Source organism: Salegentibacter mishustinae, assembly GCF_002900095.1.
Lineage (GTDB): Bacteria > Bacteroidota > Bacteroidia > Flavobacteriales > Flavobacteriaceae > Salegentibacter > Salegentibacter mishustinae.
On sequence record NZ_LLKN01000001.1, the window covers coordinates 230,687 to 639,440 of the forward strand.

The 408,754-nt window shown below is 37.0% G+C and carries 339 protein-coding genes, 6 tRNA genes, 1 rRNA gene, 1 CRISPR repeat array and 1 riboswitch (1 of these 348 only partly in view); of the genes, 170 read left to right on the forward strand and 176 right to left on the reverse strand.

What is annotated here, in order from left to right:
• The 36 genes from APB85_RS01180 to APB85_RS01360 form a co-directional block, all read left to right on the forward strand.
• On the forward strand, positions 1-1,073 hold the 3' portion of the coding sequence (locus APB85_RS01180; protein WP_057480330.1) for a M56 family metallopeptidase. 1,066 nt of this gene lie to the left of the window's left edge; only the last 1,073 of its 2,139 coding nucleotides appear in the window; its start codon lies off the left edge, out of view; the stop codon is at positions 1,071-1,073.
• Between the two features lie 180 nt (positions 1,074-1,253).
• Positions 1,254-1,406, forward strand: coding sequence for a hypothetical protein (locus APB85_RS01185; RefSeq protein WP_057480331.1), 153 nt, complete (start codon positions 1,254-1,256; stop codon positions 1,404-1,406).
• 246 nt (positions 1,407-1,652) lie between these two features.
• Complete coding sequence (locus APB85_RS01190) at positions 1,653-2,930, forward strand: Kelch repeat-containing protein (protein ID WP_057480332.1); 1,278 nt, start codon at positions 1,653-1,655, stop codon at positions 2,928-2,930.
• 201 nt (positions 2,931-3,131) lie between these two features.
• Entirely contained in the window at positions 3,132-4,796 is a 1,665-nt protein-coding gene (locus tag APB85_RS01195; RefSeq protein WP_057480333.1) for a peptidase domain-containing ABC transporter, read from the forward strand.
• A gap of 2 nt (positions 4,797-4,798) precedes the next feature.
• A complete protein-coding gene (locus APB85_RS01200; RefSeq protein ID WP_057480334.1) occupies positions 4,799-6,163 on the forward strand; it encodes an HlyD family secretion protein in 1,365 nt (454 codons plus the stop codon).
• 106 nt (positions 6,164-6,269) lie between these two features.
• Positions 6,270-7,646, forward strand: coding sequence for a TolC family protein (locus APB85_RS01205; RefSeq protein ID WP_063870558.1), 1,377 nt, complete (start codon positions 6,270-6,272; stop codon positions 7,644-7,646).
• 117 nt (positions 7,647-7,763) lie between these two features.
• On the forward strand, positions 7,764-8,081 hold the full coding sequence (locus tag APB85_RS01210) for a hypothetical protein (RefSeq protein WP_057480336.1): 318 nt from the start codon (positions 7,764-7,766) through the stop codon (positions 8,079-8,081).
• A 1-nt stretch (position 8,082) separates the two neighbouring features.
• Positions 8,083-8,577 (forward strand): DUF2231 domain-containing protein, encoded by a 495-nt coding sequence (locus tag APB85_RS01215; RefSeq protein WP_057480337.1) that lies wholly within the window; start codon positions 8,083-8,085, stop codon positions 8,575-8,577.
• Positions 8,578-9,202: 625 nt separating this feature from the next.
• Complete coding sequence (locus APB85_RS01220) at positions 9,203-10,354, forward strand: NAD(P)/FAD-dependent oxidoreductase (RefSeq protein WP_057480338.1); 1,152 nt, start codon at positions 9,203-9,205, stop codon at positions 10,352-10,354.
• Positions 10,355-10,373: 19 nt separating this feature from the next.
• The gene (locus APB85_RS01225) at positions 10,374-11,684 is read left to right on the forward strand and encodes a TolC family protein (protein WP_057480648.1); all 1,311 of its coding nucleotides are present in this window, start codon (positions 10,374-10,376) and stop codon (positions 11,682-11,684) included.
• A gap of 11 nt (positions 11,685-11,695) precedes the next feature.
• Positions 11,696-12,775 carry an efflux RND transporter periplasmic adaptor subunit gene (locus APB85_RS01230; RefSeq protein WP_057480339.1) on the forward strand — a complete coding sequence of 360 codons (1,080 nt, stop codon included), beginning with the start codon at positions 11,696-11,698 and terminating at the stop codon, positions 12,773-12,775.
• Positions 12,776-12,835: 60 nt separating this feature from the next.
• Positions 12,836-16,036, forward strand: a complete 3,201-nt coding sequence (locus APB85_RS01235; RefSeq protein WP_057480340.1) for an efflux RND transporter permease subunit — start codon at positions 12,836-12,838, stop codon at positions 16,034-16,036.
• 73 nt (positions 16,037-16,109) lie between these two features.
• Entirely contained in the window at positions 16,110-16,415 is a 306-nt protein-coding gene (locus APB85_RS01240) for a hypothetical protein (RefSeq protein WP_057480341.1), read from the forward strand.
• An 18-nt stretch (positions 16,416-16,433) separates the two neighbouring features.
• Positions 16,434-16,643: a YgaP family membrane protein gene (locus APB85_RS01245; RefSeq protein WP_057480342.1), complete on the forward strand. Its 210-nt coding sequence runs from the start codon at positions 16,434-16,436 to the stop codon at positions 16,641-16,643.
• A gap of 173 nt (positions 16,644-16,816) precedes the next feature.
• Positions 16,817-17,101: a rhodanese-like domain-containing protein gene (locus APB85_RS01250; protein ID WP_057480343.1), complete on the forward strand. Its 285-nt coding sequence runs from the start codon at positions 16,817-16,819 to the stop codon at positions 17,099-17,101.
• Positions 17,102-17,105: 4 nt separating this feature from the next.
• Entirely contained in the window at positions 17,106-17,420 is a 315-nt protein-coding gene (locus tag APB85_RS01255; RefSeq protein ID WP_057480344.1) for a rhodanese-like domain-containing protein, read from the forward strand.
• Positions 17,421-17,425: 5 nt separating this feature from the next.
• On the forward strand, positions 17,426-17,647 hold the full coding sequence (locus tag APB85_RS01260; RefSeq protein ID WP_057480345.1) for a hypothetical protein: 222 nt from the start codon (positions 17,426-17,428) through the stop codon (positions 17,645-17,647).
• Positions 17,648-17,945: 298 nt separating this feature from the next.
• On the forward strand, positions 17,946-18,320 hold the full coding sequence (locus tag APB85_RS01265) for a hypothetical protein (protein WP_146256355.1): 375 nt from the start codon (positions 17,946-17,948) through the stop codon (positions 18,318-18,320).
• Positions 18,321-18,405: 85 nt separating this feature from the next.
• Positions 18,406-19,242, forward strand: a complete 837-nt coding sequence (locus tag APB85_RS01270; protein WP_057480347.1) for a hypothetical protein — start codon at positions 18,406-18,408, stop codon at positions 19,240-19,242.
• Between the two features lie 49 nt (positions 19,243-19,291).
• A complete protein-coding gene (locus APB85_RS01275; protein WP_057480348.1) occupies positions 19,292-21,301 on the forward strand; it encodes a TonB-dependent receptor domain-containing protein in 2,010 nt (669 codons plus the stop codon).
• A gap of 696 nt (positions 21,302-21,997) precedes the next feature.
• Entirely contained in the window at positions 21,998-23,239 is a 1,242-nt protein-coding gene (locus APB85_RS01280; protein WP_057480649.1) for a site-specific integrase, read from the forward strand.
• 350 nt (positions 23,240-23,589) lie between these two features.
• Positions 23,590-24,093 (forward strand): hypothetical protein, encoded by a 504-nt coding sequence (locus APB85_RS01285; protein WP_146035369.1) that lies wholly within the window; start codon positions 23,590-23,592, stop codon positions 24,091-24,093.
• A gap of 112 nt (positions 24,094-24,205) precedes the next feature.
• Positions 24,206-24,436 carry a helix-turn-helix domain-containing protein gene (locus APB85_RS01290; RefSeq protein WP_037315562.1) on the forward strand — a complete coding sequence of 77 codons (231 nt, stop codon included), beginning with the start codon at positions 24,206-24,208 and terminating at the stop codon, positions 24,434-24,436.
• A gap of 4 nt (positions 24,437-24,440) precedes the next feature.
• Entirely contained in the window at positions 24,441-25,241 is an 801-nt protein-coding gene (locus tag APB85_RS01295) for a hypothetical protein (protein ID WP_103294404.1), read from the forward strand.
• Positions 25,234-25,887 (forward strand): P-loop NTPase family protein, encoded by a 654-nt coding sequence (locus APB85_RS01300; protein WP_057480351.1) that lies wholly within the window; start codon positions 25,234-25,236, stop codon positions 25,885-25,887. The genes APB85_RS01295 and APB85_RS01300 overlap by 8 nt, the downstream gene beginning before the upstream one ends.
• 656 nt (positions 25,888-26,543) lie before the next feature.
• Positions 26,544-27,119 (forward strand): BfmA/BtgA family mobilization protein, encoded by a 576-nt coding sequence (locus tag APB85_RS01310; RefSeq protein ID WP_057480353.1) that lies wholly within the window; start codon positions 26,544-26,546, stop codon positions 27,117-27,119.
• 860 nt (positions 27,120-27,979) lie between these two features.
• Positions 27,980-28,588 carry an RNA polymerase sigma factor gene (locus APB85_RS01315; RefSeq protein WP_057480354.1) on the forward strand — a complete coding sequence of 203 codons (609 nt, stop codon included), beginning with the start codon at positions 27,980-27,982 and terminating at the stop codon, positions 28,586-28,588.
• A gap of 132 nt (positions 28,589-28,720) precedes the next feature.
• Positions 28,721-29,878 carry a FecR family protein gene (locus APB85_RS01320; RefSeq protein ID WP_057480355.1) on the forward strand — a complete coding sequence of 386 codons (1,158 nt, stop codon included), beginning with the start codon at positions 28,721-28,723 and terminating at the stop codon, positions 29,876-29,878.
• Between the two features lie 117 nt (positions 29,879-29,995).
• The gene (locus APB85_RS01325; protein WP_057480356.1) at positions 29,996-33,409 is read left to right on the forward strand and encodes a SusC/RagA family TonB-linked outer membrane protein; all 3,414 of its coding nucleotides are present in this window, start codon (positions 29,996-29,998) and stop codon (positions 33,407-33,409) included.
• Positions 33,410-33,421: 12 nt separating this feature from the next.
• Positions 33,422-34,891 carry a RagB/SusD family nutrient uptake outer membrane protein gene (locus APB85_RS01330; protein WP_057480357.1) on the forward strand — a complete coding sequence of 490 codons (1,470 nt, stop codon included), beginning with the start codon at positions 33,422-33,424 and terminating at the stop codon, positions 34,889-34,891.
• Between the two features lie 16 nt (positions 34,892-34,907).
• Positions 34,908-35,636, forward strand: a complete 729-nt coding sequence (locus tag APB85_RS01335; RefSeq protein ID WP_160319223.1) for a DUF4843 domain-containing protein — start codon at positions 34,908-34,910, stop codon at positions 35,634-35,636.
• Between the two features lie 43 nt (positions 35,637-35,679).
• Entirely contained in the window at positions 35,680-37,224 is a 1,545-nt protein-coding gene (locus tag APB85_RS01340) for a PKD-like family lipoprotein (protein WP_057480359.1), read from the forward strand.
• A gap of 85 nt (positions 37,225-37,309) precedes the next feature.
• Positions 37,310-39,580: a DUF4350 domain-containing protein gene (locus APB85_RS01345; protein WP_057480360.1), complete on the forward strand. Its 2,271-nt coding sequence runs from the start codon at positions 37,310-37,312 to the stop codon at positions 39,578-39,580.
• Between the two features lie 19 nt (positions 39,581-39,599).
• On the forward strand, positions 39,600-40,562 hold the full coding sequence (locus APB85_RS01350; protein WP_057480361.1) for an ABC transporter ATP-binding protein: 963 nt from the start codon (positions 39,600-39,602) through the stop codon (positions 40,560-40,562).
• On the forward strand, positions 40,562-42,823 hold the full coding sequence (locus APB85_RS01355; protein WP_057480362.1) for a Gldg family protein: 2,262 nt from the start codon (positions 40,562-40,564) through the stop codon (positions 42,821-42,823). Before APB85_RS01350 ends, APB85_RS01355 begins: the two co-directional genes overlap by 1 nt.
• A gap of 51 nt (positions 42,824-42,874) precedes the next feature.
• The gene (locus APB85_RS01360; protein ID WP_057480363.1) at positions 42,875-45,691 is read left to right on the forward strand and encodes a M16 family metallopeptidase; all 2,817 of its coding nucleotides are present in this window, start codon (positions 42,875-42,877) and stop codon (positions 45,689-45,691) included.
• 117 nt (positions 45,692-45,808) lie between these two features.
• On the opposite strand, the gene APB85_RS01365 is transcribed toward APB85_RS01360, so the two are convergent.
• Together APB85_RS01365 and APB85_RS01370 are read right to left on the reverse strand one after the other, a co-directional pair.
• Positions 45,809-46,156: a hypothetical protein gene (locus tag APB85_RS01365; RefSeq protein ID WP_057480364.1), complete on the reverse strand. Its 348-nt coding sequence runs from the start codon at positions 46,154-46,156 to the stop codon at positions 45,809-45,811.
• A 443-nt stretch (positions 46,157-46,599) separates the two neighbouring features.
• Positions 46,600-46,681, reverse strand: a tRNA-Leu gene (locus APB85_RS01370).
• 111 nt (positions 46,682-46,792) lie between these two features.
• Between APB85_RS01370 and APB85_RS01375 the strand changes: the two genes are divergently transcribed.
• The 4 genes from APB85_RS01375 to APB85_RS01390 all read left to right on the forward strand — a co-directional run bounded on the left by APB85_RS01375 (position 46,793) and on the right by APB85_RS01390 (position 50,880).
• Positions 46,793-48,184 (forward strand): dipeptidase, encoded by a 1,392-nt coding sequence (locus APB85_RS01375; RefSeq protein WP_057480365.1) that lies wholly within the window; start codon positions 46,793-46,795, stop codon positions 48,182-48,184.
• Positions 48,185-48,435: 251 nt separating this feature from the next.
• Positions 48,436-49,281 carry a universal stress protein gene (locus APB85_RS01380; RefSeq protein WP_057480366.1) on the forward strand — a complete coding sequence of 282 codons (846 nt, stop codon included), beginning with the start codon at positions 48,436-48,438 and terminating at the stop codon, positions 49,279-49,281.
• 13 nt (positions 49,282-49,294) lie between these two features.
• Positions 49,295-49,747 carry a DUF1801 domain-containing protein gene (locus APB85_RS01385; RefSeq protein ID WP_057480367.1) on the forward strand — a complete coding sequence of 151 codons (453 nt, stop codon included), beginning with the start codon at positions 49,295-49,297 and terminating at the stop codon, positions 49,745-49,747.
• A 128-nt stretch (positions 49,748-49,875) separates the two neighbouring features.
• On the forward strand, positions 49,876-50,880 hold the full coding sequence (locus tag APB85_RS01390; protein ID WP_057480368.1) for an ion channel: 1,005 nt from the start codon (positions 49,876-49,878) through the stop codon (positions 50,878-50,880).
• A 437-nt stretch (positions 50,881-51,317) separates the two neighbouring features.
• Here the strand turns inward: APB85_RS01390 and APB85_RS01395 are convergent, their stop codons facing one another.
• The 8 genes from APB85_RS01395 to APB85_RS01430 form a co-directional block, all read right to left on the reverse strand.
• Positions 51,318-51,833: a hypothetical protein gene (locus APB85_RS01395; RefSeq protein WP_057480369.1), complete on the reverse strand. Its 516-nt coding sequence runs from the start codon at positions 51,831-51,833 to the stop codon at positions 51,318-51,320.
• Positions 51,834-51,964: 131 nt separating this feature from the next.
• Positions 51,965-52,732 carry a hypothetical protein gene (locus APB85_RS01400; protein WP_146256357.1) on the reverse strand — a complete coding sequence of 256 codons (768 nt, stop codon included), beginning with the start codon at positions 52,730-52,732 and terminating at the stop codon, positions 51,965-51,967.
• Between the two features lie 216 nt (positions 52,733-52,948).
• On the reverse strand, positions 52,949-53,764 hold the full coding sequence (locus APB85_RS01405; protein ID WP_057480371.1) for a M23 family metallopeptidase: 816 nt from the start codon (positions 53,762-53,764) through the stop codon (positions 52,949-52,951).
• 43 nt (positions 53,765-53,807) lie between these two features.
• Positions 53,808-54,026 (reverse strand): hypothetical protein, encoded by a 219-nt coding sequence (locus APB85_RS01410; RefSeq protein ID WP_057480372.1) that lies wholly within the window; start codon positions 54,024-54,026, stop codon positions 53,808-53,810.
• A 77-nt stretch (positions 54,027-54,103) separates the two neighbouring features.
• The gene (locus APB85_RS01415; RefSeq protein ID WP_057480373.1) at positions 54,104-54,373 is read right to left on the reverse strand and encodes a hypothetical protein; all 270 of its coding nucleotides are present in this window, start codon (positions 54,371-54,373) and stop codon (positions 54,104-54,106) included.
• Positions 54,374-54,534: 161 nt separating this feature from the next.
• Complete coding sequence (locus tag APB85_RS01420) at positions 54,535-54,942, reverse strand: hypothetical protein (RefSeq protein WP_057480374.1); 408 nt, start codon at positions 54,940-54,942, stop codon at positions 54,535-54,537.
• On the reverse strand, positions 54,927-55,478 hold the full coding sequence (locus APB85_RS01425) for a TIR domain-containing protein (protein WP_057480375.1): 552 nt from the start codon (positions 55,476-55,478) through the stop codon (positions 54,927-54,929). Before APB85_RS01425 ends, APB85_RS01420 begins: the two co-directional genes overlap by 16 nt.
• Before the next feature lie 155 nt (positions 55,479-55,633).
• Entirely contained in the window at positions 55,634-57,388 is a 1,755-nt protein-coding gene (locus APB85_RS01430) for a hypothetical protein (protein ID WP_057480376.1), read from the reverse strand.
• Positions 57,389-57,873: 485 nt separating this feature from the next.
• Here APB85_RS01430 and APB85_RS01435 point away from each other — a divergent pair, with 485 nt between their 5' ends.
• From APB85_RS01435 to APB85_RS01450, 4 genes are all read left to right on the forward strand, one after another.
• Positions 57,874-59,298, forward strand: a complete 1,425-nt coding sequence (locus APB85_RS01435) for an exonuclease domain-containing protein (RefSeq protein ID WP_057480377.1) — start codon at positions 57,874-57,876, stop codon at positions 59,296-59,298.
• Positions 59,299-59,497: 199 nt separating this feature from the next.
• Positions 59,498-60,220, forward strand: coding sequence for an iron-sulfur cluster repair di-iron protein (ric, locus tag APB85_RS01440; protein WP_057480378.1), 723 nt, complete (start codon positions 59,498-59,500; stop codon positions 60,218-60,220).
• Between the two features lie 236 nt (positions 60,221-60,456).
• The gene (locus APB85_RS01445; protein WP_057480379.1) at positions 60,457-61,668 is read left to right on the forward strand and encodes a hypothetical protein; all 1,212 of its coding nucleotides are present in this window, start codon (positions 60,457-60,459) and stop codon (positions 61,666-61,668) included.
• Between the two features lie 140 nt (positions 61,669-61,808).
• Positions 61,809-62,405: a Crp/Fnr family transcriptional regulator gene (locus APB85_RS01450; protein WP_057480380.1), complete on the forward strand. Its 597-nt coding sequence runs from the start codon at positions 61,809-61,811 to the stop codon at positions 62,403-62,405.
• A gap of 332 nt (positions 62,406-62,737) precedes the next feature.
• On the opposite strand, the gene APB85_RS01455 is transcribed toward APB85_RS01450, so the two are convergent.
• The 8 genes from APB85_RS01455 to APB85_RS01490 form a co-directional block, all read right to left on the reverse strand.
• The gene (locus tag APB85_RS01455; protein WP_057480381.1) at positions 62,738-63,520 is read right to left on the reverse strand and encodes an ABC transporter permease; all 783 of its coding nucleotides are present in this window, start codon (positions 63,518-63,520) and stop codon (positions 62,738-62,740) included.
• Positions 63,513-64,220: an ABC transporter ATP-binding protein gene (locus APB85_RS01460; RefSeq protein ID WP_057480382.1), complete on the reverse strand. Its 708-nt coding sequence runs from the start codon at positions 64,218-64,220 to the stop codon at positions 63,513-63,515. Before APB85_RS01460 ends, APB85_RS01455 begins: the two co-directional genes overlap by 8 nt.
• Complete coding sequence (locus APB85_RS01465; RefSeq protein WP_308429996.1) at positions 64,214-65,365, reverse strand: nitrous oxide reductase family maturation protein NosD; 1,152 nt, start codon at positions 65,363-65,365, stop codon at positions 64,214-64,216. Before APB85_RS01465 ends, APB85_RS01460 begins: the two co-directional genes overlap by 7 nt.
• A 94-nt stretch (positions 65,366-65,459) precedes the next feature.
• Complete coding sequence (locus tag APB85_RS01470) at positions 65,460-65,900, reverse strand: nitrous oxide reductase accessory protein NosL (RefSeq protein ID WP_063870560.1); 441 nt, start codon at positions 65,898-65,900, stop codon at positions 65,460-65,462.
• A gap of 11 nt (positions 65,901-65,911) precedes the next feature.
• A complete protein-coding gene (locus tag APB85_RS01475) occupies positions 65,912-66,529 on the reverse strand; it encodes a hypothetical protein (RefSeq protein ID WP_057480385.1) in 618 nt (205 codons plus the stop codon).
• An 87-nt stretch (positions 66,530-66,616) separates the two neighbouring features.
• Entirely contained in the window at positions 66,617-68,584 is a 1,968-nt protein-coding gene (gene nosZ, locus APB85_RS01480; RefSeq protein WP_057480386.1) for a Sec-dependent nitrous-oxide reductase, read from the reverse strand.
• A 38-nt stretch (positions 68,585-68,622) separates the two neighbouring features.
• Complete coding sequence (locus APB85_RS01485) at positions 68,623-69,219, reverse strand: fasciclin domain-containing protein (RefSeq protein ID WP_373295149.1); 597 nt, start codon at positions 69,217-69,219, stop codon at positions 68,623-68,625.
• A 59-nt stretch (positions 69,220-69,278) separates the two neighbouring features.
• Positions 69,279-69,794, reverse strand: coding sequence for a c-type cytochrome (locus tag APB85_RS01490; protein WP_057480387.1), 516 nt, complete (start codon positions 69,792-69,794; stop codon positions 69,279-69,281).
• 228 nt (positions 69,795-70,022) lie between these two features.
• On the opposite strand from APB85_RS01490, the gene APB85_RS01495 reads away from it, so the two are divergent.
• Positions 70,023-71,135, forward strand: a complete 1,113-nt coding sequence (locus APB85_RS01495) for a DUF6544 family protein (protein WP_057480651.1) — start codon at positions 70,023-70,025, stop codon at positions 71,133-71,135.
• A gap of 54 nt (positions 71,136-71,189) precedes the next feature.
• Here the strand turns inward: APB85_RS01495 and APB85_RS01500 are convergent, their stop codons facing one another.
• Complete coding sequence (locus tag APB85_RS01500; protein WP_057480388.1) at positions 71,190-72,344, reverse strand: porin; 1,155 nt, start codon at positions 72,342-72,344, stop codon at positions 71,190-71,192.
• 636 nt (positions 72,345-72,980) lie between these two features.
• Between APB85_RS01500 and APB85_RS01505 the strand changes: the two genes are divergently transcribed.
• Together APB85_RS01505 and APB85_RS01510 are read left to right on the forward strand one after the other, a co-directional pair.
• Positions 72,981-74,312 carry a tyrosine-type recombinase/integrase gene (locus tag APB85_RS01505; RefSeq protein WP_057480389.1) on the forward strand — a complete coding sequence of 444 codons (1,332 nt, stop codon included), beginning with the start codon at positions 72,981-72,983 and terminating at the stop codon, positions 74,310-74,312.
• A 6-nt stretch (positions 74,313-74,318) separates the two neighbouring features.
• Positions 74,319-75,257: a hypothetical protein gene (locus APB85_RS01510; protein WP_057480390.1), complete on the forward strand. Its 939-nt coding sequence runs from the start codon at positions 74,319-74,321 to the stop codon at positions 75,255-75,257.
• A 500-nt stretch (positions 75,258-75,757) separates the two neighbouring features.
• Here APB85_RS01510 and APB85_RS01515 read toward each other — a convergent pair whose 3' ends face one another.
• Positions 75,758-76,231: a cupin domain-containing protein gene (locus APB85_RS01515; protein WP_057480391.1), complete on the reverse strand. Its 474-nt coding sequence runs from the start codon at positions 76,229-76,231 to the stop codon at positions 75,758-75,760.
• A gap of 7 nt (positions 76,232-76,238) precedes the next feature.
• Positions 76,239-77,354, reverse strand: a complete 1,116-nt coding sequence (locus APB85_RS01520; RefSeq protein WP_057480392.1) for an alpha/beta hydrolase — start codon at positions 77,352-77,354, stop codon at positions 76,239-76,241.
• A 163-nt stretch (positions 77,355-77,517) separates the two neighbouring features.
• Between APB85_RS01520 and APB85_RS01525 the strand changes: the two genes are divergently transcribed.
• Positions 77,518-77,796 carry a helix-turn-helix domain-containing protein gene (locus tag APB85_RS01525; RefSeq protein ID WP_057480393.1) on the forward strand — a complete coding sequence of 93 codons (279 nt, stop codon included), beginning with the start codon at positions 77,518-77,520 and terminating at the stop codon, positions 77,794-77,796.
• A gap of 65 nt (positions 77,797-77,861) precedes the next feature.
• Positions 77,862-78,827 (forward strand): hypothetical protein, encoded by a 966-nt coding sequence (locus tag APB85_RS01530; protein WP_057480394.1) that lies wholly within the window; start codon positions 77,862-77,864, stop codon positions 78,825-78,827.
• Between the two features lie 997 nt (positions 78,828-79,824).
• Here the strand turns inward: APB85_RS01530 and APB85_RS17235 are convergent.
• Positions 79,825-79,995 carry a hypothetical protein gene (locus tag APB85_RS17235; protein WP_160319224.1) on the reverse strand — a complete coding sequence of 57 codons (171 nt, stop codon included), beginning with the start codon at positions 79,993-79,995 and terminating at the stop codon, positions 79,825-79,827.
• A gap of 38 nt (positions 79,996-80,033) precedes the next feature.
• Between APB85_RS17235 and APB85_RS17240 the strand changes: the two genes are divergently transcribed.
• Both APB85_RS17240 and APB85_RS01535 read left to right on the forward strand, forming a co-directional pair.
• Positions 80,034-80,174 (forward strand): hypothetical protein, encoded by a 141-nt coding sequence (locus APB85_RS17240; RefSeq protein WP_160319225.1) that lies wholly within the window; start codon positions 80,034-80,036, stop codon positions 80,172-80,174.
• Between the two features lie 408 nt (positions 80,175-80,582).
• Positions 80,583-82,850: a hypothetical protein gene (locus tag APB85_RS01535; RefSeq protein ID WP_146035370.1), complete on the forward strand. Its 2,268-nt coding sequence runs from the start codon at positions 80,583-80,585 to the stop codon at positions 82,848-82,850.
• A 104-nt stretch (positions 82,851-82,954) separates the two neighbouring features.
• On the opposite strand, the gene APB85_RS17245 is transcribed toward APB85_RS01535, so the two are convergent.
• The 5 genes from APB85_RS17245 to APB85_RS01555 all read right to left on the reverse strand — a co-directional run bounded on the left by APB85_RS17245 (position 82,955) and on the right by APB85_RS01555 (position 86,778).
• Positions 82,955-83,125: a hypothetical protein gene (locus APB85_RS17245; protein WP_160319226.1), complete on the reverse strand. Its 171-nt coding sequence runs from the start codon at positions 83,123-83,125 to the stop codon at positions 82,955-82,957.
• Positions 83,126-83,308: 183 nt separating this feature from the next.
• Positions 83,309-84,265 (reverse strand): serine hydrolase domain-containing protein, encoded by a 957-nt coding sequence (locus APB85_RS01540; RefSeq protein WP_229792188.1) that lies wholly within the window; start codon positions 84,263-84,265, stop codon positions 83,309-83,311.
• A gap of 300 nt (positions 84,266-84,565) precedes the next feature.
• Positions 84,566-85,654: a serine hydrolase domain-containing protein gene (locus tag APB85_RS01545; RefSeq protein ID WP_057480396.1), complete on the reverse strand. Its 1,089-nt coding sequence runs from the start codon at positions 85,652-85,654 to the stop codon at positions 84,566-84,568.
• A gap of 150 nt (positions 85,655-85,804) precedes the next feature.
• A complete protein-coding gene (locus APB85_RS01550) occupies positions 85,805-86,335 on the reverse strand; it encodes a hypothetical protein (protein ID WP_057480397.1) in 531 nt (176 codons plus the stop codon).
• A gap of 176 nt (positions 86,336-86,511) precedes the next feature.
• Complete coding sequence (locus APB85_RS01555) at positions 86,512-86,778, reverse strand: hypothetical protein (protein ID WP_057480398.1); 267 nt, start codon at positions 86,776-86,778, stop codon at positions 86,512-86,514.
• Between the two features lie 144 nt (positions 86,779-86,922).
• Between APB85_RS01555 and APB85_RS01560 the strand changes: the two genes are divergently transcribed.
• The 5 genes from APB85_RS01560 (at position 86,923) to APB85_RS01580 (ending at position 91,702) form a co-directional block, all read left to right on the forward strand.
• Positions 86,923-87,702: an RNA polymerase sigma factor gene (locus APB85_RS01560; protein WP_057480399.1), complete on the forward strand. Its 780-nt coding sequence runs from the start codon at positions 86,923-86,925 to the stop codon at positions 87,700-87,702.
• Between the two features lie 2 nt (positions 87,703-87,704).
• Entirely contained in the window at positions 87,705-88,802 is a 1,098-nt protein-coding gene (locus tag APB85_RS01565; RefSeq protein WP_057480400.1) for a hypothetical protein, read from the forward strand.
• 1,292 nt (positions 88,803-90,094) lie between these two features.
• Positions 90,095-90,490: a BfmA/BtgA family mobilization protein gene (locus APB85_RS01570; RefSeq protein WP_057480401.1), complete on the forward strand. Its 396-nt coding sequence runs from the start codon at positions 90,095-90,097 to the stop codon at positions 90,488-90,490.
• Positions 90,490-91,170 carry a hypothetical protein gene (locus tag APB85_RS01575; protein WP_057480402.1) on the forward strand — a complete coding sequence of 227 codons (681 nt, stop codon included), beginning with the start codon at positions 90,490-90,492 and terminating at the stop codon, positions 91,168-91,170. The genes APB85_RS01570 and APB85_RS01575 overlap by 1 nt, the downstream gene beginning before the upstream one ends.
• Positions 91,171-91,339: 169 nt before the next feature.
• Entirely contained in the window at positions 91,340-91,702 is a 363-nt protein-coding gene (locus APB85_RS01580; RefSeq protein WP_057480403.1) for a hypothetical protein, read from the forward strand.
• Positions 91,703-92,128: 426 nt separating this feature from the next.
• Here APB85_RS01580 and APB85_RS01590 read toward each other — a convergent pair whose 3' ends face one another.
• The 10 genes from APB85_RS01590 to APB85_RS01635 all read right to left on the reverse strand — a co-directional run bounded on the left by APB85_RS01590 (position 92,129) and on the right by APB85_RS01635 (position 100,133).
• Positions 92,129-92,824, reverse strand: coding sequence for a nucleotidyl transferase AbiEii/AbiGii toxin family protein (locus APB85_RS01590; protein ID WP_057480405.1), 696 nt, complete (start codon positions 92,822-92,824; stop codon positions 92,129-92,131).
• Positions 92,818-93,330: a hypothetical protein gene (locus APB85_RS01595; RefSeq protein WP_057480406.1), complete on the reverse strand. Its 513-nt coding sequence runs from the start codon at positions 93,328-93,330 to the stop codon at positions 92,818-92,820. The genes APB85_RS01590 and APB85_RS01595 overlap by 7 nt, the downstream gene beginning before the upstream one ends.
• Before the next feature lie 408 nt (positions 93,331-93,738).
• Positions 93,739-94,977, reverse strand: a complete 1,239-nt coding sequence (locus APB85_RS01600) for a site-specific integrase (protein WP_057480407.1) — start codon at positions 94,975-94,977, stop codon at positions 93,739-93,741.
• Between the two features lie 230 nt (positions 94,978-95,207).
• A tRNA-Arg gene (locus tag APB85_RS01605) sits at positions 95,208-95,281 on the reverse strand.
• A 141-nt stretch (positions 95,282-95,422) separates the two neighbouring features.
• Positions 95,423-96,277, reverse strand: a complete 855-nt coding sequence (locus tag APB85_RS01610; protein WP_057480408.1) for a M57 family metalloprotease — start codon at positions 96,275-96,277, stop codon at positions 95,423-95,425.
• A 128-nt stretch (positions 96,278-96,405) separates the two neighbouring features.
• The gene (locus APB85_RS01615) at positions 96,406-96,675 is read right to left on the reverse strand and encodes an ATP-dependent Clp protease adaptor ClpS (RefSeq protein ID WP_057480409.1); all 270 of its coding nucleotides are present in this window, start codon (positions 96,673-96,675) and stop codon (positions 96,406-96,408) included.
• 50 nt (positions 96,676-96,725) lie between these two features.
• Positions 96,726-97,559, reverse strand: a complete 834-nt coding sequence (prmA, locus tag APB85_RS01620) for a 50S ribosomal protein L11 methyltransferase (RefSeq protein WP_057480410.1) — start codon at positions 97,557-97,559, stop codon at positions 96,726-96,728.
• A gap of 2 nt (positions 97,560-97,561) precedes the next feature.
• Positions 97,562-98,314 carry a triose-phosphate isomerase gene (gene tpiA / locus APB85_RS01625; RefSeq protein ID WP_057480411.1) on the reverse strand — a complete coding sequence of 251 codons (753 nt, stop codon included), beginning with the start codon at positions 98,312-98,314 and terminating at the stop codon, positions 97,562-97,564.
• Between the two features lie 140 nt (positions 98,315-98,454).
• On the reverse strand, positions 98,455-99,549 hold the full coding sequence (locus APB85_RS01630; protein WP_057480412.1) for a BT_3928 family protein: 1,095 nt from the start codon (positions 99,547-99,549) through the stop codon (positions 98,455-98,457).
• Positions 99,550-99,587: 38 nt separating this feature from the next.
• A complete protein-coding gene (locus APB85_RS01635; RefSeq protein ID WP_057480413.1) occupies positions 99,588-100,133 on the reverse strand; it encodes a DUF1599 domain-containing protein in 546 nt (181 codons plus the stop codon).
• Between the two features lie 118 nt (positions 100,134-100,251).
• Between APB85_RS01635 and folP the strand changes: the two genes are divergently transcribed.
• On the forward strand, positions 100,252-101,076 hold the full coding sequence (gene folP, locus APB85_RS01640) for a dihydropteroate synthase (RefSeq protein WP_057480414.1): 825 nt from the start codon (positions 100,252-100,254) through the stop codon (positions 101,074-101,076).
• A 37-nt stretch (positions 101,077-101,113) separates the two neighbouring features.
• Positions 101,114-101,887 (forward strand): diadenylate cyclase CdaA, encoded by a 774-nt coding sequence (cdaA, locus tag APB85_RS01645; protein ID WP_057480415.1) that lies wholly within the window; start codon positions 101,114-101,116, stop codon positions 101,885-101,887.
• A gap of 98 nt (positions 101,888-101,985) precedes the next feature.
• Here cdaA and APB85_RS01650 read toward each other — a convergent pair whose 3' ends face one another.
• Entirely contained in the window at positions 101,986-103,752 is a 1,767-nt protein-coding gene (locus APB85_RS01650; protein ID WP_057480416.1) for an ABC transporter ATP-binding protein, read from the reverse strand.
• Positions 103,753-104,496: a tRNA pseudouridine(38-40) synthase TruA gene (truA, locus tag APB85_RS01655; RefSeq protein WP_057480417.1), complete on the reverse strand. Its 744-nt coding sequence runs from the start codon at positions 104,494-104,496 to the stop codon at positions 103,753-103,755.
• A 114-nt stretch (positions 104,497-104,610) separates the two neighbouring features.
• Here truA and APB85_RS01660 point away from each other — a divergent pair, with 114 nt between their 5' ends.
• Entirely contained in the window at positions 104,611-105,105 is a 495-nt protein-coding gene (locus tag APB85_RS01660; RefSeq protein WP_057480418.1) for a metallophosphoesterase family protein, read from the forward strand.
• 449 nt (positions 105,106-105,554) lie between these two features.
• Here the strand turns inward: APB85_RS01660 and APB85_RS01665 are convergent, their stop codons facing one another.
• Complete coding sequence (locus APB85_RS01665) at positions 105,555-105,965, reverse strand: DUF4293 domain-containing protein (protein ID WP_057480652.1); 411 nt, start codon at positions 105,963-105,965, stop codon at positions 105,555-105,557.
• Positions 105,966-106,162: 197 nt separating this feature from the next.
• Here APB85_RS01665 and rho point away from each other — a divergent pair, with 197 nt between their 5' ends.
• Positions 106,163-107,815, forward strand: a complete 1,653-nt coding sequence (rho, locus tag APB85_RS01670; RefSeq protein ID WP_057480419.1) for a transcription termination factor Rho — start codon at positions 106,163-106,165, stop codon at positions 107,813-107,815.
• Positions 107,816-108,240: 425 nt separating this feature from the next.
• On the opposite strand, the gene APB85_RS01675 is transcribed toward rho, so the two are convergent.
• Positions 108,241-108,313, reverse strand: a tRNA-Gly gene (locus APB85_RS01675).
• A 208-nt stretch (positions 108,314-108,521) separates the two neighbouring features.
• Here APB85_RS01675 and APB85_RS01680 point away from each other — a divergent pair.
• Genes APB85_RS01680 through APB85_RS01690 form a run of 3 tightly spaced genes read left to right on the forward strand, consistent with a single transcriptional unit; the run spans position 108,522 to position 111,022 of the window.
• On the forward strand, positions 108,522-109,073 hold the full coding sequence (locus APB85_RS01680; RefSeq protein WP_057480420.1) for a ClpP family protease: 552 nt from the start codon (positions 108,522-108,524) through the stop codon (positions 109,071-109,073).
• 3 nt (positions 109,074-109,076) lie between these two features.
• Entirely contained in the window at positions 109,077-109,358 is a 282-nt protein-coding gene (locus tag APB85_RS01685; RefSeq protein WP_057480421.1) for a GNAT family N-acetyltransferase, read from the forward strand.
• Between the two features lie 26 nt (positions 109,359-109,384).
• Complete coding sequence (locus APB85_RS01690) at positions 109,385-111,022, forward strand: L,D-transpeptidase family protein (RefSeq protein ID WP_083482158.1); 1,638 nt, start codon at positions 109,385-109,387, stop codon at positions 111,020-111,022.
• On the opposite strand, the gene APB85_RS01695 is transcribed toward APB85_RS01690, so the two are convergent.
• Positions 111,019-111,765, reverse strand: a complete 747-nt coding sequence (locus tag APB85_RS01695; RefSeq protein WP_057480423.1) for a murein L,D-transpeptidase catalytic domain family protein — start codon at positions 111,763-111,765, stop codon at positions 111,019-111,021. The genes APB85_RS01690 and APB85_RS01695 overlap by 4 nt on opposite strands.
• A gap of 388 nt (positions 111,766-112,153) precedes the next feature.
• Between APB85_RS01695 and gpmI the strand changes: the two genes are divergently transcribed.
• The 6 genes from gpmI to APB85_RS01725 are packed head-to-tail and all read left to right on the forward strand — an operon-like array spanning position 112,154 to position 116,828.
• A complete protein-coding gene (gene gpmI, locus APB85_RS01700) occupies positions 112,154-113,671 on the forward strand; it encodes a 2,3-bisphosphoglycerate-independent phosphoglycerate mutase (protein ID WP_057480653.1) in 1,518 nt (505 codons plus the stop codon).
• Positions 113,672-113,677: 6 nt separating this feature from the next.
• A complete protein-coding gene (locus tag APB85_RS01705) occupies positions 113,678-114,211 on the forward strand; it encodes a thioredoxin family protein (RefSeq protein ID WP_057480424.1) in 534 nt (177 codons plus the stop codon).
• 45 nt (positions 114,212-114,256) lie between these two features.
• Complete coding sequence (locus tag APB85_RS01710) at positions 114,257-114,664, forward strand: BT0820 family HAD-type phosphatase (RefSeq protein ID WP_057480425.1); 408 nt, start codon at positions 114,257-114,259, stop codon at positions 114,662-114,664.
• Positions 114,665-114,673: 9 nt separating this feature from the next.
• The gene (gene map / locus APB85_RS01715) at positions 114,674-115,498 is read left to right on the forward strand and encodes a type I methionyl aminopeptidase (RefSeq protein WP_057480426.1); all 825 of its coding nucleotides are present in this window, start codon (positions 114,674-114,676) and stop codon (positions 115,496-115,498) included.
• Complete coding sequence (locus APB85_RS01720; protein WP_057480654.1) at positions 115,482-116,045, forward strand: HNH endonuclease; 564 nt, start codon at positions 115,482-115,484, stop codon at positions 116,043-116,045. The genes map and APB85_RS01720 overlap by 17 nt, the downstream gene beginning before the upstream one ends.
• A 15-nt stretch (positions 116,046-116,060) precedes the next feature.
• A complete protein-coding gene (locus APB85_RS01725) occupies positions 116,061-116,828 on the forward strand; it encodes a class I SAM-dependent methyltransferase (RefSeq protein WP_057480427.1) in 768 nt (255 codons plus the stop codon).
• Here APB85_RS01725 and APB85_RS01730 read toward each other — a convergent pair.
• Genes APB85_RS01730 through APB85_RS01765 form a run of 8 tightly spaced genes read right to left on the reverse strand, consistent with a single transcriptional unit; the run spans position 116,825 to position 124,267 of the window.
• Positions 116,825-117,838 carry an FAD:protein FMN transferase gene (locus APB85_RS01730; RefSeq protein WP_057480428.1) on the reverse strand — a complete coding sequence of 338 codons (1,014 nt, stop codon included), beginning with the start codon at positions 117,836-117,838 and terminating at the stop codon, positions 116,825-116,827. The genes APB85_RS01725 and APB85_RS01730 overlap by 4 nt on opposite strands.
• Positions 117,839-117,865: 27 nt before the next feature.
• A complete protein-coding gene (locus APB85_RS01735) occupies positions 117,866-118,222 on the reverse strand; it encodes a hypothetical protein (protein ID WP_057480429.1) in 357 nt (118 codons plus the stop codon).
• 48 nt (positions 118,223-118,270) lie between these two features.
• Positions 118,271-119,557 carry an NADH:ubiquinone reductase (Na(+)-transporting) subunit F gene (gene nqrF / locus APB85_RS01740; RefSeq protein ID WP_057480430.1) on the reverse strand — a complete coding sequence of 429 codons (1,287 nt, stop codon included), beginning with the start codon at positions 119,555-119,557 and terminating at the stop codon, positions 118,271-118,273.
• Positions 119,558-119,573: 16 nt separating this feature from the next.
• Positions 119,574-120,188 carry an NADH:ubiquinone reductase (Na(+)-transporting) subunit E gene (nqrE, locus tag APB85_RS01745; protein ID WP_057480431.1) on the reverse strand — a complete coding sequence of 205 codons (615 nt, stop codon included), beginning with the start codon at positions 120,186-120,188 and terminating at the stop codon, positions 119,574-119,576.
• Between the two features lie 29 nt (positions 120,189-120,217).
• Positions 120,218-120,964 (reverse strand): NADH:ubiquinone reductase (Na(+)-transporting) subunit D, encoded by a 747-nt coding sequence (locus APB85_RS01750; protein ID WP_057480432.1) that lies wholly within the window; start codon positions 120,962-120,964, stop codon positions 120,218-120,220.
• 2 nt (positions 120,965-120,966) lie between these two features.
• A complete protein-coding gene (locus APB85_RS01755; RefSeq protein ID WP_057480433.1) occupies positions 120,967-121,710 on the reverse strand; it encodes a Na(+)-translocating NADH-quinone reductase subunit C in 744 nt (247 codons plus the stop codon).
• Positions 121,711-121,712: 2 nt separating this feature from the next.
• Positions 121,713-122,909 carry an NADH:ubiquinone reductase (Na(+)-transporting) subunit B gene (locus tag APB85_RS01760; RefSeq protein WP_057480434.1) on the reverse strand — a complete coding sequence of 399 codons (1,197 nt, stop codon included), beginning with the start codon at positions 122,907-122,909 and terminating at the stop codon, positions 121,713-121,715.
• Between the two features lie 14 nt (positions 122,910-122,923).
• Positions 122,924-124,267, reverse strand: a complete 1,344-nt coding sequence (locus APB85_RS01765; protein WP_057480435.1) for a Na(+)-translocating NADH-quinone reductase subunit A — start codon at positions 124,265-124,267, stop codon at positions 122,924-122,926.
• A 171-nt stretch (positions 124,268-124,438) separates the two neighbouring features.
• On the opposite strand from APB85_RS01765, the gene APB85_RS01770 reads away from it, so the two are divergent.
• From APB85_RS01770 to apaG, 3 genes are read left to right on the forward strand one after another with little or no spacing between them, the layout of a single operon-like run.
• On the forward strand, positions 124,439-125,692 hold the full coding sequence (locus APB85_RS01770; protein ID WP_057480436.1) for a type IX secretion system plug protein: 1,254 nt from the start codon (positions 124,439-124,441) through the stop codon (positions 125,690-125,692).
• Between the two features lie 29 nt (positions 125,693-125,721).
• A complete protein-coding gene (locus APB85_RS01775) occupies positions 125,722-126,804 on the forward strand; it encodes a DUF3667 domain-containing protein (protein ID WP_057480437.1) in 1,083 nt (360 codons plus the stop codon).
• A 3-nt stretch (positions 126,805-126,807) separates the two neighbouring features.
• Positions 126,808-127,194 carry a Co2+/Mg2+ efflux protein ApaG gene (apaG, locus tag APB85_RS01780; protein WP_057480438.1) on the forward strand — a complete coding sequence of 129 codons (387 nt, stop codon included), beginning with the start codon at positions 126,808-126,810 and terminating at the stop codon, positions 127,192-127,194.
• On the opposite strand, the gene APB85_RS01785 is transcribed toward apaG, so the two are convergent.
• Positions 127,191-127,907 carry an NRDE family protein gene (locus APB85_RS01785; protein WP_057480439.1) on the reverse strand — a complete coding sequence of 239 codons (717 nt, stop codon included), beginning with the start codon at positions 127,905-127,907 and terminating at the stop codon, positions 127,191-127,193. The genes apaG and APB85_RS01785 overlap by 4 nt on opposite strands.
• 140 nt (positions 127,908-128,047) lie before the next feature.
• Between APB85_RS01785 and pruA the strand changes: the two genes are divergently transcribed.
• From pruA to APB85_RS01805, 4 genes are all read left to right on the forward strand, one after another.
• Positions 128,048-129,691, forward strand: coding sequence for an L-glutamate gamma-semialdehyde dehydrogenase (gene pruA, locus APB85_RS01790; protein ID WP_057480440.1), 1,644 nt, complete (start codon positions 128,048-128,050; stop codon positions 129,689-129,691).
• 322 nt (positions 129,692-130,013) lie between these two features.
• Complete coding sequence (locus APB85_RS01795; protein ID WP_057480441.1) at positions 130,014-139,748, forward strand: LamG-like jellyroll fold domain-containing protein; 9,735 nt, start codon at positions 130,014-130,016, stop codon at positions 139,746-139,748.
• A 149-nt stretch (positions 139,749-139,897) separates the two neighbouring features.
• Complete coding sequence (locus APB85_RS01800) at positions 139,898-149,212, forward strand: LamG-like jellyroll fold domain-containing protein (protein ID WP_057480442.1); 9,315 nt, start codon at positions 139,898-139,900, stop codon at positions 149,210-149,212.
• Positions 149,213-149,603: 391 nt separating this feature from the next.
• On the forward strand, positions 149,604-155,801 hold the full coding sequence (locus APB85_RS01805; RefSeq protein WP_103294406.1) for a LamG-like jellyroll fold domain-containing protein: 6,198 nt from the start codon (positions 149,604-149,606) through the stop codon (positions 155,799-155,801).
• On the opposite strand, the gene rsmG is transcribed toward APB85_RS01805, so the two are convergent.
• Positions 155,798-156,427 (reverse strand): 16S rRNA (guanine(527)-N(7))-methyltransferase RsmG, encoded by a 630-nt coding sequence (gene rsmG / locus APB85_RS01810; RefSeq protein ID WP_057480655.1) that lies wholly within the window; start codon positions 156,425-156,427, stop codon positions 155,798-155,800. The two genes, APB85_RS01805 and rsmG, sit on opposite strands and share 4 nt — an antisense overlap.
• Before the next feature lie 122 nt (positions 156,428-156,549).
• Between rsmG and APB85_RS01815 the strand changes: the two genes are divergently transcribed.
• Positions 156,550-157,653, forward strand: coding sequence for a fatty acid desaturase family protein (locus tag APB85_RS01815; RefSeq protein WP_057480444.1), 1,104 nt, complete (start codon positions 156,550-156,552; stop codon positions 157,651-157,653).
• Positions 157,654-157,768: 115 nt separating this feature from the next.
• On the forward strand, positions 157,769-158,962 hold the full coding sequence (locus APB85_RS01820) for a pyridoxal phosphate-dependent aminotransferase (protein ID WP_057480445.1): 1,194 nt from the start codon (positions 157,769-157,771) through the stop codon (positions 158,960-158,962).
• 330 nt (positions 158,963-159,292) lie between these two features.
• On the opposite strand, the gene APB85_RS01825 is transcribed toward APB85_RS01820, so the two are convergent.
• Both APB85_RS01825 and trkA read right to left on the reverse strand, forming a co-directional pair.
• Entirely contained in the window at positions 159,293-160,789 is a 1,497-nt protein-coding gene (locus APB85_RS01825) for a TrkH family potassium uptake protein (RefSeq protein WP_057480446.1), read from the reverse strand.
• Entirely contained in the window at positions 160,789-162,138 is a 1,350-nt protein-coding gene (gene trkA / locus APB85_RS01830) for a Trk system potassium transporter TrkA (RefSeq protein ID WP_057480447.1), read from the reverse strand. The genes APB85_RS01825 and trkA overlap by 1 nt, the downstream gene beginning before the upstream one ends.
• Before the next feature lie 137 nt (positions 162,139-162,275).
• Between trkA and ubiE the strand changes: the two genes are divergently transcribed.
• A complete protein-coding gene (gene ubiE, locus APB85_RS01835) occupies positions 162,276-163,004 on the forward strand; it encodes a bifunctional demethylmenaquinone methyltransferase/2-methoxy-6-polyprenyl-1,4-benzoquinol methylase UbiE (protein ID WP_057480448.1) in 729 nt (242 codons plus the stop codon).
• Between the two features lie 4 nt (positions 163,005-163,008).
• Positions 163,009-163,680 (forward strand): type IX secretion/gliding motility protein PorT/SprT, encoded by a 672-nt coding sequence (porT, locus tag APB85_RS01840; protein WP_057480449.1) that lies wholly within the window; start codon positions 163,009-163,011, stop codon positions 163,678-163,680.
• Between the two features lie 15 nt (positions 163,681-163,695).
• Here the strand turns inward: porT and APB85_RS01845 are convergent, their stop codons facing one another.
• The gene (locus APB85_RS01845; RefSeq protein ID WP_057480450.1) at positions 163,696-164,430 is read right to left on the reverse strand and encodes an RNA methyltransferase; all 735 of its coding nucleotides are present in this window, start codon (positions 164,428-164,430) and stop codon (positions 163,696-163,698) included.
• 31 nt (positions 164,431-164,461) lie between these two features.
• Between APB85_RS01845 and tamL the strand changes: the two genes are divergently transcribed.
• From tamL to APB85_RS01890, 9 genes are all read left to right on the forward strand, one after another.
• A complete protein-coding gene (gene tamL / locus APB85_RS01850) occupies positions 164,462-167,041 on the forward strand; it encodes a translocation and assembly module lipoprotein TamL (protein WP_455566831.1) in 2,580 nt (859 codons plus the stop codon).
• Between the two features lie 45 nt (positions 167,042-167,086).
• The gene (gene fbaA, locus APB85_RS01855) at positions 167,087-168,154 is read left to right on the forward strand and encodes a class II fructose-bisphosphate aldolase (protein WP_057480452.1); all 1,068 of its coding nucleotides are present in this window, start codon (positions 167,087-167,089) and stop codon (positions 168,152-168,154) included.
• Positions 168,155-168,267: 113 nt separating this feature from the next.
• The gene (gene accD, locus APB85_RS01860) at positions 168,268-169,125 is read left to right on the forward strand and encodes an acetyl-CoA carboxylase, carboxyltransferase subunit beta (RefSeq protein ID WP_057480453.1); all 858 of its coding nucleotides are present in this window, start codon (positions 168,268-168,270) and stop codon (positions 169,123-169,125) included.
• Positions 169,126-169,226: 101 nt separating this feature from the next.
• Positions 169,227-169,496 carry a 30S ribosomal protein S15 gene (gene rpsO, locus APB85_RS01865; RefSeq protein ID WP_057480454.1) on the forward strand — a complete coding sequence of 90 codons (270 nt, stop codon included), beginning with the start codon at positions 169,227-169,229 and terminating at the stop codon, positions 169,494-169,496.
• Positions 169,497-169,763: 267 nt separating this feature from the next.
• On the forward strand, positions 169,764-172,013 hold the full coding sequence (locus APB85_RS01870; protein WP_057480455.1) for a polyribonucleotide nucleotidyltransferase: 2,250 nt from the start codon (positions 169,764-169,766) through the stop codon (positions 172,011-172,013).
• Between the two features lie 319 nt (positions 172,014-172,332).
• A complete protein-coding gene (locus APB85_RS01875; RefSeq protein ID WP_011708302.1) occupies positions 172,333-173,196 on the forward strand; it encodes a sigma-70 family RNA polymerase sigma factor in 864 nt (287 codons plus the stop codon).
• Between the two features lie 195 nt (positions 173,197-173,391).
• Positions 173,392-173,802: a BLUF domain-containing protein gene (locus APB85_RS01880; protein ID WP_057480456.1), complete on the forward strand. Its 411-nt coding sequence runs from the start codon at positions 173,392-173,394 to the stop codon at positions 173,800-173,802.
• Positions 173,803-173,850: 48 nt separating this feature from the next.
• Complete coding sequence (gene rpe / locus APB85_RS01885; RefSeq protein WP_057480457.1) at positions 173,851-174,513, forward strand: ribulose-phosphate 3-epimerase; 663 nt, start codon at positions 173,851-173,853, stop codon at positions 174,511-174,513.
• A complete protein-coding gene (locus APB85_RS01890) occupies positions 174,500-175,483 on the forward strand; it encodes a YpdA family putative bacillithiol disulfide reductase (protein ID WP_057480458.1) in 984 nt (327 codons plus the stop codon). Before rpe ends, APB85_RS01890 begins: the two co-directional genes overlap by 14 nt.
• Here APB85_RS01890 and APB85_RS17645 read toward each other — a convergent pair whose 3' ends face one another.
• The gene (locus APB85_RS17645; RefSeq protein ID WP_201780890.1) at positions 175,484-175,588 is read right to left on the reverse strand and encodes a hypothetical protein; all 105 of its coding nucleotides are present in this window, start codon (positions 175,586-175,588) and stop codon (positions 175,484-175,486) included.
• Positions 175,589-175,700: 112 nt separating this feature from the next.
• Complete coding sequence (locus APB85_RS01895; protein WP_057480459.1) at positions 175,701-176,066, reverse strand: hypothetical protein; 366 nt, start codon at positions 176,064-176,066, stop codon at positions 175,701-175,703.
• A 296-nt stretch (positions 176,067-176,362) separates the two neighbouring features.
• Between APB85_RS01895 and APB85_RS01900 the strand changes: the two genes are divergently transcribed.
• On the forward strand, positions 176,363-177,373 hold the full coding sequence (locus APB85_RS01900) for an LLM class flavin-dependent oxidoreductase (RefSeq protein WP_057480460.1): 1,011 nt from the start codon (positions 176,363-176,365) through the stop codon (positions 177,371-177,373).
• Positions 177,374-177,884: 511 nt separating this feature from the next.
• Here APB85_RS01900 and APB85_RS01905 read toward each other — a convergent pair.
• The 17 genes from APB85_RS01905 to APB85_RS01985 form a co-directional block, all read right to left on the reverse strand.
• Positions 177,885-179,243, reverse strand: a complete 1,359-nt coding sequence (locus tag APB85_RS01905) for a capsule assembly Wzi family protein (RefSeq protein ID WP_057480461.1) — start codon at positions 179,241-179,243, stop codon at positions 177,885-177,887.
• 245 nt (positions 179,244-179,488) lie between these two features.
• Positions 179,489-181,888 carry a GumC family protein gene (locus tag APB85_RS01910; protein ID WP_057480462.1) on the reverse strand — a complete coding sequence of 800 codons (2,400 nt, stop codon included), beginning with the start codon at positions 181,886-181,888 and terminating at the stop codon, positions 179,489-179,491.
• A gap of 6 nt (positions 181,889-181,894) precedes the next feature.
• Positions 181,895-182,695, reverse strand: coding sequence for a polysaccharide biosynthesis/export family protein (locus APB85_RS01915; protein WP_057480463.1), 801 nt, complete (start codon positions 182,693-182,695; stop codon positions 181,895-181,897).
• A 245-nt stretch (positions 182,696-182,940) separates the two neighbouring features.
• Complete coding sequence (locus tag APB85_RS01920) at positions 182,941-184,119, reverse strand: glycosyltransferase family 4 protein (protein WP_057480464.1); 1,179 nt, start codon at positions 184,117-184,119, stop codon at positions 182,941-182,943.
• A gap of 349 nt (positions 184,120-184,468) precedes the next feature.
• Positions 184,469-185,218: a glycosyltransferase family 2 protein gene (locus APB85_RS01925; RefSeq protein ID WP_057480465.1), complete on the reverse strand. Its 750-nt coding sequence runs from the start codon at positions 185,216-185,218 to the stop codon at positions 184,469-184,471.
• Positions 185,215-185,766, reverse strand: coding sequence for a WcaF family extracellular polysaccharide biosynthesis acetyltransferase (locus tag APB85_RS01930; protein WP_057480466.1), 552 nt, complete (start codon positions 185,764-185,766; stop codon positions 185,215-185,217). The genes APB85_RS01925 and APB85_RS01930 overlap by 4 nt, the downstream gene beginning before the upstream one ends.
• Position 185,767: 1 nt before the next feature.
• On the reverse strand, positions 185,768-186,925 hold the full coding sequence (locus tag APB85_RS01935) for a glycosyltransferase (protein ID WP_083482159.1): 1,158 nt from the start codon (positions 186,923-186,925) through the stop codon (positions 185,768-185,770).
• Positions 186,922-188,079: a glycosyltransferase family 4 protein gene (locus tag APB85_RS01940; RefSeq protein ID WP_057480468.1), complete on the reverse strand. Its 1,158-nt coding sequence runs from the start codon at positions 188,077-188,079 to the stop codon at positions 186,922-186,924. The genes APB85_RS01935 and APB85_RS01940 overlap by 4 nt, the downstream gene beginning before the upstream one ends.
• Positions 188,080-188,109: 30 nt before the next feature.
• Complete coding sequence (locus APB85_RS01945) at positions 188,110-189,432, reverse strand: acyl-CoA synthetase family protein (RefSeq protein WP_169929145.1); 1,323 nt, start codon at positions 189,430-189,432, stop codon at positions 188,110-188,112.
• A gap of 1 nt (position 189,433) precedes the next feature.
• Positions 189,434-190,540, reverse strand: coding sequence for a glycosyltransferase (locus APB85_RS01950; RefSeq protein ID WP_057480470.1), 1,107 nt, complete (start codon positions 190,538-190,540; stop codon positions 189,434-189,436).
• Positions 190,524-191,768, reverse strand: a complete 1,245-nt coding sequence (locus APB85_RS01955) for an O-antigen ligase family protein (protein WP_057480471.1) — start codon at positions 191,766-191,768, stop codon at positions 190,524-190,526. The genes APB85_RS01950 and APB85_RS01955 overlap by 17 nt, the downstream gene beginning before the upstream one ends.
• A gap of 13 nt (positions 191,769-191,781) precedes the next feature.
• A complete protein-coding gene (locus APB85_RS01960; RefSeq protein ID WP_160319227.1) occupies positions 191,782-192,675 on the reverse strand; it encodes a sulfotransferase in 894 nt (297 codons plus the stop codon).
• Between the two features lie 4 nt (positions 192,676-192,679).
• Entirely contained in the window at positions 192,680-194,047 is a 1,368-nt protein-coding gene (locus APB85_RS01965; RefSeq protein WP_057480473.1) for a lipopolysaccharide biosynthesis protein, read from the reverse strand.
• 2 nt (positions 194,048-194,049) lie between these two features.
• Positions 194,050-195,447: a nucleotide sugar dehydrogenase gene (locus APB85_RS01970; protein WP_201780888.1), complete on the reverse strand. Its 1,398-nt coding sequence runs from the start codon at positions 195,445-195,447 to the stop codon at positions 194,050-194,052.
• A gap of 1 nt (position 195,448) precedes the next feature.
• Positions 195,449-196,603: a GDP-L-fucose synthase family protein gene (locus tag APB85_RS01975; protein ID WP_057480475.1), complete on the reverse strand. Its 1,155-nt coding sequence runs from the start codon at positions 196,601-196,603 to the stop codon at positions 195,449-195,451.
• Positions 196,604-196,694: 91 nt separating this feature from the next.
• Positions 196,695-197,810, reverse strand: coding sequence for a GDP-mannose 4,6-dehydratase (gene gmd, locus APB85_RS01980; RefSeq protein WP_057480476.1), 1,116 nt, complete (start codon positions 197,808-197,810; stop codon positions 196,695-196,697).
• A 50-nt stretch (positions 197,811-197,860) separates the two neighbouring features.
• Complete coding sequence (locus APB85_RS01985; RefSeq protein ID WP_057480477.1) at positions 197,861-198,859, reverse strand: mannose-1-phosphate guanylyltransferase; 999 nt, start codon at positions 198,857-198,859, stop codon at positions 197,861-197,863.
• 922 nt (positions 198,860-199,781) lie between these two features.
• Here APB85_RS01985 and APB85_RS01990 point away from each other — a divergent pair.
• Positions 199,782-200,969: a proline dehydrogenase family protein gene (locus APB85_RS01990; RefSeq protein ID WP_057480478.1), complete on the forward strand. Its 1,188-nt coding sequence runs from the start codon at positions 199,782-199,784 to the stop codon at positions 200,967-200,969.
• Positions 200,970-201,032: 63 nt separating this feature from the next.
• On the opposite strand, the gene APB85_RS01995 is transcribed toward APB85_RS01990, so the two are convergent.
• The 3 genes from APB85_RS01995 to APB85_RS02005 all read right to left on the reverse strand — a co-directional run bounded on the left by APB85_RS01995 (position 201,033) and on the right by APB85_RS02005 (position 203,888).
• Positions 201,033-202,475 (reverse strand): phytoene desaturase family protein, encoded by a 1,443-nt coding sequence (locus APB85_RS01995; protein WP_057480479.1) that lies wholly within the window; start codon positions 202,473-202,475, stop codon positions 201,033-201,035.
• 45 nt (positions 202,476-202,520) lie between these two features.
• Positions 202,521-203,390, reverse strand: a complete 870-nt coding sequence (locus APB85_RS02000) for an SDR family oxidoreductase (protein WP_057480480.1) — start codon at positions 203,388-203,390, stop codon at positions 202,521-202,523.
• A gap of 153 nt (positions 203,391-203,543) precedes the next feature.
• Positions 203,544-203,888: a DUF1622 domain-containing protein gene (locus tag APB85_RS02005; RefSeq protein ID WP_057480481.1), complete on the reverse strand. Its 345-nt coding sequence runs from the start codon at positions 203,886-203,888 to the stop codon at positions 203,544-203,546.
• A 379-nt stretch (positions 203,889-204,267) separates the two neighbouring features.
• Between APB85_RS02005 and APB85_RS02010 the strand changes: the two genes are divergently transcribed.
• Positions 204,268-206,064: an AMP-dependent synthetase/ligase gene (locus APB85_RS02010; protein WP_057480482.1), complete on the forward strand. Its 1,797-nt coding sequence runs from the start codon at positions 204,268-204,270 to the stop codon at positions 206,062-206,064.
• A 191-nt stretch (positions 206,065-206,255) separates the two neighbouring features.
• On the opposite strand, the gene APB85_RS02015 is transcribed toward APB85_RS02010, so the two are convergent.
• From APB85_RS02015 to APB85_RS02055, 9 genes are all read right to left on the reverse strand, one after another.
• Positions 206,256-206,735: an RES family NAD+ phosphorylase gene (locus APB85_RS02015; protein ID WP_057480483.1), complete on the reverse strand. Its 480-nt coding sequence runs from the start codon at positions 206,733-206,735 to the stop codon at positions 206,256-206,258.
• A complete protein-coding gene (gene parS / locus APB85_RS02020) occupies positions 206,735-207,244 on the reverse strand; it encodes a type II RES/Xre toxin-antitoxin system antitoxin (RefSeq protein WP_057480484.1) in 510 nt (169 codons plus the stop codon). Before parS ends, APB85_RS02015 begins: the two co-directional genes overlap by 1 nt.
• 186 nt (positions 207,245-207,430) lie before the next feature.
• Positions 207,431-208,381 (reverse strand): 23S rRNA (adenine(1618)-N(6))-methyltransferase RlmF, encoded by a 951-nt coding sequence (gene rlmF / locus APB85_RS02025; RefSeq protein ID WP_057480485.1) that lies wholly within the window; start codon positions 208,379-208,381, stop codon positions 207,431-207,433.
• Positions 208,382-208,572: 191 nt separating this feature from the next.
• Positions 208,573-210,447, reverse strand: a complete 1,875-nt coding sequence (locus APB85_RS02030) for a sensor histidine kinase (RefSeq protein ID WP_057480486.1) — start codon at positions 210,445-210,447, stop codon at positions 208,573-208,575.
• Between the two features lie 251 nt (positions 210,448-210,698).
• Entirely contained in the window at positions 210,699-211,130 is a 432-nt protein-coding gene (locus APB85_RS02035; protein ID WP_083482165.1) for a CHY zinc finger protein, read from the reverse strand.
• A 376-nt stretch (positions 211,131-211,506) separates the two neighbouring features.
• Positions 211,507-211,863 (reverse strand): BfmA/BtgA family mobilization protein, encoded by a 357-nt coding sequence (locus APB85_RS02040; protein ID WP_057480487.1) that lies wholly within the window; start codon positions 211,861-211,863, stop codon positions 211,507-211,509.
• A 497-nt stretch (positions 211,864-212,360) separates the two neighbouring features.
• A complete protein-coding gene (locus tag APB85_RS02045; RefSeq protein ID WP_057480488.1) occupies positions 212,361-213,596 on the reverse strand; it encodes a site-specific integrase in 1,236 nt (411 codons plus the stop codon).
• Positions 213,597-213,820: 224 nt separating this feature from the next.
• A tRNA-Arg gene (locus tag APB85_RS02050) sits at positions 213,821-213,894 on the reverse strand.
• Between the two features lie 93 nt (positions 213,895-213,987).
• Positions 213,988-214,440, reverse strand: coding sequence for a GatB/YqeY domain-containing protein (locus APB85_RS02055; protein ID WP_057480489.1), 453 nt, complete (start codon positions 214,438-214,440; stop codon positions 213,988-213,990).
• A 131-nt stretch (positions 214,441-214,571) separates the two neighbouring features.
• Here APB85_RS02055 and APB85_RS02060 point away from each other — a divergent pair, with 131 nt between their 5' ends.
• The 3 genes from APB85_RS02060 to APB85_RS17455 are packed head-to-tail and all read left to right on the forward strand — an operon-like array spanning position 214,572 to position 218,094.
• Positions 214,572-215,471 carry an alpha/beta hydrolase gene (locus tag APB85_RS02060; protein WP_057480490.1) on the forward strand — a complete coding sequence of 300 codons (900 nt, stop codon included), beginning with the start codon at positions 214,572-214,574 and terminating at the stop codon, positions 215,469-215,471.
• A gap of 24 nt (positions 215,472-215,495) precedes the next feature.
• Complete coding sequence (locus tag APB85_RS02065; protein ID WP_229792189.1) at positions 215,496-217,703, forward strand: glycoside hydrolase family 2 protein; 2,208 nt, start codon at positions 215,496-215,498, stop codon at positions 217,701-217,703.
• The gene (locus tag APB85_RS17455) at positions 217,666-218,094 is read left to right on the forward strand and encodes a malectin domain-containing carbohydrate-binding protein (RefSeq protein ID WP_229792190.1); all 429 of its coding nucleotides are present in this window, start codon (positions 217,666-217,668) and stop codon (positions 218,092-218,094) included. Before APB85_RS02065 ends, APB85_RS17455 begins: the two co-directional genes overlap by 38 nt.
• Before the next feature lie 102 nt (positions 218,095-218,196).
• Here APB85_RS17455 and bglX read toward each other — a convergent pair whose 3' ends face one another.
• From bglX to APB85_RS02115, 10 genes are all read right to left on the reverse strand, one after another.
• Complete coding sequence (gene bglX, locus APB85_RS02070; protein WP_057480491.1) at positions 218,197-220,470, reverse strand: beta-glucosidase BglX; 2,274 nt, start codon at positions 220,468-220,470, stop codon at positions 218,197-218,199.
• A 30-nt stretch (positions 220,471-220,500) separates the two neighbouring features.
• Complete coding sequence (locus tag APB85_RS02075; protein ID WP_057480492.1) at positions 220,501-222,306, reverse strand: family 43 glycosylhydrolase; 1,806 nt, start codon at positions 222,304-222,306, stop codon at positions 220,501-220,503.
• A 7-nt stretch (positions 222,307-222,313) separates the two neighbouring features.
• Entirely contained in the window at positions 222,314-223,123 is an 810-nt protein-coding gene (locus APB85_RS02080; RefSeq protein ID WP_057480493.1) for a carboxylesterase family protein, read from the reverse strand.
• Between the two features lie 53 nt (positions 223,124-223,176).
• A complete protein-coding gene (locus APB85_RS02085) occupies positions 223,177-224,175 on the reverse strand; it encodes a metallophosphoesterase (RefSeq protein ID WP_057480494.1) in 999 nt (332 codons plus the stop codon).
• 5 nt (positions 224,176-224,180) lie between these two features.
• Positions 224,181-225,557 carry a glucoamylase family protein gene (locus APB85_RS02090; RefSeq protein ID WP_057480495.1) on the reverse strand — a complete coding sequence of 459 codons (1,377 nt, stop codon included), beginning with the start codon at positions 225,555-225,557 and terminating at the stop codon, positions 224,181-224,183.
• A 25-nt stretch (positions 225,558-225,582) separates the two neighbouring features.
• A complete protein-coding gene (locus APB85_RS02095; protein ID WP_057480496.1) occupies positions 225,583-226,920 on the reverse strand; it encodes a glucoamylase family protein in 1,338 nt (445 codons plus the stop codon).
• Positions 226,921-227,169: 249 nt separating this feature from the next.
• Positions 227,170-228,906: a LamG-like jellyroll fold domain-containing protein gene (locus tag APB85_RS02100; protein ID WP_057480497.1), complete on the reverse strand. Its 1,737-nt coding sequence runs from the start codon at positions 228,904-228,906 to the stop codon at positions 227,170-227,172.
• A gap of 7 nt (positions 228,907-228,913) precedes the next feature.
• The gene (locus tag APB85_RS02105; RefSeq protein WP_057480498.1) at positions 228,914-230,488 is read right to left on the reverse strand and encodes a RagB/SusD family nutrient uptake outer membrane protein; all 1,575 of its coding nucleotides are present in this window, start codon (positions 230,486-230,488) and stop codon (positions 228,914-228,916) included.
• Positions 230,489-230,498: 10 nt separating this feature from the next.
• Positions 230,499-233,501 carry a SusC/RagA family TonB-linked outer membrane protein gene (locus APB85_RS02110; RefSeq protein WP_057480499.1) on the reverse strand — a complete coding sequence of 1,001 codons (3,003 nt, stop codon included), beginning with the start codon at positions 233,499-233,501 and terminating at the stop codon, positions 230,499-230,501.
• 224 nt (positions 233,502-233,725) lie between these two features.
• Positions 233,726-236,473, reverse strand: a complete 2,748-nt coding sequence (locus tag APB85_RS02115; protein WP_057480500.1) for a helix-turn-helix and ligand-binding sensor domain-containing protein — start codon at positions 236,471-236,473, stop codon at positions 233,726-233,728.
• A 97-nt stretch (positions 236,474-236,570) separates the two neighbouring features.
• Between APB85_RS02115 and APB85_RS02120 the strand changes: the two genes are divergently transcribed.
• From APB85_RS02120 to APB85_RS02140, 5 genes are all read left to right on the forward strand, one after another.
• Positions 236,571-238,256: a sulfatase family protein gene (locus APB85_RS02120; protein WP_057480501.1), complete on the forward strand. Its 1,686-nt coding sequence runs from the start codon at positions 236,571-236,573 to the stop codon at positions 238,254-238,256.
• Positions 238,257-238,338: 82 nt separating this feature from the next.
• Complete coding sequence (locus APB85_RS02125) at positions 238,339-239,598, forward strand: putative DNA modification/repair radical SAM protein (RefSeq protein ID WP_057480502.1); 1,260 nt, start codon at positions 238,339-238,341, stop codon at positions 239,596-239,598.
• Between the two features lies 1 nt (position 239,599).
• A complete protein-coding gene (locus tag APB85_RS02130; RefSeq protein ID WP_057480503.1) occupies positions 239,600-240,382 on the forward strand; it encodes a TIGR03915 family putative DNA repair protein in 783 nt (260 codons plus the stop codon).
• A gap of 46 nt (positions 240,383-240,428) precedes the next feature.
• Positions 240,429-240,665 carry a hypothetical protein gene (locus APB85_RS02135; protein ID WP_057480504.1) on the forward strand — a complete coding sequence of 79 codons (237 nt, stop codon included), beginning with the start codon at positions 240,429-240,431 and terminating at the stop codon, positions 240,663-240,665.
• Between the two features lie 78 nt (positions 240,666-240,743).
• Entirely contained in the window at positions 240,744-240,974 is a 231-nt protein-coding gene (locus APB85_RS02140) for a hypothetical protein (RefSeq protein WP_057480505.1), read from the forward strand.
• A 53-nt stretch (positions 240,975-241,027) separates the two neighbouring features.
• Here the strand turns inward: APB85_RS02140 and APB85_RS02145 are convergent, their stop codons facing one another.
• From APB85_RS02145 to APB85_RS02200, 12 genes are all read right to left on the reverse strand, one after another.
• Entirely contained in the window at positions 241,028-242,005 is a 978-nt protein-coding gene (locus tag APB85_RS02145; RefSeq protein ID WP_057480506.1) for a polyprenyl synthetase family protein, read from the reverse strand.
• Positions 242,006-242,151: 146 nt separating this feature from the next.
• On the reverse strand, positions 242,152-243,195 hold the full coding sequence (gene rlmN, locus APB85_RS02150) for a 23S rRNA (adenine(2503)-C(2))-methyltransferase RlmN (protein ID WP_057480507.1): 1,044 nt from the start codon (positions 243,193-243,195) through the stop codon (positions 242,152-242,154).
• A gap of 138 nt (positions 243,196-243,333) precedes the next feature.
• Positions 243,334-244,389 carry a tRNA preQ1(34) S-adenosylmethionine ribosyltransferase-isomerase QueA gene (gene queA / locus APB85_RS02155; protein WP_173636767.1) on the reverse strand — a complete coding sequence of 352 codons (1,056 nt, stop codon included), beginning with the start codon at positions 244,387-244,389 and terminating at the stop codon, positions 243,334-243,336.
• A gap of 86 nt (positions 244,390-244,475) precedes the next feature.
• Complete coding sequence (gene aroA, locus APB85_RS02160) at positions 244,476-245,699, reverse strand: 3-phosphoshikimate 1-carboxyvinyltransferase (RefSeq protein WP_057480508.1); 1,224 nt, start codon at positions 245,697-245,699, stop codon at positions 244,476-244,478.
• A gap of 12 nt (positions 245,700-245,711) precedes the next feature.
• The gene (locus APB85_RS02165) at positions 245,712-245,975 is read right to left on the reverse strand and encodes a hypothetical protein (RefSeq protein ID WP_057480509.1); all 264 of its coding nucleotides are present in this window, start codon (positions 245,973-245,975) and stop codon (positions 245,712-245,714) included.
• Positions 245,975-246,301 (reverse strand): nucleotide pyrophosphohydrolase, encoded by a 327-nt coding sequence (locus APB85_RS02170; RefSeq protein WP_057480510.1) that lies wholly within the window; start codon positions 246,299-246,301, stop codon positions 245,975-245,977. Before APB85_RS02170 ends, APB85_RS02165 begins: the two co-directional genes overlap by 1 nt.
• Before the next feature lie 2 nt (positions 246,302-246,303).
• Positions 246,304-246,756, reverse strand: a complete 453-nt coding sequence (dtd, locus tag APB85_RS02175) for a D-aminoacyl-tRNA deacylase (protein WP_057480511.1) — start codon at positions 246,754-246,756, stop codon at positions 246,304-246,306.
• Positions 246,753-247,703, reverse strand: coding sequence for a ribosome small subunit-dependent GTPase A (rsgA, locus tag APB85_RS02180; RefSeq protein ID WP_057480512.1), 951 nt, complete (start codon positions 247,701-247,703; stop codon positions 246,753-246,755). The genes dtd and rsgA overlap by 4 nt, the downstream gene beginning before the upstream one ends.
• A gap of 218 nt (positions 247,704-247,921) precedes the next feature.
• Positions 247,922-249,004, reverse strand: a complete 1,083-nt coding sequence (locus APB85_RS02185; RefSeq protein ID WP_057480513.1) for a bifunctional 3-deoxy-7-phosphoheptulonate synthase/chorismate mutase type II — start codon at positions 249,002-249,004, stop codon at positions 247,922-247,924.
• 23 nt (positions 249,005-249,027) lie between these two features.
• A complete protein-coding gene (locus APB85_RS02190) occupies positions 249,028-249,876 on the reverse strand; it encodes a prephenate dehydrogenase (RefSeq protein WP_057480514.1) in 849 nt (282 codons plus the stop codon).
• 76 nt (positions 249,877-249,952) lie between these two features.
• A complete protein-coding gene (locus APB85_RS02195) occupies positions 249,953-251,104 on the reverse strand; it encodes a pyridoxal phosphate-dependent aminotransferase (RefSeq protein WP_057480515.1) in 1,152 nt (383 codons plus the stop codon).
• Entirely contained in the window at positions 251,104-251,928 is an 825-nt protein-coding gene (locus tag APB85_RS02200; RefSeq protein ID WP_057480516.1) for a prephenate dehydratase, read from the reverse strand. Before APB85_RS02200 ends, APB85_RS02195 begins: the two co-directional genes overlap by 1 nt.
• Before the next feature lie 407 nt (positions 251,929-252,335).
• Between APB85_RS02200 and gldA the strand changes: the two genes are divergently transcribed.
• Positions 252,336-253,253, forward strand: a complete 918-nt coding sequence (gene gldA / locus APB85_RS02205) for a gliding motility-associated ABC transporter ATP-binding subunit GldA (protein ID WP_057480658.1) — start codon at positions 252,336-252,338, stop codon at positions 253,251-253,253.
• 125 nt (positions 253,254-253,378) lie between these two features.
• Here the strand turns inward: gldA and APB85_RS02210 are convergent, their stop codons facing one another.
• From APB85_RS02210 to APB85_RS02240, 7 genes are all read right to left on the reverse strand, one after another.
• On the reverse strand, positions 253,379-254,134 hold the full coding sequence (locus tag APB85_RS02210; protein WP_057480517.1) for a head GIN domain-containing protein: 756 nt from the start codon (positions 254,132-254,134) through the stop codon (positions 253,379-253,381).
• Positions 254,131-255,231, reverse strand: coding sequence for an acyloxyacyl hydrolase (locus tag APB85_RS02215; protein WP_057480518.1), 1,101 nt, complete (start codon positions 255,229-255,231; stop codon positions 254,131-254,133). Before APB85_RS02215 ends, APB85_RS02210 begins: the two co-directional genes overlap by 4 nt.
• A 116-nt stretch (positions 255,232-255,347) precedes the next feature.
• A complete protein-coding gene (metF, locus tag APB85_RS02220; protein WP_057480659.1) occupies positions 255,348-256,304 on the reverse strand; it encodes a methylenetetrahydrofolate reductase [NAD(P)H] in 957 nt (318 codons plus the stop codon).
• 22 nt (positions 256,305-256,326) lie between these two features.
• Positions 256,327-259,449 (reverse strand): vitamin B12 dependent-methionine synthase activation domain-containing protein, encoded by a 3,123-nt coding sequence (locus APB85_RS02225; protein ID WP_083482166.1) that lies wholly within the window; start codon positions 259,447-259,449, stop codon positions 256,327-256,329.
• An 8-nt stretch (positions 259,450-259,457) separates the two neighbouring features.
• Positions 259,458-260,474, reverse strand: a complete 1,017-nt coding sequence (locus APB85_RS02230; RefSeq protein WP_057480520.1) for a homocysteine S-methyltransferase family protein — start codon at positions 260,472-260,474, stop codon at positions 259,458-259,460.
• A gap of 52 nt (positions 260,475-260,526) precedes the next feature.
• Positions 260,527-260,637: riboswitch (SAM riboswitch) on the reverse strand.
• Between the two features lie 194 nt (positions 260,638-260,831).
• A complete protein-coding gene (locus tag APB85_RS02235) occupies positions 260,832-261,338 on the reverse strand; it encodes a hypothetical protein (RefSeq protein WP_057480521.1) in 507 nt (168 codons plus the stop codon).
• Positions 261,338-261,760, reverse strand: a complete 423-nt coding sequence (locus APB85_RS02240; RefSeq protein ID WP_057480522.1) for an OsmC family protein — start codon at positions 261,758-261,760, stop codon at positions 261,338-261,340. Before APB85_RS02240 ends, APB85_RS02235 begins: the two co-directional genes overlap by 1 nt.
• 398 nt (positions 261,761-262,158) lie before the next feature.
• On the opposite strand from APB85_RS02240, the gene APB85_RS02245 reads away from it, so the two are divergent.
• Complete coding sequence (locus tag APB85_RS02245) at positions 262,159-263,040, forward strand: type IV toxin-antitoxin system AbiEi family antitoxin domain-containing protein (RefSeq protein WP_057480523.1); 882 nt, start codon at positions 262,159-262,161, stop codon at positions 263,038-263,040.
• On the opposite strand, the gene APB85_RS02250 is transcribed toward APB85_RS02245, so the two are convergent.
• From APB85_RS02250 to APB85_RS17565, 13 genes are all read right to left on the reverse strand, one after another.
• Positions 263,027-263,863 carry a nucleotidyl transferase AbiEii/AbiGii toxin family protein gene (locus APB85_RS02250; protein ID WP_057480524.1) on the reverse strand — a complete coding sequence of 279 codons (837 nt, stop codon included), beginning with the start codon at positions 263,861-263,863 and terminating at the stop codon, positions 263,027-263,029. The genes APB85_RS02245 and APB85_RS02250 overlap by 14 nt on opposite strands.
• A 357-nt stretch (positions 263,864-264,220) precedes the next feature.
• A complete protein-coding gene (locus APB85_RS02255) occupies positions 264,221-265,282 on the reverse strand; it encodes an NAD(P)/FAD-dependent oxidoreductase (protein WP_057480525.1) in 1,062 nt (353 codons plus the stop codon).
• Positions 265,275-265,868 carry a precorrin-2 dehydrogenase/sirohydrochlorin ferrochelatase family protein gene (locus APB85_RS02260; protein ID WP_057480526.1) on the reverse strand — a complete coding sequence of 198 codons (594 nt, stop codon included), beginning with the start codon at positions 265,866-265,868 and terminating at the stop codon, positions 265,275-265,277. Before APB85_RS02260 ends, APB85_RS02255 begins: the two co-directional genes overlap by 8 nt.
• A gap of 10 nt (positions 265,869-265,878) precedes the next feature.
• Positions 265,879-266,664: a uroporphyrinogen-III C-methyltransferase gene (gene cobA, locus APB85_RS02265; RefSeq protein WP_057480527.1), complete on the reverse strand. Its 786-nt coding sequence runs from the start codon at positions 266,662-266,664 to the stop codon at positions 265,879-265,881.
• Positions 266,657-268,750: a HEPN domain-containing protein gene (locus APB85_RS02270; RefSeq protein ID WP_057480528.1), complete on the reverse strand. Its 2,094-nt coding sequence runs from the start codon at positions 268,748-268,750 to the stop codon at positions 266,657-266,659. Before APB85_RS02270 ends, cobA begins: the two co-directional genes overlap by 8 nt.
• Before the next feature lie 175 nt (positions 268,751-268,925).
• Complete coding sequence (locus tag APB85_RS02275) at positions 268,926-269,555, reverse strand: phosphoadenosine phosphosulfate reductase domain-containing protein (RefSeq protein WP_057480529.1); 630 nt, start codon at positions 269,553-269,555, stop codon at positions 268,926-268,928.
• Positions 269,556-269,622: 67 nt separating this feature from the next.
• Positions 269,623-269,874, reverse strand: coding sequence for a DUF2061 domain-containing protein (locus tag APB85_RS02280; RefSeq protein ID WP_057480530.1), 252 nt, complete (start codon positions 269,872-269,874; stop codon positions 269,623-269,625).
• Between the two features lie 128 nt (positions 269,875-270,002).
• The gene (locus APB85_RS02285) at positions 270,003-270,419 is read right to left on the reverse strand and encodes an RrF2 family transcriptional regulator (protein ID WP_057480660.1); all 417 of its coding nucleotides are present in this window, start codon (positions 270,417-270,419) and stop codon (positions 270,003-270,005) included.
• A 95-nt stretch (positions 270,420-270,514) separates the two neighbouring features.
• Positions 270,515-271,678 carry a trans-sulfuration enzyme family protein gene (locus APB85_RS02290; RefSeq protein ID WP_057480531.1) on the reverse strand — a complete coding sequence of 388 codons (1,164 nt, stop codon included), beginning with the start codon at positions 271,676-271,678 and terminating at the stop codon, positions 270,515-270,517.
• Between the two features lie 19 nt (positions 271,679-271,697).
• Complete coding sequence (locus tag APB85_RS02295; RefSeq protein WP_057480532.1) at positions 271,698-272,771, reverse strand: homoserine dehydrogenase family protein; 1,074 nt, start codon at positions 272,769-272,771, stop codon at positions 271,698-271,700.
• 11 nt (positions 272,772-272,782) lie between these two features.
• Positions 272,783-273,847: an alpha/beta fold hydrolase gene (locus tag APB85_RS02300; RefSeq protein WP_057480533.1), complete on the reverse strand. Its 1,065-nt coding sequence runs from the start codon at positions 273,845-273,847 to the stop codon at positions 272,783-272,785.
• Between the two features lie 84 nt (positions 273,848-273,931).
• Positions 273,932-275,224, reverse strand: coding sequence for an O-acetylhomoserine aminocarboxypropyltransferase/cysteine synthase family protein (locus APB85_RS02305; protein ID WP_057480534.1), 1,293 nt, complete (start codon positions 275,222-275,224; stop codon positions 273,932-273,934).
• A gap of 438 nt (positions 275,225-275,662) precedes the next feature.
• Entirely contained in the window at positions 275,663-275,785 is a 123-nt protein-coding gene (locus APB85_RS17565; RefSeq protein ID WP_262506224.1) for a hypothetical protein, read from the reverse strand.
• A 393-nt stretch (positions 275,786-276,178) separates the two neighbouring features.
• Between APB85_RS17565 and metK the strand changes: the two genes are divergently transcribed.
• The 5 genes from metK to APB85_RS02335 all read left to right on the forward strand — a co-directional run bounded on the left by metK (position 276,179) and on the right by APB85_RS02335 (position 281,460).
• Positions 276,179-277,435, forward strand: a complete 1,257-nt coding sequence (metK, locus tag APB85_RS02315) for a methionine adenosyltransferase (protein ID WP_057480536.1) — start codon at positions 276,179-276,181, stop codon at positions 277,433-277,435.
• Positions 277,436-277,568: 133 nt separating this feature from the next.
• The gene (locus APB85_RS02320; RefSeq protein ID WP_057480537.1) at positions 277,569-278,933 is read left to right on the forward strand and encodes an acyl-CoA dehydrogenase family protein; all 1,365 of its coding nucleotides are present in this window, start codon (positions 277,569-277,571) and stop codon (positions 278,931-278,933) included.
• A 28-nt stretch (positions 278,934-278,961) separates the two neighbouring features.
• On the forward strand, positions 278,962-279,891 hold the full coding sequence (locus APB85_RS02325; protein WP_057480538.1) for a 2-hydroxyacid dehydrogenase: 930 nt from the start codon (positions 278,962-278,964) through the stop codon (positions 279,889-279,891).
• A 16-nt stretch (positions 279,892-279,907) separates the two neighbouring features.
• Entirely contained in the window at positions 279,908-280,360 is a 453-nt protein-coding gene (locus tag APB85_RS02330; RefSeq protein WP_057480539.1) for a universal stress protein, read from the forward strand.
• Positions 280,361-280,521: 161 nt separating this feature from the next.
• Positions 280,522-281,460 (forward strand): pyridoxal-phosphate dependent enzyme, encoded by a 939-nt coding sequence (locus tag APB85_RS02335; protein WP_057480540.1) that lies wholly within the window; start codon positions 280,522-280,524, stop codon positions 281,458-281,460.
• On the opposite strand, the gene APB85_RS02340 is transcribed toward APB85_RS02335, so the two are convergent.
• Positions 281,457-281,975 carry a DinB family protein gene (locus APB85_RS02340; RefSeq protein ID WP_057480541.1) on the reverse strand — a complete coding sequence of 173 codons (519 nt, stop codon included), beginning with the start codon at positions 281,973-281,975 and terminating at the stop codon, positions 281,457-281,459. The two genes, APB85_RS02335 and APB85_RS02340, sit on opposite strands and share 4 nt — an antisense overlap.
• A gap of 332 nt (positions 281,976-282,307) precedes the next feature.
• Between APB85_RS02340 and APB85_RS02345 the strand changes: the two genes are divergently transcribed.
• The 3 genes from APB85_RS02345 to APB85_RS02355 all read left to right on the forward strand — a co-directional run bounded on the left by APB85_RS02345 (position 282,308) and on the right by APB85_RS02355 (position 286,491).
• Positions 282,308-285,607 carry an amidohydrolase family protein gene (locus APB85_RS02345; RefSeq protein ID WP_057480542.1) on the forward strand — a complete coding sequence of 1,100 codons (3,300 nt, stop codon included), beginning with the start codon at positions 282,308-282,310 and terminating at the stop codon, positions 285,605-285,607.
• 114 nt (positions 285,608-285,721) lie between these two features.
• Complete coding sequence (locus APB85_RS02350; protein WP_057480543.1) at positions 285,722-286,063, forward strand: DUF202 domain-containing protein; 342 nt, start codon at positions 285,722-285,724, stop codon at positions 286,061-286,063.
• 59 nt (positions 286,064-286,122) lie between these two features.
• Positions 286,123-286,491, forward strand: coding sequence for a DUF6122 family protein (locus APB85_RS02355; RefSeq protein WP_057480544.1), 369 nt, complete (start codon positions 286,123-286,125; stop codon positions 286,489-286,491).
• Between the two features lie 134 nt (positions 286,492-286,625).
• Here the strand turns inward: APB85_RS02355 and APB85_RS02360 are convergent, their stop codons facing one another.
• The gene (locus APB85_RS02360) at positions 286,626-286,985 is read right to left on the reverse strand and encodes a DUF779 domain-containing protein (protein WP_057480545.1); all 360 of its coding nucleotides are present in this window, start codon (positions 286,983-286,985) and stop codon (positions 286,626-286,628) included.
• Positions 286,986-286,987: 2 nt separating this feature from the next.
• Complete coding sequence (locus APB85_RS02365) at positions 286,988-288,487, reverse strand: aldehyde dehydrogenase family protein (protein ID WP_057480546.1); 1,500 nt, start codon at positions 288,485-288,487, stop codon at positions 286,988-286,990.
• A 113-nt stretch (positions 288,488-288,600) separates the two neighbouring features.
• On the opposite strand from APB85_RS02365, the gene APB85_RS02370 reads away from it, so the two are divergent.
• Positions 288,601-289,518 (forward strand): AraC family transcriptional regulator, encoded by a 918-nt coding sequence (locus APB85_RS02370; protein WP_057480547.1) that lies wholly within the window; start codon positions 288,601-288,603, stop codon positions 289,516-289,518.
• Here APB85_RS02370 and APB85_RS02375 read toward each other — a convergent pair.
• Positions 289,515-290,408, reverse strand: a complete 894-nt coding sequence (locus APB85_RS02375) for a DUF302 domain-containing protein (protein WP_057480548.1) — start codon at positions 290,406-290,408, stop codon at positions 289,515-289,517. The genes APB85_RS02370 and APB85_RS02375 overlap by 4 nt on opposite strands.
• 179 nt (positions 290,409-290,587) lie before the next feature.
• Here APB85_RS02375 and APB85_RS02380 point away from each other — a divergent pair, with 179 nt between their 5' ends.
• Entirely contained in the window at positions 290,588-291,202 is a 615-nt protein-coding gene (locus APB85_RS02380; RefSeq protein WP_057480549.1) for a deoxynucleoside kinase, read from the forward strand.
• A gap of 12 nt (positions 291,203-291,214) precedes the next feature.
• Positions 291,215-291,880 (forward strand): sterol desaturase family protein, encoded by a 666-nt coding sequence (locus APB85_RS02385; protein WP_057480550.1) that lies wholly within the window; start codon positions 291,215-291,217, stop codon positions 291,878-291,880.
• 2 nt (positions 291,881-291,882) lie between these two features.
• Here APB85_RS02385 and APB85_RS02390 read toward each other — a convergent pair whose 3' ends face one another.
• The 8 genes from APB85_RS02390 to APB85_RS02425 form a co-directional block, all read right to left on the reverse strand.
• Entirely contained in the window at positions 291,883-292,917 is a 1,035-nt protein-coding gene (locus APB85_RS02390; protein ID WP_057480551.1) for an App1 family protein, read from the reverse strand.
• Between the two features lie 63 nt (positions 292,918-292,980).
• Positions 292,981-295,437 carry a DNA ligase D gene (gene ligD, locus APB85_RS02395; protein WP_057480552.1) on the reverse strand — a complete coding sequence of 819 codons (2,457 nt, stop codon included), beginning with the start codon at positions 295,435-295,437 and terminating at the stop codon, positions 292,981-292,983.
• Positions 295,438-295,440: 3 nt separating this feature from the next.
• Entirely contained in the window at positions 295,441-296,220 is a 780-nt protein-coding gene (gene ku, locus APB85_RS02400; RefSeq protein WP_057480553.1) for a non-homologous end joining protein Ku, read from the reverse strand.
• A 1-nt stretch (position 296,221) separates the two neighbouring features.
• The gene (locus tag APB85_RS02405; RefSeq protein ID WP_057480554.1) at positions 296,222-296,470 is read right to left on the reverse strand and encodes a DUF7218 family protein; all 249 of its coding nucleotides are present in this window, start codon (positions 296,468-296,470) and stop codon (positions 296,222-296,224) included.
• Positions 296,471-296,830: 360 nt separating this feature from the next.
• The gene (locus APB85_RS02410) at positions 296,831-299,266 is read right to left on the reverse strand and encodes a sodium-translocating pyrophosphatase (RefSeq protein WP_057480555.1); all 2,436 of its coding nucleotides are present in this window, start codon (positions 299,264-299,266) and stop codon (positions 296,831-296,833) included.
• Positions 299,267-299,379: 113 nt separating this feature from the next.
• Positions 299,380-299,898 (reverse strand): inorganic diphosphatase, encoded by a 519-nt coding sequence (locus tag APB85_RS02415; protein ID WP_057480556.1) that lies wholly within the window; start codon positions 299,896-299,898, stop codon positions 299,380-299,382.
• Positions 299,899-299,962: 64 nt separating this feature from the next.
• A complete protein-coding gene (locus APB85_RS02420; RefSeq protein WP_057480557.1) occupies positions 299,963-302,458 on the reverse strand; it encodes a DUF5686 and carboxypeptidase-like regulatory domain-containing protein in 2,496 nt (831 codons plus the stop codon).
• A 170-nt stretch (positions 302,459-302,628) separates the two neighbouring features.
• Positions 302,629-303,609, reverse strand: coding sequence for a pyruvate dehydrogenase complex E1 component subunit beta (locus APB85_RS02425; RefSeq protein WP_057480558.1), 981 nt, complete (start codon positions 303,607-303,609; stop codon positions 302,629-302,631).
• Positions 303,610-303,919: 310 nt separating this feature from the next.
• Here APB85_RS02425 and APB85_RS02430 point away from each other — a divergent pair, with 310 nt between their 5' ends.
• From APB85_RS02430 to APB85_RS02470, 9 genes are all read left to right on the forward strand, one after another.
• Positions 303,920-304,666 carry an electron transfer flavoprotein subunit beta/FixA family protein gene (locus APB85_RS02430; RefSeq protein WP_057480559.1) on the forward strand — a complete coding sequence of 249 codons (747 nt, stop codon included), beginning with the start codon at positions 303,920-303,922 and terminating at the stop codon, positions 304,664-304,666.
• A gap of 121 nt (positions 304,667-304,787) precedes the next feature.
• Positions 304,788-305,750: an electron transfer flavoprotein subunit alpha/FixB family protein gene (locus APB85_RS02435; RefSeq protein WP_057480560.1), complete on the forward strand. Its 963-nt coding sequence runs from the start codon at positions 304,788-304,790 to the stop codon at positions 305,748-305,750.
• A gap of 84 nt (positions 305,751-305,834) precedes the next feature.
• Positions 305,835-306,458: a bifunctional nuclease family protein gene (locus tag APB85_RS02440; RefSeq protein ID WP_057480561.1), complete on the forward strand. Its 624-nt coding sequence runs from the start codon at positions 305,835-305,837 to the stop codon at positions 306,456-306,458.
• A gap of 11 nt (positions 306,459-306,469) precedes the next feature.
• Positions 306,470-308,170 (forward strand): NupC/NupG family nucleoside CNT transporter, encoded by a 1,701-nt coding sequence (locus APB85_RS02445; protein ID WP_057480562.1) that lies wholly within the window; start codon positions 306,470-306,472, stop codon positions 308,168-308,170.
• A gap of 80 nt (positions 308,171-308,250) precedes the next feature.
• On the forward strand, positions 308,251-309,099 hold the full coding sequence (locus APB85_RS02450; protein WP_057480563.1) for a thymidylate synthase: 849 nt from the start codon (positions 308,251-308,253) through the stop codon (positions 309,097-309,099).
• 29 nt (positions 309,100-309,128) lie between these two features.
• A complete protein-coding gene (locus APB85_RS02455) occupies positions 309,129-309,506 on the forward strand; it encodes an energy transducer TonB (protein WP_057480564.1) in 378 nt (125 codons plus the stop codon).
• A 32-nt stretch (positions 309,507-309,538) separates the two neighbouring features.
• Positions 309,539-309,952 carry an energy transducer TonB gene (locus APB85_RS02460; RefSeq protein WP_057480565.1) on the forward strand — a complete coding sequence of 138 codons (414 nt, stop codon included), beginning with the start codon at positions 309,539-309,541 and terminating at the stop codon, positions 309,950-309,952.
• A gap of 103 nt (positions 309,953-310,055) precedes the next feature.
• Positions 310,056-311,219 carry an ergothioneine biosynthesis protein EgtB gene (egtB, locus tag APB85_RS02465; RefSeq protein ID WP_057480566.1) on the forward strand — a complete coding sequence of 388 codons (1,164 nt, stop codon included), beginning with the start codon at positions 310,056-310,058 and terminating at the stop codon, positions 311,217-311,219.
• A gap of 13 nt (positions 311,220-311,232) precedes the next feature.
• Complete coding sequence (locus APB85_RS02470; protein WP_057480567.1) at positions 311,233-312,201, forward strand: L-histidine N(alpha)-methyltransferase; 969 nt, start codon at positions 311,233-311,235, stop codon at positions 312,199-312,201.
• On the opposite strand, the gene APB85_RS02475 is transcribed toward APB85_RS02470, so the two are convergent.
• Positions 312,198-313,283 carry an aminotransferase class V-fold PLP-dependent enzyme gene (locus APB85_RS02475; RefSeq protein WP_057480568.1) on the reverse strand — a complete coding sequence of 362 codons (1,086 nt, stop codon included), beginning with the start codon at positions 313,281-313,283 and terminating at the stop codon, positions 312,198-312,200. The genes APB85_RS02470 and APB85_RS02475 overlap by 4 nt on opposite strands.
• A gap of 6 nt (positions 313,284-313,289) precedes the next feature.
• Between APB85_RS02475 and APB85_RS02480 the strand changes: the two genes are divergently transcribed.
• The 5 genes from APB85_RS02480 to fabD all read left to right on the forward strand — a co-directional run bounded on the left by APB85_RS02480 (position 313,290) and on the right by fabD (position 316,752).
• Positions 313,290-313,844, forward strand: a complete 555-nt coding sequence (locus tag APB85_RS02480) for a 2TM domain-containing protein (RefSeq protein WP_229792191.1) — start codon at positions 313,290-313,292, stop codon at positions 313,842-313,844.
• A 4-nt stretch (positions 313,845-313,848) separates the two neighbouring features.
• On the forward strand, positions 313,849-314,331 hold the full coding sequence (locus APB85_RS02485) for a dihydrofolate reductase (RefSeq protein WP_057480570.1): 483 nt from the start codon (positions 313,849-313,851) through the stop codon (positions 314,329-314,331).
• Positions 314,318-315,169 (forward strand): fructosamine kinase family protein, encoded by an 852-nt coding sequence (locus APB85_RS02490; protein WP_057480571.1) that lies wholly within the window; start codon positions 314,318-314,320, stop codon positions 315,167-315,169. The genes APB85_RS02485 and APB85_RS02490 overlap by 14 nt, the downstream gene beginning before the upstream one ends.
• A 102-nt stretch (positions 315,170-315,271) precedes the next feature.
• Positions 315,272-315,772, forward strand: coding sequence for a pyridoxamine 5'-phosphate oxidase family protein (locus APB85_RS02495; protein ID WP_057480572.1), 501 nt, complete (start codon positions 315,272-315,274; stop codon positions 315,770-315,772).
• 98 nt (positions 315,773-315,870) lie between these two features.
• Positions 315,871-316,752, forward strand: a complete 882-nt coding sequence (gene fabD / locus APB85_RS02500) for an ACP S-malonyltransferase (protein ID WP_057480573.1) — start codon at positions 315,871-315,873, stop codon at positions 316,750-316,752.
• A gap of 249 nt (positions 316,753-317,001) precedes the next feature.
• On the opposite strand, the gene APB85_RS02505 is transcribed toward fabD, so the two are convergent.
• A complete protein-coding gene (locus APB85_RS02505) occupies positions 317,002-318,282 on the reverse strand; it encodes a metal-dependent hydrolase family protein (protein ID WP_057480574.1) in 1,281 nt (426 codons plus the stop codon).
• Between the two features lie 9 nt (positions 318,283-318,291).
• Positions 318,292-319,425 (reverse strand): DegT/DnrJ/EryC1/StrS family aminotransferase, encoded by a 1,134-nt coding sequence (locus tag APB85_RS02510; protein WP_173636768.1) that lies wholly within the window; start codon positions 319,423-319,425, stop codon positions 318,292-318,294.
• Between the two features lie 95 nt (positions 319,426-319,520).
• On the opposite strand from APB85_RS02510, the gene APB85_RS02515 reads away from it, so the two are divergent.
• The 4 genes from APB85_RS02515 to APB85_RS17250 all read left to right on the forward strand — a co-directional run bounded on the left by APB85_RS02515 (position 319,521) and on the right by APB85_RS17250 (position 321,693).
• Positions 319,521-320,768: a 3-deoxy-D-manno-octulosonic acid transferase gene (locus tag APB85_RS02515; protein ID WP_057480575.1), complete on the forward strand. Its 1,248-nt coding sequence runs from the start codon at positions 319,521-319,523 to the stop codon at positions 320,766-320,768.
• A gap of 81 nt (positions 320,769-320,849) precedes the next feature.
• Positions 320,850-321,080, forward strand: coding sequence for a hypothetical protein (locus APB85_RS02520; RefSeq protein WP_057480576.1), 231 nt, complete (start codon positions 320,850-320,852; stop codon positions 321,078-321,080).
• A 130-nt stretch (positions 321,081-321,210) separates the two neighbouring features.
• Entirely contained in the window at positions 321,211-321,510 is a 300-nt protein-coding gene (locus APB85_RS02525; protein ID WP_057480577.1) for a hypothetical protein, read from the forward strand.
• Positions 321,511-321,537: 27 nt separating this feature from the next.
• Entirely contained in the window at positions 321,538-321,693 is a 156-nt protein-coding gene (locus APB85_RS17250; RefSeq protein WP_169929146.1) for a hypothetical protein, read from the forward strand.
• Positions 321,694-321,764: 71 nt separating this feature from the next.
• Here the strand turns inward: APB85_RS17250 and APB85_RS02530 are convergent, their stop codons facing one another.
• From APB85_RS02530 to APB85_RS02545, 4 genes are all read right to left on the reverse strand, one after another.
• Positions 321,765-322,538 (reverse strand): XRE family transcriptional regulator, encoded by a 774-nt coding sequence (locus APB85_RS02530; RefSeq protein WP_057480578.1) that lies wholly within the window; start codon positions 322,536-322,538, stop codon positions 321,765-321,767.
• 78 nt (positions 322,539-322,616) lie between these two features.
• Positions 322,617-322,991: a response regulator gene (locus APB85_RS02535; protein ID WP_057480579.1), complete on the reverse strand. Its 375-nt coding sequence runs from the start codon at positions 322,989-322,991 to the stop codon at positions 322,617-322,619.
• 11 nt (positions 322,992-323,002) lie between these two features.
• Positions 323,003-325,660 carry a PAS domain-containing sensor histidine kinase gene (locus APB85_RS02540; RefSeq protein WP_057480580.1) on the reverse strand — a complete coding sequence of 886 codons (2,658 nt, stop codon included), beginning with the start codon at positions 325,658-325,660 and terminating at the stop codon, positions 323,003-323,005.
• A 196-nt stretch (positions 325,661-325,856) separates the two neighbouring features.
• Positions 325,857-326,603, reverse strand: coding sequence for an SDR family NAD(P)-dependent oxidoreductase (locus APB85_RS02545; RefSeq protein WP_057480662.1), 747 nt, complete (start codon positions 326,601-326,603; stop codon positions 325,857-325,859).
• Between the two features lie 111 nt (positions 326,604-326,714).
• Here APB85_RS02545 and APB85_RS02550 point away from each other — a divergent pair, with 111 nt between their 5' ends.
• Positions 326,715-327,392, forward strand: coding sequence for a M15 family metallopeptidase (locus APB85_RS02550; protein WP_057480581.1), 678 nt, complete (start codon positions 326,715-326,717; stop codon positions 327,390-327,392).
• Between the two features lie 3 nt (positions 327,393-327,395).
• On the opposite strand, the gene APB85_RS02555 is transcribed toward APB85_RS02550, so the two are convergent.
• Positions 327,396-327,872: a response regulator gene (locus APB85_RS02555; RefSeq protein ID WP_057480582.1), complete on the reverse strand. Its 477-nt coding sequence runs from the start codon at positions 327,870-327,872 to the stop codon at positions 327,396-327,398.
• A gap of 186 nt (positions 327,873-328,058) precedes the next feature.
• Here APB85_RS02555 and APB85_RS02560 point away from each other — a divergent pair, with 186 nt between their 5' ends.
• Positions 328,059-328,457: a hypothetical protein gene (locus tag APB85_RS02560; RefSeq protein ID WP_057480583.1), complete on the forward strand. Its 399-nt coding sequence runs from the start codon at positions 328,059-328,061 to the stop codon at positions 328,455-328,457.
• A gap of 100 nt (positions 328,458-328,557) precedes the next feature.
• On the opposite strand, the gene APB85_RS02565 is transcribed toward APB85_RS02560, so the two are convergent.
• The 3 genes from APB85_RS02565 to APB85_RS02575 all read right to left on the reverse strand — a co-directional run bounded on the left by APB85_RS02565 (position 328,558) and on the right by APB85_RS02575 (position 332,672).
• Positions 328,558-331,011 carry a zinc-dependent metalloprotease gene (locus tag APB85_RS02565; protein WP_057480584.1) on the reverse strand — a complete coding sequence of 818 codons (2,454 nt, stop codon included), beginning with the start codon at positions 331,009-331,011 and terminating at the stop codon, positions 328,558-328,560.
• A 129-nt stretch (positions 331,012-331,140) separates the two neighbouring features.
• Entirely contained in the window at positions 331,141-331,902 is a 762-nt protein-coding gene (locus APB85_RS02570) for a sterol desaturase family protein (protein WP_057480585.1), read from the reverse strand.
• A 101-nt stretch (positions 331,903-332,003) separates the two neighbouring features.
• Positions 332,004-332,672, reverse strand: a complete 669-nt coding sequence (locus APB85_RS02575; RefSeq protein ID WP_057480586.1) for an FAD-binding oxidoreductase — start codon at positions 332,670-332,672, stop codon at positions 332,004-332,006.
• A 202-nt stretch (positions 332,673-332,874) separates the two neighbouring features.
• Here APB85_RS02575 and APB85_RS02580 point away from each other — a divergent pair, with 202 nt between their 5' ends.
• The 3 genes from APB85_RS02580 to APB85_RS02590 all read left to right on the forward strand — a co-directional run bounded on the left by APB85_RS02580 (position 332,875) and on the right by APB85_RS02590 (position 339,101).
• Positions 332,875-334,650, forward strand: coding sequence for a mechanosensitive ion channel family protein (locus APB85_RS02580; protein WP_057480587.1), 1,776 nt, complete (start codon positions 332,875-332,877; stop codon positions 334,648-334,650).
• 156 nt (positions 334,651-334,806) lie between these two features.
• Complete coding sequence (locus tag APB85_RS02585) at positions 334,807-338,052, forward strand: VCBS repeat-containing protein (RefSeq protein WP_057480588.1); 3,246 nt, start codon at positions 334,807-334,809, stop codon at positions 338,050-338,052.
• Between the two features lie 71 nt (positions 338,053-338,123).
• A complete protein-coding gene (locus APB85_RS02590; protein WP_057480589.1) occupies positions 338,124-339,101 on the forward strand; it encodes a YihY/virulence factor BrkB family protein in 978 nt (325 codons plus the stop codon).
• Between the two features lie 12 nt (positions 339,102-339,113).
• On the opposite strand, the gene APB85_RS02595 is transcribed toward APB85_RS02590, so the two are convergent.
• Positions 339,114-340,268 (reverse strand): histidine decarboxylase, encoded by a 1,155-nt coding sequence (locus APB85_RS02595; protein ID WP_057480590.1) that lies wholly within the window; start codon positions 340,266-340,268, stop codon positions 339,114-339,116.
• Positions 340,269-340,660: 392 nt separating this feature from the next.
• Between APB85_RS02595 and APB85_RS02600 the strand changes: the two genes are divergently transcribed.
• The 17 genes from APB85_RS02600 to cas4 all read left to right on the forward strand — a co-directional run bounded on the left by APB85_RS02600 (position 340,661) and on the right by cas4 (position 356,290).
• Positions 340,661-342,001, forward strand: coding sequence for a phage integrase SAM-like domain-containing protein (locus tag APB85_RS02600; protein WP_057480591.1), 1,341 nt, complete (start codon positions 340,661-340,663; stop codon positions 341,999-342,001).
• A 49-nt stretch (positions 342,002-342,050) separates the two neighbouring features.
• Positions 342,051-342,914, forward strand: a complete 864-nt coding sequence (locus tag APB85_RS02605) for an RteC domain-containing protein (protein WP_057480592.1) — start codon at positions 342,051-342,053, stop codon at positions 342,912-342,914.
• 102 nt (positions 342,915-343,016) lie between these two features.
• The gene (locus APB85_RS02610; protein ID WP_057480593.1) at positions 343,017-343,304 is read left to right on the forward strand and encodes a helix-turn-helix domain-containing protein; all 288 of its coding nucleotides are present in this window, start codon (positions 343,017-343,019) and stop codon (positions 343,302-343,304) included.
• A gap of 37 nt (positions 343,305-343,341) precedes the next feature.
• Entirely contained in the window at positions 343,342-344,148 is an 807-nt protein-coding gene (locus APB85_RS02615; protein WP_057480594.1) for a hypothetical protein, read from the forward strand.
• Entirely contained in the window at positions 344,141-344,806 is a 666-nt protein-coding gene (locus APB85_RS02620) for a P-loop NTPase family protein (RefSeq protein WP_057480595.1), read from the forward strand. The genes APB85_RS02615 and APB85_RS02620 overlap by 8 nt, the downstream gene beginning before the upstream one ends.
• Before the next feature lie 528 nt (positions 344,807-345,334).
• Positions 345,335-345,688: a BfmA/BtgA family mobilization protein gene (locus APB85_RS02625; RefSeq protein WP_057480596.1), complete on the forward strand. Its 354-nt coding sequence runs from the start codon at positions 345,335-345,337 to the stop codon at positions 345,686-345,688.
• 243 nt (positions 345,689-345,931) lie between these two features.
• On the forward strand, positions 345,932-346,195 hold the full coding sequence (locus tag APB85_RS02630) for a helix-turn-helix domain-containing protein (RefSeq protein ID WP_057480597.1): 264 nt from the start codon (positions 345,932-345,934) through the stop codon (positions 346,193-346,195).
• A gap of 5 nt (positions 346,196-346,200) precedes the next feature.
• Positions 346,201-347,463, forward strand: a complete 1,263-nt coding sequence (locus tag APB85_RS02635; protein ID WP_057480598.1) for a type II toxin-antitoxin system HipA family toxin — start codon at positions 346,201-346,203, stop codon at positions 347,461-347,463.
• Positions 347,464-347,774: 311 nt separating this feature from the next.
• The gene (locus tag APB85_RS02640; protein WP_057480599.1) at positions 347,775-349,184 is read left to right on the forward strand and encodes a TM1802 family CRISPR-associated protein; all 1,410 of its coding nucleotides are present in this window, start codon (positions 347,775-347,777) and stop codon (positions 349,182-349,184) included.
• A gap of 11 nt (positions 349,185-349,195) precedes the next feature.
• A complete protein-coding gene (locus tag APB85_RS17570; protein ID WP_057480600.1) occupies positions 349,196-349,615 on the forward strand; it encodes a TM1802 family CRISPR-associated protein in 420 nt (139 codons plus the stop codon).
• A 24-nt stretch (positions 349,616-349,639) separates the two neighbouring features.
• Positions 349,640-350,557: a type I-B CRISPR-associated protein Cas7/Csh2 gene (gene cas7b / locus APB85_RS02650; protein WP_057480601.1), complete on the forward strand. Its 918-nt coding sequence runs from the start codon at positions 349,640-349,642 to the stop codon at positions 350,555-350,557.
• On the forward strand, positions 350,547-351,308 hold the full coding sequence (gene cas5b / locus APB85_RS02655) for a type I-B CRISPR-associated protein Cas5b (RefSeq protein WP_057480602.1): 762 nt from the start codon (positions 350,547-350,549) through the stop codon (positions 351,306-351,308). The genes cas7b and cas5b overlap by 11 nt, the downstream gene beginning before the upstream one ends.
• 29 nt (positions 351,309-351,337) lie before the next feature.
• Positions 351,338-353,710 (forward strand): CRISPR-associated helicase Cas3', encoded by a 2,373-nt coding sequence (gene cas3 / locus APB85_RS02660; protein ID WP_169929147.1) that lies wholly within the window; start codon positions 351,338-351,340, stop codon positions 353,708-353,710.
• Positions 353,711-353,734: 24 nt separating this feature from the next.
• On the forward strand, positions 353,735-354,421 hold the full coding sequence (locus APB85_RS02665) for a CRISPR-associated endonuclease Cas6 (RefSeq protein ID WP_057480604.1): 687 nt from the start codon (positions 353,735-353,737) through the stop codon (positions 354,419-354,421).
• Positions 354,422-355,414 carry a CRISPR-associated endonuclease Cas1 gene (cas1, locus tag APB85_RS02670; protein ID WP_057480605.1) on the forward strand — a complete coding sequence of 331 codons (993 nt, stop codon included), beginning with the start codon at positions 354,422-354,424 and terminating at the stop codon, positions 355,412-355,414.
• Between the two features lie 10 nt (positions 355,415-355,424).
• Positions 355,425-355,715 (forward strand): CRISPR-associated endonuclease Cas2, encoded by a 291-nt coding sequence (cas2, locus tag APB85_RS02675; RefSeq protein WP_057480663.1) that lies wholly within the window; start codon positions 355,425-355,427, stop codon positions 355,713-355,715.
• Positions 355,715-356,290 (forward strand): CRISPR-associated protein Cas4, encoded by a 576-nt coding sequence (gene cas4 / locus APB85_RS02680; protein WP_057480606.1) that lies wholly within the window; start codon positions 355,715-355,717, stop codon positions 356,288-356,290. The genes cas2 and cas4 overlap by 1 nt, the downstream gene beginning before the upstream one ends.
• A gap of 193 nt (positions 356,291-356,483) precedes the next feature.
• A CRISPR array of direct repeats spans positions 356,484-359,596; the repeat unit is 37 nt; unit sequence ATTCCAGACCATTCCAATTAGAAACTAGGATTGAAAC.
• A gap of 102 nt (positions 359,597-359,698) precedes the next feature.
• Here the strand turns inward: cas4 and APB85_RS02685 are convergent.
• The 8 genes from APB85_RS02685 to APB85_RS02720 form a co-directional block, all read right to left on the reverse strand.
• The gene (locus APB85_RS02685; RefSeq protein ID WP_083482162.1) at positions 359,699-360,211 is read right to left on the reverse strand and encodes a hypothetical protein; all 513 of its coding nucleotides are present in this window, start codon (positions 360,209-360,211) and stop codon (positions 359,699-359,701) included.
• A gap of 400 nt (positions 360,212-360,611) precedes the next feature.
• Positions 360,612-360,696: transfer RNA gene (locus APB85_RS02690), tRNA-Leu, on the reverse strand.
• 18 nt (positions 360,697-360,714) lie between these two features.
• A tRNA-Gly gene (locus APB85_RS02695) sits at positions 360,715-360,787 on the reverse strand.
• Between the two features lie 237 nt (positions 360,788-361,024).
• Entirely contained in the window at positions 361,025-363,616 is a 2,592-nt protein-coding gene (gene mutS / locus APB85_RS02700; protein WP_057480665.1) for a DNA mismatch repair protein MutS, read from the reverse strand.
• Positions 363,617-363,698: 82 nt separating this feature from the next.
• The gene (locus APB85_RS02705; protein WP_057480607.1) at positions 363,699-364,124 is read right to left on the reverse strand and encodes a hypothetical protein; all 426 of its coding nucleotides are present in this window, start codon (positions 364,122-364,124) and stop codon (positions 363,699-363,701) included.
• A gap of 32 nt (positions 364,125-364,156) precedes the next feature.
• The gene (locus tag APB85_RS02710; protein WP_057480608.1) at positions 364,157-365,989 is read right to left on the reverse strand and encodes an ABC transporter ATP-binding protein; all 1,833 of its coding nucleotides are present in this window, start codon (positions 365,987-365,989) and stop codon (positions 364,157-364,159) included.
• Positions 365,990-366,045: 56 nt separating this feature from the next.
• On the reverse strand, positions 366,046-367,440 hold the full coding sequence (locus tag APB85_RS02715; protein ID WP_201780889.1) for an amidohydrolase family protein: 1,395 nt from the start codon (positions 367,438-367,440) through the stop codon (positions 366,046-366,048).
• Between the two features lie 75 nt (positions 367,441-367,515).
• Positions 367,516-370,776 carry a S41 family peptidase gene (locus APB85_RS02720; protein WP_057480666.1) on the reverse strand — a complete coding sequence of 1,087 codons (3,261 nt, stop codon included), beginning with the start codon at positions 370,774-370,776 and terminating at the stop codon, positions 367,516-367,518.
• 163 nt (positions 370,777-370,939) lie between these two features.
• On the opposite strand from APB85_RS02720, the gene APB85_RS02725 reads away from it, so the two are divergent.
• Positions 370,940-371,506, forward strand: a complete 567-nt coding sequence (locus APB85_RS02725) for an RNA methyltransferase (RefSeq protein WP_057480610.1) — start codon at positions 370,940-370,942, stop codon at positions 371,504-371,506.
• Positions 371,507-371,532: 26 nt separating this feature from the next.
• Here the strand turns inward: APB85_RS02725 and folK are convergent, their stop codons facing one another.
• Positions 371,533-372,660, reverse strand: coding sequence for a 2-amino-4-hydroxy-6-hydroxymethyldihydropteridine diphosphokinase (gene folK / locus APB85_RS02730; protein ID WP_057480611.1), 1,128 nt, complete (start codon positions 372,658-372,660; stop codon positions 371,533-371,535).
• Positions 372,661-372,765: 105 nt separating this feature from the next.
• On the opposite strand from folK, the gene APB85_RS02735 reads away from it, so the two are divergent.
• Both APB85_RS02735 and APB85_RS02740 read left to right on the forward strand, forming a co-directional pair.
• Positions 372,766-373,464, forward strand: coding sequence for a queuosine precursor transporter (locus APB85_RS02735; protein ID WP_057480612.1), 699 nt, complete (start codon positions 372,766-372,768; stop codon positions 373,462-373,464).
• Between the two features lie 109 nt (positions 373,465-373,573).
• Entirely contained in the window at positions 373,574-376,243 is a 2,670-nt protein-coding gene (locus APB85_RS02740) for an AsmA-like C-terminal region-containing protein (RefSeq protein WP_057480613.1), read from the forward strand.
• Between the two features lie 178 nt (positions 376,244-376,421).
• Here the strand turns inward: APB85_RS02740 and APB85_RS02745 are convergent, their stop codons facing one another.
• A complete protein-coding gene (locus tag APB85_RS02745; RefSeq protein ID WP_057480614.1) occupies positions 376,422-377,216 on the reverse strand; it encodes a DUF2797 domain-containing protein in 795 nt (264 codons plus the stop codon).
• 110 nt (positions 377,217-377,326) lie between these two features.
• Here APB85_RS02745 and APB85_RS02750 point away from each other — a divergent pair, with 110 nt between their 5' ends.
• Complete coding sequence (locus tag APB85_RS02750; RefSeq protein WP_057480615.1) at positions 377,327-378,841, forward strand: GH3 auxin-responsive promoter family protein; 1,515 nt, start codon at positions 377,327-377,329, stop codon at positions 378,839-378,841.
• Positions 378,842-378,949: 108 nt separating this feature from the next.
• Here APB85_RS02750 and hemL read toward each other — a convergent pair whose 3' ends face one another.
• The 4 genes from hemL to APB85_RS02770 are packed head-to-tail and all read right to left on the reverse strand — an operon-like array spanning position 378,950 to position 382,378.
• Positions 378,950-380,239, reverse strand: coding sequence for a glutamate-1-semialdehyde 2,1-aminomutase (hemL, locus tag APB85_RS02755; protein ID WP_057480616.1), 1,290 nt, complete (start codon positions 380,237-380,239; stop codon positions 378,950-378,952).
• Positions 380,240-380,245: 6 nt separating this feature from the next.
• Positions 380,246-381,079: a glucosaminidase domain-containing protein gene (locus tag APB85_RS02760; RefSeq protein WP_057480617.1), complete on the reverse strand. Its 834-nt coding sequence runs from the start codon at positions 381,077-381,079 to the stop codon at positions 380,246-380,248.
• Position 381,080: 1 nt separating this feature from the next.
• Positions 381,081-382,019: a 1-aminocyclopropane-1-carboxylate deaminase/D-cysteine desulfhydrase gene (locus tag APB85_RS02765; protein WP_057480618.1), complete on the reverse strand. Its 939-nt coding sequence runs from the start codon at positions 382,017-382,019 to the stop codon at positions 381,081-381,083.
• 32 nt (positions 382,020-382,051) lie between these two features.
• Complete coding sequence (locus tag APB85_RS02770; RefSeq protein WP_057480619.1) at positions 382,052-382,378, reverse strand: hypothetical protein; 327 nt, start codon at positions 382,376-382,378, stop codon at positions 382,052-382,054.
• 32 nt (positions 382,379-382,410) lie between these two features.
• Here APB85_RS02770 and APB85_RS17255 point away from each other — a divergent pair, with 32 nt between their 5' ends.
• Positions 382,411-382,581, forward strand: a complete 171-nt coding sequence (locus tag APB85_RS17255) for a DUF5522 domain-containing protein (protein WP_157823650.1) — start codon at positions 382,411-382,413, stop codon at positions 382,579-382,581.
• On the opposite strand, the gene APB85_RS02775 is transcribed toward APB85_RS17255, so the two are convergent.
• Complete coding sequence (locus tag APB85_RS02775; protein WP_057480620.1) at positions 382,576-383,040, reverse strand: copper resistance protein NlpE; 465 nt, start codon at positions 383,038-383,040, stop codon at positions 382,576-382,578. The two genes, APB85_RS17255 and APB85_RS02775, sit on opposite strands and share 6 nt — an antisense overlap.
• 105 nt (positions 383,041-383,145) lie before the next feature.
• Between APB85_RS02775 and APB85_RS02780 the strand changes: the two genes are divergently transcribed.
• The 3 genes from APB85_RS02780 to APB85_RS02790 all read left to right on the forward strand — a co-directional run bounded on the left by APB85_RS02780 (position 383,146) and on the right by APB85_RS02790 (position 387,581).
• The gene (locus tag APB85_RS02780) at positions 383,146-385,143 is read left to right on the forward strand and encodes a urocanate hydratase (protein WP_057480667.1); all 1,998 of its coding nucleotides are present in this window, start codon (positions 383,146-383,148) and stop codon (positions 385,141-385,143) included.
• Between the two features lie 11 nt (positions 385,144-385,154).
• The gene (locus tag APB85_RS02785; protein WP_057480621.1) at positions 385,155-385,697 is read left to right on the forward strand and encodes a DUF4136 domain-containing protein; all 543 of its coding nucleotides are present in this window, start codon (positions 385,155-385,157) and stop codon (positions 385,695-385,697) included.
• 129 nt (positions 385,698-385,826) lie between these two features.
• Complete coding sequence (locus tag APB85_RS02790; protein WP_057480622.1) at positions 385,827-387,581, forward strand: aromatic amino acid hydroxylase; 1,755 nt, start codon at positions 385,827-385,829, stop codon at positions 387,579-387,581.
• 35 nt (positions 387,582-387,616) lie between these two features.
• On the opposite strand, the gene APB85_RS02795 is transcribed toward APB85_RS02790, so the two are convergent.
• The 3 genes from APB85_RS02795 to alaS all read right to left on the reverse strand — a co-directional run bounded on the left by APB85_RS02795 (position 387,617) and on the right by alaS (position 392,248).
• On the reverse strand, positions 387,617-388,231 hold the full coding sequence (locus APB85_RS02795) for a DUF4230 domain-containing protein (protein WP_057480623.1): 615 nt from the start codon (positions 388,229-388,231) through the stop codon (positions 387,617-387,619).
• 292 nt (positions 388,232-388,523) lie between these two features.
• Positions 388,524-389,492 (reverse strand): GSCFA domain-containing protein, encoded by a 969-nt coding sequence (locus tag APB85_RS02800; protein ID WP_057480624.1) that lies wholly within the window; start codon positions 389,490-389,492, stop codon positions 388,524-388,526.
• Between the two features lie 146 nt (positions 389,493-389,638).
• Positions 389,639-392,248: an alanine--tRNA ligase gene (gene alaS, locus APB85_RS02805; protein ID WP_057480625.1), complete on the reverse strand. Its 2,610-nt coding sequence runs from the start codon at positions 392,246-392,248 to the stop codon at positions 389,639-389,641.
• 131 nt (positions 392,249-392,379) lie between these two features.
• Here alaS and APB85_RS02810 point away from each other — a divergent pair, with 131 nt between their 5' ends.
• From APB85_RS02810 to APB85_RS02830, 5 genes are read left to right on the forward strand one after another with little or no spacing between them, the layout of a single operon-like run.
• Positions 392,380-393,357, forward strand: a complete 978-nt coding sequence (locus APB85_RS02810) for a M23 family metallopeptidase (RefSeq protein WP_057480626.1) — start codon at positions 392,380-392,382, stop codon at positions 393,355-393,357.
• A complete protein-coding gene (locus APB85_RS02815; RefSeq protein ID WP_057480627.1) occupies positions 393,357-393,686 on the forward strand; it encodes a MerR family transcriptional regulator in 330 nt (109 codons plus the stop codon). The genes APB85_RS02810 and APB85_RS02815 overlap by 1 nt, the downstream gene beginning before the upstream one ends.
• Before the next feature lie 2 nt (positions 393,687-393,688).
• On the forward strand, positions 393,689-394,285 hold the full coding sequence (locus APB85_RS02820) for a LemA family protein (protein WP_057480628.1): 597 nt from the start codon (positions 393,689-393,691) through the stop codon (positions 394,283-394,285).
• Between the two features lie 5 nt (positions 394,286-394,290).
• Positions 394,291-394,731 (forward strand): TPM domain-containing protein, encoded by a 441-nt coding sequence (locus APB85_RS02825; RefSeq protein WP_057480629.1) that lies wholly within the window; start codon positions 394,291-394,293, stop codon positions 394,729-394,731.
• Entirely contained in the window at positions 394,732-395,529 is a 798-nt protein-coding gene (locus APB85_RS02830) for a TPM domain-containing protein (protein WP_057480630.1), read from the forward strand. It begins immediately after the preceding gene.
• A gap of 215 nt (positions 395,530-395,744) precedes the next feature.
• Here the strand turns inward: APB85_RS02830 and APB85_RS02835 are convergent, their stop codons facing one another.
• From APB85_RS02835 to era, 3 genes are all read right to left on the reverse strand, one after another.
• Complete coding sequence (locus APB85_RS02835) at positions 395,745-398,507, reverse strand: TonB-dependent receptor (RefSeq protein ID WP_057480631.1); 2,763 nt, start codon at positions 398,505-398,507, stop codon at positions 395,745-395,747.
• A 104-nt stretch (positions 398,508-398,611) separates the two neighbouring features.
• Entirely contained in the window at positions 398,612-399,919 is a 1,308-nt protein-coding gene (gene der / locus APB85_RS02840) for a ribosome biogenesis GTPase Der (protein ID WP_057480632.1), read from the reverse strand.
• Positions 399,920-400,107: 188 nt separating this feature from the next.
• Positions 400,108-400,989 (reverse strand): GTPase Era, encoded by an 882-nt coding sequence (gene era, locus APB85_RS02845; protein WP_057480633.1) that lies wholly within the window; start codon positions 400,987-400,989, stop codon positions 400,108-400,110.
• Positions 400,990-401,342: 353 nt separating this feature from the next.
• Between era and APB85_RS02850 the strand changes: the two genes are divergently transcribed.
• Entirely contained in the window at positions 401,343-402,881 is a 1,539-nt protein-coding gene (locus APB85_RS02850; protein ID WP_057480634.1) for a SulP family inorganic anion transporter, read from the forward strand.
• A 37-nt stretch (positions 402,882-402,918) separates the two neighbouring features.
• Positions 402,919-404,352 carry a hypothetical protein gene (locus tag APB85_RS02855; protein WP_057480635.1) on the forward strand — a complete coding sequence of 478 codons (1,434 nt, stop codon included), beginning with the start codon at positions 402,919-402,921 and terminating at the stop codon, positions 404,350-404,352.
• 61 nt (positions 404,353-404,413) lie between these two features.
• Here the strand turns inward: APB85_RS02855 and APB85_RS02860 are convergent, their stop codons facing one another.
• On the reverse strand, positions 404,414-406,360 hold the full coding sequence (locus APB85_RS02860) for a M1 family aminopeptidase (RefSeq protein ID WP_057480636.1): 1,947 nt from the start codon (positions 406,358-406,360) through the stop codon (positions 404,414-404,416).
• Between the two features lie 93 nt (positions 406,361-406,453).
• Positions 406,454-406,918, reverse strand: a complete 465-nt coding sequence (locus APB85_RS02865) for an RNA methyltransferase (protein ID WP_057480637.1) — start codon at positions 406,916-406,918, stop codon at positions 406,454-406,456.
• A gap of 115 nt (positions 406,919-407,033) precedes the next feature.
• Here APB85_RS02865 and APB85_RS02870 point away from each other — a divergent pair, with 115 nt between their 5' ends.
• The gene (locus APB85_RS02870) at positions 407,034-407,864 is read left to right on the forward strand and encodes a universal stress protein (protein WP_057480638.1); all 831 of its coding nucleotides are present in this window, start codon (positions 407,034-407,036) and stop codon (positions 407,862-407,864) included.
• A gap of 76 nt (positions 407,865-407,940) precedes the next feature.
• Entirely contained in the window at positions 407,941-408,567 is a 627-nt protein-coding gene (locus APB85_RS02875; protein ID WP_057480639.1) for a hypothetical protein, read from the forward strand.
• Positions 408,568-408,633: 66 nt separating this feature from the next.
• Here the strand turns inward: APB85_RS02875 and rrf are convergent.
• Positions 408,634-408,742: ribosomal RNA gene (gene rrf / locus APB85_RS02880) — 5S ribosomal RNA — on the reverse strand.
• Positions 408,743-408,754 lie beyond the last annotated feature (12 nt).

Consider the following 408,754-nt stretch of genomic DNA (forward strand, 5'->3'; position numbering starts at 1 on the left):
AAACCAACGAAACCGGTGTTTTTTCAGCAACAAATAGTGATGGAATAGAATCTTTTGAGTTTTATAAGAACGAAGGTAAAACCGGGTTTAGAAAAGTAAACGCGCTTATGGGCAAAGATGCAATTTCTACAAACGGAAGTCTTCTTAATAAACTTGGAGAAAATCCTCTTTTTATTATCAATAATAAAAAGTACAGCAGTAAAGAACTGGACGGAAAAAACCTGGATATTTCCAAAAGTGGAATTAGCATTAGTATTGAAGAGGAAGCTATTCAAAAATTTGGAAATGAAGCTAAAGACGGAGTTATTATTGCAAACAATGCCCGTATTTTTGATGATCTAAAAGCAGAATTTAAAAGAATTGATAAGGTAAATAGCAATTTAAAAAAGGAATTTTTACAGATTAAGCACGGTCAAACTCCAAGCTTAATTTCCCTTAAAGCCAGGGTTGAAAAAAATATAAAGAAGAAGAAAAAACCAAAAAGCAAGGTTACTTCTCAAGACACTAAAGAAATTCCAGGCAACCCAATTTATATTTTAAACGGTGAAAAAAGCGAAAAGGAAATTATAGAACTTATAGATAACAAATTAATAGAAGGCGTAACCGTACTAAAAGGTGAAAGTGCTGTTTCCCTGTATGGCCAAGAAGCCAGAGACGGCGCGGTGATTATTACTACGAAAGTATTGGATAAATCTAAAAAAGAAGATTCCCAAAAAAAGGTAATTAAAGCAAAAGCCCATTCGATTGGATTTCAAACATTTGAAAAGAAAAGCGATTATGAAATCATAAAACCAGAGAGGATTAGCTTTCGAATAGGAAAGGACATCAATGCTTTTCAGTGGAATACAGAACCTGCCGAAAAAATCAATTTATACCTAAATGAGAAAGAAAAAGTTGGTCCAGTAGTAATTATTGATGGTAAAAAGTCAAATGAAGCAGGTTTAAAAGAACTTGAGCCCAAGAATATTGAAAGAATAAAAGTGCTTAAAGGTGCAAACGCGATTGAAAAATATGGAAAAGAAGCTAATTATGGAGCTATAGAAGCTACTACCAAAAAAGAAACCAAAAAATAATTTCATTTTTTATTTGAATTTGAATTTAAGGCAGGCTCACACCTGCCTTTTTCTTTTACCTGATTTTCAATATCTTTGATATAACAACTTTCAGGGAAGCTCACGAATTCAGCTTAGAATAATTTATTTTTTGAGTTGAGCATCACGGCAGTTAAGTCTCGAGGATCTAGTAAACCAATCATGAAAAAGAAATTCTTTAAAGCGCTATCTAAGATCAATAAAAAGATCCTTCCAAATTATACCAAAAAAGAACTGGACCTAAGAAAAGCCAGCAAGATACAGATGGCCATTATTGGCTGGAAATCCTGGGTTACAAAAAATTCTTTGGACTAATTAAAGAATCCTTCCTATCCTTATATCTTAAGATGAATTATTTTCAGAAGCGCTTTAGCTCCGATTCCGAATTGAAACTTCAATTTTATAAATTAAATTTTATGCTTTGTCTAGGCTGTTAGCCCAAAAACTAGCTAAGTTAAGCCTTCCAAAATCAATCAAACAAAGAATTAAAGCAGTTAAGCCCTGGTTAAACCTAAGCTTAGTTTTATTAGAAGCCTTATATTTATTCTTCAAAGCATTATTATGATAAAAAAATACCTACTGCTAAGCCTTTTCTGTTTTTCTGCCATTAGCCTTAACTCACAATCCTGGAAAAAACTTCCTGCCAATGGAGCTGCACAGGAAAGACATGAGAATGCTTTTGCACAGGCCGGGAAACGCTTTATTTTAATTGGTGGCCGCGGCAATAAACCTATAGATATTTATAACACCGAAGATCAAACCTGGAAAAAAGGTGCACAACCTCCATTAGAAATGCATCATACCCAGGCTGTAAGCATTGACGGACTGGTTTATATTCTGGGAGCCTTTACGGGTGGCTGGCCAGAAGAAGACCCTATTCCTAATATTTATATCTACGATCCTTTAGAAGACATTTGGATAAAAGGCCCCGAAATTCCCGAAGATAGAAGACGTGGAGCTGCCGGAGTGGCCGTAAAAGATAAAAAGATCTACTTGGTAAACGGTATTACTAATGGGCATACTTCTGGTTGGGTAAACTGGTTTGATGAATATGATTTATATAAAAACAAATGGAATATTTTGCCAGATTCTCCAAATAAGAGAGATCATTTTCAAGCTGCAATTATTGGAAATATTCTTTTTGTTGCCGGCGGAAGAAAATCGGGAAGCGTGGAAGGCAATGGCTTTGCAGGAACCGTAAAACCAACCGATATCTATAATTTTGATGCTAAAAAATGGACCTCTACCGCCAATATACCTACGCCAAGAGCTGGAACCTCAATTGTAATTATAAATGAGAAACCGGTAATTATAGGAGGAGAAAGTGATGCACAGGAAGCAGCACATAATGAAGCTGAAGTCTTTAATTTCACAGAGGAAAAATGGGATAGTTTACCGCCTTTAAAACAGGGAAGACACGGTACACAGGCTATAAGTTTGAACAAACAAATTATTATTGGCGCCGGCAGTGGGAACCGTGGTGGCGGCCCTGAATTAAATACTTTTGAAATCTTTTCTCAAGACAATACACTTAATTTTAGTACCGAAGCAATTTTGGCTGGAGCTTTAAAAGCTTCTGAAAGCAATTTAGATTTCTCTAAAAAGAACATCCGGAGTGTGCGTATATCGCACAAAGGAGGAAATCAGGCTATTGTGATTACCGATATTGAGGCGAGCGATAATTTTAAAATTCTGAATAAAAAAAGTTTACCATTTGTTTTAGCTCCGCGTTCAGAATTTGAATTAACAATAGAAGGAGATCAGAATCGAGGGAAACTTTCAATTAAAAGAACAGGCAAAAAAGAAGCTCTTACGGTTAATTTGAATTATAAGGATTGAAAAATAGAATACCTCAAAGCTTTTGCTCCATAAATAATTCAAAACATAGCTTTACCCACTAAATCTCATTTTTTTAATTTTCTGTTTATATTTTATGGCTTAAAACAAGCGTTAAAATTTAACTAAATCTTAAAGAAACATATTTCTGTAAATTATTTTTGTGCCGCATATTAAATTATTAAACGTCCTTAGTATAACTTGATGAAGAAACCCGAACCAGGCAAGACCGTAAAACGACTTTGGAACTTACTTAAATTAGATAATCGTGATGTAAAACATATACTTTTTTATGCACTTTTTGCCGGTCTAATTAACCTCGCCGTGCCTTTAGGCATACAGGCTATTGTTAATCTTATTCAGGGAGGCAGAGTAAGCACAAGCTGGATTATTCTCGTTATTCTTGTAACCCTTGCGGTAGGCATGGTTGGCGTTTTTGAACTGCTACAACTTAGACTTGCCGAAAATATTCAGCAAAAGATCTTTACACGCTCTAGTTTCGAATTCGCTTATCGGTTTCCAAAAATTAAGAGTGAATCTCTGCAAAATATCTATCCGCCAGAATTAGCAAACCGTTTTTTTGATACCATTACCGTTCAAAAAGGAGTAAGTAAAATTCTATTGGATTTACCTTCTGCCACAGTTCAAATTATTCTAGGAGTTATACTGCTTTCGCTTTACCACCCGTTTTTTATCCTTTATGGATTACTGCTAGTTTTACTCCTCTACCTCGTATTTAAATTTACGGCAGCTAAAGGTTTAAAAACCAGTTTAGATGAGTCTAAGAATAAATACCAGGTAGCTTATTGGATCCAGGAGATTGCACGGAATTTAAACAGCTTTAAAATTTCCGGGCGCAGTAGATTAGCAATTCAAAAGAACGATCGTTTAACCGCTTCCTATTTAAAGGAAAGAGAAGATCACTTCGGTATACTTAAAATTCAATATATCAAATTAATTGTTTTTAAAGTACTCGTGGCCGGTGGCTTATTAGCTATTGGAGGAATATTGGTTCTAAATCAACAAATGAATATTGGTCAGTTCGTTGCGGCCGAAATCATTATCTTATTGATAATTTCTTCCGTAGAAAAACTAATACGTGGCCTGGAAGATGTTTATGACACTTTAACATCACTGGAAAAACTTGGGCAGGTAGTGGACAAGCCATTAGAAGCATTTGAAAATCAGAATTCTGTTGATGCCTCTAACGGAATTAAATTAGAATTGAAAGACGTAGCCTTTGAGCCAGAAGGCCATACAGTTTTAAAGGGAATCAACCTCACTTTAGATCCGGGGAAAAGCTTATTGATAACAGGACCTGCCGGAAATGGCAGAACCAGTCTTCTAAAGCTTATTTCGGGTATTTTTACTCCTACCAAAGGAAAAATTTATATTAACGATACCGCCAGGCATACTTTAGTTCTAAATGAATACAGGCAACATCTTGGTACTATGTTACCGGAAGAAATTCCATTTGAGGGCAGTCTTTGGGAAAATATCACTTTTGGCGACGAATCTATTTCAGATCAAAATATAGACTGGGCCCTGGAGCATTCTGGCTTAAAAGAATTCGTAAAAGATCAACCCGAGGGCATCTTTTCACAAATTCATCCAGAAGGCAGGTACCTTTCTACCTTAATAGCAAAAAGGATAATTTTAGCACGAGCTATAGTAAGAAAACCTTCAGTATTAATCTTAAAACAGCCGCTTGAAAAATTTGAACTCCAGGAAAAGAAAAGAATATTAAAATTCTTAACCGATCCTAAAAACAAATGGAGCCTTATAGTGGTAAGTAATGATGAGTTATGGAAAAATACTAGTGATGAAACCCTGGAGTTGCAGGATGGTAGAATCGTTAAATCTCTGTAGTTATGCTGAATATTTCTGAAGAAAAATTAAACGAGCGTATAGATATAACTGATTCCGCATCGGGTAAATTAGTGTTTTTTAGAAAACACTACGCCATATTTAATAAAGTACTTATCGGGCTTTTTGTTTTATTCCTGATCATTCTCTTTTTACCCTGGACACAAAATATTAGGTCCACCGGAAATGTTACCACGCTAAGCCCTGAACATAGACCTCAAACCATTCAATCTCCAATTCCCGGGCGTATTGAACAATGGTATATCAGCGAAGGGGATTTCGTAAATAAGGGAGATACAATTTTAAGAATTTCTGAAGTAAGCAGTGATTATTTTGATCCGCAGCTTATTAGCAGAACTTCAGGCCAAATCGATGCCAAAAACCAATCAGCACTTACCTACGATGAAAAAATCAACGCGTTAAGGCAACAATTGGAGGCCCAGGAGAATGAACGGGAATTAAAGCTAAGTCAGGCGATCAATAAAATAGAACAGGCGCGTTTAAAAGTAAGAAGCGACAGCATAAAGCTTGAAGCCGCCCAAACACAGGTAGAAATTGCCAAATCACAGTTTGAAAGATTGCAAACTTTACAGGAAGAAGGTCTATATTCCCAAACCGATCTGGAAGCAAGGCGCTTAAAGTTGCAGGAAGCGCAGGCAAAATTAATTGCCCAACGAAATGATCTTTTATCAAGCAGAAATCAGGTAATTAATGCCGAGATAGAGATCAATAGAATTCGCGCTGAATATGCTGACAAGATTTCAAAAACAAAACAGGAAATTTTCACCTCACAAGGCAATCAGTTTACTACCCAGGCTGAAGTAGATAAACTTGAAATTGAACTTTCTAATTACGAACAACGCAGTGAATTATACTATATAGTTGCACCACAAGATGGCTACGTAAATAAGGCATTACGGGCCGGTTTAGGCGAAACTTTTTCACAAGGAGAACAATTGGTAGGTATAATGCCTTCAAATTACCAAATGGCAGTAGAAACCTATGTTAGACCATTAGATTTACCTTTAATTCACGTGGGTGAAAAAGTACAGATACAATTTGACGGTTGGCCGGCTATTATATTTAGCGGTTGGCCTAATCTTTCCTATGGTACTTATGGTGCGAAGGTGGTAGCGGTAGAAAATTATATTTCTCCCAATGGCAAATACCGGGTATTATTGGCCCCCGATCCTGACGATAATCCATGGCCAGAACAAATTGGTATTGGCAGTGGGGCTCAAACTATTGCGCTGCTGGAAAATGTTCCAATCTGGTACGAACTGTGGCGAAATTTAAATGGTTTCCCACCTAATTACTATTCGCCAAATAATGGTACACAAGAAAAACCGACAAAAAGTAATAGTAAATAACTTCGGGGCGAGCCTTCGAAGCGTTATTACTGGAAAATATAGTTTGATTTCGAGGCAAACCTCGGAGGATGTAATCTCGATTATCGAGTAAAAAGTAGACCGAAAAATGCGCTTAGCACACTATTTCTTAATGCTATTTTTTGTTTGTTCTTCTGCATTCGCACAAACAGACAGTTTAAGTTATACCGAATTTCTAAATAAGGTAATAAACGAACATCCCGTGGTACGGCAGGCAACACTGGTAAGAAATATAGGTGATGCAGAAGTTCAGTCGGCCAGAGGGGCTTTTGATCCGCGCTTTGTGGTAGATTATAAAGAAAAGGAATACAAGGGAACAGAATACTACGATCTTCTGGACGCTCAATTGCAGGTACCTATGTGGTACGGCTTAAAATTGAAGGGCGGATTTCAACAAAGCCAGGGCGCTTATGTAAATCCTCAAAACCAGGTGCCTGAAGCTGGTCTTTACCAGGCCGGGGTAATTTTATCCCTTGGCGAAGGCTTGTGGATAAATAAACGAATGGCCGGCTTACGTAAGGCCCAGGCGTATAGAGAACAAAGCAAAGCTGAACAGCAACTTTTAGTAAACGATATTCTTTTAGAAGCTTCTTTCACTTATTTTGAATGGTTAAGGGCTCACGAAAAACTGGATATTTTTGAAGATTTTCTAACAAATGCCAACGAGCGTTACCGTGGAATTAAAAGAGGCGCTGAAACAGGAGAAGTAGCAGGAATAGATACCGTAGAAGCCAGGCTTAATATTCAGCAACGTAAATTGCAAGCCAACCAGGCAGCAGTAGATCTTAGAAAGGCCAGGTTAAAACTATCTACCTATTTATGGAGCCAGGATCAACCTCTGCTCTTACAGGAAGAAGTGGTCCCCGTAGAAACCGACATAATTTTGGGAAACCTGCTTTCAGAAAGACCCGAAACAAATTTTGAAACACATCCGCAATTGGCTTTTTATCGTCAAAAAATAGAAGCACTGCAGATAGAAAAACGCTATCGTTTCAATAAATTATTGCCAAAAATAGATCTGGAATATAATTTTCTATCAGAAGAACCCGATAATTTCGAAACTTTTAATTCAGGCGCCTATAAAGCAGGGTTAAAATTTTCTATGCCTTTATTCCTAAGAAAAGAACGTGGAGATCTTAAAGTTGCAGAATATGAGCTACAAGACGCCAAATTGGAACTAAATCTAAAAGATAACCAGTTGCAGGCTCGCATCAATGCTATAGAACAACAGCTTCAGGCGTTTTTAGAACAAATTGAAATGACCCAGCAAATGGTAACCGATTCTAATACCTTGCTGGATGCTGAAGTACGAAAGTTTAATTTTGGTGAAAGTTCTATCTTTCTAATAAACACTCGCGAAAGTAAATTTATTGAAGCCAGGCTTAAGCAATTAGATCTTCAGATTAAATTTCTAAAAACCCAGGCTGAGTACTTACAAGCCCTTGGTAGCAATGCGGTGCAATAAAAATTGCAGCAGCTTTTAAAAGGAAAATGATTTCTAAATTTCAGTATTTCTTTTAAGCATTTAAACCCATAAATTTGTAAGTTAGCTTAAATATAAATAACTCTTAAAATCAAAATTATGCTGACTAAAACTTTAAAATCAGTTGCTTTTCTAGGTATTTTTCTTTTTATGGTTTCCTGCGGAGAAAGTACAGATACTGTAGAATCTGGAACTTACCAGGGAACAATAGAAGAAGTTGAAGCTTCTAAAGATGAGATTTACGTAAAAACAGACGACAATAAGACTTTAGAGCTGTATTTCAAGGAAAATACCGAGTTAACCAGAAATGGTAGCACCGTAGATTTTTCAGAATTGAAAGAAGGTCAAAAAGTAGAAGTTGAAGTTGAAAAAGTAGGAAAACGTTTAGATCCTATTTCTGTAAAAATTATGGAATAACATGAATCAGTTACCTGATTTTTGGCGGACAGAGGTTTTTCATCCCCTGTCCGTTCATTTTCCTATCGCCATTCTATTAGTTGCATTTTTATTTAAACTAATAGCCCTGGGCTCGGCAAAAGACCTCTGGAAACAAGGAGGAACTTTTTTACTTTTACTAGGCACGATAGGAGTTTGGATTGCAATTTATACAGGTAATCTTGCCGACGGAATTGTTTCAAGAAAAATTTGTGATCCCACTGTGCTTAAAGAACATCAAAACCTGGCCTATGTAACCGCATGGCTATTTACCGCCTCCCTCCTTATTGATCTATTAAAGTTCTCTAAAATTCGATTTCTTACCAAAAAGAAGAGTATATTATCTATTCTCTGTATTATTACTTTGTCGATAGGTTCCGGTTATCTTATGTATGTTGGGCACTTAGGCGCTACCCTGGTTTACCAGCAGGGAGCAGGTGTTTATCAGCCTTCGGAAGATTGCGCTGAATTTAATTAAATAATTTCGGCTGCAGAATAACCATTTTGCCTTTTGCCATTTCTCAACCCAAGTTTAAACTTTTTTATTTCCCCACTAATCTGATTCTCCGTTTTCCTAAAACCCGGGAACTAGTTTTCGCATCCACTACTCCAACTTTCAATACCGAATTATTTTCCAGCCCTTTCTTAGATAAATATTAAGCTATTCCTACTGAATATTTCCATTTCAAAATTCTGCCATTTACCCCGCTTAGGTGTTATCCTTCCCAGCTCACTAATATTTATTCAGAATTTTCATTAAATCAACTTCAGGCAAGCCCTGATGTATTTAAATCTCGATTATCAAGTAAAAACTGAACTCTTCCAGCGAAACCTGATCTTCATCATAGCATACTATTTATTATTCCACTATAGCCTTCTATTTATCAATCCCTTATGTAACAAATGTTGCTGTAAAGAGGCGACTTTGTTTCTAATTTTGTGCTGTAATTCAAAAACAAATTGACTTAGCTATTAGCTGAACAATAGGTTAAATAGGTTTTGCTGCAATCATAGAAAACCAGGTAAAAGAGGCCAATTAATGTTTGCAAAACCTCAACTGCTCAGGTAATAAATTAATAAAAAACAACCTTAAAAAATTATTTATGAAAACTGTTTTAGTTTTAGGAGCCGGCACAGGCGGAATCGTAACCGCCAGGGAATTAAGTAAACATAGCGGCAACGAAGAAGATATCAACCTGGTAAAGATCCAGGTTTTTGAAAAAGGAGAAAACAGTCTTTTTTCGCCTTCGCTACCCTGGGTAATGGTTGGCAACCGAAAACAGGAAGAGGTAACAAAAAGTATTAACAAACTGCAGGCCTCGGGACTTGAAGTTATCCAGGGAGATATTGAAAATATTGATCCAGAAAATATAAGCATTACCGTAAAAGGAAAACAATATAAGGGAGACCATATGGTAATTTCCCTGGGGGTTGACCAATCAGATATTTATAACCTGGAACAATTTGGGCATAACTTCTTTACGCTAAAAGGCGCTGAAGATTTCCATTCAAAACTTAAAAATTTTGACGGAGGCGAGATTGCTATCCTAGTTTCTTCCCTTCCTTTTAAGAGTCCGGCGGCACCTTATGAAGCTGCTATGCTTATAGAAGATTTTGTAACAAAAAACAAGCTCAATAATAAAACCACTGTTTCACTTTTTACTCCTGAAGCCGGCCCTATGGAATTTGCAAGTGCTGAAGCTTCTGAGGAATTAAAGGAGTTACTGGAAAAGAAAGGGATCAGGTATTACCCAAATCATCAGCTTACTAAGGTTTCTGCTAATAAATTAGAATTCAATAACGGCAAAAAATACTCCTATAATCTGCTGGCCTATACTCCAAAACACCAATTGCCTGAGGTGATCAGAAAGACCGACTTAGCCGGAAAATCTGGTTGGGTTGAAGTAGATAATCAAACCTTAGAAACCAAATTTCAAAATGTATACGCTATTGGTGATATCACTCACCTCAAAACTGAAACCGGCACCATACTTCCAAAAATAGGAGTTTTTGCAAGGCAACAGGGAGAAGTAGTAGCTCACAATATTAGTAGAAAAATAGGCAATCAAGAACCAGATCAAATCTTTGTACCCGAAGGAAAATACTTCATCGAGGCAGGAGAAGGAAAAGCCAGTGAAAGCGGCGGAAAATTTTCCGGTGAAGAAAATAAAAAGGTAAAGATGAAAGATCCAGCCCAGTGGAGCCATTTCTCCAAATGGTGGGATGAAAAATTCTGGTTCTTCAAAAACTTTTAATCCGAAATATAAAAGCGAAATGATGAAAATCAAATATATAATTATGCTGGTAAGTTTACTTCCGGGACTGTGGTTACAGGCCCAGGAAGTGCGGCCAATTTCCAAAAGTGAAGCCATAGAATTGGTGAAACAAAATAACCGGGAGATCAAAATATCTCAACAGGAATTCCTGGAATCCAGGGGAGATTTTAGGCAAACCAATTCCATCTTTTTACCCAATGTAGCAGTATCACATTCGGGAATAACTACCACGAATCCTCTAATGGCATTTGGTTCTAAACTCAACCAGGGAATAGTTACCCAAAGCGATTTTAACCCGGAGCTCTTAAACAATCCGGATAGGATCAACAATTTCGCCACTAAGATTGAAGTAGAACAACCGCTTATCAATGTAGATGGGATCTTTCAACGTAAAGCTGCGAAAAGCAAGATGGCTGCAACGGCTTTAAAGAGAGACCGCACCATAGATCATATGGTCCTGGAGGTTGAAAAAGCTTATATGGAGTTGCAACTGGCCCAAAAGGCTGTAGCTGTTCTGGAAAGTGCTCAAAAAGCAGCTCTCGCCAACAAAAAACTGGCAGATGATAATTATGAGCAGGGTTACCTGCAAAAATCTGATTTATTATCTGTGGAGATAAGGGTTTCTGAAGTCAATAATCAGCTTCAATATGCAAAAAGCAACGTGGTCAATGCATCAGATTATCTTGCTTATTTACTAAACGAACCCGTTAATACCATTTTTGAACCGACAGATTCCCTGGAGGTTTCCCTTCCTCTACAGGAAGATCAGGAATCGGTTTCCTTAGAACGTGCAGATATTCGAGCAAAAAAACTGGCAACAGAAGCCTATGGCGAAATCTTACAGGCAGATAAAATGTCTTTCCTGCCTAACCTGAATGCTTTTGGAAGTTACGAACTCTATGATGATGAGCTCTTTAACGGGGACGCCAGTGGATATATCGCAGGTATACAATTAAAGTGGGATCTCTTTGAAGGTTATAAACGCTTCGGAAAACTTCAAAAAAGCCAGGCAACTTACGAGAAAGCCAGGCTTGAATATGAAGCTTATGTTTCCCGCAGTGAAATGGAAAGAAACAGGGCCAGTCGCGCCGTTAAGGATGCTGAAAATAAGCTTGAACTTACTCGTTTAGCTCTGGAACAAGCCGAAGAATCTTTGAGAATACGCGCCAATAGATTTGAGCAGGGACTCGAAAAAACAAGTGACTTACTAGCAGCAGAAGCTCAATACTCCCAAAAACAACTCGAATACGCACAAACAATTTATGAATACAATTATGCCCAGGCACAATTGGAATTTCTAATAAACTAAACTATCAACTTATGAATACTAAATTATATATAATAGGTCTCCTTGGTGCAACAAGCCTCTTTTTTAGTTGCGGAGATTCTCAGGTGAAAAATTCCACTGAAAATACAGCGCCTGTAAACGTCACCGTAAATACTCCTACAGAATCAGATCAATCGTTTATCACTTTCAGCGGAAAAGTAGAAGCGGTTGAAAATGCCACTTTAAGCACTAGAAATATGGGTTATGTTACCCAGATAAATGCTAAAGTTGGAGATAAAGTAAAAAAAGGCGAATTGCTTATCGCGATCAATAATGCAGACTTACAGGCAAAACGTGCCCAGGTAAATGCAGGGATCACAGAGGCCCAGGCGGCATTTAACAATGCCAGGAAGGATTATGAACGTTACCAGGCCTTATTTTCTAAGAATAGTGCTACCCAAAAGGAAATGGATGATATTACCTCCAGGTATGAAATGGCCAAAGCCCGACTTGAAGCAGCTAAGCAACAAAAGAATGAGATCAATGCTCAATTTGCCTATTCAAATATTACAGCTCCCTTTAGCGGTGTGGTAACTGATAAAAATGTGGAAGTTGGTGATATGACCAATCCCGGGATGCCACTGCTTAGCCTGCAGGTACCCGGCAATTTTGAAGTGAGAGCAAGTGTACCGGAATCTGAAATAGCTTCAGTAGAACAAGGAAAAAAAGTAGATGTACTCATTAAATCTTCCGGGGAAACCCTTGAAGGAGTAGTTTCAGAAATAAGTACTTCCGCCAGTAATTCCGGAGGACAGTATACCGTGAAAATAGCTTTAGATCAAAACCATGCCGAGATCTATTCAGGAATGTATGCCAGTATTCAATTTCCTACCACCGCCGGTGATAAAAGAGAAATGATATTGATACCCGAAACCGCAATAATTAACCGTGGTGATTTGCAGGGCATTTATACGCCAAGCGAACAGAACACCGCTATTCTAAGATGGGTAAGACTGGGCAGAAAAGTGGGTAATAAAGTGGAGGTACTATCTGGTCTTAGTGCCGGGGAATCTTATATCACCTCAGCCGAAGGAAAATTATATAATGGCGCAAACCTAAGTATTCAGCAATAAGCCTACACGGTTAAGTTTGAATCATTTAAATCTCGATTATCGGATAAAAATTACTACAAAATGAAAGAAGGATTAGCAGGCAAAATTGCCAAAGGCTTTATGGATTCTAAACTTACGGTGCTTCTTATGATCGTTTTTATGGTCATAGGAGTATATAGTTCGTTCCTTATTCCCCGAGAAGAAGAGCCACAAATAGACGTTCCAATGGCCGACATTTTTGTTGGTTATCCTGGTGCAAGCCCCACAGAACTTGAATCGCGGGTAATAAAACCCCTTGAAAAAATGGTTTCCAATATTCCTGGAGTAGATTATATCTATTCTACTTCTATGAAAGAACAGGGAATGGTAACCGTTCAGTTCCTGGTGGGAGAAGATATTGAACGCTCCTATGTAAAGCTTTATAATGAACTTATGAAGCATATGGACCAGATGCCAAAGGGAACTACAATGCCATTGGTGAAAACACGGTCTATAGACGATGTTCCGGTATTGGGACTTACGCTTTGGAGTGAAAATTATGACGATTACCAGCTTAGGCAGATAGCCAATGAACTCACCCACGAGATAGAAAAAGTACCCGATGTTTCGGTGACCAATGCAATTGGTGGCCGTAGCAAGCAGGTACGTGTGGTTCTTGATAAAGAAAAGATGGCTGCCAGCGGTGTTGATTTCCTTGGTGTTTCTGAAAAAATTCAGACGAACAACCAACAACTTTCCTCAGGCAGTTTTGACCGGCATGACACCGAATTTTTGGTAAGCACCGGGAGTTTTCTTGAATCTGCCGAAGATGTAGAGAATCTTATTATTGGAATACAACAGCAACAGCCTGTTTATTTGTATCAGATAGCAGAAGTAATTGAAGGACCTGAATTGCCTAAGGAATATGTTTCTTTTGGTTATGGTCAGGGCTCTGAAGCAGGAAATAATTTCTCTTCTGAATATCCTGCAGTAACTATTTCAGTAGCCAAGATCAAGGGAGCCGATGCTATGCAAATTGCCGATGTGATCATCGCTAAAGTAGACAAACTAAAAAGCAATCTAATTCCAGATGATGTGCACGTTGAAATCACCCGGAATTACGGGGAAACAGCTTCTCATAAAGTAGGCGAATTGCTACTGCATTTAATTGGAGCTATAGTTGCAGTTACCCTGGTGGTAATGCTGGCTATGGGCTGGCGCGGCGGTTTGGTGGTTTTCTTATCGGTGCCGGTAACCTTTGCTCTTACCCTACTTAGCTACTATCTTTTAGATTATACGCTTAACCGGATAACTCTATTCGCTTTAGTATTTGTAACAGGAATCGTGGTAGATGATTCCATCATCATTGCCGAAAATATGCACCGGCATTTTAAAATGAAAAGGCTGCCCTTTAAACAGGCTGCTTTATATGCCATCAATGAAGTTGGAAACCCAACCATTCTTGCAACCTTTACAGTAATTGCTTCAGTATTGCCCATGGCCTTTGTAAGCGGATTAATGGGACCATATATGAGCCCTATGCCCATTGGAGCTTCTATTGCAATGATTCTTTCCTTATTTGTGGCACTTACCATTACTCCTTACCTCGGACTTATTTTCCTTAGGGAGAAAAGCAGTGGAAAAGAGAAAAAAGAAGAAGAATCTGCAGAAAATATAGAAGATACACGTATTTATAAACTCTATAACAAATTAGAAAGACCGCTTATTACTAATAAAAGTACCCGATGGATCTTTTTGGGAACAACTATAGTATTGTTACTGGGTTCTGTGGCCTTATTCTTTACAAAATCTGTGGCCGTAAAGATGTTGCCGTTTGATAATAAAAATGAATTCCAGGTGGTGATAGATATGCCAGAGGGTACAACTTTAGAACGTACCGCGATGGTTACCAGGGAAATTGGCCAGTATCTGGCTCAAAGGCCGGAAGTGGTGAATTACCAGAGTTATGTAGGGACTTCGGCCCCGATCACCTTCAATGGCCTGGTTAGGCATTATGATCTTAGGGGGGCAAGCAATACTGCCGATATACAGGTTAATCTGAAGGATAAAACCGAAAGAAGTGCCCAGAGTCACGATATTGCAAAATTGCTAAGACCTGGGATACAAAAGATCGCTAAAAAATTTGACGCCAATGTGAAGATCGTGGAAGTACCACCGGGCCCTCCGGTAATGTCCACCATCGTAGCCGAAGTTTATGGCCCCGATTATGAAAAACAAATTCAAATTGCAGACGAAATTCAGGGTATCCTAAACCAAACCTCAGATGTGGTAGATGTGGATTGGATGGTAGAAGCAGATCAGCAGGAATTTCACTTCGAGATAGATAAGGAAAAGGCAATGCGCTACGGGGTCGCTCCGCAGCAAATTGTACATACGATGAACGCTGCTTTAGGCGATAGGGCCGTGACGCATCTTTATGATGAAAATGCTACCCAAAGAGTAGCCATTGTTTTAGCCTTAGCCGAACAGGAAAAATCAACTCCTTTGGATATTTCTCAAATCAAGATCGCTTCGCAAACCGGTGAAATGGTAAGTATAGCCGATCTTGTTCAGATAGATAAAAAGGTAAAAGAGAACAGCATTTTTAGAAAGAACCAAAAACGAGTGGTTTATGTACTGGCTGATATGGCGGGAGAGTTAGAAAGCCCGGTTTATGCCATTTTAGGAATGGAAGAAAAATTAAAAGAAATAGATCTTCCTCCGGGTTACGAGCTCAACGAGCTTTATATAGAACAACCACAAATGGAAGACGATTATACCGTGAAATGGGATGGAGAATGGCAAATTACCCTGGAGGTTTTTAGAGACCTGGGAATAGCCTTTCTTGGAGTGATCTTTATTATCTACATCTTAATCGTAGGCTGGTTCCAGAATTACAAAGCACCAATCGTAATGATGGTAGCAATTCCGCTATCACTTATTGGGATTGTACTGGGGCACTGGATTATGGGAGCTTTCTTTACCGCAACCTCCTTTATTGGTATGATCGCCCTGGCAGGGATCATGGTGAGAAACTCGGTATTACTTATTGATTTTGTAAACCTAAGGCTGGAAGACGGAATTCCTTTAAAACAGGCCGTGATAGAAGCAGGTGCAGTGCGTACCACTCCTATTCTTTTAACCGCAGGAACGGTAGTAATAGGAGCTTTCGTTATCCTTTTTGATCCAATTTTCCAGGGACTTGCGATCTCATTAATGGGTGGGACCATTGTTTCAACAATACTTACGTTGCTTGTTGTGCCATTGGTTTATTATATGATAGAAAAGAAAAATCACGAGTAAAACTAAGTCAATAGAAAGCTGAAAAGGAACCAAAACCTCTTCAGCTTTCTACCGACTACTAAATATTATTCAAATGAAATTATTAATTGTAACAAGTGTGTCGGAATTTCAGAAGGAAATTCTCAACATATTTAAAATGGCAAGGATCGAAGCCTTTAGCCGCAGTGAGATTGATGGCTGTAAGAACCCCAACAAGGTAATCGCTACACTAAGCTGGTTCCCGGGAGAGAAAGGCGGGAATGAATCTCTTATGTTCTTTTCTTTTACCGAAAAGGAAAAAATAGACCGATTGTTTGAACTGGTTTCAGAATTCAATGAAAAATTGGAAACCAATAATCCTATAAGGGCGGCCGTGGTAAACATCGAAAATTTTATTTAACCCAAAAACTATATCAAAATGAAAAATAGAATAGTACGTGGTGTGGCAGGAAGCTTTGTACTTATAAGTCTTCTTTTGGCCGTTTATGTAAATATTAACTGGTTATGGTTTACCGCATTTGTGGGAGCAAATCTTCTTCAATCCTCACTTACCCATTGGTGTCTTATGGATAAAATCCTTGAAAAACTGGGAGTTTCAGATGAAGTAAAGTCCGGTCAAAAATGCTAATTTCAGCAGAGATCTATCTGAACGAATTGGCGCTGAAGTCGCCTCGCCCCTATCTTAAAACCTTTGTATTCCAATAGATTATGTAACAAAAGTAACTGTGGGCAGAGGGTCTTAAGTTTATTTTTGCGACTGGAAATCCGTCAGTTATTTATACTGAATTAAAAAATAACGCAATGAATAGAGAAGAAATAATTAGAAATAACGAAGGTACAATCGTAGATGTACGTACACATAGCGAATTTATGGGCGGAAGTGTTTCCGGAGCAGTAAACATTCCACTGAATGAAGTTCCACACCGAATAGACGAACTTAAAGAAATGAAAGCACCATTGATCTTATGCTGTGCTTCTGGAAACAGAAGTGGCCAGGCAGAGAATTTCTTAAGTCGGCAGGGCATTAATTGTATTAATGGCGGATCATGGCTTGAAGTTAATTATCTAACATCAGAAACAGCATAAAAATATGATTGCAAAACTTAAAGAGCTTTTAGGAATAAAACCTGCTCCAAATTACAATGAACTCCTGCAAGAAGGTGGTATGATCATAGATGTGAGAACTAAAGCAGAGTTTTCAAATGGTCATATTAAAGGATCAAAGAATATTCCTCTACAAGCGCTACCTTCGAATCTTAATAAACTAAAAAAAGATAAACCAATAATAACCTGTTGCGCCTCGGGAATGCGAAGCGCTTCAGCAAAAAGTATGTTGAAATCTAACGGATTTTCGAACGTGTACAATGGCGGAAGCTGGGCCAGGCTAAATAGCCGAATTTCCTAATAATTATGAAAGAAAGAATTTTTACACGTTGGACCTGGATTCGAGCGGCCTATTTTTTAATAGGTAGCTGGGTAATTGTACAAAGCGCCCTGGAAGGCGAATGGATTGGCATTGCCCTTGGTGCCTGGCCGGCTGCTATGGGACTATTCGGACTTGCCTGTGCAGGTGGAAATTGTGCAAATGGAGCTTGTGAAGTAAAATCAGATCCAGCAGATACCCACCAGTAATCTTAAAAACTGGTTATAAATAAGTCGATTTTAGATATTCTTAAAATACTATATAAGAATAGGTATCAATATTAAATGCCACAACGCCGCTATACTGCTTTTATTTTGGGCACAGTTTCCCTTATACTATAAAAATAGCATAGGATCTGCCGCAGGTAAGATATACTAAATTAGGGGTACTCAATTATTTAAAAGATAAGAAAGAACAGCGGAAAGCCAACAAATACAATCTCCAATAAATAATTATGAGCGCAATCATATAAAAGATTTCACATGGAGGTTTATCTTTGTATTCTAAATGAAAAACCATCATTCCATAGTAGTATCGCTTTTTGTGTTATTGATCTCCTTCAATAGCATCAAAAGTGGTATTATGATAAGTTTTTATATGGTAGATACTAAGAACTTTGTAGAATTGTTTTGTGTTAATAAAGAGAAACCAGAATTGGAATGTAATGGTAAATGCGAGCTTTCAAAACTAGCCGAAAGTGATACCTCCAAAGAAAAACCAAGCTATTTAGACATTCTTCAAAAAGAAATTGCTTTATTCTATTCTGCTTCTTATTCACCACAACCTAAAATACTTGCACAAAATTCTCTTGTAGACAATGAGTATTTAAATAATTATCGATTTCTTTTTACATCGGAGTTCATTCTTCCCCCCATCGTATAAATTTCCCTTTAATAAAACTACCTAATAGCTGGAGACTTATTTTTCCAGCAGGGACACTTATATAATTACACCAAATTTTTATACGATGAAACTATTAAAATATTTCAGCGTTTTCGCTGTAGCATTACTTTTCTCCTGCTCGTCAGACGACGATACTCCTATTCAGATTAATGAAACTGAAGATCTAATTTTTGTTCAGGAAATACAAAATGAAACACATACTATTACGCTTTTCACAGAAGACGGAAGCCTTAAGCAAGGTTATAATAAAATATATTTCCAGATAAAAGATGGAGATGATTTTATTAATAATGCAGACGTTTCATGGATGCCGGTAATGCACATGACAGCAATGTCGCACAGTGGGCCGCATTCAGAAATTAATAAGAAGGCTAATGCAGAAACCCTTTACGAAGGCTATATCATAATCCAAATGGCTCAGAATGATTCCGAATATTGGGAATTAAGCTTTAATTATAATGTTGAAGGGGCGGAATATGTTGCAAAGGATATTATTGAGGTAACACCTACCGACAAAAACTGGGTAAGTGTGTTCACCGGAAATGACGATACGCGCTATATCGCGGCCTTAATAGAGCCAGATTCCCCCAAAGTAGCCGTGAACGATATCACAGTAGCCATTCACAAAATGGAGAACATGATGAGTTTCCCAATAGTTAACGATTATCAGTTAAAGATAGATCCGCGAATGCCAAGTATGGGAAACCACAGTTCGCCAAATAATGAAGATCTTCTTCAGTCTGATTCAGATAATCTTTACCACGGAAAACTAAGTCTTACCATGACGGGTTATTGGAAGATCAACCTGCAATTAATCGATGAATCAGGAGAAGTCTTAAAAGGGGAAGAAGTCACTGAAACAAATGAATCCAGTAGCATTTACTTTGAAATTGAATTTTAATTTTTGCCGGGTGATACTCTCTTATCACCCGGTATTTTAAATAACAGCTATGGAAAAATATATATATTTCGGGCTAATGTTTTTATTGACTTTCGGGATAAAAGCCCAGGAAGAGCAAAAAGAAGTAAAGCAAGATAGCCTTATTGTTCCCGAAGAATTAGTAGAAATAATTCTTATTGGTAAGAATTCAAACAAACACCATTACGAAAATAAGTCTCTAGCTACTATTGAAACTTATTTAGAAGAGGCAAATAGCGTTGATTTTATAAAAAGAGGAGCCTATGCCTGGGAACCTATGATACAGGGAATGGCTTCAGAGCGAAGTGTGGTTACCATAGATGGTATGCGGATCTATGGAGCCTGTACCGATAAGATGGATCCGATCACCTCTTATGTAGAAATTTCAAACTTATCGAAAGCTGAAATTAAAAAAGGACAGGCAGGTGCCGAAAATGGTGCTACCATTGGAGGGGCCATAGATTTAGAACGGCAAAAAAGTGAGTATGAAAATTCTGGTTGGAGTGGCAATGCTCAATCGGGCATAGAAAGTATTAACGAACAAAAAATTCTGGGAGCCGCGCTGCAGTACACTTCTAATAAAGTTTTTGCCGATGTTGATTTAATGTATCGAGATGCTGAAAATTATAGCGCCGCAGGGAACGAGGAAATTCTCTATTCACAATTTACAAAATATAATTTTTCAGTGGTTACCGGTTATCAAATTGAACAAAACAAAAGCATAGAAGCTTCTTTTATTTTTGATGAAGCCAATGATGTAGGTTACCCTGCCCTACCTATGGATGTCTCTTTAGCCAGAGCATATATAGGCTCTTTAGAATATATATCTAATCCAGAAGATGAATTTTATAAGGAATGGAAGACCAAAATTTATTATAATAATGTCACTCATATTATGGATGATTCCCAGCGTCCCGATGTACCCATAAGAATGGATATGCCCGGTTGGAGCAAAACTGCCGGAATGTATTCTAAACTAAAGGGAAATTTTGAGAATCATTCCTGGGATCTTTCTATAAACGGCCATTTCAATAATTCTTTAGCTGAAATGACCATGTTCCCTGAAGATCCTAATGAAAATGATATGTTTATGTTAACCTGGCCCGATGTGAACACTATTTACACCGGCTTATTCGCTAAAGATCAATACCTGATCAATGAAGATTTTTCAGCAGAAATCTCACTGGGAATGGGAGTTCATAATAATAACATTCAAGATGAATTTGGCCTGGAAAGTCTACGCATATTTTACCCGGAGATGGAAGATTCAAAAACCCGCTTTTTACTAAATACCGGGGCTCAAATAAGTTACTCTACACATCCGTGGACACTTGCACTGGGACTGGGTTATGGCGAGAGAGCACCTTCGGTTTCTGAAGCTTACGGTTTCTATTTATTCAATAGTTTTGATGCTTTTGACTATATAGGAAACCCGAACATGGCAAACGAAAAATCCCTGGAAATGAATGTATCTACCCGGTACGAACATAAATCTTTTTCATTTAGCGTGAACTCTGCTTTCTATCATATTTCAGATTATATCATAGGAAAACCAGACCCGGACCTATCCCCGATGAATATTGGAATTAATGGAGTTAAGGTTTACGAACAATTACCGTACGCGCAATTATGGAGTAATGACCTAAGTATAAATTATACATTTTTAAAAGATTTTACCGCAAAGGCGAAAGCGGTTTATCGTATAGGTAGGGATAATGAAAATAGCAATTTACCACTTATTCAACCCTTAACTTTTGAAGCAGGATTACGTTATAGAAAGAATGCGTTCTATGCCGAAGCAATACTTGAAAGCGCTACAAAGCAATTTGATTATAGCCCTGAATTTGGAGAAAATCAAACCCCGGCCTATTCAGTATTTAATTTAGCCTTATCCCAAATATTTTATATAAATGCCCAAAAGATGATTTTAAAGGTTGGTGGTGAAAACTTGTTTGATGAATATTACTCAACCTACTCAGATTGGAATAATATTCCGAGACCGGGTAGAAATCTATATGCGAACGTAATTTATAATTTTTAAAAATTACGCTATCATATATTTAAATGCCAAAAATGGCCTTTAGCATTCGCGACAATTTTTATCTCAAAATTTTGGGTATATCAGAAGGTAAAAGGATTTTTTGAATAAAATAGATTAGATAATTCTTTTCTATACTCCTAACTAAATCCTTTCCCAAATCTTTAAAACAATCAGGAAACTAATTTTTGAAATAACATTAAAAAAATAATCTTAGTTTCTAAATCTAAGCTGATCAGAATACTCGGAATATTAGTAAGATATAGCTTAATACGTTTATTTAGTCAAAATCAACTATCTCTTTAGAATTCGACTTTTTATGTTACCCAAACAAAAAAGCCGACTCTTTCAAGTCGGCTTATCCCTTTGTGCGGGCGGAGAGACTTCCCGATAGGCATCGGGATAAACTTCTCGCCTCTCCGCCTAGAGATCTTCATAATTTTCACAAAATAAAAAAGCTCCTCATTTCTGAGAAGCTTTCTTTTGTGCGGGCGGAGAGACTCGAACTCTCACACCGTAAGGCACTAGATCCTAAGTTCGATTTGAATAGAAACCAAAGGAAATCAAAAGAATACAAAATACTGATTTACTGATGTTTAACCACTTAACAGATATCAAATAAACCCAAAACAATTCAAGAAATGTGTTACCTATGTGTTACCCAGAATGATTATCTTAGTATTTTCAAACAAGAAAATTATGGTTCATCTCAAAGCAATTTTGCATCCTAAAAAGTTAAATAAGACTGAAATAATTTATCGGTTAGCATTAAGAGTAACCAGTTTCCGTAGACGCAGCTATTTTCATCTTGGTTATAATATTGATCCAAAGGATTGGGATGAGAAAGCAGAAAAAGTAAAGAAATCACATCCTAAATACCAGCATTTAAATAGGCTAATCAGGAAAAAATATGATCAACTAGATGATATTATCTATGAAGCAGAGCGTAATAAAAAGCAATTATCTGCAAAGCAAATAACAGATAAGATAAGAAGTAATAAAAATAATAATTCCTTCTTCGCTCTTGCCAAAGAACATGGGGAGGATTTAGAAAAATCAAAAAAATTTAATCGCGCTATTTCCGATCGTTCTAAAGCAAAAATTATTAAAGATTTTACCAAAGGAAAAGATGTCTTATTTCCGGAAATTGATGAAAGTTTTTTAAGGCGATTTAAAGTATATCTTAAAAATGAAAAAAACAACTCAGAAAGGTCTGTAATGAATTCATATGTGTTTATTAGATTGCTATTCAATAGGGCAATTAAAAGAGGCATAATAGACCAAACTTTTTATCCCTTCGGTAGGGGTAAAATACTTATAAAATATCCTGAATCATTAAAAATAGGATTAACAGAAGAAGAAATCCTTAAAATTGAACAATTAGATTTACAAAAACATACTCCCCTTTGGCATACAAGAAACATATTTTTATTCTCTTTCTATTTAGCAGGAATCAGAATAACAGATTTACTTCATCTAAAATGGAATGATATAGTAGATGACAGATTGTTTTATAGAATGAAAAAAAACGCAAAATTAGATTCGCTCCGGCTTCCTGAGAAAGTAATTGAAATTTTGGAGTTCTATCGTACCGATCAGAGATCTTATGCTGATTTTATTTTTCCTGAACTTAAAAAAGTGGGAGGAGATGAAACCAAACAAAAATATAGTGTAATAAAGAGTGCTATAAAAAAACATAATTCTAATCTAAAGGATATAGCTGATCTTGCAGAAATAGATAAAAAAATCACCAATCATATCGCCAGAGATTCTTTTGGAAATATTGCCGGAGATAAGGTGTCCCCACAAATGCTTCAAAAACTATATAGACATAGCAGCTTGAGTACTACAATTGGATATCAGGGTAATTTTGTACACGCTTCCTCAGATCAAGCGCTAGATGAGATTTTAAAATTTTCCAACGGCAATAAGATTAATTAAACATTCTATTAGGATTTTCTTCTTTTAGAATTAAACTACAGGATTGAAATACCCCTTCTAGATAAAATTAAAAACTACACCTATATTTTCTTTTTTATTATCTTTAAATAGTTAAAAGAGAACAAAGTAAGATGTTTTTGGAGCGCATTGCGATTTTCACTATTCAGCTAAGGGCTAAGCTCCAGGATTTTTTTAATTATCTCCTAAGGGAAACTGATTCACAACTGGGCCAAATTTTTTTTACCTGTTGTATTTTAGTTTTTACAGCACTCCTCCTTTATGTCTGGATCACTCCGTTTAGCCTTTGGTTTCAGATCTGTTATACGATAATTTACCTCTTTACTTCTCTAGTGTTTATTTCAGGAATTTATTTTATCGTTAAGAGAAAAAGGATCAGGACTAAATCTAATTCCTTTGAAGTATATACACTGGATCACGATTCATTGTCATTTCACCATTTTAATCTGAAAGTTATTCCGATTACAGAAGAAAAGACTCAAACAATTTTTAAAGCATTCTCGGGGAATTACTTTACCAGTGGAAATTATCGAAGTTTTCAATTTCTAGTTCAGTTGAAACCGGTAGTTCCTGAGAAACGTCTGCAATGGGTTGATCTTTCTCCTAAAAGACCGAAACAGGCCAACCGGCAAACCCTACTGGAATTTTTAAGCCATCTATTTATCGGTTTTAAGAACCTGGACAACCGGCAGATTATCATATTTGTCGAACAGTATTTTCAACTTAAAAATCCGAAGGGAAACCTTCAACATTTATCTACAAAAAACATTTCAGACTGGCGAACCAATGAAGCTGCTTACCTTCGAGGTATTTCTGAAATTTTTAAAAACCTATAGGTAATTCCTTTACTATTACCAGTTACCATATTGATTTACAGAGATTTTAATCATTCATTTGTTGCCATAACCTAAAGACAACCATTGTGTTGGCTTATAAAAAATATCAATTATGAATGATTTACAATTAGAAGATCGATTGATGCGTATGGAGCAAATGCTCGCCGCAAACAAGGAAGTACTAACCTTTGATGAAGCCTGCCTGTATTCCGGGATTTCGAGAAGCTATATGTACAAGCTTACCGCTAAAAACCTTATTCCCTATTCCAAACCACGGGGAAAGTTGATTTATTTTGAGAAAAGCAAGTTGAACGCCTGGCTGCTTGGCAACCAAAAATCTTAAGGAGATGAGTGGTTACGAATTTTCAAGGGCGTGGTTTGATTTCAGTTTTAATCATCCTAATAAGGTTAAACCCGTCCATACCGCTATTTATTTTTTTGTCATAGAACGCTGCAATAGGTTAGGTTGGAAAGAAAACTTTGGTTTTCCAACCGATCTGGCAATGGAAGCTTTGGGAATCAAGAATTATAAAACTTATATCCGCGCCCTTGAAGATCTCGTGGATTGGAATTTTATCCAATGGATACAGAAAAGTAAAAACCAGTATACTGCTAATGTCATTGCTTTGGTAAAAAATACCAAAGCACAACCCGAAGCATTGGACAAAGCATTGCACACAACAGTGTCTGAGCAATGCTCAAAGCAAGTCCGAAGCATTGCTAGTATAGATAAACAAATAAACTTATTAAACAATGAAACTTTAAATAAAAAGCCATTTCTGAAAATTGATAAGTCTGAAATTCCAAAAGATCAGCTTATATATTACCAGTGGGCACTTAAGTTTCAACAGCTCTTTCTAAAAAACTTAAAAAATAAAAGTGCACCAACAAAAAAAGTAGAAATAACAAGCTTCAAAAATTGTCTTGATCCTATCCGGTTGATGATGGAAAAAGATGGAGTTTCAGAAGATCAATTGCTACTTGCCTATGAATTACTGAATGGTTCCGAAGAATTTTGGAAAGGAATTATACTAAGCACTTATAAACTCAGGGAGAAAATTGGGCAGCTAATCGCCCAGGGAAAAAAGCCGGTGAAAATAAAAACGATGGACCTCCAGGTTCAGCATAAAATTCAAAGTTATGACTAGTTTTCCTTTACTAGATATTGCATGGCAAAAGAAGGCCTCACAACGCACACACCCTCCAGTTAGCAAACAGCTATTCTGGAAGTTGTTTTGTAATCACTTTCCGGGATATCAAATCACAGAAGAAAACCAGCACATCATCTTTAGTATTTTTCGCTATTTCTTACAACAGTCAGATTTCAATGAATATGGGCTCATAAAAAATAAACCGGGCCTCGATAAAGGTCTATTAGTATATGGCGACTACGGTGTGGGGAAATCCACGCTTTTTGATGCTATTCATCACATTGGAAGAATAATTCTGAAGCAAACCCGAAGTACACAACTTTGGTTCCCCCAGATTTCTACAGTTCATTTACTGACCCGTTATTACGAATCGCAACAGAATAAAAACAGCAATTTTAAACTGGAAGATTATTATCGCGGAAAATTGTACCTGGATGATGTGGGTAAAGAAAACAAGGCTTATAACCGGGAAGAGATTATCGGAAAATTGCTTTATGAAAGACACCGGCGAAGATTAAAAACTTTTGTGACTACCAATGAAAAACCTTCAGCAATATCGGCCCGGTATGGACATCATATTGGAGACCGGTTGCCGGAAATGTTCAATATCATTAAATGGGAAGGTAGAAGTTGGCGAGAATGATTGGTACTAAAAAGTCCTCACCACATTTTCCACGCATTCGCAAAAGCTACAGCTTAGTAAAAAGAGGTTCGTCCAAAAAGAGGATTCGGAAGTAAGTCAAAAATAAGAATTGGATAACCTGATTTTAGAAGCTCAGAACTAGAAAATCAATCAGGGAAATAAGATTACAGCTATTAATTTTTTGACTTACCTCCTCAAGAGATTTTAGCCCTAAAAGAATCAAGGAGAAGGTAGTCAAAGATGAATTTTAAAAAAATTTCAAAGGAGTTTCAAGCTGATCATTAAGCACTTGATTTTAGTGATTTAATGATATGGAAAAGCTATTGAAATTTCAGAAGCGAAGCGGAAGGAATTTGAATAGCAAGAGGGTAACCTGCTAAAGCAAGGTTACAATTTTCAAATTCCTGATATTCAATTGTTTATGATTTTTAATACTTAAAACACTGGTGTATAAACAATTAAAATCATTTGTTAGCTACTGAAAACAGGGGAATAATCTACTGTACACAGTGGATACTTAGGAACCACACTTTAATTTAAAACACTGTAATTCAGTATTTAATAAATTATTAAAAATATCTAATAAAATGATAGATGGAGCAAAAACCAGCTCTTTGGTCTGAAGAAGCCCAGCAGCAAAGAAAAAAATTACTGTAATGGAAAAAAATAAAGATAGAAAAAGCCTGTTTTCTGCCATTAGTATTAATCGTATCACGGCAGCACGATTTCGTAAGTTTTCAAAAAATGTAGCTCCCTCTCATTCGGAAAGCCTGGATGATATGATGGACTTTTTTGAAGCCACAAAGATTCATCCCAGGAGCCCAATTTTTAGGCACTATATTGGGCTTTATAATTATGTAATTGGTCGATTGGATTTTATTATTGCCCTGCTTAGGGAGCACGAAGAAAAATATCATAAGCCTACCTATAATATGCTTGCAGGACTTTTTGATAAAGCTGAAAAAATAGAGGCTAAAACAAGACCACTGGAGGAAACAAATATTAGAAGATTGACCAGGGAGGAATGGGAGCTGGAGGATGGGAAAGTTTCGCAGGAGGAATACGATTTGCTTAGCAGTGCACGTCAAAAAGATCGAAGGGAGTTTTCAGAAATCTTATCTAAAATTATTAATGGGATAAATAAAGTGGAACCTACCTTTGGCAAGCCTTACTTTAAAATAGATATTGATTTCACCGAACTAGATATTCTTAAAAGACGATATGAAAGATAGGTATCTATACTAAATGCCACAACGCCCCTATGCTGTTTTTACTTTACGCTTAACTTCCCGTACGCTATAAAAACGGCATAGGATCCGGCGCAGGTTAGTTATGGTAGATTAGGGGCCACGGCACAACTATATCAAATCCTTGAATTTCTTTAATTATGATTAATCCATACGGACCTTTTATGGTTCCAGTTTACTATTAATATGGATCCCAGGGTAAAAATCTCAATCAAGTCAAAAATAAAACTGCGGAAACTACCGAGGGTGTAAAACCTTATAAAACATGGAGTAATTTCTTACAACATTTTGCAGTTATGCAAAAGCTATTTTTCCGTAATTGCGAATTTCAAATAAATACCTGCCATCAACAGTTGTCTTATAGAGTTTTATATGCTCACTGATAAACTTAAAAGGGCTCAAATTATAAAGACACTCATACATTTCAGCCTCATCATCTTAGTGTAAAATATTCGAGTAATCGAATTCCTTGAACCATCTTGTGGTAAATAAATTTCTTGAAATATGAAAAGTGATCCATCTTAATCTTGCCTAATCTCAATCAACTTTCCCTGAATCAAAATATCATCCGAATGATTTTAATCAACTTCACCATCGGATAGAATAATCTTGTTGTTTTTTTGGATCGCAACCTAAAAATCCGAAGATAAATATTCCTCGATTTCTCTATATAGATTCGGTACATAATAATTACTACTTCTATTTTCTTTTAAATAAATTTTATATTTTATTTTATTCTTTGTTAAAAAAATCTAAATTTGAATCTTGATCTTTTAATTATTAGGTTAAATAAAACCCTAACACCTAAAGGTATTGGAGGGTTTAAAGAATAAATCGCAATCTCTATGCTTTCATCTAAAAATAATCGGAATCCTGATAGGTTACTGGTTGAGCAATTGAAAGTTAACAATGAGAAAGCATTTCATAAAATTTTTGAGAAATATCATCCCCCGATTTTTGCATATAGTATCAGCCTTCTAAAATCTAAAGAGAATGCAGAAGAAATTGTTCAAGAGGTCTTTATGAAACTATGGATGAATTCTGAAGAATTAGATCCAAACCTCTCGTTGAAATCCTATCTTTTTACTATTGCCCGAAACCTGTCCTTCAACCACCTTAAAAAGGCTGCTAATTCTGAATTGCTTAAAAAAGAGATTTTTCATAAAACTACATCTTCTGAAAATTCCACTTTTGATAAAGTCGTGCATAATGAATATGCAATTATTACCATGGAAGCTATTAACCGATTACCTGAAAAACGCAAAAGAATTTATGAGATGTCCCGCTTAGAAGGAAAAAGCTATTCCGATATTAGTGAAGAACTAAATATCTCTGTAAGTACAGTTAAATCTCAAATGTCCAGTGCCCTTTCCTCCATACGAAATTATCTCCAACTAAAAACCGACCTAACCTTCTTCATTCTGTTTTTAATTAAAGATTTATTTCATTTTTAATTAAAGCCCATACTCAGTCTTTACAGTAGTTTTAACATTTACCCTAAAAATGTTTAAAAAAAAGTGAAATCAGAGTAGTACCTAATCAGGTTTCAACTGTATTACATATACAAGCAACAATTGTCTACCTGAATGAATAAACCTAAAAACATAAAGTACCTCCTCAAAAAATTTGCACTTAACCGTTGTTCTGGTGAAGAAATAGAGCAAATAATTGCCTACTACAGGGATGCTAAAATTCCAACGGAAGATCATCCGGGTGTTGAGGAAATCAATGACCTCTATATCAAACTCCCCGAATTAAGCCAGAGTGAAGCCAACAAAATTTCTTCCAGAATTTTGAAACAACCAAAGAGAAAGAAATCCCTCCTAAAACCTAATAAATTCCGATGGTCTTATGCCACCGCAGCTGCCTTGGCAGGAATTATCCTTATTGGAGCATTTTTTAACCACATCCAAAATCCCGAATCTAGTCAATTGATTATTTCTGATGAACAGATTACTCTTGAAGATAATAATGGTAGCATCGAGAAATTAGAAGAAGGTAAAGAAACCTTAATCAAAGATGCTCAGGGTAATACTATAGGCTTCATGCAAGGGGATAAACTTATTTATAACACAATTAATGAAAAATCTCCTCAAAATCCCGAATACAACACAATTAAAGTTCCTTTTGGTAAAAAATTTGAAATTAGCCTTTCTGATGGTACCCGTATTCACTTAAATGCGGGTACAACCATTAGGTTTCCGGTTAATTTTTCAAACTTGAAAGAAAGACAGGTTTCTCTCTCTGGAGAAGCATATTTTGATGTAACAAAAAACAAAGAAAAACCTTTCATAGTTAATTCCCACGGACTTAACACGAAGGTTTATGGTACTGAATTCAATGTATCGGCCTATCCTAATGAAAAATATACCAATATTGTCCTTGTGGAAGGTTCCGTAGGCCTTTATGATGACCTATCCACCGGACAAACAATGCTTGTACCAGGGGAATTAGGTTCCTATGAAAAATACCATAAAAATATTGAAACCAAAAAAGTACCAACCGGCGTCTACACTTCCTGGATTAATGGAGAGCTGGTTTTTAGGGATGCGACTCTAGATGATATTCTTGAGAAGTTAGAACGTCACTTCAACGTGACCATTGTAAACAAAACCTCAAATGTTTCTAATGAAACCTTTAACGCGAATTTCGGTGATCAACCTGTAGAAAAGGTGCTGGAATATCTGGATAGAATCTATGAGATAAACTACATTATTGAAAACAATAAAATAATTATAAAATAAATAGCTGCCTATGAATAAACATTAACTAACCTCAACTTAAAAAAAATCGGAAAATGCTCGCAACATTTCCCGATTATGAAGTGATTAAAAATTAACCACAAAGTAACATTTAAAAATATGAAAAATCTTCATAAAAAGGTTCATTTTGCCTGCTTATTTCAAAAATTTAAGCAACCATTAGCCTTATTTATTCTTTTATTTACAATTTCTTCCCAAGCAACCACTACCGATTTTCAAATAAGTCTCGATAGCAAAAATATCACTGTTGAAAGTTTAATTGATCAAATTGAGAGTAATACTCAATATCGTTTTGTTTATAAAACCGCTGATGTAGACCTTGAAAGAACAGTGAATGTTAAAGGTACCAATAAACCAATAAATGAACTGTTGGAAGAGATCTTCGAGAATACCTATACCGGATTCGAAATAATTGGAGAACAAATTTTCTTAAAGAAAAGCGAGCCTGTTCAGGGTTCCCAATCGCAAAGTGTTGGCGCACAATCTTCTTCAGAGGTACCACAAAAAATAGTCAAAGGTTTGATAACAGATGAAGTGGATCAACCATTCCCAGGCGTTACAGTAATGATTATGGGGACTAGTAGAGGAGTGTATTCCAATATTAATGGAGAATATACTATAGAAACTAAAGTTGGGGACACATTAATGTTTAGTCATATCGGTTACGAAATCAGACAAACTCCTGTTACAGGTCAATCTACCATTAATGTAAGAATGAAACAGGATAGGGCAGAATTATCTGAAGTACTTATCACTGGTATCTTCGAAAGAAAGGCTGAAAGTTTCACCGGTTCTGCTATTACGGTTACTAAAGAAGAACTGAAGAAAAAGGGAAATGCTAACGTTTTCCAGGCTATACAGAACATTGATCCTTCAATTGTTTTGGCCGATAATTTAAACCTGGGATCAAATCCCAACGCACTTCCGGATATGCAAATACGAGGAACATCTACCTTTCCTGGAGAAGGTGTTGGTACAGGCTTGAAAGGAAATTACCTGAGAGACCCAAATCAACCTCTATTTATTCTTAATGGTTTTGAAGTAAATGTTGAACAGATATTTGATCTGGATATTAATCGAATTGAAAAAGTAACCGTATTAAAAGATGCAGCTTCCAAAGCTCTCTATGGTTCTAAAGCTGCTAATGGAGTTGTGGTAATTGAAACAACTCAGCTTTCTGGCGAAAAAGTTCTGATAACGTATAATGCAAGTGTTGATCTTGAATTACCAGACCTGGACAGTTACAATCTAACCAACTCTCTGGAGAAATTAGAAGCAGAGAGAATCGATGGAATGTATATTCCTAGTAATAACGATCCTGAAAGGTTATCACAACTACAACAACTTTATAATTCACGAAGAAAATTGGCTCTCGAAGGTCTTGATACTGACTGGATGGCAAAACCTTTGAGAAATGGAGTTGGGCAAAGACACTCTCTATCAGCTGAACTAGGTGGAGATGATTTACGTATTCTTGGAAACATTGCCTACCGCGATGTTCAGGGAGTAATGAAAGAGTCTTTCAGAAAAAACATTACGGGTAGCTTAACAGCATCGTACAGATTGGATAATTTCTCCTTTCGCAACATAATGACAATTAATAGTAACAATGCTCAGGAATCTCCTTATGGTTTATATTCTGATTATGTAAAGATGAATCCGTATTGGAGAGCTGAAGAGGTGGATGGTACCATCCCCTATTATGCTGAAATCGGCCCTAATGGGGAACGCTATACCAACCCACTTTATAACTCGACCCTAGATTCTAAAATAACATCAGACTATTTAAACTTTATTAATAACTTTTATTTAGAATGGAGGATTATCCCGGCTATAAGAGCTACTGCAAGAATTGGCATTGATGTTAAGAAAAACGATGCTGATGAATTTTACCCCTCTAAACATACCCGTTTTGAAAATTATTACGGTGAAGACGCTCAAAGAAAAGGTTCTTATCAGGTAAATAATGGAGAAAGTAGTTATATCTCAGGTGATTTCAATGTTCAGTATTCAAAAAATATCGGAAAACATTTTGTTTTTTCAAACCTTGGCTTCAATATAAGTGAAAGAAAATTTAATGAAGTAGTACACAAAGTGGAAGGCTTTCCGAGCAACAGAATGGATAATATTATTTTTGCTCGTGATTATGCATTGGATTCAAGGCCTAGCGGTATTGAAGGATTATCAAGAGATATTGGTTTCCTTGCAGTAGGATCTTATGTTTATGATAACCGCTTTCTCTCTGACATAACTTTAAGAACCAGTGCTTCTTCACAGTTTGGAGCCGATAAAAAATGGGCAAATTTCTGGAGTCTTGGATTAGGTTGGAATATTCATAATGAAAACTTCCTTGAAGACACTAAGTTTGATGAACTGAGATTAAGAGGATCACTAGGATCAACTGGTAACCAGAATTTCAATACTAATGAATCTATAGCCACATATAATTACTTCCTTGAATCTCTTTACCAAGGATTTCCAGGTTCGTATGTTCAAAATATGGCAAATCCTTTCCTTCAATGGGAAACAAAGTTCGATTATAACGCAGGATTGGATACCAAATTCGGAAACCTCTCGCTTAGACTCGACTACTACGAGAGTTATACTGAAAACCTTATTACTTCTATCACCCTACCCTATTCAACAGGATTTAGCAGCGTAAAAGACAATCTTGGTAAGGTAAAAAACAGTGGTATTGAAGCTAATCTATCCATGTTGCTCTGGTCACAGGGTAACAACTTCTTTTCTGTAACTGGTGGTATTGCAACCAACGAAAATAAAATAGTAGAATTGTCTAATGCAATGAGAAGTTTTAATGAAAGAATGGATGAGATAGCCGCCGATAGAGGAAATAGTAAACCGGTTAATAAGTATGAAGATGGAATGTCTATGAATGCTATTTGGGCGGTACCTTCCTTAGGGATTGATCCTTCAACTGGAGAGGAAATTTACCTTGATCGTGATGGTAATACAACTTATGAATGGAGCGCCCGTGATATGGTGGTTGTTGGAGACGCTAATCCTAAATACCGTGGAAATTTTGGGTTCTCCGGAGAATATAACGGTTTTGGAATAAGTATTACCGCTCGATATTTGGGTGGAGGGCAAATGTATAATCAGACTCTTGTAGACCGAGTTGAAAATGTGGATATGAATTACAATGTTGATCGTCGCGTTTTAACCGGTAGATGGTTGGAGCCGGGACAACAAGCCCTGTTTAAGCGCTTAGGTACTTTTTCTGCGGATACCGATGGAGATAATGTATTTGAGACTTTTGCTGAAAGAACCAGAGCAACTTCGAGGTTCGTTCAGGATAGAAATGAATTGGATATAGCAGCAATTAATGTGTATTACGAGTTTAATGATAATCTTGTCGATTCCTTAAATTTAAATCGATTGCGCCTAAGCTTCAACATGAATGAAGCAGCTAATTTCTCTTCGGTTAGAATCGAAAGAGGTACCGACTATCCATTTGCAAGAAATATGTCTTTCTCATTAATGGCAACTTTTTAAATTCAAAAAATTATGAAAATAAAAATTCAAAATATATTACTGGGATTATTTGGCTTCTTCTCGCTCACTTCATGTGAACCAGAATGGCTGGAGGAAACTACTTCCTTGCAAATACGAGCCGAAGAGCAATTTAAATCTGAAGAAGGATACAAGGATGCCTTAATTGGTGTTTATATCGGAATGACAAATCCTAATCTTTATGCAAAGGATTTATCCTGGAACCTGGTTGATATATTAGGTCAGCAACATGCCGATCTACCAAACCTAGCTCTTTATTCAGACGTACAACAATTTGAGTATAGAACAAATCTTTCTACCCCCCAAATTGATGGAATCTGGCAAAAATCATATAATACTATTGCTAACATTAATATAGCTTTAGATTATATAGATCAGAATAGTGAAGTACTTCACCCTCTAAATTATAATCTGATAAAAGGTGAACTTCTTGGACTTAGAGCGTTTTTACACTTTGATTTACTAAGGTTATATGGTGTTGAAGGAATGTCCAATCAGAATGTTTCAGGCGAATTAGCAATCCCGTATATCCTTGACTACTCAAAAAATATTACTCCACAGCTAACCTACGCTGAAACTTTCAATCTTATGGAAACGGATATTCAGGAGTCTTTGGAGCTTCTACAAAGCGATCCTATTTACAGTGCGGTAAATTTGGATAGCGATGAGTTTGAAGAAATTAACCGGGATAACTTCTATGACAATAGGGAGCAACGCATGAATTATTATGCGGTAAAAGCACTGCAGGCAAGAGTACTCCAATGGCAGGGAGGTACTGATAACCTTTTCGAAGCAAGGCTTGCAGCCCAGGAAGTTATTGATGACGCTCCGTTTGCTTTGGTTAACTCTGAATCCTATAATGTTAGCAATGATCCCATTCTTTATCCGGAAATTCTTTTCTCATTGGATGTAACCGGCCTTGCCGATTTAGCTAATCCCTATTTCGATGCCAGCTCCAATACTAACTATGATGCCCTCTTTTATACCGAAGCAATGGCCACCGATATCTTCGAAACTCAGAATGTTAATATAGGGGTTGCCGATGTTAGATATAATACCATGTTAACAGGTCAAACAAGAGGATTAGTTAGTACAAAAATAATTCAACGTTCTAGTGCTTATCCTAATCAGGTTCCGTTAATTAAACTTCCTGAAATGTATTATGTAGCTGCAGAAGCCTATATCAGCTCAGGTGAATTGAATAAAGCGGCACAGTATCTTAATGATGTACGTGCTAGCAGAGGAATTTTAGAACCTATTGCTGATACTCTAAATGGTGAAGAAATGGAATTAGAACTAATGAAAGAATATCGTAAAGAATTCATCAGTGAAGGGCAGTTATTTTATTTCTATAAAAGAAATGGATTGACCCAAATCCCAGGTGTTTCGGAGACTGTAATCATGGACGAAGAAGAGTATGTACTCCCTATTCCTGATAATGAAATTGAATTTGGTAACCGGTAATTTAAAATACAAAACAATGAAAAAATTTAAGTACATAGGACTCCTTTTCCTTACTATGGCTTTAACCCTTTCTTGCGAAAGGGAAGAGATAATATCCTTTCAGGCAAATGATGCTATTAATTTTTTAGATGAATCCGTCACCTACTCCTTCCTGTCGAATCCAGGTGATGAATATATCCAGGAGATAGAAGTTCGAATAATGGGAATGGCCAAAGATTATGATAGAAATTTTGAGGTAGAAATCATCGATGATGAACTAACCACTGCTCAAGCCGATCAGTTTGAAATTATTGACGGAGTAGTTAAAGCTAATAAATATACTGGAACACTCTCCATAAAAGTTTTTAACTCTGCTGAATTGGCTGAAGAAGAGGTTTCTCTTCATCTCAGACTTTCCGATTCCCAAGATTTCAAAAAAGGAAATATTGAATCTTCAAAATTCCTTTTAACCTGGACGGATAAAGTAGTAGTCCCGAATTGGAGATGGTATTCATATTTCTTTACCAGGGTTCCAAGCACAGAAGCTTATAGAGCTGTAGTAGCCTCAACCGGTCTAGTACAATTCGAGATTAGCGATTATTTAGCCCTTGGTCCAACTGGTGCAGAAGCAATGGGAACTCAGTTTGGTGATTATGTTAAGCAGTGGAACAGGGATAATCCTGACAATCCTTTACGTCATGATGATGGTCCTCTTGCAGGCGAATTGATAGAGCCAATCTACTATACTAAATCCATTTTTGATTAAAAATTAATTGAGGAGGAAATCTACCTCATAAAAATATCACGATATGAAATTATTTAAATACCTATTTTTCATAAGTGTTCTGGCAGGGGTTTTACAATCCTGTTTTAAAGATACCAGCACGCTTGATATAAATGAAATAACCGGGGTAGAAATCGATACCACCGGAATGAGCTCTCTTTCAGTTTACCAGTTTGATACTTTAAACGTGGAACCGAACCTTAATATCGGGAATCTTTCAGAGTCAGATCTTCTTTATGAATGGAAGATTAACCTTAGACCTAATGACACCGTTTATGAGGTGATTAGTGAAGAAAAAAATCTGGAATACGAGATTAATTTCAGACCGAATACCTCTGGACAAACCCATCAGCTATACTATACTATAACTGACCTTACGACTGGTCTGGATTATATAATGACATGGCCGGTTACTGTTAGGAATAACATTGGAGAAGGTTTAGTGATTGCGGAAACCCCCGATGGAGTTAATACCGATATCAGCCATATTATGGCCCCGCAGGTTACTCCAGATTATGATAAAGTTAGTGTAAAGCATAATATTTATTCTATTCTTAATGGATCAACCCTCCCAGGCTTGGTTAAACAGATGAGATTCGCAAAAATTTATGGTGTAGACGCTATTATGGCCATTACTGATGAAGATTTCTATCGAATAAATACCCTTGATTATTCTTTCGGAGGCATGAATGATGATTTGTTCTTCGGTAGTAAGCCGGAATATAACCCACAGGCTCTTGGAGCCGTTAGTCAGAGTGATATTTATATTGGGAATAACCAGTTAACGGCAACTTATTTGGGAGCTTCGCGAAAGTTTGCTTTACCATTTGACACCTCATACCAGGTACCTGATCACGTTGCCTTTAATCCTTTTACGTATTATCCGCTACCGGTAAGGATTAGTTTCTATGATGAATCCAATGACCATTTCGTCTACCTGCCATCACTTTCAGCCTGGGGAGATAACAATATGTATGTAACTCCAAACAGTGAAGAAGGCGTTTTCAACCCTTCAAACTTACCAAACAAAGTGAATTTAGCGGCTAGTGTTAGTACCGATGGTGATTTCCGTCATATTCTCAAAGACCAGGAAACAGGAGAAATAGCTTTATACGTTCTTGACGGTGGTCAGGATGGGTTCCCGACCGTAGGTCCCCCTGCACCGAAAAACCTTTTCAGCTTAGCCAATGCCCCTGGTATTGAAGAGGCCGATAATTTTACCTTCCTGGATAATCAAAAGGTTCTTTACTATACCTCTGGAAATGTGTTATACGCTATGTTATACAGTGGTAATGAACCGGTATTTGAAGAAAGGTATAAATTCTCTGATGCCGAAGAAATAACTACAGTTCAGGTTTACCGCCAGGCGGATTATCCTTTCCGTTCCGAAGGTTTTGACCCTCCTTACATCAATACAAATAACAAGCAACTTATCGTTTCAACCTATGGTTCTGAAGGAAAAGTATACTTGCTACCATTTGTTAATGCAGGGGTAGGGAATATTGATGACAGTAACATTCAAGTATTTGGAGGATTTGATCGAATTACCGCAATTACAACTCAGTTATAAAAAAAATTCGGATTTAATTTAATAAAGGCATCACCCTGGTGGTGATGCCTCTTACTCACACGCATACCGAAAATCAAAAATTTACATGAAGAAGATATTTAATATAGCCAGGCTGGAGCTAAGCATTCTGTTTTATTCTCCCATAGCCTGGATAATCTTAATAATTTTTACAATTCAAGCGGGGATAACTTTTGTCGACCTCCTTGAAGCCCGGGAGGCTAGTCAGCAACTTGGCAATGACCTTAAAGGGCTCACAATGGATATCTTTGGAGGTGGCAGAGGATTTTTTGCTGCTGTTCAAAATAAACTCTATTTATATATTCCATTATTAACGATGGGCCTCATGAGCCGGGAAATCAGTAGCGGTTCCATAAAATTATTATTCTCCTCACCTGTTACTAATAAACAAATCATCCTTGGGAAGTTTTTGTCAATGATGATCTACGGTCTCCTGTTAATTGCTGTACTGTTACTTATTATAGGTATCGCAAGTTTTTCAATTGAAGCCATTGATATTAAATTTCTACTCGGAGGTCTATTAGGATTGTATCTACTTATTTGTGCCTATGCAGCTATAGGTCTGTTTATGTCAAGTCTTACCTCCTACCAGGTAGTGGCGGCAGTTAGCACTCTCGCTGTGCTGGCAGCTTTGAATTTTGTTGGCACCATTGGTCAGAGTATTGACTTTGTAAGGGATATAACCTATTGGATTTCCATTGAAGGTCGGGCAAATAACTTTTTGAATGGCCTGATTAGTTCAAAAGACCTACTCTATTTTCTATTGGTAATTGGTTTTTTCTTAACCCTAACAATAATGAAGTTGAATAGTGGAAGGGAAGTAAGATCTACCATTACCATAGCCTCACGCTATGCCCTATTAATTGTAGGTGTTTTAGCTATCGGTTACATTAGTTCCCTGCCTGCTTTAAATGGTTATTACGATACTACCAGATTTAAAGACAAAACCCTTACCGATAACAGTATAGAACTGCTGGAAAAACTGGAAGAACCCATAACCATTACTAATTATGTGAATGTAATAAACAGTTTTGCACATTTGGGGTCACCAAAATGGAGGATTTTTGATTTACAGCAGTTTGATCAATACACCCGCTATTTACCAGACCTCGAAATGAAATATGTTACCTATTATGATTCGACATTGAATTCACGGGATAACACCCCAATGACTTTAGAAGAACGAGGACAAAGAGCGGCAACCGCCTATGGTTTTGATTTTGAAAAAGCTTTGAAACCTGAGGAAATACGCGAAAAAATAGACTTACGCCCGGAAGAAAATTTATTTGTGAGAACGGTAGAGCACAAAGGAAAAACCTCCAACCTCCGTATGTTCTATGATATGTATACTTACCCTCATGAAGCTGAGATCTCAGCTGGTATAAAAAGACTTCTACAGGATCCCCCCGTAATTGGCATCCTAACCGATAAAGAAACAAGAAGGATAAACCTAACGGGGGATAAGCATTATAAAGATGTCACAAACACCCTTACTTCCCGTTACTCGCTAATTAATCAAGGTTTTGATATAGACGAAGTAAGCTTGGATGACCCAAAACCCATTCCCCATGACTTAACGGCTCTTGTTCTGGCTGACCCAATGGAGGAATTTTCTAAATCAGAACTGCAAAAGCTTAGAAACTACCTCAAACAAGGAGGGAACCTCTTAATTGCAGGGGAACCAGGAAAACAGGAATTGCTTAATCCTTTGCTCAAAGAACTCGGTCTTGAATTTACCCCAGGCACCTTGTTACAGGAAAGTGATAAATATGAACTAGATCTTATCCAGGCAACTTTAGCTGAAGAAGCAGATTTTATTCACCTTGATTTTTCTGATAAAGATGTGATTAGTCTTCCTGGTGCTGTAGCTATAAATCGTATTGATACCACCGATAGTTTTGAAATGACCCCGCTGCTTCATACAAACCCGAAGCAAGTTTGGAATAGAGATACCCCTTTTGATCTGGAAACAGATTCAATAAGTTTTAATCCATCTACAGAGTCCAGAAACTACAAACCAGTTGCTGTAGCCATGGAGAAGAAAGTGGGAGAAAAAAATCAAAAGATTGTGGTTATTGGAGATGCCGATTTTATGAGTAATGGAGAATTGGGACGATTTAACCTCAGGACAAAAAATTCAAAGTTCGTAACCAAATTACTTAACTGGTTTAGCGACTATGAATTTCCTATAGATACTACCAGACCCGAACCAATTGATAATAAAATTCTTGTAAGCCAGGAAAAAATTTCATGGATTGAAAAATTCTTATTAGGAATTATGCCTCTCTCACTTGCTTTCGCTGGTGGCTTCCTGTTAATATCACGTAAAAGAAATTAAACCTTTTAAAATAAAAACAATGCAAGAAAGTATTGCTCAAATTAAGAACCTTTCACATCGCTACAGTAAAGACTGGGCGATTCAAAACATAAATTTTGAAATATCAAATCATGGAATTCTTGGCCTGTTAGGCTCAAACGGTGCCGGAAAATCTACCACTATGAATATTCTCTGCGGCGTAATTAATCAAACAGAAGGAGAAGCCTATATTGATGGGATTAATGTTAGAGAAAATCCGGTTGAAGCGAAAAAACTTATAGGTTTTTTGCCTCAAAAAGCACCCCTGCACCCGGAGTTAACGGTAGACGAATATCTTACTCATTGCGCCCACATGAGGTCTATTCCCTCTAAAGACATTAAACCTGCTTTAGAATATGCTAAGCAAAAATGCGGTATCTCTCATTTCAGTAAAAGAGTGCTGAAAAATTTATCAGGAGGATATCAACAAAGGGTTGGGCTGGCTCAGGCAATAATCCATAATCCAAAATTGGTAGTTCTCGATGAACCCACCAATGGATTGGATCCAAACCAAATTCTAGAAGTAAGGAAATTGATAAAAGAAATCGCTGAAGAAAGGGCCGTAATTTTGTCTACCCACATACTTTCAGAAGTTCAGGCCACCTGTGATGATATCGTAATGATTGAAAATGGCCATATCGTATTCCAGGATACCCTTCACGCCTTCAATAATTACATTGAGCCAAATAGCCTAATTATGGATTTTGAGGAAATTCCAGATAAAAATGAAATTTTGAAAACACCGGGAATTAGCGAAATCGAGACTATAAACAAAAATCAGGTTAGATTGAAGTTTAACTCTGGTCCTGAAGTAACCCAGGAATTGATAAAAGCTAGTGTACAAAATAACTGGAAGCTAACAGAAATATATTTAGAAAAGACCTCCTTAGATAGTGTTTTTGCCCAGTTATCTAAAACTCCACAACAAACTTACAATACCAATAAAAACAAAATTTCAGCCTAATGAAGAAAATTTTTAAAATTGCCAGGCTGGAATTGAGTATTATGTTTTATTCACCCATCGCCTGGTTGTTGCTCATAATATTTATTGTTCAGACTGGTTTGACTTTTACTGATCTCCTGTACAGCCAGGAAACGAATCAACAATTAGGTCGCCCTTTAAATGTGCTTTCTAAAGTTCTGTTTGCAGGTGAAGATGGGATTCTAACTACAGTTCAAAAAAACCTCTACTTATATATCCCTCTCTTAACAATGGGGCTTTTTAGTAGGGAAACTAGTAGTGGATCTTTTAAGCTTTTGCTTTCATCGCCTGTAACGGTTTCCCAAATAGTACTCGGAAAATTTCTTTCCATGATGATTTATACCCTGTTATTAGCTCTGGTTCTGGCTACTTTTATAGTCTCAGGAGTAGTTTCCATTGAAGCTCTTGATATTAAGTTTGTATTAGGGGGAATTTTAGGAATTTTTCTGCTTATGTGTGCCTATTCAGCAATAGGTTTATTCATGTCAAGCTTAACAACATATCAGGTTGTAGCAGCAATTAGTACTCTGGCCGTTCTCGCAGCTTTAAACTTTATCGGTGAAATTGGCCAGGCCTATGATTTCGTGCGGAATATCACTTATTGGTTTTCAATTTCTGGTAGAGCTGACCACATGGTTAACGGCCTAATAAGTAGTAAGGGCCTTATATATTTCTTTTTAGTGATAGCTCTTTTTCTAGGACTCACCATAATAAAGCTAACCAATGAGAGAAAGACAAAAAGCAATTCCCGAAAAATCCTGGAGTATTCTGGAGTAATTATTACGGTAGCTGTGATTGGGTATATTACCTCCCTCCCATCTTTGAATCAATATTATGATACAACACGATTTAAGGATAGAACCCTAACTGAAAATTCACAGGAAATTATTAAAAAAATAAACCAGCCTCTAGAGATCACTACCTATGTAAACGCTGTTCACCACAGCGCTCGCTATGGAGCCCCAGAAAATAGGATAAAAGATCTCAATAGGTTTGAATCTTATAGAAGATTCCTTCCAGGTATGGAAATGAATTATGTGACCTACTATGATACCCTGGTTCGATATAATGACACCACCAAAACCTTACTCGAAAAAGCTGAAAAAGCAGCTTCAGCACATAAGTTCGATTTTGATGATATGTTACCTCCGGAAGAGATTAAGAAAAAAATTAATTTAATTCCTGAGAATAATCGGCTGGTACGAATGGTGAAAATTGGCGATAAACAAACACCATTGCGAATGTTCGATGATATTTATGTGTATCCCAACGAAAGTGAGATTACTGCAGCCCTGAAACGCCTGGTTTATGAGCCCTCAAAAGTAGGAGTACTAACAGGACAAATGGAAAGAAGCATAGAAAGTATTGGCGATAATGGTTATAAAATAATAACCAATGGGGTGAACGTTCGTGGGTCTCTAATAAATCAGGGATTTGAAGTAATGAATGTTCCCGCCACAGCCGCCAAATTCCCTGATGATTTAGATGTATTGGTTATCGCAGATCCTAAAAAAGAATTTTCTCCTGAACTGATAAGTAAACTGGAATCCTATATAAATAATGGAGGTAATCTTGTCATATCCGGTGAGCCCGGACGCCAGGAAATTCTTAATCCATTTTTAAAGCAGCTCGGTGTAGCTTTTGCCCAGGGAACACTTCTTCAGGAAACCGAAAATTATGAATTGGATTTAATTCAGGCAAAATTCACTCAACAAGCTGCAAAATACGGTTTCGGATTTTATGAAAAAGCACTTGTTACTTTGCCCGGCACCATGGCAGTAACCTATGCAGATACTGCAGGCTTCAATGTAGAACCTATTCTTTTCACCAATAAAGAGCAGACCTGGAACAAACTTGGAGAATTCGATCTGGACACCGAGAATATCAGGTTTGATCCCGAAAATGACCAGAAACTGGCTACCCCTGTTGCTTTAGCGCTAACTAGAGAAACTGAAAATGGCACCCAGAAAATTATGGTACTGGGAGACTCTGATTATATGAGCAACAGTGAAATGAACCGGAATAATATAAATACCGTTAATTCCTCTCTCGCAGTAAGAATGTTCCGTTGGTTCTCTGATGGAGAGTATCCGGTAAATACGGGGAGAACGAAAGCCATAGATACGGTAATTAAACTTGACCGAAATCAGATTCAATGGCTAAAAGGAGTTTATGCGGGTATTATTCCAATTGCCCTGGGAAGTTTAGGAATGATAATCCTTATAAGAAGAAAAAGAAATTAAACATATGCCGTGAGAGATTCAATTGTTCTCTCACGGTTATCAAAAATAACTATGAAAAAATATTTTAGTTTACTGATGTGTGGCCTGCTGGGCGCTTCAGGATTTTCACAATCTCTTGATGATATTCTGGAGAAACAGGAAATCCCCTTAAATTCAGATATAAAAATTGGCAAACTCGAAAATGGGTTAACCTACTATATAAAAGAAAACAAAGAACCTCAGGAAAGAGCTGAGTTATATTTGGCTATAAAAGCAGGATCGCTTCAGGAAAATGATGACCAAAAAGGTTTAGCACACTTTACAGAGCATATGGCTTTTAATGGTACTGAAAGTTTTCCAAAGAACGAACTTATAAACTATCTCCAAAAGGCAGGAATAAGATTTGGTGCCGATCTCAATGCCTATACAGGCTTTGATCGTACGGTTTATCAATTACCCCTACCAACCGATGATGAAGCTCTTTTTGAGTCCGGTTTTAAAATACTTTCTGAATGGGCCGGTGCAATTTCATTTGAAGCAGAAGAAATAAATAATGAACGTGAAGTAATTGTAGAAGAGGAACGTCAAAGAGGAAAAAATGTTTCTGAAAGAATAAGTAAACAGCTGCTACCAGTACTACTGAAGGATTCACGCTATGAGGATCGTTTGCCAATTGGTGAAGTAGAGATTATTAGAAATTTTGATCACCAAACATTAAAGGATTATTACAAGGATTGGTATAGACCGCACCTTCAGGCAGTAATTGCCGTTGGGGACTTCGATAAGGATAAGGTAGAGGCATTGATCAAAGAAAACTTTTCAGATCTAAAAACCGGAGAAAATCCTAAAAAACCGGAAATCTACTCCATTCCTTCTAACAAGGAACCCCTGGTGAAAATAGTTACCGACCCTGAATATCCGTATACAGTTGCATCTCTGATGTATAAGCACCCCGGAACTTCGGTAAAAACAGACAAGGATTTCAGAAATTCGATAATGAGAAGTGCTGTCAATAGTATGCTGTCCGCCAGAATTCAGGAAACTACTCAGGCTGGAAATGCTCCTTTCCTTCAGGCTGGTGCATCCTACGGGGCTTACCAGGGAGGTATGGGAGACCTGGATGCTTTTTCTATCCAAGTGGTAGCCAAAACCCCTGAAACGTTGGAACCCGCTGTAAAAGGTATTATGGATGAAGTTCTGAAAATGAAAACATTTGGTTTTACCCAATCGGAGCTGGACAGAACTAAGTTGAATTTTAAAAGAGCGGTGGAACAAAGCTATAAAGAGAAAGATAAAACTGCATCCAAAGTATATGTAAACCAAATTCTGAGCAATTTTCTTAAAGGTGAGGCTGTGATCGATATGGAGTACTCCATGGATTTCTATAATAAATATCTTGACGGAATAACCCTGGAAGAAGTAAATCAAATGGCTATTGAGTTTATTCGGGATGACAACCAAATAATTCTTCTTCAGGCCGCAGAAAGTTCTAAAGAACAACTCCCTGATGAAGCCACACTTACTGACTGGTTTTTAAATTATACCGGAGATTTTGAAGCATACCAGGATGAGATTTCTTCCATACCTCTTTTGGACAAAGAGCTTAGCACCGCCGGGATCACTTCTAAAAAGAAAATTAAGGAATTGGATGCGACAGAGATAACTCTGGAAAATGGAATAAAAGTTATTTTAAAATCAACAGATTTCAAAAGCGATCAGGTATTATTTCAGGCATTTAGCCCGGGTGGATATTCTCTAGCTACTGAAGACTTAATTCAATCAGCAAAAATAGCAGACAACCTTATTGCTTCATCCGGAATTGGAGAATTTAATGCCATTCAACTTAAAAAGAAGTTAGCGGGAAAATCACTTTCCCTCTCTCCCTATATCAGCACTTATACTGAAGGAATAAAGGGTAAAACTTCCAGCGATGATCTTGAAACCTTATTAAAACTTACTTACCTGTATTTCACCGAACCGCGAAAGGATTCACTTATCTTCCAAAATTTAAAAGATAATTACAAAGTCGCAATTGAGGGAAAATCCAGTAATCCTGTAGCTGTATTCCAGGATACAATTAATACCGTTATGAGAGGAAAAGGTCCCTGGGCGCTGGATCCTGAGGTTGACGATATTGAAAACTTTTCATTGGATCAGGCCTACAAATTTTATCAATCCCGTTTCCGGGATGCAGGAGATTTCACCTTTGTTTTTGTAGGTAATTTCCAAAACCAGGAAGTGATTCCTCACCTGAAAAAATATCTTGGTTCTCTTCCTTCCACAGGATCAAAGGAAAAATTTAAAGATGTGGGGATTGCACCAATTCAGGGAAAAGTAAATAAAGAAATAAAAAAGGGTCTTGAAGAGAAAGCAATGGTAGTATTAACCTATCATGATACCTATAAGCATAACCAGAAGAATAATCTTCAACTTAAAGCTATCAAATCGGCTTTGGAAACCAGACTTTTAAAGCGATTGAGGGAAAAAGAAAGCGGTGTTTACAGCCCCTCTGTAGGACTTAGCATTGTGAAAATTCCTAATCCTTATTATACTTTTTCAATTTCATTTAATAGCGCTCCCGACAGAGCAGATGAATTGATTGAAGCTACAAAAGAAGAAGTCGATAGAATGATTGAAGATGGTCCCTATGAAGAAGAACTTCAAAAATTTATTGCACAGGAAAAACGACAGAAGGAATTACAGCTTCGTTCAAACTCCTATTGGCTTAGCTATATTAAAGGAGTATATTCTAAGAGTATAAAAAGGGATTATATAAATCAATATGAAGATTATCTGGACAAACTTAAGCCTCGAAATTTAAAGAATGCTGCAAAGAAGTATCTTTCGGTAGATGGTCAGGCGCAACTAATCCTCTTACCCCAGGATTAATAACTAAGAGTTTTGTAGATGGTTTGGTTAGTTTGAAGAACAGGTCTCTTTTTTGAGGCCTGTTTTTTTTGTAGATTCTGAGTGCTACCTAACTTGAAAAGATAGCTTCGGTGTACTCTATTCTGGTCCCTTTATTGACCACGCTCTTACTACATTTTCATTATTGAGATATATCGTATCACTATTGGAAAAATAAGGTTGCTCCTCGATATTGGAAAAGAAATCCTCCTGGATAATCATCTCTTCTGAACTTAGAAAAATAGTCTCATCCCCCTCATAAGTAACCTCTTTCAGATCTTCCAATCTTATTGCGATAGCTTCAGTCATTTTGATCTGAAAAGGCTGCGCTTCGACAATGACATAATCCTGCTGTAGGTCTTCTGATTTATTTTCACTAGGATCGATACTAGCCTTAGAACAGGATACAAGTCCAATCAAGACCAATTGTAAAATAATTTTTTTCATTATTTTAATCCTTTGTAATAATTGCTTTTTATCAAATATAGGCTTTATAATTAGCTTTTTTTATTGATTTACCCAATATTTTACAAAAATTAAATCCAAGAATTGTTTGTGAATTTCCGATTTTTTAAACGTAATGATTTAAACTTTTTCTAGGAATAAAAAGGGTGGTAGATGTTTGTTTTATGAAACATTACTAACTATAACCTAAAAAAAGGACTGTAGTAAAATTAGTTGCCCGTGAAGGCCTTATTTGGACAGAAAAGTTAGAGCTGAGGAGGCCGGAACGTAGATTTTTTCTATTTCTAACCCTAATAATTTTTGCATAATACTGAAATCCAACAACCTTTGGACGTGATCCACAAACAGGCTCGTTCCTTGACACGTGTTACCTCTGTGTTACCCCAACAAAAAAGCCGACTCTTTCAAGTCGGCTTATCCCTTTGTGCGGGCGGAGAGACTCGAACTCTCACACCGTAAGGCACTAGATCCTAAGTCTAGCGTGTCTACCAATTCCACCACGCCCGCATTTCAATATGTGTTGCTTTAACTAAGCGGATGCAAATATACATAAATGTTTCAATTCACAAATAGTCTGGAAATATTTTTTTTACCTTTATCTCAGTTAAAATTTCTAGTATGAAGGATATTAAAAAATATGTTGAGGAAAATAAAGAAAGATTCCTTGGCGAACTCATTGATTTACTGAAAATTCCATCCATAAGCGCCGATTCTAATTACAAGGATTCCATGATAAAAACCGCAGAAGCGGTGAAAAAAAATTTATTGGAAGCCGGGTGTGATTCCGCCGAAATTTGTGAAACTCCGGGTCATCCTGTTGTTTATGGAGAAAAAATAATAGATAAAAACCTGCCTACCGTTTTAGTTTACGGTCATTACGATGTGCAACCACCAGATCCTTTAGATCTTTGGAACTCCCCACCTTTTGAACCGGTAATTAAAGAAACCGAAATTCATCCTGAAGGTGCTATTTATGCCCGTGGCGCCTGTGACGACAAAGGCCAGATGTTTATGCACGTAAAAGCGTTGGAATATATGACCAAAAACAATGAGCTTCCCTGCAACGTGAAATTTATGATTGAAGGTGAAGAAGAAGTTGGCAGCGAACACCTGGGCTGGTTTATAGAAAACAACAAAGAAAAACTTGCCAACGATGTGATCCTTATTTCAGATACCGGGATGATCGCTAAAGACACCCCTTCTATCACCACGGGACTTCGCGGACTTTCCTATGTGGAAGTTGAAGTTACCGGGCCAAATAGAGACCTGCATTCTGGTTTATATGGTGGCGCTGTGGCAAATCCTATTAACATTCTTAGTAAAATGATCGCATCTTTAACCGATGAAAATAATCATATAACTATTCCCGGTTTTTATGATAAGGTTGAAGAATTAAGCAAAGAAGAACGCGCTAAAATGGCGGAAGCTCCTTACGATGAAGAAGCTTACAAGAAAAAAATTGATATTGATGATGTTTATGGAGAAGCCGGTTATTCTACTTTAGAGAGAGCCTCTATTCGCCCAACTTTAGATGTAAACGGAATGTGGGGTGGTTATATTGGGGAAGGCGCAAAAACCGTACTTCCTTCAAAGGCTTACGCAAAGATTTCTATGCGATTGGTACCCAACCAGGATTGGAAAGAAATCACCCAGCTCTTTAAAAAACATTTTGAAAGCATTGCGCCAGAGGCGGTAACCGTTGAGGTAAAACCTCATCACGGCGGCCAGGGTTATGTAACTCCAATAGATAATATTGGCTACCAGGCAGCGAGTAAAGCTTATGAAGCCTCTTTTGGAAAAACCCCAATTCCGCAGCGTAGTGGTGGGAGTATTCCTATAGTCTCGCTTTTTGAGAAAGAACTAAAAAGTAAGATCATTTTAATGGGCTTTGGTTTTGATACTGATGCCATCCACTCCCCTAACGAACATTTTGGCGTTTGGAATTATTTAAAAGGCATAGAAACTATCCCCTGGTTTTATAAATATTTCACCGAGATGAGCAAGGAGTAGATGCTCTCTCGGCTCATTCTTTGTATAAATATTGTACAAGTGAGGTGGTTTGAAATCACACGTTAAGCTGAACTTGTTTCAGCTTCTAAGATGAACCAGTTATTCACAACTTAGATCCTGAAATAAATTCAGGATGACGGTAAACTTCAAACCACCTCATTTTCTTTAAAACTGCTTTCAGAAAAAAGCGAAATTTCAGGAAATTAGATTTAGTATATTTACAGGGATTGCTTACTAATGCTTTCTAAACTATGGAGAAAAAAATACTCATACCTTCCAATTTTACCAAACACGCCTGGAATACCCTCGTTTATGCTTTAAACCTTTATAAAAGTGTGCCCTGTACCTTTTATATTCTAAATGCTTATAAAATACCTACGAGAATTTCCCTGAACCGAAATCAAAGTGCCGAACTGGAAGCCGCAAAAGCCGAATCTGAAAAAGGCTTGCATAAGATCATGCAGGGTTTAAATTTTAGAAAAGAAAACGAGAAGCATACTTTTGAAACTATTTCCCGCAATAAAGACCTTGCTGATGCCATTCAGGAAACCGTAGACACCCATAAAATAGACCTGATCTTGATGGTTTCACGGGGAGAAAATGTTTCGATTAACGCCGCTTTTGAAAACGAAATTTCAGAGGTAATTCAAAAGGTAGAAGATTGTCCTTTTTTGGTGCTACCCGAGCAAATGCAGGATCTGCCGGAAACGAAACGGGAAATTGTTTTTCCTACCAATTATAAATTTCCGTTTAAAAATAAAGAGGTGGCTGCACTTATAGATATGGCCAATAATTTAAATGCAAGCATCAGGATTCTTTATATTGACAGCGATGGGAGACCGCTTAGCAAAGAGCAGGAACAAAATATGGACATGCTAAAAACTTACTTTACCGAAGTAGATTTCAGCTTCCATAAACTCACGCAAACTACCGTTACTACCGGAATTCATCTATTTATTGAAAGCAGGGAAAGTAGTTTCCTGGCCCTTTATAAACGCAAACAGGGCTTTTTTAGCAAACTCTTCTCACAAAGGTTTAAAGAGGAAATTGATTTTAATCCGAAGGTACCGGTATTGATCTTAAAGGAACTGGAATAAAACTTAGCTATTTATGGACCTCAACGCCAGTTCTGTTGAAGATTATATCTCGAAAGTTCCGGAAGATAAAAGATCGGCCATCATCAGGCTTCGGGAAATAATTAGGGAAAACATTCCAAAAGGTTTTACAGAAACTTTAAACTACGGAATGATTGGCTATGTAGTTCCTCACAGCATTTATCCCGGCGGATACCACGTGGACCCTAAATTACCTTTGCCTTTTATCAACATTGCTGCGCAAAAGAACTTTATTGCGCTTTATCACCATGGAGTATATGCTAATCCCGACTTGCTGCAGTGGTTTAAAGAGGAATATGCAAAATTACCCCTCAACAAACTGGATATGGGAAAAAGCTGCATCAGGTTTAAAAACCCGGAAAAAATCCCCTTCGAATTAATTGGAACACTGGTTTCAAAAATTACCGTGCAGGATTGGATTGATCTCTACGAAAGCCAATTACGGTAATTAGAATTATTAATTATTTACCTTTCATCTTTACATTCTTTCACAAATAATTAAGCTTCCTTAAACACAGGTTTTCCTTATTACTTTCTAATTTCAGGCTGCAAAATCTAATCAATCTACTAATAGAAATGAGTTATCTGCTGGTTCCTTTAGGGATATTTATCCTTCTAATTGTCCTAATAGACATCTTTAAAACTATTCTTTATATAAACGGTGGCGGAAGGTTATCTTCCTTTACCGCCAGGAAGATCTGGTGGGTTTATTTCAAACTAGCCCGTGGAAATGGCAGATCGCCCATCTTAAATTTCGCCGGCGGTACCATTTTAATGGGGCTGGTTGGTATGTGGATCTTTCTTATTTGGACGGGCTACAGCTTGATCTATCTTTCAGATCCCGGCTCTGTGGTAGATAGCGCTACTGGCCAAAATGCCGATATTATCGGAAATATTTATTATGTAGGTTATACGCTTACTTCTTTAGGAAATGGAGATTTCCAATCGGGGTCAGATATTTGGCGCATTGTTTCCAATATTATGGGAGTGAACAGTATGATCTTTATAAGTTTGGGAATTTCATATTTACTTCCCGTACTCCAGGCGGTTGTAGACAAAAGAACCCTGGCTGTTTATATTTATCAATTAGGAAAAACCCCAGAAGAAATTATTGAAAATGGATATGATGGCGAAGACTTTACCCCGCTATACTCCCGCTTTCAGAATTTAGAAACTATGTTATTGAAACACGGGGAGCATCACCTTGCCTACCCTATTCTGCATTATTTTCACACCAATAAAAGATCACATTCCACCCGGTTAAATCTCGCCATTTTAGATGAAGCTTTAAATATTCAGGACGCCTATAAATTAGATAAATCGGCAAATGCTTACACCTGGGGCGTGTTAAGAGGCGCTATGGATAATCTTGCGGTGAGACTGGCTGAAGGTTATTCCTCTATTGCCAATGATCCGCCAGATTTTAATTATTTTGATAGCCTGCCGGGTCAATTAAAAGAAAATTTTGAAGAAGACCCCGGGATACCCAGTGATGAGAATTTTAGTAAACGTCGCGGAAGATTATTAGGTTACATCAAAAAAGCCGGCTGGGATTGGGAAGATGTGGTTGAGGCTAAGTAAGCGAGTTTGAAATTTGTTGTTGAAAGCTTATTTTAACCGTAAGTTCAAGACCCAATTCAAAAACTCTGAAAAACGGCAGTATTGACGTTTCAAAGCAGCGCTTTGGAATCTTTTTCCGCAGTATAAGTTTTGTTTTGCGTTAAAAAATCTTGAAGCCCTGGAAAGATTTTAGCAAAATAAAACTGGTTTTCAGCTTCGCTGAAAAATACCTTGGAAAAAGCGCCTTTTCTTTTGTTTCGTTTTCGCTTGTATCCGACGAACACAGTGAGAGGAATACATAGCTAAGAAAATGAAAAATAAGCTTTTTTAAGCACCTAAATTAAATAACTGATATTCAGAATCATATCAAATTACGTCAGTTCGAGTGATTTTTTAAAGCCGGAGCATTAAAAAATCGTATCGAGAACTCACTTCCTGCTACTCGATCTCCCGTATCCCTACTTTAAATCAGGTTGCAAGGCAGCTGGCTTCTCGTTTCTTCCTGCATTTACTCTTTTAAAAGAGGCCATTAACAGCACATAAAAAACAATAGAAAGGATAATATCAAAGAAAAATTCCCCCGAATCTTCCCCAAAGAAATCATTGATGGTATACCAGAGATCTAGCGGAATCACGAACATAAATATTTTAAAAACCAGTCTTATCAATACAGCGAATAAAACCAGCCGAAGTCCGTTTACAAACGAGAGCGAAAAATAGCGTTTTAGGAAATCGCGGTTATCTCCTTTTTCATTTTCCTGAAATACTGAATAAGTTCCTACAATGGTGATCAATAACTCCAGGATAATATAAGCGACCTCCCAGCCGTAATGCGAAAAATCATCTGTTTCGGGAAAAAAGGAGGCTAATGTGAGCATTACTAGGAAAACCAGTAAGTACTGGTAAGAAATTGATTCGGTGATCTTATTTTCAATTAATAGTCGTTCCAGTTTTTTGAGGTTAAGCCAGATCATAAATTAGGGGTTAAGTTTTGCTGTTAATAGTTGGTGCGGTAGGAATATTGGTTTGTCTTATTAGTATTGGTTTGTTAGGCAAATTGTTTGTTTTCTTTTTAAGGCTGCCGGCTTTTGGTGATGAGCCATTGTTACCACACGTATGAATATTCGTATTTAGTAATGAACGTTATCTTTCCATTATGAATTAATCTTTTCTCAATGAAGTTATTTTTCTCATCATATTCATATTCAATTTTAGTATCATCCGTAAGTTCAGGCTTACCATTTTTGATTTTATATTTTTCAATACTAATACGGTCACCTTTGGAATTATAATTGGAATTGTAATAACTTGTAAGTTCATTTTTAGCATTGAACCATTTTGACTGAATTTTGTTTTCTTCACTATCATAAAAAAATTCAATCCTATTTGTTTGAATTCCGGTGCTGTCATAACTTATAAGTTCTTTCTCATTCCATTTATCGTTAAACTCTAGGACAGCATTTTCTTTGAAGCTACCATCACTATATTCCCCAATTATTTTAGCTGTTCCAGTCGCCCTGTTGTAAATCGTTTTTGTTGTAAATCTCCTAAATTCACTGCTATAGGTTTTTTCAATTTGGTTGCCGTAATCATCATATTTATAATCAATTTCTATATTTACTGTACTGTCCCTATTGAACATAATAGATCTTATTAGATTGCCATTTTTATCAAATTTATAATAAGTTCCCCCTGTACTTCGAGAGCCGTCAGATTTGTACATCAATGTCTTTATTTTCTTTCCTTTAGAATCATAGAAATCAATATTCATATAAGCCAAATTCTTAGTAGGAATACTGTCTTCGTATTTTACTCTGTATGTAGTTGTTTTAACCTCTTTTGGCTTTCCGTTAAACCCATCGAATTTGTTCAAAAATTGCAGACCTGAATTACAGCTAACGAATGCAAAACAAAAAAAGAAGAGAATTTTTTTCATATGTGTGGTATCGGTTGCGGTTAAAGAAAGTTGATAGAGTAAGGGACGCGGCCCCGCTAGCTATCGGGATATTGGTTGGTTTGTTGATCAAGATGATTATTTAGTTTCTAACGCTGCCGGCTATTTGCGATGACCCTTTGGTTGTTGGTAGTTTTAGTAGTTTCTAATGTATGTTTCATTTCTAACTAAATATTGTGATTTGTCACCATCATTTACTTTGAATTTTGTCTTAAGAGTTTCTCTACTTTGTAATTTTTGTAAATATATCACCAAGTGTAGGTGAGGATTTGTACTCCAACCTACATTACCGCTATAAGCAATTGTACTTCCTTTTGTTATGCTATCACCTATTTTTACATTTGCCCCACCTTTTTTAATATGTGTGTACTCAGCAAATGTCCCGTCAGAATGATATATAGTTATAAAGTTATTGTACTTCTTACAAGATTCTTCACCACAGTTTTTTGAATTTTCATCTTTCACATTAATTACCACACCATCTCTAACGGCTTTAATTTCTGTGCCAACAGGCATCTTAAAATCTAATGCATTCTGATCTTGATGAGAAAAATCGCCATTGTACCCTTGTTGTACGGTAAATGAATTGGTTTTGGAAAATGGTAAGTCGTATATATATTCTGAATCGAACTCTTCCAGGTTATGATCTCCTAAATTTGATTCATATGTATACTTAAAATTGTATCCTTTTCGAGCATCTTTTACAGTTAGATGAGTCAGCAACTGTTTTTGTTTTAATGGATCGATTAAATAAAATTGATTGTTTCCACCTGAAATATCCAAATTTGTTGCTTCAAAGTGAATCTTTACTGTTGCCGGGCAATATTCTCCATTGTCTGCGTACATACTATATCCGGAATCAGTTTTTTCATAGTAAATCTTAACCTTGTTATTGGCGTAATTAGAAATGGTTAATAACAAGGCTACAAATATTGAGAATTGTTTTTTCATGTTTAAATTGGATTATGTTTAAAATTATAGCCAACGGTTGCGGTTAAAGAAAGTTGATGGAGTTGAGAACGTGAACTTGCCGTCTTAGTTTATTGATCAAGTTGTTTTTTTTCTCTTTCCTAAGTTCGTTAATTCCCTTTATAGCGATTCCAGCACTTACTACTGAACCGGCAATCCCCATAATATTATTTCCATTTATCGTTAGAAATATGCCGGCAATAAAACCGATGATTCCAATACTTATTAAAGAGACTTTCTGCATAGTATTTTTGTTCTAATTCATAGTTTAAATTTTTTTATCACCTCAACTTCCTTAAAATTTTCATCTACTGCCTGTCCTTATTTAGAACAGGACCTAAGCATTTTCCTGGCATTCCTGGATTTCATTTCTTTCTTTGCTTCATTAAATCCCTTCCAAAAAATAAGTAATAAGGGTAAAAATGCTAATGGAAGAAATGTAGTAGCCATTATATTATTCATAAAGATGGTAATTAATGAAGAAATTACCATTACGATTATTAAACCTAAGAAAATGGAGAAAAACGTTGCCTTATCCCTGTATTCCTTAGTCAATTCATCATCGGTCAATACTTTTAAGTTCTTTTTCATAAAGGTTATTTATTAATTCTTTTGCTAAGGATTTCTATTATAACAAGTTGCGGAAGTAAGTACACAGACTTGGCGAGTTACCATTTTCTTTCCTGGTTTCTAAGATTATAATTTTTCGAGGATACCCGGCATTAGCCGTGAACCGATGTTAACAGTAGTGTTTAATTGTAATATTTTAATAGGAATATGGCAGCAATAATGACCATATATATAGGACCTATTGTTATTGAAAATAAGCACCTAAACCAATTTATTTTTTTCTTTTCAACCTCTTCAATATTCAAAGAAAAAGGTTCAATATTTTTACTATCAGCACTAACAAGTTCATATAATTTTCGAAATTGTTTTTCTCTACTTAAATAAAATGCATCTAAACTCCAGAATATTGGAACACCCAAAAATAGAATTGAATATGAAATTGAATCTTCTTTAGAAATTGCAAAGATTGCTGAAACCAATGTTATTGTCCAGCCTTTAATGTAGAACGAATTGGAATTCATTCTGGTAATTATATTTTGAAGAAATTCAAGATGCTTTATCTTAATATCCAAATTTATTTCTTTAGCCATTCTTCTAAATCAATTTTTTTATTCTTAAACTCTACGTAATAGCTTCCGATTGAATAATTATATTCTGTTTTTATAACTGGATAAATTTGCAGGTATTCATTTCCAGGCCAGGTGCTATCAATTTCAACAATTGGCATTATTGCAATATCATCCGAGAATTTATGAGAATCTCCATAACCTAATTCCCAATTGCACCATTTTGAATCTATTGCATCTTTAGTAGCGAGAAGGATAAACTTTTTATTCTCGATTATTTTCTTTTTTATTTTTATCGCAGTTTCACCAGATGTAGTTTTTGGCATTTCATCATCTTGCCAATCAACATAAACATCTACTCCAATATTTTCTAAAAGTTTTATTACCTTTTTTAAAATTTCTTCTTCATTATGTTTATGAGAAAGAAATACAGTAACCAAATTCTTTTCTGTTCCTTTTTCATTTTTAGCCTCTCTAAGAAGAATATTACTTATTCTTGTAAGTGGTAAATCAAAATATGAAGTTTCAAATTTGTTTAAATGGTTCTTTGTTATAAGCATTATTTCACCTTAAACTTTATAGCTAACGGTTAGTATATGATAATTAGGCGATTGCAAAACGCGAAACTTTCGGTCAAGCACAAAATTTGATGTGAGCCAAAAGACTCGTTTTAATACTATTACGCTTTTTTTTTCATATAGATTATTGTATACCGTTATTTCTTTTTAGTCAGTGCAGATATATATTCTATAATTGGTATATCTAAACCCAAGTTAACAAAACTGTTTTTAGAGGATATTGAATTATCAACAATTGGACTAGAAATACTAAGATTTGCTGAAAGTCCGTTAAAAAAAGTCATACCCATTCCGGCTCCAACTAGGGCGTAATCAAAGTTTTCCTCGGATTTTAAATCAACCAAGTTATATAGTAAACCTGACGCATATCCATATATATATACGTCACTTATTAACGGTTCTTCTTGTGGCCTCAGCCAGTAAGTCTGCTTACCATAATATTCAAAACTTTCTCCGGCCTCAAAAGCGTGCGTATATTTCCAATTCCATAATTTCCATTTAATCCCGATTTTCTCACTGGCATAATAAAGACTACCTATTGAACTTGTGCTATTTGATTCATTATCAATGAGGCTGTTATTATTACTGAATGACGCATAATTAACTCCCATACTAAAAAATGGTGTAATATATTTTGTGAACTTTTTCTTTGTTATAGAATTAAACCTTTGGTCAATAGTGGAAATAAGGGATTCAATATCAACATATAAATAGCCAATCTCTTTTGTTTCATTGGTAACTTCATCTACTAGATTACCTGATAAATCATTGAACTCTACCAACGTGTTTTCCAACAAAAACTCTAATACTGTAGAAATGGCGTCATTAGGATATTGATTTTTTGCGACACTAATAAACTCTACAATTAAATATTTCATAGAATAATATTGGCTTTGAGTCATAGTAAAATCTTTGAACTGACTTTTTTCTAAACTTTTATAAAAATCATAGAGATTTTCGTATTCGTCAAAGTTAGACCGAACTAGACCTGATAGTTTAGTTAAATAATTCTTTTGGTCAATATTTAAAAAATTTGAATATTTTATTCTTAGATTATCTATTTCTGACGAAATTTCAGAACCATTAGCTTCTGTGATTTTCTGTAATAAAATATCAATTTCATTTTTAAGACCAGCATCATTCACTTTTTTTCCTATTTCAATCAATTCATTTGTTTGATTTGAAACAAGTAATATATCTTCTATGCTTTTAGTGACAGTCTGTTTTAAAGTATTCAATTGAGTGACCCTTTGTGTATTGTTATTAGCATTAGCTATTTTGAGTTCTAAGACGAATACATTATCCGATTCATACCACCTTCTGAAGTTGACATTTTCTAATGAATTTTTGAACTTAAATTGTTCTTGAAATTTATCCTCATTTTCGATGACGATTTGATAACACAAATCGACTAATAAATTAAAGTCCTCAACATTAGTTGTTTGATTTACTCTTATTTTATTATTGTTGTCAATATTGTTAAGATTCACTTTAGCATTCAAAACTGTTTGCTTATTTGTATAATATGCTAGTCCAAAAATAAATGCAAATTCAGCGGTATTTTCAATAGCTGTTTTAGTCATAACAGTCTTATTCTTACCACTTGTAAGTATATCCATTAAATTGTATAAATAATTAAATGTAGCGAAGTTATTCAGCTTCTTCGTATAATTATTGTCTGAATCTTTGAATTGTTTAACAATAGTATTTCTAAATACTCTTTCTTTAATTTCTTCTTGTTTTTGTTGAATAATTGCAGTTAATACTTCTGTGTCAATATTTCCTTTGGAAACAGAGGGATTAGTTCCTGTTAAATTTAACGTAGGACTGTCTTGTGCATGGCATACTATTCCAAGGACAAGGAACAAAAATGTAGTAATTTTAGTTTTCATATTGGTTGATTTTAATATTATATAACTCCTTATATATTCAACCCCCTATTTCTCTAACCGTAATTCTATAAAAATGACAACTACTAGGTATCACTTAATAGCTTCCGGAATAAGCCACTTATTCCAAAAAATTAGAAATATGAGTTTTTGATAAAAAACAGCCTATAGGGATAGCTGTCCAGGCAAATTATTTAATAACAGTTACCGCTGTTAAATTTTTAACAATATAAGAAGAAGATTAAAATTTTTTAGAAATTACTGATAATTTTTTTTAAATGCGACAGAATCTTTAGCAGCACTTAGATCCCCGATAAAAAATCGGGATAGGCTCTAAAATAATCCCGAAGCTTCGGGACAGGATGACGACTTAAAAAACTGAAACATCCCGATGCTTCGGGACAGCTTGACATAGGCTAAATAGGAATATATCCAATATTTAGTATTTTTTCCTTTTAAAACTTCAGAAATAATTATAATTTGGCCGTATGAAAGATGTCAAATTTGCGATAACCGATATTGAAACCACGGGCGGCGGCATTAAAGGCAATAAAATTACCGAAATTTGTGTGCTGGTGGTTCAAAATGGAGAAGTGATAGACGAATACACTTCCCTGGTAAATCCCGGGACCGAGATTCCGCTGTACATTGAAACGCTTACCAATATTAACGACGAGATGCTTGTTGATGCCCCTAAATTCGCAGAGATAGCTCCAGAAATTCAAAAGATCACCAAAGATTGTGTGTTTGTGGCGCACAATGTAAATTTCGATTATAATATTATTAAAGCCGAGTTTGGGAGCTTAGATATGAGCTTTCAGCGAAAACGCCTTTGTACGGTTAGGCTGGCTAAAAAGCTTATTCCGGGGCTGTTTTCGTATAGCCTTGGCAATATTTGTACTTCCATCAATATTCCGCATTACGACAGGCACCGTGCAAAAGGAGATTGTGAAGCCACGGTGACGCTTTTTCAACGTTGTTTAGCCCTGGATCCAGAATACGAGATATTCGAAAAAATGCTAAATCAGAAAACCGCGGCCTCGTACCTGCCACCAAATTTTAAAAATTCAGATTTCGAAAAATTGCCTACTTCCACCGGAGTATATTTCTTTAAGGATAAAGATGGCATCCCAATTTATATTGGCAAGGCCAAAAATATAAAGAGCAGGGTAAAATCTCATTTCCAGGAAAGATCTAACCGCAAATATAAAATGATGCAGGCCACGTATAGTATAGACTACGAGCTTACCGGAAGCGAAGTGCTTGCTTTGTTGCGGGAATCGGCCTTAATCCTAAAATATTTCCCGGAATTCAATAAAGCACAGAAGAAGGTGAGTCGGCCATATACCCTAACCTCCTATCACAACCAAAAAGGTATCGAGCAGTTTGTAATTCATAAAAATAAGGTTTCGCCGGTAAGCTGGATGAAATTCTATACCCGGGAAGAAGCCGTAAAGTTCCTGGAGTTTCTTTGCCAAAAATTTGAGCTATGCCCCAGGTATTGCGGCTTGCAAACCGGCGTAGATCATTGCAGCCATTATAAGATTAAAGACTGCAGCGGGATGTGTAAAGGAGAAATAGAGCAGTACGAATATAACCACCGGGTTTCTAAAGCGGTAGATTATATCCAGCAATATGAAAATTCGTGCCTGCTGGTGGAAAAAGGAAGATCCAAAGCCGAAAAATCTTTTATTTACCTGAAAAAAGGCCGCTATGCCGGTTACGGTTATGTAGAAAATTCAGATGATTTTAATGTAGATCAATTTGAGGATTACCTGATTCCGCAGCAAAATTCGAGCTATGCTGACAGGATCGTGAATAAGTATTTAAGTACTAAAAAGAATCTAACAAGGTTGGAACTTAACCAGGTTGAAGAAGTGGAAGAAAGAGAAACAGAAGAGTGGTTTGGATGATTAGCCTTTTAATTTTTCATTGGTAAAAACCCTTCGACTGTGCTCGGGCTAAACCAGGCCAAAAAATCCAGACTTACTAAACTCTTCAAATATTCCAGTTGCATCTACGAATTTTCTCATTATGACCTGACTCATAAATTAGCAGAAGGACAAGGCAGATATTTGTATATGAAATATTGTTCAACTTAAAGCTATTATTATGAATGCAGGAACTGGTAAAACCGTAGCCGATTACGTTACCGAAAATATTAAAAACGCGCATCTATTTAAAAAACGCGGCATCGATTTTTGTTGTGGCGGAGGAATTAGCTTAGCTGAAGCTGCGGCGAAAGCTAATGTGAGCTTAGAAATACTGGAAAGAGAATTACAGGAAACAGATTCGGCTATTAGCCCCGGTTATGATTATAGAAACTGGAAACTGGACTTCTTAACTGACCATATTATAAACGTACATCACCAGTATGTGCAGGAAAATATCCCGTTGCTTATTCAATATGCCGCAAAAGTGGCTAAAGTACACGGAGGCCAGAGAAAAGAACTATTTGATATCCAGCAATTATTTACCGAGGTAGCCCAGGAATTAAGCGCCCACCTAAAGAAAGAAGAACTTATTCTGTTTCCATTTATCAAAAAAATGCTAAGAGCGAAGGAAGAAGGTACTCCTGCACCACAACCGCATTTCGGGAAAATTGACGATCCAATTGAAATGATGGAGGCTGAACACGACGAAGCCGGCGCCATTTTTAAACAAATTGCTAAGCTAAGTGATAATTATACCTGCCCCGACTGGGCTTGCAATACTTATAGGGCGTTTTATGCAAAATTGGAAGAGTTTGAAAACGATCTGCACCATCACGTACATCTAGAAAACAACATTCTTTTTCCAAAGGCAATTGAACTTGAGCGCAGTTTAAACAATTAGAGAGATTTCCTCTTAGGATTCCCCCCAAAGCCTAAGAGAAATTTAGTTTTATTTTAGAGGTTTGTTTTTAATTGTGTTGAAGACTACCCCGGGTTAGAAATTTCCCGGGGTATTTGCTTTTTACTCGATAATCGAGAATTAATGCTCCATTCCGAAGCATCGGGATACCTGGAAAAAAAAATCTTTCCATTTAATGCCTCGTTAGCTTGCCACGAGGTAATTTACTATATTCCCGGATGTTTCGTTTAGACCTAAAAGCCCATACTAACATTGCTTTTGCCTATTTTTTCCTGGCTGCCGGCCTGGGAATTTTACTCCGGCTTTTTTACGTAACTCCCATTGCGGCAAATTATAAATATATTATTCACGCGCATTCTCATACCGCTTTGCTGGGTTGGGTATATCTTGCATTAACCGGAATTATTTATCGCTTACTTTTTCAAACTACAAAGCTTCCCAAAAAATACCTGTACATTTTCCTGGTAACCAATATTAGTTTGCTGGGCATGTTATTTAGTTTCCCTTTCCAGGGTTATGCGGTGGTTTCTATAATTTTTTCCACCCTTTTTTTGTTTTGCTCCTATTTTTATACCGGCTTTATTTTACGAAATACTCCGGACGAGCATAGGCACACCCAATATTTTAAACTTATAAAAGCTGCCTTATGGTATATGGTTTTTTCCAGTATTGGCCCCTGGGCTCTGGGCGCAATTATGAGTACGCTGGGCAAAGCTTCTATCTGGTATAAACTTTCTATCTATTTCTATCTTCATTTTCAATATAATGCCTGGTTTTTATTAGGCATTTTAGGTATTGTATTTTACCTTTTTCAGAAATTAAAATTGACATTTGCTCCAAGCGAGTTTAAGCGGTTTTTCTACCTGTTAAACTTCGGAGTGATCTTAAGCTTTTTTCTTTCTACTTATTGGACAAATCCGCCCATAGTTTTCCATTTTTTAGGTGGACTTGGCGTTATTTTACTGTTACTTGCTTTTTACCAACTTTTCGCGTTTATCCTGCGGAATAAATATCAATTGAAAGCCGGCTTGAGTTCATTTAATTATCAAATTTTAAAGATTACAGGCATATTATTGGTTGGGAAGATCTTTATGCAAAGCCTTACCGCAATTCCTTTTTTTGCCGACCTGGCTTTTGAAAATCTGGATTTTGTTATTGGCTATTTACACTGGGTTTTTCTTGGTTTTGTCTCCCTGGCTTTATTCGGGTTTTTAAATTGGTTGAAATTGATAAGGCTTCCCAAAAAAGCATTTTACCTGTACCTCAGCGGATTTTTAATTTCTGAAATGCTTATTTTCTACAAAGGTTTTGTGCTATGGCTGGGACTTCCGTTTTTCAGCAGTTATTTTCTGATCCTGGTTTTGGTAAGTGCACTAATTCCCATTGCTGTAGGTTGGATCATAGGCCTAAATTTTAGGAAAAATAAGTAAACTCTTCATTATTCATTCTCAGAAGATATGACCGTTCTCATTTATTAACACAGTAATTTTCATCAGGTTTGCTATACATGATAAACGAGATTAAATGCTTAGTGAGCTTGCTTGGAAGTTGTTTAAATTAAAAGAATAGAATGATTGAAGAACGTATTTTGCTGGATTTTGGAGCTTCGAAGGAAATTTACCATAAAGGAGACCAGCTTTTTGGGGAAGGCGAAATTGCTCTTAATTTCTTTCAAATTATTTCCGGAGAGATCAAGATGAATAATTATAATGCCGATGGCAAGGAATTTATACAGGGTTTATTTGTAGACGGGCAGAGTTTTGGCGAACCACCCTTGCTGGCCGACGTAAAATATCCTGCAAATGCCGAGGCTATAAAAACTTCAGAAGTATTAAAACTACCAAAACTCAACTTTTTAGAACTGCTCACCAAACATCCTGAAACGCATTTAAAACTCACTCGAACCCTTGCAAAAAGGCTTTTTTATAAAGCGATTATGGTTTCTGAAATTTCGAGTCAGGATCCGGAACATCGAATTATAAGGATCCTGGATTACCTAAAACGATACGTACATCACATTGAAGGTGAATTTAAATTTAAAGTAAACCTCACCCGTCAGCAAATAGCCGATCTAACCGGGCTACGGGTAGAAACGGTAATAAGGGCTATGAAAGGCCTGGAAAAGAAAGGCGAAATAAGAATTAAAAGCGGAAAAGTATATCGCTAAGCCCTTATTAGCTTCTTTATAATTTTTAAATATTATAATACAATTTATTCTTTTTTGCATTGCCCAAAAATGAAACAAAAAAGTCTAGGCTTACGAAACTTTATCTAAATTTTATCGTACAATCCCTAAATTTTAGGAACTCTCCCGATAAAAATCGGGATCAAACAGCCTAAAATTTGACGGAATTTTCACTTCAAATTTCACGATAAACTTTCGGTAGGCCGAAAAAACAACACTGCTAAAAATGAACCGAATCAATTTAAAGCTTTAGACACTCAATTTTAATAGGGTCTCACAGAACTACCCTATTTACAAAGCTATTGGATTCAAATTTAAAAATCTTTTTTAGCTGAAATATATTTTATTCTCCAAACAGGAAGTATCACCCATAAGCTCAGCACTGCAATCGAGGTTAACGCGCCCAGACCTGTTCCAAAAAACTGTTTAAATACAGCGCCGGTATAACCCAGCAAAGCAGAAATATCTAATTTCAGCAAAATGAGTATCCTGGAAAGATCTATAGGATTCAGCATACTTGCCACCAGGGAGAATTTATCCAGCGGGTAATCCTGAAAATAAACCAGCGACAGTAAGAAGAGTCCGTCGTACACCACAGCCAGGAAAAGCCAAAGCAAGATCGCCAGGCCAAAGCCTTTTATTTTATTCTCATGAGATAAAGCGATATTAAAAGCCAAAGCGGTAAAAATAAAAGTGAGAAATACCCCGGAAACCAAAAGAGAAGCGAAATCCCAAATTGCCCCCGACTGGAATAAACCGTAGATAATAAAAGGCAAGCCTAATCCAAGAATAAGACTGGCCGATAAAGATATAGCCACGCCTAGGTATTGCCCTAGAAAAATAGAACTTCTTCTTACCGGTTGCGCCAGGAGTAGCTCTGTGAATTCCCGCGAATTATAAAAGTACATCACTCCAAAGATGGTCCCAATAAGAGGCACCAGAATAATGATCACGTTCATTAAAGTAATTACCGCATTAGAAAGGTCGTTGTTTAAAAACAACAAGACTACTCCCAAAAGCAAGTAAAAAAAGAAGTAGACGTAACTCCAGAGGCTACGCGAAAGGTCGTAAAAACTATATTTTAATATTTTAAGCATGGTTCTCGGTTAAGATGTTGGCAATGGCATGTTCAAAATCCTTTTCGCCTGTAGAAGTTTTAAGCTCCTCTACCGTTCCGTTGAAATAGATTTGACCTTCCAGAAGAAATACAATTCTGTCTGATATTTCTTCCACAAAATTCATAATATGCGAAGTGATAAGAATGGTCTTCCCTTTCTCTTTTTCCCGCTGAATAAGTTTTCGCAGGCGTATAAGCGAAACAGGATCCAGGCCTGAGGTTGGCTCATCAAGAATAATTAACGGACTATCGAACATAAAACATAAGACAAGATTTACCTTCTGTTTACTTCCTCCTGAAAGATTACTGAGCTTTTTTTCCAGAAATGGTTCCAGCTTAAAAAGATCTATCAGCTCCTGGTCGCGCGCTTCTTTACCACGCAGATCTTTAATCATATCAATAAGCTCCTGTACCTTTAAATTGCCGGGAAAATTTGCTATTTGCGGCAGGTAATCTATATTTTTTCGGTAATTCCAGTGTTTTTTTACCCTTTCCCCGTTAATTTGAATTTCTCCCTTTTGGGGTACTACCATCCCAAGGATACTTTTTATAAGCGTGGTTTTCCCGGAACCGTTTGGCCCCAATACCGCTACAATTCCGCTTTCGGGGGTCTTAAGGTTAAGTCCGTTTAGCACAACCAGCGGACCAAATTTTTTATGGAGGTTTGTAATATTTACCATTGGATTCTTTTCATTTGGGGTTGAGCATCAATAAGATCGGCCGGCGTAAAAATTGGAGAAACTTTCTCTGAAAAATCCAGCAGATCTATAAACGTACTTCTTAATAGCACTATCGCTTCCGGGGTTTTGTTCACGAGGTAGGAAAATAGCGTCACCGGTCTAAAAGGCACATCTCCAATTCCATCTCTATTTAAATCGTAGCCGGAATAACCGCTCCAGTAATTATTGGTGAACTTATTGTTATTGAGTCTCCCGGTATAGGCTACATCAAAAGAATTGTATAAAAAATTATTGCGTTTAAAATTGTTATCATAAACAGCACCCCGAATTCTTATCGCGTAACCATTATTCCTAAAATCGTTTTCTATATAATCTATGCGGTTCGTATTATCGGCACTAATCGCTATAGTGTTATCTTCAAAAATATTATTCTTTAATTCTGAATCGTTTATTTCTTTTAGCAGAAGTCCGTAGGAAGCGCTCCCCCAGTTTTTCCTGAACTGGTTATCCTGCATATCAATAAATTTGGAATACATTACAGCTACACCGGCTCCATTGTTTTCAAAAATATTGCCCTTATATAGATCGTGATCTGAAAACATAAAATGCAGGCCGTAACGTAAATTGTCTTTGCATAGGTTATTGATGATCTCTGAATTATTTACAAACTCCAGGTAAATGCCATCTCTAAGACCAATTACTTCGTTATTCTTTACAGTAATTTCTTCCGATTTCCAGATATGTACACCATTACCCGAAGTAGATTGGCTTTCAGCATTACTAGTAATAATATTTCCTGAAACTGTTCCTTCTGACGATCTTTCTAAAAGAATCCCAAAAAACACCTGATCCAGCCTGTTGTTCTTTATCTCAAAATTTTTAGCGTTTGAAACCAGGATCCCCGCAAAGTCGTTGGTATGACTTCTACCCACGTTTATAATTTTCAAACCTTCAATCGAAAAATTTTCTGCTCTTACACTTACGGCGGTCCCTTCCATTTCAGCGTCTATCACCGGAAACCCCTCGCCTATTATAGTAAGGGATTTATCGATAATGCTTATGTCGTGTTCTTTATAAGTCCCGCTTTTAATCCTGAGAATATCACCATCTTCGGCCATATCTACAGCAGCCTGAATAGTCTTCACCTCACAAGACTTACAGACTTCTATCTCCTGAGCCTGGGAAACCACAGATGCTAGAACGAGAAATAAGAAAAGAAAAAACGACCTTAACATAGTATCAATAGCTTGTTGTTAATGAATCATTTTCGAGAAAAATAGTCTTTAATTCCTGCCAGTTGAAGATGTCTTTAGATTCCGTATTCACCACAGCACTTTCCTTTTTAAAAGCGGCAAGGTTGCCACCCATGGGAGATTTTATACTATCGTTTATCACGAAATTTGCTTCGTTCACACTTATCATAGTTCCCGGCTGTTCAAAATTGGCAACCAGGTTTACGGGCATTTCGTAATTATGCTGAAGCTGGTGGTTTACCATGCATTCTATAGCATCATATTTGTACTGCTTTCCTTTTTCACTTACAGCCTGCGCAGCATAAGCCTTACTCACAATAGTCATCTCGCAAAAATCACAGTTATCCTTACCATAATCTATAGGTTGGGGTTCACTACTACAAGCTGTAAATAGTACGAGTACAAGTAGGTAAATTATCTTTTTCATAGCTTTAATTTTTATTTAGCCATCGTTTCATTTGCCTTTTTCCCAATCCACCAGGCGACCAGAGTTAATAACATTCCTACAAACATTAAATAAGCGCCTGCCCTGGGATAAGAATGTGCGGTGAAATTCAAAATCTTCTGTGATCCCAGCAAGGGTGGTTTATAGCTCAAAGGATTACCTTCAGAATCGGTTAACTTCATAATCGCTTTGGGATCAAGGTCAGTTCCATAATCGGTTAGCCAATTATTGAAATCCATCATTCCCAGGATGCCTAAAAAAGTCATTAAGATAAGCCAGCCTAAGAACCAGTTTGGATGAATAATTCTAAAGAAGCCAAGTATTCCCAGGAGAGCACCAAGCGCAGCCATTCCTCCAATTACAATGGGAAAAGTATTGAATTCCCACATTTCGGCCGGGGTAGGGATCTTCTTCATCCCAATATAGTGGTTAATACCATCTATATTCTGAATATCAAATTCTTCTTCCCCCTGAATTCCATTAATATAAATATTCATCCCCAGGGGATCTGGATATTGTGGGGCTTCCAGCTGGATGTTCCAGAGCGGATAGATAAACAGCCCGAGCAGTAAAGCTGAACCTATTATCATTAAAATTCCTGATTTTTTCATTGTAAGGGGATTTTTAAAAGAAAGCGGGTAAACATTCCATCCACCCGCCTTCTCGATCTAAAAACAACCAGTTTTCAACTAAATAAACTAATTAATCTCTTCATCATCCAAAGTCCATTTTAAAGGCACATTTGAATTTTGGCCAGATACTCTTACGTATCCCTGCATTTCCTGGTGAAGCGCTGAACAGAAGTCGGTACAGTAAAATGGCCAAACTCCTTCTTTTTTAGGTTCCCAGGTAATTGTTTTTGTTTGCCCGGGCATAATTAAAAGCTCAGAGGTATTTGCACCAATCATAGCGAAGCCGTGCGGTACATCAAAATCCTGCTCAAGGTTAGTAACGTGGAAGAATACCTTATCTCCTACTTTTATACCTTCAAGGTTATCTGGTGAGAAGTGACTTCTCACGGTAGTCATATATACGTGAACTTCATTCCCATCACGCTCCATTTTTGTTTCAGACTCGCTAGTAGCAGCATATTCGTGCTCGTTTTCATCCAGTCGGTAAATCTTTTTAGATTGAGACTTAATCTTTTCGGCAGGAATACCGGCAGCGTAGTGAGGTTCTCCGTGAGTTGGAAAGTCTAAAAGAAGTTCCATTTTTTCGCCGGAAATATCATATAGCTGTGCAGAGTGCTCCAATTCGGGTCCTGTTGGCAGGTAACGATCTTTGGTAATTTTGTTCATAGAGATCATATACTTCCCATAAGGTTCTCTTGAATTTCCTCCGGGAATCATAAGGTGACCAACAGAATAGTAACTAGGCTGTCTGTCTAGCACCTCCCAGGTTCCTAATTTCCATTTCACAACTTCAGAAGAGATAAAGAAAGTAGTATAAGCATTTCCTTTACCATCAAACTCGGTATGCAGTGGGCCTAATCCTCCTTCTTTCACAGTTCCTGCAAGGGTAGAATCGAAGTTTAAAATTGGAATACCATAAGCATCACCGTCAAAATCTTTATTTTCAATAGCCTTAAGCATTTTTGAGAAAGAGTGAACGGTTAGATCTGTTGAAAGCTTTCCGTTACCTACAATGTACTCTCCAGATGGATCTACATCACAACCGTGAGGAGATTTTGGAGTTGGCATAAAGTATACCGCTCCTTCTACTTCTCTTGGATCTACGGTAAGCACTTTATTTTTCATAGTAGTGGTAGCAGCCTGGGTACTGTGGTCAAAAACATTGTGCGCATATTCAGCAGCGATTTCTTCGCCACCTCCATTTTCCACATATTCCTGGATCTTTTTCCAGTTTACAGCTGCAATAAAATCTTTATCATTTTGAGAAGCATTAACTTCCTGCATGGTGTGAGCTTCTTCGGTATTATAAGTAGTAAAGAAGAACCAACCGTGAGAATCTCCACGTCCGGGGTGGGAAAGGTCGTAGTTGAATCCTGGCATTTTAAGCTGAAAATCGATATTCATTCTACCGTCTTCACCAACCGCAATAAAGGTAAGAGGACCTTTAAAGTTCCCTTTCATTTGATCTATAGCCATATCCTCCTGTGGATAAGGAACAGAGAAACGCGTACCTGCAACTACATATTCTGTGTTTTCGGTAATGAAAGAAGAAGAGTGGTTCCCTGCACTGTGAGGGATCTCAATGATCTCTTCGGTTTCAAAAGTTTCAAGACTAATACGTGCTATCCTTGGCGTGTTATTCTCGTTGATAAATATCCAACGCCCATCAAGTTCTCCTTCGGTTTGAGAAATATCAGGATGGTGAGAATCTCCCCACGGCACAAATCCGAAAGAAGTATTTAACATTGGTACTGTTTCCTCAGAATATCCATAACCATTGGTTGGGAATTGTGAAAAAACAGGGATCTCTTTAAGCATTCTTCCTGAAGGCAAACCGTAAACTGTTAGGTTACCACTATATCCACCTGAAAGGAATGCATAATATTCATCATGTTCTCCCGGCGCTACATAAACACGTTCGGCTGCGTTAGAAGTGATGGCTCCTGATTTCTCACCAGAAGATTCATCATTCCCACATGACTGGATAAATAGCCCCAGGACTCCCAGAACCGCGATTTTAAAAATATTTTTCATTAGATTGGGTTTTAATTTATTAATTGAAATTAGATTGATTATTCTTTTGGTAAAATGACGTCTTCCACTATATGCACCCATCCGTTACTTACTTTAACGGTACCTACAATTTTAGCTCCTCCAACAATAATGTCTTCGCCTTCCTTACTCACCTCAACATTCTCTCCTGAAGCCATATAAAGGCTACGCCCCTTTTCGATATTCTTCTCAAGCATATCTATGGGATAATTGCTAGGCGCCACATGATTTTTAAGGATATAAGCCAGTTTAGACTTGTTTTCTGGTTTTAAAAGATCTTCAACGGTGCCATCGGGTAGTTTATCGAAAGCTGCATCTGTTGGAGCAAAAACCGTAAGCGGCCCAACATTAACAAGCGCATTTTCAACACCTGCAGCTTGCACTGCCGCTACCAAAGTGGTGTGATCTTTAGAATCCATGGCTAAGCGCAAAGCATTTGGATTTTCACTATCGCCTTCAATAAAAGCCTGGCCCTTATTGGAGCCCTCATTATTTTCAGCTTCAGTAGTTGCGGCAGGAGTTTCACCTTCATCTGTTTTATTATCCTTACAGCCAATAAAAATAGTAGCACTTAAAAGCAGGATACACGTTATTAAAAAAGGGAGTTTTTTCATCATTGATTGGTTTAGTTAGGTTTTGTTTGCCTTCAGGTTAACTCATTGTTTACTGGAACAAGCTAATTTTGCTTATCATATTGTCTGAAATATTCTACAATAGCCCTGGCCTCATCTTCTTTAAGCCCCTGGTTAGCCATAACAGCCATATTTGACTCTATTAATAATTTTTTGGCGATAGGATCTTTTTTGATCATTTCTTCGGGATTAAGAATCATATTCATGATCCACTCGGGGGAGCGTCTTTCGGTAACACCAGCTAGCGATGGACCAACAAATTTCTTATCCATTTTGTGGCAGGCAGAACACATTTTCTTAAAAATATCTGCTCCATTAGCAGCCATTTCAGCATTGATATCGGCGGGTAGCTCCATAGATTTTACCGGGCCAATTCCTTTATTGGCTAAAGCAACACCAGAATCCTGAGAGGTATTATCGGTTTCAACCTTTTCTTTTTTAGGTTGAGATCCATAATCATCTAGGCGAAGATCTTTTTCATTGTCTTTTTCTGAATTTCCGCAGGCTGCGAATGAAAATACCAGGGCTATAGCCAATCCTATTTTTACAAATAATTTCATAATGATTGTTTTTGATTTCTGAAGTAAAATTACCAGACAAGTCAATCCTATTTTATGACCCGAATCATAACAGAAATAAAACTTATTATGGCGCTAATTTTTCTGATGTGGTTATTACTGAAACCATTAATAGAGAGGTTTTTAAAAGGAAAAATACCCTCTATAAAGATTAAGTGATAAAAAAACCTGCTATCTTTAAGGGAGTAAAGCTTGGTTCAGGTAAAAAATATGCGAATAGCCTTATCTATAGTGATCGTTATACACGGAATTATCCATGTTTTTGGATTTCTAAAAGCATTCGGTTTTTCAGAATTTGATGCAATTTCCCAGCCAATTTCCAAAACCTTCGGCATCCTCTGGTTACTCGCCTTTCTCTTATTTGCAGTTACTTTAAGCCTGTATTTAAGTTATTATCGTTACTGGTGGATAATTGCAATTTTTGCAGTTATACTCTCCCAGTTTTTAATTATTAGTTATTGGAGCGATAGCAAATTCGGAACGATCTTCAACCTGGTAATTCTTGTTGCTGCACTAATAGGTTTTTCAACAATTAGCTTTCAAAAAAAGGTAACTGCTGAAGTAAGCGATTTATTCGCTGAATCTGAAAAATCAGGAAAAATTATACTTACAGAACAAATGCTTAAGAGCTTTCCTCATCCTGTAAAAAAATGGCTTTGCAATAGCGGAATACCCGGAAATGAAATACTCCAGCATGTCTATTTAGAGCAGGAAATACAAATGCTGATGAAACCGGAACAAAAAGATTGGATGAAGGCTGAAGCCAAACAATATTTTAGTGTAAAACCACCAGCTTTTAACTGGACGATAGATCTTAATATGAAGCCGGGTTTAAAGGTGGTAGGCAGGGATAGATTTGAAGATGGAAAAGGTGAAATGCTTATAAAATTATTATCGGCTATTCCTATGGTGAACGCAAAAGACAGTGAAAAAGTAGACCAGGCTACTTTACAAAGATATCTGGCCGAAATTGTTTGGTTTCCCTCTGCGGCTATAAGTTCGTATATAAGCTGGGAGCCCATAGATGACTATTCTGCGAACGCCATTATGAATTATAAAGGAACAGAAGGTTCGGGCGTGTTTCATTTTGATGAAAATGGGGATTTTAAAAAGTTTGTAGCCATGCGCTACAAAGATGCCAGTGACGCCGAACCTGCCGAATGGACCGTTACTGCAATTAACACCGAAGTACGCAACGGAATAAGAATTCCGGTTCAATCTGAAGTAAAGTGGAAATTAGATGAAGGCGAATGGACCTGGTTAAAATTAAGGATATCTGATATAAAATATAATGATCAGTATTTAGCTTCTAAGAGAAACTAAATATTTATAGAGGTTAGTTTAAAAAGAATTCGACTCTTTTTCTTCAAAATAATCTTACAATAATAGAAGCGGCGCAATAATACCTAGCCTTACTTCATTCCTGTTATGATAGGCAGTATCAAATTCCTGTATAGCGTAATTAGAATAAGTATAGAATCGGCCGATATAGGCAAAGAAAAACCGGATATCAATTTTCTCAATGGGACTATAATATACAGTAGGCACCATTCCGTAGCTCGTTCTTAAATGCTTACGATCGCTTGCAGCATCACCGTAGGCGCTACTGGTCATTAAACTTAATAGCCCTTTAAATTTTGAACTAAAGCGATATTCAGCTCTCAACCAGTTCTCCACATACAGAGCATCTTCAGCTACCGATGTTCCAGCCATGATATCTGTTACTATGCCTTTTGTATCTACTTCCTCATAGCTGTAGTTGAAATCGTACATTAAAGTAAGATTACGGTTTTGGTATTTATTTCCTAAGGTAAAGAAATAGGTCCCTTTATTTTTCACCTGGTTAGAATAACTTAGGCTATAGATAGTTTGAATTTTCCCATCAAAAAAACTACCGCGCCAGTTTCCAACAATTGCTACAGGCCAGTCAGGTTCCTGAATATTTTCTGCAACCACATCGCCATAAATGTCATCATAAAGCATGGTACGTGAATTCAAGATCTGAAACCCAAATTTATGATCTACCGAAGGTTTATAAGTAATTCCGGCACCCGTAACAAATGCCAAAGCATTGCTTTGAATATCATTATATTCTAAAACTTCCAAAGCCTTGAACTCGTATTCATAACCGCCGTAAAATGCATAAGTTTTCCCAATAATAAAATCAAGCTTAGGACTGGCTTTTATATTTAAATATGCTAATTCTATATTGCTACCCAGTTGGTCTAGCGTTTGTATATCGCTGCCTTTATTAAACCGGTTTCTAAAACTGAAGTTCACCCTATCGTGTAGTTTTGCTGAAAACCCAAGCGCAGTGAATCCATTTTCAAATTGAATGCCGTTGTAATAACGGTCCCATCCCCTAAAAGTATACGCCTGAAACTCGGTACGCATATCGAAGGTGATATTTAAATTTTTTAAGAGACTTTTCTTTTCTATGGAGATAAGAGGTTGGGCCAGACTGTCACTAATCTGCGAAAATCCCAACATAGGAATTAATAAAAGCGCACTTATTAAAAATGACTTTTTCATAAAGTGATAGAATTTTCAATTCAAATTTCAACGGAATCGTGCGCAGAAGTGTTGCCAAACAATACGTTTGTTATAATAAGAAAACTTTAATTCTGAAGCATCTATACTAAATTTACTAAAATTTAATGGGAAATAGAATTTAGGCTGAATATTTTATAAGACTAATTTTTGGGTTTAACCCAGGAGTGCCTTGAATATTGATTACTCTTTTTGGCAATATTAAATGTGGGTACTATAAAGTTAACTTGTTTATATAAAATTTTAGCGCCTATTTCAGAATAGAAGTGATAATTCCTTGCAAAGGAATTTATAAATAAATAGAAGGTAGACTATTACGCTAATTAGGTGCTTTAGATAGGAAAGCACAAAACATAAAAAAACCGTAAACAGCATTATAAAGCTATTTACGGTTTAAATTTTGTGACCTTGCCAGAACTAAAACTTTTGTATTTGCCAATTTCTAAAAATCGCATGAATTCCCGACTAACGCTTGTATTTATAGTGTTTATAGTACATACCATCCTATATCAATTTATTAATAAAAACAAATAAGATCTAAAATTGTGGACTAAACGTGGACTAAATGCGGACTAAGTTTTTATATTTGCCTCTCTTCAATCCAAAAATCAACACAGGATGGCAATCAATTTCTTTTTACAATCCAAAAAAAATCCAGCAACAATTTATGTTCGTTTACGAGAAGGCAGAAAAATAGATGCTAAAACAAAGACCAAGTTTAAAATAGATCCAGAGTTATTTAAACAAGGTAAGGTTAAGCAGTTAAGAATGAAAACTGGCGCAAGTGCTGAAATTAAAGAAGAGATCCGAAAAGAAAATAAAGCTTTAAATAGGCTTCAGAAAGATCTTGATTCTTTACGTTCAAAAATAACCTCAGCGATTAACAATAGAGAAGAATATGAAGTTGTCAATAGTGGCTGGCTTAAGGAAATAGTTGATCCTCCTAAAAGAGATGAAATCCCTACAGATCTAACCTCCTATTTTGACTACTATTTAAAAGTAAAAGGCATCGAGCTTAAACCTACAACCCGAAAAAAGATCGGAGTATTTAAAAATAGGATCGAAGCATTCCAGAAAGATTACGGTAAAGTATATGTAAACCAAGTTGATAAAAAAATAGGGGTTGCTCTTCAACAATGGTGCGACAAAAAGAATTACGCACATAACACCAAATTACAAACTCTAAAAGTTCTTTTAACTATTTGCAATCACGCTAAGGAGCGCGGTATTCCCACTCATCCTGAACTAGAGTATATAACAAAAGGATTGCGCTACCAAAAATCCAAGCATATACACTTAAACTTAGATGAACTTGACAAAATAGCTGAAACAAAATTGGAAAACGAAACTTTGCAAGCTGCAAGAGATTGGCTTATTATAAGTTGCTATACTGCACAGAGAGTGTCTGACTTTTTAAAATTTTCTTCTAAAGACCTAGTGTTGCGAGATGGTTTTCACTACTTAAGGGTAAAACAGGAAAAAACGGAAAAGCCCGTAGAAATTCCCTTTATGGACAAAGCCTTAGAAGTTATCAAGAGAAGAAATGGAGAGTTTCCTCCTGTTTTCTCTCAAAATGTTGAAAGCAATAAAGCATTATATAACCGATACATTAAAAAAGTTTGCAGAATCGCCAAATTAAATGAGGAAGTCCAACGCAAGAAAAGAGATAAGAAGACTAACAGGTATATCACAGAAACCGCTCCTAAATGGAAGGCAGTTGCAAGTCATATTGGCCGGAGATCTTTTGCTACAAATTTTTACGGAAAAATAGCAACCCCTTTACTTCGCGCCGCTACGGGGCATGCTTCTGAAAGACAATTTTTAAGATACGTTGGTGGAACAGGAAACCATGATTCAACAGCTTTAGCTGGAGAACTTCACACTATCTTTTCCTCTCGAAATAAAGAGCCTAAACTAGAAGTAATTAAGAACGCCTCTAACCAAAACTAATTACTAGTGACTTTACACCACGTAGATTCTTTTCAAGACTATACTGAAGATGAGGTTTTTGCCTCCGTAAAGAACCTTATTAAAAAAGAAAACAGAACTTACACAGCTTTTCAGAAACGCTTATTGTTTGCTGATCTAATTAAATATATCTCTACTGAAAGGCTGCTTATGCCAACCCTAGAGGTTGCCGAAGATTTTAATTTTATTCAGGATCTTAACGACCTCAACAAGCTTGTAGAAACGATACCACTTGATCAAGACTATTCAAGGAAAGACCTAGCACAACTCAAGGCTATAGCATTCTCAGAGATCATCCTAATAAACCTATTTTTTCAGCAATTTGGAAGACCAGAGGACGTTCCAGAACTACAAGTTAGCTATTCCAATAAGGCAGTAGAAACCAACTCTGAAGAGCTTCTAGAGCATCTTAAAAGATCTGCTTATATCAAGATTGCTGAGAATACCGTAAAATCCGGAAAAGCAGCTAAGGACAAATTTAAGGCTATTATTACCTCTATGGCTTCGATTGACTACGCTAACAAAACCGAATTTTTTAAACACGACAAGGAATATCTCAAGGAGATAAAAGACAATATACCGGAGGAAAATACTCCTACAGTTCTTCCAGCACAGAATAAAACCTCACCTTCTTTTTTCAAGCACCCAGAATGCTTTAAACTTTTTGAGGATTATGCCGCAAATTATATAATTGAGCCTTATGTAGACTATAGCTTCATCTTTCAGCAGTTAAAAGACGAAAAGCTAATTCACCCAATCTCTCACAAAGAGTTTATATTATGGCTTAAATCAGCAGGACACACAACGCAAAAAGAGAACGACCTTCTCTTAGAAAAAGGACACTTTAGATCCCTGAGCAAGTCCACTAATCAAGCAAGATTAAATAGCTACTATAAGCTTAAAGATAAATATTTTGAGAATGATTGAATTTCCCTTGTTGCTTTCCTTGTTCAAAAACAAAGCCTTGTTAGTGTCCTTGTTCAGAGTTATACTTCTTTAAGTTGCTTATCTAGCTCAGAAAGCTTTTTATTAAACTCTTGTTTGCGCAGAGCTTCATTATAGAATGGCATCCCAACCAATCTAAATTTCTTATTTTGGTATAGATTCACCTTTTGCCTCTTTTTCTATGTTTCCAAGTAATTCCTCTTTCCAACTATCTCTACTCATTAAATGTTCATCTTTAAGGTCTATGAATAACTGGTAAACAATATCATCATCGGTATTTTTTCAGTTAGAGACAAAACAAAATCTAGCTCAGTCGCTCTACCAATTCTAAAGCGGAATAGCTTAAAAAGCGCTCATTTCGTAGTAAAAAACTTCTTTTTAGGCCTCTCTGAATCTAACACATCTGAAATTTAGGAGAACTTCTTTCCTTTCATAAGTGTCTACTATCGGAAAAACTTCATTATCAACAATGTAATAGAAAACTATTTCTTCAGCTTTTCCGCTATACTATCGTAATATTCTTGAGTAACCACTTCAGTCCAAGTAGTAGGTTGTTCACCGCCATACACCGCTAAATAAGTCACATCACTATCTATAGTTGAGGAGTGCCAATGTTCTGTTTCTTTTTCACATTTAATCACATCACCAGCTTTAAGGATAATTGGATCCTTTCCTCTTTCCTGATAGTAGCCTTCTCCCTCTACGTAAATCAGGACTTGAGTAGAGGCGTGTTTGTGCCAGTCTAGAGTAGAGTTAGCTTTAAAGCTCGCCTTAGTGATATGAAAATTTAAATCTCCTTCAACCTCTAGAAGTCCATTTAACCAAGCTTCTCCAATGTAATGGGTATTGGGAGCCTTTGATCCCGCTTCCAGATAGGAAGAGACTGAATAGTTTTCTTGTTGAGCAAAAACACAAATAGGAACGATAAGTAACAATACTGTGATTAAATTCTTCATTTTTATTCTATTTTTTAGTTAATCCTTTTTCTTTTAGCCAGTTGTACATTAGACCAGCTACTTCTTTATTATTAAGATCTGACATTGGAAAATGAGTATTACCTTCTAATCCTATTTCTGGGAGTGGAACTAGGGTAACATCTCCTCCATATTCATTTACTACATCTCGCCATTTTCTGGCCATAGCTAGCGCAACTCGCCATTGTTCCTTTCCTGGGTTCTGAACAGGCTTCTCGGGAATATAATCACCATAGTAAATAATAATAGGTATTTCTGTTAGGCGTTTAAACTCAGCCATAGGTACTCCCCTAGCGCTTAGTTCTCCCCCTAAATAAGGCATTGCCTCCGGCACTTCAGATTCAGGAAAAACGAAATTACTACCGGGTTCATAGGAAACGATAGCTTTGATATTATTGTTTTTCAGTGCCGCAAGCCATCCCTGACCACCACTGTGGGAGTGAGTAACGAGAACTCCTGATCCTATCTTATCAAACAATTCAGAAACAGCCTCTATATTTACGTTAATATTCAACGGACCTGTATCAGGGGTTATCTGACGAAAAAACTGATCTAAAGCCTTTGGATCTTTTGAGAACTGTACTCCTGAATAAAACTCAGTCCCCAGCCCGAGCCTGAAAATCCCAAACCATAGTTGATCATCTGTAGAAGCAGTGATTGTTGTCGATTCAGTACTCCTGCCAGCTTTTCCCCGTCTTGGTTGGTCGATTAAGTACACAGGAAAATCTTTTCTCAAAAAAATACTCTGGAAACCTTCTCTTCCATCTGGGGTTGTTTGCCAGGTCTTCATAGATTGACCATAGCCATGCCAGAATACCAAGGGTAATTTTCTTGCATTTTCAGGTTTCTGGTAAAAAACAAAAGCATGGTCTCCATGAAGGGTTTGACCTTCGGTTCTTTGATCGCTGGGATTGAATGCTCCATGTTCTATTGGATCAAATGTTCCAGGACTTTCTTTTACTATACCTCCCACGGCAAAACTCCCCTGTTCCTTTAGAACAATTGGTTCCGACATAGAAGATTTAGAACCTGAACAGGCACTGAGGATTAAGGGAATTCCCAGAATCAGAAATCCTGTTTTCAATTTCCAATAAAACGTTTTCATTGTATCAGTTATAGTTTTCCACAATTTAGTAAAGTATTAGCGAAATCTAAATAATCCTGAATCTAAATAATCTTTTTTACTCTTCCGGTAATCGGAAAAAACTGCCATAAATCGGAATCAACCTCAACTCATCTTTGCGGTATAATCATAAACAAATAGATAAATGACAACCGTAACACAGATGCACAACGCATCACCAGAAGAGCTAATTAGTGAAATGCAGAAAGTCTTCAAAAAGGAGGTAGAGGCTTTAAAAGAGCATTTTACTCCAAAAGAACCAGAAGAACTCCTTACCCGAACTGAGACAGCAGAACTACTTAAGCTGAGTATAGCAAGCGTTCATAATTGGGTGAAAAATGGCTGGCTAAAGCAGTACCAAAAAGGAGGTAGAGTTTATTTCAAGAGATCTGAAATAATGGAGAGCCTAACAGCTTGCGATTAGATCCAATCAGCAACAAATTCCACTATACATAAGTATATCTAAGACAGAGCTAAAATTTATTCCTAATGAAGCTAGATACAATCAGCTTAACAACATCTACTGAATACATCAGAGAGGCAGATAAACATAAGTTTGAACGTAATATTAAAGACAAATCAAATGGACATCAGATGATCTCCCACAGTCTTAATGCAAATGCCTTTGGTATTGGTAACGCATCTATCAACGAGACATTCAACAAAGTAAGTTTAACGCTCAACAGCAAGTTACTTGGCGATAACTACCATCTTGGTATAACACTAGGCACTATAAATCAACTTGTTCATAACCTCAGCAAAGAAGGCTTAGATCTTGACCCTGACTTTGTAAATGAATGCAAACTAAAAAGGATAGATGTTACAGACGACATCCAAATAACAAAGCCTTATTCAGAGTATATAAATTCTTTAAACCATCTGACTGCTCCTAAGTTTACCAAAACAGCTTACAATACCGGAATTGTTTTCAAGGAAAAACTTAAGCATCATAAACTCTATACAACTTTCTATTCAAAAGACTTCCAGCCAAATAACGACAAGCACTTCTTCAAGAAATATCCAGAAGTAATGAAGCACTTTGATAAGACCTTGAGGATGGAAACCAAACTAGGCAAGGGAGGAACTATAAGCAAACACCTTAACTCCGTAATGCTTCCTGAAATCCTTAGTGCTGAATCTCTTAATAAACAAGTGCTTCAAAAAATAATTAGCAAGCAAGATAGCTTTCCTTATCTATACGAGACAGATGAATTTAGCATTGCTGAAGAAAAAGACCTTATCTACACAAAGTATCTCAACGAAGTCTACAATGGTGACAGAGAAGCTATAAAAAAGCACTTAAAACGAAAGTTAGGTAAAAATACCAAAGCAACCTATCAGCTAAACAAGCTGGATAAATACCTCTATATTCTCAACAACTCTAAAGATAACTCCATTAAAAGCAACATTCAGGAGCTAACTTCAAGCTTACAGGAATCAGATAGCGGATATTAAAAGCTAAAAGTTTTAATAGAACATAAGCAAGTTTCGCCCCCATACCACATAAGAAAGAATTTACATTTCCCGGTTAAAATTCTCACACCTCTATACAGTCTCATGCCTATTCTTATATAGGCATTTTCTGTTTTTAAAAAGCCCCACTATAAATAGCAGGGCTTAAACAGAACCCTAAAACTCGACATGAATATTTAGGATTTACAATTATAAGATTATTTCTCTTCTTTACAATAGATCTTAGGGTTCTAATCCTAGTACGATTCGCACCCTCCAATTTTATTTTCTTTCTACTAAAAATATTCTACCAATCTGGCATTATTACTAGCTTACTAAAATATTAATGTTGGTTCTTTGTTTGCGTGCAAGCATTTCAGGATTTTTTACTGACCCAAGCAACCAGACACACATAGAAAAACCTAAAAAAATTAATTGTGGACTATATGTGGACTAAAAAAGAGAGGTTAGAAGAAAATAAAAGCGCAATCTCTTTATTAACAAGTGATTGCGCTTAATATCTGTAGTTGTATTGTGACCTTGCCAGGATTCACCGATTTCTCAAACAGCCTATAAATACTGATAACTTATTTTCTATGTTGACGATTTGTGAACCTAAATTTTGATGCCATTTATATCGTCTTTGCACAAATCTACTAATATTCAGTTGATTACCCATTAAAGTAAAAGAAAAATTGCAGAATTCAGAGTATAATTTGTGAGATGAATTTTCAGAAGAATAAGGCCCCTAATAGCGGTAATACTAGAAAAAGAAACAGTAAAATAGAAAAATCCAAAATTCACAAACTTGCCTGAAAGCTTTATTGAAATAATAAGGCTTACACAAGGACTTTTACAGACGAGGTAAAAGTAAGAAACTAGTACTAATCGCTATATGCTACAAGTTGTTTAAACCAGCAGTCGTAGTGGCAAGGTTAGGTTTGCAGCACCATGAAAATTTTGTATCAAAAGTGGAGTAGTTTGTTCGCGATGAATCATGCTATCTGCTGGTTTTTTCTACCTCATTTATAAAACTTTGAGACCATATATCTACTCCGGTTTTATCCCAATAAAGATATAAAACTTCAATTCCGTTTTCCTTTGCATAACTTTTAATATTGCCTTCCAAAAATTTATTATCAAGTATTCGAGGATTAATTATGGTCATCATCAATCAATTCTGCCCTTGCAGATCAAAAAACGAACATTATGAAAAAAAACAATTTATTCATCAATCTTATTGTCTCTGCTTCTTATCCGCTCTTCGCACAAATTGGCGGCATTGAAGATTCAGTTGCAGACATAGCCGATACTCTTGGGGCTTACTTCATGGGAATTAATATCAGGTAAATAGATTACTTAAAATTATCCTCAGAACTTTTTAATTAAGTTAAAAGTAGTGGATTTATCAGGAAAAGGGTATGCCAGAAAAACGACCTATGTGTGCGGTATACTAAGTATAAATCTTAAAGATCATGCAGCCAGTGAGCATCCCGCAATTTGGGTGGATTTGAGCTGGCAGGATTAGGAGTGCATAACTTATTAAACTCAGAAAATTATCTATTTCTAATTATAGTTATCTGTGGAATTCTATTTTTTAATATTACAATCCTGGTTGGTAAGCTGTGAAAGCAATAAATGGAATTATTGAATTAAAATAAATATCTTTAAATTCACGTGAATTAGCTATACAATTAAAGTATAAATTAATTCATTAGGAATCCGAAACATTACAATATTCGCGCAATGGTAAAAAGTTTGACATTTCTTATCTTACTTTTTTGGAGTAGTTACTCCATTTATTCTCAAGATTCCATAAAGTTTCCGGAAGATCAATTCGCACGCTATTACGAATTACCTAGACCGCTGGTTCATCTGCATTTAAATAAATCAAAATTTTCTTCCCCTGATAAAATTTGGTTTACAGCCTACCTATTTGATCAAACTCAGGGAATACCCTTTGAGTGGGAAAGAACGCTTTATTGCGGACTTTATGATGAGAATGGGAAGCAGATTACCGAGTTTTCTTTTTTATTAGAAAATGGTATAGCTTCTGGAAATATACCTATTATGCAGAATTTGACTCCAGGTATTTACTTCGTTAAAGCGTATACCAATTGGATGAAAAACTTCAAGGAAAGTGTTCCGTTTTCACAAGAAATCGTAGTAGGCTCTCCATCGTTGTCAAAGAAGACTAAAGATCTTGACAGTATAGTAATTACTAGCGAGGCTCAAAATTTAGTTTTAAATACCTCAAATACAATTGGTTTTAAAATAGAAGGATTTAATTCTAAAAGTCACTCGATAAAAGAAGTAAGGCTTGTAGATAAAAATGATAAGGAAACAGAAAGTCCTGTGCTAACTAATGATTATGGTGAGGGTAAATTCACCCTGTTCTATCAGGATAATCAAACTTATACCCTTGAGATTCGTATGGAAAACGGGGATCTTCTTAAGAAAGAACTACCGGCAGCAAATTCTAAAGGAATAACTATGAGAACAAATAACTTTTTAAGGGATAAAGTTGTAATTAATCTTACCACCAATAAAAACTCAATATCGGACAATGAATATTTTTTAGCACTGCATAAAAATGGAGCACTTCACTGGAAGGGATTTAGTATTAGCCAGGAAAATACTTTAATTTCATTTCCCAGGAAAAACCTTAGTCCCGGAATCAATGTAATTACGCTAATGGATAAAGAATTAAATCCGATTGCAGAACGAATGATTTTCAATGAACCTTTAAACCAAACGCCGGAAATGGAATTTGAAAAAATAGAATCGAAAAGCGATAGCATATTTGTAAGTGCTCGCTTTACTAATCTTCCTGTCAATGATTCTGTAAAGTTTAGCATATCCATCGATCCTTCAGACGAGCCCAAGCACGATTTGTCTAATTCTATTATCTCTTCATTCCTTTTTAAACCCTATTCCAAAAGAGAATTACCAAAAGATCCTGATTTTAATTTACAACCTGGACAATTAGACATCACTTTATTTAATAAAGGTTGGAGTACTTTTAGATGGAGTGAGATTCTGAATAATCCTCCAGAAGTGAATTACAAGCTGCAAAACGGAATCAGATTTCAAGGTGAGGTTTTACTTGATAATGAACCTCAGGCGTATAAGGACATTATATTTTTCAAAGATAATATTATGGATTTTTTTATAGTTCAGACTGATTCCCTAGGCAAGTTCAATTCTGAAGAAATTCTATTTAATGATGAAGTATTTAAAGTTTCCATTTTAGAAGAAGACGAAACTTTAATTAAACCCGACTTGTTTATAGCCTTTAATCCATTTGCCCAGAATTCCAATGATTCTTTTCCAACTTTAGATAGTATTTCCAATACAGGTTATCCAGAAAATATTGGTCAAATTCTAAAGGATACGACTACCGAAGAATTAGAGGAAGTATTAATAACAGCTCGGAAGAGCGAAGAAAATCGAATAGCTACCGGAGCGGCGTATGAAAAATTTAAAGTCACTCCTGAATTAGTAAAGCATAATCCTTTAGTAACCGATTTAATTAGAAAAGCGGGATTTAAAGTGCGGAGAAATGGTTATAGTCTCCATATAGGTCCTAAATCTCCATCAAATTCTCCCTATGGTACGCCACCAAAAGTTTATCTTAACGACTTTGAAATATTTGACAATAGTGAACTTATTAATATGCCTTTGAGTAGCATTGATGAAATATACTATGAACATTTAGGGGTAGAAGGTAATAAAGGTGGATCCATCCATATATTTGAAAAAGTTGCAAATAAGGAGAAAGGTGAAAAAAATTTTAAACAAATAGTAGTGACTAATGCTTATAAAAACTCGAAGGATTATCAACAAAAATCCCAGGCTAAGTCAAAATCCAATGCTAATTTTTGGATTCCTCAACTCCTAAGCAATCACGGGGTATTTACTTTTAGTTTTCCTCAACAAGAGGCTAATAGTTACCATCTAAATATTCAAGGCTTTTCAAAAAATGGTCGATTAATATCAATAAAGAAGGAACTTAGAGTAAATTAAGCTTAAGTCGATAATTAAGTCTGGTCCTTTTAGTTAAAATAAGTATTCTACCAAACACTTCGAATAGGCCAAGCGTAGGGTTATTGCAAAAAATTTTAGAATATTCATAAAAAGCCCACATCAATTCCATTCAACTCGGCTAAAGCTTTATCAATTTCTGTGGCTCCAACAAATTGAAATAGTTTACCAAATCCATAGATAAACATTGCTACTACAAGAATCCAACTTTTAGTATTTTCAATTATTTCTAATTGATCTTTTTTACTAAAATTCATTAATACAGAATTTTTTCTCTAGGTTTTAACTAACGGTTATGATTAGCGCAAGTTGCTGGAGTAAGAATGCGGACTTGTCGGTTTAACCATTTTCTTTCCTGGTTTTCTAAATCACAATTTTGACTAAGCCCCCTAGTTGCTATAATCGACTTGTTGTACACTATTTTGTATACTATTAATTATTTAGTTCTCTATATCTTTTCCTGCTAACAATTCTTTAAAGAATTCAGATACCATTGCTTTTCCTGAGTCCATACTCGAATCTACGTTTGATAAAATCGTTATTGTATAATCCGATTCAGGTAAGTAGATTATTTCCCCACTGATTCCATACCATCCTCCGCTATGACCTAAAATAATTTCATCATACCTTTGATCTACATCTATTCCATAACCTAAATGCGTGTTATAACCTTTCAACCTTGGTTCGATCATTAAATCCAAGGTTTTTTTGCCTATTAACTCGTATTTGAAAAGTGCTTTATTAAAATTGAATAAATCTTCGACAGTGGAATAATGGAAACCTCCAGGAGAAGCTTTTGATAAATAGAAAATATTATTCTTTAAGGCTTGGGTTGTATCTCCGGCAAAGGTATAGCCATTGGCTTTATTTTTTATTATTGCTTCAACATCAAAAGCTGAAGTATTTGGCATCTTAGCTTTTTGAAATACATTTTCTTCTAAGTAATCATAATAATTAGAGCTCGTAATCTCTTCAATAATTAATCCCAGTAATACATAACCAGCTGCATCATAATTATATTCCGTACCCGGTTCGGAAAGTAGGGAGTCGTTTACAAATAATGTTACAAAATCCTCTACCTCTTCGAATTCAAATTTACATTTGTCTAAGAAGTTAGTGACATAAAAGTTGGGCAATCCGGCGGTATGAGTTAATAATTGAGATATGTTTACAGAATTTCTAACTTTCTCGTTCGGATAGTCCTTTAAATATTCTCCTATCGGTGTTTCTAAATCAATTTTTCCTTCTTCATACAGTTGAAGAATTGCAACTGCAGTAAATGCTTTTGTTATTGAAGCTATATTAAACTTTGTATCAAATTTATTTTTTACATCTAGTTCTTTACTAGCTAACCCATAAGCTCGTTTCTGGATAATACTATCTCCTTTTGCAACCAATATTGTCCCTGAAAATTCTTCTCCAGTTAAATTGCTTAAAAATGTATCTATTCTTTTATCGACAAAACGATTTTCTTGAGAATAGAAATTTTGAGTTATAACTCAACTAATAGAATAAGAATTGAGAATTTATGATTTTTCATAGTTGATTTTGTATTAATTTGGTATAACGGTTAAGATTGGCAAGTTCCGTGAGTAGGGAGGCGAACTTGTCGGCTTAGTTTATTTGTTCTTGATGTCTAAAATATTCTATACTTTTCAAATTACCCGTTATTTGCGATGAACCGATTCTGTGCCTAGTTATTTTACCTCTAATTTTCTTGAAATCTTGGTTTTGAAAAAATCAGAAACTTCTTGCTGGCCATTGTTGTCGAAATTAGATAAAATGATTACGGTATAATTTGAATCTGAGAAATCCATCCATTCACATCTTATACCATACCAACCTCCGCTATGTCCTATTATTGTTTCTTCATATCTTTTATCGATATCAATTCCATATCCCAGATGCGTATTATAACATTTAACTTTAGGTTTTAGCATTAGTTCTGTAGTTCCTTTATTCAGGAGTCCGTAATTTCTTAAAGTTTTGGAGAACTTAAATAAATCTTCAGCTGTCGAGTAATATCCTGATGCCCCTGAAGCTTTTGATATTAAATAATCATTTTTAGCCAAAGACTTATCTTCACGTAAATAAATAGAATAGCCATCGGCAGTATTATAATTTACACCATCAATTTCTAGGGCTTTTGTTTGATCCATACCTATAGGATCAAAAATACTCTTTTGTAGGTAGTCATAATAATTTTCTCCAGTTACGTTTTGGATGATCAATCCTAATAAAACGAAACCCCCGCCATTGTATTCGTATTTACTTCCTGGCTGAAAGTTTAATGAGTCATTAGCAAATAAAGGTAAGTAATCTTCAAGTTCTCGATATCTATCCTTATTTGATTTTTGGTAATCTTCTCCATAGATGGCCTTTGTTCCAGCAGTATGAGTAAGTAACTGGTGTATAGTAACCGAATCTAAAACTCTTTGGTTTGGATAGTTTTCTATATAATTTCCAATTGGTTTATTTAAATCAACTTTTCCCTGCTCATATAGTTTAAGAATACCAACAGCAGTAAATGATTTTGTAATTGAGGCTATATGGAACTTAGTGCTTTTATCAATTTTGATCTTATTTTCAATATTGGAATATCCGTATGTTCTTTCTTCGAGAATACTGTCATTCTTTCCTACTAAAATTATTCCTGAAAATGTTTCTGGTTTTAATGTATCTAAAAATGATGCAATTTCTGAATCTAGTTTTTTATTATTCTGGGAATATAGGTTATTAGTAATGATGATAGTTATGGAAAATAGGAATAAGATGAAATTACGCATAATTAGAATTTATTATGAAACAATTTGGTTCAACGGCCTCCTATCGCAAGTTGGCGGGATAGGGAACGCGGCATTGTCGGTTTAGACCTGGTTTGTTGGTCAAGATAATTATTTTTTTCTAACGGTGCCGCCTATTTGAGTTATTCGCTGTTAGGTGCTGGCGATTTTAGTTACAAATTCGTTCCAACCTAAAATATCTAATTTGAAACCTTGTTCGTCATCTAATTCTATAAAAATCTTTTTATCACAAAGTAAATTTCTTCCTCTCCAAAATCCTTCATTAATTCTCATTTCATCAACATCTGACCAATATTCATCTTTTGCATTACACAGGTTTGCAATTTGATTAACCACATATTTCATTTCGGATGCTGGAATTAAATTGTCTTTTCTATAAAAACTTACAGATCCAATTTTAATTTTATTTGTTTCTGTTTTTAAAAACTCATCATTTTCTTTTCCAACTTTAAATAGAACAGTATCAAATGCTTTGAGGAAATTTTCTTCTAATGGACTTTCCATATGATATAAATCTATTTCTCCCATTTCTTGAATACCTACTACTTCAGATTTTTCTAAATAATAATCGGTGTTGAAATTTTTAAGTTCCGATTTAATACCTTCACTATTAGTTGAAGATGAATTTGTTTTTTTACTGCCAAATAAATTAAATAGTCCCATATTATTGATTTTTGGTTGTGAATCGCTTGCACCTTACTCGTTATATCTCGATAAATTTACTCCTTTAAGTACAAATATCTCGGGATAAACGCCGGTTTCGCTAAATATAAAATTTTTAAAAAAGGGTATTACGGAAAACCGTTACTTAATGACAATCTTTATTCTAATTAAGGTAACTATTTTTCCATTTCTGAATAAATAACTTTGGTAATCATCTCAGGTTCTATATTTAGCAAATTGGCAAGCCTTACTATCTCACCAAGCGTGAATCTATCGGGGTGACTAAGTTTAACCATATATCTACCATAATTTATACCAAGTGATTTAGCTATTTTGGTTGGATATAATTCCGAAAGCGTATACATCTTCTTAATCCTGCCAGTTTCAAACATCGATCCTATGGAAAGTAATGTTGGGTCTTTATGTTGGTCGTCTTTTGCCATGGGGTTATTTATTTACCCTAAAATGACAACTAATTCATTTATGGTATTGATTAATATACTTATTATAAATTATAATTTGTTTTTTAAATATATTTATTTACTTTTAGTAAGTATTTAAGTACTAATTGTAATTTATAAACTTTTATGTTACAGCGTATTTTTGAATTATTACAACAAGGACATCCAGATGCTATGGAGTTTATCTATGCCAGGTACCATAAGAGTCTCTTTTGGGTTGGAAAAAAAAGGATTGAAGATGAATTTGTTATAGAAACCATCCTGCAGGATACTTTTTTAAAATTATGGGAGAAAAGGGATACGATAGAAAGACCCGAACATATTTATTTTTTCTTACGCTATGTAATGAAGATGCAGTGTACCTATTACTATTGCCGGCCTAAAAATAAGTTTGACAAGAACACCAAGAGATTAGATTTATACGAAAATTATCAGGAATATATGCACGGTTATGATCCAGAAGAGGTGGATTACCATCTGGTAGACCAGGATGCAGACCAAAACGCCTTCGACCGTTTTAAAAGCATCTTCCCATTGCTTAGCGCCCAGAGAAGGCACCTGATAGAACTTTGTTTAAAATATGGCTTTAAGTATAAATTGATTGCCCAGGTAATGGGTACAGGCATCACTCAAACTAGTAACGAGGTTAAAAGAGCTATTGATGATATTAAAAAAATCATCCACAAGGGCAGTACCCTGGAAACAAAACCTAAACCGCATTTAGCTATCAAAATACAAGGAAAAATGACCGAGGAGCAGGAAAAAGTTTTACAGTTACGTACGGAAAAACAGTATTCTTTCGCGGCCATTGCAAATGAACTTAAGCTTTCCCAAAAGGAAGTCCACAAAGAATTTATGGCCGCCTATAAACTGATGCAGCTTAAACACGAACAACAATCAGCTTAGTGATGGAAAAAGAGACGATAAAGCTAACACGAAAAATCCAGCTGTTGGTCGATTTGCCGACCTCAAAAGAGCGAAAGGAAGCCGAGAATAAATTATACCAATGGCAAAATCGTTGTTATAGAGCAGCTAACCTAATTGTTTCGCATCTATATGTACAGGAAATGATTAAAGATTTTTTTTATTTATCTGAGGGAATAAAATATAAACTTGAAGACGAAAAAAAAGATGAGGATGGCATCCTAAATCGTTCCCGGATGAATACAACCTACCGTGTAGTTTCTGATCGCTTTAAAGGAGAAATCCCTACCAATATTTTGAACAGCTTGAACAAAATTTTGTTCAATAAATTCAATAATCAAAAACAGAATTACTGGAAGGGAAAATGTTCACTATTGAATTTTAAAAGGGATATGGCTTTTCCCTTTGATGCCCTAGGGATTCAGAGGTTATCCTTTAATGAAGAAAAAAAAGCATTTTGCTTTCGTTTATTTTCCGTTCCCTTGAAAACCTATTTAGGAGGGGATTATACCGATAAACGACGCTTACTTGAGCGGGTAATAGCGGGAGAAATCAAGCTTTGCGCTTCAAAAGTTCAATTGAAAAATAGGAAAATTTATTTGTTAGCCGTATTTGAAATTGAAAAGGAGAAGCATAACCTGAGACCGGAAGTAATTGCAGAAGCTTCTTTATCGCTGGAATATCCAATTGTGGTGAAATCCGGAAAGGCAAAATTCACTATTGGTACTAAAGAAGAATTTCTATATCGTAGACTGGCCATACAAGCTGCTCGAAAAAGAGCACAGGTAAGTGCCACCTATGCTAAATCAGGTAAAGGGCGTAAAAGAAAAACAAAAGCAGTAGAGAGGTTTCGCGAGAAGGAACGAAATTATGTAAGTAATCGCTTGCATGTATACACCAGAAAATTAATTGACTTTTGTATTAAACACCAGGCGGGTACGCTTATTCTACTGAACCAGGAAGACAAAATCGGAATTGCTAAAGAAGAAGGTTTTGTGCTGAGAAACTGGAGCTATTACGAATTAATGACCAAAATAAAATACAAGGCCGAGAAAAGCGGTATTGAACTTATAACAGATTGAAAATTTAAATTACGAGGGGGCTTGTAAACCCGTAAGGTGAGGTCGAAAATCACACTCACTAAATGCACTTAGCATATACAACTTTGTGCCCTATTATTTTGTATGAAATTAATTTGATACATGGTAGGTGTTCGCTTAACTTTAAATAAAATTTAGATAACTGAAAATTATCATTGTATTCGCATGATAACATTCAGCAATATATTTCCATACCCGTTCAGCCCATTCCCCTGCATTTCGCAAAAGCTTCATTCCGGGAAAAGCGCTTCTCTATTAAGGTCTTGGACACCATCGAATAAATTGCGACTTCCATTACGCTAACCCGATGAAAGATCGGATCGCTCCATTCCATTCGAAATTTTTCGATGAAGTCCGCCCGGTTGAGGTCCAAATCATAGTTTTTCTTTCCCAACAAAATAGTGGTGTTTCCTGTTCCATATTCAAAATCATCCTTACGCCCCTCCCCTTTTTAAGATGCAAAAAACAACATCCTTTCCTGGACAGCGGCATAAAGCCGATTCGGCTTTGCCTACTCTTTTTATACGCTTTACCACGCCAGGATGTTGTAAAATAAACGCATCGAAAAAAGGTAATGGGAAGGCACTATAGGAAGTAAATCTACAAGGAAGCGATAGACTCAGCTGAAAACCTTAAAAAGCTTTGATCGAGTCTGTTATTAAAATTCAAAAAAAGGAAAATGCTCGGGATATAATAAGTAAATCTATTTAAAATGTCAATTCAATAAATGGGTGATGTAATCCAAAATTAGATAAGATTTTATTGAAGTCAACAGTGGAAATTTTTGAATGGTTTTTAATCTACGTATTCAAAAATCTGCGTTTTGAAAATTCTTGAATTGAAGCAAATCGGAATTTTTACCTCAAATTAAATCAAAATACATCAAATCAAACGAAAATTTCATTTTCAAAAACAACCCGGAAATAGTATTTTAAAGTGTTGATTTTCTGATTAATATCAAGACAGGAATTCTTCGGTTTTGACTTTCGCTAAATAATAAAATGCTTCGAAAAGGAATAGGATTTTTCTTGATTCCTTTTTTAAAAAGCAGTTGGTGCAAACCAACATGTATGAAAAATTTTGTCCCGCCTGCGGGACGAAATCGAATAGCAAGAGGGTAACACGCTACGCGATGTTAAGCACTCCTTTTCATTTTTAATCAACTGTAAATCAGTTGTTTAAAATTAATTTAAATTCCTGATTTTAAGCAATTTGCGACAAATGCCCAGCCAGGGCCCATTTTTAGGGAAGAATTTGCGACAAATCGGCGAATTATGGACTCATTTATCGGCATCAGGTTCAAAAAAGAAACAGCAAAACGTTTTCAGGAATTTTCAAGAACACACTTCAAATCACACACCGAAGCTCTGGAAACAATGCTCGACTTTTTCTTCTATAATGAGATTTCTCCCCACGAAAGATTGGGCCCGACCGGGAGGACTATTGAAGCTTCTTTTAAGAAACGTATCAATGCGGTTATTGCCATTATGCGTGATATGGAAAAAACCCAAACCAAACCTACAGCGGCGATGATCGCCTCCCTTTTCCAAAGCGAAGCACCACCTCCAAAGAAACCACTCATCCGGGAAAAGAAAATCTTCCGAGAGAAAAAGGAAGATATTTCTAACTTGGAAGAAGATGGTTTCCGCCATAGCAAAAATCCAACATAATGAAAGAAGTCAATTACATTAGTCACCTAAACGGGGTATTTCGAAGATTTTCCGATGACAATAAAATTTCATCCTCACACCGCAGCTTATACCTGGCTTTTTTTGAATTATGGAACCAAAAGCGTTATCCTATAACCATTATTCTTAACAGTAAACAGGTGATGGCACTAGCCAAAATACGTTCCAGAACGACCTACCACAAATTACTTCTGGATCTAACAAATTGGGGATATCTTCAATACCATCCCTCCACTAGTCCACAAATAGGATCCCTCGTGGAGATGTCCAGATTTGATACACACCCTGATCAAAAAATGGCCAGGACTTATCCAGTTTCTGAACAGGTACCTGTCCAAAAATTGGTATCTTTTAATAAACATAAGAGTAAACATATAATAAACTCTTTTATAAACACTTGTCCAAAAAATGAACAAGAGGTTATTGAGTTTTTCAGAGAAGAAAAAAGAAGTTCCTTGGAAGCTAAAAAATTCTATAATTTTTATGAATCCATAGTTTGGAAATTAAATGGTAAAAATCCAATCACAAATTGGCATGCTTGTGCACGAAGCTGGATATTAAAAGCTGACGAAATAAAAAAAGGTCTAAAGTCTAATTCACCGTCCCATTATCGGGATAACTTGTATACTAGTAAGAATAAAACTATGGAGAGCCGTTATTGATTTAAAATTGAATTAAATTCAAAATTTAATCCAATTTATTTTTACGTTTATCCTCTTTTTTATTTTACTTAGTTAACGAAAACAACTTGGGTACAGTTTTAACTGCAATACTGCTTTCGCGCAGTTATATAATGCTAGTAAAGGTGAACAGTACTAATTAAAATTAATTATGAGTTTAGATGTTCAATTAATTAGAAAAGTATATTTAAGTTACGATGAAGGTAAAACGTATATTGAGAAAGAAGAAGAATTGTATTGGTCCAATATCACTCACAACTTAAATAAAATGGCAGCGAAAGCTGACATTTATCAAGCATTATGGCGACCTGAAGAAATTAATTCGACCAAAGCAAAAAATATTATGAAATTACTTGAAAAAGGATTGAAGAATCTAAAATCAAGACCTGAATATTTTGAGCAATTCAACTCGAGTAACGGATGGGGTTTATATGAGAACTTTGTGCCATTCGTTGAAAATTATCTGAAAGCATGTAAAGAATTTCCCAACGCTGATATTTATGTTTGTAGGTAATCTTGCTTCAATCAAAAAGTAAAAAACAACAAATTGCTTTCTTAAAGAAAGCACAAAACAAGTATAATTGCTTTTTACAGAAAGCAATTATGGAAAATTTACTATTAGAATTTCAGTCAAAAATTGCAAAGATACCCTTAGCAATACAGCGTTATCTTAGATCAAATCGATTTAGACAACATTCTCACTGCACCGGAATAGAGTTCTTTACCCTCACTGTCAAAGGACAAAATGTTTGGAACAAATAATTGAGGTACTGCTTTTTCATAAAATTATGAACTTCATGAGCGCCATCTAACCAACTTATAGAAGGTCTTATTGGCGTTTTAGCTTCCCCAATTACTACCGGAACCTGCAGCCTCGTCTTTATTCAGATTCACACCACTTAGTTGATGGACTATATAATATTCTACGCTATTAAACTCGTTAAATGCCATTGGTTAGTTCTTTTATTTCTTCCATAATTCGATCGAAGCGAATTTGTTGATCTTCATGATATAGGTTTGCGATGATTGCTTCCTGCATATTTGCCTTTTCCTGTATAGCAGCAAACTGTTCCTTCAAGTACTCTTGAACCTCCGGATCGGAAGCCGAAATTTGTTTTTTAAAATTAGAAGTGTAGTTTAGGAGATAAACAATATCTTCAAAATCATGACTCATTCGAGGATCATTTCCTCCTCGACCTTCAAAAGCTGCAAACTTAGTTGCTAAAAAATAAGGCAATGTAAGAATCCTGATTGGCACCTTTTCGACTTCTATAGTTATTGAGTTTTCAAATCCCGATTCAAACCAGGGATTTGCCGGAGCCCACCCCACCTCGGTAGTAGACATTACGTCCACTTTAATTTCTTTTAACCTGAATCTACAAATAACGTCGTCCTCTGCAGATTGTACAAAACCTTTATTTTCAAGTGCCACACGTAGTTTTTCGAGCTCTCCAACATTTGCAATCTCTAAAGTAATATCAATGTCTTTTGTTGGCCTTACATCCTCAGCTGCCGTATCGTCTATATATAGACTTACCATGGCACCACCTACATAAACTACATCTTTATTCAGTTCTCCTAGCGCGACTGCAACCTTACTGGTGGCTTTGCGATTTATTATAGTATTTTTTAGCATAGACCGTTTTCCAATTCTACAATAGCGAGATTTTTTTCACGGGCTCTTCCAACTCTTAGTACATCGCAAAGAGACATTAGCTCATAAAACTTCTTGTCTTTTAAACAAGCTTCGGGAACGTTAGGGTGTAATGGCTCAATTGATTGCCCTCTTAAGTCACCTTTACCATATGGCCATACATAAGCCTCCTGACTTTCAATAACTTCATTTAATGGTGGTGCCGAATGTGCCGTTGCTACTCCTCGTACCAATGCCCCAGGTTGTTGAGGATAAACATGTGGTAATCCATATTGAAGAAAATCCAGAATAGCCGTTTTCATTAATCGTTTTTTGTCCGGAAAAATTAAGCCCGCAATTACCGATCTATTAATACTTTCACTAATTTCACTTCCACTTATACCAAGCTCATATGAGAGATCTTTCATATACCAACTTCTATCCTGCTTTGCTGCTATTTTAAGAAGTATCACTATATCGTGCGGTCTCATTCCGCTATGTTTCTTCATGGCCCTGCTATTTAATTATTACCAAAAATAGCAATTATTTCTCAATTCGCGATTCGCGAATCGCGAATTACGGTATGTTATTCATTTAATTCACAGTAAGAGTGGTGTCATTTACCATTCCTGGTGTACGGATATCATCGAGAAATAGTTTTTTCATATATTCTGATTTATAGCATTTTAAAGGAATTAAAAAACGGATAGACAAAGACATCAAAAACAAAAAAGCCTTGAAAATAAATCGATTAACAAGGCTTTAAACACTTGACCTTGAACTAGTCACTTAAAATAATATCTATTCCGAGGATTTTAAGAACACCACCACTTTCATTATCCCAATTTTCGATGTAGGAAAAGCCTTAAGAACAGAATTGGTCAAATGCCTACTATCAGATTTTATTTAATCTCTAATTAAATATTAGGCTTCCAATTTCTAAGCTTCCGACTAAGTTCAGACATATCCTGACTTAATTTATCTTCAAGGACTCGCGCATATATTTGGGTTGTTGCTATTTTCGTATGCCCCAAAAGCTTAGAGACAGTTTCTATAGGTACTCCATTGGAAAGCGTAACAGTAGTAGCAAAAGTATGTCTGGCCATATGGAAGGTTAAATTCTTCTTGATATCACAGAGATCAGCGACTTCTTTTAAATAAAGATTAACCTTAACATTGGTTATAACTGGCAAAAGACTTTGGCTTATTTCTGTCATTGGATGATCCTCATACTTTTCGAGTATCTCTAGAGCTTTATCCAGTAAAGGTATCTTAACTTTGGCTTTAGTCTTATTTCTTGAAGTGAAAAGCCACTTCTGGCCGTCCAGACCATTCCTAACATGGTCCTTGGTTAAATCATTCATATCTGTAAAACTAATTCCTGTATAACAGCTAAAAACAAATAAATCCCTCACCCTATCCAAACGGTCATTATGAAAATTAAAATCCTCGATTTGTATTAACTCACTAAGATTTAAAAAGTCTCGTTCCTTTTTTTGAAAAGTAGGTTTCCAGCGTATAAACGGATCCTTTTCAACCCATTCCAAATGAAAAGCAAGAGTTACTATTTTACGAAGTCTCTGTAAATGCTTCATTACCGTGTTATGACTCATGGCATTCACATGGCCCTTTGGCCAGTAGTTAAAAAGGAAATTCGCAAAGTCATTGATAAACTTATAATTAAGTTCGTTTAGATAAATAGTGGTCGTCTTAAGTTCTTCGTTTAAGAATTTACTTACATATTTCTCTGTAACACCGAAATTACGGATGGTTCCTTTGGTAAGCGTTTTCTCAATCTTTTGCTTGTGATACTCTAAAATATCTAACAAGGTTTTATCTCTAGGCCCTTCCCCTAAAAAATTTGATTTAAGAAGGTCTGCGGTTACTTTTTTATTCTGAAACCTTAAGTCCTGGTAATGCTGGAAAATCTTTGTTCTGGTCTCCGAAATGAGGTTATTAGCCTCCCTAGCTTGTTTAGAATTACCATCGACACGTTGTGTCGAAGGATCCCAAAGATCGAATGGAACTTTAGATTTTAAACTAATGTTTACTCTACGGCTATCTAGAGAAATTCGAACGTAGAGATTTGCTTGATTGTTTTTCACTCTGGAAGCATACACCCAGAATAAGATGGAAAATGTTTTAGAAGTACGCATAGGTATCGTCTTTAAATTAATATTCAGTTAAAAGACGAAAGTAAAATCCACAAAAAATTTAAGCTACTGGTAATCAAACTGTCAACATGTTGACTGGGTAATTTTTTATGTTGACGATTTGTTAGATAATAAATATAATAAAAGTCATTCTAACAAAAGCTCTAAAAAACATAAAACCCTGTAAATCATAGAATTTACAGGGTTTTGATATCATTTGAATTCTCTAAAAGTGACCTTGCCAGGATTCAAACCTGGAACCTCCTGAGCCGTAATCAGGTGCGCTATTCAGTTGCGCCACAAGGCCATTAATTCATTGCTTTTCCTAAGCGGTTAAGCGGCTGCAAATATATTACTATTTTTATAATTTGAAAAATAATTACACTTTTTTATATAAAAAAAGACCTCTTTATCAGAGGTCCTCCATCAGTTCAGAAATTATTAGTTGTTAATAAAGGTAATCCAGAGCTACTACATCATTTTCACCAAATTCACCATCTTCATTAGCGCTGAAACAAGAAAGCATAATAGAATCTGGATCTAATCTAAAGGGTGTACCAGGAATGTGTACTGCCCCACTAGGATTAGCTAGCTCACCAAAACTTGGTCTTCCACAGCTTTGTCTGGTAAACCAATCGGTATGGCGCAGTCCTAAAGTATGCCCAATTTCGTGAGCCATTACGTGAGTATTGGTTCCGAGGCTAAACTGTTCCATCCCTGAAAAGATTTGAACAAATCCGTAAGGATTACCTCGAGATGGAAATCCTGCCACCCCTCCTGCGTTACCATTCGGATTTTGGAATACTAAGATATCAGCTGCAGCTTGATTAGTACTAAATTCCAGGGTAAAAGTAAGTCCTATATTTAATTCGTTATAGTTATCTACGGCAGCTTGCAAAGCATCTCTTTGCTTCTGTGTAAGATTCTGTCCAAAGCCTGTGCCTGTCCACCCAACAATATTAATAGTTCTAGGTGCGCTTACCAAGTTATAGGTTCTATACTGCTTACTTGTAATATTTCCGGGTTGCATTGCATCAAGTTGCTCAGCATCAATAGCGATATCTCCCTCAATAATAAAAGTTTGCTTTTTGGTACCATCAGGAAGTAAAAATTCAGAAATTTCTACGTTCTCGGTATTAAGATTTAGAGCTTCTAATTTAGCAAGAACTGCTTTGGAAACTTTATCCTGACTTATGGCTTCTGCCTCTGCGTCTGGAGTGGTGGTTTCTACATCCTCTTGTTGACAGGAAACACTCACAAGACTTACAGTAAAAATAGCTAGTAATAGTTTTTTAAATTTCATAATTTATAGTTTAAGTTTAATCTGAACTGATTTACTACTTAAACTTAATTATATTATGAATACCATTAACAATACCTTAATTAAAAAATTAAATATTTAATATAAATGTAATATTTTTCTTATCGTGCTTAAACTATCTCTGCACTTAATCCTTCTTCTAATAATTTTGAACATCTGGGCTTTAATTCATCAAAAGAACCGGTTTTAACCGTGCACTTTCCTTTATAATGCACCAGAATAGCACATTGTTCTGCCTGCACAGAAGTATGCTCGCAGGCATAGATTAAAGTTTCTATTACGTGATCAAACGTATTGTAATCGTCATTATAAAGTACGATCTCATTCTCCTTCTGCGTGGTGGTCTTCACCTCTTCTAATACTTCTTCTTTAGTACTCATCTTCATTTACAATTTTAAAACCTCAAAGATACAAATTATCTATAAAATGCTTATGCTGAAAACTTTACAGCCACCCAATTACTTCTTTCAAAGTGCTCTATATAAGTTAGGCCAAGTTTTGTACAGGCTTCTTTAATTACCGGAATATCTTCCTCATAAAATCCGCTTAAAAAAAGATCTCCGCCCTTATTAAGACAGTCTAAATAAATAGGGAGATCTCTAAGCAAAATGTTCCTGTTAATATTAGCAAGAATCATATCATACTTTTTATCCTGCAATAATTCGGCTCCACCCTCTTCTACATTAATATTATCGCAATCATTTCTGCCTACATTTTCCAAGGTATTTTGGTAACACCAATTATCAATATCAATGGCGTCAACAAACTTCGCCCCTTTTAAACTTGCCAGGATGGCTAAAACACCGGTGCCGCAACCCATATCAAGTACAGCTTTATCGTTCCAGTCATTTTTCAAAATATGCTGAATCATCATGTGAGTGGTGGCGTGATGCCCGGTACCAAAGGACATTTTTGGTTCGATTACGATATCATATTCTACATCGGGCTCGGGATGAAATGGCGCTCGCACACTGCAAATATCGTCTACCATAATGGGACTGAAATTCTTTTCCCATTCTTCATTCCAATTCACCTGCTCTATTTCTCCTTTGGAATAGGTGATTTCAAAATCTTCTGATTGTAAAATATGAACCCCTGCCAGGAGATCATCTTCGTATTCCTCGGCAGGGATATAGGCTGTAATGCCATCTTCTTCTTCCACAAAACTCTCAAACCCTAAATAGCCCAGCTCTGCTACAAGAATTTCCGAGGCAGGCTGCAGCGGTTCTATTTTAAATTTGAATTCGAGATAGTTTGAAGACATAATTAAAAGGCATTTATAATTTCAACAAAATCTACCGCTTTAAGACTGGCTCCACCAATAAGGCCGCCGTCTACATCTTCTTTAGCAAAGATCTCTTTAGCGTTCGCTGGCTTTACACTTCCTCCATAAAGGATAGAAACATTTTGTGCAATTTCATCATTAAATTTTTCTGAAATATTCCTTCTAATAAAAGCGTGCATTTCCTGCGCTTGCTCTGGCGAGGCAGTTTCCCCGGTTCCAATTGCCCAAACCGGCTCGTATGCTAAGATCACATTTTTCCAGTCAGCTTCTGAAATTTGATACAAACTCTCCTCCAGTTGTTTCGCAACAAGGTCAAAATGCTTATCACTTTTTCTATCGGCTAGTTCTTCTCCAAAGCAGAAAATAATTTTCATCTCGCTTTTTAGCGCTGAATTTACTTTTTCGGCAAGAATCTCGTTGGTTTCTCCAAAATGAGCACGACGTTCACTATGTCCTAGAATAACCGTATCTACACCTATACTTTTAAGCATTTTTGCTGAAACTTCTCCAGTATAAGCTCCATTCTCTGCCTGATGCATATTTTGCGCCACCACCTGTACAGGAGTATCTTTTAAACCTTGAAAAGCTGAGTATAGATTAGTAAAAGCCGGCGCCACCATAACTTCGGCTTCAGGCTCTTTTACCAATTGCATTTTTAAATGTGAAAGCAACTCCTGCGTTTCAGCAAGATCGTTGTTCATTTTCCAGTTTCCGGCTACTATCTTTTTTCTCATAATTTCTTAGTTGATTTTAATTATTTCCGCGGAAAAAAATCCGCTCTCCTACAAATATATCGATAAGAATAAACATAGCTGCGCCCAAGCCTACTGAAGATTGGCTTTTTACCAATATTTTAAAAAATCTTAAGAATGATTTACAATTTTATATCACTTGCATCAAACCAATGCTTTTTCTGGGTAATTGTGGCATTTTTTAAGACCAGAAGTCCCGGATTAGATCTCACTATTGTTTGTAAGGTCTTTTTATCTACCAGGTAAAACTTGAAATCCAAGTTGAATTTTTCAAGTATTTTCTGCTGGTCTTTATCATTTGAAGCTGTAAGACCAACCACATCATAACCCTTTTCTTTTGCTTGACGGGCAAGTTCCTGTATGGCTTTAAAACCTTCCTGTTCAGTATGCGGTAAATCGTAAGCTACGACCATAAAAAGCTTTTCGGCATTAAGAATTTCATCGGTAATATTCTCGCCATCCACTTCTATCTGAAAATCCTGAATTGGCGGTACATAACCTTCCTCGATCATGGTAGTTTCCACACCAACAAATTCACCTTCCTGGTTAGGATAAGTACCATCTGTAGTTACTTTTACTTCTTCGCCGTTTTGGTTAAAAGTCCACTCATATTCATAGACTGCTTTTTGATCGTCTTCAGGCACCTGCATTAATTCTTCAATATTATTTCCAATTTTATAAGCCCTAAAATCAAAAACCGGCAAATGCATCAATACGTGGTAGCAAAACCAAAAACAAAGCATAAAGGATAAAAAGATGATCCAACGATGTGAAATAGGATTAAAAACGGGAGTGATCAATTTTCGGTTGAAAAAGAGTATCAATATAAAAATTAGCAGAATAACGTCCTTAATAAACGACTGCCAGGGCGTTAACGGAATCGCATCACCAAAGCATCCGCAATCTGTAACCTTGTTGAAATAAGCCGAATAAAAGGTAAGAAACGTGAAGAAAACGATCATTAAAAGTAAGCTCCAAACCGTGAATTTAGGCAGGTAACCAATTAGAAGCATAATTCCCACCACCAGTTCAAACACCACTAAAACTATAGCGATTACCAGTGAAAATGGAATCAGAACATCAAGCCCTAAAACCTCCGGACTAAAATATTCCTGTAGTTTATAAGAAAATCCCAGTGGATCGTTGAGTTTTATAAATCCTGAAAAAATAAATAATACTCCAACCAGTATCCTGGAAATTCCTACTAATAATTTCATGCTCCTATAATTATAAAATGCTTTTGTTTTTTGAAAAGTTATGCTTCTTCTTCACTCATTAGAATCATTGCGAAAATGGAATAATTTATCATATCCTGGTAATTCGCATCAATCCCTTCGCTCACTAAGGTTTGCCCTTTATTATCTTCAATTTGCTTAACGCGTAATAATTTTTGAATTATAAGATCGGTCAAAGAACTTACCCGCATATCTCGCCAGGCCTCGCCATAATCGTGATTTTTATTCATCATTAAGGCTTTGGTTTCTGCAATGTTTTCATCATAAAGCTCTGCAGCTTCTTCCACCCCAAGATCGGGCTGGTCAACAACGCCTTTCTTTAACTGAATTAAAGCCATGATCGAGTAATTGATAATTCCTATAAATTCAGATTTCTCGTCCTCATCTACCTTTCTCACTCCATTTTCCTGAAGTTTTCTTATGCGCTGGGCTTTTATAAAAATTTGATCGGTAAGTGACGGAAGCCTAAGAATTCTCCAGGCACTTCCGTAATCTTTCATCTTGTTAATAAACAGGCTGCGGCAGGTAGCCACCACCGCGTCATACTGTTTTGAGGTATTCTGCATAAAAGAGATCTAATTTGCGTAAATTTCGTGCAAATATTTCAGATACTAAAACCGCATTTTATAATTTCTGAAAATCGATGTTTTTGACTTTTGAATATTCAATTAAAATACCGCTAAAATGACCATAAATTGCAAAGGCAAACTTATAGATCTTAATAGCCCTAAAGTGATGGGGATAATTAATACCACTCCCAATTCTTTTTATGCTGAAAGCCGAAAAACTTCAGAAAAAGACATTCTTAAGCAGGTAGAAAAAATGCTGAAAGATGGCGTCGATTTTATTGATGTTGGCGGTTACAGCACTCCGCCGGGAGCACCCAAAGTTGAGGAAACCGAAGAGTTGAAACGCGTACTTCCCGCAATAGAAAATATTCTAAAACAATTTCCCGACACATTAATTTCTATAGATACCTTTCGCGCAAACGTAGCCAAAAAAAGTATTGAAGCTGGCGCAGCAATAATTAACGATATTTCGGCCGGCAGTTTAGACCCTGAAATGATGAAAACCGTGGCGAACCACCAAGTGCCTTATATTATGATGCATATGCGCGGCACACCACAAACTATGAAAGGTCTCAACCAATATGATGATCTTTTACAGGATATTTTATTCTATTTTTCAGAAAAGATAAATGCAGCAAGAGCTTTAGGAATAAATGACCTTATTGTAGATCCGGGCTTTGGTTTTGCTAAGAATATTGATCAGAATTTTGAATTGCTTTCAAAAATGCAGCTCTTTAAAACTTTGGAATTGCCTTTATTGGCCGGACTTTCAAGAAAATCACTGATCTATAAAACTTTAAAAACATCGGCAGCAGAAGCTTTAAACGGAACGACTTTCTTAAATACTATAGCCTTAACTAAAGGCGCCTCTATTTTGAGAGTTCATGATGTGAAAGAAGCGGTAGAATGCACTAAATTATTTGCAGAACTTAATAAGTAGCCGCATATTTTCTATTTTTACAAAAAACCCCACTAATTTGGATATAATCAATCTTCGCTTTCTCGATGTGCTGGATATTGTATTTGTCGCATTCCTACTGTATTATCTATATAAATTAGTAAAAGGAACAGTTGCGGTAAATATCTTTATAGGAATCGTGATTATTTACCTGATGGGTAGCCTTACCGAATTACTCCAAATGGAGCTTCTTAGCAGCGTTCTGGGTGAATTTATAGGAGTAGGAATGTTTGCTCTAATTGTAGTTTTTCAACAGGAAATAAGAAAATTTCTCTTAATGATTGGGTCAACAAATTTCACGCAAAAGGGAAAATTTTTTACCCAGCTTAGGTTTTTAAAAGGTGACCTGGAAACCAGCACCAATGTAGAAGACATTATTTCGGCTTGTGAAGCCATGGGCCAAAGTTATACCGGTGCGTTAATTATTATTCAGAAAAACACGAACCTGGATTTTGTAAAAAATTCTGGAGACGATATGAATATTGAACTCAACCAACCTATTATAGAATCTATTTTCTACAAGAACTCACCACTTCATGATGGTGCGATGGTAATAGAAGATAATAAGATTACCGCAACCCGGGTAATTCTACCGGTTTCTAATGACAGGTCTATTCCGCTTAGATTTGGATTACGCCACCGCGCAGCTGTTGGAATTACAGAAAAAACCGATGCGCTTGCCCTGGTAGTAAGTGAAGAAACCGGCCAAATTTCATATGTAAGAGATGGGGAATTTGTAATGTTTGAAAGCAACGACGAACTTATAGATCGAATAAAAGAAGATCTTCTATAATCGCTCATAGAAGGTTTGATTCCGAAAGGCTTACTCTCGAAATTCTCTAACAATTTTCCTGATTACTTCTTATTGATTTTCCTTAGATTTCCTCGAACTTATAAGCTTTCTTCTGCCATAAACTGAACCTCGTAAAGATTTTTGTAGTATCCATCTTTCTTCTGAAGCAATTCGGAATGCGTTCCGATCTCCACGATTTCACCGGCATCCATTACCATAATTTTGTCGGCTTTTTTAATAGTAGCAAGTCTATGGGCAATTACAATTGAGGTTCTGCCTTTGGTGATCTTATCGGTAGCTTCCTGGATGAGCAATTCGCTGTAAGTATCTACCGATGAAGTAGCTTCATCTAAAATCAAAATGCTGGGATTACTCATATATGCCCGTAAAAAAGAAATAAGCTGGCGTTGCCCGGAAGATAACATGGCCCCGCGTTCTTTTACATTATAATGATAAGCATTAGGTAAGGTATTGATGAAATCGTGAATACCTATTTGCTTGGCTGCATTAATCACGTCTTCCTCAGAAATATCTGGATTACTTAAATTAATATTAGCCAGAATAGTATCGGCAAAAAGGAAAACGTTTTGCAGCACCACGGCAATTTCAGAGCGTAAAGATTCCAGGGTAATATCTTTAATATCAATGCCATCTACAAGAATTTGCCCGCTATCTATTTCATAAAAACGATTAAGCAAATTGATTACCGTAGATTTCCCTGCGCCGGTAGCACCAACAATAGCAATAGTTTCGCCGGCATTTGCTTTAAATGAAACGCCTTTTAAAACTTCCTCATCATCGGTATAACTAAAGCGAACATTTTTAAATTCTATCTCACCTTTTAGGTCTTTCACTTCAATTTTACCTACGTTACTAATGGAAGAATCGGTATCTAAAATTCCAAAAACACGATTTGCAGCCACCATTCCCATTTGCAGGGTATTAAATTTGTCGGCAATTTGACGCAAGGGTCTAAAAAGTAGCTGAGAAAGTTCAATAAAAGCAATTATTACACCCAGTGTAATTCCGTCGTCAGCCACTGCACGCAACCCACCAAACCATACAATTAAACCAATGGTAATAGAAGTCGCCATTTCAGCAATTGGAAAGAAAATAGAGTTATACCAAACGGTTTTTACCCATGCATTCCGGTGTTTGTCATTGATTTCTTTAAAATTCTTGTATTCTTCTTTTTCGCGGGTAAAGAGTTGAACGATCTTCATACCTGTAATGCGCTCCTGCACAAAAGTATTGAGGTTGGCAACTTGTGTTCTTACTTCTTCAAAAGCGACTTTCATTTTCTTCTGAAAAACACGCGTAGCGTACATAATTAACGGAAGAACCGTCAACACCAATAAGGTTAACTGCCAGCTTTGGTAGAACATAAAGCCTATTACTACCAGCATTTTTAGAATATCACTGATAATCATAAAAAGTCCCTGGCTAAAAATACTGGCAATTGTTTCAATATCGCTTACCGCACGGGTTACCAAACGCCCAACTGCCGACTTATCAAAATAAGTCATTTTAAAGTTGAGCATATGCTTAAAAAGGTTTACACGCAGGTCTCTCACTACTTCCTGACCTAACCAGTTGGCGAAATAAACAAACAGAAACTGAAAAATAACTTCCAGCACTAAAACCCCGGCCATTAAGCCTACATAAAAAACAAGGTTATCATAATTCTGTGGCGTAATAGCATCATCTACGGTAACCTTCAGTAAATAAGGCCTTAAAACAGCAAAGAATGAAAGCAAAATAGCAGCAACCGCCACAAAATAAAAAGTTACTTTGTAGGGATTAGTGTATTTAAGCAGACGCTTAAATAAATCAAAATCGAATGCGTTACCTGTTTTAGATGCCATTTATTTTATTGCTATTTCCGGATAAGTAACCCTTGTAAGGTATAATGCTTTTGCAGGCACCGAAGTTCCTGCCTTACTCCTGTCTTTACTTTTTATAACCTCGTGCATATTTTCGATAGGTTGCTTCCCAAAACCAATTTCCAGTAAAGTTCCTACAATTGCACGCACCATATTTCTTAAAAATCTGTCGGCTGAAATATGAAAAACCAACACACCATTTTCAATTTTCCAAACCGCCTCAGTAATCTTGCAATTATAAGTTTTTACATCGGTTTTAGACTTTGAAAAACACTTAAAATTAGTATAATCCTTTAAGATTTCTGCAGCCTTATTCATTTTTTCAACATCCAGCTTATTTTTCAAAAAATAACTTCTATCTTCTAAAAAAGGATCTTTATGCTGAACGATATGATACTCATAACTTCGGCTTAAAGCATCAAAACGTGCATGTGCATCAGGTTTTACTTTAAAGAAATCCCGTAAGGCTATGTCTGCCGGAAGCAGAGAATTCATTTTAAACTGAAAAACTTCCTTTTCAAGATTGTTATCGGTATCAAAATGCGCAAAGATTTGTTTAGCATGCACGCCGGCATCTGTTCTTCCTGCGCCAATAATAGCTGTTTTTTGTTGAAAAACAACCGAAAGTGCTCGTTCTATTTCTTCCTGAACCGAAATCGCGTTTGGCTGATTTTGCCATCCGTGATAAGCCTTCCCAAAGTATGCCAGTTCTAAAAAATACCTCAACCGAGTTCTTTATTTTTATATTTGCGAACTGCAAAGATAAGGCATTTATTAGAAGCTTAAATCCTTTGAAGGCATAGGTTTCAAAATGATTCTATAAACAAAAACAATCCCGATTTGAAAAAAATATTGCTGTTAAGCGACACCCACAGTCATATTGACGATAGAATTCTACATTACGCCGCCGAAGCCGATGAAATATGGCACGCCGGCGATATTGGCATAACCGATATTACCGATGAATTAAAAAAAGTAAAACCCTTAAGGGCCGTTTATGGCAATATAGATGATGCAGAAATAAGAAAGGAATTCCCACTTCACCAACGCTTTAATTGTGAAGGCGTGGATGTTTGGATTACCCATATTGGCGGTTACCCGGGCAAATATTCGCCCGCGATTAGGGAAGAAATTAAAAGAAATCCGCCAAAACTATTTATTAGCGGTCATTCTCACATTTTAAAAGTAATGAACGATAAAAGCCTGGGATTACTTCATATGAATCCGGGCGCAGCAGGAAAGCAGGGATTTCATAAGAAACGTACGATGCTTAGATTTAAAATTGATGCTGGAGAAATTAAAGATTTAGAGGTCATAGAATTGAAAAGTAAGTAGGCAGTTTAGAGTCTGCGGTTTCAGTAGACAGTTAAAATTGCTCGTTATTGCAATGGAGGCACAACTGAAGTAATCTTTCGATTAACTCACGAACTATCAAAAAAGGAAAGCTATACTTAAACAACAGATTGCCTCGTCATAATTCTCCCAGATTCAAATTTTTTCTCGCAATGACGAAACGACAATTACACTAAAAACATTCCTGAATAAGTCACGAGTGTGTTTTTTAGCCTCATTGCGATCCCGATTTTTATCGGGCGAAGCAATCTGTTCAGTTATTTCCATATCTAAAGTTTACCACACTCCTATTTGGCTCGTAATGAGGCTAAGAATCAAAGATCCGTGAATTCGTAGCGATGTAATAATGATTCAACTATACTTATAAAAACTAAAAAACCCGAAGCTTTCACTTCGGGTTTTCACGCACTAATACTACTAAGATGATAGGCTTATCGTAATCGGTCCACAGATTTTACGAGATCTTCGTCCTTTTTAATGGCCTTATTGGCCAAAACAAGAAAAACGATAGAAATGATTGGAAGAAACATCCCAATACCCTTCTCTGAAATATCCATTTCTCCAGGTAAACTTAGCGACCAATAAACAAACACTCCTAGTAAAAAAAAGTTTAATAAGATATTTAGACGCCCCAATACAAATTGAAGCTTTCTATTTTTGAACATAAAAATACTCACCAAAGATAATAAAGCTGAAGCTAGAAATGCAATAAAAACCATAAGATAATCTTGCGCATACATAGCAACTCCTTCTGCATTTTCCCAAAGAGAGAAAGCAAAGATCAGCCCGCCACTAGCAATAACGGCGATAAGTAAATATATAGTTTGGATTCTTTGTAGCATATCTTCTGGTGAAATTCGCGAACAAAAATAAAGATTCTTTTTAGAATTGCTATTCAAAATATTAAAATAAAGTTGTATACTTGCAGGAACATTTCGTAACCAATTCAAAACAGGTTACTTAAGTCTCCAAATTTTTTTCGATTCTTCCTCGCGAAGTTTAACAATCAACCCAAACACAAATTTATTTTTAATTATCCATGTTTGAAATTTCAGAATTAAAAGCTAAAAAGCTTCCTGAGTTGCAGGATATCGCTAAATCTTTAAATGTCCCAAAATTCAGGACCTTAAAAAAATTAGATCTGGTATATCAAATCCTGGACTATCAGGCTGCCAACCCCAAAAAGGCAAAAGAAGCACTTACAGACGACACAAAAAAGGAGGAGTCTCCAAAAAGTGAGGCGACTGCTAAAACTTCAGAAAAACCACAGGCTAAAAAAGGTGGGAAAATAGGAAGTAACAAAAAACCACCAAGGGCTGCTGCAACGGCGGAGACCAAAGATTCGCGCCCGGCAAAAAAGGAAAGTAATTCTCCTAAAAAAGAAGAAGCATCTTCAAAGTCAGGGGAAAATAAAAAGCCGGAGCAAAAGCAAAGGGACACAAGAGATGATAATTCTTCTAAAAATCAGAAGAACAATCCTCGTGAGCACAAAAAAGATACGCGCAATAAAAATAACGGAGGCCGCGATAGCGGAAACCGTGATAGCCGCAATCGCTACCGCGAACCAGATTACGAGTTTGATGCGATTATTGAAAGTGAAGGTGTACTGGACATTATGCAGGACAACTACGGTTTCCTAAGATCTTCAGATTACAATTACCTTACTTCTCCAGATGATATTTATGTTTCCCAGTCGCAAATTCGTTTATTCGGTTTAAAAACCGGAGACACCGTATTAGGGCAAATAAGACCACCAAAAGAAGGTGAGAAATATTTCCCATTAATCAAGATCAATAAAATTAACGGATTAGACCCACAGGTAGTGAGAGACCGTGTTTCTTTTGAGCACTTAACTCCACTTTTCCCAAAGGAAAAATTCAATATAGCCGAAAAACAAAGCAGTTTATCTACCCGTATCATGGATCTCTTTTCCCCTATTGGAAAAGGCCAGCGTGGTATGATTGTTTCCCAGCCTAAAACTGGTAAAACAATGTTGCTTAAAGATATTGCCAACGCAATTGCAGCAAACCATCCCGAGGTTTATCAAATAGTTCTCCTTATTGATGAACGTCCTGAAGAGGTTACCGATATGCAACGTAATGTACGCGGGGAAGTAGTAGCTTCTACTTTTGATAAAGAAGCACACGAACACGTACGAGTTGCGAATATCGTTTTAGAAAAAGCAAAGCGTTTGGTAGAATGTGGTCACGATGTTGTGATTCTTTTAGATTCTATTACTCGTTTGGCTCGTGCATACAACACCGTACAACCTGCAAGTGGTAAAGTATTAAGTGGTGGTGTAGACGCTAATGCACTACACAAACCAAAACGTTTCTTTGGTGCCGCCCGTAATATTGAGAACGGAGGTTCTTTATCAATAATCGCTACCGCCCTTACCGATACCGGCTCTAAAATGGACGAAGTGATCTTTGAAGAATTTAAGGGGACAGGAAATATGGAACTGCAATTGGATAGAAAAATTGCAAACCGTAGAATTTTCCCTGCGATTGATCTTACTTCTTCAAGTACACGTCGTGACGACTTATTACTTGATGAAAACACGATACAAAGAATGTGGGTGTTGCGTAAATATCTTGCCGATATGAATCCTATAGAAGCTATGGAATTTATTAACGACAGGATTAAACAAACCAAAAATAATGAAGAGTTTTTAATCTCTATGAACGGGTAAAAACTTCTTTAGTTATAAATTGAAAAAATCCGGAAGCTTTAAGTTTCCGGATTTTTTTTATGATTCATTTTAATAGATAAGGACTCTGCTCCTATTCATTTCCAATCAGAAAAAGCTTCTCACCCGGCGAATTTTCATCGTTTTTTGGTATAAAAAAGATTTAAGGTAAAAAGTTCCTAAAATCGTCATGCTGAATTTATTTCAGAGGTTAAAAAGTCGATAATCAGAACGAGTTAGAAGCTGAAACAAGTTCAGCTTGACAAAAGTATACTTGTGAGACAACTCCACTTCTTAGAGCGGGAGACCGGGTTTCCCGATATTACGCCCTATCGGGCTTCAATCGGGACAGGCTTCTCACCCGGCGAATTTTCAACGTTTTTTGGCATAAAAAAACCCCAACGTTTTGTTGAGGCTTTTTTTCTTTGAGCGGGAGACCGGGTTCGAACCGGCGACATTCAGCTTGGAAGGCTGACGCTCTACCAACTGAGCTACTCCCGCATTTGTTCTGCAAATATAAAGTTTAAACCCTTCAATTTCCAAAGGAAAATTAAACTTTTTAGACTCTGCGATCCTATTTGCTTAATATTCAGACCAAAAATAAAATGAAGCGATAAAATCTTGTTAAATGGGTAATTAAAAAACAAGTGTTCCGACAAATAAATCTTATTTTTAATGCCTAACAGAATACATCTTAAATCAATTTCTTATGAGTAATAAACCCGGTAAAACCCAGGACTTAATAGACGCAAAATTCCTTGAAGAACGCAAAGTATTCCTTTGGGGTGAAGTCAACGATAAATCGGCCAAACACGTTATAGACAGACTTCTTTATCTTGATATGGAGGGAGATGAAGAAATCCAGTTTTTTATTAATAGTCCAGGTGGTTATGTAACCGATGGATTTGCGATTTACGATACTATGCAAAGCCTTAAAAGCCCTGTTTCAACCATTTGTAGTGGTCTGGCTGCTTCTATGGGTTCTATTTTACTTTCTGGCGGAACTAAAGGCAGGAGGTTTATTCAAACGCACGGAAAAGTTATGATCCACCAACCTATGGGTGGTGCCAGAGGCCAGGCTTCAAACATCGAAATCCAGGCCAACGAAATCTTAAAAACCCGGGAATTAAGCGCAAAGCTTCTTGCTGAAAATTGCGGGCAAACTATAGAAAAAGTACTTAAAGATTTTAATCGTGATTACTGGATGGATGCCCAGGAGTCTTTAGACTACGGAATTGTTGACGGTATTTTCAAGAAATAATTTATGGATATTAAACATCGCGAGAACGATAGCCGCGGAATGTTCTTTGTGAGAGATGAAAAAGGCATTTACGCAGAGCTAACGTATCAAAAAAAGGCAGGAGACATTCTTGTTATAGATCACACAGAGGTTAGACCAGAACTGGAAGGACAGGGAATTGCAACTAAGCTGCTGGCCCATAGCGTGGAATTTGCCCGTGAAAATAATTATAAGATAGAGCCCCTATGCCCTTTCGCTGAAGTGCAATTTGACAGAAACAAGTCTTACAGCGATGTAAGAGCTTAAAAAACCTACTAACTTTTTCCTCTTTTATGAAGTTCTCCCGTTTATTATTATTCCTTGGTTTAATGATTTTATTTTCTTGTGAAGAAGATCAAAAAAAGGGAATTGAAACTTCAAAAGAGGAAGAAGCAGTAGTTATTGAGAAATTAGCTTCAGCTGATTTAATTGCCAAAAGATTCTCCAGGCTTTCCAATTCCGTTGGGAATATAGATCTGCAATATCCCGATTTACTTGATTCTATCTATTCAAAACGTGATTATAAACCAATTTGGACAGATAGGGCCTTACGGGAAGATCTCTACCGCGGTATTGAAAGAACTAAAGAAGACGGCCTGGAACCTGAAGATTATCATTTAAGCTATCTAAAAAAGTCCCTTTCCAATTTATCGGAATTAGATGATGAGGAGCGTAGTTTAACCGAAATCATACTAACTGATGCTTTTTTCAGCCTTACTTCAGATTATAATTCAGGGAAATTAGATCCTAAGGAAATTTATAGTATTTGGGGTGTAGAAAGCAATAAAATAGACCTTCCGGGACTCTTAGATCACGGTGTTCAGAAAAATAATATTCTGGCGGCTATAGATTCTGTAGTACCGCAACACGAGGTCTATAAAGGTTTAAAACGTAGTTTAAAAGAATACAGGGAACTGGCAGAAAACGAAAAAGACCCCATTTTTATTTCCGAAGAAGGAGAGAGTATTAAAGCGGATGAAAAAGATGAGCGGATACCAAATATAAAAAGGCGCTTAAAAGAATTAGGCTACTGGGATAAAGAAATTGCAGATAGTCTTATTATCTACGATGAACCTCTACAGAAAGCAGTTAAGGAATTCCAGGAAAAGTATGGTATTGAAACCGATGGCGTGATTGGCGGCGGCACAATTAAAACCCTTAACAAAACCTACCAGGAGAGGCTGGAACAAATTTTAGTGAACCTGGAACGCTGGCGCTGGTATCCCAAAAATTTAGGCGAACAATACATCATTGTAAATATTGCAAATTACCGCTTACATCTGGTTAAAGGCGAAGATACTCTTGCTACGCATCGCACGATGGTGGGTACTGAAGCCAGGAAAACCCCTGTTTTCTCAGATAAGGTAGAACATATTGTTTATAACCCAACGTGGACTATTCCGCCTACGATTAAGAGTAAAGATGTTATCCCTTCAGCTTCCAAAGATCCCGATTATATAAACAGGAAGAATTTTAGCATTTTTAACCGAAGTGGTGAAAAAATGAACCCTCAGGATGTAGACTGGTCTTCTTCTAAAGTTAAAGGCTATACTTTTAGGCAGGAAGCGGGGCCGGCAAATCCGCTTGGATTGGTTAAGATCATCTACCCTAACGAATATATGATTTATTTACACGACACGCCTTCAAAATCGCTTTTCAACAAAAATTTAAGGGCGCAAAGCTCTGGTTGCGTAAGAGTACAGGGAGTATTGGATCTCGCCAAAATGCTGTTAAACGATCAGCCTAAATATGACGATGATAAAATTGCAGAAATTCTAAAATCGGGAAAAACCACAACCATAAAAGTTACTCAGAATGTAAATGTACACCATCTTTACTGGACTGCCTGGAACGAAAATGGCAGCACCCGTTTTGCAGAAGATGTCTACAAAAGAGATGCTGCCATTTATAATTTGCTTACTAAAAACTAACTATTTAGTAGCGTAGATTTTTCGAGGTATTCTTTATTATTCTTGTGAATATACACAACAGATTCTTCTTTAATAGTATCTATCACTTCTTTAGCAATAGTATTTGGAACCGCAGGACAACCGTAACTTCTTCCTAATCTTCCAATTCTATCTATAAAGTTAGGTTCTGCATAATCTGCTCCGTGAATTACCACATAACGTTTACGAGCATTGCTATTAAAGCCTTTCTCCATACCGTCTATAAACAACGACAATCCGTTCTTTCCGTAGTAAGTTTCAGCAGTAACGTAAAATCCTAGTGAACTTTGCAGGGAATTTACAGTATTAGAAAACTTGTTAGCAAACTCACCACCGGTATTTTTTCCGTGGGAAACATAAGTATTGAATAATACTTTTTTAGTTTGCATATTCATAATCCACATACGTTTTTTTGTAGAGGAAAGTCCAAAATCTATTACGGTAAGGATTTTTTTACCCACTTTACCAGTTTCGTCTAATTGCTCATATCCTTTCATGGCTTTTTCGAACACAGGCATCGCCGGGACACTAATATTTTTGGTAGAAAACTCGCTATAAAGAGTAGCGACTTTATTTTCGAAATTTGATTTGGTATTTTCTTCAGGAATTGTAGAAGCAATCGCTTCTATTTTTGAAGTTTCAAGGTTGGTTTTTAAATCATCTGTTGTTGTAAATGCGAAAGAGAAGGTTAATACGCCAAATACAGTCAGAAGTCTATAAATCATACACGTTGTTTTAAATTAATATTCTCTTAATTAATTCCAAATGTAATGCCAACATACAAAATAATCTTATTAATTGAATTTTTAACGCTTCAGATCGCAAATTTTAACATTTATAAGCTTATAAAGCTATAGTTCAAGATATTATACATTCACATTGATAGCTTAAAAACGATTAAAAGAAGAAAAAAGTATTCCAATGTAAAATGTTTATTGTTAAAATTTTAAATCTTATCTTATAGAGAAATTCAAAATCCTTTACCTGAAATATTTTATAGTGAAAACGCTACGAAAATAATCTTCTGCATTTAGATTTAATAAAACATTAGCGAGCGTGGGTTTAGCATACCGGCAATTTGTTTTTATCTTTATGCCCAAATTAACTAATATTATGAATAAGAAAGTTCTACTAATGATTTTAGACGGCTGGGGAATTACGCAAAACCCAGACGTTTCAGCTATAGCCAAAGCAAAAACTCCATTTATGGATAGCATCCTGGAGAAATATCCTCACGCCGAACTGCGTACCGATGGGATGCAAGTTGGATTGCCGGAAGGACAAATGGGAAATAGCGAAGTAGGACACATGAACCTTGGAGCGGGACGCATTGTTTACCAGGATTTGGTAAAGATCAATATGGCGGTAGAAAAAAACACGTTAAAAGATGAGCCAGTACTGGAAGAAGCTTTTAATTATGCAATAAAACACAATAAACCCATTCACTTTATGGGACTTTTAAGTGACGGTGGGGTACATTCTCACATCAACCATTTAAAAGGATTACTTTCGGCTGCAGACGAATGTGGAGTAAAAGAAAAATATGTTCACGCCTTTACAGATGGACGTGATGTAGACCCACATTCAGGAAAAGGTTTTGTTGAAGAGATCGAAAAGCATCTAGAAAAAACTAACGGGAAATTAGCTTCGGTTATTGGGCGCTATTTTGCCATGGATCGTGATAAGCGCTGGGAAAGAGTAAAAAAAGCTTACGACCTTATTACTAAAGGCGAAGGTAAAAAAACCACCAACGCTGCTGAAGCCATTGCTGAAAGCTATGAAAACAATGTTAGCGATGAGTTTATAGAGCCTATCGTGATGACCAATGATGCCGGCGAGCCGGTAGCTACCTTAAAAGAAAAAGAAGTAGTAATCTTCTTCAACTTTAGAACAGACCGTGGTAGACAACTTACCCAGGCATTAACTCAGGATGATTTTCCTGAGTACAATATGAAGAAAATGCCGTTATACTATGTAACGGTGACAAAATATGACGATAGTTTCGAAGGCATAAATGTTGTTTTTAAAAAAGATAATATCAAGTCTACGCTGGGCGAAGTCCTGGAGTATATGGGCAAAAAGCAAATTAGAATTGCTGAGACCGAAAAGTACCCGCACGTTACCTTCTTCTTTAGCGGTGGGCGTGAAAAACCTTTTAAAGGAGAAAGACGTTTAATGTGTAATTCTCCAAAAGTAGCTACTTACGATCTTCAGCCAGAAATGAGTGCTTTTGAAATTAGGGACAAAATTGTTCCTGAACTAAAGGACGAATCGGCTGATTTTATCTGCCTGAATTTCGCGAACCCGGATATGGTTGGCCATACCGGTGTATTTGACGCTGCGGTTAAGGCTTGCGAAACTGTAGATTCTTGCGCTAAAGACGTAGCTGAAGCTGCACTGGAAAATGATTACTCAGTAATTGTAATTGCCGATCATGGGAACAGCGAGATTATGATCAACGAAGACGGGAGTCCAAATACGGCGCATACCACCAGCCCCGTACCTTTAATTTTATTAGATAAAGACATAAAATCTATTAAAAGCGGTAAGCTTGGAAATATTGCTCCGACTATCCTGAAGCTAATGGGAATTGAGCAGCCTGAATTAATGACTGAAGACCCTTTAATTTAAAAATCAATGATTAATAAGATATTGCTACTTTTTCTAGGAGTTTTTATAACTGCGGGAGAAGTTTCAGATGAAAAAGAGAAACTAGAAAATATAAATTCAGCAGAAATGCTTTTAGGAGAATTCACGCAAGCTGACTTGGAAAAACCGCCTCATTTAAGATGGTTTACCCCCGGCTACGAGAATTACAATCCTAAAGAAGAAGCTGTAGGAACCATAAAGGAAAATATAGGAGATTATGAAATTCTTCTCTTTATGGGAACCTGGTGTGGTGATAGCCGTTACGAAGTTCCGAAGTTTTTTAAGCTATTAGATGTAGTAGATTTTGATAAAGAAAATCTTACAAGTATTGCCGTAAACTATGCTAAAAAAGCTCCGGGAGATCTAGACGAAAAGTATAATATCCATCGGGTACCCACTATTATCTTTATGAAAGATGGAGAAGAAATAGACCGTTTTGTGGAATACTCTATAGAAAGCCTGGAAGAAGATGTTGCGAAGATAGTTAAAGGCGAAGAATATACAGATCCTTACTCCAAATAACAGGAAACTAAGGAGATATTCGGTTAATCTTGCTAATTTTGCCCTATGCCCAACACGCTAACCATAGCAGTAGATTTTGACGGAACTATTGTAGAAAATAAATTTCCTGAGATTGGAAAGCCAAAGCTTTTTGCTTTTGAAACACTAAAAAAGCTTCAGGAAGATGGTCACAGGCTTATTTTATGGACCTATAGAGCCGAAGATAAATTAGAAGAAGCGGTAAAATTTTGTGAAAAGAGAGGCATTAAATTTTACGCTGTAAATAAAAGTTATCCCGAAGAGGTTTTTGACGATGATATAAGTCGGAAGATCCTTGCCGATATTTTTATAGACGATAGAAATATTGGTGGCATGTGGGGTTGGGGTGAAATATACCAAAGGTTAAAAGACCGATCTATAATTAGAGAACAGAAAAAAGAAAAGAAGAAATTCGGATTTTTAGGCCGATTTTAAATTACACATATGATAATTACCAAAAACCCTGAAGAAATTGAATTAATGCGTGAAAGCGCGCTAATTGTATCTAAAACCCTGGGAATGCTTGCGCCGCATATTAAACCCGGAGTAACTACTTTGGAGTTGGATAAAATGGCCGAAGAATTTATTCGCGATCACGGCGCCGAACCTGGATTTTTAGGAATGTACGATTTCCCAAATTCACTTTGTATGAGTCCTAATGCGCAGGTAGTTCATGGAATTCCAAACGACAAGCCTTTGCAGGAGGGTGATATTATCTCAATAGATTGTGGTGCTTTAAAAAATGGATTTTACGGAGATCACGCCTATACTTTTGAAGTTGGTGAAGTAAAACCAGAAGTAAAAGAACTTTTAAAAGTCACAAAAGAATCTCTTTACGAAGGAATAAGGGAATTTAAGCTCGGAAACCGGGTTGGAGATGTTGGCTATGCTATTCAAAAATACACCGAAGACAGAGGCTACGGTGTAGTAAGGGAATTGGTAGGTCACGGCCTTGGTGCTACTATGCATGAAGATCCTGAGATGCCTAATTATGGTAAACGCGGAAGAGGTAAAAAATTTATGGAAGGAATGGTGGTAGCCATTGAACCTATGATAAACCTTGGAACAAAACGAATAAAACAATTGCCTGATGGCTGGACCATTCTAACCGCAGACAATAAGCCCAGCGCACATTTTGAACACGATATTGCGCTAGTAGACGGTAAACCCCAACTTCTGTCTACCTTTGATTATATATATGAAGCTTTAGGAATTGAAAGTGATGAAGAAGATGAATTCAAAGCAAAAGTCTATGGTAAAGAGCTATAGAGGCGAAGTATGGAAAAGACTTCATAAAGAGGAATGGCAGGATCGTTTTGTCTACGATGTTTCTAATTACGGAAGATTAATTAGTTATGTACAATATCCTGAAGGGGAATTGATAAATGGTGGCCGTACCAACGGTTATACCAGTTTTTCTCCCAGGTTGCAAAATGGCAAGCATAAAGCCTATTATATGCACCGTATTGTTGCTGAATTATTTCTTGTAAAAAATGACGACGACAAATACGTGATCCATAAGAATTTTAAAAAAGATGATAATCGCGTAGAGAATTTGGCATGGACAACTAAAGATGAATGGGTACAGCACCAGCATAATAGTCCTGGCGTTAAGGAGAACAAACGCAAAAGAAAACTAAGACGTGTAGTTACCTATTCTAAACTCACATACGCGCAAGCCGTAATTCTTAAAAAGAAACTTTTAGACCCCAAGCGAAAAACAAGGATAAAAGTACTTGCCAAACAATTTGGTGTTTCAGAAATGCAACTTTACCGTATAAAATCTGGTGAAAACTGGGGCGATATTAAAGTCTAGCAAGAGCAATTCTTAATGAAAAAGCTTTTTAAAGTAGTTTTAAATACCGTCCCCCGCCCCTTGCTCATAAAAGTAAGTTATTGGGTTAAACCTTTCTTTAAATATGCGCTTCGCGGAAGTAAATACACCGATCCGATAGACGGGAAAAGCTTTTCTAAATTTCTTCCCTACGGATATATTAACCAGCGGGAAAATGTGCTCTCCCCTTCTACGCTTTCCCTGGAAAGGCATCGCTTACTTTGGTTATACTTAAAAAATGAAACCGATTTCTTTAGCAAGAACCTAAAAGTACTGCACTTTGCACCCGAGCAGGCTTTTTATAAACGCTTTAGAAAGCTTAAAAACTTGGATTACACCACTACCGACCTGAACTCACCTTTAGCTGATGTAAAGGCTGATATTTGCAATTTGCCTTTTAAAGAAAATGAATTCGACTTTATTCTTTGCAATCATGTTTTAGAACATATTCCAAATGATACTAAAGCGATGCAGGAGATTTATCGAATTCTAAAACCCGGCGGTACAGCGATTCTGCAAATTCCGCAGGATTTAAAGAGGAAAAATACTTTTGAGGATGATTCGATTACCGATAGAAAAGAACGGGAACGTATTTTTGGCCAGTACGACCACGTAAGAATATACGGTAAGGATTATTTTGACAAATTAAGAAGTATAGGTTTTAAGGTTAAAGAAGTTGATTATACCAATCAATTATCTACTGAAGAAATTGATAAATACCGTCTTGCAAAAGGGGAAGTTATTCCGGTTTGTTATAAGAATTAATCTTCTACTAAAGCTTCCTCAAATCCGTTAGAAGTAAAAATTCGAATACTTTCGGCCTCATCTACGTAAATAAAATAAACATCTACATTCTCTAATTCTTCCAGCATTTCTAAGGATCTTTCGTAGCCTAAAGCCATAAAAGCGGTGGCGTAACCATCAGCCAGCGTACAATTTTCAGCAAGTACAGATGCGCTGAGCAAATTGCTTTTTTCGGCTTTCCCGTTTAATGGATTTATAGTGTGTACATAGCGATTCCCCGTAATACTGTCAATTCTGAATTTTCGGTAATTTCCGGAAGTTGCCATCGCCCGGTTCTTCAATGCAAGAACAGTTTGCAAAGTACGTTCAGCATCGGTTTGCTGCGGATTATCTATTGCTACCATCCAGGGAGATTCTCGTTCTAAATTCTGTCCTTTGGCTACTAATTCTCCCCCAAGTTCGATTAGATAATTTTCAACATTTTGCTTATCCAAATAGTCAGCGATAACATCAATTGTGTATCCCTTTGCTATAGCATTAAAATCGAGGTAGATATTCGGGTTTTCCTTCTGAATAGTATTATCGGCGGTTAATTTAACTTTTTCAAATCCCACAAGTTGTCTTATGGAATCTAAAACAGCTTCGTCTGGTTCATTTAAAGGCTTATCAGGGCCAAAGCCGTAGGCGTTTACCAAACTACCTACTGTTGGGTCAAAATAGCCGTTACTTTCCCTAAAAATCTGATTAGAATATCTAAATACATTTTGAAAATGTACATCTACTTCTACCTCTTCAGCACCAGAGTTTATTCGGGAAATATCAGAATTATCCTGATAGGTGCTCATGGAAGTATTGATCACGTAAAAAATAGAATCTAAAGCTTTTTCAGTATTAAAATTTTCCGAAGAAAAATATTTCACCTGGTAGGTTGTTCCTAGAGCATTCCCGGTATATGTATTTGCCTGCGGCCCATCATTTTTACAGGAAACACTTAGTAAAACAAGAAAGAATAATGCAGTAATTTTTTTCATCTAATTATAAATATTTTATTCAGCAGATTAAATTTCCTGCCAGCCTTCATAATTCACTACATATTCTTCGCCATGCATCACCGGTTTTTCATAATCGGAAGAATTTGCAAGACCTACTCCCGCGTAAAAGGTACGAGCCTTGAATTTGACAGCATGGTCTTTAATAGATTGCAGGAATGCCATATCATATTCTTTGGGATTATATGGATATTCTATAGCGCGCACTATTACAAAGTGAAGTTTTTTGTCTTTTAAAGCAACGAACTGCGGATCCTTTTTTATCTCACTATTTACCCCAAGAAATTCGTAACCCTGTTCCTCCAGCTCTTTTCCTACAATATTCATTGCAAGGTTATGCAGTTCCTGATCATTTAATTTTGCCATAGTGCAAAAATAAAAAATCCCGCTTTAAAAAGCGGGATACTGTTTTTATTAACCTCCAAAATCATCAAACCTGATGTTTTCTGGTGGCATTCCGAAGTCTTCACCCATTTTCTGAACGGCTTTGTTCATTAACGGCGGTCCACAGAAATACAATTCAATATCTTCCGGTTCTTCGTGATGACTTAAATAGTTATCTATTACAACCTGGTGAATAAAGCCAACAAATCCGTCGCCATCATCATCAAGACTTTTCTTCACTTTCCAATTATCTTCTTCCATTGGCTCAGAAAGTGCAAGGTAGAATTTAAAGTTAGGGAAATCTCTTTCCAAAGCTCTAAAGTGTTCTATATAGAACAATTCTCTTTTTGAACGTCCACCATACCAGTAAGTAACTTTTCTACCGGTTTTAAGCGTACGGAACAAATGGTAAAGGTGAGAACGCATTGGCGCCATTCCTGCACCACCACCAACATAAAGCATTTCTGCCTCACTATGGTTAATAAAGAATTCACCATAAGGCCCTGAAATAATTACTTTGTCTCCTTTTTTCCTTGAGAAAATATAAGAAGAAGCAATACCAGGATTTACAGCCATCCAGGTATCTTTTGATCTATCCCATGGTGGAGTAGCTACACGTACGTTAAGCATAATCTCACGTCCTTCAGCTGGATAAGAAGCCATAGAGTAAGCACGCTCTACGGTTTCAGGGTTTTTCATTACCAGTGGGCGAAGTTTAAACTTGTCCCATTCTTCTTCAAACATATCTGGAGTATCGTGTTCTTCAGGGTGAGCTGTGATATCCATATCACTAAATTTCACTTCACACTTAGGAATTTCGATCTGGATATAACCTCCAGCCTTGTAATCCATATCTTCAGGAATTTCAACTACAAATTCCTTAATAAAGGATGCTACGTTGTAATTTCTTACCACTGTAGCTTCCCATTTCTTAATTCCGAAAACTTCTTCCGGAATAGTGATCTTCATATCTTCTTTCACCTTCACCTGGCAACCTAATCGCCATCCCTGTGCGATCTCTTTACGAGTAAAGTGTGGTTCCTCGGTAGGAAGAATGGCACCGCCACCTTCTTTTACGATACATTTACACTGCACGCAAGTTCCACCACCACCACAGGCAGAAGGTAAGAATAATTTATTGTCTCCCAGAGTTGAAAGCAAAGTTCCTCCAGAACCAACTTCCATATCTCTTTCCCCATTTACGTTTATGGTAACCGGACCAGAAGGCGCTAATTTTGCCTTTGCCCCAAGCAACACAGAAACCAATATGAGTATTAATGCTAAAAATACTACTACACTTGCTATAATAACTGTCATAATCTTTCTTTTGCGATTATAATTTAATTCCCATAAAACTCATAAATCCTAACGCCATAAGCCCGGTGATAATAAATGTTATCCCCAAACCTTTTAATGGAGCAGGCACATTAGAGTATGCTATTTTTTCACGAATAGCTGCGATACCAAGAATTGCCAGGAACCATCCAATTCCACTACCAAACCCATAGGTTAAGGCTTCAGTTATAGCTCCAAAATCCTTCTGTTGCATAAAAAGTGATCCTCCAAGGATAGCACAGTTTACAGCAATAAGCGGTAAGAAAATACCAAGCGCACCGTATAGTGCAGGGGCAAATTTCTCCACGACCATCTCTACTAATTGTACCATAGATGCAATTACCGCAATAAACATAATAAAGCTTAGGAAGCTAAGGTCTACATTGGCATATTCTGCACCGAGCCATTGCAAAGCTCCCGGTCTTAAAAGGTAGTTATCCAGCAAGTAGTTAATTGGTACGGTAATAGTAAGTACAAAAATTACCGCAGCACCTAACCCAACAGCTGTTTTCACGGTTTTTGACACTGCTAAATAGGAACACATTCCTAAGAAGTAGGCAAAAATCATATTTTCTATGAAAATACTTCTAACAAATAAATTTATTAATTCCATAATTTAATTTTATTTAAGCTGTTGTGCTTTTAGTTCTCTTCTATCAGTTTACGGTTTCTGGCACGTTGTACCCAAATAAGCAAACCAACAACAATTAAGGCCATTGGGGAAAGCAACATTAAACCGTTGTTTTCATATCCAAAAGCATATAATCCTGTAGAGTCGGCCAAAGTGGCTCCTTTATGTCCTAAAACTTCAAATCCGAATAATTTTCCAGAACCTAGAAGTTCACGGAAAAATGCCACGATTACAAGTATTAATCCATATCCTGCGGCATTACCAACACCATCAAGGAAAGATTTGTAAACCCCGTTTCCTAAAGCAAAAGCTTCCAAACGTCCCATTACAATACAATTGGTAATAATAAGACCAATAAATACCGAAAGCTGCTTACTTACATCATAAGCATAAGCTTTAAGCACCTGGTCTACTAAAACTACCAGGGAGGCTACTACTACCAGCTGTACAATAATCCTAATTCTACTTGGAATCATATTTCGCAGCATAGAAACGATCATGTTACTAAAAGCCATAACCGCAACCACCGCGATAGCCATAACCACTGCAGGTTCTAATTGTACCGTAATTGCCAGTGCTGAACAAATACCTAATACCTGAACGGTAATAGGGTTGTTATCGTCCAACGGATCTGACAATAATTTTCTATTGCCTTTAGAAAGGAAGTGCTCTTTTTCTTCTGAATTAGATAGAAAAAGGATCATTTCCTTCTTTTTGGCTTCTTTCTCTTCTGAAATATTTTTTTTCTCTGTAGCCATAATTACTTAGTTGCAACTTTAATTTCTGTTTGCTGTTTGAAGTAAGGCAGATAACGCTGAAGCCTTTCTGAAATCATATCAGATACTCCGTCTCCGGTAATTGTAGCTCCAGAAATAGCGTCTACCTTATTATCGCCTTTATCTGAAGGATCTATATCACCTTTTACCACAGATACACCAATTAGATTACCATTACTATCAAAGATCTTTTCGTTTTCAAAACTTTTTCTAAACCATTCTTTGGTGATTTCTGCACCAAGACCCGGAGTTTCCCCAAGGTGGTCAAAAGTGGCACCTTTAATAGTATTTACATCATCCTTTAAAGAAATGTAACCAAAGATCGCGTTCCAAAGCCCATTACCTCTTAAAGGAACTATATAATATTTAGAACCTTCGTAGTTAGCAATATATAAAGGATAGTTTTGATCTATAGGCTCTTTCTTAAGCTCCTTGGCCAAATCTACCGTAAAAGCATCTACATCCTCTTTTACATTACCCTTTTGATTTAGGGTAACTGCCTCAGTGATATATTGATTATAAAGCTCTTCTGCTCCTGCTCTATCGGTTTCAACACCTATAGTAGCCAGAATACTCTGCATCTTTTCCTGACGTACGTTTTCTCTCTGAATAGGCTGAAGCGAGGTTGCTGTAAAAGCCAAGACAGAGGCTACAACCAACACCATAATCACCGCAAAAAGAAACGTATAACCGTTACTGTTTGTTTTATTTACTGATTTTTCTTCCATAACTAAACTGCTGTTTTTACCTGTGCGGTAGCCGATTTAATTCTTTTCTTTCTACGTTTGATATTCGACTGAATAACGTAGTGATCTATCGTTGGTGCAAATACATTCATAAGTAAGATACCAAGCATTACCCCTTCAGGATATGCCGGGTTAAACACCCTAATCATTACTGAAAGGAAACCAATTAAAAATCCGTAGATCCATTTTCCTTTCATAGTTTGGGCGGCAGATACCGGATCTGTAGCCATAAATACAATACCAAAAGCAAGTCCACCAATAATAAGGTGACCGTACCACGGGAAGTTTGTAAGTTGATTACCGGTAAGACCCATTGAAGGCAATGCGTTGAAAATAAGCCCCATTACTGCAGCACCTATAAACGCACTTAAAATAATTCTCCAGCTTCCTACTTTCGTTAAGATTAAAAGCAAGGCTCCTAAAAGAATAAAAAGCGTTGAAGTCTCAGCGACAGAACCCGGAATAAAGCCAAAGAACATATCCATCATACTGTAACTGGCATTCTCTCCAGCTGCCAAAGAACCAAGAATAGTTTCTCCGGAAATGGCATCTACGCTGCTTGCTTCGCTAACCCAAACCTGGTTACCAGACATATAAGTAGGGTATGCAAAGAAGGCAAATGCTCTTGCGGTAAGTGCAGGGTTAAGAATATTCATTCCGGTTCCTCCAAATGCTTCTTTACCCACAAGTACTGCGAATACTACCGATAATGCCAACATCCAAAGTGGGAAATCTATAGGCATAATCATCGGTATTAACAATCCTGTTACCAAATATCCTTCGTTTACTTCGTGCCCTCTAAAGATGGCGAAAGCAAACTCAATTCCTAAACCAACCGCATAAGAAACAACGATCATAGGAACAATCTTTAATGCACCGTGACCAATCGCTTCCCAAAAGGTAAATGCTTCAATGGTACCAGCATCTACAAGTTGAGTAAAATGTTGGTAGCCTGCATTCCACATTCCGAAAATAAGCGCCGGAATAAGGGCAAGTACAACCGTGATCATAGTACGCTTTAAATCTACTGCATCACGAATATGAGCTCCTTTTTGCGTAGTATGATTTGGGGTAAATAAGAAGGTATCGATTGCATTAACTGCAGGCGCATACTTTTCATATTTTTTCCCAGGTGCAAAAGGCTCCTTTATTTTATCTAATCTTTGTCTAATCCATTCCATAATTATACTGCTTTTTAACCTACTTCAGTAATCATTAAATCTAAACCAAGACGAATTACATCCTGAATCTCGATCTTGGACGTATTCACATATTCTACCAAAGCAAAATCTTCTGGAGCTACCTCATAGATCCCTAGATTTTCCATCTTTTCAATATCACCGGCCATACAAGCTTTAATAAGCTGCATTGGGTAAACATCCATAGGTAAAACCTCTTCCATTTCGCCGGTTACCACAAGCGCTCTTTCCTCACCATTTAAATTGGTAGTAGGTTTAAATTTCCTATTTGGAAACAACCAGGATAAAGAAGTTCTTGAGTTTGAATGAATATTGTTATATGTAAATGGCAACCAACCAAAAGCTCTGTAATTATTCCCTTCCGGAAGAAGTGTTACTTCGTTAGAAAAGAAACTCACGTGTTGATCGTAAGCTAATTTTAAACCGGTAAGCACATTTCCTGAAACGATACGAACATCTTCATCAACCTTTTGGATAAGATCTGAAACCTCAGCTCCAATTTTTGTTGAAAAATATTTACGGTTAGTAGCTTCGCTACCTGTTACTGCAACGGTTTTATCGGCGATATAATTTCCTGTAAGGAAAAGATTCCCAATAATCGTTACATCTTCAGGATTCACAGTCCAAACTCTATCACCCTGATTAATAGGATCTATTTTATGAATTTGAACTCCAACATTTCCTGCAGGGTGTGGCCCTTTTACAGTATGAAGTTCCACTCCTTTAATATCCTTTAAATATTGTGCTGACCTAGCATCTACACCAAGGTGTACTTTACCTGGAGTAAGTTTTTTTAGCGCGTTTATTCCTTCCTGAAAAGCAGCTAGCTTATCTTTCAAAATAAAACCCCAATCTGGGGCTAGTGGCGCCGTACTTACTGCAGAAATAAAGATAGCTTTTGGCGTATCTTTAGGATCGGCAATAATATCGTAAGGTCGTTGATTAATAAATGCACCACAACCACTTTCTAAAATGCGTTGTTTTACAGCTTCAGCATCAGAAGAAGCAGCGTCCATTTTTCCAAAATCTCTGTAAGTGTCTTCAGGATCGGCCTCTATAATCACTTCCATGATCTTACGCTTTTCACCACGCTTAATATACTTAAGCACCCCACTTACAGGGCTGGTAAAACGTATTTCATCAGTGTATTTTGAAAAGAAAAGTTCATCGCCGGCAAGGACTTTAGCCCCTTCTTTTAAAACCATTTTAGGTACCAAAGCGTGAAAATCTGGCGGTTTGATTGCGTAGGTCTTAGACCTCGGAGCTTTTACAAGCTCTTTTTCCGCCTCCCCTTCTAATTTTAGAGATAATCCTCTTTTAATTCGAATGTCTTTTGACATAGGATGGAGTGTATGTTAAAAATTTTTTGTTTTGAGTCGTGCAAATTTAGGAATTTTAAGCACACTTTTCCCAAGAAACCAAAGATTTTTAAGCATTTAAAACTGTTAAAATGAAATGTTAAAAATTATGGAATAAGAATTGTAATTACATTTGTCTAGATTCTATTTACAATGAAAAAACTTTTCATCCTTTTACTCTTTTCTATTTCATCGCTCGTATTGACCGCCCAGGTTGCAAAAGAAACACTCGCGCCAAATTATATAAGAAGTATTCAGCTCTCGGGAAATACAGAAAACAACTATGGAAATCCTGTTTTACAATTGGGAGAACCATTAATATTAAAGTTTGATGACATCATTGGAGACGAAGCCGATTATTATTACACCATAGAACATTATAATTACGATTGGACACCGACACAGTTGGCTAAAACTGAATATTTAATTGGTTTTGACGATATTAGGATCTTTAATTATTTAAATTCTTACAATACGCTTCAACCTTTTTCTCACTACGAGCTTAAAATACCTAACGAAGATACCGGCGGCTTTAGAGTAAGCGGAAATTATATGATCAATATTTTTAATGCCGAGAAAGAATTGGTTTTTTCCCGAAAATTTATGGTTTATGAAAATATTGCCCAGGCCAGAATTAACCTAAGACGCTCCAGAGACCTTAATTTTATAGATGAAAAACAAGTTGTTAATTTCACGATTGAATCTCCTAATTTAATATTGAAAAATCCCGAAAACAACGTTAAGGTGCTAATCACCAAAAATCACAACCTAAAAACGGGTATAAAAAATATTAAACCACAATATAATATTGGCAACGACCTGGTTTATCGCTATGATACCAAAACAGCATTTTGGGGCGGTAACGAATATCTTCAGTTTGACAATAAGGAACTAAGAGCCTCTACTGCCGATATTAGTTCGGTGGCCTTAAAGGATCTATATCATCATTATTTATTTACAGATCGCACCCGCGCCAATGAACCATACACTTATAATCCCGATATAAACGGGCAATTTCTTATAAGAAGTTTACCTGCAGAAAACCCATCTATAGAAGCCGAGTATGTTTGGGTTCATTTTCAACTTCAGAATTATTCAGAGCTAAATGGTGGAGAAGTTCATATTTATGGAGCTTTCAATAATTTTAATTTAGATGAAAGCACCCGTCTTAGTTACAATGAAAATTCCGATCTTTATGAAGGTGCACGGCTATTTAAACAGGGATTTTATAATTATAAATATGTATTAAAACGCACCGACGGAACTATAGATGAAGGTTTTTTTAGCGGGAATTTCGATGAAACCGAAAATTCCTACCAGGTTTTAATTTATTACCGAAATCCGGGGGCCAGATATGACCGATTAATTGGAATAGGTACCGGGAATTCAACGAATATCAGCAACTAATTAAGAACCTAACCAACTCCTTCTAAAAAATGGCAAGCAATAGATTTGATCTAAAATATAGGGGTACTAAATGTCTAAATTGTGATTTTCCGCTAGATAAAAGTGATAAATATTGCCCTACCTGCGGACAATTAAATAGTACCAAAAAATTAAAATTCGACGATTTTTTCTCTGAATTCTTTTCAGGCCTATTTGCTTACGATTCGCGTTTTCAAAGAACTCTAAGGGTTTTGTTATTTTCTCCCGGTAGAATTTCAAAAGATTATATTAATGGAAAGCGCATGTGCTATGCCAATCCGTTTAGATTTTACCTAAGCGCTTCCATTATTTTCTTTTTAATCTGGAGTTTTACTAATTCCTTCGATAATATTCAACCGATTTCAGACAATACAGAAATCGCTGAACAATTGCAGCAAGACAGTTTAAACACTGGAACTCCTAACATAGTCCATACTCCTGTTGGTGGCATGAACCTGGATTCAATTATTAAGGCCCAAAATGAAAATAAGGCAAAATCGTATAAAGAATTTTATGTCCCGCCACAGGAGTTGGACACTATGACTTACCTGGATGCAGGAACAAAAAAGCTCAATATCTATTCAAGATTTTATAAGGAAACCACTATTAGGAATGCGGAAACCGCAATGGATAGCCTTGCTTACCCGCAAACCTCCTACAACCATTGGCTTTACAAAAAGGCGGTAGATTGGAATACCGTAAAAGATAACCCGGGACTATTCTTTAATTATTTTGTAAATAAACTTCCATTTATCATCTTCTTTTATTTACCGGTGTTTGCCCTTTTTATTTGGCTGTTATACTTAAGAAGGCCGTTTAACTATATGGAGCATTTAATCTTTGCCTTTCATGTACAAACCACTTTCTTTATCGTTTACGCTCTGGCATTGCTAGTAGATTACCTTTTAAAAGATTGGGCATTTACCATTGCCAATACCGTTTTTATCTTTTATTTATATAAGGCCATGCGTAATTTTTACGGCCAGGGACGTGTTAAAACCATTGTAAAGTTCATTCTCTTAAACTTTATATTTTTTATTTTAGCAGGAATTGCAGCAATAATATCAATTTTAGCATCTTTTGCTATTTACTAATATATGGTTCAACAAGTTACAAGAGGCATAAGGATTTCTGTTAACACCAGTTTTGAAGGTACTTTACTCAAGAACTTGGGCTCCCGTTTTGCCTTTTCTTACCATATTACCATAGAAAATCAAAGTAATGATTCGGTGCAGTTAACCTCTCGTTTCTGGAAGATCAAAGACGCTTTAAATCATACTGAAATTGTTCAGGGGGAAGGCGTAATTGGTCAGAAACCTGTTTTAAAGCCTGGTGAATCGCACACTTATCAGAGTGGCTGCCTGTTAAATTCTCCATTTGGATCTATGAGCGGTTATTATAATATGGTGAGCTTTACTTCTACCAGGAAATTTAGGGTTAAGATCCCTACTTTTAAACTAAGCGCTCCCTTTGCCGTAAATTAAAGTCCCGGAAATTCCTTTCTGGTAATCTTTCCTTTTTCAAGGTCTTCATACTTAAAAATCAACTTCCCTGGCAAGAATTCTATCTGCGAGATACTTTTTGTTTTTAGAAATCCACGATCAATAATTAAATCAATCTCTTTATCACCTTTTCCTGCGGAATGATGAAATTCCCATAAATTTTCAGCTGAAAGATCTTTTTCCTTTTGAAAAGTTGAAAACCAATCTTCCCGAAGCATTTTCATTTCTGAAGTATATAAAGGAGAAGAAGACCAAATTTGCGGCTGGAATGGCAGCTTTTTAAAATATTTCTCTTTTCCATCCCAAACAAATTCAGCAAAAAATAACCCTGAAGACCAATCGGCTATCACTACTGTGAATGGCTCTATGTCTTTTAGGGTATAGTTTTCAATTTCGGATTCAATATTATGGGCAACAAGCCAGTCTTTTAAAACCAATCCCCTACTCTTTCGGTAAGAATCTTCACGCTTATGCGAAACAAAACCACCATTCATTAAGCATAAAACTCTTTTTACTTCGCTTACCCCAATCCAGCTTCCACCGGCCACGGCATCTTGAGGGAAAAGCAATTTTGTATCGTTTTCAGCTTTAAAATCGGGCGGAAAGGTTTCTCTTTCGCTCGCTTCATCCCTGTTAGATGTTAAGATAAATCCATTGGGATTTTGAAGATGAGGCGTGAGGCTTATGGTGCACATAAAATTTTCTTAATAAAAGTCTTGAATTTACAAAAATAGTTAAGCTTTAGTGAATGCTCCTTCAGAAGGATTAAAAATCACGTAATTTTTTTACCTTTATAGGTACAATATTTAAAAACCAAAAAAAACACAAAATAACTATGGGAAAAGGATTTTTTCACGTTCCAAAGGCGGTTAACGAGCCAGTAAAATCTTATGCGCCGGGAACCCCGGAAAGGGAAGAAGTTTTACTCACTTACAAAGATCTATATAACTCCAATATGGAAGTTCCACTTTACATTGGATCTGAAGCGATAAAAACCGGAGATACGGCAGATATTCGCCCTCCACACGACCACAAACATAAAGTAGGAACTTATCACCTTGCTAAGAAAAAGCACGTTGAACAGGCTATAGACGAAGCTTTAAAAGCAAGAGAAAAATGGGCTAAATTAGAATGGGAACAGCGCGCAGCCGTTTTCCTTAAAGCAGCCGATCTTATTGCTGGACCATACCGTTCTAGAATTAACGCTGCGACAATGATTGGGCAATCAAAAAATATTTACCAGGCAGAGATCGATTCAGCTTGTGAACTATGTGACTTTTTACGTTTCAACGTAGAATATATGTCAGATATGTATAACGAGCAACCAAACTCTTCTGACGGAAACTGGAACCGCGTAGAATATAGACCTTTAGAAGGTTTTGTTTATGCTATTACTCCTTTCAACTTTACCGCTATTTCTGGAAACCTTCCATCAAGTGCGGCTCTTATGGGGAACGTTGCAGTTTGGAAGCCTAGTGATAGTCAGATTTTTTCTGCACAGGTAATAATGGAAGTATTTAAGGAAGCTGGTTTGCCAGATGGTGTAATTAATATGGTAATGGGAGATCCAGAAATGATCACCAACACCGTACTCGACAGCCCTGATTTCGCCGGAATTCACTTTACAGGAAGTACAAATGTATTTAAAGGAATTTGGGGTAAAATTGGTAATAACATCCAGAAGTACAAAACCTACCCAAGAATTGTAGGAGAAACAGGAGGAAAAGACTTTATTGTAGCTCACCCAACCTCTAAACCAAAACAAGTTGCAACTGCTATTTCTCGTGGTGCATTTGAGTACCAGGGACAAAAATGTAGTGCAGCTTCAAGAGTTTATCTACCAAAAAGTCTATGGCCAGAGATCCAGGAATTTTTAAAAGAGGATATTGAATCTTTCAAAATGGGATCTCCAGAAGATATGACCAACTTTATTAATGCTGTTATTCACGAAGGCGCATTCGATAAATTGGCCAGTTATATTGATAAAGCTAAGAAGGATAAAGATGCTGAAGTTGTAATTGGAGGAAATTATGATAAATCTGAAGGCTACTTTATAGAACCTACAGTAATCTTAACTTCAGATCCTCATTACACAACTATGGAAACTGAATTATTTGGTCCCGTAGTAACTATTTATGTGTATGACGATAAAAACTATAGTGAAGAGAAGTGGAAAGATCTGCTTAAAACCGTAGACAATACAAGTATTTACGGACTTACAGGAGGAGTCTTCTCTGGAGATAGATATATGGCAGCAGTTGCCACAGATATGTTGCAAAACGCGGCAGGTAACTTCTATATAAATGACAAACCTACCGGAGCCGTAGTTGGACAACAACCATTTGGTGGCGCGAGATCCAGCGGTACCAACGATAAAGCCGGTTCTAAGATGAACTTGCTACGATGGGCTTCTGTTAGACTAATCAAGGAAACCTTTGTACCTGCAGAAGATTACAGATACCCATTTATGGGAGAGTAATTTGTAGGAAATATATCTCACAAAAAGCCACAGTCTAAAAGCTGTGGCTTTTTTGATTATTACTGTAGTCACCAAAAGCTGCAACCCCGCAGCACCCATTCGCTAACAAACGATTTATCGAATTGATTATTAGAATTTTACTGTAAACTATAAAACAATTTCTTTTCTTTTAACGAATTAAACATCCCCTCAACGAATTAAAGCAGAAAAAGATAATTAATGTTGTACTTTCCACTGTTAATTGTCTTCGCCCCAGAAGGTTACACACCAAGACACTTAACATACCCCGCCTACGTAATTATTGCTCTAAAACATTACTATTGTGGGAAAAAAATTACTTCTTTATCTATTACTGGTATTTTCTATTGTTATAGTTTCAAAAAATGGATATTCCCAGGCCTGTCCTACCTCGGTTAGCATAAGTGCAGCTGAAGGCAGAACCATTTGTGAAAACACCCAGGTTAACTTTAGTGCTTCCACTAATGGCGGAACCGGTTTAAATTACCAATGGCAAATTAACAATAACAATGTTGGTGATAATCAACCTAATTACGATACTTCAGCCTTACAAAATAATGATGAAATAAGAGTGATTATCACATCAAACGATGATACAAACTGTCAAAAAATTTCTCAGCCTATTAAGATGACGGTGAACAGCATTCGCCAGGGAAGTGTAGTAATTCAAGCGAGTGAAAATCCAGTATGCCCGGGGGAGAATATAAATTTTAGCATTGCAAGTATTTCTGAAGCCGGTAATAATCCCGTGTATGACTGGAGAGTGAATAATACTAGTGTGGGAAGTAGCTCAACTCTAAACACCCCACTTAATTCAGGTGATCTGGTACAGCTTTTTATTACTTCAAGTAATCCCTGTACCGATGATTTTTCGAGTAATCAAATTACTATTTCTGAAAGACCGGCAGCTCCCGATACACCTTCTGGGATCAATGGAGCAACTCTTGTGTGTCCCGGGACTTCCGAAACTTACAGTATTAGCCAGGTTAATAACGCTATAGCTTATCAATGGGAATTACCTGTTGGCTGGAGCGGTTCTAGCAATACCTCTTCCATAACACTTACCACTGGAACCAACAGTGGCGCTATAAAAGTAATTGCCATAGGCGAGTGTGGCAATAGCGAACAAAGTATTTACGTAAATGTACAACCCGGAGCTCCTGCTAAACCAGGGAATATTTCAGGCAATGAATCGGTTTGCCCTGGGGAAGAAGAAACCTACAGTATAAATTCCTTAGCAAAGGCCGAATCTTACGAATGGACGTTCCCTTCAGGATGGGGAAATGGAAATATCATAACAACGAGCATTCCAGAAACAACTATTATCACTGGAAATTCAGGAAACGGGCTAATTACTGTAAAAGCCCTAAATACTTGTGGCGAAAGTGCTAGCTCAAGTTTAGCTGTAAATGTAGAACCTGGTACTCCCGGAGTTCCCGGGACCATAACTGGAGCGACAGAAGTCTGCCCAGGCACTAATGAAACTTATTCAATAAATGCAGTAAATAATTCGGAAGAATATGTATGGAATTTCCCTTCTTCCTGGGGAATTCCCGTGCAAATTACTACAATCCCACAGGTTAATATTCAAACCGGTACTTCGGGAAGTGGAAATATCACAGTGTCAGCAAGAAATTCATGTGGTACCAGTGCAGCTCAAAGCTTACCTGTCGAGATGCAGGATGGCGCTCCCACCAATACAGGCGCAATAAGTATAACATACAGTAATCTCAATGATGTAATTTGCCCGGGAGATCAAATAGAATTTTTTGTTCCGGGAGTGCCTGAAGCCGAAGAGTATTCCTGGATTATCCCACCAGGATGGGAGATTACAGGCTCTGAAACCGGAAATAGCATTATAGTAAATGCCGGAAATTATGGAGAAAATGGAGAAGTGAGTGTAGTGCCCAGTAATTTTTGTGGACAAGGTTCTACAAGTACATTGGCGGTTAGCGTAGATATGCCAGCCCCTGAAATTGGAACCACAGAAATAACCGGCCCGGCAGAGGTTTGTTCAAACGAAACACAATTGGAATATAGTATTCCGGTTATAAACTACGCTACTTCATATGAATGGTCATTACCTTCGGGCTGGGTAATCACTTCAGGAGAAAACACCAATAGTATAGAAGTAAGTGCTTCAGGTACTTCAGGAGATATAAAAGTTTTCGTAAGCAATAATTGTGGAGAAAGTGCAGTAGTTTCTAAAACCATAAATTCCATCACCGCTGTCCCTGCAAAACCTTTAGCTATATCTTCTAATTTGCCTAGCACAGCAATTTGCCCTCCATTAAATAATGTAAAATTCTGGATAGCTGAAGTTCCGAACGCCGAAGAATATTTATGGAGCTTACCCAATGGATGGAATATTGTAAGCGGTGCAGGAACTACCAATATTACTGTAAATATCACAGCAAATTCCAATTATAGTGCAAACGAAAGTGTTTCAGTACAAGCTGTAAACATTTGCGGGGAAAGTGAAATGCAAACAATTGGAGGAATAGCAATTGATGACTACGTAATTGCCGATCTTGGGGAAGATATGGTTTTGTGTAGCCTCACAAATACTGTTAACCTAAATGCCTACGTTGCTTTTGGTTCTAGAAATGCAAAACTAAAAATAGAAAGAATTGAGACCTCTTCGGGGACGCAAATTAACACACCGTCTGGAAAGGTAGACAATTTTGAATTTATTTATACTCCGACTTTAGCAGATTTAAGCAATGGAGAAGTAACCTTTTACCTCACCACTGAAAAACCGGGTGGCGCTTGTAGTGCCGGGAAAGACGAAATGACTATATTTTTTCGAGAAGACCCTACAGCTACTTTTTTAACCGAGAATCAGGATATTTGTGAAAATTCAGCGACACAAATTAATATCCAGGGAACTCCTGAAACCCGAATCTTCTATACTGAAAATGGCGCCTCCAAATCTATAGATATGGATGAAAATGGAGAAGCCATTATAAATACAGGTAATTTAGCTTCTACTACTACTTTCGAATTAACAAGTTCACAATACCTGGAAGAACCATTATGTGAAAATTCGATTTCAGGAACCCACGAGGTTATCGTTAATCCAGTGCCTTCAGCAGATCTCGTATACGTCCAAACGGCGTTTTGTGAGGATGATACTGAGACCAAACAAGTAAGTCTTGAAAATACTGTTGGCGCAACAGCGAATGGAAGCTTCTCGGCAGCACCTTCAGATCTAAGCATCGATGAAACTTCAGGGGCTATTATTCCCGCGAATAGTAATCCGGGCGATTATATAGTAAGCTATATTATTCCGGCTGCAGTTGGTTGCGAAAGTGTTGAATTGAGCACTAGTGTAAGTATAACTGCAGCACCGGAGGTTAATTTAAGCTACAATGACACCTATTTCTGTTCTTCCGATGAAAATATCCAATCAGTAACTCTAAATGGTAGCGGAAATTATGAAAATGGAACATTCTCTGCCGGTACTGGCTTGCAAATAAATTCTGAAACTGGGGAAATTAATCCATCAACCAGTAATCCAGGCACTTATGAGGTAACTTATACTACTCCAGAAGGCGCTGGTTGTGGAACATATAATTTCATAACCGAAATCATAATAACCGAAGCGCCAAATCCTACGATTACATATCCGGCGACAGAAGTCTGCAATTCACAAACCACAGCATTCGAGGTTGAACTTACAGGGAATGAAAATATTCAGGGTGGTACTTATTCCGCAGAGGTAGGTTTAGAGATAAACGCAATAACTGGGGCTATTAATCCGGAAAACAGCTCAGCGGGAACCTATACGGTAACCTATACTACTCCAGAGATAAATGGATGCGAGCCGGTGAAAACTGAAACAAATGTAACAATCACAGAATTGCCATCGGCAGAGATAAGCTACAACACACTTATTTGCGCTTCCGAAACTGAGTTACAGCAAGTGACCTTTAGCAGTACCGTAGGCAATTATGAAGATGGAACATTTACAGCAAGTCCCGCCGGACTCTCTATTAATGAGGAAACGGGAGCTATTAACCCAGCCGAAAGTAATCCGGGAATTTACAGCATAGCATACACTATTCCGGGACAGGGAGGATGTGAAGCAGTAATCCTAAATACTTCAGCAACTATAACAGAAGTGCCATTTGCAACGCTAAGCTATGAAAATGCAGCCCTCTGTACTTCTGTAGAGCAAGATCAACCGGTAACTTTCATAGATACTCCGGTTGAATATCAAAAAGGGACATTCTCGGGAAGTAACGGTCTTGCCATAAACGCAGATGGCAGCATAAATCCGGCAGCCAGTACCGGCGGACCACATACGGTATTTTACAGTATTCCTGCTGAAAATTCCTGCGAAGAAGTAGTTATAAACCTGGCGATAGAAATTTTCAAAAAACCACAGATCACTTCTCAACCATTTAATGTTGGAATTTGCTCTACGCAACCAAGCGAGTTAAGTGTTAGCGCCATTGGGGATAACCTCAATTACCAATGGTATAAAAATGGAAATACTGTAAATGGTGCAACTTCTGCGACGCTTAGCTTTAGCAATACTACTTCTACCAATGCCGGGGATTATTATGTGGTGGTTACAGGAGCTCAATCCTGTACCGAAGTAATTTCTGATACTGTTAGCCTAAATGTCGATGAAGATATCATAATAGAGGAACCTCAATTTCCGGTCCCAATCTGCGGCGATGGTTTTTCGGAAATTACCATGAAATTTATCGCACACGCAAATGGCGCTCCTCTAAATTTCACCTGGTACGAAGGAAATACGCCGGTAGATGATGCTGATGCAAATATTACTATTACCACACTACCGGCAGACGAAAATGGCATATACGAAAGCACGCTAAAAATTGTAAATATTACTACCGCATACAACGGAGATTATTATGTAGAAATCGAGGGACCTTCTGAGTTTACTTGTGCTACAGCAGTCTCCAATCCTTTTCAATTACGTTTAAATGAAGTTCCGGAAAAACCAACAGTAGAAAATTTTGAATACTGCCAGTTCGAAGAAGTTCCAGCTTTAACTGTGATTAATGGCGAAAACCTTACCTGGTATGCCTCAGAAACAGGAGATGATGCTTTTTCTGAAACTCCGGTTCCAAATACAGATGAACCAGGTGAAACTGTTTATTGGGTTACTCAAACCCCAGATGTTTGTGAAAGTGAACGTATAGCAGTTAGTGTAACTATAAAGGAAAAACCAGCATCACCGGCAACTACGACTCTTATAGAATACTGCGAAGGAGAAACAGCAAATGCTCTTGAAGCTGTCGCCGACGGTGAAGCCGGTTTAAATTGGTATGATGAAGAGAAAAACCTTCTTTCTGCAGCTCCAATTCCAAATACTGAAAATCCAGGAACATATACCTACTATGTCTCCCAAAGTCTTGAGGCTTGTGAAAGTGACCATGTAGAAATTACGCTTATAATTCACGAGTTACCCATTGTAACCATTACCCCTTCAGAAACCCTGGTTTGCTCAGCATCTGCCGTTACTTTAACTGCCGAAGGAGCTGACAGTTTTATTTGGTATAACGAGGCTGAAGAGGAAATTGGAGCAACCGCCTCTCTTGAAATAAATCCGGAAATCACAACTACCTATAAAGTTATTGGAACCGGCACAGGAAATTGCACTGCTGAAGCCGAAATCACCATTCAGCTTGACCAACCCAGTGATGCCGGAACAATTACCGGAGAAACCAATGTATGTATTGGAAACAATTCCGGACAAGTTTCCGTTGCTGATATAAACGGAGAAGTAATTCGCTGGGAATTCTCTGAAAATAAAGGAGTAACCTGGGAAACTGTCATACAGGAAGAATCCGAAATTTCCACCATTTATTCTTACGAAAATATTATTACCACCACTGGATTCAGGGCCGTAGTGCAAAATGGTGTTTGTGAAGAAACAATTTCAGAAGCAGTTTCTATACAGGTAGACGATTATCCTATTGGCGGAGAATTAAATTTCAAAGGTTTTGACCGGTTATTTACCACCTGTCAGGATCCAGAGTTCCTGGAAGATCTTGTTCTTTCCGAACATACGGGTCAGGTTTCCGCATGGAAATACAGAACTGCTCAGGGTACTTTTCAAACCATACCGGGGGAAACCGATACTACACTTCCTTCCTCAGTAATAGCAAATTTACTTGGTAATGAAAGCCTTATTTTTCAGGCAGAAATAAAAAATGGCGCTTGTAATGTACCTGTTACAAGCAGAACCGCGATTTTAAGTGTGATTTCCTCAGATATTGAGCCTGCCCCGGTAAGTGTAAGTGAAGACCTAATTTGCCTGGGAGACGAAGTTACTTTAACTGCGGAAACCGGTTATGAATCTGGTGACGGAGTAAACGACCGGGGCGATTTTGACAATGCTGCTATAGATCAACACGGGTGGAGGATTACCAATTCCGATGGGGAGGTAGAGAATTTTGAAACCAGCGCTAATAACACCAACCCAAATATTTGGAAAAGGGTAACGCCTCGTGAATTTATCACCGCAAATCTCTCTTCTCCCTACAACACCTCCATACAAAGATTCGATCACGGTTTGGATGATGGAAACAAAGGTTTCGCACTGGTTTCAGGGAATAATACTTCGACTATGGAAACCAATGTTTTTGCACTCGATGGCATGGATTCGGGAATTTTAACTTTTGACCAGGCCTATAATCTTACCGATGGAGCCTCCATTGAAGTTTTAATTTCAACAAATGGCGGCAATACTTATACTTCATTATATACAAACAACAATGATCCTTCAAGTGGCAATTATGATGATTTTGCCTCTGGAACACCTTCTTCCCGACCAGAAAACAAAATTGAAATCGACCTCGGAAATTATATTGGACAAAATAACCTTAGAATAAAATTCAGTTTCGTTGGAGTAAGAAATGGTGATGTGTGGGCCCTGGATAATATTATTATGCCCGATGGCCCTCAAAATGTTGGAGTACTTTGGGAAGACACCACTGATCCTGAGGCGCCTAAAATTATTGGAACCAATAATTCAGAGCTATGGACGCCCACCGAAATTGGCTGGAATGTTTCTATAATTACTACCACTTTAGAATACACTGGTGGCTCTTGCGCTACCGCCATCAATAACGAAGAAATCAGGGTTTTTGTTTATGATCAATATACTACAACCGTAGCTGCTCAAACCGGGAGCTGTGGTGTTTATTCTGCCCAATTGAGTGCCACGGTAACCAGTGAAACTCAGGGTGAAATCACCTCCTACCCAACAAAAGATGGATACATCGGAAAATGGGTAGTAGAAGGGCCCGAAGATTATGAATTTTCAAATATCGACCCTGAAGATGAAGTTGAACCTTTAAACAATCCGAATGCAATTTTTACTTCAGAATCCCAAAGTCCGGAGAATTATACTATCACCTGGGTATTGGAACCAACTGAAACCGATGAGGACGGAAATTTAATAGTAAATGAAGCTTGCACACCCAATTATGAAGCTTTAGATGTGGTCTTTGAAGGCTGTATTGCCCTGAATTTCGATGGTATAGATGATTACATAGACCTGGGCGAAACTTATACCGAAAACTATAGTTTAGAAGCCTGGATTCGCCCTGAAGCTTCAACAGGCACTCTTATTAGCGGACCTAATTTTGAAATCAATATGGAAAATTTACCGGGAGGCATAAATGCTAATTCCCGCTGGTATCATATCGCTGTTTCAGGCGGAAAAATATATGTGGATGGAATAGATATGGGGAATTTCAATAGTACCAACACAGGAACCAAAACCCTAATAGGTGCCAGATGGAATGCTGAAATAAAAGAGGCTGAAAATCACTTTTCGGGCTGGATAGAAGAAGTGCGAATCTGGGAAACTGCGATTTCAGTAGATCAAATTAGGTTTATGATGAACCAGCGACTTTATAACAATGGAACACAAATGGGTGTAGAAATACCTATGCCTGTTCCCAACGGGCTAAGCTATACCAATCTCGCAGGATACTACCAACTACTTGCGGACCCAGCATTAGTAGCAAACGGAACAACTCCCGATCTCGCTCTTACGACGAACCCTGGCAGATTGGTAAACATGGAAACTTTTCAGGAAAACACCGCTCCCCTGCCCTATACTTCACGCATTGATGGTCAAAACTGGGCAACCGTTAACACCTGGACACACTTCGATGTTTGGGATGCACCAAACAGCAACGGTATAAATGGAGCTCCAATTGATTGGAATATTGTTAGAACTTCCCACAATATTAATTCAGGAAATAAGAATATTCGCCTTTTAGGATTAAAATCAGAAACGGGTAAACTGGACATATTCAACCCATCTGGAACTCACAATGAAACTAATTCCGGACAATATGTAAGCATTAGTCATTATTTAAAATTAGATGGAAGTATAGATCTCACCGGGGAATCTCAATTACTTCAGGATATTGGAAGTATTGTTGATGCCAGCAGCTCTGGATACCTGGAGCGAGATCAACAAGGAACAGCAAATAGCTATAATTATAATTACTGGAGCTTCCCGGTTAGTGCAGGAGTCTCCAACACTGGTGGATCAATAAGAAGTATCTTGAAGGATGGAACTGATTCCAACAATCCCCGGGATATTTCATTTGCTAATGACCATACCTATGCCGACAATTATAATTATAACACCGGTCCCAAACGTATAAGTGCTTACTGGCTTTTTAAATTTTTTGGTACTGCCAATGTTTATGCAGAATGGAAATGGATAGGCGAAAATGGCCAGCTTAATAGTGGCGATGGGTTTACCATGAAAGGGACTTCGGGGGATGTTGCGATTTCAACTCCACAAAACTACGTTTTTAAGGGATTACCAAATAACGGGCCCGTCACTGGGGTTAGTATTGGCTCCAACCAAAACCGTTTAATAGGAAACCCATATCCATCGGCCATTGAAGCAAAACAATTTATATTAGATAATCTTGATAAAAATACAGTGGCTGGTGCTACTAATTCCCAAAACATTTTTAACGGAGCATTATATTTCTGGGATCATTTTGGGCCCGAAAACACACATATTTTGAGGGAATATATTGGAGGTTATGCAACTATAAACCTTTCTGGGGCGGTAAGATCTGCATCTTCTATAGACGAACGTATTAATAACGATGGCTCCTCAGGAACTAAAAGACCGGGAGAATTCGTTCCGGTTGGTCAGGGATTTTTTATCAATACTGCTTTAGATACGGAAATTGGTAATGGCATTATCATACAAGGAGGCACTGTTAACTTCAATAATGGTCAACGAGCATTTGTTACCGAGGTAAATCCAAATGACTCACAATTTTTAAAGCCTATTTATCCTATTAAAAGCCAAAAAGCGGTAAGGACTGAAGATTCAAGATATAAAATAAGACTGAATTTCACCTCCCCGCTTGGTTTCCAAAGACAGATTTTAGTAACTGCTGATGCTTATACCTCAAATGGTTTTGATTTAGGTTACGATGCTCTTTTAATTGATGATATTCCTGAAGACATGTTCTGGTTAATTCAGGATAATGAGTTTGTAATTCAGGCGGTCTCCCACTTCAATTCCGATCAGGTGTTGCCATTGGGTATTAAAATTAAAGAAGAAGGTCAATTAAAAATTGAAGCTGGGGAAATCGACAATTACCCAGAAACTTTACCCATTTACTTAAATGACAAATTAAACGATAGTATACATAATCTTAGATCGGAAGAATATTTAGCAGTTTCAGAGCCGGGAATTTTTAATGACAGGTTTGAAATAGTATTTAGCAACAAAGAAGCTCTCGAAAATCCTGACAAGCCACCACTTAGCACCTCATTAGATTTTGGTTATAATCATAATACAAGGGAACTCATAATTGATAATCCAGATCTTATTGATATTTCGGAAGTGCTCCTTTTTGATTTAGGGGGAAGACTCATTCAAACTTATACGAACATTCCTGCTCAAAAAGAATATCTTATCCATATTAGGCCTATGCATACCAGCGTTTATATCATAAAATTGATTACCGAAAATGGAAATAAGGACAAGAAGTTTATCATGGACTAAGAAAGAATTTTCTCACAAAAAAAATGCCGGCCTTAAAAAAACCGCCTTTTAACTGGTTTTTAGATACTTAAATCCATATTTATATTTAAATTCTTGTTAAAAGAAATTTTTTATGTGTAATTTCCCCCACTAAAAGCAATTAGTTGCCTATGGGTAAAATTACTCCCCGGATTTTCTTAGCGGTTTTTATTTTCGGATTGTACCTACTTTCCGAAAACACTGTTTTGGCTAATATCAAGTATGGCCCGGAAAAACCTATTGCCGAAAAGCAAATTCAAGATAAATCATTTTTCGTAGGTTTTCTACTTGAAGAAGCACCTACAATTAATTTAGTTGAAAATTCCCAGGCTAGTTGTAGCGATAAAAGCGATGGAGTACTGAAAGTAAGTGCATCAGGCGGTGTATCTCCTTATACCTATGCCTGGTCAGGACCTAATGGTTTTACATCGTCAGGGGAAGAAATTAATAATCTTGCACCAGGAGCATATACTGTAACTGTAACCGATACAAATGGCGAAAAAAGTTCAGAAAGTTTTAATGTAGGCTTTGAAGATAATATAGACCCCGAAGTAATTACACAGAATATTACAGTTCAACTAGATTCTAACGGAAATGCTAATATAACCACGTCTGAAATTGATAATGGCTCTAGTGATGCCTGTGGAATTCAGGATTTATCTCTGGATATAACCACCTTTGATTGCGGTAATGTGGGAACTAATACGGTTAGGTTAACCGCTACCGATGAAAATGGAAATACAGCTTCGGAAACTGCCACCGTTACCGTTGAAGATAATATTGCTCCTGAAGTAATCACCCAAAATATTACCGTACAGTTAGATACCGATGGAGAGACCAATATAACCACTGCTCAGATTAACAATGGTTCGAACGATGCCTGTGGAATTCAAAATCTTAGTTTAGATAATAGCAGTTTTAATTGTTCCAATATTGGGAACAATACTGTTACCCTAACCGCTACCGACGAAAATGGAAATACAGCTTCGGAAACGGCTATCGTTACTGTGGAAGACAAAGTTGCTCCTGAAGTAATTACCCAAAACATTACCGTACAGTTAGATGCCAACGGAAAGGCCAGTATAACCACTACTCAGATTGACAATGGTTCGAACGATGCCTGCGGAATCCAAAATCTTAGTTTAGATAACAGCAGTTTTAATTGCTCCAATATTGGTAACAATACCGTTACCCTTACCGCTACTGATGAAAATGGAAACTCAACTTCAGAAACGGCTATCGTTACTGTGGAAGACAAAGTTGCTCCTGAAGTAATTACCCAAAACATTACCGTAGAGTTAGATGCCAACGGAAAGGCCAGTATAACCACTGCTCAGATTGACAATGGTTCGAACGATGCCTGTGGAATCCAAAATCTTAGTTTAGATACCAGCAGTTTCGATTGCTCCAATATTGGTAACAACACCGTTACCCTTACCGCTACCGACGAGAATGGAAATTCAGCTTCAAAAACAGCTACCGTTACCGTAGATGATAATATAAATCCTGAAACGCCAACAATACCTGCCCTTGAATGGACGTGCGAAGATGAAATCATCAATTTCCCGACTACTACCGATAATTGTAACGGAGAAATAACCGGAACTACCTCCGATCCATTAAGTTATGACACCTATGGAACTTTTATTATTACCTGGAAATTTACCGATGATTCAGAAAATTCTGTTACAGCCACACAAGAAATTATAATTCCTGAACCCACAGTAGAAATTCCGGCCATAAATAACAGCGCATTCTGTAATACAGAAATAGTTCCTGAAATTAATTTCTCAGGAGCAAATGCTACCTCGTATCAATGGTCTTACCAAAAAAATAGTAGCACAGATATTGGCCTGCCTTCAAGCGGGACCGGTAATATCGCTGCTTTTACTGCTAAAAACAATAGTAGCGATCCGGTAGTTGTTGATTTTACAGTAGTCCCCTTTGGTGGAAACTGTCAGGGTAAAGAAAAAAAATTCCAAATAACTATTAATCCAACCCCAACTATTACTAAGCCTGAAAATATAGTAGTTTGCGCAGGAGAAACAATAGACAAAATAAATTTTCCAGGAGCTTCAGTTTCAGGAACTAGTAGAGTTTGGATTAACGATAATACCAGCATAGGTCTTTCGGCTAGCGGACAAGGTAATATTGAAAGCTTTACAGCTACTAATAGCACAACCCAAAGCATTACAGCGACTATAACCTTAACTCCCACCGCAAATAATTGCGAGGGGATTTCCGAAACCTTTACTATTGAAGTAAAACCAAATCCAGAACTAGAAATCCTGGAGATACCTGAGCTTTGTAATGGGGTGCCAACTGAAGCAATTCCTATAAATGGAAATTTTAACGGAATTACTTATGATATTTCTGGTGGTGCATCTATAGGTCTTTCCAATAAATCTGGTGTTGCTGAAATTCCGGTTTTTACTCCGATAAATAATACAGAATCGCTTTTAAATGCCACTATAAAAATCACTCCTAAAGATAATGGTTGCATTGGGGAGACAGTAGAAGTTCCAATAACCGTAAAACCTAGTCCGGTGGTAAACACCTCCTATACCAAGCAAATTTGCTCTGAAGCACAAACTGACCTTTTAATATCCAGTCCGGTAGCGAACACGAGTTATACCTGGACAGTTGATGCTCCAACAGCTATAACAGGCGCCGAAGATGGTAATTTCGAAATTGCTGATGAAAAATTGATTCAGCAACAATTAGTTAATAACTCTTCTACATCGCAGATAGTTACTTATAATATCACCCCAGAAGCTGATGGTTGTACCGGAACTACTATTCCTGTTAAGATCACAGTTAATCCAACTCCCGAATTTGAAATAAACTTACCTAATTGTCCTGAGTCTATAGACCTTACAGATCCAACAATTAAAAATAATTCTTCCCTTAACTATACTTACTGGGAAGATGAGGATGCTACAATAGAAATAAATAACCCTACCGAGCTAAGCCTTGGAACTTATTATATAAAAGGACAAAGCGATGCAGGTTGCGCTCTTATAAAAGAGGTAATTGTTGATAAGATTAAGCCGCAACTAACAAGCCCCCTAACAGTTTCTGAAGTTTGCTCGGGAGGAGTTTTCGAATATGAATTCGAAAGTAACATCCCGATAGAAAAATATTATTGGAAACGTCCTGAAATTGAAGGTCTAACAGGCTCTTTAAGTGGTGAAGGAAACATACAGGAGTCTTTCACAAACACAACTGATGAAACGATCGATGTTCAATTTGAAATAAAAATACAGGCAGTTAATGGGTGCATAGCAGGAGAAGAAGAAAAAATTATTATAACAACCCCTATTTTGCCGAAGCCACAATTAAAAGGAGACAAGACTTATGAGAGGTGTAGTACGGCTCCTTTTACAGCCAATAACTACACGAATGTTTCAGGAGCTAATTTAATATGGGAGATAGTTCCCCAAGATGGTATATCAGCCAGTAAAACTTCAGGTTTAGGCAGCGTGCAAACTACACTTACTAACAATACCGCTAATCCTAAAGACGTAGAATTCATCTACACGATGAATTATAAGAATTGTGAAGCTAGTAAGGAAAGTATTTTTGTGACTGTAAAACCTGCTCCTCTAGTTGATGCAACGGTATCAATGTCTAGTCAAACACAATCCGATGCAGTAGATGAAATTGAAATTTGTCATCCAAGTAGCCCGGCTGACCCTAATTCTATAAATCTATATTCTAATTCTTCCATAAACTTCGAAACAAGTCAAAATCAATTAGATTTAAATCTTGATGGTTTAAATTTATGGAACACCTCACAAGGAAAAAACTGGGAAGAAGGTGTAAATGGGTCTTTGGCATATGTGGACGAATGTGGATTTTGGGAAGAACTATTTGGGCTATGTTCTTCAGATACAAATATTTTATTTCAGTCAAATGATAATTCCAGTTTTTTACTTTTAGACGCTAGTGGCAATACAAACTCAACTTTAACATTAAAAAGCAGTAGTAGTTTTAGCACCGTAGGACAGGAAGATGTTGTTTTGTCTTTTTATCATTATTTCGATAATGAATATGGACAGGGCCACATTGAATATAAAGCAGATGGTGTTAGTTGGAGGTCTTTGAACAGTTCTTTGCCATTTACAAGTAACGTGGGCAGTCCAAGCGATTTCAGGCACGAAGAATTCACAATTCCAGGAAACCTGGAAAATGTTAGAATACGTTTTCGTTATGAGGGAGGTTGGAGAGATCGTTATTGGGCGCTAAACAACATTAAAGTCACCGGAGTTGGAACTGCTCCCCCTACTATCACCTGGACCCGATCTGATGATCCAAACTGGGGTGATGAAGTTGAAGGAAAAGCTAATCTTTTGCCAGCTGATATTGGCACTATAAATAAAACCACAACTTTTACCGCAACTTATACCTATGAGGGAATTGAAAGCGGTGATAATTGTAATACAGGGCAAAATTCTGTGACCGTCATCGTACGAGAGCCACTACAACCCCAAATTGTTGCAGATTATTGCTTTTATGAAGGAGTTGAAGGAAAGGAAAACACTATTATTCTTTCTGTAGAAGGAGTAGATAATATCGTAGATTACGAATGGAGAGGACAGGGTATTAATGATGGTGATATAAATTACGTAGACAGTAGTCATAGCTCAATTGAAGTTGATTTAGCTTCCACTTATTATGTTACTGTCACTGATAGCTTTGGTTGCACCGCAGAAGCTTCCCTTCCTATATCTAAAAATCTTGTTCAAAATGGAACTTTCGAAAAAGGAAATTCTGAGAGAGATTTGTCTCCATCTCGAACTGACCACACCTACTTTCGAAATGAGCCAAGAGGATTGGTGGAAGAAGGAACATATTTGGTGGGGAATAACGCTAATCTTTATCATTCTGCATTTACAAGTGCTGGAGACCATACTCCCGGGCAAGGCAACGACAAGTATCTTATCATCAACAGCGATGATAAAGATGTTAATACTCTAATCTGGGAACAAACTATTGACGATATTAAACCGAATACCGATTATTACTTTCGTGCATATGGTATGAATTTAGTTTATAGGAAAGAAAAGCACGCAAACCCGGAATTACAATTTTATATTAGTACAGACGGCGGTGCAAGCTTTGAACAAGTTGGGCTAGCTGTTAGCTTCTTTGATGAAACCACTCAAAGAGGTTATCCCGCAGGACAATGGCTCCCAATTTATAATATTCGAGCTTGGAATTCTGGAAATGCTACAAGTATTATCTTAAGAATTGATAATAATAATGATGCAACTGATGGTAACGACTTTGGAATAGACGATATCTCCTTTGCTGAGTTACAATCCACAGAGCTCAGTTTTGAATTTTCAGACAATGGGCCTGTTTGTGAGGGTGAGACTATTGAATTCTATTCAGAGATCACCGAAGGAGGACGTTTTCCTGTTACCTTTGAATGGACTGGTCCAGATGGCTTTTCAAAAACTATCGTAGCTGAAAATGAGGATGGTCTCGCCGAAGCTGACACTATTCAAATTCCGAATGCAACTATAGCAATGAGTACCGAAGACTACGAACTTAAGATTACAGATTACTACGGATGTGATATTGAATCTAAAACAACCACGGTAGAAGTAATAGAAAAAGCGGTAGTTTTTGCAGGTGAAAACTTAGAAATTTGTTCTAACAATCCTAATATAGATCTATCTACAGCTTCCATAAATCATCCAACAATAAACTCAGGCTTTTGGAGCACCATTAACGGAGACAATTCTAGATTTACCGACCCAAATACTATTAACACGACATATAATCCTAGTGAAAACGAAATTTCTTCGGGAGAAATTGCATTAGTATTAACTTCAAATCAAGATACAGGTGCTGTTTGCGAAACCGTTAGCGATACTATAAATATAATTTTCAACATTAGTCCGGAATTAGAACTAGTATCAAAAAATGTTAGCTGTTTCGAAGGAAATGATGGAAAAATAGAAGTCAATATTTTAGAAAACACAGGCACAGGACCTTTTACTTACGTCTGGAGCGACGGTCAAACAGGAAGAATAGCTCAAAATCTACAAGCAGGAGATTATTATGTAGATGTTACAGATGCAAAATCCTGCGTAGTAACATCTGATACCATAAGCATTTTACAGCCGGAAGAACTTCTGGTAGAAAATCCTATACAACTGGAGGAAGCTTCCTGTTTTGATGAATATGGGACTGTAGTGGCCATTCCTGTTCAAGGTGGACTTTTTGCTGAGGAAACAGTAGATGCTGAAAATATTCCTTATGTACTTGACATTCTTGACTCCGCAGGAAATGAAATTAGCTTAGGACAGGAACAAATTATTTACGACATTAATACAGGAAGATTTATTGTTTCAGGTTTGCAAGGAGGTAAAGGATATACCTTCTTGATAAGCTCAAGTGAAAACTGTGCCGCTGAAGTTAAAACTTTTACTACTCTAACTCCTCCAGAAATAAACGCAGGAGAAGTTCCTGAAATTTCAGAATGTGGTATCCAGTCTGTATGGCTCGCTGCATCTCCAATAGACCCAGAAATTGGCTCAGGCTCCTGGTCTTACAATAATGGTGAAACAGCTCTACTGGGAGATCCAGGCAATCCAAACACAACATTTACCGGCCAATCGGGTCAAACCTATACTTTAACCTGGAGTGTTGCCTCAGCAGCAAATCCATCATGTAATGTATCAACAGAAATTGAAGTTACTTTTCCACCTACATGTAGCAAGTTAAATTTTGACGGTGATGATGATTACGTTAACGCTGGCAATAATTACACCATGGCCGGAAGTGACTTCTCAATAGAAGCATGGGTGAAACCAAACAATATTTCGGGAGTGAACACTATCATCTCCAAACGAATTGAAGAAGAACCCAACCTGGGATACGATCTTATTCTTAATAATGGTTCCCCCAGTTTTAGGGTTAGAAATAAAAGTGTAACTTCTTCAAAAAAAATAACTACAAATCGCTGGTATCATATTGCAGGAGTATATTCTGACTCTAAAATGAGTTTATTTGTAGACGGCATAGAGATTCAAACAAATACCAATAACATTCCTGGAGGATCTGGCAATTTTGATGCTCCATTTTTAATTGGTGCCACATATTCACCTTCAACCAATAAAGAAACGAAAGATCATTTTAATGGTTTCATTGAAGAAGTTAGGCTTTGGAATACAGCAATCTCAAGCGAACAAATAAGATTTTTCATGAATCAACGTCTTGAAAAGGAGAATTCAAATGTGAGCGGCACAGTATTAGGAAACAACTTAAACCTGCCCAATGCCCCTGAAAAGATTTCCTGGAACAATTTATTGGGGTATTATCAACTTCTTGCTCAAAATAACCTAATTAGTGATGGATTTACAGATAACCTTGGTAGCGTAGGCCAATCAGCCCATGGTTTACTAAAAAACATACAGGAAATGCAGGAAAACACTGCTCCACTTCCCTATATACTTTATACAAGTGGACAAGAGTGGTTTAATAAGCCAACCTGGAAATTACCGAACCAAATAAATGGTCAAAATATAAGTCAAAGGGACGTTTGGAATCCACCCGGCAGCCAGGGAATCGATAATAGTAGAATAACCTGGAATATCGTTAAGCTTTCTGAAGACATAAAAAATCCAGCCACTCAAAATAACCAAAATAATATAAATTTATTAGCCCTAATTTCTGAAAACGGCATCTTAAATATGGAAGGTGAGAATAATATGGGTGGTAGCCAGACAGGATTTGGAACCGGAAACGCTTTAACCATTACTCATTATCTGGAGCTTAATGGCTATATTGATCTTAACGGTGAATCACAATTAATACAAACAGAGGGTAGTGAAATTAGTGGTTCCGGCGGAGTGGAAAGGGATCAACAAGGAACTGCGAGTAGCTATAATTATAATTACTGGAGTTCTCCTGTTTTACCAAATTCTAATAGCCAAAACTATAAGGTTAATCAGGTGTTGAGAGACGGATCTACCGTGGGTACCAGGGAATTTCAAAACATAAACTTCAAATGGGCTCATACCCATGCCGATGGACAAAAAGCAAATCCTATTAAAATAAGTGATTACTGGATTAATGCTTTTAGAGCCAGAAAAGCCAACGAATACAGTCAATGGGAGCAAATAGGAAGCTACACTGCTTTAAAGCCCGGAGAGGGTTATACAATGAAAGGCACATCTGGAGAAGCTAGTATAAATGATAAGCAGAACTATACTTTTAGTGGCTTTCCAAATAATGGTACAATAGAAGTTAGTGAAATTAAACCTGGGCAAAATTATCTTTTAGGTAATCCTTATCCTTCGGCAATAAGTGTTGAAGAATTTATATTGGATAATATTAAAGATGGCGCCGGCCGAAATAATAAGAACCTACTAAACGGTGCCGTTTATTTCTGGGATCATTTCGGGGGGCATACCCATTATCTGGCACAATATGTAGGAGGCTACGCTGTGCGAAATTTAATTGATGGAGTTTCGGCAATCTCAAATGATTCAAGGATCAATGCTTCAGGAGCTCGGAGTACTAAAAAAGCTGGCCCTTATATTCCTGTAGGGCAGGGTTTCTTCGTTAATACTACCCCAGATGCATCATCGAGTGATACTGATGATTTTGGCACCGGTAAAATTGTTTTTAAAAATAGCCAGCGTTCGTTTGTAATCGAGCGAGGACAAAGTTCTTCTTTCTTTTTGAAGCCTCTGAACACTTCCAAAACCAATAAGAATTTTGAAGAAAAAAGAGCGGATAATCGATATAAAATCAGATTGGAATTTCATTCTCCTACTGGCTACCATAGGGAAGTTTTAGTTGGTGCAGACTCTAGAACCAGTCAGGGTTTTGATTTAGGTTTTGATGCACCCTTAATAGATAAAGGTCCCGAAGATATGTACTGGATGATTAATGATAGTAGGTATGTTATACAGGGAGTCCCTAATTTCAATTTAGATCAAAAACTACCCATTGGCCTTATAATTGCCGATGAAAAAGAATTCAGTATAGAAATTGGGGAACTCGAGAATGTGCCCGATATCATTGATATTTACTTGCGCGATAACAGCGACAGCACTTATCACGATTTAAGAGAAGAAGCTTTTAAAGCCAGTTTACCTGCTGGAGAATACCAGGATTTATATGAAATTGTTTTTCACGATGTAACTTCCACTAGAAAAGATAAAGAACCTGGTGAAGGACCAATAGATTATTATTACTCTTTAGACAATCGAGAATTTGTAATTAGTAATCCTGAACTTCATAAAATTGAGCATATTAATATCTATAATATAGCAGGGCAACTGGTAGATCAACACTTTGGAATACCCGACCTTAAAGAAATTCATGTTCCACAGAAAAAATCTTTAAGCTCGGCTGTTTACATAGTGAAAGTTTACACTGACTCCGGAGATTATGCTAAAAAGGTGATTATTAGAAAAGACTAATTTTTTTAAAATAGTCCTGAATTACTTTTTCTCGTATATCGACCTAAATTGCTTCGCAGTTTTTTAGTCCCATATTTTTTATTCTTAATCTGATCTAATTAAGCGTTTTCCACTTAAAAGAATAAAAGTTCAGCATTAGGATTACGTTGTCTTTTGGGAGCTTTTTATTCTACCTACTTTTAAAATTATATATTAGGGACTAATCGTTAGCTACAGAATGAAGAAAGTTATAGTTTAAATGAAAGATTTTTCCTACGTATAAATATTCTTCTTAATTACAAATGGTTTTTCGTCTGATATTAAAGGTTTTATGCCTATAATTTTGACTTAAAATCCTGTTAAAATAGATTTTTTATATGTAATTTTACTTTTTAAAAGCAATTAGTTGCCTATGGGTAAAATTACTTCCCTGTTTTTCTTAGCGGTTTTTATTTTCGGATTGTACCTACTTTCCGCAAACACTGTTTTGGCTAATATCAATTATGGTCCGGAAAAACCCATGTTTGGAAAGGAAATTAAACATGAATCTTTTTTTGTAGGCTTTCTACTCCAGGAAGAACCAACTATTACTGCTCCTGCCGATAAATCCTTTAATACTACAGGTGGAAAATGTCACGCATCAGGTGTAGATTTAGGAAATCCAACAATTAAGGACAGTTCCAACTCCCCTGATATTTTGGTGAATGGTACAACCATAAACCCTACAACCTATGAGTTTCAAGTAGGCACTACCACGGTGACTTGGAGAATTACGAATAATGATGGGACAGATAGCGATACTCAAACAGTTACTGTTACCGATAGCGAACAACCAGTCATTTCCCACAACGGAAATAAAAATGTAAATAACGATGTGGGAAAATGTGGTGCAAATGTTTCCGTCAGTGCGACCGCTACTGACAACTGTAATGTAGGCAATCCCACTGCAACAAGAAGCGATGGACAAAATTTAAGCGCTCCTTATCCGGTAGGTGTAACAACCATTTCCTGGGACGTTACCGATGAAAATAATAATGAGGCCCAAACCGTTACTCAAACGATTACCGTAACAGATAATGAAAAACCAGTAATCACACACAATGGTGATCAATCGGTGAATACTGATTCAGGCCAATGTGGTGCAACAGTTTCCGTTAGCGCGACAGCAACTGACAATTGTAACGTTCCATATCCAACAGCAACAAGAAGCGATGGACAAAATTTAAGCGCTCCTTATCCGGTAGGTGTAACAACCATTTCCTGGGACATTACCGATGAAAATAATAATGAGGCAGAAACCCTGACACAAACAATAACGGTCACTGATAAGGAAAAACCAGTCATTACTCACAACGGAGATAAAAATATAAATAACGATGCGGGAGAATGTGGCGCAAATGTTTCCGTGAGTGCGACCGCTACTGACAATTGTAATGTAGGCAACCCCACTGGAATAAGAAGCGATGGGCAAAACCTAAATGCGATTTATCCGGTTGGCACCACAACAATTACTTGGGAAGTAACTGATGAAAATGAAAACCTACAAACATCTGTCCAAACCATTATAGTAAAAGATAAGGAAGCACCAGTTGTCCCGATTCTGGAAGAAAATATTACCTGGGGTTGTGAGTACACCGTTGAAGCTCCAATAGCCCAGGATAATTGTGATGGCGAGATTATTGGAGAACCAAATCGTTCCACAACTTTCACTGAAAAAGGTACTATTATCTGGACCTTTACTGATAATTCTGGCAATAAAAGCACTGTAAACCAAACCATTACAATCGATCAAATAAAACTAGAAATAGCTACCGAAAATATTTCATGTAACGGGTTTGCAACTGGCAAAGCTCAGGCCATTGTTAATGGTGGAGTTGGTCCAATAACTTATGATTGGGGTGAATTAGGAAATGGAACTACCAAAGATGGTTTAAGCCCGGGCAGCTATTCGGTTACAGCAACTGATGTGAATGGGTGTTTGGCAACCAGAGAATTTACCATTAGCGAGCCAGAGAGTTTTCTTGAAATAACAAACATCAATACTAATAGAGGATGCTTTAAAGAAGATAATGCCTCAGTTACGGTTGAGGCTCAAGGAGGAACAGGCCAACTCACTTACACCTGGAGCAATGGAAAGACAGGAGCAACAATTAATAATATAAATAACTCATCTGCTTCCAATAACCTTATTTTAACGATTACCGATGAAAATGGATGTTCTATTGATGAAACAATCACTGTAGATGCACCGGAAGAGTTAATAATTACAGATGTGATAACTACCGAAGCAACTAGCTTTGGTTCAGCAACAGGAACCGCAACTGCGCTTGTTAAAGGCGGAACGCCTCAGTATACATTTAAATGGTCAGATGGACAAACAGGACAAACAGCAAGTGGTTTAGCAGCAGGGGAGTATTCAGTAACTGTAACTGATTCGAATAATTGCATTACGACTTATCATAAGGTTATAATTATAGATCCCATTTCTGCTCTAATAGTTCCAACTTCTATATGTGATAGAGAAAATGAAGAACTTAGAACTTCGTATTTCAGAGTTGAGAACAATACTGCCATAGGTGGATATGGCCCTTATAACTATGAATGGGAATTTGGAAACCCATCTGATATAGCAAACCAACCTATTACTGATGGCCCTAATCTTATTCAGGTGAAATACAAAACCACTGGCAGCAAAACTATAAGGTTAACAGTAACCGATGAATTGGGAAATGAATTTAAAACTGAAATTCAGCAATATGTAGGAGAGTGTTTTGAAATTAATTGTGGATCATCTGATGGTTCTTTTGATATTGATAATATTTATTTGGGTGATTCAAATGGTGAAAAAATAACGGCTGAAAATTGCGCCGAGAACGTAGATAAATTTCTTTATTTCCGAAATTTATCAAATCGTAAAGTTTATTCCCTATATATTGAATATATTTATACTGTGACGAATGGCGATACTGGAGAAATAAAAGAAGAACGTGAAACACTTTGCTTATATGAATATCAAGAGGTACCAGATCTGGTAAAATTAGCTCAGGTAGATTGGAAATGTGGGGATGATATAAAACTTGAAAATGTACTTCTTCTTTTTTCTCAAAATAAGAATAGAGCTTGCGGTGAAGGATCGAATCCAAAATGTTATGGATCTAATGACCAAGGAGAAGTTATAATACCTTTATATGCCAAGGCTACAGCTAATGAGCTACTATGTAATGGCGCGAAAAATGGTAAAATAACCGTAAAAGCCTCGGGAGGCAATGCACCATATTCTTACAAGTTAGTTTCCGCTGAAGATGGTTCAATAATAAGAAACAATCAATCTTCGGAAACTTTTGAAGAACTTGAAGCAGGTAGTTATAAAGTAATTATTTCCGATTCCAGTAATCCCAGAAATACCTTTGAAACCGAAGTTTTACAAATCAACCAACCTTCTAATCCCCTCACATTAACTGAAACAAAAAGAAATCCTTTGGCCTGCTATTCTGGCGAAGATGCTGAAGTGTCTGTAAGTATTTCTGGAGGAACAGCTCCCTATACAATAATTTGGAGTAATGGTCAATCCTCAACTGCAGCGGAAAGCACCGTCAGTGATTTACCTTCAGGCAATCATTCCGTTGAGGTTATTGACGCAAACGGTTGTAGAGATGATTATCAATTTGAAATAATAGAACCGGAAGAAGTTGCTGCTAATGCTGGTAATGATAAAGTTTTAAATTGCGGAGTCGATCAGGTAAAGCTAGAGGCAATTTTCGAAGGCTACACCAATCCCAGAACAGGAGAAGAAGAATTTGGGACCTGGCGAATTATTAATGGCCCAGCCGGTGCTGTGATTTCAGATCCGACCAATCCCGAAAGTCTTTTCACAATTACAGCAACGGGGACCTACACTCTAGAGTGGACTATCCCCTGCGGGAGTACCGATAGGGTAAAAATAATTTTTAGTAATTGTAGTACTATAGATTTTGATGGAATTGATGATTATATAGATTTTGGAGACAACCTAAATCTTACCACAGGATTTACAATAGAAGCCTGGGTAAAACAAGATCAAAATGCTACCACTTCAATAAAAACTATTCTCTCTAAAAGGGATAATGCTAATCTTAGTACGGGTGGATACGATTTAATTATTGAAAATAATACTCCTAAATTTAGATGGAATGGCCAGACTCTTTCTTCTGACTATCAGATTGATTCAAACCGATGGCACCATATCGCTGTGATTCAGGGCGGAACAGATGAAGGTATTTATATTGATGGAATTAAAGCCAGTGATGGAGCTCCAGGAGTGCCAGATAATTCTGAAAATAGGTTTTTAATTGGGGCAATACATAATGAACCTTCCGAACCTGACCCCTCCAATTTTTTTCACGGTTGGATTGAAGAAGTAAGGATTTGGAATACTTCATTGGAATTAGATCAGCTTAAGTTCATAATGAACCAGCGAATTAAGAACAACACGAATGTTAGAGGTGAAATAATACCTTTAGATGTTCCGAATAATTTAAAATGGGAAAATCTAAAAGGATATTATAGGCTTATAACCTCTGAAGCTACCAACGGTATTACCAAAAACAAAATTCCAAATGGTATTGATGGACGCTTAAAAAACATTCAAAGTACACAACAGAATACAGCTCCCCTACCATACATAGCAGTAGGAGGTGATTGGCGGACCAAATCATCCTGGAAGCAACCTCAGGTTTGGGACACCCCCAATAGTATAGGTGTCAAAGACGAAAAAATCAATTGGAATATCGTCCGGTTAGATGGTAAGACGTTAACAAATGATGCAACTACCGATAATTCAAATAGCATAACCCTATTAGGATTATTAGATGATGGCGGTTCTATAAAAATGAAAGGAGAGAACAAATCTTCCGGTAGTGAGCTCCGTATTACTCATTACCTGAAATTAGATGGCACTATCGATCTTAAAGGAGAGTCACAGTTAGTACAAACAGAAGGAAGTATTCTTGTAGGTAATGGAACAATTGAAAAACAACAAACAGGAACGGCTAGTAGTTATAATTATAACTACTGGAGTACACCGGTTATGCCAAATAATACAACTTCAAAATTTACAGTTGCTGGAATTTTAGAAAAAGGACTTGTAAATGGCTCGGTAAAAGATATCCAATTTGGGAACGGACCTTTCTATGTTGAACAAAATGGAGATCCCAACAAAATCAATATTAGTAATTATTGGATTAATGGCTTCTTTCCCAATCCACAAAATCCAAATGAAGAGAACGCCAATCAATATCACTCGTGGAAACAGTTAGGTAGCAATCCTTCAAAACAGGATTTTCAACTATGGCCTGGTGAAGGTTTCACAATGAAGGGTACTACTGATATTTCTGTAATTGAAGCTGAAGAAAAAGGGATCTACCAAACATATATTTTTAATGGCTTTCCCAATAATGGCACATTACCGCTTAGAAAATCTTACCCTAATCAAAATTATTTAGTCGGGAACCCTTATCCATCAGCAGTTGATGCCAATGAATTCATAGACCATAATGAACCATATATTAACGGGGCCATTTATTACTGGCACCACTTTGCGGGTGATTCACATTATTTAGCTGAATACATAGGTGGCTATGCAACCTATACTAAAGCATTGGGCTTACCTGCTAAATCTATTGACTCAAGAATCGATAACTCTGATCCTAGCAAGAGTGGCGGAAAACGGCCAGGCAGATTTATTCCGGTAGCTCAGGGATTCTTTGTAAATACAAGTAAGAATAGTGACGGACCTAACTCCAATCCTGAAACAGGAGTTATTGAGTTTACAAATAGAATGAGAGTATTTGCTCCTGACACCGATATAACTGGCAACTCAGATGAAACTCAGTTCTTAAAACCAGAAACTAAAACTAAAGAACAAGCAAAATATGCGAAAGATACACGTTATAAAATTCGTTTAAATTTTAATTCTCCTCAGGGCTATTGGAGACAAATAGGAGTTGCTGCAGATGGAAACACCACTCAAGGTATAGATTATGGCTATGAAGCCCTACTAATAGACAGAGGCCCGGAAGATATGTACTGGATGATTGGTGAAGGAAGATTTGTAATCCAGGGTGTACCGCACTTTAATCTCGATCAAAGATTACCTCTAGGAATTACTATAGCTGAAGAAAAAGAATTCAGCATAGAATTGGGGGAACTCGAGAATGTGCCCGATATCATTGATATCTACTTGCGTGATAATAGCGACAGCACTTATCACGATCTAAGAAAAGAAGCTTTTAAAGCTAGCTTACCTGCAGGAGAATACCAGGATTTATATGAAATTGTGTTTCACGATGTAACTTCCACCAGAAAAGATAAAGAACCCGGTGAAGGCCCTATTGATTACTATTACTCTCTAGACAACAGGGAGTTTGTAATTAGCAATCCTGAACTTCATAAAATTGAGCACATTAATATTTATAATATTGCTGGCCAACTGGTAGATCAACACTTCGGAATACCCGACCTTAAAGAAATTCATGTTCCGCAGAAAAAATCCTTAAGCTCAGCTGTTTACATCGTGAAAGTTTATACCGATTCCGGAGATTATGCTAAAAAAGTAATTATTAGAAAAGATTAAGGCTTGTACTTTAATGGTAGATAAACCACTTTTTTAGTATTGAAAAAATCTTCCTCAAAATAATCGCGGAGTTCATAAATTTCGGCCTTTGGATAATCACGAAGTTCAACAGTTAGATCGCCGCCTTTTAAGTAAAGGATTCCGTTTTTGAGTTCGTGTTGACTTTTTTTAGCGATCTTACCTTTGGTCCAATGCACAAAAGTGGGCATTGCAGCCACTGCCCTACTTACTATAAAATCGTAAGTTCCAGAAATCTCTTCTACCCTTGCGTTTGTAGTTTTTACGTTGGTGAGTTTTAATCCTTCCACCACTTCATTTACCACTTTCATTTTTTTTCCTATAGAATCCACTAAATGAAAATTGGTTTCAGGAAATAAGATTGCCAGTGGAATTCCTGGAAATCCACCGCCCGTTCCCACATCTAAAATTTCTGCTCCCGGTTTAAACTTTTGAATTTTTGCAATTCCCAGGGAGTGTAGTACATGCCTTAGATAAATCTCATCAATATCTTTACGCGAGACCACGTTAATTTTAAGATTCCAGTCTTTGTACAGTGCTTCCAACTGTTCAAATTTTGCATATTGGTCATCGGATAAATCGGGGAAATATTTCTTTATTAATTCCAAAGTTTTCAAGTTTTGCACAAAAATACATAATTTGGTGCTGAAATTGCACCGTACATTAATACGGTTTAGATTACATAATAACTATATAAAAATTTTACCTTTACCGCTTACAAAAAAAATAAATGGAAAACATTCAAAATCATATTAAATTCTCCCGAAAGGATTCTACAAAATTCTTTAGGCTACTCAATAAAAGAGTAAATAATTACTTTAAGGAAAACAACATTAAAAAAACAGGAAACTGGAAACTCCACCTTAAAGCTGTAGCTATGTTTTCCTTATTTCTAACACCTTATTTCCTGATCCTAACCCTGGACATTTCACAGTGGTGGATGTTACTACTTACCGTAGTGATGGGAGCCGGAATGGCTGGAGTAGGAATGAATATTATGCATGACGGTAATCATGGCTCCTATTCTTCCAAAAAATGGGTGAATAAATTTATGGGAGGTACAATTTATGTACTAGCCGGAAATGTTTACAATTGGCAGGTACAACATAATGTTTTACACCATACTTATACGAATATTCACGGTCACGACGAAGATTTGGATGCGGGACGAATAATTAGATTTTCTGAACATGCCAAATGGTATAGCTTTCACCGTTTTCAACATTATTATTCTGTGTTTCTATATGGTTTATTAACTTTTAACTGGGCGTTGACTACAGATTTTAAACAAACTAAAAATTATTTAAAGCGAAAGCTATCCTACGGAAAAATGCCCAACCCGGTAGCACAATGGAGCATTATTGCAATTACAAAACTGATTTATGTTTCTATTTGGATTGTGATTCCTATGCTAATTTTATCAATTTCCTGGTGGAAAATTTTAATAGGATTTTTCGTGATGCATTATACTGCAGGTCTAATTCTAAGTATTGTATTTCAGTTAGCCCACGTAGTGAAGGAAACAGAAATGCCATTACCAGATGAAACCGGATCTATGAAGAATACCTGGGCAATTCACCAGTTATTTACTACGGTTAATTTTGCAACAAAAAACAAAATTGTAAACTGGTTCACCGGTGGATTAAATCATCAGGTAGAGCACCATATTTTCCCAAATATTAGTCATATTCACTATTCTAAAATCGCTAAGATAGTTAAGGAGACCGCTTCAGAATGCAATCTCCCTTATCACGAATACAAAACCACACGCGCAGCAATAATTGCCCATTTTCAACATTTAAAAGAAATGGGTTCTAAACCTGCAATTTCCTAGATTACCTCTGGAGAAATCCCACGAGGTCGAGATAAGAAAACAAATAAACCTTTCTCGAGGTTATATGTATTTCAAGTCTCAAATATTGAGTAATTAATTTGTAACCAATTAAAGAATGCAAGAACAATTATCCAACCGAATTAACAATTTAGCCACTTCTCAAACCCTGGCTATGGCTGCAAAAGCGCGTGAACTTAGAGCCGAAGGGAAAGATATCATTGGTTTAAGTCTTGGAGAACCAGATTTTAATACTCCAGATTTTATTAAACAAGCCGCGATACAGGCGATAAATGATAACTACAATTCTTATACGCCCGTAGATGGTTATGTAGAATTAAAGGAGGCGATAATCAATAAGTTTAAGAGAGATAACGATCTTACCTACGATCTTTCTCAAATTGTAGTGTCTACAGGCGCTAAACAATCTTTAGCCAATGTGGCGATGGTTTTATTAAACCCGGGAGACGAAGTTATTCTACCCTGCCCTTACTGGGTAAGTTATGCCGAAATAGTAAAACTGGCAGAAGGCGTTCCAGTTGAAGTTCCAACTTCAGTAGAAACCGATTTCAAAATGACTCCAGAGCAGCTGGAAGCAGCTATCACCCCGAAAACAAAAATGATTTGGTATAGCTCACCCTGTAATCCTAGTGGAATGGTTTACAGCAAAGAAGAACTTAGAGGGCTTGCAGATGTGCTAAAAAAACATCCGGATATCGTTATTGTAAGCGATGAAATTTACGAGCATATCAATTTTGTTGGCGGTCATGCTTCTATGGCGCAGTTTGAAGATATGTACGATCGTGTAGTAACCGTAAATGGTGTCTCCAAAGCTTTCGCTATGACGGGTTGGAGAATTGGTTATATAGGAGCTCCTACCTGGATTGCACGTGCCTGTAATAAAATGCAGGGTCAAATTACCAGTGGCGCCAATTGTATAGCTCAGCGTGCTGTAATTAAAGCGCTAGAAGCACCGGTAAGTGAAATTAGCTATATGGTAGATACCTTTAAGAAAAGGAGAAAACTAATTATAGATCTTTTAAATACTATTGAAGGTTTTGTAACCACAGAACCAGAAGGTGCGTTTTATGTTTTTCCTAATGTCTCTCATTTCTTCGGAAAAACAATTAAAGGCCATAAGATTGAAAACGCTACAGATTTCTCTATGTTTTTATTAGAAGAAGCTCTTGTAGCAACGGTTACTGGTGATGCCTTCGGAAACCCAGATTGTATAAGAATTTCTTACGCAGCAAGTGAATCTCAGATTGAAGAAGCGATGAAGCGAATTAAATCAGTTTTAGCTGAAGCTTAGGTTTAAGCTCATAAAATAATATATTTTTCAAAATCCTGATGCAGTTAAAACTCATCAGGATTTTTTTATAGCCACGGAAACCCCTAAAAATAGTTATCAGTTTTATTCCATAACGCCATCCTTTCTCGAAACTTCGGAATTGTTTCAGATCCTGTCCCGATTTTTGGTCGGGAGCTTGCTTCGAAATTTATTCGGAGATCCTGGATTTTGATGAATTAAGAATATCTTAGAATCCGGAAGCTAATTCGGGATAAAAAACTGAAACGAATTCAGCTTGACAGAAAATTATCCTTTTAAACAGCCTTTCTATTTAATCTGAATATTTTAGTATTACCTATTTCTCCAGAAGAAGGGAGTGAGAAGTATGAGGACGGTAAACAGTTCTAATCTTCCGATAAGCATCAAGAAAGAACACCACCATTTTCCTAGTGGCGGTAGAATATCGAAATTATTTACCGGACCAAGCGCGCCAAAAGCAGGACCAATATTGCCCAGGGAAGAAGCTGCTCCACCAATAGCCGTTTCAAAATCGAGACCGAGTCCTCCTAAAATAACAGACCCAATTATAAAGGAAAGCATATAAAGTATAAAGAAGCCCAGAATATTAAAGGTTACTCCTTTGCCAATAGATTTTCCATTAAATCGTACCGGAAGAATCGCGTTTGGATGCAAGGCACGTTTAAACTCAATTCCGCCATTTCTAATCATAATAATATGACGCATCACCTTTACACCACCTGCCGTAGAACCAGCTGAACCTCCCAAAAAGAACATTCCGAAGAAGAAAATTGTGAGAAAAGGCGTCCACATAGTGTAATCGGCAGTCACAAATCCTGTGGTAGTAATAATAGCCAGCACCTGAAAAAGTGAATGTCTAAAAGCACTTTCGGCCTCACCCCAAACCATTGGGTGATCTATTTGAGAAAGGGCAACATCAGCTTCAAAATATATTAACAAAGAAGCCACTACCGTAAATATTGCTATAAAAAGGAAATACCATTTAAACTCATCGTCATGCAGTACTTTTTGAACTTTACCTTTGAAACTGTAATAGCTTAAAACAAAGTTAGCTCCCGCCAAAAACATAAAAAGCATGATAATATATTGAATAATTGGCCTATCGTTCCAGTAAGCAACACTAATATTTTTCGTTGAAAAACCACCGGTAGAAAGTGTGCTAAGCGAATGGTTAATCGCATCAAAAAAGCTCATTCCAGCTACTTTTAATAAGATAGTTTCTGCCACAGTATAGCTCACGTAAATAAGCCATAAACGCTTGGCGGTATCGGTAATTCTGGGTTTAAGCTTATCGGCGCTTGGGCCGGGAGCTTCCGCAGCAAAGAGTTGCATCCCTCCTATTCCCAATAAGGGCAGAATGGCTATAGCAAGAACGATAATCCCCATTCCACCAATCCAATGCGTTAGGCTTCTCCAAAACAAAATCCCTTTTGGAATAGATTCAATATCGTTTAAAACCGAGGCACCGGTAGTGGTATAACCAGACATGGTTTCAAAAAAAGCATCGGTAAAAGCAGGAATAGATTCGCTTAAAACATAAGGCAACGTGCCGCTTAAAGCCATAAAGATCCAGCCAAAAGTTACTATAATATAGCCTTCACGCTTCTTTACTTCTTTGCGGTGGCCACGGGTAGTAAACATAAAAAGGACTCCCAGGAATAAAGTGATAAAAGCTGCAGCAAGAATATCTATAGTTACCCCATCTTCATAAAACCAGCTTACTAAAACTGCGGTAAGCATAAAACCACCGTTACATAAAAGTAACAGCCCCATGACGTGGAGAATAATTTGATAATTAAGTCTTGGCATTATAGAAAGAGTTTTTCAACCTTTTTTATAGATCTTGGGAGGCAACAAACCACTATCCGATCGCCCCTTGTAATAGTAAATTCACCCAACGCAATTATTCCTTTACCGTCTCTTATAATTCCCCCAATAATGGCAGATCTTGGAAAATCGAGATCTTTAATTCTTTTATTACAAACCTGGGAATTTGGCTTCACTATAAACTCCAGAAGCTCGGCATTCATATTATTGATCTTGGTCATTGCCACTACTTCACCCTTTCTAACATATCTAAAAATATTATTGGCAGCAAGTAACTTCTTATTGATCAGGGTATCAATCCCAATTGAGTGGCTCAATTGATAATAGTCCATATTTTCTACCAAAGAGATGGTCTTCTTCACGCTTTTAGATTTTGCTACAAGGCAAGACATAATATTGGTTTCCGAATTACCGGTAACCGCAATAAATGCATCCATATCGTGCACATTTTCTTCTTCAAGCAGTTCTACATTTCTACCATCTCCATGAATAATTAGAGCATTGGGAAGTTCATCAGCAAGATCATATGCCTTCTCTTTATTACTCTCAACTAACTTTACATTAAAATTATTCCTACAAAGATCTATAGCTGTTTTTTTACCAATTTTACTTCCGCCTAAAATCATTATATTCTTTATAGCGTGCTTAGTTTTACCGGTAAGCTTGTAAAGGTTTTCCACACCGCTTTTTAAGGTAATGAAATTCACCTGATCGCCTTCCTTAAACTGTGTATCTCCTCGCGGAATAAGAGTATATTGAGTCCCGTAACGCTGAATAGCTATAGGAACAAAGTTAAGATCGGGAAAAATATTAGCCGCCTCCTTAACTGTTTTACCCACAAATAGCGCATTTCGAGACAAACTAAGCCCTATCATAGTCAAAGCCCCATTTTCAAATTCATAACTATCGTTAAAAGCAGATTGATTAAGTAGCAAAGCAATTTCCCTCGCCGCCAAAGCTTCAGGAGAAATCAATTCGTCTATACCAAAGCGAGTAAAACCAATTTCCTCTTTGTTTTCTAGAAATTCAGTATTAGAAATACGAGCTATAGTTCTTTTAGCTCCTAGTTGTTTTGCCAAAACACAGGTTGTAATATTGGTAGCTTCACTGGAAGTAACACTAATAAGCATATCTACATGCTTTACCTGAGAATCTTTTAAAATTGCAATAGAAGTAGCATCTCCTTTTATCGTCCTGATATCTAAATGCGTATCGGCATAAGTAAGATTATCCCGGTTGGTATCAATCAATGTGATATCCTGGGATTCGAAAGAAAGCAATTTTGCCAAATGAAAGCCGACTTCACCTGCTCCGGCAATAATTATCTTCATATAACAGCTTGAAATTGAAAAGAAGAACAAATGTACGGTATTTTAGACAAACCAAAAACCGAACTCTATAACAACAATTTCTAAAAGTATCATCACAATTATTTCATATCGTGTATCTTTGACCCAAAATTGGTATTATGAGTAAAAAGGTGACTCCTTACCAGGATTCTGGTCTCAATAAAAAGAAACAGGTTGAGCAGATGTTTGATAAAATATCTGGTAATTATGATGGTTTGAACCGGGTAATCTCCATGGGTACTGACGTGAAATGGAGAAAAAAGGTTATTGCCCTGGTTAAAGCGCAAAAGCCAAATGCTGTTCTGGATATTGCCACTGGAACCGGAGACCTCGCCATACAAATGGCCGATATAAATGCTAAAAAAATTGTTGGTCTTGATCTTTCTGAAGGTATGCTGAAAGTTGGGCGCAAAAAAATTGCGGCCAAACACTTAACCGATAAGATTGAAATGGTGCAGGGAGACTCTGAAGCCCTACCTTTTGAAGACAATTCTTTTGATGCGATAACCGTAGCATTTGGAGTGCGCAATTTTGAAGATTTAGAAAAAGGATTATCAGAAATTCAAAGGGTTCTAAAACCCGGCGGAATTTTTGTAGTTTTGGAAACTTCTGTCCCTACCAGATTTCCGTTCAAACAAGGTTATAAATTATATTCTGGCTATATGCTACCCCTAATTGGGAGAATATTTTCAAAAGACCGGGAAGCTTACTCTTATTTAAGTAAAAGTGCAGCCGAATTTCCATATGGAGAAGCTTTCAACAATATTTTAAAGAAAACGGGGTTTATAAATGTAGAAAATAAGCCTCAAACTTTTGGGGTTGCAACCATTTATACTGCTTCAAAATAAAATTATGAAGAAACTTTTTGTTATTGCCTTTCTTTTTTGCGTTCAATTTGGTAATGCGCAAATTTTTGGAGGAGATAAAATTATTAATAACGAGAATTTTGACAAACAACGTTGGTCCTGGGGATACTACCTGGGTTTTAATACCTACGATTTCAAATTCAAATATAACGAGGAACCATCAACTAATGGAAACGATCTCATTATCGAAAAAACTATGGGGTTCAACGTTGGCCTGGTTGGAAATTTAAAACTCAATAATAACTTAGACCTTCGGTTGGAACCTGGGGTTACTTTTAACACTCGTAATTTCAGACCTCCTTCTACCAAAGAAATTGAAGAAATAAACTCTACCTATGTTCATATCCCGCTGTTATTGAAGTTTTCTGCAGACCGTATCAATAACTTCAAACCATTTATAGTGGGCGGTTTATCTACTTCAATTAACCTCTCAAGTAACGAAAACAATCCGGATGCAGAATTTAGGTTTAAAACCAATAATTATCATTATGAAGTTGGGATTGGTATAGACTTATACCTTTATTACTTTAAGTTTTCACCATCAATAAGAGGTGTTTTCACGATAAACAACGAGCTAAATGAATCTACAAACGAAGCGGCTGGAAGTATAGATGCGATGCGATCCCAAGCGCTGTTCCTCAATTTTACGTTTCAGTAGAGCTTTATCAGGTTTTTAATGAGTAAAACTCTTACGTTTAAATTCACTTAGTAGAATTGCGGTGGCTGTTGCTACGTTTAGGCTTTCAGTTTCTTTTAATTCTCCAAAACGAGGAATGCTTATTTTTTTATTAATTAAAGCTTCAATTTCAGCTGAAATTCCATTCGCTTCATTTCCCATCACCAGGATTGCCTTTTCTTCGGTTTCACTTCTATAAATATTCTCTCCTTCCATAAAAGCACCATATACGGGAAGTTCTGATTTTTCGAGGTGATTTTTTAAGTCACAATAGGAAATATTCACCCTGGCTAAAGATCCCATCGTTGCCTGAACTACTTTTGGGTTGAAGCAATCTACCGAATCATTAGAACACATCAGATTTTTTACCCCAAACCAATCACAAAGCCTTATAATAGTCCCCAAATTTCCGGGATCCCTAACTCCATCTAAAGCTAGAGTGAGACTTTCTTCCTGAACTATTTTTTCCGCTGGAATTTCGAATAAGGCTAATGCCGCCTGTGGTGTTTTAAGAAAACTTATTTTTTTGAGTTCCTTTTCATCAAGTTCTTGAACTTTATTAGAATCAACACCAAAATCTGCCGAAATCGTAAAAAGCCTATTTAGAATAAATTTTGAGTTTATAAGCTCGTTTATTGTTTTAAAACCTTCGGCTACAAAAAGTCCGTTTTTATAACGGTATTTTTTTTGTGCAAGACTGGTTATTAACTTAATTTGGCTTTTACTAACCATACAAAAAATGTAATTTTGATCTCTTAAAAATGTGTGTTTGAATCGGCATTTCGCAAAAATATCATTATTTTTTTTAAGCCTGCTTTTTTTAATTTCCTGTAATGCTGTAAAACGCGTAGAAGGTGATGATAAACTGCTCACTGACAATGAGATTTTCGTCAATGACGAAAAGATTAAAGAAACCCGTATTTACAACCAGCTCTACCAGGAACCAAATACCAGTTTCTTAGGAGTTCCACTTCGACTTCATTTTTATAATCTTGCCCGCCCAAATATCGATTCTATTTTAAGCGAAAAATATCTTGAAAATGAAAGCAAGAAAAATACACTGGTAGATATTCTTTCCTATAAACAGTTTGAAAAATTTCTGCATTCACGAAAGACTTTCAACGAATGGATTAAAAGAACCGGCGAAGCACCGGTAATTGTAAATGAGGAAGAAACCAAAAAATCGGTTAACCGTTTAAATTCCTGGTATTGGAACAATGGCTGGTTTAATGTAGAAACCGATTACGAAATAATTTCTTCAGAAAATAAAAAGAAACGCGCTCGGGTAGCCTACGAAGTTAGAACCGGAGAACCTTATTATTTAGATTCCATCACTACCAATATATCTTCTAAAGTTATAGATTCTTTATACGAACTTCATAAAGACGAATCTGTCATTAAGAAAGGTATGCAGTATAAAACCTTGGATATCAATGAAGAAAGAGACCGCCTCACTTCTCTTTTTAGAAATAGCGGGGTGTATAATTTTGACCAGGAATATATAAGTTTTAATGCCGATACGATTAACACGGGCAAAAATGTAAATACAACCGTGATAATAAAAAACCGTTTTGCTTCAGAAGAAGACACCACCTCAAGGGTTCCATTTAAAATTCACGAAATTAGTAAGGTTAATATTTTCACCGATTATAAATATGCAAATCGGAATCAGGCATTAACCGATAGTATAACTACCGATGAGGGCTACACCCTTTATAGCTTTGAAGAACTTCGCTATAAACCCGAAGCCATTACCGATGCAGTTTTTATTAGACCAGGAAATACATACAGTGATATTTCCCGCTCCCGAACTTACAATCGCTTAAACTCTTTACGCGTTTTTAAATATCCTAATGTACAATTCACCCCAGATCCTGCAGATTCTACCCGTAGTGATCTTGTGGCTAATATTTTTTTAACTCCGCAGCCAAAATACTCATTGGGTTTCGATTTTGATGTTTCACAAAGCAATATCCAAAAGTTCGGAATTGGTTTTGGCGGCTCGCTTTTAATAAGAAACGTATTTAGAGGAGCCGAAAACTTTGAAATTTCAGGACGGGGAAGTATAGGATCGTCTACAGATGCCGCAATAAGTGGAAATGACGACCGATTTTTTGATATTTCAGAAATTGGAGCCGATCTTAAACTTACTTTTCCAAGGATATTTCTTCCTATTAATACCGATAAGTTTATCCCGAAATACATGCAACCCTTTACCGCACTTAGCGTAGGAGTTAGCACCCAAAATAATATTGGTTTAGATAAGCGAAACCTTACCGGGATTCTTAATTACCGTTGGAATCCGTCGCCACAACTTTCTAACCGCCTTGATCTTTTAAACATTCAATACGTAAGAAACCTGAATACCGATAACTATTTTAATGTTTATCGTAATTCGTACAACGATCTCAACCAGATCGTTCAATCGGGCAGTATCGTTACCAATCCCTCTTATTTAAATGAAGAAGGATTGCTAATTATCCCAACAGGAGCTGAAAGTTTTATTAACGATGTCTCGAATAATACCGGTGGGACTACCGGCCTGGACGAAGATCAAACACAACTGGTAAATAATATAGGAGAACGTAAAAATCGTTTAACTGAAAACAACCTGATTTTCGCTACTAACTACACCTATTTATGGAATACCAAGAAAAATTTATACGATCAGGAATTCACTAGGTTTAGGTTTAAAATAGAAACCGCTGGGAATACACTTTCTGCAATTTCCTCAATAGCCGACTTTGAAAAAAATGAAAATGGAAATTATAATATTTTAGGAGTAAACTTCTCTCAATATATCAAAACCGAGCTCGATTTTATTAAGCACTGGGATATGGGACAGAATAATATTTTAGCTTTTCGAGCATTCGGCGGCGTGGCAATCCCTTATGGAAATGCAAACAGCATCCCATTTGTAAGAAGTTTCTTTGCCGGTGGCCCTAATGATAATCGTGCGTGGCGAGCTTACGATCTTGGCCCGGGCAGCAGTGGCGGTCGAAATGAATTTAATGAAGCTAATATGAAACTTGCCTTTAATGCAGAATATCGTTACAACCTGTTTGGCGCTTTAAATTCGGCTGTTTTTATAGACGTAGGAAATATCTGGAATGTACTGGATATTGTTGAAGATGAAAAGGCAACTTTTGAGTCCCTTGCAGACTTAAAAAATATTGCTGTAGGCTCTGGTTTTGGACTTAGGTACGACTTTAACTTTTTTGTATTAAGATTTGATGTTGGCTTTAAAACCTACAACCCTGCCCTTCCCGAAGGCAATCGCTGGTTTAAAAATTACAACTTTAATAATGCGGTCTATAATGTAGGGATCAATTATCCTTTCTAAGCCAACATATTTTCTTATTTTTGTATTTCTAATTCAACTAAAATTATGAGTCACAACATTAAACCAGGCGTAGCCACAGGAAAAGAAGTACAGGAAATATTTAATTATGCCAAGGAAAAAGGCTTTGCCCTTCCTGCAGTAAACGTAATTAGTTCAAGCAGTATGAATGCGGTAATGGAAACCGCTGCCGAACTAAATTCACCGGTAATTATTCAATTCTCTAATGGAGGTGCCCAGTTTAACGCCGGGAAAGGACTTTCTAACGATAACGAAAAAGCTGCTATTGCGGGTGCGGTAGCGGGAGCAAAACATATAAATGAGCTTGCTGAAGCTTATGGTGCAGTAGTTATTTTACATACAGACCACTGTGCGAAAAAACTACTTCCCTGGATAGATGGTTTATTGGATGCCAGTGAAAAACATTTCGAGCAATTCGGAAAACCATTGTATAGCTCGCATATGATAGATCTTTCTGAAGAACCTCTTGAGGAAAATATTGCAACCTGCAAGAAATATCTTGAAAGAATGAGCAAAATGGGGATGACCCTGGAAATTGAACTTGGAGTAACTGGTGGTGAAGAAGACGGTGTAGATAATACTGATGTTGATTCCTCTAAATTATATACCCAACCAGAAGAAGTAGCTTATGCTTATGAAGAATTAAGCAAAGTAAGCGATCAGTTCACAATTGCTGCAGCTTTTGGAAACGTTCACGGAGTTTACAGACCCGGAAACGTAAAACTCACTCCGATAATCCTTAAAAACTCTCAGGAACACATTACTAAAAAATATGGTGTAGAAGAAAATCATATTGACTTTGTATTCCACGGAGGTAGTGGTTCTACTGTTGAAGAAATTCGCGAAGGAATTAGCTACGGAGTAATTAAAATGAATATCGATACCGACCTTCAATATGCTTACCTTGAAGGTATTCGTGATTATATGGGAGAAAAGAAAGATTATCTTGCTACCCAAATAGGTAATCCTGAAGGAAGCGATGTACCTAACAAGAAATATTACGATCCAAGAAAATGGCTACGCGAAGGAGAGCTTACTTTTAAAGCCCGACTTAAAAAGGCATTCGAAGACCTTAATAACGTAAATACTTTATAAATTTAATTTTTATTCAACAGCTGGAATTTCAAAGATTCCGGCTGTTTTTATTTTAAGTAAAACTTTCAGTTTGTTGCTTATAAAATAGACTGAAACCTGAAACCTGAAAATAGATGGCTTGGTTTAAAAGAACACAAAAAGGAATTCAAACACCAACAGAACATAAAAAAGATGTTCCTAAAGGTCTTTGGTATAAATCACCAACTGGTAAGATTGTAGATGCCGAACAGTTGGAAAGCAATTTTTATGTAAGTCCGGAAGATGGTTACCACGTAAGAATTGGCAGTAAAGAATATTTTAAGATCCTTTTTGATGATAATAAATTCAAAGAATTGGATAAAGATGTAACTTCTAAAGATCCTTTAAGTTTCAAGGATACTAAGAAATACACCGATCGTCTAAAGGCCGCCCAGGAAAAAACCGATCTTAATGATGCGGTTCGTACCGCTGTTGGAAAATCTAAAGGAAAAGATCTCGTAATTGCCTGTATGGATTTTAGTTTTATTGGCGGTTCTATGGGATCTGTAGTAGGTGAAAAAATTGCCCGCGCTGCAGAATACGCCCTAAACAATCAAATTCCTTTCATGATAATTTCCAAATCTGGAGGGGCAAGAATGCAAGAAGCAGCTTTATCACTAATGCAATTGGCAAAAACTTCGGTTAGATTGGCACAACTTGCAGAAGCTCGCCTACCTTACATTTCTTTAGCCACAGATCCAACTACCGGGGGTACCACAGCCTCTTTCGCAATGTTAGGAGATATTAATATTTCTGAACCAGGCGCTTTAATAGGATTTGCAGGACCTCGTGTAGTAAAAGACACCACCGGAAAAGATCTTCCAAAAGATTTTCAAACTTCAGAATTCCTTAAGGAACATGGCTTTTTAGATTTCATAACAAAAAGGTCCGAACTTAAGAATAAAGTAAACCTGTATTTGGATCTTATTCAAAATCAACCGGTAAGAGCTTAAAATAAATTTTCCTTTAAGTAGGTAATTATATAGAAAGTAGTATCTTTGCCGCCTGACGGAAAAACTGTCAATACATAAAAATCATTAAAATTAATATTGGAATGTATTTAGCCAAAGAAAGAAAAGAAGAAATTTTTGAGAAACACGGAAAAAGCAAAACCGACACTGGTTCTGCTGAAGGACAAATCGCTTTGTTCACTTACCGAATCTCTCACCTTTCTGACCACTTAAAAAAGAATCGTAAAGACTACAACTCAGAGCGTTCTTTGGTAAGACTGGTTGGTAAAAGAAGAAGCTTACTTGATTACTTAATGAAGAAAGATATTATGAGATATCGTGCGATCGTTAAAGAATTAGGATTAAGAAAATAAATTTCAAAGGGGGCTTTACGCCCCCTTTTTTTATATAGTATTAATTAATAAATTTCCTCTGGTAAGCTTATTTCACAGAAAAATACAAGCTAGCCTTGAAATATTTTAAATCTCGATTATCGAGTAAAATTGTCGCTCAAAGAGAGTAGTTTTTCATTGGTCTACACAACACACAACACAACTCCCGGCCGTCCGGTATAGGCGGAGACCATTGTTTAACAAAAAGATCTGGTGAAGTTATTCAGATCAAACGAAGAATTCAAAATTATGATTCCACAAACATTTAAAGAGGTTATCGATTTAGGAGATGGAAGAGAAATCTCTATCGAAACCGGAAAATTAGCAAAGCAGGCCCACGGGTCGGTTGTTGTTCAAATGGGCAATGCTATGTTGCTTTGTACTGTAGTATCTTCTTATAAAGAAAGTACTATGGATTTCTTTCCACTAACTGTAGATTACAGGGAAAAATTTGCTGCCGCAGGTCGTTACCCGGGCGGTTTCTTTAAAAGAGAAGCAAGACCAAGTGACGGCGAAGTTTTAACAATGAGAATTGTAGACCGCGTATTGCGTCCACTTTTCCCATCAGATTATAGAACAGAGACTCAGGTGATGATCCAATTGATGTCTCACGACGAAGAAGTTATGCCAGATGCTTTGGCAGGACTTGCTGCTTCGGCCGCTATCCAACTTTCAGACATTCCTTTTGAAACTGCTATTTCTGAAGCTCGTGTAGCCAGAATAGATGGTGAATTTGTGATAAACCCAAGCCGTAGCCAATTACAGGATTCTGACATCGATATGATTATTGGTGCATCTTCAGATTCTGTAATGATGGTTGAAGGTGAGATGAAAGAAATTTCAGAAGAAGAAATGGCCGAGGCTATTCAATTCGCTCACGAACACATCAAAAAACAAATAGATGCTCAATTGCGTTTAGCTGAAGCGTTTGGTAAAAAACCGGTTAGGGAATATGCCACTGCTGAAGAAAAAGAAGATATAGAGAAAAAAGTTCGCGATGCGGCTTACGATAAAATTTACGAGATTGCTAAAGGTGGTCACGGTAAAAAAGAACGTAGCGAAGCTTTTTCTGCAGTAAAAGACGAAGTTTTAGCTTTATTTTCTGAAGAAGAATTGGAAGAAAATGAAAAGCTGATCAAAAAATATTATAGCAAAACTGAAAAAGAAGCGGTAAGAGAACTTACTCTTGCTGAAGGTATTCGTCTTGATGGTAGAAAAACCGACGAAATTAGACCTATCTGGTGTGAAACCGATTATTTACCATCGGTACACGGTTCGGCTATTTTCACTCGTGGGGAAACTCAGGCTTTGGCAACTGTTACTTTGGGTACTTCCAGAGAAGCAAACACCATAGATATGCCAACTCACCAAGGTGAGGAAACTTTCTATTTACATTATAATTTCCCTCCATTTTGTACCGGAGAAGCTTACCCAATTAGAGGTACTTCAAGACGTGAAATAGGACACGGAAACCTTGCACAACGTGCATTAAAAGGAATGATTCCTGAAAACAATCCTTATACAGTAAGAATCGTTTCTGAAGTATTAGAATCTAACGGCTCGTCCTCTATGGCAACGGTTTGTGCCGGAACTATGGCAATGATGGACGCCGGGGTTAAAATGAAAAAACCGGTTTCTGGTATCGCTATGGGATTAATTTCTGATGGTGAGCGCCACGCTGTACTTTCAGACATTCTTGGAGATGAAGATCACCTTGGAGATATGGACTTTAAAGTAACCGGAACGGCTGACGGGATTACCGCTTGCCAAATGGATATTAAAGTAAAAGGACTTCCTTACGAAATCTTAGTAAAAGCGCTAAAACAAGCTCGCGCAGGAAGACTTCATATTCTAGAAAAACTGACTGATACTATTGCTGAGCCAAACGAAAATGTAAAAGCTCACGCTCCAAAAATCATCACCAGAAGAATTCCTAACGAATTTATTGGTGCATTGATTGGGCCTGGAGGAAAAGTGATTCAGGAACTTCAAAAAACTACAGGATGTGAAATCGTTATTAACGAAGACCCTGTAACTGAAGAAGGTATTGTTGAAATTCTTGGAACAAAACAAGAAGGTATAGATAAAGTTCTTGCAAAAATAGATTCTATCACTTTCAAACCTGAAAAAGGAAGTGTTTACGAAGTAAAAGTTATTAAAGTTCTTGACTTTGGTGCCGTAGTAGAATATGTTGATGCTCCTGGCAACGAGGTTTTACTTCACATCTCTGAACTGGCTTGGGAACGCACAGATAACGTAACCGATATTCTTAATATTGGAGATGTAATAGATGTAAAATACTTTGGTGTAGACCCTAAAACCCGTAAGGAAAAAGTTTCAAGAAAAGCATTGCTTGAAAAACCTGAAGGTTACCAGGCAAGACCACCAAGAGACAACGATCGTAACGATAGAGGTCGTGACAACCGTGGTTCTCGAGACAATCGTGGTCGTGATGATCGCAGAGGCAGAGATAATAAAGATCGTAGAAATAACGATTAATTATTTTTAAGCATTATAAACTTAAATCCCCGAAAATTACTTTTTGGGGATTTTTTTATGCAATTTATTAAGTGCCTTTTAAACGTCAAGCTGAACTTGCAGGATGACGAAAAGATGATATTTTTATTTTTTTTTTGCGCTAGGGATTGCAGTGAAAAGCCCGGAATGACCAGCGGGAATGAGGACTTGAAGCGTAAAGCCCGACCCGCAGGGTAACGCCCAAATAAAATTAATTAAGGTTTTTTGTAACATTTCGACTACTCTTTGCGTATAAACTAATACAAGAGCTATTCATAATTAAAATCCAAGGAGACGATAGATGAGACAACTTAAGATTACGAAGCAGGTAACAAACCGTGAGACTGCTTCGTTAGACAAGTATTTGCAAGAAATTGGTAAAGTTGATCTAATTACTGCCGATGAAGAGGTAGAATTAGCACAACGAATTAAAGCGGGTGATGACCGTGCTTTAGAAAAATTAACTAAAGCGAATTTACGTTTTGTGGTGTCGGTAGCAAAACAATATCAAAATCAGGGGTTAACCCTACCCGACCTTATTAACGAAGGAAATTTAGGATTGATTAAAGCTGCTAAACGTTTTGATGAAACGCGTGGTTTTAAATTTATCTCCTATGCAGTATGGTGGATTCGCCAGTCTATTCTTCAGGCGCTGGCCGAGCAGTCGCGTATTGTTCGTTTACCATTGAATAAAATTGGATCTATTAACAAGATCAACAAAACTTTTGCTTTCTTAGAACAATCTCACGAGCGCCCACCAAGTGCTGAAGAAATTGCGAAAGAGCTGGACATGACGATTAATGACGTTAAGGAATCTATGAAGAATTCTGGCCGTCATGTCTCTATGGATGCTCCTTTGGTAGAAGGTGAAGATTCTAACCTTTACGATGTATTACGTTCCGGGGAATCTCCAAATCCTGATAAAGAACTTTTACACGAATCTCTAAGAACTGAAATTGAGCGTGCATTAGAAACTTTAACTCCGCGTGAAGCAGATGTTATTCGTTTATACTTTGGTCTTGGAGACCAGCACCCTATGACGCTTGAAGAAATTGGAGAAACTTTTGATCTAACAAGAGAAAGAGTTAGACAGATTAAAGAAAAAGCGATTAGAAGGTTAAAACACACTTCTAGAAGCAAGATCCTGAAAACTTATTTAGGATAAGATATTTAAAATGACAACAGTTAATGCCGGCGACGGCTGGCTAACATAACTGTTCGTTTTTTGATTGATGAATGACCCCGGCGTGATGAACCGGGGTTTTTTCGTTTAAGTTCTTTGAGGATATTATTATTTTAAACGTAACTTAAACAGTTATTAAAATTTATTATTTTTGCCCGATCAACTTCAAAATATAATATGCGCTACGCCATAAGTTATGTAAGTACCGTAAACCCGGCACTTTCAGAAAGTGAAATCCAGGAAGCTCTGGACTTTAGTAAAAACTGGAATAACGATAATCAAGTTACCGGAGTACTATTATATTCCCAGGGTAATTTTTTCCAGGTTTTGGAAGGCGAAGAACAATTACTAAAAGATCTTTTTAAACGAATTAAGGCCGACCAAAGGCATCATAATATTATTACTATATTCCAGAAACAGATTCCTGATATCCAGTTTGATGGATACGAAGCCGATTTTATTTCGCTAGACGATCGTTTTCAGCAAAAAAATATAAACACCTATACCAACCAGGTGAGCCTGCTTAATCCTGCTATTCAAAGCTCTGTAAGGTATATCTTAAATAAATTTACAGAAGGCATAAAATAAGTTTAATCTTGTTATTTTTGTGTGCACACTTACAACAGCACAACAATTATGAGTACAAAACTTATTGCCCCATCTATTCTTGCTGCAGATTTTGGAAATCTTCAGCGTGATGTTGAAATGGTAAACCAAAGTGAGGCCGACTGGTTTCATATTGATATTATGGACGGTGTTTTTGTTCCGAATATTTCTTACGGAATGCCCGTACTTCAGGCTATTACCAAACATGCCGAAAAAACTATTGATGTTCACCTTATGATCGTAGATCCAGATAGGTACATTAAAGAATTCGCCAACTTGGGAGCCGATAATCTTACCGTGCATTATGAAGCCTGCACACACTTGCATAGGACGCTACAAGCGATTAAAGCCGAAGGAATGCAGGCCGGGGTTGCGATAAATCCGCATACCAGTGTAGATTTATTGAAAGATGTGATCAATGATATCGACATAGTTTGTATAATGAGTGTTAATCCGGGTTTCGGCGGACAAAGTTTTATTGAGAACACCTACCAAAAAGTTCAGCGTTTAAAAGAGCTTATTGTAACTCATAACGCTTCAACTTTAATTGAAATTGATGGCGGAGTAACTAACGAAAATGCTACCCAGCTTATAAAAGCGGGAGCAGATGTTCTTGTAGCCGGTAGTTATGTTTTTAAAGCTAAAGACCAGAAGGAAACCATAAAAGACCTAAAAAAACTTGCAAACTCCTAAGAATACTTACGATGTTATAATTATTGGTGGCGGCCCTATTGGTATTGCCTGTGCCCTGGAAGCTGAAAAGAAAAACCTTTCTTATCTTATTCTGGAAAAGGGTTGCCTGGCAAATTCCTTGTATAATTATCCTACAAACATGACTTTCTTTTCAACCTCAGAAAAACTGGAGTTGGATGATATCCCGTTTATCAGCAATAACCCCAAGCCCAGAAAAGCTGAGGCTTTAGAATATTATCGTAGGATTGCTACATCTAATAAAATTAACATCAAGTTATTTGAAAAGGTCAACAGGGTTGAATCGAAAGATAACCTGCATACTGTAACAAGTACAAAAAACCAGTACACTGCAAAAAATGTAGTAGTGGCTACCGGTTTCTATGACATCCCGAATTACCTGAACATTCCCGGGGAAGATTTACCAAAAGTAGCTCATTATTATGGAGATCCTCATTATTATGCCACTCTAAAGACCGTTGTGGTTGGTGCGAGCAATTCGGCTGTAGATGCAGCGCTAGAAATATACCGAAAAGGTGGCGAGGTTACGATGATTGTTAGAAAAGATGAAATTGGTCGCCGGGTAAAATACTGGGTGCGGCCCGATATTGATAACCGAATTAAGGAAGGCAGCATCAAAGCTTTTTTCAATGCTAATTTAAAAGAAATTAAAGAGAAGGAAGTTATTATTGAAACCCCGGAAGGTGAAAAAGTACTTGAAAACGACTTCGTTCTAATGCTCACAGGCTATCGTCCAAATTTTGAGTTTCTAAAAAACATGGGGATTGATCTCTCTGATGACGGACGAAAAATTCCTCAATATAACGAGGAAACAATGGAAACAAATGTGAAAGGAATATACCTGGCTGGAGTTATTTGCGGTGGTGTAGAAACTCATAAATGGTTTATAGAAAACTCAAGGGTTCATGCTGCTATGATAATGAAAGATCTGGCTCGTAAAGAAACGGCTTAATTACAAGTGCACCCTCACCTGGCGCCTATTGTTTTTCTCATAATCCAGGTGCGCATCTTCCTTAGAAACACCACGGGGCCCGAGTCTATCTACCAGGATTCTAATATTATCTGAGCCTCTTTATGCTCATAAATTCTTGCTATTTCTATGGTCATTTCTTAAAAAAAAAGCGATCTCAATTATAAGATCGCTTTTCTAAGTTTTGAATAAAAGATTATTATCTACTCATCAGAACAACTTCCGAGGAGTTTAAACTATCATTTCTATTCAACAATTTTCCGTAAAATTCCAAATCACTTTGTTGGTCCTTAAATGATTTGTCCAACCATTTTGCAGCCTTGTTTATCGGAAATTTATATACTTTAATCTCTGGATAAGTATCTGGAGATTCAGACTCGTCAATTCCAATTTCAATTTGCTGTTTACTTTTATTGTAATAAACATACTTAGCAAGGAAATTGTGTTTAATAAGGCTAATAAATTCTTCAGGAAGTTCCTGGCAGGTTTCGCACTCTTCAATGTATTGTTTTACTAATTGACGAAGGCTTAGCCTAATTTCGTTGGTATTTAAATAAGATGCCATAGGTGTTAATTTTAGTGGTTTGCTAAGGCTAAATTATGTGGAAGTTTGGCGGGTGAAAATTTTTTATGCGTACTTTAACTTCAGATTGTTAATATATCTAAATTAAATCAATTTTTGGTAATAAAAAAATTAACGAAAACCTTTTCGCTCCAAGCAATTCAAAGTAAAAATGCGAATTCATTCTTAACTTTCTATTAGCATTTTTAAGGAAAGGACTCACAATAAGGATTGTTGAGGATTAGTGTAAGGAATTCAATCTTCTTTCGGCTATTTGTAAGCATAAAATCAAATCCAATATGGCTTCAAAATTAAGTGATATCCCCTACTCTATTCTTGAATTGGCTACGGTAGCCAAAAATTCCAGTGTCAAAGAAACTTTTGATCGAAGCCTTGATTTGGCTCAAAAAGCGGAGGAAATGGGGTATAGTCGATTATGGCTGGCCGAACATCATAATATGGTAAGTATTGCCAGTTCTGCAACCTCGGTATTGATAGGCCATATTGCTGAAGGTACGAAGAAAATTAAAGTAGGATCGGGTGGAATTATGCTTCCAAATCATTCTCCTCTAATCGTTGCTGAACAGTTTGGAACTTTAGGAACACTTTATCCTAACAGAATAGATCTGGGATTAGGAAGAGCCCCTGGGACCGATCAGGTTACTGCACAGGCAATTCGGTCAGACCGGATGAAGTCGGTTTTTAAATTTCCCGAGGAAGTAAAAGAAATTCAGAAATATTTTTCAGTAGAAAATGCTCAGGAAAAAGTAAGAGCCGCCGTTGCTGAAGGAGTTGATGTGCCCATCTATATACTGGGATCAAGCACCGATAGTGCCCATCTTGCTGCCGAACAGGGATTACCTTATGTTTTCGCCAGTCATTTTGCCCCGGCACAATTGCACCAGGCATTGAGCATCTATCATAATAATTTTAAACCTTCCAAATTTTTAGAAGAGCCCTACACTATTGCCGGTGTAAATATAATCGCCGCAGATACTACTGCTCAAGCTGAAAAAATATCGACTTCGCTTATAAAAATGATGCTTGGCGTTATGAGTGGAAATATAGATTATATGCAGCCCCCGGAAGATTTCACGAATGAACATAGGGAAATTCTTGCTCACCCAGGTTTTCAACGAATGCTTAAATATGCATTTATTGGCGATCCCGGAACTATAAAAGAAAAAACCGAAGCATTTCTACAGGAAACCGGTGTAAATGAAATTATGGCCGTTTCTCATATTTATGACCATCAAGAAAGGTTAAAGTCTTTTGAAATATTTTCGGAAATTATGAAGGGTAATATTTAAGATTGTAGTTTTATAATTTGCTGCCTTACTACAATAGGTAGATTTATACTAATATTAATTTTCCTACTGAAAATTCACCAAAAGCCACGGAGCATTTAATTATTAAAAACCTCTTCTTAGACCCCGAAATAAATTCGGGGTGACGTAGCTTTCGTCATGCTGAACTGGTTTCAGCATATAACACCTAAATTAGCAAACTATCTCGGATAAACTATTAGTTGCTAGAAATGACGTAAATAAATTACCATTGCGCAAGTCACGGGCATTTAAATCTCGCTCGCTTATCGATTAAAACAACAAAACCTCAAGAATTCTCAAGAGGTTTTGTTGTTTTAATTGAATTAGTAACCCCGGCAGGAGTCAGTTTAGGCTATCGCACCCTGCAATTATAAAGGCTTTCTATTTTGTGTTGACGATTTGTGAACCTTAATTTTGATTCGTTTTACGCTAATTTAATAATAAGGTTTGACTCCTGGAATAAGTCTTTGATTTTTAACAAAGTTCGCCAAACTTAGAACTCCTTTCTTAGATTAATCCCGAATCCATAAAGCGGCTCGGCTACATTGCTTAATTCCAGTCCTAATTGCACATTTAATTGGACAAAAGATTGCAACAAATTAATATCGAACAAGCCTGAAAAAACATCCCGATTGGGAGCATAAAACCTACCATACCTACCTTCGTTATGAGAAAAACTCATTAATAGCTTCCACGGGTAACTCACAAAGTAATTAGAAATATTCCCGGAGATCCCTAAGTGATGTGCACTAAACTTATTATTTACTACCTGGTCTAATTCTTCATCATAGGTGAAAAATGGTAGGCCTAAAATTCTGCGTTCGTAAGTGAATCCAGAATGATAGGTAACATAATTATTTAAATATTGATCACTTTTATGCGGTGCACTCGAATTGATACTCTGGTTTCGAGTATAGTAAAACTCATATAGAATTCCATTGACTAGACGGCGGTTATCATCAAAATCCAGGAAAACTCCATAGCGGCCATCGGGGAAATTAGCAAATCGGCTGCCGGTGCCATCTTCAAACATATGGTTGTATATGAAGTTAAGTTGCATTTCGGGCGAAAGTCTTTTTCTTATTTCCAATTCATAAGTACCTAAATGATTTCCTAGAACATTAATCTGATCTCCTACAACTGCATTTTCTCCACCTTCTCTTCCAGTAATCACTTTAATATAATCAGCTAGTCCGTCCGGTTGTTGACCCGATTCCGGGGAGTCTCCGGCCCATTGTGCAAAATGACGGATCCCTGCTTCCACTTCAAAATCAGGGTTAGGGCGATACACCAATTTAAAACCTTTGTGATGCAAGCGGGCATTACTTACAAAGCGATCTTCTCCCAATAGATAATCACTCCAGTACGCCTCAAAACCAAAGGCGGACTGTGAACTGAAAAAGATGGTTCGATTTGTTGCCAAAGATATTCCGGGCATCGGCCTGGCATTTAAGGACCATAAAATACTTTCATTAGTAGCGCTTAAACCTTTATAAAGTTCTTCTTCCTGTTTTCTTCCAATTACGGCTTCCAGCCAGTCATTATTATAGGCAGCATAAATTTCATCCAGAAATATTTCATCGCTAATTCCATCCTGGTATAGAATCCCGGCGCCGATCTCTAAAGAATTTCCATTTCTGAATTCTTTAATCGTCTTTGCTGAAATCCATCCCGAAATATTAGTTTCTTCTGAGATTCGCCCTCGCTGGTTATGATACATCCAAAAAGGAAGGCGTTGCAATTCTCCATCGTGTATATACCCATTAAGATTTACCGAACCCGAAAAATCCCATTGGGCTTGAGAGCTAATAGATATTAAGCAGAAAAAGCTTAAGAATAGTAATTTTTTCATTAATGAAATGGAAGTAAGTATTTTAAGTGATTAGTTAATAGTTAATTGGAAGTATGAGTAAATAGCAAGACTCAAAAAGATCCTAAAGAAGGAATGGCGTGCTCTCCCGGTATCCGTCATTGCGAAGGAGGTACGACTGAAGCAATCTTTTCTTGATATTATGAGAACAAGTCGAAAGATTGCCGCATTACCAATTTCCCTTTGGTCAATTGATAACTCGCAATGACAGGTAAAAAAACAAGAGTTTAATAAACTGCCGCTTTATTTAAAAGACGCATAATAAATGATTTTTTCTCTTCCCCGTATGCATAGCCATATTTATTACCATAGCCGAAGTTCGCCCATTTTACATCATTCAACACAAAATTAAGATCTTTAAACTTCCCATCTCTCTTAGAGTCCACTGCGAATTGTAAAAGTTTCTTTTCGGTATGGCCGGCCCTTACAACATATAAGGTAACATCTGCCCATTTATTGATAAGGAACGTATCGGTTACTAGTAAGGAAGGAGCAGTATCAACAATTACATAGTCATACATCTGTTCCAACTCCTTAAACATTTCGCCAGTTTTCTGTCGTCTCCAGAGTTCGGATGGATTCGGAGGAATAGTACCCGAAGGTAAAAGCTGCAGGTTAGGATTTTCGGTATTAGACTCCCTAATTAAGTCTTTTAGTTTGAGCTCGTCGTTAGCCAGGTAGTCGCTTACGCCAATATGTGACCTGGCATCTTTCTCAAATCTCTGCAGTTGAGGGTTTCTAAGATCAGCCCCCACAATTAGCACTTTTTTATTAGTATTTGCAAGGGTTGCAGCCAGGTTAAAGGAAACCAGGGTTTTGCCTTCTCCTTTTACAGTTGAAGTTACAAAAATGGTATTCCCAGTATCCTTATCTGCCGTATTTACAATAAGGTATTGCAAGTTGGTATGTAAGATCCTAAAAGCCTCGGCAAGTACGCTACGGTCGTTCTTTAAGACCATTTCATTATTTTTCTTCTCTACTCGAGGAATTTCTCCAACCACGGGAATTTCTTTCGCTTGCTGTTCGAGATCTTCTCTACTTCTTACCTTATTGTTAAGCAACCCCTTCAAATATATAATTAGAAAAGGGATTAAAAGACCAAGGATAAGTGATGCCAATAAGATTATTTTAGATTTTGGTGAAACCGGAGTACTACCGCTATAAGCATCATCTACAATTTTTGCTTTTGGAGCAGTCACTGCCAGAGATAAAGAATTTTCTTCCCTCTTTTCGAGTAAGAACAAATAAAGAGCTTCTTTGATATTCTGTTGTCTTTCTATGCCACGATATTGTCTTTCCTTTGATGGGACCGAAGATATTTGTGAACCAATAACAGCCATCTGCCTATCCAGATCTTTTTGAGCGATCCTAAAATTATTTCGCATTCGTTCCAAACTCTGTAAAACATTGGCACGCATCTGCTCAATTTGAGCATTAAGTCTTAACACTACCGGGTTCTCTTCGGTTGAACCACTTAAAACCCTATTTCGCTCAAGAACAAGCGTGTTATATTCCCCTATAAGTTCGTTGACTCCGGTTTCCTGAATTCCCAGGTTAGCCGGTAACAGATCCGAATTACTTCCTGTTTCCAGGTAAGTGATCATGGCATTGGCTAATTCCAGTTGAGTTCCTACCTCTTGCTGACGTTTTTTATAATCACTGGCATTTTCAATAAACATTTCAGATTCAGCCTCTATATTAGTAAGCTGGTTGGCTTCTTTAAACTCCTCTTTGCCGACTTCTACCGAGTCCAGCTCCTGGTTGATGATAGCAAGCCGTTCATCTATAAACTCAGCGGTGTTAGAGGCTACCAGGTTTTTATCTTGTATCGCCTGTTGATTATATTCCAAAATCAATTGATCCAGAATATCCTGTGCTTTTTCTCTTACAGGATCTACCAGACTCAACTCCAGCAAGCTCGAATTCTTATCGGTTAAATTAATTTGAACTGCTTCGCGATATTTTCCCACCACTGATGCTAATGGGCTAAAGCGTACTCCAATCTTTCCGGTCTCATCATCCCGATTTATCCCGGTTCTTTCTACTGTGACAGTAGCAAAATCTATAGTTACAGGGGCTCCAAACTTTCCTTCAATTATTTCCTCGGTTTCCGTATTAACGAGCTGAAATTTCTCTTCAGATTTTGATACTATATAGAAAGAATTTCCTGATTCTTCTTTAATAGCTTTCCTTAAACTCTCTTCATCTAACTGAATCGCCACCACTTCAAAAGGAGTATTAGAATAAAGCTCTTTAGATTTTATAGCTCCTTCTTCAAAATAAGTAATATTAAGGTTTAGCGCCTTAATAGTCTGGCTCATTAAGGTTTTAGACTTTAAGATGCCTATTTCATTTTCAATACTACTGGCGCCCATTCCACCTAACAGACCGAGGTCGGCAAAAGCCGCCATTTCAGAAGATGGCCCTTTGCTCTTTTCATCTTTAATAATGATACTTGCGGTAGTGCTATATTCTGCTGTGGTATATTTTAAATATATAAAACCAATGAATACACAAAGGATCACACCAATAATAAACCAGGGCCAGTAGCGTAGGTATTTTTCGAGTTCTTCCCTTAGGTTGATTTCTTCTTCCTGGGGGCGATTTGGGGTAGATTGTTGAGACATAAATTCTTATCTTGTTAAGAGTACTGCCACAGAAACCAATACTGAGGCTATTGAAATATAAACTCCGGCATTCCGGTTATAACTTGCACTTTGACGTTGCGGTGCATTAGGTTCAACATAAACCACATCATTTTGTTGTAAATAATAGTAGGGAGAATTAATAACGTTAGCATCTCCCAGATCGAGATAAGCATGCGTGGTAACACCGTTTTCTTCTCGCATTACTAAAACATTATCGCGTTTTCCATATATGCTCAAATCTCCAGCCATGCCAAGTGCCTGGGATAAAGTAAAATAAGCATCCTGAACATCAAAAGTCCCCGGGCGATTTACTTCGCCTAAAACACTAATTTGAAAATTAACCAGCCTTACATTTACAATAGGATCCTGTACGTATCTCTTTATTTGTGCTTTAAGTTTTGCAGCCAGTTGCTGTTGGCTAAGACCTTCTGCGGTTACCTGGCCAAGAACAGGAAAATCTATCTCTCCATTCTCTTCTACCAGGTAGGTTTGCAATTGCTGCCTTCCATTAACCGCCATTCCCATATCCGTTCCTCCCTGGGGCACGCCAATTACCGGAAGATTAAATGGTAAAGCGGCAGCTTGTTCCGGGGCGGAAACGCTAATAGTAAGTAAATCGTTAGGTTTAATTTTTAAGCTGTTTTCTTGTTGTTTATCCATAGCGGCTTCAGCTTTTTCCAATCCCTGGAAGTAAACGATCTCTTTTCGGGATACACAGGAGGAAGCAAGACTAATAAGCAGTAGACCTATTACAGATAATTTAAAAAACTGGGGCAATTTCTTCATTTTTGAAAATTTGGGCAAATATATTGATTCATGTTAATTTTTACTTAATAAAGTCGGCAGACTTGAGATATTGGCCGTCATTGCGAAAGAGGCACGATTGAAGCAATCTGTTCCTGAGACTTTGAAATCAATTCGAAAGATTGCCGCGTCATCAATTTTCCTGCGGTCAATTAATTTCTCGCAATGACGATACCCATGAAATTTTTGGTCAATTCAAAGTAGATACGACTGACGCAATCCGCCAACTAATTCTCTACCGTCTCTCTTCTTTGCCGATCGACTCTAATTCCTTTTGGTCTACCATATAGCATCGTTCTTCGTTGTGATTTTCTTTTTAGGCCGGCGAAAGCAATAGCTACAACCACAAAAATCCCTAGCATGGCGAGGCTCATGCCTATACTTCTTAGGTCTCGACTTAACATCATGTATAAAATAATAACCGCCAGGTTTAATCCGCCAAGTACAAAACTTGCTTTTTTATGGCTTAGGCCATTATCCAGTAATACGTGATGCATATGATTACGATCGGCTTCAAAAGGAGTTTTCCTGTTACTTAACCGAATAATTATTACCCGCAGTGTATCAAAAATAGGCAGGAATAAAACTGCCAGGGCAAACAATAATCTATTTTCGGGTACAAAACCTTCTCTCATTAGTGGTTCGTAGGGCTGCATTACCAGTATCTTAAGACTTAAAAAAGCAATCATAAAGCCTATCACCAGGCTTCCACCGTCTCCCATAAACATTTTCTTGCTCCCACGTGAAAAATTAAACCTGAGGAAAGCCGCTAAAATTCCAGCTACAGTAAGACTCAAAAGTACAAAATAAGGATGTCCGGTAGCATAAAAGACTAGAGCATAGGTAAGGGAGATCACAATTCCTGAAATCCCTGCCAAACCGTCTATACCATCTATTAAATTATATGCATTTATTAACGCAACTACTATAAGACCTTTGAATAAATAACCTAAAACAACAGGGATTTCAAAAATTCCCAAAAATCCGTGTAAGCTGGTAAGCTGTAGCTCTGGAGAGAAAATGATAAATCCCGCAGCAAATAGCTGACTTACAAATTTTAATTTGGCAGAAGAAATTACCAGGTCGTCTTTTAAACCAGCCATAAAAAGAAAGGTAAGCCCTATAATTAAATGGTTTCCGGTAGGCGAAGTTCTTAAAGCCTGCAATACACTGATCACAAGTACCAGCACCAGGAAAAAAGCAACACCACCGAAAGGAGGAATTGCGGTACTATGGGAACTGCGTTCATTTACTTCTTTCATCATGTTTTTTTCCCTGCTTACCCATAATACTTTAGGCGTAAAGTACCATGTAAGTACAAAAGCTAATAGAAAAACACAACCCGCAAAAAATAAGTAATACTTATGAAACAGATCCAAAAGGACCGCTTGATCTAAAATATTCATATAAGTAAGTTTTGGTTGGATAATACCGACCTGTAGGGAGATCTTACGTCATCCTGAACTTGTCACCTCGAGTGGAGTCGAGAGGTCAGAACCTGCCCCGATGATTTTTCGGGAATCTAATATTAATTGAAATTTTTATTATTTACACTTCAACGAAACCCATCATAAGCAATGAATGACGCAGATTTACTCTGAAATTGCTGTTGTGATGTCATCCTGAATTTATTTCAGAGCCTGCCCCGAAATTTAATCGGGGATCTAACTTGATTTGGACTAAGATTGCTTCTAAAATGAATTCTACTGTCATTGCGAAGGATGCAAGACTGAAGCAATCTATTGAATTAAGTCTTCACTTCTTCACGAATTGGGTTAACTTAGAAAAATTCTTATAAGCTAAAACTTTTAAAGGTTTTTTGATTCCATTTGCTTTTAACGTCCTAAAATCCTCGATAGATTTTAATTTGATATTTTTTAAACTACTATTACTGGCTCCGCCAACTCTCATTTTTGTAATTACCTGTGGCAGATAATGAAATTTTAAACTTTTATCACTAAATATTCTTAGCATCATATCATAATCGGCAGCAATTTTATAATCAAGATTGAATAAACCATGTTTTTTATAAACCTTTTTTCTTAAAAATAATGTGGGATGTGCGGGCATCCAGCCCTTATTCAATAAGGATGATTTAAAGTTTTGACTTTTCCAATAGCGAATGACTTTTGAAGTATCATTTTTATGAACATATTGCAAATCTCCATATACTCCATCAACATTTTCTTTTTGAAAAATGGTTTCAATTTTGGAAATAATATCTTTTGAAACAAAAAGGTCGTCGGAATGTAAAAAACCTATAATATCACCTGAAGAAAGTTTTACGCCTTTATTTAAAGCGTCGTAAATTCCATTATCTTTTTCCGAAATAATTTTCAAATTTCCTGAGTATTGAGTTTTTATGGTTTCAACAGTATTGTCCATTGATGCTCCATCTATTATTATCCATTCTACATCAGAATATTCTTGATGTTTTAAGCTAGAAATAGCTGTTAAAATATTAAATTCACTGTTAAAGGTTGCAGTGATAATTGAAATTTTCATTCTCTGATTTTTCTTTCTCTTATTTTGATAGCTGGATTACCTTGGTAAACTGAATATGAAGATAGATTTTTATTAGCTACAGAGCCAACAGCAAGAATAGAATGTGAAAACATTGTAACTCCAGGGCATACGATGGATTTTGCTCCCACCCAACTTCCTTCTTCTAGTTTAATATCTTTAACTATTAAATCAAAAGAACTTTTGGTATAATCGTGATTTCCACTTAATAGCATGGCTCCTTGTGATATACAAACGTTATCTTCTATAATTGTTGAACCTAAGTTATCAATCCAAACATTTTCTCCTATCCATACATTGTGACCAACTATTAATTTCCAAGGATATTTTATTTGAACTTGCGGCTTAATTGTAAATTTTTTTCCGATTTGAGCTCCAAATAAAATAAGTAATCTGCGCTTTGCAGAAGAAGGAATTGGTATTGAGGAATTTATAGTTATAAGGTTGATGATGTACCAAAGGACGATTTTAAATTTTGAACCTGGATGGTACCATTTATTGTCATAGGAGGATAAAAGTGTTTTTTTCATATTATTTGAGGTAAACAAAAGAAGGTTTTTCAATTTTTCCGCAGACCCAATCATATAAACCTATCATTTTATTACCTACGGCTTCCCAAGTATACTTTTCCTTTACCAATTCGAAACCGTTATTACCCATATTTAGTAATTGATCCTCTCCCATTGCAAATAATGTTTCTAGACCGTTACTAATACTTTTAGTATTAGTTTCTATATAGATAGCAGCATTAATTTCAAAACCTTCTTTTAAATTACATTCAGGAGTCATTAAAACGGGCAGTTGGTACGACCAGGCCTCCAAGATAGACATTGGTAAGCCTTCACTGAAGGAAGGTAATATAAAAGCATCGGCACTTTTAAATAAAAGTTGTTTTTGCATTCCAAAATGAGGGCCAACAATCTTAACAGAAGATTGTAAATTTAATTTTCTTATTAATTTCATAAGTAATTTTTGGTGGTTGTCTTCATCCGGACCAGCTATTACAAGATTCCAAGAGGAATCATTTTTGGACGCCCAAGAAATTATCAGATTTTCTAGTCCTTTTTTAGGGTGAATACGTCCTAAATAAAGTAATGTTTTTTTACTCGTTTTAGAGATCGTTTTCAAGCTTTTAGAAGGAAGGTTAACACCATTTGGAATTATTGCAATAGGTACTTTTGGAATTAATCTTCTAATCTGAAGATATTCTTCTTCACATAGGGCGTGAATACAATGTGCCGATTGGAGATTTTTTTTTTCAAACAACGAAAAAAATATTTGTTTCTTAAGTTTCCCATTATTTAAAGCCCATTGGTCAAGCATGCCATGGGTTGAAATTACTTTTTTAGAACCTTTGGAATGTTGAAGCTTAAAGGTTAATACTGAGGTGTATATCCATAGGCTATGTAGGTGTATTACATTATTTCTATTTACTGAGTTATATAGCTCTTTCCTGAACTGCCTTGAATAGAAAAATTTATTTATTATTGGTTTTTTATTTTGAAATAAATTTTTCTTTCCAGGAAGCTTTTCACTATCAATGTCACTATAATCATCTTTATATCCCCAAAAGGTCATATTAGAGTACGGTGAACAGTGAAACGCCTTTGTAGAATATAGATCATTTATAACTGCAAATATTCCTCCTCCGTTTCGAGAAAGAAAGGGGTTAATTATATGTAGCCTCATTTTGTATTTTCCGGATTGCTTTCAGATATTAATTTTTCAATTACTTTAATTTGATATTCTGGATTGTAATGCTTATCAATTATTTCATAACATCTTTTGCGAACAGCTTCTCTATCAGGGTTTTTTCGTAGCCATTGGGTGGTTTTAATTATTAGATCTTCCATATCATTTTCCGAAAAATAAAAACCGTTATATCCATCTTTTATTGCCTCAACTTCAGGCATTTGATTTAAAAGATTTCCATGTGTACCAACCGGTGTACCAAAACTAAGACTGTGAATGGCGGTAAGCCCAACATTTCCGGGGGAAATACACAAATCTGCTAATGATAAGTGCTCCCCAATTTTATCTTCTTCATAACAGGCGCCTGAGAAATATAGCCATTTTTGTTCAAGACCTTTTTTACCTTTTTGCATTAAATCTGACTTCAGTAGGCCGTCTCCAATGATTAAAAGATTTACTGTCTGTTTTAACGAATTTATTTCACTTATTGCCTGTATTAACATATCCAATCTTTTAACAGGTGTTAAACGCCCAATAAAAACTATTGTTGGCAAAATTGGATTTTCAAAAAAAGAGAATATTTCCTCCTTTCTCATTCCATTATTTTTATTTCGTAAATTTTTATGTTTCTGGTAATCTAAAGAGTTAAAAATTACATGCAAATTTTTTGGATTAAATCCTGCTTGAACCATTAAATTCTTTCCCCGATGTTCATATAAAAGATGTTGATTAGCTAAACTATAAAATGTTCTACGAATATTCTTTTTTATTTTTCCTTCGTTACCATAAAACCCATGGCCCCAAAAAATAACTGTATGACCTTTAAACCTGCATATAATAGCCGCAATCCAGGTAGAAATACAATACATTTCCCCTAGAAAGATATTAATCTTAGCATTAGTATAAAGACAAGTTTTAATTACTCCAGTTTGCCATATCAACGCTTTTTGTTTAAACCAAAAATTTTTAAGAATATGAAAATGATGTTTAAAAGGTTGAAATACAAACTCATTGAGGTCTATTTTTTTAATCTTGGAATAATCATTTAAACCGTAATAGAAATGGAAATCCATCTTTTTATGAGAAATTAGTTTTTCCCACAGACCTTTACGATAGTGCGGTGCAATATTGGTAAATATGTTAATTCTCATATAATTTTGGATAAGAACAGAATAATGAAATTATTTTAAATGTTGAATCATGAATAACTGTTTTCCTGATTTGGTGGTTTCAAAATCTGACCCAAAATTAATTACTACCTTAACTTCATTATTGCATGATAAGATCTTTATAATTTCCTCTTGGTAATTTTTATTCCAAGTTTTGTTTGGGGTAATTCTGACATTCACTTCTCCAGGTATTGTTTGCTTTAATTGCCATTTATCGATTCCTTCAAAGGCTTTTAAATGAGCTCCAAAAATTAAACTTACCAACATTATTTTTTTGTTCCATTTTGTAACAATATAATCTTGTGTTCTACCAAAAATTTCCTTTAAAATGACAAAACCATTCTCTTTCCCTCCATATCTTGCCAGATCTCCCGTTCTATAACGAATAAACGGCTGATAATGATTACTGAGAGAGGTGACTACAATTTCTCCTATTTCTCCAATTTGGACTGATTCATTGTTTTCATTTAAAACTTCTGTTATACCATAAAATGGAGAACAATAGTATTCTAACTTATTAGGATAAGTGAAAGCAAAACAAGCACTTTCGGTCATTCCGTATTGAGGTAATATTTGGCAGTTGAAAGCTTTTTTGTTTATCTCAATTTGTTTGTCATAGATAACTTCAGAAGTTAGCATGATTCCTTTTAAAAACGAAAATTCATTTTGAATTCCTATTCTTATAATTTGTTCTGCTAAAAAAGTCATTGTGGATGGGTATCCCCGGAGAACTGCAGGTTTATCAGTAAGGATTTTATCAATGTAATGACTGGCATTTTTTTCAGTTAACAGGGTTGCAGAAAAATGGACTGATCCAAAAGGAAAATTACGATATTTCCTTTTTTGAAGCCAAAACTTATTTCTTTGCTGGTCTTCTTTGGAAATTTTAGTCCCATTAAATGTGTAGATCAGATCCGAAATTTTGAAATTAATCCGTTGGAAAAAAAAGTTTTGATGAGCGAACTCTACATCCCGAACATGAGGTGAGGTGAAAAAATAAAAAGGGTTTCCTGTGCTGCCGCCAGTATTTTGAAAGCTCCTTGGCGAAAAAATTGAAGAAGATTTAAATTGTTTATCAAGTTGTTTTATCAAGCTTTTTTCAATGACCGGGAAGTCTTTTAATGAAGGGTCATTTTTTAATTCGTTATCTCTTAATAATTTTTTATAAAAAGGTAATTTTAAAGCTGTTTTCTTTACTTTTTCGAACTCCCTTTTCTGATAACTTATATGGAATTTAGTTCCTCTATTCCAATCAGATAAAATTAGCTTAGCAAGTTTTCTTCTTTGAAAATATGAAATAGGCTCTCTTAAAATGAGACAAAAAATATAATACAATTTATACATTATATTGTAACAAGGTCTTAGTGAAAGTTTCAGTGCTGTGGTTTTCTACATATTTTGCAAATAGTGCTTTAGAACTATCAAAGTTCCTACTATGGAAAGTTGTAATCGCTTTAGAAATATTTGCAGGTATAGCTGTATTGGTTTGTAAACCTAAATTATATTCCTTTACTAGCTGTCCTATTAACCCATTTTCGGGACCGATAATGGGTTTGTTAAATGCAGCAGCTTTACCAACTATTCCGCTCGACCCTTCTAGTTGTTGGTGTAAGCATAAGACAACGTCTGAGGAATGTAATAACTTGTGAAATTTTTCATCCGAAATCCGCTCTAAAATTACTTTCTTAAATAAAGAGGGGAATGTTTTTCTTATAGATTCTATTTCCTGGTTTATTTTATGTTTGTTATGTGGGCAGTTACCTGCAATTGTAAAAGAGATGTCAGGTAAAATAGCCGTAGGTAGAATTTTTAGTGTTTCAATTAAACAATTTATCCCTTTACGCTCCGAAACTTCACCTATGAACAAAAAATTAAGGTTTGGATTTTCCCCTGTTTTTTGTGCAATTTTTGATTTTGGTACTTTAATTGGATCTACTAGTTTTTTAAATTTGTCAGTATTAAAATGTTCATTGAAAATAGAGGCGCCAATATCGTCATTAAGTAAAAAAATATTACCAATGTTATTTGTTCTCAATAAAAATTTAAAATAAAGGTGTTTTAGTAATTTCTCTCTTTTCTTTAAGTTCGGTTTCTGGAGAAACGGCATGAAATAAATACATGATATCTCACAGGATTTCAACATTAGAAGAGGTGTAGCTCGGAAATAATGATTGAGGTTTAAAAAACAACACTTTTTTATTTGTTCTGTCCGTATGACGGTTTTTATAAAATTTATCTCCTTACAAAGATCCTTGAAAGTTATAGCTGGTAATCTTGTAAGAAAAGTAAGATTATCATGATTTTTCAAATGATTCCTTTCACGAATAAAATTAGGGTGAACAATAAAAAAAGTAGGCAAATTAACTTCAATCGCTTTTTCTATTATAATTTCAAGATATTCGGAGTGATGACCTTTAAATTCTGTATCAATGAACAAGTGCATTAGCGTGTTCTTTTTTATAAATTAAAAAATTAGAATTAATAGCTATAATAGGAAGCCAAAGGAGTGGGTCTAGAATTGAGGTGCTCATCATTCCAGTAAATAACCTAGTAAGAAAAAGAACCATAAGCCAGCTATATGGAGCTTGAGACAGTAACATTCTTTTTCCTTTTCTGAATGTTACAAATAAAATACTTAGAAATAAAAAGCCTCCTAAAAAACCCGTTGACATGAAACTTTCTAAATACATATTATGAGCAACATACTTGCTGTTCTTTTCTTCAATTCCAGAACCGAGAATAGGCTGGGATAAAAACTGATCCAATCCTCGTGTCCATGTTCCCAACCTGTAAGAACCTGCATCCTTGTCGCCTCTTTGGAGCTCAACTACTAATTGATCAAACCGAGATAGTATTTTCGATCCGCTAAGATCTAGGATATATATAAAGGCAACTGATGCTATGGAAATTATTAATAACATCTTTAGAAAATCCTTAGCATTTTTCATCTTAAAAAAGATTAGCGTTAAAAGAACAAGCATTCCTGCTAAAATGGAGCTTCTTGTCCCTCCCCAGACCATTGCAAATATTGATAAAATTAAAAAGGAAAAATTAAAGAAGCTTCTTTTTCCTTTATTAATCAACTCCCATAGCAAAATTCCGAAAAGAGATAATCCAATTGAAGAAAAGGCCATAGGACTAATTAAATCCTCGCTCGAATAATCTGAAACATGTTGTATTGATCTATAGTCGCCTCCAAGTATATCTTTATATAAATATAAACCTAAGATTAAAAAAATTATACAAGAATATTTAAAACCATTCTTTGCTTTCTCCGAAGCGTCAGGGCTTAAGAGATAAGAAAACGCTAAAGAAGGTAAAATTACCATAGACCCAAACCGGAGTAAGTATGTTTCCCCAGGAATACCAGTTTGAACAGGAAAAAGAAAAGTATCTGATAAGATTCTGAGCAGGATAAAACTATAAAAGAGAAATATTGCTTTTAAAACATAGTTGCTGTGGTAAATGATGTACAATCTATATCTAAAAAAAACGAATAAAGATATAAGTGAAAAAAAGATCCGATAAGGAATTGTAAAAGTTTGGCTAATTTCAGTGAGGGAAAGAACGTAAATAAATAGAATTAAAATTTGTGGTCCCCATAATCCTAAAAAGTAAAGAAGGAACGGAATTGAAACTAAATTCGAACTAAGTTTTTTTATTATACTCATTTATAAAAAAACATTATAATGCTTTATTTCTCCAGGAGGAAAGATCTCTGTCGATGATTTTTTCTAACCTTATAATATCTTCTTTGTAGAAATTTTGAAGAATATCCTGCGTCTTTTTATTAGGATGGAGTTTTCTTTTTTTATAAAATAATCTTTTAAATAATTTCATTTTAAGAGAAAAGAAAAATTTTTCTGGGATCAGGTTTTTCAACAGACTAGTTAAGCGCAATGAATGTAAGGTTTTTAAAAAGAACCTTTGGTCGAGATTTTCGTTATAATTATAATATTGGGGTAAAGAAAACGGGGATAAATTTAAAAATCTATGTATTTCATCCAGAATGGATTGAGGGTCTTTTACAAAATCTTCAAAAAGAACTACTTTTACTTTTGAAAAATTTTTGCAATAAGCCTCTACCTGCGAACTATAAAGACCAAGGTTCTTATGATACCAGAATGAATTATATCCCTTTCTAATTCGGCTGTTTTCTTTTGCAATTTCTTGTTCAATGTTGGATCTATGTGTATTAAACAAATAATTAATGTTAGAAATTGCTCTTGCTGTCGGTTCTCTTAAGAATATTAAAATAGGGATATCCCCTAAATATTTTTTAATTTCTGGTATTACCTCCTTATGATGGTATAAATAATGTACACTCGCTTCACCGGAACATTTTTCATCCTGGTCCTTGAAAATTTTGAAGTATTCATCCTCATCTAACACTGAAGAACTCAGTATTCCATTAATTGAAGGATCTTTTGGACTAACATTTAATAGTACCTTCCTTGCAAAGAAACGAAGTTCTTTTTCATTAGGTATAAAAATATCAGGATGTTCATTTAAATATTTCGCAGCTGAAGTTGTTCCCGCTTTTGCGGCTCCGACTATTAGAAAATTTGGCTTACTCATTTTTTTATGATTCCCAGATTCCAGTTGCCTTTCCATTAATTATTTTATTATATTGAATTTTACGAAGAATTAAGTATAGTAAAATGGAAATATTGGTGGCCATTATAACACCAGCAGAACCAAATCCTAAATTTTTTGCAAAGAAAATGGATAGAGGGATATTTAAAGCTAAAGTGAAAATATTTGTCCACATTTGTAAATTTAGTTTTCCTGTTCCATTTAAGAAATAAGTATAAATTTGATTGTGAGTTTGAAGTAAAACAAATATTGCCCATTGCAAAGCAAGAAAAAATGGGACTTCTATATTTTCACCAACCCAGAAATTTAGGAAAGGATAAAACACAAACAGCATGATCAAGATCATCACACAAATCCCTAACCAACCTAAATTTAATTTTTTAATAAGATTACTAATCCAAGAAAAATCTTTTTTTGCATATGCTTCGGTGATGGCGGACCAAAACGGAGTCATGACAATAGTAAATAGTAAAAGTGGAATACCAAAGTATTTCTGAGTTATTTGATAGGGGGTCACTTCTTTTGGACCTAAGAGATGAGATATTATTAAATTATCACTCATGAAAAGCATAGTTACTCCAATTTGAATTATGAAAAATTTACCACCCAGACCTAATAAATCTCTAATAATTTCTTTGTCAAAATATTTCCAAGTAGGTTTAAAATTTTTATAACGTCCCGAAAAAAAATAGATTGATATTGTTATCAAGATAATTAAAGGGCATATCAAAAATATTCCTGCATAAAAAATTAAATTTTCCTCACCATAGAAAATAACCAATGCCGATAACCCAATAAGAATGAATAGCTTTGTAAGTGTATTAATAATGTTACTTAGGAAAGGCATCTGTTTAGCTAAAAAAACTGAAGAGATAATTTTACTAGTTAAATTTAAGGCAAAGTAAATGGTTAATAGAATCATTAGAGAAGCTAGAATATCTTCTGAAACATCATCAGTGTTTAAAATTGCTTGCCAATTAATTTCTGGTACTATTATCAATCCTATAAATAATGTACTCAGGCTGATAAATCCAATTGTAAAGTAGATTGTACTTGTATATTTTTTTGCCGACTCTAGGTCATTTTCACTTAAAGCAACCGTTAATTTGTTTCTATAACCGTGGGACATACCTAAATCAAAAAAGTTGAACCAGTTAATTAGTGAAAATATTGTTAGCCAAATACCATAAGATGCTTGAGTTAAATATGTAAGCGATAGGGGGACTAATAAAAATTCAAGAACAATATCAAAAAATTTAAGCCCAAATGAACTGATTATATTTTTCTTAGCTAGTGAGGTTCTATCCCCTCCTCTGTTTACAAATTCTCTAAACCTAATTAATAATCCGCCCATTCTTAAACACCTATAGCTCTAAATTGAAATCCTATTTTTTCTTTGATTTTCGAATTTAGGATATTTCTGCCATCGAAAAGAAAAGCCGGCTTTAACATTTTATCATAAATATTAGCCCAATCGAAGTCTTTAAATTCACCCCATTCCGTAAGAATAGCTATCGCATGAGCTTTGTCACATGTTAAATAAGGATCTTTAACAACAGTAACGAGTTGTCTATTTTCTAATTCCGTTCGTGTACCCAAATAATCCAGATCGGCATAGATCTGTTCTTCGGTTACTTTGGGATCATAAACCACGATTTCTGCCTGTTCATTTAAAAGATAGTCGGCTACATAAATAGCTGCAGACTCCCTGGTGTCATTAGTATCCTTTTTAAAGGCCCAACCTAATAGTGCGATCTTTTTACCGGAAACAGTATTAAACAAGGTTTTTACAATATTTGCGGCGAATCTTCTCTTTTGATAATCGTTCATGATGATCACCTGCTCCCAATAATCGGCTACTTCATTTAAGCCAAAAGATTTAGCGATATAAACCAGGTTTAAAATATCTTTCTGGAAGCAACTACCTCCAAAACCAACGGAGGCATTAAGGAATTTCGAGCCTATCCTTGAATCCATTCCAATAGCTTTAGAGATCTCATTTACATCGGCTCCTGTATGTTCACATAATTCACTCATTGCATTTATACTAGACACTCTTTGGGCTAAAAATGCATTTGCGGTTAACTTGGAAAGTTCAGAAGACCAGACATTAGTTGTCAATATCTGTTCTTTTGGAACCCATGAGGCATAAACATCTACCAAAGCCTCCATCGCCTCTTTGCCTTCTTCGGTATCTACATTACCTCCAATAAGGATACGATCAGGATTATGCAAATCATCGATTGCTGTACCTTCAGCCAGAAATTCTGGGTTGGAAAGTATCTGGTAATTGACTCCATTCCCGGTATTATCAAGAATATTCTTCAAAGCCTCTGCAGTTCTAACCGGAAGTGTAGACTTTTCAACCACGATCTTATCTGTTTTAGAAACACGTGCGATCTGTCGGGCGCATAATTCTATATACTTAAGATCTGCTGCCATACCCTTACCTATTCCATAGGCCTTGGTAGGGGTATTTACTGAAATAAAGATCATTTCAGCGTCATCTATCGCAGCATCAACTTCTGTAGAAAAGAACAGATTCCTCCCTCTTGCTTCCTTTACTACATCAGACAGTCCTGGTTCATAAATTGGAATATTATCTAAATTCTGATCATTCCAGGCAGCGATACGCTTTTCATTGATATCGACTACCGTAACTTTAATCTCCGGGTTCTTTTGAGCAATAACCGCCATCGTAGGACCTCCTACGTAACCGGCGCCTATACAACAAATATTTTTAACTTTTGTCACTCTAACTTTTATACCAATTATAAATTGAAGTAATACCTTCTTCAAGTTCCACCTTATGCTTCCAGCCTAAACCATGTAATTTAGAAGGATCGGTCAGTTTTCTCATCGTACCATCAGGTTTTGAGGTATTAAAAACCAGTTCCCCTTTAAAGCCAATGATCTCTTTAATGGTTTCGGCAAGATGAGCAATGGAAATTTCCTTTCCGGTACCAATATTTATATGGGTGTTACGTATTTCTGCCTGATCCAATTGAGACCCTGAATCAAGTTCAGGGTGACCTTCGATCGTATCTTTGAAATCACGGTTTTCCATCAGGAAGACACAAGCATCAGCCATATCTTCACTCCAAAGGAATTCACGCATTGGTTTCCCACTACCCCAGATCTCTACCGCTACTTCCAGTTCTTCTTCATAATCAGAATCTCCACCGGCTAATGCAGCAGCCGGCTGTATATTCAGGCCGTATTTAGCCAACATTTTGAGGATCTCCTCTTTGGAAGCTTCACCATTTAGTCCTTCAATAGGTCTTGCATTAAGGTCATTTTTTATACTTTGCCAATCATTATTTTCAAGTGCTTTACCCAAATGTATCTTTCTCACCAGGGCAGGCAAAACATGGGAAGTTTCCAAGTTAAAATTATCATTGGGGCCATATAGGTTAGTTGGCATTACCGAGATAAAATTAGTACCATATTGCAAGTTATAATTCTCACACATTTTGATACCCGCGATCTTAGCGATAGCATAAGGTTCATTGGTATACTCCAGCTTATCCATCATCAATGCATCCTCAGTCATCGGCTGTGGAGCATTTTTAGGATAGATACACGTACTTCCCAGGAACAACAATTTTGTAACCCCATGAACGTAAGCCTGATGAATGACGTTGTTCTGGATCATCAGGTTCTCATAAATAAAATCTCCGCGATACTTATTATTGGCGACAATTCCTCCAACTTTTGCTGCGGCCAGGAACACATATTCCGGCTTTTCTTCAACAAAGAATTGCTCGACAGCAGCTGCATTGGTAAGATTCAGTTCTGCATGAGTTCTCAATACAAAATTTTCAAAACCTTTTGCTTTTAGATTTTTAAGGATTGCCGAACCAACGAGTCCGCGATGACCGGCGATGTATATTTTAGAATCTTTATTCATTCTTTCAATTTTATTAGAGATTTCTCTCCCGATTTCTCGGGATCGAAATGACAATGAGACCCTGAAACTAGTTCTGGGTGACGTTTACAGGTTACTCGAAATAATTAAGAGTTTGATATCCTTCTTCCTTAAGGTATCGGTCTTTTCTCATCAACTCAACATCGCTCTTCATCATATCTTCTACCAATTCCTTAAGATCATACTCTGGTGTCCAGCCCAATTTTGTATTTGCTTTTGTAGCATCCCCTATTAAGAGATCTACCTCTGTAGGACGGAAATATTTAGGATCTACGGCAAGCACTTCTTTACCTTCATCCAGCAGAAAATCAGGATTTGAGCAGGAAACCACATAGGCTTTCTCATCAACCCCTTCACCTTTGAATACAAGTTCAATTCCAACTTGAGCAAAAGCCATTCTTACGAATTCTCTAACCGGAGTTGTTTTACCGGTAGCGATCACCCAGTCTTCAGCCTCTTCCGCCTGCAGGATCATCCACATCATACGCACATAGTCCTTGGCATGCCCCCAGTCCCTTTGCGCATCCAGGTTGCCCAGGTAAAATTTATCCTGTAACCCTAGAGCTATCCTTGCCGCTGCTCTTGTAATTTTCCTTGTTACGAATGTCTCACCCCTTAATGGTGATTCATGATTAAAAAGAATTCCATTGCAGGCATACATCCCATAAGCTTCACGATAGTTCACTGTGATCCAGTAAGCATACATTTTCGCTACAGCATATGGAGAGCGTGGATAAAACGGTGTAGTCTCAGATTGCGGCACTTCCTGCACCTTTCCATAAAGTTCTGAAGTAGAAGCCTGGTAGATACGAGTCTTTTTTTCGAGACCTAATAAACGAACCGCATCCAAAATTCTTAAAGTACCAAGCCCATCGGCATTTCCTGTATATTCAGGAATTTCGAAAGAAACATGAACATGGCTCATCGCAGCAAGGTTATAGATCTCATCGGGCTGAATCTCCTGGATCAAACGGATAAGGTTCGTGGAATCTGTCATATCTCCGTAATGAAGGATAAAGTTCCTATCCTCTTCATGTGGATCCTGGTATAAATGATCTACCCTATCAGTATTGAACTGAGAAGATCTCCTTTTAATACCGTGAACTATATATCCTTTCTTTAGAAGGAATTCACTCAAATAAGCTCCGTCCTGCCCGGTCACCCCGGTGATTAATGCTACTTTTTTCATTTTATTAAACTGAGAAGCTTAAAGCGATACGCAATAAGCTGAATTTATAATTAAACTAATGCAGTATTTTCGTTCTCCAGAAACTGGTAAACCTTTTTCACATCCTGTGACTGCTCTCTTGAAAGGACAAGGTTCGCATCTGGGGTACAAACCAGGATAGAATCCTGAAGTCCCACAAAAGCAGAAAATTTTTCTGAGCCAATGACCATATTCCCCGAATCATCTACAGGATGCCCCTGTTCTTTCAAGTAATCGTAAACAGCTTCAAAACTTCCCATATCGCTCCATTCAAAGTTTGATGGAACCACTTTAATCTTTTCGCTTTTTTCCATCACCGCATAATCAATACTAATCGCGGGAATTTCAAGGGAACTTTCCTCTTCCAGGTTTCCATCTTTAGCTTTCTGCCAGGCATCCAGCGAAGCTTTATAAACCTCAGGGCTATATTTTTTTAATTCTTCCAGGAAAATACCTGTTTTAAAACAAAACATTCCACTGTTCCATAAGAATTTGCCCTGCTTTAAAAAGTCTTTAGCGGTTTCTTCGTTGGGTTTTTCGCGAAAAGAAAGTACCGTTTCATCTCTATATTCAATATAACCAAAGCCCGTTTCCGGTTTTGTAGGTTGAATTCCGAAAGTCACAATATTATTTTCTTGTGCCAGTTGGATAGCTTTTTGAACCGCAATAGAATATTCAGGGCCTTCCTGGATAATATGATCGGCTGGCGTAACCAACAAAATATCTTCTGACTGAGCACTAAAGGCCGCAAAGGCAATCGCCGGAGCAGTATTTCTTGGGGTGGCTTCTACAATATCTATATATTCTGTAAGACCAGCTTTTTCGAGACTTGCTGCAGACAAATTTCTATTGCTCTTATTCCCCACCACCACAAGTTTATCACAAAATGGAAGATTGCGCTTTACTGCTAATTCAAACAAAGAATTTTCGGAAAAAATTTCTAAATATTGTTTCGGTCTGGATTTCCGGGAAAGCGGCCAAAGCCTGCTTCCTACTCCCCCTGTTAATAATATGTGATTGATACTGCTCATTTATAATTATGTGATATGTATTCGCAAAAACTCAAAAGCATAGCTATAAACATTTTATAAAATGCTCTACTCTGACAATTAAAACTTTAGATTTTTTTACCGCCGGAATGCGGTTTGGATTTACACCATAAACATTTTTAACTCTTTCGCAATGTAGGGTGTTGCGCAAGCAGGGTGTTATTTTTTAGTAGGTAGTCTTTAGACTATAGTCCGTAGACGGTAGATTTGGTTTTTATTCGGTTATCGGTTATCAGTTGTGAGTTCTCAGTGGTCGGTTGTCGGTTGATTAATTTAATAATCTAAAACCTTACGACTGAATACGGCTTCGCCACAGTGAGTCACATTTTGACTCTCGCTAATCTTAATTTTATGTTAATTTCACTCTAATCTTTTGCGAATATAAACAGCTAAGTTTAGAGAAAATAACGGAAAACCGTAATGAATATGTGCTTTCCGTTAAGGCCGCAAAGATAAACGATCGCAGAAGGTTTAAACAAGCCTTATTTGTTAAAATTTTTAGGAATTAAGATAGTTTTGTTTTACATTTTTTTAACTGTTTTGAAGTCAGGGATTTATTCAGATTTACAACAAAATACTTCAGGTAAAATTAGGAGGTACAGAATAATTTAGACGGAAGCTTAAAAACCGCAGCAAGGAGTAAGTGATATTGAATTTAACGACCTTTAAATAGAAAAGTTTAGGTTCAGTTAAGAAACTTCAATTTTAAGCCAAAAAATCTTCTTATAATTTCGCCACACCCCTCACCCTACTCCTAAAATTCTTAACATATTAAGAGATTTCATTAACGCTTTTTATATTCCATTTCAAATTAATCTGAACTCTTTTCGCAATAAGCCGATCGGTCGGTTAAAGTTTAGCTAAACCACTTTCCTTAAACTACTTTAAAGGCTAGTTTTGAAGTATGATTGAGAAGAAAATATTTAACGATACAGCGACAGCATTTAGATTAAAGTCTGATTTAGAACTTAATAGAGCCTTACTTCTATTTAATGTAATGGGAATACCTTCCCTGATTAAACCGGGAATTTTATTGACCAAATTTTCCCTCAAGGCTAAACTCCCAATACAACCACTAATTAAGAATACCATCTTTGACCAGTTTTGTGCAGGAACCAGTAAGGACGATTGCAAACCGGTTATTAAAGAAATGCACGAAGTAAATCTCTCCAGTATTCTTGATTATTCGGTAGAGGGAAAGAAAACCGAAGAAGAATTTGATTCGGCATTTCGGGTGAAAAAAGATCTTATAAAATTTGCCAAAGAAGAAACAGAGATTCCATTTGCTATTTTTAAACCAACAGCACTTGGTAGCTTCGAAATTTGGCATAAACTCAGTTCCCACGTTAATCTTGATGATAAAGAAAAAGAAGAATGGGAGAAAACAAAAGCGCGGGTTGAAGGTCTTTGTGAAGAAGCACACAAGCAAGGCGTCCGTTTATATGCAGATGCTGAGGAGAGTTGGATGCAGGATGCAGCCGATGATCTTATGGAGGAAATGATGGAAAAATATAATACCGAAAAGGCACTTATTTTTAATACTTTTCAATGTTACCGATGGGACCGACTGGATTATCTAAAAGAGCTGCATACTAAAGCCAAGGAAAAAGGTTTTAAAATTGGAGCAAAGATAGTTCGCGGTGCTTATATGGAAAAAGAGAATAAAAGAGCTAAAAAGTACGGGAAGAAATCTCCTATTTGCGAAAGTAAAAAAGCTACCGATCTTCATTTCAACAATGTCCTGGCTTACTGCCTTGATAATATCGATGACATCGCCGTCTTTATAGGAACTCATAATGAAATGAGCAATTACCTGGCGGTACAGATCATGGAAGACCAGGGAATCGCAAAAGATGATCCCCGGGTATGGTTTAGCCAGTTATACGGAATGAGTGACCAAATTAGTTATAATCTTGCCAGCAAGGATTATAATACAGCGAAGTTGGTTCCTTTTGGTCCGGTTAAAGACGTGGTTCCTTATTTATTAAGAAGGGCCGAAGAGAATTCTTCTGTAGAAGGACAAACCAATAGAGAGTTGAATTTACTTAGAAGAGAAAAACAAAGAAGAAAAGTAGCTCCGGAAGCGAGTTAAAATTCATCACTTAGTATAAATAAAAAGTTCGGCTGGAAAGTCGGACTTTTTTACTTTTTAATTTTAACTGAAATGATCTTTGAACACTTGTTTAGCTGCATTATAACCACCCATTCCGTGAACGCCTCCCCCGGGAGGAGTTGAAGAAGAGCACAAATAAACATTATCATTAGAAGTCTTATAAGGGGAAATTTTAGCTACAGGTCTTGTGAATAATTGGGTAATATCCTGCCGCCCGCCGTTGATATCGCCTCCCACCAAATTAGGATTAAAAACTTCCAATTCCTTAGTGTTCATAGTGCTTTTAGCAAGTATCAAATTTTTAAATCCCGGGGCAGCCTTTTCAATTTGATTTTCGATAATCCTAGTACAATCTTCTTCACTGCCATTAGGTACATGGCAATAGGCCCAGGCAGTATGTTTCCCCTCCGGCGCCCTGGTTTTATCAAAAACACTGGGCTGAACCAATAACACATAAGGATGTTCCGAAATTTTTCCTTCAGCTGTAAGTTGTTCCGATTTTTCCATTTCCTCAGGACTAAATCCAATGTGAATGGTACCTGAGCGTCTACATTTATTACTTGTAAAAGGAATAGGACCGTCTAATGCCCAATCTATTTTGAAAACTCCGGCACCATATTTATAATTTTCTAAACGTTTTCTATAACTCGAACTTAGATCCAGGTCATCAATTTGCAACAATTGCCGGGGTGTGAGATCATAAATTTGAATTTTACTTTCGGGAAGTTCAGAAACTTTTTTGATTGGAGTATTTAAAACCATCTCTCCGCCCAGGTCTTTATAATAGTCTAATAAAGCTTCAATTAGTTTTCCTGCCCCTTGTTTAGGAAATGGCCAGCCATTTAAATGCGCCATCAATCCAAGCACTACCCCGAAAGACGAAGAAAACAAGTTTGTTAATGGTAGGGTAGAATGTGCAGCTGCGCCATAAAACAAAGCTTTAGCATCCTCCTCTTTAAAAAGAGAATTGGTCAGAAATTTAGCGGACGGAAAAGCCTTTAAGCCAAACTTTAAAAATTTTATAGGATGAGAAGGAATCCCCAATGGGCCAAGTACATCTTCTCCAATATCGTCCCAGTTTTCGACTAAAGGCTTCATAAAATGAATATAACTATCCCTATCCTTTCCTAGCTGAGCAGCGGTTTTTTCAATGCTTTTATAACAAGCTACTGCCTTTCCGTTCTCCAGGGTTTGGGAAAAAGGAATCTCCGGGTAGATCCATTCTAAACCATATTTTTCTAACGGAAGTTGCTGAAAAAAAGGAGAACTATAAGCCATAGGAAGCACCGTCGAACCGACATCATGTTTAAAGCCTGGCAATGTAATTTCAGCCGTTTTTGTTGCGCCGCCTGGAACAGATGATTTCTCGTAGATTACCGTACTCAAACCTTGCTGCTGTAGGTGTATAGCAGCGGCAATACCATTGGAACCACTACCTATAATAACTGCATCGTACTTTTTTAAATGTGGTTTACTGTCTTCCATTTTGTGAAATTAATTGGAATTAGTGCTGAACTTTTTAGAGCTACTTTACTCTATATTGTCCAGATCAATTTGATTCAAATAATCCTTAAAAGTTAATGTTCCGCGGGATTGGCCTATCATATCATTACTCATAATGTAACTGAAGTAATCCAGCTTATGACCCAGGTTTTCTTTAGCAAAAAGCTTTGGGACTTCACTACCTGATTTTGCTATGCTCTCCGGTACCTTAATTATCTTCCCTCCTATTTTTTCCTGAATCATCACAGCCATTTCTTCTCGGGTATGAATTTTTGGACCACCTATTTCTGAAATTTCAGGTAATCCAGTAAAATTATTGCTTATAAAGTTCGCCAAATCGCCGTGAAATATACTATTAGTCTTAGCCTTTCCATCACCAACGAGCGGAATCACCTTCTTCCTGGCCATAATAATTAGATCGTGTAAACCGGAATAAAACCCAACAGGTCTTATTATGGAATAATTGAGTCCTGAATTCTGGATCTCCTTTTCCGTTTTTCTATGGGTGCCAGGAATTTTAAAATCAGATGCGGTATCTGCCCCCATCATGGAAACATATATAAACTTTTTTACCCTATATTTTTTAGAATCTTCCAGTAGATGACTATTAGCCTTGTAATTACTTTCATAAAAAGTATCAGAATCCGGATGAAAAAGGCTGATGGATTTTCCCAGTGCGGAGACCACATAATCCATATCTCTGGTGATTCCTTCTAGTTTACCTTTATCTTCACTGGCATCCAGGTAATGGATATCTTCAACCTCTCCTTTGAGCTTCTCCAGGCCTTCTTCGGAATGGGTTAACGCTCTTATTTTAAAACCTTGAGACTTAAAATCTTTAAGAAGTTTGAAGCCCAAAGCGCCCGAAGCACCGGCAATTAAAATTGATTTAGACATTTAATTTATTCGAAATTAGAAAGCACGATCTATTTTCTAAAGTTAAGTAATGCCAAAGGAAAAAGGCGACATCTTATGATTTTGGAAAGAAATTATAGGAAAATTTTAGACTTTTCAGAATTATAATCAAAATCCCATTGCAGTGTTCAATGTTTAATTCTTGTTTTTCTGCCAGGGAAACTTTCCTTCTAATTCAACCTGGAGTGAAAGACTTAAAAAGGTTCTAATTAAAACGATTAAACCTAAAATAAATACCGATTTTAATGTTGGTGTTGTGACCACGGTAGCCATTATATCTGCAGCAATTAATATTTCCAGTCCTAAAAGAATAGATTTCCCAACCGACTGTCGCAGCTCTAAATAACTATCCGGGTTCTTACTTCTAATTGAAAACATAAATTTCCCGATGGAATATAATGAGCCAAGGAAAATAGTTAGTACCCCAATTGTTTCTGTAATTTTTGCAACATAATCAATATATACTTCAATGTTTCCCATTACTCAATTTTGATTTCCGATTAAGTAAACCCACGCTTTCAGCTAAGAACAAGGAAAAATCAAGACGCAGGTATTCTAATTTAGACTGTTTTGATAATGAAGTTAATTATTTTCTTGAAAAATTCAAGTCTATGGAAGATAATCCTTATTGATCTGACACGAATGGATTAAAATAAACATTACAATTTACCCAAGTGAAGATCGGCTTGAAATTAGTGTGATTTTGAGATTTTTATTTTCTTACCACAATATATCCGCACTTCCCTGGCGCTAATTGCTTGCAGAAGGTTCTAAATGGTAATTCCACTCGTAATTAATTGTACATTTGCAGCCTTAAAAAAGGGAGTATTCTATTTTAATTTGAAACCAATAGCAGTTTATGGATAATAAACACTTAGTAGAAGTTATAAAACAAAATACCCAACGTTTTAAAAGCAAGAATGCCTTTTATTATAAGAATAACGAGCTTGATAAGTGGGAAGGCATCTCCTGGTTAGAATTTTATAATCGTGTAGAAAAGCTGTCTAAAGCACTCTTAAATTTTGGAATATCAGAACAGCAAAAGCTTGCTATTTTTGCCGAAAATATGCCTAATTGGATCATTGCAGATCTTGCTATTATGAGTGTAAAAGCGGTAAGCGTTCCAATTTTTGCGACAAATTCTACAAAGGAAGCTGAATATATTATCAATGATGTCGAGGTAAGCCTGCTTTTTGTTGGCGATCAAAGTGAATATGATAAGGCTTATGAACTTCTGGAAACTTCGGGGCATTTAAAATTAATTGTAGCCTTAACAAATACGATCAAACTTCAACCTTCAAATAAATCTATGTATTTAGAAGATTTTGTTGCGGTTGAATCTACTAAAGAACTCGAAACCGAACTTCAAAAAAGATATTACGAGCTCGATTTAAATGATATTGCAAGTATTATTTATACCTCGGGAACTACCGGCGAACCAAAAGGGGTTATGTTGGATCATCATAATTTTGCAGGTTTTTTAAAAGCCCATGAATCTGAAATAGACCTTTCGAAAGAAGATGCTTCCTTAAGTTTCTTACCCTTAAGTCATATTTACGAACGCAGCTGGGTGTTCTTTTGTTTAAATACTGGAGTTGAGGTTTATTTTAATCAGGACCCTAAAAAGATAGCAGAGGTTTTAAAAGAAGTAAAACCCACGGTAATGTGTACCGTGCCTCGTATTTTTGAGAAAATTTTTGCAGCAATCCAGGAGAAACGAAAAGAAGCTTCCCCGGCTAAAATGAAGCTGGCAAGTTGGGCTTTAGGAATTGGTAATAATTATTATAACAAGCACAAAAGACTCGAAAAAAAGGTGCCATTGGCTTTGCAATTGAAATATAAAATAGCCGATAAACTAGTGTTGAGTAAATTGAGAGAAGTATTTGGGGGGCGTATAAAATTTATGCCTTGTGGAGGTGCTCCTTTAGCGGCAGATATGGTTTCGTTTTTTCATTCCTTCGGCCTTAATGTTAAATGTGGCTATGGATTAACTGAAACTACCGCAACCGTTACTTTTTTTGGCGACACCCATTTTGAATTTAATTCTGCCGGGAAACCCCTAAAAGGCACTCAAATTAAAATTGCTGAAAACAACGAGATTTTAGTAAAAGGTCCCGGGGTAATGAAGGGATATTACAAAAAACCCGAAGCTACGGCCCAGGCTTTTAAAAATGGTTGGTTTCGTACCGGTGACGCAGGGAAAATAGATGAAAAAGGCAACCTGGTAATTACCGATAGGATAAAAGATTTAATGAAGACTTCCGGCGGGAAATATATTGCTCCCCAAAAATTGGAAAGCGCCTTAATTAACGACTCATTTATCGAGCAAATTGCCGTAATTGGAGATCAGCAAAAATATGTTACTGCATTGGCTGTGCCCAGTTTTGAGAATTTAAAGAAATACGCCTTAGAGCACAAAATCAGCTTTGATAATGTAGAAGAATTAATTCATCATAACCAGATTAAAGATCTTTTTGAAAGACGATTTGAAGAGCTTCAAAAGGAATTTTCTAAATTCGAGAAAATTAAAAAGTTCACCTTGCTGTCTGAAGAATTTAGCATAGAATCAGGAGAAATTACAGCCACCTTAAAATTAAAACGAAAGGTAATTCAGAAAAAATACAAAACGCTTATCGATAAAATGTATTCAGAATAAGAGTTTTTGGGCCCTGGCTAGCAGCGGTTCTAAATAGCATTTAGCCTCAACGCTTACGTATATTCGTCAGTTATAGTAATGAAGATACCGATTTGCCCGATTTAGTGTTTTTATTTTTAATTTCTATAAACTTTCTATCAGCTGAATGGCCGCAATTGCGAATATTCGATAGTGGCACTAGTTTTTTTAAATTAATCTTTTTTGGTTTGTTTGAAACGTTCATCAAACTTTAAAGATTTTTTCGATACAACCGTTATCTTTTTAGAATCAGGGTGATTTGGATTTATTAGATAATTATATTCTGGCTTTACAATGCTACTTGGTACTTTTAAAACAGCAGCTTCATTATCATTTACAAAATCATCACCTATAAATTGGGTTTCCAGAATTGGAGGTTTGAAATCCCAGTTTTCTGGTAAATCTTTATGTTTTAGTTCGAGTATTTCTATATCATCGGGAATATCAATTTCCACATAATAACGATCTGTTGGCAAGTCTTCGTTTAGATCTAAATGAACAGAAACCTCTAAAGTAGCTAAAGCTCTTGATTCTGATGTATAGACTAGATACGTATTAAAACTATTCCATCTGTATCCATCTGTACGAGCTGCTCCAATTCCTTTTAGTGTAGTTTCAAGATATTTTTTTCTTTCTATCCTATATACTCTCATTAGGCTAAATTTCCGTATTCAAGTCTATTTAAAGTATTTCGAACTTCTTGAATTCCAGTTAATGAATCGAATAGGCTTATTGGTGTTGCTCCACCCAATGAGATGTTGGGTTTTTGTAACCAACGTTGAAATTTTTCCTTTTCGGAATTGAATACATTTAGTCCAAATTCTAACAATTCTGTTAAAACTAAAATAATTTCACTATCTCTACCACTTAATAAATTTTTATCTCTCTTTCCTTTATTGTAAGTGGTTTGTGGTAAATCCAAAAAATGAAGTACTTGTTTAATAGATAAATTGGATTTATCACTAACAAATTCAATGGATTCATAGGGTAATCCTTCTCTTATAAGAGAAACTCTTTCCATCCTACTACTCCAAACATATGAATTGTCAGATACTTTAATAGTCCATTTTTGACTCTTCGCTTTTCTAGTCGCTTTAGCGCGCTGAACACTTCTTTTTGGATTAAAAGATTTGTTTCCTGATTTTTTATCCTTAACCGGCATAACAATAAATTTGCTGTTAAATTACAGCAATATTACTGTAAAAGCAAATATTGTTTAAAAATTAGTATCAACAGGTTTTGGTGAGCCTTCATATTTATATAATTATAAGCTATTGCATTTTTACAAAAGTAAAATTATGGTTATGAGCCGTTTACCCGTTTGGATAGAATTTCACAGCTGTAGTGCTTACCACGCTTCTGTCCATAGCTTTTGTTCTTTCTTTGAAAGGAATGTCCAGGCTACAATTCGGCTGCTTTTATTGCCGGTTCCCATCTCAATGGTTTTAGACTGAGTGGGTTTTACTTTTTCCAGTAATTTATAAATACCCTTAAGGTTAGATTGCTTTGATACCAAAGTTGAAAACCAGAAACAGCTTTTAGCAAATTCTTCACTTTCGAGAATCATGTTTTTGATGAATTGATATTCTCCTCCTTCGTAGATAAGTTCATTTTTAGCTCCTGAGAAATTTAGTTTAGCTTCATTTCTTTTATTCCCTGAGAGATTCCTTACTTTTCGTCGACTACCTCTTTGAGCGTCCTCAACAGAGGCGTGAAAGGGTGGGTTGCAAATAGTGAAATCAATTTTATCTTTTTTATCGATTATGCCTCGAAAAATTGCAGCCGGATCTTTTTGTAATCTACAATCCACTTTGTCTTTTAAAGATGGATTTGAATTGATAATTTGCTGAGCTGAGGCAATTGATTTGGGATCAACGTCAGAAGCTATAAAGTTCCAATCGTATTCTGTAACGCCAATAATAGGGTAGATACTCGTTGCTCCCACTCCAACATCAAGACCACAAATTTGACTTCCTTTTTGTATTTCACCGGCATTGCTTTCGCTAAGCAAGTCAGCAATATAATGAAGGTAATCAGCCCTACCTGGGATGGGTGGGCATAAATTCTCATCAGGGAACTCCCAATTGTTTATACCATAATAATGCTTTAGGAGCGCTTGATTTAAAAGTTTTACTGCGATTGGATTTGAAAAATCTACTGAATCCCCTCCATATTTATTGGGCTTAATATGGTTTTTTAATTTTGGAATAGCATCTACCAGAGCTTTCAAGTCATAAGGATCCCGGTTTCTATTCCGCTTATGAAGACTTGTTTTGATTGATGGATTTTTTGATGGCATAGGATGCTGAGGTTTCTTAGATGTGCATTAGACAACACTTCATGCGTAACAGTCCTGCTTATGGCCATTTGGCCAAGAAAGGGACGTGGATCTGTCGGCTTAGTATTGGTTTGTTGGTCAAGTTAAATATTTTCTTTCTAAGGCTGCAGGCTATAGGCAAAATTATTGATCGAGTCCTTAACTAAACCAAATCATCGAGCAAAATCAAATTCAATATGGGTTCCATCTTCTACACGTTCCCTCATTTTCCCATTGAGCTGTTGAGTAAGTAATTTCACCAACTGGGAACCAAAACCGGTACCTATGGGAGCAAGCCCCCTGGTTTTACCTACACCATTATCCCTAATTTCTAATTTTAAGTTCTGGTCGCTATCTTTTTCTAAACTGATATTGATAACGCCTTTTTGTTTTTCAGGAAATGCATATTTAAGTGCATTAGTAAGAAGTTCATTTACAATAAGACCAATCGGAACTGCTGTATCCACATCTAGTTCCAGGTTATCCATCGCACATTCTATTTTCACTTTATCTGCTGCATTAAAACTATCTAAAATACCTTCACTCAGATTGATAAAATAATCCTTCATTTCAATACTTCCAAGATTTTCTCCCTGATATAATTTCTGATGAATAATTCCCATAGACTGCACCCTGTTCTGGCTGGCTATCATAGCGTCTTTAGTGGCCGGATCCTCTATTTGAGCCGATTGCAAAGCGATTAAGCTTTTCACCATTTCCAGGTTATTCTTTACGCGGTGGTGTATTTCTTTCAGCAATAATTCTTTTTCGGCATTTTTAGCCCGTATAATTTTAGTGGCTTTTTTATTCTTGTAGAAGAAATAAAGTAAAGAAAGCAGAAACAAAAGCAATAATGAGGCTATCACGATAAAGAGCGTTTGCGTCTTACTTTTTTGTTCGATCAAAGCAGCTTGAGATGCCAGGGCTTCATCCTTTTTCCCGGTTTCATACTTTATAGCCATTTCAGATTCAATACTACTAATCTTGTCCTCAAGCATCTTTTCTGAATTGGCATATGCTTTTTCTCTATAACGCAGGGCATTTTCAAAATCGTCTAACTGCCTGTAAGTTTCCGATAGATCTAAATAAGGTTGAACGATACCAATTTGACCTTTATCTTCATAAGCGCTCACCCCGGCTAAAAGGTGGTCTAAAGCCTGCTCATATTCTTCCTGCAACAAATAAATTTTCCCAATTTCGGTACGATAAGTGGCGCAACGTTCTTCTCCAATATGTTCTACACAAAGTTCCCAGGCTTTTAAATAATCTTTTAAAGCATTCTCATAATCCTCTGCTTTAATATATACGTCACCGCGATGGGAATATGCCCTAACCGGTACAAAAATTTCTTCCGGAACTTTTGTTCTAACAATTTCCAGGCATTCTTCTGTTGCCGCGTAGGCTTTTTCATATTCCCCCAATTCCCCATATCCAATAATTAAATTGAATTGGGCGATGGCTAAAGAACTGTAATTCTTGGTTTTCTCTAATAAGGGAATCGCCTGGTTTGTGTAGGTTACAGATTTTTCAAAATCTCCAGTCACGCGATATTTCACCCCTAAAGTACGATAAGCACTTCCAAGGCCCGCATCGTCATTTAATTCTTCATATAAGTCGATTGACTTGAACAAGACCTCCTGGGCTTTTTCTAATTCTCCTGTATTTAGATAATCAATGGAAAGAGACCTGTAAGCATCAGCAATTTTCTTTTTATCATTCGCTTTTATATGATAATCCAGTGCTTTTTCTGCGTGATACACTACTGAGTCTGGTGAAAAAACCCCATTATAAGAATGCCAGTTCGCTAAAGATTCGTGAACCTGGGCAGTTATACTATCTGGCGCCGATTTTAAACTACGCTTTAAAGTGTTTAGTGCTATGGGATGAAATTCTTCTAAATGCTCTCCTGAGGTCTCGTGAGAGCGCATCCAGTTAAGGCTGGAGTCTATAGGCTGATCCTTTAGATCAGTTGCGCTTAAATTTTTGGACTGCGAAAAACCGAGCCCGGAATAAAAACAAACCATTACAATTTCGAAAATTATTTTCATAGCTATTGAAATACTGGGAACAAAGTATCATAGCTATGAATATACAACAATCTCCTTTAAAATTTACACGAATAATTTTATAAAGATCTGGATACCAGTTATTTTTCTGTATTGTTAGATTACTATAGAAGAAAATATATTATTGTATTAAGTGGAAAGCGGTATAGTTCTCCCGTTTTATTGTCGAATTTTTCGGAAAATATGACCTATGTATCTGGCCAGTTAATAATTAAACAGCCTAAAGAGTATAATTAAGCATCGTCGGTTTCAAAATACAAATGATAATGATTACTGCATCCCGGGTTAAAACTAGCTTCACAATTTGGGCAGGTATTACTAGATTCCATGTATTCATTGATACTAAGTTCGTGGCCACAAACACCACATAAAATGGCTTTTTCTGCAAACTCAGTTTTAGGCCATACCTCGTGTTCGTGATTAGCCGCTTCTTCGTGACATGAAAAACAGGGATAATATTTATCGCAACATTTAAATTTAATAGCGATTACATCCAGTGCTGAATGCCAATGTATACAACGAGTTTGTTTGTCTATAGATTGGCCATAAACAGTAGTCCCGTTAAGCTGAAAAATATTAGTAGATTCCGGCATCTTTTCCTGGGCATAAGTTGCGTTGAAACAATACAATACTATTAAGAAGTTGATTAGGTACTTTATTTTCATTATTTGATAATTCATTTCAAATATTAAGGAGTTATAGTTCCCCATAAAGTTTCAAAAGTAAGTATTTCGTAGGTTCTATTTCAAGATTGGCAATTTACTTTTTTCATCTTGAGCATTTTCCTTTTGATTTTAAAATGTATTCAATCGTAAATACGAATGAAAAGAAGATTTCTTTCATTTTTCATTTACTTCTTCCAGCGCCTTCGCATTACCTTTTGATGCTGCTGTATTTTCAAGCTTTGAAATTATAGAGGAGCAATAAATAGCCTGCCGGTTTATGTGCTCCGGTTAATTTCAAAGCTTGTTTCTTGAGCAGCAAAAGGGAAGGTTTATGGAAAAGATTTCTAAAGAAAAAATAAAATCTGAATCGGGGAAATTACTTGTAAAAATCCGGATGGGTATCGTCTTCCTCGTAATCTCTTTTTCGATTCTCGTAATTATTTTTAGGATCTGCAGCTTCCATCAGGGCCTCCAAAATTGATAAAGTTGGGTTTACTTTGTTCTTTTCCATATCTTTCGTTATTGCGATCACTGCATTGATCCTCCTCTTAATAATATTTTCAATTCGCCTGCCGGTAGGTCCAAAATTTTCTTTGGGAGAAATCTCGTTGTAAAAGAAAAAATCCAGCATTCCTGCCATTGCCTCCGAATGTGTTTTGTAATGTGTTCGAGAAAATTGCTGAAAGCGTTCGGCTATTTTCTTTTCGATAGTAATGTTTTTAACCTCTTTCATAATTCAGTCTTTTTTAAGGTTTACTGGTTTTTTGAACCATTTTATAGGGGCTAAGAGCCCAAAACCAGTAAACCCTGTTTTATTTATTTTTTTTTATTATTCTTAATTACCTGATAATCAGATTATAAATCAGGAAAGGTAATACTTAACGGGGCTCTGCCCGTTATCCTCTTGCTCTACCTTTTCGTCCCACAGGGACAAAAACTTCAACTATTAAATCGAATTTAATAGCGCGTTAAATAATTAAAAAGTGAAACGTGTTTTTTAAGATTGGAGAAGAAAATATTTGAATAAAATTGTATTGATAAGGAAGAATTATGGAGAATTGTGTAAAACAAAAATAGATGATAAAAACTAAATCCTTTGTTAGAAACTTAGTAGGATTGATAAGCGTCTAATTTTAAAGTGAGGCAATTATTACCTCTATTGCCCCACTTTAAAGATTGCTTTAAGATTAAAATCGTTAAACCTGTTTTCTCTGAACAGAAAGGTGAATTCTAATTATTCTCCCTATCATCCAATTTATCCTGCAGCTTCAACATATCTTCACTCAATTTATTCTCTAGTACCCTGGCATAAATTTGAGTAGTAGCAATTTTTGTATGCCCCAATAATTTAGAAACTGTTTCAATAGGCACCCCGTTTGCCAAAGTAATGGTGGTTGCAAAAGTATGCCTGGCCATATGAAAGGTCAGATTCTTTTTAATTCCGCAGAAATTCGCAACTTCTTTAAGATACTGGTTAACTTTCCCGTTTGAGATTTTCGGAAACAACTTATTTCTAATCACCGACATTGGATGATCTTCATATTTCTCTAATAATTGTAAAGCTTTTTTGAGAAGCGGTACTTTTACAGGGGTATTAGTTTTACTTCTTTTAGTAAAAATCCACTTATTATTATCCATTCCCGTAAGAATGTTGTTTTCACTTAGTTCCAGGATATCTGAAAAAGGGATCCCGGTATAACAACTAAAAACAAATAGATCCCTAACCCTATCAAGACCATCGCTAGCAAAATCAAAGTCCTCAATTAGTTTCAACTCATTGGCGTTAAGAAAATCCCTGCGTTTATCTTCAAAAGTAGGTTGCCATCTTACAAATGGATCTTTATCTACCCATTCAAGATGAAAAGCAAGAGTTACAATTTTTCGGAGTCGCTGAGCATGTTTCATTACTGTATTATTAGCCATACTATTAATGTGCCCTTTTGGCCAATATTTAAAAAGGAATACCGCGAAGTCATTAATAAATTTATAGTTGAGTTCGGACAGATAAATATCATCCGATTTAAATTCCTGCTTTAAGTACTTTCGAACATATTTTTCTGTCACATTAAAATTCCGAATAGAACCTGCGGCCAGGGTAGCTTCAATTTTTACAGCATGATAATCAATAGCATTAAATAAGGTTTTACCCTTGGGTCCTTCCCCCAAAAAGTTATTTTTAAGTAGCTCTGAAGTGATCTTCTTATTTTGAAACCTATGATCCTGATAATTTTGAAAAATCTTTGTTCGGGTTTCTTCAATAAATAGATTACCGGCCTGGGCGGCTTTAGATTTCCCATTTAGCCTTTGGGCGTTCGCATCCCATAAATCTATTGGAACTTTGTATTTCAGGCTAACATTAACCTTTTTTCCATTTATGCTAAGTCTTACATAAAGTGGCGCTAAATTGTGCTTTGTTCTGGCAGTATAAGCCCAGAAATTAATCGAAAAAGTTTGTGAAGTACGCATAATAATCGTCTTTAATGTTAATAATTAAAAGGACGAAGTCAAAATCAAGCACTCATAAACCATTGAAAACCAAAGCGTCAACATTTTTACGGCTTGAAATCTGTGTTGACGATCTGTGAACTTTTAAATATAAAAAATCCATTTCAAATATAATACACAAAAACATAAAACCCTGTAAATCATATGATTTACAGGGTTTTGATAATTTTTGATAGTTACTTTAGTGACCCCGGCAGGATTCAAACCTGCAACCCTCAGAGCCGAAATCTGATGCGCTATTCAGTTGCGCCACGGGGCCTTATTTAGTTAGCAGTTAGCAGTTAGCAGTTAGCAGTTAGCAGTTAGCAGTTAGCAAAACTAAGAATATTTCTTTTCAAACTTATTTTGAAAATTACTTACTCAATTTCTTCTTAACAATGGTAGAAATGGTTTTACCATCGGCTCTACCGGCTAGCTCAGCACTTGCCATTCCCATCACTTTTCCCATATCCTGCATTCCGCTGGCTCCGGTTTTAGCGATAACTTCGTCTACTTTAGCTTCAATCTCAGCTTCGCTTAATTGTTCCGGTAAAAAAGACTCGATCACAGCAGCTTGCTTTTCTTCAGGCTCTGCCAAATCTGGTCTGTTTTGTTCTCGGTATATCGCAGCACTGTCTTTACGCTGCTTTACCAATTTTTGCAGAAGCTTTAACTCCTCATCTTCGGTTAAACCATCTTTTGCAGAACTTTCGGTATTTGCCAATAAAATAGCTCCTTTTACCGATCGTAAAGCTTCCAGCTTTTCGCTGTCTTTAGCTTTCATAGCAGCCTTCATCTCTGCCATTACTTTATCCTGTAAACTCATAGCTTTTAAGTGTCATTTCTGCGCAGGCAGAAATCTAATTTCAGCAGCGAAGATAAAATATTAAAATTAAATTCCCCACTTATTCTCCCTTCAAAATTAAGTATCTTGAGGCTTCAAACATAGCTTTTATTATGAAAAACCTTTTTATTTACACCCTTCTTTTTCTAAGCTTTTCAATTTCAGCGCAAGAGCGATTTATAGAGGATTCTTTTAAACTCAAAAAAACAGAAACCAAAACTTACGTAACCAAAAATGGCGAAGCTTTAAAGCTGGATATCTATCAACCTAAAAATGATACCATGCAACAAAGGCCTGTGATTATATTTATGCACGGTGGCGGATTTGCGGGTGGTACACGAACCAATCCCGCCGAAGTTAAATTTGCAGAAAAAGCGGCCAAGAAAGGTTATGTAGCCGTACAGATATCTTACCGGTTAACCCGAAAAGGACAATCTTTTGGTTGCGATTATGAAGCCGCAGGAAAAATGAAAACCTTTAAACTGGCTGCCGAGGACTTTATAGATGCAGTTAGTTTTATGGTGAAAAATAAGGACGAATACGGCATAGATACTTCCAAAATAATTGTTGGTGGAAGCAGCGCCGGGGCCGAAGCGGTTTTAAACGCCGTCTATAACCAAAGGTTAATGTTTCAGGATACTTCTAAATACAAAAACATAGATCTTGCCGGGGTTTTCTCTCTTGCCGGCGCAATTGTAGATGCGCGATATATTACTGAAGAAAACGCCGTTCCCGGAATATTTTTCCACGGAACCGAAGATAATTTAGTGCCTTATGCAACCGCACCTCATCACTGGTGTGACCCGGGCCAGCCGGGATATATTATGCTAGACGGGTCAAGAACAATTACCCAAAAGCTGGCAAATTTGAATACCGCTTATATGCTTTATAGTTTCGAAGGCGGAAAACACGAACATTCAGGAATGCCTTTTGACTATTTACCGGAAGTTTTTGAGTTTTTCAACTCGGTGTTTTTGAATGGTGAAAACCGGCAACTCGAAGTCTGGAAATAAGAAAACTCGTTCAAAATTATTCCTATGAGATCTGCTTACTATTTTTTTATTCTAATTTTCCTGTGGAGCTTTAATCTTGCTGCGCAACGAAATATCCAAACCATAAATTCTGCCTGGGAGTTTTCTTCAGAAAAAAACGAAAAAACAAAAGTTGTAAATATTCCACATACCTGGAATGCCGAAGATGCTTTTCGCGATGGCAAGGAATATTTCCGCGGAAAAGGAACTTATAAAAAGTCGCTTTTTGTTCCGCAGGAATGGCAGCAAAAACGAGCATTTTTAAAATTTGAAGGTAGCAATCAAATCACTACTGTGTATGTTAATGAGGAAAAAGTAGGCGAACATCGCGGCGGATACACAGGTTTTGTTTTCGATCTTTCTGAAGCGCTAAATTATGGAGAAGCAAACCAGCTACGAATCGTAGTAGATAATGCTCACAATACCGATATTCCTCCGCTGGATGCCGATTTTAACTTCTACGGTGGAATTTATCGTGATCTACAACTTATTCTCACTAACCAAATCCACTTTGAATTAGAAAATGAAGCCACCGGGAATATGCTGATTAAAACCCCTGAAGTGTCGGCGGAAAAAGCGCAAATCACTTTTGAAACCAAAATCGTAAATCATTCAAAAGTTTCTAAAGACCTCCATGTTAGTGTAGATATTTTTAATCCTGAAAAGCGAAAAATCGAAAGTTTATCCAAAAAAGTTCAGCTCTCTTCGGCTGAAACTAAATCGATTAATTTCAGCAAAGTAATTACTGATCCTGACTTATGGTCACCAGATTCTCCAAAACTTTATGAAGCTGTAGCAAAGATTTCTGAAGAGAATTCCAAAGAAATTTTAGATGAAATAGATTCCAAATTCGGACTACGATGGTTTGAGGTAAGTACTGAAAAAGGTTTCGTTTTAAATGGAAAGCCTATAAAACTGATTGGAGCGAACCGTCACCAGGATTTTGAAGGTTTAGGAAATGCATTGCCCAACTCTATCCATAGATCAGATTATAAAACCATAAAAGAAATGGGCGCAAGTGTGATTCGTACCGCTCATTATCCGCAGGATCCCGAAGTTTATAAAATTTGTGACGAACTTGGGTTATTGGTATGGACCGAAGTTCCCGTAATCAACGATGTCACCGATACCAATGCTTACCACGATGTTTCGCTTAAAATGCAGCGCGAACAAATCCTTCAATTCTATAATCATCCTTCCATAGTAATGTGGGGACTTATGAATGAGATCTTTATCAGGCTGGTTTTTAACAACCAGATGACTGAAGAGGAGAAAGAAGCCAAAATAAGAACTACGGTAGCCCTGGCTGAAAAACTCGAGAAAGAAACCAAACGTCTAGATCCCGATCGTTTAAGTGTGATGGCCTTGCACGAAAACAAATTATACAACGAATCTGGCATTGCCGATATTCCCGACGTAATTGGCTGGAATTTATATTTTGGCTGGTATTCTCCCGGCCTGGAAAGTTTTGGAGAATTTTTAGACGAACAACACAAGCGATACCCAAACCGCCCCTTATTTATCTCTGAATACGGTCCCGGCGCCGATTCCAGGATCCAGACGGATGAGCCAAAACCCTGGGATTATTCTGAAGCTTACCAGCTGAAATTGCACCGCAGTTATATAAACCAGGTGCAGGAACGCGATTACGTATTTGGAATGACCGCCTGGAATTTTGCCGATTTCGGTTCGTCTTTCCGGCAGGATTCGAGGCCTTATATTAACCAAAAAGGTTTGGTAAATATAGACCGAAGCAAAAAGGACATCTATCATTATTACCAGGCCAGGCTTTTGGAAGAGCCTTTTATATATATCGCAGGGAAAAATTATAAAAATCGATATCCAAAAGATGCAAATGATAGCTTAAGAATCACCGTATTTTCAAATGCTGAAGAAGTCAAACTAGAGGTTGATAATACTGAATTCACTTCAGAAGTCGAAGATGGCATTGCCATTTTCGAACTTTCGCTTCAGGAAGGAAATCATGAGTTAATTGCTACAGATGATACAGTTTCACATTCCCGGGAAATTGAAGTGAAATTCAGAAAAAATCTTGTTGCTGAAATTGATCAATATGCGATACTGGTAAATGTAGGCACTCACGTAAATTTTACCGATGAATCAACCGGCGAAACCTGGATTAGCGACCAGGAATATAAAGCAGGCAGCTTTGGATATGTTGGCGGAAGTGTTTATCAAAAAAAACAGCAGTAAATTTCAGGGAACTGCTTCAGATATCCAGGGCACAGAAAACGATCCGCTTTTTCAAACTATGCGTGAAGGCATCGAGGCTTATAAATTCGATGTAGAAAAAGGGAAATACCGCGTCACCCTTCTTTTTGCCGAACCTGAACACAATGCTTCCGAAGAAAATATTTATAACCTCAGTGAAGCTGAGAAAAAGAATATAACAGATTTAAGAAGTTTCGATATAAAAATTAATGGAAAAACACTTTCCAGAGACCTCAACCTGGCCCGGGATTGTGGCAGGCTTCAGGCTGTTGAAATTTCTTATGAAATAAAAACCGATGCCGGGATTGAGATTGAATTCGACGAGAATTCGGGCAAAGCATTGTTATCTGGAATTAAATTAGAGAAATTGTAATAAGTCTTTTTAAAGCACTTGGAAATAAAAAAACCCCGCCGCAGCGGGATTAGTAAGCCCCAGGACAGTAGGGTGTCCCAGGGTTTTGCATCAATAAAAAATCTACTCCTCTACCGTAAATTCATTGGTAAATTCGTGGTCTGAACTTCCGGCTACGAAAAACTCGAATTCGCCGGGTTCTACTACAAATTCCAGATCTGCATTATAAAATTTCAGGTCTTCAGCGGTAAGCTCAAAACTCACATCTTTTGTTTCACCTTTCTTTAAACTTATCTTTTTAAACGCTTTCAATTCCTTCATTGGCGGCGTAATACTTCTCACCTTATCGTGAATATACAACTGCACTACTTCTTCCCCATCAAAATCACCGGTATTGGTAACCGTAGTGGTAATAGTAATACTGCCATTTTTGTTTAATTTATCACTACTTGCTTTTGTCTCCCCGTATTCAAAATCGGTGTACGAAAGTCCGTATCCAAATGGCAATTGCGGGGTATTTTCAACATCCAAATAATTAGACTTGAATTTCTGGAATTCAGAAGGTGATGCTGCAGGTCTACCTGTGGTTTTCATTCGATAGTAAATTGGAATTTGACCAACATTTCTTGGCCAGGTAGCAGTTAACTTTCCTGAAGGATTATAATCTCCAAAAAGCACATCGGCTATAGCATTTCCGGCTTCTACACCTGGATGCCAAACCTGAAGGATACTTACCGGCATATCCATTTCTTCGGAAATTACCAACGGACGGCCACTCATTAAAACTAAAACTACAGGCTTCCCGGTTTTCACGAGTTCCCTAATCAATTTCTTCTGACTATCAGGAATATTTAAATTGGTACGGCTGGCAGCTTCCCCGCTCATTTCGGTAGCTTCTCCAACCACAGCCACAATTACATCGGCATCTTTAGAAACCTGTAAAGCTTCTTCCATCATGGCTTCAGGAGTTTCTTCTGAAATTTCAATCCGCGGACCAAAAACATTTACATTTTTAGCAAAGGTAGTATCGTTACTAATATTGGCTCCTTTTGCATAAGAAATTTTAGCATCTGGAGCTACATTTTTTATCCCTTCCATCACCGGAACTGAAAGCTGAGGATCCCCGGTTGGCGCCCAGGTGCCAAGCATATTATTCTTATTATTTGCCAATGGACCAACCAATGCTATTTTTGCATCTTTAGCTAAAGGCAGTGTATTTTCATGCTTTTTCAAAAGCACAAAAGAACGTTTTGCCGCCTTCCTCGCTACTGCCCTATTTTCTTCGGAAAGAATGTCTTTTTCTGGTCTGCTTTCATCTGAATATAAATATGGATCGTCTAAAAGCCCCAATTTATGTTTTGCTTCCAGAATTCTACGAGCCGCTTTGGTGATCTGTTCTTCGGAAACTTTACCTTCTTCTACAGATTTCTTGAGGGTGGTTAAAAATCCTTCTCCAACCATATCCATATCAAGCCCCGCGTTTATAGCCAAAGCCGAAACATCCTGCAGGTCTCCCATTCCGTGAGCGATCATTTCATTTACCGAAGTATAATCTGAAACAACAAAACCTTCAAATCCCCAACGCTCGCGAAGTAAATCGGTAATCAACCATTTATTCCCTGAAGCAGGAACTCCGTGAATATCGTTAAAAGAAGTCATTGCGCTGGCAACACCTGCATCTACTGCTGCTTTATATGGTGGTAAATATTCATTGAACATTTTCAATTTACTCATATCTACCGAATTATAATCCCGGCCGGCCTCAGAAGCTCCATAAAGCGCTAAATGCTTTACGGTAGCGATCATTGTATTGGGCGCAGTAAAATCATCTCCCTGGTAACCCTCAACCATTGCTTTCGCAACCTGTGAACCCAAATAAGGGTCTTCCCCGGCACCTTCAGCAATACGACCCCAACGCGGATCACGAGCTATGTCTACCATTGGCGAGAAATTCCAGTTAATCCCATCGGCGGTGGCTTCTTTTGCTGCAATTTGAGCGGTTTCTTTTATCAAATCCATATCCCAGCTGGAAGAAAGTCCCAGAGGAATAGGAAAAGTGGTTTTATATCCGTGAATAACATCAGAGCCAATTAGCAACGGAATTCCAAGACGGGAATTCTCAACGGCTAATTTTTGGGCTTGTCTTACTTTTTCAGGGCTGGAGACACCAAAAACGCCACCAACATTTCCTTCTTTAATTTTGGTTTCTACGCCTTCACTTACTACAGATCCTGTGGCAACGCCACCACCGGGTGTTACGAGGTTTAACTGACCTATTTTCTCCTCCAGGCTCATTTTTCCCAGTATTTCTTCCACCTCCGGAATTTGCGTTTGCGCCTGTAACACAGAGGCTCCTGCCATAAGGAATAGGCTAATTGACATATAAATCTTTCTCATATCGATTGGTTTAATTAATTCTCAATTTTTTTATTCTACATATATAACTTCAGATCGCTCTGAAATCCCATTTTCATTAAATGCTTCAATCTGAAAGTAATATTCGGTATCCCGATCCAGGTTGCGCATAAAATGTTCATTGCTATCATAAATTAACCAGGCGTGGTATAATTTATCAGGAGCAATACCCCAGCGAATATTATAGCCCTGAGCTCCCTTTACTGCTTTCCAGGTGAAAGATGCATCTCTTCGGTCTTCCTCGCGAGAAACTTCGAAGCTTTTTACCCTTGAAGGTTTCTTGCCAAAACCTTTTCCAAACACCCTAATTTCAGATAAAGCCAGGTTATTCCCCGGAACTTCAATATTGTTATAACGCACGTATTTTGCCCTTACAGGCTGGTTAAGCGTGATATAGGCATTCGGCGTATCTTCAAAGCTCTTACTTCTATCTTCAACGGTTTTCCAGTTTTCACCATCTTCTGAGACCTCTAAGGTATACCGGTGACGTAAACCTTCGGTACGGGTATAAATACCAGCCTCCTGGTCGTGAAAATTTAGTTGAAACGCATAGATGTTTCCCGGCGCCAGCATTTCTATCTCCACCCATTGATTATCGTCATTAGCTTCAGCAACCCAAAAAGATTTTGGACTTTCATCGGTTAACAAGTTCGAGATAATTTCACCTTCGCTATTCTTTTCCAGTGGCATTTCGGTAATATCAAAATCACCATCCGTGGCAGTGCTTTTTCTAATTTGCATTTGAGAAGAGGATACTGTTGTCTCTCCTTTATAGGAAAGCAACATCCAGCCATTGTGAAGTCCCGCTTTTGTGGGATGATCTGGCCCATACAAAGGATAATCACCGTAGCTTGTAATGGTGTACATTAAACCTTCGTCGTCAAAATAGGTTGGAAACATAGCCAGCCTGCGTTCCCAATGAGAATTAGAAGCCAGTGCCATGGTGGCAAAATGCCAGTATTGTCCGTTGGTTTGTTGCATGGTAATCCCGTGGCCGGCACCATTGGTAAACCCGCCCGGCTTGAAACTTATGGGATTGTTTTTCATGTATTTAAAAGGACCAAGCGGTGTTTCGCCCACATAAGCGGCATCGGCATAAACATTAAATTGTGTCCCTGGAGCTGCGTACTGTAAATAGTATTTTCCATTATGTTTAGTCATTGAAGCACCTTCCATATAACCTTCCTTTAAGGTTGGATGGTAATTATTCTCCCCAAAGCGTTCCCAGCCGTGTTCTTCTTCTACCAGGTTAATAAGTTCCTTCTCTACACCGGTTTCAAGAAAACGATCGTCTTTGTCCAGCATTTTTACTTTAAGTGGATGTACATTGGATGAACCCCAATACAAATAGGTTTTCCCGTCATCATCTATAAATAATTCTGAATCCTGTATATTATTAGAAATAGAAGCCGTTGGAGTCCATTTACCGCTTTTCGGATCATCGGTGTACAAAATACTTCCATAACCTGCGGGATCCCCTGCAAAATAAACAAGTGAGTCATTATAATTAAAAGCGGTTGGTGCGTTGGAACCTTCAAAATACCATTGCTCTGGTTTTATAAATTCCCAGTTGATTAAATCTTTAGAATGCCAATACCCAAAAGAACGGGTAACAAACATATAATATTCGCCCTGAAATTCAATTACGGCAGGATCGGCACCTGAACGATAGGAAATATTATTACTGGAATTATATACCATATAGGTATAATCAATATCCAACGGATTGATATAGGTTTCCGGCACTACCTCCTGTGCACTTATAAAAGGACTAATAAGCAAGGCCGTACCTATAAGTATGTATTTGAAATTTTTCATCTACTAATTATTTTCCATTTTCATTTTCCAGGCTATGCGAGAATAACCAGGGCAATAAATTAGGTTCTGCAAAGGCTGAATCCCAGCTGTTATGATTATCGTCGGGATATAAAGAAAGCTTGGCATTTCCACCGTAGTGATTAATAGATCGCGCCATTGCTTCAGAATACCTTGGAAGCACAACGTCATCTTTTTTTCCGTGGAAAAGCCAAATATTAAAACCTTCCGGATATTCTTTAGCTATTTCAGGGTTTGCACCGCCGCAAATAGCGAAGGCTGCTGCAAACATTTCAGGCTTTTTATAGATTATCTCGAAAGTTCCCATTCCTCCCATGGAGAGTCCGCCTACATAAATTCGATCTTTATTGACGTAGGTCTTTGAAGTCATTTCATCCATAAGATCCATGACTAATTGCAGCGATTTGGTAGCAGGTTTTTCATTCATAAAATCGAATTGAAAAGGAATCGTATCCCTCTTTACCTCAACCTTTGCCCAATAGTCCTCCTTTGGTGCCTGCGGAAAAATAACTATTGCAGGAAATTCATCCTGATTTTTCAAAAACAAATCACTACCGTGGGTTAATTGTGACTGATTATTACTACCTCTTTCTCCCGCACCGTGCAGAAACAAAACCACAGGGTATTGTTTTTCTTCAGAAAAATCCTTCGGGAAAAGAATACGGTAATTTAGGGTATCAGAATTTTTAATAAAATGTTCTTTCTTAAAGGCTTCATTCTCCTGTGCTTCTACTGAAAGTGGCACAATGAGTAAAATAAACAGTAAAACCGCTAAGACGTTTAAAAATCGCTTTTTCATATTTTATTCATTTTATAAACCTCACAGGTTTTTGAAATCTATGAGGTTTGGTGTTATTTAAACAATACATTTTTAAAAGTGAAACCATTTGCTTTCTCCTTTTTAAACTCGTCAAGCCAGGGCGAGTAGGTTTTCACTTCAATTCTTTGATTTTCGGGATTGACTTTAATGATTCTTAAAAAACCATTTCCACCATTTTCTGAGCCTTCAACCCCTTTTTGATAATTGGCAAGCATCTGGTAAACCTTATTCCCATTTTTACCTTCGCTTACTAAAGTTCCGACGCCCGATTTAAGAATATGCCCTGAAAACACCATTGAAATATTTCCGTGTTTTTTAATTAGTTTTTCCCAAAGTTGAGCGCCGTTATTTGGAGTTTCTTCACCGGTATCTTTACCTATTCCATAATTCTCAGGCAGCCACCAATCTTCACCATCGTGCAGTGTGCTATCTTCGTAAACATAAGCGTGAGTGACAATGATGAAATTATGCTCCGGATATTTTGTTATCATTTTATCTGCCCAGGCTATGGTTTTATTACGGGGGCCAAATTCTAATGAAAGCACCATCCATTTTTGTTCGCCAATAGTAAATTCACTTAATAAATTATCTATCTTCCCTTCCGGAAACGTGGTCTTAAGATTAGCAAAATCACTAGCAGTAAAGTAGGCGTTAGCTAAAGAAGTATTCCTGGTGTCGGCAAACTTCCCGCTTTCACTTCCCATATCATGATTCCCTAACCCAAAAGAAAATGGTAGCTTCCCCTGAATTATATTAAAGCCTTTTTTAGCAATATCCCATTCTTTCCCGTTGTTATTCTGCGTAATATCACCAACATGCAACGCGAAAGAAAATCTATCTTTATTATTTGCCAACCAACGCATTTGGTGTAAGTAGATTTCTGGATATTCTTCAACATAAGTCTGGGTATCGGGCAGCACTACAAATTCAAAAGACTTCTGTTGAGCCAATGAAGAACCTGTAATCAATACCGTGATAAGTATCAAAATAAAACTCCGAATACCTTTAAGATATGTTAGCTCGTAATTCATATAAATTAATCAGCAGTATTAAACCCTAATTTTTCGAGACCGTTTTGTACTTCTTGAGCGCCCATAAATAGATCCCAAATTAATCCAGATCTGTAATTTTCTATCATCACCACTTGTGGTCCCTGGTCTATAGCCAGATATTTTGGAGCTACCCAATCTTCACCTTCAAGGCTAAAAGCATCGTAAAAACCGGCAGGTCCCCAGAGCAATTCATTTTGATCTTCGAAGAAATAACGCATTGCATTCATTGAAAGTTCCGGCGTGTAAGGGATAGAACTAATCGCCGCAGTTGGGGAAACAACTCCTCGATCAGTATCTGGAGAATGAGCCGTGTAGCCTATACCGTCGTTTTCATTTCGGGTATAACTAGCTGTTAGTCCCCATGAATTTCCATTATAAGTTTCAAAATCATTTGGATTTTCCTGGGTATACTCATAGTTAATTCGGGTATGATTTACATTCAAATCCCAGTAATTAGCATACTTATCTTCAAGTCCTTTTGGGTTCAATCCTAAATAAGAATAATGTGCCCAAAAAAGCGGCCCGGCTTTATCACCCCTGGTGTTATGTTTTAGAATTAACGGAATTCCGTATGCTTCTTTATCGCTTACAATATCGCCGCTACGAGCCCAACCATCGTGATAAGCTTTAGCATCGATCGCGTGATCTGGAGAAGAAGCAGCCATAACGTAAGTGATCAAACACTCGTTATAGCCTTCTATCATAAAATCCATTTCCCACTGATAATCCGGTGACCAGTGCCAGTAAAGTCCGTTTTTATTATTGGTATACCATTCCCATTCTATGCCTTTCCAAAGCTCATCGTATTTAGCAGCTACTGCTTTTTCTTCTTCGTTTCCATTTTTCAAATATTCACGAACTACAATAAATCCCTGCGCTAAAAATGAAGTTTCCACAAGATCTCCTCCATTATCTTTATCGCTAAAAGCCTGAACTTCACCGGTTTCTCCATTTATCCAATGTGGCCATACCCCGTGAAATCTTGGAGCATTATCTAAAAAACCAGCGATCTTATCTAAGCGGGCAACAGCCGAATCACGCTCAATCCATTTCCGTTCCATCCCAGAAACTATAGCCATAAGTCCGAATCCCGATCCTCCTGTGGTTACCACGTGGGAATCATTTTTTGGGTATTCACCATCTGGATGATAGCGTTCTCGTGCCATTCCCGAATTTGGCTCGGCATAATCCCAGAAATATTTAAGGGTTTGCTTTTGAACCGTATCTAATAATACTTCCCTGGAAAGAGATGAGGTTTCAGTTTTTTCTAATTCCTGCTTCTCCTTATTTGATTCGTTCTTACAGCTAAAAAGCACGAAACCGATTAGAAGAAAACTTAGAATTGATTTATAGTTGGTCATTTTGTATAATTTTTAATTTTCGGAATTAATAATTAAACTCCAGTTTGTCTAAACCGGCTTGTATTTCTTCATCTTGCATAAAAAGATCCCAAAGCAAGCCTGTTCGGTAATTTTCTATCATAGTAATTATTGGACCCTGGTCTATGGCAAGGTAACCATCGGCTACCCAGTTTTCCTCTTCAGAAAACGCATCATAAAAACCGTAAGGTCCCCACAATTTATCTCCCATTTCTTCATAAAAATAGCGTAAGGCTTTCATAGAGTCTTCTGGAGTATATGGAAAAGAAGACAAGGCAGCAGTAGGTGTGATCACTCCTAAATCGTTGGCCGGGCTGTGCGCGGAATAACCTTCATAATTATCGCTGGCGGTAAAACCCCAACTGTTTTCTCCATAGCCTTCATAATTCCGTGGATTATCTATTGCGTAATTATAGTGAATAAGACTATGTGCGGTATTTTGATCCCAGTAATTAGCGTATTGATCGCTCAGGTTTCGAGGATCAAGACCTATAAAAGAATAATGGGCAAAGAATAAGGGACCGCCGTATGATGGGCCAAGTGGTAACTCAAGTCCGTAGTGTTGACGATTATTTACCATAGCACCATTTGATGCCCAACCCTGGTGATAAACTTCAGGTTCTATAGAATGAGTGGGTGATGATGCAGCAAGTACATACACCATTAGAGATTCGTTCCATCCCTGAATTTTTAAATCTTTCTGAAAATTATAAGTTGGGGACCAGTGCCAGTAAAGCACATTTTCTCCCTGGGTGTACCAATCCCATTCTACAGCTTCCCACAATTCAGTAATTCGTTCTGAAATACTTGTTTCTTCGGCAAAATACTGTCTATTTATAAGTAAGCCCTGCATCAGGAAAGCAGTTTCTACCAGATCGCCGCCATCATCCATATCTCCAAAGGGACGTGTTTGTGCAACATCGTCTAAATACCAATGTGAAAAAGCGCCGTGATATGTAGGAACTTCTTCCAAAAAGTCAAGAATTTTTTCCAGTCTTTCAGTTGCTTGCGCTCTACTTATCCAACCACGCTCTACAGCTACCGGAAAAGCTGCGAGGCCAAAACCGGAGCCACCAATGGTAACAATATTCCTTCCTTCACCTCCATAAGCATCATCCTGCGAGCGTTCACGCGCTAAGCCCGAATTTTCCCCGGCAAAATCCCAGAAATATTTAAAGGTTTGTTGTTGAACTTTTTCCAACAATTCTGAATCACTTAAAATTTCCTCCTCTCCTTCGGGCTCCTGTCCAGGTTGATAAGGTTCCTGGTAACCAGGTCCATCATCAGAAGAACAGGAAGAAAAAACAAACAGTAATCCTATAAAATATAAGCATCTATACAGCATGAAGTTTTGATTATGAAAGAATTAAGTAATGATTCTCTAATTATTTTAAGAATATAGAACCTCTCTCACTAAAATAATATTAGCAAGTCTAAAAAATAAAACTGACGCAAAAGGCCTATTTTCGTAAAGCCGTCCCTAAGCTTCGGGATGTTTCAGCTTCTAATATGTTTCTTAGGTTCTGAAATAAATTCAGAATGACGATTTTTAAAAAATTCCGACCCAGGATAGGGCCGGAATTTATTTTAAAAACTATTCAGCTATAATTATAGCTTCAATCTCATCTTCAGTTAAAGCTTTGTTATAGAAACGAAGATTGTCCATATAACTTTGATCGGCAAGGTGACCCCATTCTGTAAATCTTGGAGCACCAGACATTATAGAAACAATATCGGTTCCTGTCCAATCTATTCCCCCTGAAACAGTTCCAGTATTTACCGGTTCTCCATCAAAATAGATTACGGTTTCAGAGTTTGAGATTGTAAAAGCTACGTGAACCCACTCTCCAAGTGTTGCGTCTATAGCTCCACCATCGTTCCAACTATCAGAAGTGCCGTTTCCTACATTTAGTTTTATAGTTTGAGAATCAGCTCCTCCTTCTCTAAAGAGACGGAAACCACTTGTTCTATTGTTTTGCGCATCCGGATTATCTTCATCCTCAGGGCTTACAACAATAATTCCTGCACGGTTTGGATCGGCATTAATTTTATACCAGAAAGTGGCACTAAATTCTTCACTTAAAAGACCTTCTGAAGGCAATTGCAGGTAAGATCCTTCAGCACCAGCATAGGCATTGTTTCCTTCTACACTTTCTCCTGCAAATCCCGGAGAACCAACTTCTATTACTTCGCGGTTGGAAACCATATCTCTATAATCTCCATTAAAAGGCATATCTAAAGTAATGGAAGAAGCATTGATTAGCTGCTGAATATCTTCCTGGGCTAATGCAGTATTAAACAATCTAAGTTCATCTATATTACTACCAATATCAGATTTATGATCCCAATAGCTAAAGGTTTCTCCACCTGCACCAACAGTAAGTTGTTCTACCCCGGTCCAATCAATAGCAGCCGTCGGAGCTCCGGTATTTACCGGCATACCATTGATGTAAAGCACAGTTTCTGTAGGAGTTATGCTAAATGCAATATGAACCCATTCGTTATTGGTAACATCAATTATTCCACCATCATTCCAGCTTTCTCCGGTTCCGGTTCCAACATTTAATTTGATTCGCTGCTCTTCTGCAGAACCTTCTCTGAATAAACGGAAACCTTGCTGGCGACTTTGAGCCTCTCCAGATCCTTCTGCTCCGGCTACAAGAATTCCTGCACGATTCGCTTCATCTGTATTAACTTTATACCAGAAGGCTCCACTAAATTCGCTTCCAAGATCTTCCTGGTTAAGCGGTACGTCAATATAAGATTCTGAGGTTCCTTCATAGGTTCCTGTGCCTAAATAAGCTTCACTTGAAACAGCCGGGCTCCCGGTTTCATCAGCCATATAAATATTTACCAATTCGGTAAAATCTCCATCAAAAGGCATATAGAAAAACTCTCCGGCGTATTTAGGCGTGTAAGGAGGTTCTTTACTAAAGTTTACAGTTTTACTGGTGGTGTTTCCGGCAATATCTGTAGCATTAATAGTTAAAGTATGTTCTCCATTGGTTACATTATCAAAGCTCACCTGCTTATTTACTATTCGGTAATCAAGAAATTCATCGAAAGTGGCAACCTGATTTCCGTTTACCATCACTTCAATCATATCAACTTCTATATCGTCAACTACCTCAAACCTAATATTTATTGAAGCTACAGCTTCGGGCACCTGAATTGTGGTTCCCTCGTTAGGATAGTTAATATTCACTTCGGGACTACCGGCATCGGCTCCCGGGTCTACCTTTGTTAGCGGATCTATATTATCATAATCACAAGAAGCAAGTAGTAGCACTAATGAAAATAGACCCAAAAAATATTTATTTATTTTTTTCATTGTCTTATTAATTTAATTGTAACAAAATTTCGTTCATCGGTGTATCTCTATCTACTGCAGTTGCTTCGATAGGTAGTGCATCTAATTGTGCCTGTGGATAAGGAAGATATTCATCGTCGGCTGAAAAGTTTCTTCCATCATAACTTAATTCGCCATATTTATCGTGACGAATCATATCATAATATCTAATACCCCATTCCATAGCCAATTCCGCAAACTTTTCGTCTAAAACCTGCTGGTGGGTTACACCACTCAAGGCTGGCATACCAGCGCGGTCTCTTACTATATTTACAGCCTCATCTGCTGATATAGCTGAACCGTTGGCGCCAAGTGTTATTGCTTCAGCATACATTAAAAGAACTTCAGCATATCGAATTATGATCATATTCTTCCCAGCACTGTAATTATTTCTACCATCTGTAAGTTGAACGGAAGGAAGGTAATGCTTACCACTTGCAAATTTTGCACGTGCATAGTCGTTAATAATATCTCCAGAAGGAGTTGTATTAGAAACAAATTCCGGCACTTCTACCCCATTGGCTTCAAGATCTGCGATTCCTCTATCGGTAAAAAGCACACTTGTTTCCAACCTGGTTTCCTCATTACGATCAATCATAAACTCTATCCATTTGTTGCTAGGCTCATAAAAGCCCCAACCACTCTGTGCATTTTCACGTTCAGGGGTCCAGTTTTGCGGACCAAAGGGTGCGTATAAATGATACAATTCACCACCGGCTTCTGTCCCATAATCCGAATACTGAATTTCAAGTAAACTTTCGTTACTCAATTCTCCAGGTTTTTTGAATAATTGGTAAAAATCTGGGTAAAGAGAAAATTTACCTGAGCTTATAATTGCCCCGGCAGCATCGGCTACCTCCTGGTAGTTTTCTAACTCCTGGTGAGCGAGTGCCTTAATAGCGTAAGCGGTATATTGTGTAACTCCTCCCTGGATATCTGTACGTTCGTTTGGACGTGCGTCTGGCAAGTTCTCGATAGCTGAATCCATCTCGTCTGAAATAAACTGCATTACATCTGCTTTAGAGGAAACACCCTGCTCCAATTCTGCTTCAGGCTGGTTGGAAGTAATGATAAATACATCTTCCCAAACCCTTGCAAGGTTAAAATGAAGGTAAGCTCTTAGCACTTTAATTTCAGCGATATATTGATCGGCTCTTGCTACATCTTCGGCATCAGCGAATTCTTTAAAATTCTCCAGTTGAAGAATTGCAGTATTCATATTAATAATATCATTATAATGTACATTCCAAAGAGAATTGTACATCCAATAATCCTTATTATAAGTGAACATATCTGTATCGGCAAAAGGCTGTTGATCTCCCAATCCACCGGCATTTACATCATCACCTCTTACCCCAAGTAGAAGTGGTTCTTCCCATCCTCTTGTTGCAAATTCGTAATAAGCACCAATTAGTGGCTGGTCCATATTACTGGCATCGGTATAATCAAGATCTCCGGTATTCAACTGTCCTTCCCGTACATCAAGCTTCTCACTACACGAAGTTACTCCTACGCCAAAGACAAGGCACAGCAGTAAAATTTTAATTAAACTATACTTTTTCATAATAATATTTTTAGAATTTTAAGTTAACACCTACAGTGTAAATTGCAGGAACAGGATATGTTTGCCTGTCTACACCATCTGATACTTCAGGATTGAAACCATTGTAGCTAAAAAAGGAAAACGGCTTCTCTGCAGTAAAGTAGATTCTAGTTTCCGGAAGTCCATCTGCTACAATATTATAAGCCAATCGAATGTTTTGAATTCGGAAGAAATCTCCATCCTCTACCCAGAAATCACTTAATCTCTGGTTCCAGGCTTTACGTAAACCTGCAGAAGAAGGATAAGTATTACTGGTTCCTTCCCCGTGCCATCTATTAATTGCAAGATCGGCATCCATATTGGTATCTTGCGTAAAGATAATTTCACCTCTTTTTCTATTTAAGATCTTATTACCGGTTTGACCGTAAAAATCTACAGAGAAATCAAAGGCTTTATAAGTAACTCCTATATTACCTCCAAAAGTGTACTTTGGAAGGAATGATCCAAGAATCACCCTGTCAGAATCATCTATTACTCCATCGCCATTTTGATCACGATAAATTAAATCTCCAGGTACAAGGTTGTTTTCTACGGCAACAGGATCTGCTGCAATTTCTTGTTCATTTTGATAAACTCCTACTCTTTCATAGCCATAGAAACCTAATAATGGCCCACCTTCAATAGTACGTTGTCTAAATTCAGCTGAACCGGAATCTATATAACCCCTGTCATCCTCAATTTCAAGCGCCTCATTTTTAAGTGTAGTAAAGTTTGCACCTATTCTAAAGCTAAAATCTTCTGTAACTTGTTGGTTCCAATTAGCTACAAGTTCTAAACCTTCGTTTCTAATAACTCCAGAATTCCTATCTACACTTCTATTTACAATTGGGATATAAACCGGAAGAATTGCATCTTGCGTATCTCTTATATAGTAGTCGGCATCAATAGATAGTCTTCTCTTAAATGCCTCAAGATTTAGACCAAAGTTATACTCCTCAATAACTTCCCAGGTATTATTTGAAAACACACTAGTTGAAGTAGTACCGGTACGAGGTTGATCTCCAATTGGAGCCGTAACAACTTCAATAGTATTAGAACCGGCACTTGGCGCAACATTATCGTTACCTAATTTACCCCAACTGGCTCTAAGTTTAAAGAAATCTAACACATCATTCTCTGCAAGAAATTCTTCTTCAGAGACTACCCAACCTAAACCAACAGATGGGAAGTATCCCCAGGGATCTAAGGTGAATTTTGAAGAACCATCGGCTCTAAAAGTACCATATAATAAATACTTGTCTTTAAAGCTATAAGAAACCCTTCCAAAATAAGATAACCCATAAAACCTTCTACCAATCTCTTCTACATTGTTAGCAAATGAATCCGGATCGGCAAAATCAAGATACCAGCTGGTTTCAAGACCAATTCCCGTAATATCGAAACCTGTAGCTTCAAATCGGTTACTAGCTTCATCCCTAAAAGAGGCACCAGCCATCACTGTAAGATCGTGGTCTCCAAATGTATCATCATAGGTAAGTACATTATCCCAGTATTGATTGGAAAAGTTATTATTTTCCCTTTTAATACTAGACCGTCTTTCAAAATTATTACCAAGTGTGTATGGTAAATTTACTTCACGTAGTTCTAAACTAGAATAATCGTGACTATATGTAGTCTTGATATCTAATTTATCCTCGATTAATTCATATTGCAAGAATGCAGAGGTTAACTGCTTTCTAATTTTTTGCCTATTCTCATTATAGGTAAGGTCCTGAAAAGGGTTTTGCGTACCTCTATATCCTAATAGTTGAGCATTAGAATAACGTATGGGTCCGGCTTCAGTATTCATTTCATCAATAACCGGCATTGTTGGTACCGCGAAATAAGCTCTAAACCACGCGCCATTCTCTGGAGCATACTTGGTAGCATTACTAAAAATAGAATTCACTCCCATTTTTAAACGATCGGTTAGGTCTATCTCTACTTTAGATCGAATATTAAAACGTTCGTAATTATTTTTCATATCCAGGATTCCTTCCTGTCCTGTATAATTGGCTCCAACTGCATAAACAATGCTTTCACCACCTCCAGAGGCAGAGATACTATGGTTTTGAATCAAGCCCTGTCTAAGTATCTCTTTATACCAATCGGTATTCACTGCGGGTACATTGGGATTAATTCGACTACGCCCATATCGCTGTATCGCATTTTCGATAAATTGAGTTTCGGGAGCTGAACCAGATTCTCTTGCCATAGTAGCAAACTGCTCCGTATTTGCCAACTTTACTACATTTTGGGCACGTTGAAAACCAGTATACCCATCGTATTCAAATTGAGGCTTCTGATTTTTTCTACCAGATTTTGTTTCAATAATCACAACGCCATTGGCTGCTCTAACACCATAAATAGCGGAAGATGAAGCATCCTTTAGCACGTTTACAGATTTAATATCCTTAGTATTAAGGAAATCAATATTATCATATAAAGTACCATCTACCACGTATAACACATTCGTAGCTTCCCCAAAGGTTCCAAGACCTCTAATCCTTACTGTTGGAGAATCCCCCGGAGCACCAGAGTTCACAATCTGTACCCCAGAAACCTTACCTTGTAAAGATTGCATTACGTTAGCCGTAGGAGTTTTTTCGATCTCCTCAGCATTTAAACTAGCAATAGAACCTGTTAAGTCCCTTTTTTCCTGAGTACCATAACCAATTACCACCACTTCATCAAGTTGATCTGCATCTTCCTTTAAGGTAATAGTGTAATCGTTATTCTGACTTACGGTAAATTCCTGTGGAAGAAAACCGAGGAAAGTTACTCTTACGACATCGCCTTCTTCAACATTTTCAAGAGTAAAATTTCCGTCAAAGTCGGTTACGTCAAAAATTTCTTTGTCAGTTACCTTTACTTCGGCTCCCGGTAAAGGCATTTCATTTTGGTCCGTTATTACACCTGAAATTGTTTTGGCTTCCTGAGCGAATCCAAAACCAGATAAAAGGACCATACAAAGGGAAAATAATTTTAATTTCATACGGTTGAATTTTTACTGAATTTTAACAGAAAGATACAACTAAGGCTTGTTCTTCCGCAAACGATATAGTACACTACTGCTACATCAAATATATTAAGTCTTTAAATATCTAAATAACAGCTATTTAAACTATTTTTGAAGTAAAATTTTAACAGTGATTTAAATCGATGATGTAGTAATGATGTATTGCTATTTTGTTAAAATTAGAAGTTTAAATTAACAACCTAGTAATTTTTGATGAGAAAATTTGTCAAATTCTCCTTCTTATTCAGAGCCATTTTTTTTCGTAATCTGTACCGGTGAACTTCCACTCCCCTAACTGAAATACCCATTAAAGGAGCAATCTCTTTTGAAGTAAGATTCATTTTTAAATAAGAGCAAAGTTTTAAATCTTTGTTAGTGAGTTTAGGATAGTTTTTCAAGATATCCTTAAAAAAGTCTTCGTGTAATTCATTAAAGTTAGTTTCAAAAACTTTCCATTCATCTTTATTTTTAATCGCCCTGTTAATCTTATTGAGAATGTGCTTCATCTTAAATTCATTAGAGAAACTATTCTTATCCTTATTTAATTCACTTTGAATCTCCATAAGCATTTCATTCTTCTTGGCGGCAACCATTGTGGTATTGGCAAGCTCCTTACGTTTAAGGTTTATTTGGCTCACAAGGCGCTCTTTTTCTAAATTATTAATGCGCTCCTGGTGTTCCTTTTCAAACTTTTCTTCAAGCAATAATTGATGCTTTTTAAGCTTTAACTGATTAAACCAATAAACCAGGCCTATAAGTGCAAGAAAGATTAAAATATAAACCAGTTTCATTAAATTAGAAAGGTACCAGGGTGGCTTTATACTAAAGCCAAAACTGCTCTTCTTAGCAATATTAGCCTGTGGGCCGATCGCTAAGAGTTCTAACTCATAATTACCATGATCGAGATTTTGCAGGTTTATCACCCCATTATTTACCTCGCCACTTAGAGTATCTTCACCTCTTAACCTATATTTTAAACCCATAGCCCCAGAAGTAGGGAAGGAAGTATAAATATTTAGATCTCTTGAACTTTTATAAGGCACCACAGGTTTATTTTCCAGACTAAACCGGCCATCTAAATCAAAGAAACCTTTCACCTGTGGTTTGCTTACGTGAATATTTTCTAGATCATTGATATATTTATTCAGGTCAATACGCGCAAAACCATCATTTAAAGCTACGTAGTATAATGAGTCTCCATTTTTAAGAATTCTCTCGTAATTTTTTACAAGTCTATTTCCTAAACTTCCGGGAGCAACTACTATGGTCTTGTTAAAATCGGTGAATTTTAAAGAATTATTTTCGGTATTACTAAACCAATAAGAATTCACATCCTTAAGCAACAGTTTATGCTTTCGGAAAGGTTTCATCTCTTCAAAGATCTCTAAAGAATCTTTGAAGGAATTATATTTAAACCAGTGATCTCCATTAAATATGGCCAACTGATTATTGATCTCAAAAATATTCGTATTGATGCTATTCCCGCCATCTGGGATAGCGATTTTCTCCACAAAGCTGGTTTTTGTAAAATTATCGGTAAATCCAGATCTATAAAGTCCTTCGTAAGGATGGGCGGCCCATAGTGTATTCTCATCCTCAAAAACCACGTTCTTCACCGGAAAATTTAAACTATCTATTTCATAGATACTGTCACTAGAATGACTGAATTTTCTAATCCCGGTGTAACTGCTTATCAAATACTCCTTATTAGCATACGGAAGCTCACTAATTTTGAAACTACCGGTGGCTGTTTCTACCGGTATCAAACTATTTCCATCTACATAATAGGTGCCGGTATTGTGATTTACAAATAAGGTATCATTTAAAATCTCCAGATTCCAGGTATGACCCTCAGCTCCATCTATAATTTGCAGCTCATCATCTACAAAATTGTAAACTCCGGTATTACTTGCAAGGAACATTTTATTGTTGTGAAATGCTAGATCGTAAACTGCCCCTAACTCCCCGGTATCATCGGTATAAAATTTAACCGGCGAATCAATTTCAATTCGATCAATTCCATTGTCAAGACTTAACCAAATATTCCCATATTTCTCTACAAATCCTAAAACGGTATTATTCTGCAGTCCGTTATTCCTATTAAGAACTGTATAGGTTTTTTCGCGGCTATCGTAGTTTATCACGCCATTTTTTACAGTACCAAGTAATACCCTATCGTCACCAAATGACATTATATGATTTAACTCAGAGCGCTTTAATTCTTGGAGTAAATTACTGTCCTCATAAAGCGAGAACGTTTCATCATTATACTTATAAAGCTTTTCACGCGTGCCAATTATCAAATCCCGTCCCTGAATGGCCATATCAATAATCATCTCCTCTTCTAAAAGTTCCTGGTTTGGCAACTTCTCCAATTCATTATTAACATCTAGAAAATAAAGTCCTTTTTTCCTCAATGCCAGTAAAAGTCGATCTTTATAAACTATCATTTTATTGCTAACCACATTTTGAACAGGTTCTATAGTATTATGATCGTACTTATAAATAGCGCCAAAAGACCTGAAATAAATATCTCCCTTAAATTCAAGAATTTCCCAGAACTCTTCACTCTGCATGGCATATTTACCAAGTTTTGGAATTAAAGATGTATAATACATTTTTCCTGTTTCATCCTTTTTCCAATACCCAAATTCTTTATAAGAACCAGTAAAGATTTTATCTTCATATACAAAAACTGAACGTATAATGCTACCGTTAGGCAAAGGAAGAAGCTCCCAGGATTGACCATCATAACTTAATAAGCCTTGATTATTGGCCACGTAAATTACGCCTTCTTCATTTACATCAATATCCCAGTTTTGGCTTGCAGCATTATAGCTTGTAGAAGAATAATTATGTATAGGTGGCGTAAGTTGCTGAGAAAAAAGGTTAGTATACTGAAATACAAAGACAAACAGAGCTATTATTTTAGGAGTAAAGAGCTTCATAAATTCAATTTGAGCAGTTTTTGTATAGTTCTAATTTACGGCAAAAATACATACTTTTTGTACTTTAGAGCTTTCTCAATTACATAAACAACTCTTTATGAAATCTAAAAACGCACTTCCTTTAATTCTTAGCTTTCTTTTTCTGGCTATTTCTCTTATTTCCTGTAAAAATAATTCTGAAGAAAAAGAATTAGATAAAGACCAAAAGAAGAAGCGTCCCAACATAGTTTTCATAATGACCGACGATCATGCAGCCCAGGCAATTAGTGCTTACGGGCATCCGGTAAGTAAATTAGCACCTACTCCCAATATTGACCGCATTGCTAATAATGGAGTTAAGTTCAATAATAATTTTTGTACAAATTCTATTTGCGGACCCAGCCGCGCCGTTATTCTAACCGGCAAACACAGCCATTTAAATGGTTTTAGAATGAATGGGGAAACCTTTGATGGTTCACAACCTACACTTCCAAAATATCTAAAGGAAGCAGGTTATCAAACAGCACTATTTGGTAAATGGCATTTACACGGTTCTCCCCAGGGTTTTGATGATTGGAACATTCTTGTGGACCAGGGAAATTATTATAATTCCGATTTTATAAAAAATAAAGATACTACCAGGATTGAAGGCTATGCCACAGATATAATCACCGAAATGGGATTAGACTGGCTAAAAAATAATCGAGATAAAGAAAAACCCTTTATGCTAATGGTCCAGCACAAAGCCCCTCACAGAAACTGGATGCCGGCACTAAGACATATTAATAAATACGATTCTATTGAATTCCCATTACCCAAAAGTTATTTTTCAGATCATAAGGGGCAGGTAGCTGCGCAAGAGCAGTTACAGACCATTTATAAAGATATGTACGAAGGGCACGATCTAAAAATGACCGTGGCCAAAGGAAGCGATTCTTTGAGGCATAATCCGTGGAAAACAGATTTTGAAAGAATGACGAAGGCACAAAGAGACGCCTGGAATAAAGCATATCGACCTAAAAATAATGCTTTCCATGAAGCAAATTTATCGGGCAAAGAGCTTGACAAATGGAAAGGCCAACGCTATCTAAGAGATTATCTTGCTACCGTAGCCGCAGTAGATGAAGGCGTGGGAAAAATTTTAGATTATCTCGAAGAATCAGGTTTAGTTGAAAATACTTTAATTGTTTACACCACAGACCAGGGCTTCTATTTAGGAGAAAAAGGATTTTTTGACAAACGCTTTATGTACGAAGAGTCTTTAGCCATGCCTATGCTGATGCAATATCCCGGTGTTATTGAAGCGGGTAGCGAGATTGATGCGCTTACCCAAAACCTGGATTTTGCGCCAACTTTCCTGGATTTTGCCAACGCTGAAATCCCTGAAGAAATGCAGGGTAGATCCCTGCGGTCATTGATGAATAATTCAATCTCAGATGAAGACTTTAGAAATGCCATTTATTATCATTACTATGATTTTCCAGCCTTTCATATGGTAAAAAGGCACTACGGCATTAGAACCGATCGGTTTAAGTTAATGCACTTTTATGACGATATTGATGTATGGGAAATGTATGATCTACAGAAAGATCCTCGAGAAATGAATAATATCTACAATCATCCAGATTATGCCGAGGTTAGAAAAGAACTACATTCCAGTTTGGATTCCCTTCAGCAAAAATATAATGTTACCGAAGAAGAATTTGCTACCACCCCGGAATCTAAGGTAGATCAGGCCTACAGGAACTTTGCACGAATGGCAGGAGAAGACCCGGAAAATTATCCCGGTTACAAAAATGAATAGTTTTCATAACTAAATAAAGATAGATTAGTAACTATTCCTATTTGTTGGATTTTTTCCTATTTTTGGTTCAAATTTCAGAATTATGATGTTTGAACGAATTAAGGAAAAACTCGAAATTCTTGCAGATGCAGCAAAATACGATGTTTCCTGCTCCAGCAGCGGTAGTAAACGTAGAAATAAGAATAAAGGTTTGGGAAATTCAGATGGGATGGGAATTTGCCATTCCTACACCCAGGACGGGCGCTGCGTATCATTATTAAAGATCTTACTTACCAATCATTGCATATTTGACTGTGCTTATTGCGTTACCCGCCGAAGTAACGATATAAAAAGAGCTGCTTTTAAAGTTCAGGAAGTAGTAGATCTAACCATTAATTTCTACCGAAGAAATTATATTGAAGGCCTGTTTTTGAGTTCCGGGATTTTCAAGGATGCCGATTTCACTATGGAGCGACTTATACGGGTAGCAAAAAAGCTGAGGCTGGAAGAGAACTTTAATGGCTACATTCATTTAAAATCTATTCCCGGTGCAAGTGACGAACTTATGCGTGAAGCCGGCCTATATGCCGACAGGCTAAGTGTGAATATTGAGATTCCAACAATCTCCGGTCTAAAAAAACTGGCACCAGAGAAAAATCATTCTGATTTTATTAAACCAATGAATAAAGTGAAGAATGAAATTATACAATATAATTCTGAAAAAAAATTAATTAAAAGCACACCAAAATATGCACCTGCCGGACAAAGCACCCAGATGATAGTTGGAGCCTCTGGAGAAAGCGACCGGGAAATTATGCTTTCGGCAAATTATTATTATAAAAATTACAATATGAAACGGGTGTATTACTCGGGCTATGTCCCAATAAGTAATGATCCCAGATTACCATCCCTTGGCTCTCAAGTACCCATGCTAAGAGAAAACCGCCTTTATCAAACCGACTGGCTCATGCGTTTCTATGGTTTTGATGTAAACGAATTATTAAACCAGCAATTTCCAAATTTAGATGTAGAGGTAGATCCCAAACTAAGCTGGGCTCTAAGAAATCAGCATCAGTTTCCCGTAGATGTAAATAGCGCCGAAAAAGAAATGCTTTTAAGAATTCCGGGGGTTGGTTTAAAATCTGCTCATAAAATAGTCCAGGCCAGAAGGTTTAGAAAACTCAATTTTGATCATCTAAAAGCAATAGGCGTGGCTTTAAACCGTGCTCGCTATTTTATTATTTGTGACTCCCGAGGTTGGGAAACGCGAGATCTGGCTCCGTCAAAAATAAAATCTTTAATTCTTCGGAATTCGGTTGGAAAATTTAGGAAAGAATACAGCAGTCAACTAAGTTTATTTTAGAATGGAACCATCTACCTGTCTTATTTATGATGGCACCTTCCATGGCTTACTTACCTGCGTTTATACCGCATTTGAAGAAAAATTAGTGGTTAATAATATTCTCCCGCCGGGCACACCTCAAACGGACATGTTTGCCGAAAATATGGAGGTTTTTACCGATGAAGCTAAAGCTAAACGGGTTTGGCAGGGATTTCAAAAATATGCAACTCCACGGGGACAAAATGCGATCTATTACGCCTACCTGAGTGAACTTCCTAAGATTGAACTCGATATTTTAAGGTATTTTCAGCATACCTTTAAATTTAAAACAAGTGTTGACGGTGATTTAGCGAATAATCATATATTAAATATTGCGCAAACTGCTAAAAAAGTGGCAAGAGAAAAGCATAGAATGGAAGCATTTGTAAGGTTTCAACTTACTAAAGACAATATCTATTTTTCTAATATTGAACCAGATTTTAATGTACTTCCAATAATCGAGAAGCATTTTACGTCTCGTTATAGCGATCAACAATGGATTATTTATGATCTAAAACGAAAGTTTGGGTTATATTACGACCTACAGGAAACGAGAGTAATTCATATCGATTTTTCCAAAAACTTATCCTCACTAGAAGAAAAAGAGCATTTATTTGATGCTTCAGAAATTGAATTTCAGCAATTATGGAAGAAATATTTCGAGGCCACCACCATCAAATCCCGCATAAACACAAGGCTTCACCACCAACATGTACCCAAGCGATATTGGAAATATTTGAGTGAAAAGAATCCCTTGCATAATTAAAAAATAGTTTAAATTTGCTACTTCAACTAATTAAACATATTCTAAAATGAAAAAATTATTTTTACTTTTTGCTGTTGCAACAATGTCTCTTTCTATCTACTCTTGTAGAGAAACTACTGAAGAAAAAACTGAAGACGCTATGGAGTCTGCAGGTGAAGATATAGAAAACGCAGCTGAAGAAGCAGGAAACGAAATGGAAGAAGCTGGAAACGAAATGGAAGCTGAAGCCGAAGAAACTGAAGCTGAAATGGAAGAAGAAATGAACGAAGACGATAATATGTAATCGTTTCATTTTTGAAAAATTCCAAAAGCTGCTTTCTTCACGGGAAGCAGCTTTTTTAATTAAAATTAAAATGTAAATATGAAGAAGTCAGTTTTAATATTAGGTGCCATTTTCGCCCTAAGCTTATATTCATGCCGCGAAACCACTCAGGAAAAAACGGAAGATGCTGTAGAAGCCATTGGCGAAGACATTGAAGACAATGTAAATAAAGCCGGAGACAAAGTTAAAGAAGGGGCTGAAAAAGTAGAGAAAGGTGCCGAAAAGATAGAAAAAGAGATCGATGAAGAGATTCACGAAGACGATCATTAATCGGTAACAGGATAATACATAAAGCTGTTTTGGTAAGTAACTCCCGAACAGCTTTATTTTTTACGCTCTATCACGTAATTTACCATAAGCTCTAAAGAATCACGATAAGCTGAGGCAGGATATTCTTCCAAAATCACTAAAGCTTCCTGCTGAAATTCTTCCATACGCTTTACGGAATAATCGAGGCCTCCTTTATCTTTCACAAACTGGATCACCTCATTCACCCGCTTCTTATTCTTGTTGTGATTTTTAACCGAATTAATCACCCAGTCTTTCTCTTTCTTAGTTGAATTATTTAAAGCATAGATCAGCGGCAAAGTCATTTTTTGCTCTTTAATATCTATGCCCGTAGGTTTTCCTATTTTTTCATCACCGTAATCAAAAAGATCATCTTTTATCTGAAAGGCCATCCCTATTAACTCCCCAAATTTCCGCATTTTTTCAACCGCATCAGAATCTGGTTTCACTGAAGCAGCACCCAGACTGCAGCAAGCTGCAATAAGCGTAGCAGTTTTTTGGCGAATAATATCGTAATAAACTTCCTCAGTAATATCCAGTCTTCTGGCTTTTTCAATTTGCAGCAGTTCACCTTCGCTCATCTCTCTTACAGCAACCGAGATAATCTTTAATAGATCGAAATCATTGTTATCTATAGAAAGTAGCAAGCCTTTAGAAAGTAAATAATCTCCAACCAGAACAGCAATTTTATTTTTCCACAAAGCATTAATGCTGAAGAATCCACGGCGGCGGTTAGAGTCATCTACCACATCATCATGAACTAAAGTAGCGGTATGTATAAGTTCTATAACTGAAGCTCCCCGATAAGTACGCTCGTTCACATTGCCTTCAGAAACCATTTTGGCGACCAGGAACACAAACATAGGCCGCATTTGCTTTCCTTTGCGGTTAACAATGTAATGAGTGATCCTGTTAAGAAGGGCAACCTTAGAAGACATGGCTTCCAGGAACTTTCTTTCAAAAAGTTCCATTTCTTTCTCGACCGGAAGTTTTATTTGGGAAATTACTTTCATTAAGCCACCAAAGATAATTATTTATAGAGAATATTCAGTGGTGGTTTTTCTTTCAAAATCAAGAATATTAGGCAGGTTTGAAAGATTCTAAGAATTATTTTAAAATTTAGGGCCTGCTGAACCAATTTCAGTGCTCCAGCAGGCTTTTAAGCCGATTTATTCGCTAATTGTCCACAGGCAGCATCGATGTCTTTTCCGCGAGAACGTCTTACCGTTACTGTAATCCCATTACGCTCTAAAATTTGATGATACATATCTGTAGCTTTTGAGGAAGCTTGCTGGAAGTTCCCATCATCGATAGGGTTATATTCAATTAAATTCACTTTACAAGGTACATAATTACAAAAACGCACCAGAGCTTCAGCATCTTTACGGGTATCGTTAATATCTTTCCAAACAATGTACTCGTAAGTAATTCGACTTTTTGTTTTAGAATACCAGTATTCTAAAGATTCTCTTAGATCATCTAAAGGAAAAGTTTCATTAAAAGGCATTATTTGAGTCCTAACCTCATCGGTTGCGGCGTGAAGAGAAACGGCAAGTTTTATTTTAGCTTCGTCATCAGCCAGTTTTTTAATCATTTTAGGCACTCCAGAGGTAGAAATAGTAATACGCTTGGGAGACATTCCCAAACCTTCGGGAGAAGTGATCTTTTCAACCGCTTTCATTACGTTCTTATAATTCATAAGCGGCTCGCCCATTCCCATAAAAACAATATTACTCAAAGGCCTGTCAAAATACAAGCGACTTTCATTGTCTATAGCCACTACCTGATCGTAAATTTCATCTGGATTAAGGTTTCGCATTCTTTTTAGGCGGGCGGTTGCGCAAAACTGGCAATCTAAACTACAACCTACCTGCGAAGAAACACAAGCCGTAGTTCTGGTAGCCGTAGGAATTAAAACCGACTCCACAGTAAGTTGATCGTGTAGCTTCACGGCATTTTTAATGGTACCGTCGCTACTACGCTGCATCCGGTCTACACGAATATGGTTTATCACAAAATTCTCGTCTAGCATTTCACGGGTAGCTTTAGAGATATTGGTCATCGCCTCAAAACTGTGTGCTCCCTTATTCCAAAGCCATTCATAAACCTGACTTCCGCGGAAAGATTTATCGCCATTTGCTACAAAAAATTCCTGCAGTTGTGCTTTGGTAAGTGCCCGTATGTCTTTCTTCTTATTTTTCACGATGCAAAAGTACTAAGAATTAAAGGATTTTTAAGTTAAGCCTAAGCTAAGTGTTTTAATTTCTGACTTTAAGCTAAACAAAAAGCCACAACTTAATTTTATAAGCTGTGGCTTTTTAATATAATTTCTTTTTAGAAACTAGATAATCAACATCGCATCTCCATAAGTATAGAAACGATATTTCTCTTTTACCGCTTCCTCATAAGCACGCTTCATAAAATCGTGACCAGCGAAGGCCGAGATCATCATAAGCAGTGTAGATTTTGGCGTATGGAAGTTGGTGATCATGCAGTTCGCTATACTAAAATCGTAAGGAGGAAAAATAAATTTATTAGTCCAACCACTAAATTCATTTAAAGTATGGTTTGAAGAAACTGCACTTTCCATAACACGCATTACCGTGGTACCTACTGCACAAACTTTCCTGTTTTCGAGTTTCGCTTTGTTTATAGTTTCAGTAGCTTTCTTTTCAATAAAAGCCTCTTCGCTATCCATTTTATGTTTGCTAAGATCTTCTACCTCAACTGGGCTAAAAGTTCCTAAACCAACGTGTAAAGTAACTTCAGCAAAATCTACTCCTTTAATTTCCAATCGCTTTAAAAGATGTTTTGAAAAGTGAAGTCCCGCAGTTGGTGCTGCCACAGCTCCTTCTTCTTTAGCGTAAATAGTTTGGTAACGCTCCTGGTCTTCAGGCTGTACGTCACGCTTTATATATTTTGGAAGTGGAGTTTCCCCAAGTTCCTTTAATTTCTTTCTGAAATCTTCATAAGAACCATCGTAAAGAAAACGAAGCGTTCTTCCGCGAGATGTAGTGTTATCTATAACCTCAGCCACTAAACTTTCGTCATCCCCAAAGTAAAGTTTATTCCCGATTCTAATTTTTCTTGCAGGATCTACAAGTACATCCCAAAGTTTGGTTTCAGGATTTAATTCTCTTAATAGGAATACTTCAATCCGTGCACCGGTTTTCTCTTTATTTCCATATAAACGAGCAGGAAAAACCTTGGTATTGTTCAATACCATAACATCTTCTGGCTCGAAGTAATCTAGAATATCTTTAAATTGTTTGTGCTCAATTGTTTGTTCTTTTCGGTTAAGAACCATAAGCCTTGCTTCATCCCTGTTCTCTGAAGGATACTCGGCCAAAAGTTCATCCGGAAGTTCAAAATTGAAGTGTGAAAGTTTCATTCCCATAATTGAATTTTTAGAAGCGGCAAATATACAATCTCAATATAGGGGTTGTCAAGTATTTAACGGTTTATTTAAAAAATGCTTTTAAATTAAGGTTTTTCAACTTCGAAATTGAGTTTTTGAAAATCTTCCCAAAACCCTGGATAAGATTTGGAAACTACGTCGGCATCTTTAATTTCAAAAGGAACTTTTAGACCTAAAGGAGCAAAGGCCATCGCCATACGATGATCGTTATAAGTAGCTACCGAAACATTCTTTGAAAAATTTTCCTGTGGAAAAAGTTCCAAACTATCCTGAGTAACCTCTACTCTACTACCAAATTTTTCAATTTCGGTTTTTAGAGCTACCAGCCTATCGGTTTCCTTAATTTTCAAGGTATGCAAGCCGGTTAAATAACAAGGTACGTTCAAAGCTAAACAGGTTACCGCTATAGTTTGCGCGATATCTGGTGAGTTTTGAAGGTTTTCCTCTATTCTTTTTGGTTTGCTGCCAGGACGTTTTTCCAATAAAACATAGTCTTCTCTATATGTAGTGGATACGCCAAATTGTTTATAGATCTCTGCAAGACAAGAATCTCCCTGCAAACTGGTTTTTCTGTAAGTGCTTAATTTAAGTTCAGCAGATTCACTAATTGCAGCCAAACTATAATAATACGAAGCAGAGCTCCAATCTGATTCTACTGCCAAAGTTTGTTCTACTAATTGTTCTGCCGGTTCAACCTTAATGGTATTCCCTTTAAAAGCTCCGGTTATACCGGCTCTTTGCAGTATCTCTAAGGTCATCTTAATATAAGGTGTAGAAGTTATCTTACCTTCTAAATTAATTTCCAGCCCATTGGGTAAAGAAGGCGCAATAAGCATTAGTGCTGAAATATACTGGCTGCTAATATTGGCTTCCAGGCTTACCGTTTTAGCTTCTAATTTCTTCCCTCTAATTCTAATTGGCGGATAACCTTCGTTCTTTTCATAAGAAATATCGGCTCCCATTTTTTTAAGCGCATCTACCAATAATTTAACCGGCCGCTCCGTCATTCGTTTACTTCCGGTTAGAACCACTTCTCTTCCTTCTAAAGCAGAAAAATAAGCAGTTAAAAAGCGCATTGCGGTACCTGCGTGATGAATATCTATTAATTCATCTTCACTCTCCAGGGCCTTTTGCAAATAGTGTGAATCATCACTATTAGAAAGGTTGCTGATCTTTAAACCAGGGTATAAAGCCTGTAGAATTAACAACCGGTTCGACTCACTTTTTGAGCCGGTAATTTTAATATTTCCGGAGAGATGCTTTTTGGTATTTGAGATCTTTAAATTCATTATCTGCCTGTATTAATTTTCAGCATCTTTCTTATTTTTTCCTCTAAATTGTCCGAACGAGATTATAAAACCATAAGCAAAGGCAGCAAGGAACTGGCCTATAAGAAAGCGAAATAATTTACCGTCTTCTGTACGTTCGGTAAAATAGGCTTCAAAATGAAATCCGCCGTATTCAAACAGCACACTTACAATATCATAAACAATAAGGAAGCCTATCCCAAGCAATAAAACCGATTTCCAGAAGGCTCTTTTCGAAATCATTTCTTTGAACTTCATTATTTTAACTTTTCGTTATTATGATGCCTGTCGTGATCTCTTTTTGTTTTTATATCCAGTTTTTTATCGAAAGCTTTCTGGAGGTTAACCCCGGTTTGATTGGCTAGACAAAGCACTACAAACATCACATCTGCCAGTTCTTCTCCTAAATCTTTTTCTTTGTCTGATTCCTTTTCACTTTGCTCTCCATAACGGCGTGCTATAATTCGGGCAACTTCGCCTACTTCTTCGGTAAGTTGCGCCATATTGGTAAGCTCATTGAAATATCGAACTCCGTGTTCATTTATCCAGTCGTCTACAGCTTTTTGAGCGTTTTTTATGTTCATTTTTATTCCCTTTGTTTTGAATCTACAATTATCGTTACCGGGCCATCATTAATCAGCTCCACCTTCATATCGGCGCCAAATTTCCCACTTCCAATCGGCTTTCCTAAAGCTTCCTCTAGTTTTTCTAGGAATTTTTCATAAAGCGGAACCGCAACATCTGGCTTTGCCGCTTTTATAAAACTTGGGCGGTTTCCTTTTTTGGTAGAAGCGTGCAAAGTAAACTGACTCACCACTATGGCATCACCTTCTACATCTAGCAAAGACAAGTTCATGGCATCATTTTCATCATTAAAAATGCGCATTTTCACGATCTTATTACAAAGCCAGTCTATATCTTCCTGACCGTCCTCGGCTTCAATTCCCAGTAAAATTAAAAGCCCATGCTGCATCACTGCATTAATTTCGTGATGCACTTGCACTGAAGCTTTAGAAACGCGCTGTAATACTACTCTCATTTTTTTGGATAAATATCTGTTCTATAATTGTCTTCTTCCCCTTCCAAAATTTGCAAATAACTCTTATAACGGCTCCAGGCGATCTCGCCTTCCTCTAAAGCATCTTTTACGGCACATTTTGGTTCCTCCAGATGTAAACAGTTGTGGAATTTACAATCTTGTTTTAGTTCAAAAAATTCAGGAAAATAATCTCCCAATTCTTCACGTTCAATTTCTACTACTCCAAAACCTTTAATTCCAGGAGTGTCAATAATTCTTGCATCAAAACTAAGATCAAACATTTCTGCAAAAGTAGTGGTATGTTGCCCCTGTTTATGCTGATCAGAGATCTGGGAAGTTTTTAAGTTTAAACCGGGTTCTATAGCATTGATCAAGGTGGATTTTCCAGTACCACTATGGCCGGCAAACATACTTGTTTTCCCCAGCATCATCTCCTTCACTTTATCTACATTTTTACCGGTAGTTGCTGAGATCCCTATACATTCATAACCTGCATTTCTATATATCGCTGCTAGATATTTCACCTCCACCAATTCGTCTTCATTATAGCTATCAACTTTATTGAAAAGTAAAACCGCCTTTACGTGGTAAGCTTCAGCAGTCACTAAAAAACGATCTATAAAAGTGGTAAGCGTTGGCGGATTATTAAGTGTAACCAGTAAAAATACCTGGTCTATATTGGAAGCGATAATATGAGTTTGCTTAGAAAGATTAACCGATTTTCTAATAATGTAATTTTCGCGTTTTTCAATCTTTTTGATCACTCCCTGCTCTGCGCCTTCCTTATCTTCAATATCAAATTCTACGCGGTCACCCACAGCAACAGGATTGGTGCTTTTAATACCTTTAATCCTGAATTTCCCTTTTATTCGGCAATCATAAAACGTTCCCGCTTCACTTTTCACCTGATACCAGCTTCCGGTAGACTTATAAACGGTTCCTTTCATTCACATTATGGTTTTTTAAGTGGCTGTTTGAAAATTTTAAATGATGAACGTCATTACGAACGGAGTGAAGTAATCTCAAATTGATTTACAACCTATTGTACAGATTGCTTCGTACCTCGCAATGACGAAAATATATTTTCAAACAACCACTTTGCTAAAATAGCAAATGCAACATTCACTACTTGCCTTTAAACCAAAAATCATGGAAAACAAGATTTTTAAGCTTTCATTATTTTCTCCTGGTGGTTAATGGATTCCTGGTGAACCGCTTTAAATAAACGCAGAATAAATTCTTCACTTAATCCATGTTGCTCTCCTTCCAAAACCATATTTCCAAGAATTTCGTTCCATCTTTTGGTTTGTAAAACCGAAACGTTCTGTGCCTTTTTCACCTGGCCAATTTCATCTGAAATTTTCATTCTTTTTGAAAGCAGCTCGATCAGTTGATTATCAGCTACATCAATTTTAGCTCTTAAAGTGCTTAATTTATTCTGAAATTCTTCACTTTCTGAAACCTCTTTTCTAATCTTCAAATCTTTCATAATCTGAACAAGTGTTGCGGGGGTGATTTGCTGTGCAGCGTCACTCCAGGCATCATCAGGAGTGTGGTGGGTCTCAACCATTAGTCCGTCGTAATTAAGGTCTAAAGCGGTTTGGCAAAGATCAAAAATAATATCTCTACGCCCTGCGATATGCGAAGGATCTAAAATTAGTGGAAGATCTGGAAATTTATTCTGAAGCTCAATAGCGATCTGCCACTCAGGGTTATTTCTGTATTTCGTTTTTTCGTAAGCTGAAAATCCACGGTGAATTACTCCTAAATTTTTGATATCGGCAGTATGAAAACGTTCTACAGCTCCCAACCAAAGTGAAAGGTCTGGATTAACCGGGTTTTTCACCAATACCGTTTTATCGGTACCTTTAAGTGCATCAGCGATATCCTGAACAATAAACGGCGAAACCGTTGTTCTGGCGCCAATCCAAAGAATATCAACGTCGTTTTCTAAAGCAAGATCTACGTGGTGAGCATTCGCAACTTCGGTAGTGGTTAGCATTCCGGTTTCTTCTTTGGCCTTTTTTAACCATTTTAAACCTAGCGCTCCAACTCCTTCAAAATTTCCCGGTCTGGTTCTGGGTTTCCAAATTCCGGCGCGTAAAACCGTGGCGTCAGTATCTTTTAACTGGTGAGCGATCTTTAAAACCTGTTCTTCGGTTTCAGCGCTACAAGGCCCTGCGATTACTAGCGGATGATCTAATCCGAAATCGTCGAGCCACTTTCTTTGTTCTTTGTTGTTTTCCATAATTTAAAATTTAATCCTGATTTTTAATTTATTCCGTTTAAAATTGTTTTGATATGATTGGTGCGTTGCATTTCATTATAAACTTCCTGAAAATCATCATTTTCCAGTAAGTCTTTAAAATGCGTAAGGTTATTAATATATTCAGTTAAAGTTTCCAGCACATTCTCTTTATTTTCCCTGAATATTGGCGACCACATAGCCGGGGAACTTTTGGCAAGTCTCACAGTAGAAGCAAATCCACTGCCTGCCAAATCAAATATATCACGCTCGTTACGTTCTTTTTCCAATACTGTTTTTCCCAGCATAAATGAACTTATATGCGATAAATGCGAAACATAAGCGATATGCCTATCGTGGGAAACCGGATCCATATATCGAATTCGCATTCCCAATTTCTGAAATATGTTTAGCGCTCTTTCCTGAAGTTTAAAAGCTGTTTTTTCTACCTCGCAGATAATATTGGTCTTATTCCTATATAGATTAGGAATTGCTGCTTCGGGCCCGGAAAACTCAGTACCCGCAATAGGATGAGCCGCTAAAAAGTTTCTCCGGTTTTGATGATTTGCAATTTGTTTGCAAAGCCCCGACTTGGTAGAACCGGCATCAAAAACCAGGGTGTTTTCACCGGCCAAATCTAAAACTTCAATCACTACTTTATTGGCAACATCTACCGGAACGGCCACCAAAACCACATCGGCGTGTTGTACATCTTCCATTTTTGAAAAATGATCTATAATTCCAAGTTCTTTCGCTTTTTTTAAGTTTTGCTCATCGGCATCACTTCCAAAGATTTCCGCTTCGGGAAAAGCCGATTTAATATCCAGCGCGAAAGAGCCGCCTATAAGTCCTATTCCTATTATTTGAACTTTCATCTAATTTAATTTTATCTCCCGACCTGGGATTTTTCTAAAGCTTTAGGTGCATAACCTGTTCCTTTTGCGTCCAGCATCATGCTGGTTTTATTCTTTTAATCGCCCGGTTGATATTTTCTTCGGTTGCGCAAAGTGAAAATCGAATATATCCTTCGCCATTACTTCCAAAAATAAAACCAGGCGCGGTAAAAATGTGGTATTTATTTAGCAGAAAATCTACAAAAGCTTCTGCGTTTGTTCCCTTAGGAACCTTTGCCCAAACAAACATTCCGGTTTGATCTTTTTCAGGTTCGCATTGCAAAGCTTCAGCCAATTTCAATACTTTTTCTTTTCTGCTTTGATAAATCTCATTTTGGGCAGAAAACCAATCTCCGTTTAAACGCAAAGCAGCTGCCGCTCCGGCCTGAAGCGGATAAAACATTCCGCTATCCATATTGGTTTTCACTTTTAAAACCGTGTTTAGATTTTTCTCGCTTCCACAAAGCATTCCTATTCTCCAACCGGCCATATTAAAACTTTTGCTCAAAGAGTTCAGTTCTAAAACTACATCTTTGGCTCCTTCCGCTTTTAAAATACTTTTTGGATTGTCGTTAAGGATAAAACTGTAAGGATTATCGTTTACAATGAGGATGTTGTTTTCTTTTCCAAACTTTACCAAATCAGCAAAAAGCTTTTCATTGGCAGAAGCTCCGGTTGGCATATGCGGATAATTAACCCACATTAATTTCACTTTACTCAAATCTTTCTTTGCCAATTCTTCTAAATTCGGCAACCAGTTTCCTTCTGCATTTAGATCATAATAAACCGCTTTTGCGCCTACAAGTTCTGTAACCGAAGAATACGTTGGATACCCGGGATTTGGAATTAACACCTCATCGCCTTCATTTAAAAAAGCCATAGAAATATGGGTGATTCCCTCTTTGCTCCCCATTAGCGGAAGAATTTCAGTTTCAGCATTCAGAGAAACCTGGTAATGATTTTGATAAAATTCAGCGATGGCATTTCTAAAATCAGGTGTGCCTTTATAAGGCTGATATTGGTGCGCACCGGTATTTACCAAAGCTTCGTTTAAAGCTGAGATAACCTGCTGTGGTGGCGCCAAATCTGGGCTACCAATACCAAGATTAATAATATCTTTCCCGGCAGCTGCCATGGCACGCACTTCCCTTAACTTCGAAGAAAAGTAGTACTCTTTTACATGATCCAACCTTTTGGCCTGTTCTATCATTACAAACTATTTTTGTAGGTTCCTAAAATTGTTAATCGCTCGGTCATTACTTCTAAAATATCCATCGCCTTCTGGAATTCAGCATAATTTTCAAAGATCACATCAATAAAAAATGAATATTTCCACGGAAATTCTATAATGGGCATACTTTGTATTTTCGTCATATCCAGGTTAAAATCCCTCAAAATATTCAATACCGAAACCAGGCTGCCTCGCTTACTTTCCAGTTCAAACTTTAAAGAAGCTTTATCTATTTTATCGCCATTTGGCTCTTTTTTCTTAGTACTGATAATTAAAAAACGAGTGGCATTGCTTTTCTTGGTATGAATACTTTCTGCAAGAATTTCAAGTCCGAATAATTGTGCCGCTGCTTTACTCGCCACCGCCGCAACTTTTGTACTTCCTTTTTCTGAAATTCTTCGGGCTACTTCGGCAGTATCACTGTCTTCAATTAACTTAATATGCGGATATTTTTTAAAGAATTCTTTGCACTGCAACAAGGCCATAGGATGCGAATAGACTTTTTTAATGTTCTCTATTTTTTGTCCCGGCATAGCCATAAAATTCATATCTATTGGGATGTAATGCTCGCCTACTACTTTTAGATTATTTTCATCTATCAAAGCGTAATTCGGTAAAATTGAACCGGCGATAGAGTTTTCTATAGCCATCACGCCTTCGTTAGCTTCACCTTTTATTAGACTTTTGGTAAGCTCAGCAAAAGACATACATTCCAAAACTTCAACCTCCTGATGGTAATATTCCTGGGCCACCAAATGGTGAAATGAGCCCTGTACTCCCTGAATTGCAATAATTTTATCCATTAATCTCAATATTGAGTAAAAAAAAAGTCCCGATGTTTATCGGGACTTTTTTATATAATTTCTTACTTAATTACATAGCATTCCCGTTCCTATCTCTGAAATAGAAATAAAAAAAGTAAAATGCGTTCCAGCTAATTAAGTAATTCATTGTTTCGTTGTTATGGGGCTAAAGTAGAATATTATTACCTAAACAAAAACCCTTTTTTAGCTTTTTTTAAGCTTCTAAGAGCTTTTTACAAACTTGATTTTTTTTCTAAAGAATCATCGAAAGATTTATAATAGCTTTTAAAATAACCACTTAGTAATTCCGAAATCCCTAACAAGATGACTTTACTAAAACCCGATATATCTATTTTCGAACTATTATTGGCGCGTTAAAAATCCTTACTTTTGAAAAAATGCTTGCTATGTCTATTCATGTTGAAGGAATTTCAAAATTTTATGGCGAACAAAAAGCGCTGGATTCTGTTTCTTTTAAGCTGAACAAAGGAGAAATTGTGGGTTTTTTGGGACCTAACGGCGCCGGAAAATCTACTTTAATGAAAATCCTTACCGGTTATTTAACTGCTTCAGAAGGAAAAGCAGAAGTAAACGGAATTTCCCTTGAAGACGATTTACATAAAATTCAGCAGCAAATTGGATATCTACCGGAACACAATCCATTATATACTGAAATGTACGTTCGGGAATACCTGGAATTTAATTCAAGGATCTATAAAACCGATAAATCACGCATAGAAGAAGTTATTGAACTCACCGGTCTAAAACCCGAAGCCAATAAAAAAATAGAGCACCTCTCTAAAGGCTATCGCCAACGTGTTGGACTGGCTACTGCCCTGCTACACGATCCACAGGTTTTGATTCTAGATGAGCCTACCACTGGATTGGATCCTAATCAATTAGTAGAGATCAGAAATCTTATTAAGAATATTGGAAAGGAAAAATTGGGAAAAACAATATTTCTTTCTACTCATATTATGCAGGAAGTTGAAGCCGTTTGCGACCGGGTAATTATTATTAATAAAGGAAAGGTAGTTGCCGATAAAAACTTAAAAGATTTAAGGGAAGAAAATGAACAGGTAATTTTTGTGGAATTCGATTACCGGGTAGAGCAAGTTGCGCTTCAGAAATTACCGCATCTTATTTCAGCAAAAAATGTAGGCGGATTTGCCTATGAACTCACCTTTGACACCAAAAAAGATATGCGCCCTGCAGTATTCGATTTTGCCCATGATAACGGATTGAAAACTTTACAGCTAAATCAAAAAACAAAGAATTTAGAAAGTTTATTTGCTGAACTTACAGCCCCCCAACAAGCCCCCTAACCCCCGAAGGGGGAACTCTAAGCGTTGCGCAATATACCTAGCCAACTCGACTGAATTTATTTTGAATAAATAATAAAACCAAAGAATCAGCAACTAAACTCCCCCTTCGGGGGCCAGGGGAGCTGCTATTCAAATATAAGTCGGCCGGTGTAGTGTTCTTCAATATCAACTTCCGGTGGACGGTTTTTTGAGATTATATCTCCAAACCCAAAAATATCACCTTTTAAAGACTGTTGCGGATTGATAATTAATTTGTTGGTGCCCCGGTGTAAAATATCGTAATGCTGAACGATCAAATCTCCGGCTTCCAGTCTGCCATCACCATTTGCAAAGAAGAGATTTACATTTTCGGCTTTCCCGGTTAGGAAATAATTAGAAATATTATCGTTGGTAATTCTTAGATTTTCAACTTCCAGATCAAGGATAAAATCACCATTGGTATGAATATCGGGATCGCGCTCCTGGTTAAAGGACCGCAACCAAAGTTCGGGAAAATTAAGCGTTCCTATACTTTCAATTGCGCTGCCACTGCTATTCTGTAACCAGTTTAAAGTTGGTGTAGTGACATAGATTTTTGTGATCTCGTAATCCCGAAAAAGATTACAGGAATTTTCATTTCTCAGTTCAAGTCGGTTATCTACAACTTCAGCATAAACATCTTCTCGAAGATTTTCCCCGGTTTCGATCCTCACTTTATATTCATCGCCTTGCTCAATAAACAGTTTCACACGTTCATAAACTATAATTTCTTCAAAAGCATCAACACTAAATTCTTCAGAAATAATTTCTCCGGAAGTCTTTACACAAGTCGGCGCTTCTTCAGAATCACATCCTAAAAAGAAGAAAATTAATATCGCTATTCCTAAAACCTGCTTTCTCATAGTCTATATCCTATTGAAAGTTCTACAGCTTCGGCATTTGCATAATGAGAGCGAACAGTAAGCGATGCCCAAAGATCCTCGGTGATCTTTCTTTGCAGACCAACCCTGTTATATAGTTGATCTACAAAATGTTCGTAAGGATAATATGCATAATACCCCAAATGCGTGATCACCGATAATTTATTGAAGTTTAGCTGATGCCCAACAAAAACGCCTACTCGCTTGGAATCTTCATCTCCAGTAGTATTTCCGGAAGGAAAAGCTACCGACTGATAATAAATACGTTCTTCCATAGCTTTGGAAAAGAAAACTTCGGCTCCTGCCTGCAGTGTACTTTTATGGTTAAGCACCTTATCGGCATAAGCTGAAAAAGTTAAAAACGGATACTGCTTAGAACCAATAATTCCCATAGTATTTACGCCGCTTCGCAACACAAAATTAAAATGAATGGGTTCTGTATATTTTTCTCGGGGGCCTTTCGGAATATAATTAGGTAGGTTTTGATGATCCAAAACGTAATTTACTCCCAGGTTAAAGGTAATGGTGTTTGTGCTGGCATTGGGCGACTTAAAGTCGGCGTTGGAATAATGAATCAGGGAAAGCCCGGCCTGCAAGCCCAAACCTTCAAAAATATTTTCTTTTTTAAAATTTGCCATCAGGTAAGTAGAGCTGAGCAAGCGTGAACCATAGGCATTATTCTTATAATTATCATCTGGATGATATGGATTGGAAGCATACGCCAGCCCCTGCCCTATTCTAAACATTAAATTTCTTTTGAACAGGTAAAAATTCATATGCGCATATAGGCCGTAATTTTCACCTAAACTGGGATTTTTCATATCCTGGTAGATAAAAGAAGCACCAACATCGGGATAGTTATAGCGCTTTTCCCAATCTTCAAATCCGAAACTTTTTTTATTGAACCCCAGAATTAAACCGGTTGGATGCCCGGTAATTAAATGGGCAATATCAGGATTGTGTTCAGCAATGGTTCCGTAGAAATAACTGGCATCAAAAGAATAATAGTTCTCCCCGAACTCCTGGGCAGAACTATTAAAAATGCTGAAAAGAAAAATAAGGGCGGTAATTTTCTTCATTACCGGCAAATGTAGGAGAAATTTTAATTAAACAGATTATCTTCAAAATTTACCTGGGCTTTAGTTTGAACAAGCCTACAAGGTATTCCAAACCTTGCAGATTGGAAGATTTGAATTTAAAAAACCGCTTTTGCAATTTTTTGAATATTGGTACTTTTTCCCATGGAATAATAATGTAAAACCGGAACACCCGCTTTTACCAGTTCTTTACTTTGCTTAATCCCCCACTCTATGCCAACTTGGCGAACTTCTTTGTTATCCTTACATTTTTCAACTTCGCTGATAAGATCTTCGGGCATATCTACGTGAAATCTATGCGGAATTATACTTAGTTGCCGTTTTGTAGCCAAAGGTTTCAACCCAGGAATTATAGGAACGCTAATTCCGCTTTCGCGACACTTATCTACGAATTCAAAATATTTACTATTATCAAAAAACATTTGCGTCACCACATATTCAGCGCCAGCTTCAATTTTTTCCTTCAGCCTGCAAATATCTTTATCAAGACTTGGGGCTTCCATATGTTTTTCGGGATAACCGGCCACGCCAACGCAAAAGTTGGTATTATGACCTTTCTCAATCACCTCATCCTGGTAATTCCCTCTATTCATTTCCATAATTTGCTCCACCAGGTCTTTCGCAAATTTATTGCCTTTTGGTTCCGGGGTAAAATAGGTTTCACTCTTAATGGCATCACCTCGCAAGGCCACCACATTTTGAATCCCCAGGAAATCGAGATCAATGAGAAAGTTTTCGGTGTCTTCTTTGCTAAAACCTCCGCATAGAATATGAGGTACGGCATCTACGCCATATTTACTCTGTATAGCGGCACAAATTCCCACCGTACCGGGACGTTTTCTTACAATTCTCTTTTCCAGTAATCCGTTTTCTTTTTCGTTAAAAACGTATTCTTCGCGATGATAGGTGACATCTATAAATGGCGGTTTAAATTCCATTAAAGGATCTATTCCGTCATAAATTGATTGAATATTTTGCCCTTTTAATGGCGGCAAAATTTCAAAAGAGAATAAAGATCTTCCTTTAGCTTTTTCTATATGTTCGGTAATTTTCATTCTTTTTAATTCACTTAAGTTTTTAATCTGCAATATTAGGGTTGAGCCATTTTTCGGCTTTTTTCAAGGGAATTCCTTTTCTTTCGGCAAAATCTTTCACCTGGTCATCTTTAATTTTCCCCAGGCCAAAATAACGGGCTTCGGGGTTAGCGAAATAATATCCGCTAACACTGGCTGCCGGCCACATCGCTAAACTTTCGGTAAGTTCAACTCCAATTCGTTCCTTTACCTTTAAAATTTCCCAAATACTCAACTTTTCCAAATGATCTGGGCAGGCAGGATAGCCCGGGGCGGGACGAATTCCTTTATAAGTTTCCTTTATTAATTCTTCATTGCTTAAATTCTCTTCGGGCGCATAACCCCAGTCTTCCCGTCTTATTTTTTTATGTAAATATTCCGCAAAAGCTTCGGCGAGTCGATCGGCCAGCGCTTTGATCATTATCGAATTATAATCGTCATGATTTTCTTCAAATTTTTTGGCAAGTTCTGCGGTTCCAAAACCTGTAGTGACGCAAAAACACCCAATATAATCCTGGATTCCACTTTCCTTTGGCGCAATAAAGTCCGAAAGTGCAAAATTTGGTTTTCCGCCGTGCTTTTTTAATTGTTGGCGAAGCGTTCTGAAAACCATCTTTTTTTCTTCGGAATTTTCTTCATATTCAACTTCAATATCATCATCATTAAGCGTATTCGCCGGAAACAATCCGTAAACCGCTTTCGCTTTCAGCAATTTTTCATCCAGAATCCTTTTCAGCAAAACTTTAGCATCTTTGAACAAAGAAGTTGCCTGTTCCCCAACTACCTTATCGGTTAAAATATCGGGATACCTGCCGTGGAGATCCCAGCTTCTAAAAAACGGGCTCCAGTCTATATAAGCTTCCAGTTCTTTTAAATCGAAATCATCTATTTGCTGAATTCCTATTTTATTTGGCTCTGTAATTTGGGTTGTTTTCCAATCTATGGAATACTTATTTTTTCGCGCTTCTTCAATAGAAAGAAAAGATTTCACTTTACTTCTTTTCTTAAAATTAAGCCTGAATTTATCATATTCGGCTTTAAGATCGCTCATATATTTAGTACGCGTTTCTTCCTTTAAAAGATCGCCAATTACTGTGACTGCACGCGATGCATCGTTCACATGTGCCACCGCATTTTTATACTGCGGATCTATTTTCACCGCCGTATGCGCTTTTGAAGTGGTGGCGCCACCAATAAGTAGAGGCACGTCAAAATTTTGGCGTTCCATTTCCTTGGCCAAAAAAACCATCTCGTCTAACGAAGGTGTTATTAGTCCGCTTAAACCAATAGCATCTACGCCTTCTGCTTTTGCAGTTTCTATAATTTTTTCCGGAGGCACCATTACGCCCAGGTCAATAATTTCATAATTATTACAGCCTAAAACCACACTCACAATATTCTTCCCAATATCGTGAACATCTCCTTTAACGGTTGCCATAAGAACTTTTCCCGCCCCCCCGGCCCCCGATGGGGGAGCTTTCTTGAGCGTTCGTAAAATTTTATCCAGCACCTGATCTAAATTAGTGAGCACTTCTTCATTAGTAAACCTAATCACACGGAAGTCGTGTTCTTTTAACCAGGCCGTCCTCTCCTTATCACTTTTTTTATTTTCGGGTAATTGATGAATTAAACCATCAACTTCTACTACAAGTTTCTTTTTAAGGCATACAAAATCGGCTATATAACTCCCAATAATATGCTGCCTTCTAAACTTAAAGCCTTCAAGTTGCTTATTTTTCAGTGATTCCCAGAGGACAGTTTCAGCTTCGGTTGGCTGGTTATATCGGTTCTTTTTAGCAAATTCTTTCATTAAACCGTAGAGTGCCGGTTCAGCCGTCTGCCAGTAGCGCTCCCCCTTTGGGGGTTGGGGGGCTTCTTTTGCTGCTTCAATATATGGTAAAAGGTAGGCCACTGCTTTTTTCATAACCCTGGCCGATTTTACTACCTGCGGAAGGAACATTTTCCCGCTTCCAAAGAGATCGCCTACTACGTTCATGCCAATCATTAAATGACCTTCTATTACCTCAATAGGTTTTTCGGCTTCCTGGCGAGCCTGTTCTATATCCTCTAAAATATAAGCGTCTATTCCTTTCACCAAAGCGTGGGTAATCCTGTCCTGAAGCAGATTTTCCCTCCACGAAAGATCGACTTTGCTTGCTTTTTTAGAGCCCACTACAGTGTCTGCGAATTCAAGTAAACGCTCGGTAGCGTCTTCTCTTCTATCAAGAATTACATCTTCTACATGTTCTAAAAGGTCTTTGGGAATATTATCATAAACTTCCAGAAGCGCGGGATTTACGATCCCGATATTCATTCCTGCTTTAATCGCATAATATAAAAACACCGAATGCATCGCTTCCCGCACCGGGTTATTTCCGCGGAAAGAAAATGAAACATTACTCACCCCGCCACTAATACTGCAATGCGGAAGATTTTCTTTTACCCAACGCGTTCCTTCAATAAAATCTATGGCATTGCGTTTATGCTCGTCCATCCCCGTTCCTACAGGAAAAATATTCAGGTCAAAAATGATGTCTTCCGGCGGAAATTTCACTTTATCCACCAAAATCTCATAGGAACGTTTTGCGATTTCAATTCTACGTTCATAATTATCGGCCTGCCCAACTTCATCAAAAGCCATAACGATAACGGCTGCACCATAGCGCTTTATTTTTTTAGCGTGTTCAATAAATTCTGTTTCGCCTTCTTTAAGGCTTATAGAATTCACCACGCATTTTCCCTGCACCACCTGTAAACCGGCTTCAATAATTTCCCATTTAGAACTATCTATCATAATAGGAACACGGGCAATATCAGGTTCAGCAACAATTAGGTTCAGGAATTTAACCATGGCTTCTTTACCGTCAATAAGACCATCGTCCATATTAATGTCGATAATCTGCGCGCCACCGTCCACCTGGTCTCTTGCTACTTCCAGGGCTTCTTCAAATTTTTCCTCTTTAATTAACCGAAGAAATCTTTTGGAACCTGCAACATTAGTACGCTCCCCAACATTTACAAAATTGCTGTCGGGAGTAATTATTAAAGGTTCGAGACCAGATAATTTTAAAGGCCTGACTATTTTTTCTACTCCGGTAGATTTTTCCTGATCTTTTTCTTTATTCATCGTTTCTATCATAAAGCAGTCGAAAACTCAGGTTTTACTATTTTTCTTGGATCGTATTCTTTAGCGATTTCAGCAATAGCTTTAATGTGTTCAGGTGTAGTCCCGCAACAACCGCCTAAAATATTCACTAATCCTTTTTCTAAATATTCTTTGATCTGGCTGGCCATTTCTTCAGCATCCTGGTCGTATTCACCAAAGGCATTTGGTAAGCCGGCGTTGGGATAAGCAGAAACCCCGGAACTGGCAAAACGGTTTAGAACTTCCAGGTGCGGAGTTAACTGTTTGGCGCCCAATGCACAGTTAAAACCCACACTCAATAAGGGAATATGTGATACTGAAATTAGAAAAGCCTCAGCCGTTTGCCCGGAAAGTGTTCTCCCGGAAGCATCGGTAATCGTTCCGCTTACCATTATAGGAATATCTAACTGCAATTCTTCCTTAAGTTCATCTATAGCAAAAAGTGCAGCTTTAGCATTTAAAGTGTCAAAAACGGTTTCTACCAGGAGAATATCCACGCCACCTTCTATTAAAGCTTTGGCCTGTTGTTTATAAGCTACGCGTAATTCTTCAAAAGAAATTGCTCTAAAGCCGGGATCGTTCACATCTGGGCTCATACTCGCGGTTTTGTTAGTTGGGCCAATGGCACCGGCCACAAAACGAGGTTTTTCCGGATTTTCCTCAGTCATTTTCATGGCAACTTCTTTGGCGATCCTGGCCGACTCATAATTGAGTTCGTCTACCAACTCCTCCATCTTATAATCGGCCATAGCGATTGTGGTTGCAGAAAACGTATTGGTTTCTACAATATCGGCGCCGGCTTCAAAATATTTACGATGAATGGTGGCGATTGCTTCAGGCTGCGTAAGGGACAAAAGATCATTATTTCCCTGTACGGAAACCGGCCAATCGCTAAAACGTTTCCCACGGAAATCTTCTTCAGAGAATTTATATTCCTGAAGCATCGTGCCCATGGCACCGTCTAAAATGAGTATATTTTTTTGAAGTTGTTCTTCTAATTTTGACATATAATTTTATCTAAAATCACTATCAAAAAAAGAAGCGGGAAAGTATTCTTTCTTGTTATCTATCTGCGCCAAAGAAGCGAAGTAGAATGTAGCACCTTCTCCCATTACAGGAGGGTTGCCAAGGTTTCAACGGGTCTATTCCCTCAACCTTTCTTGATAACGATATTGTAAAACAATGAACTTGAACTAGCAAATATACGGCACAGGCTTCTAAACGCAAGGCCTTGCAGTTATTTTTATGAATAATATATTTTAAATGTTTTTCTGAGATATTTTTTCAGAAAAAAGGAAAATCAATATGTAAAAAATAAATATTGTATTCTAAAAAGACCAGAATAATCAGAACTTTCCAATCAATTAAAAAGAAGGATTTCCAAATTTATTAAATGAAATCGAATCGCCGGCGCTTAATTCTTCCAGGAAAATTTTCAACTCTTCTTTCATTTGTTTGTTCTGAAGAGTTATTTCGTAATTATATTTTTCACCTGAAAGGGTCGTAAAATAAATATGATTTTTATTTCCGTATAAAGTATATTTCCAGAAACTGGCGTAACCTCCATATTTGAAACCGATTTCCTTCAATTCGGAAATTAAAAATTTCTGCTTAGAATTGGCTAAATCTATTTTCATCCTGGTTTCATCTATCTCAATATCACCAAGATATTTCGGCTTAATAAACGACAGACTAAAGGCTCCAAACATTCCCGCAAAATAGGCAATCCCTGCAGTTGTATTGATCCAGGGCTCCTGTACATCGAACACATACAACACAATTGCTCCGCCCATCAAAAGAGCTATCAATAAAATCCTTAAGAAGACCGAAGGCTTCCAGGTTTTAACTATTCTGGTTTCGAAGGAGTTCATTAATTGATAAGCTCACCATTTAAAGTGATCGCATAATTGATCTCGGCGGCTTTTTCCAACATTTTAGAAACCGAACAGTATTTTTCCATAGAAAGATCTACGGCACGTTTTGCTTTCGACGCAGGCACATCTCCTTTTAGAAGAAAATTAACCTGAATTTTCTTAAAAACATTAGGAACGGCTCCATCTTCCCTAAAACCTTCAACTTCTACCTGAAGATCTTCAAGTTCCAGGTGTTGCTTTTTTAAGATCATTACAATATCAATACTGCTGCAACCTGCAATAGCCCGCAGTAAAAGATCCATTGGGCTGGCTCCCTTTGGCTCGGCATCGGTTTTATTGTCTAAATGAACAACGTCTCCACGCTCGTTTACAGTTTCAAAATGGTAATCTTTATTAAGTCTTTTAAGGTTGATCTTCATGGTAAATCTTGTTTTAAACAAATTTAGGGAAAGCTTATTAAAAAACCTTATAGTTCTAAAGCTTATGCCAGGTTAGGGTTTCACGTAAAGGATATTAACGAATTTTTGATAGATTTACAGGAAGTTAAAAAAACTGCTTTTATCCCGACCAAAATCTGATTTAATAGTTTCGAAAGGTGGGGATATAATGAGTTATAAGCCATTTTTCATAGAAAATTTGATTTATATAATTTGATTTTTAAAAATAAAACCTTTACCTTAGCATCGTGTTATCGTATACGATAACACGATAAAGGCTTATTTCGCTAAATACGATAAAAACTGACTTGAATATTTGCATTTTTATTAATACCTTTACATACTATAATCGTATACGATTATAGTAAATAGTATTAATAATGCGAAAAGAATCATTTGAGGCGGCCCAACCCAGTATAAAAGAATATTTTTCTCAAATAAATGAGAAAGCATTTACTACACATGATTTGTCAATAATTTTCGAAAATAAAAGATTCGATTGGAAAATAGCCGCCTATAGAAATTCGAAACACTTTATAAAGTTTTTAGCTGATAATAACATTCTCAACTCAACTAAACTAAAACATCAAGTATCTGGATCAATAAAAACCATTCTCTCAAAACGAAATGGTAATTTTTACGACATTGCTCTTACAATAAAAAAAGATGGTTATCTAAGTAACTATACAGCAATGGCCATCCATGAGTTAACTCTACAAATACCTAAATCCATTTATATAAGTTTTCTAAAAAGTGATGACAGAGTAGCACAAAAAACCATAGGTAAATTATCTCAAGATAGCATTGATAAAGCTTTTTCAAAAAAGCAGCGACAAACATCTGAAATTTATAAATCTGAAAAAGAGAATTACAGAATTTACTTAATTCAGAAAAATTTTACATTAGATAATGTTGGTGTGATTACTAAAAACGGTCTAAGGTATACTGATTTAGAAAGAACACTAATAGATATAGCAATAAGACCTGCATATTCTGGAGGTGTATTTGAGGTATTAGATGCTTTTTCAGCAGCAAAAGAGAAAGTAGATTTAGTTAAATTAGAGCGATATTTAAATACTTTAGATTACACTTATCCTTATCATCAGTTAATTGGTTTTTATTTAAATAAAGCAAATTATAATCAAGAAGAATTAAGAATTTTTCAAAATAAAATAACCAATTATAATTTTTATCTTACTTATAATATTTCAAATAAGGAATTTGATCAAGATTGGAAAATATTCTATCCTAAAGGATTTTGATTCTTTCAATTAAATCCATTACATATTCAAAATAAAAATCAAATCCCAAATTCTCTGAACCTAATGTATCCTCGACACTGCTCCAGTTTTCCTTCTGCAAATCATGATACTCATTAAGTAATCCTAAAAATTCAATTGGCACCCTTTTGGCCTGGAATATTTCTTTCATTAAATTCTTATTTTCTTCAGTAGAAAGATCCATGGAGAATTGATTACAAATATTCCAAATATCATAAAAATCTCTAGCCCTTCCTTTTGTTCTAGCAGTAGAAACAATTTTCTGATATTCTGGAATAGATTGACAGAGTGCTCTTAATTTTTCAATTACAATCATTTCTGGAGTATATACCATAAGTACAGTACCATCAAGATCGTGTTTCTTTGCGCTCTGGATATATTCAAAACTACTTATATCAATCGAAAATTTAGTAGATTGTCCAAGTATCTTGATAGCTTCCCTTCTTGTTTTATCTAAATCTTCATCATACCAATTTTCTTTATGAGCAATCTTAAATTCAATATTATATCCTTTCCATTCCTTGACTTTATTAGTTTTTGGTTTTTCTTTAAACCTAATATCAAAAGCTATTAAATTCTCTTTATGAAATTCATCATTTAAAAGGGCATCCAAAGCTCCATTAATTCTATTGTAGTCCAAATCCGAAAAATCCCCTTCAATCGAAAAATCAATATCCATTGAAGCCCTGTCTGTTATATCATAAACCAACTGCAAAGCATTTCCTCCTTTCAAAACCAACCCGTACATCAATTGCTCATCATGCATCAAAGCTTTTAGAGTTAAAATCTTTATTTTATCTAACATTTAATTTTTAATTTAATTCAAATATAGTTTTTTCAAAACGTCTTATAACAACGCATATTCGCAATTGCGGCCATTGTGCTAAAAGAAAGTTTAATAGAAACCAGGAACAAAAAATACTATATCGGACAAATCCGTATCTTCATTGCCACAACTGACGAATAAACAAGACCTTTAAATTTTTAAACCATCTTCCCTTGTCAATGGAAGGTGACATTCCGGAGAAATGACGGAGCCTCAACCACCCCGACCTATCGGCCACCCCTCCTTTTAAAGGAGGGGAGCTAATAATCTTATAAAACATTTCTTTTATTCCCCCATTGGAGCTTGTCCCGAATTTACTTCGGGAGGCCAGGGGGCTTATCCAATACTCTGCACCACTTCCTTTTTGGCTTCTTTTTTACTACCGTCAAATCCGGTTACACCGCCAACGGTGGTGTATTTAAGCACATATTTTTTATCCGGAAAAATTCGCTGATAAGCACTTTGACACATAATCGCTGCTTCGTGAAATCCGGAAAGGATCAGTTTTAATTTTCCTTTATAGGTGTTTACATCACCAATGGCGTAAACCCCGGGAATATTGGTTTGATAATCGTAAGAATTATCAACTTTTATCGCGTTTTTCTCTATTTCCAGTCCCCAGCTTCCGATTGGGCCAAGTTTAGGCGACAACCCAAAAAGCGGAATAAAATCATCTACATCTTTAAATTCTTCCCCGCGAGCTTCATCTTTATGTCTAATTACTACTTGCTCAAGATTATCTTCGCCTCTAAGACCAACCACCTCAGCATTGGTAATCATTTCGATCTTACCGAGTTTTGCCAATTCCGAAACTCTTTCTACAGAATCCAATGCGCCACGAAATTCAGCTCTACGGTGTACCAAAGCAACTTCAGCAGCGACATCAGCTAGGTAAATCGCCCAGTCTAAAGCTGAATCTCCACCACCGGCAATCACTACTTTTTTATCACGATAAACTTCCGGATCTTTAATAAAATAAGAAACACCCTTATCTTCAAAATCGGTGATATTAGCAATTGGGGGTTTTCTTGGTTCAAAAGAACCGAGACCGCCGGCAATAGCCACTACCGGGGCGTGGTGTTTTGTGCCTTTATTTGTGGTTACTATAAATGTACCATCGTCCAGTTTTTCCAAGGTTTCGGCGCGTTCTCCCAAAGTGAAGCCTGGTTCAAAAGGTTTTATTTGTTCCATTAAATTTCCAACTAAATCTCCCGCTAAAATCTCCGGAAATGCAGGAATATCATAAATCGGTTTTTTAGGATATATCTCAGAACACTGCCCGCCGGGTTGCGGCAAGGCGTCTATTAAATGGGTTTTTAATTTTAGCAATCCCGCTTCAAAAACGGTAAATAATCCGGTTGGCCCGGCTCCTATGATGAGGATATCTGTTTTAATCATCACTCTTGTTTTTAACTTTTAAAGATTCGGTTATAGAATTCATTTGATCGACTTTAGCCTCAAAATCACCTTTAATATTACTTCGGTATTCATTTAAATTTTCTACCATTTGGTTTACATTTTCGGGAATTACTTCTTCAAAAAATTGCCGTAAACGTTTTGCCGCGGTGGGCGATTTGCCGTTGGTGGAAATCGCGATTTTTACGTGACCTTTATTCACAATTCCGCCCATATAAAAATCACAGAGTTCGGGCGTATCGGCGATATTGGCCAATAAATAACGTTTTTTGGCGTGTTTGTAAACGCGTTTATTCAATTTTGCATCGTTAGTGGCAGCAATTACAAAATGCCTGTTTTTAAGGTATTTTCTTCTATACCTGCCTTTAGTCAATTTTGCGCCGTGTTTTTTTGCCAGTTCTTCTGTTTCCGGTAAAAACCATTTAGCTACCACTTCCACCTTGGCATTCGGGCTCGATTTAAACAGAAAATGTAGTTTTTCGTGACCTACCTGTCCGCCTCCAACTACAAGAATATTCAGTTTATTTACTTTTAAAAAGACCGGGTATAATTCGTTTCTTTCTTCCATAAGCCAGCCCCTAGCCCCCAAAGGGAGAATTTATAATTACTGATTCTTGAATTGAATTTTCCAGAACCGCTTTAAGTTGTCCGCTTTCACGAACTACTTCGCCAATCACGATAATTGCCGGGGCGGTAAGTTGTTTTTCAGCTACTACTTTTTCTATACTTTTTATCATTCCAAAGCCTGACTTTTCATTATTGGTAGTTCCATTCTGAATAATTCCAACCGGAGTATTTTCTTTTCCGTAGTAGCTAAAAATATCCACGATTTCAGGGAGTTTTGCCATTCCCATTAGAATCACTACCGTAGCCGTAGATTGTGCCGCGAGCCGAACATCTTCTGAAAGTTTCTTTTGGGTGGTGGTTCCTGTAATTACCCAAAAACTCTCGGAAGTTCCTCGTTGGGTAAGCGGAATTCCAATATTTGCAGGAACTGCTATTGAAGACGTAATTCCTGAAACAACTGCAGTTTCCAAGCCTTTACTTTTGGCATAATTAATTTCTTCAGATCCTCTGCCGAAAATAAAAGGATCGCCTCCTTTTAACCGAACCACGTGCCCTCTTTCCAAAGCATATTTCACAATAAGCTCGTTGATCTCATCTTGAGAATACCTATGCTTATCTTTTCGTTTTCCAACAAAAATATGCTCGGCTTGAGGCGCATATTCCAGTAATTCGCGGTTAATAAGCGCATCAAAAAGCACAACTTTGGCATCTTTTAAAGTATTTAATGCTTTAAGTGTTATCAATTCCGGGTCTCCGGGACCAGCGCCTACCACGCTTAGTTTTGGTGAATTATACATTTTGTACCTCCTTTGTTCTAAATGCATCTACCCTTTTTAGGAATAGTTGCGCGTCTTCTAAATATTTATTGGCAAAAGCTTCGGTTGGCTCTTGCTCGTTCATTTGATAAGCGAATTCTTTGAAGGAAGTCGATAATTCGATTTTACCGGTGTCTACAAACAACTCGTCAAACTGTGCAATTATTCCTGCTTGCGTATTGGTTTTCAAATCTTCGGCCAACAACAATGCTTTAGCCGAATTCACTATTGAAGTATAGGAATGATAAATACTATCTGCCCAGGCTTTTCTTTCCTGTGCACTTTTGGCATTATCTATTTTCTCTTCGCTTTCAAATAATAAGGTAGCGATAAGATCTATTACCACGCCGGCACACTCGCCCACTCCCACTGCTTTTATATAAGGTTTTTCGTGACCCCAATCCACAAATTCATTTTCTGTTAGGTTTGAGGTATCGGCCAAATCTTTTAGCAAATCGTAGAAATAAGTTTTTCCCTGGCGATCGTAATATTCGGCGAATTTCTCTTCGGAATTTGCTTTCGCTTCAAAATCGTTAAGTAACAATCGTAAAGCTTGCGGCCCGCGTTTACTGGGCACTTTTATCACTTTATCGGCAAAGCGGCCTTTTCCATTTCCCAGCGTTCCACCGCCAAGTAAAACCTGAAGCGCCGGTGCCACGGTTTTACCAACTTTTACCGACATTCCCTGGAAACCGATCTCGGCCATATTATGCTGCCCGCAGGCATTCATACAACCGCTAATTTTTATGGTAATATCCTTCCCGTTTATAAATTGCGGATATTCTTCTTTTAAAACATCTTCCAGCACATCGGCAATTCCGGTACTACTGGCAATTCCAAGATTACAGGTATCTGTTCCCGGGCAGGCCGTAATATCTACGGTTTTATTATACCCGGTTTCGGCATAACCCAGCTTTTTTAATTCTGAATAGAAAAATGCTAAAAACTCTTCCCGAACGTGACGAATTAAAATATCCTGTCTTAAACTTAACCTAATCTCATTTCCGGCGTATTCTTTCACCAAATCGGCTAGTTTCCTGGCGCCACCTGTATAAAAATCACCTAACGGAACCCGAATTCCGATAGCAAATAATCCTTCCTGTTTCTGCGGAATTACATTCGTGCTTTTCCAGGTTTCAAAATCCTTTTGATCTTCAATTTCTACTGAAGGTACCTCAACTTCCTGAAGCGGTGGTGCTACTTCAAACTTTTCAACCTCAAATTCCGGATGATTTTTAGAAAGTGCGGTGCTTTGTTCAGAAACCAATTCCATAAAGGCATCTTTACCAATATCTTTTATTAGGAATTTCATCCTGGCTTTTAAGCGTTTTGCACGTTCGCCGTGACGATCAAAAACCCGCAAAACACCTTCTATTAGCGGCAGTAATTCTTCCGCAGGAAGAAAATCGTACAGTTCATCGGCGTGTCTAGGTTGCGAACCGAGTCCGCCGCCTAGCATTACTTTAAATCCGCGCTTTCCATCTTTTAATTTTGCGATAAAGCCAAGATCATGAATATAACTTAGCGCCGTATCATCATCCGACGAAGAAAAGGATATCTTGAACTTTCTTCCCATTTCCTGGCAAATAGGATTTCGAAGAAAAAATTGGAAAGTTCCGTGTGCATAAGGAGAGACATCAAAAGGTTCATTTTTATCGATTCCAGCCGTTGGGGACGCAGTTACATTTCGCACCGTGTTTCCGCAGGCTTCACGCAAAGTAATATCATCCTTTTCCAGTTGCGCCCAAAGCTCTGGTGTTCTATCTAAACTCACGTGGTGAATTTGGATATCCTGGCGGGTGGTGATATGCAAACGCCCTTTAGAATATTCATCTGAAACATCAGCAATTCTATGCAGTTGTTCTGAGGTTACTTTTCCAAATGGCAGTTTTATACGAACCATTTGTACACCAGCCTGTCTTTGGCCGTAAACCCCACGTGCTAAACGCAGACTTCGGAATTTTTCTTCATCGGCTTTTCCCTCTCGAAACAACCTGATCTTCTTTTCCAGATCCAGGATATCTTTCTCTACAACTGGGTTTTCAATTTCGGTTCTAAAACTTTGCATTGCTAATAATTTTTAAAAATGGCGCCTAAAACAGGCATTAATAAAAAAGGTCCTTTTTGAGTTTTCACTTAAAAGGACCTTTATAATTTTTATAAAAAGATACTCTTAGGTGACAGAATCACACATACAACGGCACATCATAATATTTAAATTTTGCTTCTTCATTTCTTCAAAACTAAGCGTGGAGGCCACATTCGCGGTTTTCCAAAACCTTGGTAGGATCAAAATATTTAAACTCATTTGGCAGGGCATTTTCTTCTAAATAAGCATCCAGTTTTTCATCACTCCAATGGTAAAACGGACTCACTTTTAATATTCCGTCTTTACTATAGCTTAAAATATCTATGCTATTTCTAAAACTGGTTTGGCCCTTTCTAAGATTTGTAAACCAAACATCAGGGTTTTGCTGCTCCATGGCTCGTAGGAAAGGTTCCAGTTTTACCTGCCGGGTAAACTCTTCGTGCTGCGGATTATTGATATCGGGAATGCCTCCAAAAAGCGCATCACGATAAGCCGCCGTTTCCTTTGGCGTGTATAGCTTTACATTCAGTTTTAATTGATCAATTACCTGCTTTGCGTGCCTGTAAGTTTGAGGTGTATTATAACCGGTATCACACCAAATTACTTTCATTACCGGGTCTATATCTGAAACTGCGTGCAGAATTGCAGCCTCATAAGGTCTAAAATTGGTAGTAACCACCGGTCTTGCCGCATTAGAGACTACCCATTGCACGATCTCAGCCGGGGTTATTCCCTTAAACTGCTGGTTGAGAATCTTTAATTCTTTTTCGCTGTACCGTTTCATTTTTCACAAATTTTCTGGCTCTTCCCGAGCCTAACTATACTCTATATACTTTTCTAAAAAAATATTCTTATTCTTTTCCGAAACTGATCATATTCCATAGTCGCTCGTGCCCAAAGTAAAGGATCATTTTAGTCACTAATTCTACAGATCCAATGGCAAGTGCAGTTTCAATCTCTCCTGTAAGCAACCAGGAAATCGCAATGGTATCTACAGTTCCCACAATTCTCCAGCTTACCGTTTTCAATATACTTCGTAAAGGTTTCTCTGAAGTAGTGTCCTTTTTATAAGTGCTTTTAGATTTTACCTGATCCAGTATCATACTGCTTTTTCATTTATTTCTATTAACCTATCGGATTACTAGGTTATAAAACAAAAATAACTTTGTTTTTTTACCAGACCAATTAATAGTGGCCTAATTTCCGGTTTTTAACATTTAAAATTTGATCTTTATTTCTTAGCAGAAATATCGGCTAAGGTATTATCGCCCAGTACTTTTAAGGTGCTATCCCTAACCTGTATCATTAAACTATGAACCGAACAGGTTTCCTCGCTGGGACAATCATCACACTTTTCGTAATAATTAAGGCTAACGCAAGGCACCATAGCGATAGGACCTTCCAGTACCCGAATTACCGCCGTCATTTGAATTGCTTCGGGTTCTTTAATTAGATAATAACCACCGCCTTTTCCTTTTTTAGATCCTAAAAATCCCGATTTTCGTAATTCCAGAAGAATGCTTTCGAGGAATTTTTGCGAGATATTTTCACTTTTTGAGATCTCTGAAGTTTGCACGGGTTTTCTATCTTCCCTTTTTGCTATGAATGCGAGGGCTTTAATTCCGTATTTAGTCTTTTTTGAAAGCATATGGCGAATATACTTAAATATTGACTTTTTCGCATTTATTATTGATTTCTCTACGGAAAGATCAAAAAGTCCGATTCCTGCTGAAATTACCATAACTAAATTGAATTTAAAGCCTGTTTTAAATCATCTATTACATCATCTACATGCTCCAAACCTACTGAAACTCTTACCAAACCGGGTTTTATGCCAACTTCCAGCCTATCTTCCTCACTTAATTTACTGTGCGTAGTAGAAGCAGGATGGGTTACAATACTTCTAGTGTCTCCCAGGTTTGCCGATCTTGAACAAAGCTTAATCGCGTCTATAAATTTTCTTCCCGCTTCAACTCCTCCTTTAATCTCAAAGGCGACGATATTTCCGCCCTTTTTCATCTGCTTTTTCGCAATTTCGTATTGTGGATGCGATTTGAGAAAAGGGTATTTTACATTTTCAGCATTGGCTTCGGTCTCTAAAAATTCGGCTACTTTTTCGGCATTTTCGCAATGCTTGTCCAGCCTTACCGAAAGTGTTTCCAAGCTTTTAGAAAGCACCCAGGCATTAAACGGCGACAAAGCCGGTCCCGTATTCCTTGAGAACAGGTAGATTTCCCGAATTAAATCGGCATTCCCAACTGTCACACCGCCCAGAACACGGCCCTGCCCGTCTATTAATTTTGTAGCCGAATGTATTACCAAATGCGCGCCGAATTTTATAGGGTTTTGCAGCCAGGGCGTGGCAAAACAATTATCAATTATTAAAATAAGATTATGCTTTTTCGCAATTTCCCCCAGCAATTCTAAATCCAGAACATCTACACCGGGATTTGTAGGTGTTTCGGCAAAAATAATTTTTGTTTCAGGCTTTATTAAACTTTCAATTTTATCAACTTCATCCACATTAAAATAGGAATGAGAAATATTCCATTTGGGAAAAAACTTGGTAAACAAACTATGCGTAGAACCAAAAACCGACCTCGCCGAGATTATGTGATCTCCACTATTAAGCAACGCAGCAAGGCTTGAGAACACGGCACTCATTCCCGTTGCAAAAGAAAATCCGGCCTCTGCCCCTTCCATTTTTGCGATTTTCTCGGTAAATTCTGAAGTATTAGGATTAGTAAATCTGCTATAAATATTACGTTCTTTTTCTTCAGAAAAGGAAGCCCGCATATCTTCGGCATCATCAAAAACATAACTGGAGGTTAGGTACAGGGGCGTAGAATGCTCCTGGAATTGCGTGCGCTCGTTTTGCGTTCTTATGGCTTCGGTTTCGAAATGCATAATTGTTTAGTTTAATTTTTTAATTAAGTCTTTGTGATAATTTAAGCACGTCGCTTGCCACGCCTCGAGCAGTAACCGCTGCTCCTGCCCCAGCTCCCTGGATCACCAGCGGTTGGTCTCCGTAAGATTCGGTATAAATTTCAAAAATGTTATCGGCGCCTTTAATTTGGCCCAAAGCGGTATTTTTGGGTTCAGAAATAAGTTTGGCTTCCAGGGTGGCTTTTTCTACCTCAATTTCTCCAATATATCTTAATACGTGCCCCTGATCTTGCTGTTTTTTATGCTGATTAAAAATCTCATCCAGTTCACTAATTCTTTTCTGAAATTCTTCTGCGGAAGTCTCGCCGTTTAATTTCTCGAGAATTAAAGATTGAATTTTCACCTCCTGGAATTCTTTATCTAGCTGAAGCTCGCGTGCCAGGATCAATAATTTTCTACCCACATCGTTTCCGGAAAGGTCTTCCCGGGCATCGGGCTCGGTGTAACCCAGGTTTCCGGCTTTCTTCAAAACATCAGAAAACTTCTCTTTATTTTCAGAAAAAGTATTGAAAATAAAACTCAAAGAACCGGAGAATACCCCTCGAATTTTAGTGACTTTTTCTCCTGCCTGGTGCAAACCCCTTACCGTTTGTACAATTGGTAAACCTGCGCCTACATTTGTTTCATAGAAAAAATGCTTCCCGTGATATTCTAATTCCTTACGTATTTTCTTATAAAAATCTGCCGATAGAGTATTAGCCACTTTATTGGCCGCTACCAGGTTAAAGCCGTTTTGGATTAAGCGGATATAGATCTCTACAAATTCTTTACTCGCCGTCGCATCTATAGCAATAAGATGTTCAAGATCCTGCTCTTTAGTAAAATCGAGAATGTCTTCCAGTTTATATTCTTTAGCCGATTTTTTGAAATCTTTTTCCCAGTTTTCAGTAATTCCTTCAGCAATAAGTAGCGCTTTGGTGGAATTAGCGATTACCGGAACATTGACCGAAACTCCCGAATTCTCTTCCCACTGCTTTTTTGCAGTTAATAATTGCTCGATTAAAGTCTTGCCAACGTTTCCTATTCCAAATAAGATGATATTTACTTTTTTCATTTAAATATATTCTAGATCCCGACCCGGGAATTTGAAACAGCCCAATTTCCATTGGCCTGAGTATTAAAAATTTCAGTTTCCAGTTTCGCTCTGGTTTCAGCTTCTTTATTAATGCTACCGAATACTGGTTTTAAAAACCTGGCCAGTTGTGCAGCTTCAATTAAAAAAGCATCGTGCCCGTGAATTGATCGTATTTCGTGAATACTCACATTATTTTTTACCAGCGAAAGGTTTACATAAGTATCCCAATTTTCATCGGCCAGAAAAAACCAATCGGAATTCACCGTAACAATGTGGATGTTTCCCTCTATTTTTTTTGCCGTTTCCAGGTAGTTTTCGCTGCCTTTGCTAATATCTATAGTGGTTAGCAAATGATTCATCAACTTATAAGAAGCGAGCTGAAAACGCTCTTCCAGTTTATCTCCGTGATATTGCAACCAGCCTTCTACTTTATAACAAGGTTTTACTTCTTCTTTTGTACGATTAAATTTCTTACTTAAAGATTGTGGCGTGCGGTAGAAAGTCATCGCGTGCATTCTCGCATCTTTTACCGGCTCTTTGGAATTATTTAGAATTTGCTCCTGTACTTTACAATTTGCCAACACCCAATCGGTTGCTTTATAATCTGTTGCGATGGGCATAATATTTTCAGCTAAATCAGGTTTAAGAGCCGCGAGTTCCCAGGCTAAAGCTCCACCTATGGAACCTCCAATTATTGCAAAAAGCTTTTCAATTTTTAATTGCTGAAGTGCCAGTGCCTGAATTTTAGCTATATCTGCAAGCGTAAATTCTTTATAATTATCAATTAAATGTTCCTTTTTTCCGTTAAAACCATTCCCCGGAATATTAAAAGCCAGGATGCTGAATTTTTCGGTATCTATACATTTTCCGGGGCCAACAATATTAGTCCACCAACCTAATTTTCCTGTAATTTGGGAATTCCCGGTAAGCGCGTGATTTATTAAAACCACCGGTGCAGTATCCGGATTTTGCCCAAATTGCTGAAAGCTTAAATAGATATCCTGAACCGTTCCCGCAGAATTTTCAAAATCTTTTAAACAGAGTTCCTGTAGCATATTCTTCTTTTTTGATTTAGAAAGAGCAAAAGGAAAAAGACTTAACCTGGCTGCTTTTTCCTTTGTCTTTCCACCAACAATAAATTATACCAATGCTTTTTTATGAATTTTGGCAAAAGCCTCTTTTAGATCTGTTTTTAGATCTTCCACATCTTCAAGGCCTACCGAAAGGCGAATAAGATCTTGTGTAACTCCGGTAGTAGCTTGTTGCTTTTCGTCCAGCTGCTGATGCGTAGTGCTCGCAGGGTGAATAATCAGGGATTTCGTATCACCAATATTAGCAACGAGTGAGAAAAGTTTTGTTTCATCGGCTACAACTTTAGCCGATTCAAAGCCACCTTCAACTCCAAAAGTTACTACGCCACTTTGGCCTTTTGGGAGATATTCTTTGGCAAGTTTATTATACTTACTGCTTTCTAAACCGGGATAATTAACCCATTTTACTTCTTCCTGCTGTTCTAGCCATTTCGCAAGATTTAAGGCATTTTCGCTATGCTGCTTTATCCTGATGTCTAGAGTTTCTAAACCTTGTAAGATTTGAAATGCGTTATAAGGACTTAGAGCCGCACCGTGATCACGAAGCCCTTCAATTCTAACCTTGGCAATAAATGCTGCTTCTTTTAAAGCTTCGTGGTAAACAAGTCCGTGGTAGCCCGGTGAAGGTTCTGTGAATTCAGGGAACTTGCCATTCGCCCAGTTAAAATTCCCGGCATCTATGATGGCTCCACCAAGCGAAGTACCATTTCCGCTTATATATTTAGTAAGGGATTCAATAACAATATCGGCGCCGTGCTCTATAGGTTTTAGCAAAGAAGGTGTGGCAACGGTATTATCCACTATAAAAGGAACTTTAAGCGCATTTGCTTCGGCAGAAATTGCTTTTAGATCTAAGACGTCCAGCTTTGGATTTCCCAGCGATTCTACAAAAACTGCACGTGTATTTTCTTTTGCAGCCTTTTTAAAGTTTTCAGGATATTCGGGGTCTACAAAAGTAGTGGTGATTCCAAATCTAGGTAGCGTTACACTTAGCAAATTGTAAGTTCCACCGTATAAACTACTGGAAGCAACAATATGGTCTCCGGCTTTTAATAGCGTGAGAAGCGTAGTATTAATGGCCGCAGTTCCTGATGCGGTTACTACCGCAGCAATTCCACCTTCCAGTGAAGCAAGGCGTTGTTCCAAAATATCGTTAGTAGGATTATTCAAACGAGTGTAGATATAACCAGGTTCTGCAAGTGAGAAAAGATTGGCAGCGTGATCTGAATTATTAAAAACATAAGAAGTTGTTTGGTAAATAGGTACCGCTCTTGTTCCTCCGTTAGCTTTAGTATCGTGACCGGCGTGTAATGCGTTTGTTGAAAATTTTTGAGTACTCATAATTTCTAGTTTTTTAAAGTTGCTTCTAATTTTCGAAGCTTGATTTTTTGTATTTGGATTTCCGCCTTTGCGGAAATGACGATTTAATTAATAAAAAAGTCCCCTTAAGTAGCTATTACCAAGGGGACCTTTTAATTGAACTCTAAACAAACTAAGTTAAATCCGGTTTTGGCAATAGCGTTTCATGTGTCGCATAGACATACACATCATCATAGTGCGCATCATCATGTTATTTATTGCCTTAATATTTTTCATCTTTTCTTTTTTGTCATTCCCACAAACTCGGGAATCTAATTTTCTTTATTTCCGCCTTCGGAATTTAATTTTCTATTTCAATTATTTTTCTGGATTTCCGCCTTCCCGGAAATGAACAATTTATTGCATAAAAAAAGCCGCTGCGGTTGGCAGCGGCTTTTTGCAATTTATATCTTTTCAGAATTAAGCAATAGAGCGCGCTGCGGAAGTTCTCCACATCATCATACGCATCATATTGCAAATTACCTGGTACATTTCGTTGTTTTGTTGGTTACAAAGATAAGGGCAGAATTTTTTAATATCCAAACCAAAACTTCATTTTTACGAAAAATAAATTTTAAAGCTCGTAAAATGAATAATAAGGAATTGGATTACATTAAAAATGATTATTATTTAATTTTTAACCTATTAAACATTATAAAATGCTAAAAAACAATAGATTATAAATCATCCTGATTATAAACTTCTTCTCTATTCAATATAAAGCTTCTTCAACCTATTAAAAAAGAAAGTTAAAGCAAGTTTGAGTTCTGCATATTTTTATACATTTGTAACCGAATTATTTAAAGGGAAGGATTTGACTGATTGCAACCCTTTTATACTTTTAAAAAGTATAAGAAAAATGCTAAAGCAGTATCACTACTTCCTTAGCTCCCCGTCAAATTCAACCCGTATTTTTTAAAAAACTAATTTAAAAATATGGCTTATTTATTTACTTCAGAAAGTGTATCTGAAGGACACCCAGATAAAATCGCAGATCAGATTAGCGATACTTTACTAGATAATTTCCTTGCTTTTGATGAAAATTCTAAAGTTGCCTGTGAAACATTGGTTACTACAGGCCAGGTGGTTCTTGCCGGCGAAGTTAGAAGCGACACTTATATTGATGTACAAAATATTGCCCGCGAAGTAATAAACGAGATTGGTTATACCAAAGGAGCTTATAAGTTTAGTGGTGATTCTTGTGGCGTGATCTCTTTAATTCACGAACAATCCCAGGAAATTTACCAGGGTGTAGATCGGGAAAACAAAGAAGAACAGGGCGCCGGAGACCAGGGTATGATGTTTGGTTATGCCACCAACGAGACCGAAAATTATATGCCCCTGGCACTAGATATTTCTCACAAAATCCTTATTGAATTGGCAAAATTAAGGCGTGAAGGTAAGGATATCCCCTATTTACGTCCCGATTCTAAAAGCCAGGTGACCATAGAATATAGTGACGATAATGTTCCGCAAAAAATTGTGGCCATTGTGGTTTCTACCCAGCATGATGAGTTTGATGAGAATGATGATGAAATGCTGAAAAAGATCAAGAAAGACATTCTTGAAATTCTTATTCCACGAGTAAAGGAACAGTTACCTGAATATGTTCAGAAACTATTTAACGATGATATTACGTATCATATAAACCCAACCGGAAAGTTTGTTATTGGTGGGCCTCACGGCGATGCCGGACTTACAGGAAGAAAAATTATCGTAGACACCTACGGTGGTAAAGGTGCTCACGGTGGTGGTGCATTCTCAGGAAAAGACCCCAGTAAAGTTGATAGATCTGCCGCTTACGCATCGCGGCACGTTGCCAAAAACCTTGTTGCAGCAGGCCTTGCAGATGAAGTTTTAGTGCAGGTTTCTTATGCGATTGGGGTGGTGGAACCTACTTCTATTTCAGTAGAAACTTATGGGACCGCAAAAGTAGATATGAAGGATGGGGAAATTGCTAAAAAAGTAGCCCAAATATTTGATATGCGCCCCTGGGCCATTGAAGACAGGTTGAAACTGAGAAATCCTATCTATCGGGAAACTGCAGCCTACGGCCATATGGGCAAAGAACCAAGAACGGTAACTAAAATCTTTAAAAGTCCTTATTCCGGAGAGGTAAAAAAAGAAGTGGAATTGTTTACCTGGGAAAAACTGGATTATGTAGATAAAGTGAAGGAAGCTTTTAAGCTTTAAACTGAAAACCCTATAATTATTTAAAATACCGCTGAAATCAGCGGTATTTTTTTTTGACGTTTTCTTCGGAAACCTTTAACAACGCGACGCAGTTTTAATTCCTAATTTTAGAATTCCACCAATCAAACACCTTATGTCTGTTTTTAAAAAAGTAAGAAACACTATCAACCTATTGAAGTCGGTTGATATGGATCAATTAGCGAAAATAAATCAGCAAATAGATCTTTCGGAAGCGATGAAAAGTTTGGGCCAGCTCGATGAGCGACAACTTAAGGGTTTGATGAAAATGTTAAAAACCAAACGTAAAAAAGGTCAAAGTGACCTTCCTCCAATAGACGGAGATTTTTACAATTTGGATCTTAAATTAACCGAGGAGCAACGAAAGTTGCAGATGGATGTGCGAAATTTTATGGAAGATGAAGTAAGACCTTTAGTAAATGACCATTGGAATCGCGCTAAATTTCCGCACGAGATCATAGAGAAATTCAAGAAATTAAATATTACCGGCGTGCCTTACGAAGGTTACGGTTGCCCTAATCTTCCGTTTCTAATGGAAGGTATTATCGCACAGGAAATTGCCCGTGTAGATGTTTCCATTTCAACCTTTTTCGGAGTGCATAGTGGCCTGGCCATGGGATCTATTTATTTATGCGGAAGTGAAGAGCAAAAGCAAGAATGGCTTCCGAAGATGCAAAAATTAGATGCTATTGGCGCCTTTGGACTTACAGAACCAAATGTAGGTTCTGGAGTTGCCGGCGGTCTTGAAACCACCTGTAAGTTTGATGGTGAAAACTGGATATTAAACGGACAGAAAAAATGGATAGGGAACGCAACCTTTGCCGATGTGATTATTATTTGGGCACGCGACGAAAATAGCAACCAGGTAAAAGGTTTTCTTGTTAGAAAAGGAAATCCGGGTTTTAAAGCCGAAAAAATGGAAGACAAAATGGCGCTTAGAATTGTTCAAAACGCCCTTATCACCCTAACCGATTGTAAAGTGCCCGAAAGTGATAGACTGCAGAAAGCAGATTCATTTAAAGATACCGCAAAAGTGCTTCGGATGACGAGAGCTGGTGTGGCCTGGCAGGCTGTTGGTTGTGCTCGTGGAGCTTATGAGAGTGCTTTAAAATATACGAGAAAAAGAGAACAATTTGGGAGGCCAATTGCTTCTTATCAATTAATTCAAAATCATTTAGTAGAAATGGTTTCTAATCTTACCGCGATGCAAACCCTGGTTTTTAGACTCTCTGAAATGCAAGATGCCGATTTACTTACAGATGAACACGCTTCTCTGGCCAAGGTATTTTGTAGTATGCGAACCAGAGATGTGGTAAGCCGGGCCCGTGAGGTTCTTGGCGGTAACGGTATTTTATTAGAACACGATGTAGCGCGGTTTGTTGCAGATGCAGAAGCCATTTATAGTTACGAAGGAACAAAAGAAATAAATTCACTGATTGTAGGCCGTGCAATTACCGGTTACAGTGCATTTGTGAGTTAATATTAACCATACAAAAAATAGAAAAAGAATGTCATTATTAGTAGTTAGTCCGGGGAAAGACCCGAAAGCCTGGGTTGAAGCCTTAAAAGAACAACATCCAGGTTTAAATATCTATGTTTACCCAGAAGACCACGACAAAGAAGAAGTAGAATTCGCCTTAACGTGGAATCACCCCCGCGGGATTTTTCAAAATTATCCAAACCTAAAAGTTATTGCTTCTATGGGCGCTGGTGTAGACCATATTACCAGTGACGAAGAACTTCCGGAAAATGTAAAAATAACCAAAGTAGTAGATGAGCGTTTAGAAGAAGATATGGGAACGTTTGTGTTAAGCCTTGTTTTAGCGCATCAGAGAAACCTATTACACTACCGCGAAAGTCAAATAAACGAAAAGTGGGATCCTGTTTCCTATACTCGCAATAACGATGTTAAAGTTGGGATCTTGGGAATAGGTAATCTTGGACAAAGTGTAGCCAATAGCCTACTAAAAAACGGCTTCCAGGTTATAGGGTTTTCAAAGCATAAAAAAGAATTTGAAAATGTAGAAAGCTTTGCTGGAGAAGATGAATTAGATGATTTTCTTGGGCAGTCAGATATTTTGGTAAATATGCTACCCCTAACTCCGGATACCGAAAAAATTCTCAACAAAGAATTATTCGAAAAACTACCTGAAGGAGCTTATGTAATAAATGTTGCCCGAGGTGAACATTTAGTGGAACAGGATCTATTGGCTAAAGTAGACGACGGCCATCTTTCTGGTGCGGCGTTAGATGTATTTTGGGAAGAACCTATTAGAGATGAACACCCATTTTGGAAACATCCAAAAATTAGAGTAACCCCACATATTGCAAGTGTTACCCATCCAAACTCTGTGGTACCTCAAATTATTGAGAACTACGAAAGATTACAGGAAAATGAAGAGCTTAAAAATGTAGTTGAAAGAGATAAAGGATATTAAATAAAAAATTCAGCGTATGAAAATCTTCAAAAATATTCTTGTAGCAGTAGATTTTAACGATGCTGTGGGGGAACTGATGGCTTATGCTGAAAGTATTGCTGAAAAATTCGGAGCAAAGGTCTGGGTGGTCCACGTGGCTGCCCCAGATCCCGATTTTGTAGGCTATGATACCGGCCCGCAGTATATTAGGGATATGCGCGCCGATGAACTTAAGACTGAACATAAAGAATTACAGCAAATTTGCGAAATGTTCCTGAGCAACAAAATAGAATCTGATGCACTATTAATCCAGGGATCTACAGTGGAAACAGTGCTTGAAGAAGCCAAAAAATTAAAAGCAGATATGCTAATTGTTGGCACTCACAAACACAGCTTTTTCTATAATCTTTTTGCAGAAAGCGTAGCGGTAGAACTATTTAAAAATGCTGAAATCCCGGTACTTTCCGTTCCTATTGAAAAAGAAAAATAAGAAATTACCCAAGCTTACATTTTAATTTTACACGATAATCGAGATTAAATATTCTCGGGCTTGTCTCGAAATTATATTTTTCAATAATAATGCTAGTAAGCTTGTCCCAAAGTTATTTACTGAATAATTTGCACTAATTTTATTAGCAGAAACCGGTTATAATGATAAGTAAAGAGGAATTCACAACACTACACTCAGAAATTGCAACCTATATTAAGCGTACGCCTATAATGCGGTCACGTTTGTTAAATGGTCTTGCCGAAACCGAAGTGTATTTTAAGTGTGAAAATTTTCAAAGAATGGGCGCATTTAAAATGCGTGGTGCTACTGCCGCAATTTTAGCGCTAAGCGCAGAAGAGCGGGCAAAAGGCGTGGTTACGCATTCATCAGGCAACTTTGCGCAAGCGGTTTCCCTTTCCGCAAAAAGCCTTGGAATTCCGGCCTATATCGTGATGCCCTCCTCTGCCCCTCAAGTTAAAAAAGATGCTGTAAAAACTTATGGTGGCCAGATTACCGAATGTGAACCCACTATAAAAGCCCGGGAAGCGGCCGCGGCAAAAATAGAAGAAGAAACCGGTGCTACTTTTCTGCATCCTTCCAACGATCTTAATGTGATCTATGGACAGGGAACCGCGGCAAAAGAATTTCTCGAAGATTTCCCCGAACTTGATGTGATCATTACTCCTGTTGGCGGCGGCGGACTTTTAGCCGGAACCGCACTGGCAGTAGATTTTTATGCTGAAAAGTGTAAAACCATAGGCGCAGAACCTTTTGAAGTTGATGATGCTTATCGCTCCCTGGAAAGCGGAAAAATAGAGTTCAACAAAACTACCAATACTATCGCAGATGGGTTAAAGACAAATTTGGGCGACAAAAACTTTCCTATTATTAAAGATAAAGTTTCCGAAATTATCCGAGTAGAAGAAGAGGAAATCATTACGGCTATGAAACTCATTTGGGAACGAATGAAGATTGTAGTTGAACCCTCTGCGGCCGTAGCATTTGCCGCTGTTCTAAGGGAAAAAGAAAAATTTCACGGTAAAAGAGTGGGAATTATCATTTCTGGAGGTAATGTAGATCTAAGTAATTTACCCTTTTAAATTTCCCTGTTCTCCATTAAAAAACTCACCGTTACCAAAAGTTGCCCCACGTGCCGCTGACTATGTTCTGCTGCGTGAAAAAGCAAGCCGATTACAGTTGAAGGCAGTTCCTTTCTGCCTACCGGTCTATATTCGGTTAAAATTTTTTCAGGTGTATCTTTCAGAAAATCGATTGCTTCATTTACTTTTTCCTGGAAATTTTTCACGAGAAATGCAGGCGAAATTTCTTGATCAGGTTTTCCTTCATTTTTTAAATACTGAAACTGATTTTCCGATAATTTTTCGGCTTTGGCGTAAGTCAGCATTCTATCTATTACTCCGGTTAAATGTTGCAGATGAAATCCCACTGAAGCACGACCGGCAGGCTTTTCCCAAAGCAATTCTTCTGGAAAATCCTTCATATATTTTTCAACCTCTTCGCAAGATTGTAATAAAGCGTGAGCGGCGGGCTGCAACAAATTAGGAACACCTTCTACTTTTCCGCGCAACCAGACTTCGGGTTTATTAGTCTTCATTTTCAACAAATTTTATTCAGAAAAATATTCAAATCAAACTTAATAGAAAAGATAATTCTATGGGATAACATCGTCACAAAATCCTGCAAAAATTTAAATAGATAATCACTTTTCTACTTTTTAAGCATTTCATAGTATATTTAGCCTCGTTAATAAAGTTTCTGATTGAGCATTTTCACGGCTACGTCAGTTCGAGTAGGTTTTTTTAGCGATAGCATTAAAACCGTATCGAGAACAGATTGAAAGAAATTAACACTTCTCGATACGGTTTCGATTATCATTGGAAACCACTCGAAGTAACAGCTATTACAAATATTCATTAAAATCACGCTATGCTTAGAAAATTCCTCCCGGCTATTATTTTACTTATGACCGTTCCAAACCTTTTTTCTCAAGAAAAGGAAAAAGAAGAAGAAAAGAAGTGGGACGTAAATGATCCCTATTCTGACGATTGGAATATTAAAGAAGTACCTCTTAAAACGGATGAAGGCACCTGGATGAATCTTGATGTTTCTCCAGATGGAAAAACCATTGTTTTCGATCTTTTAGGTGATATATATAAAATGCCAATTAGCGGCGGAAAAGCAGAACTTTTAAGAAGTGGAATGGCTTATGAAGTTCAGCCGCGATTTAGCCCAGATGGTTCTAAGATATCCTTTACCAGCGATGCCGGTGGAGGCGATAACATCTGGATTATGAATACGGATGGTGAAAACGCAGAACAACTTACCAAAGAAGACTTTAGGTTATTGAACAATGCGGTTTGGACACCGGACGGAAATGCCATTGTAGCCAGGAAACATTTTACTTCTGGCCGTTCTCTTGGGGCCGGCGAAATGTGGTTATATCACATTGGCGGCGAAGGAGGCTTACAACTTACCGAGCGTAAAAACGATCAACAAGATGTAAACGAACCAAGCATTTCTCCAGATGGTCGCTACCTTTATTACAGCGAAGATATGTATCCCGGCGGAATGTTTCAGTATAACAAAGACCCTAACAAGCAGATCTATGTTATAAAAAGATACGATTTTGAAACCGGTGAAAATACTACAATTACCGGTGGCCCAGGTGGAGCAGCGAGACCACAAGTTTCACCCGATGGAAAGAAACTTGCTTTTATAAAACGCGTTAGAACCAAGTCGGTTTTATTTATTCACGACCTGGAAACCGGCGAGGAATGGCCGGTTTACGATAAATTGAGTAAAGATCAGCAAGAAGCCTGGGCAATTTTTGGGGTTTATCCAGGATTTAGCTGGATACCTTCAGGAAAAGAACTCGTTTTCTGGAGTGAAGGAAAAATCAACAAAGTAAATATTGAAGATTATTCGTCTGAAATTATTCCTTTTGAAGTTGAAAATACTATAGAGATCGCTGAAACCCATAAAAGTGAACACCAGGTATTTTCCGAAGAATTCAATCCTAAAGTGATTCGTCACGCGGTGACTTCCCCTAACGGAAAAACACTTGTTTTTAATGCAGTAGGTTATTTATGGAAAAAATCTTTACCAAACGGAAAACCTCAGCGTATCACCAATGGCGAAGACTTTGAATTTGAACCTGCATTTTCACCTGACGGAAAAGAGATCGTTTATGTAACCTGGAGCGATTCAAAAATGGGTGCATTAATGAAAGTAGGTTTAAATGGAAGAAATCCGCAAAAACTCACTTCAGAAAAAGGTATTTATAGAAATCCGGCGTTTTCAAACGATGCTAAGCAAATTGTTTTTGTAAAAGAAAAAGGCAATAGCGACCAGGGACAAACCTTTAGTAAAGAACCGGGAATTTATACGATTAGTGCTTCAGGAGAAAATAAAAAGAAAATCCACGATTCCGGAGATTTCCCAATGTTCAGCAAAGACGATTCCCGAATTTTCTTCCAAACCGGTGGCGCGCTAATGGGCAGTTTGGAAAAGAGTTTAAAAAGTATTGATCTAAGCGGAAATGACGAGCGAACGCATATCAATTCAAAACATGCAAATCGTTTAGTGCCAAGCCCAGATAATAAATGGGTAGCATTTAGTCATTTGCACCAGGCCTATTTGGCTCCCCTAACTTTAACCGGCAGGCCGCTGGATTTAGATAATAACACTAAAAGTATTCCGGTAACACAAATTACCAAAGATGCCGGGATGAACCTGCATTGGTCGAACAACAGCCAAAATGTACACTGGACGTTGGGTGATGAATATTTTACCAATAAAGTTTCAGAGCGTTTTAATTTTCTGAAGAACTCACCCGATTCTATTCCTGATATCACTGAGGAAGGAACCAAAATAGGGTTGCAACTAAAAACCGATGTTCCGGAAGGGCAAATTGCCTTTACGAATGCCAGAATTATCACTATGAATGGCGATAAGGTAATTGAAAATGGAAGTATTGTAATTAAGGAAAATAAAATTGTTTCAGTAGGGGAAGCTTCCGAAGTTAATATTCCGAATAATGCGAAAGTTTATGACCTGGAAGGAAAAACAATAATGCCGGGTATTGTAGATGCCCACGCCCATATTGGTGCTTTTAGATATGGCTTAACACCAGAAAAGCACTGGCCGTTATATGCAAATATGGCTTTTGGAGTTACTACTGTTCACGATCCTTCGGCCTTAAGCGAAAGCATTTTTAGCATGGCAGAAATGGTGAAAGCCGGTGAAATGGTAGGCCCAAGAATTTATTCAACTGGAATTATTTTATACGGGGCTGAAGGCGATTTTAAAGCCGTAATTAATAGCCTGGAAGATGCTAAATCGGCTTTAAGAAGAACGAAAGCCTTTGGAGCGACTTCGGTAAAAAGTTATAATCAGCCGCGCCGTGAACAGCGCCAGCAAATAATGCAGGCGGCAAAAGAACTGGAGATGAATGTGGTTCCCGAAGGTGGAAGTACTTTTTTGCATAATATGAATATGATTGTAGACGGGCACACCGGGATAGAACATAATATTCCCGTAGTACCTGTGTATAAAGATGTAAAGACACTTTGGGGCAATAGCAACACCGGTTACACCCCTACTTTAATTGTAAATTATGGCGGAATAAACGGTGAATATTACTTCTATGAAAAAGATAATGTGTGGGAAAATGAACGTTTGCTGAATTTCATGCCACGACAAATTGTAGATTCCAGATCAAGACACCGTACTAAACTTCCTGAAGAAGAATATAGAAACGGACCTATTTTGGTTTCAGAAACAGCCAAAGAACTTTCAGACATTGGCGTAAAAGTTAATCTTGGGGCGCACGGACAGTTACAGGGACTCGGTGCTCACTGGGAACTGTGGTTATTGCAAATGGGCGGAATGACCAATATGGAAGCTTTACAAGCGGCAACAATTAACCCTGCTGAATATATAGGAATGGGTAACGAAATTGGATCTTTGGAAGAAGGCAAACTAGCCGACCTGATTGTTCTGGAGGAAAACCCTTTGGAAGATATTCGTAATTCTGAATCGGTTATTTATACGATGGTAAACGGTAGATTATATGATGCTGAAACTATGAACGAAATTGGAAATAACCCGAAAGAACGCGGCGAATTCTATTGGGAAGACAATAAATACAATGCAGCTTTCCCATGGCACGAAAGCACACAAAGCTTTACAGCACCCGGTTGTACCTGCCATAGGTTGACTAATTAAAAACTAAATGCACAAACTGGATAGTTGAATTTAAGTTCTTGCTTAAACAAACCGAATTTGGTAACTTTTAAAGCAAATTAACTATCCAGTTTCTATGCTGAAATATGAAATTTTATGAGAAGGGTTAAATTTGGAAAGCTTTTTACTCACAGAAAGATAGATGAAAGTATTATTCGTGAACATCTAGCGCTGGAAAGAACTAAGCTCGCCAATGAACGTACGTTGTTGTCCTACACCCAAGCGGCTATGTATTTTCTGCTGGGTGGTTTGGCTTTAATTCAACTCAAGGAATACCAGGAGATGCATTATATTGGCTATCTGGCCCTGGTCATTTCTGTATTGTTCCTTACTATTGGTATTTGGCGATTCATTGTACTAAAAAATAAGATGAAGGATCTGTTAAAGGGCAAAATAGAGTCTTCAGCTGAAGAGGAAGAAGAGCCTGAAAACAACTAATAAGTTTATTGAGATCCAGGGTTCGATATTTTTTAAGCTCCAATTTTTAAAAATTTCAATTGCAAACATTCACGCATTATTTTCTTCATTTTATAGCTATTGGTGCTATTGCCTGGTTTTACGATAAAAAGAACTGGAAAAAGAACTGGCTTATCTTACTCGCCACTATGGCTGTAGATCTTGATCATGTTTTTGCCTCTCCATTATTTGATCCCATGCGCTGCGGAATTGGTTATCATCCCCTGCATTCTCATTATGCTATTATCGGCTATATTTTTGGGGTGTTTTTTATTAAAAACAGAGTCTTAAAATTGATATTCATAGGTCTACTATTTCATATGCTTACCGATTTTATAGACTGCCTGTGGATGTTTTCTAAATGTGGGGAATGCTATACTTCTTCTGAAATCTATAAGTGGTTTAATTAAATTTTTTAGAAAAATTTAAACATCAAATTTAAGGAAAAGCCTCGGAGCATTAAATCTCGATTATCGAGTAAAAAAGCCTGAAAAACTGAATATTTAGGGTATATCCAGCTTTCAGGCATTGCTTAAGCAACAATTTAAGGGTTTAGATTTTTGTTTTCTTCGTCATTCAGCATTCTTGATTTTATAAGAAATCGGTATCCGGTAGGGATATCTAGCGAAAAACTTCCGCCTCTACCTTTGATAATATCTACGGTTAAGTGAGTGTGTTTCCAATACTCAAATTGGTCGTGGCTCATATAAAATTTTACACCGCCAACTTCACCCAGTAGAATATCATTATCATCAATATAAAAATCCTCTTTTGGCAGCAACATAGGCGAAGACCCATCGCAACAGCCACCGCTTTGGTGAAAAATCACCTCCCCGTGCTGTTGCTTAAGTTCTTGCAACAGTTTTTCTGCTTCAGGAGTTATATCTACTCTTTTATAGTCCATTTCTAAAAGAATCCCAGTTTATTCTTATCATAAGAAATTAGCATATTCTTGCTTTGTCTATAATGATTAAGCATCATCAAATGATTTTCTCGTCCGAATCCAGATTTTTTATAACCTCCAAACGGTGCGTGTGCAGGATAATCGTGATAACAATTTACCCAAACCCGCCCGGCTTTTATTGCACGTGGAATTTGATATAATTGATGCGCATCTCGCGTCCAAACTCCGGCGCCAAGACCATACATCGTATCATTTGCAATTTCAATGGCTTCGGCTTCATCTTTAAATGTGCAAACCGCAACTACAGGTCCAAAAATTTCTTCCTGGAAAACCCTCATTTTATTATGTCCTTTTAGGATAGTCGGCTGAATGTAAAATCCGTTGGCCAAATCTCCATCAAGTCCTGCTGCACCACCGCCAGCTAAAACCTCGGCGCCTTCATCCTTGCCTATCTTAATATATTCCAGGATTTTCTGATGCTGATCACTGGAAGCCTGCGCTCCCATCATCGTAGACTCCTCAAACGGATTACCCATTTTTATAGCCTTGGTACGCTCTATCACCCGCTTAATGAATTCGTCGTAAATATCTTCCTGAATTAAGATCCTGGATGGTGCGGTACAAACTTCACCCTGGTTAAATGCGAAAAGCACAGCGCCTTCAATACATTTATCAAGGAAAGCATCATCGTGATCCATAATACTATTAAAGAAAACGTTGGGCGATTTTCCTCCCAGTTCCATGGTTACCGGGTGCAGGTTTTTTGAAGCATACTGCATAATTAATTGTCCGGTAGTGGTTTCTCCTGTAAAGGCCACTTTATCTACATTTGGGCTGGAGGCCAAAGGTTTTCCTGCCTCAGGACCAAAACCGTGAATAACATTAAAAACTCCCGGAGGTAAAAGATCTGCAATCTTTTCAGCTAAAAATGTTGCAGAAGCAGGCGTCTGTTCCGCAGGTTTTAAAACTACGCAGTTTCCTGAAGCTAATGCGGGCGCCACTTTCCAGGCAAGCATCAATAATGGAAAATTCCATGGAATAATTTGAGCAACCACGCCAAGTGGCTCGTTGATAATTAAGGAAAGGGTATTTTCGTTAAGTTCTGTTGCCGATCCTTCTTCTGCTCTTATCGCTGAAGCAAAATATCTAAAATGATCTACTGCCAGGGGAACATCGGCATTCATTGTTTCACGAATGGATTTCCCGTTATCTGCCGTTTCCATTTGCGCAAAAGTTTCCAGGTTTTCGTGAATCACATCAGCTATCTTATGTAGAATCGCAGCTCGCTCTGAGGCGGACGTTTTGCCCCATTCATGTTTTGCATTATTAGCAGCTTCAATGGCGCTTTTTACATCTTTCTCGTTAGATCTTGGATATTTGGCCAATAACTTATTATCTACCGGCGAATGATTTTCAAAATACTTTCCGTCTATAGGATCCTGGAATTTCCCATTAATAAAATTGCCATATTTTTCCTTAAATTTTGGTGCTGAGTAGCTCATAGAAGTAAATTTTATAATTTATCATTCCAATATCTTTAATTTTAAGATTAATTAATTGAACTTTTCTACAAATAAATACTACATTACTACTATGTTATTAAATTAATTAGGTTTTGAATACTAATTTATCAAACTATAATCGCAATTTGAAGTTAAAAACTTCAATCGAAAACAGGACGATCTACAGTGCTGATTATGCTGAACTAAACGTTTTTGAAACCCGGCAGGTAGCAGAAAGTGTAAACCTTCAGTTTAGCTTTCCAATTATTGCAAGTATGCTTACGGGTAAAAAAATAATGCACCTGGAAGGAATGAAATCTTTTGATTTTTTCCCGGGAGAATCTGTAGTGTTACCTTCAGATAAAAAGATGGTCATAGATTTTCCGCTGGCCAATTCAAAAAATCCTACGCGCTGCCTTGCCCTGGGAATTGATCCCGATAAAATAAAAGAAACCGTAGAAATCTTTAATGAAAATACGCGTATAGATTTTGAAAACGATCAACATAGCTTTGATGCCAGTGCAGTACACCTGGCCAATAACCAACAGGTACAATTTGTGTTAGATCGTATTTTTAGTACTTTCTTGGAAGATGATAAAGCTAAAGATGCGTTGTTAGATTTAATGGTAAAGGAACTTATTATAAGGTTACTTCAAACTAAAGCAAAAGTAATGCTTCTGGACAATGAAACGCTTTTTGACAATAATAGAATGGCGTTTATCGTAAAGTATATGCGAGAACATCTTACCGAAAATATTCAGGTAGATAAACTCGCAGATAAAGCCTGTATGAGTACTTCAAATTTTTACCGGAGCTTTAAAAATACGCTTGGAGAAAGCCCTATAGATTACTTAAACGGAGAACGTATAAAATTTGCGAAGAAGCTTATTCAGAGAACAAATGATAAGTTTGCCGATATAGCTTATAAAAGCGGATTTAACAACACTAGCTATTTTAACCGCCAATTTAAACGCTTTGAAAAAATTACGCCTAATCAATACAGAAAGTTGGTTAATGATAATATTTCCTAATATTTTGAAGCATTCCTACTAAGATTCTCCAAAGTATTTTTCATTGTTTCCAACTCGGGAATATTGTTGGTAATTTTAAACCTTTCTGCTAAAAATACAGGATCGTTATAAGAAATTTTCACCACGCCGGCTTCATCACGCCATACCAGAAATTTAACCGGCAACTCCAGGGCTATTTTTGCATTTTGCTGCATAATTGGAGTGCCAATTTTTGGGTTTCCGAAAATTATTAATCGGGTTGGGCGCAATCCCAGGTTTATCTCTTCAGCATTTTTAAAATGATCTATTTCTGAAAAGATCTTTAGATTAGGATTAGTTTCAATCGCAGACACCAACCGCTCGTAGGTAGTATTAAAATCAAACTCACTAATTTCTGAAATAATCCCCTGGTGCTTCTCCAGCTTAAACTTGCCAGACTTTTTAACCCTGTTTCCCGAAGCTTTTGAGGCAATTTTTTTTAATCCCTTATTGATCAGTCTAAGATTCTTTGCTTTTTTAAGCTCGTATCTTTTTTTTAAATAATTAATACTACTATAGGTAATGTGTGTTTCATCATCTTTTGTATAAACTAATATTTTAAGCGGAAGATCCAGACCTGCCAATTGATCACATTGCATCAACAAAGTACCCTGTTTGGGATTTCCGAAGATAAACAGACTTTTATCTGAAAGTTCTAAACCGGCTTCTGCAGCTTTTTCCGAGTGTCGAATTTCGGTAAAAAGAGTAATAGAATTATTTTGTTTTAAGGTTTTTGCCAGTCGTAAATTGGTCTCATCAAAACTATAATCACTGCGCGTAAGCATCAGGTGATCTTTATCTTTTTCCTGCGCCATTGCTAATTGAATTCCGCAGAAAAAAACCAAGAAAAAATATTTTAACAGGGATTTCATAGCCTTAAATTCTACTTTAAGTTAATCAATTTTAGGGAGATATAGAATCAAAAACTTTAGCTTTTCAAGATTTATGAGTATTTTGACAAGGTGTAAAAATTCAGGGAATCTTAATTCATGTATCTTTACATCCTCGCTTTTTAAAGCGGCCCTAACAACTATCTAATTATAACGAATTTATGCACGTAGCGATTGCAGGGAACATTGGCGCCGGAAAAACCACCCTCACTAAATTATTAGCAAAACATTACAACTGGGAAGCACAGTATGAAGATGTTTTGGAAAACCCCTATCTCGAAGACTTCTATAATAAAATGGAGCGTTGGTCTTTTAACCTCCAGATATACTTTTTAAATAGTAGGTTTCGGCAAATACTCCAAATACGCGAAAGCGGAAAGAAAATTATTCAGGATAGAACGATCTACGAGGATGCGCATATTTTTGCACCCAACCTGCACGCGATGGGTTTAATGACCAATAGAGATTTCGAAAACTATAGCTCCCTTTTTGATCTTATGGAAAGTGTAGTACAGGGACCCGATCTTCTTATTTATTTGAGAAGTAGTATTCCAAACCTGGTTTCCCAAATTCATAAAAGAGGACGCGATTACGAAAACTCTATTTCTATAGACTATTTAAGCAGGCTAAATGAACGCTATGAAGCCTGGGTACATAATTACAACAAAGGCAATCTATTGATCATTGATGTAGATAATATTAACTTTGTAGATGATCCTGAAGACCTGGGAAATATTATAAACCGTATTGACGCTGAGATTCACGGATTGTTTTAAAAACTCGAAAATATGGAATCAACAAAACTTAAACGGCCAAAGCACAAGGGTTCTCCAAAGTTATTTGACAACCCAATTTTAGAAAAACTTACCCATACACATATTTCACTTCCTTTAATTATTTTTGGAGTAATTGCAGTGGCTTTAATCTACTACGGAATTATCGAAAAAGGTTTTGAAGCACCAATAATGGTAGGGCTATTCGTAGCCGGACTTTTCTTTTTCACTTTCGTAGAATATATTATGCACCGTTACCTCTACCATATTCCTGCTACCAGTGAAAGAAAGAAAAAGATCTCTTACACCATGCACGGCGTGCATCACGATTACCCTAAAGACAAATCGAGATTAGCAATGCCACCGGTTTTGAGTTTAGTTGTTGCTACCGTACTTTTTATAATTTACCGGGCGGTTCTGGGGGATTATGTCTTTGGATTCCTGGCAGGATTTTTAATAGGATATGCCGCTTATCTGGCAGTACATTATTCGGTACATGCTTTTAAAGTTCCTAACAACTTTCTTAAGATTTTATGGCAACATCACAGCATTCACCATTATCGAGAATCAGACAGAGCTTTTGGTGTTTCTTCACCCCTATGGGATCATATTTTTGGAACAATGCCCAGAAAAACCAGGGCAAGTAAGAAAACTGCCGTTGGAAATAGTATTGATGATTAACCTTATATAAATCCGTGTTCCTTTGCGTGTGCCACGGCTTCTTGTGAAGATTCTACCATAAGCACCGGCGTGGTTTCAAAATTATCTATAATACTGCGCACGCGGTTCATTTGCTTTTTATGATTTACACTTCGTAGGTAGATTGCCAGGATCCTATCTGGATGTTGCGCTGCAATTTCAGTATAAATAGAAGCATCGTGTTCGCCACTGTCTCCAATTAGAATAAATTCCATATTTGGATAAGTTTGCAAGATATTATTGATTTCCTTCTGTTTATGCGGCTTTTCAGGTTTTATACTGCCATCAAATGGCGTTCTGAATTTCCGAAGTAAAATTGGCCCTTTCGGGAAAGCGTTGTGATCTAAAAAAAGTTTGAGATATTCATATAAATTCCACGGACTGTTACTTAAATAGAAAATTGGATTATTAGGCGTACCGTCGCGGCCTTCGTGCAATTTCTGATAAAACTCGGCAGCTCCCTTCAGTGGAATTCTATCATAGGCATTGGTTAATAATGAATTTTTAAGCAATCTAAGTTTTAAAAATGAAGTAACACCGGTATGTAAAATGGTATCATCTATATCGCTAATTACCCCATATTCTGCTTCAGGATGCGGAATTAAAAAACTACCGGTAAAAGGATCTTCCAGTAATTCGGTTTTCTTGCCCATTGGGCCTTTGTAGTAAAGATCGTAATCTAACCAACCTTCTTCATCTGAGTGTTCTGCCAGGTTTTCCTTTACTTCATCTTCAAATAAAAAATAACCTTCAGCATTGGTTTCTGTACTCGTTTGCACTTTTCCGGGTAGGCTTAAATCTACTTTTGCCTCTGGAATTTCGAACGTATCAAACTGCTTATAAGTTGTTTTTATGGTTTTAAAAAAATTAGCTTCCTGCGTTATTTTTAGGGGTTCGTTATCCAAAACACGCCCTTTAATATATAAGTGCGAATGCGTGCCATAGCTTCTATAAGGAGTAATTAAAACCTGATCAATTAATTTGTACCTACCGGCAAGCTTGCGTATTCTTTTCTTCATTAATTTCCGCTTTTGGTCAAGTTAAAAATTATCAGGAAGTCGCGCCTTGCTTTTAATTAAACTTTAGGAAGATTCTAAGCTTTGCATAGCCTGCTCCATATCGATTCCCTTTTGGAGTACTTTTTTAAATAGATCACCTTTTTTCTGAATTCGTTGCGACATATTTTTAATGTTGAAATCCAGAATTTTGAGTCCGCTTTTTACTTCTTTCCATTCTAGTGGAGCGGAAACCGGCGCACCGGGTTTTGGGCGAGCACAATAGACTGAAGCCAGGGTTTGACCTCTTCTATTTTGCAAATAATCGAGATATATCTTGTCTTTTCGCTTCTTTTTAGCGCGATCCATACTGGTTATTTTCGGAACTTTTTCTGCAATATAATAGCACAGCAATTTGGTGAAGTCACGTGCCTCTTCATAATTATAATTTCCGCCTAGCGGAATATAAATATGAAGTCCGCTGGAACCGGAAGTTTTACAGAAACCCTCAATTTTGGCTAAATCCATGACTTCTTTCGCGGCCTGGGCAACTTCAATCACTTCATCAAAAGTATTTTTATCTGAAGGATCTAAATCTATCACCGTATAATCTGGATTATCCAGGTTATCAATCCTTGAATTCCATGGATTGATCTCTATACAACCCAAATTCGCCATATATAAAAGCGTAGCCTCGTTCTGGCAAAGCAAATAGTCGATGTCTTTTTCTGAAGATTCCGAATAAATTTCAGTAGTCGCTACCCAATCGGGTAAATTTCCTTCGTTATCTTTCTGGTAAAAGCCTTGTTTTTTGATTCCATTGGGATGCCGATGTAGATTTTGTGGCCTGTCTTTTAAATAAGGCAACATCACTTCTGAAACCTGTATATAATAATCTATTAAATCGTATTTTCTAAACCCGGAATCTGGCCAATACATTTTATCTAAATTGGTAAATGGCACTTCTATACCATCTATTTCCAGGATTTCGGCAGATTTCTTTGAAGAAGTTTTTTTTGTTTGCTTTTCTTTTGAAGTTTTATTTTCAATAACTTCTTCCGCTGAAATTTCTTCGGGATCTTTATCTTTTCGGAGCGCTTTAAAAACTGGATGTCGTAGTTTTCCTGTTTTTGTAATTTCCGAATACTTTACCTCAGCAACCAAATCGGGGCGCATCCAAACCGGCTCTCTCCCTTTTAAATTTATTTTTTCTGAAAAAGGAGAGGTTTTACGTTCCCTACTTTTAAACTTTTTCAACAATTCTTTCTGTTCATCATTTGAAAAACCGGTCCCGCAGTTCCCTATATATTTTAGCTCATCATCTTCATAAGCGCCCATAATCAAGGAACCAAAAACAGCACCTTCTGAAGTGGTGTATCCGCAAATAAGCACTTCTCGTGAATTCTCATCCTTTATTTTTAACCATTTTTCAGTTCTATAGCCTGGAGAATAGGTAGCATCTGCTTTCTTAGCGATCACCCCTTCCATGCCTGAATCTATGGCTTTTTTATAAAAGGCCGTTCCCATACCTTCAATATGGTCACAATATTGAACCATGTCCAGGTCTTCAATAACTTCAGGAATTAAACTTTTTCGTTCTAAAAGCGGCAGATCTAACATAGAATGCCCGTTGAGAAAGAGCATATCAAAAACATAGAAACGCAAGCTTCCGCGAGTATTTTCATCGTAATTTTGTAAAGCCTGAAACTGTGAAATTCCATCTTTATTCAAAACCACAATTTCACCGTCTAAGATCACATTATTTTCAACCTGCTCTAAATCCTCTACCAGTTTTGGAAATTTAGAATTAAAGGAAATCCCATTGCGGGAATAGAGATCAACCTTGCCGTCTTCAATATGAGCCAGGGCACGATAACCATCCCATTTTAACTCGTAAATCCAATCGGGGTCGTTAAAAATTTTCTTGCCGGTGGTAGCGAGCATTGGCTTTATAAATTCTGAAGGGTTTATTTTTCTAACTTTCCCTTCTTGCTTTTTATCGGCTTTATTTTGGCCTATTTTTTCGGTAAAAACTTCCGCATCATAATCCAGATCGGTAGAGAAATCATCGTTTTTTTTAATAAGTAGCCACTGGTTCTTTTTATCTCCTCGCTTAGTTTTTACCAAAGCGAATTCACCTTTAATTTTGCTACCGGTAAAAACGATTTTCAGGTTACCATCTTCCCATTGTTCTTCCAGGTTATCCTTAGTTTTCGCAGCAGCTTTAAAAGTGCCTTTATCCCAAATCTGCATTTCCCCCGCTCCATAATTTCCTTTTGGGATAGTACCTTCAAAATCTAAATATTTAACGGGATGATCTTCGGTTTCAATCGCCAGGCGTTTATCTTTCGGATTCATCGAAGGTCCTTTAGGTACGGCCCAGCTTTTAAGAACGCCATTCATTTCCAGGCGTAGGTCATAATGCAAGCGGGTAGCTTCGTGCCGCTGAATAACAAACCGGCCGCGATTTTCGGTAGAAAAATCGGCGCCGGGTTCTGGCGTGTTTTTAAAGTTTCGCTTTTTTTTATAATCGGCTAAACTCATCTTTTAGGATGCTTTAGACTTTTTCTTTTTATCAAGACTGGCTTTTAATTTAGCCATAAGATCTTTTGCCTCGGTAGGCTCATCTTTAAATTTCTGTGGTTTAGGTTTTTTCCCGGTACTTTTAGATTCAATAATTTTCATTAATTGATCATTATAAACATCTTTATATTTATCGGGATCAAACTTTGTAGTGTACTGATCTATTAACGAAATTGCCATATCAACCTCTTTCTTGGCAACTTTGGTTTTGGGAAGTTTAATATCTTTTGTCTCCCTAATTTCTTCCGCAAATCTTATTACGTGTAAAACCAAGGCTTTATCGTAGACTCCAACCAAACTCAAATGTTCTTTTTGCCGCATCACAAAAGTAGCCACACCTAACTTTCCGGTTTTTTTAAGCGCATCACGAAGTAGATTATAGGATTTACCACCCTCTTTTTGCGGCTCCAGGAAATAAGGTTTTTTATACAGAACCTCGGCCACCTCATCCTCTTCCACAAATTCTTCAATATCTATGGTTTTACTTTTCTTAAGGTTGGCATTTTCAAAATCTTCTTTCTCTAAAACCACGTAATCCTCATCGTCCTGCTTAAAACCTTTTACAATATCTTTCCACTCCACTTCTTCTCCGGTATCTTCATTTACTCTTTTGTAACGAATACGTGCATTATCATGCCGATCTAACATATCGAGATCGAGCTTTCTGCTTTCTGAAGCCGAGTATAATTTTACCGGGATAGAAACCAGTCCGAAGCTAATAGAGCCATTCCATATAGATCTCATTCTAGTGGTTTCTAAGGGCTTTAATCAATTCATCCTTGCTCATATTGCTCCGACCTTCAATCCCTATCTCCTGGGCTTTCTCATAGAGTTCCTCTTTGGTACGCTCTTCATATTTGTCGGCCTTCCCCCCTTTCTTGCCCGATTTTGAATCATTGGCAATTCTCGCAGCTTTAGATTTGCTCATTCCTTCATCACGAAGTTCCTCGTATTGTTCATCGTTTTTAATTGATGGTCCATGATCTTTAGCCATAATATTCAATTTTAATTTAGATTTCTTTTCTATTTAAAATTAAAGGAATTAACGTGGAAGCTTAGTTGTAGCTTTGTTAAAATTGAAACACCCTTAAACTTCAAACTGAATTAAAAAATTTCTGGTAAGCTCAGCTTAAGGCACCGAAACCTTATGTGCAAGAATAGAGAAATAAAAAAGAGGCTTCAGCCCCTTTATATATAAAGAAAGAGACTGTTTGAAAAACCTCTTTTTCATCAAGCTGTCCCGAAGTGTCGGGATTCTTTCAGCTTCTAACTTATTAGATCCTGAAATAAATTCAGGATGACGGTTTTCAGAAAAAATCAAACAGTCTCCTTTATTTTCTAAAACCTGAAATTATTAGGCTTTATCTTTTAAATCCTGTACCTGTTTTTCAACTTCAGCTTTAGTACCCGTAAAGGTTTTTTGCTGAACTGTGGTTTTTCCTTTTTTAGTAGTGGTAATTCTTACTTTAGCGATAGTTTCACCTCCTTCTGAAGTCATATTCACCTGAACTTCTTTTGAAATATCTTCAGCTATGGCTTCAGTATTCATAGTGTTTTCCATTTCTACAGAAATATCTTCATTAGGAATATCGCCTTCGGTATGGCCACCAAGAATTGGGGCAATCACCAAACCAATTAAGCAGGTTAATTTTATTAAAATATTCATCGAAGGACCTGAAGTATCTTTAAAAGGATCACCAACCGTATCTCCGGTTACCGCCGCTTTATGGGCCTCAGAACCTTTGTAAGTCATTTCCCCATTAATCATTACTCCTGCTTCAAAAGATTTTTTAGCGTTATCCCAGGCGCCTCCGGCATTATTCTGGAAAATTGCCCAAAGCACTCCGCTTACCGTAACCCCGGCCATATAACCGCCAAGCATTTCAGCAATTAACACATTTTCATATCCAAAAAGCATCGGAATCAGGGCGATCGCGATAGGGAAACCAATGGTTAAAACTCCTGGAAGCAGCATTTCTTTTAAAGCCGCTTCAGTAGAAATCGCCACACATTTATCATATTCAGGTTTCGCGGTTCCTTCCATTATCCCGGGAATATTTTTAAACTGTCGTCTAACTTCTTCCACCATTTTCATGGCTGCTTTCCCAACAGATTTCATTGCTAATGCTGAAAAAACAACCGGCACCATACCGCCGATAAATAACATTGACAAAACCGGTGCTTTAAAAATATTGATCCCATCAATCCCAGTAAAGGTTACATACGCGGCAAAAAGCGCCAGAGAAGTAAGCGCTGCTGAAGCGATCGCAAAACCTTTTCCTGTGGCTGCCGTGGTGTTTCCTACAGAATCCAGGATATCTGTACGTTCTCTAACCTCAGCTGGAAGTTCGCTCATTTCAGCAATTCCACCTGCATTATCGGCAATAGGGCCAAAAGCATCGATTGCCAACTGCATTGCCGTAGTCGCCATCATTGCTGAAGCCGCAAGGGCAACGCCGTAGAATCCCGCGAAAGCGTAAGATGCCCAAATAGCAATTGCAAATAATAATACTGAAAGAAATGTTGAGATCATTCCGGTAGCGAGACCGGCAATAATATTTGTTCCTGCCCCTGTACTTGAGTTTTGCACGATAGAAAGCACCGGTTTTTTACCGAGGCCTGTATAATATTCTGTTACTGCTGAAATCACCCCACCAACAACAATTCCTACTAGACAAGCGTAAAACACCCTGATGGATGAAATATCCATATATTCAAAACCTTCGGCCCCGCCAACAAAAAAGCCCATCGTTAGGGTTTCTTTAGGAAGCATCCAGGTTACCAAAAAATAACTGGCAACTGCTACAAGAATTATAGCGGTCCAGTTTCCAATATTTAAAGCTTTTTGAACTTCAGCTTCTTTAGCCGAGTTACTGCTAATTTTAACTAATAAGGTTCCGATTATGGAAATTATTATACCCGCACCGGCAATAGCCATAGGCAGTAAAATAGGGCCAATTCCGCCAAATCCGGCATCGACGATATTTCCACCCATATCTTCGATAATATAGTTTCCCAAAACCATCGCGGCAAGAACGGTGGCCACATAACTTCCAAAGAGATCGGCACCCATTCCGGCAACATCCCCAACGTTATCACCCACGTTATCTGCAATGGTTGCAGGGTTTCGAGGATCGTCTTCAGGAATTCCTGCTTCAACTTTACCTACTAAATCGGCTCCAACATCGGCCGCTTTGGTATAAATTCCGCCACCTACACGGGCAAACAAAGCTATAGATTCGGCTCCAAGGGAAAAACCGGCAAGGGTTTCCAGGACTACCGTCATTTGTGTAGTATTGGTCCATTCACCTCCCATAAAATAATGAAAGAAAAGAATAAAAAAACCGGTAAGCCCCAATACGGCAAGACCGGCAACGCCAAGCCCCATAACGGTACCGCCACCAAAAGAAACTTTTAATGCCTGGGGCAAACTTGTCCTGGCCGCCTGTGTGGTTCTAACATTAGTTTTTGTAGCGATTTTCATTCCCATGTTTCCGGCAAGGGCAGAGAAAAACGCACCAAAAATAAAAGCAACGACAATAAGGTAATGCGTGGTTGGCACTATATAGGCAATTGCAGCTAGTGCAATACTGGCTCCTACCACAAAAAAACTAAGTAATTTATATTCTGCATTTAAAAAGGCGAGCGCCCCTTCGTAGATGTGTGAAGAAATATCTTTCATCTTGCCGTCCCCGGCATCCTGTTTAAGTACCCAGGAACGTTTGGCCCACATAAAAATGAGGCCAACGACTGCAAGTATTGCAGGCATATAAATCATCATTGATTCCATATTAATTGTTAAGTTTTAGTTAATATGGCTAATGTAGTAAATCAATGATAATTAAAAAAGCAATAACTTTTTAAGGTTATTGCTTTTAAATCATCAAAATTATATGATTGAAATTACGGTTGTATTCCAAATTGACCTTTATCACCATCAAAATTCTCAAAACGCTCTACACACTGCTTTATAATTTCACGAGCTTCAGTGGCATCTCCCCAACCACCAACATCAACTTTCTTCTTTTCAAGATCTTTATAAACCTTAAAAAAGTGTTCAATTTCTTTAATCATATGGCCGTTTAATTCTTTTAGATCATTCAATCTATTCCAAATTGGATCTGAAACCGGCACACAAATAATTTTTTCATCCGGTCCTTTTTCATCGGCCATGTGGAAAACGCCAATTGGCTTAACTTCCATCACAACACCAGGGAAAGTTGGCTCACTTACCAATACCAAAACGTCTAATGGATCGCTATCCTGCGCAAGGGTATTTGGAATAAAACCGTAATCGGCCGGGTACATCATTGAAGAAAAGATCATCCTATCGTAACGGACTTTCTTCAATTTAAAATCGTACTCATATTTGTTTCTACTCCCTTTCGGGATCTCTATTAATACATCAAAACTATCTGACATTTTCTTTCTTTTTTCTCATTTAAGGGCGGCAAATATAGTGAAAATCAATATTAATTCGGCGTATTTAGAAGTGAAAACCAAAGGAAGCTGTTACCGCAAAAGACCGCGACTCTGGAACATCGAAATAGTTTCCTCTAAAATGGGCTTCAATACTTAGAAATTTAAGAATATTTCCTACTCCTATACTATACTCGTAATATGGTGCTCTACTTGGTGCCCGCAGCGGAATTCCAGAAGCATTTAAAGCTTTATTTTCTTCTGAAATTTCTCCCCAAACCGCTCTGGCGCCTATTAATTCCCGTAAATTTAATTCTCGTAAAAGCGGAATTCGGGCAAATAATCGTCCATTGAAATTATGATCAAAATGCGCTGAAACATAAGTATCGGTTACAAATTCATAGAAATTAAGGACGGGAAATGAATTATACATAGCGAAATAAGTTTGGTTTCCCGGCACCACGTTTAAGAGTCCCAATGGAACTTCGCCAAAAGTTTTACCAGCTTCCAAACTGGCATTCGCTCTTCCAAATCCGCCAATTCTAAGCGGCTGATCGTAAAAAAATTGCACTTTCTTATAATTGAAATCGCTATTAAAAACGTTTTTTAAACCCAAGGTGTAATTAAAGAAAAAAGTAGGAAACTCCTCTTCATTCACTACATTTCGTTCAACTCCAAATCCAGAAGTTTGCCTACCGGGAGTATAAGTTAAAATGGTAGAAATTTCGGTTTGCTTTATGGTTGAAGCAGTTTCGGTTTGAGCTTCATTAGTATAATAATCTAGACTAAATGCCGGGGAGGCCGAACTTAACTCGCGATATGAAACGCCAAAACGGACATTAAAATTATACCAGGGCTCAATTTCGAGATTTACGGTACTTAAATCTATATTACTCAATTTATCGTTATCGCCCACGCTTACCAAGCCAGATGATGCTAAGCTACGCCCTAAAACATCTGTAGTATTAGTGGTTAAACTTGCGCCCAGTTGTTCTATATCGCGTCTTTTTCCGCCAGAAATAATTAAACGTGACCTGGAATCTAAAAGCCATTTCCCCGAAATTCCATATTTAAATTTATCGTCTTTAAAACCATAGGCTAAATACCCTTCAATTCGCCAGGGATCGTGTTGCCCAAAATAAGTTCTACCGCCCACACGGGTTCTAAATCCTTCTACTTGATTATAGTCAAATAGCGAATACACAGGGCCAAAATCCCAACCGTCAAATTCTACATAACCAGATTCTGCGATGGTGGCGATATCGTAAATTCTATTAAAGGCGGGAACCCTGGTTAAGCTATCCAGCATCACATAAACATCTTCCTCTTCTCTATTGAGCTCTTCCAAACGATTTTCTTTCCAAAACTGTTTATCCCGTATATAAACTTCTTCGTTGAATTTATAAGCTCGCTTATCGTAAAAATCTTCTGCTTTCTTTATGTTGAATTGATATTCATCAAAAACCCGAGTACGTTTTGCGTAAACTCCTTTTGAATTTTCTTTCTTGGTTAAGGAGAAATTAGCCTGGAAATAATCTTTGGAAATTAAAAAAACAGAATCGTTAAGCACTTCAAATTCCTGTTCTATATAAAGTTCTTTTACCCAGTTTATATTGGTATCACGGGAAGCTTCAAGATTAATTTTCTTTACCGCCCAGGTAGTATCGTTTACCCAAAAATCTCCTTTAAAAGTTAATTCATTCTCGCGACGCGGATAATAAATAATATTGTAGCACCATTTATCTTCTATATACGTACTATCGCTTAATACATAATTGTAATTGTTGATGCCTGTTGTAGAAAGCGGACTTACAAAGCTCTTGTCAAAAACCTTGATATAATTGTTGTAGACATTATATTCATCATACACATCTTTTACCGCAGCGATTAGGTTTTGATTTTGCTCAAATCCAGAATTCTTATTTCCTAGAAGATCTTCGCGTTTTTCATTTTCAATATTATCTCCGTAAACCATAGAAACCGATTCATTAATGAAAACAGGTAGAATAGTTTTTCCCGAAATTCTATTGGTATCAGAATAGTCAAAAATAAATTCCATACCATTAAAAATCGGGTTTTTCACTACAGAACTATCAATCCCGTCTAAATCGAATTCCAGTTTTTCGTATTTTTTGTACTGATATTGTTTAAAGGCAGAAACGCCATTATCGCGTTTATTTTCCCATATCTTCTTTAGAATATCTATAGCGGGATTGTTCTTTTTTGAAGTTTTACCCCTAACAATTTTAACCTCACCTAGACTGGAAGTCTCTTCCTGTAATTCAATTTCAAGAGATAGATTGGTTTTTTGCTGAAGCGGGATTATTTCCGTTTTATAACCGATAAAAGAAACTTTTAGTTCGGTATGGTTATTTTCACTTTGTAAATAGAACTTCCCGTTTTCCCCCGAAGTGGTTCCTTCCGAAGAATTATTAAAGATCACATTTACAAATGGAAGCGCTTCGCCGTTTTGGTCTTTAACCACACCGCCAACTTTGGTTTGTGCCATAAGCATGGTACAGCACATTAATAAGAATAGGGAAAGAAAATTTGCTTTCGTCATCTTCATTCTTCAGGGCAAAAAAAAACTTCACCGAATCAGCATCCGATGAAGTTTCAAATTTATAAGGAATTTCTATCTATTTGTAAGTTTATTCCAATAATGGAATTACTCACAGACTTATAATTAACTGACTGTTTATTACTAATTTTTGCGTCCAGCATCCTGCTGGTTTAGTCAATATACATAACCTGCTTCACTGCTTTAATAACATCGTCGCTGTTTGGCAACCATTCTTTAAGCAATACAGGAGAATAAGGTGCCGGAGTATCGGCAGTGTTTATTTTTACTATTGGCGCATCTAAATAATCAAAAGCTTTAGATTGTACCTGGTAAGTAATTTCAGTAGAAATATTTCCAAAAGGCCATGCTTCTTCTAAAATCACCAAACGATTGGTTTTCTTAACCGATTCGATAATGGTTTCATGATCCATAGGACGAATTGTTCTAAGATCTATGATCTCACAAGAAATATCGTCTTCAGCCAACTTATCAGCTGCCTTGTAAGCTTCTTTTATAATTTTTCCGAAAGAAACAATTGTTACATCGCTACCTTCTCTTTTAATATCGGCTTTACCAATTTCAATTACATACTCTTCTTCTGGCACTTCACCTTTATCACCATACATTTGCTCGCTTTCCATAAAGATTACAGGATCGTCATCTCTAATTGCAGCTTTAAGCAAACCTTTAGCATCATAAGGATTAGAAGGAACAATAACTTTTAGACCCGGGCAATTGGCATACCAGCTTTCAAAAGCCTGGGAGTGCGTTGCACCTAACTGACCTGCTGAAGCGGTTGGCCCTCTAAAAACGATAGGGATATTAAATTGCCCACCACTCATTTGGCGCATTTTGGCCGCGTTGTTTATTATCTGGTCAATTCCAACTAAAGAGAAGTTAAAGGTCATAAATTCAATGATTGGTCTGTTACCATTCATTGCTGAACCCACACCAATTCCAGAAAAACCAAGTTCTGCAATTGGAGTATCTATTACACGATCAGGGCCAAATTCGTCCAACATACCTTTAGAGGCTTTGTAAGCACCATTGTATTCTGCTACTTCCTCGCCCATTAGATAAATAGACTCGTCTTTTCGCATCTCTTCGCTCATCGCTTGCTGAACGGCTTCCCTAAATTGAATTGTCTTCATTATATGCTATACTATTTAATATATCTTGAAAGAACAAAAATAGTAATTCAATAAAGTTTTCCCCACTAATAATCCACAAAAATTTACAGGTGAGCTGCAGGCGTAGCATAAAGCGCTATTCCAATTAATAAATAACCAATTTTTAGCATTATTTCGAGATTTAAATTGTGATTATTACGGTTTATTTAAGGATTCAATAAAATTTAAGGAAATAAAAAACCTGAAATTTATTATGCGTGCATAGCATTTTTTGAATTAAATTATGTAACTTCGTGAACGAAATCGTTATAAATTTTAAAAACTCGCTATAATGAAAATATTAGTATGTATTAGTCACGTTCCTGATACTACCTCAAAAATCAATTTTACCGACGGCGATTCGAAATTCGATACCAACGGAGTGAATTTTGTGATTAACCCAAATGATGAATTTGGACTTACTCGTGCTATGTGGTTTAAAGAAAAACAAGGCGCAAGTGTAGATGTGGTAAATGTAGGTGGTGCTGAAACTGAACCAACTTTAAGAAAAGCCCTGGCCATTGGAGCCGATAATGCTATAAGAGTAAATACTCCTGCAACCGATGGTTTCCAGGTAGCAAAACAATTAGCAAAAGTTGCTAAAGATGGTGGTTACGACCTAATAATCGCCGGCCGCGAATCTATTGATTATAACGGAGGAATGGTACCGGGAATGCTTGCCGGAATTCTTGACGCTAATTTCATTAATACCTGTATAAGTTTAGAGGTTGAAGGTGATAAAGCTACAGCAATTAGAGAAATAGATGGTGGTAAAGAAACCTTAACCGCTTCCCTTCCGTTAGTAATTGGAGGACAAAAAGGTTTGGTTGAAGAGAGCGACCTTAAGATCCCAAATATGCGAGGAATTATGCAGGCTCGTAAAAAGCCGCTTAATGTTGTAGAACCCGATGAGGCAGCTACTCATACCGAAGCTGTGAAGTTTGAAAAACCAGCTCCAAAAGGAGATGTAAAACTGGTAGACCCAGAAAATCTAGATGAATTAATAGATTTACTTCACAACGAAGCCAAAGCAATATAAAAGGAAAATCGTTTAGGTTTTAAAAACCTTTAAAGGCTATTAAAGAATTAAAAATTAGATTTTCCGCTTCTGCTGAAATAAATTCAGTCCAAGCCGCGGAAATGAATAAAAAAATATAAATATGTCAGTTTTAGTATATACAGAAACCGAAGATGGCAAGTTTAAAAAAGCTGCTTTTGAAGTTGCTTCTTATGCAAAAGAAGTAGCCGGCGGCGATGAAGTGGTTGCAGTAAGTTTTAAAGCTACTGATGCTTCTGAACTTGGAAAATATGGTGTTAGCAAAGTGCTTAACATCCAAAACGATAAATTAGGCAAATTCAACGCTGAAGCTTATGCTGATGCCTTAACTCAAGCCGCAAAGAAAGAAGGAAGCAAAATAATTGTGGTAAGCCAAAGCGCGAACAGCAAATATGTGGCTCCACTTTTAGCTGTGGATTTAGAAGCCGGTTACGCTTCTAACGTAATGGCAGCACCAGAAAGCACAGATCCTTTTACAGTAAAAAGAAGCGCTTTCACCAACAAAGCTTTTAATTTCACTAAGATCACTACCGATGTGAAAATTGTGGGATTATCTCAAAATGCTTTCGGTTTAAAAGAAAATGAAGCTGAGGCTACAGTAGAAGATTTCTCTCCTGAATTAAAAGATGAAGATTTTTCAGTAAATGTTGAATCTGTAGACAAAGCCAAAGATAAAGTAACTATCGCCGATGCTGAAGTTGTTGTTTCTGGTGGTCGCGGACTTAAAGGTCCGGAGAACTGGGGAATGATAGAAGAAATGGCAGATATTCTTGGCGCAGCTACCGCTTGTTCTAAACCTGTTAGTGATATGGGTTGGAGACCGCACAGCGAACACGTTGGGCAAACAGGAAAACCTGTAGCATCTAATCTGTATATCGCTGTAGGTATTTCGGGAGCTATTCAACACCTTGCAGGAATCAACGCTGCCAAGACTAAAGTTGTAATCAACAACGACCCTGAAGCGCCTTTCTTTAAAGCCGCAGATTACGGTGTAGTAGGTGATGCTTTTGAAATCGTTCCTAAACTAAACGAAAAACTAAAGGAATTTAAAGCGAAAAACGCATAATTTTTATAACTTGCACCCCTTAAAAGGGCTGTCTAAAATACGGTGAAAGTCCTGCTTTAGACAGCCCTTTTTAATTGATGATATATGAGTTTAGTGCGCCTTAATATAAAAGGAATTTCTTATAGTCAAACCCAAAACGGAGCCTACGCTTTAATCTTAAGCGAGGCAGATGGAGAACGTAAACTTCCCATAGTTATTGGAGCTTTTGAAGCGCAATCTATTGCCATTGCTTTAGAAAAAGAGATCAAACCTCCACGCCCGTTAACCCACGACCTTTTTAAAAATTTTGCTGATAGGTTTGAGATCACCGTAAAACAAGTGATTATTCACAAACTCGTAGATGGTGTTTTTTACTCCAGTCTTATTTGCGAACGCGATAAGATCGAAGAAATTGTAGATGCTCGTACCAGTGATGCAATTGCGCTTGCCTTAAGGTTTGACGCTCCTATTTTTACTTACAAGAATATTCTTGATAAAGCGGGGATTTTCCTGAAAGGAGACGAAGCAGAACAGGCACCTTCAGAAAAGCAAGAAGAAGAAATAATTTCAGAAGAATTACTTCCTGACGATATTGATATAAAATCTGACGACACCAATTACAAAAAATTGTCTTTAGACGAACTAAAAACTTTGCTCTCCCAGGCCGTAAATAATGAAGATTACGAGAAAGCGGCACGCATAAGGGACGAAATTTCCAAACGCAAATAATGCCCTCATTTATGAATAAAACCTGGTTTTGCCTGATTTTAGTTCTTTTAAGTGTTACCAGCACTTTTTCTCAAAACATTTCAAAAACCTGGACCCTAGACCAAGAAAAGGGAAATCCTGATCAGGAAATTTTTGCTGATGGAAATACCTTAAGTTTGAATGAGGGACTTTTTAGTATAAGCAAGGCCAAAGATACCCTGGCAAAGGGAGATTATATCTTCCAGAATAAGCTTCTTGTACTTTTCTACAATACTCCACAAGACAGTATAGTAAATTACAGGGTTTCTGCCCTTACTGATTCTAGCATGGCTATAAACCAGGCTAATCGGAAATTCCACTTTAAAGCTGAGGCTTTTAACGATCCCGAAGAGGTTATTCCGGCACCTATAGTAAAGGAAATGATACCCAGTGCGGGGATTTCTTTTAGTAGCATTTGGCGCGGAGTCTTGGGAATGTTCACTTTGTTAGTTATCGCTTTTTTATTTAGCAGTAACCGCAAAGCGATTAATTGGAAAACCATTGGGATTGGCCTTGGCGCACAATTAATGCTCGCCTTCGGTGTCTTAAAGATTACTTTTGTTCAGAATATCTTTAATTTTATAGGAAAAGGTTTTGTACTTATTTTAAATTTTACCGCCGCGGGAAGCGAATTCTTACTTGGTGATATGATGAATGTGGAAAGTTTTGGCTTTATCTTCCTTTTCCAAGTACTACCTACAATAATTTTCTTTTCTGCCCTAACTTCGGTTTTATTTTACCTGGGGGTGATACAAATTGTAGTAAAGGGATTAGCCTGGGTGCTTACCAAATTATTAGGTATATCTGGTGCGGAGAGTTTAAGTGTAGCAGGAAATATTTTTCTTGGTCAAACAGAGGCTCCACTTATGATCAAGGCCTACCTGGAACGTATGACGCGTTCAGAAATTCTATTGGTTATGATTGGTGGAATGGCCACGGTTGCCGGTGGTGTTTTAGCCGCATATATAGGATTTTTGGGTGGCGATGATCCCGAATTAAGGCTTCAATTTGCCAAACACCTGCTGGCAGCATCAGTAATGGCTGCACCCGGCGCAATTGTAGTTTCAAAGATATTATACCCACAACAGAATAAGATCAACACTAACGTTGATGTTTCTTCAGATAAAATTGGCTCGAACATTCTTGACGCCATTGCCAATGGTACTACCGAAGGTTTAAAACTTGCAGCCAATGTAGCGGCAATGCTCTTAGTTTTTATAGCATTTATTGCTATGATAAATTACGTGTTAAACTGGACAGGATCCTGGACAGGCCTAAATGCGCTTTTAGCCGAAAACACCCCATATTCAGGCTTCTCCCTGGAGTCTATTCTTGGAATTATTTTCGCTCCACTTATGTGGCTTATTGGTGTTGCAAAAGAAGATATGATGCTTATGGGACAACTGCTTGGTATTAAATTGGCAGCCAGTGAATTTGTAGGATACGTTCAGTTGGCCGATCTTAAAAATACGGCAAACGCACTTAGTCTTAATTATGAAAAATCGGTAATTATGGCCACTTATATGCTTTGCGGATTTGCAAATTTTGCATCAATAGGAATCCAAATTGGAGGAATTGGCTCCCTTGCTCCCGGCCAGAGAAAAACTTTATCTGAATTTGGAATGAAAGCTTTAATTGGCGGAACTATCGCTTCTTTGCTTTCTGCTACCCTTGCTGGAATGATAATTGGATAATTTTATATAAATTTCCGCCAGAAATTTAATTGAGAAGCTTTTGTTATTTTAGCAAAGCTAATTTTCTGCACCTTAGACTTATGAAACAATACCACGAACTTTTACAACATATTTTAGACAACGGAACCGACAAAGGCGATAGAACCGGCACTGGCACCAGGAGTATTTTTGGCCATCAGTTACGGTTTGACCTTAGCGAAGGTTTCCCAATGGTTACTACCAAGAAACTGCATTTAAAATCTATTATTTATGAATTGCTGTGGTTCTTAAAAGGTGATACTAACGTAAAATACCTGCAGGAAAACGGAGTTCGAATTTGGAACGAATGGGCCGACGAAAATGGCGATCTTGGTCCTGTTTACGGGAAGCAATGGCGTAACTGGAATAATGAAGACTTAGACCAGATAAAAGAGATTATAGAAACTCTTAAGAAGAACCCGAATAGCCGTAGAATGTTGGTTTCGGCCTGGAATCCTTCGGTATTACCAGATTCTTCTAAATCCTTTTCAGAGAATGTAGCGAATGGAAAAGCGGCACTTCCGCCCTGCCATGCATTTTTTCAATTCTATGTGAGCCCCCCAACCCCCAATGGGGGAGGAAAATCAAAATTATCCCTTCAGCTTTATCAAAGAAGTGCAGATGTTTTTCTTGGTGTACCTTTCAATATCGCTTCTTATGCGCTTTTAACTATGATGATGGCACAGGTTTGCGGCTACGAAGCAGGAGATTTTATTCACACATTTGGCGACGTTCATATTTACAGCAACCATATGGAGCAGGTAAAACTGCAGCTTTCCAGGGAACCCAGAGCTTTACCAAAAATGACGATCAACCCTGAAATAAAAAATATTTTTGATTTCGACTATAAAGATTTTAAATTAGAAGATTATAATCCGTATCCCGGCATAAAAGCCAGGGTTGCGGTCTAAATTAAATCAATAATTAAAATTTTAAGTTTATGAAAAAGTTAATGCTTATCGCATGTTTTGTAGTTGGAGGATTTGCTACCGCACAAGCCCAGCAAACTTCGCCGGTTTGGCCAGGTTGTGAAGACGCCGAAGACGTAAAAGCCTGTTTTAATCAGAAACTATCTCAACACGTAAGAGAAAATTACGAATATCCACAAACCGAAGATGGCGATTATGTTCGCGGAAAAGTAGAAATTTCTTTTACAATTACTGAAGAAGGAAAAGCCGTAGTGAATTCGGTTAAAGGCCCTGAGCCAAAAGTAAACGCCGCAGCTAAGGAAATGATACAGAAAATTCCTGATATGAAACCTGGAACTTTACAAGGCGAGCCAGACGATCGTAACTTTACCGTTCCTTTCAATTTCTAGAGAACACGCCTAAACAACTTAACACCCCAGCTATGAAAAAATTAATGTTTTGTTTTTTTCTTTTAACCGGCACTTTTGCTTTTGCGCAAGAGGATGACGTGAGTATTGAAGGAAACACGGTTACTGTGAAAGAGAAAGCACCGGTATGGCCGGGATGTGAATCCAGTGTAAATACAAAAGACTGTTTCGATCAAAAATTGATGGAACACGTTAAGAACAATTATAAATATCCTCGTAATGATAAAGGGGAGTTTATAAGAGGAAAGGTAGTGGTAAAAATGCATATAGACGAAGAAGGCAAACCAGTAGTAACCTCGGTAAAAGGAGATCAAAAACCTGTGATTGCTGCAGTAGAAACTATGCTAAAAAAAATGCCGAAAATGAAACCCAGCACTCGTGGTGGAAAACCTACAAAAATAAGTTACACCCTTCCTTTAAATCTATAGGAAGCAAGCTATACTTTAACTTGCCGTTAACTACCTAAGGTTTCAGACCGAACGAAAAAATTGTAAATTTGAGTGGTACCCAAAAAAGTACCACTCTTTTTTTATGCAATCACAAGAACAATTACTCGATTTTTTTAATGAAACCAGAGCGCATTCTGAACTTATTTGTTCCTTTCTGGAAACTGAAGATTATGTGGTTCAGCCAATAGAAGATGTTTCACCCCCAAAATGGCATCTTGGCCACACCACCTGGTTCTTTGAAGAATTCGTACTAAAACCTAACGTAAATAACTATCAACTTTTTGATGAAAACTCGGCTTACGTTTTCAACAGTTATTATGAAAGTGTAGGCGATAAAGTGATTAGAACCAATCGCGGTAATTTATCGCGCCCAACGGTTGCCTGGGTTTACGAATACCGTAATTATGTTTCTAAAGCGATGCATGAATTTCTAAAAAATGAAAAGATTTCAGATGACTTATGCGGCGTTGTAGAAATTGGTTGCCACCACGAAAAACAACACCAGGAACTTCTTTTAACCGATATTAAATATATCCTCGGGAATAATCCTTTATTTCCTGAATATAATGATCAATTTAGAGAAAACCCTATCCAGGATTTTAAACAGGAATGGATTTCTATTTCTGAAGGCGTTTACGAAGTAGGCCATAAATTTGATGACTTTTGTTATGATAATGAGCAGGGCGTCCACAAGGTTTACCTAAATGATTATAAAATTTCGAATAAACTGGTTACCAATGCCGAGTTTATAGAATTTATTGAAGCTGGAGCTTACAAAGATGTATTGCTATGGCATGCTGAAGGCTGGGATTGGGTAAACTCTAATAACATAGAAGCACCATTTTATTGGCATAAAGTTGATGGAGAATGGCATCAATACACACTAAACGGACTTAAAAAACTAATCCCTGAAGCCCCGCTAAGTCACATTTCTTATTATGAAGCTTTTGCCTTTGCACAATGGAAAGGTTTAAGATTACCTACAGAATTTGAATGGGAAGCAGCACAGCAATATTTTAAATGGGGAGACCGCTGGGAATGGACAGAAAGTGCATATTCCCCCTACCCTAATTACACAAAGCCCGAAGGTGCACTTGGCGAATACAACGGCAAATTTATGGTAAACCAAAAGGTGCTAAGGGGAGCTTCAGTAGCAACTTCTAAAAACCATACCCGCCCAACCTATCGCAATTTTTTTCATCCGCATTTACGCTGGCAATTCACAGGACTAAGACTGGCCAAATAATCAATATACTTAAATGAAAACCACACCAACTACGTTTCAAACGGCTTTTGAGGAAGACGTTTATAAAGGCCTAACCAGCTTTCCTAAATATCTGCTTTCCAAATATATTTATGATCAAAAAGGCGATAAGCTTTTTCAGCAAATAATGGCCATGCCGGAGTATTACCTCACCAATTGTGAGCTAAATATCCTAAAACATCATAAAGCAGCAATTGCCGATATTATTAACAAAGAAGGCGGCTTTGATCTTATTGAACTTGGTGCCGGGGATGGTAAAAAGACGAAGGTCCTTCTCCAACATCTGGTAGATAAACAATACGATTTTAATTATTTACCTATTGATATTAGTCAGAATGTTTTGGAAGAGCTGGAAAGCTCTTTAAAGAATGAGATACCCGAAGTGAATGTAAAAATTCAACAGGGAACTTATTTTAAAACCCTGGAAAACCTAGCCGATTACAGCAATCGCAGAAAAGTGATCTTAGTACTGGGTTCTAACATTGGTAATCTTTTACACGAAAATGCCATTGAATTTCTTAAGAATATTCAGGAAGCAATGACTGTTGAAGACAAGCTTTTCATGGGCTTTGACCAGAAAAAAGATCCACAAAAGATTCTGGACGCTTATAATGATGAAACAGGTATTACCGAAGCTTTTAATAAGAATTTACTGGCTAGAATAAATAAAGAACTAGATGCCGATTTTAATTTAGAAAATTTCAAACACTGGGAAGTTTACGATCCCGAAAGTGGAACTGCCAAAAGCTACCTGGTAAGCAAGGTTCAGCAAAAAGTAGCGATCAATAAGTTAGAGCTGGAAGTGCATTTTGATGCCTGGGAAAGCATACATACCGAAATTTCACAGAAATACGATGATGCCGTGGTAGAATGGCTGGCCGAAGAGGCAGGACTAGAAATTCAAACCAGTTTTCAGGATAATGAGAACTGCTATAAAAATTATATTTTCAGGAAGAAAAATTAAACACCGAATTTCTTTAATTCCTTTATCAGAAAATCCAGTTCCTTTTCAGTATTAAAATAGTGAAAACTAACACGTATGCCCTCTCCTCGCTGGGATATAATAATGTTTTTACTCTTTAAATATTGGAATAACTTTTCTCCTCCTTTGATGTTAAAGATAGAAGAATGTGTTTTTCGTTTTATCACGCTTTCTTCTAATAAATTCATTTTTTTGAATTCACTTTTCGCCGTGACACTTAAAGATTCAATTGTTGAGGAAATCTCACCTATCCCAATTTTTTTCATCAATTTTAAAGCTTCGGCTAAGCTTCCGTAGTTTAAAGTGTCCTGGTGCCCGGGTTCAAATTTTTCGATAAAATTACCTTGATGAGCCTTATATTTCCCCTGTAACGAACCAAATCCGAGCGCTTTTGGCGCTATTTTGCCTTCCACTTCCTTTTTAAACAGCATAAAGGCATTCCCATACCCGGCGTTCAACCACTTATAAGTACTGCAAATAAGCACATCAAGTCCGCTTTCTTCAAAATTAAATTCTTCGGTGCCGCAAAACTGGGTTCCGTCAGCGAAAAATAAAGTTTCGGGATATTTTTGCTTTAGCTTTTTTATAAAATCAAGGTCTATTTTTATACCGTTGATATACTGCACAATGCTAAAAGCAAAAAAATCGGGTTGTTGATTTTCGAAAGCTTCAGCTATATTTTTTTCCAGATTTTGGTCAATTTCAGCATAAGAAATTTCAAAATTTCTGGATTCCATGGCCCAGTTTAGCGAGGGATAATCATTTTTTAGCAATAGTGCTTTTTGAGGTTTATCAAGTCCTTCTAATAAGGTATTAAATCCGTAGGAAAAATTGGGTACCAAAGCCACCTGAGACGGTACACAGTTAAAAAATTCTCCAACCAATTCACGTGTTTCGGTTAAAATATCTGCTTGTTTCTCTTTAAATACACTTCCGCCAAGTAGAAAATCAAGGTCATGATTTTGTCTGAACTCCCAAACCGATTCTGGCAGTAAACCCGAAGCAGCCGTATTTAAGTAAGTATACTGCTCTAAAACGGGAAAGCCTTTTCTTAAATTCTCCATAATCCTGTGCAAATTGTTAACGAAAACTGTAAATTTGGAATAGACACTAAAGTACTTCTAATTATGTTTTCTAAAAAGAAAAACACTTCCAAACTCGATGCAGAACAGCGCGAACTCTATGAAAATGCTCGTAAACGTACCCTCCAAAAAAAGAGGTTGTTCCAGCATTTTATTATTTTTCTTATTGGCGCCGTATTCTTCATTGTTTTGAACGTAGTGATTGGTTACCAGGAAAATTTTATGCCTCTGGGCTATAATTGGTTTGTCTGGGCAGTCTTAATCTGGGCCTTTATACTGCTGGCCCACGTTTTTAATGTTTTTGTTACCAATAAATTTTTAGGAAAAGAATGGAAAGACAGGCAAATGGCTAAACTGGTGCAGAAGCAAAAGGAAAAAATCGCTGAAATGCAAAAGCAGGTAGAGAAAGATTTTCCTGCAAATACACCTCAGAAAAAAACTACGTCGGAACCGGCAAATAATCCTGAATTAAAATCAGGAAACGAGCGATTTAAACCTAAAACCAACGATCCAGACAAACCGAATCAACCTTACAATACTTAGATATATGATTACAATGATTGCCGCTGCAGCGGAAAATAATGCCCTTGGAAAAGACCAGGATCTGGTTTGGCACTTACCGGACGATTTTAAACGTTTTAAAAAACTTACTACGGGGCATCATATAATAATGGGTAGGAAAACCTTTGAAACTTTCCCAAAACCACTTCCAAACCGCACACATATTATAATTACAAGAAAAGATAATTACCTAAAAAAGGACGCTACGGTTGTTTCTTCGTTAGAAAAAGCACTGGAATTTGCTAAAAATGATGAGCAGCCTTTTATTATTGGTGGTGGAGAAATTTATAAATTAGGAATGGAAGTAGCTGATAAAATTGAACTTACCAGGGTTCACGGGACTTTTGATGCCGATACTTTTTTTCCTGAAATAGATGAGGAAAAATGGAAATTAGTAGCTGAAGAATTTCACCCGAAAGACGAAAAACACGATTACGCCTTTACTTACCTTACCTATGTTAGAAAATAACATTCTCAATAAAATAGCTGAAGAAAATAACCTAAACAACACAAAATTTAGCCGACTAACCGGTGGGGATATCAATGATGTTTTCCTAATTACCTCGGAAGAGAAAAAGCAGGTAGTAAAAATAAATAATGCTGAAAAGTTCCCTGGAATGTTTGAAGCAGAAAAAGCCGGTCTGGAAGCTCTTCAAAAATCAAAAGTAATTGATGTTCCTAATGTTTTGGGAATGGGTGAAATTGAAAATACTTCATATTTACTTTTGGAATATAAAGAGAGCGCCGTCAAATCCTCTACTTTCTGGACAGATTTTGGTAAGCAAATGGCTAATTTGCATAAAACCACTTCAGAAGAATTCGGATTTCATCAGGATAATTACATTGGTAGCCTTCCACAACAAAATAATGCTTCGGCCTCAGCAGCCGACTTTTATATTTCTGAACGTTTGGATCCACAGTTAAAAATGGCAAAAGATAAAGGCTATGATCTTGGTGTCACTAGATCTTTTTTCAGCAATATTTCAGCAATAATTCCAGATGAAAAACCCGCGCTAATTCACGGTGATCTTTGGGGCGGTAATTATTTAGTTAATGGAAATGGCGATCCCTGCCTAATAGATCCTGCTACAGCTTTTGCTCCGCGTGAAATGGACCTTTCAATGATGCAACTTTTTGGCGGATTTGATAAGGAATTATTTAATAGCTACAAAAAGGAATTTCCTTTAGAATCGGGTTTTGAAGAACGAATTCCGCTTTGGCAGCTTTACTATTTATTGGTTCATCTTAATCTTTTTGGTGCCGGATATAAAGCGCAGGTGACCAGTATTATTAAGCAATTCAGTTAATTTCACAATTCTTAACAGGACACTTTATTCTTTTAGGAGTTTATTAGCGCAGATAGGCGTGGATACTCATTAAATTCAAACTTCCAACTTAAACTAAAAACAATGAGTACTGAAAATTTGAATAAAGACGAAGCTTTAGATAAAATGAAGTCAATGGTAAAAGACATACAAACCTGTATGTTCGTTACAGATTTTGGCAACAAACCCTTAAGTGCCGTACCAATGACTACTAAAGAGGTAGATAAAGAAGGAAATATCTGGTTCTTTAGCAGGCTGGATAGCGACCATAATGGAGATATCGCCAAAGATAATGATGTTCAACTTCTATATAGTGATACTTCAGATATGGAATTTATAAGTATCTATGGTAAAGCGAGCATTGAAACCAATGAAGGGGTATTAAAAGAATTTTACCATAAAATGGATGATGCCTGGTTTGATGGCGTAGATGACCCTAATTTAACCGCTATAAAAGTAGTTCCTAAAGAAGCTTATTTTTGGGATAATAAGCAGAACAAATTTGTGACTTTCCTAAAAATAGGAGCCTCAGCAGTAACTGGAGATAAAAAAGATATTGGAGAAAAAGGTAAACTAAATCTTTAAAATCCTGTATTTGTTAATGAAAAGACCTCGTAACAATGCATTTGTTATGAGGTCTTTTTTATTATTTCTATTTTAGCCGAATCTAAATTGAAAAAATTATGAAAGCATATATTTTCCCAGGTCAGGGAGCGCAGTTTTCAGGGATGGGGTTAGACCTTTTCGAAAATTCTGCTGAAGCACAGGAACTTTTCAAGAAAGCCAATGCAATTTTAGGCTTTTCAATTACCGATATAATGTTTGAAGGCTCTGCAGAAGACCTAAAACAAACCAAAGTTACTCAACCGGCGGTTTTTCTTCATTCGGTTATTTTGAGTAAAGTTATGGGCGAAGATTTTAAACCTGATATGGTAGCGGGTCACTCGCTAGGTGAATTCTCAGCACTTGTAGCAAACAATACGCTTTCTTTTGAAGATGGTTTGAAATTAGTTTATAAACGTGCTATGGCTATGCAGCAGGCTTGCGAATTAGAACCTTCTACAATGGCCGCCGTTCTTGGTCTTGAAGATGAAGTTGTAGAAGCCGTTTGTGCTGAAACAGAAGGAACCGTAGTGGCTGCAAATTATAACTGCCCCGGGCAATTAGTAATTTCGGGTGACGTAAAATCTGTGGAAGCGGCCTGCGAAACCTTGAAAGAACGCGGAGCAAAACGAGCTATGATCCTGCCGGTTGGAGGTGCTTTTCATTCCCCTTTAATGGAACCTGCCAGAAAAGAATTAGCTGCAGCTATAGAGAACACTACCTTCCATACACCTACCTGCCCTATTTACCAAAACGTAAGTACGTTTGCGGTAACCGATCCAGAGGAAATAAAGAAAAACCTTGTTTTTCAATTAACAGCACCGGTAAAATGGACACAAAGTGTTCAAAATATGATAATAGATGGCGCTACCATTTTTACTGAAGTAGGCCCCGGAAAGGTTTTACAAGGTCTTGTAAAGAAAATAGACCGAAAGATGGAGACTGCTTCAGCTTCTATATAGGACTGAGAAAAACCAGAATTATAGGAGATTTTTTGAATAACCAGCTTTCGTCAAGCTGAACTAGTTTGAGCTTCTAATACGTTAGATCCTGAAATAAATTCAGGATGACGGTCAAAAAATAGATTTCAAGAAACCAAAGAAATCCCTAAAAATAAAAAATCCTGAAGCTATAAACTTCAGGATTTTTATTTTTATGTGATTACAGATAACACTTCTCGATTCCGCTCGAAGTGACAAAGACAAAGAGGTTTACTTTTTATAGATCTTTCCTTCTTTCATCACGAATTTTACATCTTTTAAAGTTTCTATATTTTCGGTTGGATCTTCATCTACTGCAATGATATCGGCATAAAAACCTTCAGCGATCTGGCCGATCTCATTTTCTTTCTTTAAAATTTTAGCAGCGGTAATTGTAGCACTTTGGATGGCTTCCATAGCTGGCATTCCGGCTTCCGTCATATAAACGAATTCCCGGGCATTTTCTCCGTGTTTAAACACTCCGGCATCGGTACCAAACGCGATTCCCACACCTCTTTTATAAGCGCGCTCAAACATACCCTGAATTTGCGGCCCAATCTCCCTGGCTTTCGGTACAACGAGTGCCGGATAATAGTTTTCAATTTCAGCATTTTGCGTCACTTCTTTCCCCGCTGTAATAGTAGGCACCAAATAAGCATCATATTCTTTCATCAAATCCATTGTTTCTTCGCTCATTTTCGTACCATGCTCAATAGTTTTCACGCCGGCTCTAATAGCACGTTGCATTCCCTCATCGCCGTGAGCGTGGGCAGCAACGTGAAAATCATAATCATTAGCTGTCTTTACGATAGCTCTTATTTCTTCTTCGGTAAACTGTGGATTAGAACTGCTTTTCGCAACACTCAAAACTCCGCCCGTAGCTGTAATCTTTATTAAATCGGCTCCATTTTTATAACGCTGGCGTACCGCCTTAGCCGCATCTTCCGGCCCGTTCACCACCCCTTCTTTTGGCCCTGGATTTCCGGTTAGTTCACTATTCATCCCGTTTGTAGGATCGGCGTGACCTCCGGTTGTAGCCAGGGATTTTCCCGCAGTAATGATTCTAGGCCCGGGAATTTTTCCCTGATCAATTGCATCGCGAAGCGCAATATTTACGCCACTACCTCCTAATTCTCTCACTGTGGTAAAACCAGCCATTAAGGTTGTTTTAGCAAAGCCTACCGAGTTAAAGGCGGCATCTACCGGATCATTTATAAACCGCTCCATATATTTTTGAGGATTGGTTTCACTTTCCAGGTGAACGTGCATATCTGTTAATCCCGGTAGCACTGTTTTATCACGAAGATCGATTACAGAGTCTTTTTCGCTTTTCGGATTCACAAATCCATTCTCCACACTTTTAATCCTTTCTTCAGAAACGATAATAGTTTTTTCCGTTAAGACTTTCCCAGATTTGGTGTCTACCAACTTCCCGGTCTGTATATATAAATCCTGAGCCTGAAGCCCGGCAGATAATAATATTCCGAAGCAAAAGATTAAAAGTTTTTTCATTTTTAAAATTTAAGAGTTTAAAAATTCTTTGATTGTTCCCGTAATATAATCAATTTGTTCATTATCCAGTTCGGTATGCATAGGAAGGGAAAGCACTTCCTGAACCAGTTGATTAGTTACCGGGAAATCGGCCTCATTATACCTGGAATCTACATAAGCCTTCTGCTGGTGTAATGGGATTGGATAGTATATTCCGAAAGGGATGCCTTTCTCTTGCAGGTGCTTTGCCAAAGCATCACGCTTTCCATTTTTAATCTTTAAAGTATATTGATGATAAACGTGTGTATCACAATCTCCTATTCTGTATGGAGTTTCTATATGAGCTTCATCTTTGAAGGCATCATTATAAAGATTAGCCGCTTTTTTACGGGCCTCGTTGTATAAGTCTAGTTTTGGAAGTTTTGCTCGTAAAACAGCTGCCTGTAAACTATCTAATCGAGAATTTACTCCTACTACATCGTGATGATAACGCTCGTACATTCCGTGATTTACAATACCTCGAATAGTATGCGCCAGTTTATCATCGTTTGTAAAAATCGCACCGCCATCACCGTAACAACCTAAATTTTTAGACGGAAAAAATGAAGTGGCACCAATATGGCCAATAGCTCCCGTTTTATAAGTTTTTCCGCTTTTAGCGTGATAATTTCCACCAATGGCTTGTGCATTATCCTCTATTACATATAAGTTATGTTCTTCGGCAATCTCCATGATTGCATCCATATTAGCAACCTGGCCAAAAAGATGAACAGGAACGATTGCTTTGGTTTTAGGAGTAATTGCTTTTTTAATCGCTTCCGGATCTATGTTGAAGGTATCTGGTTCCACATCTACCAAAACCGGTGTTAGTTGAAGAAGCGCTATCACCTCAACGGTTGCCGCAAAAGTAAAATCGGCGGTTATAACTTCGTCTCCCGGTTTTAAACCAAGACCCATCATTGCTATTTGCAGGGCATCGGTACCATTTGCACAGGGAATAACATTTTTAACCTGTAGATAATCTTCTAAATCTTTCTGAAATTGCTGAACTTCAGGACCATTAATAAATGCTGCATTCTCTATAACTTCCTGAAAAGAAGTATTCACCTGATCTTTTATGCCCTCATATTGACCCTTAAGGTCAACCATTTGTATCTTTTTCATCTGTTTTTTTTGAGTAGCACGAAAATACGAAATAAGCTTCCTATTGCCAATCAATTTTAATTAAAGGCCTATTTTCGCATTAGAAATCACTTAGTTTGAAACCACTTTACAACATAGCGACGAAAATTGCCGAAAAAGCCCTCCCTTTGGCCGGCAGATTTAATGAAAAGCTCAAATTATTTACCGAAGGCCGTAAATCGGTTTTTAGTGAACTGGAAGAGAAAATCAATCCTAACAAAGAATATCTTTGGTTTCATGCTGCATCGTTGGGAGAGTTTGAACAGGCTTTGCCTATTATTGAAGAGATAAAAAAAGAATTCCCAAAATGTAAAATCCTGGTGACTTTTTTTTCTCCTTCGGGCTATGAAAACAAGAAGAACCATCCGCTGGCAGATGTCATCACCTATCTCCCGCTGGATACCAGGAAGAATGCAAAACGATTTCTGGAGCTTGTAAAACCAAAAATTGCATTTTTTATTAAATATGAAATCTGGCCAAATTTTATGGCCGAGATAAAAAAGCAAAACATTAAAAGCTTATTGATCTCTGGAGCTTTTAGAGAAAACCAGATCTATTTTAAGCCTTATGGCGGTTTTATGCGAAAAGCCCTCCAAACTTTTGATCATATTTTTGTACAAAATGAAGCATCAATCGCGCTTCTTAAAAATATTGGCTTCAACAATACTACACTAAGTGGTGATACGCGGTTTGATCGGGTTTCGAGACAAATTCAGTATGACAATAAACTGGAATTTGCTGAAAATTTTATTGATAAAAAAACCTGCTTAGTAGCCGGAAGTACCTGGCCGGAAGATGAAGAAATTATAGTTCCTTTTATTAATCAAACTTCAGAAAAATTAAAAGTTATCATCGCTCCACACGAAATAAAAGAAGAAAAGATAAATGCGCTGGAGCAAAAAATTAAAAAGAAAGCTATTCGCTATTCTCAAAGAGAAAGTCGAGACCTGGAAAGTTATGATGTATTAATATTAGATACTATTGGGCTGCTGGGGAAAATATACAGTTATGCGAATATTGCATATGTAGGCGGTGCCGCCGGTACTACCGGGCTTCATAATATCCTGGAACCTGCTACTTTTGGAATTCCGGTGATAATAGGAGAAAATTATAAAAAATTCCCTGAAGCTGCCAGGCTCCGGCAACTAGCCGGCTTATATTCGGTAGCTAATGCTGAAGAATTTTCTAGCATCACTAATAAACTCATTACCGATAAACATTTTAGAGATAAAACAGGAATGATCGCCGGGCATTTTATTAATAGTAATACCGGAGCTACCCGCAGCGTAATGAATTACTTAAAGACTTTACCTGACTTTATCTGATTTTGCTAAAGTTTCTTAAAAAAGAAAAATCGCCAGACTTTATATTGTAATTTCGATCTTTTAATCAATAATTATAAAGATATGAAACGAGTATTTATTACAGGAGTATTGTTGTTGAGCATTATAAGCTTAACCTCCTGCCGGGAAACCGCAGAAGAAAAAACCGTGGTAAAGGAAGTTGAAGTAGAAAAAGAAGAACCGGAAGTTGAAAAGGAAGAACAAAAGGGAATCTTAGAACGCGCCGGGGAAAAAGTAGATAATAAAGTAAATAAAGAGATTGACGAAGAGATAGATAAAATTGACGATAATTAAATTTCGCTCAGTCAATTAGCGTTTACCACAATCGAATTATTTGTTTTTTAAGAAAATTTTAATGCTATTTGTGTTAAAATACACATTTACATCTGTAATTTTGTTTTAGCAAACTAGAAACAACCAAATTATGAAAAGATCAATTTTAATGCTCGCTATGTTTTTTACCCTTAGTACAGCTTTTACTTCTTGCCGTGAGGTAAACGAAGAAGAAGACGAAATGGAAATGGAGGGCGAAGAAATGGAACGTGAGATGGAAGGCGAAATGCAGGAAATGGATGATGATATGGACAATGTTGAAGAAGACATTGAAGATGCAGCTAACGACGCCGGTGATGCTGTAGAAAATGCGGCGAACGAAACTGGTGACGCAGTTGAAGATGCTGCAAACGAAGTTGAGGAGGAAGTTGAAGGAGACGACGACTATTAATCCCTTTTTATCACTAAACTTAAAACTATGAAAAAATTAATTTTAATGCTGGCTCTTACCTTTAGTACCGCCGCGGTTTTCACTTCTTGTAGAGAAGAAAAATCTGGTGTGGAACAGGCAGCCGACGATGTAGAAGATGCGGCTGAAGATGCAGGCGACGAAATTGAAGATGCTGTAGATTAAACAGTAGATTTAAGAATTAACCAACCAAAGAAAAAATCCTTTTTGATTAAATTCAAAAAGGATTTTTTTATTTATGCTTGTTTTTTGAATGTTCTAAGCTCACGCTTAAGATCTTCCATAGACTGTTTTAATTCTCTGAAAAGTCCACTTTCTGAAGGATTATCCAGGTTAAAAGTAAGCTTTGAATTTACCTGCCAGATCTCCTGAATTTCGTTTATATTAACTTCGATAGGAAGATATTCTTCATTTAGAGAGATCAACAAAACTTTCGAAGAATCGGGTAATTTTTGAAGTTTTTTGACCAATACAGAATCCTGTAAAACCACTACATAGATCTTATTATTACTGGCCTGATCCAGGTCTGGCACAGCTTTAGCCAAAACCCATTCGTTTGGATAATAATTTGGCAACATACTATCTCCTTCAATTTGAAAACCACGATAAGTAGCATTTCTAAATTCAGGGAGTGGAATATCAAAAGCAGGTAATTGCTGGTACCATTCTACATCCTGTACATTGTGAGGGTAACCGGCAGCAGCTTTCTGGTTTACCATTACCATATTCTCATTATCTGAAGAATCTACGGTAACCACCTTTGGGCTAACATCGCCTTTGCTAAGCTGTAAAAACTTTTGCCCGCTTTGCCCAAACAGCCATAAAGGATTAATCCCAAATTGACTTAAGAGTTCGGCCACTACTTTTCCAGAAAGTTTTGTACGACCACGCTCAATATCTGCCGTAGAATTTTTAATTCCTAAAAGATCGGCGAATTCAGATTGAGTGAAGTTATTTTCTTCCCTAACTTCTTTAAAATGCTTAATTTCAATAGATGGTGGTTGCCCCATAATTTCTAATGTTTAGGAATTTATCCAATGATAGTCAAATTTATTGGATTATTTCCATATTCACAAAATATTATGCTGCTATTCTTTATCTGCAAGTATTTTTTCAATTCTTTCGGTAAGATCTTCCACCTCAAATGGTTTTGCTATAAAATCGTTAGCTCCTGCTTTTTTACATTTTGGCCCGGCATCGTGTAGTGCCGACATCATAAGGACAGGAGTTTCTGAAATTTCAGGATTTTGGCGAATCCCGGCACAAACATCGGTACCATCAACACCAGAAATAAGCATATCTAAAAGCACAATATCTATATTTTTCTCCTGAATTAATTCTTCTGCTTTAAGTGGTTTTTCGGTAACATCTACTTCATAACCGTAAAATTCCAGCAATGTCTTTAACATTTCCCCAATTCCCGAATCATCATCTACCACCAGAATCTTTGTAGTTTTCTCCATATAATTTTTAATTAAGAAGTAATTTGAGTTGCGTTCAAAATAAATGAAAATTCTGAGCCCTTACCCAATTCACTGTTCAGTTGTATTTCTCCGTTATGTCTCTCTATAATTTCGTTTGCCAAATATAAGCCTATTCCAAAACCTGAATAGGTTTCTTCGCTTTTAACCCCAACGCGATAAAATCTTTTAAATATTTTTTTGTGGTTCTCCTGCCCTATTCCAATTCCAAAATCTTTTACGCTTACGCGCACCTTATCTTTATCTTCTCTGGAGATTTTGACGTTTATTTCCTGGCTTCCAGGAGAATATTTAATAGCATTCATCACAAAATTAATAACTACCTGTCCAATACGGTCGCGGTCTGCTATGATTTGACATTGCACTTCACTTTCTAAAGCTATTTTATGCTGAGTATTGGTATAATTTATATCCTGAATAGTTTCGGCAAGCAACTCGTTCAAGTTGAATTCCTCGCTCTTCAATTCCAGTTGATTTTCCCTAATTCTGGAAAGATCAAGTATTTCTGAAATTAAACGTGTTAACCTGGTAACCTGATGATTTATGCGTTCTAATGAAGGTTGCAACGGTAGTTTTGATGCTTCTGCTGCTTCCTTTTGTTTCTTAAGAAGCGTCAGTAAGAGTTGAACGTATCCTTTTATAGAGGTCACAGGTGTTTTTAACTCGTGACTTACCATTTTTAGAAATTCCTCTTTGCGCTTTTCTTCTTCCTTAATTTTATCGATTTCAGTATTAGCTGCAATCCACATTTTTACAGAACCATCATCTTCTTTTACAGCTTCACACCGGGTTAAATGCCATATATATTTCCCCTCTTTATTTTTAAGGCGTAATTGCATTTCAAGATTACAACCAGTATTTAAACAATCTTCCCAGGCCTTTAAGAAAGTTTCTTTTTCATCGGGGTGAATAAATGATTCCCAACCAACCTCTTGTAAGTATTTACTTCCTTTTCCAGTAAAATCAAGCCAGTTTTTATTGAAATAAATATCATCTCCTTTAGCATCGGTTTTAGATACCATTCCCGGCATTAAATCTGCCATTTGCCTAAAATGGAATTCGCTCTCTTTTAGCAACATCTTAGAAGTAACAGATTCAGTAACATCTATGGCCATATTTAAAATTCCGTAGATATCTCCGTTCTTATCTCTAAGTGGTTTATAGGTAAAGTTGTAATAACCGGTTTGCATCTCCCCGTCTATCATAAGATCTACCTTATCTTCTTTACCCCAGTATATTTCTCCTGTTTCCAGAACGTTTCTAAGCAAGCCTAAAAAAGGCTGGCCATCTAATTCTGGTAAAGCTTTATGAAGCGGGGTTCCTATAACCGAATCGTCTTTCCCCCAAAGTTTAATCATTGCATCATTGGCCAACTCGATATTCATTTCCCGGCCCGTATAAATTGCGGTAGCTACAGTGGCTTCTTTTACAATTCCCTGTAAACGGTGATCTTTTTCGCGAACAAGGTTTTCCTTTAATCTTTCCTCGTGAACATCTATCACGGTACCTATCATCCCTTCGTAGTTACCATCGTCATCAAATTTAGGACTGGCTTTATCTAAGACCCAGCGATATTCTCCTTGCTTATTGCGTAACCTAAAGCTTATACTGTAAGATTTTTTCTGATTGTGAGCATCCAGGAAAGCAAATTCAGCTTTCTTCCTATCGTCAGGATGTGTGGCATCCAGCCATCCCATTCCTTTTGCATCCTCGTTATTTTGCCCGGTATAGCTATACCAGTTTTTATTTAGAAAAACACTTTGCCCATCGGTATCTGTAATCCAAATAATAGCCGGCACAGTATTGATCACAGATCGCAATCTTGCTTCACTGTCTTCTACATTTTTACGGGCTACCACCTGTTCGCTAACATCTACAACGTGAACAAAAATTCCATCTATTTTTCCTTTTTTATTACGCGTAGGCTGATAAACAAAATTTAGATGAGAGTTTTTAAAATCATCTTTACCTACCTTAAGTTTTAAAGGTGTTTCATTTCCTATATAAGGTTCCCCTGTAGAATAAACATGATCTAAAAGTTCAATAAACCCCTGGCTTTCTGCCTCGGGTATGGCTTCTTTTACTGTTTTACCAATAATATCTCTATGCCCAATTAACTCTATATAATGCTCATTAGCCACCTCAAAAGTGTGCTCTTGCCCTCTTAAAATACAAATTGCCGCAGGAGCATTAGAAAGTATATTCTCTACTAATCTATTATAGACTTTTTCCTGCCGGGAAAGATCTCCAATATTTTTTAGCTTTTTAAAACTTAAAAGGATTATTGAATTTTCATCGGGCAATGGAAGTACAGATGCATTTACCGTAAACCCTCGTTTTCGTTTCTGCGGAAGCACTACCTGAATATCTCTTTCTGTAACGGTATTGCGCTCAGTTTGCAGGTAATTAAGAACATCTCTAAATTCTGGGGTGTCCAGTTGCCCATTATTAAACTCAAATACCGAAACACGCTCTTCAAACTCCCCATTAATCTTGAATTTCTTCTTGAGATTACTATTTAAACCCACAACATTCCTATGCCGGTCTAAAACCAACAATGGTTCTCTAACAGTTTTAAAAAGACCTTCTGTGTAATTCTGGATAATATTTAATTCCTTTTTGGAAAGTTTTGAGGTGTCAGATTCTAACATAAATACATACTAAATTCTTTGGAACGAGTCCGCTAATTGAGGGCACTAAAATACTATTTTTAAACACTAATTTACTTTTCATTTTCTTATGAAAATCATAAAGTTATGATTGTAAACGATAATGTGCATTTAAATTACTAAGCTGATAGATTTCACGTTATCAGCTTAATTTATTCAATATTAAAGGCTGCTAATTCTACTGAGCCAGATAACCTCCATCTATTGGATAATAGGCACCTGTAGCAAATGAAGCCCTTTCGCTGGCCAGCCAAACAAAAAGCTGGGCAACCTCATCTGCTCCGCCTAAACGGCCAATAGGATGAACATTTACCAATTGAGACAATAGCTCTTCATCAAGACCTTTTAGCAAAGGCGTTTTTATAAAAGCAGGGCCTACCGAATTTACCCTTATTCCTTTTGCTGAATATTCTAAGGCGGCAGATTTTGTTAAGCCCACCACCCCATGTTTTGCTGCTACATAGGCTGCTGAATTTGCGAATCCTACACTTCCTAGGATGGAAGCTACATTTATAATACTTCCCGAACCATTTTTAAGCATTGCAGGAATCTGGTAGCGCATGCCATAGAAAACTCCCGAAAGGTTGATACTTATCACCTTATCCCAGGCATCAATTTCATATTCACCCACGGGCTTCTGTGGCCCGCCAATACCGGCGTTGTTTACCGCAATATCTAATTTGCCGAACTTCTTTATTGCTTCAGCCACACTTTTTTCAGAATCTTCGGGTTGCGAAGTATCAGCTTTTAGAAAAGCAGCTTCTCCTCCAGATGCTTCGATTTTCTCCACCAGTGCTTTTCCATCCTTTTCATTGATATCGGTTAAAAAAACCTTTGCTCCTTCCTTTGCAAATAGCAAGGCTGTACTTTCTCCAATTCCAGATGCCGCGCCCGTAATAAGAGCTACTTTTCCTTTTAATTCCATGACCTTTTTCTTTAAATTAATCATCTTAAAACTAAGACTTTACCAACCGATAAAATATGATGAAAATCAGAGAATAATATTTTAAGTAACTTGGCTTAAAATTCAATAGAAATGAAAAGCTTAACCTACCTTTTACTTTTTCTAATTAGCATAAATACTGGACTTACCCAGGAAAAAAATCTACCCAAGGATTTTGTTTATATTAAAGAACAAATCCCCGATATAAAACTTGATATTCGATATGCAGGCAGTAATAATTTTATTGGAAAACCAGTAAATTCTTACCAAAAACCCGTGGGTATTTTAAGCAAACCTGCAACCGAAGCTCTGGAGAAGGTGCAAAACGACCTGATGTCACAGGGATATTGTCTTAAAATTTTTGATGCTTACCGCCCTCAAACAGCGGTAAACCATTTTATTGAATGGGCCAGGAATCCAGCAGACACCCTCACCAAAGCAAAGTTTTATCCGGAAGTTGCTAAAAAAGATCTTTTTCAGCTAGGTTATATAGCCAGTAAATCCGGGCATTCTCGTGGGAGCACAATAGACCTAACAATTATGGATGCTAAAACCGGAAAGGAGTTAGATATGGGAAGTGGCTATGATTTCTTTGGGGATATTTCCCACCACAATACAGATAAGATCACAAAAGAACAAAAGGCAAATCGTTCTTTGCTGAAACGAATAATGATTAAAAATGGCTTTAGGCCTTATCCAGAAGAATGGTGGCATTATACCTTGAGAAATGAACCCTATCCGGAAACCTATTTTGATTTTCCGGTAAGGTAAGTTTTAAGAGATAAAATCTAAGGTTTGATCGCAGGAAGTGTTTTCTCCTTCTTCTAATTCTTTAAATTCAAAATTAAAGGTGCTTTTTAAAACTTCCTGGTCTAAAATTTCGGAAAGCTCCTGAGTATCTAAAAATTTATCATAGTAACCAATTGCGCGGCTATATTTTAAGGCTCGCTTCTGGTCTGGCTCATACATAGAAGCACTTAGTACAATTACATAAATAGAATTTTTATATTCAAAATCTTCAAGAAAATCCAAAACATCCCAGCCATTCACCCGCGGCATATTTAGATCTAAAAAAATAAGTTTTAAATGCTCTGAATTTGCGGTTTGTTTTAAATGATCTATTAATTCGCCACCTTGCCAGAAGCCTTTTACTGGGCATTTCACTAGTCTCTTTAAACTTCTTAATTCCAGCTTTAGAATAAGTGAATTATCTTCAGCTAGTAAAATTTCATACTTGGGGGGATGCTGCATATACTCGCTTTTGGAGCCAAAGTTTACAGGTAACTTTAACGCCTTAAAGGTAAGCGGGTAAAGCTTCTGCCACAATTATGAAACGGCAATATTTTCAAGTTTAACATCGGGAAAATAGTTAGGCACATTTCTTAAACAAAAGTTCACTGTAAAATTCATTACATTTACTAAAATTCTACTAAGCCAATGAAGATAAAATTGGACGAGGAAAACAAGCAGCTAAAAATTGATGATAATATCAAAATCACCTATTTGATGCTAAAATTCGTGATGATTTCAAATATATTTCAAATGCTAATTCGGATTTTCAATACTCCGGTAGCCAATTGGGATCTTCTCACCTGGCTTTGGATTCCCATAGGTCTCGCATCATTTCCTATATTGTATTATTTCACTAGACTTAGCACTAAAGAAGTGATTCCTTTAGATGAAATTCAACATCCTGTTCCGAAAAATTTCTTCGGAAGAAAACGTTTAAGCCTGAAGCTTAAAAACGGAAAAACAAGACATATTCCAACCAATTCGATTAAAGAAATGGAACAAATTCAGAATTTTATAAACTCACCACAGAAAGCAACAACTTAGATTCTGAAATAATCCCGAAGCATCGGGACGGAATGAATAAAAAATAAAACCCCGAAAAACATCCTTGCTTTTCGGGGTTTCTATTGATTTCCTGCTAAAATTAAGGCTCTACATCTAACGCAGCATCTATCCTGGCGATTAGATCTTCCCAGTGATATTGGGTCAACGAATGATTTGTTCCCGCTTTTCTTCGGTTTATTTCTCGCTTTAAAGTTTTCATTTCACCGCGCATAAGAGGTAAAATATCAGATTTCAATAAAGCATCGTTATCTTCAGCATTTAATTTCATAAGATATTCTGAAGCAATATCTACATAAGAACGCTGAAGATTTCTACGGTAAGCATCAACTTTATTTCGATTATAAAGTTCGCTAAAAATCCCTTTTCGTAAATCGCTCATTAAATTTACCGCGGTATAGGCTTTATCACCATTTACTTCTTCATTAGCGATCATTCTGTTTAAGCGGTCTTCATCCAGCAAACTGTTTAAGGCACGAGTTTGTAAGCCCTGCACTCGTTCTATAGCTCCCGAAGCTTCAATTCGGTTTAAAATTTCCTGGTTAAGCAACCAATCGGGCGTAGTAAAAGCTTTTTCTACCAGGAAGTCAACTGCCTCTTCCTGCTTTTTCTTCGGTACATTTTCATAAACCACACCATCCTGATTAGAGGTTTTACGAGTTTCATAAACCCCGCCAACATTGGTAACCACGTGCGACACATAACCTCGCCACATATAAGTTAACTCCCTGTACACTTCTTCAAGATCGTCATAAGCATAACCATCTTTAGAAGTCCATTCAATTAAGTTTGGAACTACTTTTTTAAGATTCGCCAATCCATATTCACTGGCTTTTACCTGGTCGTCTCCCAAACTCTCTCGCTGGGATTGTGGGTCTACTCCGCCATAACCGTTTCCAAATTCATACCATGGATCTCCGGCCTTTTCTAAAATCCATTCATCTAATTTTTCTTTCTCTGCTTCGGCAGACTCGGCTTCAGGCAAATATCTATAACCCCAGTTGATGGCATACAAATCGTATGGCCCCATCATTCTAATATATCTCACTCCTTCGTCTTCCGGTTGCGCCACGTAATTCACCCGGGCGTAATCCATAATTGAGGGCGTTAAACCATATTTCTGGGTAAATTCTGCCGACCTTAAAGAATCTGTTGGGTAAGCTGAACTCGCTTTCATATTATGCGGAAGTCCAAGGGCGTGGCCAACTTCATGGGCAATTACCATTCGCATCATTTCGCCAATTTCAGATTCGGGGGTATTTAAAGTCCTGGCATCTTCGGTTTGCGCACCGGCTTCAATCATATACCGGTTTCGGTAAGAACGCAAATGATTATGATACCAAATAATATCACTTTCAATAATCTCCCCTGTTCTTGGATCTGTAACCGAGGGACCAACGGCATTTCTGGTTGTACTGGCTACATATCGAACTACTGAGTAACGCACATCTTCAGGACTAAACTCAGGATCTTCCTCTTTCGTAGGCGGATCTTTAGCGATTATCGCATTTTTAAACCCGGCTTCTTCAAAAGCAACATTCCAGTCTTCAATTCCCTGTTTAAAATATGGGCGCCATTTTTCAGGCGTGGCAGGATCTAAATAATAAACTATAGGCTCTTTAGGCTCTACCAATTCACCGCGTTTATAAGCTTCAATATCTTTAGGTACCAACTGCCACCTGCGAATCAACTCGTAATCATCGGCTTTTAATTCTTCTGAATTATAATCGTATTTATCTATGGTAAACCAGCCTACACGAGGATCTGCAATTCTAGGTTGCATTTTATCGTCTGGCAACAAGATCATAGATTGGTTCATCATCATAGATATAGTACCGGCCTGATCACGTGTTGGTGGTTCTTCAGCCTCGTATGTCATGACGTGTTTTACCTCTACATTTTTGGGGTATGAGCTGGCAGACTCTATATAAGATCTACTCTGATCTAGTTTCTTAACTTTATAACGTTTCCGAAGAGAAGAAGAAAGTCCGTTTATGGCCTGCACCTCGTTTTCAAACAGATCGCTCACCTCAATTACAACTTTTGTGGAATCTGCGTTATAAGTTTCAATTTTCGAACTAAACAGGATTGGAAAATAATTATTGGCTTTCACCGATTTGTAAATTGGCGATTCCTCATCGCTCATATTTTCAAAACTAATCACCTTTACATCAATATTTCCTTTCCGTTTCGTCCAGCGCACCACCTGTTCATTTACTTTAGAACCGGCATTCACATAACCGCCGCCATAACCATCAGGCACACCGGCAATACGGCTTACCAAAAGCATATCTTTATCCAGTAAATCTACCGGAATTTCAAAATAAAGTTTATCGTCTACGAAGTGTGTAGTAAAAAGTCCTTCATCAGATTCAGCTTCTGAAGTAATGACTTCGCCGTAGGATTTGAGTCCGTTTGTAGATTTTTTTGAAGTGTTTTCAGCCGACTTCTCTTTAGTGCCAAAAACAGATTTCTCACTTCCGCACCCAGCTGCAAGAATTGCGGCCAACCCCAGAATAGGTAATTTTTTTATCATGAATTTTTATTTTGGCTTCAAGATAATGAAACCTAATAAAAAGTTGAAATAATTGTAAGAGAAGAATTTATAAGTGCAATAACGCAAAGTTGTCCCGAAACTTAGGGATTATTTTAGCATCTAACATAATTACTCTGAAGATATCTTAGACCTGCTTTCAGTATTCATCAATTTGTCCCAGAACGTAAAATAAAGCCCGAAATTGGTTTTAAACTCGGCGTGATGAAAATGATGATGCGTGGCACCTATAAACATTTTTCCCAGGCGGCTTTTCATAAAAACTTTTGGGTAAATCTCAATATCTAAGTGATTTATTACACTGCTAAGTGTCATAAAAATTAAATAAACTCCAATCACAATAGGATAAACTGGAAGAAAGAGCAGAATTAGCGGAACTACTACAGCTTCGAGTAGCGATTCCCACGGATGAAAAGAAAAAGCCGTCCAGGGGCTGGGCACTAAACTATCGTGATGCACTTTATGAATTTTTCTAAAAACCTTTGGATTATGCATCCACCGATGCACCCAATAATAATAAGTTTCGTGAAGTAAAGAAAGTAAAATGAAGCTCACTGGTAAATACCATAATCCGAATTTGTCAAGATCCAGATAGATTGCGGTAAAGCCTTTTTGCCATAGAAAATAAGTGAGCGCACCAAAAAAGCCAAAAATCAGCGAAGACCACATGCTCCAGTAAATTTCCTTTTTTAATTGCCCTTTTCTAAAACCGCGTGTACTTAACCTTTTGTTCCTGAATTTTTCACTTTTCAGTCTGAAATAATACCAATAAAATATTCCTGCGGAAACCAGGTACCTAAGAAAAACTGCAGCAAAAAAGATGAGCACACAAACAAAGAAAAGCCCCGGATTATTAATTTCGAAGAAAATCATAGTCTACTAAAATAGCAAAGATAAAATATGCTTCAATTTAAATCTTTCAATTTTTATAAAAACTATCTCCAGAGCTTCTTTCCAAAAACTTATGTTTTTGCCTATTGATCGTCTAAAGTTACCGCATCTGGATCTGCACCTAACTTTTCTAAAATATCTCCAATTTCTTCCGTCATTTTAGGGGGACCACATACATAAAATTTTTCGTTAAAATTCTCTATATGTTTTTTTAGGAAATCTTCATTAATATATGCATTGGTAAAGTTGGTGTCCTTTTGGTCGGTAATTACATACGTGGCATTTTTTCCTAACATAGTATCTAATTCCTCTTTCAGAATAATATCTTTATCAGATTTATTAGAGTAAAATAATTTAATGCCATCTAATTTGTTCTTTTTCTTTAGCTCACGAAGCATAGCAATATAGGGTGTTATTCCTGCACCTCCGGCAATAATATATCCCGGGCCTTTATATTCTATAGCTCCCCAGGTATCCCGAACAATCAATTCGTCTCCCGATTTTAATTTACCTAACTGTTCAGTTACTCCGTCGTGATCTGGATAGATCTTAATGGTAAATTCTAAATAATCGTCTTCATTTAAACTGGTAAAAGTAAATGGTCTTTTTTCATTTTTCCATTTTTCGGTATTTATAGAAACCTCGGTAGCGTGACCCGGTGTAAATTTATAGCCATCTGGCTTTTCTACTATAAATTGTTTCACATCGTGAGTTACCGGCTTAACTTCTTTAATTTTTACTGTCTTTTCCATTTCCTCTTTTTAAATTCTTTTTGTTGAATTTACCAGTTTATAAAGGTGGTTTCAAGACATTTAACCTTCTTTAAAGAGTTTAAGCTTAAGTTTTAAGGAAGCTTTATAAATCTTAACCTGCAAAAGCCTTTAAAGAAAACTAATAAGCCTGGGCGATAAAAACAATTTCTTATATTCGATTTTAGTTTGAAACCGTGAATCTATGAAGCCAATCACCACAATTTATAAGGTTTTTATTATTTTTTTCCTTTTGCTCTCCAGCTCAAGTATTCAAGCCCAGTTCCCTTTATCCACTAATCAGGATAAAGAAGAGGAAGCAGAGAAAATTCCGAAGGATCCACTGGGAAGAAGAACTCCCCGCGGCACCGTAAACGGTTTTATAGATGCCATGGCAGGGTTAAATTACAATAGGGCCGCCAGGTTTTTAAATTTTCCGGCCAGTATCTCAACTCAAGAAGAAAAGGAGAGAATTATACAAATTCTGCAGCGTTTATTTGACCAAAAAGGAAATATTGAACCTTATTACGCCATTAGCGATGAGCCTGGCGGTGAATTAGATGACGGTATTAATGAAGATCTGGAAAAAATTGGAAGCGTAAAAGCCGAAGATGGTGAAAAAATCGATATTTTTCTTGAAAAATACAAAGACGAAGAAGGTTACTCCATTTGGCTTTTTTCTGATGAAACTACCCGGGCTATCAGCACTCTTAAAACAGCAAACCCGGCCTTAATTGACCAAATATTACCCGAAAGCTTCAAAAAATATCTTTGGGGTGGAGTTCCGGCGGGACAATGGGTAATAGCGCTGGTGCTACTCGTTCTAAGTTATTTTATTTCCCTGCTGGTAGTTTCAATTATAATCTTTCTACTGAAAAAATTATGGAAGAAAGCCAGACATTCTCCAGTGTCAGGAATTATCACGGCCTTAAAACTGCCAGTAAAACTTTATTTGGCAGTTTGGATATTTGTATCGCTTTCAAGAAATCTTGAACTCTCTATTATTTTAAGGCAAAAATTTAGTGCCATTACCATAACCGTAGGAATAGCGGCCATTCTTATTCTATTATGGAGATTATCAGATTTCATTGGTAAAATAACCCAGGAAAAAATGGTAATGAGGGGTAATCCCGCCGGGGTTTCCATAGTTCTTTTTCTACAGCGTGCCGCTAAGATCGCAATTGTAGCGTTTGGAATTATCGGCATTCTAGGAGCGGTAGGAATTGACGTAACTACTGGACTTGCTGCGCTAGGAATTGGGGGTATTGCGCTGGCACTTGGTGCTCAAAAAACCATAGAAAATTTTGTTGGAAGCGTTACTTTAATAGCCGACAGACCTATTAGGGTTGGCGATTTTTGTAAGGTAGGGGAAGTTACGGGTCACATCGAAAAAATAGGAATTCGCTCTACCCGAATTCGTACTTTAGACCGTACGGTAGTGACTATTCCCAATGGCGCTTTTTCATCTGATACTATTGAAAATTATGCGCATCGTGATAGATTCAGATTTATAAGCGTTTTAAATTTTAGATATGAAACCTCATCAGATCAATTGCGTTTTTTGCTTACAGAACTTCGAAAAGTACTTTATAAACATCCCAAAGTATACGAAGACCCGGCCAGAATTCGATTTATAGGTTTTGGCGCACATTCTTTAGACCTTGAAATTTTCGCCTATTTAGATGCTCGTAGCTATGACGAATTCCTTGAAATACGGGAAGATCTTATGCTAAGAATGATGGAGGTCGTAGACCGCAGCGGAACCGATTTTGCCTTCCCTTCTCAAACTATTTATTTCGGAAAAGATAAAGGCCTTTCTAAAGAAAAATCAGCTGAAGCTGAAGCCGAAGTTGAAAACTGGAAAAAGGAGTGGGAAATGCCACTTCCGCAATTTACCCGGGAACAAATTGATGCTCTTAGAAACAAAAGCAGTTATCCTCCTGAAGGTTCTAGCACGGGAATCGAAAAAAGTGATCTATAATTCTTATCCAAAAGAAAAAATTAATGTTTTTAGAAAGCTTACCATAGTTTCATACTAAAGTAGCATACCTACTTAAGATTGGTTAATTTAAGAATTTCAGAAATAGTTAATATTATCTTAAATTGATATATTAGCGAATTAACTAATTTATTAGAAATGAAGCGCCAAATTTCTGGATTACTTACTTTATTATTGTTGAGTGTTGCGTGCAATAAGGATACTGAGTCTCAAAACCAACAAGATTACTTACTCAATAAATTATCTCCGGAGGTCACTAACGTAAACTTCATCAATGAAATCACCGAAGATCCTGAGCATAGTATTATTAATTATATATATTACTATAATGGCGGTGGAGTAGCCACCGGAGATATCAATAATGATAGCCTTCCAGATCTTTATTTTGTCTCCAATATGGGCAAGAACAAACTTTTTCTAAACAAAGGAAACCTGGAGTTTGAAGATGTAACCAAAAAAGCGGATGTAGAAGGTAAATCTAGCTGGAGTACAGGTACAACCATGGTAGATATCAATAACGATGGTTTATTGGATATTTATGTTTCTGCGGTTTCTGGGCTTTTAGATTTCGAAGGTCGTAATGAGCTTTTTATCAATAATGGAGATGGAACTTTTAGTGAGCAAGCAGCAAAATATGGCCTGGATTTTAAAGGCTATGCAACCCAATCTTATTTTTTCGATTATGACAAAGATGGAGATTTAGATGTCTATATTGTTAACCACGCGGTACACACTACCCGCTCACACGGCCTTGCATCAGTAAGAAACAAGAGAGCTCCACTAGTAGGCGATGTGCTGCTGCAGAATAATAATGGTGAATTTAAGGATGTAAGCGAGGAAGCCGGCATCTACGGCGGAATAAATGGCTACGGATTAAGTGCGACCCTGGCCGATTTTAACAATGATGGCTGGGTAGATATTTACGTTTGTAATGATTTTCATGAAGACGATTACTACTATATAAACAATCAGGATGGTAGTTTCAAAGAAACACTTAACACAGCATTTTCCACATTAAGCAGATTTTCTATGGGAAGCGATGCTGCTGATATTAACGGCGATGGTTATCAAGATCTAGTAACCCTGGACATGCTTCCTGAAGATGAAAAAGTGATTAAGGAAAGTGAAGGCGACGATGCTATGTACAATATGCAAAAGCGCCTTAAAAAACTGGGGTATAAAGAGCAATACGCACGCAACATGTTACAAATGAATACTGAGGGCTCCAATTTTCAGGAGATGGCTATTTTTAACGGCATAGAGGCAACAGATTGGAGCTGGGCTCCGCTACTGGCAGATTTCAATAACGACGGGCACCAAGATTTATTTATTTCCAATGGAATTTTACGCCGGCCAAATGACCTTGATTTTAAAAACTTTGTGGCCACCGCTTTTAAAAACAGAAGCCCGAATGAAGGTATGAAGTGGCTTTATAATTCTAAAGACGAAATGCCGCCGGGAAAAGTTTCCAATGAAATTTTTAAAGGAAACTCCCTAAAATTTGAAAAACAAACCGGAAAATGGATAGAAGATGAAGCATCTTTTTCTAATGGCGCCATCTATGTAGATTTAGACTTGGATGGAGATCTGGACCTTGTAGTAAATAACTTAAATGAAATTGCGGGAATTTACGAAAACACCACAAATAATTCTGGAGGCTATATTTCGCTTGAATTCGATTACCCTAATAATAGCAAAGGAATAGGAACCAAAGCCATACTCTTTTCTGATGGTAAGCAACAAATAAAACAATTATTCAACTCCCGGGGTTTTTTATCTTCAGTAGAAAGCAAACTCCATTTCGGACTGGATAAAGAATCAAGGATCGATTCAATTCATATTATTTGGCCAAATAACACCTATCAAATAATTCAGCCTAAAAAAAATCAAAACCTTAGAATTGCATATTCTGAAAGCGCTGCTCCCTATAATTACCGTAAGGTAGACGACAGGGAAAGCTTTTTTAAAGCTAACGAAACATTAGAATACACGCATAAAGAAGATGAATATGATGATTTTCATCAGGAAAAGTTAATTCCCTATAGTGTCTCTATGCAGGGGCCGGCTGTTGCAACCGGGGACATAGACAATAATGGCTTCGAAGATATTTTTATAGGTGGAGCTTCTGGCCATGCCGGAAAATTATTTCTCAATGACGGAACAAAGCTTAAGAAGACTTCTGTTGAAATATTCTTAAGGCATAAAGAATTTGAAGATACTACCGCTGAATTTCTGGATATCGATAAAGACGGAGACCTTGATCTTTATGTTGGCTCGGGGATTAACTCTGCCCGAATGAAATTCTTCGAAAATGACAGGCTTTATATAAATACCAACGGTAATTTTGATCAAGCCATCGGTGCCATCCCAAATAATTATCTAAACACCTCTTCACTTACCAGCCTCGATTATAACCGGGACGGTTATACAGACCTGTTTGTTGCTAATCGCTCTGTACCCGGTGATTTTGGTAGAAACACTACCTCTTATCTTTTGAAAAACAATAAGAACGGCGAACTGGTTGAGCAGCCAAATTTCTCTGTGAATGGAATGCTTACCCACGTAAAATCCGAAGATATTAATGGAGACGGCTCGGTAGATATATTAATCGCTGCGGAATGGGATACTCCTAAGGTCTACTTAAACCAGAATGGAAATTTTAATAAGATTGCTTTACCAAAAGATCTTTTAGGTTTATGGCAGAGTATAGCTTTTTATGATATAGATGATGACGGCGATAAAGACATATTACTTGGAAATTGGGGATTGAACACCAGATATTCCGCGAAAAAAGAAGCTCCGTTAAAAATGTATTATGGCGATTTAAATGGAGATGGAAAGCCTGAAACTGTTATTGCCTATAATAAGGGAGGCAATTACTATCCGTTAAATTCCAGGAATGAATTAGCTTCTCAAATGAGTTTCATCAGTAAGAAGTTCCCTACTCACCAGCAATTTTCTTTAAAGACCATGGAAGATATTTTCACTCCGCAAGTTCTGTCTTCCGCCCAAACCTATGAGGTTAACACTTTAGCATCGGGATACCTTAAAAATGAGAATGGCAAATTTTCTGAATTCATTGAATTCCCTCAGGAATTTCAAACCGCTCCTATTAAATCTTTTCAGATAATAAATATTGAAGGAGAAGAGCATTTATTGGTAAGCGGTAATTCTTATGAAGTGAATACCTATCATGGTGGGTATTCCTCTTTAAAAGGTTTATTGGTAAAATCTATAGATGACTTCAAAAAAGTTTCAGAAACCGGAATTACTCCTCTGGATAAGCAAATAAAGGAAAGTGTTTCAATTGAAATGAAAAATAATAACCTGTTGTTTATTATTCCGAACAACGATAGTATAGCAACCTATACTTATAAAAAATAATTTAATGTTAGAATTCTTGTATATGCCATAGTAGACATCTACATTTAAAATCTTTAGCTGAATCTTAAAAAATGAGCGAAAGCAAGAGACGAAAGTACCGAGGAGAAGAAGCAAAATGGCCCCATCAAATCCCTTTTACCGGCTGGATAGATATTGGAAAACGTGTTTACAAGGAAATGAAATTTGACCACGTGCAGATAATTTCAGCCGGAGTTGCTTTTTATTTCTTTCTCGCTATTTTCCCCACTATCGTGGCCGCTATCTCGATTTACAGCCTGGTACTGGAACCAGCCCGAATTGAAGAACAAATTTCATACTTAAATTTAATTTTACCGGACCGGGCTTTTGGAATGATAACCGATTTCCTGGAACCCGTTCTGGAACGTTCTAAAAAGGAAATTGGCTGGGGATTATTCATAAGTATCATGATAAGTATTTGGAGTGCCAATAAGGGAACAAGTGCACTTTTGCAAGGTATTAATATTGCTTACGATGAAATTGATAACCGGGGAATAATCATGAAAAATCTGCTTAGCCTACTATTTACCCTGGGAGGTTTAGTGATAGGACTTATAAGCTTATTAATTGTGATCTTCTTTCCTTTACTCGTAAAAAACCTTGGCTTAACTCCTCAATTAGAAAACATGCTAAACTGGTTACGCTGGGTTTTTCTTGGATTGATCTTAATCTTTAATTTAAGCATGATCTATAAAATTGCTCCTTACCGAACAAATCCAAGGTTTAGCTGGGTTAGCTGGGGCGCTGTAATTGGCTCATTATTGTGGCTGGCAGGTTCTATATTATTTTCCTGGTATGTAGCGAATTTTGGAAGTTACGACGATCTTTACGGAAGTTTTGCTGCGGTAGCCATTTTAATGCTATGGCTGTTTCTCACGGCTTTTATCATATTAATGGGAGCCGAAATAAATTCAGAAATGGAACATCAAACCCGATATGACACCACAATAGGATTAGAAAAACCAATGGGAGAAAGAAACGCCTACCACGCTGATCATTGCGCCGTAGAAGATCCCGATGAGGATTGTTAAAGCAGCAAAGAATCACAAGTCAAATCCAAATTCCTCTTCCTCTAATTCCTCTGTTTTTGCCAGGTCTTCAATGAATTCGTCAATCTGGCTTTTAGTAACGTTAGGCATACAGATAATATGTGATACCTCTCCCTCGGTAGCCAGTTGCCATTTTTGTTTTACCGCTTCAGGCGTTCTTGGCATCACCACGGTAAGAGAACCAGGATTACTCCATGCCTTCACTCCTATTTCATTAAGCTGATTTTTGCAATATTCGGCAACTTCAAGTCCGTGTAGGTAACGAGCTTTCATCCCTTCTCCCCCCAATTGCTTTAGGGCATACCATAAAAACAAGGGACTATGCCCATTCCTGGAACCGGTAATCGTAGTGTCTAGAGAACCTATATAAGAAATACCCTTCGCAATGCGATCTCGATGACCTCTTTTGGTGATGATCACTCCGCAAGGAATAGGTGAGCCTACAAACTTATGCCCGCTAATAGATATACTATCGGCACCATCCTTAAAATCGAAAGGCACCCTGGGTTCCATAAAAGCACCGTAGCTTCCTGAGAGTGCCGCATCACAATGAATATAGTGATCCTGCACCGCAAGATTTCTTAGAATACCTTTTATTCGAGAAACATCATCTTTAGCCTCCTTCATCGTAGTTCCAAAAGTGGTAAGCACTATAGCAGGTTTATGCCGATTCATTCTAAGGGTATTCTCAAAATCTTCATAATCTATCTCGCCGTTCTCCTGCGACCTTATTACAATACTCGGAATATTTAGCAGATGAATATTCTTGCGCACACTATAATGAGTAGATTCTGAATAGTACACCATTGCCTTAGGATACATTTCCCGAGCCAGGTAAAGACCATACAAATTACTTTCAGAACCTCCATTGGTTACATAACCCCAATAATCTTTTGGTTGCGCTCTAAAAAGCCTGGCAAAGAAAGCCACTACTTCCTTTTCCATTTGGTGTGTTTGCACTTTCCAGGTTCCCTCTTCAAAAGGATCGCCAAGGTTATTAATTGGATATTGTAAAAATGGGTTAAGCTCAGAATAATCGAAGTCTTTAGAAACCGGGTATCCAAGGAAAGTATCTCTCGATCTCCCTAAGCTTTCCTTTAAATTTTCTAATCTTTCTCTGTCTTTTTCTGCTAAATTTCGCTTGTTCACCACTATTTGTACTGCTTTTGAAAATTTGCGCGAAAGTAGCTATTCTTTAAGAGTTCACGTAAATTTTGGAATTAAATTTATTTGCAGGAAAGTTAGAAAAGAGAAGAAATTAGACCACCATTTTTTTAAAAACAAAAAAGCCTTGAAAATCAGTTGATTAACAAGGCTTTAAGTACTCGGGACGGTAGTGTTGCGTTAAAATTTTAAGTTCATTTCGGATATTCAAAAAAACCAGTATAAGCTTAGTAAAATCAACGGCTTCCGGCTTTATGTTGTCCCAGCTTAAATTGATATGGATTGCGCGAAATTCTTTTATATTCTTCCTCGTGCGTACAATTTGCGTACAACAAAAATGAATATGTCTTATCTTTATATTTACTCAATATATCCTTATGGCTACAATATATTTTCTTTACCGTTCCAAAAGGCAACAAGCTCCACTTACAGTGCGCCTACAAGATAAGGATAAAAATCACAAAAAGTTTCAATTTGAAGCTAAAACAGAGTTGGAGGTTCCAAAAGAGTATTGGAATACTACAAGGCATAAAAGGCGGGGTTTAGATGCAGTTGACAAAAGAAAAATAGCCGAAGTTAATTCAAAACTGTCCGAATTAGAAGACTTTCTTCTTTCTAAGTATAAGAAGCAAAAACCCAAACCTGAACAGAAAAATTGGCTTAAAGAAATTCTTTACAATTTTTACAAGCCAGAGGAAGATGAACATGTGGATGATGAAATTAAAAGTGATTTAATAACAGATTGTATTCAAGAATTAATAGATAATGCTCATACCCGAGAAAATGCTCGAGGAGGCTTGGGAATCTCTTTAAGTAGGGTTAAATCCTATAAAAACCTTTTGAACGTTTTCAAAAAGTACCAAGGGGCTAAAAAATATCGAGTGAAAGATGTAGATATCAAATTTGGTAGAAAATTTTTAGATTGGCTGCTCAGTTCACAAAATTATTCTGAAGGTTACGCCAGAAAGAAAATTGATGATCTCAAATCAGTCTGTGCAGATGCCGAAATAAATGGTTTAGAAGTTAGTCATCAACTTAAGAAGGTTAAAGGAGGAAAAACAAAAAATGACTTCATCATTTATTTAACTCCGGATGAACTTCATAGAATTGAAAAGGCCGAATTAGAATCTGATAGCCTTAAGAATGTTAGGAAATGGCTTTTATTGGGTTGCAATATTGGACAAAGAGGAGGTGATCTACTTCGACTATCGAAAGATAATTTTATCACAAGAAATGGGTTGGAACTAATTGAACTGAAACAACAGAAGACAGGCAAAAATGTTACTATACCTGTGCTTCCTACTACCAAAGAAATTTTAAAAGAAGGACTACCCTACCAAATAGCCCTTCAAAATTTTAATAACGATTTAAAAATTCTATGTAATACGGTTGGAATAAATTCGCTTACAGAAGGAGCAAAAATTGTTATGCTTGATGAAAACGGAGAAATACTTGAAAAAGACGAAAAAGGCCGTTATAAAAAGAAAGGCACTAAAAGGAAAATAACCGGCACTTTCCCCAAATACGAATTGATTACTTCTCACGTATGCCGCAGGACTTTTGCAACTAACCAATACGGTATATTTCCAACACCATTATTAATGAGAATCACCGCACATAGTACGGAAAAAATGTTCTTAGGATATATAGGGAAATCTGCTATGGATAGTGCCCAGCAAATAGCAGATTTATACGAAAAACTGGCGGCTAAAAGTTGATTTTAGTTAAATGGGAATTATTGTGAATCCAATCATATCGATCTAAAAGATGAAGCCGAAAAATATTGAATATAACCAGTTACAGCTACCAGTTTTAAAGCTATGTTCCTTAAAGCAATTCCTGGAAATCGATATCAATTCCGCATTTTACGATTTTTATTTTAAGAAAGCCCACGGAAGGTATTTTAAGGTTGATATGGAAATCTTTATGAGGGACCTGTATAACGATATTCTAATCTTCATCAATAATTATAAAGTCATGCCTTACCAGGTCAAGGCCTATTTCAATACTACTTATAAAAGACCTCTACTCTATAAAGGAGTACCGTTACAAACAAAAGAAAAATACCACTTCCTATTATTTGAAGCTATTGTTCAGCAAATAACAGGAGTCTTAGCTGTCGATAAAAATTTACCGAGCTTACCCATACAAAGTCAACCCCATCTACTTACTGAATATGATTTTATTCAAGCTTTTCATAATAAACTGGAGGAATTTCATCTTCCAGAGAAGGATAATATTATCACCGAATTTTTCACCTTCCATAATCCGCTACCACAATATTCCCAACAGGACACTTTAGATTTCAAAAAATCTATTCTCAGCCTTGATAAACATTATAAAGTAAATAGTATTTTACAAGAGCGGGAATTGAAAGAATTCCGCGAGGAAAATCGTATTAAATGGCTGGGTACTCCTCTCGAACTGGCCGAGTTAATTAAAGCACTTATCCAGGCTAAAAAAATTAATGGCGGATCCGAAAAAGAAGTATTTGATTTTTTTCAGCAACTATTAGATTTACCTTTTGACAAGCGTGAAAAACTTCAATCTATAAGAAAACGTTCCACAGACTTAACACCCTTAATTCACGAGCTGGAATTCCATTTGAAACAATGGATAAACCGATCTTAACTTAAGAAAAAGTTAAAGTTATGACGTACTAACGACATAGTATGCCAATGGTATGCCATTAGATTTTATTGATTTGCATTGTAAACCAAAAAACACAATGTAATGAAAAAAGTTATCCAACTACACCAGACAACTCCTGAAGAATTAGTAAACGTTATTCTACTTGGAGTGAAAAAAGAAATTGAAATCCTTAAACAAGAATTTCGTCCAAAGGAACCGGAAGAATACCTCACAAGAACTGAAGTTTCTAAAATGCTTAAAATTGACCTTTCAACTGTGCACCACTGGACCAAGCGGGGCAAACTGAAACCATACGGATTAGGACGACGTGTGTATTATAAGCGAAGCGAAATTGAACAGGCACTTATTGATTTAAGCCCAATCCATTAGAACCGATTTTCTCAATCCACTTATAAATTTTATTCCTATGAACGGATATGAATTTTCAAGGGCGTGGTTTGATTTTAGTTTTAATCATCCTAACAAGGTTAAACCGGTCCATACCGCTATTTATTTTTTTGCCATTGAACGCTGCAATAGGTTAGGTTGGAAAGAAAACTTTGGTTTTCCAACCGACCTGGCAATGGAAGCTTTGGGAATTAGGAATTATAAAACTTATATCCGCGCGCTTGAAGACCTGGTTGACTGGGAATTTATTAAATGGGTCCAGAAAAGCAAAAACCAATATACCTCCAACATTATTGCTTTGGTAAAAAATACCAATGCACCGCCTAAAGCATTGGACAGAGCATTGCACACAGCAGTGTCTGAGCAATGCTCAAAGCAAGTCCGAAGCATTGCGAGTATAGATAAACAATTAAACCTTAAACTAAAAAACCTTAAAGCTTTAAATAAAAAAGAATTTCTAAAAGTTGATAAATCTGAAATTCCAGAAAACTATCTGGGCTATTTCAACTGGGCATTTAAATTTCAGCAACTCTTTTTAAAAAATTTAAAAAATAAAGGCGCACCAACAAAAAAATTAGACCAGGCGGGATTCGAGGATTGTTTGACACCAATTCGGTTGATGCTGGAAAAAGATGGTGTTTCAGAAGAACAACTTCAGGTTGCTTATGAGTTGCTAAATGGTTCTGAAGAATTCTGGAAAGGAATAATCCTAAGCACCCATAAACTCAGAGAAAAAATAGGACAGTTGATTGCCCAGGGAAAAAAACCGGTGAAACTAAAAACCATGGACCTCCAGGTTCAGCATAAAATCCAAAGTTATGACTAGTACTCAGTTTCCAGCTATGGTATCCAAGCCTGTTGTACAAAAGAGGCAATCTGAGTTTAAAATAGCTCCAGTTAGCAAAGAAGTGTTCTGGAAGTTGTTTCGCAGCCTATATCCCGAATTCCAAATAACAGAGGGAAACCAACAAATAGTTTTCAGCATTTTCCGCTATTTCCTACAACAGCAAAATTTTAATGAATTTGAGATCATAAAAAATAAACCAGGACTTGACAAAGGATTGTTGGTGTATGGAGGTTACGGCGTAGGAAAATCCACGCTTTTTGATGCCATCCATAACATTGGTAGAATAATTCTGAAGCAAACCCGAAGCACACAACTTTGGTTCCCCCAGATTTCGACAGTTCATTTACTGACCCGGTATTACGAATCGCAACAGAATAAAAACAGCAATTTCAAACTGGAAGATTATTACCGCGGAAAACTGTACCTGGATGATGTGGGTAAAGAAAACAAGGCTTATAACCGGGAAGAGATTATCGGAAAATTGCTTTATGAAAGACACCGGCGAAGATTAAAAACTTTTGTGACTACCAATGAAAACCCCTCAGCAATATCGGCCCGGTATGGACATCATATTGGAGACCGGTTGCCTGAAATGTTCAATATCATTAAATGGGAAGGTAGAAGTTGGCGAGAATGATTAGTACTCAAAAGTCCTCACCACATTTTCCACGCTTCCGCTAAAAAGCTACAGCTTAGGAAAAAGAGGTTCGTTTAAAAAGTGGCTTCGGAAGTAAGCCAAAAAAAGAGTTTTGATAGCCTAATTTTAGAAGCTCAAATAGGAAATGAATCACGAAATAAGATTACAGTTATTAACTTTTTTGACTTACCTCCTCAAGAGATTTTAGCTCTAAAGGAATCAAAGAGAAGGTAGTTAAAACTGAATTTTAGAAAATTTAAAGGAGTTTCAAGGCTGATCATTAAACACATGATTTTAGCGATTTAGTGATGTGAAAAAGCTATTTAAATTTTAGAAGCGAAGCGGATGGAATTTGAATAGCAAGAGGGTAACCTGCTAAAGCAAGGTTGTATTATTCAAATTACTGTTTTTCAGGTGGTTAAAAAATTAAAAGAGACAAAAATATCCACCCAGGTGGATATATCTAGCTGGAAGGCCCTGTAAAATTAAGATAGCTGTAGCCAGTAAATATTAAAATAGTATCCATAAATGACAAAATCAAGGCTTCAATTGAAAGCGAGTACAGCAAAAAGATTCCGGGAGTTTTCTAAAAAGAACAATAGTAACCAGTCCGAAACTTTAGACCTGATTCTCGACTTTTTTGAGAAAAATAATCTCTCTCCTTTTGAGACTTTAGTTCCTTCAAAAGTGAGCCTTGAACAACTTATTAAAAAAAGAATAAATGCAGTAATCGCCCTTTTGAAGGATATGGAAAAGAATAAAATAAACCCAACTTTAGCCATTTTACAATCCCTAATAGAAGCTGCAGATCCCAAAAATAATTACGAGAATCGGAAAAGAGATTACGAAGAAGACGATACACATCCTGATTTTTATAAATAAGAACAATGATTCTTAGTTTGCGGCTAATGCTGTTAAATAGATCAAATAAAAGAACCACAATCCAATGCGCCCTATGCTGTTTTTACTTAACGCTTAACTTCCCGTACACTATAAAAACAGCACAGGATCCGGCGCAAGGTTATGGTAGATATGGGGCAAAAGACAGAATAAACCTAATTACTTGGTTTATTATAATACACATATTAACATTTTTAGCTATATTTGTTTACTATAACATACATTATGCTCGAACTCGTCACTATAAAGCAAACCAAAGAAGAACTAGGTAAATGGTGCAAACTTCAGAGAGGTCGTTTTGAATTAAGCCAGCAAGAATTGGCTGATCAACTGGGAATATCTCGATATACTATTCAAAAATTTGAAAGTGGTAAAAATTCAACAATTGATACCATTTTAAAAATTGCCCACCATTTCGATGATTTGGAGAAGTTTTATAATGGTGTAAAAGCTTATAATGAAAAAAATACTAATAGCTCCTTATATTAACCATTATGGCTAAAAATACTATCCTAAATGTAAAACTATTTGATTATGAGGTTGGAAAGTTAGGTTACGATTTGGATCAACGAAAAAGTTTCTTTCAGTATAATCCTGAATTTTTAGAAACCAATGAATTGCTGAACATTTTTCCATATATCATTAAACGAATAAAACCTGTACAGGTATTCTCTGAATTTGAAGGAAATACTTTTAAAGGACTTCCTCCCGCCATAGCTGATTCCCTTCCAGATATGTTTGGAAATATCATTTTTAAGGAATGGTTTGAAGCCAATAATAAAGATAAAACTAAACTCACCCCACTGGAGCAGTTAACCTATGTAGCTAATCGTGGGATGGGTGCTTTGGAATATGAACCGGCACAAAATATTCCAAAAACTTCAGCAATTGACCTGGAAGAAATAATTGAAGTATTAAAAAAAGTAATTGATCAGAAAGAACAGACATCAGAAAAGAATTTTGATAACCTGGCTTTACTAAATATTTTCAAAATGGGTACCTCTGCCGGTGGTGCCAGACCAAAACTTTTAATTTCAGAAAACATTGAAACAGGAGAGATTATTCCGGGAGATATTGTTTCCTCTAGAGATTACAAACATTACCTGGTAAAGCTTTCTTTAAACGAAGGTAAATACAATAAAGAAGTTATAGAATATGCTTACTATAAGATGGCTACCGCTGCAGGAATAACAATGATGCCTTCTAAATTGATTAACGATAAACATTTCACTACGCTTAGGTACGATAGGCAAAATGGAACAAAGCAACACGTTTTAACCGCAAGCGGTTTGACAGGATGGGACTTCCAAAAACCAGATAACTCATCTTATGAAAATCTTTTCAAATTAGCACTGGATTTAAAAGTACCATACAATGAGATTCAGGAAATTTTTAAGCGAATGGTTTTCAATCTGGTCTTTGCTAATATTGATGATCATCTAAAAAATCATTCTTTTATATATGATAAGAATTCTGACAAATGGAACCTCGCTCCTGCTTACGACCTCACCTACCCATTAAACGTAGATTTCAATTATCATAAAATCAGTCGTGCGCTGTCTATTAATAATAAACGTGATAACATCCAGCTAAAGGATTTACTTGGATTAGCAGAAGAATTTTCCGTGAAAAACCCGAAAGGAATTATTGAGAAAGTTCAGGAGCAGATTTCTGAATGGCCGCGAATATCAGAAGAGCTTAATATTCCTGCTTACATTGTAGAAAAAATCTCCAAAGACTTCAAAATCTTTATTTAACTACGGGTTTTCCCTTATTTTTTATAGGAAATCATAATTATTTTCAGTAATTATGTTAATCTTATTTGGCCTACCCTACTATTCCAAAAAATGAAAGCGACCCGTTAAGGCCGCTTTAAATGTTTTCACAACGGAGTAATCCTTATTGTATTATTATTCAACAAATTGATTCTAAAGGTGGTAAACCTTAGAAGTCTCTAACTAAAATATTAACATAAATACAATGCTTCAAACATTATTAAAAATAGGCGAATGGCAGAGCCAGGGGAAAAGTAAATGGGAATGGTTTCATCTATACAATTACTAAAATTATGCAAGACAGGGCAATAACAGATATTGGAAAATTAGAATTTAAGAAGAACTCAGACCTTAAGCCATATGAGCTTTTCACACAAGAACCCTATCCTAATAAAATTTGTAAGATGCTTTTGATTGAATTCCAGCAAAAGGATGGAGAAATATCCTTTAAAGGAATTGACGTGCAAAATGTAAATGAGCAAAACTATTCACGATACGCTTATCGTAAAGGTTCTGCGCGTGGTGGTGATATTACGTTCACAACCAAATTTGGTGATTTAGACAAAAAACTAAACACTCTTATTAATACCCAATTCCCAAACTTAATTGAACTATCTGAAACAGAAGAAATAGAAAATGTTGGCTTTTTCAAAGACTGGAAAAACTCGTTTATTGAGAATTACGATCAGCTTAAGGAAGAATTGCAAAAAGCATATGACAATCAAGAAAAACAGGATAAGCTCAATAGCGCATTTACTCTAACCATTGACGTAGATGGTAAAAGAAAGCTATTATCTGATTTTAATTCAGTACAGCAATTAATTGCCAAAAATGGAATAGAAGGAAATTACAAAAAATATGGAGTTACTTCTAAGGGCGAATATAAAGAGTGTAGCGTATGTCATAAATCTAAACCGGAAGTTTATGGTTTTGGCTCTCCCTTTAAATATAGCACAGTAGATAAAACAGGAACAGTGAGCGGGTTCTTTAATCAGAAAAACAACTGGATAAATTATCCTATTTGTGAAACTTGTGCGATTGAAATGGAATTGGGAAAAAACTACATCACGAAATACCTTACAAAATATTTTTTTGGTAAAAGTTACTTCTTAATTCCCAAAGCAGTTCTCCCTAACGATACCGAATCACTGAATAATGCTTTAAGCCTTTTTAATGAAATTGATTATCAAATAAAAAACAGTGAATCTATTTCCTCTTCTGAAGATTTTTTGATGGAAAGAATTGGAGACATCAATAACAATGTATTCACATTAAACCTTCTTTTTTTTGAAGAAAACCCTACCACGAAAGCAATTAAAATAAAGATGATGCTGGAAGAAATCCCTCCATCACGGTTTCGGAAATTGTTTATTGAAGTTCCGAAAATAGTAAATAAGAATCCCCTTTTTAAGGATATCGATTATCACTACAAGAAGAAGCAAAAACAAGACTTGCGATTTAGTTTTAGATTAATCAAACAATTCTTCGAGGATAATTTCTATGAAATGACCTATAAAATATTTATGGGTAGAAAAATAAATGAAAAGGAATTGCATAAACGCTTTATGAAAGTTATACGGGCAAATTATATTAAAAAGGCAAATAACGAAGGTTTTGTTGAAAGGGGGGATTTATTAATTGCGAAGTGCTATTTACTCCAAAACTATTTTTCAGAACTCAATCTAATTAATTATGAAAACTAAATATTAGAACTATGGTAACCGAAGAAGAAAAAGAAGAAATCAGTAAAAAAGTTTCATTCGATTTTGAAAAGCTTAAAGGCTTCATATCAGAAAACGAAGATTTTGTAAAAAAAGATGCATCAGCAGGAATTTTCAGCCTTGGTGTGCTCGTTCATTTGGTTTTTAGTATGCAACAAGCCAACCTAGGCAGTACACCTTTTGAGAAAAAACTAAAGGGATTGCATATTGCATCGAGAGATGTTGAGCGAATTTATACAGAGGCAGTAGAAAAGATAAATCAATATTCCTATCAGAATACCTATAAAGACCTTCGTGAATTTATCGCCGATAAGTTAAGTACTCATAAAAAGGAGATCGAAAAAATGTCTAATCAGGAAATCTCATTCAATTTTGTATGTGGACTTGAATTAGGAAGAAAATTTAAATCTTAATAACCAATCAGAAAAACAGTAATAATGGAAGAAATTAAAAACCGATCAGAAATCTTATTTCTATATGAAATAGAAAATGCAAATCCCAATGGCGATCCCTTAAATGAAAACCGTCCAAGATTTGATACAGAAGAAAATAAAGTACTCGTTTCAGATGTACGCCTAAAGAGAACAATTAGAGATTATTGGTTTGAATACAAAGGCTTTAATGGCTCTAATGGCAAAGATATTTTCGTAAGAGAAACGAAATATTCTGATGGTAAAGAAGAATATATTTCATCTGGTTCACGAAGGGCTGAATTGTTCAAAGAAAGTAGTGACAAAGTATTAGAAACTTGTATTGATGTTCGGGTTTTTGGAGGTGTTTTGCCAATCAAAAAGGACACGTTTACTTATACTGGACCTGTACAATTTCAAATGGGTAAATCATTGCATCAAACGGAAATTATTACGGAACAAGGAACAGGTGCTTTTGCTTCAGGGGATAAAAAGAAACAAACTACATTTAGAACAGAATATAAAATTCCGTACTCACTTATTGGTTTCAATGGAATTGTAAATGAAAAAGCTGCACAATATACCAAAATGACCGAAGAAGACCGGAAATTATTACTAGAAGGTATTTGGAATGGAACAAAAAACCTCATTTCACGTTCTAAATTTGGCCAGAATCCTTTATTGCTTTTTACCGTAAACTATAAGGAACCGTATTATATCGGAGGTTTGAGACAGCGTTTAAAAATTCACTCCGAAAAAAGTGATTTACAAATAAGAAATACCGAAGATTATAAAGTAGATCTTACAGGACTGCTTAAAGAAATTAAGGCACAATCTGATAAAATCACTTCTGTAGAGGTTCAGGTTGATAGTCGCTTAGAATTTTTGAACAATGGTGAAGCCTATTCTTTAGAAAACAAAACATACCAGGTAAATGATTTCTAAAACAGCACTCATATTCGATATTTCTGGGGAATATGGACATTTTAGAAAATTCAATACCACGACTTCTCCGTTAACTTATAGTATTCCAACACCATCTGCCATTTTTGGACTTTTAGGAGCAGTTTTGGGTATAGAGCGAGAAGATTCTCACAATAAAATAGGAGAAAAAAAAGAGCATTTAAGAGATGTTTTCTCCAGTAAAAATGCTTCTGTTGCAGTTAGACCACTTTCAGAAATAAAGAAGGTAAATATCGGCTTTAATCTTTTAGATACAGGCTCTTACAAATCGTTCTTTAATGTGACAAATAGAACTCAAATTGAGTATGAAATTTTAAAAGATCCGAAGTTCAGAATTTATTTGAGCTGGGATCATAGATTAAAAGAGGAGTTGACTGAACGCTTAAAAAACAAGAGATTTCATTTTAATCCTTATTTGGGCATTAGCCAAATGACTGCTGATCTGGAATTTGTAGAAGAAAAAGAGTTAATTGAAATTTCTGAAATGGATTATGTTGATTTTAATACGGCTATCAACCTTTCGGAAGTACAATCGGAAAAAGCTCCTATTGATATTGATTTTATAAAAGAAAGAACTTTTCAGGTTGAAACCTTTCCGCTGGATATGCAAATTGATAGAACAATTAAACGTTACGGAGAAATTTTAGTTGAAATGAATGGCGATACTGTAAGGGCAATTCCCAATAAAAATTCCTTTACTATTGAAAATGAAGGAAACATACAATTCCTATGAAAACTATCGAATCACATCCGGGAATTCCGTTGGTCAATCATCTTTCAGAAGTTGCAAAAAACTGCTTAAAGATTGCCAATGAGAATACTACAGATTTTGGTTTCGATAGAAAAATAAAAGCCGATTTGCTTTTTATTTGCGGCTTTTATCACGATTCAGGGAAGGCTACTTCTTATTTTCAAAATTACCTGAAAAATCCGGACAAACCCCATAATAGTTTAAAAAACCATTCTCTTCCTTCGGCTGTTTTTGTTCTCTACGTTGCCCAAAAATACTTAAGAGAAAGTGGACTTACTAAAGATGAGAAGTTTTTGTTAAGTGTGATTTGCTTTATTGTAGTAAGAAGACATCACGGTAATCTTGGCAACTTTAATATTGAATTAGGCATTGACCATTTTAAGGAGGATTTAGAGAAGCAATTTAAATCAATAGACAAAGAAGCTATTCAAGAAATCATCCAAATAGGAAATGAAAAACTTGAAATTTCTGTGGACTGGAGTAATTTCGTCAATTGGTTTGAAGATGACGAATTTAGTAAAGAAACACGTCTTGAACTCATCGCATTTTACAATCTCAATTTTCAGAAAAAATGGGAAAATCCTAAAAAATCTAAAACATATTATCTTTTCTTATGGATGTTTGGAGCCTTATTATTCTCCGACAAATCTGATGTTATACTCGCTGGAAAATTTCCAGAAATTCAAAATCTGAATTTAAATTACTTAACTGAATTTCGGGAAGATAAAGGGTTTAATAAGTCATCAACGGCTATAAATAATCTTAAAAATGAAGCATATTTTTCTGTCTTAAAATCTTTAGAAAATCAATTTGAAACTTCAAAACATTTCTATTCCATTACATTACCTACGGGTTTGGGGAAAACACTCACCTCTCTTGGAGCTTCATTGAAATTAAAGGAATTAGCAAAACTAAAGGAAGGGAAAATTATAATAGCCATTCCATTTACCAGCATTATCGATCAAAATTATGAAGTTTATCGCGAGGTATTCAATGATCCTGATAACTCACTGCTTTTAAAACATCACCATTTAGCTGAACCCAAATATAAAGAAAGTGAAGATGCTGTTCGCGATTCGCAAGAAAGTCAATATTTAATAGAAACCTGGCAGAGTTCTGTGGTAGTAACCACATTTGTACAGCTATTAGAATGCCTAATTACCAACAACAAAACTAAGCTACTTAAATTTTCCGCTTTATCTAATTCAGTAATTATTTTAGATGAAGTTCAACAAATTCCACATCCAATTTGGGAAGTTATTCGCCAAGCTTTTTTCTCAATAGCAGAACATTTGAACTGCTATATTATTTTAATGTCTGCCACACAACCTCTAATTTTTAAGCCTGAAGAAGAAATCACAGAATTGGTAGAGAATCATCAACGTTACTTCTCATTCTTCAATCGAACAAGACTTGTAAATAAAACAAAGAAAAGTATTCCATTAGATGAATTTACTGAAGCCATCCTTGAATATTGTCTAGATAATCCAAAGAAAGATGTTTTAATCATTTTGAACACAAAAAAGACAACACTTGAAACCTACCGGAATATTTATAAAAGTTTAGACAAAGAAGAAAATGAGATTTTTTATTTAACAACCTTAATCACTCCTTTTGAAAGAAAAAAAATCATCGATAAAATAAAAACAGAAAAAAATGGTAAACGGAAAATAATTGTTAGTACGCAACTGGTCGAAGCAGGCGTCGACATTTCCGTAGATACAGTTTTCAGGGCACTTGCCCCTTTAGATTCTATTATTCAGGCAGCGGGAAGAGCCAACAGGTATGATGAAAAGGACGGTGTAAGTGAAGTTTATCTTTATAAAATTGAAGAATTAGAAAAAGTGACTGGTTTTATCTATGGCGCTGATTTAATTAAGAAAACAGAAAATGTTTTAAAAAATTATGACGCCATTGAAGAAAAGGAATATTTGCAATTAATACAGAACTATTTTGAGCAAGTAAAAGACCTTTCAGTCTATTCTGAAAACAAATACCTCAAAAGCTTATTAGCTTTAAATTTTGAAGAAACAGGAAATTTTCAGCTCATTGAAGATACAAAAGTAGAATCCATTTTTATTGGCTTGAATGAAAACGCAAAAGAAGTCTGGAGAAAATTTTTAGAAATTAAAGAAGATGAGAAATTAGATATTTTTGAAAAGAAAAAAGCTTTTGCTTCAATTAAAGCGGAATTCTATGATTACGTATTAAATATCAATATTCCCTATGACGCTGAAGATATTGGACTTCCCTTTGAACCTACATTAGGATTCTATTATGTGGATCTAGAAAGTCAAACCGTCCCAATATATAATTGTAATACAGATTTTACTTCAAATAGGGAAGGATATGTTTTTGAAGGGATAAACACCTTAATATTTTAATAATCCACTAAAACAAGGAATAAAATGACTACAACCGCAACCACACAAGAACTTCAAGTTTGCCGTATTAAATTCCCGGAAATAAAACTGCAAACCAGAGACGCCCATAAACTTCGGGGTTATTTTGGAAATCTGTTTAAAGAGCACTCCCCTATGCTACACAATCATTATGAGGATGGTCGTTTCCGATATAAATATCCCAGCATTCAATATAAAGTCATCAATAACATACCCACTTTAATTGGGATTGAAGAAGGAGCTGAATTATTACCAAGTCTATTTTTAAAAATAAAAGAACTGGATATTAATGGGCAAAAATTCAGAATCAACGCTAAAAATATTGCTCTTACAAACGAAAAAACAGGATATAGTAGTAGCCTGCAAGAATATCAGTTTAAAACCCTTTGGATGGGGCTTAACCAAACCAATTATACCAAATATCATAAATTGGAAAGCGAAGTAGAAAAACAGGAGATGCTGAATGCCATTTTAGTAGGACATATTTTAAGCTTTTTTAGAAATACCGGGGTGGAATTAAATGCCAATGAACGTTTAATGGCAAAAGTAAATGTAGAAGAAAAAAGCACGCAATTTAAAGAAAACAAGATGATTGCCTTTTCGGGAAGTTTTATTGTCAATGCTTTGCTTCCCGATGAAATAGGATTAGGAAAATCGGTTTCCAGAGGATTTGGGACTATAAAACGAAGCTAAATGCAAATCTTTATCAATACCTATGGAACCTATTTACACGTAAAGGATGATATGTTCCAGATTAAAATTCGGGAAGATAAATCGCAACCGGTAAAAGTAAACCATATTGCTGCACATAAAATCACCTCTTTTATAATGAGCAAAGGAGCTGCACTCAGTACCGATGCCATTGCCCTGGCTTTAAAACATAATATAGATATTGTAGTTGTAGAAAATGATGGGCACCCCATGGGCCGTTTCTGGCATAGTAAACTGGGAAGTACCACTAAAATAAGAAAAGAACAATTAAAAGCTTCCTTAGACAATAAGGCTGTAACATGGATTAAACTGTGGCTAGGGAATAAATTGGAAAACCAGTCCGATTTTTTACAGGATCTCAAAAAACACCGTTCAAATTTACATGAGTTTCTGGATACTAAAACCGAGGCTATATTGAATTTCCGACGGAAAATTTTAGAAAGCGAAGCAAAAGAAATGAATGAAGTAGCCGAATCCTTTAGAGGTTGGGAAGGTTCTGCCGGGAGGCATTATTTTGAAGCCCTTTCCACATGTATGCCAGAAGTCTTCGCATTTAAGGGCAGAAGCTTTCGCCCTGCACAAGATGAATTTAACGCTATGCTTAATTATGCCTATGGTATTTTATACAGTCGTATAGAACGGGCATTAATGCTCGCCGGGTTAGATCCTTTCGTGGGTTTTATGCACCGGGACGATTATAATTCTAAAAGCCTGGTTTTCGACTTTATAGAACCCTATCGTATTTATGCAGATCGATTTGTATTCAGGCTATTTACTGGAAAGAAAATCAACAAAAATTATTTTTCAGAATTCACCGGAGGTTTTTCGCTAAATGAAGAGGGAAAAGTATTTTTCGTGGCGCCCTATCTTGAATATCTGGATAGTGAGAAAATACGCTACAAAGGCAGGTTGCAAACACGATTAAATGCGGTGCAGTTGGAAGCGCATCGTTTTGCCAATAGTTTAATTGAATAAAAATAGACTTATGATTATTTGGGTTTTATATGATATTAAAAATGACAGTGCAAGAAACTTTGTTTCCAAAGCTTGCAAGCACGCCGGTCTATATCGTGTACAATATTCCTGCTTTTTGGGCACCTTAAACTCAAATGAAAAAGATAGCCTGGAACTGCAAATAGAGAAAGTGATTAATGAAGATACCGATAAGATTTATATTTTTAGGATGAACAAAGAGCAGTTAAAGGAATGTACCATGATGGGGCAGGCCTTTGATGAAAAACTGGTTACCGACGAAGTAAAAGCACTGTTTTTCTAATGCAAAGTTTTTATCCGTCCCAAATAATTGAATACCTGTATTGCCCACGCTATACCTATTTCGAGTATGTACTTCGAATTCCTCAGTACGAAGAAAAATTCTATAAAGTCAATCGTGGCCGTGAAATCCATAATGAGAAATTAGAACGGAATAAGGAATATTTGCGCAAAAAAATTGGGGTGGACAATAAATGGATTGATCAATATTTGGGCATCGATGGGTTACGGGGAAAAGTGGATGAGGTCCTCGAACTAAATGATGGTTTTTATGCCCCCTTGGATTATAAATTTGCACTTTGGAAGGATAAAGTTTATGATACCTATAAACAGCAACTTTATTGTTATGCGGTGTTAATTGAAAAAACTTTTAATACCAGGGTAGAAAAAGGATTCTTGGTATATACGCGTAGCAAACATAAACTGGTTGAGGTTCCAATTCCGGTGGAAGCCAAGCAAGAAATCAAAACCAGTATGAAAAAAATGCTTGATATTATTGAACAAAACAAATTTCCTAAAGCCACTAAATTTAAGAAAAGATGTGTAAATTGTACCTACAGGAACATTTGTATTAAATAAGCGTTCCGGGTATAAATTTATTTTTAAACAACTTATTTTTTTGGCTCATGGCAGTAAGATCGGGACATAACGAATACGGAAACCATTTGAAATATATGGTTTTTATGTTCTTTGACGTATTGAAAAAACAGATATTAGAAGTTGAAGAAATTGCCAGAGGGTACATGATTAAAGGTTCTGGGCAACGTATCGCATTCCAGACCATTCCAATTAGAAACTAGGATTGAAACAAAGCCCTTTTTCTTTAAGAATTGCAGCAACCGTAGGATTCCAGACCATTCCAATTAGAAACTAGGATTGAAACTTAGGCGGGGTTACAGGAGCAGTTAAAGGGGCTTTCCATTCCAGACCATTCCAATTAGAAACTAGGATTGAAACTAACCTACAAGGCGAGTTCTTAGAAGAGCAGGAAATATTCCAGACCATTCCAATTAGAAACTAGGATTGAAACATAAGTTTCTACAGGATAACAAAGGGCTCATTCCTCATTCCAGACCATTCCAATTAGAAACTAGGATTGAAACTGCCTAACGGAGATTTAATACCGGGGCAAGTTGATCTATTCCAGACCATTCCAATTAGAAACTAGGATTGAAACAAGTCAAGGGATATTATAAGAAGTGAAAAGTATAAATTCCAGACCATTCCAATTAGAAACTAGGATTGAAACTTTAATCGATATTGCATAGATGTTTTAGGCAACATATTCCAGACCATTCCAATTAGAAACTAGGATTGAAACCAGAATGGAAAAGGAGCAACTGTATAAAGAAATGCTATTCCAGACCATTCCAATTAGAAACTAGGATTGAAACTATCCTGTACCTGATAAATCTGCATTTGAGTTTATTATTCCAGACCATTCCAATTAGAAACTAGGATTGAAACCTATATTAGAAGTAGATGAGATAGTTTCAAAGAACAATTCCAGACCATTCCAATTAGAAACTAGGATTGAAACACACGCCCTGCAATCTTATCGGCTTGCGAGTATCTAATTCCAGACCATTCCAATTAGAAACTAGGATTGAAACAATCCTATGTTGTTTAGAATTATCATAATTGAGTAGGATTCCAGACCATTCCAATTAGAAACTAGGATTGAAACTCGAATTTTGATAAGGTTTATGGCAGTATTGATTTATTCCAGACCATTCCAATTAGAAACTAGGATTGAAACAATATTTGGTGAAGTCTATAATAGTGGCCACCACGCATTCCAGACCATTCCAATTAGAAACTAGGATTGAAACTGCAGCACACCAGCAAGATCTGGATTATCGGGTAACATTCCAGACCATTCCAATTAGAAACTAGGATTGAAACACCTTTACACTATCTTAATGGCCTTTCCAGAAAAAAAATTCCAGACCATTCCAATTAGAAACTAGGATTGAAACTTGGCGGGGTTGCCGCTCAAACTCCTACGGCTGCTGATTCCAGACCATTCCAATTAGAAACTAGGATTGAAACAAATCTATAGTAGGGTTTCCGCTGTATTGTCGCTTTATTCCAGACCATTCCAATTAGAAACTAGGATTGAAACAGCTTCTCGATTCTTCTTGCGATAACATCCCGAAGGGATTCCAGACCATTCCAATTAGAAACTAGGATTGAAACTTGAGTTCGGAACAGGTTCAAGGGTTAGCGTTCCATTCCAGACCATTCCAATTAGAAACTAGGATTGAAACACAATGGTTTCAAAGTTAGAGAAGTTCGTAAAGACTATTCCAGACCATTCCAATTAGAAACTAGGATTGAAACGGGGATGCTAATTCAGAATTAGACAGACAGGAAGAAATTCCAGACCATTCCAATTAGAAACTAGGATTGAAACAGGATCTCTTTTTTTGAAAGTCCGTTGGTTTCGGTATTCCAGACCATTCCAATTAGAAACTAGGATTGAAACTTTACAGGAATTCGAGCGATTATTTGGTAGAGTTCCATTCCAGACCATTCCAATTAGAAACTAGGATTGAAACATTCGCAGTTAATGACACCACAAGAAGTAAAACAACATTCCAGACCATTCCAATTAGAAACTAGGATTGAAACTATAGATTATCTAAATATCCCATTACTTATTTTTCAATTCCAGACCATTCCAATTAGAAACTAGGATTGAAACGGATCGTCCAGGTTTAAAATAAACTGGCGAGCAATAATTCCAGACCATTCCAATTAGAAACTAGGATTGAAACCAAGACAACGTAAAGTGGTACGACTATGTTTGGGCTATTCCAGACCATTCCAATTAGAAACTAGGATTGAAACGTGAAAAGAGAAAAGATAATTATAGGCGTTAAGTTTTCAAAATTCCAGACCATTCCAATTAGAAACTAGGATTGAAACGTGGAACTACTGACAATGTAGAGATAGCAACAAAATGTATTCCAGACCATTCCAATTAGAAACTAGGATTGAAACGATGCTAACGTTAAAATAGGCAACGAGTATATTAAATTCCAGACCATTCCAATTAGAAACTAGGATTGAAACTCCAACACCTCATTAACTCTTTGTTGGGCGTAGCGTATTCCAGACCATTCCAATTAGAAACTAGGATTGAAACCTGTTAATCTTTGTAAAGTCTGTAGGATGTGCATCTTATTCCAGACCATTCCAATTAGAAACTAGGATTGAAACGGCTTTCTATTATGGGTAAGGATCAACTTAACCGGAAAATTCCAGACCATTCCAATTAGAAACTAGGATTGAAACTGACCGTATTTCCTTCATTGAAATCCCAGAAATCAATTCCAGACCATTCCAATTAGAAACTAGGATTGAAACCCATTCAAATTAGAATTAAAATAGAGCTTATTAATCATTCCAGACCATTCCAATTAGAAACTAGGATTGAAACTTCTGGCACGTTAACCTCATTATCTTCTTCCAATACAATTCCAGACCATTCCAATTAGAAACTAGGATTGAAACCGTAGAAAAAAGTTTTGAAGGTTTGTAACGCACGTCTATTCCAGACCATTCCAATTAGAAACTAGGATTGAAACACCGAAGAATGGTTGATTAGGTTAGGGTTTATTAAAATTCCAGACCATTCCAATTAGAAACTAGGATTGAAACCAATCTGAAGTTAACGCCTCGGTTATAAGAATAGTATATTCCAGACCATTCCAATTAGAAACTAGGATTGAAACTGAACAGCAATAACACAAACAACAATGAAAACACTATTCCAGACCATTCCATTAAGAAACTAGGATTGAAACATGTTGTACTTTGCTTTGAGTTCTGAGAATTCCATAATTCAAGAATATTCCATTAAGAAATTAGGATTGAAACGATCTACCCTGAACAATTTCCCCTAGAATAATTCTATTCCAGAGCATTCCAATTAGAAAACAGGAGAAACCAATATTTAAGCAATTCAAGCAAATACCGCAGTTAAATACGTTTTTTAAGCTCATTTATAGCTATTTCGCGTTCTCGAGCTCTTCCTACTCGAAGCGCGTCTACTAATGCTAACAATTCGTGCAGAATACTATCTTTTAGAGCAGCTTCCGGAGCTGAAGAATATATAGGTATTATACTTTGTCCTCTCAACATTCCTTTACCAGATGGCCAAACATAATTTTCACTACTTTTTATTTGGTCCCTTAAAGGAGCAGCTGAGTGAGAAGTTGGAATACCCCTTACTACCGGTCCCGGTTTTTGTGGAAAAACATACTTTAATCCGAATTGCAAAAAATCAATGAAAGCCAGTTTCATTACTTTTTTTCCTTTAGGATCTAATAGACCTGAATATTTTGAACGAGCTACCGATTCACTCACTTCAGATTGGCTCATCCCTAAAGTCTCGGCTACATATTTTTGTTTCCAGGTGACATCATCAAGACTAATAAGCTTTAACAGCAATAATATATCCTGAGGTTTCATATGAATATTTAATCCTTTCATTAAGTATATTGTATATCGCGATATGCAATATAAAGATTAAGGCTAATAATATCTCCATTTTAAAATTGCATTTATCGATCACGATACTAAAAAAAATTACAAGTATTTTAAAATGTAGCCTTTATAAAATAGATTCTCGAGGAGTCATAATATTTAATGTAATTTTTCACTATTTGTTGTTATGCGATATTATCTAATGTTATTTGTGAGTTTTTGTAAGTAGAAATATTAAAGCAAATTATGTTAGTGTGATTCAATAATAAGATCGGAAAAATCTTACAGAAGAATGTTAAAATAGTGAATCTGATATTTTTTAACATTTTGCGTACAATTCAGCGTACAAATCTAATATCTAAAAACAAAAAAGCCTTGAAAATCAGATGATTAACAAGGCTTTAAGTACTCGGGACGGGACTTGAACCCGTACGGACACATTGTCCATTGGATTTTAAGTCCAACGTGTCTACCAATTCCACCACCCGAGCGTGGTAATATTATGTATGAGCGAAAAACGGGATTCGAACCCGCGACCTCCACCTTGGCAAGGTGGCGCTCTACCAACTGAGCTATTTTCGCGTGTTTAAAAGAACTTCCACGTTTAACGTGGCTGCAATAGCGTATTGCGGATGCAAATTTAATATAAATCTTATAATGTCAAAGGCTTTTTCAAAAAAATAAAGAAAATCTTAAATAAAAAATTCCTTCAGTAATTCACTCTAAACTTTAAAAAATTACAACTCATTGTTTACCAATACTTACCGATCTACTTTCCTATTTATTACTGAAAACCCACAACCGAGAACTTCAAACTAATTAAGCTTTCGTTTTAGCTTTTTCCTTTCCAACTAAGGTTCTTTTAATCTCGTTTAGCTTCATTAAAGCTTCTACAGGCGTGAGTGTATCGATATCTATATGTAACACCTCTTCTTTTAATTCCTGCAGAATAGGATCATCTAAGTTAAAGAAACTAAGTTGCATTTCTTCTTCGGCCGACTTCTTTAAAAGCTCACTGGAGTCTTCCATTTTATGGGATTTTTCCAATTTCTTCAAAATTTTATTTGCGCGATGTAAAACCTGCTGTGGCATTCCGGCCATTTTGGCCACGTGAATCCCAAAGCTATGTTCACTACCTCCCGGCACCAGTTTCCGAAGAAAAAGCACATTATCTTTTAACTCTTTTACCGAAACATTAAAATTCTTGATCCGCTCAAAAGTATCGCACATTTCATTGAGCTCGTGGTAATGCGTAGCGAAAAGGGTTTTTGGTTTTGCCGGATGTTCGTGTAAATATTCGCTTATCGCCCAGGCAATAGAAATCCCGTCGTAAGTACTGGTTCCACGGCCAATTTCGTCTAAAAGCACCAGACTCCTGTCAGAAATATTATTCAGGATACTGGCGGTCTCGTTCATTTCTACCATAAAAGTAGATTCGCCCATAGAAATATTATCACTGGCGCCCACCCGGGTAAAGATCTTATCTACCAAACCTATATTTGCCGCTTTAGCCGGCACAAAACTTCCCATTTGCGCCATTAAAACAATAAGCGCCGTTTGCCTCAAAATAGCCGACTTACCACTCATATTAGGACCGGTTATCATAATCACTTGTTGATTTTCGCGATCTAATGTAACGTTGTTAGTCACGTAAGATTCGCCAATAGGCAGTTGCTTTTCAATAACCGGGTGTCGGCCTTCTTCGATATGTAAATCGTGATTTTCTTCAATTTCAGGTTTACAATAATTTTCGGCTTTAGCCTGTTCGGCAAAAGAACATAAACAATCTAACTGGGCAATAAGTTGTGCATTTTGTTGTACCGGTTGAATATAATCATTCATCCAAATTACCAACTTACTAAAAAGTTGCTGTTCCAGGTGCAATATCTTTTCCTCGGCTCCTAAAATCTTTGCTTCATATTCCTTTAATTCTTCGGTAATATAACGCTCGGCATTTACCAGGGTTTGCTTTCTAATCCAGCTATCGGGAACTTTATCTTTATGCGTGTTACGCACTTCAATATAATAACCGTAGACGTTGTTACTACCTATTTTAAGCGAAGAAATACCGGTAGTTTCGGTTTCCCGCTTCAGCATATTATCCAGGTAATCTTTTCCCGAAAAAGCTATTTTTCTAAGCTCATCCAGTTCTTCCGAAAAGCCTTCAGCAATACAATTTCCTTTTAAAATATTTACCGGTGCATCTTCGTGTAAACTTTCACCTATTTTATTCCGAAGCACCTCGCAAGAATGCAAATTATCGCCAATCACTTTAATAGCTTCATTCTCACTTTTTAACGCGAGTTCTTTTATCGGAATAATGGCTTCCAGCGAATGATTAAGCTGAATTACTTCCCGCGGAGTCACCTTCCCTGTAGCGACCTTAGAAATAAGCCGCTCCAGGTCGCTTATCTTTTTGATGTTTTGCTGAATTTCAGCTAAAACTGAAGGATTTTCGAGTAAAAAACCAACGACTTCGTGGCGCTTTTTCACTTTCTCGGCATTCTTTAAAGGTAAAGCAAGCCAACGTTTTAATAATCTTCCGCCCATTGGCGAAATTGTTTTATCAATTACATCCAATAAGGTCACCGCGTTTGCGGCGTTAGAATGATATAACTCCAGGTTCCTAATGGTAAAACGGTCCATCCATACATATTCCTCTTCCGCTATTCTGTTTATTGCAGTTATATGCTGAAGTTTTCGATGCTGGGTTTCCGCCAGGTAATGCAAAATCGCCCCGGAAGCAATAATCCCTTCCTCAAGGTGTTCTACACCAAAACCTTTTAATGATTTGGTTTGAAAATGTTCGTTTAAGGTTTCGTAAGCGAAATCTTGCTTAAAAACCCAATCTTCCTGGTAGAACGTATGGAAATCCTCACCAAAAATATGCGTAAAATCTTTCTTATTTTTCTTCGGAATCAAGACCTCACTCGGACTAAAATTCTGAAGCAACTTATCTATATATTCTGAATTCCCTTGCGCCGTTAAAAATTCGCCGGTTGAAACATCCAAAAACGAAACTCCAAAGATTTTCTTTCCGAAGTGAATAGCGCATAAAAAATTATTGGACTTGCTTTGAAGTACCTCATCGCTTAAAGCTACACCCGGAGTTACCAATTCGGTCACACCACGCTTTACGATGCTTTTGGTCATTTTAGGATCTTCCAACTGGTCGCAAATAGCTACCCGTTCCCCGGCTTTTACCAATTTTGGCAAATAGGTATTTAAAGAATGATGAGGGAATCCTGCCAGCTCGGTGCGCTCGCTTCCGTTATTCCTGTTAGTGCAAATAATATTTAGAATCCTGGCAGTTTTTACTGCGTCTTCTCCAAAAGTCTCGTAGAAATCGCCAACCCGAAACAGCAACAAGGCATCAGGATACTTTGCCTTAATGGCATTGTATTGTTTCATTAACGGGGTAACTTTTTGAGGTTTTTTTGCTGCCAAAATTCTGGAGTTTTAGGTTTGCTAAAATACGGATTAGGCAGTTTGCTTAAAAATTATAATCCAAAATTTTAAGAATTAGACTACCAAGAAACAAAAGTGACCACAAGAAAGTTCGCCACCAATTTTTTACTTCTAAAGTGCGGGTTATTTTTTCGCAAGACTGGTTAGGAGAAATAGAATTATGCAAAGGCACAAAAACTAGAAAAGTCATCGCCCAGATAATAGCGATGATAAGTATGCTGCCCCAGGTATAAAAATTTGGTTGTTTCCATAATTGCCAGGAGGCTACGAGTAATTGCGTGATCATTAAGGGGCCTACGATCACGCCTATACGCCCGGTATAGATTTTATGCCATTTCCCCAAATCTTCATTTTTATAGTAACACAAGCTGGGATAAATCACCAGTTGTACTACCCAAATTAAGACCACTAAACCGAAATCGAGTAAAAGGCGTATTAATTCAATATTCATGTTTTTTTATCTTCTATAGTAAGTGAAGTCTTTTACTGGTATCCCTGCGCCTGTAAGTTAAACAATTCGGCATACAGCTTATCGTTTTTCATCAGCTCATTATGGGTTCCGATTTCCAATACAGCCCCGTTTTTTAAAACCATAATTCTATCGGCAATTCTAACCGTGCTAAAGCGATGGGAAATAATTACCGCAGTTTTACCTTCGGTTAATTTGATAAATCGGTCAAAAGCTTCGGTTTCGGCGCGTGCATCTAAGGCTGAAGTTGGTTCATCTAAAATCAAGACCTCAGCATCTTTCATGTAAGCACGTGCAATCGCAATTTTTTGCCATTGTCCTCCCGAAAGATCTTTTCCCTGCTTAAAACGTTTTCCCAGTTGCTGATCATAACCTCGCGGCAAACCGGAAACCACTTCATTTGCCAAACTTTTCTCGGCAGCACTGTCTATTCTTTTCTGGTTTTTAATTTCTTCAATTTCACCCATCGCGATATTCTCCCTGAGGGTAAGTTCAAATTTCACAAAATCCTGAAAAATCACTCCGAAGTATTGCTGATAATGAGTTTGATCATATTCTTTTACCGGAATATCATCCAGTAATATTTCCCCTTCCGTAGGTTCATAAAACCGAAGCAGTAATTTGATAAGCGTGGTTTTCCCGGCGCCATTTTCACCTACAAAAGCTAGTTTTTCTCCTGCTTTTAATTCGAAATTGATATTGCGAACCACCCAGGCTTCAGATTTAGGATATTTAAAACCTACATTTTTAAACTCAAATCCTTTTTTAATTTTCTTCGGAAGCGCCAATTTTTCTTTTTCTGAATTCTCGGAATATTTAAGATCCAGGAATTCAAAATAATCCTGGAGATAAAGCGCGCTTTCGGTAATGGCAGTAAAACGAGTAAAGAAACCCTGTAATTTAGATCGCAAACGGTTAAATGACCCGGAAAGGAACGTAAGATCGCCCAGACTAAAAATTCCTGCTACAGTTCTATAAACGATTAAAAGATAAGCACCATAATACGCTCCCGTCCCAATCACATTAAAAAGCGAACCCCAGCCGGCACGCTGTTTTGCCAGCTTTTTACTCATTAAATAATAAGTGTCAGAAAGGTTCTTAAAACGGTCTGCCAGGTAATTTGAAAGCCCAAATAGTTTAACCTCTTTCGCCGTAACATCGCTGGCACCGGCATATCGTAAATAATCCAGTTCGCGACGTTCCTGCGTCCAGCTTCGAGCTAAAGAATAACTGGTGCCGCTAAATTTAATTTCATTAATTATTGTGGGCACTACCGAAACAACCAGTAAAATAATAAGCCAGGGCTCAAAAGCAACAACTCCGGCTAGAAGGGTGAAAATTACTACAAGATCTTCAGCCTGAGTAAGAATATTAGACATTAGCCCTACCCTACCCGTAGTTTGCTGGCGGGCACGTTCTAGTTTATCATAGAATTCGGCGTCTTCCAGCTGATCCAGGTTTAATTCTGAAGTTTTTTTGATGATGCGAACCGAAGTATCTATACTATATTGATCGCCCAACAAACCATCGGTCAAACTAATGGCCCTGCTCATTAGATCTGATAAGATCGCGAGTCCGAATTCAGCACCCACAAGCCACCAGAGTCTTTCCAGATCTTTGGTTTCAGCAGAAATTTGTAAAACTACCTCATCAATAATCAACTTTCCTACTACCAGGATAATTACTGGCAACACAGCATTTACCGTTCTCGCCAATAAATTAGCGTAAAACAGCATGGGATTCACCTTTCTGATTTCTTTAAAAAATCGCGGTACAAATCTTAGGGATTCGAAACTTCCCTTAAATGAAACTTTATTGGCTTCTAATGATTTTTTGGGTCTTGGCAAGGAGGAGTTTTTCTTTGCAAGTTACGGATGAAAAACTGAAAATTTATTAGGAAATACTAGCGCAAGTTTTCTAACATAGTATTTAGGCTTTTCCTATCATAGACTCTCCCGCTCTTGATCACAGTATTTATCTTTTTCAAATTATCTATATTTTCCAGCGGATTTTTATCTAAAATTAAAATATCGGCCACTTTTCCTGAAGCGATGCTTCCGTATTCATTGCCCAGATCAAGAAATTCGGGACCATTAATTATAGAGGTTCTTATGGTCTGGGCGTTGCTTAAGCCTGCTTTAGAAAGGGCATTTAGTTCCCAGTGCAAAGATTCGCCGGGATAAACATAAGAATTAAATGCTCCGCAATCTGAACCTGCTAAAAGGCTAACTCCTGCATTTTGCATTGGCTCGATCATTCGGGCACTTATTTCCTCCATTTTCTCACGCATCTTACTGCCGGAAGCTTTTGCCCGTTTTGCTCCTTCTATCCTGCCCTGATAAGTTTGCTGAATTCCGGAGCCAATATAGTTTAACAATAAATCCTGCTGGTGATCTACTTCTAAAATTTCAGAAAGGGTTTTACCTATATAAAGTGTGGGTGTTACATACACATTTTCTTCACTCATTTTAGTAAAAACTTCTGCTGCAAGTTCTGGATCGTAAGTATCTATTAAAGGTTCTATCATTCCATAGCCCAAGTTGAGCTTGGTAAGGCTATCGCCTGCGGGAGAACAGGCTTTTAGCGGATAATACATATGCTCGGCCCCATCAAGACCCAGTGAAATCGCTTTCAAAAAATCGGCACTCATAGGCATATGCCCGGTGACTTTTAAGCCACGTTTTTCAGCTTCTTCGATAATGCTGTAATAATCTTCTGCGGAAAGATTTCCGTCATAAGTTTTTACGTAATCTACCTCAAGGCCTTCCAGCGAATCCAGGGCAGCAACAATTTCAGCTTTGCTAGTAACTTTAATTGAACCTGGCCAGGCCGGTTTATCGCCATCCAGTTTGGGGCCCGAACTAAAAATTCTGGGACCATCTAACTCGCCTTTTTCAATTTGATCTTTCCATTTCAAAACATTCGGAGTGATATCGCCACCGGCATCGCGTACAGTGGTAATTCCGTAGGCTAGAAAAAGTGGCAATAGATCTTTGTTTTCTTCTACCAAAGTATCACCACCTCGAAAATGAACGTGATTATCCCAAAGTCCAGGCATCACAAATTTCCCATTGGCATCAATGAGGCGATCGGCAGTAAATTGCTCTTTATCAACGCCTTTCCGAACCTCCACAATTTCCCCGCCAGAAATAAAAATTGATTGGCCTTCGCTTACACTTTCATTCTCTACATTTATAATTCGAGCATTAAGAATAACAAGGTCGTATACTTTGCTTTCTTTATTCTTACAAGATGACAGGGTAATCGCCAGCAATAAGAAATAAGTGAGTTTATTCATTTTCATAAGACTTTTAGACAGAAACCTGGTATTCCAAATTCCCGCTTTCTAAATTTTAGATTATTCGCAAGAATATTAGTTATCTGTTTTATCAGGATATACCGGGGAAGGCACTTCTTTCGGCGGGTTTTCCTCCAGCTGTTTCAGCACAATCTCAATGGCTTTTTCCAGTTGAGGATCTCTCCCTTCTATAACTTCTTCCGGCCATTGTTCCACCTCAACATCGGGTGCCACTCCTTCGTTTTCTACACTAAAGCCTTCTTCCGTATAAAAAGCAACATTTGGCGCAGTAACAGAGCCGCCATCTATAAATTCAGGATAACCCAAAACGCCTACCAGGCCGCCCCAGGTAGTTTTCCCGACGATAGTACCCAAATCAAATTTTCTAAACATCCACGGCAGGTAATCTCCCCCCGAACCGGCAGTTTCATCGGTAATCATCACTTTTGGTCCCTGAATAGAAGCACTTGGCGATTTGAGATCCTTTCCATAGCGAAATCTCCAGTGCGCCTGCTCAGGTTTTTTAAGTATATCTATAACATAATCTGCCAACTGCCCACCACCATTAAAACGTTCATCTACAATAATCGCCTGCTTGTTCGCCTGCGGAAAGAAGTAGCGTTTAAAGTACTCATGTCCTTCCGTGGCAGTATTTGGCACATAAACATAGGCAACCTTGCCATCGGTAGCTTCGTGCACTTTTTGAATATTGCCTTCTATCCAATCGCGGTTTCTTAAAGCAATTTCATTTTCAACCGGAGTTACTTTGATTTTTCTTGAATTCTTCATATTAGGATTAGGACCCACGGTAAGCATCACTATTTTCCCCGCCGTATTTTCAAAAAACTTATATATATTATCACTGGCCTTTAGCTCTTCGCCATCTACTGCTAAAAGATAATCGCCTTCATTCACATCTACTCCCGGTTCGGTTAGTGGAGAACGCAAATTAGGATTCCAATTGAGTCCGCCATAGATTTTTTCAAACCAATACCTGTCATTTTCTATGCTGAAATCTGCTCCCAGGAGACCACCTTTTACAGATTCTTTAGAATGAAGCCTGTCACCTCTACTCGAGAAACGGTGATGCCCCACTCCAAGTTCGCTAAACATCCATTCCATTACGCGGTATAGATCGCTTCGGGAAGTAACATCTCCTATAAAAGGTTCGTATTTCTCTTTCATTTTATCCCAGTCTACGCCGTGCATTCCGGGATCATAAAAGTAGTCCCGGTTAACCCGCCAGGCCTCATCAAAGATATTTGGCCACTCGGCTACCGGGTCAATTTTAACCTGAATCTCGCCGGTATTAAGCGTTCGCTTTTCTTCAATTTTATCAACTTCAGCGACACCCCATTTTTCTTCTGCCTTATAAAGAATCTTTTTTCCATTGGCTGAGAGCTCGTAAGAAGTAGCGGGCATTATCTCCTTATTCTCTCTTTCTTTAAGATCATATAAATTTAGCGTTCCTTTATTCTGCTCGTGAGGAGGATAAGCTAAATAATAGAGTGTTCCTTCCTTTGGCGAACTTAGGTTCGCATATTTACCGGCCGGAAGCGGCACATCTACTATCCTGTTTTCTATTCCCTCGAAATCTATTTTTAGGTCGGGAACTTTCACTTCTTTATCCTCTTCTTCAGCCTTTTTCTTTTTTTCTTCTTCTTTTTCAGCTTTCTCTATCTTTTCAACATCATTTTCTCTGGCAAATGGAGATTCTACATCCTTCTGTAAAGTGACAAGATAAATCGAACTGCTCATTTCCATATCCTGATTAGACTGATCAAACCAATTCACCACCGGCCCGGCATCTGTAGAAGCTAGCATATATAGATATTTTCCGCTGGGATCAAAAACCGGACTTGAAACGCTGGAAAAGCCATCGGAAATTGCATAGGATTTATCCTCTGAAAGCGAATACACATAGGCTTGTTCAAAACTGGTGCCTGTTACTATGGTATAACTAATCCAATTAGAATCGTGAGACCAGCTACCAAAAAGATCTCTAAAAACTCCCGGGATATATCTTTTGTCCTGGGAAACTTTGGTCACTTTTCCAGAATCTATGTTTAACACATATAGATTACGCCCATTATCTACAAAACTTATTTTCTTACTATCTGGAGACCACTTTGGATAAGCATAAAAACCTGCACCTTCAAGTTTAAATTTCCTGGCCTCTTTTTGTTCACTTTGATCGTGCACATGAAGGGCATATTCCCCACTCTCATCGCTAAAATAGGCTATGAATTTTCCATTTGGAGACCAAACAGGATCTTGTTCATGTACTCCTGGAGTTTCAGTTATATTAACCACATCTCCTTTTTCAGCGGGCACTGTAACAATTTCTCCTCTAAAATCCATTACCACCCTTGCACCGGTGGGCGAAACAGAAGCGCTACGAATATATTCATCTCCCTTTACAAAACGTGGGCGCAGTTCAAGAAGGTCTGTTGCGATCCCTACCTCGATTTTTTCGGTAGTATCACTTTCTGGATTATAGGTATGCAAATACCCGGCCTGCTCAAAAATTATTTCCTCTTTTCCTGCGGAAAGATCTAAAACCGGAAAATCTTTAAAATTGGTATGTTGAGAAACCTCCTGGGAATTCATATCATAACTGTATAAATTGAATTCTCCATTTCTATCACTCCTGAAATAAACCTTATCTCCCAGCCATTGAGGTCTGGCGTCGTTACTTCCGCTTTTCGGTTTTGGAATCTCGGTTACAGAGTGGTCATTGGTGTCGTAGATCCAGATTCGGGAGGCCATACCACCACGATAATACTTCCACTGATTAAAAGCTTCGTAAAGCGGCGTGTAAGCGATATATTTTCCATCATCTGAATAATCTGCCCAAAATGCATTTGGAATTTCCAATTGCTTAACCTGGCCACCATTTACTGAAACCTCAAAGAGCTCTGCAAATCGCCTGGTAAAAACATTTCGCTGAGAAATGAAAAGAACTGCAGAACCATCTGGTGTAAAACCACGAACCCAGTCGCTTCCGGGATGCCAACTAAGACGCTCCGGCACGCCACCATTTGCAGAAACCACATACACATCGGTATTGCCATCATATTCCGCGTTAAAAGCTATAAGGCTTCCATCTGGAGAGAAAACTGGATTAGACTCAATACCATCATCTACCGTGAGTCGTTTTGGTGAAGAGCCATCTTTATTTACCACCCAAAGATCTTCGGCATAAATAAAAGCGATTTGAGAATCACTCATCGCGGGTGTGGAAAGTAAACGGGTATCTTCTTTATTAATATCCTGGGCTGTAAGAGTAAAAGACAGGAAGAAAAAAAGTAACAGGGAAGTAATTTTATGTATCATATTAGAGGAATATTTTATCATTTACTAATATAAAACTAAAATGTAAATAACCTATGAAACCTGCGATTACGAAATATTCGAATTAAAAATCTCTACTAATCAACACCAGTCTTTTTTAACATAAATTAATTGATTTCCTCGTATTCTTATTAATTTTGCCGTTATGGAAAACCGAAAATTAAAAAACAGCGAACTTGATCGAAAATCAATTCAAGAATTTAAGGAAGCTGAGAAGACACCTATTATTGTGATTTTAGACAATATTAGAAGCCTAAATAATATTGGTTCGGTTTTTCGTAGTGCCGATGCTTTTCTAATTGAAAAAATCTATCTCTGCGGCATTACCGCACAACCACCTCATAAAGATATACAGAAAACCGCTTTAGGCGCAACCGAAACCGTAGCCTGGGAATATGTAGAGAATACGCTAGAGTTGGTGGAAAAGCTTCAACAAGAGAAAACAAAAGTTTTTTCAATTGAACAGGCCGAAGGCTCGGTGATGCTAAATGATTTTAAAGCCCAGCCCGGTGAAAAAATCGCCGTGGTTTTTGGTAACGAGGTAAAAGGCGTACAGCAAGAAGTGGTTTCGGCGAGTGATGGGATTATTGAAATCCCACAATTGGGAAGTAAACATTCGCTAAATATTGCGGTTAGTGTAGGAGTTGTGCTCTGGGATTTGTTTTCTAAAATTTCTCAAAATAACAGAGAGCAATCTTATATGAGTCACTAAAGACACTTCCTACTTCTAGGAAATTATCAGGCTTTGATCTCTTCCAGAATTGAAAGATAATCGGCGCGATTATTCACAAAGTCTTTACCTGAAATATCTATAATCTGCACCTTCATATTGGTTTGGGTCTTTATAAAATTCAGGTAACTTTTATTGATTTCCACTAAATAATCGGGCTGAATATTTTGCTCGTAATCACGACCGCGAGCCTTGATATTTTCCAGCAATCGATCTGTATTTTGGTAGAGATAAATGTAAAGATCTGGCTTTACCAATTCCTTGTACATTAAATGAAAAAGCTTGTGATATAAGGCATATTCATCTTCGTGTAGCGTGATTTTAGCAAAAATAAGCGACTTAAAAACATCGTAGTCTGAGATCACAAAATCTTTAAAAAGATCATATTGCGCAAGATCGTCTGATAACTGTTGGTAGCGATCGGCCAAAAAAGACATTTCTAACGGAAAAGCATATCGCTCTTTGTTCTCATAGAATTTTGGTAAAAACGGGTTGTCTTTAAACCTTTCTAAAATAAGTTTCGCGTTAAAATCTTCGGAAACCATCGTTGAAAAGCTCGTTTTCCCGGCTCCAATATTTCCTTCAACCGCGATATAATTCAGTTTATTTAAATTGAATGCTTTCTTAGGAATTTCCAACTTTTCAAGAATTGCTTTTATCTCGGAATTATCTTCCACCTGCTTCAGCAATTTTTCAATAGAAACTTTAAAAACGGGATGATTTTCCTTAGCGGCGATATCGGCCAACGGTAACAACACGAATTTTCGATTTTGCATTGCAGGATGCGGCACTATCAAATCTGAGGTTTCTAAAACTTCATCTTCAAAAAGAAGAATATCCAGATCAAGGCTTCGGTTTTGGTAATTTTTAGCATCAGAGCGTACTCGCCCGGCATCAGCTTCGATCTTTAATAATTTCCGAAGAATTTCTTCCGCAGAAAATCTCGTAGAAACGGCAATACAGGCATTTAAAAAAGCATTACCCTCAAAACCCCAGGCCGGTGTTTCGTAAACCTGCGATACCTGTTGCACCTCGCCAATTTCTAAGTATATTTTATGCAATGCATTTTGCAGAAGCTCAAAGCGGTTACCCACATTGCTTCCCAGGGCTATATGTACTATTTTTGGGGAATTCAAACTAACTGAAGAAAATTATTAAAGCTTATCCTGTAAATTTCACAGCAAATTAAGTAAAACAAAATCACATACCCCTAATTTTGTAGGAAGACTTAAAAAATAAATTTGGCTAAACTTTTACTGAAAGACAAACTCGCGGCACAGCGCGTATATTTAATATTGGCCGGGCTTTTTATCGCCTCCCTGGTGGTTTCGAACCTAATATTTCAGAAATTCTTTAGCTGGGATTTTTTTGGACTCTATACGTTTGAAATTTCTGTGGGAATTTTACCGTATCCGGTTACTTTTTTGATCACCGATATTATAAGCGAGATCTACGGTAAGAAAAAAGCCAACCAGGTAGTAACTACTGGGATTTTTGCATCGTTCTTTTCTTTGTTGATAATTTACACCGCAGATGCAGTACCGGCTACTGAATGGTCGCCAATTGGTGACGAATTATTTACCAGGGTTTTTGGTGCCACCACCATTGCAGTTTTCGCCTCTATGGTTGCCTATTTATTGGCGCAGTATATAGATATTCAATTATTCCATTTTTGGAAAAGATTGACCAAAGGAAAACATTTATGGCTACGGAATAACTTTTCTACCTTTCTCTCGCAGTTTGTAGATACGTTTTCGGTCTTGTTTTTGCTCTGTAGTTTTAATAAAATTGAATGGGACTTATTTGGCGGACTTTTACTTAGCGGATTTTTGTTTAAAGTAATCGTTGCCGCCTTAGATACGCCCCTGCTCTACGCTTCGGTTTTTGCTTTTAGAAAGCGATTTAATCTGAAGCAGGGCGAAGAACTTGAATATGAATAAATAGAATAAAAATGAAACCAGCATGCTGCTGGACCCAAAAATTAGTAATACACAGGATGAAATTTAAAGCTTGTGTTTAATCTAAAATTGGAATAAAAATTTTTAAGAAATGAAAAAAGCATTAAAAATAATTGGAATTGTATTGCTGGTAATTGTAGTAATACTGGTTGCCGCACCATTTTTATTTGAATCACAAATAAAGGATTATGTGCGAAAAACCGCCAATGAGAGTGTAGATGCGCAAGTTGAATTTAGCGATATAAGCCTTAGCTTTTTTAGAAGTTTTCCACAAGCTACGGTGGTAATTGAGAATTTTAGCGTGATCAATAATGAACCTTTTAAAGGCGACACACTCGCCATTGGGGAGGAAGCTCAACTGGAAATGTCTATTAAAGAATTGTTTAAAGGAGCCGATGAGCCAAAAATTTTAGACAATATAAAAGTTAGCAATACTTATCTTAATATTAAGGTAGACTCTCTTGACAATGCCAATTACGATATCGCAATTGAAGATACCACTGCGACAGCTAAAGATTCGGCTTCAACCGGATTCAGTTTCGATTTAAAACATTACGAGATCAATAATTCCCGGGTGAAATATCTGGATGAAGGACAAAAATTATTGTTAGATGTAGAAGAGCTTCATCACGAAGGAACCGGAGATTTTTCTTTAGCAGAAAGCGAACTGGACACCAAATCTAATGCGCTAGTTTCTCTAGATTATGATGGTACCAACTATCTGAACAGAAACAAGGTTTCTCTTGATGCCGTGATCCAGATGGATTTGGAAAATATGCGCTATACCTTCCTTGAGAACGAAGCAATGATCAATCAGTTGCCCTTAACTTTTGAAGGATTTGTGCAGGTAAATGAAGATAATAACGAGATAGATTTAAGTTTCCAAACGCCTTCTTCAGACTTCAAAAACTTTCTAGCGGTAATTCCTGCGACCTATGCAAAAAACATTGAAAATGTAGAAACTAGCGGAGATTTCGTTGTTAACGGGAAAATACAGGGAATTGTAGACGAGCCTTACATTCCTAAAATGGATATTAAAGTGAGTTCTGATAATGCTTCCTTTAAATATCCAGATCTACCAAAAAGTGTTCAGGACATCAACATAGACCTCCAGATATTAAACGAAACCGGGATACTAGAGGATACTTACCTCACTTTTGACAATGTAACCTTTAGAATAGACCAGGATAAATTTGCCACCAACGGAAGCATAAAAAACCTAATGGGAAATATGCTAGTTGATATGGCGCTGCAGGGAACTTTAAACTTAGCAAACCTGGACCAGGCTTATCCGTTAGATCTTGAACAGGATCTAAACGGAATTTTAACTGCCGATGTTACTACACAATTTGATATGAATTCTATTGAAAAAGAACAATATCAAAATGTGAAAAGTAACGGTACAGCGAGTATTAAGAACTTCAGTTATAAATCTCCAGAAATTCCTAACGAGGTAAAGATCGCTAATGCGAGATTGAATTTCAATCAGGGTAATGTTCGTGTACCTGAATTAAAACTTACTACCGGGCAAACCGATATTACGGCTTCGGGAAATATTGAAAACCTGATAGGTTTTTTGTTTACTGATCAAAAACTAAAGGGAAGTTTCAATGTAGACTCTAATGTCTTTGCTATCAATGATTTTATGATCGCTGAAACCGGAACTGGAGAAACCACAAGCCAAAGTTCTACACCAAGTACAAGCGAGGCGGTTAAAATACCTTCATTTTTAGATACTGAACTAGCTTTTAATGTAAACACCGTAATCTATGATAACCTGGAGCTTAAAAATGCCAAAGGAACTATTATTTTAAAGGATGAAACAGCCACTCTACAAAATATCACTACCGATATCTTTGGCGGAAATATCAATCTGGCAGGAAATGTTTCTACTAAAGGAAGCACTCCAACTTTTGAGATGGATTTGGCACTGAATTCTCTAAAAATAGCCGAATCTTTTACCAGTTTAGAAATGTTGCAGGCATTAGCACCGGTAGCTAAAGCACTAGAAGGTAAATTACAAACCAATCTTCAGTTAACAGGAAATCTAAACGAAGATCTCACACCGCAATTATCAACTCTTGCCGGTAACGCGCTAGCAGAAATTCTGACTGCAGATATAGACCCGGAGAAACTACCATTACTTTCAAGTCTTGACCAGCAATTGAATTTTATAGACTTAAACGATATTGATCTTGATAAACTAAAAACTCGCTTAACCTTTAAAAATGGAATGGTACAAATTGAACCCTTTAACTTTAATGTAAAAGGGGTAGATGTTCAGGTTTCCGGTAGCCACGGATTTGACATGAATATGGATTACACTTTAAATTTAGATGTGCCAGCTAAAATGTTAGGTAGCCAGGTAGGCAGTGCGCTAAGCCAATTAAGCGGTGACGAACTGCAAAATATGACGGTGGCATTGCCAATAGGTTTGCAGGGTACTTTCCAAAATCCGCAGGTGAATGTAAATATGCAGCAAGCGGTAACTAATCTTACTCAAAGAATAGTTGCAAAGCAAAAAGACAAGCTTAAAGAACGTGGGCAGGATGCAATTAGAGATATCATTAATAAGCAAACCGGTGGAAATCAAAAACCACAAAATGATACCATCACTTCTCAGGATTCTACGCAAACCCAAACTCCTAAAACCGAAGAAAAACATAGAAGCCAGGAAGAGCAAGTTAAAGATGCAGCCAAAGATATTTTAGGAGGTATTTTGGGAAAAAGTAAGAAGAAAAAAGATACTACCAGCAACTAAAATAAAACCCTAACAGTTTCCAAAAAAAATACTGGAAACTGTTAGGGTTTATAATTTCTCGCAATTGCGAGGAGACTATAATCAACGCGGCAATCTGTAAATTAAAGCTAACCGACGTATAGATTACTTCTCCCGATAAAAATCGGGATCGTAATGAAGTATAAAATTCTAAATAATTCTATTTCACTCCCAATTCTACTACAAAACCTTCGTGAGCACGAACGTTGAAAACAGTGCCATCTTCAAAAATTAAATACTGGCCTTTAATTCCTTTTAAAACTCCTTCGTAGAATGGGTTTTTACCAAGGTTAAGGGTTTTTATTTTCTTCGGAAACTCCAAAACAGGGAATTCTATTTCTAATTCTTTTCTATCGCCCAGGTAATATTCTTTCGCTTCGTCGGGAATAAACTCTTTAAGCTTATCTCTTTCATCTGCTAGATTAAGATCCAAAACCTCGTTGGTCAACATTTTTCGCCAATTGGTTTTATCTGAAACGTGATCTTTTAGTGCAACTTCCGTTATTCCTGCTAAATACCGGTTAGGCACCTCAACTATTTCAATAGCTTCGTGCGCTCCCTGGTCTATCCACCGTGTAGGAATTTGTGTTTTTCGGGTTACCCCAACTTTTACATTACTGGAATTCGCCAAATAAACTACGTGTGGCTGTAATTGTGCTTGTTTTTCAAAATCAAGGTCGCGATCTTCTTCATCTAAGTGAGCTTTACTTAGTTCTGGTTTCATAATCCAATCTCCGGCTTGAGGAATAGAAGTAAAACAATCGTAACAATAACCCTGGCGGAATATTTTCTTTTGTAGTCCGCAGTTCAAACATTGAAAACGAAGAAAATTAAGGCTTATTTTTTTACCGAGAATTTGATTCATATTTATAAAATCATCCTCAAAAATCATATAATACTGAACTTTATCGGTGATCTCGGTTCTCATTTTCCTAAACACTCCTTCGTATCTCATCTTTTTTTCTCTATTTTTAACCGAAGTTGATTTGCAAGCTTCGAAGTTTAAATTATTTTTATCCAGCCAACCAGCTGAAGCATTGTCAGCGTATAAAGATATAAAGAATAATGCCAATTCCATTAGTAAACTCCGTGGCCTCCTGGTTCCTCAAAAAGCGAATTCACCAAATGGAGTTGTTTATAAAGTATCCTCACGAGGTTCAGCATGAGTTGCTTAGAAACTTGCTTTCCAAAGCTAAAAACACTGAAATTGGCAAGAAATATAATTTTTCAGAAATTAAAAATCACAGTCAGTTTTCGAGCAGGGTTCCTATTCAAAAATATGAGGATTACGAAGCTTGTATTGAACGCAGCCGGCAGGGAGAAACCAATATTTTTTGGCCAACGCCTATAAAATGGTTTGCAAAATCTAGCGGAACCACCAGTGCAAAAAGTAAATTTATCCCGGTAAGTGAAGACTCCCTTGAGGATTGCCACTATAATGCAGGGAAAGACCTGTTATGCATGTATTTGAATAATAATCCGCAATCACAACTTTTTACCGGAAAGAGCTTAAGACTGGGCGGAAGTAAGGAAATTTATAAAAATAACGGCACTGCTTACGGTGATCTTTCAGCGATCTTAATTGCGAACATGCCTTTTTGGGCAGAGTTTAGTAGCACGCCAAGCAACGAGGTTTCCCTAATGAACGATTGGGAAGTAAAAATGCAGGCGATCGTCAACGAAACTATTAAAGAAAATGTAACCAGCCTGGCCGGTGTTCCCAGTTGGATGCTTGTTCTCCTCAATAATATTTTAGAAACCAGCGGAAAAGAAAACCTGTTTGAGGTATGGCCAAACCTGGAAGTTTATTTTCACGGCGGGGTAAGTTTTGATCCTTACGCGCCGCAATATCAAAAGATTTTACCCAAAGAAGATTTCAGGTTTTACGAGATCTATAATGCTTCGGAAGGATTTTTCGCCTGCCAGGATCAAAATGATTCCAAAGAACTTTTACTAATGCTGGATTACGGAATTTACTACGAGTTTATTCCTATGGATAGCTACGGAAGTGAACAAGAAAAAGCAATTCCCCTGGCTGAAGTTGAAACCGGGAAAAATTATGCGGTGGTAATTACCACAAACGCTGGACTTTGGCGCTATAAAATAGGCGACACCGTTAAGTTTACCTCTACGAGTCCTTACCGTATAAAAGTTACCGGGAGAACAAAACATCACATAAACGCATTTGGAGAAGAATTAATTATTGAAAATGCTGAAGAAGCTTTAAAAAAGACTTCCCTGGTAACTAATTGTGAAATTGTGGATTATACCGCAGCACCTATTTTTATGGAAGGAAAAGAAAAAGGCGCGCACGAATGGATTATAGAATTTAAAAATCCGCCGAAGGATTTTGAGAAATTCAGGTATGAACTCGATTTGGCTTTACAACAGGTAAATAGTGATTATGAAGCCAAACGTTATAATAATATGACGCTAAATATGCCGAAAATTCACCAGGCAAGAGAGAAGCTTTTTTACGACTGGCTTAAGAAAAATGATAAACTTGGCGGACAACATAAAATCCCCAGACTATCTAACTCCCGGAATTATGTGGAAGAATTGCTTGGAATGAATTCCTAAGCAAAGTAAAATCACAAAATATATAGATTGCCATGTGGGCTATCGCCTTCTCCCAATGACGAAAATAACCTCACAAGTCCTGAAAACTTGTGAGGTTTATAATTTGCATTACAATGTCTTAGAAACTTTATCTACAGTTTCAATGGTCTTATCTAAATCATCATAAGAAAGCGCATCGCTTATAAACCAAGTTTCATAGGCGCTTGGTGCGATATAAATTCCATTTTCCAGCATTCCGTGGAAGAATTTATTGAACGTTCCAAGATTTGCAGAAGTTGCCGCGGAAGCGAAATCGGTTACGGGTTCTTTTCCAAAGTGAACCGAGATCATAGAGCCTACTCTATTTATAGTGAAATCAATATTGTTTTGAGTCAGCACTTTTTCCATTCCTTCGTGAAGGTATGCAGTCTTTTTATCTATGCTTTCAAAAATCTCTCTTTTGCTATCCAGTTCAGTAAGCATGGCCAAACCTGCAGCCATCGCCAGCGGATTTCCACTCAGGGTTCCGGCCTGATAAACCGGCCCAACCGGCGCCAGGTAATCCATAATTTCATTCCTGGCTGCAAAAGCTCCAACCGGCAGGCCACCACCAATCACTTTTCCGAAGCAAGTAATATCGGCATTCACTCCCATTCTTTCCTGCACTCCTCCCGGCGCAAGTCTAAATCCGGTCATTACCTCATCAAAAACAAGTAGAATCCCTGTTTCATCACAGATCTTTCTTAATCCCTCCAGGAAACCTTTAGCAGGCGGGATACATCCCATATTTCCGGCGACAGGCTCAAGAATAATACAGGAAATCTCATCCTTATTCGCTTCTACCAGCTCCTTTACATTATCAAGATCGTTGTATTTAGCAAGCAAGGTATCTTTTGCGGTTCCCTGTGTAACCCCGGGACTGTTTGGTGTACCAAAAGTAACCGCACCACTACCGGCCTGGATTAGAAAAGAATCGCTATGCCCGTGATAACACCCGGCAAATTTTATGATCTTTTCTTTCCCGGTAAATCCGCGGGCTAGCCTTACTGCACTCATCGTTGCTTCGGTACCAGAATTTACCATTCTTATCTTATCGATATTCGGTACCATTTTTATCGCCAATTCAGCGATTTTGGTTTCAATTTCGGTAGGAGTTCCAAACGATGTCCCTTTTTTTGCGATATCAATTACCGCATCAATTACCGGTTTATGGGCGTGACCTAAAATTAACGGCCCCCACGAATTTATATAGTCTATTAATTTATTTCCGTCTTCATCATATAAATAAGGTCCTTCGGCTTTCTTTATAAAAATGGGATCACCTCCCACTGCTTTAAATGCTCTTACCGGGGAATTCACTCCGCCAGGAATTACTTTTTGTGCCGAAGCGAACAATTCGCTACTTCTCTTATAGATCATATTTTTTTATTCTGGAGAGATTATTACCAAAGTTTGCCCAACTGCTATATTGGTATCTCTTAAATTATTAAATCGCTGTAAATCTTCTACAGTTGTGTTGTGTTTTTTGGCAATAGCATATAAGGTATCTCCTTTTTTAACCCTATAAGTAACCGATTCCGGCTCTTCGGGAGTGTAAGTGTAACTAGGAGATGGTCTTTTAAGTACATCTGCATCAAATTGATAAAGCTTGTACCTTTCTATTAAACCAATTAATTTATCTGGGTAACGCCTGTCTGTAGCATAACCTGCTTTTCTTAAACCTCTTGCCCATCCTTTATAATCATCTTTATCAAGATCAAAAAGTTCGGCATAACGTTTTCTTTCGGTTAGGAAAAGTGAATGGTCTCTGTATGAATAACGAGCATCTTTATATTTTCTAAAACACTCACCACGGGCATCATCATCGTGATAAACCCGAGCTCCCTGCCAGTCGTGACATTTTATTCCAAAGTGATTATTGGCTCGCATAGTAAGATCACCCTTTCCCCCGCCAGATTCTAATATTCCCTGTGCCAGGGTAACACTTGCAGGTATATTATAAAGTCGCATTTCTTCCATGGCCACTGCGGCAAAATCCCTGATATAATCTTCTACAGTATAAAGCCTTGGATTTACCGGTGGTAATTTTGGTGTCCCTTCTAGAGGTTTCACTCCTTCAATCTCTCTATTTCCCGAAGATTCAGTAATCACGCCTTCTCTATCTGAATCCTTTTTAGTGGTGATCACTTTTTTCTTGCTTCCGCAGGAAACCGCAAATAATGCGCAGAATATCAAAATAAAAAACCGGTTAAATTTCATCTTAGTAATTTATTAAGGGCAAATTTTTCTTTGTTAAAACGCTGTTCATTCCCGGGATTCCCTGTAAACCTCCTGTATGTATTGCCAGGATCTTACTTCCGGAAGGAAAATATCCGGTTTTTATAAGGTCAAAAATACCAAAAACTAATTTTCCCGTATATACCGGATCTAACTGAATTTGATATTTTTCTTTGAATTTATTAATAAAATTTATCAATTGCGAATCTACCTTAGCATAACCGCCAAAATGATACTTTAGTATTAATTCCCAATTATTCTTAAATGCGTAATTTTTAATTTCTTCGGAAAGAAAATCCCCTTTTAAAGCCGGAAAACCAAGTATTTTCTGATTTTTGGCAGAGGCATTTATCAAGCCCGAAAGTGTTCCTCCTGTTCCTACCGAAGCGGATATAAAGTCAAATTCTTTATCTTTCTCGCTTAAAATTTCTTCACAACCTTTTATCGCTAATTGGTTAGTGCCGCCTTCTGGAACTAAATAAAATTCATCGAATTCTTCATTAAGTCTCTGCTGAAACTCCAATGTTTCTTTTTGCCGATAGTCTTTTCTGGAAACAAAGCGGAAATGCATTCCGCAGGAATGAGCAAAATTTAAAGTTCTGTTTTGAGCCAAAGTTTTCTCGAGATTTTCTCCTAATTCTTCTCCCCTAATAATCCCTATAGTTTTTAAACCCGAAAGTTTTCCAGCCGCTGCAGTTGCAGCAATATGGTTAGAATAAGCACCGCCAAGAGTTAACAAGGTCTTCTTTTTGTGTTTTTGAGCTTCAAGAATATTGTATTTAAGCTTCCTAAATTTATTCCCGGAAACTTCTGGATGCAGTAAATCTTCCCGCTTTAAGTGAAGAGAAATTTCATTAGAAAATTCGGCTATAAATTGATTTTCCGAAGAAATTTCAGCATAAAAATTTAAAGGATTAGGCATAGCACAAAGGTCTTAATTCTGAGATTAACCACCTATATAAATTGCAAAAATGCCCAGAATTTACGTTCCTTTACATAATTCTCTTTCATTTCCTGGGTGTAGGCTTCCCGCTCAAAACTAATATTTTTGTAAGCTAAAAAACGGTCTTTATACTGAACTAAGCGCAGCAGATACTCCAATAAATACCAGATATAAAATGGGAGAATAAGCAATTCTATTTGTTGTCTAAGATGAATCTTTTCGTGATTAATAAAAGTTTCATCTTTCTTAAGTTCCGGGCTTTTTAAAATCACAAAAGGCCATAAACTCACCCCTTTAAAAGATTTCCCCAGGAGATATTTGTTAACGATTAGAATCACGTGTGGAAGTTAAGAAATTGTATTTTTGCTCTATGAGTTTTTTCAAAAAAAGAATTCCGTTAGAAGAAGGAGATTACTACACCACTCCCGAAGGTTATCGTTGTTTTACCGAGCAATATCACTTAAAACGTGGTTACTGCTGTGAGAGCGGTTGCCGGCATTGCCCTTATGGTTATGATAAAAAAACCGGCAAACAATCATAAATTATTGGTTTTAGTAAGCCTATATTTTATAGCAGAATCGCCCATAACTTTAGATTCGTCCTTAAAAACCTGTAACAGATAATTTTCACTTACCTGAAAATAAAGCTTTTGCTGTTCTCCTAAACTAATGGTATTCCCCTGCTTATTCCACTCAAATTTACCGGTTTCGTTAAGATTGTTTTCTTCAGCTTCTGTTCTTCCCAAATAATGTTGCGAGAGCACATAATCTAAATTTTTCTTTAACCTGATACTGGTTTCAATTCCTTCGCAATCTTCGCAAGGCAACACCCCTTCATAGACCCCGTCCCAATCCAAAGAATTTCGAGAATTATGAGCATTGCCTGGCTTAGTACTTATTTCTTCCGTAGAACTTTCTAACGAATTACTTTCTGCTGTTTTCTCCTGATCTTTACAGGAAATTAGACAAACAAGCGCGAGAAGAATTATAATAGATTTCATAATTTATTTCTTTAAAAGAGCGCTAAATTTATAGAAAATGAAATTTAAAACTCTTTAATTTAACATTTCTTCCTATTATTGAAACCTATTGCAAACAGAAAATCAATGGACTTTAAAGCGAAAATACTACAGGGAATTCCCAGTGAACTTCCACCTAAAAAAGAATACGATACTTCGGTAAATCACGCTCCTAAACGAAAGGCTATTCTAAACGCCGAAGAAAAACAATTAGCACTTCAAAATGCCCTGCGTTATTTTGAAGAAAAACATCACCAGGAATTGCTACCTGAATTTAAGGAGGAATTAGAGAAATACGGAAGAATTTATATGTATCGCCTGAAGCCAGACTATGATATGTATGCCCGCAATATTGAAGAATATCCTGGAAATAGCACGCAAGCAAAAGGAATCATGCTAATGATTCAAAACAACCTGGATCCTAAAGTAGCACAGCATCCCGATGAATTGATTACTTACGGTGGCAACGGGGCAGTTTTTCAAAACTGGGCACAATACCTGCTCACTATGCAATATTTAGCCGAAATGGAAAACGACCAGACTTTGGTAATGTATTCTGGCCATCCTATGGGCGTATTTCCTTCCCATGAAAATGCCCCAAGAGTAGTAGTTACTAACGGAATGATGATCCCAAATTATTCGAAACCCGATGACTGGGAAAAATTTAATGCCCTTGGTGTAACTCAATATGGTCAAATGACGGCTGGAAGTTATATGTACATTGGTCCGCAAGGAATTGTTCATGGTACCACGATCACAGTTTTAAACGCTGGAAGAAAAATATCAAAATCTGGAGAAGGTCTGGAAGGTAAATTATTCGTGACTTCCGGTCTTGGAGGAATGAGCGGCGCGCAACCTAAAGCCGGGAATATTGCAGGCTGCATTACCGTTTGTGCAGAGGTAAATCCCAAAGCAACCGAAACGCGCCATAGCCAGGGCTGGGTAGACGAAGTAATTTCTGATCTAGAGAAACTTGCTAAAAGAGTGCAGGAAGCCAAAGCTAAAAAGGAGATAGTTTCTATCGCTTTCCAGGGAAATATTGTAGATGTTTGGGAATATTTTGAAAAAGAGAATATTTATATCGATTTGGGAAGTGACCAGACTTCTTTACACAATCCCTGGGCCGGCGGTTATTACCCGGTAGGCTTGAGTTTAGAAGAAGCCAATACGATGATGGCTGAGGAACCTGAAAAATTCAAGAAAAAAGTACAGGAAAGTTTAAAAAGACAAACCGCGGCAATTAATAAACATACCGCTAAAGGCACCTATTTCTTCGATTATGGAAACGCTTTCTTATTAGAGGCTTCAAGGGCCGGAGCCGATATTCTTGCTGAAAACGGCAAAAATTTCAAATATCCAAGTTATGTGCAGGATATTATGGGACCTATGTGTTTTGATTATGGTTTTGGGCCTTTTAGGTGGGTTTGCGCTTCGGGAAAAGAAGACGATCTTGACAAAACCGATAAGATCGCGACTCAGGTTTTAGAAGAACTCAAAAAGAATTCCCCGGAGGAAATTCAGCAGCAAATGGCTGATAATATTCAGTGGATAAAGGGCGCAAGGGAAAATAAACTGGTAGTAGGATCTAAAGCCAGGATTCTCTATGCTGATGCCGAAGGCCGAATGAAAATTGCCAAAGCCTTTAATGATGCCATTGGAAATGGTGAAATAGGAACGGTTATTTTAGGGCGTGATCATCACGATGTTTCCGGCACAGACTCCCCTTACCGGGAAACTTCAAATATTTACGATGGTTCACAATTTACGGCTGATATGGCGATACAAAATGTAATTGGAGATAGCTTTAGAGGCGCCACCTGGGTTAGCATTCATAACGGCGGTGGAGTTGGCTGGGGAGAGGTAATTAACGGCGGATTTGGTATGATTCTTGAAGGAAATAAAGCATCGGAGGAGCGTTTAAAATCTATGCTTTTCTGGGATGTTAATAATGGAATTGCCCGCCGAAGCTGGGCCCGAAACAAAGAAGCGGTTTTCGCTGCAAAAAGGGCTATGCAAATGGAACCAAAACTAAAAGTAACTATCCCAAACCTGGTAGATCCGGCTCTTTTTGACACTAACACCTAAAATAATATTTTATGAAAGTCTTAAAAATTACACCGGTTCTCTTACTACTAGCTATCCTGGTAACGTCTTGCAGCAGCGTAAGAGTTGCTTCAGATTACGACAGGGAAGTTAACTTTAACCAATATGAAAGTTACGCGTTTTTTAAACCCGGAATAGATAAAGCTGAAATATCAGATCTAGATAAAAAACGAATCCTTAGAGCTATAGAAACAGAAATGCAACGTAAAGGTTTTACAAAATCTGAGGATCCAGATCTTTTAGTAAGCATTTTCACGAAAACCAATGAAAATATTAATATCTACCAGAACAATATGATGGGCTGGGGATACGGCTGGGGTTGGCACCCGTGGTATTGGGGTTCAGGCTTTAATACGGTAAACCGCACCAGCGAAGGCACGCTGTATATAGATCTAATAGATGCTGAAGGAAAAGAATTAGTATGGCAGGGAATGGGAACCGCTGCACTAGCTGAAAAAGTAGATAAGAAACAGGAAAGGATCAACGAAATTGTTTCTGAAATACTTGAAAAGTATCCGCCAGAAATAAAGAATTAACCCAACAAATTTTTCAACTAAAATGCTCCTCTTGCAGGAGCATTTTTATTTTTATACGGCTTTAGTTATCATTTTATGAATTTCAGCTTAATTTCTTATCTTTATATTGAATTTTAGTTAATCACAATTATGCTCGATAAAGTTGAATCTAATGCGATTTTAGACCGCTTGCCGGCCCATCTTCAGCAATATATAAAACCACAGAATTACGACGATTATTCCCCGGTAAACCACGCGGTTTGGCGCTATGTAATGCGTAAAAATGTAGATTATCTAAGCAAAGTTGCGCACGAGTCTTACCTTGATGGTTTAAAGCAAACCGGCATTTCTATAGATCACATTCCCAATATGTATGGGATGAACCGAATTTTAAAAGAAATTGGATGGGCTGCTGTAGCTGTAGACGGCTTTATACCACCGGCGGCTTTTATGGAATTCCAGGCTTTTAATGTATTAGTTATTGCCAGTGATATTCGCCAGCTCGAGCATATAGAATACACTCCTGCCCCAGATATTATTCACGAAGGTGCCGGCCACGCACCTATTATCGCTAATCCAGAATATGCAGAATATCTTAGACGCTTTGGCGAAATTGGCTGTAAAGCGATTTCCAGCGCTAAAGATTATGAGATGTACGAAGCCATAAGGCACCTTTCTATTATTAAAGAAGCTGAAGATACACCTCAGCAAGAAATTGAAGAAGCTGAAAAGAAAGTAGATTACCTGCAAAATAATATGGGGAAACCCAGTGAAATGGCCCAAATTAGAAATTTACACTGGTGGACCGTTGAGTATGGGTTGATAGGAAGCCTGGAAGATCCCAAAATATACGGCGCCGGTTTACTTTCTTCAATTGGAGAAAGCGCCTGGTGTATGACAGACAAAGTGAAGAAGATTCCATATTCTATTGAAGCTTGCAAACAGGAATTTGATATTACCAAACCCCAGCCTCAGCTTTATGTAACCCCAGATTTTGCCCATTTAAGTTCAGTTTTAGAAGAATTTGCTAATAAAATGGCTTTAAGAAAAGGCGGGTTAGAAGGAATTCAGAAATTGATAGATTCTAAAAATCTTGGGACTATAGAATTAAGTACCGGTTTACAGATCTCAGGAGACTTTTCAAAAGTTATTGAACACGATGGTAAACCAATTTATATTCAAACTTCAGGTAAAACTGCCCTTTCCCATCGGGAAAAAGAACTGGTAGGTCACGGTGTGAAAAATCATCCTGAGGGATTTGGCTCGCCAATTGGCTCTTTAAAAGGAATCAATTTAGCGATTGAAGATATGAGTCCGCGTGATCTTAGGGCTTACGATATCTATGAAGGTGAAAAGATTGAATTTGAATTTGAAGGTGGAATAAAAGTAAAAGGTGAGATCATTACCGGCACCAGGAATCTCCAGGGGAAAATAATAATTATTAGCCTAAAAGATTGCACGGTTAGTTATGGGGAAGAAATTTTATTCAAACCTGAATGGGGCAAATATGATATGGCAATAGGTAAAGAAGTTATTTCAGCATTTGCCGGCCCGGCAGATAATCTTTCTTTCGATCTAATTACCCACAAAACTTCAACTACTACAATAAAAAGTAAAAGTACGCCAGAACGGGAAGAACTTGCGTCTCTTTATGCTTCAGTTAGAAATATAAGAGAAGGAAAAAATGCCAAATTTTCATTAGACGCTGCTCTAGAACTTGTAAAAAAACATCACCCGCAAGACTGGTTGCTTTCCGTAGAAATATATGAGCTAGCAGTAGGAAAAGATGAAAAACTCGCTAAAGAAGCTCTCAGCAATTTAGAAGATGTAAAATTTCGAAGACCTGATATCTCACATTTAATTGATGGCGGAATAAGCCTTATAAACGGCCAATTGGTTAGTTAATATAGGAATGAAATTTAAAATTGCGAAAAAGAAAACTAGAGTTTTATTTTTTCAAATTCTTCGGAATCATTAAAATTCTGGTTGTTGTATTGTAGCGTCCAGCCCATGGAATTGGTAAGAATATAGATCTTTTGCAATTCGCTAATTAGTCTATTTTCAGCATTAGACTTGAGCGAAGAGGCTTCTACCTTTTCTCTAATAGATTTCTCTATGCGGCCTTTAATTTTATTATGATCTTCAGCATCAAACTGGTTTAAATAATCCTGGGTAACATCGTAATATTTTATCTCGGGATTTATCGTTATTTCCTCTTTTGGAATAGAGATAATGCGTACAATTTTATTTTCTTCATCAATTTCGGTTTCCAATTTACTTAAGTCGTAAGCCACCGTTGCCGTAGCATTTACAATGATAAGCGCTTTCTTTCTTGCCAAAAATATATCGAGATAAAACTTCTTTGAATTTTTATAAGAATAAACCTGGGAAAAAGTGCCTTCGGTAACCACAAGCTTACCTACATTTTTTATTTGTTGTTGTAGTAAAGCGGTACTTTCTTCTAATTTATCCTGTTCCTGGTTTCTATTTTCACAGTAACGCACTCCAAAAACAACCAGTAATACCAAAAAGGCTCCAATAAGGAAATTTCTCATTCTTCAATTTTTTCTAAAGGTACAAAGATTGTGAGTTTTGAGGTTTTTTGAAGAAAACACTGGCGTTATAAAATACTTATGGACGGCCCCACCCGTCCATAAGCTTTTAAAATTTCTAAAATCTACCCCAACAAATTTTAGAAAACGAATTAAGACATTTGTCAAAACCTTTGGGCTTTTCAGCCTTTCGTTTTCAACGACTTATATCTCGAATTCTAAAATAAAAATACAAAATATTTATATATAAAGTCAAGAGAAAAATTATATTAAAGATTTTTTACTCAAATTTAATCTAGAATTCCAAATGCGGATATTGCTTTTTGAGTGCTGAAATTTGAGATTTCAGCTTTTCTAAAAATCGCAAATGCGCTTCAGAATCGGGATTAAACGGGCGATGCGCTAATCCTTTTTGAATATTTTCTACTTCATTTAAAACCAAAAGAGAGGCTTCTGAAAACCAGGCTTCTTTAAATCTTTTCCAAATATAATTTATGGCTGTTTGGGAAGGATGTAACATATCTTCACCATAAAACCGATAATCACGAAGCTCGTCCATCATCAATTCATAAGATGGGAAATAAAGCCCCCTAACTCCCAAAGAGGAAATTGATTTTCTATTCTCCAATACATTATGAATTGCGGTAATTAAATGCGCTTTACTACGCTGATTTTCAACAAACCCGTCCTTGATATGCCGAACCGGAGAAACGGTAAAAATAACTACAGCATCAGAGTTTATTTGGTGTACAACCTCTACAATCTCATTTAAAGCTCGCTCAATTTCTTCTGTAGATTGTAATTCTTTCCTGAAAGATTTCTGAGGAACTTTATGACAGTTCGCTACGCTCTGTTCACTTTCCAAATGATAATAACTCCAGGCTGTACCTAATGTGATCACCAAATGTGAGCTTTGCTGAAGAAACTCACGAGCCTTTTGTAATGCTGAATTCAGGTTTTTGAGTAAACCCTCAGCATCGGGATTACTCAATGCAGAATGTGCATCAAAACAATGCCAGCGCTCTTGGTGCTGAAAAACATCCTTCTCGGCATACATCTTTTCTTCCTTAAGTTTTCGAAAAAACGTTGCAATGGCTAAAGGATGGAAAAGAATTCCGAAGGGATTCTGTAAAGTTTGCAGCTTATAGAAATCAAGTTTTTCACCTATATTTTCTACAAAACAGGAACCAATAAGAAAGATCTTAGATTCATAATCTATCTTGGGTTCAGTCTCTTTTATAGGTATTTTGGTCCTGAATTCCATAGCATTATATAAAAGCTGTCTAAAAAGATTTTAAAACGTCACCTTGAATTTATTTCAATATCTAACGCATTGGAAATCCAAAAATATGTTAGAAGCTGAAACTAGTTCAGAGTAATAAAAATAGACTTTTCAGCCAGCCTCGTGCTTTACTTTAGATAAGCCTGTGCTTCTTGCAGAGCCTCGGTAATCCCTTCCGGTTTTTTACCGCCGGCAGTTGCGAAAAACGGCTGGCCACCGCCACCGCCCTGAATATATTTACCCAGGTCTTTTACGATTTTCCCTGCGTGCAGGTCTTTTTCTTTTGCGAGTTCTTTAGAAATATAGCAGCTTAAAAGTGCTTTTCCATTTTGTTCGGTTCCGAATAATAAAAATAAGTTTTCAAATTCATCCCCTAATTGAAAAGCAAGGTCTTTTATTCCACCGGCATCAAGATCTACTTTCTTAGCCAGGAAATTCACTCCGTTTATTTCAGAAATTTCAGCCTTTAATTCGGTTTTCAGGTTTTTGGCTTTATCCTTTAGCAAAGCTTCCACCTGCTTTTTTAAAGTTGCATTTTCGTCCTGCAAGGTATTCACCGCTTTTACCGGATCTTTTGCATTCTTCAATTCGGCCTTTATTTGCTCCAAAACCTCATCCTGGTTAGCAAAATATTCTTTTACAGCTTCCCCGGTAATTGCTTCAATTCTTCTGATTCCAGAAGCAACAGCAGCTTCAGAAGTGATTTTAAAATGCCATATTTCTGAAGTATTCTTAACGTGGATTCCCCCGCAAAGCTCCATAGATTCTCCAAAACGAATAGCACGAACAGCATCTCCATATTTTTCACCAAAAAGCGCTAAAGCGCCCTGGTTCACAGCTTCCTTAAACGGAATACTTCGTTGCTCTTCTAAAGGCAAATGCTCGTTAATACGCTGATTTACCAGTTTTTCAACCTGCTCTAATTCCTCTTTATTTACTTTGCTGAAATGAGAAAAATCAAAACGCAAGTAATCACCTTTAACCAGAGAACCTTTTTGTTCTACGTGAGTTCCCAAAACTTCCCGAAGCGCCTGGTGCAATAAGTGCGTGGCGGTATGGTTAGCCGCAGTAGCCGCACGTTTTTTTGAGTTTACAACCGCCTTAAATCTATCTTTTGGATTCTTAGGCAGCGATTTAGCAAAATGAACAATTAAGTTATTTTCCTTTTTTGTATCGGTAATTTCTATTTTGTTGTTTTCACTATCTACAAGAAAACCTTTATCTCCAACCTGTCCACCACCTTCAGGGTAAAACGGAGTTTGAGCAAGCACAATTTGATATAAAGCGCCTTTTTTACTTTCTACTTTTCGGTATCGGGCAATTTGAGTTTCAGCTTCTAAATGATCGTAACCCACAAATGCTTCGGCACTTACCGGGTTTATTTCTTCCCAGTCGCCGGCAGTAACCTGAGTTGCCGCACGAGACCTGTCTTTTTGCTCCTTAAGTTGAGCTTCAAATTCTTTTTGATCAAGATCGAATCCGCGTTCGCGTAAAATTAGTGCAGTTAAATCTATAGGAAAACCAAAAGTATCGTAAAGCTCAAAAGCCTTTTTCCCTGAAACAGTTTTTCCTTTGGTTTCTGAAATTATATTTTCCAGCAAAATCAAGCCCTGATCCAAAGTTCTTAAGAAAGATTGTTCTTCTTCCCTAATCACATTTTCACATAAAGTTTTTTGAGACTTAAGTTCAGGAAATGCTTCACCCATTTGTTTGCTTAGCACTGCTACCAACTTATAAATAAAAGGCTCTTTGGTATCTAAAAACGTAAATCCGTAGCGAATGGCACGTCTTAAAATTCTTCTAATCACATAACCAGCACCGGTGTTTGAAGGCAATTGCCCATCGGCTATAGAAAAAGTTACCGCTCTTACGTGATCTGCAATTACCCGAATCGCGATATCGGTTTTTTCAGATTTTCCGTAAGGAGAATTGGTGATTTTTTCCAGTTCAGCAATTAGCGGCGTAAAAACATCGGTATCGTAATTAGATTGTTTTCCCTGTAACACCATACAAAGACGTTCAAAACCCATCCCGGTATCGATATGTTTTGCCGGAAGTTCAACTAAAGAACCATCGGCTTTACGGTTATACTGCATAAAAACCAGGTTCCAGATCTCTACTACCTGCGGGTGATCTGCATTTACCAGTTCTTTTCCGGGTTTTTTAGCTTTTTCAGCTTCAGAACGAATATCAATATGAATTTCAGAACAAGGTCCGCAAGGTCCCTGGTCTCCCATTTCCCAGAAATTATCTTTTTTATCACCGTAAACGATGCGATCTTCAGGAACAATTTTTTTCCAAAGTTCCAGGGCTTCGGTATCCAATCCTAATTTATCTTCTTTGCTTCCTTCAAAAACAGAAACATAAAGATTTTCAGGAGCAATTTTAAAAACCTCGGTAAGCAATTCCCAGGCCCAGTTTATGGCTTCTTCTTTAAAGTAATCCCCAAAGCTCCAATTCCCTAACATCTCGAACATCGTGTGATGGTAGGTATCCATTCCCACCTCTTCCAAATCGTTATGTTTTCCGCTTACGCGAAGGCATTTTTGGCTATCAGTAATACGGGAGCTGGAAGGCTCACTATTTCCTAAAAAATACTCCTTAAATTGAACCATCCCCGCATTGGTGAACATAAGTGTGGGATCGTCTTTTAGCACCATGGGCGCCGAAGGAACGATTTTATGAGATTTGGACTTAAAAAATTCTAAAAACTGGTTTCTTATTTCCTGAGATTTCATCTACTTAATCTAATCTAAAATTATTAATTGTGTTGGTGCTGAAACAATTTCCTATATTTGTTCGTTTACCAAACTAAACTTAGCACGGTAATTGCTTAGTATTGTTGGCAAAAATAGCATAAATTTGACTCATGTCGAAGGTTAAATATCATTACGATAGCGAGACGCAATCCTATAGAAAAATCGAGCGCCGAAAAGGCCGCCGTACAGGGATTGTATTGCTTAGTATCTTAGGATCTTTCCTGGCCGGTTTTATCTTACTGGTTATTTATTTGAACATTCCACAGATTGAAACCCCTAAAGAAAAAGCGCTAAAACGCGAACTTCAAAACATGGAGTTACAATATGGCTTACTCAATAAAAAAATGAGCCAGATACAAAATGTACTGGCAAATATTGAAGATAGAGACAATAATATTTACCGGGTTTATTTTGAAGCTAACCCTATTCCTGAGGAGCAAAGACTTGCTGGATTTGGTGGTATAAACCGCTATAAAGACCTGGAAGGATTTGATAATTCTAAACTGATTATTGAAACCAGCAAACGAATGGATATTCTTACCAAGCAGTTGGTGGTACAATCTAAATCGCTTGATGAAATTGCCAATTTGGCGAAAGAGAAAGAGAGTTTGTTATCTGCCGTTCCTGCGATACAACCTGTTAAAAATGAAGATCTAAGCAGGATTGCCTCTGGTTACGGTTGGAGAACCGATCCGTTTACCAAAGTAAGAAAATTTCATCACGGTATGGACTTTAGCGCTCCTCGTGGCACACCGGTTTATGCTACCGGAAATGGCCGCATTAAAAGGGCCGATAATAGATCTACCGGGTATGGAAATCATATAAGAATAGATCACGGGTATGGTTATACCAGCCTTTATGCCCATTTATATAAATACAATGTACGAGTTGGCCAGCGGGTACAGCGTGGTGATATTATAGGCTATGTAGGCAGCACGGGAAGATCTCAAGGCCCACATTTACACTATGAGATCTTTAAGGATGACAACCGAATTAACCCGATCAATTTTTACTATGGCCATCTTTCTCCCGAAGAGTTTGATAAGGTTCTGGAAAAAGCACAACAAGAAAACCAATCGCTGGATTAATGCACCTCAATTTACCAGATAAAAGATATTACGGAATTGGCGAAGTTGCTGAAGCCTTTAAGGTAAACACTTCCTTAATTCGTTTTTGGGAAAAGGAATTCGATGTAATTCAGCCAAAGAAAAACGCCAAGGGAAATCGCAAATTTACTCCAGAAGATATTAAGAATTTAGAGCTTATTTATCACCTGGTTAAAGAACGCGGATTCACCCTTGAAGGTGCAAAAACACATTTAAAAGAAGAAAAACACAAAACCCTTAGCAACTTCGAAATAATTCGTAAGTTGGAAGGAGTGAAAGCAAAACTAATCAATCTAAAAAATCAGTTGTAGAAATGAAAAAATGGTTAATCCCTGTAATAGTTATTGTAGTTCTGGGTATTATAGTTTACAGCCTTACGGCAGGAGTAAATAACACCGCAGTAGAATACGAAGAAAGCGTTTTAAAGAATTGGGCCGATGTTGAAAATGCCTATCAGCGTAGAAGTGATCTTATCCCTAATTTGGTTAGTACAGTAGAAGGTTCAGCCGATTTTGAGCGTGGAACGCTTACCGATGTTATTGAAGCTCGTGCTAAAGCTACTTCGGTTAACGTTGATGCCGGGAATTTAAATCAGGAGCAAATTCAGCAATTCCAGCAGGCTCAGGGCGGACTATCTTCTGCATTATCAAGACTTTTAGTCTCTGTTGAAAGATATCCCGATATAAAATCGAATCAAAACTTTCTCCAATTACAATCACAATTAGAAGGAACAGAAAACCGTATTAGTGTAGCTAGAAATCGCTATAATGAAGCGGTGAGACAGTACAATACTTATATTAGAAAATTCCCTAATAATATTTTTGCCGGAATGTTCGGATTTGAAAGAAAGGCGCCATTTGAAGCAGAAGAAGGTGCGGAAAACGCCCCTGATGTTGAATTTGATTTTTAAGAGAGATGAGCAAAGTTGAAGATTTTTTAAGCAAAAAAGACGAAGAGGAGATCATTGAAGCCATTAGGAAAGCAGAAAGCCACACCTCTGGCGAGGTGAGGGTACACCTGGAAAAAACTACCGGCGAAAAAGATATTTTTGATCGCGCGATGGAGGTTTTTCATATGCTAAAGATGGATAACACCAAGCATGATAACGGAGTGCTTATTTATGTTGCTGTAGAAGATCATAATTTTGTGATCTATGGTGATAAAGGTATTAATGATGTAGTTCCAGATGATTTTTGGGAAAGCACCAAAGATGCTATTGTAGAAAAATTTAAAAAAGGAGAATTCAAACAAGGCCTGGTAAACGGTATTTTAACCGCCGGCCAGCAGCTCAAAAAGCACTTCCCCTGGAGTGAAGACACACGAGACGAACTCTCCAACGAAATTTCAAAAGGATAAATGCCACAATTCACTAGAAGATTCAAATTACTATTTCTGTTTTTCCTCGTTTTTTCGGGGTTTATATATGCACAGCGCGATGTCCCACCCAAACCATCGGAGGAAACCAGTGTTTATGATGAAGCCGATATTTTAACTTCTTCGGAAGAAAAGCAGTTAGAACAGAAGTTGATCAACTATGCCGATACCACTTCAACCCAAATTGTAGTCGCGAGTATAAATTCCTTTCAAGGAGAAAATCAGAGTGATTATGCAGTTAAATGGGCCCACGAATGGGGAATTGGTCAAAGTGCTGAAGATAATGGCTTACTGGTTATTGTAGCTGAAGAAGATAAAAAGATTTGGATCACTAATGGTTATGGGCTTGAAGAGTATATGACTGATGCCCGTACCCGTCAAATAATTGAACAGGTAATTCTCCCTGAATTTAGAAACGGGAGCTATTACAATGGCCTTGATGCCGGAACTACCGCTATTTTCCAGGTATTATCAGGCACTTTTGAAGGCACACCACAATCCCGAAATTCAGAAAGAGGCTTTCCTCTCCAGGGAATTGTTATGCTTATAATTTTTGTGGTCATTATTATTTCATTTTTTAAACGACGTGGTGGCGGTGGCCGTAATGGTGGCCGAAGAAGCGCAGGAGATACTTTTCTTGACGCTATTATCTTAAGCTCTCTTGGACGTGGAACTTTTGGCGGAGGCAGCTCTGGTGGAGGCTTTGGCGGCGGAGGCGGCTTTGGGGGCGGTTTCGGCGGCGGCGGCTTCGGAGGAGGCGGTGCCGGTGGAAGCTGGTAAATTCAGTGCGCAGGTTTTAGTAGGCTGTGGGTAGTATTTTTAACTGAAAAATCTATATAAATAAAGACTGTTTGGGATGTTTTAGTTCCGTCAAGCTGAACTTGTTTCAGCTTCTAACTTGTTTAGATTACCAACAACTTAGATCCTGAAACAAGTTCAGGATGACGATTTAAACGAAATTCTCAAACAGTCTTTTCTATTTTCAGAGCTATGTTCTACCTTCTCCCTCTCTTATTATTAGGATCTTTTCCGCCAAACTTGCTGATTTTATAAGTAAAACTCAGCATAAAATATTGCTCTAAAACAAGCTCTTGTGTATCCTGGATAAAATCGTCTCCGGTAAACCTTCTGGTTGCAATATTTTGATCCAGCAAGTCGAAGACTTTAACTTTCAACGTTCCATTATCTCCAAGGATTTCATAGCCTAAACTGGCGTTCCATAAGTAGAAAGAATTCTGAAATCCTGGCGAAGCATTCCCGATAGACTGGTAGGCGATATCACTTCCTATCACAAATTTCTCTGGCCAGAAGGAGGTAAGCGCCAAAGAAATATTCTGATTCTTATAATTCTCTTCCCTGTTATTAAAACTGTATTCAGCATCTACAAATTCCACGCTATAAAAAGGCTCTAAAGTCACCAGATCTCTAAAATTATATTCTACACTTAAACTCGGGGTTAAGTTTAAACTTTTGGAGAAATAGCGTTGCTCGTTAGTGAAACCTATATTTTTATTGAAATTACCATAAATTCCACCTCTAATTTTTATAGAACTTTCGTTTTCCAGTTTAAAGGTTTTATCCATACTTCCACCACCAAAGTAATTATAAGCGCCGTCTACATTCGTGTAAGTAGTAGTTCTCACCAAATCCTCATCTACAGTACTACGAGTTACCACCTGGTCATTAGTGAAGTTCCCACCTAAATAAGCGTAAAAGCCTGAACGCGTTTTAAAATCGAAATTATTAAAGTTGATATAAAACCTATGTCTTAAAGCCGGTCTAAGATCTGGATTACCGGTAATAATGTTTAGCGGATTTATAGTATTGGTAACCGGCTGTAATTGCGTAAGCGAAGGTGTATCCCAGGAATTATTATAATTAAAATAAATAGATTTCCCCTGTGATAAACTATACCTAAAATAGGCATTGGCAAATACATTTTCGTAAGTATTATCTATACTGGTTTCCGTAAAAAGATCCCTGTTTTTTAATCGGAGACTTTGAAAACCTCCAGAAAAACTGGCTCTTAATTTTTCATCATTATAAACAAGACCTAAGCTTGGGCGATGTTCAAAAGATTCAGAAACAAAATCATTGCTTAATTCATCGTCAAGCAAAGTATAATCACCTTCCTCGTCTACATCATAAACCAGTCGCTCATTTCGACCGTCCTCCTTATCAAAATTATAGCTTACATCTAGCATTAATTTTTCAGTAATAGGAAAACGGGCACCTAGATCAATACCATAATTGTTATCCTTATTTTCTTCGGAAATTAACTGATCCTGAACATCGGTATTTACCAGTTCTCCTTCCTGGTTATAGATCTCCCTTTCTGAAAAGAAATTATCATCCTGAGAACGGGTATTATTTTCATTATTAAAACCAAGGCTGTAATAGCCTCCATTTTCACCGAATTTACGTGTAAAATTTAATCGGTTAGAAAAATTCACGCTATGTACTTCAGAATAATTATCGGTTAAAGCCGTGTTTATTGGTGTACCATCTTCTTCAACAGATTCTGTAAAAGACTGGTTAGAAGAGCGACCGCTGTTGGTATTAATATTTGGTCTAACCGAAATTCTGGTTAAAGTATCAGGCTGAATTTCAAAACCTAAACTAAAACGGTGATTGTTATTAAGTCTATTGCTACTGGATTCTGAATTGTTAAAGAACCTTCTATTGGGTAGAATATTTTCTCTTTGGGTTTTGGTTTCGGTGATATTATCGGCCCGGCTATAAAAATAATTAGAAGAAAGTTCGGTTTCCTGCGGCCATTCGTTTACTAAACTAAAGCCGGCATTATCAGATTTTGTAATCCCATTTCCAGAGCCGAAACTATTACCGTTTATACTAAAGTTCCCGCCACGACTCCTGGTTATGGAATAGGCATTACGGCCCATAGCATCGTAGACTTCATCAAATGAAAATCCGGAGGAATTAATGTTGTTTGAACTCGCTAAAAGACTAACACGGAAATCATTTTTAAAATAATTTCCAATTCCGCTCAATTCATAACGATCATCGGTTCCGCCGCCGGCAGTAAGCCTCGAGAAAAATCCGCGGTTTTTATCTTCATCTATGGTGATATTGATCGTCTTATTTTCAGCATCACCTTCTTTTCCGGTAAATTCTTCAGATTTGGTTTTACTATCTACCACCTGGAGTTTATTAATTAACTCCTTTGGGAGGTTTTTAGTAGCAATTTTAGGATCATCACCAAAGAATTCTTTTCCGTTTACTTTAATTTGAGAAACCGGGGTACCGTTTACCGTTATGCTCCCGTCGGTAGCTACTTCTACCCCGGGAAGTTCTTCTAGTAATTCTTCCAGGTTCGCATCTTTACGCGTTTTAAAAGAAGCCGCATTAAATTCAAGGGTATCTTTTTTTATCGTTACCGGAGCTCGAGAAGAAGTAATGGTTATTTCATCTAAAGCATTATCGGCCACCTGCATTTTTATCGTACCTAAATTGAGTTTTTCATCAATTTCTAATTTCTGGCTATAGGTTTTAAATCCGGTATAGGAGATAAGTAAATTAGCTACTTCAAGGCCGCCATTACCGGCAAGTTGGAATGCCCCGGAATTATCTGAAATAGTATAAGTAACCAAACTACTGTCTGCAGGTTTTTCCAGGTAAACCGTGGCTGATTCAAGCGGTTCCCCCTGCGGGCCCGTTACTTTACCATTTATTTCAAAATTTTGGGCAGTTAAATTTCCTGCCAGGAAAAGCAAGGCAAGACTAAGTAAAATTCTCATTTAGAGTATAGGTGTTAAACGTTGAATAAATCAAGACAAAGAAATGCCTTACTAACTATATTGGTAGTTAGACTCTCGATTTGTTACAAAGTTTAACAAGAAACTTATTTTTTCCTGAAATATACTGAAATTGGTACTCCGGTTAAGTCAAATTCCTTTCTTAACCTATTCTCTATAAATCGTTTGTATGGATCTCTAACGTACTGCGGAAGATTACAGAAAAACGCAAATTGCGGCTGTGGTGTAGGTAATTGCGTGCAAAACTTGATTTTCAAATATTTCCCTTTATAGGCCGGCGGCGGATTCTGCTCTATTATTGGAAGCATTATATCGTTAAGCTCCCGGGTTTTAATTTTTTTACTACGATTTTCAAAAACAGTAACTGCGGTTTCAATAGCTTTAAAAATACGTTGCTTGGTTAATACAGACATAAAAACAATTGGCACATCGGTAAAAGGCTCAATTTCACGTCTTATCATTGCTTCATAATCGCGCATGCTATTGGTCTCTTTATTTTCAACCAAATCCCATTTATTAACCAGGATCACGATTCCTTTTCGGTTTCTTTGCGCCAGCCAGAAAATATTCTGCACCTGCCCATCAAATCCTCGAGTAGCATCTAAGATCAACAGGCAAACATCACAGTTTTCTATGGCACGCACCGAACGCATTACCGAGTAAAATTCGAGGTCTTCTTTAACCTTCGATTTTCTTCTAATCCCGGCAGTGTCTACAAGGTTAAATTCAAATCCGAATCTGTTATACTTGGTATCCATAGCATCGCGGGTAGTTCCTGCAATGTCTGTTACAATATAACGTTCTTCGCCTATTAAAGCATTTATAAAAGAAGATTTGCCCGCATTAGGACGACCTACTACGGCAAATCTTGGCAATTCTGTTTCTTCTACGGCTTCATTGACCGGCAGGGCTTCAATTAGAGCATCTAGCAAATCTCCTGTCCCACTACCATTTGTACTGGCAATAGGAAAGTATTCGCCAAGACCTAAAGAATAAAATTCTACTGCATTCTCCAGCCTTTTATTATTATCTACCTTATTTACCGCTAAAAGCACAGGCTTATCTATTTTTCTAAGCAGTTGTGCAACATCCTCGTCCATTGGAGTCACGCCACTTTCAACATCTACCATAAAAATAATAGCATCGGCTTCATCTATGGCAAGTTCTACCTGCTTGTCTATTTCGGCTTCAAAAACATCGTCGCTTCCAACTACATAACCACCCGTATCTATAAGGGAGAAATTACGACCATTCCAATCAGATTTTCCATAATGACGGTCGCGGGTAACCCCACTAACCGAATCTACAATCGCCTCACGGCGTTGAATTAATCTATTGAAAAAGGTAGATTTCCCAACGTTTGGCCTTCCTACAATGGCTACAATATTGCCCATAATATTATTCTTTAATCCCTCATTGAGGTTTTAATCCCTAAATTTATTCAGAGAATTTAATTGTTTGCAAAATTAGTGTAAAAATTCGGGTTTACCCGAAACTTAGAAAACGGAAGTTTCCAGGGCAGGAAATTGAAGATTTTTGAATTGAATTTCCTGTAATAAACTTTAAAATTTTAATTCAGAAATTATTCATTATATCCAAAACGCTTCAATTGGCGCTGGTCGCTTCTCCAGTTTTTATTCACTTTTACATAAAGTTCTAAATGAACCTGTTTTCCGAAGAATTTTTCAAGGTCTTTCCTGGCTTCTACCCCAACCCTTTTCAAAGCCGCACCTTTATGTCCTATAATAATACCTTTTTGAGTCTCACGTTCTACCATGATCACGCTTCGCATTCTAATAATTTGCTCTTCTTCAAAAAATTCCTGGGTATCAATTTCTACGGCGTAAGGAATTTCCTTTTTGTAATGCATTAAGATCTTTTCGCGAATAATCTCATTTACAAAGAAACGTTCAGGTTTATCGGTAAGCGTATCTTTTGGATAAAACGCGGGAGATTCTGGAAGTAGTTCTATAATTCGGTTAAAAACTTCGGCGACATTAAAACCTTCCAAAGCAGAAATCGGAAAAATTTCAGCATTAGGCACTTTCTCAGTCCACATCTGCACCTGACTCTCCAATTCTTCCTGGTTAGATTTATCAATTTTATTCAGTAGTAAAATAACGGGGATGTCGGTTCCAATTATTTTGTTGAAAAAGGCTTCATCTTTAAGTTCCTTTTCACCAATTTCCACCATATATACCAACACATCGGCATCCTCAAAAGCAGATTTAACGAAACCCATCATAGATTCCTGCAACTCGTACGCCGGTTTTATAATTCCCGGGGTATCACTAAGAAGCATCTGGAAATCTTCACCATTTACAATTCCAAGAATACGGTGGCGGGTAGTTTGCGCTTTAGAGGTGATTATAGACAACTTTTCGCCTACAAAAGCATTCATTAAAGTAGATTTCCCAACATTAGGGTTTCCAATAATATTTACAAATCCTGCTTTATGTGCCATGCTAATAAATTTTATGCAAAGGTAAGAGGATTAGCTAACAGTTATCTTCTTTTACTTTGAATTTATTTCTGAAATTATATTTGTTGTAATTCTACTGCAAAATTAATTATTAATTTGATAATCAGGCACGTTCATATTGTCAAAGCATTAAAAATTACCACTTAAGTTACGCTAAACTTTTCTATTAAAAATAATTGGCTAATTTTGCCGGCTCTTATGAAGCAAAGAAGAAACATATATTGGTCTCCACTTACTCCGCCCTAGGTAGTTAAGATTTCATCTCTATTATATTCCGAAATTTATTTTCTGCGGAAAAAATTCCGCGTTCCAATATCTATTAAAATTATATTCTGATGCAAAAAATCTTCAACCTGTTTGATTTTTCACAAAAAGTTGATTATAAAAACGAAGTCCTTGCAGGACTTACCGTAGCGATGACAATGATTCCAGAATCATTATCTTTTGCTATTCTAGCAGGTTTTCCTCCTCTAGTAGGTTTGTATGCTGCCTTTATTATGGGGATTATTACCGCCGTACTTGGGGGACGTCCAGGCATGGTTTCTGGCGGTGCCGGTGCTACCGTAGTGGTTTTAATCGCTTTAATGAATTCTCATGGATTAGAATATGTTTTTGCGGCCGTGGCCATGGCTGGAATTATTCAAATTGCAGTTGGGGTCTTTAAACTGGGTAAATTTATACGGCTAGTACCGCAACCTGTAATGTTCGGATTTGTAAATGGTTTGGCAGTAATCATTTTCACTGCCCAATTAGAACAATTTAAAGAGATAATTAATGGCCAGGTACAATGGTTAAGCGGAGATGCCTTGTTAATCATGACGGTACTGGTAGCGTTAACTATTGGTATTATTCTTATTCTTCCCAAAATAACCAAAACAGTACCACCATCTTTAGTAGCCATATTGGTTGTTTTCGCTATTGTTTATTTCTTCGGAATTGAAACCAGACAGGTAAAAGATATTGCTTCCGTTAGTGGTAGCTTGCCGCCTTTCCATATTCCACAGGTACCCTTTACCTGGGAAATGCTACAGGTAATTTTTCCATATGGACTAATAATGGCTGCAGTAGGTTTAACTGAAGGTCTATTAACCTTAAATCTCGTTGATGAAATTACCGGGACACGTGGTCGCAGTAATAAAGAGTGTGTAGCCCAAGGAACCGCAAACATTGCCAACGGCTTCTTTTACGGAATGGGTGGCTGCCCAATGTTAGCACAAACACTGGTAAATTTATCTTCTGGATCTCGCGCACGGCTTTCTGGGATTATAGCCGCGTTTACCATTTTAGCAATAATTCTCGTTGGAGCACCGGTAATCGAATTATTACCAATGGCTGCATTAACCGGTGTTATGATCATGGTAGCGGTTGGTACTTTCGAGTGGACTAGTTTCAGAACCTTTCGCAGGATGCCAAAATCCGATGTTTTGGTTATGGTTCTTGTTACGCTGGTAACTATTCTACTACATAACCTTGCATTGGCTGTACTTATAGGGGTAATCATTTCAGCATTAGTATTTGCCTGGGACAATGCTAAACGTATTCGTGCCAGAAAACGCATAGATGAAGAAGGTATAAAGCATTACGAGATTTATGGGCCACTTTTCTTCGGATCTGTACAGGCTTTTAATGATAAATTCGATGTTTTAAACGATCCTGAAGAAGTAATCATAGATTTCTCTGAAAGTCGCGTGGTAGATATGTCTGGAATTGAAGCCTTAAATAAGCTTACCGAAAGGTATCACAAAGAAGGTAAAAAACTTCATTTAAGATATTTAAGTGAAGATTGCAGAAGATTATTGAGTAATGCTGATGCAATTATTGAAGTAAATATTCTTGAAGATCCAACCTACAAACTTGCTGTAGATAAAACTTAAGTTTCTTAACTTTATACTTCAACCAAAAATTCACACGATGTCTATAATTGCTGAAGGAGAAAAGGAGTTTGAAGAAATAACTTCCGTACAAAATAAGGCCATGCGCCTTAACCTTAACGAGAATATTTACGGAACCTTTGCTGAAATTGGCGCCGGGCAGGAAACCGTGCGTCATTTTTTTAGAGCTGGGAATGCTTCGGGAACGGTTGCTAAAACTTTAAGCGCTTACGATAAGGATTTTAGCGACGCTATTTATGGCATTGAAGACGATGGGCGCTATGTTACCGAGCAGCGCTTAACCAGTATGATGCGTTACGAAACGGGACTTATAGAAGAGCGAATTTCCCGACTAAAACATCCAAATAAACTATTTTTTAGTTACGCGAATACCGTGGCAACTATAGACTGGGCAAAAAAATACAAAGGTCACGGCTGGTTGGGAATTAGATTTCAAAATGAGCCGGGAGCAGACTATAACGAAATTGTTTTACACGTTCAATTTCACGAGAATAATGCGGCACACCAGCAAATTAGTTTAGGAACTATGGGTGTTAACCTTATTTATGGCGCATTTTATTACCACGATAATCCTAAAAACTTACTTAAACATTTATTTGATCATCTTACTACCGATAAGATTGAAATTGATGCTATAAATTTCACAGGACCTGCCTTTAAAAATGTAGATAATCGTGTAATGAGTTTAGAATTGGTGAAAAACGGAATTACCGAAGCCATTATGTTTTCGCCAGATGGCAATAATGTATTGCCTGCCAGCATTCTTTATAAAAGAAACATCTTAACGCTTCGCGGAAGTTTTAGACCTGTTACCAAAGTAAATATGGCGATGTACGAAAAGTCGCTAAAGCTTTTTCTAAATGAAAAAAAGGTAGATAAAGATAAAACGGTAGTTATTTTTGAAATCACTCTGTCTAACCTTAAAGGCGAAGGAGAAATAGATGAACGGGACTTTCTAGATAGAGCAGATTTGCTAGGCTCTCTTGGACAAACGGTAATGATCTCTAACTTTCAGGAATATTATAAGGTTGTAGAATATTTTGGACAGCACACTAATGAAAGAATGGGTCTTACTATGGGTGTAAGCACTCTAAAGGATATTTTTGATGAAAGATATTATCGCCATCTAAGTGGTGGAATTTTAGAAGCTTTTGGGAAATTGTTCTTTAAAAGCCTGAAGATCTATTTATATCCTTTAAAAGATGAAGAAACTGGCGAAATTATTACCAGCGAGAATTTAAAAGTACATCCTCGCATGCAGGAGCTTTACCAGTATTTTAAAGATAATGGCCGGGTAGTAGACATTAAAGATTATGATCCAGAAACTTTGGAAATTCATTCCAGGCAGGTTCATGAATTGATTAAAGAGGGAAAAAGTGGCTGGGAATCTATGCTTCCTGAAAGCACCACGAAAATGATTAAAGAAAAATCACTTTTTAAAGGAAAAGAATAAGAATAAAAAAAGCCGTTTGAGATCAAATTCAAACGGCTTTTTCAATTTTAGCATTATTTATTTAATCTTCGTAGAAAGAGTTAGGCCAGGCATCGTTACCTGAATTCACATCTGGTAAGATCTTATTAGGATCTAATTCTACGCTTTCAATAGATTTATCTGTTCGATGCTGGTAATTCCAGGAATCACCACGCTGCCAAATCTCTACCGGAAGTGTAACTTCTTCAGAAGAACCATCTTCGTAAGTAATTTCCATTTTAACCGGCATAGGAATATCTCCGGCATTGGAAACTGAAATTATATAATTCCCTTCATATTGTCTTACGCCATCTATACCTAAGTCAATATTACTGGTACCATAGAACCATTTGCTAAAAAACCAGGATAGATTTTCTCCAGAAACATTTTCCATATGGTTAAAGAAATCTGCAGGTTGCGGGTGCTTGTAAGCCCAGGTTTCAATATAAGATTTAAAAGCATTATCAAAACGTTCTTCTCCTAAGATATACTCTCTAAGCAATAATAAGCCAATAGCAGGCTTGTAGTAAGCGATCATTCCAAGGTTTCTTAGGTTAGAAACATCTGGATAAGTATCAATTCCCTCGCGCTGCTCACTGGTGAACCAACCCGTCATATTCCTTGTTTTATTTAACCTCGCAGGATATTCACCGTCATTAAAATCTAAAGTACTGTAATAGTTGATAAAAGTATTGAAACCTTCATCCATCCAGGCATATCTTCTTTCGTTAGTTCCAACAATCATTGGGAACCAGTTGTGGCCAAATTCGTGATCTGTAACGCCCCAAAGTGAAGCTCCTTCGCTTTTCCAACTACAAAAATTTAAACCTGGATATTCCATTCCGCCTATATCTGCAGCCACATTTACGGCAACCGGGTAAGGATAAGCAAACCATTTTTCGGAATAATGTTCTACAGAAGCTTTGGAATATTCAGTAGAACGGCTCCAGGCGCCCTGGCCATCACTTTCTTTAGGATAAGCAGATTGTGCCATAGCTTTCTTTCCGCCAGGTAAATCTATTTTTGCGGCATCCCATATAAATGCTTTTGAAGAACCAAAAGCTACATCACGAGTGTTCTCCATCTTAAAATGCCAGGTAAGGGTTCCTTCCTGTTTTGCACGCAAAGACATATCGTTTACTTCTTCAGGCTTGATTAGATAAACGGTAGAGTCACTTTTAGAAGCTCTATCCATTCTTTCTCTCACCGTAGAAGATAACACCTGTCTTGGGTTCTGCAATTCTCCTGAGGATACGACAATATGGCTAGCGGGAGCCGTAATTTTAAAATCGTAGTCGCCATAATCTAAATAGAATTCACCCGCACCAAGGTAGGGCTCAATATTCCAGCCTTCTACATCATCAAAAACCGCTGCTCTTGGAAACCATTGCGCTAAAGCATAAATAGTCCCGTCCTCTACATCAAGCCTTCCCATACGGTCCATCCCATCTACAGGAATTTTATACTCAAAATTCATAGAAACAGTTGCTTCTCCCCCATTAGCAGGTATTGGGTCTTCGAAGAAAACCTGCATTCTTGTATCTGTTATTAGATAATCTGAAGAAGAACTTCTTTTTACTTTTGCTTCCAGGTTAGAAATAGTATACCCGCCATCTATATCACCGTTATAACGATTTCCCTGAATTGGAGTGGTTAAAGTTCCACGGGAATCTTCGGTAAAACGATTTTGTTCCAAATGCATCCAGATGAATTCTAATTCCTGGGGACTATTATTGGTATAAGTTAGTTCTATTTGACCTTTTATGGTGTGATCTTCATCATTCAAGGTTGCTTCAATCTTGTAATCGGTTTCATTTTGCCAGTATTCCGGGCCCGGTTTTCCTGAAGCTGCACGGTACATATTACCACTGCGATTCATAAATTCATTAAAATCTTTTTGGTTGTTTTCCACAACCTCCTGTGCTTTAACGCCGGTAGAAAATAAACCAGCAACGGCCAGGCCAAGCATAGCTCTGGATAAGTATCTCATTCTTTTAAGTTTTTATTGTAATTGGCGCTAATTTAACCAAACTGATTAAAAATTCCTGATAAAACGGAGCTTATAAATCCATAGAAATGGGAATCAGGTAGAAAATTTTGATTTACTGCTGCGATCATACATAATAATACTTCCGGCAACAGAAACGTTTAAGCTTAAAGTTGATTGAAATTTAACCAGAAAATGAGATTTTTCAATCGCCTCTTTTGAAAGTCCGTGATCTTCTGCTCCCAGTAAATAAACACAACGTCTTGGATGGGTAAAGGTTTCTAAAGCCTCAGCATTTTCAGTAAGCTCAACACCTACAAGCATGGCACCTTTTGGTAAATGCTCATAAAAATCTTCAAAAGTTTCGTAATGAAAATAAGGCATTGCTCCTACAGCTTTATGAGTATCACAAGCCTGTTTAGCATAGCGATTTCCAATAGTATAAATAAAACTTGCGCTCATATTTTGCGCTGAACGCCAAAGCACGCCTAAATTTTCCGGAGTTTTCCCGTTTTGTATTCCAATTCCAAAAAAACCCTGTTCTAAATTATCTAATTTCATAAGTGGTTCAAAAATAATAGAATTAATCTTTCTGCGGAATTCCTCCGGGATTAAACCTGATATTTATCATTTTAAAATATATGAATGGAGTTTAACTTTATAGAAAATAAGCGTCATGAAATATATACTCGTACCAACCGATTTCTCTGAATCTGCCAATAATGCTTCGGAATTTGCGATTCAAATGGCTAAATCGCTACAATTTCCCATACGTTTTTTACATAGTGTACAAACACCGGTAGAATGGTCTAAATTAAATATTCAGGACGAAAAGAAATACCCTGAAACTAAAGAACGAATAAACTCTGCAAAAGATCAATTAAAAATATGGGAGCAAAAAGCGACTGAAAAAGGAGTTGATGCAGAGCATAGCATAATTTACAACACAGGAATGGATGAACTTGTAAATTATGTTAAGCCCGAAAATTATGAATTAGTTATTATGGGAACTCACGGCGCAAAGGGATTTGAAAAAATAATGGGTTCAAATACGCAAAAACTTATTCGTCACTCAAAGGTGCCGGTAGTAGCGATAAAACATAAATTCGATTTCAATCAATTAAAGAGCATCCTAATTGCAACCGATCTAAAAGAAGAATCTCAAAAAGCGTTTAAAAAAGTCTACGGAATTTTAGAAAAGTTAAGGACTAAAGTTGAACTGGTTTATATAAATACACCATATAATTTTAGAGAGACTGACCAAATAGATGATATGGCAGCTGAATTCCTAGCCAAAACTGAAATTAAAGAATTAAAACTGCGATGTTTAAATGCCAATAATGAAGCCAGGGGAATAGGAATGGCCCTAAATAAATTATACCCAGATCTATTTACAAGCATCACTCACCAGCGTACTGGGTTTGACACCATTTTTAGCCCCAGTATTACTGAAGAAATTATTAATAATTACGAGTTGCCGGTTGTAAGTATAAACCGTGAGATTTAAACTTATAAAGCAAGGTTTTCCCTATATCATACATCTTACTGATTTTATAATTTAGATAGTTATAAATATCAGCATCATGAAATCATTAAATTCACAGGTCTTACCTGTTCGTCTCACTAGCTTGATTATCCTTTTAATAATTTTCCTTACCTCGTGTAAAAAGAAGGATGAAGATAATATAGAGAAAGAAGTTATTTCAGATACAAAGAAAGAATCGAAATTAAGTAAAAAGGAATATGAAGATCGTGGCAAGTACCTGGTAGAAATTATTGGGTGCCACGATTGCCATTCTCCCAAAAAAATGGGTGAACAAGGTCCAGAATTAATATCTGAATTGGCTTTCTCAGGTTACCAGTCTAACAAAAGTTTACCGGAGCTGAATAAAGAAACACTTAAAAACGGCTGGATTTTAATGAATCCAGATTTAACAGCCTTTATAGGTCCTTGGGGAGTTTCCTATTCATCGAATCTCACACCTCACGAGACAGGACTAGGCTCCTGGAATTTTAAACAATTTAAAAGAGCCATGGTAGAAGGAAAATACAAAGGACAGGCAGATGGCCGTTCTTTATTACCACCTATGCCATGGCAAAATTTTAAAAATATAGAGGAAGAAGACTTAAGAGCTATGTATATGTATCTTAAAAGTCTTGAACCAGTAGATAATGTAGTCCCTTCAGCCAAACCTTTAGCTAAATTATAATTAACTTAGATTTATTTTTCGGGCATAAAAAAACCCTTCACCAAATGAATGATGAAGGGTTTAAAAGAAAGGCGGTGACATACTCTCCCACAAATAGCAGTACCATCTGCGCTAACGGGCTTAACTTCTCTGTTCGGAATGGGAAGAGGTGAGCCCCGTTGCCATAACCACCTTAAGTCTTTGAGTT

Bases quoted from the DNA above. Each gene is read 5' to 3' on its own strand.
- APB85_RS01185 (WP_057480331.1), top strand. From the start codon at position 1,254: ATGAAAAAGAAATTCTTTAAAGCGCTATCTAAGATCAATAAAAAGATC.
- APB85_RS01190 (WP_057480332.1), top strand. From the start codon at position 1,653: ATGATAAAAAAATACCTACTGCTAAGCCTTTTCTGTTTTTCTGCCATT.
- APB85_RS01195 (WP_057480333.1), top strand. From the start codon at position 3,132: ATGAAGAAACCCGAACCAGGCAAGACCGTAAAACGACTTTGGAACTTA.
- APB85_RS01200 (WP_057480334.1), top strand. From the start codon at position 4,799: ATGCTGAATATTTCTGAAGAAAAATTAAACGAGCGTATAGATATAACT.
- APB85_RS01205 (WP_063870558.1), top strand. From the start codon at position 6,270: ATGCGCTTAGCACACTATTTCTTAATGCTATTTTTTGTTTGTTCTTCT.
- APB85_RS01210 (WP_057480336.1), top strand. From the start codon at position 7,764: ATGCTGACTAAAACTTTAAAATCAGTTGCTTTTCTAGGTATTTTTCTT.
- APB85_RS01215 (WP_057480337.1), top strand. From the start codon at position 8,083: ATGAATCAGTTACCTGATTTTTGGCGGACAGAGGTTTTTCATCCCCTG.
- APB85_RS01220 (WP_057480338.1), top strand. From the start codon at position 9,203: ATGAAAACTGTTTTAGTTTTAGGAGCCGGCACAGGCGGAATCGTAACC.
- APB85_RS01225 (WP_057480648.1), top strand. From the start codon at position 10,374: ATGATGAAAATCAAATATATAATTATGCTGGTAAGTTTACTTCCGGGA.
- APB85_RS01230 (WP_057480339.1), top strand. From the start codon at position 11,696: ATGAATACTAAATTATATATAATAGGTCTCCTTGGTGCAACAAGCCTC.
- APB85_RS01235 (WP_057480340.1), top strand. From the start codon at position 12,836: ATGAAAGAAGGATTAGCAGGCAAAATTGCCAAAGGCTTTATGGATTCT.
- APB85_RS01240 (WP_057480341.1), top strand. From the start codon at position 16,110: ATGAAATTATTAATTGTAACAAGTGTGTCGGAATTTCAGAAGGAAATT.
- APB85_RS01245 (WP_057480342.1), top strand. From the start codon at position 16,434: ATGAAAAATAGAATAGTACGTGGTGTGGCAGGAAGCTTTGTACTTATA.
- APB85_RS01250 (WP_057480343.1), top strand. From the start codon at position 16,817: ATGAATAGAGAAGAAATAATTAGAAATAACGAAGGTACAATCGTAGAT.
- APB85_RS01255 (WP_057480344.1), top strand. From the start codon at position 17,106: ATGATTGCAAAACTTAAAGAGCTTTTAGGAATAAAACCTGCTCCAAAT.
- APB85_RS01260 (WP_057480345.1), top strand. From the start codon at position 17,426: ATGAAAGAAAGAATTTTTACACGTTGGACCTGGATTCGAGCGGCCTAT.
- APB85_RS01265 (WP_146256355.1), top strand. From the start codon at position 17,946: ATGAAAAACCATCATTCCATAGTAGTATCGCTTTTTGTGTTATTGATC.
- APB85_RS01270 (WP_057480347.1), top strand. From the start codon at position 18,406: ATGAAACTATTAAAATATTTCAGCGTTTTCGCTGTAGCATTACTTTTC.
- APB85_RS01275 (WP_057480348.1), top strand. From the start codon at position 19,292: ATGGAAAAATATATATATTTCGGGCTAATGTTTTTATTGACTTTCGGG.
- APB85_RS01280 (WP_057480649.1), top strand. From the start codon at position 21,998: ATGGTTCATCTCAAAGCAATTTTGCATCCTAAAAAGTTAAATAAGACT.
- APB85_RS01290 (WP_037315562.1), top strand. From the start codon at position 24,206: ATGAATGATTTACAATTAGAAGATCGATTGATGCGTATGGAGCAAATG.
- APB85_RS01295 (WP_103294404.1), top strand. From the start codon at position 24,441: ATGAGTGGTTACGAATTTTCAAGGGCGTGGTTTGATTTCAGTTTTAAT.
- APB85_RS01300 (WP_057480351.1), top strand. From the start codon at position 25,234: ATGACTAGTTTTCCTTTACTAGATATTGCATGGCAAAAGAAGGCCTCA.
- APB85_RS01310 (WP_057480353.1), top strand. From the start codon at position 26,544: ATGGAAAAAAATAAAGATAGAAAAAGCCTGTTTTCTGCCATTAGTATT.
- APB85_RS01315 (WP_057480354.1), top strand. From the start codon at position 27,980: ATGCTTTCATCTAAAAATAATCGGAATCCTGATAGGTTACTGGTTGAG.
- APB85_RS01320 (WP_057480355.1), top strand. From the start codon at position 28,721: ATGAATAAACCTAAAAACATAAAGTACCTCCTCAAAAAATTTGCACTT.
- APB85_RS01325 (WP_057480356.1), top strand. From the start codon at position 29,996: ATGAAAAATCTTCATAAAAAGGTTCATTTTGCCTGCTTATTTCAAAAA.
- APB85_RS01330 (WP_057480357.1), top strand. From the start codon at position 33,422: ATGAAAATAAAAATTCAAAATATATTACTGGGATTATTTGGCTTCTTC.
- APB85_RS01335 (WP_160319223.1), top strand. From the start codon at position 34,908: ATGAAAAAATTTAAGTACATAGGACTCCTTTTCCTTACTATGGCTTTA.
- APB85_RS01340 (WP_057480359.1), top strand. From the start codon at position 35,680: ATGAAATTATTTAAATACCTATTTTTCATAAGTGTTCTGGCAGGGGTT.
- APB85_RS01345 (WP_057480360.1), top strand. From the start codon at position 37,310: ATGAAGAAGATATTTAATATAGCCAGGCTGGAGCTAAGCATTCTGTTT.
- APB85_RS01350 (WP_057480361.1), top strand. From the start codon at position 39,600: ATGCAAGAAAGTATTGCTCAAATTAAGAACCTTTCACATCGCTACAGT.
- APB85_RS01355 (WP_057480362.1), top strand. From the start codon at position 40,562: ATGAAGAAAATTTTTAAAATTGCCAGGCTGGAATTGAGTATTATGTTT.
- APB85_RS01360 (WP_057480363.1), top strand. From the start codon at position 42,875: ATGAAAAAATATTTTAGTTTACTGATGTGTGGCCTGCTGGGCGCTTCA.
- APB85_RS01365 (WP_057480364.1), bottom strand. From the start codon at position 46,156: ATGAAAAAAATTATTTTACAATTGGTCTTGATTGGACTTGTATCCTGT.
- APB85_RS01375 (WP_057480365.1), top strand. From the start codon at position 46,793: ATGAAGGATATTAAAAAATATGTTGAGGAAAATAAAGAAAGATTCCTT.
- APB85_RS01380 (WP_057480366.1), top strand. From the start codon at position 48,436: ATGGAGAAAAAAATACTCATACCTTCCAATTTTACCAAACACGCCTGG.
- APB85_RS01385 (WP_057480367.1), top strand. From the start codon at position 49,295: ATGGACCTCAACGCCAGTTCTGTTGAAGATTATATCTCGAAAGTTCCG.
- APB85_RS01390 (WP_057480368.1), top strand. From the start codon at position 49,876: ATGAGTTATCTGCTGGTTCCTTTAGGGATATTTATCCTTCTAATTGTC.
- APB85_RS01395 (WP_057480369.1), bottom strand. From the start codon at position 51,833: ATGATCTGGCTTAACCTCAAAAAACTGGAACGACTATTAATTGAAAAT.
- APB85_RS01405 (WP_057480371.1), bottom strand. From the start codon at position 53,764: ATGAAAAAACAATTCTCAATATTTGTAGCCTTGTTATTAACCATTTCT.
- APB85_RS01410 (WP_057480372.1), bottom strand. From the start codon at position 54,026: ATGCAGAAAGTCTCTTTAATAAGTATTGGAATCATCGGTTTTATTGCC.
- APB85_RS01415 (WP_057480373.1), bottom strand. From the start codon at position 54,373: ATGAAAAAGAACTTAAAAGTATTGACCGATGATGAATTGACTAAGGAA.
- APB85_RS01420 (WP_057480374.1), bottom strand. From the start codon at position 54,942: ATGGCTAAAGAAATAAATTTGGATATTAAGATAAAGCATCTTGAATTT.
- APB85_RS01425 (WP_057480375.1), bottom strand. From the start codon at position 55,478: ATGCTTATAACAAAGAACCATTTAAACAAATTTGAAACTTCATATTTT.
- APB85_RS01430 (WP_057480376.1), bottom strand. From the start codon at position 57,388: ATGAAAACTAAAATTACTACATTTTTGTTCCTTGTCCTTGGAATAGTA.
- APB85_RS01435 (WP_057480377.1), top strand. From the start codon at position 57,874: ATGAAAGATGTCAAATTTGCGATAACCGATATTGAAACCACGGGCGGC.
- ric (WP_057480378.1), top strand. From the start codon at position 59,498: ATGAATGCAGGAACTGGTAAAACCGTAGCCGATTACGTTACCGAAAAT.
- APB85_RS01445 (WP_057480379.1), top strand. From the start codon at position 60,457: ATGTTTCGTTTAGACCTAAAAGCCCATACTAACATTGCTTTTGCCTAT.
- APB85_RS01450 (WP_057480380.1), top strand. From the start codon at position 61,809: ATGATTGAAGAACGTATTTTGCTGGATTTTGGAGCTTCGAAGGAAATT.
- APB85_RS01455 (WP_057480381.1), bottom strand. From the start codon at position 63,520: ATGCTTAAAATATTAAAATATAGTTTTTACGACCTTTCGCGTAGCCTC.
- APB85_RS01460 (WP_057480382.1), bottom strand. From the start codon at position 64,220: ATGGTAAATATTACAAACCTCCATAAAAAATTTGGTCCGCTGGTTGTG.
- APB85_RS01470 (WP_063870560.1), bottom strand. From the start codon at position 65,900: ATGAAAAAGATAATTTACCTACTTGTACTCGTACTATTTACAGCTTGT.
- APB85_RS01475 (WP_057480385.1), bottom strand. From the start codon at position 66,529: ATGAAAAAATCAGGAATTTTAATGATAATAGGTTCAGCTTTACTGCTC.
- nosZ (WP_057480386.1), bottom strand. From the start codon at position 68,584: ATGAAAAATATTTTTAAAATCGCGGTTCTGGGAGTCCTGGGGCTATTT.
- APB85_RS01485 (WP_373295149.1), bottom strand. From the start codon at position 69,219: ATGATGAAAAAACTCCCTTTTTTAATAACGTGTATCCTGCTTTTAAGT.
- APB85_RS01490 (WP_057480387.1), bottom strand. From the start codon at position 69,794: ATGAAATTATTTGTAAAAATAGGATTGGCTATAGCCCTGGTATTTTCA.
- APB85_RS01495 (WP_057480651.1), top strand. From the start codon at position 70,023: ATGCGAATAGCCTTATCTATAGTGATCGTTATACACGGAATTATCCAT.
- APB85_RS01500 (WP_057480388.1), bottom strand. From the start codon at position 72,344: ATGAAAAAGTCATTTTTAATAAGTGCGCTTTTATTAATTCCTATGTTG.
- APB85_RS01505 (WP_057480389.1), top strand. From the start codon at position 72,981: ATGGCAATCAATTTCTTTTTACAATCCAAAAAAAATCCAGCAACAATT.
- APB85_RS01515 (WP_057480391.1), bottom strand. From the start codon at position 76,231: ATGAAGAATTTAATCACAGTATTGTTACTTATCGTTCCTATTTGTGTT.
- APB85_RS01520 (WP_057480392.1), bottom strand. From the start codon at position 77,354: ATGAAAACGTTTTATTGGAAATTGAAAACAGGATTTCTGATTCTGGGA.
- APB85_RS01525 (WP_057480393.1), top strand. From the start codon at position 77,518: ATGACAACCGTAACACAGATGCACAACGCATCACCAGAAGAGCTAATT.
- APB85_RS01530 (WP_057480394.1), top strand. From the start codon at position 77,862: ATGAAGCTAGATACAATCAGCTTAACAACATCTACTGAATACATCAGA.
- APB85_RS17235 (WP_160319224.1), bottom strand. From the start codon at position 79,995: ATGATGACCATAATTAATCCTCGAATACTTGATAATAAATTTTTGGAA.
- APB85_RS17240 (WP_160319225.1), top strand. From the start codon at position 80,034: ATGAAAAAAAACAATTTATTCATCAATCTTATTGTCTCTGCTTCTTAT.
- APB85_RS17245 (WP_160319226.1), bottom strand. From the start codon at position 83,125: ATGAATTTTAGTAAAAAAGATCAATTAGAAATAATTGAAAATACTAAA.
- APB85_RS01545 (WP_057480396.1), bottom strand. From the start codon at position 85,654: ATGCGTAATTTCATCTTATTCCTATTTTCCATAACTATCATCATTACT.
- APB85_RS01550 (WP_057480397.1), bottom strand. From the start codon at position 86,335: ATGGGACTATTTAATTTATTTGGCAGTAAAAAAACAAATTCATCTTCA.
- APB85_RS01555 (WP_057480398.1), bottom strand. From the start codon at position 86,778: ATGGCAAAAGACGACCAACATAAAGACCCAACATTACTTTCCATAGGA.
- APB85_RS01560 (WP_057480399.1), top strand. From the start codon at position 86,923: ATGTTACAGCGTATTTTTGAATTATTACAACAAGGACATCCAGATGCT.
- APB85_RS01565 (WP_057480400.1), top strand. From the start codon at position 87,705: ATGGAAAAAGAGACGATAAAGCTAACACGAAAAATCCAGCTGTTGGTC.
- APB85_RS01570 (WP_057480401.1), top strand. From the start codon at position 90,095: ATGGACTCATTTATCGGCATCAGGTTCAAAAAAGAAACAGCAAAACGT.
- APB85_RS01575 (WP_057480402.1), top strand. From the start codon at position 90,490: ATGAAAGAAGTCAATTACATTAGTCACCTAAACGGGGTATTTCGAAGA.
- APB85_RS01580 (WP_057480403.1), top strand. From the start codon at position 91,340: ATGAGTTTAGATGTTCAATTAATTAGAAAAGTATATTTAAGTTACGAT.
- APB85_RS01590 (WP_057480405.1), bottom strand. From the start codon at position 92,824: ATGCTAAAAAATACTATAATAAATCGCAAAGCCACCAGTAAGGTTGCA.
- APB85_RS01595 (WP_057480406.1), bottom strand. From the start codon at position 93,330: ATGAAGAAACATAGCGGAATGAGACCGCACGATATAGTGATACTTCTT.
- APB85_RS01600 (WP_057480407.1), bottom strand. From the start codon at position 94,977: ATGCGTACTTCTAAAACATTTTCCATCTTATTCTGGGTGTATGCTTCC.
- APB85_RS01610 (WP_057480408.1), bottom strand. From the start codon at position 96,277: ATGAAATTTAAAAAACTATTACTAGCTATTTTTACTGTAAGTCTTGTG.
- APB85_RS01615 (WP_057480409.1), bottom strand. From the start codon at position 96,675: ATGAGTACTAAAGAAGAAGTATTAGAAGAGGTGAAGACCACCACGCAG.
- prmA (WP_057480410.1), bottom strand. From the start codon at position 97,559: ATGTCTTCAAACTATCTCGAATTCAAATTTAAAATAGAACCGCTGCAG.
- tpiA (WP_057480411.1), bottom strand. From the start codon at position 98,314: ATGAGAAAAAAGATAGTAGCCGGAAACTGGAAAATGAACAACGATCTT.
- APB85_RS01630 (WP_057480412.1), bottom strand. From the start codon at position 99,549: ATGAAATTATTAGTAGGAATTTCCAGGATACTGGTTGGAGTATTATTT.
- APB85_RS01635 (WP_057480413.1), bottom strand. From the start codon at position 100,133: ATGCAGAATACCTCAAAACAGTATGACGCGGTGGTGGCTACCTGCCGC.
- folP (WP_057480414.1), top strand. From the start codon at position 100,252: ATGACCATAAATTGCAAAGGCAAACTTATAGATCTTAATAGCCCTAAA.
- APB85_RS01650 (WP_057480416.1), bottom strand. From the start codon at position 103,752: ATGGCATCTAAAACAGGTAACGCATTCGATTTTGATTTATTTAAGCGT.
- APB85_RS01665 (WP_057480652.1), bottom strand. From the start codon at position 105,965: ATGCTACAAAGAATCCAAACTATATATTTACTTATCGCCGTTATTGCT.
- rho (WP_057480419.1), top strand. From the start codon at position 106,163: ATGTTTGAAATTTCAGAATTAAAAGCTAAAAAGCTTCCTGAGTTGCAG.
- APB85_RS01680 (WP_057480420.1), top strand. From the start codon at position 108,522: ATGAGTAATAAACCCGGTAAAACCCAGGACTTAATAGACGCAAAATTC.
- APB85_RS01685 (WP_057480421.1), top strand. From the start codon at position 109,077: ATGGATATTAAACATCGCGAGAACGATAGCCGCGGAATGTTCTTTGTG.
- APB85_RS01690 (WP_083482158.1), top strand. From the start codon at position 109,385: ATGAAGTTCTCCCGTTTATTATTATTCCTTGGTTTAATGATTTTATTT.
- APB85_RS01695 (WP_057480423.1), bottom strand. From the start codon at position 111,765: ATGATTTATAGACTTCTGACTGTATTTGGCGTATTAACCTTCTCTTTC.
- gpmI (WP_057480653.1), top strand. From the start codon at position 112,154: ATGAATAAGAAAGTTCTACTAATGATTTTAGACGGCTGGGGAATTACG.
- APB85_RS01705 (WP_057480424.1), top strand. From the start codon at position 113,678: ATGATTAATAAGATATTGCTACTTTTTCTAGGAGTTTTTATAACTGCG.
- APB85_RS01710 (WP_057480425.1), top strand. From the start codon at position 114,257: ATGCCCAACACGCTAACCATAGCAGTAGATTTTGACGGAACTATTGTA.
- map (WP_057480426.1), top strand. From the start codon at position 114,674: ATGATAATTACCAAAAACCCTGAAGAAATTGAATTAATGCGTGAAAGC.
- APB85_RS01720 (WP_057480654.1), top strand. From the start codon at position 115,482: ATGGTAAAGAGCTATAGAGGCGAAGTATGGAAAAGACTTCATAAAGAG.
- APB85_RS01725 (WP_057480427.1), top strand. From the start codon at position 116,061: ATGAAAAAGCTTTTTAAAGTAGTTTTAAATACCGTCCCCCGCCCCTTG.
- APB85_RS01730 (WP_057480428.1), bottom strand. From the start codon at position 117,838: ATGAAAAAAATTACTGCATTATTCTTTCTTGTTTTACTAAGTGTTTCC.
- APB85_RS01735 (WP_057480429.1), bottom strand. From the start codon at position 118,222: ATGGCAAAATTAAATGATCAGGAACTGCATAACCTTGCAATGAATATT.
- nqrF (WP_057480430.1), bottom strand. From the start codon at position 119,557: ATGACAGTTATTATAGCAAGTGTAGTAGTATTTTTAGCATTAATACTC.
- nqrE (WP_057480431.1), bottom strand. From the start codon at position 120,188: ATGGAATTAATAAATTTATTTGTTAGAAGTATTTTCATAGAAAATATG.
- APB85_RS01750 (WP_057480432.1), bottom strand. From the start codon at position 120,964: ATGGCTACAGAGAAAAAAAATATTTCAGAAGAGAAAGAAGCCAAAAAG.
- APB85_RS01755 (WP_057480433.1), bottom strand. From the start codon at position 121,710: ATGGAAGAAAAATCAGTAAATAAAACAAACAGTAACGGTTATACGTTT.
- APB85_RS01760 (WP_057480434.1), bottom strand. From the start codon at position 122,909: ATGGAATGGATTAGACAAAGATTAGATAAAATAAAGGAGCCTTTTGCA.
- APB85_RS01765 (WP_057480435.1), bottom strand. From the start codon at position 124,267: ATGTCAAAAGACATTCGAATTAAAAGAGGATTATCTCTAAAATTAGAA.
- APB85_RS01770 (WP_057480436.1), top strand. From the start codon at position 124,439: ATGAAAAAACTTTTCATCCTTTTACTCTTTTCTATTTCATCGCTCGTA.
- APB85_RS01775 (WP_057480437.1), top strand. From the start codon at position 125,722: ATGGCAAGCAATAGATTTGATCTAAAATATAGGGGTACTAAATGTCTA.
- apaG (WP_057480438.1), top strand. From the start codon at position 126,808: ATGGTTCAACAAGTTACAAGAGGCATAAGGATTTCTGTTAACACCAGT.
- APB85_RS01785 (WP_057480439.1), bottom strand. From the start codon at position 127,907: ATGTGCACCATAAGCCTCACGCCTCATCTTCAAAATCCCAATGGATTT.
- pruA (WP_057480440.1), top strand. From the start codon at position 128,048: ATGGGAAAAGGATTTTTTCACGTTCCAAAGGCGGTTAACGAGCCAGTA.
- APB85_RS01800 (WP_057480442.1), top strand. From the start codon at position 139,898: ATGGGTAAAATTACTCCCCGGATTTTCTTAGCGGTTTTTATTTTCGGA.
- APB85_RS01805 (WP_103294406.1), top strand. From the start codon at position 149,604: ATGGGTAAAATTACTTCCCTGTTTTTCTTAGCGGTTTTTATTTTCGGA.
- APB85_RS01815 (WP_057480444.1), top strand. From the start codon at position 156,550: ATGGAAAACATTCAAAATCATATTAAATTCTCCCGAAAGGATTCTACA.
- APB85_RS01820 (WP_057480445.1), top strand. From the start codon at position 157,769: ATGCAAGAACAATTATCCAACCGAATTAACAATTTAGCCACTTCTCAA.
- APB85_RS01825 (WP_057480446.1), bottom strand. From the start codon at position 160,789: ATGCCAAGACTTAATTATCAAATTATTCTCCACGTCATGGGGCTGTTA.
- trkA (WP_057480447.1), bottom strand. From the start codon at position 162,138: ATGAAGATAATTATTGCCGGAGCAGGTGAAGTCGGCTTTCATTTGGCA.
- ubiE (WP_057480448.1), top strand. From the start codon at position 162,276: ATGAGTAAAAAGGTGACTCCTTACCAGGATTCTGGTCTCAATAAAAAG.
- porT (WP_057480449.1), top strand. From the start codon at position 163,009: ATGAAGAAACTTTTTGTTATTGCCTTTCTTTTTTGCGTTCAATTTGGT.
- APB85_RS01845 (WP_057480450.1), bottom strand. From the start codon at position 164,430: ATGGTTAGTAAAAGCCAAATTAAGTTAATAACCAGTCTTGCACAAAAA.
- fbaA (WP_057480452.1), top strand. From the start codon at position 167,087: ATGAGTCACAACATTAAACCAGGCGTAGCCACAGGAAAAGAAGTACAG.
- accD (WP_057480453.1), top strand. From the start codon at position 168,268: ATGGCTTGGTTTAAAAGAACACAAAAAGGAATTCAAACACCAACAGAA.
- rpsO (WP_057480454.1), top strand. From the start codon at position 169,227: ATGTATTTAGCCAAAGAAAGAAAAGAAGAAATTTTTGAGAAACACGGA.
- APB85_RS01870 (WP_057480455.1), top strand. From the start codon at position 169,764: ATGATTCCACAAACATTTAAAGAGGTTATCGATTTAGGAGATGGAAGA.
- APB85_RS01875 (WP_011708302.1), top strand. From the start codon at position 172,333: ATGAGACAACTTAAGATTACGAAGCAGGTAACAAACCGTGAGACTGCT.
- APB85_RS01880 (WP_057480456.1), top strand. From the start codon at position 173,392: ATGCGCTACGCCATAAGTTATGTAAGTACCGTAAACCCGGCACTTTCA.
- rpe (WP_057480457.1), top strand. From the start codon at position 173,851: ATGAGTACAAAACTTATTGCCCCATCTATTCTTGCTGCAGATTTTGGA.
- APB85_RS01895 (WP_057480459.1), bottom strand. From the start codon at position 176,066: ATGGCATCTTATTTAAATACCAACGAAATTAGGCTAAGCCTTCGTCAA.
- APB85_RS01900 (WP_057480460.1), top strand. From the start codon at position 176,363: ATGGCTTCAAAATTAAGTGATATCCCCTACTCTATTCTTGAATTGGCT.
- APB85_RS01905 (WP_057480461.1), bottom strand. From the start codon at position 179,243: ATGAAAAAATTACTATTCTTAAGCTTTTTCTGCTTAATATCTATTAGC.
- APB85_RS01910 (WP_057480462.1), bottom strand. From the start codon at position 181,888: ATGTCTCAACAATCTACCCCAAATCGCCCCCAGGAAGAAGAAATCAAC.
- APB85_RS01915 (WP_057480463.1), bottom strand. From the start codon at position 182,695: ATGAAGAAATTGCCCCAGTTTTTTAAATTATCTGTAATAGGTCTACTG.
- APB85_RS01920 (WP_057480464.1), bottom strand. From the start codon at position 184,119: ATGAATATTTTAGATCAAGCGGTCCTTTTGGATCTGTTTCATAAGTAT.
- APB85_RS01925 (WP_057480465.1), bottom strand. From the start codon at position 185,218: ATGAAAATTTCAATTATCACTGCAACCTTTAACAGTGAATTTAATATT.
- APB85_RS01930 (WP_057480466.1), bottom strand. From the start codon at position 185,766: ATGAAAAAAACACTTTTATCCTCCTATGACAATAAATGGTACCATCCA.
- APB85_RS01935 (WP_083482159.1), bottom strand. From the start codon at position 186,925: ATGAGGCTACATATAATTAACCCCTTTCTTTCTCGAAACGGAGGAGGA.
- APB85_RS01940 (WP_057480468.1), bottom strand. From the start codon at position 188,079: ATGAGAATTAACATATTTACCAATATTGCACCGCACTATCGTAAAGGT.
- APB85_RS01950 (WP_057480470.1), bottom strand. From the start codon at position 190,540: ATGCACTTGTTCATTGATACAGAATTTAAAGGTCATCACTCCGAATAT.
- APB85_RS01955 (WP_057480471.1), bottom strand. From the start codon at position 191,768: ATGAGTATAATAAAAAAACTTAGTTCGAATTTAGTTTCAATTCCGTTC.
- APB85_RS01960 (WP_160319227.1), bottom strand. From the start codon at position 192,675: ATGAGTAAGCCAAATTTTCTAATAGTCGGAGCCGCAAAAGCGGGAACA.
- APB85_RS01965 (WP_057480473.1), bottom strand. From the start codon at position 194,047: ATGGGCGGATTATTAATTAGGTTTAGAGAATTTGTAAACAGAGGAGGG.
- APB85_RS01975 (WP_057480475.1), bottom strand. From the start codon at position 196,603: ATGAATAAAGATTCTAAAATATACATCGCCGGTCATCGCGGACTCGTT.
- gmd (WP_057480476.1), bottom strand. From the start codon at position 197,810: ATGAAAAAAGTAGCATTAATCACCGGGGTGACCGGGCAGGACGGAGCT.
- APB85_RS01985 (WP_057480477.1), bottom strand. From the start codon at position 198,859: ATGAGCAGTATCAATCACATATTATTAACAGGGGGAGTAGGAAGCAGG.
- APB85_RS01990 (WP_057480478.1), top strand. From the start codon at position 199,782: ATGATTGAGAAGAAAATATTTAACGATACAGCGACAGCATTTAGATTA.
- APB85_RS01995 (WP_057480479.1), bottom strand. From the start codon at position 202,475: ATGGAAGACAGTAAACCACATTTAAAAAAGTACGATGCAGTTATTATA.
- APB85_RS02000 (WP_057480480.1), bottom strand. From the start codon at position 203,390: ATGTCTAAATCAATTTTAATTGCCGGTGCTTCGGGCGCTTTGGGCTTC.
- APB85_RS02005 (WP_057480481.1), bottom strand. From the start codon at position 203,888: ATGGGAAACATTGAAGTATATATTGATTATGTTGCAAAAATTACAGAA.
- APB85_RS02010 (WP_057480482.1), top strand. From the start codon at position 204,268: ATGGATAATAAACACTTAGTAGAAGTTATAAAACAAAATACCCAACGT.
- APB85_RS02015 (WP_057480483.1), bottom strand. From the start codon at position 206,735: ATGAGAGTATATAGGATAGAAAGAAAAAAATATCTTGAAACTACACTA.
- parS (WP_057480484.1), bottom strand. From the start codon at position 207,244: ATGCCGGTTAAGGATAAAAAATCAGGAAACAAATCTTTTAATCCAAAA.
- rlmF (WP_057480485.1), bottom strand. From the start codon at position 208,381: ATGCCATCAAAAAATCCATCAATCAAAACAAGTCTTCATAAGCGGAAT.
- APB85_RS02030 (WP_057480486.1), bottom strand. From the start codon at position 210,447: ATGAAAATAATTTTCGAAATTGTAATGGTTTGTTTTTATTCCGGGCTC.
- APB85_RS02035 (WP_083482165.1), bottom strand. From the start codon at position 211,130: ATGAAAATAAAGTACCTAATCAACTTCTTAATAGTATTGTATTGTTTC.
- APB85_RS02040 (WP_057480487.1), bottom strand. From the start codon at position 211,863: ATGAAAGAGGTTAAAAACATTACTATCGAAAAGAAAATAGCCGAACGC.
- APB85_RS02045 (WP_057480488.1), bottom strand. From the start codon at position 213,596: ATGCGTACTTCACAAACTTTTTCGATTAATTTCTGGGCTTATACTGCC.
- APB85_RS02055 (WP_057480489.1), bottom strand. From the start codon at position 214,440: ATGAGTTTACAGGATAAAGTAATGGCAGAGATGAAGGCTGCTATGAAA.
- APB85_RS02060 (WP_057480490.1), top strand. From the start codon at position 214,572: ATGAAAAACCTTTTTATTTACACCCTTCTTTTTCTAAGCTTTTCAATT.
- APB85_RS02065 (WP_229792189.1), top strand. From the start codon at position 215,496: ATGAGATCTGCTTACTATTTTTTTATTCTAATTTTCCTGTGGAGCTTT.
- APB85_RS17455 (WP_229792190.1), top strand. From the start codon at position 217,666: ATGTTGGCGGAAGTGTTTATCAAAAAAAACAGCAGTAAATTTCAGGGA.
- bglX (WP_057480491.1), bottom strand. From the start codon at position 220,470: ATGAGAAAGATTTATATGTCAATTAGCCTATTCCTTATGGCAGGAGCC.
- APB85_RS02075 (WP_057480492.1), bottom strand. From the start codon at position 222,306: ATGAAAAATTTCAAATACATACTTATAGGTACGGCCTTGCTTATTAGT.
- APB85_RS02080 (WP_057480493.1), bottom strand. From the start codon at position 223,123: ATGAAAAAGCGATTTTTAAACGTCTTAGCGGTTTTACTGTTTATTTTA.
- APB85_RS02085 (WP_057480494.1), bottom strand. From the start codon at position 224,175: ATGAATTACGAGCTAACATATCTTAAAGGTATTCGGAGTTTTATTTTG.
- APB85_RS02090 (WP_057480495.1), bottom strand. From the start codon at position 225,557: ATGACCAACTATAAATCAATTCTAAGTTTTCTTCTAATCGGTTTCGTG.
- APB85_RS02095 (WP_057480496.1), bottom strand. From the start codon at position 226,920: ATGCTGTATAGATGCTTATATTTTATAGGATTACTGTTTGTTTTTTCT.
- APB85_RS02100 (WP_057480497.1), bottom strand. From the start codon at position 228,906: ATGAAAAAAATAAATAAATATTTTTTGGGTCTATTTTCATTAGTGCTA.
- APB85_RS02105 (WP_057480498.1), bottom strand. From the start codon at position 230,488: ATGAAAAAGTATAGTTTAATTAAAATTTTACTGCTGTGCCTTGTCTTT.
- APB85_RS02110 (WP_057480499.1), bottom strand. From the start codon at position 233,501: ATGAAATTAAAATTATTTTCCCTTTGTATGGTCCTTTTATCTGGTTTT.
- APB85_RS02115 (WP_057480500.1), bottom strand. From the start codon at position 236,473: ATGAAGCTCTTTACTCCTAAAATAATAGCTCTGTTTGTCTTTGTATTT.
- APB85_RS02120 (WP_057480501.1), top strand. From the start codon at position 236,571: ATGAAATCTAAAAACGCACTTCCTTTAATTCTTAGCTTTCTTTTTCTG.
- APB85_RS02125 (WP_057480502.1), top strand. From the start codon at position 238,339: ATGATGTTTGAACGAATTAAGGAAAAACTCGAAATTCTTGCAGATGCA.
- APB85_RS02130 (WP_057480503.1), top strand. From the start codon at position 239,600: ATGGAACCATCTACCTGTCTTATTTATGATGGCACCTTCCATGGCTTA.
- APB85_RS02135 (WP_057480504.1), top strand. From the start codon at position 240,429: ATGAAAAAATTATTTTTACTTTTTGCTGTTGCAACAATGTCTCTTTCT.
- APB85_RS02140 (WP_057480505.1), top strand. From the start codon at position 240,744: ATGAAGAAGTCAGTTTTAATATTAGGTGCCATTTTCGCCCTAAGCTTA.
- APB85_RS02145 (WP_057480506.1), bottom strand. From the start codon at position 242,005: ATGAAAGTAATTTCCCAAATAAAACTTCCGGTCGAGAAAGAAATGGAA.
- queA (WP_173636767.1), bottom strand. From the start codon at position 244,389: ATGGGAATGAAACTTTCACACTTCAATTTTGAACTTCCGGATGAACTT.
- aroA (WP_057480508.1), bottom strand. From the start codon at position 245,699: ATGAATTTAAAGATCTCAAATACCAAAAAGCATCTCTCCGGAAATATT.
- APB85_RS02165 (WP_057480509.1), bottom strand. From the start codon at position 245,975: ATGAAGTTCAAAGAAATGATTTCGAAAAGAGCCTTCTGGAAATCGGTT.
- APB85_RS02170 (WP_057480510.1), bottom strand. From the start codon at position 246,301: ATGAACATAAAAAACGCTCAAAAAGCTGTAGACGACTGGATAAATGAA.
- dtd (WP_057480511.1), bottom strand. From the start codon at position 246,756: ATGAGAGTAGTATTACAGCGCGTTTCTAAAGCTTCAGTGCAAGTGCAT.
- rsgA (WP_057480512.1), bottom strand. From the start codon at position 247,703: ATGAAAGGAACCGTTTATAAGTCTACCGGAAGCTGGTATCAGGTGAAA.
- APB85_RS02185 (WP_057480513.1), bottom strand. From the start codon at position 249,004: ATGGAAAACAACAAAGAACAAAGAAAGTGGCTCGACGATTTCGGATTA.
- APB85_RS02190 (WP_057480514.1), bottom strand. From the start codon at position 249,876: ATGAAAGTTCAAATAATAGGAATAGGACTTATAGGCGGCTCTTTCGCG.
- APB85_RS02195 (WP_057480515.1), bottom strand. From the start codon at position 251,104: ATGATAGAACAGGCCAAAAGGTTGGATCATGTAAAAGAGTACTACTTT.
- APB85_RS02200 (WP_057480516.1), bottom strand. From the start codon at position 251,928: ATGGATAAAATTATTGCAATTCAGGGAGTACAGGGCTCATTTCACCAT.
- gldA (WP_057480658.1), top strand. From the start codon at position 252,336: ATGTCTATTCATGTTGAAGGAATTTCAAAATTTTATGGCGAACAAAAA.
- APB85_RS02210 (WP_057480517.1), bottom strand. From the start codon at position 254,134: ATGAGAAAGCAGGTTTTAGGAATAGCGATATTAATTTTCTTCTTTTTA.
- APB85_RS02215 (WP_057480518.1), bottom strand. From the start codon at position 255,231: ATGAAGAAAATTACCGCCCTTATTTTTCTTTTCAGCATTTTTAATAGT.
- metF (WP_057480659.1), bottom strand. From the start codon at position 256,304: ATGAAAATTACCGAACATATAGAAAAAGCTAAAGGAAGATCTTTATTC.
- APB85_RS02225 (WP_083482166.1), bottom strand. From the start codon at position 259,449: ATGAATAAAGAAAAAGATCAGGAAAAATCTACCGGAGTAGAAAAAATA.
- APB85_RS02230 (WP_057480520.1), bottom strand. From the start codon at position 260,474: ATGTCAAAATTAGAAGAACAACTTCAAAAAAATATACTCATTTTAGAC.
- APB85_RS02235 (WP_057480521.1), bottom strand. From the start codon at position 261,338: ATGAACTCCTTCGAAACCAGAATAGTTAAAACCTGGAAGCCTTCGGTC.
- APB85_RS02240 (WP_057480522.1), bottom strand. From the start codon at position 261,760: ATGAAGATCAACCTTAAAAGACTTAATAAAGATTACCATTTTGAAACT.
- APB85_RS02245 (WP_057480523.1), top strand. From the start codon at position 262,159: ATGCGAAAAGAATCATTTGAGGCGGCCCAACCCAGTATAAAAGAATAT.
- APB85_RS02250 (WP_057480524.1), bottom strand. From the start codon at position 263,863: ATGTTAGATAAAATAAAGATTTTAACTCTAAAAGCTTTGATGCATGAT.
- APB85_RS02255 (WP_057480525.1), bottom strand. From the start codon at position 265,282: ATGATTAAAACAGATATCCTCATCATAGGAGCCGGGCCAACCGGATTA.
- APB85_RS02260 (WP_057480526.1), bottom strand. From the start codon at position 265,868: ATGGAAGAAAGAAACGAATTATACCCGGTCTTTTTAAAAGTAAATAAA.
- cobA (WP_057480527.1), bottom strand. From the start codon at position 266,664: ATGTATAATTCACCAAAACTAAGCGTGGTAGGCGCTGGTCCCGGAGAC.
- APB85_RS02270 (WP_057480528.1), bottom strand. From the start codon at position 268,750: ATGCAAAGTTTTAGAACCGAAATTGAAAACCCAGTTGTAGAGAAAGAT.
- APB85_RS02275 (WP_057480529.1), bottom strand. From the start codon at position 269,555: ATGAAACGGTACAGCGAAAAAGAATTAAAGATTCTCAACCAGCAGTTT.
- APB85_RS02280 (WP_057480530.1), bottom strand. From the start codon at position 269,874: ATGATACTGGATCAGGTAAAATCTAAAAGCACTTATAAAAAGGACACT.
- APB85_RS02285 (WP_057480660.1), bottom strand. From the start codon at position 270,419: ATGCTTTCAAAAAAGACTAAATACGGAATTAAAGCCCTCGCATTCATA.
- APB85_RS02290 (WP_057480531.1), bottom strand. From the start codon at position 271,678: ATGCATTTCGAAACCGAAGCCATAAGAACGCAAAACGAGCGCACGCAA.
- APB85_RS02295 (WP_057480532.1), bottom strand. From the start codon at position 272,771: ATGAAAAAAGTAAATATCATCTTATTTGGAATAGGAAACGTTGGCAAG.
- APB85_RS02300 (WP_057480533.1), bottom strand. From the start codon at position 273,847: ATGCTACAGGAACTCTGTTTAAAAGATTTTGAAAATTCTGCGGGAACG.
- APB85_RS02305 (WP_057480534.1), bottom strand. From the start codon at position 275,224: ATGAGTACTCAAAAATTTTCAACAAACGCATTACACGCCGGTCACGAT.
- metK (WP_057480536.1), top strand. From the start codon at position 276,179: ATGGCTTATTTATTTACTTCAGAAAGTGTATCTGAAGGACACCCAGAT.
- APB85_RS02320 (WP_057480537.1), top strand. From the start codon at position 277,569: ATGTCTGTTTTTAAAAAAGTAAGAAACACTATCAACCTATTGAAGTCG.
- APB85_RS02325 (WP_057480538.1), top strand. From the start codon at position 278,962: ATGTCATTATTAGTAGTTAGTCCGGGGAAAGACCCGAAAGCCTGGGTT.
- APB85_RS02330 (WP_057480539.1), top strand. From the start codon at position 279,908: ATGAAAATCTTCAAAAATATTCTTGTAGCAGTAGATTTTAACGATGCT.
- APB85_RS02335 (WP_057480540.1), top strand. From the start codon at position 280,522: ATGATAAGTAAAGAGGAATTCACAACACTACACTCAGAAATTGCAACC.
- APB85_RS02340 (WP_057480541.1), bottom strand. From the start codon at position 281,975: ATGAAGACTAATAAACCCGAAGTCTGGTTGCGCGGAAAAGTAGAAGGT.
- APB85_RS02345 (WP_057480542.1), top strand. From the start codon at position 282,308: ATGCTTAGAAAATTCCTCCCGGCTATTATTTTACTTATGACCGTTCCA.
- APB85_RS02350 (WP_057480543.1), top strand. From the start codon at position 285,722: ATGAGAAGGGTTAAATTTGGAAAGCTTTTTACTCACAGAAAGATAGAT.
- APB85_RS02360 (WP_057480545.1), bottom strand. From the start codon at position 286,985: ATGGACTATAAAAGAGTAGATATAACTCCTGAAGCAGAAAAACTGTTG.
- APB85_RS02365 (WP_057480546.1), bottom strand. From the start codon at position 288,487: ATGAGCTACTCAGCACCAAAATTTAAGGAAAAATATGGCAATTTTATT.
- APB85_RS02375 (WP_057480548.1), bottom strand. From the start codon at position 290,408: ATGAAATCCCTGTTAAAATATTTTTTCTTGGTTTTTTTCTGCGGAATT.
- APB85_RS02380 (WP_057480549.1), top strand. From the start codon at position 290,588: ATGCACGTAGCGATTGCAGGGAACATTGGCGCCGGAAAAACCACCCTC.
- APB85_RS02385 (WP_057480550.1), top strand. From the start codon at position 291,215: ATGGAATCAACAAAACTTAAACGGCCAAAGCACAAGGGTTCTCCAAAG.
- APB85_RS02390 (WP_057480551.1), bottom strand. From the start codon at position 292,917: ATGAAGAAAAGAATACGCAAGCTTGCCGGTAGGTACAAATTAATTGAT.
- ligD (WP_057480552.1), bottom strand. From the start codon at position 295,437: ATGAGTTTAGCCGATTATAAAAAAAAGCGAAACTTTAAAAACACGCCA.
- ku (WP_057480553.1), bottom strand. From the start codon at position 296,220: ATGAGATCTATATGGAATGGCTCTATTAGCTTCGGACTGGTTTCTATC.
- APB85_RS02405 (WP_057480554.1), bottom strand. From the start codon at position 296,470: ATGGCTAAAGATCATGGACCATCAATTAAAAACGATGAACAATACGAG.
- APB85_RS02410 (WP_057480555.1), bottom strand. From the start codon at position 299,266: ATGGAATCAATGATGATTTATATGCCTGCAATACTTGCAGTCGTTGGC.
- APB85_RS02415 (WP_057480556.1), bottom strand. From the start codon at position 299,898: ATGTCAGATAGTTTTGATGTATTAATAGAGATCCCGAAAGGGAGTAGA.
- APB85_RS02420 (WP_057480557.1), bottom strand. From the start codon at position 302,458: ATGACGAAAGCAAATTTTCTTTCCCTATTCTTATTAATGTGCTGTACC.
- APB85_RS02425 (WP_057480558.1), bottom strand. From the start codon at position 303,609: ATGAAGACAATTCAATTTAGGGAAGCCGTTCAGCAAGCGATGAGCGAA.
- APB85_RS02430 (WP_057480559.1), top strand. From the start codon at position 303,920: ATGAAAATATTAGTATGTATTAGTCACGTTCCTGATACTACCTCAAAA.
- APB85_RS02435 (WP_057480560.1), top strand. From the start codon at position 304,788: ATGTCAGTTTTAGTATATACAGAAACCGAAGATGGCAAGTTTAAAAAA.
- APB85_RS02440 (WP_057480561.1), top strand. From the start codon at position 305,835: ATGAGTTTAGTGCGCCTTAATATAAAAGGAATTTCTTATAGTCAAACC.
- APB85_RS02445 (WP_057480562.1), top strand. From the start codon at position 306,470: ATGAATAAAACCTGGTTTTGCCTGATTTTAGTTCTTTTAAGTGTTACC.
- APB85_RS02450 (WP_057480563.1), top strand. From the start codon at position 308,251: ATGAAACAATACCACGAACTTTTACAACATATTTTAGACAACGGAACC.
- APB85_RS02455 (WP_057480564.1), top strand. From the start codon at position 309,129: ATGAAAAAGTTAATGCTTATCGCATGTTTTGTAGTTGGAGGATTTGCT.
- APB85_RS02460 (WP_057480565.1), top strand. From the start codon at position 309,539: ATGAAAAAATTAATGTTTTGTTTTTTTCTTTTAACCGGCACTTTTGCT.
- egtB (WP_057480566.1), top strand. From the start codon at position 310,056: ATGCAATCACAAGAACAATTACTCGATTTTTTTAATGAAACCAGAGCG.
- APB85_RS02470 (WP_057480567.1), top strand. From the start codon at position 311,233: ATGAAAACCACACCAACTACGTTTCAAACGGCTTTTGAGGAAGACGTT.
- APB85_RS02475 (WP_057480568.1), bottom strand. From the start codon at position 313,283: ATGGAGAATTTAAGAAAAGGCTTTCCCGTTTTAGAGCAGTATACTTAC.
- APB85_RS02485 (WP_057480570.1), top strand. From the start codon at position 313,849: ATGATTACAATGATTGCCGCTGCAGCGGAAAATAATGCCCTTGGAAAA.
- APB85_RS02490 (WP_057480571.1), top strand. From the start codon at position 314,318: ATGTTAGAAAATAACATTCTCAATAAAATAGCTGAAGAAAATAACCTA.
- APB85_RS02495 (WP_057480572.1), top strand. From the start codon at position 315,272: ATGAGTACTGAAAATTTGAATAAAGACGAAGCTTTAGATAAAATGAAG.
- fabD (WP_057480573.1), top strand. From the start codon at position 315,871: ATGAAAGCATATATTTTCCCAGGTCAGGGAGCGCAGTTTTCAGGGATG.
- APB85_RS02505 (WP_057480574.1), bottom strand. From the start codon at position 318,282: ATGAAAAAACTTTTAATCTTTTGCTTCGGAATATTATTATCTGCCGGG.
- APB85_RS02510 (WP_173636768.1), bottom strand. From the start codon at position 319,425: ATGAAAAAGATACAAATGGTTGACCTTAAGGGTCAATATGAGGGCATA.
- APB85_RS02520 (WP_057480576.1), top strand. From the start codon at position 320,850: ATGAAACGAGTATTTATTACAGGAGTATTGTTGTTGAGCATTATAAGC.
- APB85_RS02525 (WP_057480577.1), top strand. From the start codon at position 321,211: ATGAAAAGATCAATTTTAATGCTCGCTATGTTTTTTACCCTTAGTACA.
- APB85_RS17250 (WP_169929146.1), top strand. From the start codon at position 321,538: ATGAAAAAATTAATTTTAATGCTGGCTCTTACCTTTAGTACCGCCGCG.
- APB85_RS02530 (WP_057480578.1), bottom strand. From the start codon at position 322,538: ATGGGGCAACCACCATCTATTGAAATTAAGCATTTTAAAGAAGTTAGG.
- APB85_RS02535 (WP_057480579.1), bottom strand. From the start codon at position 322,991: ATGGAGAAAACTACAAAGATTCTGGTGGTAGATGATGATTCGGGAATT.
- APB85_RS02540 (WP_057480580.1), bottom strand. From the start codon at position 325,660: ATGTTAGAATCTGACACCTCAAAACTTTCCAAAAAGGAATTAAATATT.
- APB85_RS02545 (WP_057480662.1), bottom strand. From the start codon at position 326,603: ATGGAATTAAAAGGAAAAGTAGCTCTTATTACGGGCGCGGCATCTGGA.
- APB85_RS02550 (WP_057480581.1), top strand. From the start codon at position 326,715: ATGAAAAGCTTAACCTACCTTTTACTTTTTCTAATTAGCATAAATACT.
- APB85_RS02555 (WP_057480582.1), bottom strand. From the start codon at position 327,872: ATGCAGCATCCCCCCAAGTATGAAATTTTACTAGCTGAAGATAATTCA.
- APB85_RS02560 (WP_057480583.1), top strand. From the start codon at position 328,059: ATGAAGATAAAATTGGACGAGGAAAACAAGCAGCTAAAAATTGATGAT.
- APB85_RS02565 (WP_057480584.1), bottom strand. From the start codon at position 331,011: ATGATAAAAAAATTACCTATTCTGGGGTTGGCCGCAATTCTTGCAGCT.
- APB85_RS02570 (WP_057480585.1), bottom strand. From the start codon at position 331,902: ATGATTTTCTTCGAAATTAATAATCCGGGGCTTTTCTTTGTTTGTGTG.
- APB85_RS02575 (WP_057480586.1), bottom strand. From the start codon at position 332,672: ATGGAAAAGACAGTAAAAATTAAAGAAGTTAAGCCGGTAACTCACGAT.
- APB85_RS02580 (WP_057480587.1), top strand. From the start codon at position 332,875: ATGAAGCCAATCACCACAATTTATAAGGTTTTTATTATTTTTTTCCTT.
- APB85_RS02585 (WP_057480588.1), top strand. From the start codon at position 334,807: ATGAAGCGCCAAATTTCTGGATTACTTACTTTATTATTGTTGAGTGTT.
- APB85_RS02590 (WP_057480589.1), top strand. From the start codon at position 338,124: ATGAGCGAAAGCAAGAGACGAAAGTACCGAGGAGAAGAAGCAAAATGG.
- APB85_RS02600 (WP_057480591.1), top strand. From the start codon at position 340,661: ATGGCTACAATATATTTTCTTTACCGTTCCAAAAGGCAACAAGCTCCA.
- APB85_RS02605 (WP_057480592.1), top strand. From the start codon at position 342,051: ATGAAGCCGAAAAATATTGAATATAACCAGTTACAGCTACCAGTTTTA.
- APB85_RS02610 (WP_057480593.1), top strand. From the start codon at position 343,017: ATGAAAAAAGTTATCCAACTACACCAGACAACTCCTGAAGAATTAGTA.
- APB85_RS02615 (WP_057480594.1), top strand. From the start codon at position 343,342: ATGAACGGATATGAATTTTCAAGGGCGTGGTTTGATTTTAGTTTTAAT.
- APB85_RS02620 (WP_057480595.1), top strand. From the start codon at position 344,141: ATGACTAGTACTCAGTTTCCAGCTATGGTATCCAAGCCTGTTGTACAA.
- APB85_RS02625 (WP_057480596.1), top strand. From the start codon at position 345,335: ATGACAAAATCAAGGCTTCAATTGAAAGCGAGTACAGCAAAAAGATTC.
- APB85_RS02630 (WP_057480597.1), top strand. From the start codon at position 345,932: ATGCTCGAACTCGTCACTATAAAGCAAACCAAAGAAGAACTAGGTAAA.
- APB85_RS02635 (WP_057480598.1), top strand. From the start codon at position 346,201: ATGGCTAAAAATACTATCCTAAATGTAAAACTATTTGATTATGAGGTT.
- APB85_RS02640 (WP_057480599.1), top strand. From the start codon at position 347,775: ATGCAAGACAGGGCAATAACAGATATTGGAAAATTAGAATTTAAGAAG.
- APB85_RS17570 (WP_057480600.1), top strand. From the start codon at position 349,196: ATGGTAACCGAAGAAGAAAAAGAAGAAATCAGTAAAAAAGTTTCATTC.
- cas7b (WP_057480601.1), top strand. From the start codon at position 349,640: ATGGAAGAAATTAAAAACCGATCAGAAATCTTATTTCTATATGAAATA.
- cas5b (WP_057480602.1), top strand. From the start codon at position 350,547: ATGATTTCTAAAACAGCACTCATATTCGATATTTCTGGGGAATATGGA.
- APB85_RS02665 (WP_057480604.1), top strand. From the start codon at position 353,735: ATGACTACAACCGCAACCACACAAGAACTTCAAGTTTGCCGTATTAAA.
- cas1 (WP_057480605.1), top strand. From the start codon at position 354,422: ATGCAAATCTTTATCAATACCTATGGAACCTATTTACACGTAAAGGAT.
- cas2 (WP_057480663.1), top strand. From the start codon at position 355,425: ATGATTATTTGGGTTTTATATGATATTAAAAATGACAGTGCAAGAAAC.
- cas4 (WP_057480606.1), top strand. From the start codon at position 355,715: ATGCAAAGTTTTTATCCGTCCCAAATAATTGAATACCTGTATTGCCCA.
- APB85_RS02685 (WP_083482162.1), bottom strand. From the start codon at position 360,211: ATGAAAGGATTAAATATTCATATGAAACCTCAGGATATATTATTGCTG.
- mutS (WP_057480665.1), bottom strand. From the start codon at position 363,616: ATGAAACAATACAATGCCATTAAGGCAAAGTATCCTGATGCCTTGTTG.
- APB85_RS02705 (WP_057480607.1), bottom strand. From the start codon at position 364,124: ATGAATATTGAATTAATACGCCTTTTACTCGATTTCGGTTTAGTGGTC.
- APB85_RS02715 (WP_201780889.1), bottom strand. From the start codon at position 367,440: ATGAATAAACTCACTTATTTCTTATTGCTGGCGATTACCCTGTCATCT.
- APB85_RS02720 (WP_057480666.1), bottom strand. From the start codon at position 370,776: ATGATACATAAAATTACTTCCCTGTTACTTTTTTTCTTCCTGTCTTTT.
- APB85_RS02725 (WP_057480610.1), top strand. From the start codon at position 370,940: ATGGAAAACCGAAAATTAAAAAACAGCGAACTTGATCGAAAATCAATT.
- APB85_RS02740 (WP_057480613.1), top strand. From the start codon at position 373,574: ATGAAAAAAGCATTAAAAATAATTGGAATTGTATTGCTGGTAATTGTA.
- APB85_RS02745 (WP_057480614.1), bottom strand. From the start codon at position 377,216: ATGAGATACGAAGGAGTGTTTAGGAAAATGAGAACCGAGATCACCGAT.
- APB85_RS02750 (WP_057480615.1), top strand. From the start codon at position 377,327: ATGCCAATTCCATTAGTAAACTCCGTGGCCTCCTGGTTCCTCAAAAAG.
- hemL (WP_057480616.1), bottom strand. From the start codon at position 380,239: ATGATCTATAAGAGAAGTAGCGAATTGTTCGCTTCGGCACAAAAAGTA.
- APB85_RS02760 (WP_057480617.1), bottom strand. From the start codon at position 381,079: ATGAAATTTAACCGGTTTTTTATTTTGATATTCTGCGCATTATTTGCG.
- APB85_RS02765 (WP_057480618.1), bottom strand. From the start codon at position 382,019: ATGCCTAATCCTTTAAATTTTTATGCTGAAATTTCTTCGGAAAATCAA.
- APB85_RS17255 (WP_157823650.1), top strand. From the start codon at position 382,411: ATGAGTTTTTTCAAAAAAAGAATTCCGTTAGAAGAAGGAGATTACTAC.
- APB85_RS02775 (WP_057480620.1), bottom strand. From the start codon at position 383,040: ATGAAATCTATTATAATTCTTCTCGCGCTTGTTTGTCTAATTTCCTGT.
- APB85_RS02780 (WP_057480667.1), top strand. From the start codon at position 383,146: ATGGACTTTAAAGCGAAAATACTACAGGGAATTCCCAGTGAACTTCCA.
- APB85_RS02785 (WP_057480621.1), top strand. From the start codon at position 385,155: ATGAAAGTCTTAAAAATTACACCGGTTCTCTTACTACTAGCTATCCTG.
- APB85_RS02790 (WP_057480622.1), top strand. From the start codon at position 385,827: ATGCTCGATAAAGTTGAATCTAATGCGATTTTAGACCGCTTGCCGGCC.
- APB85_RS02795 (WP_057480623.1), bottom strand. From the start codon at position 388,231: ATGAGAAATTTCCTTATTGGAGCCTTTTTGGTATTACTGGTTGTTTTT.
- APB85_RS02800 (WP_057480624.1), bottom strand. From the start codon at position 389,492: ATGGAATTCAGGACCAAAATACCTATAAAAGAGACTGAACCCAAGATA.
- alaS (WP_057480625.1), bottom strand. From the start codon at position 392,248: ATGAAATCTCAGGAAATAAGAAACCAGTTTTTAGAATTTTTTAAGTCC.
- APB85_RS02810 (WP_057480626.1), top strand. From the start codon at position 392,380: ATGTCGAAGGTTAAATATCATTACGATAGCGAGACGCAATCCTATAGA.
- APB85_RS02815 (WP_057480627.1), top strand. From the start codon at position 393,357: ATGCACCTCAATTTACCAGATAAAAGATATTACGGAATTGGCGAAGTT.
- APB85_RS02820 (WP_057480628.1), top strand. From the start codon at position 393,689: ATGAAAAAATGGTTAATCCCTGTAATAGTTATTGTAGTTCTGGGTATT.
- APB85_RS02825 (WP_057480629.1), top strand. From the start codon at position 394,291: ATGAGCAAAGTTGAAGATTTTTTAAGCAAAAAAGACGAAGAGGAGATC.
- APB85_RS02830 (WP_057480630.1), top strand. From the start codon at position 394,732: ATGCCACAATTCACTAGAAGATTCAAATTACTATTTCTGTTTTTCCTC.
- APB85_RS02835 (WP_057480631.1), bottom strand. From the start codon at position 398,507: ATGAGAATTTTACTTAGTCTTGCCTTGCTTTTCCTGGCAGGAAATTTA.
- der (WP_057480632.1), bottom strand. From the start codon at position 399,919: ATGGGCAATATTGTAGCCATTGTAGGAAGGCCAAACGTTGGGAAATCT.
- era (WP_057480633.1), bottom strand. From the start codon at position 400,989: ATGGCACATAAAGCAGGATTTGTAAATATTATTGGAAACCCTAATGTT.
- APB85_RS02850 (WP_057480634.1), top strand. From the start codon at position 401,343: ATGCAAAAAATCTTCAACCTGTTTGATTTTTCACAAAAAGTTGATTAT.
- APB85_RS02855 (WP_057480635.1), top strand. From the start codon at position 402,919: ATGTCTATAATTGCTGAAGGAGAAAAGGAGTTTGAAGAAATAACTTCC.
- APB85_RS02860 (WP_057480636.1), bottom strand. From the start codon at position 406,360: ATGAGATACTTATCCAGAGCTATGCTTGGCCTGGCCGTTGCTGGTTTA.
- APB85_RS02865 (WP_057480637.1), bottom strand. From the start codon at position 406,918: ATGAAATTAGATAATTTAGAACAGGGTTTTTTTGGAATTGGAATACAA.
- APB85_RS02870 (WP_057480638.1), top strand. From the start codon at position 407,034: ATGAAATATATACTCGTACCAACCGATTTCTCTGAATCTGCCAATAAT.
- APB85_RS02875 (WP_057480639.1), top strand. From the start codon at position 407,941: ATGAAATCATTAAATTCACAGGTCTTACCTGTTCGTCTCACTAGCTTG.